Origin of the sequence: Parazoarcus communis (assembly GCF_003111665.1) — a bacterium.
GTDB classification, from domain to species: domain Bacteria; phylum Pseudomonadota; class Gammaproteobacteria; order Burkholderiales; family Rhodocyclaceae; genus Parazoarcus; species Parazoarcus communis_B.
Genome location: NZ_CP022188.1, coordinates 4,118,587 through 4,574,315, shown reverse-complemented (window position 1 = coordinate 4,574,315; position 455,729 = coordinate 4,118,587). Strand labels below are relative to the sequence as shown.

General features: G+C 62.6%; 404 protein-coding genes, 9 tRNA genes, 6 rRNA genes, 1 pseudogene and 1 CRISPR repeat array (2 of these 421 only partly in view). Of the genes and pseudogenes, 237 read left to right on the top strand and 183 right to left on the bottom strand.

The window, feature by feature from the left end; translation table 11 throughout:
- The 4 genes from tal to xseA all read right to left on the bottom strand — a co-directional run.
- A protein-coding gene (gene tal / locus CEW87_RS20830) for a transaldolase (RefSeq protein WP_108976096.1) crosses the window boundary here: on the bottom strand, positions 1–762 show its 5' portion. Its footprint begins 318 nt before the window's first position; only the first 762 of its 1,080 coding nucleotides appear in the window; the start codon lies at positions 760–762; its stop codon lies off the left edge, out of view.
- A 39-nt stretch (positions 763–801) separates the two neighbouring features.
- The gene (locus CEW87_RS20825) at positions 802–1,551 is read right to left on the bottom strand and encodes a pseudouridine synthase (RefSeq protein WP_108976094.1); all 750 of its coding nucleotides are present in this window, start codon (positions 1,549–1,551) and stop codon (positions 802–804) included.
- A gap of 108 nt (positions 1,552–1,659) precedes the next feature.
- Positions 1,660–2,244 carry a superoxide dismutase gene (locus CEW87_RS20820; RefSeq protein ID WP_108976092.1) on the bottom strand — a complete coding sequence of 195 codons (585 nt, stop codon included), beginning with the start codon at positions 2,242–2,244 and terminating at the stop codon, positions 1,660–1,662.
- A 177-nt stretch (positions 2,245–2,421) separates the two neighbouring features.
- Entirely contained in the window at positions 2,422–3,762 is a 1,341-nt protein-coding gene (gene xseA, locus CEW87_RS20815) for an exodeoxyribonuclease VII large subunit (RefSeq protein ID WP_108976090.1), read from the bottom strand.
- Positions 3,763–4,078: 316 nt separating this feature from the next.
- Here xseA and CEW87_RS20810 point away from each other — a divergent pair, with 316 nt between their 5' ends.
- The 8 genes from CEW87_RS20810 to ggt all read left to right on the top strand — a co-directional run bounded on the left by CEW87_RS20810 (position 4,079) and on the right by ggt (position 10,955).
- Positions 4,079–4,687, top strand: coding sequence for a MotA/TolQ/ExbB proton channel family protein (locus tag CEW87_RS20810; protein WP_108948887.1), 609 nt, complete (start codon positions 4,079–4,081; stop codon positions 4,685–4,687).
- Positions 4,688–4,696: 9 nt separating this feature from the next.
- Entirely contained in the window at positions 4,697–5,119 is a 423-nt protein-coding gene (locus tag CEW87_RS20805; protein ID WP_108976088.1) for an ExbD/TolR family protein, read from the top strand.
- Between the two features lie 10 nt (positions 5,120–5,129).
- A complete protein-coding gene (gene lpxK / locus CEW87_RS20800) occupies positions 5,130–6,143 on the top strand; it encodes a tetraacyldisaccharide 4'-kinase (RefSeq protein ID WP_108976086.1) in 1,014 nt (337 codons plus the stop codon).
- Complete coding sequence (locus CEW87_RS20795; RefSeq protein ID WP_108948884.1) at positions 6,124–6,312, top strand: Trm112 family protein; 189 nt, start codon at positions 6,124–6,126, stop codon at positions 6,310–6,312. Before lpxK ends, CEW87_RS20795 begins: the two co-directional genes overlap by 20 nt.
- An 8-nt stretch (positions 6,313–6,320) precedes the next feature.
- Positions 6,321–7,088: a 3-deoxy-manno-octulosonate cytidylyltransferase gene (kdsB, locus tag CEW87_RS20790; protein ID WP_108976084.1), complete on the top strand. Its 768-nt coding sequence runs from the start codon at positions 6,321–6,323 to the stop codon at positions 7,086–7,088.
- 107 nt (positions 7,089–7,195) lie between these two features.
- Positions 7,196–7,849 (top strand): adenylate kinase, encoded by a 654-nt coding sequence (adk, locus tag CEW87_RS20785; RefSeq protein ID WP_108976083.1) that lies wholly within the window; start codon positions 7,196–7,198, stop codon positions 7,847–7,849.
- Between the two features lie 92 nt (positions 7,850–7,941).
- Positions 7,942–9,180, top strand: a complete 1,239-nt coding sequence (locus tag CEW87_RS20780; RefSeq protein ID WP_108976081.1) for a 6-phosphofructokinase — start codon at positions 7,942–7,944, stop codon at positions 9,178–9,180.
- Positions 9,181–9,212: 32 nt separating this feature from the next.
- The gene (ggt, locus tag CEW87_RS20775; protein ID WP_234421601.1) at positions 9,213–10,955 is read left to right on the top strand and encodes a gamma-glutamyltransferase; all 1,743 of its coding nucleotides are present in this window, start codon (positions 9,213–9,215) and stop codon (positions 10,953–10,955) included.
- Here ggt and CEW87_RS20770 read toward each other — a convergent pair whose 3' ends face one another.
- Together CEW87_RS20770 and murJ are read right to left on the bottom strand one after the other, a co-directional pair.
- Positions 10,956–11,585 (bottom strand): YbhB/YbcL family Raf kinase inhibitor-like protein, encoded by a 630-nt coding sequence (locus CEW87_RS20770; protein ID WP_108976079.1) that lies wholly within the window; start codon positions 11,583–11,585, stop codon positions 10,956–10,958.
- Positions 11,586–11,715: 130 nt separating this feature from the next.
- Entirely contained in the window at positions 11,716–13,254 is a 1,539-nt protein-coding gene (gene murJ, locus CEW87_RS20765; RefSeq protein WP_108976077.1) for a murein biosynthesis integral membrane protein MurJ, read from the bottom strand.
- Positions 13,255–13,403: 149 nt separating this feature from the next.
- Between murJ and rpsT the strand changes: the two genes are divergently transcribed.
- Positions 13,404–13,670 (top strand): 30S ribosomal protein S20, encoded by a 267-nt coding sequence (gene rpsT / locus CEW87_RS20760; RefSeq protein ID WP_108976075.1) that lies wholly within the window; start codon positions 13,404–13,406, stop codon positions 13,668–13,670.
- Between the two features lie 147 nt (positions 13,671–13,817).
- Here the strand turns inward: rpsT and CEW87_RS20755 are convergent, their stop codons facing one another.
- Positions 13,818–14,108, bottom strand: coding sequence for a DUF3579 domain-containing protein (locus tag CEW87_RS20755; RefSeq protein ID WP_108948877.1), 291 nt, complete (start codon positions 14,106–14,108; stop codon positions 13,818–13,820).
- Positions 14,109–14,335: 227 nt separating this feature from the next.
- On the opposite strand from CEW87_RS20755, the gene CEW87_RS20750 reads away from it, so the two are divergent.
- From CEW87_RS20750 to CEW87_RS20725, 6 genes are all read left to right on the top strand, one after another.
- Complete coding sequence (locus CEW87_RS20750; protein WP_108976073.1) at positions 14,336–15,508, top strand: aspartate aminotransferase family protein; 1,173 nt, start codon at positions 14,336–14,338, stop codon at positions 15,506–15,508.
- 19 nt (positions 15,509–15,527) lie between these two features.
- On the top strand, positions 15,528–16,463 hold the full coding sequence (argF, locus tag CEW87_RS20745) for an ornithine carbamoyltransferase (protein WP_108976071.1): 936 nt from the start codon (positions 15,528–15,530) through the stop codon (positions 16,461–16,463).
- Between the two features lie 66 nt (positions 16,464–16,529).
- Positions 16,530–17,759 (top strand): argininosuccinate synthase, encoded by a 1,230-nt coding sequence (locus tag CEW87_RS20740; RefSeq protein ID WP_108976069.1) that lies wholly within the window; start codon positions 16,530–16,532, stop codon positions 17,757–17,759.
- A 39-nt stretch (positions 17,760–17,798) separates the two neighbouring features.
- A complete protein-coding gene (locus CEW87_RS20735; RefSeq protein WP_108976067.1) occupies positions 17,799–18,029 on the top strand; it encodes a DUF2788 domain-containing protein in 231 nt (76 codons plus the stop codon).
- Positions 18,030–18,043: 14 nt separating this feature from the next.
- Positions 18,044–18,367, top strand: a complete 324-nt coding sequence (locus CEW87_RS20730) for a pyrimidine/purine nucleoside phosphorylase (protein WP_108976065.1) — start codon at positions 18,044–18,046, stop codon at positions 18,365–18,367.
- 21 nt (positions 18,368–18,388) lie between these two features.
- Positions 18,389–18,874 (top strand): YajQ family cyclic di-GMP-binding protein, encoded by a 486-nt coding sequence (locus tag CEW87_RS20725; RefSeq protein WP_108976063.1) that lies wholly within the window; start codon positions 18,389–18,391, stop codon positions 18,872–18,874.
- Between the two features lie 68 nt (positions 18,875–18,942).
- Here CEW87_RS20725 and CEW87_RS20720 read toward each other — a convergent pair whose 3' ends face one another.
- A complete protein-coding gene (locus tag CEW87_RS20720; RefSeq protein ID WP_108976061.1) occupies positions 18,943–20,001 on the bottom strand; it encodes a 2Fe-2S iron-sulfur cluster-binding protein in 1,059 nt (352 codons plus the stop codon).
- A 156-nt stretch (positions 20,002–20,157) separates the two neighbouring features.
- Positions 20,158–21,183, bottom strand: a complete 1,026-nt coding sequence (locus tag CEW87_RS20715) for a diiron oxygenase (protein WP_108976059.1) — start codon at positions 21,181–21,183, stop codon at positions 20,158–20,160.
- Between the two features lie 280 nt (positions 21,184–21,463).
- On the opposite strand from CEW87_RS20715, the gene CEW87_RS20710 reads away from it, so the two are divergent.
- From CEW87_RS20710 to CEW87_RS20685, 6 genes are all read left to right on the top strand, one after another.
- The gene (locus CEW87_RS20710) at positions 21,464–22,117 is read left to right on the top strand and encodes a retropepsin-like aspartic protease family protein (RefSeq protein WP_199917079.1); all 654 of its coding nucleotides are present in this window, start codon (positions 21,464–21,466) and stop codon (positions 22,115–22,117) included.
- Between the two features lie 143 nt (positions 22,118–22,260).
- Complete coding sequence (locus tag CEW87_RS20705) at positions 22,261–22,788, top strand: CoA pyrophosphatase (protein ID WP_199917242.1); 528 nt, start codon at positions 22,261–22,263, stop codon at positions 22,786–22,788.
- Positions 22,789–22,960: 172 nt separating this feature from the next.
- Positions 22,961–23,887 carry a CobD/CbiB family protein gene (locus CEW87_RS20700; RefSeq protein ID WP_108976055.1) on the top strand — a complete coding sequence of 309 codons (927 nt, stop codon included), beginning with the start codon at positions 22,961–22,963 and terminating at the stop codon, positions 23,885–23,887.
- Between the two features lie 20 nt (positions 23,888–23,907).
- Positions 23,908–25,089, top strand: coding sequence for an acetyl-CoA C-acyltransferase family protein (locus CEW87_RS20695; protein WP_108976053.1), 1,182 nt, complete (start codon positions 23,908–23,910; stop codon positions 25,087–25,089).
- 250 nt (positions 25,090–25,339) lie between these two features.
- The gene (locus CEW87_RS20690; RefSeq protein ID WP_108976051.1) at positions 25,340–26,758 is read left to right on the top strand and encodes a circularly permuted type 2 ATP-grasp protein; all 1,419 of its coding nucleotides are present in this window, start codon (positions 25,340–25,342) and stop codon (positions 26,756–26,758) included.
- 25 nt (positions 26,759–26,783) lie between these two features.
- On the top strand, positions 26,784–27,728 hold the full coding sequence (locus CEW87_RS20685; RefSeq protein WP_108948864.1) for an alpha-E domain-containing protein: 945 nt from the start codon (positions 26,784–26,786) through the stop codon (positions 27,726–27,728).
- 60 nt (positions 27,729–27,788) lie between these two features.
- Here the strand turns inward: CEW87_RS20685 and rsgA are convergent, their stop codons facing one another.
- From rsgA to CEW87_RS20670, 3 genes are read right to left on the bottom strand one after another with little or no spacing between them, the layout of a single operon-like run.
- The gene (gene rsgA, locus CEW87_RS20680) at positions 27,789–28,712 is read right to left on the bottom strand and encodes a ribosome small subunit-dependent GTPase A (protein WP_108977430.1); all 924 of its coding nucleotides are present in this window, start codon (positions 28,710–28,712) and stop codon (positions 27,789–27,791) included.
- A gap of 2 nt (positions 28,713–28,714) precedes the next feature.
- Positions 28,715–29,032 carry a hypothetical protein gene (locus tag CEW87_RS20675; RefSeq protein ID WP_108976049.1) on the bottom strand — a complete coding sequence of 106 codons (318 nt, stop codon included), beginning with the start codon at positions 29,030–29,032 and terminating at the stop codon, positions 28,715–28,717.
- 40 nt (positions 29,033–29,072) lie between these two features.
- Positions 29,073–30,317, bottom strand: a complete 1,245-nt coding sequence (locus tag CEW87_RS20670; protein ID WP_108976048.1) for a M48 family metallopeptidase — start codon at positions 30,315–30,317, stop codon at positions 29,073–29,075.
- 108 nt (positions 30,318–30,425) lie between these two features.
- On the opposite strand from CEW87_RS20670, the gene orn reads away from it, so the two are divergent.
- A complete protein-coding gene (gene orn / locus CEW87_RS20665; RefSeq protein ID WP_108976046.1) occupies positions 30,426–30,974 on the top strand; it encodes an oligoribonuclease in 549 nt (182 codons plus the stop codon).
- A gap of 155 nt (positions 30,975–31,129) precedes the next feature.
- Here orn and CEW87_RS20660 read toward each other — a convergent pair whose 3' ends face one another.
- Positions 31,130–32,782, bottom strand: a complete 1,653-nt coding sequence (locus tag CEW87_RS20660) for an ArnT family glycosyltransferase (RefSeq protein ID WP_108976044.1) — start codon at positions 32,780–32,782, stop codon at positions 31,130–31,132.
- A gap of 202 nt (positions 32,783–32,984) precedes the next feature.
- Positions 32,985–33,203 (bottom strand): 50S ribosomal protein L31, encoded by a 219-nt coding sequence (gene rpmE / locus CEW87_RS20655; protein WP_108976042.1) that lies wholly within the window; start codon positions 33,201–33,203, stop codon positions 32,985–32,987.
- A 151-nt stretch (positions 33,204–33,354) separates the two neighbouring features.
- On the opposite strand from rpmE, the gene CEW87_RS20650 reads away from it, so the two are divergent.
- From CEW87_RS20650 to CEW87_RS20635, 4 genes are all read left to right on the top strand, one after another.
- Positions 33,355–34,335, top strand: coding sequence for a tRNA-dihydrouridine synthase (locus CEW87_RS20650; RefSeq protein ID WP_199917078.1), 981 nt, complete (start codon positions 33,355–33,357; stop codon positions 34,333–34,335).
- Between the two features lie 21 nt (positions 34,336–34,356).
- A complete protein-coding gene (gene trmB, locus CEW87_RS20645) occupies positions 34,357–35,025 on the top strand; it encodes a tRNA (guanine(46)-N(7))-methyltransferase TrmB (RefSeq protein WP_108976040.1) in 669 nt (222 codons plus the stop codon).
- Between the two features lie 64 nt (positions 35,026–35,089).
- On the top strand, positions 35,090–35,812 hold the full coding sequence (locus CEW87_RS20640; protein WP_108976038.1) for a YecA family protein: 723 nt from the start codon (positions 35,090–35,092) through the stop codon (positions 35,810–35,812).
- Between the two features lie 367 nt (positions 35,813–36,179).
- Complete coding sequence (locus tag CEW87_RS20635) at positions 36,180–36,578, top strand: YkgJ family cysteine cluster protein (RefSeq protein WP_108976036.1); 399 nt, start codon at positions 36,180–36,182, stop codon at positions 36,576–36,578.
- A gap of 51 nt (positions 36,579–36,629) precedes the next feature.
- Here CEW87_RS20635 and CEW87_RS20630 read toward each other — a convergent pair whose 3' ends face one another.
- Positions 36,630–37,505 (bottom strand): ATP adenylyltransferase family protein, encoded by an 876-nt coding sequence (locus CEW87_RS20630; protein WP_108976034.1) that lies wholly within the window; start codon positions 37,503–37,505, stop codon positions 36,630–36,632.
- Positions 37,506–37,609: 104 nt separating this feature from the next.
- Between CEW87_RS20630 and CEW87_RS20625 the strand changes: the two genes are divergently transcribed.
- Positions 37,610–37,828, top strand: coding sequence for an RNA-binding S4 domain-containing protein (locus CEW87_RS20625; RefSeq protein ID WP_108948854.1), 219 nt, complete (start codon positions 37,610–37,612; stop codon positions 37,826–37,828).
- Positions 37,829–37,856: 28 nt separating this feature from the next.
- Here the strand turns inward: CEW87_RS20625 and CEW87_RS20620 are convergent, their stop codons facing one another.
- The 4 genes from CEW87_RS20620 to acnA form a co-directional block, all read right to left on the bottom strand.
- The gene (locus CEW87_RS20620) at positions 37,857–39,608 is read right to left on the bottom strand and encodes a potassium channel family protein (RefSeq protein ID WP_108976032.1); all 1,752 of its coding nucleotides are present in this window, start codon (positions 39,606–39,608) and stop codon (positions 37,857–37,859) included.
- Complete coding sequence (locus CEW87_RS20615) at positions 39,608–39,991, bottom strand: DUF6394 family protein (protein ID WP_108976030.1); 384 nt, start codon at positions 39,989–39,991, stop codon at positions 39,608–39,610. The genes CEW87_RS20620 and CEW87_RS20615 overlap by 1 nt, the downstream gene beginning before the upstream one ends.
- A 53-nt stretch (positions 39,992–40,044) precedes the next feature.
- Entirely contained in the window at positions 40,045–40,446 is a 402-nt protein-coding gene (locus tag CEW87_RS20610; protein ID WP_108976028.1) for a YchJ family protein, read from the bottom strand.
- Between the two features lie 86 nt (positions 40,447–40,532).
- Positions 40,533–43,250 (bottom strand): aconitate hydratase AcnA, encoded by a 2,718-nt coding sequence (acnA, locus tag CEW87_RS20605; RefSeq protein WP_108976026.1) that lies wholly within the window; start codon positions 43,248–43,250, stop codon positions 40,533–40,535.
- Between the two features lie 303 nt (positions 43,251–43,553).
- Between acnA and CEW87_RS20600 the strand changes: the two genes are divergently transcribed.
- The 6 genes from CEW87_RS20600 to CEW87_RS20575 all read left to right on the top strand — a co-directional run bounded on the left by CEW87_RS20600 (position 43,554) and on the right by CEW87_RS20575 (position 51,315).
- Positions 43,554–46,151, top strand: a complete 2,598-nt coding sequence (locus CEW87_RS20600) for a bifunctional aconitate hydratase 2/2-methylisocitrate dehydratase (protein WP_108976024.1) — start codon at positions 43,554–43,556, stop codon at positions 46,149–46,151.
- A 229-nt stretch (positions 46,152–46,380) separates the two neighbouring features.
- Entirely contained in the window at positions 46,381–46,878 is a 498-nt protein-coding gene (locus CEW87_RS20595) for a hypothetical protein (RefSeq protein ID WP_108976022.1), read from the top strand.
- Complete coding sequence (locus CEW87_RS20590; protein WP_108976020.1) at positions 46,878–48,209, top strand: GAF domain-containing protein; 1,332 nt, start codon at positions 46,878–46,880, stop codon at positions 48,207–48,209. Before CEW87_RS20595 ends, CEW87_RS20590 begins: the two co-directional genes overlap by 1 nt.
- Positions 48,210–48,356: 147 nt before the next feature.
- Entirely contained in the window at positions 48,357–49,319 is a 963-nt protein-coding gene (locus CEW87_RS20585; RefSeq protein WP_234421600.1) for a thiamine pyrophosphate-dependent dehydrogenase E1 component subunit alpha, read from the top strand.
- A gap of 13 nt (positions 49,320–49,332) precedes the next feature.
- The gene (locus CEW87_RS20580; protein WP_108976018.1) at positions 49,333–50,289 is read left to right on the top strand and encodes an alpha-ketoacid dehydrogenase subunit beta; all 957 of its coding nucleotides are present in this window, start codon (positions 49,333–49,335) and stop codon (positions 50,287–50,289) included.
- A gap of 84 nt (positions 50,290–50,373) precedes the next feature.
- Positions 50,374–51,315, top strand: coding sequence for a DUF3014 domain-containing protein (locus tag CEW87_RS20575; RefSeq protein WP_108976016.1), 942 nt, complete (start codon positions 50,374–50,376; stop codon positions 51,313–51,315).
- Positions 51,316–51,358: 43 nt separating this feature from the next.
- On the opposite strand, the gene CEW87_RS20570 is transcribed toward CEW87_RS20575, so the two are convergent.
- From CEW87_RS20570 to CEW87_RS20550, 5 genes are all read right to left on the bottom strand, one after another.
- Positions 51,359–52,381 carry an LLM class flavin-dependent oxidoreductase gene (locus tag CEW87_RS20570; RefSeq protein ID WP_108976014.1) on the bottom strand — a complete coding sequence of 341 codons (1,023 nt, stop codon included), beginning with the start codon at positions 52,379–52,381 and terminating at the stop codon, positions 51,359–51,361.
- 5 nt (positions 52,382–52,386) lie between these two features.
- Complete coding sequence (folE2, locus tag CEW87_RS20565; protein ID WP_108976011.1) at positions 52,387–53,196, bottom strand: GTP cyclohydrolase FolE2; 810 nt, start codon at positions 53,194–53,196, stop codon at positions 52,387–52,389.
- 71 nt (positions 53,197–53,267) lie between these two features.
- Positions 53,268–55,130, bottom strand: a complete 1,863-nt coding sequence (gene dxs, locus CEW87_RS20560) for a 1-deoxy-D-xylulose-5-phosphate synthase (RefSeq protein ID WP_108976009.1) — start codon at positions 55,128–55,130, stop codon at positions 53,268–53,270.
- 28 nt (positions 55,131–55,158) lie between these two features.
- On the bottom strand, positions 55,159–56,055 hold the full coding sequence (locus CEW87_RS20555) for a polyprenyl synthetase family protein (RefSeq protein ID WP_108976007.1): 897 nt from the start codon (positions 56,053–56,055) through the stop codon (positions 55,159–55,161).
- Positions 56,052–56,294 carry an exodeoxyribonuclease VII small subunit gene (locus CEW87_RS20550; protein ID WP_108976005.1) on the bottom strand — a complete coding sequence of 81 codons (243 nt, stop codon included), beginning with the start codon at positions 56,292–56,294 and terminating at the stop codon, positions 56,052–56,054. Before CEW87_RS20550 ends, CEW87_RS20555 begins: the two co-directional genes overlap by 4 nt.
- A gap of 126 nt (positions 56,295–56,420) precedes the next feature.
- Between CEW87_RS20550 and CEW87_RS20545 the strand changes: the two genes are divergently transcribed.
- A complete protein-coding gene (locus CEW87_RS20545) occupies positions 56,421–57,521 on the top strand; it encodes an aromatic ring-hydroxylating oxygenase subunit alpha (RefSeq protein ID WP_108976004.1) in 1,101 nt (366 codons plus the stop codon).
- Between the two features lie 100 nt (positions 57,522–57,621).
- Here the strand turns inward: CEW87_RS20545 and ispH are convergent, their stop codons facing one another.
- From ispH to tsaE, 7 genes are read right to left on the bottom strand one after another with little or no spacing between them, the layout of a single operon-like run.
- The gene (ispH, locus tag CEW87_RS20540; protein WP_108976002.1) at positions 57,622–58,560 is read right to left on the bottom strand and encodes a 4-hydroxy-3-methylbut-2-enyl diphosphate reductase; all 939 of its coding nucleotides are present in this window, start codon (positions 58,558–58,560) and stop codon (positions 57,622–57,624) included.
- A gap of 27 nt (positions 58,561–58,587) precedes the next feature.
- Complete coding sequence (locus tag CEW87_RS20535) at positions 58,588–59,016, bottom strand: FKBP-type peptidyl-prolyl cis-trans isomerase (protein WP_108948839.1); 429 nt, start codon at positions 59,014–59,016, stop codon at positions 58,588–58,590.
- Positions 59,013–59,543 carry a signal peptidase II gene (gene lspA, locus CEW87_RS20530; RefSeq protein ID WP_108976000.1) on the bottom strand — a complete coding sequence of 177 codons (531 nt, stop codon included), beginning with the start codon at positions 59,541–59,543 and terminating at the stop codon, positions 59,013–59,015. The genes CEW87_RS20535 and lspA overlap by 4 nt, the downstream gene beginning before the upstream one ends.
- Positions 59,536–62,340 carry an isoleucine--tRNA ligase gene (gene ileS / locus CEW87_RS20525; RefSeq protein ID WP_108975998.1) on the bottom strand — a complete coding sequence of 935 codons (2,805 nt, stop codon included), beginning with the start codon at positions 62,338–62,340 and terminating at the stop codon, positions 59,536–59,538. The genes lspA and ileS overlap by 8 nt, the downstream gene beginning before the upstream one ends.
- 21 nt (positions 62,341–62,361) lie before the next feature.
- Positions 62,362–63,306 carry a bifunctional riboflavin kinase/FAD synthetase gene (locus CEW87_RS20520; RefSeq protein ID WP_108975996.1) on the bottom strand — a complete coding sequence of 315 codons (945 nt, stop codon included), beginning with the start codon at positions 63,304–63,306 and terminating at the stop codon, positions 62,362–62,364.
- Between the two features lie 47 nt (positions 63,307–63,353).
- Positions 63,354–64,700, bottom strand: coding sequence for an N-acetylmuramoyl-L-alanine amidase (locus CEW87_RS20515; protein WP_108975994.1), 1,347 nt, complete (start codon positions 64,698–64,700; stop codon positions 63,354–63,356).
- Positions 64,643–65,170, bottom strand: a complete 528-nt coding sequence (tsaE, locus tag CEW87_RS20510) for a tRNA (adenosine(37)-N6)-threonylcarbamoyltransferase complex ATPase subunit type 1 TsaE (protein ID WP_108977424.1) — start codon at positions 65,168–65,170, stop codon at positions 64,643–64,645. The genes CEW87_RS20515 and tsaE overlap by 58 nt, the downstream gene beginning before the upstream one ends.
- 36 nt (positions 65,171–65,206) lie before the next feature.
- Between tsaE and queG the strand changes: the two genes are divergently transcribed.
- A complete protein-coding gene (queG, locus tag CEW87_RS20505) occupies positions 65,207–66,253 on the top strand; it encodes a tRNA epoxyqueuosine(34) reductase QueG (protein WP_108975992.1) in 1,047 nt (348 codons plus the stop codon).
- A 73-nt stretch (positions 66,254–66,326) separates the two neighbouring features.
- Here the strand turns inward: queG and CEW87_RS22520 are convergent, their stop codons facing one another.
- Entirely contained in the window at positions 66,327–66,563 is a 237-nt protein-coding gene (locus tag CEW87_RS22520) for a hypothetical protein (RefSeq protein WP_159098223.1), read from the bottom strand.
- Positions 66,564–66,645: 82 nt separating this feature from the next.
- Here CEW87_RS22520 and CEW87_RS20500 point away from each other — a divergent pair.
- The 5 genes from CEW87_RS20500 to rrf (CEW87_RS20480) all read left to right on the top strand — a co-directional run bounded on the left by CEW87_RS20500 (position 66,646) and on the right by rrf (CEW87_RS20480) (position 71,876).
- Positions 66,646–68,183 (top strand): 16S ribosomal RNA (locus tag CEW87_RS20500).
- Between the two features lie 70 nt (positions 68,184–68,253).
- Positions 68,254–68,330 (top strand) — tRNA-Ile (locus tag CEW87_RS20495).
- A 27-nt stretch (positions 68,331–68,357) separates the two neighbouring features.
- Positions 68,358–68,433, top strand: a tRNA-Ala gene (locus tag CEW87_RS20490).
- A 316-nt stretch (positions 68,434–68,749) separates the two neighbouring features.
- Positions 68,750–71,637 (top strand): 23S ribosomal RNA (locus CEW87_RS20485).
- A 125-nt stretch (positions 71,638–71,762) separates the two neighbouring features.
- Positions 71,763–71,876: ribosomal RNA gene (rrf, locus tag CEW87_RS20480) — 5S ribosomal RNA — on the top strand.
- Together the 16S, 23S and 5S rRNA genes with 2 tRNA genes alongside form the textbook arrangement of a ribosomal RNA operon.
- Positions 71,877–72,353: 477 nt before the next feature.
- On the opposite strand, the gene lpdA is transcribed toward rrf (CEW87_RS20480), so the two are convergent.
- The 4 genes from lpdA to CEW87_RS20460 form a co-directional block, all read right to left on the bottom strand.
- Positions 72,354–74,144: a dihydrolipoyl dehydrogenase gene (gene lpdA / locus CEW87_RS20475; RefSeq protein WP_108975990.1), complete on the bottom strand. Its 1,791-nt coding sequence runs from the start codon at positions 74,142–74,144 to the stop codon at positions 72,354–72,356.
- A gap of 12 nt (positions 74,145–74,156) precedes the next feature.
- On the bottom strand, positions 74,157–75,776 hold the full coding sequence (gene aceF / locus CEW87_RS20470; RefSeq protein WP_108975988.1) for a dihydrolipoyllysine-residue acetyltransferase: 1,620 nt from the start codon (positions 75,774–75,776) through the stop codon (positions 74,157–74,159).
- A 20-nt stretch (positions 75,777–75,796) separates the two neighbouring features.
- A complete protein-coding gene (gene aceE, locus CEW87_RS20465; RefSeq protein WP_108975986.1) occupies positions 75,797–78,475 on the bottom strand; it encodes a pyruvate dehydrogenase (acetyl-transferring), homodimeric type in 2,679 nt (892 codons plus the stop codon).
- Between the two features lie 375 nt (positions 78,476–78,850).
- The gene (locus tag CEW87_RS20460) at positions 78,851–80,020 is read right to left on the bottom strand and encodes an ABC transporter substrate-binding protein (RefSeq protein ID WP_234421599.1); all 1,170 of its coding nucleotides are present in this window, start codon (positions 80,018–80,020) and stop codon (positions 78,851–78,853) included.
- A 244-nt stretch (positions 80,021–80,264) separates the two neighbouring features.
- Between CEW87_RS20460 and CEW87_RS20455 the strand changes: the two genes are divergently transcribed.
- The 8 genes from CEW87_RS20455 to CEW87_RS20420 all read left to right on the top strand — a co-directional run bounded on the left by CEW87_RS20455 (position 80,265) and on the right by CEW87_RS20420 (position 89,276).
- Positions 80,265–82,976 (top strand): PAS domain S-box protein, encoded by a 2,712-nt coding sequence (locus CEW87_RS20455; protein WP_108975982.1) that lies wholly within the window; start codon positions 80,265–80,267, stop codon positions 82,974–82,976.
- Positions 82,951–83,589: a response regulator transcription factor gene (locus tag CEW87_RS20450; protein WP_108975980.1), complete on the top strand. Its 639-nt coding sequence runs from the start codon at positions 82,951–82,953 to the stop codon at positions 83,587–83,589. Before CEW87_RS20455 ends, CEW87_RS20450 begins: the two co-directional genes overlap by 26 nt.
- 75 nt (positions 83,590–83,664) lie before the next feature.
- The gene (locus CEW87_RS20445; protein ID WP_108975978.1) at positions 83,665–85,410 is read left to right on the top strand and encodes a potassium/proton antiporter; all 1,746 of its coding nucleotides are present in this window, start codon (positions 83,665–83,667) and stop codon (positions 85,408–85,410) included.
- A 116-nt stretch (positions 85,411–85,526) separates the two neighbouring features.
- The gene (gene folD / locus CEW87_RS20440) at positions 85,527–86,390 is read left to right on the top strand and encodes a bifunctional methylenetetrahydrofolate dehydrogenase/methenyltetrahydrofolate cyclohydrolase FolD (RefSeq protein WP_108975976.1); all 864 of its coding nucleotides are present in this window, start codon (positions 85,527–85,529) and stop codon (positions 86,388–86,390) included.
- A 17-nt stretch (positions 86,391–86,407) separates the two neighbouring features.
- Positions 86,408–86,899, top strand: coding sequence for a 5-(carboxyamino)imidazole ribonucleotide mutase (gene purE, locus CEW87_RS20435; protein WP_108975974.1), 492 nt, complete (start codon positions 86,408–86,410; stop codon positions 86,897–86,899).
- Positions 86,900–86,911: 12 nt separating this feature from the next.
- The gene (locus CEW87_RS20430) at positions 86,912–88,078 is read left to right on the top strand and encodes a 5-(carboxyamino)imidazole ribonucleotide synthase (RefSeq protein ID WP_108975972.1); all 1,167 of its coding nucleotides are present in this window, start codon (positions 86,912–86,914) and stop codon (positions 88,076–88,078) included.
- Positions 88,075–89,151: an L-threonylcarbamoyladenylate synthase gene (locus tag CEW87_RS20425; RefSeq protein ID WP_108975970.1), complete on the top strand. Its 1,077-nt coding sequence runs from the start codon at positions 88,075–88,077 to the stop codon at positions 89,149–89,151. The genes CEW87_RS20430 and CEW87_RS20425 overlap by 4 nt, the downstream gene beginning before the upstream one ends.
- 49 nt (positions 89,152–89,200) lie before the next feature.
- Positions 89,201–89,276, top strand: a tRNA-Ala gene (locus CEW87_RS20420).
- Between the two features lie 175 nt (positions 89,277–89,451).
- Here the strand turns inward: CEW87_RS20420 and CEW87_RS20415 are convergent.
- The 6 genes from CEW87_RS20415 to CEW87_RS20390 all read right to left on the bottom strand — a co-directional run bounded on the left by CEW87_RS20415 (position 89,452) and on the right by CEW87_RS20390 (position 94,305).
- Positions 89,452–89,886: an HD domain-containing protein gene (locus tag CEW87_RS20415; protein WP_199917077.1), complete on the bottom strand. Its 435-nt coding sequence runs from the start codon at positions 89,884–89,886 to the stop codon at positions 89,452–89,454.
- Positions 89,887–90,016: 130 nt separating this feature from the next.
- Entirely contained in the window at positions 90,017–90,283 is a 267-nt protein-coding gene (locus CEW87_RS20410; RefSeq protein ID WP_108975968.1) for a hypothetical protein, read from the bottom strand.
- Between the two features lie 351 nt (positions 90,284–90,634).
- Entirely contained in the window at positions 90,635–91,345 is a 711-nt protein-coding gene (locus CEW87_RS20405; RefSeq protein ID WP_108975966.1) for an ABC transporter ATP-binding protein, read from the bottom strand.
- 1 nt (position 91,346) lies between these two features.
- Entirely contained in the window at positions 91,347–92,552 is a 1,206-nt protein-coding gene (locus CEW87_RS20400; RefSeq protein ID WP_108975964.1) for an ABC transporter permease, read from the bottom strand.
- Positions 92,549–93,700, bottom strand: coding sequence for an efflux RND transporter periplasmic adaptor subunit (locus CEW87_RS20395; RefSeq protein WP_108975962.1), 1,152 nt, complete (start codon positions 93,698–93,700; stop codon positions 92,549–92,551). Before CEW87_RS20395 ends, CEW87_RS20400 begins: the two co-directional genes overlap by 4 nt.
- Positions 93,697–94,305, bottom strand: a complete 609-nt coding sequence (locus CEW87_RS20390; protein WP_108975960.1) for a TetR/AcrR family transcriptional regulator — start codon at positions 94,303–94,305, stop codon at positions 93,697–93,699. Before CEW87_RS20390 ends, CEW87_RS20395 begins: the two co-directional genes overlap by 4 nt.
- A 321-nt stretch (positions 94,306–94,626) precedes the next feature.
- On the opposite strand from CEW87_RS20390, the gene CEW87_RS20385 reads away from it, so the two are divergent.
- The gene (locus CEW87_RS20385) at positions 94,627–95,085 is read left to right on the top strand and encodes a DUF1499 domain-containing protein (RefSeq protein WP_108975958.1); all 459 of its coding nucleotides are present in this window, start codon (positions 94,627–94,629) and stop codon (positions 95,083–95,085) included.
- 26 nt (positions 95,086–95,111) lie between these two features.
- Here the strand turns inward: CEW87_RS20385 and CEW87_RS20380 are convergent, their stop codons facing one another.
- The 6 genes from CEW87_RS20380 to CEW87_RS20355 all read right to left on the bottom strand — a co-directional run bounded on the left by CEW87_RS20380 (position 95,112) and on the right by CEW87_RS20355 (position 98,770).
- A complete protein-coding gene (locus CEW87_RS20380) occupies positions 95,112–96,194 on the bottom strand; it encodes a hypothetical protein (RefSeq protein WP_108975957.1) in 1,083 nt (360 codons plus the stop codon).
- Entirely contained in the window at positions 96,178–96,630 is a 453-nt protein-coding gene (locus tag CEW87_RS20375; RefSeq protein ID WP_159098224.1) for a hypothetical protein, read from the bottom strand. Before CEW87_RS20375 ends, CEW87_RS20380 begins: the two co-directional genes overlap by 17 nt.
- Before the next feature lie 51 nt (positions 96,631–96,681).
- Positions 96,682–96,891, bottom strand: coding sequence for a dodecin (locus tag CEW87_RS20370; protein WP_108975953.1), 210 nt, complete (start codon positions 96,889–96,891; stop codon positions 96,682–96,684).
- 86 nt (positions 96,892–96,977) lie between these two features.
- The gene (locus CEW87_RS20365; RefSeq protein WP_108977420.1) at positions 96,978–97,346 is read right to left on the bottom strand and encodes a YajD family HNH nuclease; all 369 of its coding nucleotides are present in this window, start codon (positions 97,344–97,346) and stop codon (positions 96,978–96,980) included.
- Positions 97,347–97,409: 63 nt separating this feature from the next.
- Positions 97,410–98,009, bottom strand: coding sequence for a YceI family protein (locus tag CEW87_RS20360; RefSeq protein WP_108975951.1), 600 nt, complete (start codon positions 98,007–98,009; stop codon positions 97,410–97,412).
- A 14-nt stretch (positions 98,010–98,023) separates the two neighbouring features.
- A complete protein-coding gene (locus CEW87_RS20355; RefSeq protein ID WP_234421598.1) occupies positions 98,024–98,770 on the bottom strand; it encodes a CDP-alcohol phosphatidyltransferase family protein in 747 nt (248 codons plus the stop codon).
- A gap of 205 nt (positions 98,771–98,975) precedes the next feature.
- Here CEW87_RS20355 and CEW87_RS20350 point away from each other — a divergent pair, with 205 nt between their 5' ends.
- The 5 genes from CEW87_RS20350 (at position 98,976) to CEW87_RS20330 (ending at position 103,452) form a co-directional block, all read left to right on the top strand.
- On the top strand, positions 98,976–99,971 hold the full coding sequence (locus CEW87_RS20350) for a zinc-dependent alcohol dehydrogenase (protein WP_108975949.1): 996 nt from the start codon (positions 98,976–98,978) through the stop codon (positions 99,969–99,971).
- A gap of 67 nt (positions 99,972–100,038) precedes the next feature.
- Positions 100,039–100,437: a 6-pyruvoyl trahydropterin synthase family protein gene (locus tag CEW87_RS20345; protein WP_108948796.1), complete on the top strand. Its 399-nt coding sequence runs from the start codon at positions 100,039–100,041 to the stop codon at positions 100,435–100,437.
- Positions 100,434–101,489: a glycosyltransferase family 4 protein gene (locus CEW87_RS20340; protein ID WP_108975947.1), complete on the top strand. Its 1,056-nt coding sequence runs from the start codon at positions 100,434–100,436 to the stop codon at positions 101,487–101,489. The genes CEW87_RS20345 and CEW87_RS20340 overlap by 4 nt, the downstream gene beginning before the upstream one ends.
- Positions 101,486–102,484, top strand: a complete 999-nt coding sequence (locus CEW87_RS20335) for a methyltransferase domain-containing protein (protein WP_234421597.1) — start codon at positions 101,486–101,488, stop codon at positions 102,482–102,484. Before CEW87_RS20340 ends, CEW87_RS20335 begins: the two co-directional genes overlap by 4 nt.
- Complete coding sequence (locus CEW87_RS20330; protein WP_108975945.1) at positions 102,484–103,452, top strand: lysylphosphatidylglycerol synthase transmembrane domain-containing protein; 969 nt, start codon at positions 102,484–102,486, stop codon at positions 103,450–103,452. The genes CEW87_RS20335 and CEW87_RS20330 overlap by 1 nt, the downstream gene beginning before the upstream one ends.
- A gap of 7 nt (positions 103,453–103,459) precedes the next feature.
- Here CEW87_RS20330 and CEW87_RS20325 read toward each other — a convergent pair whose 3' ends face one another.
- Positions 103,460–104,308, bottom strand: a complete 849-nt coding sequence (locus CEW87_RS20325; RefSeq protein WP_108975943.1) for a RibD family protein — start codon at positions 104,306–104,308, stop codon at positions 103,460–103,462.
- A gap of 109 nt (positions 104,309–104,417) precedes the next feature.
- The gene (locus CEW87_RS20320; RefSeq protein WP_108977414.1) at positions 104,418–105,227 is read right to left on the bottom strand and encodes a creatininase family protein; all 810 of its coding nucleotides are present in this window, start codon (positions 105,225–105,227) and stop codon (positions 104,418–104,420) included.
- An 80-nt stretch (positions 105,228–105,307) separates the two neighbouring features.
- Here CEW87_RS20320 and CEW87_RS20315 point away from each other — a divergent pair, with 80 nt between their 5' ends.
- Entirely contained in the window at positions 105,308–106,972 is a 1,665-nt protein-coding gene (locus CEW87_RS20315; RefSeq protein ID WP_108975941.1) for a hypothetical protein, read from the top strand.
- 43 nt (positions 106,973–107,015) lie between these two features.
- Here the strand turns inward: CEW87_RS20315 and hflX are convergent, their stop codons facing one another.
- The 4 genes from hflX to nadC form a co-directional block, all read right to left on the bottom strand.
- Complete coding sequence (hflX, locus tag CEW87_RS20310) at positions 107,016–108,350, bottom strand: GTPase HflX (RefSeq protein WP_108975939.1); 1,335 nt, start codon at positions 108,348–108,350, stop codon at positions 107,016–107,018.
- Positions 108,351–108,457: 107 nt separating this feature from the next.
- A complete protein-coding gene (locus CEW87_RS20305) occupies positions 108,458–108,676 on the bottom strand; it encodes a zf-HC2 domain-containing protein (RefSeq protein WP_108975937.1) in 219 nt (72 codons plus the stop codon).
- Positions 108,670–109,299 (bottom strand): sigma-70 family RNA polymerase sigma factor, encoded by a 630-nt coding sequence (locus CEW87_RS20300; RefSeq protein ID WP_108975935.1) that lies wholly within the window; start codon positions 109,297–109,299, stop codon positions 108,670–108,672. The genes CEW87_RS20305 and CEW87_RS20300 overlap by 7 nt, the downstream gene beginning before the upstream one ends.
- A 152-nt stretch (positions 109,300–109,451) precedes the next feature.
- Positions 109,452–110,297: a carboxylating nicotinate-nucleotide diphosphorylase gene (nadC, locus tag CEW87_RS20295; RefSeq protein ID WP_108975933.1), complete on the bottom strand. Its 846-nt coding sequence runs from the start codon at positions 110,295–110,297 to the stop codon at positions 109,452–109,454.
- An 87-nt stretch (positions 110,298–110,384) separates the two neighbouring features.
- Here nadC and CEW87_RS20290 point away from each other — a divergent pair, with 87 nt between their 5' ends.
- Positions 110,385–111,275 (top strand): DMT family transporter, encoded by an 891-nt coding sequence (locus CEW87_RS20290; RefSeq protein ID WP_108975931.1) that lies wholly within the window; start codon positions 110,385–110,387, stop codon positions 111,273–111,275.
- Positions 111,276–111,300: 25 nt separating this feature from the next.
- On the opposite strand, the gene CEW87_RS20285 is transcribed toward CEW87_RS20290, so the two are convergent.
- From CEW87_RS20285 to CEW87_RS20265, 5 genes are all read right to left on the bottom strand, one after another.
- Positions 111,301–112,194: a DMT family transporter gene (locus tag CEW87_RS20285; protein WP_108975929.1), complete on the bottom strand. Its 894-nt coding sequence runs from the start codon at positions 112,192–112,194 to the stop codon at positions 111,301–111,303.
- Positions 112,195–112,207: 13 nt separating this feature from the next.
- Positions 112,208–113,716 carry an NAD(P)H-hydrate dehydratase gene (locus CEW87_RS20280; protein WP_108975927.1) on the bottom strand — a complete coding sequence of 503 codons (1,509 nt, stop codon included), beginning with the start codon at positions 113,714–113,716 and terminating at the stop codon, positions 112,208–112,210.
- 193 nt (positions 113,717–113,909) lie between these two features.
- Positions 113,910–115,439, bottom strand: coding sequence for a SpoVR family protein (locus tag CEW87_RS20275; protein ID WP_108975925.1), 1,530 nt, complete (start codon positions 115,437–115,439; stop codon positions 113,910–113,912).
- Entirely contained in the window at positions 115,436–116,704 is a 1,269-nt protein-coding gene (locus CEW87_RS20270; protein ID WP_108975923.1) for a YeaH/YhbH family protein, read from the bottom strand. Before CEW87_RS20270 ends, CEW87_RS20275 begins: the two co-directional genes overlap by 4 nt.
- Before the next feature lie 80 nt (positions 116,705–116,784).
- Entirely contained in the window at positions 116,785–118,707 is a 1,923-nt protein-coding gene (locus CEW87_RS20265; RefSeq protein WP_108975921.1) for a PrkA family serine protein kinase, read from the bottom strand.
- Positions 118,708–119,040: 333 nt separating this feature from the next.
- Between CEW87_RS20265 and tig the strand changes: the two genes are divergently transcribed.
- The 6 genes from tig (at position 119,041) to CEW87_RS20235 (ending at position 125,367) form a co-directional block, all read left to right on the top strand.
- On the top strand, positions 119,041–120,345 hold the full coding sequence (gene tig, locus CEW87_RS20260) for a trigger factor (RefSeq protein ID WP_108975919.1): 1,305 nt from the start codon (positions 119,041–119,043) through the stop codon (positions 120,343–120,345).
- 19 nt (positions 120,346–120,364) lie between these two features.
- Positions 120,365–121,003 (top strand): ATP-dependent Clp endopeptidase proteolytic subunit ClpP, encoded by a 639-nt coding sequence (gene clpP / locus CEW87_RS20255; protein ID WP_108975917.1) that lies wholly within the window; start codon positions 120,365–120,367, stop codon positions 121,001–121,003.
- Between the two features lie 16 nt (positions 121,004–121,019).
- Positions 121,020–122,288, top strand: a complete 1,269-nt coding sequence (clpX, locus tag CEW87_RS20250) for an ATP-dependent Clp protease ATP-binding subunit ClpX (RefSeq protein WP_108975915.1) — start codon at positions 121,020–121,022, stop codon at positions 122,286–122,288.
- A gap of 76 nt (positions 122,289–122,364) precedes the next feature.
- Positions 122,365–124,779: an endopeptidase La gene (gene lon, locus CEW87_RS20245; protein WP_108975913.1), complete on the top strand. Its 2,415-nt coding sequence runs from the start codon at positions 122,365–122,367 to the stop codon at positions 124,777–124,779.
- 198 nt (positions 124,780–124,977) lie between these two features.
- Positions 124,978–125,250, top strand: coding sequence for an HU family DNA-binding protein (locus tag CEW87_RS20240; RefSeq protein ID WP_108977412.1), 273 nt, complete (start codon positions 124,978–124,980; stop codon positions 125,248–125,250).
- Between the two features lie 41 nt (positions 125,251–125,291).
- Positions 125,292–125,367, top strand: a tRNA-Val gene (locus CEW87_RS20235).
- A gap of 142 nt (positions 125,368–125,509) precedes the next feature.
- Here CEW87_RS20235 and CEW87_RS22515 read toward each other — a convergent pair.
- Positions 125,510–125,746 (bottom strand): hypothetical protein, encoded by a 237-nt coding sequence (locus CEW87_RS22515; protein ID WP_159098223.1) that lies wholly within the window; start codon positions 125,744–125,746, stop codon positions 125,510–125,512.
- An 82-nt stretch (positions 125,747–125,828) separates the two neighbouring features.
- Here CEW87_RS22515 and CEW87_RS20230 point away from each other — a divergent pair.
- The 5 genes from CEW87_RS20230 to rrf (CEW87_RS20210) all read left to right on the top strand — a co-directional run bounded on the left by CEW87_RS20230 (position 125,829) and on the right by rrf (CEW87_RS20210) (position 131,059).
- A 16S ribosomal RNA gene (locus CEW87_RS20230) occupies positions 125,829–127,366 on the top strand.
- A 70-nt stretch (positions 127,367–127,436) separates the two neighbouring features.
- Positions 127,437–127,513 (top strand) — tRNA-Ile (locus CEW87_RS20225).
- A gap of 27 nt (positions 127,514–127,540) precedes the next feature.
- Positions 127,541–127,616 (top strand) — tRNA-Ala (locus tag CEW87_RS20220).
- 316 nt (positions 127,617–127,932) lie between these two features.
- Positions 127,933–130,820 (top strand): 23S ribosomal RNA (locus CEW87_RS20215).
- A gap of 125 nt (positions 130,821–130,945) precedes the next feature.
- A 5S ribosomal RNA gene (gene rrf, locus CEW87_RS20210) occupies positions 130,946–131,059 on the top strand.
- 176 nt (positions 131,060–131,235) lie between these two features.
- Here rrf (CEW87_RS20210) and CEW87_RS20205 read toward each other — a convergent pair.
- Positions 131,236–133,797 (bottom strand): diguanylate cyclase, encoded by a 2,562-nt coding sequence (locus CEW87_RS20205; RefSeq protein WP_234421596.1) that lies wholly within the window; start codon positions 133,795–133,797, stop codon positions 131,236–131,238.
- A 213-nt stretch (positions 133,798–134,010) separates the two neighbouring features.
- Between CEW87_RS20205 and CEW87_RS20200 the strand changes: the two genes are divergently transcribed.
- A complete protein-coding gene (locus CEW87_RS20200; RefSeq protein WP_108975910.1) occupies positions 134,011–134,364 on the top strand; it encodes a phasin family protein in 354 nt (117 codons plus the stop codon).
- A gap of 433 nt (positions 134,365–134,797) precedes the next feature.
- Here the strand turns inward: CEW87_RS20200 and CEW87_RS20195 are convergent, their stop codons facing one another.
- Together CEW87_RS20195 and CEW87_RS20190 are read right to left on the bottom strand one after the other, a co-directional pair.
- A complete protein-coding gene (locus tag CEW87_RS20195) occupies positions 134,798–136,261 on the bottom strand; it encodes a diguanylate cyclase domain-containing protein (protein WP_108975908.1) in 1,464 nt (487 codons plus the stop codon).
- Positions 136,262–136,473: 212 nt separating this feature from the next.
- A complete protein-coding gene (locus CEW87_RS20190; protein ID WP_108975906.1) occupies positions 136,474–136,677 on the bottom strand; it encodes a heavy-metal-associated domain-containing protein in 204 nt (67 codons plus the stop codon).
- 114 nt (positions 136,678–136,791) lie between these two features.
- On the opposite strand from CEW87_RS20190, the gene CEW87_RS20185 reads away from it, so the two are divergent.
- Together CEW87_RS20185 and CEW87_RS20180 are read left to right on the top strand one after the other, a co-directional pair.
- On the top strand, positions 136,792–137,283 hold the full coding sequence (locus CEW87_RS20185; RefSeq protein WP_108975904.1) for a ribonuclease HI family protein: 492 nt from the start codon (positions 136,792–136,794) through the stop codon (positions 137,281–137,283).
- A 205-nt stretch (positions 137,284–137,488) separates the two neighbouring features.
- Positions 137,489–138,634, top strand: a complete 1,146-nt coding sequence (locus CEW87_RS20180) for a GTP cyclohydrolase II (RefSeq protein ID WP_108975902.1) — start codon at positions 137,489–137,491, stop codon at positions 138,632–138,634.
- A gap of 128 nt (positions 138,635–138,762) precedes the next feature.
- Here the strand turns inward: CEW87_RS20180 and CEW87_RS20175 are convergent, their stop codons facing one another.
- Entirely contained in the window at positions 138,763–139,848 is a 1,086-nt protein-coding gene (locus tag CEW87_RS20175) for an IS5 family transposase (protein WP_075146924.1), read from the bottom strand.
- On the opposite strand from CEW87_RS20175, the gene CEW87_RS22510 reads away from it, so the two are divergent.
- Positions 139,774–140,049 (top strand): hypothetical protein, encoded by a 276-nt coding sequence (locus CEW87_RS22510; protein ID WP_234421781.1) that lies wholly within the window; start codon positions 139,774–139,776, stop codon positions 140,047–140,049. The two genes, CEW87_RS20175 and CEW87_RS22510, sit on opposite strands and share 75 nt — an antisense overlap.
- Before the next feature lie 8 nt (positions 140,050–140,057).
- Here CEW87_RS22510 and CEW87_RS20170 read toward each other — a convergent pair whose 3' ends face one another.
- Positions 140,058–140,960 (bottom strand): LysR substrate-binding domain-containing protein, encoded by a 903-nt coding sequence (locus CEW87_RS20170; RefSeq protein WP_108975900.1) that lies wholly within the window; start codon positions 140,958–140,960, stop codon positions 140,058–140,060.
- A 113-nt stretch (positions 140,961–141,073) separates the two neighbouring features.
- Between CEW87_RS20170 and CEW87_RS20165 the strand changes: the two genes are divergently transcribed.
- From CEW87_RS20165 to CEW87_RS20125, 9 genes are all read left to right on the top strand, one after another.
- Positions 141,074–142,171, top strand: a complete 1,098-nt coding sequence (locus tag CEW87_RS20165) for a 4-oxalomesaconate tautomerase (protein WP_108975898.1) — start codon at positions 141,074–141,076, stop codon at positions 142,169–142,171.
- Positions 142,168–143,193 carry an amidohydrolase family protein gene (locus tag CEW87_RS20160; protein ID WP_108975896.1) on the top strand — a complete coding sequence of 342 codons (1,026 nt, stop codon included), beginning with the start codon at positions 142,168–142,170 and terminating at the stop codon, positions 143,191–143,193. The genes CEW87_RS20165 and CEW87_RS20160 overlap by 4 nt, the downstream gene beginning before the upstream one ends.
- Before the next feature lie 11 nt (positions 143,194–143,204).
- Positions 143,205–143,900: a 4-carboxy-4-hydroxy-2-oxoadipate aldolase/oxaloacetate decarboxylase gene (gene ligK / locus CEW87_RS20155; protein ID WP_108975894.1), complete on the top strand. Its 696-nt coding sequence runs from the start codon at positions 143,205–143,207 to the stop codon at positions 143,898–143,900.
- A gap of 11 nt (positions 143,901–143,911) precedes the next feature.
- A complete protein-coding gene (locus CEW87_RS20150; RefSeq protein WP_108977410.1) occupies positions 143,912–144,826 on the top strand; it encodes an amidohydrolase family protein in 915 nt (304 codons plus the stop codon).
- 2 nt (positions 144,827–144,828) lie between these two features.
- A complete protein-coding gene (gene ligA / locus CEW87_RS20145; protein ID WP_108975892.1) occupies positions 144,829–145,272 on the top strand; it encodes a protocatechuate 4,5-dioxygenase subunit alpha in 444 nt (147 codons plus the stop codon).
- 2 nt (positions 145,273–145,274) lie between these two features.
- On the top strand, positions 145,275–146,129 hold the full coding sequence (locus CEW87_RS20140; protein WP_108975890.1) for a class III extradiol dioxygenase subunit beta: 855 nt from the start codon (positions 145,275–145,277) through the stop codon (positions 146,127–146,129).
- Positions 146,129–147,088: a Gfo/Idh/MocA family oxidoreductase gene (locus CEW87_RS20135; RefSeq protein WP_199917076.1), complete on the top strand. Its 960-nt coding sequence runs from the start codon at positions 146,129–146,131 to the stop codon at positions 147,086–147,088. The genes CEW87_RS20140 and CEW87_RS20135 overlap by 1 nt, the downstream gene beginning before the upstream one ends.
- Before the next feature lie 69 nt (positions 147,089–147,157).
- On the top strand, positions 147,158–148,162 hold the full coding sequence (locus tag CEW87_RS20130; RefSeq protein ID WP_108975888.1) for an aldo/keto reductase: 1,005 nt from the start codon (positions 147,158–147,160) through the stop codon (positions 148,160–148,162).
- Positions 148,159–148,989 carry a DUF3750 domain-containing protein gene (locus CEW87_RS20125; RefSeq protein ID WP_108975886.1) on the top strand — a complete coding sequence of 277 codons (831 nt, stop codon included), beginning with the start codon at positions 148,159–148,161 and terminating at the stop codon, positions 148,987–148,989. The genes CEW87_RS20130 and CEW87_RS20125 overlap by 4 nt, the downstream gene beginning before the upstream one ends.
- Positions 148,990–148,992: 3 nt before the next feature.
- Here the strand turns inward: CEW87_RS20125 and CEW87_RS20120 are convergent, their stop codons facing one another.
- Positions 148,993–149,925, bottom strand: coding sequence for a LysR family transcriptional regulator (locus CEW87_RS20120; protein WP_108975885.1), 933 nt, complete (start codon positions 149,923–149,925; stop codon positions 148,993–148,995).
- An 88-nt stretch (positions 149,926–150,013) separates the two neighbouring features.
- Between CEW87_RS20120 and CEW87_RS20115 the strand changes: the two genes are divergently transcribed.
- The 5 genes from CEW87_RS20115 (at position 150,014) to CEW87_RS20095 (ending at position 154,414) form a co-directional block, all read left to right on the top strand.
- Positions 150,014–150,367, top strand: a complete 354-nt coding sequence (locus tag CEW87_RS20115) for a protocatechuate 4,5-dioxygenase subunit alpha (RefSeq protein ID WP_108975883.1) — start codon at positions 150,014–150,016, stop codon at positions 150,365–150,367.
- A 3-nt stretch (positions 150,368–150,370) separates the two neighbouring features.
- Positions 150,371–151,213, top strand: coding sequence for a class III extradiol dioxygenase family protein (locus CEW87_RS20110; RefSeq protein WP_108975881.1), 843 nt, complete (start codon positions 150,371–150,373; stop codon positions 151,211–151,213).
- A gap of 254 nt (positions 151,214–151,467) precedes the next feature.
- On the top strand, positions 151,468–152,493 hold the full coding sequence (locus tag CEW87_RS20105) for a TRAP transporter substrate-binding protein (protein WP_108975879.1): 1,026 nt from the start codon (positions 151,468–151,470) through the stop codon (positions 152,491–152,493).
- A gap of 74 nt (positions 152,494–152,567) precedes the next feature.
- A complete protein-coding gene (locus tag CEW87_RS20100; protein ID WP_108975877.1) occupies positions 152,568–153,092 on the top strand; it encodes a TRAP transporter small permease in 525 nt (174 codons plus the stop codon).
- Positions 153,089–154,414 (top strand): TRAP transporter large permease, encoded by a 1,326-nt coding sequence (locus CEW87_RS20095; RefSeq protein WP_108975875.1) that lies wholly within the window; start codon positions 153,089–153,091, stop codon positions 154,412–154,414. Before CEW87_RS20100 ends, CEW87_RS20095 begins: the two co-directional genes overlap by 4 nt.
- A gap of 98 nt (positions 154,415–154,512) precedes the next feature.
- Here the strand turns inward: CEW87_RS20095 and CEW87_RS20090 are convergent, their stop codons facing one another.
- Positions 154,513–155,427 (bottom strand): TetR/AcrR family transcriptional regulator, encoded by a 915-nt coding sequence (locus CEW87_RS20090; RefSeq protein ID WP_108975873.1) that lies wholly within the window; start codon positions 155,425–155,427, stop codon positions 154,513–154,515.
- A gap of 475 nt (positions 155,428–155,902) precedes the next feature.
- Here CEW87_RS20090 and CEW87_RS20085 point away from each other — a divergent pair, with 475 nt between their 5' ends.
- From CEW87_RS20085 to trhA, 14 genes are all read left to right on the top strand, one after another.
- Positions 155,903–156,940, top strand: coding sequence for a branched-chain amino acid ABC transporter permease (locus CEW87_RS20085; protein WP_108972155.1), 1,038 nt, complete (start codon positions 155,903–155,905; stop codon positions 156,938–156,940).
- Positions 156,937–158,757, top strand: a complete 1,821-nt coding sequence (locus tag CEW87_RS20080; protein WP_108975871.1) for an ABC transporter permease subunit — start codon at positions 156,937–156,939, stop codon at positions 158,755–158,757. The genes CEW87_RS20085 and CEW87_RS20080 overlap by 4 nt, the downstream gene beginning before the upstream one ends.
- A gap of 11 nt (positions 158,758–158,768) precedes the next feature.
- Positions 158,769–159,542, top strand: coding sequence for an ABC transporter ATP-binding protein (locus CEW87_RS20075; protein WP_199917075.1), 774 nt, complete (start codon positions 158,769–158,771; stop codon positions 159,540–159,542).
- 139 nt (positions 159,543–159,681) lie between these two features.
- Positions 159,682–160,824, top strand: a complete 1,143-nt coding sequence (locus CEW87_RS20070) for an ABC transporter substrate-binding protein (RefSeq protein ID WP_108975867.1) — start codon at positions 159,682–159,684, stop codon at positions 160,822–160,824.
- Between the two features lie 14 nt (positions 160,825–160,838).
- On the top strand, positions 160,839–162,704 hold the full coding sequence (locus CEW87_RS20065) for a feruloyl-CoA synthase (RefSeq protein WP_108975865.1): 1,866 nt from the start codon (positions 160,839–160,841) through the stop codon (positions 162,702–162,704).
- Between the two features lie 18 nt (positions 162,705–162,722).
- Positions 162,723–163,493: a crotonase/enoyl-CoA hydratase family protein gene (locus tag CEW87_RS20060; protein WP_108975863.1), complete on the top strand. Its 771-nt coding sequence runs from the start codon at positions 162,723–162,725 to the stop codon at positions 163,491–163,493.
- Positions 163,490–164,749: a thiolase family protein gene (locus CEW87_RS20055; protein WP_108975861.1), complete on the top strand. Its 1,260-nt coding sequence runs from the start codon at positions 163,490–163,492 to the stop codon at positions 164,747–164,749. The genes CEW87_RS20060 and CEW87_RS20055 overlap by 4 nt, the downstream gene beginning before the upstream one ends.
- Positions 164,750–164,768: 19 nt before the next feature.
- Positions 164,769–165,536 carry a 3-hydroxyacyl-CoA dehydrogenase gene (locus tag CEW87_RS20050; RefSeq protein WP_108975859.1) on the top strand — a complete coding sequence of 256 codons (768 nt, stop codon included), beginning with the start codon at positions 164,769–164,771 and terminating at the stop codon, positions 165,534–165,536.
- A 13-nt stretch (positions 165,537–165,549) separates the two neighbouring features.
- Positions 165,550–165,969 carry an acyl-CoA thioesterase gene (locus tag CEW87_RS20045; RefSeq protein WP_108977406.1) on the top strand — a complete coding sequence of 140 codons (420 nt, stop codon included), beginning with the start codon at positions 165,550–165,552 and terminating at the stop codon, positions 165,967–165,969.
- A 56-nt stretch (positions 165,970–166,025) separates the two neighbouring features.
- Positions 166,026–167,813: an acyl-CoA dehydrogenase gene (locus CEW87_RS20040; protein ID WP_108975857.1), complete on the top strand. Its 1,788-nt coding sequence runs from the start codon at positions 166,026–166,028 to the stop codon at positions 167,811–167,813.
- A gap of 203 nt (positions 167,814–168,016) precedes the next feature.
- A complete protein-coding gene (locus CEW87_RS20035; RefSeq protein WP_108975855.1) occupies positions 168,017–168,436 on the top strand; it encodes a thioredoxin family protein in 420 nt (139 codons plus the stop codon).
- Between the two features lie 119 nt (positions 168,437–168,555).
- A complete protein-coding gene (gene trmA, locus CEW87_RS20030) occupies positions 168,556–169,644 on the top strand; it encodes a tRNA (uridine(54)-C5)-methyltransferase TrmA (protein WP_108975853.1) in 1,089 nt (362 codons plus the stop codon).
- Positions 169,645–169,722: 78 nt separating this feature from the next.
- Entirely contained in the window at positions 169,723–170,622 is a 900-nt protein-coding gene (locus tag CEW87_RS20025; RefSeq protein WP_108975851.1) for a transglutaminase family protein, read from the top strand.
- A 139-nt stretch (positions 170,623–170,761) separates the two neighbouring features.
- The gene (gene trhA / locus CEW87_RS20020; RefSeq protein WP_108975849.1) at positions 170,762–171,379 is read left to right on the top strand and encodes a PAQR family membrane homeostasis protein TrhA; all 618 of its coding nucleotides are present in this window, start codon (positions 170,762–170,764) and stop codon (positions 171,377–171,379) included.
- 96 nt (positions 171,380–171,475) lie between these two features.
- Here trhA and CEW87_RS20015 read toward each other — a convergent pair whose 3' ends face one another.
- Both CEW87_RS20015 and CEW87_RS22630 read right to left on the bottom strand, forming a co-directional pair.
- Complete coding sequence (locus CEW87_RS20015) at positions 171,476–172,561, bottom strand: D-2-hydroxyacid dehydrogenase (protein ID WP_199917074.1); 1,086 nt, start codon at positions 172,559–172,561, stop codon at positions 171,476–171,478.
- Positions 172,558–172,848, bottom strand: coding sequence for a LysR substrate-binding domain-containing protein (locus CEW87_RS22630; RefSeq protein ID WP_199917073.1), 291 nt, complete (start codon positions 172,846–172,848; stop codon positions 172,558–172,560). The genes CEW87_RS20015 and CEW87_RS22630 overlap by 4 nt, the downstream gene beginning before the upstream one ends.
- Between CEW87_RS22630 and CEW87_RS22625 the strand changes: the two genes are divergently transcribed.
- On the top strand, positions 172,835–173,269 hold the full coding sequence (locus CEW87_RS22625; RefSeq protein WP_199917072.1) for a hypothetical protein: 435 nt from the start codon (positions 172,835–172,837) through the stop codon (positions 173,267–173,269). The two genes, CEW87_RS22630 and CEW87_RS22625, sit on opposite strands and share 14 nt — an antisense overlap.
- 27 nt (positions 173,270–173,296) lie before the next feature.
- Here CEW87_RS22625 and CEW87_RS20000 read toward each other — a convergent pair whose 3' ends face one another.
- Positions 173,297–174,532 (bottom strand): cation:proton antiporter, encoded by a 1,236-nt coding sequence (locus CEW87_RS20000; protein ID WP_108975841.1) that lies wholly within the window; start codon positions 174,530–174,532, stop codon positions 173,297–173,299.
- A gap of 134 nt (positions 174,533–174,666) precedes the next feature.
- Here CEW87_RS20000 and CEW87_RS19995 point away from each other — a divergent pair, with 134 nt between their 5' ends.
- Together CEW87_RS19995 and CEW87_RS19990 are read left to right on the top strand one after the other, a co-directional pair.
- On the top strand, positions 174,667–175,170 hold the full coding sequence (locus CEW87_RS19995) for a hypothetical protein (RefSeq protein ID WP_108975839.1): 504 nt from the start codon (positions 174,667–174,669) through the stop codon (positions 175,168–175,170).
- 10 nt (positions 175,171–175,180) lie between these two features.
- Complete coding sequence (locus CEW87_RS19990; protein ID WP_108975837.1) at positions 175,181–176,983, top strand: ABC transporter transmembrane domain-containing protein; 1,803 nt, start codon at positions 175,181–175,183, stop codon at positions 176,981–176,983.
- Between the two features lie 31 nt (positions 176,984–177,014).
- Here CEW87_RS19990 and CEW87_RS19985 read toward each other — a convergent pair whose 3' ends face one another.
- From CEW87_RS19985 to CEW87_RS19940, 10 genes are all read right to left on the bottom strand, one after another.
- Complete coding sequence (locus tag CEW87_RS19985; protein ID WP_159098220.1) at positions 177,015–177,839, bottom strand: F0F1 ATP synthase subunit gamma; 825 nt, start codon at positions 177,837–177,839, stop codon at positions 177,015–177,017.
- Entirely contained in the window at positions 177,836–179,356 is a 1,521-nt protein-coding gene (locus tag CEW87_RS19980; RefSeq protein WP_108975833.1) for a F0F1 ATP synthase subunit alpha, read from the bottom strand. Before CEW87_RS19980 ends, CEW87_RS19985 begins: the two co-directional genes overlap by 4 nt.
- Positions 179,346–180,095, bottom strand: a complete 750-nt coding sequence (locus CEW87_RS19975) for a F0F1 ATP synthase subunit delta (protein ID WP_108975831.1) — start codon at positions 180,093–180,095, stop codon at positions 179,346–179,348. Before CEW87_RS19975 ends, CEW87_RS19980 begins: the two co-directional genes overlap by 11 nt.
- Positions 180,096–180,107: 12 nt before the next feature.
- Positions 180,108–180,374, bottom strand: a complete 267-nt coding sequence (locus CEW87_RS19970; RefSeq protein ID WP_108975829.1) for an ATP F0F1 synthase subunit C — start codon at positions 180,372–180,374, stop codon at positions 180,108–180,110.
- On the bottom strand, positions 180,371–181,060 hold the full coding sequence (locus tag CEW87_RS19965; protein WP_108975828.1) for a F0F1 ATP synthase subunit A: 690 nt from the start codon (positions 181,058–181,060) through the stop codon (positions 180,371–180,373). The genes CEW87_RS19970 and CEW87_RS19965 overlap by 4 nt, the downstream gene beginning before the upstream one ends.
- Positions 181,061–181,096: 36 nt before the next feature.
- On the bottom strand, positions 181,097–181,408 hold the full coding sequence (locus CEW87_RS19960; protein WP_108975826.1) for an AtpZ/AtpI family protein: 312 nt from the start codon (positions 181,406–181,408) through the stop codon (positions 181,097–181,099).
- Entirely contained in the window at positions 181,405–181,803 is a 399-nt protein-coding gene (locus tag CEW87_RS19955) for a F0F1 ATP synthase subunit epsilon (RefSeq protein ID WP_108975824.1), read from the bottom strand. The genes CEW87_RS19960 and CEW87_RS19955 overlap by 4 nt, the downstream gene beginning before the upstream one ends.
- Positions 181,800–183,185, bottom strand: coding sequence for a F0F1 ATP synthase subunit beta (gene atpD, locus CEW87_RS19950; RefSeq protein ID WP_108975822.1), 1,386 nt, complete (start codon positions 183,183–183,185; stop codon positions 181,800–181,802). Before atpD ends, CEW87_RS19955 begins: the two co-directional genes overlap by 4 nt.
- Before the next feature lie 154 nt (positions 183,186–183,339).
- On the bottom strand, positions 183,340–184,110 hold the full coding sequence (gene nudC, locus CEW87_RS19945; RefSeq protein WP_108975820.1) for an NAD(+) diphosphatase: 771 nt from the start codon (positions 184,108–184,110) through the stop codon (positions 183,340–183,342).
- 131 nt (positions 184,111–184,241) lie between these two features.
- Positions 184,242–185,057: an AraC family transcriptional regulator gene (locus tag CEW87_RS19940; RefSeq protein WP_108975818.1), complete on the bottom strand. Its 816-nt coding sequence runs from the start codon at positions 185,055–185,057 to the stop codon at positions 184,242–184,244.
- A gap of 171 nt (positions 185,058–185,228) precedes the next feature.
- On the opposite strand from CEW87_RS19940, the gene CEW87_RS19935 reads away from it, so the two are divergent.
- The gene (locus CEW87_RS19935; RefSeq protein ID WP_108975816.1) at positions 185,229–185,777 is read left to right on the top strand and encodes a peroxiredoxin-like family protein; all 549 of its coding nucleotides are present in this window, start codon (positions 185,229–185,231) and stop codon (positions 185,775–185,777) included.
- Positions 185,778–185,870: 93 nt separating this feature from the next.
- On the opposite strand, the gene CEW87_RS19930 is transcribed toward CEW87_RS19935, so the two are convergent.
- Positions 185,871–187,199: a ferric reductase-like transmembrane domain-containing protein gene (locus CEW87_RS19930; RefSeq protein ID WP_108975814.1), complete on the bottom strand. Its 1,329-nt coding sequence runs from the start codon at positions 187,197–187,199 to the stop codon at positions 185,871–185,873.
- 199 nt (positions 187,200–187,398) lie between these two features.
- Here CEW87_RS19930 and CEW87_RS19925 point away from each other — a divergent pair, with 199 nt between their 5' ends.
- Positions 187,399–188,421 (top strand): nucleoid-associated protein, encoded by a 1,023-nt coding sequence (locus CEW87_RS19925; RefSeq protein ID WP_108975812.1) that lies wholly within the window; start codon positions 187,399–187,401, stop codon positions 188,419–188,421.
- A gap of 46 nt (positions 188,422–188,467) precedes the next feature.
- On the opposite strand, the gene CEW87_RS22905 is transcribed toward CEW87_RS19925, so the two are convergent.
- The 3 genes from CEW87_RS22905 to CEW87_RS19915 form a co-directional block, all read right to left on the bottom strand.
- Positions 188,468–188,596: a hypothetical protein gene (locus CEW87_RS22905; protein WP_267897175.1), complete on the bottom strand. Its 129-nt coding sequence runs from the start codon at positions 188,594–188,596 to the stop codon at positions 188,468–188,470.
- Between the two features lie 114 nt (positions 188,597–188,710).
- Complete coding sequence (locus tag CEW87_RS19920) at positions 188,711–189,475, bottom strand: S1 family peptidase (protein WP_234421595.1); 765 nt, start codon at positions 189,473–189,475, stop codon at positions 188,711–188,713.
- 147 nt (positions 189,476–189,622) lie between these two features.
- Positions 189,623–190,327: a YXWGXW repeat-containing protein gene (locus CEW87_RS19915; protein ID WP_108975810.1), complete on the bottom strand. Its 705-nt coding sequence runs from the start codon at positions 190,325–190,327 to the stop codon at positions 189,623–189,625.
- Between the two features lie 278 nt (positions 190,328–190,605).
- Here CEW87_RS19915 and CEW87_RS19910 point away from each other — a divergent pair, with 278 nt between their 5' ends.
- The 5 genes from CEW87_RS19910 (at position 190,606) to CEW87_RS19890 (ending at position 198,121) form a co-directional block, all read left to right on the top strand.
- Positions 190,606–192,081: an aminoacyl-histidine dipeptidase gene (locus CEW87_RS19910; protein WP_108975808.1), complete on the top strand. Its 1,476-nt coding sequence runs from the start codon at positions 190,606–190,608 to the stop codon at positions 192,079–192,081.
- A gap of 340 nt (positions 192,082–192,421) precedes the next feature.
- The gene (locus CEW87_RS19905; protein WP_108975806.1) at positions 192,422–193,000 is read left to right on the top strand and encodes a DUF2760 domain-containing protein; all 579 of its coding nucleotides are present in this window, start codon (positions 192,422–192,424) and stop codon (positions 192,998–193,000) included.
- Positions 192,997–194,880 (top strand): Hsp70 family protein, encoded by a 1,884-nt coding sequence (locus CEW87_RS19900; protein ID WP_108975804.1) that lies wholly within the window; start codon positions 192,997–192,999, stop codon positions 194,878–194,880. The genes CEW87_RS19905 and CEW87_RS19900 overlap by 4 nt, the downstream gene beginning before the upstream one ends.
- Before the next feature lies 1 nt (position 194,881).
- Entirely contained in the window at positions 194,882–197,740 is a 2,859-nt protein-coding gene (locus tag CEW87_RS19895) for an Hsp70 family protein (RefSeq protein WP_234421594.1), read from the top strand.
- A 102-nt stretch (positions 197,741–197,842) separates the two neighbouring features.
- Positions 197,843–198,121 carry an acylphosphatase gene (locus CEW87_RS19890; protein ID WP_108975800.1) on the top strand — a complete coding sequence of 93 codons (279 nt, stop codon included), beginning with the start codon at positions 197,843–197,845 and terminating at the stop codon, positions 198,119–198,121.
- An 84-nt stretch (positions 198,122–198,205) separates the two neighbouring features.
- Here the strand turns inward: CEW87_RS19890 and CEW87_RS19885 are convergent, their stop codons facing one another.
- Positions 198,206–198,484 carry a peptidylprolyl isomerase gene (locus tag CEW87_RS19885; protein WP_108948745.1) on the bottom strand — a complete coding sequence of 93 codons (279 nt, stop codon included), beginning with the start codon at positions 198,482–198,484 and terminating at the stop codon, positions 198,206–198,208.
- A gap of 118 nt (positions 198,485–198,602) precedes the next feature.
- On the opposite strand from CEW87_RS19885, the gene CEW87_RS19880 reads away from it, so the two are divergent.
- On the top strand, positions 198,603–199,634 hold the full coding sequence (locus tag CEW87_RS19880) for a threonine aldolase family protein (RefSeq protein WP_108975798.1): 1,032 nt from the start codon (positions 198,603–198,605) through the stop codon (positions 199,632–199,634).
- Positions 199,635–199,660: 26 nt separating this feature from the next.
- On the opposite strand, the gene CEW87_RS19875 is transcribed toward CEW87_RS19880, so the two are convergent.
- The 3 genes from CEW87_RS19875 to CEW87_RS19865 form a co-directional block, all read right to left on the bottom strand.
- Positions 199,661–200,170: a YbaK/EbsC family protein gene (locus tag CEW87_RS19875; protein WP_108975796.1), complete on the bottom strand. Its 510-nt coding sequence runs from the start codon at positions 200,168–200,170 to the stop codon at positions 199,661–199,663.
- Between the two features lie 67 nt (positions 200,171–200,237).
- The gene (locus tag CEW87_RS19870; protein WP_108975795.1) at positions 200,238–201,152 is read right to left on the bottom strand and encodes a pirin family protein; all 915 of its coding nucleotides are present in this window, start codon (positions 201,150–201,152) and stop codon (positions 200,238–200,240) included.
- Positions 201,153–201,291: 139 nt separating this feature from the next.
- On the bottom strand, positions 201,292–202,230 hold the full coding sequence (locus tag CEW87_RS19865) for a LysR family transcriptional regulator (RefSeq protein WP_108975793.1): 939 nt from the start codon (positions 202,228–202,230) through the stop codon (positions 201,292–201,294).
- 92 nt (positions 202,231–202,322) lie between these two features.
- Here CEW87_RS19865 and CEW87_RS19860 point away from each other — a divergent pair, with 92 nt between their 5' ends.
- Positions 202,323–203,219 carry a DMT family transporter gene (locus tag CEW87_RS19860; RefSeq protein ID WP_108975791.1) on the top strand — a complete coding sequence of 299 codons (897 nt, stop codon included), beginning with the start codon at positions 202,323–202,325 and terminating at the stop codon, positions 203,217–203,219.
- Between the two features lie 50 nt (positions 203,220–203,269).
- Here the strand turns inward: CEW87_RS19860 and CEW87_RS19855 are convergent, their stop codons facing one another.
- Entirely contained in the window at positions 203,270–203,728 is a 459-nt protein-coding gene (locus CEW87_RS19855; RefSeq protein ID WP_159098219.1) for a methyltransferase family protein, read from the bottom strand.
- Positions 203,729–204,170: 442 nt separating this feature from the next.
- On the opposite strand from CEW87_RS19855, the gene CEW87_RS19850 reads away from it, so the two are divergent.
- Together CEW87_RS19850 and CEW87_RS19845 are read left to right on the top strand one after the other, a co-directional pair.
- A complete protein-coding gene (locus CEW87_RS19850; RefSeq protein WP_108975787.1) occupies positions 204,171–206,306 on the top strand; it encodes an effector protein Tle3 domain-containing protein in 2,136 nt (711 codons plus the stop codon).
- Entirely contained in the window at positions 206,303–207,769 is a 1,467-nt protein-coding gene (locus CEW87_RS19845; RefSeq protein ID WP_199917071.1) for a hypothetical protein, read from the top strand. Before CEW87_RS19850 ends, CEW87_RS19845 begins: the two co-directional genes overlap by 4 nt.
- 9 nt (positions 207,770–207,778) lie before the next feature.
- On the opposite strand, the gene CEW87_RS19840 is transcribed toward CEW87_RS19845, so the two are convergent.
- Positions 207,779–208,219 (bottom strand): GatB/YqeY domain-containing protein, encoded by a 441-nt coding sequence (locus CEW87_RS19840; RefSeq protein WP_108975785.1) that lies wholly within the window; start codon positions 208,217–208,219, stop codon positions 207,779–207,781.
- Between the two features lie 252 nt (positions 208,220–208,471).
- Here CEW87_RS19840 and CEW87_RS19835 point away from each other — a divergent pair, with 252 nt between their 5' ends.
- The 3 genes from CEW87_RS19835 to CEW87_RS19825 are packed head-to-tail and all read left to right on the top strand — an operon-like array spanning position 208,472 to position 213,205.
- Positions 208,472–210,244 carry an N-acetylglutaminylglutamine amidotransferase gene (locus CEW87_RS19835; RefSeq protein WP_108975783.1) on the top strand — a complete coding sequence of 591 codons (1,773 nt, stop codon included), beginning with the start codon at positions 208,472–208,474 and terminating at the stop codon, positions 210,242–210,244.
- Between the two features lie 10 nt (positions 210,245–210,254).
- Positions 210,255–212,003 (top strand): N-acetylglutaminylglutamine synthetase, encoded by a 1,749-nt coding sequence (gene ngg, locus CEW87_RS19830; RefSeq protein WP_108975781.1) that lies wholly within the window; start codon positions 210,255–210,257, stop codon positions 212,001–212,003.
- Positions 212,000–213,205 (top strand): osmoprotectant NAGGN system M42 family peptidase, encoded by a 1,206-nt coding sequence (locus CEW87_RS19825; RefSeq protein ID WP_108975779.1) that lies wholly within the window; start codon positions 212,000–212,002, stop codon positions 213,203–213,205. Before ngg ends, CEW87_RS19825 begins: the two co-directional genes overlap by 4 nt.
- 41 nt (positions 213,206–213,246) lie before the next feature.
- Here the strand turns inward: CEW87_RS19825 and CEW87_RS19820 are convergent, their stop codons facing one another.
- Complete coding sequence (locus CEW87_RS19820) at positions 213,247–213,687, bottom strand: hypothetical protein (protein WP_199917070.1); 441 nt, start codon at positions 213,685–213,687, stop codon at positions 213,247–213,249.
- A gap of 171 nt (positions 213,688–213,858) precedes the next feature.
- A complete protein-coding gene (gene pobA / locus CEW87_RS19815; RefSeq protein ID WP_108975777.1) occupies positions 213,859–215,049 on the bottom strand; it encodes a 4-hydroxybenzoate 3-monooxygenase in 1,191 nt (396 codons plus the stop codon).
- A 157-nt stretch (positions 215,050–215,206) separates the two neighbouring features.
- Between pobA and CEW87_RS19810 the strand changes: the two genes are divergently transcribed.
- Positions 215,207–216,094 (top strand): helix-turn-helix domain-containing protein, encoded by an 888-nt coding sequence (locus CEW87_RS19810; RefSeq protein ID WP_108975775.1) that lies wholly within the window; start codon positions 215,207–215,209, stop codon positions 216,092–216,094.
- A gap of 26 nt (positions 216,095–216,120) precedes the next feature.
- On the opposite strand, the gene CEW87_RS19805 is transcribed toward CEW87_RS19810, so the two are convergent.
- From CEW87_RS19805 to CEW87_RS19775, 7 genes are all read right to left on the bottom strand, one after another.
- Positions 216,121–217,446 carry a TRAP transporter large permease gene (locus tag CEW87_RS19805; RefSeq protein WP_108975773.1) on the bottom strand — a complete coding sequence of 442 codons (1,326 nt, stop codon included), beginning with the start codon at positions 217,444–217,446 and terminating at the stop codon, positions 216,121–216,123.
- Complete coding sequence (locus tag CEW87_RS19800; RefSeq protein WP_108975772.1) at positions 217,443–217,967, bottom strand: TRAP transporter small permease; 525 nt, start codon at positions 217,965–217,967, stop codon at positions 217,443–217,445. The genes CEW87_RS19805 and CEW87_RS19800 overlap by 4 nt, the downstream gene beginning before the upstream one ends.
- A 78-nt stretch (positions 217,968–218,045) precedes the next feature.
- Positions 218,046–219,059, bottom strand: a complete 1,014-nt coding sequence (locus CEW87_RS19795) for a TRAP transporter substrate-binding protein (protein ID WP_108975771.1) — start codon at positions 219,057–219,059, stop codon at positions 218,046–218,048.
- On the bottom strand, positions 219,056–219,754 hold the full coding sequence (maiA, locus tag CEW87_RS19790; protein ID WP_199917239.1) for a maleylacetoacetate isomerase: 699 nt from the start codon (positions 219,752–219,754) through the stop codon (positions 219,056–219,058). Before maiA (CEW87_RS19790) ends, CEW87_RS19795 begins: the two co-directional genes overlap by 4 nt.
- A gap of 13 nt (positions 219,755–219,767) precedes the next feature.
- Positions 219,768–220,961 carry a 3-hydroxybenzoate 6-monooxygenase gene (locus tag CEW87_RS19785; protein ID WP_108975767.1) on the bottom strand — a complete coding sequence of 398 codons (1,194 nt, stop codon included), beginning with the start codon at positions 220,959–220,961 and terminating at the stop codon, positions 219,768–219,770.
- A gap of 131 nt (positions 220,962–221,092) precedes the next feature.
- Positions 221,093–221,803, bottom strand: coding sequence for a fumarylacetoacetate hydrolase family protein (locus tag CEW87_RS19780; RefSeq protein WP_108975766.1), 711 nt, complete (start codon positions 221,801–221,803; stop codon positions 221,093–221,095).
- A gap of 80 nt (positions 221,804–221,883) precedes the next feature.
- Positions 221,884–222,924 (bottom strand): cupin domain-containing protein, encoded by a 1,041-nt coding sequence (locus CEW87_RS19775; RefSeq protein WP_108975764.1) that lies wholly within the window; start codon positions 222,922–222,924, stop codon positions 221,884–221,886.
- Positions 222,925–223,095: 171 nt separating this feature from the next.
- Between CEW87_RS19775 and CEW87_RS19770 the strand changes: the two genes are divergently transcribed.
- The 3 genes from CEW87_RS19770 to CEW87_RS19760 all read left to right on the top strand — a co-directional run bounded on the left by CEW87_RS19770 (position 223,096) and on the right by CEW87_RS19760 (position 226,519).
- Entirely contained in the window at positions 223,096–224,019 is a 924-nt protein-coding gene (locus CEW87_RS19770) for a LysR family transcriptional regulator (protein ID WP_108975762.1), read from the top strand.
- Positions 224,020–224,077: 58 nt separating this feature from the next.
- Positions 224,078–225,040: a DUF808 domain-containing protein gene (locus CEW87_RS19765; RefSeq protein ID WP_108975760.1), complete on the top strand. Its 963-nt coding sequence runs from the start codon at positions 224,078–224,080 to the stop codon at positions 225,038–225,040.
- Between the two features lie 306 nt (positions 225,041–225,346).
- Entirely contained in the window at positions 225,347–226,519 is a 1,173-nt protein-coding gene (locus CEW87_RS19760; protein ID WP_108977401.1) for an HPP family protein, read from the top strand.
- 18 nt (positions 226,520–226,537) lie between these two features.
- On the opposite strand, the gene CEW87_RS19755 is transcribed toward CEW87_RS19760, so the two are convergent.
- Positions 226,538–226,996 carry an RrF2 family transcriptional regulator gene (locus CEW87_RS19755; protein ID WP_108975758.1) on the bottom strand — a complete coding sequence of 153 codons (459 nt, stop codon included), beginning with the start codon at positions 226,994–226,996 and terminating at the stop codon, positions 226,538–226,540.
- 124 nt (positions 226,997–227,120) lie between these two features.
- Between CEW87_RS19755 and ccoG the strand changes: the two genes are divergently transcribed.
- The 7 genes from ccoG to speE all read left to right on the top strand — a co-directional run bounded on the left by ccoG (position 227,121) and on the right by speE (position 232,424).
- Positions 227,121–228,527: a cytochrome c oxidase accessory protein CcoG gene (ccoG, locus tag CEW87_RS19750; RefSeq protein WP_108975756.1), complete on the top strand. Its 1,407-nt coding sequence runs from the start codon at positions 227,121–227,123 to the stop codon at positions 228,525–228,527.
- Between the two features lie 76 nt (positions 228,528–228,603).
- Complete coding sequence (locus CEW87_RS19745; RefSeq protein ID WP_108975754.1) at positions 228,604–229,281, top strand: DUF2238 domain-containing protein; 678 nt, start codon at positions 228,604–228,606, stop codon at positions 229,279–229,281.
- Positions 229,278–229,907: an ACP phosphodiesterase gene (locus CEW87_RS19740; protein WP_108975752.1), complete on the top strand. Its 630-nt coding sequence runs from the start codon at positions 229,278–229,280 to the stop codon at positions 229,905–229,907. The genes CEW87_RS19745 and CEW87_RS19740 overlap by 4 nt, the downstream gene beginning before the upstream one ends.
- 63 nt (positions 229,908–229,970) lie before the next feature.
- Positions 229,971–230,351 carry an antitoxin Xre/MbcA/ParS toxin-binding domain-containing protein gene (locus CEW87_RS19735; RefSeq protein WP_108948731.1) on the top strand — a complete coding sequence of 127 codons (381 nt, stop codon included), beginning with the start codon at positions 229,971–229,973 and terminating at the stop codon, positions 230,349–230,351.
- Positions 230,311–231,048: an RES family NAD+ phosphorylase gene (locus CEW87_RS19730; protein ID WP_234421593.1), complete on the top strand. Its 738-nt coding sequence runs from the start codon at positions 230,311–230,313 to the stop codon at positions 231,046–231,048. Before CEW87_RS19735 ends, CEW87_RS19730 begins: the two co-directional genes overlap by 41 nt.
- A 95-nt stretch (positions 231,049–231,143) precedes the next feature.
- Entirely contained in the window at positions 231,144–231,533 is a 390-nt protein-coding gene (locus tag CEW87_RS22620) for an S-adenosylmethionine decarboxylase family protein (RefSeq protein WP_199917068.1), read from the top strand.
- 3 nt (positions 231,534–231,536) lie between these two features.
- Complete coding sequence (gene speE, locus CEW87_RS19725) at positions 231,537–232,424, top strand: polyamine aminopropyltransferase (RefSeq protein WP_199917067.1); 888 nt, start codon at positions 231,537–231,539, stop codon at positions 232,422–232,424.
- Positions 232,425–232,440: 16 nt separating this feature from the next.
- Here speE and CEW87_RS19720 read toward each other — a convergent pair whose 3' ends face one another.
- Positions 232,441–233,553, bottom strand: coding sequence for an NAD(P)/FAD-dependent oxidoreductase (locus CEW87_RS19720; RefSeq protein WP_108975750.1), 1,113 nt, complete (start codon positions 233,551–233,553; stop codon positions 232,441–232,443).
- A gap of 340 nt (positions 233,554–233,893) precedes the next feature.
- Here CEW87_RS19720 and CEW87_RS19715 point away from each other — a divergent pair, with 340 nt between their 5' ends.
- The 7 genes from CEW87_RS19715 (at position 233,894) to CEW87_RS19685 (ending at position 245,954) form a co-directional block, all read left to right on the top strand.
- Entirely contained in the window at positions 233,894–234,844 is a 951-nt protein-coding gene (locus CEW87_RS19715; protein ID WP_108975748.1) for a TAXI family TRAP transporter solute-binding subunit, read from the top strand.
- Between the two features lie 111 nt (positions 234,845–234,955).
- Positions 234,956–236,992 (top strand): TRAP transporter permease, encoded by a 2,037-nt coding sequence (locus CEW87_RS19710; RefSeq protein WP_108975746.1) that lies wholly within the window; start codon positions 234,956–234,958, stop codon positions 236,990–236,992.
- Positions 236,992–237,378 carry a DUF1850 domain-containing protein gene (locus tag CEW87_RS19705; RefSeq protein ID WP_108977397.1) on the top strand — a complete coding sequence of 129 codons (387 nt, stop codon included), beginning with the start codon at positions 236,992–236,994 and terminating at the stop codon, positions 237,376–237,378. Before CEW87_RS19710 ends, CEW87_RS19705 begins: the two co-directional genes overlap by 1 nt.
- Before the next feature lie 51 nt (positions 237,379–237,429).
- Complete coding sequence (locus CEW87_RS19700) at positions 237,430–239,202, top strand: sensor histidine kinase (RefSeq protein ID WP_159098218.1); 1,773 nt, start codon at positions 237,430–237,432, stop codon at positions 239,200–239,202.
- Positions 239,199–240,566: a sigma-54-dependent transcriptional regulator gene (locus tag CEW87_RS19695; RefSeq protein WP_108975742.1), complete on the top strand. Its 1,368-nt coding sequence runs from the start codon at positions 239,199–239,201 to the stop codon at positions 240,564–240,566. The genes CEW87_RS19700 and CEW87_RS19695 overlap by 4 nt, the downstream gene beginning before the upstream one ends.
- A gap of 454 nt (positions 240,567–241,020) precedes the next feature.
- Positions 241,021–243,123: a TonB-dependent receptor plug domain-containing protein gene (locus tag CEW87_RS19690; RefSeq protein ID WP_234421592.1), complete on the top strand. Its 2,103-nt coding sequence runs from the start codon at positions 241,021–241,023 to the stop codon at positions 243,121–243,123.
- A 581-nt stretch (positions 243,124–243,704) separates the two neighbouring features.
- Positions 243,705–245,954, top strand: a complete 2,250-nt coding sequence (locus CEW87_RS19685; protein WP_234421591.1) for a TonB-dependent receptor plug domain-containing protein — start codon at positions 243,705–243,707, stop codon at positions 245,952–245,954.
- Positions 245,955–245,973: 19 nt separating this feature from the next.
- Here the strand turns inward: CEW87_RS19685 and CEW87_RS19680 are convergent, their stop codons facing one another.
- Positions 245,974–247,653: a hypothetical protein gene (locus CEW87_RS19680; protein WP_108975736.1), complete on the bottom strand. Its 1,680-nt coding sequence runs from the start codon at positions 247,651–247,653 to the stop codon at positions 245,974–245,976.
- Between the two features lie 103 nt (positions 247,654–247,756).
- Between CEW87_RS19680 and CEW87_RS19675 the strand changes: the two genes are divergently transcribed.
- Together CEW87_RS19675 and CEW87_RS19670 are read left to right on the top strand one after the other, a co-directional pair.
- Complete coding sequence (locus tag CEW87_RS19675) at positions 247,757–248,638, top strand: peptidoglycan-binding protein (RefSeq protein WP_234421590.1); 882 nt, start codon at positions 247,757–247,759, stop codon at positions 248,636–248,638.
- 400 nt (positions 248,639–249,038) lie between these two features.
- The gene (locus CEW87_RS19670) at positions 249,039–250,439 is read left to right on the top strand and encodes a nucleobase:cation symporter-2 family protein (RefSeq protein ID WP_108975734.1); all 1,401 of its coding nucleotides are present in this window, start codon (positions 249,039–249,041) and stop codon (positions 250,437–250,439) included.
- Between the two features lie 65 nt (positions 250,440–250,504).
- Here the strand turns inward: CEW87_RS19670 and CEW87_RS19665 are convergent, their stop codons facing one another.
- Positions 250,505–252,118 carry an NAD(P)/FAD-dependent oxidoreductase gene (locus CEW87_RS19665; protein WP_108975732.1) on the bottom strand — a complete coding sequence of 538 codons (1,614 nt, stop codon included), beginning with the start codon at positions 252,116–252,118 and terminating at the stop codon, positions 250,505–250,507.
- 145 nt (positions 252,119–252,263) lie between these two features.
- On the opposite strand from CEW87_RS19665, the gene CEW87_RS19660 reads away from it, so the two are divergent.
- The 4 genes from CEW87_RS19660 to CEW87_RS19645 all read left to right on the top strand — a co-directional run bounded on the left by CEW87_RS19660 (position 252,264) and on the right by CEW87_RS19645 (position 255,539).
- On the top strand, positions 252,264–253,109 hold the full coding sequence (locus tag CEW87_RS19660; RefSeq protein ID WP_108948721.1) for a 23S rRNA (adenine(2030)-N(6))-methyltransferase RlmJ: 846 nt from the start codon (positions 252,264–252,266) through the stop codon (positions 253,107–253,109).
- Positions 253,106–253,459, top strand: coding sequence for a nucleotide pyrophosphohydrolase (locus tag CEW87_RS19655; protein ID WP_108975730.1), 354 nt, complete (start codon positions 253,106–253,108; stop codon positions 253,457–253,459). The genes CEW87_RS19660 and CEW87_RS19655 overlap by 4 nt, the downstream gene beginning before the upstream one ends.
- 143 nt (positions 253,460–253,602) lie before the next feature.
- Positions 253,603–255,186, top strand: a complete 1,584-nt coding sequence (locus tag CEW87_RS19650) for an inorganic phosphate transporter (protein WP_108977393.1) — start codon at positions 253,603–253,605, stop codon at positions 255,184–255,186.
- A gap of 20 nt (positions 255,187–255,206) precedes the next feature.
- The gene (locus CEW87_RS19645; RefSeq protein ID WP_108975729.1) at positions 255,207–255,539 is read left to right on the top strand and encodes a DUF3301 domain-containing protein; all 333 of its coding nucleotides are present in this window, start codon (positions 255,207–255,209) and stop codon (positions 255,537–255,539) included.
- Between the two features lie 54 nt (positions 255,540–255,593).
- Here CEW87_RS19645 and folE read toward each other — a convergent pair whose 3' ends face one another.
- Genes folE through fabI form a run of 3 tightly spaced genes read right to left on the bottom strand, consistent with a single transcriptional unit; the run spans position 255,594 to position 257,698 of the window.
- Positions 255,594–256,247, bottom strand: a complete 654-nt coding sequence (gene folE, locus CEW87_RS19640) for a GTP cyclohydrolase I FolE (RefSeq protein ID WP_108975727.1) — start codon at positions 256,245–256,247, stop codon at positions 255,594–255,596.
- A 59-nt stretch (positions 256,248–256,306) separates the two neighbouring features.
- Positions 256,307–256,903 (bottom strand): hypothetical protein, encoded by a 597-nt coding sequence (locus CEW87_RS19635; RefSeq protein ID WP_108975725.1) that lies wholly within the window; start codon positions 256,901–256,903, stop codon positions 256,307–256,309.
- Between the two features lie 15 nt (positions 256,904–256,918).
- Positions 256,919–257,698, bottom strand: a complete 780-nt coding sequence (gene fabI, locus CEW87_RS19630; RefSeq protein WP_108951247.1) for an enoyl-ACP reductase FabI — start codon at positions 257,696–257,698, stop codon at positions 256,919–256,921.
- A gap of 204 nt (positions 257,699–257,902) precedes the next feature.
- Between fabI and CEW87_RS19625 the strand changes: the two genes are divergently transcribed.
- The 3 genes from CEW87_RS19625 (at position 257,903) to CEW87_RS19615 (ending at position 259,930) form a co-directional block, all read left to right on the top strand.
- On the top strand, positions 257,903–258,403 hold the full coding sequence (locus CEW87_RS19625) for an HAD domain-containing protein (RefSeq protein WP_108975723.1): 501 nt from the start codon (positions 257,903–257,905) through the stop codon (positions 258,401–258,403).
- A 177-nt stretch (positions 258,404–258,580) separates the two neighbouring features.
- Complete coding sequence (locus CEW87_RS19620) at positions 258,581–259,360, top strand: hypothetical protein (protein WP_108975721.1); 780 nt, start codon at positions 258,581–258,583, stop codon at positions 259,358–259,360.
- Positions 259,361–259,381: 21 nt separating this feature from the next.
- Positions 259,382–259,930, top strand: coding sequence for a YaeQ family protein (locus tag CEW87_RS19615; protein ID WP_108975719.1), 549 nt, complete (start codon positions 259,382–259,384; stop codon positions 259,928–259,930).
- A gap of 87 nt (positions 259,931–260,017) precedes the next feature.
- Here CEW87_RS19615 and CEW87_RS19610 read toward each other — a convergent pair whose 3' ends face one another.
- The 6 genes from CEW87_RS19610 to cspE form a co-directional block, all read right to left on the bottom strand.
- On the bottom strand, positions 260,018–260,821 hold the full coding sequence (locus CEW87_RS19610) for an alpha/beta hydrolase (RefSeq protein WP_234421772.1): 804 nt from the start codon (positions 260,819–260,821) through the stop codon (positions 260,018–260,020).
- Between the two features lie 139 nt (positions 260,822–260,960).
- A complete protein-coding gene (locus tag CEW87_RS19605; RefSeq protein ID WP_108975717.1) occupies positions 260,961–262,943 on the bottom strand; it encodes an autotransporter outer membrane beta-barrel domain-containing protein in 1,983 nt (660 codons plus the stop codon).
- Between the two features lie 294 nt (positions 262,944–263,237).
- A complete protein-coding gene (locus CEW87_RS19600) occupies positions 263,238–264,137 on the bottom strand; it encodes an alpha/beta fold hydrolase (RefSeq protein ID WP_108975715.1) in 900 nt (299 codons plus the stop codon).
- A gap of 99 nt (positions 264,138–264,236) precedes the next feature.
- The gene (locus CEW87_RS19595) at positions 264,237–265,241 is read right to left on the bottom strand and encodes a serine/threonine protein kinase (protein WP_108975713.1); all 1,005 of its coding nucleotides are present in this window, start codon (positions 265,239–265,241) and stop codon (positions 264,237–264,239) included.
- Positions 265,242–267,290, bottom strand: coding sequence for a DEAD/DEAH box helicase (locus CEW87_RS19590; RefSeq protein WP_108975711.1), 2,049 nt, complete (start codon positions 267,288–267,290; stop codon positions 265,242–265,244).
- A 142-nt stretch (positions 267,291–267,432) separates the two neighbouring features.
- A complete protein-coding gene (gene cspE / locus CEW87_RS19585) occupies positions 267,433–267,642 on the bottom strand; it encodes a cold-shock protein (RefSeq protein WP_108948709.1) in 210 nt (69 codons plus the stop codon).
- Between the two features lie 316 nt (positions 267,643–267,958).
- Here cspE and ylqF point away from each other — a divergent pair, with 316 nt between their 5' ends.
- Positions 267,959–268,879 carry a ribosome biogenesis GTPase YlqF gene (ylqF, locus tag CEW87_RS19580; protein ID WP_108975709.1) on the top strand — a complete coding sequence of 307 codons (921 nt, stop codon included), beginning with the start codon at positions 267,959–267,961 and terminating at the stop codon, positions 268,877–268,879.
- 29 nt (positions 268,880–268,908) lie between these two features.
- Here ylqF and CEW87_RS19575 read toward each other — a convergent pair whose 3' ends face one another.
- Together CEW87_RS19575 and CEW87_RS19570 are read right to left on the bottom strand one after the other, a co-directional pair.
- A complete protein-coding gene (locus CEW87_RS19575) occupies positions 268,909–269,148 on the bottom strand; it encodes a hypothetical protein (RefSeq protein WP_108975707.1) in 240 nt (79 codons plus the stop codon).
- A 2-nt stretch (positions 269,149–269,150) separates the two neighbouring features.
- Positions 269,151–269,792 (bottom strand): YitT family protein, encoded by a 642-nt coding sequence (locus CEW87_RS19570; RefSeq protein ID WP_108975705.1) that lies wholly within the window; start codon positions 269,790–269,792, stop codon positions 269,151–269,153.
- Between the two features lie 270 nt (positions 269,793–270,062).
- On the opposite strand from CEW87_RS19570, the gene CEW87_RS19565 reads away from it, so the two are divergent.
- The 3 genes from CEW87_RS19565 to CEW87_RS19555 all read left to right on the top strand — a co-directional run bounded on the left by CEW87_RS19565 (position 270,063) and on the right by CEW87_RS19555 (position 271,357).
- The gene (locus CEW87_RS19565) at positions 270,063–270,797 is read left to right on the top strand and encodes a dinitrogenase iron-molybdenum cofactor biosynthesis protein (protein ID WP_108975703.1); all 735 of its coding nucleotides are present in this window, start codon (positions 270,063–270,065) and stop codon (positions 270,795–270,797) included.
- A 4-nt stretch (positions 270,798–270,801) separates the two neighbouring features.
- Positions 270,802–271,068, top strand: coding sequence for a hypothetical protein (locus CEW87_RS19560; protein WP_108975701.1), 267 nt, complete (start codon positions 270,802–270,804; stop codon positions 271,066–271,068).
- An 88-nt stretch (positions 271,069–271,156) separates the two neighbouring features.
- The gene (locus CEW87_RS19555) at positions 271,157–271,357 is read left to right on the top strand and encodes a SlyX family protein (protein WP_108948703.1); all 201 of its coding nucleotides are present in this window, start codon (positions 271,157–271,159) and stop codon (positions 271,355–271,357) included.
- Here the strand turns inward: CEW87_RS19555 and CEW87_RS19550 are convergent.
- The 5 genes from CEW87_RS19550 to CEW87_RS19530 are packed head-to-tail and all read right to left on the bottom strand — an operon-like array spanning position 271,351 to position 275,791.
- Entirely contained in the window at positions 271,351–273,318 is a 1,968-nt protein-coding gene (locus tag CEW87_RS19550) for a peptidase U32 family protein (protein WP_420094122.1), read from the bottom strand. The two genes, CEW87_RS19555 and CEW87_RS19550, sit on opposite strands and share 7 nt — an antisense overlap.
- A gap of 60 nt (positions 273,319–273,378) precedes the next feature.
- A complete protein-coding gene (locus CEW87_RS19545; RefSeq protein WP_108975697.1) occupies positions 273,379–273,774 on the bottom strand; it encodes a VanZ family protein in 396 nt (131 codons plus the stop codon).
- Between the two features lie 42 nt (positions 273,775–273,816).
- A complete protein-coding gene (locus tag CEW87_RS19540) occupies positions 273,817–275,112 on the bottom strand; it encodes a hypothetical protein (RefSeq protein ID WP_108975695.1) in 1,296 nt (431 codons plus the stop codon).
- On the bottom strand, positions 275,109–275,330 hold the full coding sequence (locus CEW87_RS19535) for a DUF2249 domain-containing protein (protein ID WP_108948699.1): 222 nt from the start codon (positions 275,328–275,330) through the stop codon (positions 275,109–275,111). Before CEW87_RS19535 ends, CEW87_RS19540 begins: the two co-directional genes overlap by 4 nt.
- On the bottom strand, positions 275,327–275,791 hold the full coding sequence (locus tag CEW87_RS19530) for a hemerythrin domain-containing protein (RefSeq protein WP_108975693.1): 465 nt from the start codon (positions 275,789–275,791) through the stop codon (positions 275,327–275,329). Before CEW87_RS19530 ends, CEW87_RS19535 begins: the two co-directional genes overlap by 4 nt.
- A 155-nt stretch (positions 275,792–275,946) precedes the next feature.
- Here CEW87_RS19530 and CEW87_RS19525 point away from each other — a divergent pair, with 155 nt between their 5' ends.
- Positions 275,947–277,167 carry an MFS transporter gene (locus CEW87_RS19525; protein WP_199917065.1) on the top strand — a complete coding sequence of 407 codons (1,221 nt, stop codon included), beginning with the start codon at positions 275,947–275,949 and terminating at the stop codon, positions 277,165–277,167.
- Between the two features lie 21 nt (positions 277,168–277,188).
- Here CEW87_RS19525 and CEW87_RS19520 read toward each other — a convergent pair whose 3' ends face one another.
- Together CEW87_RS19520 and CEW87_RS19515 are read right to left on the bottom strand one after the other, a co-directional pair.
- Positions 277,189–278,022, bottom strand: a complete 834-nt coding sequence (locus tag CEW87_RS19520; RefSeq protein WP_108975691.1) for a UDP-2,3-diacylglucosamine diphosphatase — start codon at positions 278,020–278,022, stop codon at positions 277,189–277,191.
- Between the two features lie 90 nt (positions 278,023–278,112).
- Entirely contained in the window at positions 278,113–279,267 is a 1,155-nt protein-coding gene (locus tag CEW87_RS19515; RefSeq protein WP_234421771.1) for an NAD(P)/FAD-dependent oxidoreductase, read from the bottom strand.
- A 192-nt stretch (positions 279,268–279,459) separates the two neighbouring features.
- On the opposite strand from CEW87_RS19515, the gene CEW87_RS19510 reads away from it, so the two are divergent.
- Both CEW87_RS19510 and CEW87_RS19505 read left to right on the top strand, forming a co-directional pair.
- On the top strand, positions 279,460–283,104 hold the full coding sequence (locus CEW87_RS19510; RefSeq protein WP_108975687.1) for a DUF748 domain-containing protein: 3,645 nt from the start codon (positions 279,460–279,462) through the stop codon (positions 283,102–283,104).
- A gap of 14 nt (positions 283,105–283,118) precedes the next feature.
- Positions 283,119–283,412, top strand: a complete 294-nt coding sequence (locus CEW87_RS19505; protein ID WP_108975686.1) for a 4a-hydroxytetrahydrobiopterin dehydratase — start codon at positions 283,119–283,121, stop codon at positions 283,410–283,412.
- Between the two features lie 28 nt (positions 283,413–283,440).
- Here the strand turns inward: CEW87_RS19505 and CEW87_RS19500 are convergent, their stop codons facing one another.
- The 3 genes from CEW87_RS19500 to lexA all read right to left on the bottom strand — a co-directional run bounded on the left by CEW87_RS19500 (position 283,441) and on the right by lexA (position 286,364).
- Entirely contained in the window at positions 283,441–284,895 is a 1,455-nt protein-coding gene (locus tag CEW87_RS19500; protein WP_108975684.1) for a Y-family DNA polymerase, read from the bottom strand.
- Between the two features lie 18 nt (positions 284,896–284,913).
- On the bottom strand, positions 284,914–285,543 hold the full coding sequence (gene imuA, locus CEW87_RS19495) for a translesion DNA synthesis-associated protein ImuA (protein ID WP_108975682.1): 630 nt from the start codon (positions 285,541–285,543) through the stop codon (positions 284,914–284,916).
- A 212-nt stretch (positions 285,544–285,755) separates the two neighbouring features.
- On the bottom strand, positions 285,756–286,364 hold the full coding sequence (lexA, locus tag CEW87_RS19490) for a transcriptional repressor LexA (protein WP_108975680.1): 609 nt from the start codon (positions 286,362–286,364) through the stop codon (positions 285,756–285,758).
- A 256-nt stretch (positions 286,365–286,620) separates the two neighbouring features.
- Here lexA and CEW87_RS19485 point away from each other — a divergent pair, with 256 nt between their 5' ends.
- From CEW87_RS19485 to clpB, 4 genes are all read left to right on the top strand, one after another.
- The gene (locus CEW87_RS19485) at positions 286,621–287,091 is read left to right on the top strand and encodes a peroxiredoxin (RefSeq protein WP_108977388.1); all 471 of its coding nucleotides are present in this window, start codon (positions 286,621–286,623) and stop codon (positions 287,089–287,091) included.
- Between the two features lies 1 nt (position 287,092).
- Positions 287,093–287,578, top strand: a complete 486-nt coding sequence (locus CEW87_RS19480) for an FKBP-type peptidyl-prolyl cis-trans isomerase (RefSeq protein ID WP_108948690.1) — start codon at positions 287,093–287,095, stop codon at positions 287,576–287,578.
- Positions 287,579–287,638: 60 nt separating this feature from the next.
- The gene (locus CEW87_RS19475) at positions 287,639–289,705 is read left to right on the top strand and encodes a dipeptide ABC transporter ATP-binding protein (RefSeq protein ID WP_108975678.1); all 2,067 of its coding nucleotides are present in this window, start codon (positions 287,639–287,641) and stop codon (positions 289,703–289,705) included.
- A gap of 171 nt (positions 289,706–289,876) precedes the next feature.
- Positions 289,877–292,459, top strand: coding sequence for an ATP-dependent chaperone ClpB (gene clpB, locus CEW87_RS19470; RefSeq protein WP_108975676.1), 2,583 nt, complete (start codon positions 289,877–289,879; stop codon positions 292,457–292,459).
- A gap of 87 nt (positions 292,460–292,546) precedes the next feature.
- Here the strand turns inward: clpB and CEW87_RS19465 are convergent, their stop codons facing one another.
- Positions 292,547–295,825: an EAL domain-containing protein gene (locus tag CEW87_RS19465; RefSeq protein ID WP_108975674.1), complete on the bottom strand. Its 3,279-nt coding sequence runs from the start codon at positions 295,823–295,825 to the stop codon at positions 292,547–292,549.
- A 68-nt stretch (positions 295,826–295,893) separates the two neighbouring features.
- On the opposite strand from CEW87_RS19465, the gene CEW87_RS19460 reads away from it, so the two are divergent.
- From CEW87_RS19460 to pnp, 15 genes are all read left to right on the top strand, one after another.
- Complete coding sequence (locus CEW87_RS19460; protein WP_108975672.1) at positions 295,894–296,769, top strand: alpha/beta fold hydrolase; 876 nt, start codon at positions 295,894–295,896, stop codon at positions 296,767–296,769.
- A 14-nt stretch (positions 296,770–296,783) separates the two neighbouring features.
- Positions 296,784–297,614 (top strand): 3',5'-nucleoside bisphosphate phosphatase, encoded by an 831-nt coding sequence (locus tag CEW87_RS19455; protein ID WP_199917064.1) that lies wholly within the window; start codon positions 296,784–296,786, stop codon positions 297,612–297,614.
- 24 nt (positions 297,615–297,638) lie between these two features.
- Positions 297,639–298,271, top strand: a complete 633-nt coding sequence (locus tag CEW87_RS19450) for an L-threonylcarbamoyladenylate synthase (RefSeq protein WP_108948685.1) — start codon at positions 297,639–297,641, stop codon at positions 298,269–298,271.
- Between the two features lie 42 nt (positions 298,272–298,313).
- The gene (locus CEW87_RS19445) at positions 298,314–298,973 is read left to right on the top strand and encodes a site-2 protease family protein (RefSeq protein WP_108975668.1); all 660 of its coding nucleotides are present in this window, start codon (positions 298,314–298,316) and stop codon (positions 298,971–298,973) included.
- 8 nt (positions 298,974–298,981) lie between these two features.
- Entirely contained in the window at positions 298,982–300,184 is a 1,203-nt protein-coding gene (locus CEW87_RS19440; RefSeq protein ID WP_108975666.1) for a tryptophan--tRNA ligase, read from the top strand.
- Positions 300,185–300,228: 44 nt separating this feature from the next.
- Positions 300,229–301,068 carry a segregation and condensation protein A gene (locus tag CEW87_RS19435; protein ID WP_108975664.1) on the top strand — a complete coding sequence of 280 codons (840 nt, stop codon included), beginning with the start codon at positions 300,229–300,231 and terminating at the stop codon, positions 301,066–301,068.
- Positions 301,046–301,648, top strand: coding sequence for an SMC-Scp complex subunit ScpB (gene scpB, locus CEW87_RS19430; RefSeq protein ID WP_108975662.1), 603 nt, complete (start codon positions 301,046–301,048; stop codon positions 301,646–301,648). Before CEW87_RS19435 ends, scpB begins: the two co-directional genes overlap by 23 nt.
- Positions 301,590–302,639, top strand: a complete 1,050-nt coding sequence (rluB, locus tag CEW87_RS19425) for a 23S rRNA pseudouridine(2605) synthase RluB (protein ID WP_108975660.1) — start codon at positions 301,590–301,592, stop codon at positions 302,637–302,639. The genes scpB and rluB overlap by 59 nt, the downstream gene beginning before the upstream one ends.
- A gap of 255 nt (positions 302,640–302,894) precedes the next feature.
- Positions 302,895–303,329 carry a ribosome maturation factor RimP gene (gene rimP / locus CEW87_RS19420; RefSeq protein WP_108975659.1) on the top strand — a complete coding sequence of 145 codons (435 nt, stop codon included), beginning with the start codon at positions 302,895–302,897 and terminating at the stop codon, positions 303,327–303,329.
- Positions 303,330–303,356: 27 nt separating this feature from the next.
- Positions 303,357–304,832: a transcription termination factor NusA gene (gene nusA / locus CEW87_RS19415; RefSeq protein WP_108975657.1), complete on the top strand. Its 1,476-nt coding sequence runs from the start codon at positions 303,357–303,359 to the stop codon at positions 304,830–304,832.
- 13 nt (positions 304,833–304,845) lie between these two features.
- Positions 304,846–307,839 carry a translation initiation factor IF-2 gene (infB, locus tag CEW87_RS19410; RefSeq protein WP_108975655.1) on the top strand — a complete coding sequence of 998 codons (2,994 nt, stop codon included), beginning with the start codon at positions 304,846–304,848 and terminating at the stop codon, positions 307,837–307,839.
- A 3-nt stretch (positions 307,840–307,842) separates the two neighbouring features.
- A complete protein-coding gene (gene rbfA, locus CEW87_RS19405) occupies positions 307,843–308,226 on the top strand; it encodes a 30S ribosome-binding factor RbfA (protein ID WP_108948676.1) in 384 nt (127 codons plus the stop codon).
- Between the two features lie 12 nt (positions 308,227–308,238).
- Positions 308,239–309,162: a tRNA pseudouridine(55) synthase TruB gene (truB, locus tag CEW87_RS19400; RefSeq protein WP_108977386.1), complete on the top strand. Its 924-nt coding sequence runs from the start codon at positions 308,239–308,241 to the stop codon at positions 309,160–309,162.
- Between the two features lie 78 nt (positions 309,163–309,240).
- On the top strand, positions 309,241–309,510 hold the full coding sequence (gene rpsO, locus CEW87_RS19395; protein ID WP_108975653.1) for a 30S ribosomal protein S15: 270 nt from the start codon (positions 309,241–309,243) through the stop codon (positions 309,508–309,510).
- Between the two features lie 164 nt (positions 309,511–309,674).
- Entirely contained in the window at positions 309,675–311,777 is a 2,103-nt protein-coding gene (gene pnp, locus CEW87_RS19390) for a polyribonucleotide nucleotidyltransferase (protein WP_108975651.1), read from the top strand.
- A gap of 99 nt (positions 311,778–311,876) precedes the next feature.
- On the opposite strand, the gene dksA is transcribed toward pnp, so the two are convergent.
- Positions 311,877–312,302 (bottom strand): RNA polymerase-binding protein DksA, encoded by a 426-nt coding sequence (gene dksA, locus CEW87_RS19385; RefSeq protein WP_159098217.1) that lies wholly within the window; start codon positions 312,300–312,302, stop codon positions 311,877–311,879.
- A 197-nt stretch (positions 312,303–312,499) separates the two neighbouring features.
- On the opposite strand from dksA, the gene CEW87_RS19380 reads away from it, so the two are divergent.
- The 4 genes from CEW87_RS19380 (at position 312,500) to CEW87_RS19365 (ending at position 314,701) form a co-directional block, all read left to right on the top strand.
- Positions 312,500–312,576: transfer RNA gene (locus CEW87_RS19380), tRNA-Pro, on the top strand.
- Between the two features lie 24 nt (positions 312,577–312,600).
- Positions 312,601–312,677, top strand: a tRNA-Arg gene (locus CEW87_RS19375).
- 63 nt (positions 312,678–312,740) lie between these two features.
- Positions 312,741–312,816 (top strand) — tRNA-His (locus CEW87_RS19370).
- Positions 312,817–313,060: 244 nt separating this feature from the next.
- The gene (locus tag CEW87_RS19365; protein WP_108975647.1) at positions 313,061–314,701 is read left to right on the top strand and encodes a methyl-accepting chemotaxis protein; all 1,641 of its coding nucleotides are present in this window, start codon (positions 313,061–313,063) and stop codon (positions 314,699–314,701) included.
- Positions 314,702–314,771: 70 nt separating this feature from the next.
- Here CEW87_RS19365 and CEW87_RS19360 read toward each other — a convergent pair whose 3' ends face one another.
- The 3 genes from CEW87_RS19360 to cobA all read right to left on the bottom strand — a co-directional run bounded on the left by CEW87_RS19360 (position 314,772) and on the right by cobA (position 317,712).
- Positions 314,772–315,650 (bottom strand): class I SAM-dependent methyltransferase, encoded by an 879-nt coding sequence (locus tag CEW87_RS19360; RefSeq protein WP_108975645.1) that lies wholly within the window; start codon positions 315,648–315,650, stop codon positions 314,772–314,774.
- A complete protein-coding gene (locus tag CEW87_RS19355; protein WP_108975643.1) occupies positions 315,643–316,722 on the bottom strand; it encodes a type I glyceraldehyde-3-phosphate dehydrogenase in 1,080 nt (359 codons plus the stop codon). The genes CEW87_RS19360 and CEW87_RS19355 overlap by 8 nt, the downstream gene beginning before the upstream one ends.
- 111 nt (positions 316,723–316,833) lie before the next feature.
- Entirely contained in the window at positions 316,834–317,712 is an 879-nt protein-coding gene (cobA, locus tag CEW87_RS19350; RefSeq protein WP_108975641.1) for a uroporphyrinogen-III C-methyltransferase, read from the bottom strand.
- Between the two features lie 162 nt (positions 317,713–317,874).
- Between cobA and CEW87_RS19345 the strand changes: the two genes are divergently transcribed.
- The 13 genes from CEW87_RS19345 to CEW87_RS19290 all read left to right on the top strand — a co-directional run bounded on the left by CEW87_RS19345 (position 317,875) and on the right by CEW87_RS19290 (position 330,407).
- Positions 317,875–319,599 (top strand): nitrite reductase, encoded by a 1,725-nt coding sequence (locus CEW87_RS19345; RefSeq protein WP_269807782.1) that lies wholly within the window; start codon positions 317,875–317,877, stop codon positions 319,597–319,599.
- Positions 319,600–319,794: 195 nt separating this feature from the next.
- A complete protein-coding gene (locus CEW87_RS19340) occupies positions 319,795–320,166 on the top strand; it encodes a c-type cytochrome (RefSeq protein WP_108977382.1) in 372 nt (123 codons plus the stop codon).
- Positions 320,167–320,186: 20 nt separating this feature from the next.
- Positions 320,187–321,395: a cytochrome D1 domain-containing protein gene (locus CEW87_RS19335; protein WP_108975639.1), complete on the top strand. Its 1,209-nt coding sequence runs from the start codon at positions 320,187–320,189 to the stop codon at positions 321,393–321,395.
- Between the two features lie 3 nt (positions 321,396–321,398).
- Positions 321,399–322,436 carry an Lrp/AsnC family transcriptional regulator gene (locus CEW87_RS19330; RefSeq protein ID WP_108975637.1) on the top strand — a complete coding sequence of 346 codons (1,038 nt, stop codon included), beginning with the start codon at positions 321,399–321,401 and terminating at the stop codon, positions 322,434–322,436.
- Positions 322,429–322,923 (top strand): Lrp/AsnC family transcriptional regulator, encoded by a 495-nt coding sequence (locus tag CEW87_RS19325; protein WP_108975635.1) that lies wholly within the window; start codon positions 322,429–322,431, stop codon positions 322,921–322,923. Before CEW87_RS19330 ends, CEW87_RS19325 begins: the two co-directional genes overlap by 8 nt.
- Positions 322,923–323,441 carry an AsnC family transcriptional regulator gene (locus CEW87_RS19320; protein ID WP_108975633.1) on the top strand — a complete coding sequence of 173 codons (519 nt, stop codon included), beginning with the start codon at positions 322,923–322,925 and terminating at the stop codon, positions 323,439–323,441. The genes CEW87_RS19325 and CEW87_RS19320 overlap by 1 nt, the downstream gene beginning before the upstream one ends.
- 191 nt (positions 323,442–323,632) lie before the next feature.
- On the top strand, positions 323,633–324,421 hold the full coding sequence (locus CEW87_RS19315; RefSeq protein WP_108975631.1) for a hypothetical protein: 789 nt from the start codon (positions 323,633–323,635) through the stop codon (positions 324,419–324,421).
- 105 nt (positions 324,422–324,526) lie between these two features.
- The gene (locus CEW87_RS19310; protein WP_108975629.1) at positions 324,527–325,165 is read left to right on the top strand and encodes a hypothetical protein; all 639 of its coding nucleotides are present in this window, start codon (positions 324,527–324,529) and stop codon (positions 325,163–325,165) included.
- 50 nt (positions 325,166–325,215) lie between these two features.
- Positions 325,216–325,980 (top strand): hypothetical protein, encoded by a 765-nt coding sequence (locus tag CEW87_RS19305; protein ID WP_108975627.1) that lies wholly within the window; start codon positions 325,216–325,218, stop codon positions 325,978–325,980.
- Entirely contained in the window at positions 325,964–327,973 is a 2,010-nt protein-coding gene (locus CEW87_RS19300; protein WP_108975625.1) for a hypothetical protein, read from the top strand. The genes CEW87_RS19305 and CEW87_RS19300 overlap by 17 nt, the downstream gene beginning before the upstream one ends.
- A gap of 257 nt (positions 327,974–328,230) precedes the next feature.
- Positions 328,231–328,395: a hypothetical protein gene (locus CEW87_RS22505; protein WP_159098216.1), complete on the top strand. Its 165-nt coding sequence runs from the start codon at positions 328,231–328,233 to the stop codon at positions 328,393–328,395.
- Positions 328,392–329,318, top strand: coding sequence for an EamA family transporter (locus CEW87_RS19295; RefSeq protein WP_108975624.1), 927 nt, complete (start codon positions 328,392–328,394; stop codon positions 329,316–329,318). Before CEW87_RS22505 ends, CEW87_RS19295 begins: the two co-directional genes overlap by 4 nt.
- A gap of 108 nt (positions 329,319–329,426) precedes the next feature.
- A complete protein-coding gene (locus CEW87_RS19290) occupies positions 329,427–330,407 on the top strand; it encodes a DMT family transporter (RefSeq protein WP_108975622.1) in 981 nt (326 codons plus the stop codon).
- 22 nt (positions 330,408–330,429) lie between these two features.
- Here the strand turns inward: CEW87_RS19290 and CEW87_RS19285 are convergent, their stop codons facing one another.
- Entirely contained in the window at positions 330,430–331,344 is a 915-nt protein-coding gene (locus tag CEW87_RS19285; RefSeq protein ID WP_108975620.1) for a LysR family transcriptional regulator ArgP, read from the bottom strand.
- Between the two features lie 130 nt (positions 331,345–331,474).
- Here CEW87_RS19285 and CEW87_RS19280 point away from each other — a divergent pair, with 130 nt between their 5' ends.
- The gene (locus CEW87_RS19280) at positions 331,475–332,086 is read left to right on the top strand and encodes a LysE/ArgO family amino acid transporter (RefSeq protein WP_108975618.1); all 612 of its coding nucleotides are present in this window, start codon (positions 331,475–331,477) and stop codon (positions 332,084–332,086) included.
- 6 nt (positions 332,087–332,092) lie between these two features.
- Here the strand turns inward: CEW87_RS19280 and CEW87_RS19275 are convergent, their stop codons facing one another.
- Both CEW87_RS19275 and CEW87_RS19270 read right to left on the bottom strand, forming a co-directional pair.
- Positions 332,093–333,829: a bifunctional protein-serine/threonine kinase/phosphatase gene (locus CEW87_RS19275; protein WP_108975616.1), complete on the bottom strand. Its 1,737-nt coding sequence runs from the start codon at positions 333,827–333,829 to the stop codon at positions 332,093–332,095.
- Positions 333,830–333,881: 52 nt separating this feature from the next.
- Entirely contained in the window at positions 333,882–334,628 is a 747-nt protein-coding gene (locus tag CEW87_RS19270; protein WP_234421589.1) for a formate/nitrite transporter family protein, read from the bottom strand.
- A 477-nt stretch (positions 334,629–335,105) separates the two neighbouring features.
- Between CEW87_RS19270 and nirJ the strand changes: the two genes are divergently transcribed.
- The 3 genes from nirJ to CEW87_RS19255 all read left to right on the top strand — a co-directional run bounded on the left by nirJ (position 335,106) and on the right by CEW87_RS19255 (position 339,257).
- A complete protein-coding gene (gene nirJ / locus CEW87_RS19265) occupies positions 335,106–336,314 on the top strand; it encodes a heme d1 biosynthesis radical SAM protein NirJ (RefSeq protein WP_108975613.1) in 1,209 nt (402 codons plus the stop codon).
- Positions 336,314–337,885 carry a cytochrome D1 domain-containing protein gene (locus CEW87_RS19260; RefSeq protein ID WP_108977380.1) on the top strand — a complete coding sequence of 524 codons (1,572 nt, stop codon included), beginning with the start codon at positions 336,314–336,316 and terminating at the stop codon, positions 337,883–337,885. The genes nirJ and CEW87_RS19260 overlap by 1 nt, the downstream gene beginning before the upstream one ends.
- 142 nt (positions 337,886–338,027) lie before the next feature.
- Entirely contained in the window at positions 338,028–339,257 is a 1,230-nt protein-coding gene (locus tag CEW87_RS19255) for an MFS transporter (RefSeq protein ID WP_108975611.1), read from the top strand.
- Here the strand turns inward: CEW87_RS19255 and CEW87_RS19250 are convergent.
- From CEW87_RS19250 to CEW87_RS19200, 11 genes are all read right to left on the bottom strand, one after another.
- Entirely contained in the window at positions 339,254–340,021 is a 768-nt protein-coding gene (locus CEW87_RS19250; protein ID WP_108975609.1) for a Crp/Fnr family transcriptional regulator, read from the bottom strand. The genes CEW87_RS19255 and CEW87_RS19250 overlap by 4 nt on opposite strands.
- A 5-nt stretch (positions 340,022–340,026) precedes the next feature.
- Positions 340,027–341,949: a nitric oxide reductase activation protein NorD gene (locus CEW87_RS19245; protein WP_108975607.1), complete on the bottom strand. Its 1,923-nt coding sequence runs from the start codon at positions 341,947–341,949 to the stop codon at positions 340,027–340,029.
- A 3-nt stretch (positions 341,950–341,952) separates the two neighbouring features.
- Positions 341,953–342,987 (bottom strand): 4Fe-4S binding protein, encoded by a 1,035-nt coding sequence (locus tag CEW87_RS19240; RefSeq protein ID WP_199917063.1) that lies wholly within the window; start codon positions 342,985–342,987, stop codon positions 341,953–341,955.
- A complete protein-coding gene (locus tag CEW87_RS19235; protein WP_108948643.1) occupies positions 342,980–343,387 on the bottom strand; it encodes a hypothetical protein in 408 nt (135 codons plus the stop codon). The genes CEW87_RS19240 and CEW87_RS19235 overlap by 8 nt, the downstream gene beginning before the upstream one ends.
- A gap of 24 nt (positions 343,388–343,411) precedes the next feature.
- Positions 343,412–344,212 (bottom strand): CbbQ/NirQ/NorQ/GpvN family protein, encoded by an 801-nt coding sequence (locus CEW87_RS19230; protein WP_108975603.1) that lies wholly within the window; start codon positions 344,210–344,212, stop codon positions 343,412–343,414.
- Positions 344,209–344,508 (bottom strand): cytochrome C oxidase subunit IV family protein, encoded by a 300-nt coding sequence (locus tag CEW87_RS19225; protein ID WP_108975601.1) that lies wholly within the window; start codon positions 344,506–344,508, stop codon positions 344,209–344,211. Before CEW87_RS19225 ends, CEW87_RS19230 begins: the two co-directional genes overlap by 4 nt.
- Positions 344,495–345,100 (bottom strand): cytochrome c oxidase subunit 3 family protein, encoded by a 606-nt coding sequence (locus tag CEW87_RS19220; RefSeq protein ID WP_108975599.1) that lies wholly within the window; start codon positions 345,098–345,100, stop codon positions 344,495–344,497. Before CEW87_RS19220 ends, CEW87_RS19225 begins: the two co-directional genes overlap by 14 nt.
- 177 nt (positions 345,101–345,277) lie before the next feature.
- Positions 345,278–346,489 carry a multidrug effflux MFS transporter gene (locus CEW87_RS19215; protein WP_199917062.1) on the bottom strand — a complete coding sequence of 404 codons (1,212 nt, stop codon included), beginning with the start codon at positions 346,487–346,489 and terminating at the stop codon, positions 345,278–345,280.
- A 46-nt stretch (positions 346,490–346,535) separates the two neighbouring features.
- Positions 346,536–347,006 carry a MarR family winged helix-turn-helix transcriptional regulator gene (locus tag CEW87_RS19210; RefSeq protein ID WP_159098215.1) on the bottom strand — a complete coding sequence of 157 codons (471 nt, stop codon included), beginning with the start codon at positions 347,004–347,006 and terminating at the stop codon, positions 346,536–346,538.
- A 235-nt stretch (positions 347,007–347,241) separates the two neighbouring features.
- Positions 347,242–348,621: a cbb3-type cytochrome c oxidase subunit I gene (locus CEW87_RS19205; protein ID WP_108948637.1), complete on the bottom strand. Its 1,380-nt coding sequence runs from the start codon at positions 348,619–348,621 to the stop codon at positions 347,242–347,244.
- A gap of 46 nt (positions 348,622–348,667) precedes the next feature.
- Positions 348,668–349,093 carry a c-type cytochrome gene (locus tag CEW87_RS19200; RefSeq protein ID WP_108948636.1) on the bottom strand — a complete coding sequence of 142 codons (426 nt, stop codon included), beginning with the start codon at positions 349,091–349,093 and terminating at the stop codon, positions 348,668–348,670.
- 238 nt (positions 349,094–349,331) lie between these two features.
- Between CEW87_RS19200 and CEW87_RS19195 the strand changes: the two genes are divergently transcribed.
- Positions 349,332–349,607 (top strand): hypothetical protein, encoded by a 276-nt coding sequence (locus tag CEW87_RS19195; RefSeq protein ID WP_108975595.1) that lies wholly within the window; start codon positions 349,332–349,334, stop codon positions 349,605–349,607.
- An 88-nt stretch (positions 349,608–349,695) separates the two neighbouring features.
- Here the strand turns inward: CEW87_RS19195 and CEW87_RS19190 are convergent, their stop codons facing one another.
- Entirely contained in the window at positions 349,696–351,231 is a 1,536-nt protein-coding gene (locus CEW87_RS19190) for a fumarate hydratase (protein WP_108975593.1), read from the bottom strand.
- Positions 351,232–351,456: 225 nt separating this feature from the next.
- Between CEW87_RS19190 and acs the strand changes: the two genes are divergently transcribed.
- From acs to CEW87_RS19160, 6 genes are all read left to right on the top strand, one after another.
- Positions 351,457–353,421: an acetate--CoA ligase gene (gene acs / locus CEW87_RS19185; protein WP_108975590.1), complete on the top strand. Its 1,965-nt coding sequence runs from the start codon at positions 351,457–351,459 to the stop codon at positions 353,419–353,421.
- A 207-nt stretch (positions 353,422–353,628) separates the two neighbouring features.
- Positions 353,629–353,826: a hypothetical protein gene (locus CEW87_RS19180; protein ID WP_199917237.1), complete on the top strand. Its 198-nt coding sequence runs from the start codon at positions 353,629–353,631 to the stop codon at positions 353,824–353,826.
- Positions 353,827–353,839: 13 nt separating this feature from the next.
- Positions 353,840–356,569 (top strand): sensor histidine kinase, encoded by a 2,730-nt coding sequence (locus CEW87_RS19175; protein WP_108975586.1) that lies wholly within the window; start codon positions 353,840–353,842, stop codon positions 356,567–356,569.
- A 40-nt stretch (positions 356,570–356,609) separates the two neighbouring features.
- Positions 356,610–356,978 (top strand): response regulator transcription factor, encoded by a 369-nt coding sequence (locus CEW87_RS19170; RefSeq protein ID WP_108975585.1) that lies wholly within the window; start codon positions 356,610–356,612, stop codon positions 356,976–356,978.
- A gap of 3 nt (positions 356,979–356,981) precedes the next feature.
- Positions 356,982–359,189, top strand: coding sequence for a 3'-5' exonuclease (locus CEW87_RS19165; protein ID WP_108975583.1), 2,208 nt, complete (start codon positions 356,982–356,984; stop codon positions 359,187–359,189).
- 43 nt (positions 359,190–359,232) lie between these two features.
- Positions 359,233–361,275 (top strand): sodium:solute symporter family protein, encoded by a 2,043-nt coding sequence (locus CEW87_RS19160; RefSeq protein WP_108975580.1) that lies wholly within the window; start codon positions 359,233–359,235, stop codon positions 361,273–361,275.
- A 47-nt stretch (positions 361,276–361,322) separates the two neighbouring features.
- Here CEW87_RS19160 and CEW87_RS22615 read toward each other — a convergent pair whose 3' ends face one another.
- From CEW87_RS22615 to csy1, 14 genes and pseudogenes are all read right to left on the bottom strand, one after another.
- A complete protein-coding gene (locus CEW87_RS22615; protein ID WP_199917061.1) occupies positions 361,323–361,736 on the bottom strand; it encodes a CBU_0592 family membrane protein in 414 nt (137 codons plus the stop codon).
- Positions 361,737–361,852: 116 nt separating this feature from the next.
- The gene (locus CEW87_RS19150; RefSeq protein WP_108975578.1) at positions 361,853–363,205 is read right to left on the bottom strand and encodes a M24 family metallopeptidase; all 1,353 of its coding nucleotides are present in this window, start codon (positions 363,203–363,205) and stop codon (positions 361,853–361,855) included.
- Positions 363,202–364,746 carry a BCCT family transporter gene (locus tag CEW87_RS19145; RefSeq protein WP_234421588.1) on the bottom strand — a complete coding sequence of 515 codons (1,545 nt, stop codon included), beginning with the start codon at positions 364,744–364,746 and terminating at the stop codon, positions 363,202–363,204. Before CEW87_RS19145 ends, CEW87_RS19150 begins: the two co-directional genes overlap by 4 nt.
- Before the next feature lie 285 nt (positions 364,747–365,031).
- On the bottom strand, positions 365,032–365,928 hold the full coding sequence (locus tag CEW87_RS19140) for a LysR substrate-binding domain-containing protein (protein WP_108975574.1): 897 nt from the start codon (positions 365,926–365,928) through the stop codon (positions 365,032–365,034).
- A 105-nt stretch (positions 365,929–366,033) separates the two neighbouring features.
- Positions 366,034–366,441 carry an ethanolamine utilization protein EutQ gene (locus CEW87_RS19135; RefSeq protein WP_108975572.1) on the bottom strand — a complete coding sequence of 136 codons (408 nt, stop codon included), beginning with the start codon at positions 366,439–366,441 and terminating at the stop codon, positions 366,034–366,036.
- The gene (locus CEW87_RS19130) at positions 366,438–367,754 is read right to left on the bottom strand and encodes an NAD(P)/FAD-dependent oxidoreductase (RefSeq protein WP_199917060.1); all 1,317 of its coding nucleotides are present in this window, start codon (positions 367,752–367,754) and stop codon (positions 366,438–366,440) included. Before CEW87_RS19130 ends, CEW87_RS19135 begins: the two co-directional genes overlap by 4 nt.
- Before the next feature lie 11 nt (positions 367,755–367,765).
- Positions 367,766–369,004, bottom strand: coding sequence for an FAD-dependent oxidoreductase (locus CEW87_RS19125; protein WP_234421766.1), 1,239 nt, complete (start codon positions 369,002–369,004; stop codon positions 367,766–367,768).
- Positions 368,993–369,154, bottom strand: a pseudogene (locus tag CEW87_RS22840) (rubredoxin); the annotation flags it as partial. The pseudogene CEW87_RS22840 and the gene CEW87_RS19125, both read right to left, overlap by 12 nt.
- A gap of 10 nt (positions 369,155–369,164) precedes the next feature.
- The gene (locus CEW87_RS19120; RefSeq protein ID WP_108975566.1) at positions 369,165–370,613 is read right to left on the bottom strand and encodes an aldehyde dehydrogenase family protein; all 1,449 of its coding nucleotides are present in this window, start codon (positions 370,611–370,613) and stop codon (positions 369,165–369,167) included.
- The gene (locus CEW87_RS19115) at positions 370,613–371,821 is read right to left on the bottom strand and encodes an aromatic ring-hydroxylating oxygenase subunit alpha (RefSeq protein ID WP_108975564.1); all 1,209 of its coding nucleotides are present in this window, start codon (positions 371,819–371,821) and stop codon (positions 370,613–370,615) included. Before CEW87_RS19115 ends, CEW87_RS19120 begins: the two co-directional genes overlap by 1 nt.
- 160 nt (positions 371,822–371,981) lie before the next feature.
- Positions 371,982–373,689: direct repeats of the CRISPR family, unit length 28 nt; unit sequence TTTCTGAGCTGCCTGTCCGGCAGTGACG.
- A 131-nt stretch (positions 373,690–373,820) separates the two neighbouring features.
- On the bottom strand, positions 373,821–374,384 hold the full coding sequence (cas6f, locus tag CEW87_RS19110; protein WP_108975562.1) for a type I-F CRISPR-associated endoribonuclease Cas6/Csy4: 564 nt from the start codon (positions 374,382–374,384) through the stop codon (positions 373,821–373,823).
- A 2-nt stretch (positions 374,385–374,386) separates the two neighbouring features.
- A complete protein-coding gene (gene csy3 / locus CEW87_RS19105; RefSeq protein ID WP_108975560.1) occupies positions 374,387–375,406 on the bottom strand; it encodes a type I-F CRISPR-associated protein Csy3 in 1,020 nt (339 codons plus the stop codon).
- A gap of 37 nt (positions 375,407–375,443) precedes the next feature.
- Positions 375,444–376,433 (bottom strand): type I-F CRISPR-associated protein Csy2, encoded by a 990-nt coding sequence (gene csy2 / locus CEW87_RS19100; RefSeq protein WP_108975558.1) that lies wholly within the window; start codon positions 376,431–376,433, stop codon positions 375,444–375,446.
- Complete coding sequence (gene csy1, locus CEW87_RS19095) at positions 376,430–377,794, bottom strand: type I-F CRISPR-associated protein Csy1 (RefSeq protein WP_108975556.1); 1,365 nt, start codon at positions 377,792–377,794, stop codon at positions 376,430–376,432. The genes csy2 and csy1 overlap by 4 nt, the downstream gene beginning before the upstream one ends.
- A 100-nt stretch (positions 377,795–377,894) precedes the next feature.
- Here csy1 and CEW87_RS19090 point away from each other — a divergent pair, with 100 nt between their 5' ends.
- Both CEW87_RS19090 and CEW87_RS19085 read left to right on the top strand, forming a co-directional pair.
- Positions 377,895–378,185, top strand: a complete 291-nt coding sequence (locus tag CEW87_RS19090) for a nucleotidyltransferase family protein (protein WP_108975554.1) — start codon at positions 377,895–377,897, stop codon at positions 378,183–378,185.
- Positions 378,182–378,553, top strand: coding sequence for a DUF86 domain-containing protein (locus tag CEW87_RS19085; protein ID WP_108975552.1), 372 nt, complete (start codon positions 378,182–378,184; stop codon positions 378,551–378,553). Before CEW87_RS19090 ends, CEW87_RS19085 begins: the two co-directional genes overlap by 4 nt.
- Positions 378,554–378,579: 26 nt before the next feature.
- Here the strand turns inward: CEW87_RS19085 and cas3f are convergent, their stop codons facing one another.
- Genes cas3f through CEW87_RS19070 form a run of 3 tightly spaced genes read right to left on the bottom strand, consistent with a single transcriptional unit; the run spans position 378,580 to position 383,975 of the window.
- The gene (gene cas3f / locus CEW87_RS19080; RefSeq protein ID WP_108975550.1) at positions 378,580–381,951 is read right to left on the bottom strand and encodes a type I-F CRISPR-associated helicase Cas3f; all 3,372 of its coding nucleotides are present in this window, start codon (positions 381,949–381,951) and stop codon (positions 378,580–378,582) included.
- On the bottom strand, positions 381,948–382,925 hold the full coding sequence (gene cas1f / locus CEW87_RS19075; protein WP_108975548.1) for a type I-F CRISPR-associated endonuclease Cas1f: 978 nt from the start codon (positions 382,923–382,925) through the stop codon (positions 381,948–381,950). The genes cas3f and cas1f overlap by 4 nt, the downstream gene beginning before the upstream one ends.
- Before the next feature lie 3 nt (positions 382,926–382,928).
- Entirely contained in the window at positions 382,929–383,975 is a 1,047-nt protein-coding gene (locus CEW87_RS19070) for a helix-turn-helix transcriptional regulator (protein ID WP_108975547.1), read from the bottom strand.
- Positions 383,976–384,173: 198 nt separating this feature from the next.
- Between CEW87_RS19070 and CEW87_RS19065 the strand changes: the two genes are divergently transcribed.
- From CEW87_RS19065 to maiA (CEW87_RS19035), 7 genes are all read left to right on the top strand, one after another.
- A complete protein-coding gene (locus CEW87_RS19065) occupies positions 384,174–385,136 on the top strand; it encodes an MBL fold metallo-hydrolase (protein ID WP_108975545.1) in 963 nt (320 codons plus the stop codon).
- A 123-nt stretch (positions 385,137–385,259) separates the two neighbouring features.
- The gene (locus CEW87_RS19060; RefSeq protein WP_108975543.1) at positions 385,260–386,927 is read left to right on the top strand and encodes an FAD-dependent oxidoreductase; all 1,668 of its coding nucleotides are present in this window, start codon (positions 385,260–385,262) and stop codon (positions 386,925–386,927) included.
- 11 nt (positions 386,928–386,938) lie between these two features.
- Positions 386,939–387,163 (top strand): DUF2783 domain-containing protein, encoded by a 225-nt coding sequence (locus tag CEW87_RS19055; RefSeq protein WP_108975541.1) that lies wholly within the window; start codon positions 386,939–386,941, stop codon positions 387,161–387,163.
- Between the two features lie 27 nt (positions 387,164–387,190).
- Positions 387,191–387,733, top strand: a complete 543-nt coding sequence (locus tag CEW87_RS19050) for a VOC family protein (RefSeq protein ID WP_108975539.1) — start codon at positions 387,191–387,193, stop codon at positions 387,731–387,733.
- The gene (locus CEW87_RS19045; RefSeq protein ID WP_108975537.1) at positions 387,730–388,743 is read left to right on the top strand and encodes a fumarylacetoacetate hydrolase family protein; all 1,014 of its coding nucleotides are present in this window, start codon (positions 387,730–387,732) and stop codon (positions 388,741–388,743) included. Before CEW87_RS19050 ends, CEW87_RS19045 begins: the two co-directional genes overlap by 4 nt.
- A 75-nt stretch (positions 388,744–388,818) precedes the next feature.
- Entirely contained in the window at positions 388,819–389,850 is a 1,032-nt protein-coding gene (locus CEW87_RS19040) for a TRAP transporter substrate-binding protein (RefSeq protein WP_108975535.1), read from the top strand.
- Positions 389,851–389,976: 126 nt separating this feature from the next.
- Complete coding sequence (gene maiA, locus CEW87_RS19035) at positions 389,977–390,621, top strand: maleylacetoacetate isomerase (protein WP_108975533.1); 645 nt, start codon at positions 389,977–389,979, stop codon at positions 390,619–390,621.
- Positions 390,622–390,654: 33 nt separating this feature from the next.
- Here maiA (CEW87_RS19035) and CEW87_RS19030 read toward each other — a convergent pair whose 3' ends face one another.
- The gene (locus tag CEW87_RS19030; protein ID WP_108975531.1) at positions 390,655–391,518 is read right to left on the bottom strand and encodes an IclR family transcriptional regulator; all 864 of its coding nucleotides are present in this window, start codon (positions 391,516–391,518) and stop codon (positions 390,655–390,657) included.
- Between the two features lie 230 nt (positions 391,519–391,748).
- Here CEW87_RS19030 and CEW87_RS19025 point away from each other — a divergent pair, with 230 nt between their 5' ends.
- Entirely contained in the window at positions 391,749–392,825 is a 1,077-nt protein-coding gene (locus tag CEW87_RS19025) for a PQQ-dependent sugar dehydrogenase (RefSeq protein ID WP_234421765.1), read from the top strand.
- 124 nt (positions 392,826–392,949) lie between these two features.
- Positions 392,950–393,864 (top strand): alpha/beta fold hydrolase, encoded by a 915-nt coding sequence (locus CEW87_RS19020; RefSeq protein ID WP_108977376.1) that lies wholly within the window; start codon positions 392,950–392,952, stop codon positions 393,862–393,864.
- Positions 393,865–393,888: 24 nt separating this feature from the next.
- Here the strand turns inward: CEW87_RS19020 and msrB are convergent, their stop codons facing one another.
- From msrB to ppsR, 3 genes are all read right to left on the bottom strand, one after another.
- On the bottom strand, positions 393,889–394,299 hold the full coding sequence (gene msrB, locus CEW87_RS19015) for a peptide-methionine (R)-S-oxide reductase MsrB (RefSeq protein WP_108975527.1): 411 nt from the start codon (positions 394,297–394,299) through the stop codon (positions 393,889–393,891).
- Between the two features lie 19 nt (positions 394,300–394,318).
- Positions 394,319–395,488, bottom strand: a complete 1,170-nt coding sequence (locus CEW87_RS19010; RefSeq protein WP_108975525.1) for a DUF2863 family protein — start codon at positions 395,486–395,488, stop codon at positions 394,319–394,321.
- Between the two features lie 72 nt (positions 395,489–395,560).
- On the bottom strand, positions 395,561–396,394 hold the full coding sequence (ppsR, locus tag CEW87_RS19005) for a pyruvate, water dikinase regulatory protein (RefSeq protein WP_108975523.1): 834 nt from the start codon (positions 396,392–396,394) through the stop codon (positions 395,561–395,563).
- Between the two features lie 120 nt (positions 396,395–396,514).
- On the opposite strand from ppsR, the gene ppsA reads away from it, so the two are divergent.
- From ppsA to CEW87_RS18990, 3 genes are all read left to right on the top strand, one after another.
- Positions 396,515–398,881: a phosphoenolpyruvate synthase gene (gene ppsA, locus CEW87_RS19000; protein WP_108975521.1), complete on the top strand. Its 2,367-nt coding sequence runs from the start codon at positions 396,515–396,517 to the stop codon at positions 398,879–398,881.
- A gap of 230 nt (positions 398,882–399,111) precedes the next feature.
- Positions 399,112–400,086: a M23 family metallopeptidase gene (locus CEW87_RS18995; protein WP_108975519.1), complete on the top strand. Its 975-nt coding sequence runs from the start codon at positions 399,112–399,114 to the stop codon at positions 400,084–400,086.
- 12 nt (positions 400,087–400,098) lie between these two features.
- Positions 400,099–400,461, top strand: coding sequence for a hypothetical protein (locus CEW87_RS18990; protein WP_108975517.1), 363 nt, complete (start codon positions 400,099–400,101; stop codon positions 400,459–400,461).
- Between the two features lie 75 nt (positions 400,462–400,536).
- Here the strand turns inward: CEW87_RS18990 and CEW87_RS18985 are convergent, their stop codons facing one another.
- The 5 genes from CEW87_RS18985 to CEW87_RS18965 are packed head-to-tail and all read right to left on the bottom strand — an operon-like array spanning position 400,537 to position 405,572.
- The gene (locus CEW87_RS18985) at positions 400,537–401,283 is read right to left on the bottom strand and encodes a phosphatase PAP2 family protein (RefSeq protein ID WP_108975515.1); all 747 of its coding nucleotides are present in this window, start codon (positions 401,281–401,283) and stop codon (positions 400,537–400,539) included.
- A 2-nt stretch (positions 401,284–401,285) separates the two neighbouring features.
- The gene (locus CEW87_RS18980; RefSeq protein WP_108975513.1) at positions 401,286–402,833 is read right to left on the bottom strand and encodes an ArnT family glycosyltransferase; all 1,548 of its coding nucleotides are present in this window, start codon (positions 402,831–402,833) and stop codon (positions 401,286–401,288) included.
- On the bottom strand, positions 402,830–403,876 hold the full coding sequence (locus tag CEW87_RS18975; protein WP_108975511.1) for a glycosyltransferase family 2 protein: 1,047 nt from the start codon (positions 403,874–403,876) through the stop codon (positions 402,830–402,832). Before CEW87_RS18975 ends, CEW87_RS18980 begins: the two co-directional genes overlap by 4 nt.
- The gene (locus CEW87_RS18970) at positions 403,873–404,811 is read right to left on the bottom strand and encodes a lysylphosphatidylglycerol synthase domain-containing protein (RefSeq protein WP_108975509.1); all 939 of its coding nucleotides are present in this window, start codon (positions 404,809–404,811) and stop codon (positions 403,873–403,875) included. Before CEW87_RS18970 ends, CEW87_RS18975 begins: the two co-directional genes overlap by 4 nt.
- Entirely contained in the window at positions 404,808–405,572 is a 765-nt protein-coding gene (locus CEW87_RS18965) for a phosphatase PAP2 family protein (protein WP_234421587.1), read from the bottom strand. The genes CEW87_RS18970 and CEW87_RS18965 overlap by 4 nt, the downstream gene beginning before the upstream one ends.
- Positions 405,573–405,787: 215 nt before the next feature.
- Here CEW87_RS18965 and purL point away from each other — a divergent pair, with 215 nt between their 5' ends.
- From purL to CEW87_RS18905, 12 genes are all read left to right on the top strand, one after another.
- Positions 405,788–409,723 (top strand): phosphoribosylformylglycinamidine synthase, encoded by a 3,936-nt coding sequence (gene purL, locus CEW87_RS18960; protein WP_108975506.1) that lies wholly within the window; start codon positions 405,788–405,790, stop codon positions 409,721–409,723.
- Positions 409,724–410,092: 369 nt separating this feature from the next.
- Entirely contained in the window at positions 410,093–410,485 is a 393-nt protein-coding gene (locus CEW87_RS18955) for a DUF2946 domain-containing protein (RefSeq protein ID WP_108975504.1), read from the top strand.
- A gap of 73 nt (positions 410,486–410,558) precedes the next feature.
- Positions 410,559–411,203: an SCO family protein gene (locus tag CEW87_RS18950; protein ID WP_108975502.1), complete on the top strand. Its 645-nt coding sequence runs from the start codon at positions 410,559–410,561 to the stop codon at positions 411,201–411,203.
- A gap of 10 nt (positions 411,204–411,213) precedes the next feature.
- Positions 411,214–411,678, top strand: coding sequence for a copper chaperone PCu(A)C (locus CEW87_RS18945; protein ID WP_108975500.1), 465 nt, complete (start codon positions 411,214–411,216; stop codon positions 411,676–411,678).
- Between the two features lie 92 nt (positions 411,679–411,770).
- A complete protein-coding gene (locus tag CEW87_RS18940) occupies positions 411,771–412,172 on the top strand; it encodes a DUF2946 domain-containing protein (protein ID WP_108975498.1) in 402 nt (133 codons plus the stop codon).
- Between the two features lie 273 nt (positions 412,173–412,445).
- Positions 412,446–414,458, top strand: coding sequence for a TonB-dependent receptor (locus tag CEW87_RS18935; protein WP_108975496.1), 2,013 nt, complete (start codon positions 412,446–412,448; stop codon positions 414,456–414,458).
- Between the two features lie 10 nt (positions 414,459–414,468).
- Positions 414,469–415,350: a hypothetical protein gene (locus CEW87_RS18930; RefSeq protein WP_108975494.1), complete on the top strand. Its 882-nt coding sequence runs from the start codon at positions 414,469–414,471 to the stop codon at positions 415,348–415,350.
- Entirely contained in the window at positions 415,343–416,401 is a 1,059-nt protein-coding gene (locus tag CEW87_RS18925; RefSeq protein ID WP_108975492.1) for a 4Fe-4S binding protein, read from the top strand. The genes CEW87_RS18930 and CEW87_RS18925 overlap by 8 nt, the downstream gene beginning before the upstream one ends.
- Positions 416,398–417,192, top strand: coding sequence for a sulfite exporter TauE/SafE family protein (locus tag CEW87_RS18920; protein ID WP_108975490.1), 795 nt, complete (start codon positions 416,398–416,400; stop codon positions 417,190–417,192). Before CEW87_RS18925 ends, CEW87_RS18920 begins: the two co-directional genes overlap by 4 nt.
- 22 nt (positions 417,193–417,214) lie before the next feature.
- A complete protein-coding gene (locus CEW87_RS18915; RefSeq protein ID WP_108975488.1) occupies positions 417,215–419,509 on the top strand; it encodes a TonB-dependent receptor plug domain-containing protein in 2,295 nt (764 codons plus the stop codon).
- A 150-nt stretch (positions 419,510–419,659) separates the two neighbouring features.
- Positions 419,660–420,268: a Crp/Fnr family transcriptional regulator gene (locus tag CEW87_RS18910; RefSeq protein WP_108975486.1), complete on the top strand. Its 609-nt coding sequence runs from the start codon at positions 419,660–419,662 to the stop codon at positions 420,266–420,268.
- A gap of 120 nt (positions 420,269–420,388) precedes the next feature.
- Positions 420,389–421,429, top strand: coding sequence for a DUF481 domain-containing protein (locus CEW87_RS18905; RefSeq protein ID WP_108975484.1), 1,041 nt, complete (start codon positions 420,389–420,391; stop codon positions 421,427–421,429).
- Positions 421,430–421,509: 80 nt separating this feature from the next.
- Here the strand turns inward: CEW87_RS18905 and CEW87_RS18900 are convergent, their stop codons facing one another.
- Positions 421,510–423,153: an electron transfer flavoprotein-ubiquinone oxidoreductase gene (locus CEW87_RS18900; protein ID WP_108975482.1), complete on the bottom strand. Its 1,644-nt coding sequence runs from the start codon at positions 423,151–423,153 to the stop codon at positions 421,510–421,512.
- A gap of 176 nt (positions 423,154–423,329) precedes the next feature.
- Here CEW87_RS18900 and CEW87_RS18895 point away from each other — a divergent pair, with 176 nt between their 5' ends.
- From CEW87_RS18895 to CEW87_RS18885, 3 genes are read left to right on the top strand one after another with little or no spacing between them, the layout of a single operon-like run.
- The gene (locus CEW87_RS18895; protein WP_108975480.1) at positions 423,330–423,737 is read left to right on the top strand and encodes an acyl-CoA thioesterase; all 408 of its coding nucleotides are present in this window, start codon (positions 423,330–423,332) and stop codon (positions 423,735–423,737) included.
- Positions 423,738–423,777: 40 nt separating this feature from the next.
- Complete coding sequence (locus CEW87_RS18890; RefSeq protein WP_108975479.1) at positions 423,778–425,754, top strand: acetoacetate--CoA ligase; 1,977 nt, start codon at positions 423,778–423,780, stop codon at positions 425,752–425,754.
- 11 nt (positions 425,755–425,765) lie between these two features.
- Positions 425,766–426,308 (top strand): hydrolase, encoded by a 543-nt coding sequence (locus CEW87_RS18885; protein WP_108975477.1) that lies wholly within the window; start codon positions 425,766–425,768, stop codon positions 426,306–426,308.
- On the opposite strand, the gene CEW87_RS22500 is transcribed toward CEW87_RS18885, so the two are convergent.
- Positions 426,270–426,602 (bottom strand): hypothetical protein, encoded by a 333-nt coding sequence (locus CEW87_RS22500; protein WP_159098214.1) that lies wholly within the window; start codon positions 426,600–426,602, stop codon positions 426,270–426,272. The genes CEW87_RS18885 and CEW87_RS22500 overlap by 39 nt on opposite strands.
- A 55-nt stretch (positions 426,603–426,657) precedes the next feature.
- Between CEW87_RS22500 and CEW87_RS18880 the strand changes: the two genes are divergently transcribed.
- Positions 426,658–427,407 (top strand): TIGR04283 family arsenosugar biosynthesis glycosyltransferase, encoded by a 750-nt coding sequence (locus tag CEW87_RS18880; RefSeq protein ID WP_420094121.1) that lies wholly within the window; start codon positions 426,658–426,660, stop codon positions 427,405–427,407.
- Between the two features lie 77 nt (positions 427,408–427,484).
- On the opposite strand, the gene CEW87_RS18875 is transcribed toward CEW87_RS18880, so the two are convergent.
- A complete protein-coding gene (locus tag CEW87_RS18875) occupies positions 427,485–429,203 on the bottom strand; it encodes an NYN domain-containing protein (RefSeq protein WP_108975473.1) in 1,719 nt (572 codons plus the stop codon).
- Between the two features lie 379 nt (positions 429,204–429,582).
- Between CEW87_RS18875 and CEW87_RS18870 the strand changes: the two genes are divergently transcribed.
- Positions 429,583–434,505, top strand: a complete 4,923-nt coding sequence (locus CEW87_RS18870; RefSeq protein WP_108975472.1) for a PAS domain S-box protein — start codon at positions 429,583–429,585, stop codon at positions 434,503–434,505.
- Positions 434,502–435,449, top strand: a complete 948-nt coding sequence (locus CEW87_RS18865) for a diguanylate cyclase (RefSeq protein ID WP_234421585.1) — start codon at positions 434,502–434,504, stop codon at positions 435,447–435,449. Before CEW87_RS18870 ends, CEW87_RS18865 begins: the two co-directional genes overlap by 4 nt.
- A gap of 260 nt (positions 435,450–435,709) precedes the next feature.
- Here CEW87_RS18865 and CEW87_RS18860 read toward each other — a convergent pair whose 3' ends face one another.
- The gene (locus CEW87_RS18860) at positions 435,710–438,568 is read right to left on the bottom strand and encodes an adenosylcobalamin-dependent ribonucleoside-diphosphate reductase (protein ID WP_108977374.1); all 2,859 of its coding nucleotides are present in this window, start codon (positions 438,566–438,568) and stop codon (positions 435,710–435,712) included.
- Between the two features lie 590 nt (positions 438,569–439,158).
- Between CEW87_RS18860 and CEW87_RS18855 the strand changes: the two genes are divergently transcribed.
- Genes CEW87_RS18855 through CEW87_RS18835 form a run of 5 tightly spaced genes read left to right on the top strand, consistent with a single transcriptional unit; the run spans position 439,159 to position 444,249 of the window.
- The gene (locus CEW87_RS18855) at positions 439,159–440,970 is read left to right on the top strand and encodes an NAD(P)H-dependent oxidoreductase subunit E (RefSeq protein ID WP_108975470.1); all 1,812 of its coding nucleotides are present in this window, start codon (positions 439,159–439,161) and stop codon (positions 440,968–440,970) included.
- A 16-nt stretch (positions 440,971–440,986) separates the two neighbouring features.
- Positions 440,987–441,691: a 2Fe-2S iron-sulfur cluster-binding protein gene (locus tag CEW87_RS18850; RefSeq protein ID WP_108975468.1), complete on the top strand. Its 705-nt coding sequence runs from the start codon at positions 440,987–440,989 to the stop codon at positions 441,689–441,691.
- A complete protein-coding gene (locus CEW87_RS18845; protein ID WP_108975466.1) occupies positions 441,688–442,236 on the top strand; it encodes an NADP oxidoreductase in 549 nt (182 codons plus the stop codon). The genes CEW87_RS18850 and CEW87_RS18845 overlap by 4 nt, the downstream gene beginning before the upstream one ends.
- Before the next feature lie 7 nt (positions 442,237–442,243).
- Entirely contained in the window at positions 442,244–443,707 is a 1,464-nt protein-coding gene (locus CEW87_RS18840) for a Ni/Fe hydrogenase subunit alpha (RefSeq protein WP_108975464.1), read from the top strand.
- Entirely contained in the window at positions 443,704–444,249 is a 546-nt protein-coding gene (locus tag CEW87_RS18835; protein ID WP_159098213.1) for a hydrogenase maturation protease, read from the top strand. Before CEW87_RS18840 ends, CEW87_RS18835 begins: the two co-directional genes overlap by 4 nt.
- Here CEW87_RS18835 and CEW87_RS18830 read toward each other — a convergent pair.
- Genes CEW87_RS18830 through CEW87_RS18820 form a run of 3 tightly spaced genes read right to left on the bottom strand, consistent with a single transcriptional unit; the run spans position 444,148 to position 447,235 of the window.
- Positions 444,148–445,326: a benzoate/H(+) symporter BenE family transporter gene (locus CEW87_RS18830; RefSeq protein WP_234421584.1), complete on the bottom strand. Its 1,179-nt coding sequence runs from the start codon at positions 445,324–445,326 to the stop codon at positions 444,148–444,150. The genes CEW87_RS18835 and CEW87_RS18830 overlap by 102 nt on opposite strands.
- Positions 445,327–445,360: 34 nt before the next feature.
- Positions 445,361–446,218 carry an HDOD domain-containing protein gene (locus tag CEW87_RS18825; RefSeq protein WP_108975459.1) on the bottom strand — a complete coding sequence of 286 codons (858 nt, stop codon included), beginning with the start codon at positions 446,216–446,218 and terminating at the stop codon, positions 445,361–445,363.
- A 27-nt stretch (positions 446,219–446,245) separates the two neighbouring features.
- On the bottom strand, positions 446,246–447,235 hold the full coding sequence (locus tag CEW87_RS18820) for a cation diffusion facilitator family transporter (protein ID WP_108975457.1): 990 nt from the start codon (positions 447,233–447,235) through the stop codon (positions 446,246–446,248).
- Positions 447,236–447,308: 73 nt separating this feature from the next.
- Here CEW87_RS18820 and CEW87_RS18815 point away from each other — a divergent pair, with 73 nt between their 5' ends.
- On the top strand, positions 447,309–448,160 hold the full coding sequence (locus tag CEW87_RS18815; protein WP_108975455.1) for an endonuclease/exonuclease/phosphatase family protein: 852 nt from the start codon (positions 447,309–447,311) through the stop codon (positions 448,158–448,160).
- Between the two features lies 1 nt (position 448,161).
- Here the strand turns inward: CEW87_RS18815 and CEW87_RS18810 are convergent, their stop codons facing one another.
- The 6 genes from CEW87_RS18810 to CEW87_RS18785 all read right to left on the bottom strand — a co-directional run bounded on the left by CEW87_RS18810 (position 448,162) and on the right by CEW87_RS18785 (position 454,182).
- Complete coding sequence (locus CEW87_RS18810; RefSeq protein WP_108975453.1) at positions 448,162–448,974, bottom strand: DUF2189 domain-containing protein; 813 nt, start codon at positions 448,972–448,974, stop codon at positions 448,162–448,164.
- A 119-nt stretch (positions 448,975–449,093) separates the two neighbouring features.
- On the bottom strand, positions 449,094–449,900 hold the full coding sequence (locus CEW87_RS18805) for an alpha/beta fold hydrolase (protein ID WP_108975451.1): 807 nt from the start codon (positions 449,898–449,900) through the stop codon (positions 449,094–449,096).
- Between the two features lie 5 nt (positions 449,901–449,905).
- Complete coding sequence (locus CEW87_RS18800) at positions 449,906–451,210, bottom strand: O-acetylhomoserine aminocarboxypropyltransferase (protein ID WP_108975449.1); 1,305 nt, start codon at positions 451,208–451,210, stop codon at positions 449,906–449,908.
- Between the two features lie 33 nt (positions 451,211–451,243).
- The gene (locus tag CEW87_RS18795) at positions 451,244–451,459 is read right to left on the bottom strand and encodes a YdcH family protein (protein ID WP_108977370.1); all 216 of its coding nucleotides are present in this window, start codon (positions 451,457–451,459) and stop codon (positions 451,244–451,246) included.
- A 126-nt stretch (positions 451,460–451,585) separates the two neighbouring features.
- A complete protein-coding gene (locus tag CEW87_RS18790; RefSeq protein ID WP_108975447.1) occupies positions 451,586–452,494 on the bottom strand; it encodes a mechanosensitive ion channel family protein in 909 nt (302 codons plus the stop codon).
- The gene (locus tag CEW87_RS18785) at positions 452,494–454,182 is read right to left on the bottom strand and encodes a TIGR00341 family protein (RefSeq protein WP_159098212.1); all 1,689 of its coding nucleotides are present in this window, start codon (positions 454,180–454,182) and stop codon (positions 452,494–452,496) included. The genes CEW87_RS18790 and CEW87_RS18785 overlap by 1 nt, the downstream gene beginning before the upstream one ends.
- 287 nt (positions 454,183–454,469) lie before the next feature.
- Between CEW87_RS18785 and greB the strand changes: the two genes are divergently transcribed.
- Together greB and htpG are read left to right on the top strand one after the other, a co-directional pair.
- Positions 454,470–455,030, top strand: a complete 561-nt coding sequence (greB, locus tag CEW87_RS18780) for a transcription elongation factor GreB (RefSeq protein WP_108975444.1) — start codon at positions 454,470–454,472, stop codon at positions 455,028–455,030.
- A gap of 182 nt (positions 455,031–455,212) precedes the next feature.
- Positions 455,213–455,729: the 5' end (the start) of a molecular chaperone HtpG gene (gene htpG / locus CEW87_RS18775; RefSeq protein WP_108975442.1), read on the top strand. It continues 1,415 nt past the right edge of the window; only the first 517 of its 1,932 coding nucleotides appear in the window; the start codon lies at positions 455,213–455,215; its stop codon lies off the right edge, out of view.

Here is a 455,729-nt window from a genome sequence, read left to right as displayed (position 1 = left end):
CGCCTGCAGGGCGGCAAAGTCGGGACCGTGAAAGCGGGCGCGGTAGCGCTGGTAGGCGAGGCGTGCAGTGGCGACCGCAGCCTTGCCACGGAGGGCCAGCGCCTCGCCGCCGAGCTCTTCCAGCTGCTTGTCGACCAGGGTATCGACCCGCGACAGGAACAGGCTTGCCACCGACATCACGCTGGAAACGTCTCCGCCCGCGGCACGCAGACGTTCGAGGCCGCGCACATAGGCGGCGGCGACCGCATTGACATGGGCGAGCGAGAACATCAGGGTGACGTTGACGCTGACGCCGGCGCCGATGAGTTTCTCGATCGCTTTCAGTCCGGCAGCCGTTGCGGGCACCTTGATCAGTACGTTGGGACGATCGACCGCGGCCTTGAGCCGCAGGCCGGCTTCCAGAGTGCCTGCGGCGTCGTCGGCCAGTTCGGGTGACACCTCCAGGCTCACATAGCCTTCATTGCCGTGCGACTCGCGGTGCCGTGGCAACAGCAGGTCACAGGCGCGCTGCACATCCGGGATCACGAGCTGTTCATAGCGCGCTTCGGCACTGATGGGCTGGCGCTTGAGCGCAGCCAGATCGTCTTCGTAGTAGCGTCCGCCGGCAATCGCCTTGTAGAAAATCGCCGGGTTGGTCGTCACACCTGCGACGCCATCCTCGGCAATGAAGCGTGCCAGATGCCCCTCGTTGAGCAGTGTGCGGGAGAGGTTGTCGAGCCAGATTTGCTGACCCTGTTCGCGAACTTGCAGCAGCGGATTCATGTGACCTGAGGGCGGGTGACGGATCGGACCCTCATTCTGCTATGAATCGCCCGTGGCCGAAAGTCCGTCAGCCCGCAAATGCCAACCGAGTGCCGTCAGGACGTTTGTGAAGTCCGGCGCCAAGGGGCAGTCGATCTGCAATGGGGTGTCGCTCAAAGGGTGGCGGAATGCCAGTCCGGTGCACGCGAGGAGCAGGCGGTCGCTGCCGAAGAGGGTCTGGAACAGCCGGTTGTGGCGGCCCTTGCCAAACGTTGCATCGCCAATGATCGGATGCGAGATATGTTTCAGGTGGCGGCGTAGCTGATGGCGGCGGCCGGTCTCGGGTTGCAGTTCGAGTAGTGCATAGCGGCTGCTCGGGTAGCGGTCGACCTGGTAGGGTAGTTCTGTCGTGGCCAGTCGGCGGTAGCGGGTGATGGCCGCCTGCGGCAAGGTGTCGGCGCGCGCGGACCTGCGTTCCGCGGGGTCGAAACGGCGCACCAGCGGATGATCGATGACGTCGGCTGCGGGTGGATGGCCGCGCACGACAGCAACATAGCGTTTCGAAACCTGCTGATTCTCGAACAGCGCGCCGGCACGCGCGGCCGTATCGCGATCGAGTGCGAACAGCAGTACGCCCGACGTGCCCTTGTCGAGACGGTGAGCGGGATGGACGTGGCGGCCGATCTGGTCGCGCAGCAACTGCACCGCGAAGCGCTCCTCGCGCGCGTCAAGTCCGGTGCGATGAACCAGCAGGCCGGAGGGCTTGTGGATCGCGATCAGGTGATCGTCGCGATAGAGGATGTCGAGCATCGGGCAGTATGGCCTTGTGATTCGGGCGTCCGAGAAAACAAAAGCGACCCCGGAGGCCGGGGTCGCTTTGCGAGTCTGCACTCCCCGAAGGGAGCGGGACGGCAGGAATCAGGCGAAGTTCTTCGCTGCGAATTCCCAGTTGGCCAGCTTGTCGAGGAAGGTGGCCACGAAGTCCGGACGACGGTTGCGGTAGTCGATGTAGTAGGCGTGTTCCCACACGTCGATACAGAGCAGTGCCTTGTCGCCGGTGGTCAGCGGGGTGCCAGCGGCGCCCATGTTGACGATATCCACTGCGCCGTCAGCCTTCTTGACCAGCCAGGTCCAGCCCGAACCGAAGTTGCCCACGGCCGAAGCGGTGAAGGCCTTCTTGAAGTCGTCGAAGGAACCCCACTTGGCCTTGATCGCGTCGGCCAGCGCGCCACTCGGCTCGCCGCCGCCGTTCGGCTTCATGCTGTTCCAGAAGAAGGTGTGGTTCCAGACCTGGGCCGAGTTGTTGTAGATGCCGCCGGCGGGTGCCTTCTTGACGATGGCTTCGAGGTCGAGGTTCTCGAACTCGGTACCCTTGATCAGGTTGTTCAGGTTGGTGACATAGGCCTGATGGTGCTTGCCGTAGTGAAACTCCAGGGTTTCAGCAGAGATATGCGGAGCCAGGGCGTCCTTGGCATAGGGCAGAGCGGGAAGAGTATGTTCCATCGAGTTCTCCAGTCGGTATTGTCGAAGCGTCAATCGGTCAGTCAATGAGGAATGCCGATGATTCAAAGCCTGACCATTCTAGTCGGGATTGGTCTGAAGTGACAATCCTGAGGGCCATGATCATAAGCCTATCCGTGGGGCATGGAAACTGGCCGGCAAGGTGTGCGCGCCGGCAGATCAGCGCTTGCCGGTAATCTTCCCGCTCAGTTCGCCCTCAGCCAGTTGCACATGAATCGTGTCGCCAATGCCGGCCGTCGTGGCCGAGCGCAGGATGTTGCCGGCCGCATCGCGGGTGATGCTGTAGCCCCGGGCCAGCACCGCCTCGGGCGCCAGATGCTGGAGGTGGGCGGCGAGCGCGGCGATGCCATGCCTGTGCGCGTCAAGCCTGCTGCGGGCGGCTCGTCGTAGCCGGTCGCCGAGTTGATCGACCTGTTGCTTCGAGCGGGCAGGATCCGGGCGCCGGTTCTGCAGCCTGACCGCGAACTGGGCCTGACGATGGGCGCTGCGTTCCAGCTGGGTGCGCATGGCGCGCTGCAGGCCCTGTCGCAGCCCGTTCATGGTTTCTGCTGCCCGGCGCAGGCGCTCGCGCGGGTGCACCAGGCGCAGGGCGCAGCGGTCCAGCTGCTGTCCGAGGGTTTCCAGCCTGCGCTGCATGGTGCGTGTCAGACGCATCTCGAGTGCCTGGCATTCGCTGCGCGCGGCGTGATAGCCGGCGCTGGCGAGCTCCGCGGCACCGGTCGGGGTGGCAGCGCGCAGGTCGGCGGCAAAGTCGGCAATGGTGAAGTCGGTTTCATGGCCGACGCCGCTGACAACAGGCACCGGGCAGGCCCGGATCGCGCGCGCCAGGGCCTCGTCGTTGAAGGCCCACAGATCTTCGATGCTGCCGCCGCCACGTACCAGCAGGATGAGGTCGATGCCGTCGGACCCGGCCCGTCGGCCAGCCTGCTGCAGCGATTCGAGCAGCCGGGCGGGGGCGTCAGCGCCCTGCACTGGTGCCGGATAGAGCACCAGCGGCAATTGCGGACAACGCCGCTGCAAGGTCGCGATGACGTCGCGCAGGGCGGCGGCGGCGGGCGAGGTGACAATGCCGATGCCGCGTGGAAAACGCGGCAGGGGGCGACGTCGTTCGGGGTCGAACAGCCCCTCGGCTGACAGTTTTTCCTTGAGCCGGTTGAAGGCTTCGAACAGGTTGCCGATGCCCGCCGGACGCAGGGCTTCGACGTTGAGCTGGTAGTCCCCGCGCGCCTCGTAGAGCGTGACCAGTGCCCGGGCTTCGACCTTCATGCCGTTTTCCGGGCGGAACGCCAGCAGCTGCGCCCGGTTGCGCCACATTGCGCACCGCACCTGCGCCTGCGCGTCCTTGAGGGTGAAGTAGATGTGGCCCGAGCTGGCCCGGGTCAGATTGGAAACCTCTCCGCCAACCCAGAGCAAGGGGATGCCGGCTTCCAGTGTTTCACGCGCAAGACGGTTAAGCGCCGAGACGCCAAGTACCTGTGCTGCTGGGATTTCTGCGGGCATGCGGGCGGGAGGGTCGGTTTCCGGAGGCGGGATTGTAGCGGAATCCACAGCCTGTCAAGTACTTCAAGCGCCGTCATGCAAGTCCTTGATGAAACAAAGGCTTATTTTTAAGTCATTGTTTTTGTTGATAAAATATGTTGCACAAATTTTCATCGGAGTAAGACAAGCCGCGCCGTTACCGGGATTGCGGGCAGGATTCAGAAATGCCCCACAAACTTATCCACAGCTTCTGTGGATTGCTTGGGCTGCGAGCCGGCTTGCCCTGCATGCGCTGCAAGGCTAGAGTTCCGCTTTTGCTGATTCGAGGTTGATACGCGTGTTCGCGATCATTCAGGCCGCCGGCTGGCCCATGTGGCCCTTGTTGTTTGCGTCGGTGATTGCCGTCGCGTTGATCATCGAACGTTCGGTCAGCCTGCGCCGGGCGCGCGTCGTGCCCGCCGGCCTGCTTGACAACGTCATTGCCGATCTGCGTCAGCACGGCAGCTCGCCAGAAATGGTGAGCCGCGTTGCCGCCCATTCTCCACTCGGCCGTGTGCTGGCGGCGGGCCTGCGCAATGTGACGAGTACCCGGGTGATCATGAAGGAGTCGATCGAGGAGTCCGGCCGGGCCGTGGTGCACGATCTTGAGCGCTTCCTCACCACGCTGGGCACGATTGCCGCGATCAGCCCCCTTCTCGGCCTGTTCGGGACCATCGTTGGCATGATCGACATCTTTGCCTCGCAGGGTGTCAATGGCGCCAATCCGGCACAACTGGCCAAGGGCATTTCGATTGCGCTGTACACCACCGGCCTGGGCCTCATCATTGCCATTCCCGCGACCATCTTCTGGCGCCACTTCCGCCGTCTGATCGACGACTTCGTGGTGGATATGGAGCAGCAGGCGATCAAGCTGGTTGAAGTCGCCCATGGCGAGCGCCGTGGCTGAGCACCGACCATGAATTTTCGTCGTGCCGTTCGTCATGAGGAACCCGAGATCAACCTCATCCCGTTGATCGACGTGGTGCTGGTCATCATCATCTTCCTGATGCTGACCACGACCTTCACCCAGACCAGCGGCCTTGAGATCAATCTTCCGACCGCAGAATCTGCCGGTGGCGAAGCGGTCAGCAACGAGATCGTCGTCGCCGTGACCGCGGCGGGTGATGTCATCGTCAATCGCATTCCGGTCGCCGGCAAGGGCATCGAGGCGATTGCAGAGGCATTGGGCAAGGCCCGGCCGGGCGGACAGAAGGAACCGGTAGTGGTGATCAATGCCGATGCCAAGGCCGCCCACCAGAGTGTGGTCGATGTGATGCAGGCTGCGCAGCGCGCCGGTCTGGCCCACATCACTTTCGCCATCCAGACGCCTCCGCGCTGAGGCGGCATCGATGGCAGCCCGGGCGCCGGCCTTCTGGCAGCAGCGTTCAGGACGGGCGCTGCTGCTGTCTCCCTTGTCCCTGCTGTTCGGCCTGCTGGCGTCACTGCGACGTGCCCTGTACCGGGTGCGCGTGCTGCGCGCGGTGCGCCTGCCGGTGCCGGTGATCGTGGTCGGCAATATCGCAGTCGGCGGCAGCGGCAAGACGCCCACGGTCGACTGGCTGGTCAGGCAGTTGCGCGCGGCCGGATGGTCTCCTGGCATCGTGTCGCGCGGTTATGGCGGTACGGTCGAGGGCATCGGCCTGGTGAGCGCGGACAGCGACCCGAGCCTGTGTGGTGACGAACCGGTGCTGCTGGCCAGGCTGACCCGCTGTCCGGTCGCAATCGGTCGGGATCGCCCGGCTGCGGCGCAGGCCCTGCTCGCAGCGCACCCGGAATGCGACCTCATCGTGTCCGACGACGGCATGCAGCATTACCGGCTGGCGCGGGATGTCGAGATCGCGGTGGTCGATCAGGCAACGCTGGGCAATTGTCGTCTGCTGCCGGCCGGCCCCTTGCGTGAGCCGCTCGGTCGCTTGCGTAGCGTCGATCTGGTGATTGCCCACGGCGCGCTTTCCTCGCCCGTCAGTGCGGCGATTGGCGGCGTCACAGTGGTCTCCATGACGCTCGAAGGTGCCAGTTTCCGTTCGCTGCGCCGCCCGGACGACACCTGCGAGGCCTCGGCATTTCAAGGGCAGCGCGTGCATGCACTGGCCGGCATTGGGCGCCCGGAACGCTTTTTCGATCAGTTGCGTGCGATGGGCCTCGACGTGGTTGAGCACCCCTTTCCCGATCATCATCGCTTCAGCGCGGCCGATCTCGATTTCGCGCCCGACGAAGCAAAGCTGATGACGAGCAAGGATGCGGTAAAATGCGCCCCTTTCGCGCCTGACAATGCCTGGGAGTTCCCGGTGCAGGCCTCAATTGGTTCGGGTGCTGCCGAACGCATCCTGGAGAAGCTGAACAATGGACGCCAGACTGCTTGAAATTCTCGTTTGTCCGATCTGCAAGGGGCCGCTTGATTACCTGAAGAGCAGCCAGGAACTGGTGTGCAAGGGTGATCGACTCGCTTTCCCGATTCGCGACGGCATCCCGGTGATGCTCGAGGAAGAAGCGCGCGTCATGAGCGCTGAAGACGTCGACGCCCTGCGCTGAGACGGCCGATGAGAACTGCATTTCGAGTCGTGGTGCCGGCGCGCCACGCGTCCACCCGTCTGCCGGGCAAGCCGCTGGCGGACATCGCCGGCAAACCGATGGTGGTGCGGGTGCTGGAGCGTGCGAGTGCAGCGGGCGCAAGCGAGGTCTGGATCGCAACCGACCATGAAGGCGTGCGCGACGCGGTGCTTGCGGCCGGGGGCAAGGTGCAGATGACGCGCGCCGACCACCCGAGCGGTACAGACCGGCTGGCCGAGGTGGCGACTGCGCTCGGATGGGCTGACGACGACATCGTGGTCAACGTGCAGGGCGATGAGCCTCTGATCGACCCGGCACTGATCGCTGCGGTCGCGAGCGCCCTCGCCGACGATGCCGATGCCGCGATTGCCACCGCTGCGCACCCGATCCATGCTGCTGACGAGATGTTCAACCCGAACGTGGTCAAGGTGGTGTGCGACGCGCGTGAGCGTGCGATGTATTTTTCACGTGCGCCCATTCCGTGGGCACGCGATGCCTGGGCGGACACGCGCCAGGCGCTGCCGCCCGAGTTGCCGGTGCTGCGCCATGTCGGGCTCTATGCTTACCGGGTCGGATTTCTCAAGCGCTATGCATCGCTTACGCCTGCGCCGGTGGAACACTGGGAAGCGCTGGAGCAGCTGCGCGCGCTGTGGCACGGATTCCCGATCCGGGTGCTGCGCCTGGACGCCGCACCAGCGGCCGGCGTGGATACGCTCGAAGATCTGATCCGGGTACGGGCGGTGTTCTCCGCAGGTTGAGGGATTCGCGATCGTGTTTGACCGGTCGGGACTTGTCGGTTAAGTTTCGGCCTTGAACCAATAAGACCATGCCGCCGGATGGCGGACGCATTTTTCGGGGAGGGTGTATGCGACTGATTCTTCTGGGACCGCCGGGCGCCGGCAAGGGAACGCAAGCCAACTTCATCAAGGAGAAGTTCGGCATTCCGCAGATCTCCACGGGCGACATGCTGCGTGCTGCCGTGAAGGCGGGAACGCCGCTGGGTATCGAGGCCAAGAAGGTGATGGATGCCGGCGGTCTCGTGTCCGACGACATCATCATCGGTCTGGTCAAGGATCGCCTGCAGCAGGATGACTGCAAGTCCGGCTACATGTTCGACGGTTTCCCGCGCACCATTCCGCAGGCCGACGCGATGAAGGATGCCGGCGTGCCGATCGACTTCGTGCTCGAGATCGACGTTCCCGACAGCGAAATCGTTGAGCGCATGAGCGGTCGTCGTGCCCACCTGCCGTCGGGCCGCACCTACCACGTCAAGTACAACCCGCCCAAGGTCGAGGGCAAGGACGACGTGACCGGTGAAGATCTGGTTCAGCGCGACGACGACAAGGAAGAGACGGTGAAGAAGCGTCTCGATGTGTACCATGCGCAAACCAAGCCGCTCGTCGCTTACTACAGCGACTGGGCTGCCTCAGGTGCCGCGAACGGCCCGAAGGTGCGCAAGATCCTGGGTCTGGGTGCTGTCGAGGAAATCACTGCCCGCGCCTTTGACGCCCTGAAGTAAGCAGTCTCTGCCGTATCCAGCGCGGTCGGTGCCGTTTTGCGGTGCCGGCCGCGTTTGTTTTCATGCTCCCATTTTCTTCGGAAACGCCGTCCATGAACCTGCTTTATGCCCAGTCCGGTGGCGTGACCGCCGTCATCAATGCCAGTGCTGCCGGGGTGATTGATGCTGCGCGAGAGCATCCCGGCCGGATCGGCAAGGTGCTGGCGGCGCGTCACGGCATTCTCGGCCTGCTGGCCGAAGACATTTACGACACTGCCGGTGTCGATACCGTTGCGCTGGCCCACACACCCGGCGGCGCCTTCGGTTCGTGTCGTTTCGATCTGCCTCCGGAGGACGAACAGCCCGCGCTCTACGACCGGCTGTTTGCCGTGCTTGCTGCCCATGACATCGGCGCGGTGTTGTACAACGGCGGAAACGGCTCGATGGACCTCATCGGCAGGCTCTCGGGAGCGGCGCGCCGGCGCTCGTTTCCGCTGGTCTGTGTGGGCGTGCCGAAGACGGTAGACAACGATATCGAGGGTAGCGACTGCTGCCCCGGCTACGGTTCGGCGGCCAAATACCTGGCGACCTCGATGCGCGAGGCCGGACGCGATGTGGCCTCGATGACCGGGCGCAAGGGCCGGGTCTTCGTAATGGAAGTGATGGGGCGCAATGTCGGCTGGCTGGCAGCAGCTACGGCGCTGGCTGCGCGCACGCCCGACGAGGCTCCCCACATCGTGCTCTTCCCGGAAGTTGCGTTTGACGAGGCCGCCTTCCTCGCCCGCGTGCAGGCCGTGGTTGAGCGGCTGGGCTATTGCGCGGTGACCGTGGCCGAAGGCTTGCGAGGTGCCGATGGTGGTGTGCTGATGAAGCAGGACCGGGATGCAAAAGGCTATGTCCAGCTCGGCGGGGCGGGCGAGGCCATTGCACATCTGGTGCACGAGCGGCTGGGTTACAAGCAGCATTTCTCCGTGCCGGATTATCTTCAGCGTGCGGCAGGTCACTGGATTTCGGCAACCGACCATGCGCAGGCCATGGCGGTTGGTCGTGCAGCGGTTGGCTACGTGCTTGAGGGGCGTGACGGAGTGACCGCCGCGATTCGCCGATTGTCCGACGGGCCTTACACCTGGGATGTGGTCCCGGTGGATGCGGCCGGAATCGCCAATCTTGAACGCAAACTACCTGCCGACTTCATCGCTGCTGACGGTATGGGGCTCAACGATGCCGGGCGGCGCTATATTCAGCCGCTCATCTGTGGCGAGCTGTCTGTCCCCTGCATCGATGGCTTGCCTGCGCATTACGTGATCGACCAGTCCTTGCTTCCCCGCCAGTTGCCGCCTTACGCTGGCTGAATTCCCACTGCATTCACGCCGGAGGTTTTGCCATGATCGTGATCTGCAAACGCAGTATTTGCATCGGCATGGTGAGCCTGTTCGCCGCCCCTTTGCCGCTTGGCGCGCAGACGCCGGCACAGCCCGAGGCGGCGACCGGCTATGAGCCGCGTCCGGCGGTACATGCGCCGCATGCAATGGTGGTGACGGCAAATCCTCATGCGACCGAAGCGGCACTGGGCATGCTCCGCGTGGGTGGTTCTGCCGCGGATGCCGCAATCGCCGCGGCGCTGGTCCTGAATGTGGTCGAGCCACAGTCCTCGGGTCTTGGTGGCGGTGGTTTTCTGCTTCATTTCGATGCCGCGCAGAAGAGGATGGTGGCCTGGGATGGGCGTGAGACTGCGCCGGCTGCGGTCGACGACGCCCTGTTCCTGGATTCAGCCGGCAAGCCCATGCAGTTTCACGCTGCTGCGGTGGGCGGGCGTGCTGTCGGCGTTCCCGGGCTGCCGCTGCTCCTCGCCGAGGTGCATCGGCAGCATGGGCGCCTGCCGTGGGCACAGCTTTTCGGGCCTGCCATTCGTCTGGCGGACGAGGGCTTTGCCGTGTCGCCCCGCCTTCATGCGCTGATTGCAAAAGACCGCTTCCTCGCGGCCGATGGCGCGGCGAAGGCGCTGTTTTTCGATGGCAATGGTGCGCCGCTGGCGATCGGTGCGCGTTTGCGCAACCCGGCGCTGGCCGATGTCATGCGCCTGCTGGCAAAGGAGGGCGGCGAGGCATTCTATCGGGGGGCAATTGCTGCCGACATCGTTGCAGCGGTGGGTGCGGGTGAAAACCCGGGCACCTTGTCGATCGAGGATTTCGCAGCCTACCGTGTGGTCGGGCGCGAAGCCGTGTGCGGTCCCTACCGCGGCTGGCGGGTGTGCGGCATGCCGCCCCCAAGCTCGGGCGGTGCAAGCGTGCTGGCCATGCTCGGCATGCTGGCGCGTTTTCCCCTGGCGGAGATCGATCCGGAAAGCGCATTTGCCACCCACCTGTTTGCCGAGGCCGGGCGGCTTGCTTTCGCCGATCGCGATGCCTGGTACGGCGATCCGGTGTCGATGCCGCTTGCGCCCGCGAGGCTGCTCGAACCTGGCTATCTGGCGCAGCGTGCCGCACTGATCTCGCTCGACAGCAGTCTTGGTCGTGCGCAGCCGGGCAATCCGTCCTCCGCGCATGTGCCGGTGCCGGCAGCGACGCCCGAGCGCCCGTCGACGACGCATGTCTCGATCGTCGATGCCGATGGCAACGCGGTGTCGATGACGGCGTCGATCGAGGATGCGTTTGGCAGTCGGCGCATGGTGCGGGGCATGCTGCTCAATAATCAGCTGACCGACTTCTCCTTTGCGCCACGGGATGCGCGTGGCCTGCACCCCAACAGGGTGGGGCCGGGCAAGCGCCCGCGCAGTTCGATGGCGCCGACGCTGGTGTTCGCGCCAGATGGACGCCTGTATGCGGTGCTCGGTTCGCCGGGTGGCAGCGCAATCATCAATTATGTGGCGGCTGCGATCACCGGTCTGATCGACTGGGGGATGGCGCCCGATGCAGTGCTTGCCCGCCCGCATGCAGCCAGTCGCAATGGAGCGACCGAAGTTGAGCGCCGGCCCGATGGCGAGGCGCTTGCTGCGCGACTCGCCCTGTTCGGCCACGAAACCGTGGTGCGCGAACTCACCAGCGGGACCAGCCTGGTGTTGCGCAGCGGGAAAGGCTGGGCCGGCGCGGCCGATCCTCGTCGGGAAGGAATGGCCGCTGGCCTGTAATCAGTCGCTGACGGACGGGTTCAATGTGTAGGTGCCGGTGATGCTGGCTTGCGCGAGCACGTGTCCGGAAATCGCCGCTCGTACCTCGGGGCCGGTGAATCGACCTTCGATCGGGCAGCGATCGACATCGAGCGCGAACAGCGTAAATACGTACCGGTGCATCAACTCGTCGTTCCACGGCGGGCAGGGGCCGTCGTAGCCATGGTAGTTGCCGCGCATCGACTCGTCGCCCGCAAACCACTCCGTGTAGTTATTGACGCCTTGGCGCGTTCCGAGCGCGGCGTCCGGGCCGGGCTTGCCGCCGGGTGTGACGCCGCTCGAGAAGCTGCCTTGCGCGATTTCGCGCAGATCCGCCGGGATGTCCACCAGGATCCAGTGAAAGAAATCGACCCGTGGCAGGCTGGCCGGAACGCTTCGCCCCTCCTGGTTGACGTCCTCTCCGCTGCTGGGTACATCAGGATCGTGGCAGATGAGGGCGAAAGAGCGGGTGCCAGTCGGTACGTCGGACCAGCTCAACTGGGGGTTCAGGTTCTGGCTGAGTTGCACATGGCCTTCGGTCGCCGGAATGCAGAAAGCAAATTCGCCGGCGATGCGTGCGCCGTCGGTCAGGCTCTGGCTGGTCAGTTTCATGTCGGGCCTCCTTGCGGGTGATGAATCATTCGATTCTAGCGGCTGAGCGACGTGCTGATCACCCGAAATGCGTGACGATGTCGCGCTGGAGGTGTGTGGGCCTCAGTTTGCGTGTGGCTGTTTGAGTCCGTCAGCTTGCCGCCCGGCGGCGAAAGTCGCGCGGACGAAAGCCCAGCGCAAACAGCGCCCCGAAGTATGTGACCGCCCCGGCGACCACGGCCCCGGCCAGCCAGCTGACACGTGCCAGTCCGCTGCGTTCGATCCAGACTGCATCGGCGCTGACGCCAAACCAGAGCACACCGGCCATGGCGGCCAGCGCGACAAGGAGCTTGAGCCAGAAGCGCGCCCAGCCGGGCTGCGGAACATAGATGCCGCGCTGACGCAGGCCGCGATAGAGCAGCCCCGCATTCAGGCAGGCAGCCAGGCCGATGGCGAGGGCAAGCCCGGCATGGCGCAGGGGGACGATGAAGGCGAGGTTCATCAGCTGGGTGGCAAGCAGCGTGACCAGGGCAATCTTGACCGGGGTGCGGATGTCCTGGCGAGCGTAGAACCCGGGGGCAAGCACCTTTACCAGGATCATGCCGGTGAGGCCGATGCTGTAGGCGAGCAGCGCCTCGCGTGTCTGCATGACGTCGTTGCTTGCGAAGGCCCCGTAATGAAACAGGGTGGTAATCAGCGGCACCGACAGCATCGCCAGGCCGAGTGCGGCGGGCAGGGTCAGCATCAGTGTCAGCCGCAGCCCCCAGTCGAGCAGTGACGAAAAGGCTTCGGGGTTGGCGTCGGCATGCAGCTTTGCGAGGCTGGGCAGGAGGATGGTGCCCAGGGCAACGCCGAGCAGCCCAGCGGGAAACTCCATCAGGCGATCCGCGTAATAGAGCCAGGACACGCTGCCGCTTTCCAGGAAGGACGCGAAGATGGTGTTGATCAGCAGCGAGATCTGGCTGACCGAAACGCCGAGGATCGCCGGGGCCATGAGCTTCAGGATGCGGCGCACGCCGGGGTCGGAGTAGTCGATGTTGAAGCGGGGCAGCATGCCGATTCTGGCCAGCGGCCTGATCTGCAGCGCAAGCTGCAGGATGCCACCCAGAAAGACGGCCCAGGCCAGCGCCAGTACCGGTGGATCGAAATACGGGGCGGCGAAGAGTGCCATGCCGATGAAGGACAGGTTGAGCAGCACTGGCGTGAAGGCCGGGATTGCAAACCGGCTCCAGGTGTTGAGAATGCCGCCGGCGAGCGCGACCAGCGACATGAACAGGATGTAGGGGAAGGTGATCCGGGTCAGTTCGACGGTAAGGGCAAACTTATCCGCATCTGCGGAGAACCCGGGTGCGGACACCTGAATGATCAGTGGCGCACCCAGGATGCCGAGCAGGGCAACCGCGGCGACGGTGAGGCCGAGCAGGGTGGCGACCCGGTCGACGAGGTGGCGGGTGACCGCTTCGCCCTGCTTGTTCTTGTATTCGGCGAGAATCGGAACGAAGGCCTGTGAGAAAGCGCCTTCGGCAAACATCCTTCGCAGCAGGTTGGGCAGACGGAAGGCGACGAAGAAGGCATCAGTCGCCATGCCGGCGCCGAATGCCCGCGCAATGACAAAGTCGCGAACGAAGCCGAGAATGCGGGACAGCAGTGTCATGCCACTGACGGTGGCAAGGGCGCGCAGGAGATTCATGCGGAAATGAGGCCGTCGGTAAAGGCGGCATGATAGCCGGCCCGGGCACACGTGCGGCACATTATCCAAGAATGTTGCTTGCGTCCGGCGATCTTATTGGTTAAGATCGCGGGCTTCTTAGAACCACGAATCTCACAGGAATTATAAATATGGCCAACTCGGCACAAGCTCGCAAGCGCGCACGTCAGGCGACCAAGGCCCGCGCCCATAACGCCAGCCTGCGTTCGCGTCTGCGTACTGCGATCAAGGCCGTGCGCAAGGCTGTTGTGGGTGGTGACAAGACTGCCGCTCAGTCTGTCTTCAGCACTTCGATGAGCACGATTGACAGCATCGCTGACAAAAAGATCATTCACAAGAACAAGGCTGCTCGTCACAAGAGCCGTCTGTCCGCTGCCGTGAAGGCAATGGCTGCCTGATCTTCAAGCATCGATCTGCGGCTTTTTGCCGCAAACAAAAACGGCGACCGTGATGTCGCCGTTTTTTTTGCTTCAGGATTATTGTTTGAAGGGCAGTTTGCCCTGGTGCCCGGAACGTGCCCCGGGAGAACGCCTTGGTGCCTTTGCTTACAGCTGGTCGTCGCTGATCGGTTCCATCTGCAGTTCATTGTCGTTGGCGAAATTCACCATGAACTTGTAGGCAAGGGGTTCGATGTCGTAAAGGCGGGCGTCGACCATCACGGTCTTCTGGCCCTTGAGGGTGCAGCCGGGGCGCACATAGGGGGAATACATCATGCGGTGGTCGGCACCGAAGGCCGACATGATTCCGCACAGCCGGTCCGCCCAGTCGCTGGGGCGGAATGTTTTTCCTTCCCTTGTGACCCCGATGATGACGAAGCTCTCGATCTTCTGGTTCATGTGTCATGCCATGTCGGGGGAGTGGTACAGGGCCGGGGTTGCCAGCCGCTGCAAGAAACCGGCCGGATTCTAGCAGAATTCGGGGTGCGTGATGTGCTGCAGCATCGTGCTGTATCGGGCGTTGTATGTACATTTGCCCCTGTTTTGGCTTAACATCCATGCTCACTTCCTGTACGGCGGCGTCAGCCGCCGTGCGCGTTTTTGGTCCATCCTGATCGGGGTTTTCCATGTCCCATGTCATGAACACCTACGCCAGATTGCCGGTGGCATTCACTCACGGCGACGGCGTCTGGCTCCACGACGAAACGGGCAAGCGCTATCTTGACGCGCTCTCTGGTATTGCGGTTTCGACGCTCGGGCACAACCACCCGCGCCTCGTGCGTGCAATCTCCCAGCAGGCGTCGCGCGTGCTGCATACCTCCAACCTGTACGGCATTCCCTTGCAGGATCGTCTTTCCGATCGTCTTGCCGACGCTTCGGGCATGGAAGAAGTCTTCTTCTGTAACTCCGGCTGCGAGGCCAACGAGGCTGCGATCAAGCTGGCGCGGATGTATGGTCACCAGAAAGGCGTTGAACTGCCCACGATCGTGGTCATGGAAAACGCTTTTCACGGACGCACGATGGCGACGCTTTCCGCAACCGGCAACCGCAAGGCGCAGGCAGGCTTCGAGCCGCTGGTGTCGGGTTTCGTCCGGGTGCCCTACAAAGACATCGCGTCGCTGCGTAACGTCGCTGCACACAACGGCAGTGTCGTTGCGGTCATGCTGGAAATGATCCAGGGCGAGGGCGGTATCCATATTGCTGATGACGACTTCCAGCGCGAATTGCGTGCCCTGTGTGATGAACACGGCTGGCTGATGATCTGCGACGAAGTACAGTGCGGCCTGGGACGCACCGGCAACTGGTTCGGCTGGCAACATGCCGGCGTGCGCCCTGACGTGATGACGCTCGCCAAAGGGCTCGGTTCGGGCGTGCCCATCGGTGCATGTCTGACGGCCGGCAAGGCAGCCGGGCTGTTCAAGCCGGGCAATCATGGCTCGACTTTTGGCGGCAATCCGCTGGCCTGCGCGGCAGCACTGGCCACCATGGACGCCATCGTCGACGACAAGCTGATGGAAAACGCGGTCACGGTTGGCGATGCGATCCGCAGCGGGCTGGCGCGCGCGCTCAAGGGCGTGGACGGCGTGGTAGAGATCCGTGGCCGCGGCCTGATGATCGGTATCGAGCTCGACCGCCCCTGTGGCGACCTGGTGAAGCGCGGCCTCGACGCCGGACTGCTCATCAACGTGACGGCAGAGCGCGTTGTACGCCTGCTGCCGGCGCTGATTTTCAGCAGCGACGACGCCACAGCGCTGGTGGATGCGCTGGCGCCGCTGATCAAAGACTTTTTGTCGCAGTGACGGCAAAGGCAGACTGCCCATGAGTTCACCCCGACACTATCTTCAGTTCAACGACCTGTCCGCGGACGAGTACGCGCATATCTTCAAGCGTACCAAGTGGATCAAGGACAAGTTCAAGAACTACGAGCCCTACCATCCGCTTTTCGATCGCACCCTGGTGATGATCTTCGAGAAGGCGAGTACCCGCACCCGGTTGTCCTTCGAGGCCGGGATGCAGCAGCTCGGCGGATCTGCGATCTACCTCAATACCCGCGACTCGCAGCTCGGCCGTGGCGAGCCGGTGGAGGATGCTGCGCAGGTGATCTCGCGCATGAGCGACGTGGTGATGATCCGCACGTTCGAGCAGGACATCATCGAGCGCTTCGCCGCGAATTCGCGCGTGCCGCTGATCAACGGGCTGACCAACGAATATCACCCCTGCCAGATCCTCGCCGACATCTACACCTATATCGAGCACCGCGGCAGCATCAAGGGCAAGACCGTGGCCTGGGTGGGTGACTCCAACAACATGTGCAATACCTGGCTGCAGGCGGCCGAGGTGCTCGGCTTCAACGTGCATGTGTCAACGCCGCCGGGCTACGAAGTCGAGCCCGAACGCGCTGGGCTGTATGGCACCGACCACTTCGAGCAGTTCACCGATCCGCTCGAGGCCTGCAAGGGCGCCCACCTGGTGACGACTGACGTGTGGACCTCGATGGGCTTCGAGGCCGAGAACGAAGAGCGCATGAAGGCCTTTGCCGACTGGTGTGTCGATGCCGAGATGATGTCGGTGGCGGCGCCTGATGCGGTGTTCATGCACTGCCTTCCCGCCCACCGCGGTGAAGAGGTTACGGCCGAAGTCATCGATGGCGCACAGTCGGTGGTGTGGGATGAGGCGGAAAACCGGCTGCATGCGCAGAAGGCATTGATGGAATTTCTCGTACTCGGTCGCGTCGGGGACGAGGACGCAAGCTAAAAAACGCGATTTGCTGCTAACCGCCGGGCGTCCATAAGACGCCACGGCAACAGACTGGACAAGATGATGAGCGATGTGAAGAAAGCGGTGCTCGCCTATTCCGGCGGACTGGATACCTCGGTAATTCTGAAGTGGCTGCAGGACACCTATAACTGCGAGGTGGTGACGTTCACGGCCGACCTCGGTCAGGGCGAAGAACTCGAGCCGGCGCGCCAGAAGGCGCTCAAGTTCGGCATCAAGCCCGAGAACATCTTCATTGATGACCTGCGTGAAGAGTTTGTGCGCGACTTCGTCTTCCCGATGTTCCGCTGCAACACGGTGTATGAAGGCGAGTACCTGCTCGGTACCTCGATCGCACGTCCGCTGATCGCCAAGCGCCAGATCGAGATTGCACGTGCCACCGGCGCCGACGCGGTCTCTCATGGCGCAACCGGCAAGGGTAACGACCAGGTTCGCTTTGAACTCGGCTACTACGCGCTGATGCCGGGCGTAAAGGTGATCGCACCGTGGCGTGAGTGGGACCTGCTGTCACGCGAGAAGCTGCTCGCCTACGCAGAAAAGGCCGGGATTCCCATCGAGATGAAGCACAAGCAGGGCGGTTCGCCCTACTCGATGGACGCCAACCTGTTGCACATCTCTTTCGAAGGTCGCCACCTCGAGAATCCGGCTGCCGAAGCCGAAGAAGACATGTGGCGGTGGACAGTGTCGCCCGAAGCCGCACCGGACGCAGCCGAGTACGTCGACCTCGAGTTCGAGAAGGGTGACGTGGTCGCCATCAACGGGACCCGTCTGAAGGCGCATGAAGTGCTGGCCAAGCTCAATGAGCTCGGCGGCAAGCATGGCGTCGGCCGCCTCGACCTGGTTGAGAACCGCTACGTTGGCATGAAGAGCCGTGGCTGCTACGAAACCCCGGGCGGCACCATCCTGCTCAAGGCTCACCGCGCCATCGAATCGATCACGCTCGACCGTGAAGTCGCTCACCTCAAGGACGACCTCATGCCGCGCTACGCCAGCATCATCTACAACGGCTACTGGTGGAGCCCCGAGCGCCTCGCGCTGCAGGCGCTGATCGACAACACCCAGCAGACGGTCAATGGCTGGGTGCGGATCAAACTCTACAAGGGCAATGTGATCGTGACCGGGCGCGACTCGAAGTCCGACTCGCTGTTCGATCCGACGATTGCAACCTTTGAAGACGACCGCGGTGCCTACGACCAGAAGGATGCGCAAGGCTTCATCCGTCTCAATTCGCTGCGCCTGCGAATTGCGGCAAATGCCAAGGCGAAACGCGGCTGATCGTTCGCGCCTCTGGCGGAAATACTTGGAACACCGGTGATGGACAACGACGTACTGATATTTGGCCTGACGATTGCAGAGTTCGAGAAGATCTCGCTTACCGTCTGTTTTTCTGCGCTGATCATTTACATGTTGTTCATCATCGGCAATCTCGCCCGCGAATCGAAGGCCGGCAAGTACGGCACCGTGTGGATGTTCCTGGCCCTCGGCCTGGGCTTCATCGGCTTCGTCGCCAAGGCGCTGATCCAGAAATTCATGGGTATCGAATAGGAAAGCACTTTTTCATGAGCATTACCGAAACACTCGACGGCGTGGCCGTCTCTACCAAGGCCAGCGTCTATTTCGACGGCAAGTGCATCAGCCATGGCGTGCGGTTTGCAGACGGCACGGGTAAATCCGTTGGCGTCATCCTGCCGGCTGCGCTGACGTTCAATACTGCTGCTCCGGAAGTCATGGAAGGCGTGAGCGGTGCCGCGCGCGTGCGCATGAAGGGCGAGACCGAGTGGAAGACCTACGCTGCGGGCGAATCCTTCAACGTGCCTGCCAACTCGAGCTTTGACATCGAAGTGGCGGGCGAGCCTTTCCACTACATCTGCCACTACGGCTGAGCACGCACGCAGGGGAGCGCCATGCCTTCTTTTGACATCATGTCCGAAGTCGATCTCGTCGCGCTGAAGAATGCGGTCGAGGTTGCCAATCGCAAGATCACCAACCGTTACGACTTCAAGGGTACGGATGCCCGCGTCGAGCAGAGCGACAAGCTGCTGACCCTCTACGGCGACAGCGACTTTCAGATCAGCCAGATGAAGGACATCCTGCTGCCCGAGATGACCTCCAAAAAGGTCGATGTGCGCTGCCTTGAGTATGGCGACCTGCAGAAGGTGTCCGGTAACAAGGTCAAGCAGGAAGTGAAGGTCAAGGTTGGTGTCGAGCAGGAAATGGCGAAGAAGATCGTCAAGCTGCTCAAGGACAACAAGCTCAAGGTTCAGGCCGCGATACAGGGCGAAGAGGTTCGTGTGTCGGGTGCCAAGCGTGATGTGCTGCAAGAGGCGATCACGCTGGTCAAGAAGACGATCACCGACTTCCCGCTCCAGTACGGCAACTTCCGCGACTGATTCGCTGTTTCAAGTCGTCTGTCACCGGATCGTTGCGGCGCCGAGCGCGTCGAAACGATCCGGTGTTTTCATGTGGGCCAGGTGCCTACCAGTTGGCTCGCAGGTGCCGTTTCCGGTTGTGCCTGGGCGAAGTAGCCTTCGGTGTGGATCATCTCCTCACGGGCCCCTAGGGCCTTCGCTGCTGCCACACAAGCGGTCACGAATTCAGGGTTTCCCGCCACGAACACGCTGTGCGCCGAAAGGTCCTTGAAGGCCTGCGGCAGCAGTTCAGGCAGTCGCCCGTGCAGACGTCCGTCGCGTTTCTCCCGGGTCAGGCTCGGCTTGTAGCTGAAATTTCTGTGTTTCGTTTCCCAGAACTGCATCAGGCCGGTGTCGTACAGGTCTGCCTCGGTGCGCGCCGAGAACATCAGCGTGACCGGCTTGCGGTAACCGCGCCGCAATGCCGCTTCGGCAAGCGCGAGAATCGGCGCCAGGCCCGAACCCGAGGCCAGACAGAGCACCGGTGAGTCTACGGAGAGGTCGCCGATGAAGGTGCCGTAAGGGCCGGAGAGCTTCACCACGTCACCGAGCTTGATTTCGTCATGTGCCCAGCGGCTGGTCTTGCCGTCTTCGACGCGGGTAATCTGCAGCACCACTTCGCCGTCGGTTCGCGGGGCGTTCGCAATCGAATAGCAGCGTCGTGGCGCGCCTGCCCGTTCGTCGCCGAGGGTCAGGTATTGCCCCGGCCAGTAGCGCATCACCTGGCCTACCGGGCGCAGGTGGAGTTCGAGTATGTTCGGTGTGCGTGCAATGCGATCGACCAGCACGAAGCGCTGATCTTCGCGTGGCGGAAACAGTTTTGGCTTGGCGTCCTCGGTGCCCCATTCGATCACCAGTTCGGGGGATAGCGGCTTGGCCATGCACATCAGGCCATAGCCCTGTTTGCGCTCCTCCTGCGAGAGCGCCATGTCCAGCACCATGCCCTGGTCGAACTGCCCTGAGATTACCTTGACCTTGCATTCGCCGCAGGCGCCGGCGCGGCAGTTGTTCGGCAGCGCATAGCCGGCACGCTCGAGGGCAGCCAGGACGGTGTCACCGCCCTGGCAGTCCACTTCACGACCGGAGGGGTGGAGTTTGATCTTCTGCATCGCTTGTCTCGCTGAGGTCGGTGCGGACGGCGTCTGTTTCGTCGTCGCTGTTGTTGGATACTGCGCTGGCTGGCGTCGATCAGCCGGAAGGACCTGCATCGGCGAGTGCGGATGCAGGTCCGTTGGCGCGGGGCAGGGCAGGCCTGCCCGCCCTGATCAGAACACCGGGATGATGTCGTTCATGTCGATGTCGGAGATCTCCTGACCCGAGATGCCGACTTCAGGGATTGCCGGGAAAGGAATCTCGTACCGATCGAGCACACCCTTGAGGTTGAGCATCGCAGCCTTCCAGTTTTCCTTCTTGGCCTCGTAGCTCGGTACGCCAAAACCGGCGCCGCGGGCGACCTCCTCGGCCTCACGCTGGTTGTCGATGAACTCGGCGGGCAGGTCCCAGAACTCCATCGGCGGCTCGAACAGCACGGCGGACAGGAAGAGGTAGCCAGCGCGGATCTGCTTGGTGACCAGTGCCTTGTCCTCGGGCGGCAGCTTCGGGTAGTCGCGCTCCATCAGCGCCATGCAGATCGCCATGTGACGGCCTTCATCACGGCCGATGTTGCGGAAAGCTTCCTTGAACACCAGTTCGCGCGAGTTGTCATGCATCTGCTTGAAGATCGTCGCCGCGGCGATTTCGCCCATCAGGAAGGACGAGAACAGCACCGCCAGCGAATACTTGGGCACAGCCTTCTTGTAGCCCGTCCAGTAGCGGCCGCCGTTGTAGTACAGCCACTTCGCATTCTTCTGCAGGCGCTTGCCGAGTTCGGTTTTCGGTTCGTAGGTGATCGGATCGGGATGGCCGAGAAAGCGGGTAATCGCGAGGCCGCACATCTGCTCGTGGTTCTGCTCGTCGCGGGTGACCGAGAAAAAGCAGCGCCGCACGGGGTCTTCTTCATGCACCTCATAGGTCTTGATGAAGGCTTCGGCAAACACCGGGGGGGCAGAGGCGTCGAACACCGACAGCAGGGTCCACCAGTACGCAATCGACTCGCGCTCTTCCCAAGTGTAGGACTCGACGTCCAGCGTGTCCCACGGCAGCTTCTTGGGGTCCCAGTTCTCGCGCTGTGCCGCATCCCAGACTTCTTCCATCTTGGCGGTCTGGGCGTTCCACGACAGCGGGTAGATGTTTGGTTGCTCGGTCGCCGGCGGAAACTCCATCGTCATTGCCAGCTTCTCGTTATGTGCCATGCCTGTCTCCTCATCTTGGTCTTGGTGGCAGCGTGTGCTGCACGAAGTGAAAGATGAGGCAGGTTCGTTCTGCGGATTTTGACCTGGATCAAAAGATAGTTAAATTGATCGACCGGTCGGTCAATAATGTTTCGATTGCGCATGCGCTGGGGTAACGACTGACGCCCCCGAAACCGATTTCGCCGCCTTGTCAGCCTCAAATTCACTGTGTCTCAGACTCGACGAACAAGGCCAAGTGTGCAATAAGCAGAGACTGTTTCAGCTTCGCTGGAGTTGCCCCATGTCACTTATCAATCGCTGGTCGAGCAGATTCATGATCAGCCTGAGCGCCGTGCTTCCGATAGGCGCTTCCGCTGCTGATGTCGCCGTCGCAGGTATCTTTGGCAACAAGGCGGTGCTGGTGGTGGACGGTGGTCCGCCTCGAACTTTGTCCGTTGGACAGCGCACGCCGGAGGGGGTGCAACTCGTCGCGATCGACGGCGAGACTGCCCGGGTCATTGTTGATGGACGCCGGGAAAGTGTACGGCTGGGTGAGCGCGTCGTCAGACGCGCTGCAGTGGAGGGCAATTCAGAGATCTACCTGGATGGTGACAGTCAGGGGCATTTTTTTGTCAATGGACAGGTCAACAATGGACCGATCCGCTTTCTGGTGGATACGGGGGCGTCAGTTGTCTCCATCGGACGATCGGATGCGCGTCGTCTCGGTATCGATCTGACCAAGGCCGAGGTTGGCTCAACCCAGACCGCAGCCGGCTTGAGGAAGGTGTGGCGGGTCCGGCTGGACTCAGTCAGGGTCGGTACGCTGGTGCTGAACGACGTCGAAGCGTCTGTGCTTGAGAACGATCTCCCGCTAGCCTTGCTCGGAATGAGTTTTCTCAGTCGGATGGAGATGGCGCGAGAGGGAAGCAGGCTTGTGTTGCGCAAGCGCTATTGATGAGACCGGTGATTGTCGAGGAGCGACTGCCGGGGCAGGTGGATGGAGTCAAGGAGTCAGTGGTGCGGGATGTGTATTCTGAAGCGTTGAAGCAGCGACTGAAAGCTGCGCGGGATCTGCCCGCTGGATTCGATTGGCCCGAGATGGCAGGGGGCGATGCGCATATGCCTGCCGCAGTGCTGGTGCCATTGGTGCTGCGGGACAATGCCGCATCTGTCCTGCTGACACGGCGTACTGACCATCTGCACCACCACCCGGGACAGATCAGCTTTCCCGGCGGGCGGGTGGAGAAGGAGGATGCATCGCCGGTGGCGACGGCGCTGCGCGAGACGCAGGAGGAGATCGGGCTGGGTGCCGAGCGGGTGGAACTCATTGGTGCGCTGCCTGACTACTTCACCGGCACCGGTTTTCGGGTTACACCGGTGGTCGGACTGGTCCATCCGCCGTTCGAGCTGACGCTCGATACCTTCGAAGTGGCGGAAGCTTTCGAGGTGCCACTGTCGCACTTTCTTGATCCGGCAAATCATTTGCGGCACAGCCTTGAGATCGAGGGGCGCACGCGGCATTTTCATGCGATGCCGTATGGCGATTACTACATTTGGGGGGCGACCGCAGGCATGCTGATGTCGCTCTATCGTGTCCTGACCGAGGTGGATCCGGTGCGGTCCTGAGCCCGCTCGGGATTGGCGTCGAAGTGAGGTTGCCGTTGTCAGCGGTCGTAGCGGGAGGTTTCGCGGTTTACCGGGTTTCGTCCCCGCGCGCGTGCGAAGAATGCACAGTGTTTGTGGTATCTTGGCTGCAAACCATTATTCACGACGATTTTTCCCCTTTTACCGAATTCGCATGACGCTTCTTTCGCTCATCATTGCCCTGCTGATCGAGCAGGTCCGGCCCCTTTCCGTGCAGCAACTCGTCGTCGGACCGTTGCGCAAGCTCGCGGGGGCGCTGGTTGAGCGTTTCAACGATGGGCAGGCCCGCAATGGGCGCATTGCCTGGGTACTGGTGGTGGTGCTGGCGACGGTGGCGTGTGCAACCGCCTTCTTCGCGTTGTGGCACATGCATCCGGTGCTGGCCTTCCTGTTCAACATCGTGGTGCTCTACTTCACCATGGGCTTCAGGCAGGAAAGTCATTTCTTCACCGACATCCATCTGGCTTTGCGCATGGGCGAGATTGATCGTGCGCGCACGCTGCTGTCGGAGTGGCGTGGCGGCCAGTATCAGGAGGCGAGCTCCAGCGAGGTCGCCAGGCTTGCGATTGAGCAGGCGCTGATCGCTTCTCACCGTAGCGTTTTCGGCGTGGCGTTCTGGTTCGTGCTGCTCCCTGGAGCAAGCGGGGCGCTGATGTACCGTCTTGCGCGGTTCTTCGACGACGAATGGGGCTCCCGCACGGACAACGAGTTCGGCAGCTTCGGTCGTTTCGCGCGACAGGCGTTCGCCGTGATTGACTGGATGCCCGCGCGTCTTACCGCTGCGTCATTTTCTGTGGCCGGGGATTTCGAGGATGCAGTTTTCTGCTGGCGCACGCAGGCAATGCTGTGGCCGGATAAGTGCTCGGCTATACTGATTGCAAGCGGCGCCGGTGCATTGGGTGTGCGTCTTGGCATGCCCATACATATTTCGGGAGAGATCGTCGAACGGCCTGAAATGGGGCTGGGAGACGAAGCCGACGCCGATTACATGCAAAGCACGGTCGGGCTCGTATGGCGAGCACTGGTCGTGTGTCTGGTAATGCTTGCCCTGCTGGGTCTTGCAGGCTGGGTTGGCGGTTAATTTTCGAGGAGGGTGTATTGATGGCTAATCGTGAAGTCGTAGTGCTGAGTGCCGTTCGTTCCGCAGTGGGTGGTTTTAATGGCTCGCTTAAGGACATCGAGCCGGGCGAGCTGGGTGGCCTGGTGGTCAAGGAAGCAATCGCGCGCGCAGGTGTCGATCCCGCGGCAGTCTCGTTTGCTGCTGTCGGTCATTGCATCCCGACCGACTCCCGCTACGCTTATGTTGCCCGCCTTGCTTCGATTCAGGGTGGCATGAGCAAGGAATCCGTTGCATTCGCGGTTAACCGTCTGTGCGGCTCGGCTCAACAGGCAATCGTCAACTCCGCTCAGGCCATTCTGCTGGGCGATGCCGATTTCGCCATTGGCGGCGGCGTGGAAGTGATGTCGCGCGGTGCTTACCTGATGCCGACGCTGCGTAGCGGCGCGCGCATGGGCGACACCAAGGCGATCGACGCGATGGTCGCTGTGCTGACCGACCCGTTCGGCGTTGGCCACATGGGTATCACGGCCGAGAATCTGGCCGACAAGTGGGACATCAGCCGCGAAGATCAGGACGCATTCGCCCTGGAGTCGCAGAATCGTGCTGCCGCTGCGATTGCTGAAGGCCGTTTCAAGAGCCAGATCGTGCCGATCACGTTCGAAACCCGCAAGGGTACGGTCGTGTTTGATACCGACGAGCATCCGCGTGCAACCACCATGGAAGCGCTGGGCAAGATGAAGCCGGCGTTCAAGAAGGATGGTTCGGTTACGGCAGGCAACGCATCGGGTATCAACGATGCGGCTTCCTTCCTGGTACTGGCTGAGGCTGCCAAGGCTGCCGCTGCTGGTCACAAGCCGATTGCACGCCTGGTGTCCTACGCCATTGCCGGCGTACCCAACGAGCTGATGGGTGAGGGCCCGATCCCGGCCTCCAAGATTGCGCTGCAGCGTGCAGGTCTGTCGCTGGACAAGATGGATGTCATCGAATCCAACGAAGCGTTTGCTGCCCAGTCGATCGCTGTTAACAAGGGTCTGGAACTCGATACGTCCAAGGTGAACCCCAACGGCGGTGCCATTGCACTGGGGCACCCGGTTGGTGCGACTGGCGGCGTGATCATCACCAAACTGCTGCATGAACTGATCCGCGTGAATGGCCGCTACGGTATGGCCACCATGTGTATCGGTGGCGGCCAGGGCATCACCACGATCTGGGAACGCATCTGATCGTCGGGATTTCCTGACTTCAAAGAACCCCGCTTCGGCGGGGTTTTTTTATGCGCTGTATCTGTGCGCGCTGAACTGCTGAAGGTGGAATGCACCACATTTTGGTGCAGCGCCGCCGGAATGCACTGAGTTGGTGCAATAACCAGTCCAGACATCCGTTTAGCGGGGTTAGATGCTGCTTTTATGCTGGCACGTTTTTCGCTCTTACTTACTCGTCCGGAATCACAACGAGAAAGGCAGGCTTCGTGTCATGACCATCAAGAATTTCTACAACGAGATGACCGATGAGGCTGGACGTGTTCGTCCGCACTATGCCTCTTATGCCAACTGGCTGTCCGAGATGCCCGTGGAGCGTTTGTCCCAGAAGCGGGCTGAGGCGGATGCTCTGTTTCACCGGTACGGGATCACCTTTGCTGTGTATGGGGAGAATGCAGGCACCGAGCGCCTGATTCCGTTCGACATCATTCCGCGCATCATTCCCGCAGAGGAATGGACCATCCTCGCGGCGGGCCTCAGGCAGCGCGTGAAGGCGCTGAACATGTTCATCGGGGATATTTACCACGACCAGAATATCCTGAAGGCAGGGCACATTCCGCCCGAGCAGGTACTCAACAACGCCCAGTATCGGAAGGTGATGCAGGGCGTGGATGTCGCGCGTGATATTTACGCACATATCGCCGGGGTCGACCTCGTGCGCGCCGGCGCTGGCGAGTACTACGTGCTGGAGGACAACCTTCGCGTGCCTTCGGGCGTCTCTTACATGCTCGAGAACCGCAAGATGATGATGCGGCTCTTCCCGCGTCTGTTCTCGCACTACAAGGTGGCACCGGTCGATCGCTATCCCGACATGCTGCTCAACATGCTGCGCAGCGTCGCCCCGACCGGGGTAACCGACCCGACGGTGGTTGTCATGACGCCGGGGGCCTACAACAGCGCGTATTTCGAGCACGCGTTTCTGGCCCAGCAGATGGGGGTCGAACTGGTCGAGGGGCAGGACATGTTCGTCAAGGACGACCATGTCTTCATGCGCACGACGCAGGGCCCGCAACGCGTGGATGTGATCTATCGCCGCGTGGATGACGACTTCATCGACCCGACGGCCTTCAGGTCCGACTCGGTGCTCGGCGTTCCCGGTCTGCTCGGCGCTTACCAGGCGGGCGGGGTGACCGTGACCAATGCCATCGGCGGTGGCGTGGCCGATGACAAGTCGATCTATCCGTATGTGCCCGAGATGATCCGCTTCTACCTCGGTGAGGAGCCCATCCTGCACAACGTACCGACTTCGATGTGCCGCAAGAAGGAGGATCTGGCCTATGTGCTCGATCATCTTTCCGAGCTGGTGGTGAAAGAGGTGCACGGCTCGGGTGGTTACGGAATGCTCGTGGGGCCGGCAGCCTCAAAGGATGAAATCGAGGCTTTCCGCAAGGTGCTGGTGGCACACCCCGAGCGCTACATTGCCCAGCCCACTCTTGCACTGTCGAACTGCCCGACCTTTGTCGAGTCGGGGATTGCACCGCGTCATATCGACTTGCGGCCCTTCGTCCTGTCTGGTGAGGAGATTCAGCTGGTTCCCGGTGGGCTGACCCGGGTTGCGCTGCGCGAAGGTTCGCTGGTTGTGAACTCGTCGCAGGGTGGCGGAACCAAGGACACCTGGGTGCTTGAAGCGTGATGAATGGCTTGATGGAGAACAGACAATGCTGAGCCGTACTGCAGATCACCTGTACTGGATGGCCCGCTACATGGAGCGGGCAGAGAATATTGCACGGATGCTGGATGTGAATTACCGCATGTCGATGATGCCGCAGTCACAGGTCCAGGAGGACCAGGCCTGGGGCGCAACGCTGCGGATCATGGGTCTCGAGGCGGCCTTTCACGAGCGTCATTCCGAGATAACGCCCGACAACGTGCTCGATTTCATGATCTTCGAGCCCACCAACCACTCGAGCATTCGCAGCTGCCTGCTGGCTGCACGCGAGAACGGGCACGCCGTCCGGGGAACGCTGACCTCGGAGCTGTGGGAGACCACCAACGCCACCTGGCTGAAGATGCGCGATTTCACGCGGGAGGAGTTTCTCGATGTTGGTCCCGGCGAGTTCTTCGAATGGGTGAAGTACCGCTCTCACCTGTCGCGTGGCGTCACCATCGGCACAATGCTGCAGGATGAGTCGCTGCGCTTCATCCGTATCGGCACCTTCCTCGAGCGCGCTGACAATACCGCACGGATTCTCGATGTGAAGTACCAGATTCTGCTGCCTGCGGGGGAGTCGGAGGGTGGGGCCGCTGACTACTATCAGTGGAGTGCCTTGCTGCGCTCGGTGTCGGCCTTCGAGGTCTATCGCAAGGTGTACCGGGATCTGATCACGCCGGCGCGCGTTGCCGAACTGTTGCTGTTGCGCGCCGACATGCCGCGTTCACTGGCACGTTGCATGAAGGAGGTCTATGCCAACCTTCAGGGTGTGAGTAACGCCCAGTCGGCGGAGACCGAGCGTCAGGCCGGTGAGCTGGAGTCCCAACTGCGCTTTGGAAAAATTGACGACATCGTTCGCGGCGGACTGCATAGCTACACCATGCGCCTGCTCGACCGTGTGCAGTCGCTGGGCAACCGGATTGCGGACGACTTCCTGGTGCCGGTGTCCTGACGATGGCCAGATCTGGCGGTTGAAAGCTGACGGGAGGCCATCGATGGCCTCCCGTTTCATTTACCAGCCCGGATTAGCCTGTTTTGCGGCGGCGATTTCGCTGCGAATGATGCGGTAATGTTCGAAGCGGCGAGGATGAATCAACCCTGCCGCCAGGGCGCCGAGGAGCGCGCAGTCGGGTTCGGCTTCGTGCCGGCAGTCGCGGAAGCGGCACTTGCCCAGGTGCGGTCGAAACTCGATGAAGCTCTCGACCAGTTCATCCGGTGTCATGTGGGCAAGTCCGAAAGCCTGCAGGCCCGGACTGTCAATCAGCCAGCCCTCGCCGAGCGGATAGAGGCGTGCGAAGGTCGTGGTGTGTTTGCCGGTGTCGAGTGCGGTGGAGATCTCACGCGTGGCGGCCTCGGCCTCGGGTACCAACGCATTGGTCAGCGTTGATTTTCCCATGCCGGACTGTCCGACAAGAATGCTGCGATGTCCGGACAGGCTGGCCTTCAGCGATGTGGCGCCATCCAGGGCCGAAACCTCGAGCACCTCGTAGCCCAGGGCCGAAAACGGAGCGAGCTGTTTGCGTGCTGTCTCCAGTCGATCGGTCAGATCGGCCTTGTTGAGCACGATCACTGCGGTGATGTCCTGGCTTTCCGCCGCAGCAATACAGCGTGATATCAGCAGGTCCGAAAAGCCGGGCTCGGTGGCGACGACGATGCCAATGTGGCTCAGGTTGGAGGCGATCAGCTTTTCGCGGAACGCGTCCGAGCGCCACAGCAGGTTTCGCCGTGGGTGAAGGTGCTCGATGACGCCCTGAGCGTCGCCGGCGGCAGCGATGTCGACTTCATCGCCGCAGGCGAAGCTGCTTCGTTTGCCCCGCGGATAGCAGCGCAGGCGCCCATCCGCGGTATCTACCTCGTAGTGACGGCCAAAGGCGGCGACAACTGTGCCGGTGCTTGTCTCTGCCTGGGCGCGCTTGTGGCTGCCTGCGTTGCGAATATTCACTTGAACTTGTAGTAGTTTTTGTTCAGGTAGCCGGCAATGTGCATTTCGTCTTCCGGAAACAGGTCGAGGTTGAGCATGGTGGTGCACGCCGTGAGTTGCTGGCTCAGGGCGCTGGGCGAACTGACGCGACGATCAACCCGGATATAGATGTCCGAGCCGTCCTTGCCGCCGTATTTCTGTTCATGGCAGGCGACGCACAGTTTCCCGTGCATCTCTCCGCCCACCTTGACGTCGGCTTCCGCAAACGGATCGGCAGCGGCCGGAAGGCTGAACATCAGCGTGCTGCCAAGAGCGATCAGTAGATGTTGTTTCATGTCATCCTCCTTGTTGTTCTCCGTCACGGTTCGGGGCGAGTCAGCCCTGAAGCCGTGCAATACGCACTGCAGCCGGCGGGTGTGAGTCGAAGAAGCCGGAGTACACCGGGTCAGGCGTGAGTGTCGAAGCATTGTCGCGGTAGAGCTTTACCAGCGCGCTGACCAGATCGTTTGCCTGAGTATGGCTGGCTGCGTAGCGGTCTGCTTCGAATTCGTGGCGGCGTGACCACTGGCTCATCAGCGGCGTCAGGGCAAAGGTGAACCACGGCAGCGCAAGAAAGAACAGGGCGAGCCCGGCTGCGGTGCCGGTCTGAGTTACGCCCAGGCCGTTGAAGAAGGCCTGTTGCGAAAGCAGCCAGCCAAGCAGCGCAAACAGCGCGAGGCTGGCCGGGGCGAGCACCAGCAGGCGCTTGACGATGTGCTTGTGGTGAAAATGCCCGAGCTCATGCGCAAGGACGGCCTCGACCTCATGGGGTGTGAGCTTGTCGAGCAGGGTGTCGAAGAACACGATGCGCTTTGACGCGCCAAAGCCGGTGAAATAGGCGTTTCCGTGAGCGGAGCGGCGCGAGCCGTCCATTACGAAAAGTCCCTTGGAGCGGAAACCACAGCGTTCAAGCAAGGATTCGACGCGGTGCTTGAGCTGCTCGTCGGCGAGCGGGCTGAAACGGTTGAACAGCGGCGCAATGAAGGTCGGCCAGATCAGCAGGACGAGCAGATTGAACCCGAGCCAGACTGCCCACACCCAGATCCACCAGGCGGCACCCATCGCTGCCATCAGCCACAGCACGCCGGTAAGCAGCGGAAGGCCGATCGCCACAGCCAGCGCAGTCTGCTTGAGGCTGTCGGAGACGAACAGGGCGGGCGTCATGCGATTGAAGTTGTAGCGCTTTTCCAGGACGAAGGTACGGTACAGGGAGAACGGCAGATCGATCAGCCAGCTGACTACGCCGAGCGTGGCCAGCAGCGCGACACCATGGGCGATGGAGCCTGCATCGAACAGTCCCGCACAGAGGGTGCTGATGAGCTGAAGGCCTCCACCGACGGTGAGTGCGAGAACGAAAATGGCCGAGACTGCGAGCTCGACCAGACTGAGTCGCACGCGCTCGGCGGTATAGTCCGCCGCACGCTGATGGGCATCAAGACCGATGCTGTCGGCGAACGCAGTGGGCACTGCGCCGCGATGAGCGCGAACATGCTGGATCTGGCGCAGCATCAGCCCGGCCTTTACGAGGAGCGTACTGCCCAGTGCAATGAGAAAAAGTACGGTAAACAGGTGTGGAGACATCCGGGAAAGCCGACGGGAAGTGATGGACCATTATGTGACACAATCGCGGACTGGATTGTTTCATCTCGCAGCGGACAGCCCGCCCGGCGCACGAAAGGCTCAAGGATTATGGCACAGGATCAGAATCACCTCATCTGGCTGGACATGGAAATGACCGGCCTTGAACCGGACACCGATCGCATCATCGAGATCGCGGTCGTCATTACCGACAGTGAACTCAATACAGTCGCCGAAGCGCCGGTGATCGTGGTGCATCAGCCCGATAGCGTGCTCGATGCGATGGACGACTGGAACAAGAACACCCACGGCAAGTCGGGGCTGATCGATCGCGTGCGTTCGTCTACCGTTTCCGAGGCGGAAGCCGAGGCGCAGATGCTCGCGTTTCTGCAGGAATGGACGCCGTCGCGTACTTCGCCGATGTGTGGCAATTCGGTGGGGCAGGACCGTCGCTTCCTGGTGCGCTACATGCCGCAGTTCGAAGCCTGGTTCCATTACCGCAACCTCGATGTCTCCACGCTGAAGGAACTGGCCAAGCGCTGGAACCCGGCAGTCTACAAGGGCGTCAAGAAGACGGGAGCGCATACGGCACTGGCTGATATCCAGGAGTCGATCGCCGAGCTGGCGCACTACCGGGACAATTTTCTGCGTCTGGACTGAAGTTTTCAGACTCCCCGCGTGAATTCGTCGAGGCCAGTCGCAAATCATGCGGCTGGCCTTGTTTCATTCTGGTGGTCTGGTGCCCGCGCCGGGAGGCGGAATGACGCGGTGAGCATTCACGGCGTGCGCCGCGGTTCCCGGGTAGCCGGGCGTGTTCAGTTGCTGTCGGTGCGAAGGTAGAGCTGGAACACTTCCAGCTGCTTTCCACCGCCACGACGATATTCCCACACCGGATGCCATCCGCTGCCGGGCTTACCTTCGGCTTGCCGGCGCACCGAATAGGTGAGCAGAAGCCGGCAGGGCGTGGTGCCATCGCGAGTGAGCGCCGGGCGAATGCCGGCGTAGTAGTCGAGTGCGCTGCGCACGGCGTCGGGGAGTCCTGTGCTTGCAATGCACTCGGCCTTGTGTGGGCGCAGCGCCTGCTGCAGCGAGCTTACTGCCGGACGGTAGCTGCGGCCATAGTCGAACCACGGCATCAGCAGGGTGACCGCAAGGCACCACAGCATGGTCATGCCCATTGCCCAGTTTGCCGTCGCGCGTGTCGTTGTGCGTGGCAGGCGCCACACGAGCAGGATCCAGAGCGCGCAGATCGCAATGCCGATAGCCGGTTGCAGCAGTCCGTCGCTGTGGGCGAACGATGGGGTGACGCGTGCGATATGGCGCGCGAGTCCCGGCGGCCATGCGTAGGCCTGCGCGGTCCAGGCGATCCAGACCAGAGTGGCGAACACGCCGAAGCTCATCACGCCGAACCAGTCGAATGCGTTGGCAGCGCCGCGCCGCAGTACCGGGACGCCGCCGGCCGCGAGCAGCGCAACCGATGGCAGCAGGGGCAGAGCCGCCGTCGGGGAGAGGTCGCCCTCGGCGATGATGACGCCGATCGCAATCAGCGCGGACAGTAGCGGCAGCATCCAGCGCAGCTCCAGCATCCGGCGCCGTGCCCGCCACAGGGCCCAGAGCGCGATGGGCCAGAGCGGCCAGGCAAACCAGCTCAACAGTTCGGCGAGGCGACTCAAATCGGCGCCGCGCAGCGCGTCGCTGGTGAGCGTGGTCCATTCCCTGTGCAGCCAGAGGGAGAAGAGTTCCGGCTCGTTCAGGTGGATGACCAGAGGCCACAGGGCGCCCAGGATCGTTGCCAGCGAGAGGCCCGCCAGCAGGCCACCGCTGGCCCGGGGGTTGCGGCAGTCGGGGCAGGCCGTCATGACCAGCAGAAACAGCGGCAGAGTGAGAATCGCGCCACTCAGACCGCCGGCGAGCATTGCGAGTGCGCTGCCGAGGCCTGCCTGGAGGCTTCCACCGATCGGCTGTTGCGGCACTCTGGCAAGACCGTTGATGACGAGCGCGACCATCGCCATCAGGGCGAGCATTGGCTGGGTTTCGTGAGCGTGCAGTACCAGGCCCAGGCTGCCAAGTGTCAGCAGAGCCGCGGGCGTGCGCGCGGGGCGGCCATAGAAACGTTCGGCTGCACGCGCAATCCAGTACACCGTCATCGCAGTGAAGATGGCGCTGGCGAGTCTTGCGCCATCATGGGGTGGCAGGATGCTCCCGGTCAGCTTTGCCAGTAGTGCAGCAACCCAGTAGTACAGCGGCGGGAAATCTGGAAAGGGCAGGCCGGCGATGGCGGGGAACAGCAGGTCCTCGCCCTGCAGCATCGAGAATACTGGCCCGAAGTGGCGTGCGTCGTCGCCGCGCCACGGTTCGTGCCCGATGAGGCCGGTCAGCAGGTAGAGCCCGACCAGAAGGGTCAGGCCGACGGTGCCGTAGGTTCGGCGTTGCAGCGCAGAGGGGTTGTAGGGTTCGCGGGGGGGCATTCGCACTCGGTGGCGGTGTCGATGGGGCAGACCAGTGTCCGCAATAGCTGCATTGTATCGGCCTCGCGGAGCGCTTGCATTGTGCATGACGCGCCTGGGGTCGAAGTGGTCGCCGTTTGTGCTGGTACGGAGGGCAGGGCAACAAAAAAGGCAGCCGTGGCTGCCTTTTCGTGATGCGCTATCGCGGTTAAGCGACGACGATTCAGCTTGCGCGCTGTACGTTGCCGTACTTTTGACGGAAGCGCTCGACACGACCGGCGGTATCGACGATCTTCTGCTTGCCGGTGTAGAACGGGTGGCACTCGGCGCACACTTCAACGTGCAGTTGCTGCTTGCCGATGGTCGAACGGGTCACGAACGTGTTGCCGCAGGAGCAGGTCACGTCGACGTCTTTGTAACTGGGATGGATTTCCGCTTTCATGTCAGATCCTGAGTACGGCGGGCGGCGGTTGTGACCACCCTAAATTGAAAACACGCAATTATCCTCGACTCTTCCTCGCATGGCAAGCGCGCAATGATCTGGCTTCGTTTACAATGGCCTGCTTTCCCAACACCTGCCCGCGAGAGACACTTTGCGCCTGCTGCTTGCGCCGATGGAAGGTTTGCTGGACGACGTGCTGCGTGCCGTATTGAGCCGTATCGGTGGCTATGACTGCGCGGTGAGCGAGTTCGCACGCGTGTCCGGCTCGGTGCTGCCGCACCGCTGTTTCCGCCGCATCGTACCCGAACTCGATCATGGCAGCAGGGCCGTCGGTGGCATGCCAGTGCGTGTCCAGTTGCTCGGCTCCGACCCAGCTGCGATGGCTGAGAATGCCGCACAACTCGCTTTGCTCGCACCTGCCGCGGTCGACCTCAACTTTGGATGCCCCGCACCGACGGTCAATCGTCACCGTGGCGGCGCGGTACTGCTCGACGAACCCGAATTGCTGCACGACATCGCGCGTGCCGTGCGTGCTGCACTGCCCGCCGACATGGCGCTGACCGCCAAGATGAGACTCGGCGTGGTGGATAAGGGGCGTGCGATCGAATGTGCGCAGGCGCTGACTGCCGGCGGTGCGTCCGAACTCGTGGTGCATGCCCGGACCAAGGTCGAAGGCTACCGTCCGCCGGCGCACTGGGAATGGGTGGGCAGGATTGCCGATGTGGTGACGGTGCCCGTCGTCGCCAACGGCGAGGTGTGGACGGCTGCGGACTGGGTGCGCTGTCGCGCGGTGTCGGGCGCGACTGATGTGATGCTCGGACGCGGGGCCGTCAGCGATCCCTTCCTGGCCCGGCGTATCCGGCTCGGTCATGATGACGATGCCGGGGTGCGCGCTGCCGAGTGGGCCTTGCTTGAACCCCTGATCGCCGAATTCCGCAACCGGGTGGTCGCGAAGGTGGCCGCTCACCATGCGCCGGGGCGTATAAAACAGTGGCTGAACATGCTTCGGCGCCGCTACGAGCAGGCCGAGGCGCTTTACATGCAGATCCGTCCGCTGAAGACACTAGCCGAAATCGACCGGGTACTGGTGAGTCTCGGCATTCTCGGTGAACCCGACCAGCTTGCAGCCTGATCAAACACGAGACAGCCTTCCTTGAGTTACGCAAATTCCACCATTCCGGTGAGCGCCCAGCAGGGCGTGCACGACAGGCTTGCCGAACAAGTGACGCGCCACCTTGCCGAGCCATTTCGCAAGCCGATCAACGATTACAACCGCGAGGCCTTCGAGGCCAGCCTCTCGGGATGGGACCGGCAGGCGCCGCTGATCCTGGATGCAGGCTGTGGCGTTGGCCACAGCACCATTCAGATTGCACGCAGCTTTCCCGATCACTGGGTAGTCGGCGTGGATCAATCACAGGACCGCCTTTCCCGTCGCAAACCTTATCCCGATGCGCTGATGCCGAAGAACATGGTGTTCGTGCGGGCCGATCTGGTGGACTACTGGCGCCTGCTGCATGCCGCGAATCTGCGCCTGGCACGGCACTACATCCTGTATCCGAATCCCTGGCCCAAGATCGGGCACCTGACCCGGCGCTGGCATGCGCATCCCGTGTTTCCCTTCATTCCGAAGCTTGGGGGCATTCTCGAGTGCCGCAGCAACTGGTCGGTGTATGTCGAGGAGTTTGCTGCGGCGCTGGGGCAGGTGCTGGGGCAGGACGTGCCGTGGGAGTCCTTTGAGGCGCCGGTGCCGCTGACCCCTTTCGAGCGCAAATATCGCGATTCCGGTCAGACGTTGTATCGTCTGACCATCGATCTGAAATGAACACCCGGCAGTCTGGATTGCGGATGCAACCGATGCCATCGCCCTGCTTACCCTGGAGAAACACATGACCACCGATTCGGGCAACCCGCACCTGATGTCTGACGAGGAGTTCGAGGAGCTGGAAGAAATGCTCACCTCGGATATCGTCCCCGAGGACTGCATGAACCTCGAGATGCTCGACGGCTTTCTGGCCGGCGTGTTGCTCTCGCCGCAACCGATTCCGGTAGAGCGCTGGCTGCCGGCGGTGTGGTCTGCACACGAGGACGGCATGAGCTTCGGCTCGGGTAAGGGCGTGCAGAAGGCCATCCGGCTGGTGCTGTCCTATTACAACGAGATGGCGACCACGCTGGGGCTCGATGACGATGATGAAAGCTGTTGGGAGCCGTTCTGCTTTGCGATTACCGACGTCGATACCATCAAGCTGGGCGATGAGTGGGTGGAGGGTTTCACTCAGGGGCTGGATGCATGGCGCAAGGATTGGCGCGAGGGTCTGCCCGAGGACGCCGTCGAGGCTGTACGGGAAACCCTGAACACGGTCCTCGCGCCATGGACCGAAGACGGTGCCGATAAAGCCGATGATGACACGCGGCTCGGCTGGCTGGCGGCGATGGGCGAGGCGGCCAACGATATCTTCTCGCACTGGCGCGATATGGAACTGCCGGCGCCGCAGCCGCTTCCGGTCGATGCACCGCCGGGCCCCTCGACTGCCGGGCCGGGTCGCAACGACCCTTGCCCCTGCGGTAGTGGCAAGAAGTTCAAGAAGTGTTGCGGTGCGACTGCCGAGTAAGAGATGAGTGCCGAAAGGCGCCACACGGATTGTGGCGCCTTTCGTTGTGCGCGCCGGGTGAGGTTTGCGGTGTCGCCCCGGTTCGTGCAAATGCCCGCTGTGAGGTCGCTGCATATTGGCGAGGCGGTCGCCGCAGTCGCTTGATGTGTTGCTGGAAACATTTCCCCGAATTTGTTTTGCAAGCAACTGAAATAAAAGAATAAATAGTGCTTGCGCAATGTCCGGCAATGGCTAGAATTCCGTCGCCGGAATTGATGGTCTGGTCATGTGTGCACGACCTTGCTGCACGGGGGGCGGCACATGGCGCTACGTCGATCCGGAGACGGTCCCGTTCGGGAACGTTCTTCATCTCGTCGACGGGTCTGCCATGGATAGTTTCAACCCCTGCCTTGACTGTGGCATCTGCTGCACTCATTTCCGCATTTCATTCTACTGGGGTGAGGCTGACGACGCGCCTGGCGGCTTCGTGCCTGCCGCCATGACCGAGAAGCTCAATTCCTTCATGCGTTGCATGAAAGGCAGCAATGACGCGAACCGCCGCTGTTCAGCACTTGAGGGCACGCTCGGTCAGCAGGTTTCGTGCTCAATTTACGAGAATCGTCCGACCCCGTGCCGCGAGTTCCCGGTGTATTTCGACGACGGCACCCCCAATCCAAAGTGCGACGAATTGCGCGCCAAAATCAATCTCCCGCCCTTGCCGAACCCGCATCCGTCTCACGTAATGGTGGCTGCGTCTGAGCCAGTGACCGAGGTTTTCATCGTCTGAGCCACGGTCGTGCGGCGCCGAAACCGGCTGGGCGGCTGCCGCAGGGCGCGTTCAGGGGCGCTGCTGTGCCACGGCGGCCAGCAGGGCCAGAGGGCCGTGCGTGCGCAACTGTTCGATCTGTTCCTTGCGGCGGACAAACAGCGAACCGGCGAAGCCCAGCGCATTGACCGAAACATCATCGATCTTTTCCTGACTGCGCGGCACGACAAGCAGCCAGTCACGCGTCAGCAAGAGGTTGTACGGGGGCATCGGCTCGGTACTGAAAGACATCCCCAGATCCGAGCATGCACGCGCAAAGGCCGCATGGAGTTGCTCTCCGGCATCAACTGACTGAGCCCACACCTTGGCATCGAGGCGCACGAAGCGGTGGCGCCACGGCAGTGCCAGGTTTTCACCGATCAGTGTGTCGGCGCCAAGCGTGCGGGTGAAGCCGGGCAGGCTGCCGGTGCTCGGAACCCATTGCAGGTGCTTGTGCGGCTGGCTGGAGCCGGCCACCGTGCCGCCGTTGTAGAAGCCGAGGCCGCCATGCACTCGCATGACCTGTGCCAGTGCGGAGAAGTCCGCCACCTTCAGTGGGGCGGTCTGGGCCTCGAAGTGGCGGGTGATGATCAGCAGGTGGCGTTCGATGACGGGATACTTGTTGAGTACCGCGAGATGATCCGGGCCCAGTGGCGCCACTGTCAGCGTCGGCTCCGGAGGCAGGAAGGGGTTGAAGTCGGGGGTGCGGCGGGTGACTGCATCGACACGGGCAGCGTTCTTGCGTTCAAGCGATGAAACCCAGCGCACGGAGAAATCGAAGCCCCCGTCGCTGAGCACGGTCTTCTCGGTGCTGATCGGTTGCAGGGTGCCTGCCGCGAGTGCATTCAGGGTGCAACGGTCGCTCTGTTCGAGCAGGCTGGCGGCCGGGGTTGATGGCGAACTGGTCATCGGGACGAACACTGGGAGACAATGGCCGCCATTGTGACACGAGCCTCGTGCCTTTAAGCACTTGCGGGTAGCGTGTCATCGACCTGAGTGATGAGAGAACTGAAATGACGACGACGTTTGCGGTGCGCGGTGATTACATACAGCTCGACCAGCTGCTGAAGGCTGCCAATCTGGTGAGTTCGGGTGGGGAAGCACATGCCGCGGTCGAGGCCGGACTGGTGAAGGTCGATGGCCGCCCAGAGTCGCGCAAACGCGCAAAGCTGCGGGTCGGGCAGAAGGTGCATTTCAACGGCGAGGACGTGTTGCTGGTGGCGGAGGGCTGAGCACGCACGCCGCAGCGAGCGTCACGGGTTACGGCAGGTGACGGTTGCTCGGCTGTTTTTTCCGTTGCGCAAGCTTCTCCCAGATCCAGCCGCCGGGGAGGTCCGTGCCGGTAAGGATGTAGTTCAATGAGTGTTCGTTGGCGATATTGAAGCCGAAGCGGCCGCGCGCCCCGGGCCTGCCGGCGAGCAGCAGTTCGTCGCCCGGTCGCACCGCCGTGTTTGCGGCCGGTATCACGAGGTCGTCGTCGTCATCGCGCACCAGGTAGAGCACCTCGCAGGCCAGGAATTCATTACGGTTGCCATGCGAGCGCAGCAACTGGTCGATCGTGATCGTTTCGCCCCGCATCAGCCGGCGGTAAAGGGCCGGCGCACGGCTCAGGTTGATGCGCTCGCTCCAGACATCGGGCACGGTCCAGCCCAGGCGACGCGTCATGCGATCGAGCAGCCAGGCGCACCATTCTTCGTCGCGGCTGCGAATCTCGTCGAGAAACGGTGCCAGCAACGGGGTGCTCAGAATGGCGAGACATTCATGGGCAATGATCTCGCTGGGAACCACGGTGATGTCCGACTCGAATGCGCCGTACAGGGCGCGGTTGGCATAGTGGTTCTGGCGCAGGATGACGAACAGGTTCTTGTTGAGCTCGCGCGCGGTCACCGCGATGGACAGGTTGTCCACGTCCGAGCTGGTGCCCGCCACGATGCCGACGGCGTCCTTGATGCCGGCCTCGAGCAGGGCCACCGCGCCGGTGCCATCACCCTGAACCCAGCGGTGCGTGGCGTCATCCGGCGGTTGGCGGTCGATGATGGTCACCGGCACTGCCTCCGAGTCCATCGCGTCCACCATGAGCTTGCCAAAGCGTCCGTGCCCGCACAGCACCCAGGCGCCTCGCGGTGGTTCTCGGTGGCGCTCTACGGTTGTGCCTGGCAGGCCGGTGAGCCAGCCCAGCAGTTGCCACGCGGCCGGTGCATGCAGTGCGAGCGCGAGTGTGTCGCCGAATTTCTCGAAGGGGTTGATGATGTGCGGCGTGCCGAACGACGCCATGTTTGCCGTGGTCTCGAGGGCTTCCGCGCGCGCCATGACCGGCAGGCGCGGCGCCAGCAGACGGGCTGCAATGGCGATGGCGAGATTGGCGCTGTCGTCGTTGGTGAGCGCGATGACGCCAATGCAGCTTTCATGGGTCAGGCCGGCATAGCGCAGCGTCTCGGGGTTGCTGGCATCAGCGGTGAGGAAGGGGACGTCTGCAGCGTAGCTGTGGAGGTCGATTTCGCCCACCTTGGATTCTTCACGCTCGATGACGACCGAGCGGTAGCCCAGGCGGTCGAGCGCGTGGCAGATCAGACGGCCGGTCTCGCCATAGCCGCATATCAGGTAAAAGGGTTCGCCGAGGTGCTGGACGGCGCGGACGAAGCGCTGCGTCGCGATCGCCTGCTGCAGGTTGCGGTCCGACAGAATGGCGAACACCGTGCCGAGGGTGTAGGCCCACCCGACCACCGACAGGTAGATGCAGACCAGCACCCAGAGCCGCTGCTGATCCGAGAACGCATAGGGGATCTCGCCAAACCCGATCGTGGTTGCGGTGTAGCTGGCGAAGTACAGCGCATGGAAGAAGCTCAGATAGTGAGGGCGTCCGTCGACATCGATGCCTGGCGCGAGCGTGAGCCCGAGCACGGTGATCGCAACGATCGAGATCAGCAGGATCAGCGGCAGTCTCAGCCGCCGCATGATCAGGAAGAAGACGCTATGGTGCCGCGCCAGCGGTTCGAACGGAGGTTCGTGCATCAGCGGCGCTGCATGATGGTTTCAGCGATCAGGATCACGACCGACACGATGTTGGCGAACAGGGCGCCGCCCGACAGCGAGACGACGCGTGCGGTCATCTCGGGCGTCAACCCGCTCGCGGTGATGTGAGCGGCGTAACCCCAGACCATGGCTGCGGCAATGAGCTGCAGGTCGGCCACCAGACTGGTTGCAAGGTGGATGGCACCAATCTGCGTGCGGTCGCCGAACTTGAGCATGGTGGCAATCAGGCTGACGACGATCGCGGCAAAGAGCTCATAGATGTCGTGGTGTCCGGGGTCGGCAATATCGCCGACAAAGAAGCCGAAGTTCAGTGTGGCAGCGAGCAGGATGAAGAAACCGAAGATGACTTTTTCGAGGTTCATGTTGTTCTCGTTGGCGAGGCTTCGGGGTTGATGCAGCGGATTATAGGGTGGCTTCAGCGGTCCTTGTCCGCATCGTGCATGTCGCCGTCAAGGTAGAGCCAGCGTCCGTCCTCGCGCACGAAGCGGCTGGTTTCGTGCAGCCGGTGGGCACGTCCGCCCACCTTGTAGCGTGCAAGGAACTCGACTTCGGCATGTGTTTCATCCGTCTGCCGGTGTGCGCGCACCTGCAGCCCGATCCATTTTGGCAAGGGAGCGGTGTCGAACAGTGGCGGTGCCGGACGGGTCGATACGTGCCAGGTCGCCAGCAGATAGGCTTCGTTCTCAAGCACATAGGCCGAGTAGCGCGAGCGCATCAGCGCCTCGGCAGTCTGTGGGCTGAGCGTGCCGTCAATGGCCGGGCCGCAGCAGGCGCTGAAGTCCTTGCCGGATCCACAGGGGCAGGGGGTGGGTTTCATCTTGTTACCGGTGATGTCGAGTGCCCATTTTGCCCCATCAGGCTGAGATTGGTATGCGCCGCGCGTTGTACGCGGCGCAAAAAGGTTCAGCCGTGCGCCGCGCCGTCGGGGAAGAGTATGTCGCGCAGCACGTAGGGAAGAATGCCGCCGTGCAGGTAATACTCGACCTCGATCGGCGTGTCGATCCGGCACAGCAGGCTGACGTCCTCCTGGCTGCCGTCGGCGCGGTGGATGCGCATGTTCAGATGCTGTTGCGGCTGCATGTCGGCGCTCACGCCGACGATGTCGATGGTCTCGCTGCCGTCGATGCCGAGCGAGTCCCAGCTGACGTCGCCCTCGAACTGCAAGGGCAGCACGCCCATGCCGACCAGGTTGGAGCGGTGGATGCGCTCAAAACTGCGCGCGACGACGGCCTTCACGCCGAGCAGTGCCGTGCCCTTTGCCGCCCAGTCACGCGAGGAGCCGGTGCCGTATTCCTCTCCGGCCAGAATCACCGTGGGCGTACCGCGTGCCCGCCATGCTGCGGCCGCGTCGAACACGGTGGCCTCCTCGCCGTCGAGCAGGGTGTAACCCCCTTCGCGCCGTCTGCCGTCCGCACCCGCGGGCAGCATAAGGTTCTTGATGCGGACGTTGGCAAAGGTGCCGCGCACCATGACTTCGTGCTGTCCGCGGCGGGAACCGTAGGAGTTGAAGTCCTTGCGTTTCACGCCTTGACCCTTGAGCCACTGCCCGGCAGGGCTCGATTCGGAGAAGGCCCCGGCGGGCGAGATGTGGTCAGTGGTCACCGAATCGCCGAGCAGCATCAGCGGACGCGCGCCGATGACGTCCGACACCGCACCGGGTGTGACCGTGAACTCGTCGAAGAAGGGCGGGCGGGCGATGTAGGTGGAGGTGGGCCAGTCGTAAACCTCCCCGGTGGGGGCGGCGATCTCCTGCCACAGTGCATTGTCCTTGCTGAAATCGGTGTAGAGGCGGCGGTAGGTGGCCGGATCCATGGCAAAGGGCATGACCTCGGCGATCTCGTCCGAGCTTGGCCACAGGTCCTTCAGGAATACCGGCTTGCCGTCCGTGTCGGTGCCGAGCGCTTCGCTGCTCAGGTCGATCCTTGCTGTGCCAGCCAGCGCGTAGGCCACCACGAGCGGGGGCGAGGCGAGGTAATTGGCACGGATGTTCGGGTGGATCCGGGCTTCGAAATTTCGGTTTCCCGAGAGGACTGCGGCAGCGACGATGTCATTGCCCGTAATGGCTTCGTTCAGCGCCGGCGCGAGATCGCCCGAATTGCCGATGCAGGTGGTGCAGCCATAGCCTGCGAGGGCAAACCCGAGCGTTGCCAGCGGCTCGAGCAGCCCGGCCTTGCCCAGATACTCGGTGACCACGCGCGAGCCCGGTGCAAGCGATGTCTTGATGTGCGGTTTGACCCTCAGGCCACGCGCCGCGGCCTTGCGTGCCAGCAGCCCGGCGGCAATCATGACCGCGGGGTTGCTGGTGTTGGTGCATGAGGTGATGGCTGCGATCAGGATGTCGCCGTGGCCGAGGTCGACGCCATCGAGCTGGGTCGCTACCCGCTTGTCCAGTTGTGCTGCGTCGCGGCCGAAGCCGTTGTCGGCGGGCGGTGCCGAGAACAGCGCTTCAAAGGTGCGCCGCATGGCGGGCAGTTCGATGCGGTCCTGCGGCCGGCTCGGTCCGGCGAGCGAGGGCACGATGGTGTCGAGGTCCAGCGTCAGGGTGCGGGTGTAGTCGATCTCGCCCGCGCGCGGCACGCCGAACAGTTGCTGTGCGCGGAAGTAGGCTTCGATCAACTCGCAGCTTTCCTCGCTGCGTCCCGTTCCGCGCATGTAGGCCACGGTTTTTTCGTCCACCGGGAAAAAACCCATGGTCGCGCCATATTCGGGCGCCATGTTGGCAATGGTCGCGCGGTCGGTCACGCTGAGTGCCGCCGTCCCCTCGCCAAAGAACTCGACGAACTTGCCGACCACCTTCTCGCGCCGCAACATCTCCGTGACGCGCAGAACCAGGTCGGTGGCGGTTGCACCTTCGGGCAAGCGCCCGCGGAGCTCGACGCCGATCACGTCCGGCGTCAGGAAATATACCGGCTGCCCCAGCATTCCCGCTTCAGCCTCGATCCCGCCAACCCCCCAGCCGACGACGCCCACGCCGTTGATCATCGTTGTGTGCGAGTCGGTGCCGACCAGAGTGTCCGGGTAGTACAGATCGCCGGTGTGGCGCAAGCCTTCGAACAGGTATTCCAGATTGACCTGGTGCACGATGCCAATGCCCGGCGGGACGACACGGAAGGCCTCGAAGGCCTGCATGCCCCACTTCATGAACTGGTAGCGTTCGCGGTTACGCTCGAACTCCAGCGTCATGTTCTGCTGCAAGGCCTGCGGCGTGCCGTAGTGGTCAACCTGGACCGAGTGATCGACGACCAGGTCGACCGGAACCCGTGGTTCGATCTGTTGTGCGTCCTTGCCCTGTTCGACGGCCACGTTGCGCATGGCGGCAAGGTCGCACAGCAGGGGAACGCCGGTGAAGTCCTGCAGGACGACACGCGCGACCAGAAACGGAATCTCCGCATTGCGCGGGGCCTCGGGCGCCCAGTTGGCAAGTTCGTGCACATGTCGCTCGGTGACCCGGCGACCGTCGCAGTTCCTCAATACGGCCTCAAGCACGATGCGAATCGATACTGGCAGTCGGGATACCGGGCCGATGCCGGCCGACTCCAGCGCTGGCAAGGAGTAATAGCGGCCGCTCGCGCCGCTGCGGGTCGAAAAGGTCTTCAGGGTGTCGAACATTTCATGGGGCATGATTCTTCTCCTGCGGGTAGGGGGGCGCTGTCTCGATGGCCGCGTGTCATTTCCGACCAGTGCGATGCACGTGATGTTCCCGTGATTCCGTTTTGTGCTCCGAAACCTGCCAAATCCTCGCCCGTGGCCTATTGTGGGTGGATGCGTCGGGAGTAGAATTGGACGCCTGAGTCGTGTCTGAGACCCTGCTGGGTGTTGCACTGCACCCTAAGTCTTATAAAAGACATATAATCTCGTTTGATCCGTGCGGGAGAATCCCCGTTCGGAGCCCCTGCCACCGTCACAAACTGGAAGGAAGTCGCCGTGCTTGAAGCCTATCGTGCCCATGTCGCCGAGCGTGCCGCCCTCGGTATCCCCGCGCTGCCCCTGACTAAGCAGCAAACCGCCGAGTTGGTCGAACTGCTCAAGAATCCGCCTGCCGGCGAGGAAGCGTTCCTCGTCGAACTGCTCACCTACCGCGTACCGGCTGGTGTCGATGATGCCGCCAAGGTCAAGGCCGAGTTCCTGGCCAAGCTCGCCAAGAGCGAAGAAACCTGTGCCCTGGTGTCGCGCACCAAGGCCGTCGAACTGCTCGGCAGCATGCTGGGTGGCTTCAACATCAAGCCCATGATCGACGTGCTCGGCGATGCCGAGGTCGGTGCGGTCGCGGCTGAAGGTCTGAAGAAGACCCTGCTGATGTTCGATTTCTTCCACGACGTAAAGGAGCTGGCCGACGCTGGCAACGCAAACGCCAAGGCCGTGTTGCAGTCCTGGGCCGACGGCGAGTGGTTTACCAGCCGTCCGGAAGTCCCCGCGTCGCAGAAGCTGACCGTGTTCAAGGTCACCGGCGAAACCAACACCGACGACCTCTCGCCGGCACCGGATGCCTGGTCGCGTCCCGACATCCCGCTGCACGCGCTGGCCATGCTGAAGAACCCGCGTCCGGGCATCACCCCGGAAGAAGAAGGTGTGCGCGGTCCGATCAAGTTCATCGAAGATCTGCGCGCCAAGGGCAACCTGGTCGCCTACGTCGGTGATGTGGTCGGTACTGGTTCGTCCCGCAAGTCGGCCACCAACTCGGTGCTGTGGTTTACCGGCGAAGACATCCCCTTCGTGCCGAACAAGCGCTTCGGTGGCGTGTGTCTGGGCTCCAAGATCGCCCCGATTTTCTTCAACACGATGGAAGATGCCGGTGCGCTGCCGATCGAAATCGACGTTTCGTCGATGGACATGGGCGACGAGATCGAACTGAAGGTCGACCAGGCTACTGCCGTGGTCACCGCCTTCAAGAACGGCGAAAAGATCGCTGAAGCGGCACTCAAGACTCCGGTCATTCTGGACGAAGTCCGTGCCGGCGGCCGTATTCCGCTGATCATCGGCCGTGGCCTGACGACCAAGGCGCGTGAAGCGCTTGGCCTGCCGCCGTCCACGTTGTTCCGTCTGCCGCAAGACCCCGCCGACAGCGGCAAGGGCTTCTCGCTGGCACAGAAGATGGTCGGTCGTGCCTGCGGCCTGCCCGAAGGCAAGGGCGTTCGCCCGGGTACCTACTGCGAACCGAAGATGACCACCGTCGGTTCCCAGGACACCACCGGCCCGATGACCCGCGACGAGCTGAAGGATCTGGCCTGCCTCGGCTTCTCCGCTGATCTGGTGATGCAGTCCTTCTGCCACACCTCGGCCTACCCGAAGCTGATCGACGTCAAGACCCACCGCGAACTGCCGAGCTTCATCTCGACCCGTGGCGGCGTGTCGCTGCGTCCGGGTGACGGCGTGATCCACTCCTGGCTCAACCGTCTGCTGCTGCCCGATACCGTTGGTACCGGCGGTGACTCGCACACCCGTTTCCCGATCGGCATCTCCTTCCCGGCCGGTTCCGGTCTGGTCGCGTTTGCCGCTGCCACCGGCGTGATGCCGCTGGACATGCCGGAATCCGTGCTGGTGCGCTTCAAGGGCAAGATGCAGCCCGGCGTCACCCTGCGTGATCTGGTCAACGCGATTCCGCTGTACGCCATCAAGGCAGGCCTGCTGACGGTCGAGAAGAAGGGCAAGAAGAACATCTTCTCCGGCCGCATCCTTGAGATCGAAGGTCTGCCCGATCTGAAGGTCGAGCAGGCATTCGAGCTGTCCGACGCATCGGCCGAGCGCTCTGCCGCTGGCTGCACGGTGCATCTGGACAAGGCGCCGATCGTCGAGTACATGAACTCGAACATCACGCTGATGAAGTGGATGATCGCCAATGGCTATCAGGACGCCCGCACCCTGGGTCGTCGCATCAAGGCCATGGAAGCGTGGATCGCCAACGGCGAGCTGCTGTCGGGCGACGCCGATGCCGATTACGCTGCAGTCATCGACATCGATCTGGCCGACATCAAGGAGCCGATCGTTGCCTGCCCGAACGATCCGGACGACGTCAAGCTGCTGTCCGAAGTTGCCGGCGCCAAGATCGACGAAGTGTTCATCGGTTCGTGCATGACCAACATCGGTCACTTCCGTGCCGCGGCCAAGGTGCTCGAAGGCAAGTCGGACATCCCGACCCGTCTGTGGGTGGCTCCGCCGACCAAGATGGACGCCATGATCCTGAACGAAGAAGGCTACTACTCGGTGCTCGGCAAGTCCGGTGCCCGCATGGAGCCGCCGGGCTGCTCGCTGTGCATGGGTAACCAGGCGCAGATTCGCAAGGGTTCGACGGCGATGTCGACCTCGACGCGTAACTTCCCGAACCGTCTCGGTATCGACACCCAAGTCTACCTCGGCTCTGCTGAACTGGCCGCGGTGTGCGCCCTGACTGGCAAGATCCCGACGGTTGCCGAGTACCTGGCTCAGGTCCAGTCGCTCGACGCCAAGGCCGGTGAAGTGTATCGCTACATGAACTTCGACCAGATCGCCGAGTTCAAGGAAGTCGCCGACACCGTCGAAATCTGAAGCATCAAACCGGGCGGGTTTGCGTGAGCAGACTCCCCTACGTAGTGAAGCGCCCCTGTCCGGGAAACCGGCAGGGGCGTTTTTTCGTGCTCGATTATCCGGAGACCGGACCGGAAGGCGTTTTGTGCAGGCTGCGGAAGGCGAGCGACTGACATGGTTTCCGGGGGCGCATTCGGGGACATGCAGGCGGGGTGGAAGTGTCTGAAAACGCGGCTATGATTTGAACACGATGCCGAGTTCACTCCCGCCTATTCTCGATCTTGCCCACGCGGAGTTCATTTCCGGCGCGGTGTCGATCAATGCTGCTTCCTGTCGCCCCGGGGGCTTCCCGGCCCTGGCGCGCGGGCTCGGTTGCCGTGTCGCGGAGGACTGCAACAGCGTGAATGTGATCTTCGGGGTGAAGGCGGCGGCGGACGTGCTCGATGGTGTTCGACGCAGCGGCGCACTCTCGGTCGTTTTCAGTGAGCCAAGCACACACCGCACCCTTCAACTCAAGGGCGAGGATGCGCTGGTCCTGCGGCTCGAGCCCGGCGACGCTGATCGGGTCGCCCGCTACCGCGATGCCTTCGTTGCCGTGCTTGCGCCGTACGGTCATACCGAGGAAATGGTGCGGGCGCTGCTCGCCTGCCCTGCGGATGATCTTGTCATGGTGCGTTTTACGCCGACGTCCGCATTCTCCCAGACCCCGGGGCCGCATGCGGGCGAGCCGCTGGCAGGGGCACGGTGATGGTGAGGCTGGAAAGCATACGTGACTGCCTGGAAGGTGTCGTGCCGGGCAATATCGCCACGTGCGCGCCGGACGGCACGCCAAACGTTGCCTATCTTTCGCAGGTTCAGTTCGTGGACAGCGAGCATGTCGCGTTGTCCTACCAGTTCTTCAACACCACGCGGCGCAATATTCTCGCGTCGCCGTATGCCCGGGTTTCGGTGATTGACCCCCACACCGCTGCACACTATCGGCTGAGTCTGCAGTACTTGCGTACCGAGGATAGTGGGCCGCTGTTCGAGACCATGAAGGTGAGGCTGGCGGGCATTGCTTCGCATACCGGCATGAGTGGCGTGTTTCGGCTGCTTGGTTCCGACATCTATCGCGTACTCGATATCGAGAGGGTACCCGGCGAGACCGTTGTCCTGCCCCCGGCCCACCGCAACAGGCTGTCGTCCTTGCGCGCGTGCTCCGAGATGCTGTGCGGTGCGGCTGATCTGGAAGGCTTGCTGTCTCGTCTGCTGGCGGGACTTGCCCGTCACTTCGACATCGAGCATGCGATGGTCCTGATGCTGGACGAAGGGGGCGGACACTTGTACACGGTTGCCAGCAGAGGGTATCCGAGCTCGGGCGTGGGCTCGGAGATCGCGCTCGGCGACGGCATCATCGGCGTTGCTGCCCGCGAACGCACACCAATCCGGATCGGACACTTTGCGGCCGAGTACAGCTATGGGCGGGCGATCCGCAGCGGCCTCGAGCAAAGTGGTGTGAGTGGCATCGAGACAGAGATTCCGCTCCCCGGACTTCCCGCATCATGCAGCCAGTTGGCAGTGCCGATCATGGCCTGTCACACGCTCGTCGGCATGCTGTATGTCGAAAGCGCGCAGGAGCTGCGTTTCGGTTATGACGACGAGGACGCCCTGGTTGCACTGGCGGGGCAGCTGGGTGCGGGGTTACGCGTGCTCCAGCACACTCATGAAGGCGGCGAGGACGTCGCCGAGCCTCAACCGTCGCCACCCCCGGCGCGGGGCCGGGCAGTGACCGTGCGTCACTACGCGGAGAACGACAGCGTCTTTCTCGATGGGGACTACCTGATCAAGGGCGTGGCCGGTTCCATCTTTCTGGCGCTGGTTCGCGACTACGTTGACAAGGGACAGACTGATTTTTCCAATCGTGAACTGCGGCTCGACCCCAGAATCCGGCTGCCCGAGATCAGCGACAATCTCGAGGCGCGGCTGATCCTGCTTGCACGCCGGCTGGTCGAGCGCGCGGCGCCCGTGCAGATCGAAAAGACGGGGCGCGGGCGTTTCCGTCTGCGCGTTCAGCGTCCGCTGAGCCTGGTCCAGGCCTGAGCGCGGGGCGAAGTCTAAGATTTCATTCGCATCATGCTAAATGTTTCCTAAGCCCGTGCAGCAGGGAAGTTCCTGCGGCTAGAGTCTGTCGCGTCCGGCCGCTTCTGGCGCCGGACTAACAGACCGAAGCGGAGCAGGAGGTGTGGCGTGAGCGTGAAACTGTATGGCGAGCGGCCGGAAGAACTGTTGCAGATGATGCAGCTGATCCGTGCCTATGAAGAGCAGGCGGCGGCCTTGCAGGCCGAATCCGGGGTGCCCGGCACCTGTACCTCGGTGGGTCAGGAAGCCTGCGCGGTAGGTGTGATTGCGGCGCTGGGCAGGGACGACCTGATTCTCACCAATCATCGCAGCGCCGGGCATCTGCTGGCACGCGGGGCAGACCCCGGGCGTCTTTTCGCCGAAGTGATGGGGCGCAGGGACGGGTATTGCAAGGGCAAGAGTGGTTCGCTGCACATCTCGGCGCGTGAGCTGGGAGTGATTCTGACCTCGACCATCGTGGGCGGCGAACTCGGACTGGCATGTGGCGTCGGGCTGTCACAGAAGATGCTGCATCGTGCAGGTGTCGTCGTGTGTTTCTTCGGCGATGGCGCAGCCTGCGAAGGGCGGTTCCATGAATCGCTCAATCTTGCCGCGGTGTGGGGCTTGCCCATTCTCTTCGTGTGCGAGAACAACGAATGGCAGGCCTTCGTCAGCCGGCGCGAGACCATGCTGGCCGATCGTATCGCGAGCTGGGCTGCGCCGTTCGGCATCGACAGTGTCACGGTGGACGGGAACGACGTCGATGCGGTGCGCGCAGTGGCGACTGAGGCGCTGGGCGTGGTCCGCGGCAGCGGCAAGCCCTTTCTGCTCGAAGCCCGGACCTACCGCCTGCGGGGGCATTTCGAACCCGATGATCAGGCGTACGTCGATGCGCAGGAGCTGGCGTCTGCGTGGGCGCGTGACCCGCTGTTGCGTTTCGAGGCCAGCCTGCTGGAGTCCGGACGGCTCGATGCCGCCGCCATCGCGACGATGAGGGCGGCGGCGAAAAGCCGTGTCGACGCGGCGGTCGCCTATGCAAAGGACTCGCCCTATCCCGCGATCGATGAACTCGTCACCGATGTCTACGCCTGAGGAGCCAGGAAAAATGGCACAGATTACAGTTCAGGAAGCGATCGACCAGGCGCTGGTCGAGGAGATGGCACGCGACCCGCGCGTGATGCTGATTGGCGAAGGCGTGGCGACGAAACGACATGCTCTGGTGGAGGCATTCGGTCGCGATCGGGTGCGCAACACCCCGCTGGCCGAGGGCATCATCGCCGGTACGGCCGCAGGTGCGGCGGCCACCGGGCTGCGTCCGGTGGCCGACCTGCTGTTCGCGCCCTTCCTGTGTTACGCGATGGACGAGCTGGTCAACAGTGCGGGAAAGCTGCGCTTTCTGTCCGGCGGACAGTTCAGCTTTCCGCTGGTCGCAATCACGATGACCGGTGCCGGCTGGTGTGTCGGTGCCCAGCACAACCACAACATCGAAGCCTGGTTTGTGCATAGCCCGGGCGTGAAGGTGGTCATGCCCTCCAGCGTGGCGGATTTCAAGGGACTGCTCAAGGCCGCGATTCGAGATGACAACCCGGTGCTGTTCTTTGTCGATATCGGTCTCGCCTTCGTTGCCGGCGACGTGCCGGACGGCGAATGTCTGGTGCCGATCGGCGAGGCGACGGTGCGCAGGGCGGGGCAGGATGTCACCCTGATCTCCTATGCGAAGACGGTCGCAGTGTGCGAAGAAGCGGCGCAGACGCTTGCCGGGCAGGGCGTGTCGGCAGAAGTCATCGATCTGCGCACGCTCAAGCCGCTGGATGAGGCGAGTATCCTCGCCTCGGTCAGGAAGACGGGAAGGGTCATCATCGTGCATGAGGCGAGCCGGAGCTGCGGTGTCGGCGCCGAGATTGCCGCCACCATCGCGGACAAGGCTTTTGCTGAGCTCAAGGCACCGGTGCGGAGGGTGGCTGGCCCGGACGCACCCGCAGCGGCAAGTTTCCCGCTCGAACAGGCTTTCGTGCCGCAGGCGAGCGCAGTGGTCGACACCGCGCTGCGCTTCTTCGCCTGAACGCGGTGGACGTGTCCGCCCTGCGACGGGGCGGACACGCGCGCCCCGTCCGTGTATTGTTGTTCCTGTTGCCGGCGCGGGGCGATGGAATCCGTCGTTCCGTCCGAGGCTGTTTTGGATGACGGGAACGCGCGTGTGCTTCGCCCCGAACGGGGTGACGCTGCGCTGCGTCGAACACGACTGACGGGGGGACGGGTGAGCTCAAGAACGCTGAAGGGTGTATTGCTGGTTGCGGTGCTTGCGATCGGAGCGGGTGTTGCGTATCTGGGGTTCGGGCCAGAGCCCGAGCAAGTCAAGCCGGCCGAACCTGTCCCGCAAGTGCAGCAGCCGGCGGAGCCTGCGTCGTCGGGGCTGATCGAGCCGGTCATTCGCTACCCGATCGTGCCCGAGCTCGCCGTGGTGGAGGCGCCGGCAGAGGCTGCAGTCGTACCACCGCCCGAGCTCGCCGGCAGTGACGACCGCGTGGCTGCGGAGTTCGGCAGCAGCTTTGGCGGCGGTCTGGGCGAGCTTGTCGTGGTGAAGGATCTCGTACGGCGGATCGTGGTGACGGTGGATAACCTGCCCGGTGAGCGGCTGCCCTTGTCTCGCTCCCCGGTGCGCAAGGCCGAAGGCGGATTCATCGTTAACGAACAGGACGGCGCACGGAGTATTGCGGCCGACAACGAGGCGCGTTATCTGCCGTACGTCCTGTTCGCCGAGCAGGCCGACATGCGCATGCTTGTTTCGGCGTACCGGCGGCTGTATCCCTTGTTTCAGGCCGCGTATGACGAGCTTGGCTACCCGTCCGCCTATTTCAACGATCGCCTGGTCGTCGTCATCGATCACATGCTGGCGGCCCCCGAAGTCGCAGGTCCGATTCGGCTGATTCAACCCAAGGTGCGTTACCGCTTTGAAGACCCCGAACTCGAAGCCTTGTCCGCAGGGCAGAAGGTCATGGTGCGGATGGGCGTCGACAATGCACGTCGAATCAAGGCAAAACTGCGCGAACTGCGGCAGGGGCTCACCGCGGGTGCGCCAGCGCGCTGACAGGCTTCAGCCCGCTGCGGGGTGTGTGCCGTCCCGCAGCGATTCAGCTTTCCGATGCGCCCAGGGGCGCCAGCCCCCATGCCTGGGCAAGGACTTCATACGAATGAAGCCGCGCCCGGTGATCGAATATCTGTGCGGTGAGGATCATTTCGTCGGCACCCGTTTGCGCGACGAGCGCAGACAGTTGCGCTGCCATGCTTGAGGAAGCGCCGACTGCCGCGCACGACAGCGACTCGTCGGCAAAGGCGAGTTCTGCAGCCGTCCAGTCGTTCTCCTTGAAATCCTCCGGAGGCGGGAGCGTGCCACGCATGCCGCGAGCCATGGCTGCAAAGCGCAGGCGCAGCGAGCGCAGCAGAAACTGCGCTTCGTCGTCGCTGTCCGCACCAATCGCATTGGCGCCGACCATCACATAGGGCTTGTCGAGCGCGGCCGATGGTCTGAAGCGACTGCGATAGAGATCGATTGCCTGCATCAGGAAGCGGGGTGCGAAGTGCGATGCAAAGGCGAAGGGCAGGCCGAGGTGGGCTGCGAGCTCCGCACTGTAGAGGCTGGAGCCGAGTAGCCAGATCGGCACGTCCAGACCTGCGCCTGGAACGGCTCGCACAGGCTGGTTGGCTTGTGGCGGAGCAAAGTAGAACTGTAGCTCTGCAACATCCTGGGGGAAGCTGTCGTCACCGCCGGCGAGGTTCCGGCGCAGTGCGCGCGCGGTACGCTGGTCGGTACCAGGTGCCCTCCCGAGACCGAGATCGATACGCCCGGGAAAGAGTGACTCGAGAGTGCCGAACTGTTCGGCAATGACGAGTGGGGCGTGATTCGGCAGCATGATGCCGCCCGCGCCGACGCGGATGCTTGAGGTTGCGGCTGCCACGTGACCAATGACCACCGCCGTCGCCGCACTGGCAATGCCGGTCATGTTGTGGTGTTCGGCAAGCCAGTAGCGATTGAAGCCGAGGCGCTCGGTGTGACGTGCAAGCTCGGTCGTGTTGCGTAAAGCGTCGGCAGGCGTGCTGCCCTGAGGGACCGGCGCAAGATCGAGCACCGACAACGGGACGGCGGGCAGTGTCATCTGTGTCAGGCCGGCAGGCGCTTGTCCCGTTCGATGAGTGCGTAAGCCGAGTGGTTGTGGATCGATTCGAAGTTTTCCGATTCGACCGCGTAGGCGTCGATGCGCTGCTCGTGATTGAGCAGGCCGGCGACGTCGCGCACCATGTCCTCGACGAACTTCGGGTTGTCGTATGCGCGCTCGGTGACGTACTTTTCGTCGGGGCGCTTGAGCAGCCCATAGACTTCGCACGAGGCCTGGCCTTCCACCAACTGCACGACGTCCTCGATCCACAGATGGTCGTTCAGCGTTGCGGTGACCGTGACATGCGAGCGCTGGTTGTGCGCGCCGTATTCGGAGATCTTCTTCGAGCACGGGCACAGGCTGGTGACGGGCACCATGATGCGCATGGTGAACTCGTAGCGACCGCCTTCGTGGATGGTGCCGATGAAGGTGACTTCGTAATCCATCAGGCTCTGCACGCCGGATACCGGTGCTGCCTTGTTGATGAAGTAGGGGAAGCTCATCTCGACGTGACCGGTTTCGGCCTCGAGGCGCGTCACCATTTCACGCAGCATCGGCTCGAAGGACTCGACCGAAATCTCACGCTCGTTGCTGTTGAGGATCTCAACGAAGCGCGACATGTGGGTGCCCTTGAAATTATGGGGCAGGCCGACATACATGTTGAAAGTGGCAACGGTGTGCTGCACGCCGCCCGATCTGTCGCTGACCTTGATCGGGTGACGGATCGCCTTGATCCCGACCTTGTTGATCGCAATCTCACGGCGATCGATGCTGCTCTGGACGTCGGGAATGGCCTGTGCTGCCTGGGTGTTCATGTGTGTTCTCTGTTGTGGTCGGGATCTGCGCCCTTTCAGTCCTGGAATGCTAACAATCCCGACAAACTTACTCAACTATTGCCTGGATAGGCTTTCGCAATACTGGCGAGAATGCCGTCCTTGTCGAGGCCGATCGATGCCAGCAGCTGTCCCTGCTCGCCATGGTCGATGAAGTTGTCGGGAAGGCCTAAACGCAGGATGCGCGGACGTTCGGCGAGTGTTTCGAGCACACGAGCGACCTCCGAGCCTGCGCCGCCGATGACGGCGTTCTCCTCGATCGTCACGAGCAGGTCGTGGCTGGCGGCAAGTTCGACAATCAGCGCTTCATCGAGCGGCTTGATGAAGCGCATGTTCACAACGGTGGCATCGAGCGTTTCGCCGACCGCCATGGCCGTATTGACCATGCTGCCGAAGGCGAGCAGGGCGATACGCTTGCCCTGCCGTTTCGTCTCGGCCTTGCCGATGGGGAGTGCAGTCATGGCCGTTTCCGGTGCAACGCCGGTGCCACTGCCGCGCGGGTAGCGCACCGCCGTGGGGCCGTCGTGACAGACCGCGGTGTAGAGCATCTGCCGGCATTCGTTCTCGTCGGCCGGCGCCATCACCACCATGTTCGGGATGCAGGACAGGAAGGACAGATCGAACGCGCCGTGATGGGTTGCGCCGTCGGCACCTACCAGGCCGCCGCGATCGACGGCCAGCACCACCGGCAGGTTCTGCAGCGCAATGTCATGCACCAGCTGGTCGTAGGCGCGTTGCAGGAAGGTTGAATAGATTGCCACAACCGGCCGATAACCTTCGCAGGCCATGCCCGCGGCGAAGGTCAGTGCGTGTTGCTCGGCGATGCCGACATCGTAGTAGCGGTCGGGGAACTCCTGTTCGAAACGCACCAGGCCCGAGCCTTCGCGCATGGCCGGCGTAATGCCGACGACGCGCGGGTCGGTTGCCGCCATGTCGCACAGCCAGTCACCGAATACCTGGGTATAGGTGAGCTTGCCGCCGGTCTTGCTGCTCTGGATGCCGGCGTTGCGGTCGAACTTTGACACGCCGTGGTAAAGGATGGGGTCGGCTTCGGCGAGCTTGTAACCCTGTCCCTTGCGGGTGATCACATGCAGGAACTGCGGGCCCTTGAGTTTGCGCAGGTTCTGCAGTGTGGGCACGAGGGCGTCGAGGTCGTGACCGTCGATCGGGCCGTAGTAATGGAAGCCGAACTCCTCGAACAGGGTGCCCGGGGTGATCATGCCTTTTACGTGCTCTTCGACCTTGCGCGCCAGCTCCGCAACGGAAGGTGCCATTCCCAGCACTTTCTCGCCGACGCGGCGGGCGGTGTTGTAGGTTGAGCCGGACATCAGACGGGCAAGAATCTTGGTGAGCGCACCGACGGGTGGCGAGATCGACATTTCGTTGTCGTTCAGAATCACCAGCAGGTTGACGCCTTCCATGTCGCCAGCGTTGTTCAGTGCCTCGAAGGCCATGCCTGCCGACATTGCGCCGTCACCGATCACTGCAATCGACTGCCTGTCCTCGCCGCGGTCGCGGGCTGCTGCGGCCATGCCGAGCGCCGCCGAGATGGAGGTCGAGGAGTGCGCGGTGCCGAAGGTGTCGTATTCGCTCTCGCAGCGGCGGGGAAAGCCGGAGATGCCGCCCCAGCGCCGCAGATTGCTCATCGCTTCGCGGCGGCCGGTCAGGATCTTGTGGCCGTAGGTTTGATGCCCGACGTCCCAGACGATGCGATCTTCCGGGGTGTTGAACACGTAGTGCAGGGCGATCGTCAGTTCGACCGTACCCAGGTTCGATGACAGATGCCCGCCGGTCTTGGATACCGACTCAATCAGGAACGCACGCAGCTCATCGGCGACGAGACCCAGTTCGCGGCGTTCGAGGGCGCGCAGGTCGGCGGGTGAGGCGATGCGTTCTAGATTTTTGTACGGAGACATGTGTCGGGCCGGCAGAAGAAGGTGAGAGTCAGAATGGGCGATGCACGATGTAATCGGCCAGCGCACGCAAGCGGGCGGCGCGCTCGCCGAGCGGTGCCAGTGCCTCATGCGCTTCGGCGAGCATTTCCCGCGACAGGCGCTTGGCTTCATCGAGCCCGATCAGGCTGACGTAAGTCGGTTTGTCATTGTCCGCATCCTTGCCGGCGGTCTTGCCGAGGGTGGCCGTGTCGGCTTCGGCATCGAGGATGTCATCGACCACCTGGAACAGCAGGCCGATCAGCTTGGCGTAACGGTCCAGGCGCAGGAGGTCTGCCTCTTCGGTCGATGTGCCGGCCTGAGCGCCCAGCAGCACTGATGCGCGAATGAGGGCGCCGGTCTTGTGGACATGCATGAACTCGAGCTCTTCACGCGACAACTGCTTGCCAACTGCGGCGAGGTCGATGGCCTGGCCGCCGGCCATGCCACGCGAACCAGAGGCGATGGCGAGCTGACGGATCATTGCAATCTGTCCCGCAGGCGCGGCACTGATCGGGTTGTCGGCGAGAACCTGAAACGCGAGGGTTTGCAATGCATCGCCAACCAGCAGGGCGGTCGCCTCGTCATATTCCACATGCACTGTGGGTTTGCCACGGCGCAGGACGTCGTCATCCATGCAGGGCATGTCGTCATGCACCAGCGAATAGGCGTGAATCAGTTCGACCGCGCAGGCCGCATGGTCGAGGTGCGACGGAGACGCGCCGACGATCTCGCCCGCAGCATGAACGAGCAGGGGGCGAACCCGTTTGCCGCCACCCAGCACTGCGTAGCGCATCGCTTCGTGGAGGCGGGCAGGGGCGAGGTCCGGGGCGGGCAGGGCTTTTGCGAGCGCGGTTTCGGTGCGCGCCTGAATCTGGCGCATCCAGCCGGCAAAGTCATTCTGGCTCATGTATCGCTCCGCGTCGGGGCCGGATTGAAGTCGACCAGTGAATCGCCTTCGAGTACCCGGACGCGCTGCTCGGCGTTGCTCAGGGTTTCCTGGCAATACTTGAGCAGGCTGGCGCCGCGCTGGTAGCGGTCGAGGGCATCCTCGAGCGTCAGAGTGCCGGATTCCATTTGCTGGACGATGGTCTCGAGTTCGGAGACTGCGGCTTCGAAGGATTTTGGAGCTGACGCCGACTTTGGCATGGATCAGGACGTGGCGCGGGTAAAGACGGGAAAATAACCGATCGGGCGTCTGGCGGTCAAACGGGGCTTCGCTTAAGATATTACGTTTATTTGTCCGGATTCTGGTCCAGATTAGGGGGTTCGGTAATGTCCGATATCGCGGCCAACTCGCAATTGGCACCGGCAGCATCGCAGCTGCCGGTTTCATGGTACTTCGACGAGAAGGTTTTCGAAATGGAGAAGAAGCTCCTCTTCGATGCCGGGCCGGGGTACGTTGGCCATGCGCTAATGGTACCGGAAGTCGGCAACTACCGTTCGCTTGAATGGCTTGATCATTCCAAGCTGCTGTTTCGCACCGATGCGGGCGTCCATCAGCTGTCCAACGTCTGCCGACACCGGCAGGCGATCATGCTGGAAGGGTCGGGCTCGACGGAACACATCGTATGCCCGATTCATCGCTGGACCTACGACCAGCAGGGCGCACTGCTGGGGGCGCCTCATTTTGCGGATAATCCCTGCCTCAATCTCCGGCGCGATGCGCTCGAGGACTGGCAGGGGCTGCTGTTCAAAGGGCCGCGCTCGGCGAATGCCGACCTTGCCGGCATGCAGGTCGCGCCCGAACTCGATTTCACCGGCTACAAGCTGGATCGTGTCGAGATTCACGAGTGCAATTACAACTGGAAGACCTTCATTGAGGTCTATCTTGAGGATTACCACGTTGCACCCTTTCATCCCGGGCTGGGCAAGTTCGTCACCTGCGACGACCTCTCCTGGCAGTTCGGTGACTGGTATTCCGTGCAGCGCGTCGGGATCACTTCGCTTGCCAAGCCGGGGTCGGCGACCTACGGCAAGTGGCACAAGGCCGTGCAGGATTACTACGGCGAGAACAAGCCGGCACATGGTGCGATCTGGCTGACCTACTATCCGAACGTGATGGTGGAGTGGTATCCGCACGTGCTGGTGGTGAGCACGCTGATTCCGGTCGATGTCGACAAAACCACCAATGTGGTCGAGTTCTACTATCCGGAAGATATCGTCGAGTTCGAGCGCGAATTCGTGGAGGCCGAGCAGGCCGCCTACATGGAGACCGCGATCGAGGACGACGAGATCGGCGAGCGCATGGATCGTGGTCGTCGTGCCCTGCTGAAGGAGGGCCGCAGCGAGGTGGGGCCTTACCAGTCACCCTACGAAGACGGGATGCAGCACTTCCATGAGTTCTATCGTCGCATCATGGAGCCGCATATCTGATGTTTGCTCGTGGAAGCAGCCCGCACGCGATGCGTCTGGCTGCTTCCGGGTTGCGGTCTGGCCAAGGGGGCGGACAGGGTCGCATCCTCAGCCATCTGCCTTACGGCGTGTCCTGCAACTCCTTGGGGAGGGGGAAGGTCACTTTCTCCGGTACGCCGTCCAGGTTACGTACCGCTCCGCCACTCAGTGACTTGAGCCGAACGATGACGTCCTCCACGAGGACTTCCGGCGCAGACGCGCCGGCGGTGACGCCGATACGTCGCTTGCCGTCCAGCCAGGCTGGATCGATTCCTTCTGCGTTGTCCACCAGGTAGGCGGGCACTCCGCGCAGTTCGGCAACTTCGCGCAGACGGTTAGAGTTCGAGCTGTTCTTCGAGCCCACCACGAACACAACATCGGCAAATGGCGTCATGAACTTCACGGCATCCTGCCTGTTCTGGGTCGCGTAGCAGATGTCATCCTTTTTGGGGCCAACGATGCTCGGGAAGCGCTCGCGAAGCGCTGCAACAATCGCCGCGGCATCGTCCACCGACAGCGTGGTCTGGGTGACATAGGCGAGCTTGTCGGGGTCGGCAACGGTGAGGCCGGCGACGTCATTGGCGGTCTCGACGAGATGGATGCCGTCCCTGACCTGACCCATTGTGCCTTCGACTTCCGGGTGCCCCTTGTGGCCGATCATGACCAGTTCCCGGCCCTGTTCGCGCATGCGGGCCACTTCGATATGCACCTTGGTGACCAGCGGGCAGGTGGCGTCGAACACACGCAGGCCACGCTGCTCGGCTTCGTCACGCACTGCTTGCGACACGCCGTGTGCGCTGAAGATGACGGTATTGCCCGAAGGGACTTCTTCCAGTTCCTCTATGAAGATTGCGCCCTTGTTGCGCAAGTCATCAACGACGAACTTGTTGTGCACCACTTCGTGGCGAACATAAATCGGTGCGCCGAACCGCTGCAGCGCCCGCTCGACGATCTCGATGGCGCGCTCCACCCCGGCACAGAAGCCGCGTGGGGTGGCGAGCATGATTTCCTTATCGTTCATATGATCTCTCTGTGGCTGAGCCCGGCATCACGAGGTGCCGATGATCTTCACTTCGAAGCGGATGTTCTTTCCCGCGAGCGGGTGGTTGAAGTCGATCAGCGCCGATTCTGCATCGATTTCGCGCACCAGTCCGGAGTAGCGCGACCCGTCGGGCGCGCTGAACTCCATAATACTCATGGCTTCGATCTCTTCCGCAGGCATGTGTTCGCGCTTTACCCGCTCCACCAGTTCCTCGCGGTGGGGGCCGAATGCGTTCTCGGGTTCGAGTTCGAAGACATGGTTGCTGCCCACTTCGAGCCCCACGATCAGCTTCTCCATTGCCGGCAGCATCTCGCCCGCGCCGAGTTGCAGGGTGGCGGGGGTGGCCTCGAAGGTGCTGATCAGCGGTTGGCCATTGGTCAGCGTGATGCGGTAGTGAAGGGTGACAAGGCTGTTGTCGGCAACGGTCTGGCTCACGAGGAACGCTCCGGTTTAGAGTGGGTGTGTTGTTTGCTGCTGCGGAACTGCGCCCACAGCATCAGGGCGACGCCGACGAAGATGGCCGAGTCGGCGAGATTGAACGCCGGCCAGCCGAAACGACCGGCGTGGAAGTACAGGAAGTCTACGACTGCGCCATGCATCAGGCGATCGACCACATTGCCGATGGCGCCGCCGATGATGAGTGCGAACGCGGTTGGCAGCAGACGTTCATTCCGGTGCTGATGAAGGAGTACTGTCAGCCAGCCGCAGATGACGACGGCCAGTCCGGTGAAGAACCAGCGTTGCCAGCCGGAATGCTCGGCCAGAAAGCTGAAGGCCGCGCCGCGATTGAACACCAGCACCAGATCGAAGAACCCGGTCACCGGAATGCGCGCGCCGTACTCCATCAAGCTCAGTACGATCTGCTTGGTGACCTGGTCGAGCACCGCGATGAGCATGGCGAGTGCAAGCCATGGCAGCATCGCGGTCAGCGCTGGTCGGGCGGCTTGCTTCGGATCAGGCATGCGAGCGCGCTTCTCCGCTGCCGAACAGGTTGCTCACGCAACGACCGCACAGCGTCGGACGATCGTGGTCATGTCCGACATCGTCCGTATAGTGCCAGCAGCGTTCGCATTTCTGCTTATCGCTCGGCGTGGCAACAATGCGCTCTTCCTCGGCGCTGGCCACTTCGACCAGCGACGCGCGCGAAGTCATCGTAACGAAGCGCAGATCGTCTTTCAGGCTCTGCATCGCGACGAACTTCTCGTCCGTCAGATGCAGTTCGAGTTCGGCCTGCAGCGATGCCCCGACCTTGCCTTCTGTCCGCAGGCCCTCGATGACCTTCAGTGCGTCGGCACGAACGCTGCGGATGCTCTCCCAGCGTGCGATGAGTCCAGCCTCGCCTTCCTGCGCAGGCAGGGCATGGAAGGTGTGAAGCATCACGCTGTCGTCCTTGCCCGGATTGAGGACGGCCCACGCCTCTTCTGCGGTGAAGGTAAGGATCGGTGCCATCAGCTTAAGCAGCGTCTGGGTGATGTGCCACAGCGCCGTTTGCGCAGCGCGACGCGGGAGACTGTCTGCCTTGGTGGTGTACAGGCGGTCCTTGAGGATGTCGAGATAGAAGGCGCCCAGTTCTTCCGAGCAGAAGATCTGCAAGCCCTGGACGATCTTGTGAAACTCGAACCTGCCGAAATCGGCCTCTGCCTGGACGGCCATCTGGCGGGTGAAGGCCAGCGCGTAGCGGTCGATCTCGAGCCACTGATCGATGGGAACGGCGTCCGTTTCGATGGAGAAATCGGCGGTGTTGGCCATCAGGAAGCGCAGCGTGTTGCGGATGCGCCGGTATCCTTCGACCACACGGGCGAGGATCTCCTTGGACATCGCAAGTTCGCCCGAGTAATCGGTGCTGGCCACCCACAGACGCAGGATTTCAGCGCCCATCTTGTCCGAGACTTCCTGCGGGAGGATGGTGTTGCCGAGCGACTTGCTCATCTTCCTGCCCTGCTGGTCCACTGTGAAACCGTGCGTCAGCAGCGCCTTGTAGGGCGGGTGGCCATCGATGGCGCAGCCCGTCAGCAGGGAAGAATGGAACCAGCCGCGGTGCTGGTCGGAGCCTTCGAGATACAGGTCGGCACGCGGGCCTTCGGCATGGCCGTCGTTGTGCGAGCCGCGCAACACATGCCAGTGCGTGGTGCCGGAGTCGAACCAGACGTCCAGGGTGTCGCTGATCTTGTCGTAGTGGGCAGCTTCAGTCCCAAGGAGCTCCGCTGCGTCGAGCTTGAACCAGGCTTCAATGCCTTCCTTCTCGACGCGCTTTGCAACTTCTTCCATCAGCTCGACGGTACGCGGATGCAGTTCGCCGCTTTCCTTGTGCAGGAAAAACGGGATCGGGACGCCCCAGTTGCGCTGGCGCGAGATGCACCAGTCCGGGCGGTTGGCGATCATTGCATGCAGACGCGACTGTCCCCATGCGGGGAAGAACTTGGTGGATTCAACCCCGCGCAGTGCGCGCTCGCGCAGCGTGGTCTGATCTGCAGCCTTGCGGTCCATGCCCACGAACCACTGTGCCGTGGCGCGGTAGACCAGCGGCGTCTTGTGACGCCAGCAGTGCATGTAGCTGTGGCTAATCTTGCTGTCCGAGACCAGGGCACCCACTTCGCGCAGTTTGTCGACGATGGCCGGGTTGGCCTTCCAGATGTTCATCCCGCCAAAGAAGGGCAGGTCGGGTACGTACTCGCCGTGGCCCATGACGATAGACAGGATCTCGTCATTGCTGCGGCCGTAGGCGCCCCAGGAGTTGAAGTCATCCACGCCATGCGCAGGCGCCGAGTGCACGATGCCGGTGCCGGCGTCGAGGCCGACGTACTCGGCAAGATAGACCGGAGAGACACGGTCGTAGAGCGGGTGGCGGAACTCGATACGCTCGAGCGCTGCGCCCTTGGTGGTCGCAATGATCTTGCCTTCGACCTGGTAGCGCTCAAGGCAGGCCGCCACCAGTTCCTCGGCCACGATCAGCAGGCGCTCGCCGGTGTCGACCAGTGCATAGTCGAATTCGGGGTGTGCGTTCAGTGCCTGGTTGGCGGGAATCGTCCACGGTGTGGTGGTCCAGATGACGGCGGCCGCAGGCTTCGCAAGCGTGTCGAGGCCGAATGCAGCGGCGAGTTTCGGTGCATCAGCATCCGTCACGGCGAACGCGACATCGATCGTCGGGGATTGCTTGTCGGCATACTCGACTTCGGCCTCGGCCAGCGCAGAACCGCAGTCGAAACACCAGTTGACCGGCTTCAGCCCCTTGAACACGTAGCCGGCCTTGGTCATTTCGGCCAGCGCGCGAATCTCGTTCGCCTCGTTGGCGAAGTTCATCGTCAGATAGGGGTTGTCCCACTCACCCAGCACGCCGAGGCGAATGAACTCCTGCTTCTGGATTTCGACCTGCTCGGCCGCATAGGCGCGGCACAGTTCGCGTACCTTGTCGGCCGGCAGGTTCTTGCCGTGGGTGACTTCCACCTTGTGTTCAATGGGCAGGCCGTGACAGTCCCAGCCCGGCACATACGGGGCATCAAAGCCGGCCATGGTCTTCGAGCGCACGATGATGTCCTTGAGAATCTTGTTCAAGGCGTGGCCGAGGTGAAGATTGCCGTTCGCGTACGGGGGGCCGTCGTGGAGCACGAACTTGGGCCGTCCTGCGCTGGCCTCGCGAATGCGTTGATAGAGCTTCTTCTGCTGCCATTCGGCAATCCACTTCGGTTCGCGCTTTGGCAGATCGCCGCGCATCGGGAAGGAGGTGTCGGGCAGGTTGAGCGTCTTGCGGTAGTCGGCCATGGCGTGTGCGTCTGTCTCTGTTCAGCCTAGAAGGCAATTCGGATTGAGGGCGAACCAGTCGCGTGCAGTATCGGCATCGCGGGCGATTTGTGTCTTCAGTTCGTCGAGCGAGGCGAATTTCATCTCGTCGCGAACCTTAAGCAGGAAGTGAATGCGCGGATGAGCGCCGTAACAGTCGCCGCTCCAGTTCAGGAGGTGGACTTCAAGACGGGCGCGCCCGGCATCGGTGGCGGTTGGCCTGACGCCCACATTGGCGACACCGGCGAGTCTGCTTCCCTCCAGTCCTTCGACGGAGACCGCAAAGACGCCCGAAAGCGGAGGGCGGCGGTGCTTGAGCTGAATATTCAGCGTGGGAAAGCCGAGCTGGCGTCCGATCTTGTCGCCATGGACCACGCGACCGGCAATGCTGTAGGGGCGTCCGAGCAGTTGGGCGGCGTGTTCGAGGTCGCCACTCGCAAGCGCTGAGCGCACAGCAGAGCTTGAGGCACGTTCGCCGGCCACTGCGAGCGTCGGCATCGATTCGACACCGAAGCCGAAGTCTTTGCCTGCGGCCTGAAGCATCGCGAAATCACCGGTGCGTCCAGCGCCAAACCGAAAGTCGTCACCGATGAAAAGATGGCGTACATCCAGCCCTTTCACCAGCACGTCTTCAATGAAGCTGCTTGCGGTCTGGGCGGCAAAACGGGCGTTGAAGCGGCAGACATGCACGCGATCGACGCCGCTGGTGGCCAATAGCTGCAGTTTCTCTCTCAGCGAAGCAAGTCGCGCAGGGGCTTTGTCCGGTGAGAAGTACTCGCGTGGGTGAGGCTCGAACGTGAGCACGACAGCGGGCACGCCAAGTGCGCCAGCCTTGTCGGTGAGCTGCTTGAGCAGCGCCTGATGCCCGCGATGCAGACCGTCGAAATTGCCTATGGTCAGCACGCAGGCTTCCTTTGCCTGTTCGGGGAACCCGCGAAAAACCTGCATAACCGCCTGAAAAAATCCGCGATTATACCGGCAAAGGAGGGGGCAAATCAGCCCAGCTGTGCAACGCGGGTGCGCGGCGCGGGCGGGTTGTCGTCAAAATAGCGTCTGATCCCGCGCATGATCGCCTCGGCCATCTTGTCCTGATAGGCGTCGTCATTGAGGCGACGCTCTTCCTCCGGGTTACTGATGAACGCAGTTTCAACGAGGATTGACGGGATGTCGGGTGCTTTCAGCACGGCGAAGCCCGCTTGTTCCACGTGCGCCTTGTGCAGGGTGTTGATGTCGCCGAGTTCGGCCAGCACTGCCTTGCCAAGTTTGAGACTGTCGTTGATCGTCGCGGCCTGAGACAGGTCAAGCAGGGTTCGCGCAAGGTGGCCGTCCTGCTTTGCCAGATTGACGCCACCGATGAGGTCCGCATCGTTCTCTTTCTGCGCCAGCCATCGTGCAGCCGAGCTCGATGCCCCTCTTTCGGACAGCACGAATACCGAGCTACCCCGGGCTTCCGGGCGCACGAAGGCGTCGGCGTGGACTGAGACGAACAGGTCTGCCTGAACCCTTCGCGCACGGGTGACGCGCTGACCGAGCGGCACGAAGTAGTCGCCGTCGCGGGTCAGTACGGCGCGCATGTTCGGCATCGCGTCAATCTTCTTGCGCAGGCGCTTGGCGATGTCGAGCGTGACGTTCTTCTCGTAACTCCCGCCGCGGCCAACCGCGCCAGGATCCTCTCCGCCGTGTCCAGCGTCGAGCACTACGGTGAACAGCCGGTTTACACGAGGCTCGGGCTTGCGCTCCCGATGCGAGGGCGCGTTGTCGCGCTGGGCGATCTCCGGGCTGCCGTGCGCCTTTGCATCGGTGATGCCGGATTCGCCGGCGGCCGCGTCGATCGGGGATGACTTTTCGATGAGCGCCAGCAGCGGATCCATTTCGACGGTTGGATAAAGATCCAGCACCAGACGATGTCCGTAGTTGCTGACCGGCGCGAGCGTAAAGACTTGCGGATTGACCTCGGCCTTGAGTTCGACCACCACACGGACCACGCCGGGGCGGTTCTGACCGGCCCGGATATTGCGAATGTAGGGGTCCGAGTCGAGCACTTTACCCGGGAGTGTTTGCAGAACACTATTGAGCTCAATGCCTTCGAGGTCAACGACCAGCCGCTCGGGATCCTTCACCATCAGGTGAGTGAAGCGAAGCTCGTTGCTGCCTTCGAGCGTGATTCGGGTGTATTCCTCGGCGGGCCAGACTCTGACCGCAAGCAGGCTGCCTGCAGCCATGCCGACCGGACTCACCACAAGCGCAAGCGAGGCGCCTGCGAACTTGAGCAGGGTTCGTCGGTTCATTTTCCGGGGGGTGGGGATTGTTTCTTCTGACAATTGGCTAGTTGGCTTATGCATGTTTGCCCCGCTTCGGTGAGACCCCGGAGGGTGGCTCGTCGTCCTTCACCTTCTGGCTCGATGAGGACAACGAGGTCTGGCGTGGCGAGATAGGGAGCAGCCTGTTCAGGCCACTCGACAATGCACACGCCCGGTCCGTTGAAGTACTCGTCCAGTCCTGCATCAAGGTACTCTTCAGGTGAGTTCAGTCGATAAAAATCAAAGTGATATAAGTCTAATCTAGAAACTACATAAGGTTCAATGAGAGTATACGTCGGGCTCTTGACTTTTCCAGTGTGACCAAGTTCACGAAGCAGTCCGCGGGTGAGCGTCGTCTTTCCGCTGCCAAGGTTTCCGTTCAGCCAGATCTTCAGTCCGGGTGTCAGGGCTGTGGCGAGTGAGCCGCCAAGTTCAAGTGTGTCGTCCTCATTGTCGAGGTGCGTCGTGAGCGCGGTGTAGCTATCATCCGCAGGGTGAACAAGATTGAGCATGAGTCTTCCTCGACTATCCAGGGGTCTTCCGAGGACATGGCGGCCTTGGCTGAACATGTCCGGTTGTGGGCGCGCGAGCTCGGGTTTGGTGCCATCACCGTGGCGGACACCGGTCTCGAATCGGCTGAGCCTGGGCTGGAGCGCTGGCTCGAAGCCGGATTTCATGGCGAGATGCATTATATGGCGCGCCACGGGCTGAAGCGGGCGCGCCCGGCAGAGCTTCTGCCGGGAACGTTGCGTGTCATCTCGGTGCGCATGGATTACTGGCCGGATGCCACGCCGGCAGAGGCGGTTCTGAGTGATCCGACGCTTGCCTATGTTTCGCGCTATGCCTTGGGCCGGGACTATCACAAGGTGATGCGCTCGCGCCTGCAGAAGCTCGCTGACAGAATCGTTGGCGCCTCTCCGTCCGCCTACCGGGTATTTGTTGATTCAGCGCCAGTGCTCGAAGTGGAGTTGGGTGCGAAGAGTGGTCTCGGGTGGCGAGGCAAGCACACCTTATTAATAGACAGGTCGCTCGGGTCGTTCTTCTTTCTTGGTGAGATCTTCACTGACCTGCCCTTGCCAGTGGATGAGCCGGTGAGTGCGCACTGCGGGACTTGCGTCGCCTGTATCGATGCCTGCCCTACCGGGGCAATCGTTGCGCCTTTCCGGCTTGATGCGCGACGCTGCATCTCCTATCTGACGATCGAGTTGCACGGATCCATCCCTGAGCCGTTTCGTCCGCTCATCGGCAACCGCATATATGGATGCGACGACTGTCAGCTCGTCTGCCCTTGGAACCGGTTCGCCAGGCGGGCTGTAGAAAGTGACTTCGAGGTGCGGAACGGTCTCGACAGTGCATCGCTCGTAGAGCTCTTCGGGTGGACCGAAGAAGCGTTCGGGCGCCTGACTGCAGGAAGTCCGATTCACCGCATCGGTCACGAACGATGGTTGCGCAACATTGCGGTGGCACTTGGAAACGGCCCTGGTACTCCCGAAGTCGTGGCTGCGCTCAAGGCGAGGGCAGATCATCCTTCAGAGATTGTGCGTGAGCATGTCGCCTGGGCGCTGAGGCACCATCAGAAGGGCGCCGAGGCGTGAATTGGGCTTCGTTTCGATAATCTGAAATTTAGGTGTTGACGAACTTTCTGAGGTGTCTATAATGCGCACCTCTTCACCGCGAAACGCAGTTAGCGAAACGGGGTGATGGCAGGAAAGCGGTTGTTTTTGCAGGTGTTTTTGAGGCGGATTTCTGTTTTAGTTGTTTCGGTGGTTTTGAAATAAAACCAAAACAGGGGTTGACGAGATAAGTTAAGTTGATCATAATCTCGCTTCTCTGCTGCAGGAACTGCAGCGGTTCTTTAAAAAATTGAACAATCGATAAGTGTGGGTGCTTGATCGCTGTGGCCATGAAACTGCTTAGGCAGTTTTGAGTTTCACAAAGATTAGGTGCTCATATGTCAGTAAAATGATTTTGAGTACTTTGTAGGATTAAACTTAAGAGTTTGATCCTGGCTCAGATTGAACGCTGGCGGCATGCTTTACACATGCAAGTCGAACGGCAGCGGGGGTGCTTGCACCTGCCGGCGAGTGGCGAACGGGTGAGTAATGCATCGGAACATGCCCAGTCATGGGGGATAACTACGCGAAAGCGTAGCTAATACCGCATACGCCCTGAGGGGGAAAGTGGGGGATCTTAGGACCTCACGTGATTGGAGTGGCCGATGTCAGATTAGCTAGTTGGTGGGGTAAAGGCTCACCAAGGCGACGATCTGTAGCGGGTCTGAGAGGATGATCCGCCACACTGGGACTGAGACACGGCCCAGACTCCTACGGGAGGCAGCAGTGGGGAATTTTGGACAATGGGCGCAAGCCTGATCCAGCCATGCCGCGTGAGTGAAGAAGGCCTTCGGGTTGTAAAGCTCTTTCGCAAGGGAAGAAAACGGCAAGGCTAATATCCTTGTCGGATGACGGTACCTTGACAAGAAGCACCGGCTAACTACGTGCCAGCAGCCGCGGTAATACGTAGGGTGCGAGCGTTAATCGGAATTACTGGGCGTAAAGCGTGCGCAGGCGGTTTTGTAAGACAGATGTGAAATCCCCGGGCTTAACCTGGGAACTGCGTTTGTGACTGCAAGGCTAGAGTACGGCAGAGGGGGGTGGAATTCCACGTGTAGCAGTGAAATGCGTAGATATGTGGAGGAACACCGATGGCGAAGGCAGCCCCCTGGGCCTGTACTGACGCTCATGCACGAAAGCGTGGGGAGCAAACAGGATTAGATACCCTGGTAGTCCACGCCCTAAACGATGTCAACTAGTTGTTCGGAGAGGTAACTTTCTGAGTAACGCAGCTAACGCGTGAAGTTGACCGCCTGGGGAGTACGGCCGCAAGGTTAAAACTCAAAGGAATTGACGGGGACCCGCACAAGCGGTGGATGATGTGGATTAATTCGATGCAACGCGAAAAACCTTACCTACCCTTGACATGTCTGGAACTTGTGAGAGATCACTTGGTGCCTTCGGGAGCCAGAACACAGGTGCTGCATGGCTGTCGTCAGCTCGTGTCGTGAGATGTTGGGTTAAGTCCCGCAACGAGCGCAACCCTTGTCATTAGTTGCCATCATTTAGTTGGGCACTCTAATGAGACTGCCGGTGACAAACCGGAGGAAGGTGGGGATGACGTCAAGTCCTCATGGCCCTTATGGGTAGGGCTTCACACGTCATACAATGGTCGGTACAGAGGGTTGCCAAGCCGCGAGGTGGAGCTAATCTCTTAAAGCCGATCGTAGTCCGGATCGTAGTCTGCAACTCGACTACGTGAAGTCGGAATCGCTAGTAATCGCAGATCAGCATGCTGCGGTGAATACGTTCCCGGGTCTTGTACACACCGCCCGTCACACCATGGGAGTGGGTTTCACCAGAAGTAGGTAGCTTAACCTTCGGGGGGGCGCTTACCACGGTGAGATTCATGACTGGGGTGAAGTCGTAACAAGGTAGCCGTATCGGAAGGTGCGGCTGGATCACCTCCTTTCAAGAGAAAGGTCGCAGTGGTCAAGTATCCACAACTTATCGGTTGTTCAAGCGAAGAGCCTCGAGTGTGAGGGTCTGTAGCTCAGCTGGTTAGAGCACCGTCTTGATAAGGCGGGGGTCGTTGGTTCGAACCCAACCAGACCCACCAAACTATCGAAGGTGCGTTGGTCAGAATGGGGCTTTAGCTCAGCTGGGAGAGCGGCGGCTTTGCAAGCCGTAGGTCGTCGGTTCGATCCCGACAAGCTCCACCAGTATCTGATGCAAACCAGACGCTAGTCAGACAGTAGTCAGACACACAACGAGGTTCGAGAAGTCAGTCATGCATGGCCAGGAAAGATTCTGGTGTTTATGCCTGACTTCTCGGGAAGGTCAAACTTCTCGATTGGCTCGCTCTTTAACAAAGTGGAAGAAGTATATATATGTGCAGCGTATCAGTAGATGCGTTGCACGGGTAGCGTGATTGCATTGAATCTCGCGTGCTGTGTCAGCGGCGCGACGAGGTTCGCACAAACGAGTTCGACCTGTGACCGGATCTTTGGGCGAAAGTCTGAGGGTCTAAGGTTATAGGATCAAGCGACTAAGTGCATGTGGTGGATGCCTTGGCGATCACAGGCGATGAAGGACGTGCAAGCCTGCGAAAAGCGGGGGGGAGCTGGCAATGGAGCTTTGATCCCCCGATATCCGAATGGGGAAACCCACTCCGCAAGGAGTATCCCGTACTGAATACATAGGTACGTGGAGGCGAACGCAGCGAACTGAAACATCTAAGTAGCTGCAGGAACAGAAATCAACCGAGATTCCGTAAGTAGTGGCGAGCGAACACGGAACAGCCTGCACGACTAAACCATCTAATTAGCAGAACGGTCTGGAAAGTCCGGCAACACAGGGTGATAGCCCCGTATGTGAAAATTAGGTGGCGGGTCTGAGCGTGCGACAAGTAGGGCGGGACACGAGAAATCCTGTCTGAAGATGGGGGGACCATCCTCCAAGGCTAAATACTCGTGATCGACCGATAGTGAACTAGTACCGTGAGGGAAAGGCGAAAAGAACCCCGGGAGGGGAGTGAAATAGATCCTGAAACCGCATGCATACAAACAGTGGGAGCCTCCTTGTGGGGTGACTGCGTACCTTTTGTATAATGGGTCAGCGACTTACGTTCAGTGGCGAGCTTAACCGAATAGGGGAGGCGTAGCGAAAGCGAGTCTGATAAGGGCGACATAGTCTCTGGGCGTAGACCCGAAACCGGATGATCTATCCATGGCCAGGATGAAGGTGCGGTAACACGCACTGGAGGTCCGAACCCACTAATGTTGAAAAATTAGGGGATGAGCTGTGGATAGGGGTGAAAGGCTAAACAAATCCGGAAATAGCTGGTTCTCCCCGAAAACTATTTAGGTAGTGCGTCGTACGGACACTTGCGGGGGTAGAGCACTGTAATCGTTGGGGGGGTCAATGCGATCTACCCCGCGATAGCAAACTCCGAATACCGCAAAGTGATATACGGCAGACAGACAGCGGGTGCTAACGTCCGTTGTCAAGAGGGAAACAACCCAGACCGCCAGCTAAGGTCCCAAATGCATGGCTAAGTGGCAAACGAAGTGGGAAGGCACAGACAGCTAGGAGGTTGGCTTAGAAGCAGCCACCCTTTAAAGAAAGCGTAATAGCTCACTAGTCGAGTCGTCCTGCGCGGAAGATGTAACGGGGCTCAAGCCATGAACCGAAGCTGCGGATGTGTCTTATGACACGTGGTAGGGGAGCGTTCCGTAAGCCTGCGAAGGTGTCTCGAGAGGGATGCTGGAGGTATCGGAAGTGCGAATGCTGACATGAGTAGCGATAAAGGGTGTGAAAAGCACCCTCGCCGAAAGCCCAAGGTTTCCTGCGCAACGTTCATCGGCGCAGGGTGAGTCGGCCCCTAAGGCGAGGCAGAAATGCGTAGTCGATGGGAAACAGGTCAATATTCCTGTACCGGTTCTAGATGCGATGGGGGGACGGAGAAGGTTAGGCCAGCCGGGTGTTGGAAGTCCTGGTTTAAGCGTGTAGGAGTACCCCGTAGGCAAATCCGCGGGGATTATCTGAGGCGTGATGACGAGTCTCCTTGTGAGACGAAGTGGTTGATACCCTGCTTCCAGGAAAAGCCTCTAAGCTTCAGTCTAGAATCGACCGTACCGCAAACCGACACAGGTGGGCAGGTTGAAAATACCAAGGCGCTTGAGAGAACTCAGGAGAAGGAACTCGGCAAATTGATACCGTAACTTCGGGAGAAGGTATGCCCCGGTAGCTTGTAGGAGTACATCCGAAGGGCGAAGGGGCCGCAGAGAATCGGTGGCTGCGACTGTTTATTAAAAACACAGCACTCTGCAAACACGAAAGTGGACGTATAGGGTGTGACGCCTGCCCGGTGCCGGAAGGTTAAGTGATGGGGTGCAAGCTCTTGATCGAAGCCCCGGTAAACGGCGGCCGTAACTATAACGGTCCTAAGGTAGCGAAATTCCTTGTCGGGTAAGTTCCGACCTGCACGAATGGCGTAACGATGGCCACACTGTCTCCTCCTGAGACTCAGCGAAGTTGAAATGTTTGTGAAGATGCAATCTACCCGCGGCTAGACGGAAAGACCCCATGAACCTTTACTGTAGCTTTGCATTGGACTTTGACGGGACTTGTGTAGGATAGGTGGGAGGCTTTGAAGCGGGGACGCTAGTTCTCGTGGAGCCAACCTTGAAATACCACCCTGGTGTCGTTGAGGTTCTAACCCAGGCCCGTGAATCCGGGTCGGGAACAGTGCATGGTGGGCAGTTTGACTGGGGCGGTCTCCTCCCAAAAGGTAACGGAGGAGTTCGAAGGTCTCCTAGGTACGGTCGGACATCGTACTGATAGTGCAATGGCAAAAGGAGGCTTGACTGCGAGACCGACAAGTCGAGCAGGTGCGAAAGCAGGACATAGTGATCCGGTGGTTCTGTATGGAAGGGCCATCGCTCAACGGATAAAAGGTACTCTGGGGATAACAGGCTGATTCCGCCCAAGAGTTCACATCGACGGCGGAGTTTGGCACCTCGATGTCGGCTCATCACATCCTGGGGCTGTAGCCGGTCCCAAGGGTATGGCTGTTCGCCATTTAAAGTGGTACGTGAGCTGGGTTTAAAACGTCGTGAGACAGTTTGGTCCCTATCTGCCGTGGGCGCTGGAAGTTTGAGTGGACCTGCTCCTAGTACGAGAGGACCGGAGTGGACGCACCTCTGGTGTACCGGTTGTGACGCCAGTCGCATCGCCGGGTAGCTAAGTGCGGAAGAGATAACCGCTGAAAGCATCTAAGCGGGAAACTCGCCTCAAGATGAGACTTCCCTGGGGCCTAGAGCCCCCTGAAGGGTCGTGGAAGACCACCACGTTGATAGGTCGGGTGTGGAAGCGCAGTAATGCGTTAAGCTAACCGATACTAATTGCCCGTGAGGCTTGATCCTATAACCTTACAAAACAGTCGATACTCGTTGTTGGACGAAGCAAATTCGCCCAACCATCGACGCAATCACAACACCCATATACTTCTTCCCGCTTTGGCCTGCAAATCGCAGGTGACAAGTCATAGTCTGACGACCATAGCGTCTTGGTCCCACCCCTTCCCATCCCGAACAGGACCGTGAAACAAGATCGCGCCGATGATAGTGAGATTCGTTCTCGTGAAAGTAGGTCATCGTCAGACTAACCCTACGCTTAACCCCGCTGAGATAATCCTCAGCGGGGTTTTTGCTGTCTACGGCTGCCATCGCTGCAACGCGATAAACGAATCGCTCTGATTGAGTAGACGGTCCTGCATTGCGACACCGAACCGCTGTTCAAACTCCACTGACGAGAATTGAGCGGAAACCGTGTAGGCGCGGAGAATTGTAGAAAAGCGCGCTGTAATAGAAGGCATACCTCGTCCCGCGCATTTCGCGCTGGGGCCTGCAGTCCGACGCTTGATGGCGCTCCCGCATTAGCAACAGAAAGAAGCTCTCGGCGACGTTGTCGTGCAGCCGCGGTGTCTGCTCGGTGCGTGAGCCGAAGTTCCTCCAGGCCTTTCTTTGCGAAGAAGCGGCATTCCCAGTCCGACTGATACCTCTCTCGGAAATCGAACCAAAAAAATGGCGACCCGCAGGCCGCCATTCTCGGTTTCACCGTTATTTACTGTCCGACGCGGTCACTTCTTGCGCATCGGTGGTAGGTCGGTGCAGCTTCCGTGCGCCACTTCGGCTGCCATGCCCACCGTTTCGCCCAGTGTCGGGTGAGGGTGGATGGTCTTGCCGATGTCGACCGCGTCGGCGCCCATCTCGATTGCCAGGCACACTTCGCCGATCATGTCGCCGGCGCTCGGGCCGACAATCGTACCGCCGATCACGCGATGGGATTCGGCGTCGAAGATCAGCTTGGTGAAGCCGTAGTCGGCACCGTTGGCGATCGCGCGTCCGCTCGCTGCCCACGGGAACTTGGCGGTTTCGACCTTCTTGCCTTCGGCCTTGGCCTGGGCTTCGGTGTATCCGACCCATGCGACTTCAGGATGGGTGTACGCGACGCCGGGAATCACGGTGGCATCAAAGGCTGACTTGTGACCTGCCGCGACCTCTGCGGCGACGTGAGCCTCATGTACTGCCTTGTGAGCAAGCATGGGCTGACCGACGATGTCGCCGATGGCGAAGATATGCGGCACGTTGGTACGCATCTGCGCATCGACTGGAATGAAACCGCGCTCGCCAACGATAACGCCCGCCTTGTCAGCAGCAATCTTCTTGCCGTTGGGTGAGCGGCCGGCCGATTGCAGGATCATGTCGTACTTGACGGGCTCAGTCGGTGCGCCTTCGCCTTCAAAGGTGACATACAGGCCGTCATCCTTCGCTTCTACGCCGACCGTCTTGGTCTTCAGCATGACCTTGTCGAAGCGATGGGCGTTCTGCTTGTCCCATACCTTGACTGCGTCGCGATCCGGCCCCTGCATCAGGCCGTCGAGCATCTCGACCACATCGATGCGGCTACCCAGCGAGGAGTACACCGTGGCCATCTCGAGGCCAATGATGCCCCCGCCGATGACCAGCATCTTCTCGGGTACCTGCCGAAGTTCCAGTGCTCCGGTGGAGTCGACGATGCGCGGGTCGCGCGGGATGAAGGGCAGGTGCACTGCTGCTGAACCGGCGGCAATGATGCACTGCTTGAAACGGATGATCTTCTTGTCGCCGGTCTTGTCCTGAGCCGTGCCGGTGGTGACTTCGACTTCGACGTGATTGGGGTCGAGGAAGCTGCCGTAGCCGCGCACGATCTCGACCTTGCGCGCCTTGGCCATGCCGGCGAGACCGCCGGTCAGCTTGCCGATCACGCCATCCTTGTGCTTGCGCAGCGCGTCGACGTCGACCGTGGGCTTGGCAAAGCTGATGCCAGCGGTGCTGACGTGCGAGGCCTCATCCATGACTTCGGCAACATGCAGCAGTGCCTTGGAGGGGATGCAGCCGACGTTCAGGCATACACCACCCAGACTCGGGTAGCGCTCGACGATGACGGTCTTCAGGCCGAGATCTGCCGCACGGAAGGCTGCGGAGTAACCACCAGGGCCGGCGCCGAGGACGAGCATGTCGCACTCGATGTCGGCCGTGCCGCCATGACTGGCCGCAGCCGGAGCGGCGGACGGTGCTGCCGCAGGTGCGGCGGCCGGGGCCGGTGCTGCAGGGGCTTGCGCTGCAGCCGGTGCAGCGGCGCTTGCGCCGGCCGTCTCGACTTTCAACAGCACCGCGCCTTCGCCGACCTTGTCGCCGAGCGCGACGAGTACTTCCTTGACCACGCCAGCCACCTCGGATGGCACGTCCATCGTGGCCTTGTCCGACTCAAGCGTGCAGATGGCGTCGTCGACCTGGATGCTGTCGCCGACTTTGACGAACAGTTCGATGACCGGAACGGTATCGAAGTCGCCAATGTCAGGGACCTTTACTTCAACGATTTGACTCATGACGTGGCCCCCTTACAGCATGACCCGACGGAAGTCGGCCAGCATTTGTGCGAGATAGACGTTGAAACGGGTTGCCAGCGCGCCGTCGATGACACGGTGGTCGGCCGTCAGCGACATCGGCAGGGTGAGGCGCGGCACGAACTGCTTGCCGTCCCAAACCGGCTTCATCGCCGATTTGTTCACGCCGAGGATGGCGACTTCGGGCGCATTGACGATGGGCGCGAAGTAAGTCCCGCCAATGCCTCCCAGCGACGAGATGGTGAAGCACGCACCGGACATGTCCGCCGGGCCGAGCTTGCCATCGCGTGCCTTTTTGGCCAGTGCGCCGGTTTCGGCAGCGATCTCGAACACGCTCTTCTTGTCGGCTTCCTTAACAACCGGCACGACCAGCCCGTTCGGCGTATCGGCCGCGAAGGCGATGTTGAAGTATTTCTTGTACACCAGGTTGTCGCCGTCGAGACTGGTGTTGAACTCCGGGAATTCCTGCAGCGCGCGGACCGAGGCCTTGATGATGAAGGCGAGCATGGTGAGCTTCTTGCCGGACTTCTCGTATTCCTTGTTCATCTGCACACGGAAGGCTTCGAGGTCGGTGATGTCGGCGTCTTCGTGGTAGGTGACCGCAGGAATCATGGCCCAGTTACGGGCCAGGTTCTGACCGGAGATCTTCTTGATGCGTGACATCGGCTTGACTTCGACTTCGCCGAACTTGGCGAAATCGACCTTCGGCCACGGCAACAGGTCAAGTCCGCCGCCCAGGCTGCCGACGGCTGCTGCGGCCGGCGTCTTGCCCGGAACCACGCCGCTGCTCATCGCGCCCTTGATGAAGGCGGTGACGTCTTCTTTCAGGATGCGGTTCTTCGGGCCCGATCCCTTTACGGTCGACAGGTCTACGCCCAGTTCCCGGCTATAGGCGCGAACCGAAGGGCTGGCGTGTACTTTTCCGCCAAGCTTGACTGCGCTTGGGGCGGAGGCTGCAGCAGCAGGCGCCGGCGCTGCAACCGGGGCGGGCGCAGCGGCGGGTGCAGGTGCGGCAGCGGGGGCGGGGGCACTGGCCGCCGGTGCCGGCGCGCTTGCGGCAGCGGCACCGGCCGCTTCCACCTTGATCAGCACGGAGCCTTCGGAGACCTTGTCGCCGAGCTTGACCAGAACCTCCTTGATCACGCCGGCAACCGACGAAGGCACGTCCATCGTTGCCTTGTCGGACTCGAGGGTGGCGATGGCATCGTCGACCTTGATCGTGTCGCCAGCCTTCACGTAGAGCTCGATCACGGGCACTTCGTCGAAATCGCCGATGTCCGGCACCTTCACTTCGACAATGCCGCCACCGGCAGCAGGCGCCGGCGCGGCGGCCGGTGTGGGTGCAGCAGCAGGGGCTGCCGCAGCAGAAGCACCTGCTGCCTCGACCTTGATCATCAGCGTGCCTTGGGACACCTTGTCACCGAGGTTGATCAGCACTTCCTTGACCACGCCGGCCGCCGACGACGGCACATCCATCGTTGCCTTGTCGGATTCCAGCGTTGCGATCGAGTCGTCCACCTTGATGGTGTCGCCGACCTTCACAAACAGTTCAATCACCGGTACATCGGAGAAATCGCCGATATCCGGGACCTTGACTTCAATCAGTTGGCTCATCTTCTTGTCTCCTTCGGCGCTCAGACGGACATCGGGTTCGGCTTGGACGGGTCAAGGTTGTACTTGACCAGTGCGGCCGCGACCTTCTCGCGTTCGATGCTGCCTTCGTCTGCCAGTGCCTTCAATGCAGCCAGCGTGACCCAGTGACGATCCACTTCGAAGAAGTGACGCAGCTTCTCGCGGGTGTCGGAGCGGCCAAAGCCGTCGGTGCCCAGCGTGATGTAGCTGCTCTTCACGAAGGGGCGGATCTGCTCGGCGAACAGTTTGATGTAGTCGGTTGCTGCAACGACCGGGCCCTTGGCGCCAGCCAGCTTCTGCTCTACGTGCGAGAGCTTCGGTGCCTCCAGCGGGTGGAGCAGATTCCAGCGCGCAGCGGCCTGACCGTCGCGGGCCAGTTCGTTGAAGCTCGGGCAGCCCCAGATGTCCGCATCCACGCCCCAGTCGTTCTTGAGCAGATCGGCTGCGGCAATGACTTCGTTGAAGATGGTGCCGGAGCCCAGCAGTTGCACACGCGGGCCATTGCCTTCGGAGCCCTTCCTGAATGCGTACATCCCCTTGATGATGTCGGCTTCGGAGCCCGCCGGCAGTTCCGGGTGCTCGTAGTTCTCGTTCATCACCGTGATGTAGTAGTACACATCTTCCTGCTCGGCGAACATGCGGCGCATGCCGTCCTGCACGATGACTGCCAGCTCGTACTGGAAGGTCGGGTCGTAGCTGACGCAGTTGGGGATGACATTGGCCAGAATCTGGCTGTGGCCGTCTTCGTGCTGCAGGCCTTCGCCGTTCAGCGTGGTGCGACCGGCGGTGCCGCCGATCAGGAAGCCGCGCGAACGCTGGTCGGCAGCCGCCCAGCACATGTCCATGGTGCGCTGCAGGCCGAACATCGAGTAGCAGATGTAGAACGGAACCATCTGCACGCCATGCACCGAGTAGGCGGTGGCTGCGGCGATCCAGTCAGCCATCGAGCCGGCCTCGTTGATACCTTCCTGCAGCACCTGGCCAGTGACCGATTCCTTGTAGAACATCAGCTGGTCATGGTCTTCCGGAACGTACTTCTGACCTTCCTGGTTCCAGATGCCGTACTGGCGGAACATGCCTTCCATACCGAAGGTGCGGCTCTCGTCGGGCACGATCGGCACGATGTTCTTGCCGATCTGCTTGTCCTTGAGCAGGGTGTTCATGATGCGCACCATGATCATGGTGGTCGACAGTTCGCGACCTTCACCGGATGCCTTGAGCAGCGCGGCAAAAGCGTCGAGGCCGGGGACCTGCAGGGCTTCGGCCTTGGTCCGGCGGCTGGGCAGGAAGCCGCCCAGTTCCATGCGGCGTTCGCGCATGTACTTGTACTCGGCCGAGTCCTCGTCGAACTTCAGATAGGGCAGGTCGGCAACTTTGTCGTCGGACACCGGCAGACCAAAGCGATCGCGGAAGCGCTTGATCGACTCAACGTCGAGCTTCTTGGTGTTGTGGGCGATGTTCATCGCCTCGCCGGACTGGCCCAGACCGAAGCCCTTGATGGTCTTCGCCAGGATCAGGGTCGGCTGGCCCTTGTGCTTTACGGCGGCATCGTAGGCGGCAAAGATCTTGAACAGATCGTGACCGCCACGGTTCAGTTGCCACACGTCGTCGTCTGTCCAGTCGGCAACCAGTGCCTTCAGCTCGGGCGTGTTGAAGAAGTGCTCGCGCACATAGGCGCCGTCCTTGGCCTTGAAGGTCTGATATTCGCCGTCGCACAGCTCCATCATGCGCTTCTTGAGGATGCCGGTCTTGTCGCGCTCGAACAGGGTGTCCCAGTGGGTGCCCCACACCAGCTTGATGACGTTCCAGCCTGCGCCGCGGAATTCGCCTTCGAGTTCCTGGATGATCTTGCCGTTGCCGCGCACCGGGCCGTCCAGACGCTGCAGGTTGCAGTTGATGACGAAGATCAGGTTGTCGAGCTTCTCGCGCGCGGCCATGCCGATGGCGCCGAGGGATTCGACTTCGTCAGTCTCGCCGTCGCCGAGGAATGCCCACACCTTGCGCTCTTCGGCCTTCTTGGCGTCGATCAGGCCACGGCTGGCCATGTACTTCGTGAAGCGTGCAGCGTAGATCGCGCACAGGGGGCCGAGGCCCATCGAAACCGTCGGGAACTGCCAGAAATCCGGCATCAGCCACGGGTGCGGATAGGACGAAATGCCGGTGCCGTCGACTTCCTGGCGGTAGCCGTCGAGCTGGCTGTCGGTCAGGCGGCCGAGCATGTAGGCACGGGCGTAGACGCCGGGGACCGAGTGGCCCTGGAAGAAAATCATGTCGCCGCCGGATTCGTGGTCCGTCGCTTTCCAGAAATGCGAAAAGCCCACGTCGTAGAGGGCAGCGGATGAGGCGAATGAGGAGATGTGGCCACCGACGTTGGTGTGCTTGTTGGCACGCACCACCATCGCCATGGCGTTCCAGCGGATGTAGGAGTGAAGCTTGATCTCCATGTCCGGATCGCCCGGATACTTGGGCTGCTGATCGGCCGGAATCGTGTTGATGTACTGGGTGGTTGCGGAGTAGGGCAGGTTGATGCCTTCCTCGCGTGCGCTGTCGATGAGCTTTTCGATCAGGTAATGGGCGCGTTCGGGGCCTTCGTTCTCAATGACTGCGGCGATTGCCTCGAGCCATTCCTGCGTTTCCTGAGTGTCCGGGTCGGGCTGCAGAAGGACGTTGTTTGTTCCCATGGCTTGTCTCCTCATGACTGCTGTTTGGCAGATTCCGCCCATTACGAGCGGTTGCGTTCGTAAATCGTGCGCGCACGAACCGTGGCTCGCTTGCTCAACGTTTCGAACTATAAAACGTTGTTTCGCATCGTGCAATATCTATCTTGAAAACCTCATACGCATTTTTCGCCGCTCAGATCAGAAGCAGGTCCCTCCATGCAAGGTGCCGGGCGGGCGAAACGATGCGTTTCACGAAGGCCGGCGCGCAAAATGAAACAGGGCTCGCGCACTGCTGCGCGAGCCCTGTCGACTGGAACTTACGGAAAAAAATCGGCCGGGGGTGAGGGAGGGAGGGAGAGATCCCCCGGCCGATCGGGAAAGTGGTTGCCAACTGCATCATCTGCGAACCGCTCGCAAACGATCTTCTTCGTATGCAAAGACCACTTTGCCACTGCGCACTTCGCCCATGAAAATCTGACCGGTCGCGGCGATGGTTTCGTGGTTGTTCCTGGAGAACGGTCGTTCGTAGTCCATGATTACGCCCTCCACCCGGGTCTGGAGATTCTCCAGTGCGTCCCGGATACGGTCACCTTCGGTTGTGCCCGCCTGACGAATGGCTGCAGCGAGCAGCAGGGCGGAATCATAACCTTGTGCGGCCGCAGGTGGAACGGGAATTCGTTCTGTCCCGGTCAGAGCCTGCCACGCATCGAGAAATGCCTTGCGCCGCGGTGAGTTCGGCTCCTGAATGAAGGTTTGCGGCATGCGTGCGCCTTCAGCGTTGGGGCCGGCGTTGTCGATGAAGTTCGACATGGCCAGCGTCCAGCTGCCAATCAATGGCACTTGCCACCGCAGGCGCGCCATGCCGTTTGCAATCTGGGCCAGTTCCGGCCCGATGCCATAGGTCAGTATCGCATCCACCCCGGCCTGTTTTGCTCGTATTAGAGCCTGGGTCATGTCTGCCTGACGCAATTGAAAGCGTTCGACCAGATGCGGACGCATCCCGCGCCGGTCGAGCGCGGCCTCGAGATCTTCGCGGCCGAGCACACCGTAGTTCGTGGCGTCGTGAAAGATGGCCACCCGCCGGAAGCCGCGTCGATCGACGGCTTCTTCCACGATCATGGCGGCCTGCAGGGTGTCGTTGGCCGATACCCTGAAGACGTAGTTGTCGACGAACTCGGGTGGATGAAACTGCTTGGTGACCAGTGAGCCGGTTGCCACTGAGGTGATAACCGGAATGCGTGCCAACTGGTAGTAGCGCTGGCTTGCAAGGGCAACGCCGGTATTGACGATGCCGAGGCCGGCAACCACGCCTTCCTTGTTAATCAACTCCTGTACGACATTCGCTCCGCGCTCGTTGCGCGCCTCGTCGTCGCGTTCGACCAGTTCAACCGGGCGGCCGAGCAGGCCACCCGCGGCGTTGATCTCCGCGACTGCAATCCGGATGCCTTCGCGCATCGAGATCCCCATCGGGCTCGACCCGCCGGTGAAGGGGCCGGAGACGCCAATCTTGATCGGGCTGTTCGCGACGGCAGGCTGCTGTGCCCCGGCAGCGAGCGTCATGAGCATGGCGGCGACTGCGACAAGCAGTTGTTTGAAAATCGTGCATAGGGGCATTCACGCATTGTGTGTCGATGCGCAATGACAAAAAATTGGCGGAAACCCCAAGCAGCAATTTCTTTCTGCTTCGTTGCTAGGGGTAATACCCGATGCCGCATGCCCGGGCCGCACAGCAACAATGGGTCAGCCGGCACCTGCCGGGGTGCCATGTTATTCCTCCATCCTCAGCCAAGCGGTACCCTTCCCCCGCATCATGACCGAAACCGACGATCCCTCTCAGTTCGAACCAAGTCGTTGGTACTGGACCGCGCCATATATAGCGATGGTCGTATTCGCCCTGTCGATGCTGGCGCTGGTCGGCCTGCTGCAGACGCGCGAGCTTGAGACCCAGCGCAATGCGGTGGCGCGCGACGTGCAGTGGGCCGAGCAGACGATGCGTCTGCACATGCAGGGCACGGAAGAGTTTCTGGGGCAGCTTGCGCGAGACCTGTCGGCGGAGGCTCTCGACTCGGATGCGTTCCAGCTCAGGGCCAACCAGCACATTGCCAATAATGGCGAGCTGGTCAATATCGTCTGGGTGGGTGATGACAGCGTTGTGCGCTGGTCTGCCCCTTTCGATACGACCGACTGGCTGTCGGGCGAGTCGCTGTCGGTGCTTCAGTCCGGCGTATTTCATCGTGCCCGCGACGAAGGCCGCATCACCTACGGCGAGGCCTACATGACGCCGCGCGGGGTGACGGTGCTTGAGGTGTACGTGCCGATCCGGAGGGGGCGCGAGTTTCGTGGCGTCATCGTCGGCGTGTACTCGATCGAGCGCATCGTCCGCCACCTGGTGCCCGGCTGGTTTGCCGAGAAGTACCGCCTCGCGCTGCAGAACGTGCGTGGCGAAACCCTCGCGGTCAATTCCATGCTCAAGGATCTCGATGAAAGCGTCGCCTTCGAGATTCCGCTCGATCCGCCCGGAAACGGCCTGGTCCTGCGCGCAACGGCCTTTCGCACCACTGGCGAACTGCCCCAGTCGCTGCCGACAATCCTGATCGTCGGGCTGTCGATCACCGTGTTCTGGAGCCTGTGGATGCTGCGTACCCATGTGCAGCGTCGGGTTCAGGTTGAGAAGGAGCGCGACCGCCTGTTCAATCTGTCGCTCGACATGCTGTGCGTGGTCGGGCTGGACGGTACGTTCAAGCGCTGCAATCCGGCCTTCGAACGCATTCTTGGTTATCCGCCGGCCGAGCTGCCCGGTACGCCGATGCTCGACATCGTCCATCGCGAGGAGGTTGCGGCCACCCTTGAGCAGTTGCGCCTGCTTGCGTCCGGACAGACGGTGAAATACGAGAATCGCTGTCTGTGCGCCGATGGCAGCTACAAGTGGCTGGTGTGGAGCATCAACCCGGTCCGGACCGAGAAGCTGGTGTACGCGGTGGCGCACGACATTACCGGGCGCAAGGCCGCCGAAGAGGCGCTGCGCGCCGAGTCCGCCTTCCGCAAGGCGATGGAGGATTCAGTCATCACCGGCCTGCGCGCCATCGATCTCACCGGACGCATCATGTATGTGAACTCCGCCTTCTGTCGCATGGTGGGGTTCGAAGAGGGTGAGCTGATCGGTGCCAAGGCGCCGTTCCCGTACTGGCCGTCGGAGGAAATCGAGACCTGCTCACGTAACCTTGAGCTGACCCTTGCCGGGCGTGCGCCCGCCAGCGGCTTCGAGATGCGGATCAGGCGCAAGAATGGCGAGCGCCTCGATGCCCGCTTCTATCTGTCGCCGCTGATCGATCTGGCCGGACATCAGACGGGCTGGATGGCCTCGGTGACCGACATCACCGAGCCCAAGCGGGTGCGTGCCGCGCTGGAGGCGGCCCATGAACGTTTCGAGGCCGTGCTCGACGGTCTGGACGCGGCGGTGTTCGTGTCCGACGCACGCACCGACGAGATCCTTTTTGCCAATCGCGCCTTCAAGGCCATTCACGGCTTCGATGCGGTGGGGCGCACCGTGCGCGGCGTGGCGGTGCCGCAGCCGGAGCGTGGCGATTACCGTGTCGACCCGCGCAGCCTGACCGTTGGCGACCTGCCGCGCGAACTCTTCGACGGCGAATTGCAGCACCCCCTTTCGGGGCGCTGGTATCACGTGCGCGAGCACGCTACGCGCTGGGTGGACGGCCGTGTGGTGCGCATGGGGATCGCCACCGACATCACCGACCGCAAACAGACGGCGGAGATCTCGCGGCAGCAGGAAGAGCGCCTCGAACGCACTGCGCGCCTCATCACCATGGGCGAAATGGCTTCAACCCTGGCGCACGAGCTCAATCAGCCGCTGGCCGCGATTGCCAACTACTGCGCGGGCTGCGTCACCCGCATGCAATCAGGCAGCAGCAAGCCCGAGGACCTGCTGGCGGCAATGCAGAAGGCGAGCTTCCAGGCCGAGCGCGCGGGCAAGATCATCCGCCGCATCCGCGAGTTCGTGCGCAAGAGCGAGCCGCGCCGCAGTGCGGTGCACATCTCGGATGTGCTCGACGATGCGATCGGTTTTGCCGAAATCGACTCGCGTCGCCTCGGCATCCGGCTCGAGGTCGAGGTTGCCCCGGATCTGCCGGCGGTGTTCGCCGACCGCATCATGATCGAGCAGGTGGTGCTGAACCTGGTGCGCAACGGGCTCGAGGCCATGAAGGACGTGCTGCCCGAAGAGCGCACCCTGGTAGTCCGGGCGCGCGATTTCGGCCCGCATTCGGTCGAGGTCGCGGTCATTGATCGTGGCCACGGCATCAGCGAAGAGGACCGGGCGAAGCTGTTTACACCGTTCTATACGACCAAGGCCGAAGGCATGGGCATGGGGCTCAATATCTGTCGCTCCATCATCGAGTTTCATGATGGTCGCCTGATTGTCGACGTGAACCCGGAAGGAGGTACCATATTCTCCTTTACCCTGCCCACGGAGGCCGCAAGTGAGCGAGTCGCACGCCGCGCCTGATCAACAGATTTACATCGTCGACGACGACGACGCCTTGCGCGACTCCCTTGTCTGGATGCTCGAGTCCAGCGGTTACGCGGTATCGGCGTTCGAGTCGGCGGAAGAGTTTCTCTCCGCCTATGGCGAACAGATGTCGGGCTGTCTCGTGCTTGACGTGCGCATGCCGGGCATGAGTGGGCTGGAGCTGTTCGAAGAGCTCGGCCGCCGGCGCTGCACGCTGCCGGTCATCTTCATCACCGGTCATGGCGATGTGCCAATGGCGGTATCCGTGCTCAAGAAGGGTGCGGTCGATTTCATCGAGAAACCCTTCGGCGACCAGGACATGCTGCGACTCATCGAGCAGTGTCTGGAGCAGGAGCGCTCGAGCCGCTCGCAGCGCAGGCAGGAAGCGGATACCGCGCGTCGCCTTGAGCACCTCACCCAGCGTGAGCGCGAGGTCCTCGATCTCATCATCGTCGGCAAACTCAACAAGCAGATCGCCGATGTCCTCGGCATCAGCATCAAGACGGTGGAAGTGCACCGCGCCCGTGTCATGGAAAAAATGGGCGCGCATTCGCTGGCCGAACTGGTGCAGAACGTCGTGACCGTGGAGCCGGGCGGCACCTCGCGCTGAACCGTTTGGCGCGGGAACGGACGAAGCAGTGTCAGGTGCATATACTGTGCACCGCCTGCCACCCGCATTTCGTCCATGACCGCCCTCAACGCACTCTTTCTTCTCGCAGGCGTCCTGCTATTCATTAGTGTGCTGGCCAGCACCGTGTCTGCACGTCTTGGCCTGCCCCTGCTGTTGCTGTTTCTTGTTGTCGGCATGCTTGCCGGGGAGGACGGGCCGGGCGGCATTCGCTTCGACGACTTCAGCATGGCCACGCTGGTCGGACACCTTGCCCTCGCCGTGATCCTGCTCGACGGCGGACTGCGCACCCGCATCTCCAGCTTTCGGGTCGCGCTGTGGCCGGCGGCGGTGCTCGCGACCTGGGGGGTTGTCGGCACAGCATTGCTGCTGGGCCTGTTTGCCACCTGGCTGCTCGATGTCGACTGGCGGCTCGGCATGTTGCTGGCCGCGATTGTGGGCTCCACCGATGCTGCAGCCGTGTTTGCGCTGTTGCGCAACAGTGGCGTGCGCCTCAACGAGCGGGTCAAGGCCACGCTCGAGATCGAGTCCGGCGCCAACGATCCGATGGCCATCCTGCTGGTGACCGCGCTGGTGGAAATGTTGCTGATGCCCGAGCAGGCGAGCGCCGGACGGTTTGCCCTCATGCTGGTGTCGCAGCTTGTCATCGGCGGCATGCTCGGCCTCGTCGGCGGACTCGTGCTGGCGCGCCTGCTGGTCAAGCTGAAGCTGGCCGAAGGGCTGTATGCACTCCTGATCGTGTCCGGCGGGCTGATGATCTTTGCCGCCTGCAATCTCATCGACGGCAGCGGCTTCCTCGCGGTCTACATTGCCGGCCTCGTCGTGGGCAACCGCCGCTGTCATGCCACCGAACACGTGCTGCGCGTCATGGACGGGCTGGCGTGGCTGGCTCAGGCCGGCATGTTCCTCGTGCTGGGGCTGCTGGTGACGCCGTCGCAGCTGCTCACGCACGGGCCGCAGGCGCTGCTGATGGCGGTGTTTCTGATGCTCGTTGCCCGCCCGCTGGCCGTGCTGACCGGGCTCTTGCCCTTTCGTTACCGGCCGCGCGAGCTCGCGTACATCTCCTGGGTCGGGCTGCGGGGTGCGGTGCCGATCGTGCTGGCCATCGTGCCGGTGATGATGGGCATCCCCGACTCGCGCCTGCTGTTCGATGTGGCTTTCGCGGTGGTGCTGGTGTCCTTGCTGGTGCAGGGTGCGACCGTGCCGATCGCGGCGCGCTGGCTGAAGGTTGAGGTGCCGGCGCGTGACGAGCCTTTCGATCGGCGTGAGGTCTGGGTCGGCGACAAGGCCTCGCTCGATCTGCTGGAATACCGCGTCGCGGCGGGCTCCCGTGCGGAGGGCGTTCATCCGGACGATATCGCGGCAGCGCACGGCGAGCTGTCGGTACGCTGCGTGTCGCTGGTGCGCCGTGGCCGTTTGCAGGCCTTGCAGCGCGATACGCGCCTGCAGGCGGGCGATGCCGTCTGGTTCGCGGCGGCCGACGCCTACGCCGAGCCCCTTGCCAGCACGTTCAATGCGGGCGCATCCAACGAACTGTCGGCCAACGCGCGCTTTTTCGGAGAGTTCGTGGTCGATCCCGACTGCCCGGCGGTCGACCTTGCCCAGGCCTACGGTTTCGAGATCGAGGCGGGAGAAGCCTCGCTTGCGCTTCGCGACCTGATGCTGCATCGGCTCGGACGACGCGTCGTCGTCGGCGACCGTGTTCGTATCGGCAGTTTTCTGCTTACCGTGCGCGACATGGACGACGCCGGACGTGTGACCCGGATCGGTCTGAAGTGCCCGGATCTGTCAGAGCCCGACTGAGCACCGGCGGGGCGCTTCAGTGCGTTTGCGGGATCGGAATCGGAGCAGATTTCGCCTCGTGCCTCGCAGCACGCGTCGATGCTGCTAAAATTACGAGCTTTTTCGAGGCTCCAGCGATGACCGCTCGCATTATTGATGGCAACGCCCTTTCGGCCCGGGTACGCGGCGAAATTGCCGAACGCGCTGCTGCACTGACCGCGCGCGGTGTGCAACCCTGTCTGGCGGTCATCCTGGTGGGTGAGAACCCCGCTTCCGCAGTGTATGTGCGCAACAAGGTGTCGGCCTGCGAGAAAGCCGGCATCCGCTCGCTGCGGCTCGATTACGCGGCCGATGTCGCGCCGGCCGAGGTCATGGCCAAGCTCGCCGAGCTCAACGCCGATCCCGCTGTGCATGGCATTCTGGTGCAGCTGCCGCTGCCGCCGCAGTTCGACGAAGCCGCCGTGCTCGAAGCGATCAGCGTGACCAAGGACGTCGACGGCTTTCACGCCGAGAACGTTGGCCGCCTGTCGCAGAACCAGGAAGCCTTCCTGCCCTGTACGCCGCACGGCGTGATGAAGATGTTCGAGGCCGAGGGCGTGGCGCTTGCAGGCGCCGAGGCCGTGGTCATTGGTCGTTCCAATATCGTCGGCAAGCCTATGGCGATGCTGCTGACCAACGCCGGTGCAACGGTCACCGTGTGTCACTCGAAAACGCGCGATCTGCTCTTCCATACCCGCCGCGCCGACATCCTGGTGGCGGCCATCGGCAAGCCGCGTTTCGTTACCGGCGACATGATCAAGCCGGGTGCAACGGTAATCGACGTCGGCATCAACCGTCTGCCGGACGGCAAGCTGTGCGGTGACGTCGACTTCGAATCGTCGAAGGATGTTGCCGGTCTCATCACCCCGGTGCCCGGCGGTGTGGGGCCGATGACCATCACCATGCTGCTCGAAAACACCGTGATTTCCGCCGACCGCGCCGCTCGCGCCGCGGGCAAGTAAGTTTCAAGGACAAGATAATGAGTGATATGCAGCCGGTCGTCGGCATCATCATGGGCTCCAACTCCGATTGGCCCACCATGCAGGCTGCTGCACGGATGCTGGAAGAGTTCGGTGTGCCCTTCGAGGCACGGGTTGTCTCCGCCCACCGCACGCCCGATCTCATGTTCGAGTACGCCGAAAGCGCGCGCGGTCGTGGCCTGAAGGCGATCATCGCCGGCGCCGGCGGCGCTGCTCATCTGCCGGGCATGGTTGCCGCCAAGACCACGCTGCCGGTGCTCGGTGTGCCGGTGCAGTCGAAGGCACTGTCGGGCAAGGACTCGCTGCTCTCCATCGTGCAGATGCCCAAGGGCATTCCGGTCGCGACCTTCGCCATTGGTGAAGCAGGCGCAGCCAACGCCGGCCTGTTCGCCATTGCGCTGCTGGCCAACGACGACGCCGCCCTGGCCGAAAAACTCGACGCCTTCCGCGCCCGTCAGACGCAGTCGGTGCTGGACATGAAGCTGGACTGAAAGGCGCACATCATGATTCTTCCGCCCGCCACCCTAGGCATGCTCGGCGGCGGCCAGCTTGGCCGCTTTTTCGTTTCGGCTGCCCATGAAATGGGCTACAAGGTCTGGGTGCTCGACCCGGATCCGCACAGCCCTGCGGGTTTGCTCGCCGATCATCACCTGGTGGCTGCCTACGACGACTATGTGGCACTCGATGCGATGGCCGCAGAATGCGCGGCCGTGACCACCGAGTTCGAGAACGTCCCTGCGGATACGCTGGATTACCTCGCAAAGTTCATCCCCGTACATCCGTCTGCGAGTGCAGTGGCGGTGTGTCAGAACCGTATCGCCGAGAAGTCGTTTCTGGCGGAAAACGAAGTGCCGCACGGCCCCTTCGCCATCATCCGCTGCGAGGACGATCTTCGCGGCGCCGCAGATGCGCTGTTTCCGGCGGTGCTCAAGATTGCCCGCTTCGGCTATGACGGCAAGGGTCAGGCGCGCGTTGCCAGCCGGGACGAGGCGCTTGCCGCATTTCAGCACTTCAAGGGCGAGCCCTGTGTGCTGGAGAAGATGCTCAAGCTCGATTACGAAGTGTCGGTGGTGCTCGCTCGCGACGAGGCCGGCACGGTGTGCTGTTTTGCAGCGGGCGAGAACCGCCATCGCAACGGCATTCTCGACGTCACCGTGGCCCCGGCTCAGGCTTCGCCCTTTGTCACCGAGGCCGTGCAGTTGCGCGCGCAGGACATCGCCGAGCGTCTGGCGGGCAAGCTGGGCTATATCGGCACCCTCGGGGTCGAGTTCTTCGTCTGCGGCGGCGAACTGTTTGTAAACGAGATGGCGCCACGCCCGCACAACAGCGGCCACCACACCATCGACGCTTGTGACGCCAGCCAGTACGAACAGCAGGTGAGGGCGCTGTGCGGTCTGCCGCTCGCCCGTCCGCGTCAGCATTCGATTGCGGTGATGGTCAATCTGCTTGGCGAACTCTGGTACGAGGACTTCAAAGGTCACGGCAGCTATCGTGAGCCCGACTGGCCTGTGCTGCATGCCGTGCCCGGCCTGCGCCTGCATCTGTACGGCAAGCACCATGCACGTCCCGGTCGCAAGATGGGGCACTTCACCGTGACCGGCGACAATGGCGATCAGGTGCTCGCGCTCGCGCTGCAGGCCCGTGCAGCCATCGGCATCAGCGACGAATGAGCGCGCCGAACGCCGCGCCTGCCCCGGCGCGTGGCCTTATCGAGCCGCCCACCCTCACCGCCATTCAGCGCGCGGCCGATTTGCTGCGTGCAGGCGACATCGTCGGCATGCCGACCGAAACCGTCTACGGGCTGGGGGCGGATGCGCTCAACCCTGAAGCGGTGGCAAGGATTTTTGCGGCAAAGGGGCGCCCGGCCGATCATCCGCTGATCGTTCATCTGCCCGATGCCAGCCACATGACGCGTTGGGCCTCGAGCATTCCGAAAGAAGCGATTGCGCTGGCCCGCGCGTTCTGGCCCGGCCCGCTCACCCTCATCCTGAAACGCGAAGCCGGCGTGCCGGACGAGGTGACGGGTGGTCAGGATACGGTTGGTCTGCGTGTGCCCTCGCATTCGATCGCGATCGCGCTGCTGCAGGTCTTCGACTCCGGCATTGCTGCGCCAAGCGCCAACCGTTTCGGTCGCATCAGTCCGACCACGGCCGCCCATGTTCAGGAAGAACTCGGCGACAAGGTGGCGATGGTGCTCGACGGCGGCGCCTGTGCAGTGGGCATTGAGTCCACCATTCTCGACTTCTCGCGCGACACACCCGAGATCCTGCGCCCCGGCGCGATCACCGCAGACGACATTGCACGCATCATTGGCCGTCGGCCGCGCGTGCGTGGTGAGGCCGATGCAGGCAGTGCCGCTGCGCAGAAGGCCGGGCCCGATGAAAATACGCCGCGCGTGTCAGGTGCCCTCGCTGCACACTACGCACCGGCAACTCCGCTCAAAATGCTGGCCGCTGCGCAACTCATCGAAGAGGCCGCAACCCTGGCAGGTGAGGGCAGTCGCGTAGCCGTGCTGGCCCACACCGTCGCTGATCCGCATGATGCCCGGTTCATCTGGCATGCAGCGTCGGCTGATGTGGCCGCCTACGGGCACGATCTCTATGCCAGTCTGCGCGAACTCGACGCCAGTGGTGCAGACTTCATCCTGCTCGAAGCGCTGCCGGCGGACGACGCCTGGCGAGCCATCGCCGACCGCCTCGGCCGCGCTGTCGTCGGCTCGGGTGCTGACCAGGATGAAACCTGACGCCGAGGCTTCCATTCAAGCGGGTGTGTTCATATAATAATCGCTCGATGGGCCGATAGCTCAGCTGGGAGAGCGCCGCGTTCGCAATGCGGAGGTCGTGAGTTCGATCCTCATTCGGTCCACCACGAACAAGTCCGGGATGTTCCGGAGAAAGCCGGGAAAGCAACTGAAAACAGTGCTTCCCGGTTTTATTCGTTCACGGCAGCCTGACTTTCGCTAGGTATTGCTGCGTGCTGCTCGCGCTGTCGCTGTGCTCCCGTGATACGTCGGTATGCAGCAGTCTTTCAGCAGGACCAAGCCTTAGTTCGAAGTCGCGCTGAGCAGCAGGGCGCGGACGCTTTCATACTCCTTCAGTCTCGCAAAGTCCTTTTCCGTCGGGTTCTCGATCCGGCTCAGATCCATGTTTTCAGTGTTGTCGGCGAGCTTGACTGTGCGTGCGACAGAATCAACCGCGGCCCTCGACGCCGCCTCCAGACGAGTTTCTCCGGGTAGCTTGGTCAGTGCCGCAACGGCGGTCAGAATGGCTTGTGAAAAGCCTTCCTGCGCGAGTGCTTCAAGGGTGACGTGCGTGTCTTCGACAACGTCATGAAGCACTGCAGCGATCCGCTCTTCGTCGGTGCGGACCCTGAGCATGACCCGCAAGGGGTGGAGGATGTAAGGCTGTCCTGCCTTATCGACCTGTCCAGTGTGAGCTTCAGCAGCAAGGGCGATTGCGCGTTCAAGTGTTGCCATCATTTTACGGGTGCCTTGTAATTAGATTGATTGAATATAAATAAGCCTGTTAGCGGTCAGGTGTCGGCACGACTTGTGCAAGATGGTGATTTCATGACGTTCAATCACGCAGGTTCTGTGGCGCATGGCTTGGCTATGTTCCCATTGGCCGGTGCGAATCGGCAGACTCCATGATGATTTCCCGATAGCAGCGTTCAAGATCACCGTCGGCAAAGGCGTCGTCGAAGAACGAGTCAATCATGACTGCCCGAAATGCCTCAAAGCTGAGGCTTGCAGCAGGAATGTCTGCTATCGCATCTGCGATCCTGTCGTATTCGTCCACCATGTCCTCGCAAACATTGCATCCTGTATGCGCGGGATCGTGCCGGTAGAGAATTTCGCTGATGGGTCTGGCGTTCATGTGGTTTCCGGGGCGGTAGCGTCAGATCCTGATGAATGGCGAACACATGGCCATTAACGAGGCTCACTGGTTGGTGTCAGGGCAGGGCGGGTGGTATCCCGGTAGAAGTAGATCGAATCCTCCATGAGGACCATGTGGGTTCTGTAGTTGCTCTCCTGAAGGCAGAGGCCACCTGCTAGCCGTCGGACGCAACCCAGATGTAATGCCAGCCATCAACATGGAAATCGACCACCTTGCTCATCATTTCCCCTTGCGAACATCGAAGGTATGCCACAAATGTATGATGTCAGGGTGGTTCGACGGGCGTCGCGGGGAGCCGTCACGAGTGTCTGACGGAACGCAGTCCTTCTCTCATTCGAATCCCCGCCCTTCACCGGCTTCCTCGTGCGTGACGCCGTCCCGGATGTGGTAGATGCGCTTGAACGTGGGGATGATTTTTTCGTCATGGGTGACGACGATGATGGCTGTCTCGAACTTCCGGGCCATGTCGTTGAGGATGCGGATCACTGCCATCGCACGCTCGGAGTCCAGCGGGGCGGTGGGTTCATCGGCGAGGATTACCGGGGGGCGGTTGACCAGGCCGCGCGCGATCGCGACCCGCTGTTGCTCGCCTCCGGAGAGTTGCGAGGGCATGGCGTGCGCCCGGTGTTGCACATCGAGCGCCGTCAGCAGTTCCAGGGCCTTTTCCCGTGACGCACCATTTGTGACGCCGGCGAGCATCGGCAGCAGTGCGACGTTGTCCGTGACGTCGAGAAACGGAATCAGGTACGGCGCCTGGAATACGAAACCGATCTTGTCGCGGCGCAAGGCACGCAGATCGCGGACTTTCCAGCGCTCGTCGTAGATCACTTCATCGCCCAGCGTCATGCGACCGGCGGTCGGGTCGATCACCGCGCCGAGGCATTTCAGCAGGGTGCTCTTGCCGGAGCCCGAGGGGCCGATCAGCCCCACCACCTCACCCGGTGCCACCTGCATGTCTACACCCTTGAGGGCGTCGACTGCGGTGTCGCCTTGGCCATATCGTTTTCTCAAACCTTCGATGCGGATGCCTTTGCCGCTCATCTCATCCTCCAATGGCCTCGGCCGGATCGACCTTCAGCGCCGTGCGAATGGCGACGATGCTGGCCAGTACGCAGATTGCGAGTACGGCGAAGAAGCCTGCGATGGAGTCGAGCGGCATCAGCAGAACGTATTTCGGGAACAGGGGTGCAGAGAACGTGGCTGCGATCTTGCCGACCACGAAGCCAATCACGCCCAAGGCGAGTGCCTGCTGCATGATCATTGCGGCGATCGTTCTGTTGCGTGTGCCGATGAGCTTCAACACCGCGATCTCGCGGATCTTGTCCATCGTCAGCGAGTAGATGATGAAGGCCACGATTGCAGCGCTGACAATGGCCAGAATCACCAGGAACATGCCGATCTGCTTGGCCGAGGTTGCGATCAGCTTGCCGACGAGGATGCCTTCCATCTGCGCCCGGGTGTAGACCGTCAGACGCTTCCAGCGCCGGATGGATTCGGCGACCTCGTCCGGCGCGTGGCCTGGCTTCAGCGTGACGAGCACCGCGTTGACGAATGCATTGGTGCTCTGTGACGCGATGACGGCATCCAGCAGACCCGGAACGCCGGGCTGGTTGAAGGCCGGGTTGGCTTCGGTACGACGCCGGCTCTGCCAGATGGCGTCGTTGTCCTTGAGGAACTGGGCTTCCTGCGCATCCTTGAGCGGAATGAATACCATGGGGTCACCGGCGGACGACACCATCCGCCTTGTCAGCCCCACGACGGTGTACTGGTTGCGGCGGATTTTCAGTACGTCGTCGAGCTGGAAGCCGGTGGCGATATCGGCTACTGCTTCGTAGTGACCCCGCGTGATCTGGCGCCCGGCGACGAGATAGGGCGGCCAGCCCGGCGTGCCCCCCACTGCGCCGGGTGCAATGCCGACCACCATGGTACGGATATCGCGCTCACCCTTTCTTGCCTGCATGGTCAGGTAGGTCACGTTTGCGGCGCGGGCCACCCCCGGCATGGCAAGGAGGGTGCGATACACGTCGTCGTTGAGGCTGGACGACTCTGCATAGGGCCCGAGCGTGTCCTTCTGCACCACCCAGAGGTCTGCGCCGCTGTTGTCGAGCAGGGCTCTGCCGTCATCGACCATGCCCCGGTACACCCCGGCCATGACGAGGGTCACGCCGATCAGCAGACCCAGGCCGATGCCGGTGAAGACGAACTTTCCCCAGGCGTGGAGAATGTCGCGGCCGGCAAGGCTGATCATTTTGAGACTCCCGGGATGCGGTCGACGACATGGAAGCGGCTGTTCTCCGTCAGCGCCTTTTCGCTATAGGTCACTACCTGGTCCCCATCCTTGAGCCCCTCGCGCACCTGCACGTAGCCATCAAGGTCTGCGGCTCCGAGTTTCACGGGGGTGAAATGCAGATCGCCATCCGCGATTGTCCACACCCCCACGCTGTCGCCGTTACGGTGAATCGCCGCGTTCGAGACCACCGGGGCTGCAGCGAGCGTCGGCAACTCGACGGTGACTTCGGCCAGCTCACCCAGGGGCGGCAGTGGCTGGGGGATGCTGTTGAAAATCACTTTGGCGAGTATCTCCTCGGTCACGGCGTCAGCCCTGGGTTCCACCCGCAGCACATGCCCTTCCAGCATCGTGCCGCTGCGCGAACGCAGGACGATATGGGCGGGCAGTCCTCCAGCGAGTCCGGATGCACTCACCTGGTCGAAACGTACGCTGACCCAGAAGCTCGTGGGGTCGATCACCTCTACAACGGACTGCCCGGCAACGATGGTCGTCCCGGGGTCGGCGTCGCGCGTGGCGACGATGCCATCGACGGGCGCGATCAGGCGCAGATTGCTCCTTTGTGCGACGAGTCCTTCGCGGTTGGCGCGGGCACGGCCGAGCTCTTCCCGGGCCGCGGAGAGTGCAGCCTCGGCGATCTGCAGTTCCTGTCGCTTGGTGCTTGCGAGTTCCTCGCTGGCAGAGCGCAAGGTGCGTAATCGCTCATAGCGATGAGCCTGGGTTTCCGCGTAGGACTGCCGTGCTTGTGCCTCGCGCAAGGCCGCCTGTGCACTTTTCAATGCCGACCCCTGAGAGCGAACCCGGTCATCGAGGTCGACCGGATCCATTTCGCCGAGGAGCTGTCCGGCCTTGACCTGATCGCCGACATGCACGTCAAGGCTCTTTATGCGTCCTGCAAAAGTCGGTCCGATCTTGTACGTGTAACGTGTCTCTACCGTGCCGATACCGAAAAGCGCAGGCGTGACCGCGCGCGACTCCACGCTTGCAAGCGTCACTGCAACCGGCGCCAGTGGGCCCGATCGCAGGCCGACATAGATGAACAGCGCAAGAAGAGGAATGATGACCGCAAGCAGCGCGAGGGTGCGCCCTTGCAAGGGAAACTTTTTCATTGCGCACTCCTTATGCCGCGGCGGTAGATCGCGAAAACCTGCGGTGCATCGCGGCGCATGCGTCCCACATCGCCTGCCAGCAGTGATTGCATGACCAGCCCCTGAACCGTGCCGATGAACAGCGTCGCCGCCGCCGCGTTATCAAGAGAGGCGGGGATCTCGCCGCTGGCCTTGCCCGTGTCGATGAGACGATGCAGGCGTTCGCCATAGCGCTCGATCAGGGTCTGCACCATGCGCTTGGCAGGTGTCGATTCGGCGCGCTGAAGTTCGCCAAACATCATTCTGGGTACGCCAGGGTGCTCGATCACGAATTCGACATGTGACATGAACATCGCCTCCATGGCTGCCAGGGGCGACTCGATTCCCTGAGCAGACAGGTCTATTCTGGCCAGCAGGCGTTCTGCGACCCACTCCATGACCGCCTTCCAGATGGACTCCTTGTTCGGGAAGTGCCTGAACAGCGCGCCCTGAGTCAGGTTCATGTGTTTGGCGATCGCCGCAGTGGTGATCTCGCTCGGGTTCTGCGCGCCGGCAAGTGCCACGACGGACTCGACGGTGACGGCACGACGCTCGTCCGCAGGAAGGTGCTTCGGCGGGGTATCCACGACTGCCTCTTGTACGAAGTAAGTAATTAATTACTATCTTAGTACAAGAGGCGATTCGTGCAAGAGAAAAATGAGGCATCCGGCACGCCTGTCACAATCCGGTATCTCCAACGGGCTATTCAAACTGTGCCCCGACTTGTCGGGAACCCCACCATCCCGGGTGCGGGGCTGAAGGCATCAGATGAACTCCTCGCGGGCGACGTGGGGGCGGGCAACGAAGGCGCCGCGTAGAATGGCGTCGAAGAGGAGGAGCGCCGCAACGGTGAAAACAGTGCTGGCTCCTTTCCGTGTTTCGTCCGTTCTTTCTGATCTGAGGTGCACATGAAGATATCGCGCTGGGCTGCGGGGATCGCAGTTGCGCTGCTCGCGACGGGATGTGCCGGCAGCTTCGCGCTTGCCGGTGAGGTGCTTGCGGCCGATGGTCTCGAGCCGTGTCCGGCATCACCGAACTGCGTGTCGTCGCAGGCAGCAGACGAAGGCCGCCGGGTGGCGCCGCTGCGTTACACGGGCGACGAGGCCGATGCGCGCAAGCGCCTGCTTGCGGTGCTTCGTGGCATGGGCGGCGCGCAGGTCAAACAGGACGCGGGCAATGACATTCACGCCGAATTTCGCTCGGCGGTGTTCGGATTCGTCGATGACGTGATCTTCCGCTTCGGCCCGGCAGGCGAGATTCAGCTGCGCTCGGCATCACGTACCGGGTACTACGATTTTGGTGCAAACCGGCGCAGGGTCGAGGCCATCAGAAGCGGTTTTGACAACCGGACTGAGGCACTGCGCTGAACGGCTTGTCAGCGGGCCGCCCCGGATTACGTCGGGGTGCATGGCATTTCGTCTGCGCGTTCGTCCAGCCACTCCAGTGTTTGCGTGGTGAGGGTGGAGATCCGGATCAGCGGATCCGCGGCGTCCCAGCCCTGGTCCTTGAGCGGGCCGTTCATCTGGAAGCCATCGTCGTTGAAGATGGTCAGCGGCGGCATGAGGTCTGCCAGGGCGACGCGCTGTTCGCCCCCCGAACTGCGGCCCGGGTGCATGACCCGTTGCAGATAGGCTTCGGGGTCGGTTTCCTGCTCCAGCACATCGAAGTAATCGCCGAGCAGGACATGAACGGCATGATCGCGCACCGCGGGTACGCGTACCCGCATCGAACGTGCGAGTCCGGTCGGGGCTGCCCCGAAGGCATCGCAGATCTCGCACGCACTCATTTTCTCCAGCGGGCTCACGTCGGTGTCGCCGAGTGAGAGCAGGGCCTGGGTAAAGGACTTTCCCGGGTCGGGCGTGTGCAACGCGAGCCAGCACAGTTTGGGCACGACGTTGAAAGTGAAGCTGAAGCCGAAGCCGGCCAGCAGGCGGCCGATGGCTTCTGCATAGTCGGATTCGATTCCGTGCGCGATCTGTACGGTTTTTGCCAGGCCCAGCTCCGAGTATCGGGAAAAGGCGCCACGAAAGCCTTCGATCACGGCCTGGGTTTCGAGGACCTGAAGCGTCGAGAATCCCGGCCCGGACGCGGCAAAACGGCTTCGGGTTGCGCGGTAGTCCGTGAGCAGACCGGCCAGCCAGTCCTTTTCGGGCGTCCCGGCCTTCAGGTGCTGCTGGGTTCGGGCGCACAGGTTGGCATACTCGATCGCGATGTCGAGCACGAAGCGGGTCGACAGCAACTGCACCATGTGGACGGCTTCGTGCGACACGCCGTAAACACAGCGGATGAAGCGGTCATCGACCTCTGCTTCGAATCCACTGACCGTTTTCGCATAGGCGTAGCTTTCATTGATGGCGACGACGCCGCAGGTCAGCACCAGCAGAGCTTCCCCGCTTTCCGGCAGGCGCGAAATCAGTTCGCGGCTGGAGCCCCGCAGCCGTGCGACCGCCTCACTGCGTTCATCGGGGCGTGGCATCTGCCCTGGCCTGGATACGGCTTGGCGTTCCGGTCGATTTCAGGCAGTCGCGCAGCAGGCTTTCGGGCACGATGCCTGCATTCTCGATGCGCAATTCCCGGGTGCCGTCAGGACCTTCGATGGTGCAGGTGATTGCGCTTTGCACCGCGGGCCTGTCGCCTGTCGCAATCGCGAGCTGGGCGCTGGCGACGGCCAGCGAAAGGGCCGACAGCACGATGCCAACAAGCTTGATCGTGGCATCGGCACCGTCGGTGCCTGCAGCGCCCTTCACCTTGATCGCGCTGCTGCGGCGTGCGCCCAGCGTGCCCGCGCTGCGGACGGGGGCGAGGGCGAGTGCCTTGGCGTCGGGCTCGGCCAGCAGGGTGGTGCGAAAGGCCTGCTCCCACTGCGGGAGCGCCAGCCCTGCAACAGAGATCGAGAGATTGAGTTCGCTCATCGCCATCCCCATACGCGAAACATCACTGCTGCTCGGCAAACGCTGCGGCGCTCAATCCTCCAGGCGGAAGCCCACTTTCACCTTCACCTGGAAGTGAGCGATCTGCCCGTCAGAAATATGGCCTCGAATCTCGGTGGCCTCAAACCAGTCCATGTGACGAATGCTTTGCCCCGCCTTGGCGATGGCGTTGCGGATGGCTTCGTCGCTGCTGACTGGCGATGAACCGACAAGCTCGACGATTTTGTATACGTGATCCGACATGGTGGTCTCCTCCGCTGAGTCTGGTGTTGTTCCTGCAGTATAGAAGACCGTTTCTGCGCCGGTCGGGCGACCCGGGCGCAGAGGGTTCAGCTTTTCTTGCCTGCCAGTCGGGCCTTCAAGTCCGCAAACGGTGAATGCGTGGCCACGGTTCCGTTGTCGGTCATGGTGCTGCCACCGGCCTGGGCTTCGAGCTGGCGCTGGTGTTCGTTGTCGTGGCAGTAGATGCACAACAGCTCCCAGTTGCTGCCGTCGGAGGGATTGTTGTCGTGGTTGTGGTCGCGGTGATGGACGGTGAGTTCGCGCAGGTTGGCGTGGGTGAAGGTGCGTGCGCACCGACCGCAGATCCATGGGTAGATCTTCAGCGCGCGCTCACGGTAGCCGTCGCTGCGGGCATCGGCGTTGCGGCGGGCATCGGCAACGATCTGGTCGAGTTTGCTGTGATCGATTTTCTTCATGGCTCTGATCCGGTTGGTGTCGTGCATGGTAGCGCAAGCCCGTTCAGACCGCTCCTGCCCGGTTTACTGCCGCACGGCCTCCAGTTCGAAGCGCATCTCGACCTGGTCCGACACCATGTCATCCTTCACCGCGTAGGTCATGCCCCATTCGCTTCTGAGCAGTGTGGTTCGGGCCGAGATGCCGAGCGTGTGCTTGCGATGCCCGAAGGGATAGCTGGCGGCCTTGTTCAGGGTCACGTCGAGGACCACTGGCCGCGTTTCGCCGCGCAGCGTCAACATGCCTTCGAGCTTGCCGGTATTGTTCTCGCCCGGCGTGAATTTGCTGGCTTCGAAGACGATCTCGGGATAGCGTTTGGCCTGCAGAAAATCGCGGTCGCGCAGGTGACCGTCGCGCTTCTTGTGATTGGTGAAGACGCTGTCGGCGGCAACCACGACGCGGCCCGAACTGAGCTGGCGGGTGTCCTCGTCGTACACGAACTGCCCGCCGGCCTCGAGGAAGAGGCCGATCACACTGGCGTAGCCGACATGTTGCACCTGGAAGCCGATCGAGAAATGCTCCGGATCGATCTCGTAGGTTTGCGGTGCGGCCAGTGCAGCGGGCATGCCGGCTGCGGACAGCAGCAGTGCGAACAGAAGCTTGGAGGAGAGACGCAGGGTATTCATGACCGGACTCCTTTTCAGGACTGGGGACTGGCACCCGACCTGCGGGCGTGCTGAAAAAGCCAGCCGATGTCGAGTGCAAACGATATGCTCAGTGTAGTCAGTGAAACGAGCAGTATTGCAGTGGCGGCGGTCGCGGAGACTGCAGGCAGCAGGCACACGAGCAGGCTGCCGACCTGCCACACGCACACCACCTTGCGCCGGAAGCTGTCAGGCAAAGCCGCGCCGAGCCAGGGCAAGGGGTGCATGGCGAGCACGAAGACATAGCGCATTGCGCCGATTGCCAGCACCCACGCACCGGCCTTGTCGAGTTGCCACACTGCGAAAGACAGCGCGAGGATGAAGAAGGCGTCGAGCTCCATGTCAAAGCGGGCGCCGAATGCACTTGTGCTGTTGCTGCGCCGCGCAACCCAGCCATCCAGCCCGTCGAGCGCGAGCGCCGCGGTGCTTAGGATCGCAAGCGGGAGCGCATTCGCCGCCAGTGCGTCGGGAAACCACGCCGCTCCGGCGATGATGGAAACCAGACAGGCGCGCAGCAGTGTGACCCGGTTCGCTGCACCCAGCGACTGCTGCAGGCGTGGCCAGGCGCGCAGGATGAGGCCGGCCATTCCGAGATAGATCAGTACTGCTGCGAACTGCACGCCAGCAGGCAGGCCGAGCACTGCCGCTGCGCCCGCTGCACATGCCCAGGTCAGCAGCAGGCCGGCCGCGAGTTCGTAAGCGGCGAGCGGTGCGGATGAAGGTGGGGCGGGACGACTCTGCATTGTGTATCCATTCCGGGGTGATGCCGGGCCATGATGACAGTTGCTTCGGCGCAGCGCGCACCGCGCCGTGGCGGGAACCTCCCGCCTGCAAGCGGACTCGGATGCTGACAGCGTACAGACGCGCACACGACCTTGGTTCGCTTCGGCATACTCTAGGCCCTGTGTCGGTTTAGTCCCTCTTTGTCGAGATGGAGTTCATGGCCTTATGCGTACCCATGCTTTCTGGACTGTTGCGCCGGGTCGTGGCGAGATTCGCGATACCGAGCTGGAGCCGCCGGCAGCAGGGGCGCTGAGGGTTCGTGCCCTCTACAGCGGCATCAGCCGTGGCACCGAGCGTCTGGTGTTCGATGGCGAGGTGCCTGAGAGCGAATACGCGCGCATGCGGGCGCCGTTCCAGGAGGGCGAGTTTCCTGCGCCGGTCAAGTATGGCTACGCCAGTGTCGGTGTCGTCGAGGCAGCCGGCAGTGATGAGGCGGCCCAGGCCCTGCTCGGCAAGACCGTGTTCTGCCTCTACCCCCATCAGTGTGATTACGTGGTGCCGCTGTCTGCGCTGACCGTGCTGCCCGAGGGCTTGCCGGCGGCGCGCGCGGTGCTTGCCGCCAACATGGAGACGGCGGTCAATGCACTGTGGGACGCGGCGCCTGCGGTGGGCGACCGGATCGCAGTCATCGGTGCCGGCGTGGTCGGCTGCCTGGTGGCCTGGCTGTGCAGCCGGCTGCCCGGCTGCCGGGTGGAACTGATCGATATCGACGCGTCGCGCGCGCAGCTTGCCACCGCGCTCGGGCTCAGGTTCCGGCCACCGTCAGCGGCGGCGCCGGAATGCGATCTGGTGATTCACGCCAGCGGGCAGGCTGCGGGCTTGCGCGATGCGCTCCGCCTTGCCGGGCAGGAGGCAATGGTGCTGGAGATGAGCTGGTTCGGGCGGCAGGCCGTGTCTCTGCCGCTGGGCGAGGCTTTTCACGTGCGCCGGCTGACGCTGCGTTCGAGCCAGGTTGGCAGCATTCCGCCCGGCCGGCTGCCGCGCTGGGACTACCGGCGCCGGCTCGAACTCGCGCTGTCCTTGCTCACCGACCCGGTGCTCGATGCACTGATCAGCGGCGAGAGCAGCTTCTTCGATCTGCCGACCGTCATGGCAAGCGTGCTCGACCGCGATGCAAACACCTTGTGCCATCGCATTCGCTACCCGTCGCCCGCCGGATGAGCGCTTGATCCGGCGATGGCCCGTGCGCTACCCCTTTTCTTCTTGATGCTTGCAACAGGACCCTTCCATGTACAGCCTGAACGTTCGTGACCACATCATGATTGCCCACAGTTTTCAGGGTGAGATCTTCGGCCCGGCGCAGCGCATGCACGGCGCGACCTATGTGATCGATGCCTGCTTTCAGCGCGAGGAACTCGACGCCGATGGTCTGGTGGTCGACATCGGTCTTGCCAGCACCGTGCTGCATGCAAAGCTGGCCGAGCTGAACTTCCGCAACCTGGACGAGGAGGCCGCGTTCAAGGGGCGCAACACCACGACCGAGTTCATGGCGCGGGTGATCTTTGAGCGCATGGCGGTGGCGATTCGTGATGGCGAACTGGGCGAGGGCGGCCGCGGGCTAACCGGGCTCAAGGTCACGCTGCATGAGTCGCACATTGCCTGGGCGAGCTACGAGGGGCGTTTGTGAGCGATCAGGCTTCGCCACGCTGCAGCTTCATCGTCGCCGGCGACCCGGGTCAGCGTACTGGGGGCTATCGCTATGACGCGTTTATCGTCGATGGCCTGCGTGAGCGTGGCTGGCAGGTCGAGGTCATGGGGCTGGCCGGGCGTTTTCCGGTGCCTGACGAGCTGGCCTGGGAGGCGCTCGACCGCGCGTTGACCGATTTGCCGGACGACTCCCGTGTGGTGATCGACGGGCTGGCCATGGGCGGCTTGCCGGATGTCATCCAGACCCACGCTGGGCGGCTGCGCATCATTGCGCTGGTTCATCATCCGCTTGCCGATGAGTCCGACATCGGTTCGGTGCAGCGGATGCTGTTTCTGCGCAGCGAATCCGAGGCGCTTGCGTCGGTCGCGGCGGTCGTCACCACCAGTGCGTTCACTGCGCGGCGCTTGCAGGATTTCGGGGTGCCGTCCTCATGCATCAGCGTGGTGGTGCCGGGCGTGCAGGCCGCGCCGGTGGCCGTGGGTGGGCATCACCCGCTGCGCATGTTGTGCGTGGCAACGATCACGCCGCGGAAAGGGCACGAGGTGCTGGTCGCGGCCTTGCAACGTCTGGGCGAACTCGACTGGGAGTGCGTCTGCATCGGCAGCCTGCTGCGCGATCCGCTCCATGCGCAGCGGATTGCACGCCAGATTCAAGACGCCGGTCTGGGTGACCGGATGCGTTTGTATGGCGAGATGGCCGACGTCGAGCTCGCAGGGGCTTATGCGGCGGCGGATTGCTTCGTGCTCGCATCGCATTACGAAGGTTATGGCATGGTGATTACCGAGGCGCTCGCGCGCGGCTTGCCGGTGGTGTGCACGCGTGGCGGCGCGCTGGCCGAGACCCTGCCGCCGGAGGCGGGCTTGCTGGTGGCGGTCGATGATGTCGATGCACTGGCCGATGCGCTGCGGCGCATGATCGAGGAGCCTGCACTGCGCAAGCGTCTGCGTGACGGGGCACGCAAGGCACGGGACGGACTCAGGGGCTGGGCGGAAGCCGCCGCGGAGTTTGCGCGCGTGCTGGATTCGGTGTGAGCATCAGGGTGGCCGAGATGCATTCATCCCTCTCCGGTACCGACGATCGGGCGCCGAGTGTGCCGGTCGGCCCGCATCCGGACGCGGTGTTCAGTGCCGACTGGCTGGCCCTGCGCGCCGGGCCCGATGCAAGGGCACGCAACGCCGGGCTGGGTACGCGCGCACGGCAGTGGCTGCTCGACCGCGCCCGAAGTCGTGAGTCCGGTGCCGCCCTGCATCTGCTCGACCTTGGTTGCGGCAGCGGTGCCAACACCGCTTTTCTCGCCGGGCGCCTGCCGGGGCCGCAATCCTGGCGTCTGCTTGATCACGATGCAGCCTTGCTCACGGCCGCGGCGGCGCGCACGACGCAACTGCGCGATGCAGACGGGGCTGCGCTGGCAGTGCGCACGCAGTGCTGCGATCTGCGCACCTTGCAGCCTGCACATCTGGCGGGCGCCGATCTGGTCACGGCATCGGCGCTGATCGACCTGGTCGATGCAGGCTGGCTCGAGCAGCTTGCCTTGGCTTGCGCGCAGGCCGGGTGCGCGGTCCTGATCACGCTGAGTGTCGATGGTCGCTGGCGTCTCCTCAGCGGCGAGGATGGCGCGCCGGCGCAGGAAGAAGTGGATGTCGACGATGCCTTCGTGCGTGCGGCGTTCAATGACCACCAGCGTCGGGACAAGGGCGTGGGCGGCGCGCTCGGCCCCGATGCGGTGGCCGCGTTTGCCACGGCCTTGCGCGCGCAGGGGTTCGAGGTGGCCTTGGCCCCCAGCCCGTGGCGGCTGCGTCTCGCCGACCCGGACGAACTGGCGCTGGCGCTCGCGCTGGTCCAGGGTTGGTGCGATGCTGCGCAGGCCCAGTGTCCGGCCGAAACACCACGGATTACGGCCTGGCATCGGCGCAGGGTCGAACGCCTGCAAGGTGCGTGCGGGGTACTCGAGGTCGGACATGCGGACCTGTTCGCCCAGCCCGGTGCCGAGGCGCGACCTGATGCGTCGTCCCAGACACGCAAGTGATGAGCGCAGCCAGGTCGAGTCTCGCGGCCACAAGCCGGCGCAGACGGCTGTTCATCCTGTTGCGGGCCTTTATCAGCATTGCTGCGCTCGGCGCATTGTTATGGTGGCTCGAGCCCGCATCAATGCTGGATGCGCTTGGCCCGCTGGCGCCGGGATGGGTGCTGGCAGGGCTTGCAATCAGCGTGCCGCAGGTGTTTGTTTCAGCGTGGCGCTGGCGCCTGACTGCGCACCGGCTGGGACTCGATCTGAGCCTTGGGCGGGCGTTTCGCGAGTATTACCTCGCCACCTTTCTCAATCAGGTGCTGCCCGGCGGTGTCGGCGGTGACCTGAGTCGCGCCTGGCGTCATGCGTCTGAAGCCGAGGATGTGCGCGGGGCATGGCATGCGGTGCTGATCGAGCGGGTCTCCGGGCAGGTGGCGCTGATCGTGGTTGCCGTTGTGGCGCTGCTGTCGTCGCCGGTTCTGCTGCGCAGCGTGACCACGTTCCCGACTGCGCCGAAACTGCAGCTTGCGGGTGTGATCGCAGCCTTCTGTGCCGCAGTCCTGTGGTTTTCGCGGCGGGCGCTGACGCGCTTGTGGCGTGATCTGCGTCATTCGATGCTGGCGCGAACGGTGTTGCCGCAGCAGTTGCTGGCCTCGTTTGCGGTGGTGGCAAGCTATATCGCCGTCTATTTCTGCAGCGCGCGTGCAATCGGCGTGCCCCTGCCGGCCACAAGCTTGCTGCCGCTGGTGCCGATGGTCTTGCTGGCGATGGCACTGCCGCTGTCGGTGGCCGGCTGGGGGTTGCGCGAGGGCGCGGCGGCCGGCATCTGGCTGCTGGCGGGCCTGGCGCCCGCGCAGGGCGTGGCCATTTCGATCGCATACGGGGCCCTGGTATTCGTCTCCAGTCTGCCCGGTGCCGTATTGCTGATGCTCGGCGGACTTGGGGCCGGGCCGCGCAAGGGTGTTGCCAGCCAAGGGCCGCAGTAGCCGGGGCTCAACGCAAGGCGAGGTCGAACAGGGTATCCCTGCCGCAGGCAAAGCTGCGTGAGCGCGGGCGCAGCGCGTCGTCCAGGGTGTCGATCGCTGGCAGGCTGACGCCGGGGCGGCCAGAACCGATCAGCATTGGTGCGACCAGCAGATGCAGACGGTCGAGTGCGCCAGCGTGGAGAAAGCGCGATACGGTGTAGCCGCCGCCTTCGATGAGGACCCGGTGCAAACCGTGGCGGGCGAGAATGGCAAGAATGGCTGCGGGCTCGATGTCGCCCTCCGCTTCGTCACCGGGGCGGTCGATGGCGATGCGGGTGCTGTGCGAACCGGGGCCGGCATTGCAGTGGCGCGAGCCCACCAGATGCAGCGTGGTGGCAGTGTCGTCATGAAACAGGCGGGCATCGGCGTTGGCGCGATTGTGACGGTCGATGACGACCCTGACCGGATGCGGTCCATCGACATGACGCACCGTGAGTTGCGGATTGTCGGCATTGACCGTGCCGACACCGACCAGCACCGCATCCACGACGGCCCGCAAGCGATGAAGATGGGTGAGGGCTGCGCTGCAGTTGATGTATTGCGAGGCGCCGCTGACGGTGGCGATGCGCCCGTCCAGGCTCTGACCGAGCTGACCGACGACATGGCTGCCCGACCCCGAAACCAGCGGCAGAAAGAGGTCGAGCATCTCCCTGGCCTCTGGACTGGGCTCGGCGCTGCACTGCCAGCCGCCGTTGTCCGTGACTTCGAGTTCGTATTCGTCCCCGGCGAGCACGGCGCGCGACTGCCCCTGCCAGTCGTGCTGGCGGGTGCGGAGAATCAGTTGCCAGGCTTGATCGGCGCAGAGCGAAAGCGGCATGGGCGGAACTCGTCAGGGTAGTGGGGCCGAAGCCGGAAGGGTGAGCTGACGCACTGGCAAACCTTGCCGACTCCCGCGCCTGCGAGGAACGAAGGCCAGCCAGCGGCCGTCAATCGGCGCCTGTCGCGAGCTGATCGAGCCTGAAGCGGTGTGCGTCGCAGACCACCTGCGCCAGCGTGTCAGCAAACTGACCCACCAGACGCTCGCCGAGTTCCGCTGTGGCGAGGCGCGCGTTCCCGGCGACCCCCGCCGGATTGAGGTCGCCCGCCATCCACGCGAAACCGGCTTCGCCCTCGGGTCCGAGCGTGTGCCCGGATGTAGCCATGTGTTCGCCGCAGGATGTCCAGCGGTCGATTGCGTCCCGACGCACCTTGTGCGGCGCGATATGCAGCATCATCGCGGTTTCCAGGGCGCCCCCGTGCAGACCGTGGCGCATCTCGCTGGCGGGCAGGGCCTGGGGCGGTGGGGCGAAGCGGAAGTAATTTGCGCGTACGACCAGCATGCGATGCGCTGCGCGCAGTTTGAGCGCGGCGAGATCGACGACTGCCTTGTTTCCGCCGTGGCTGTTGAACAGCACCAGGCGGCGAAATCCGGCACGGGCAACACTGTCGCCCAACTCGGTCAGGGCTGAGAGCGCAGTCTCCGGCGACAGGCTCAGGGTGCCGGGGTAGTCGCGGTGCTCCAGACTGAGGCCGACGTTCATCGCTGGCAGCAGGCAGGCGGGCAGGTCGTGCGGCAGGCGCTCGAAGGCGGCAGTGGCCAGCGCCAGGCCGATGTCGAGATCGGTTGATAGCGGCAGGTGGGGTCCGTGCTGCTCGATGGCGGCCAGCGGCAGCACCGCCACGGCGTCCCGCGCGGCCAGCGCACGGATCTCGTCGGGGGTGAGGTCTTGCCATAAATAACGGGGTGCTGGCTGCATGAGGGGATCCATTGGGGCGATTGCAGGTCTTTGATCATGATTGAAACACTGAATTCCGTCCCGGGGGCATGAATCGCGTGATGAACTTGAAAGCGTCGGGTACGAACGCATTGCTGCGCCTGGTCCTGCCGCTGCTGGTCCTGAACGCCGTGCTGACCTTCGGCAACGACTGGCCGGGAATTGGCGTGGTGTTCGAGCCCCGGCTCTCGGTCGAACTGCTCGCCGGCGCAGTGCTGCTGTTGCTGTGGACGCGGTGGCGCGGGGTGGTTTCATTGCGTGTGTTGTCGATGCTGGGGGGGCTTGTGCTGGTGCTGGTGCTGCTGCGTTACGTCGAGGTCACCGTGCCCGCGCTCCTCGGTCGTCCGGTCAGTCTGTACTGGGACGGGCGCCACGGCTGGCAGGTGCTGCGCATGGCGACGATGGACATGCCCGTGTGGCAGCTCACGGGGTCTGGCCTGTTCGTGCTGGCTGGCGGCGCGCTGCTGTTCGTGCTGTTGCGGCTGCAGATCGTGGCGCTGTCCGAGGGTTTCCGCCGCTGTGCGACCTCGCGTGGGCTGGTGCTGGCCCTGATTGCACCCGTGCTGTTCTGGTTCGCTCAGCCCTGGGTGGGGCGCGACACCCGCAGCCTGTTTGCCGAACCGGTGAGCGTGGCGGTCTATCGAGCCGGCACGCAGTTGCGGGATGCGCTGGCGCCCGGGCGCAGCGCAGCGCTGCTCGGGCCGAGCCCGGTGTTCTCGGGCAATCTGAATGCGCTCGGTGGTGTCGATGTGATCCTCATCTTTTCCGAGGCCTATGGCGCCGTGACGTTTGACGACGCCGAGATTGCGGTCTCGCTCAAGCCCTCGCGGCAGCTGCTGGCGCAGGCGCTGAGCGACAGTGGTCGTGGTGTGGTGTCGGCCCGCGTGCTTTCTCCCACGTTCGGCGGCGCCTCCTGGCTGGCGCATTCGGCCCTGCTCAGTGGCATCGATACCCGCGACCCGGGCAGCTACGATGTCCTGCTGACGACGGATCGCCCGACCCTGGTGAGTCACTTTGCCGGGCACGGTTATCGCACCGTGGCACTGATGCCCGGCCTGCAGCGGCCGTGGCCGGAAGGCGCTTACTACGGATTCTCGCGCTACGCCGACGTGGATGCGATCGGCTACCCGGGGCCGGCTTTTGGCTACTGGCGGATTCCGGACCAGGCCGCGCTCGCGCTCCTGCATGCGCAGGAGTTGGCGCAGCCGGTGAGCGGGCGCAGTCCGCGCTTCGTGGTGTTTCCCACCGTAAGTTCGCATGCGCCGTTCCGGCCCGTGCCGCCCTATGTGGGCGACTGGGATGCGGTGCAGGGGGTGTCCGCCTACTCGCCGGAGATGCTCGACAAGGCGCTTGCCGAGCCGGTGTCGTGGTCGGACCCGCTGCCCGCCTATCTGCAGTCGATGCGCTACAGTTTCGAGTGGCTGTCGGGCTACATGCGCGAGCGGGCGGCCTCCGGGAGTCTGATCATCGTGATCGGTGACCATCAGCCCATTGCCGCGGTGAGCGGGCGGGGCGCCTCATGGGAGGTGCCGGTGCATGTGTTCAGTGCCGATGCGGCGCTGCTGGCGCGCTTTGAGCGCGCCGGCTTTCGCGCGGGGCTGGGCGAGGATGCGGCCTTGCTTGGCGGCATGCCCGATCTGACCCGGATCCTGCTGAGCGTATTCAATGACAGCAGCGATGACCGTGGCGACTACAGCGGCGGCGCGCCGTCCCCGATTCAGCGCTGACAGCGTATTCGTCGGGGCGGCGCCTGGCGCCGCGTGAGCGCGCCTACTGCGCCTGTGCGAACTGTTCGCTCAGGTGCTGCACGGCATCGCGCTCGCCGCGGATGCGCAGGAAGGCGCCGTTGTCGTCGGCGCGTTCGCCCAGCAGTTCGCAGTTTGCGTAGATCTTTCCGCGCAGCTGCTGCGCCGACCACGGCAGGAACAGCTCTGCCTCGATCAGGCCCTGCTGGAAAAAGGCGACGATCTGCGCACGCAGGCTGGCGACCTCGTGCGGGCGGCGCGCGCTCATCACCACACATGACGGGTACTTTGCCCGCAACGCCGCTTCGCATTCGGCCTGCGCGGCTTCGTCGCCGACGTGGTCGATCTTGTTGAATACGCGCAGCTTAGGCACGTCCTCTGCGCCGATCTCGGCCAGAACCTTGTCGGTGACCTCGAGCTGGCGCTCGAAGCCGGGGTCGCTGGCGTCGATGACGTGCAGCAGCAGTGAGGCGTCGAGCGCTTCATCGAGCGTGGACTTGAACGACGCGACAAGCCCGTGCGGCAGGTTCTTGATGAACCCCACCGTGTCGCTGACGAGTACGCGGGGCGTGCTGTCCGGGTAGAGCGTGCGGACCGTGGTGTCCAGCGTGGCAAAGAGTTTGTTCGCGACCAGCACCTCGCTGCCGGTCAGTGCGCGCATCAGCGTGGATTTTCCGGCGTTGGTATAACCGACGAGCGCCACGCCCGCGAGCCCCTGCCGACCCTGGCGCCGCGCGCGCTGGGTCTTGCGCTCGGCTTCCATGGCAACGATCTCGAGTTGCAGCTCGGCAATGCGGTCACGGATCTTGCGCCGGTCCAGTTCGGTGTGCGACTCGCCCGCGCCACGACCGCCCGAGCCGCTGCGCTGGCGCCCCTGCGGGCCGGCCAGCTTGGCCGCTTCGCGAAGACGCGGCGCCATGTAGCCAAGGCGCGCGATCTCGACCTGCGCGCGGGCCGCGCGCGAGCGCGCATTGCGATGGAAGATCTCAAGGATGACCATGGTGCGGTCCATCACTTCGCAGCCCACTTCCTTTTCGAGGTTGCGCGCCTGCGACGGCGAGATCTCGTGGTCGACCAGGATGGCATCGATGAAGTCACCATCGGCATCGGCGCTGTCGTCAGCGGGCAGCCTGTTGCTGACGAAGACGCTGATTTCCTGACGCTTTCCGGCGCCCAGATAGGCTGTGGTGTCGAAGCCTGTACGCTTCTGCACAAAGCTGTGCACCACCTTGAACCCCAGCGTTTTTGCCAGTTCGCGGAGTTCGGCCAGCGAAGCCTCAAACTCGGCATCGCTCACGTTCGGCAACTGGACCGCTGCCACGACGGCGCATCTGAGCTTCTCTTTAACAACAGTTTGCATTCGGGGGGTACTTCTCTTGGAGGGCAAAGCAGGATGGTACCCGTCAATGCAAGGTGGCCGTGCGTAACAGGTGTATCAAATCAGCGACTGCGAGTCGGTCGCCGTGTTCAGTCCGTCCTGGCAGGGGGCGTCGTATCGTCCTGTGCGCCGGTGTCGCCGCTCGCGTAGCGCCGGGTCATGGTGCGCAACTGCCGCATCTGCTCCTCGAAATTGGTGCAGCCCTTGCACATCATGATGTGCATGCGCAGCGACAGCCGCTCACGCAGGCTGAGGCCGCGGTCGAGTGCTTCCGAACTGAGCCGGGTGGCTTCCTTGCAGGTCAGCATGAGGGACAGTCTCCGGGGTTGAACCAGTTGCCCTCGAGGCAGCCCCGCAGGCTGACGCGGGCGCGATACAGGATGACATGGCAGTTGTTGGAGGTGATCTCGAGTTCGGCGCAGATCTCCGGGGTTTCGAAACCCAGCATCTCGCGCATCATGAACACGCGGGCGATGTTCTCTGGCAGGCGGTCGAGGCAGGCTTCGAAAACCGCCCAGAACTGCTTGTTGTCGAGCGCCTCGTCGGGCGTGTTCCATTGCGCCGGGCGGGCCTGTTTCTGCCAGTGGCCGTTATCGCGGAACAGTCCGTCGAGCTTTTCGTCGTCGGAGATGTCGTCGCTGCCGATCGATGAGATCGACACCGTGCGCGCGCCACAGCGCAGGATGTCGACGATCTTGTTGCGCAGGATGCTGAAGATCCATGTCTTCAGTGCGGCGCGGCCTTCGTGGCGGGCAGCGTTGATCAAGGCGGCCTCGATCGCTTCCTGCACGGCGTCTTCGGCCAGTGCGGCGTCACGCAGTTGCAACTGCGCAAAACGCAGCATGTCGCGCCGAAGCTCGGTCAGCAGGACCGGGTCGGCGAGCGCGTCTGCCGGCGATGTGGGGTGGGTGTTCGTTTGGGCACGCACCATGCGTGGTCTCCGGGGCCGGTTGGTCGGGCGATGCATGAAGCACGGCAGGCTTCAGTGTTGTCGGCGGCGCTTGCGCACAGGTCAGGGAGCCCTGCGCATGCGCCGCCGGTCATGAGTCGGTCCTGGCCGCCGATTCTTACACCCGGCCGCGATCAGGCCTCGATATGACGCAGCGACAGGTCGAGGGCGCGCACGTCCTTGGTCAGGCTTCCGATCGAGATGCGGTCTACGCCGGTCTCGGCAATTTCACGCACGCGCTGCAGGTTCACCCCGCCGGAGGCTTCAAGTTCGGCGCGTCCTGCGTTGATGGCGACCGCTTCACGCATGTCTTCCAGGCTCATGTTGTCGAGCAGGATCATGCCGACGCCGGCGTCGAGCGCGTCGCGCAGTTCGTCCAGGCTCTCGACTTCCACTTCGATGAAAACGTTCGACGGTGCGATGATGCGCGCCTGTTCAACGACTTCGCGAATTCCGCCGGCGGCGATGATGTGGTTTTCCTTGATCAGGATGCCGTCGTACAGGCCGATGCGGTGATTGACGCCGCCACCGACCGCGACCGCGTATTTCTGCGCCAGACGCAGGCCGGGCAGGGTCTTGCGGGTATCGACGATGCTGGCGTTGGTGCCGGCGACGGCATCGACAAAGCTGCGGGTGACCGTTGCCGTGCCAGAGAGCAACTGCAGAAAGTTAAGCGCGGTGCGTTCGGCGGTAAGCAGCACCCGTGCGCGGGCTACCACTTCGCACAGCTCCTGGCCAGCTTCCACCCGGTCGCCATCCTTGACGTGCCATTTGACTGTGGCCGCCGGGCTCAGTGCGGCGAAGGCTGCATCGAACCAGGCCGTGCCGCAGATCACGGCGTCCTCCCGGGTGATCACGCGGCCGCGGGCCTCGGTCTGGGCAGGGACAAGACGGGCAGTAAGGTCGCCGGTGCCGATGTCTTCCGCCAGCGAGGCGGCAACACAGCGCTGGATTTCGACGCGAAGCTGTTCGGAGAGCATGATGAGAACCGGATTGAGTAGGCAGGGGCGAGATTCTAACATTGCGCACCGATGCACCTGCTGCGTCATTCAAGCTCTGGATGCTCCATGAAGCCACGCGACCTCGTCGAACTCTTTCTCCTTGCCGCAATTTGGGGCGGCTCATTCCTGCTGATGCGGGTTGCTGCGCCGGCCTTCGGGCCTTTCGCGCTCATCGAGCTGAGGGTGGGGCTGGCCGCGCTGGTGCTGATTCCGGTGCTGGCCATGCAAGGCGGTTTGCGCCAGTTGCTCTCGCGCTGGGCTGTGCTGCTGGTGGTTGGCCTGTGTGCGTCGGCTTTGCCATTTGTGCTGTACGCATGGGCAACGCTGTCGGTGACGGCCGGTTTCGCATCCATCGTGAACGCGACCACGCCCATGTTTACCGCGCTGGTGGCGTGGGTCTGGCTCAAGGACAAGCTAAGCGCGCCAGCGCTCCTTGGCATGCTGGTCGGCGTGCTCGGTGTGGTGGTTCTGGTCTGGGGCAAGGTTTCGTTCAAGGGCGGTGGCTCGGGCTGGGCGGTGCTTGCCTGCCTCGGGGCGACGCTGTCGTATGGGGTCGCGGGAAACATGACCAAGCGCTATCTCTCCGGCGTGCCGCCGATGGTGACGGCAACCGGCAGTCAGCTGTATGCCAGTCTGATTCTGTTGCCGATGGCGATCTACTGGTGGCCGCAAGAGACGCCATCGGCATCGGTGTGGAGCGCCGCCGTGGTACTTGCAGTGGTCTGCAGCGGGCTGGCCTACGTGCTGTTCTTTCGTCTGATGGAGCGGCTTGGCCCGACCCGTACCGTGAGCGTGACCTTCCTCATTCCGCTCTTCGGCATGCTGTGGGGTGCCGCATTTCTGGATGAGACGATTTCGCTGCGAATGCTGACCGGTTGTGCCGTGATTCTGCTGGGTACCGGGCTTGCGACCGGCGTGCTGAGCCGGCTGCGCATGCCCTGGCAGCGGATGAGCTGAATCGGGGGTAGCGACTCGTCGATGTTCAGGTCTTGAGGCGGCCGGATGCGCGTCCGCGGCGGCTGTCGATGGCGATCATCACGCCGGCCGAGCCAATGGTGAGAATGCCCAGCAAGGCGATTTCATCGGGGATGTGGCCGAAGAACAGCCAGCCGATCAGCATCGCCCAGATCAGCTGTACATACAGTATTGGCGACAGTACCGAGGCAGGGGCGTCGCGAAACGCCCGGATGAGGAGGAAGTGTCCGCTGCCGCCATAGATGCCGAGCGAAGCGATCAGCAAAGCGTCTTTCAGGCCCGGGATTGGCCCGCCCCAGATCCAGGGCAGGGCGAGCGTCATTGCCACGGTGCCGATCAGTGCCGTATAGAACAGCATCGTGACCGGGTTCTCGGTCGGTGTGAGCTGTCGGGTGAGGATCTGGTACAGGGCGTACGACATCGCGCCCCCGAGTGCGAGTGCGATGCCTTCCGCGACCAGGCCACTTCCCGGTCGTGCGATCAGCAGCACACCAACGAAGCCGACGATCACCGCGACCCAGCGCATGACCCCGATCTGCTCACCCAGCAGCGGGCGGGCGAGCAGGGTGACGATCAGCGGCGCGGCGAAGACGATGGCGGTGGTCTCTGCCAGCGGCATGCGCGACAGCGCGGCCATCCCGAAGAAGGTGGTGCCGAGCAGGCAAAGTGCGCGGGCGACCTGTCGCGTCGGGCGGGTGGTGCTGATCAGGCGCAGCCGCATCGACGGCGCGAGAAAGATCACCATCAGCAGGAAATGTACGCTGTAGCGCGACCACACCAGCATCGGCACCGGATAGGTCTGCGCGAGATGCTTGGCGGTGGAGTCGAGCAGCACGAAGAGCAGCAGGGCGCCGAGCAGCAACAGGACACTGCGGGCCAGTGCGGGCGTGGGAGTTGTCATCCGGGGCGGTCGCTCAGTGGCGTTCGCGCGCGGCTTCGACCATCCATCCATTGAAGACACCTCGTGCGGCGTCGATGACCTCGCTTGCGGTCAGTCCGACCGGGCCGACACCTTCACGTGCCAGGCGGTCGGCGGCTGCGCCGTGGAGGTGTACCGACGCAATCAGCGCGGGTTCGGCTGGCCAGCCCTGCGCCAGCAGACTCAGGGCAAGCCCGCTGAGGACGTCGCCCATGCCCGCCGTGGCCATGCCGGGATGCCCGGTGTTGTTGATGAACCAGCGCCCGTCCGGGGTGGCAATGATGCTGCCGGCGCCCTTGAGCACGACCAGCGACCTGTACTTGCGGGCCAGTGCAAGCGCGGCCGCGAGTCGATCGTGCTGGACCTCCTGGGTCGTGATGCCGAGCAGGCGGGCGCCTTCTGCCGGGTGTGGCGTCAGCAGGGTGATGCCGTCGCGCTCGCTGAGGGTCTGGGCCAGCTTGTCATCGCCGGACACGATATTGAGCGCATCGGCGTCGAGCAGCAGGGGGCAGTCGGATTCGATGGCTGCGCTCAGCAATTGCCGCGCATCGGCGTCGGTGCCCAAGCCGGGGCCGGCGGCGAGCGCAGTGAGATGGTCGGGCAGGGCGGCCGCGTTGCGCAGCATCAGTTCGGGATGGTTGGTGTCTACCGTGGGTGCGCCCGGGTCGAGCAGGCCGACGAATACCCGCCCGGCACCGAGCATGAGCGCGGCGCGTCCGGCCAGCAAGGCAGCACCGGCCATGCCGGTGGCGCCACCCAGAACGCCGGCGTCGCCGTACAGGCCCTTGTGGGTGTTGCGCGGGCGTCCGGACAGTCGGTCGCGAAACAGGCTGCTGCGAATATGGAAGCCCATGGCCGGCACCCAGGCCGGTGCGTCGATCTCGATGCGTTGTACCGAGATCTCCCCGCAGTGGTCGGGCCCGTCCAGGGTCAGCAGGCCGGGCTTGAGCGCGATGAAGGTGGTGGTGTGGGTTGCGCGAAAACAGGGGCCGAGCGGCCGACCGGTGTCGGCGTCGAGCCCGCTTGGCACGTCGAGCGCCATGCGCGGCACACGTTGTGCGTTGAGTGTGTTGATCCACGTCGCAAAGCGGCCCTCGGGCGGGCGCTTGAGACCGATGCCGAAAATCGCATCGACCACCAGTGCCCAACCGTTGGCGGGCGCCGAGGGAAGGTCGGAGACGGTGCTGCCGCCGGCCAGGATGAAGTCGGCGTGCGCCTTGGCGGCTTCGGGCGGCAGGGTGGTCGGCTGGTTGGCGAAGGCGACGATCACCTCGCGTCCGGCTTGTCGCAACTGGCGTGCCATCACGAAGCCGTCGCCGCCGTTGTTGCCCGGGCCGCAGGCAATCAGGATGGCGCCGGGGCGGTCCATGATCAGGCGCACAGCATCTTCCGCTGCGGCGCGGCCAGCTCGCTCCATGAGCGGCGGACGGGCACTCGGGATCAGCTTGCGCTCGATCTCGCGAATGCCGGAGACAGGGTAGATGGGTTGTGCAGAAGTGAACATGGTCGGGCTTTCAGCAAAGTGAGCCCCGATTCTAAGGGCGGCAGCTTCCGTGTGCGCTCATTTTGTTGCGTCTCTCCGATCGCAGGTGTCTTGCTTGTGCGCATCTGGCAGGAGTTCCCCGCGGCGGCGCCGCGCCGAACAGGCGCACGTTGCGGTGGGTCTGAGGCAGCGGCTGCCGCTCCCGGGGGCGGGCCTAATTGCCGGCTTTGCGTTTCTCCAGGCGGGTTTCGTGCAGGAGTTCGACCTCGCCTGCGTCGTTGGCGGACTCCAGTCGCACGGTGAAGCCCCACAGTCGGGCAATATGCTTCACGACCTCTTCCGCATTCTCGGCCAGTGGCCGGCCCTGCCAGCGCTGGTGGCGAAGGGTGAGCGAGCGGTCGCCACGCAGGTCGACGTTCCAGACCTGGATGTTGGGCTCTCGGCTGCCAAGGTTATAGTGCTCCGACAGGATTTCGCGCACATGGCGGAAGCCGGCATCGTCGTGGATGGCAGAAACCTTGAGCTTGTCTTCACGTTCGTCGTCGAAGATCGCAAACATGCGGAAGTCGCGCATGACCTTTGGCGACAGATATTGCGCAACGAAGCTCTCGTCCTTGAAATTGCGCATCGCGAAGTCGAAGGTTTCCCGCCAGTCGCTGCCCGCGATATCGGGGAACCACTGGCGATCCTCGTCCGTCGGGTGTTCGCAGATGCGACGGATGTCGGTCCACATCGCGAAGCCGAGCGCATAGGGGTTGATGCCGTTGTACCAGCGCACGTTATAGGGCGGCTGATAGACGACGTTGGTGTGCGACTGCAGGAACTCAAGCATGAAGCTGTCGGCCAGCAGGTCTTCGTCGTACAGCGTGTTGAGCAGGGTGTAGTGCCAGTAGGTTGCCCAACCCTCGTTCATGACCTGCGTCTGACGCTGGGGGAAGAAGTACTGCGCGATCTTGCGCACGATGCGCACGACCTCGCGCTGCCAGGGTTCGAGCAGGGGCGCGTTCTTCTCGATGAAATAGAGCAGGTTCTCTTCCGGCTCTTCCGGGAAGCGCCGCTCCTTGCGGCCGTCGCTGCGCACGTCGTGGGCCGGCAGCGTGCGCCACAGGTCGTTGACCTGGGTTTGCAGGTACTCCTCGCGCTCCTCCTGACGCAACTTTTCCTTCGCCATGGAGAGCTTGGGCGGGCGCTTGTAGCGGTCGACCCCCAGGTTCATGAGCGCATGGCAGGAGTCGAGCAGCAACTCCACATCTTCCACGCCATGGCGCTCTTCACACTGGGCGATGTAGTTCCGGGCAAAGATCAGGTAATCGATGATTGCGTCCGCATTGGTCCAGGTGCGGAACAGGTAATTGCCCTTGAAGAAACTGTTGTGGCCGTATGCGGCGTGTGCAATCACCAGCCCCTGCATCGGCAGGGTGTTCTCCTCCATCAGGTAGGCGATGCAGGGGTTGGAGTTGATGACGATCTCGTATGCCAGACCCATCTGGCCGCGACGGTAACCTTTCTCCGTGCTCAGAAACTGCTTGCCGAATGACCAGTGGTGGTAGTTGACCGGCATGCCGACCGAGGCGTACGCGTCCATCATTTGCTCGGCGGTGATGACCTCGATCTGTACCGGGTAGGTATCGAGACCATAGCCTTTGGCGACGCGGGCGATCTCGGTGTGGTAGCGCTCGATGCTCTCGAAGGTCCATTCCGAACCTGCGGGCAGGGGGATGCGTTTCTTCAGGGCAGGTTTCATGCGAGGCTCTTTTTGAAAAGTTCGCGGAAAACCGGATAGATGTCTGCCGGCGACTCGATGCGCTGCATGGCGAAGTTCTTGCTGCTGGCGTGCAGCTTTTCGTACTCGCGCCACAGGTTCTGGGGTTCGCCCGGGGTGATTTCGATGTAGGCGAAGTACTGACACCACGGCAGGATCTCGTCGTCGAGAATCTTGCGGCAGATGGGCGAGTCGTTGTCCCAGTTGTCGCCATCCGAAGCCTGGGCGCCATAGACGTTCCACTGACCGCCTGCGTAGCGCGCTCGAATGATGTCGCGCATCAGTTCGAGCGCGCTCGACACCACCGTGCCACCGGATTCGCGTGAGTGGAAGAACTCGTCCTCGTCGGTCTCCTTGGCGATGGTGTGGTGACGGATGAAGACCACCTCGATGTGTTCGTAAGTTCGATTGAGGAAGAGGTAGAGCAGCATGAAGAAGCGCTTCGCCGTGGCCTTCTTCTCCTCGTCCATCGAACCGGACACGTCCATCACGCAGAACATGACCGCCTGGGTGGTGGGCTGCGGAATTCGGATACGGTTGTTGTAGCGCAGGTCGAAGCTGTCGATGAAGGGGATTGCATCGATGCGCGCGCGCAGTTTGCCGAGTTCCTCACGCAACTCGCGCACACGCTCGCTGTCTTCGCCCAGCTCCGCGATGGCTTCGTCGAGTTCCTGCTGCAATTCGCGATAACGGGCCCGATAGGGCGACCCCAGCGCCAGGCGACGACCCAGCGCACCGCGCATGGAGCGCACGATATTGATGTTGGCCGGCACGCCGCTCGATGTAAAACCGGCGCGTTGGGACTTGAAGTCAGTGACCCGGGCGAGCTGGGTGCGAATCAGGTTGGGCAGGGCGAGGTCGTCGAAAAAGATGTCGAGAAATTCGTCACGCGAGAGCTGAAAGACAAAATCGTCTTCGCTTTCGCCCTCGTTCCCGGCCTTGCCTCCGCCGCCCGAGCCGCCGGCGCCGCCTTGCGGCCGCCTGATCTGGTCTCCGCTGGAAAACTGGTCGTTGCCGGGGAAAACCTGCTCCCAGATTCCGCCCTTGCCATTCTGGAAATGAGGTTCGGACAGATCCTTGGTCGGGATGGAAACACTTTCGCCGTTGTCCAGGTCGCGAATGGAGCGGCCATCTATTGCGTCGGATACTGCGCGCCGAATCTGCTGCTTGAAGCGGCGCACGAAACGCTGGCGATTAACCGCACTCTTTTTCTTGCTGTCGAAGCGCCGATCGATGATGCGGACCATGCCTTCCTCCGTGGTGGCCCACGACGAATCCGCTGCCGGTCGCTGCCGGCGGCGCGGATCGCAATGGTACGTTCAGGCGTTCAGGACGACTTCCGTACGCGCAGATACCACTCGCATAGCAGGCGCACCTGTTTCTCGGTATAGCCCTTTTCGATCATGCGATTGACGAAGTTCTGATGCTTCTTCTGCTCGTCGGCACTGGCCTTGGCATTGAAGCTGATGACGGGCAGCAGGTCTTCCGTGTTGGAGAACATCTTCTTCTCGATCACCGCGCGCAGTTTCTCGTAGGAGGTCCAGCTCGGGTTGGCGCCTTCGTTCTTCGCGCGAGCACGGAGCACGAAGTTGACCACCTCGTTGCGGAAGTCCTTCGGGTTGCTGATGCCGGCCGGCTTCTCGATCTTTTCGAGCTCCTCGTTGAGGGCCGAACGGTCGAGGATCTCGCCGGTGTTCGGATCGCGGAACTCCTGATCCTGAATCCAGAAGTCGGCATAGATCACATAGCGATCGAAAATGTTCTGGCCGTACTCGGAGTAGCTTTCGAGGTAGGCGGTCTGGATCTCCTTGCCGATGAACTCCGCGTAACGCGGGGCGAGGAACTCCTTGATGAAGCCGAGATAACGGGATTCGTTTTCCGGGGGGTACTGCTCCTGCTCGATCTGCTGCTCGAGGACATACATCAGGTGCACCGGGTTCGCCGCCACCTCGCGGTGGTCGAAGTTGAACACCCGGGACAGCACCTTGAACGCGAACCGGGTGGAGAGACCGGTCATGCCCTCGTCGACCCCTGCGTAGTCGCGGTACTCCTGGAAGCTCTTGGCCTTGGGGTCGGTGTCCTTGAGGTTTTCGCCGTCATAGACCCGCATCTTGGAATAGATGCTGGAGTTTTCCGGCTCCTTGAGGCGGGACAGCACGGAGAACTGGGCGAGCATCTTCAGGGTGTCGGGGGCGCAGGGCGCTTCCCACAGGGAGCTGTTCGCCAGCAGCTTCTCGTAAATGCGGATCTCGTCCGAGAGGCGCAGGCAGTAAGGCACCTTGACGGTATAGATCCGGTCGAGGAAGGCTTCGTTGTTCTTGTTGTTCTTGAACGCCGTCCATTCGGACTCGTTCGAGTGCGCCATCACGATGCCATCAAAGGGGATGGCGCCGAAACCCTCGGTGCCCTTGTAGTTGCCTTCCTGCGTCGCGGTCAGAAGCGGGTGCAGCACCTTGATTGGCGCCTTGAACATCTCGACGAACTCAAGCATGCCGCGGTTGGCCAGACACAGACCGCCGGAGTAACTGTACGCATCCGGGTCGTCCTGCGAATACTGCTCCAGTTTGCGGATATCGATCTTGCCGACCAGCGAGGAGATGTCCTGGTTGTTCTCGTCGCCAGGTTCGGTCTTGGCGACTGCGACCTGGCGCAGCACTGAGGGGGTGAGCTTGACCACCCTGAACTTGGTGATGTCGCCACCGTATTCATGCAGGCGCTTGACCGCCCACGGGCTCATGATGGTGCCGAGGTAGCGCCGGGGGATGCTGTAGTCGTCCTCAAGGATATGGCCGTCCTCTTCAATATTGAACAGGCCGAGCGGCGATTCGTTTACCGGTGAGCCCTTGATCGCATAGAAAGGAACGTGCTCGATCAGGCTCTTGAGCTTTTCAGCAAGAGAGGACTTGCCGCCGCCGACCGGGCCGAGCAGATAGAGGATCTGTTTCTTCTCCTCCAGCCCCTGGGCCGCATGTCGGAAATACGACACGATATGTTCGATGACCTCTTCCATGCCGTAGAAGTCGCGGAACGCAGGGTAGAGCTTCAGGACCTTGTTCGAAAAGATGCGCGACAGGCGCGGATCCAGCCGGGTGTCCACCAACTCCGGCTCCCCGATTGCCATCAGCATGCGTTCTGCTGCGGTAGCGTATGCGGCACGGTCTTTACCGCATAACTCCAGATACTCCTGGATCGACATTTCGTCTTCGCGGGCCGCTTCGAATCGGGCTTGGTAAGCGTTGAAGATGCTCATCGGGACGTCTCCTTGTCGATTGGGTCGCGTTGACCCGACTCAATTCCGTCGATTGCTTCTTGGCACTGATCCTGCTTTCGCAGACATGTTGCTGCACCATGCTCATAACCTGAGAGGTTACGGTAGCCTGCGAGTTCCGCCTGTGAGCGTGCATTTTTTCACTGTTCCAAGTGCATTCTGACCCTTTAGAGGCGCTGGAAGGAAGGCCCGGGCCGTGTGCTAGAATCGCCGATTGTTTGGAACAAGTCGGCCACATCGTGCACCTGATTGTGGGAAAACACTCAGGGCGGAATGCTTGGCCGGCGGTATTTTTGACTTCTCAGGATTGATTGAATGCAGACCAACCAGGAAACCCCGAGCTCGCTGGAGCGCCGTATCGATATGTCCGTCGCCATGGCGGAGATCAATAAGGAAGTCGAAGCGCGCCTGAAGAAGATGGCTCGCACCGTAAAAATGCCTGGTTTCCGCCCGGGCAAGGTGCCGATGAAGATCGTTGCCCAGACTTATGAGCCGCAAGCGCGCTCCGAAGCCATTGGTGCTGCCGTTGAAAAAGCGTTCGGCAACGCCGTGCGTGAACAGAATTTGCGTGTGGCCGGTTACCCCCGTATCGAGCCCAAGGAAGCGTCGAGCGCCGAAGTGCTCGAGTTCAGCGCCGTGTTCGAGGTTTATCCGGAAGTGGTTTCGGGCGATCTGTCGACGCAGACGATCGAGCGTCCCGCTCTGGAAGTAGGCGACGCCGAAGTCGACAAGACCATCGACGTGCTGCGCAAGCAGCGCACCTCCTTCGAGCCGGCCGATCGCGCCGCTGCTGAAGGCGACCGCGTGGTGATCGATTTTGCCGGGCGCAAGGATGGCGAGTTGTTCGACGGTGGCCAGGCAGAGGACTTCCCCTTCGTCATCGGCGCAGGTTCGATGCTGAAGGATTTCGAAACCGCTGTTACGGGTCTGAAGTCGGGTGAAGCCAAGACTTTCGACATGACCTTCCCCGAGGACTACCACGCCAAGCATCTGGCCGGTCAGACCGTTCAGTTCGAAGTTACGGTGAAGAAGGTTGAAGCGCCGGTGCTGCCGGCAGTCGATAGCGATTTCGCCAAGGCCCTCGGCGTGGCAGACGGTGATGTCAGCAAGCTGCGCGACGAAGTCCGCACCAACCTGACCCGCGAAGTGAAGCGTCGCATCCAGGCCAAGATCAAGGAACAGGTCATGAATGCCCTGATCGAAGTGACCCCGATCGACGTGCCCAAGGCACTGGTCGAGGCCGAGTCGAGCCAGCTGGCCGAGAACGCCAAGCGTGACCTCGAAGCGCGTGGCATGCAGACCAAGGACATCCCGGTTGAGCCCGCATGGTTCGCAGACCAGGCCGTGCGTCGCGTCAAGCTGGGCCTGATCATGGCCGAGCTGGTCAAGGCCAAGGAACTGCACGCCAAGCCTGAGCAGGTGCGCGCGCTGGTTGAAGAGATGGCCGAGAGTTACGAAGATCCGTCTGAGCTGGTACGCTGGTATTACGCACAGCCGGATCGTCTGGCTCAGGCTGAAGCGGTGGTGATCGAGGACAATGTCGTGGCTTGGGTGGCATCGCAAGCCCAAACCACCGACAAGCCGGTCGCATTTGATGAATTGATGGGCAACGCGGCCTGAGGTCGCGAAAGAGCGAGCAATGATGAACGGAACACCCCAGCACAGCAGTGAATGGAACCCGGTAGGTCTTGGACTGGTTCCGATGGTTGTCGAGCAGAGTGGGCGCGGCGAACGCGCCTATGACATCTATTCGCGCCTTCTGAAGGAGCGGGTGGTGTTCCTCGTCGGTCCGGTCAATGACACGACGGCCAACGTGATCGTGGCTCAGCTGCTTTTCCTTGAGTCGGAAAATCCGGACAAGGACATCTATTTTTATATCAACTCCCCCGGTGGTTCGGTGACGGCCGGCATGGCGATTTACGACACCATGCAGTTCATCAAGCCGAACGTCAGCACGCTTTGCATCGGGCAGGCCGCCAGCATGGGCGCGTTCCTGCTTGCTGCAGGCGAAAAGGGCAAGCGTTTCACGCTGCCCAATTCGCGCGTGATGATTCACCAGCCGCTGGGCGGATTTCAGGGCCAGGCCTCGGATATCGAGATCCATGCGCGCGAGATCCTGTTCCTGCGTGCGCGTCTGAACGAGATGCTGTCCAAGCATACGGGGCAGCCGCTTGAGCAGATCGAGAAGGACACGGATCGCGACAATTTCATGTCGGCGACGAAAGCCGTCGAATATGGCCTCGTAGACAAGGTGCTCACCAGCCGCGCCGATACCTGAACCAGGAGAACAGATCATGTCGGAAAAGAAGACGGGCGGCGAAAAGCTGCTGTACTGCTCGTTTTGTGGCAAAAGTCAGCACGAAGTGCGCAAGCTGATCGCCGGTCCATCCGTCTTCATTTGCGACGAATGCATCGAGTTGTGCAACGACATCATCCGCGAAGAGATCGCGGGCGATGCCGGCGGCGAGAACGTCAAGGGCTCACTGCCCACCCCGCAGGAAATCTGCGACATCCTTGATCAGTACGTGATCGGCCAGTCCAAGGCCAAGCGCAATCTGTCGGTGGCGGTTTACAACCACTACAAGCGCCTGCGTCACCTGAGCGACAGCAAGGACGAGGTCGAACTCTCCAAGAGCAACATCCTGCTGATCGGCCCCACGGGTTCGGGCAAGACGCTGCTGGCACAGACCCTCGCGCGTCTGCTCAACGTCCCCTTCGTGATGGCCGATGCCACCACCCTGACCGAAGCCGGTTACGTCGGTGAGGACGTCGAGAACATCATTCAGAAGCTGCTGCAGAAGTGCGACTACGACGTCGAAAAGGCGCAGCAGGGTATCGTCTATATCGACGAGATCGACAAGATTTCGCGCAAGTCCGACAACCCGTCCATCACCCGTGACGTTTCGGGTGAAGGCGTGCAGCAGGCGCTGTTGAAGCTGGTGGAAGGCACTGTTGCGTCGATTCCGCCTCAGGGCGGGCGCAAACACCCGAATCAGGACTTCGTCCAGGTCGATACCACTAACGTGCTGTTCATCTGTGGCGGCGCTTTCGACGGGCTGGACAAGGTTATCCGCAACCGTACCGAGAAGGTCGGGATTGGCTTCGGCGCCGAGGTCAGGAGCAGCGAGTCCAGGAGCGTGACCGAGACCTTCCGTCAGGTCGAACCCGAGGATCTGATCAAGTTTGGTCTGATCCCGGAGCTCATCGGTCGTCTGCCGGTCGTTGCGACCTTGCAGGAACTTGACGAAGAAGCACTGATCAAAATCCTCGTTGAACCGAAGAACGCGCTGGTGAAGCAGTACCAGAAGCTGTTCTCGATGGAAGGCGTGGAACTCGAGATTCGCTCCGCAGCGCTGCATGCCGTCGCACGCAAGGCAATCCGCCGCAAAACGGGCGCTCGTGGTCTGCGTTCCATTCTTGAGGCGGCGTTGCTTGACATCATGTATGACCTGCCCACCCTCGAGGGTGTCACCAAGGTCGTCATCGATGAAGGCACCATCGAGGAGGGCGCCAAGCCACTGCTGATCTACGCTGATCAGCAAAAGGTTTCCGGCTCGAACTGACGCCCAACAACCCGCCACTTGAATTCCCGGGTCGCGCCCACATATGGGTGTGACCCTTTTCGGAAGGAATATATAAATGTCGGGTCCTGCTGACCTCCCCAACGAGCAAATGGAACTGCCGCTACTGCCGCTGCGCGACGTAGTGGTATTTCCGCACATGGTCATCCCGCTCTTCGTGGGGCGGCCCAAATCGATCAAGGCGCTCGAAAACGCAATGGAGGCGGGCAAGAGCATTCTGCTCGTCGCCCAGAAGTCGGCCGCAAAGGACGAACCTTCGATCGAAGACCTCTACGACATCGGTTGCGTCGCCAACATCCTGCAAATGCTCAAGCTGCCCGACGGTACCATCAAGGTGCTGGTCGAAGGTTTGCAGCGCGCGCGCATCGATTCGGTTGACGATCTGCGTCACCTGTTCGTGGCCAAGGCCACGCCGGTGCCCCTGTCCGAGGTCGATAACACCGAGGTCGAGGCCATGCGCCGGGCGATCATTGCCCAGTTCGACCAGTACGTGAAGCTGAACAAAAAAATTCCGCCCGAGATTCTTACGTCTCTGGCCGGTATCGACGAGCCGGGCCGCCTGGCCGACACCATTGCCGCACACCTGCCGCTGAAGCTCGAGCAAAAGCAGGAAGTGCTGGAAATGTTCGACGTCAACGAGCGTCTCGACAAGCTGCTTTCACAGCTCGAAACCGAACTCGACATCCTTCAGGTGGAAAAGCGCATCCGTGGTCGCGTCAAGCGCCAGATGGAGAAGAGTCAGCGCGAGTATTACCTGAACGAGCAGGTCAAGGCGATTCAGAAAGAGCTCGGGGAAGGCGAGGAAGGTGCCGATCTCGAGGAGATGGACAAGAAGATCAAGGCTGCCGGCATGCCCAAGGAGGCACTTGCCAAGGCCCAGGCAGAGTTCAAGAAGCTGCGCCTGATGTCGCCGATGTCTGCCGAAGCCACCGTGGTGCGCAACTACATCGACATCATGATCGGCTTGCCGTGGAAGAAGAAGTCGCGCGTCAGCAAGGATCTCGGTGAGGCCGAGAAAGTGCTGGACAAGGATCACTATGGCCTTGAGCGCGTCAAGGAACGCATCCTTGAGTACCTTGCCGTGCAACAGCGCGTAGACAAGGTCAAGGCGCCGATCCTGTGCCTCGTTGGCCCTCCGGGTGTGGGCAAGACCTCACTTGGTCAGTCGATCGCCAAGGCGACCAATCGCAAATTCGTGCGCATGGCGCTCGGTGGTGTGCGTGACGAGGCCGAGATCCGCGGCCACCGTCGAACCTATATTGGGTCGATGCCGGGCAAGATTCTTCAGAACATGAGCAAGGTAGGGGTGAAGAACCCGCTGTTCCTGCTCGATGAAGTCGACAAGCTGGGCATGGATTTTCGTGGCGACCCGTCGTCAGCACTGCTTGAAGTGCTGGATCCGGAGCAGAACCACACCTTCCAGGATCATTACGTCGAGGTCGATTTCGATCTGTCGGACGTGATGTTCGTGGCGACCGCCAATACGCTCAACATTCCTGCGCCCTTGCTTGATCGTATGGAAGTGATTCGCCTGTCGGGTTACACCGAAGATGAAAAGGTGAACATCTCCCTGCGTTATCTGCTGCCGAAGCAGATGAAGAACAACGGCCTCAAGGCTGAAGAGCTGTCGGTGACCGAAGAGGCCCTGCGTGACGTGTGCCGCTACTACACCCGCGAAGCTGGTGTGCGGAGCATGGAGCGCGAGATCTCCAAGATCTGCCGCAAGGTCGTGAAGGCACTGGTGCTTCGGTCGCGCAGTAGCAAGATCGTCGTGAATGCCAAGAACCTCGACAAGTACCTTGGCGTACGCAAGTACAGCTTCGGGATTGCCGAGAAGCAGAATCAGGTGGGCCAGGTGACCGGCCTTGCATGGACCGAGGTTGGCGGTGAGTTGCTGACCGTGGAAGCGGTGGTCCTGCCGGGTAAGGGCAAGGTGATGACGACCGGCAAGCTCGGCGAAGTCATGCAGGAGTCCATTCAGGCTGCGTTGTCAGTCGTGCGCAAGCGCGCCCGTTCGCTTGGTATCGAAGACGATTTCTACCAGAAGAGCGATATCCACATTCACCTGCCGGAAGGTGCAATCCCCAAGGATGGGCCTTCTGCGGGTAGTGCGATTACCACGGCGCTGGTCTCGGTGCTGACGGGTATCCCGGTATGTTGTGATGTTGCCATGACGGGTGAGATCACCCTGCGCGGTGAAGTGCTGCCGATTGGCGGTCTGAAGGAGAAGCTGCTTGCCGCAGTCCGCGGTGGTATCGGGCGGGCGCTAATTCCTGAAGAGAATGTGAAGGACCTGGTAGAGATTCCGGACAACATCAAGAACGCGATCGAGATCATTCCGGTGAAATGGATTGATCAGGTTCTTGAGCTTGCCCTGGAACGCAATCCGGCGCCGCTTCCGGACACGCCTCCGACTGCCGTAAAGCCGGCAGACGAGACGCCTGCATCGACGAAGGGTTTGCGAGCACACTGATCCTCTGTTCTGCTGCACCCCCACAAGGCGCACTGATAGCGGCGAAAGCACGCTGCAGTGCGCCTTGACACTGTGGAATCGCACACGCTATAAAGACCTCAGATTATGCAGGACGACAGAGGGGGCGCCGGAAGACACGTCCTTTCTGGGTTTGGCCAGGTTATTTCTATCGCGTTCCACACCAGAAGGGGGCTAGAAGTGAACAAATCCGAACTGATCGACGCTATCGCCAAGAATGCCGACATCTCCAAGGCTGCGGCCGGCAAGGCGCTCGATGCGACAATCGATTCCGTAAAACAGGCACTCAAGCAGGAAGATACCGTTACCCTAGTCGGGTTCGGCACTTTCTACGTTGGGGATCGTGCTGCACGAACTGGCCGAAATCCACGCACCGGAAAGAACATCAAGATCAAGGCGGCGAAAGTTCCTAAATTTAGGGCTGGAAAAGGTTTGAAAGATTCGGTAAACTAACGGACTTCACTGAGCAGACAGCACCTTCGCTGCTCCAGTGCGGGTGCTTAGCTCAGTTGGTAGAGCGTCGCCCTTACAAGGCGAATGTCGGCGGTTCGACCCCGTCAGCACCCACCAGTAGAATTCTGGAGAAGACAGCTGCTTGCAGCTGTCTTTTCTTTTCTGCAGAGGTCGGCCAGGCGTCGTTGGATGGTTCGTTTCGATAATCTGAAATTTAGGTGTTGACGAACTTTCTGAGGTGTCTATAATGCGCACCTCTTCACCGCGAAACGCAGTTAGCGAAACGGGGTGATGGCAGGAAAGCGGTTGTTTTTGCAGGTGTTTTTGAGGCGGATTTCTGTTTTAGTTGTTTCGGTGGTTTTGAAATAAAACCAAAACAGGGGTTGACGAGATAAGTTAAGTTGATCATAATCTCGCTTCTCTGCTGCAGGAACTGCAGCGGTTCTTTAAAAAATTGAACAATCGATAAGTGTGGGTGCTTGATCGCTGTGGCCATGAAACTGCTTAGGCAGTTTTGAGTTTCACAAAGATTAGGTGCTCATATGTCAGTAAAATGATTTTGAGTACTTTGTAGGATTAAACTTAAGAGTTTGATCCTGGCTCAGATTGAACGCTGGCGGCATGCTTTACACATGCAAGTCGAACGGCAGCGGGGGTGCTTGCACCTGCCGGCGAGTGGCGAACGGGTGAGTAATGCATCGGAACATGCCCAGTCATGGGGGATAACTACGCGAAAGCGTAGCTAATACCGCATACGCCCTGAGGGGGAAAGTGGGGGATCTTAGGACCTCACGTGATTGGAGTGGCCGATGTCAGATTAGCTAGTTGGTGGGGTAAAGGCTCACCAAGGCGACGATCTGTAGCGGGTCTGAGAGGATGATCCGCCACACTGGGACTGAGACACGGCCCAGACTCCTACGGGAGGCAGCAGTGGGGAATTTTGGACAATGGGCGCAAGCCTGATCCAGCCATGCCGCGTGAGTGAAGAAGGCCTTCGGGTTGTAAAGCTCTTTCGCAAGGGAAGAAAACGGCAAGGCTAATATCCTTGTCGGATGACGGTACCTTGACAAGAAGCACCGGCTAACTACGTGCCAGCAGCCGCGGTAATACGTAGGGTGCGAGCGTTAATCGGAATTACTGGGCGTAAAGCGTGCGCAGGCGGTTTTGTAAGACAGATGTGAAATCCCCGGGCTTAACCTGGGAACTGCGTTTGTGACTGCAAGGCTAGAGTACGGCAGAGGGGGGTGGAATTCCACGTGTAGCAGTGAAATGCGTAGATATGTGGAGGAACACCGATGGCGAAGGCAGCCCCCTGGGCCTGTACTGACGCTCATGCACGAAAGCGTGGGGAGCAAACAGGATTAGATACCCTGGTAGTCCACGCCCTAAACGATGTCAACTAGTTGTTCGGAGAGGTAACTTTCTGAGTAACGCAGCTAACGCGTGAAGTTGACCGCCTGGGGAGTACGGCCGCAAGGTTAAAACTCAAAGGAATTGACGGGGACCCGCACAAGCGGTGGATGATGTGGATTAATTCGATGCAACGCGAAAAACCTTACCTACCCTTGACATGTCTGGAACTTGTGAGAGATCACTTGGTGCCTTCGGGAGCCAGAACACAGGTGCTGCATGGCTGTCGTCAGCTCGTGTCGTGAGATGTTGGGTTAAGTCCCGCAACGAGCGCAACCCTTGTCATTAGTTGCCATCATTTAGTTGGGCACTCTAATGAGACTGCCGGTGACAAACCGGAGGAAGGTGGGGATGACGTCAAGTCCTCATGGCCCTTATGGGTAGGGCTTCACACGTCATACAATGGTCGGTACAGAGGGTTGCCAAGCCGCGAGGTGGAGCTAATCTCTTAAAGCCGATCGTAGTCCGGATCGTAGTCTGCAACTCGACTACGTGAAGTCGGAATCGCTAGTAATCGCAGATCAGCATGCTGCGGTGAATACGTTCCCGGGTCTTGTACACACCGCCCGTCACACCATGGGAGTGGGTTTCACCAGAAGTAGGTAGCTTAACCTTCGGGGGGGCGCTTACCACGGTGAGATTCATGACTGGGGTGAAGTCGTAACAAGGTAGCCGTATCGGAAGGTGCGGCTGGATCACCTCCTTTCAAGAGAAAGGTCGCAGTGGTCAAGTATCCACAACTTATCGGTTGTTCAAGCGAAGAGCCTCGAGTGTGAGGGTCTGTAGCTCAGCTGGTTAGAGCACCGTCTTGATAAGGCGGGGGTCGTTGGTTCGAACCCAACCAGACCCACCAAACTATCGAAGGTGCGTTGGTCAGAATGGGGCTTTAGCTCAGCTGGGAGAGCGGCGGCTTTGCAAGCCGTAGGTCGTCGGTTCGATCCCGACAAGCTCCACCAGTATCTGATGCAAACCAGACGCTAGTCAGACAGTAGTCAGACACACAACGAGGTTCGAGAAGTCAGTCATGCATGGCCAGGAAAGATTCTGGTGTTTATGCCTGACTTCTCGGGAAGGTCAAACTTCTCGATTGGCTCGCTCTTTAACAAAGTGGAAGAAGTATATATATGTGCAGCGTATCAGTAGATGCGTTGCACGGGTAGCGTGATTGCATTGAATCTCGCGTGCTGTGTCAGCGGCGCGACGAGGTTCGCACAAACGAGTTCGACCTGTGACCGGATCTTTGGGCGAAAGTCTGAGGGTCTAAGGTTATAGGATCAAGCGACTAAGTGCATGTGGTGGATGCCTTGGCGATCACAGGCGATGAAGGACGTGCAAGCCTGCGAAAAGCGGGGGGGAGCTGGCAATGGAGCTTTGATCCCCCGATATCCGAATGGGGAAACCCACTCCGCAAGGAGTATCCCGTACTGAATACATAGGTACGTGGAGGCGAACGCAGCGAACTGAAACATCTAAGTAGCTGCAGGAACAGAAATCAACCGAGATTCCGTAAGTAGTGGCGAGCGAACACGGAACAGCCTGCACGACTAAACCATCTAATTAGCAGAACGGTCTGGAAAGTCCGGCAACACAGGGTGATAGCCCCGTATGTGAAAATTAGGTGGCGGGTCTGAGCGTGCGACAAGTAGGGCGGGACACGAGAAATCCTGTCTGAAGATGGGGGGACCATCCTCCAAGGCTAAATACTCGTGATCGACCGATAGTGAACTAGTACCGTGAGGGAAAGGCGAAAAGAACCCCGGGAGGGGAGTGAAATAGATCCTGAAACCGCATGCATACAAACAGTGGGAGCCTCCTTGTGGGGTGACTGCGTACCTTTTGTATAATGGGTCAGCGACTTACGTTCAGTGGCGAGCTTAACCGAATAGGGGAGGCGTAGCGAAAGCGAGTCTGATAAGGGCGACATAGTCTCTGGGCGTAGACCCGAAACCGGATGATCTATCCATGGCCAGGATGAAGGTGCGGTAACACGCACTGGAGGTCCGAACCCACTAATGTTGAAAAATTAGGGGATGAGCTGTGGATAGGGGTGAAAGGCTAAACAAATCCGGAAATAGCTGGTTCTCCCCGAAAACTATTTAGGTAGTGCGTCGTACGGACACTTGCGGGGGTAGAGCACTGTAATCGTTGGGGGGGTCAATGCGATCTACCCCGCGATAGCAAACTCCGAATACCGCAAAGTGATATACGGCAGACAGACAGCGGGTGCTAACGTCCGTTGTCAAGAGGGAAACAACCCAGACCGCCAGCTAAGGTCCCAAATGCATGGCTAAGTGGCAAACGAAGTGGGAAGGCACAGACAGCTAGGAGGTTGGCTTAGAAGCAGCCACCCTTTAAAGAAAGCGTAATAGCTCACTAGTCGAGTCGTCCTGCGCGGAAGATGTAACGGGGCTCAAGCCATGAACCGAAGCTGCGGATGTGTCTTATGACACGTGGTAGGGGAGCGTTCCGTAAGCCTGCGAAGGTGTCTCGAGAGGGATGCTGGAGGTATCGGAAGTGCGAATGCTGACATGAGTAGCGATAAAGGGTGTGAAAAGCACCCTCGCCGAAAGCCCAAGGTTTCCTGCGCAACGTTCATCGGCGCAGGGTGAGTCGGCCCCTAAGGCGAGGCAGAAATGCGTAGTCGATGGGAAACAGGTCAATATTCCTGTACCGGTTCTAGATGCGATGGGGGGACGGAGAAGGTTAGGCCAGCCGGGTGTTGGAAGTCCTGGTTTAAGCGTGTAGGAGTACCCCGTAGGCAAATCCGCGGGGATTATCTGAGGCGTGATGACGAGTCTCCTTGTGAGACGAAGTGGTTGATACCCTGCTTCCAGGAAAAGCCTCTAAGCTTCAGTCTAGAATCGACCGTACCGCAAACCGACACAGGTGGGCAGGTTGAAAATACCAAGGCGCTTGAGAGAACTCAGGAGAAGGAACTCGGCAAATTGATACCGTAACTTCGGGAGAAGGTATGCCCCGGTAGCTTGTAGGAGTACATCCGAAGGGCGAAGGGGCCGCAGAGAATCGGTGGCTGCGACTGTTTATTAAAAACACAGCACTCTGCAAACACGAAAGTGGACGTATAGGGTGTGACGCCTGCCCGGTGCCGGAAGGTTAAGTGATGGGGTGCAAGCTCTTGATCGAAGCCCCGGTAAACGGCGGCCGTAACTATAACGGTCCTAAGGTAGCGAAATTCCTTGTCGGGTAAGTTCCGACCTGCACGAATGGCGTAACGATGGCCACACTGTCTCCTCCTGAGACTCAGCGAAGTTGAAATGTTTGTGAAGATGCAATCTACCCGCGGCTAGACGGAAAGACCCCATGAACCTTTACTGTAGCTTTGCATTGGACTTTGACGGGACTTGTGTAGGATAGGTGGGAGGCTTTGAAGCGGGGACGCTAGTTCTCGTGGAGCCAACCTTGAAATACCACCCTGGTGTCGTTGAGGTTCTAACCCAGGCCCGTGAATCCGGGTCGGGAACAGTGCATGGTGGGCAGTTTGACTGGGGCGGTCTCCTCCCAAAAGGTAACGGAGGAGTTCGAAGGTCTCCTAGGTACGGTCGGACATCGTACTGATAGTGCAATGGCAAAAGGAGGCTTGACTGCGAGACCGACAAGTCGAGCAGGTGCGAAAGCAGGACATAGTGATCCGGTGGTTCTGTATGGAAGGGCCATCGCTCAACGGATAAAAGGTACTCTGGGGATAACAGGCTGATTCCGCCCAAGAGTTCACATCGACGGCGGAGTTTGGCACCTCGATGTCGGCTCATCACATCCTGGGGCTGTAGCCGGTCCCAAGGGTATGGCTGTTCGCCATTTAAAGTGGTACGTGAGCTGGGTTTAAAACGTCGTGAGACAGTTTGGTCCCTATCTGCCGTGGGCGCTGGAAGTTTGAGTGGACCTGCTCCTAGTACGAGAGGACCGGAGTGGACGCACCTCTGGTGTACCGGTTGTGACGCCAGTCGCATCGCCGGGTAGCTAAGTGCGGAAGAGATAACCGCTGAAAGCATCTAAGCGGGAAACTCGCCTCAAGATGAGACTTCCCTGGGGCCTAGAGCCCCCTGAAGGGTCGTGGAAGACCACCACGTTGATAGGTCGGGTGTGGAAGCGCAGTAATGCGTTAAGCTAACCGATACTAATTGCCCGTGAGGCTTGATCCTATAACCTTACAAAACAGTCGATACTCGTTGTTGGACGAAGCAAATTCGCCCAACCATCGACGCAATCACAACACCCATATACTTCTTCCCGCTTTGGCCTGCAAATCGCAGGTGACAAGTCATAGTCTGACGACCATAGCGTCTTGGTCCCACCCCTTCCCATCCCGAACAGGACCGTGAAACAAGATCGCGCCGATGATAGTGAGATTCGTTCTCGTGAAAGTAGGTCATCGTCAGACTAACCCTACGCTTAACCCCGCTGAGATAATCCTCAGCGGGGTTTATGTCGTCTACGCCGTCGATATCATACGAAGATAAAAGCGTGATCTGTGGTGCTTACGGAGCGATCGCGCGTTTCGACGATCTTTACGGCCGACGCCGCAAAGGCATTGACGAGCGAAGATGAGGGCAGGTTTCAGCTACGTGAGTTGACGTCGACATTTGAGTCCGGTGCGAACTCGACCCGGTTTCGGTTGTGGGTTTTTGCCAGGTACAGGGCGCGGTCAGCGCGCGCCAGTGGGGCATGTACGGATGTGTCGGATGCGGCCATTGCTGCGATGCCGATACTGACCGTGGCGAAGATCTTCTTGCTCTCGATGACTGCAGACTCGCTGGCGAACCTGGACCTCAGGCGCTCGGCGAACAGGCCTGCTGTGGCGAGACTCGTCCCCGGCAAGAGGACGGCAAATTCGTCACCGCCGAGGCGCCCGGCTGTGTCACTTTTGCGTAGTTCCTGTCGCAGTGAGTCGGCGAACAATCGCAAGACCGAGTCGCCAGCGGCGTGGCCCAGCTTGTCGTTGATGGTCTTGAACCGATCAAGGTCGAGAACCATCAGCGAAACGGGCCTGCTGGGGTCCCTGTGGAGTTGAGAGAGGGCCTCTTCGGCGCGGTCGATGAAATGGCGGCGGCTTCCGAGGCCGGTGAGGGTGTCTGTGCTCGCGAGCATGCGTAACTTGGCTTCCACGCGCCTGTGCTCGGTAACATCCTCGAGCACGTTCAAGGCGGCAGGTTTGCCTTCCCACATGACTGAGCTCATGTGCCAATGACATTCGATCACTCTTCCATCCCGGGATATGATCCGGGCGTCATGCTCCTGTGGCGAAGACGATGCGTCGAGGTATAAGACGTGGACGGTTTCGATCCCATGGTGATCATCCCTGAACACGAAGTCGAGAATCGACTTTTCAGTGCATTCATTCGTCGTATAGCCGAGTAGACGGGCTGCTCTGGGGTTGATGTGCCGAATGATCTTGTTTTGCGTGATGATCAGGCTTATGGGCAAGTGCTCGATCAGGCTGCGATAACGAAGCTCCGATTCTGCGAGTGCTTCCTGCGCGCCTTTGCGTTCTGTCACGTCGCGCGCGAAACCAACAGTCCCGATGCGTCGCTTATCGATTGAAACAGGTGATTTGTAGGTTTCGTACCAGCGGAAGATGCCGTTCGATTCGATCTGCTCTTCGATGTTCTTAGGCGATCCCGAACGCAGCACATCCTGGTCGTCTGCGCGGTAGCTCTCCGCGAGGGAGGGGGTGGTGGTGTCGAAGTCGGTTTTCCCCACCAGATCCGCTGCGCAACCCCAGCCATAGTTCTTTGCAAACGGCGTGTTCACCGCCAGAAATCGGCTCTGCTCATCCTTCAGCCACACCATGAACGGGAAGTTGTCGAGCAAGGCGCGCTGGTAGTAATCCCTCTCCCGGACCTTCTCTTCCGCCAGGCGTTCGGCCGTGATGTCGAGGATCACCATGCGACACTCATGGCCGTCGTCGTCAGTAACCGCCTGTATGCGGATGAAGGCCTTGGGCCGTCGGTCGGTCGGTATCAGCGGGAGCTCGCAGGAGTTCTGCATCTGACTCGTTCGAACCTGCTCGACAAAGTGGTTGAATTTGAGCCGCTGTTCCGGGGCGACAACCTCCGCAAATCGGTGCTGACTGGCTTCCGAGCGTTTCAGTCCGAGCAGAATGGCTGCGGACAGATTGATTTCGATGATTGTTCCAGCGCCATCGATGGTGACATAGCCCACGGGGGCGAAATCATAGAGATCCGCATATCGTTTGTTGAGCTCATTGGCCTGGCTATAGGCCAGTTCGAGTTCTTCACGCTGCATTTCCAGTTCGATCTGGCGAACCTGGAGTTCATGGATCAGGCGATCGTCAGTCGCCTCTAACTTTGGCAGCGAGAATTCCCGGGATTGCCTTCGATCCTCCGCCCGACGGCGAAGATTCGCCGGGTTCGGTCGTACGCTTCTGCTTGGTCGGTGGTGCGGAAGCGCATTGAGCATGCGATCGTACTCGGCTTTGACAACTGCATAACACTCGCAGGCGCGGGCTTCGATGCCTGTGCGATCGAGGACGGTAATGTTGCCACGGCGGTAGTGGATCAGGCCCTTGGCCTGAAGCTTACTGGCGGCCTCGGAGATGCCCTCGCGGCGCACGCCGAGCATGTTGGCAATAAGTCCCTGGGTGATATGGAGCTCATTGCCCTCTACCCGGTCGAGACTGAGAAGCAGCCATCGGCAAAGTTGCTGGTCAACAGTATGAAGCCGGTTGCAAACCGCGCTTTGCGCAAGCTGGCACATCAAGGCTTGAGCATAGCGCATGATGATTCGCTGGAGAGACTGGTCCTGGGAGAACTCCCAGCGCAAGATCTCAGCGCTCACCCGGCAGGCATCTCCCGGAAGGTGTACCACCGCATGGTGGACGGAAGACTCGCCGCTCAACAACAGGGGCAGACCGACGAGTCCGGTATTGCCGACTGTTGCTAAACCCGCAGACGTCCCATCCCCGGCCGAAAATACGAGCGACGCGACACAGGTCTTCGGGAAGTAGACATATTCGTTCGCTCCTCCAGGTTCGTAGAGTGTCTGACCCAGCTCAAGGTGAACGCAGTCGATGTCGGGGAGCAGACGCCTGCGCTCGTCGTCGGGGATGGCAGCAAGAATGCTGTTCTTGGTGAAGCCATCACAGGGTGTCGAAGCCAAGGCGTTCTCCCTAAGTGTGATTGCGCGCCAGCGCAGATCTGATCTGCGGCAATGTCGCCAATTATGAAGAATACGCCTCTTGTTTTTTGTATATGTTCGGAATCGAACACACATTACGAAGGCTCGAGTCTATTCTTCGCTCGACTGCTCGCGGTGGGTTCAATCAGGCGGGCTCGATAGCCATTCAGTTACTGCCCGTTTCAGGAGAGTTTGATGAACATCTCAGTTGTTGAGAGCATTACCCAAGCGCAAGGTGCCGCAATCGAATCCATTCTGATGGTGTCGAAAGTCTATCTGGACTCAACCGAGCGCTTGACCCAGTTGAACATGGACGTGCTGCGGGATTCGGTGAATGACGGCACGGCCGCATTCTGTGCGCTGACGGGCGTTACGGCGGGCGCTTCGATCAAGGATGCCCAATCGGAGATCGTTGTGCCGATGTTCGAGCGCGCGATGGCCTATGCGCGCAACGTTCAGGAGCTTGCTTCTGAAACCCAGGACCAGGTCGCACAGCTTGCTAATGCACGCATGTCCGAACTGAAGAAGGTCGCGAAGTTGAGCGCATGACTGTGTGACCCGTGCTGGATGTTCAGAACGACGACGGTGCGTGCGTTCGTACAGGAAATGAAACAGGAGGGGTGAGAGGTAGGAGACAAATGCAGACGGATGCTGGTGGTCGGGTGCATTGAGTGGCGCAAAGAAGCCACAGCTGTTTCTGGGAGGTCGCCATGCCGTGGCCTGCGAGTCAGCAAACGTTCGACCGTTGCACTGCTTAATGGCTGACCGTCGTCCGCCAGGCTACATCGGCTGTTTTGGCTGATGGGCGAATAAGAAGGTGTGGCAGACCATGTACTGAACGGTTCTCATAAAAAAGACCTGCAATCCGCTGATAATAAAAAATGAAAGCCGCATTGATGTGTGACATCAATGCGGTTATTTTTTGGGGCCGATGGAACTGCTCCGGAAGCGGCGTTCGATGCGCTACGGACGTGTATTCAGTTCAGGTCCCTTTACGTAGCGCTCCCTGGATGAATGGTGTGCCTGGGAACGGCATCACCGCATGGTAGATGCGGTTACGCCCGCCTGTTTTCGCCTGATACATGGCTTGGTCTGCCTGTCTGAGCAAGTCTTCGCTTGCCTGGCTGCCAGTCGACTGCACAGCGATCCCGATACTGGCGGATATCGTCACCGCTCGGGAGCCGAGTGAGAAGGGTTGCTCGAGCGCTGAAAGGACGTTGCGCGCAACATGGTCGGCACCTTCGATACTGTCAACCGAGGACAGCACGACGACGAACTCATCGCCGCCGAGTCGCGCAACCGTGTCTGAAGTTCGGACGGTGTTTCGTATCCGCTCTCCTGCGTGCTTCAGTAATTGGTCACCTGCGTGATGACCGAGTGTGTCGTTGACCTCTTTGAAGTGGTCAAGATCGATGTACATGACTGCCATCGTTGTTTTGGTGCGGCGCGCGCTCGTGAGCGCGTGCTCGAGTCGGTCCATCAGCATGTAGCGATTGGGGAGGCCTGTTACCGCGTCGAAAGTGGCCAGCGTCCACGCATGTTCCTTGTCGTCGTGGGAGGCGCCGGCCATCAGGGCTAGCGCGACGGCAAGCGCCAGAATCAACTGGATTTCGATGGGTTCGTTGATGTGAAAACCGAGAGCCCACCCGGCACCGAGGAGGCCTGCGCAGGATACGGTGGCCACCAGAAACCCTACAATCGTGCCGCGCGACAGACCTGCCAGTACGACAGGGAAGAGGATGATGATGGCGATTCGTGTGTCGACTTCAAGCACGGCGGGCAAGGCGGCCGAGAACATGGCAACGGACAGGCCGAGCAAGGCGTAAAGCGCCATGGATAGTGGTCTCGCTGTCCCAACGGCGCCAATGAGGTTTGCCGTGCTGTCGTTCAACGGGTGGCTGAAGAGACGGTACAGAATCATGAAGGCGGGGACCGTGATCATGACGCCGGCGAAATCACCGCCCCAGAACGACAGGAAAGCGGTGCCAATATGTTCGGCTGGCGTACTGTTGAGCGCGGGGGTGTGCGTTGCCAGCACGGCGGATAGCAGACTCGCCAGGAACGCGCTGTAAATGACCCGGACCGCAATGGGTAGAGAGAACCGGTAATCCGGGCGGATCCAGCTTTGGCGCAGGTGCGCGCCGACCAGGCCGTACACGCAGATCTCCCGCATCGGATCGAGCAGATCAAAAGCGGTGAAGCCGGGTGCCGGAAGGTCAAGGATCCGCACGGCGATAATTGAGAGATAGAGCGCGGGGAGGCCGATCAGGCCGTGCACCATCGTGAAGCAGACCGTAAGACCGGCTGATGCATAGAACGCGCTGACGTTTGGGTAGACCTCGAACAGGCTGGCCGTTTGCCACGCAAGCCAGTAGGCGGAAAAAATGATGGGAAAACGCAGCAGGAACTGCGTCGAGCGCGATCTTCTAAAAGGCAGGCCCTTCATCGAGATGCTCGGGGAAAAATATGCTCTGTAGGGGCTGCGAGCAGGGCTGGCACGCTGCAGCTGTTCTTTTCAATTTCGACAGAGATATTGCCCGGATGTCATTACCAAGGCAAAGGTTTTTGTGCACTTAACTACCCGTATTGGGGCGCGACGCCCGGCATGTTTCAGGCGTCAGATCTTGCGCCTGAAACATGCGGCTGGATGGGTATGAACTACTCTGTGACGAATCCGGCATCCTCAACGGCTTGCCGGATGTCTGCTTCGGATACGAAAGTGCCGAATTCGATCGTGGCCCTGCCGCTCGCAAGGGCGATTTCCACATGGGCGATGGCGGGCAAGTCCTGAATCGCGTTCGTTACGGTTCGCAGGCACTGTTCGTCACGCATGCCGATGATCCGGAATTCACATACCGTCATGTAATTAACCTCTCGAAAGTGCTGCCGCAGGGGCTGGTGGTGGCAATATGCTGCACTTACATCTCTTGTAGAGCGTAGCGCGTGTCAAAGCGATCGCCGTCGGTAGATTCTCGCATGGTCCCCGCGCCGTCGGCTGGCGAGACCGGGGATTGCTGGCTGGGCTGGTTCGATGGGGCCGCGCTGCCCAACCCGGGAAAGCTTGGTCTTGGTGTTGTCTTGCAATCGCCGGATGGCAGTCGTGTGGAGTTTTCCGAGCGCGGCGAGGGGACAGGGTGCAGCAACGAGGCTGAACTGCAGGCCCTGTGTGCGGCACTGTCCCTTGCGCATGCAGCAGGTGTGCAGCGCCTGGTGCTGAGTGGCGACAGCGATTTTGCGGTTCGTCATGCGGCGGGCAGCGCCCACACTGCAGTGCCCAGGCTGATGGCGCTCATCGACAAGGTTCAGGCTTTGGCCGGGTTGTTTGAGGCCGTTGTGTGGCAATGGGTGCCGCGGCATCGCAATGGTGACGCGGACCGGTTGTCACGTGGGGCGCTTGGTCTCGTACACAAGCCCGCACCGCACCCAGGAAAAGCGCTGGCTGCCAAACGCAGTAGACGCAAACGCTGATTGCTCGCCGATTGACTGGCGGCATCGGCCTTGCCGTTGCTATAGTTCAGGGCTTAACTTTCAGCCGATACTTCACCTGCCCTCGCGCCGATGCGCCAGGCGGCTTCCGAACGGAATCCGGATCGCCGCGGTCAGAGTCCAGTGTATCGAGCAGATGTGGCTGCAATGTGTCGGCCGCCGAAGAATACCCCTGGGAGAATGATTGATGCGCCAAGCAGAGCGCGCCATTTTTGATTTGCGCCGTGGTATGCCCGTCTTGTTGCGGGACGACGCGGGCGATACGTTGATCGCACCGATCGAAGGCTTCGGCACCGCCGCACTGGAAGAGGCCCGTGCGCTTGCCGGATCCGCGCCGGCGCTGGTGCTGTCGCGCCATCGTCTGGCGAGCCTTGGTGTCGACGTCAGCGATGTGTCGGCCACCCAGCACTTCGATTCGGCGCAAGCGCCCGGCTTCCCGCTGCTGACGCAGTTCGCGCTCGGGCGTTCTTCCGCAATGCCGAAGGCGCCGCGTCTTGCCCCGGTGCCTTCGTCCGCTGCGGAGCGTGCAGGTCTGCTGCTGATGCGACACGCCCAGTTGGTGCCGGCGGCCCTTGCGTTTGCCGTGGGTGCCGGGCAAGCGGATGCGGTCGTTCAGCACCTTGCCGAAGGTTCGCTCCTGGTCGTTAAGGTGGCTTCTGCGATCGAGTTGTGCGAAAGCGGCCCCGGACAGCTCAAGCGCGTCAGCGATGCACGCGTTCCGCTTGCGAATCTGGGCGACTCCCGCTTCGTGCTGTTTCGCGAAGAGGACGGCGTGCGCGAACATGTCGCCATCGTGCTCGGTGAGCGTGAGAACTGGGCCGATGCGGTTCCGGTGCGGGTGCACTCGTCCTGCCTGACCGGCGACATTTTCGGCAGTCAGCGTTGCGATTGCGGGGCTCAGTTGCGCAACAGTCTCGCCGCCATCTGTTCGATGGGCGGAGGCGTGCTGCTCTATCTTGCCCAGGAAGGTCGGGGGATCGGACTGGCCAACAAGCTGAGAGCTTACCGACTGCAGGACGAAGGTCTGGATACGATCGACGCCGACCAGGTGATCGGTTTCAGCAAGGATGAGCGCGACTACCGGATCGCGCAGCAGATGCTCGACGACCTCGGCATTCAACGCATCGAGCTGCTGACGAACAACCCGGAAAAGGTGAGCGCCCTGCGCAAGGCCGGCATTGACGTGGTCAGCCGGCGCGCGCTTTACGGCCAGCTCAACGATCACAACCAGCATTACCTTCGCACTAACAGGGTGTTGAAAATCTCGGGTTCACCTTCGGTTTCCAGTCCCCTGGGAAAAATCGACTTTGAAAATCGCCCGCTTTCCCCGTGATCATGCCGATTCAAGCTGACTTTTCCGTCGATTGTGCTACCGCAAATCAGCAGCGCTCCTGTCGCCGCAAAGACATGGTTTTTCGACTACAACGTTTCCCATCCGCAGGGCGCCAGGGCGCCCGCGAATTACGGCGCCAGCAGATTGCCCAATCTCGTCAGGTTATAAGCCGAGAAATTGAGCAACGCATGCGCACGGATTCGATCCAGCCCACGCGCCATCGCATGGCGCAGCGTGCCGATATCCTTCGCCCAGCCAAAGGCCTCTTCGATCATCTTGCGTCGGCGCAGGCTGACCGCGTAACCGGGGGACGACTTCACCTCATTGGGCACGGCGCTGCCCTTGACCTTGGCCGCGACATGCGGGGCAATGCCCAGCGGCTCGAGCGCGGCGATGAACTCGGCGGTGTCGTACCCCCGGTCGGCCGCCAGCGTCGGCTTGTGCGCCGAATTGCCGGGCTTGATGCTGCGCCTGGCCATCACCAACGCCGCCTCACGCTCAGCGGTTCCGGTGGCGGTCGTAGTGTGGACATCGACGATCAGACCGTGACGATTCTCGGCCAACGCATGCGTGGTGTAGCTCAGGTACGCCACGCCGCCGCCCTTGCTGGCGAGCAGGGCCTGCGGGTCGGTGCGCGAGACGTGCGTCTTGTTCGAGCGCTTCTTGCCGCGAAAGTCCACCTCGGGGTTGCGTCCCTGATCCGGTCCGGGCGGCTCGTCGGAGCCGTCCCGGGCCATCATGCTCTTGTGCGAGGCCCACGCCCGCAACAGCGAGCCGTCGACACTGAAATGCTCGTCCGACACCAGCTCGGCCCATTCGGCGATCGCCACCACGCCACCGAAGAACTCGCGCATCACGCTCTCCTTGAGGAGCCGCTCGCGATTGGCGCTGAACGTCGAGTGATCCCAGACCGGCTCGTCCAGCGTCATGCCGACGAACCACCGGAACATCATGTTGAAATCGATATGCTCGACCAGCGCACGCTCCGAGCGAATCGAAAACAGACATTGCAACAGCGACGCCCGCAACAAGCGTTCCGGTGCAATCGACGGGCGGCCACCATCGGCATACAACGCATCGAATTGCGGCGACATCGTGCGCAGAACCATATCGGCCAGCGTTTTGATCCGGCGCAACGGATGATCCCGGTCAATGCGGTCTTCGATATTGACGTAGCTGAACAGGGCGTTCTGTTTATGGTCGATGCCGCGCATGAGAATAATCAGTTTCTTAATGCAGATGTAATTATATCAGCCTCACAACCCGCATGGATGCTGGAAAACCTATTAAATCAACATCCTGCTAAGGCGGATCGGCACGGGCATCTGCTCGAAGAGTTGCTGGCGCGCCCGGAGGCGCTGGGCGATTCGCCGGAGACCGATTCGACTGCATGTATCGGCAGCGAGGGGAAGTGAGCTTTCGTTCAGCTTGGTAATGCCAGCAGGCGGCTGGTCAGTGTCTGCAGCAGTTTAAGCATGGACTGCTGCGTGGCGGTGGTAGGGCGTCGCGCGCTCACCGCCAGCGCGAGCCGGCTGCGCAGTCGCGGTTCGGTGATCGGTCTGGCGTTTAGCGCTTCGGCCTTGCCCGATGTGGTCACCGCATTCATCGACAGTACGGCACTCCCAGCGCCATCGGCGACAAGATCGAGAATGCCGCTGACGCCGTCGACTTCGAGGGCGGCTTTTGGATGAAAGCCGATGTTGGCCATCTCGGCCTCGACGAGCATCCTGATCGAGTGCGGTCGTCCCGGAATGACCAGCGGCAGGTCTGCGACTTCGGCCAGCCTGATCGGGGCGCAAGTGCTGTCGGGCTGTCTGCGTTCGACCAGGAAGAGTTCTTCTTCGGCCAGCGGGGTGGTGTCGATCTCGGGCGAGGGCGATGCGTTGTAGAGCAGCGCGATGTCGAGCCGGCCATTGATCAGCGACTCCTGCATACTCACCGACAGTCCCTCGCTGATTGACAGTGTGGCGTCGGGCAGCTGCTCGCGAAACGCGCGTGCGAGCGGCACCGTAAGGACCTTGGACAGGCTGGGTGGCAGGCCGACTGCAACGCGGCCCGAGCTGGCGCCACGAATGCGCGCAAGTTCCTCTTTGGCGCGCTCGATCTGATGAAGCACCCCACGGCTGTGTTCGAGCAGCAGTTTTCCGGCTTCGGTCGTGGTGACACCGCGTCCGTTACGAATCAGCAGGTTTTGTCGCAACTCGACTTCAAGCAGCCTGATCTGGCGGCTGAGGGCGGGCTGAGCGATGTCGAGCGCGATCGAGGCGCGGGTAAAGCTGCCCATTTCCGCCACGTGTACGAAGTATTCAAGCTGTCTCAGGTCCATGGTTCGAGTCTAATCAGTCAAAGAATAGCTAGTCCAGCGTTATCGCAAAGTTGAATAGCTGTTAGAGCGTGGAGTGTCTGTTGCGGGGGGCAAGGGCTCACGATAATCACCCCATGCAAAAAGCCATTCCAGCACTCTTCATGCGTGGCGGAACATCGCGCGGCCCCTTCTTCCGGGAAGCCGACCTGCCCGCCGACATCGCGACCCGCGACCGCGTCCTGCTCGCAGTCATGGGCTCTCCCGACCGGCGCCAGATCGACGGCATGGGCGGTGCGACGCCGCTCACCAGCAAGGTTGGCATCGTGCGGCCGGGGGCTACGCCGGGCGTGGATCTGGATTTCCTCTTCGCGCAGTTGCAGCCGGACAAGGATACGGTGGATACCACGCCTAACTGCGGAAACATGCTTGCCGCCGTGGTGCCCTTTGCGCTCGAGACCGGCATGGTGAAAGCGCAGGGTGAGACATCGACCTTCCGTGTGCTCACGCTTAACACCGATATGCAGTGCGACATCACGGTGCAGACGCCCGGCGGTGCTGTGAGCTACGAGGGGGACGCGCGCATCGACGGCGTGCCTGGTTGTTCGGCTCCGATCAAGATCAACTTTCTCGACACCGCGGGTTCGGTGTGTGCGGGGCTGCTGCCTACCGGAAATGTGCGCGACGTCATCGACGGCATCGAAGTGACCTGCATCGACAATGGCATGCCGCTGGTGATGTTCAGAGCTGCGGATGTCGGTCGTACCGGCTATGAAAGCGTGGGCGGAATGAACGCCGATACCGAGCTCAAGGCCCGCATCGAGCGTCTGCGCATCGCCTGCGGTCATGCGATGGGCCTGGGTGACGTCACCGCGAAGAATTACCCAAAGATGACCCTGGTGGCCCCGCCCCGAGAGGGTGGCAGCATCACTACGCGCAGCTTCATCCCGCATGTGTGCCACGACGCCATCGGGGTCCTTGCAGCCGTAACCGTCGGGACTGCCTGCGTCCTCGACGGGTCGATCACGGAGGGCATCGCAGTGATCGCCGAAGGCAACGCGAAGACGGTCTCGGTGGAGCACCCCACCGGTGAGTTCTCGGTCGAACTCGAGCTCGATCCTGCCAACCCACAGAACGTCACACGTGCGGCGCTGTTGCGCACCGCGCGCCTCATCATGCGCGGCGAAGTCATGGTGCCCGCACAGGTATGGAACAACTCAGGAGACCCGCAATGATCATCGATATTCACGGCCACTACACGACCGCGCCCAAAGCCCTGGAAGACTGGCGCAATCGACAGATCGCCGGCATCAAGGATCCCTCGGCGATGCCCAAGGTGTCGGAGCTGAAGATCAGTGACGATGAACTGCGCGAAACCATCGAAACCAACCAGCTCGCCAAGATGAAAGAGCGGGGCTCGGATCTGACCATCTTCTCGCCGCGTGCCAGCTTCATGGCGCACCACATCGGCGACTTCAATGTGTCGTCAACCTGGGCTGCGATCTGCAATGAGCTGTGCTATCGCGTCAGTCAGCTGTTTCCGGACAACTTCATCGGTGCCGCCATGCTGCCGCAGTCGCCAGGTGTTGATCCCGCGACCTGCATCCCCGAGATGGAAAAGTGCGTCAAGGAATATGGCTTCGTCGGTATCAACCTCAATCCCGACCCGTCCGGTGGCCACTGGACCAGCCCGCCGCTGTCCGATCGCGCGTGGTACCCACTCTACGAAAAGATGGTGGAGCTGAACATTCCGGCCATGGTGCACGTGAGCACCAGCTGCAACAGCTGCTTCCACACCACCGGCGCTCACTACATCAACGCCGACACCACGGCCTTCATGCAGTGTCTGACCTCGGACCTGTTCAAGGATTTTCCCGAGCTCAAGTTCGTGATCCCGCACGGCGGCGGCGCAGCGCCCTACCACTGGGGCCGTTACCGTGGCCTCGCGCAGGAGCTGAAGAAGCCGCTGCTCAAGGATCACCTGCTCAACAACATCTTCTTCGACACCTGCGTCTATCACCAGCCGGGTATCGATCTGCTGACCAAGGTGATTCCGGTTGAAAACGTGCTCTTCGCCTCCGAGATGATCGGTGCGGTGCGCGGTATCGACCCCGAGACGGGCCACTACTTCGACGACACCAAGCGCTATATCGAGGGTGCGAACCTGACGGCTGAAGAGCGTCATCAGATCTACGAGGGCAATGCCCGTCGCGTTTATCCGCGCCTTGATACCGCACTCAAGGCCAAGGGCCTGTAAGGAGAACAAACATGAGCCTGCCAATGAATCAGCTCGGTATCGTCAAGCGCAACATCGTTCGTGCCGACAAGGCCGCGGTCGAAAAACTCTCCCGTTTCGGCGTCGCCACCATCCACGAAGCCATGGGCCGTGTCGGCCTGATGAAGCCCAGCATCCGCCCGGTGTATACCGGGGCCGCCACCTGCGGCACCGCCGTCACCGTGCTGATGCAGCCGGGCGACAACTGGATGCTGCACGTCGCAGCCGAGCAGATCCAGCCCGGTGATGTGGTCGTTGCCGCGTGCACCGCCGACAGCACCGACGGCTTCTTCGGCGACCTCCTTGCCACCTCGTACAAGTCGCGCGGCGCCAAGGGTCTGATCATCGACGGCGGTGTGCGCGATGTGAAAGATCTCACCGAGATGAACTTCCCGGTGTTCAGCCGTGCGGTCCACGCCAAGGGTTGCACCCGTGCCACGCTGGGGTCGGTGAATATTCCGGTCGTTTGCGCCGGTGCCGTGGTTAACCCGGGTGACGTGGTCATCGCCGACGCCGATGGTGTGGTCGTGGTGCCGGCTGCGATTGCCCAGCAGGTGGCCGATGCTGCCGAAGCACGAGAGAACAACGAGACCGCCAAGCGCGAGCGCTTCGCCGCAGGCGAACTCGGGCTCGACATGTACGGATTGCGCGAACCGCTGGCCAAGGCTGGCCTGAAGTACATCGACTGATGGGGGGCGATATGGAATTCACCAAGACGCCCGGCTGGCTGGACTGGTACGCTGGCCCGGCGAAACCCCGATTTCAGGTCCCCGCTGGTGCGGTAGACGCTCATTGCCACGTGTTCGGCCCCGGTGCCGAGTTCCCCTTTGCACCGGAGCGCAAGTACACGCCGTGTGACGCCAGCAAGGCGCAACTCTATGCGCTGCGCGACCACCTCGGCTTTGCCCGCAACGTGGTGGTGCAGGCAACCTGCCACGGCGCCGACAACCGCGCCATGGTCGATGCGCTGGTCCACTCGGGTGGCAAGGCGCGTGGGGTGGCCACGGTTCGTCGCACCATTACCGACCAGGAACTGCAGGATCTGCATGCGGCGGGTGTGCGCGGTGTGCGCTTCAACTTCGTCAAGCGCCTGGTCGATTTCACCCCCAAGGACGAACTGCTCGAGATCGCCAACCGCATCGCGCCGCTGGGCTGGCATGTGGTGATCTACTTCGAGGCGGTCGATCTGCCCGAGTTGTGGGACTTCTTCACCGCGCTGCCGACAACGGTGGTGGTTGACCACATGGGCCGGCCGGATGTCAGCAAACCCATCGACGGGCCGGAGTTCGAGCTCTTCGTGAAGTTCATGCGCGAGCACGCTAACGTCTGGTCCAAGGTGAGCTGCCCCGAACGTTTGTCGCTTGGTGGCCCGAAGGCACTGAACGGTGAGCAGAATGCCTACCGCGACGTGGTTCCGTTCGCGAAGCGTATCGTCGAGGCGTTCCCCGACCGCGTGTTGTGGGGCACCGACTGGCCGCACCCCAACCTGAAGGACCACATGCCGGATGACGGCCTGCTGGTCGACTTCATCCCGCACATCGCAGAGACTGCCGAGCTGCAGCAGAAGCTGCTGGTGGATAACCCGATGCGGCTGTACTGGCCGGAGGAGTGCTGATCATGGCCCTGGACAAACCGTACAAAGACGTTCCCGGTACGATCATTTTCGATGCCGAACAGTCGCGCAAGGGCTACTGGCTCAACCAGTTCTGCATGTCCTTGATGAAGGCCGAGAACCGTGCCCGCTTCAAGGCCGACGAGCGTGCCTATCTCGACGAGTGGGCCATGACCGAGGAGCAGAAGCAGGCGGTGCTGGCGCGGGATCTGAACTGGTGCATGCGTACCGGCGGCAATATCTACTTTCTGGCCAAGATCGGCGCCACCGATGGCCTCAGCTTTCAGCAGATGGCCGGCAGCATGACCGGCATGACCGAAGCCGAGTATCGCGACATGATGATCGGGGGAGGGCGCTCGGCCGAAGGCAACCGCTACCTCGGTGAGGACGGCGACGCGCAGCCGCAACATCAGCCGCAAGGCGCCGCCGGCAAGAACAAGGGAGCCTGAGCATGGCCAAGATTGCAGCATCCGTTTATACCTCGCACGTACCTGCCATCGGCGCGGCGATCGACCTCAAGAAAACCGGCGAGGCCTACTGGCAGCCGCTGTTCGCGGGCTACGAGTATTCCAAGCAGTGGATGAAGGACAACACGCCGGATGTGATCTTTCTCGTCTACAACGACCATGCAACCGCCTTCAGTCTGGACATGATCCCGACCTTCGCCATCGGCACGGCAGCAGAATTCAAGCCTGCGGACGAAGGCTGGGGGCCGCGGCCGGTGCCGACGGTGATCGGCCATCCGGAGCTCGCTTCGCACATTGCGCAGAGCGTGATTCAGGACGACTTCGACCTCACCATCGTCAACAAGATGGAAGTCGACCACGGTCTGACCGTGCCGCTGTCGCTGATGTGCGGCGAACCGCAGGCCTGGCCGTGCCCGGTGATTCCGTTCGCGGTCAATGTGGTGCAATACCCGGTGCCGTCCGGCAAGCGCTGCTTCATGCTTGGTCAGGCCATTCGCAGGGCCATTCAGTCTTTCGATCAGGACCTCAAGGTGCAGATCTGGGGCACGGGCGGCATGAGCCACCAGCTGCAGGGGGCACGCGCCGGCCTGATCAACCGCGAATGGGACAATGCCTTTCTCGACCGCCTGATTGCCGACCCCGCCGATCTCGCACAGATGCCGCATATCGACTACGTGCGCGAGGCCGGCTCGGAAGGCATCGAACTGGTGATGTGGCTGATTGCTCGCGGCGCCATGAGCGATGTCGCCGGCGGACCCGCACCGACACTGAAGCATCGCTTTTATCATGTCCCCGCATCGAACACCGCCGTGGGCCACCTGATTCTGGAGAACAACTGATGAGCAAGACAATCAAGGTCGCACTGGCCGGCGCCGGCGCATTCGGTATCAAGCATCTCGACGGCATCAGGAATATCGATGGCGTTGAAGTCGTTTCACTGATTTCGCGCGATCTGGACAAGACCCGCGAAGTGGCGGCCAAGTACGGCGTCGGCCATGTCACCACCGATCTGGCCGACAGCCTGGCGCTGCCCGAGGTCGATGCGGTCATCCTGTGCACGCCGACGCAGATGCATGCCGATCAGTCGATCCAGTGCCTGAAGGCCGGCAAGCATGTGCAGGTGGAGATTCCGCTTGCCGACACCCTGAAGGGTGCCGAAGAAGTGGCTGCGCTGCAGAAGTCGACAGGGCTGGTCGCGATGGTGGGCCACACCCGTCGCTTCAACCCGAGTCACCAGTGGGTGCACAACAAGATCACGGCGGGTGAATTCAACATCCAGCAGATGGATGTGCAGACTTACTTCTTCCGTCGCACCAACATGAATGCACTCGGTCAGCCGCGCAGCTGGACGGACCACCTGCTGTGGCACCATGCTGCGCACACTGTCGATCTGTTCGCCTACCAGGCCGGCAGCCCGATCGTGCAGGCCAATGCCATCCAGGGCCCGATCCACCCGACGCTGGGTATTGCGATGGACATGAGCATTCAGCTTCGTGCCGCCAATGGCGCGATCTGCACGCTGTCGCTGTCGTTCAACAACGAAGGCCCGCTCGGTACGTTCTTCCGCTACATCGGCGATACCGGCACGTATCTCGCCCGCTACGACGATTTGTTCAACGGCAAGGATGAGCAGATCGACGTCAGCAAGGTCGCCGTGTCGATGAACGGCATCGAGCTGCAGGACCGCGAGTTCTTCGCCGCCATTCGCGAAGGCCGTGAACCCAACTCCAGCGTGGGCAAGGTCCTGCCGTGCTATCAGGTGCTGCATCAACTCGAGCAGCAACTAAACGCCGCCTGACGCTGTCACATCCGACGACAACCGGCTCCACCCTCACGGCTGGAGCCGTTTCCATTTGAGGAATCCTGCATGCAACAACGTTCTCTCGGTCCCTTCCAGGTCGGCGCAATCGGCCTGGGCTGCATGAACCTGAGCCATGCCTACGGTGTGCCACCCGCACCCGAAGTGGCTGAAGCTCTGCTGTTGCGCGCGCTCGACCTCGGTATCACCCATTTTGACACCGCTTCACTGTATGGCTTCGGTGCCAACGAGACCCTGGTCGGCCGTGTGCTCTCGCGATATCGCTCGCGCTTCACGCTGGCGAGCAAGTGCGGCATGACTGGCGTGGATGGCAAGCGCGTCATCGACGGCCGGCCGGAGACGCTCAAGTTGACCTGTGAGGCATCACTGAAGCGTCTCCACACCGACGTCATCGACCTCTATTACCTTCACCGCTGGGATAAACAGGTGCCCATCGAGGACAGCGTCGGCGCGCTTGCCGAACTGGTTCGTGAGGGCAAGATTCGCAGCATCGGACTGTCGGAAGTATCTGCGGACACTTTGCGACGCGCGCACGCAGTGCACCCGATCACGGCGGTGCAGACCGAATACTCCCTGTGGACCCGCAACCCGGAGATCGCGGTGCTCGATGCGTGTCGCGAACTCGGTGTCAGTTTTGTCGCCTTCAGCCCGGTCGCCCGTGGTTTCCTCGCCAATGCACTCACGACGCCCGACGCCGCGGAGACCTTCGACACCAAGGATATTCGGCGTTCGATGCCACGCTTCCAGGGGGATGCGTTCGCGGCCAACCTGCGCCTGCTCGATGGCTATCGGGTGTTGGCGGCGAAGGCTGGCTGCACCCCCGCACAACTCGCACTGGCCTGGCTGCTCGCTAAGGGTGACCATGTTCTGCCCATCCCGGGCACGACGAACATCGCGCATCTCGAGGAGAACGCCGCGGCCGCCGACCTGATGTTGAGTCCGCAGGTCCTCGCCGACGCGGAGGCGCTGATCAATCGCCACACGGTTTCGGGGTCGCGCTACAACGGCCCCACGCAGACCGAGATCGACACCGAGGAGTTTCTGCCCGCATGAAGAAGACCACCGCCCGTGGCGGCAGATTGCCTGTACGCAGCGTAATTGCTGCCGTGCTGCTCGCGTTCTTTGTGCCACTTGTGGGGTCGACCGCGATCCATTTTGCCGGTGACGCGCAGGCGGCGGACTGGCGCACTGCACGGCGGGACAGCAGCGGGCAGGCACCGGACCCGGCGCAGGTCGATGAGGCCGTGATTCAGGTCTATGCCGCACGCGCGGTGCGCTGGCGCGGCATTTTCGGCGTGCACACGTGGATTGCTGCAAAGCCCCGCGGTGCCGCGGATTACACCCGCTTCGAGGTGATGGGCTTCGGCGTTGCGCATGGGCGGAGTGCGGTCCGGGTGCGCGAGGGCATTCCGGACGGCTACTGGTTTGGCAGCGAGCCCGAACTGCTGCGTGACGTTCGCGGTGGTGCGGAGGTGGATGCGCTGATCGCTCGCCTGCACGATGCGGCCGAACGCTATCCGCATGCCAACGAATACCGCATCTGGCCCGGACCCAACAGCAATACCTTCATTGCCTATCTGGGTCGTGAGGTGCCCGAGCTCCGGCTTGAGCTGCCACCGACCGCGATCGGCAAGGACTATCTTCCGGACGGTGCCCTGTTCGGTGCTGCACCTAGTGGCTCCGGCGGCCAGCTATCGCTGTTCGGCCTGCTCGGCATCACTGTCGCGGCTGAGGAAGGCCTCGAACTGAGTCTGCTTGGGCTCAGTATCGGGGTGGACGCCTGGCCGCCCGCAATCAAGCTGCCGGGCATCGGTCGCATCGGCATGCCGGAACACTTGCCCGACAGCGAGCGCTGGGGTGTAGTGCGCCTCGCGCCCTGAGTTTCAAACGCCCCCGGTCAGCTCGTCGGCCGCCGCAGCAAGCGCTTGCGGTACGACAGCCTCCAGTTCGGTGCGCAGCCAGCCATGTGCGGGATCGTGGCTGTAGCGCAGGTGCCAGATCATGTACATCGGCAACCGCGGACCTGAAAAGGGCAGGGGGGCGCTGGCGAGGTCGTGCAGCAGGCCGGTGCGAAGCAGGCCCGGCAGGGTTGCAAGACGTTCGCTGCCGCGAACGAAGGCCGGGATGCCGGCAAAACCCGGAACCGTGACGACAAAGTTGCGTTTGATTCCCTGCGCCAGCAAGGTCTGGTCGAAATCGAGCGCGCGGGCAGGGTGATAGACCACGGTGACGTGTTCGGCGGCAAGGTAGTCTTCCAGTCCGGCGGGGGCTCCTCGTCTGTCGGGATCATGGAAGATGCGGTACTCATCTTCGAACAGGCGTTTTTGCAGGATGTCGGTGGAGTCCGGCGGGCGCGGCGAAATGACCAGTTGGCAGTGCTCGTTGCGCAGCATGTCTGCGCTTGGAATGTCCGACGAAATGACGCGCAGGCACACACCGGGCGCGGAACTGCGCAAGCGGTCGAACAGCCTCGGCAGGAGCAGGTCGCGCTGGAAGTCATTGGCTGCAATGGTGAATGTGGCTTTCAGGCTGGCGGGGTCAAATTCGCTGACGGTCGCAAAGCGTCGCATCTCCTGCAGTAGCGCGCGCGCCTCGGTCGCGAGGGATTCTGCCCGCGCGGTGGCAACGATGCCACGCCCCGACTTCACGAAAAGCGGGTCGCCGACGATTGTCCGCAGCTTGCCCAGCAGATGGGAGACCGCCGACTGCGTCACACCGAGCCGTGATGCTGCGCGTGTGATCGACTGCTCCTCCACGACCGCTATCAGCAGTTGCAGAAGGTGACCATCCAGGTGCGAATAATCGAATTTGCTCATGAGTCAGATGAGTTTCGCTTTGTTTATCTTTTGTGTCCAGGCGTAAATACTGCATCTCCCGTCATATGAGTCATGAGGAGGCGCTGGTATGAGCATGGTCAGACAGCAGCGAACGATTCCAGGTACGTCGATCTTCGACGGCGTGCTTGCGCGCAAGGGATATGCGCTCAACAAGATGTGTTTCTCGTTCAACAGTGCCGACAATCGCGACGCGTTCAGTCTTGACGAGGACGCGTATTGTGATGCGTACGGACTCTCGGACGAGCAGCATGCCGCGATTCGAGCGCGCGATGTGCTGGGTTTGCTTGCCGCAGGTGGCAACGTCTACTACCTGGCAAAGTTCGCCGGAATACTCGGGCTCGATGTTCAGGACCTGGGTGCCGCCCAGACCGGCATGAGCAAGGAGGCCTTCAAGGCCATGCTCGTCGCGGCAGGAGACTGAGTCATGGCAAAGATCCTGGGCGGTATCGCCACTTCTCACGTCCCGGCGATTGGCCGCGCGATTGCCGGCAATCTGCAGAACGATCCTTACTGGAAGCCATTCTTCGACGGCTTCCCGCCGGTCCATGACTGGTTGCGGAAGGTAAGGCCAGACGTCGCTGTCGTCATCTACAACGACCACGGGCTCAATTTCTTTCTCGACAAGATGCCGACGTTCGCTGTGGGCGCCGCGGCCTCGTACCAGAACGCGGACGAGGGCTGGGGTATTCCCACTCTGCCGCCGTACAAGGGCGACCCCGAAATGTCGTGGCACATCATCAACGAACTGGTGGAGCGCGAGTTTGACCTTACGACCTGCCAGGAGATGCTGGTCGATCACGCATTTTCACTCCCGCTCAAATTGCTGTGGCCGGATGGGGCGCGTTGCCCGGTGCGCACCGTCCCCGTGTGTATCAACACTGTGCAGTATCCGCTGCCGTCGGCGCGGCGCTGCTACAAGATGGGCAAGGCGCTGGGCGAGGCAATTGCTTCGTGGGACGATGATCTGCGCGTAGTCATCATCGGTTCCGGTGGTCTGTCACACCAGCTCGATGGAAAACGCGCCGGCTTCATGAACAAGGACTTCGACCTCGCCTTCATGGAGAGTCTGATCGCAGATCCCGAGTGGGTGACCCAGTATTCCAACGAGGACATTGTTGAAAAGGCTGGAACCCAGGGCGTCGAGTTGCTGATGTGGCTGGCCACACGTGCTGCCCTGCCGGGGCCGGTTCGCAAGGTGCACGCGAATTACCACATTCCGATCTCGAATACGGCCGCGGGCCTGATCGTCATGGAAGTTGCGGACTGACATCGTCCGGCATGAAATGGACAGGCTCGACTGAGCGCGAATGGATCGGAGCCTGCCGTTTTTCAGTCACGCCGAGGCAAACCGGCGGTGATGGGCCAAAGACCGAGAGGTATGCCTTTTTTGTATACCTGCTAGTCAGCTCTAATACTTTCGGATAGTGCTTTGTAGCCTCAGAATCGGCTTGAAGAGTAAAGGCGCGCTGTTGAGTACTTGCACCGCAGCGCCATTCAAGCCTGTTCAATGAGGAGACGTTCATGCAGATCCGTCGTCTGGTTCTGGGTATTGCCGCCGTAGCCCTGATGCCTGTTGCCGCCATGGCCGAAGAGGTCGTACTCAAAGTGGCGCACTTCCTGCCGCCGGTTTCGCCTGCGCACACCAAGTTTATCGAGCCATGGTGCGACAAGATTGCTGCAGAGTCGCAGGGCCAACTCAAGTGCCAGATTTATCCGGCGATGCAGTTGGGCGGTACGCCGCCGCAGTTGCTCAACCAGGCACGCGATGGCGTTGCCGACATCGTGTGGACCCTGCCAGGCTACACGCCGGGGCGCTTTCCCGTTTCGGAAGTGTTCGAGCTTCCCTTCTTCACCACCACGCATGAGGCGTCGTCGCGTGCAATGTGGGATTTCGTGCAGAAGAACGCGATGCGCGAGTTTGCCGGCGTGAAGCCGATTGCGACCTGGGTGAATGGCCCCAATGTCCTGCATTTTCGCGATACCGAGGTCAAGACGCTGGACGACCTCAAGGGCATGAAAGTACGTGCGCCCTCACGCCTTGGCAACAAGTTGCTGTCGGCGCTGGGCGCGACGCCCGTGGGCATGCCTGTGCCGCAAATGGCCGAAAGCCTCTCCAAGGGGGTGATCGAGGGGGCGCTGATTCCGTGGGAAGTCGTTCCCGCCACCAAGACACATGAACTGACGAAGTTCCATGCCGAGTCGGGCGACGTGCGTGCGATGACCACCGCGACCATGATCTTCGTCATGAACAAGAAGAAGTACGACAGCCTGTCACCTGAGTTGAGGAAGGTGATCGACAACAACAGCGGGCGTGAGACGTCGGCTTGGGTGTCGGCCCAGTTCAAGGCTGCCGATGCCGATGGTCGAGCGGCCACTGTGGCGCGGGGGAACACGGTTTACCAGATTCCCGCCGGCGAGATGGCAAAGTGGGAAACCGCAGCGCAACCGGTCACCGATGAGTGGATCAAGGATATTTCGGCCAAGGGTGTAGACGGCAGAAAGCTCCGCGACGAAGCCGCTGCGCTGGTCAAGCAGTACTCCAAGTAATAAGGTCCCGTCTTTGCCCGCAGCACTCCGCTGCGGTGCAGGGCGGGATTGTTGCATTCTGAAGGGAGAGCTCAATGGCTGAGTCCATGGATACGCCGGCAGTTGCCCCAAGTGGGCCCATTGGTCGAATCATCTCGATGGCCTGTGTGTTGCTGGCGGTGCTGGGCGGTGTGTTTTTTCTTGTCGAGGCGCTGATGTCGGTCACCAGCGTGATCGGGCGGGCGTTGTTCAACCTGCCGGTGCCGGGCGACTATGAACTGGTGCAGATGCTGTCGGCGATGGGTATTGCGATGTGCCTGCCGTACTGCCAGTTGAAGCGGGGGCACGTGTTCGTCGATTTCTTCACCCTGTGGGCGCCGTCGTCGCTCAAGCGTGTGCTGGATTCGATTGCTGCGCTGCTGCTTGCGGTTTCGTCGTTCCTGCTGGCATGGCGGATATGGGAAGGCATGATGGAGATGCGCGAGTATGGCGAAACCTCGATGGTGATCGCCCTGCCGGTGTGGTGGGGCTACGTCCCGGTTGCGCCTTCCTTCGTGCTGCTTGGCATTGCCGCACTCCACACTTTTGTCCTTGATTTGCGCGGGAGCGAACACGCATGACCGGAACTTCGATCGGCCTCATCATGGGCGTGGCGATGATGACCATGCTGGCCTTGCGCGTGCAGATCGGCGTTGCCATGTTCCTGACCGGTGCGGCTGGCTATACATGGGTGTCCGGCTGGGATCCGCTGATTGCCTATCTGAAAAACGCGCCTTATGGTCGTTTTTCGCTGTATGACCTGTCGGTGGTACCACTGTTTCTGCTGATGGGCCAGTTTGCCACCCATGGTGGGCTGTCGCGGGCGCTGTTCAAGGCGGGTAATGCCTTCATCGGCCACTGGCGTGGCGGCATGGCAATGGCGGGAGTTGCTTCGTGTGCCGGCTTCGGTGCGATCTGCGGATCATCGCTTGCAACGGCGGCGACCATGTCGCATGTCGTACTTCCAGAATTGAAGCGTCATCAGTACAAGCCCAGCCTGGCCGCCGGCTCACTGGCTGCAGGCGGCACGCTCGGCATCCTGATTCCGCCTTCGGTGCCGCTGGTGATCTACGCAATTCTTGCCGAACAGAATATTGCCAAGCTCTTTCTGGCCGCTTTCGTACCCGGTGTGCTGGCTGCGATGGGGTACATGCTGGTGATCGCCATCGTGACCCGCGTCGATCCTGCTGCAGGTGGCCCGGGGACGCAGAAGCACTCGTGGAGCGAGCGACTGGTGACGCTGATGGAGACCTGGCCGGTACTGCTGATCTTCCTGGTTGTCATCGGCGGGATTTACGGCGGCGTGTTCACGCCGACCGAGGCTGCGTCGGTCGGCGTGCTGGCGACCGGTATTGCGGCCTGGCGTTCGGGTGGCCTGAAGGGACCGGGCTTTCTGGAGTGCCTGTACGGGACAGCCAAGGGAACGGGGATGATGTTTCTCATCCTGCTCGGCGCGGACATGCTGAACTCCTTCATGGCGGTGAGCCAGATGCCGCAAGAGGCGGCCGCCTGGGTGCAGGAAATGGGGTTCGGCCCCTTCACCGTCATGCTCGCCATCATCGTGATCTACATGCTGCTCGGCTGCGTGATGGACAGTCTGTCGATGATCCTGCTCACGGTGCCGATCTTCCTGCCGATCGTGCTCGGCATGGATTACTGGGGCCTCGGCATGGAAGAGAAGGCCATCTGGTTCGGCATGGTTGCACTTGTGGTCATGGAGATTGGCCTGATCACACCACCGGTGGGGATGAACGTCTACATCATCAACGGGGTGGCGAAAGACATCCCGATGGCAACCATCTTCCGTGGTGTGATGCCGTTCCTGGCCTCTGACATTGTGCGGATTTTCCTGCTGGTGTTCTTTCCGAGCATTTCGCTGGTGGCGTTGCGAATCTTCAATTGATTGGCGAACGAGCGCGTGCTGACGCGCTGGCAAGGCCCTGATGAGAGGCGCCACCATGAGGTGGCGCCTTTTTTCTGTTTGCGCACAGGGAGGGTGGTTCAGGCCTGCACGCCGCGCCTGAGCATGTCGACCATCGCATCGGCGATGTCCTTGGGGGTCCGCCCGCCTTCCCGGTACCACAGGTAAATCCAGTTCATACCGCCAAACAGGAACAGCCTGAGCAGTGATCGGTCCGTTCCGGGGGCAAGTGGCAGTGATTTGATCAGGCTGCGGAAGACGTCCTCGTAACTTTCACGATAAGGCTGGATCTTCGCCAGCAGGTCCTTGTTGCCGCTGAACGAAAGGCTGTGCCCGGTGATGCGGTCGACCGGGGAGCCTTCAACGATGCCGCTTACATGTACTTCGCAGGCGCGGCGCAGCCGGTCCCAAGGGTCGATGCCCTCCTTTGCAGCCGCCTGAGCGCGGTCAAGCACGCGTTTGAAACCTTCGCGATGTATCTCCAGGTACAGCTCATCCTTTGATGGGAAGTAGTGGTAGACAGAGCCGGGAAGCAGGCCGACGCGACGTGCGATATCGCGTATCGAACTGCGATCGTAGCCTTGCTCGGAAAACAGTTCGGCAGCCGCGGTCAGGATCATCTGGCGGCGGTCCAGCAGTTCCGAGGTGGAGTCTGCGCTGTGATCGGCATTGCTTGAGCCTTCAGGCTCGCCACGCGCCAGACGGGCTGTGAGTTCCCCACGTTCGAGCAGGCGGCGCTGGTTTTCAGTGAGCGCGTCGATGCCCCCTCCGTCGTTACCGGCAAGCGCCTGCAGGCGCTTCACTGCCGTTTCAAGCCCATGTTTTTGCCAGAGGTAACGCACCCCGGAGGCGGAGATCTGCATGCCTGCAACGCGCAGCCGCTCTGCGACAGCTGCCTGGCCAAGTTCCGGCTCGTTGCGGGCGAAGTCGAGGACTGCACGCTCGATCTCACGGCTGTCGGCAGGGTGGTCCGTCCTCGGTGAAGCCTGATTCATTGGGTTCTGTGTCAATCGTAAAGTTCTTGAATTGTCCTGGATGAATCCAGGCAGGTCGAATCATACGACCTGAGGGTGCTTCGTGAATGAATACGTCGAAGCCACTTTAACATATGTGTGACTAATTAATTGACCAAGTGTTTGACAAGGTAGTTTCAAAGAGGTAACTTGCATCCATGCCGGAAACATTGCCGGCTTCGATGCGAAGAGCGGCCAGAGCCGACAGAACACATCGGGTTCGGTGCTGGTTTTCAAAGCCAAGGAGGAGTCAATGTTGATGAGTCGCCCCAAGTTCGCCGTGATCCCAGCGGCAGCGGTCTTTCCCCGTCAGCTTCCTGCTTGTCTGCACGATATGACCCGGCATCTTTCCGGCGTCGCGTGCGGACTCAACCGATCTGCGCGCGGCTGACTGCGCGGGCTCATTCACCACATTCGATGTCCTTCGGTCAGGTCTGGCTGAGGGTTGGGGCTCGTCATGGATTTTCAGATAGCGCTGTTGCTGGGACAGGACGGCATTACCAACGGAGCGATCTACGCCTTGCTGGCGCTGGCCCTGGTGCTGGTGTTTGCAGTGACGCGGGTGATCTTCATTCCCCAGGGCGAATTCGTCGCCTATGGCGCGCTGACGCTTGCGATGCTGCAGGGCGGGGCGATCCCGGCCACGGTGTGGCTGCTGGTGATCATGGGCGCGCTGACGGCGGCGATCGACGGCAGTGCGGCGCTGCGCTCGGGGCAGACGAAGAAGCTGACCGGTGTGCTGGGCTGGAACCTGGCCTACCCGCTGGGGCTGGCCGGCCTGCTCGCGGCGCTGCCGCTGAAGGAACTGCCGATGCTCGCGCAGGTGCTACTGGCGCTGGCCGTGGTGGTGCCGATGGGGCCGCTGATGTACCGCCTGGTGTTTCAGCCGATTGCCGCGGCACCCGTGCTGATTCTGCTGATCGTGTCGGTCGCCACCCACGTGGCCATGGTCGGGCTGGGCCTGCTGTTCTTCGGTGCCGAAGGCCAGCGTACGCCGCCCTTCAGTGATGCGCGCTTCGAAGTCGGCCCGCTGCTGGTGTCGGGGCAGACGATCTGGGTCATCCTCGCCTCGCTCGCGCTCATCGTCGCGCTCTACCTGTTCTTCGAACGCACCATCTACGGCAAGGCCTTGCGTGCCACCGCGATCAACCGCGTCGGTGCGCAGCTGATGGGGATCTCGCCTTCGCTCGCAGGCAAGCTCACCTTCGTGCTGGCCGCCTTCATCGGTGCGCTGTCGGGTGTGCTGATCGCACCGATCACCACCATCTACTACGACACCGGCTTCCTGATCGGCCTCAAGGGCTTCGTCGCCGCCATTATCGGCGGACTGGGCAGCTATCCGATCGCCGCCGTCGGCGCCGTGCTGGTGGGCCTGCTCGAAGCCTTCTCGTCCTTCTGGGCCAGTGCCTACAAGGAAGTCATCGTATTCACCCTGATCATCCCCGTTCTCCTGTGGCGTTCGCTGACCAGCCACCATATGGAGGAGGAAGAATGAAATCCGCCGCTGCCAATAATGCCTTCCTGTCCCCGCGCGTGATGCTGGTCGCCTTCCTCGGCATCCTGCTCGTGGCGCCGCTGGTGCTGTCGCCGTTCTACGTCACGCTGCTCAACTACATCGGCCTGTACGCGATGGTCGCGCTCGGGTTGGTGCTGCTCACCGGCGTGGGCGGACTCACCAGCTTCGGCCAGGCGGCCTTCGTCGGCCTCGGCGCCTACACCACCGGGGTGCTCACCACCGCGACCGACCTGCCGGGCTGGCTGTCGTGGCTGGGCGGCTCGCCGTGGCTGGCGCTCGTGGTCGGGCTGGTGTTCACCGCGACCGTGGCCATCGTGCTCGGCTCGCTCACGCTCAAGCTCTCGGGCCACTTCCTGCCGCTGGGCACGATCGCGTGGGGCATCTCGCTGTATTTCCTGTTCGGCACCATGGAGACGCTCGGTGGCCACACCGGCCTCACCGGCATCCCGCCGATCTCGATCTTCGGCTGGGAGCTCGATCAGGGCGAGGAGATCTTCTACCTGATCTGGGCCTTCCTGCTGTCGGCCGTGCTCACCACGCAGAACCTGCTCGACTCGCGCGAAGGCCGTGCGATCCGCGCCTTGAAGGGCGGCATGGTGATGGCCGAGGCGATGGGGGTGAACACCTCGCGCTCGCGCATGATCATCTTCGTCATCGCCGCGCTGCACGCCTGCGCCTCGGGCTGGCTGTATGCGCACATGCAGCGCTTCGTGAACCCGACCCCGTTCGGGCTGCACATCGGTATCGAGTATCTGTTCATGGCCGTGGTCGGCGGTGCCGGTCACGTGTGGGGTGCGCTCGTCGGTGCGGGCGTGATCACCATCCTCAAGCAGTGGCTGCAGGATCTGCTGCCGCGCATCCTCGGCACTAGCGGCAACTTCGAGGTGATCGTGTTCGGCCTGATGATGGTGCTCGTGCTGCAGCGTGCCCGCGACGGCCTGTGGCCCATCCTCACCCGCTTCGTGCCGGTGAAGGCGAAGCAGAAAACCATCGACCCCAGTGCCGTCGCCCTGCCACGGCGCACCCTGCCCAAGGTGGGCGAGCGCATCCTCGAAGCCAAGGCGGTGACGCGAAAGTTTGGCGGTCTGGTGGCCAACAACAACATGAGCCTGGAGGTGCGCGCGGGCGAGATCCTCGCGCTCATCGGCCCCAACGGCGCGGGCAAGAGCACGATGTTCAACCAGATCTCGGGCGTCGATACCCCGACCTCGGGCGAGGTGCTGTTCATGGGCAAGCCGGTGGCCGGCCACAACTCGCGCGAGATCGCGCAGATGGGCATGAGCCGCACCTTCCAGCACGTGAAGCTGCTGCCGACCATGACCGTGCTCGAGAACGTCGCCATCGGCGGCCACCTGCGCGGCGACAAGGGCGTGATCAGCTCGGCCTGGCGCATGGACCGCGAAGAAGAAGCGCGCCTGCTGGCCGAAGCCGCGCGTCAGATCGAACGCGTGGGCCTGGCCGAACACATGTTCGACGAAGCCGGCAGCCTCGCGCTGGGCCAGCAACGCATCATGGAGATCGCCCGCGCGCTGTGCTCCGACCCCTGCCTGCTGCTGCTCGACGAGCCCGCGGCCGGGCTGCGCTTCAAGGAGAAGCAGGCGCTCGGTGAGCTGCTCAAGAAGCTGAAAGCCGAAGGCATGGCCACGCTGCTGGTCGAACACGACATGGACTTCGTCATGGGCCTGGTCGACCGGGTGGTGGTGATGGAGTTTGGCGAGAAGATCGCCGAAGGCCTGCCCGAAGACGTGCAGAAAGACCCCGCAGTGCTCGAAGCCTATCTGGGTGGGGTGGAGTGATGGGGAACGAAATGAACACAAACGCCGCCAACACCCCGAAGAACAAGGTGCTCGAGATCCAGGACCTGTGCGTGTCCTACGGCAAGGTCGAGGCGCTCTCCAACGCCAACCTGGTGGTGGGCGAAGGCCAGATCGTGACCGTGATCGGCCCCAACGGCGCGGGCAAGACGACGATGCTGTCGGCCATCATGGGCGTGCTCGGCTCCAGGGGCCAGGTGCAGTTTGACGGCAGCATCGAGTCGGTGCCCGAAGTCGAGCGCATGGTCGCGCGCGGCATGAACCTGGTGCCCGAGAAGCGCGAGCTCTTCGGCGAGATGACGGTGGAAGACAACCTCACGCTGGGCGCCTTCCAGCGCTACCGCATGGGGCACCGCGATCAGGCCAAGACAATGGAAGAGGTCTACACCCTGTTCCCGCGCCTCAAAGAGCGCCGCGGCCAGCTTGCTGGCACGCTCTCGGGCGGCGAGCGCCAGATGCTGGCGGTGGGCCGCGCGCTGATGGCCAAGCCCAAACTGCTGATGCTCGACGAACCCAGCCTCGGGCTCGCACCGCTGATCGTGCGCGAGATCTTCCGCATCATCGCCGAGCTGCGCCGGCGCGGGGTGTCGATCCTGCTGGTGGAGCAGAACGCTCGCGCCGCGCTGCAGGTGGCCGACTACGCCTACGTGCTCGAGACCGGCGCGATCGCCATGGAAGGGCCGGCCGTGCAGCTGCGCGACGACCCGCGCGTGATCGAGGCCTATCTCGGTCTGGGTGGCAAGCACCAGGAGATGCTGGCGACGTAAGCGGATTCACGAAGGGATCAATGGCAAGAATGAACACAAGAAGGGCAGAGGCCTGCACGAGTGGGCCAAGTCCTCGCAGAAGCGTCAAACGATTTTCGATCCCGACACGGGACGAAACATGAAAACCAAAGGAGCGAAAATGAAAGTCAGGAAACTAGCCGTACTGTGTTCTGCAGCTGTTGCATTGTTCAGCCAGGCTGCACTGGCCGACATCAATGTCGGAATTTCCTTGTCCTCGACCGGTCCGGGTGCTTCCTTGGGTATCCCCGAGAAGAATGCTTTTGCCATCCTGCCGACCTCGATCGCGGGCGAGAAAATCAACTACATCATGCTCGACGATGCGTCCGATCCGTCGATCGCGACCAAGAACGCGCGCAAGCTGGTGTCTGAAGACAATGTCGATGTGCTGATCGGTTCTGCGATCACCCCGGCATCGCTTGCAATTGCCGAAATGGCGGTCGAGAGCAAGACGCCGCAAATTGCGATCTCGCCGATCAATTTGCCGCCGGAGAAAAATTACTGGGTGTTCCGCACGCCTCAACACGTCAATGTGATGGCGAGCGCGCTTGTCGAGCACATGAAAGCAAGCGGCGTGAAGACCCTGGGCTTTATCGGGTTCTCCGACGCGTATGGCGAAGACTGGCTGGTCGCACTCAAGCCCATGCTTGAAGAAGCAGGGATCAAGCTCGGCGCGGTGGAGCGGTATGCCCGCGCCGATACCTCGGTGACCGGCCAGGTGCTCAAGCTGGTGTCAACGCGTCCCGACGCCATTCTGGTGGTGGGCTCCGGCAGTCCCGCAGCCTTGCCCCAGACCAGCCTCGTCGAGCGCGGCTTCAAGGGTCAGATCTATCAGACGCACGCCGCTGCCAATCAGGCATTCCTCGGTGTGGCCGGAAAGGCCGCAGAAGGTGTGGTGCTGCCAGTCGGCCCTGTTGTTGTCGTTGATCAGATCCCTGCCGAGCATCCGTCCAAGAAAGCGGGCGAAGCCTTCGTCAAACAGTACGAGCAGAAATACGGTGCTGGGAGCTTCTCTTCCTTTGCCGGCCATGCGCATGATGCCTACCGTTTGATCGAGGCTGCGGTTCCGGTTGCGCTCAAGACCGCCAAGCCCGGCACGCCAGCATTTCGCAAGGCACTGCGTGATGCGATGGAGAGCAATGCCGACGTCGTGGGTGTGCATGGTGTATTCAACATGACGCCGACCGATCACTTCGGTCTTGATCAGCGCGGCCGTGTGCTTGTTCGCATCGAGAACGGTGCATACAAGATGCTGGCGAAGTAAGGATGGGGAATCCTATGGATAAGGTGATTCGCGACGCCGAGCGCATGTTTGCCAAGTCGGTTGTCGATATCGAAACGCGCGAAGACGGAACGCGGGTCCTGAGATCCGGGATTCCGCTTCCCGACAGCTATTCGCGTTGTGTGGGGGACTGGCTGGAGCACTGGGCGCAGGCCCGGCCTGACAGCCTCTACCTGGCAGAGCGTGACGAGAACGATGAATGGCGGAAGATCACTTATGGTGAAGCGCGCCGCAAGGTTGTCGGCATTGCCACCTGGCTGCTTGGGCAGCACCTGTCTGCCGAACGGCCGGTGGTGATCCTGTCCGACAACTCGATTGAGCATGCCTTGCTGTCGCTGGCTGCAATGCACATCGGCGTGCCGGTGTCTTCGATTTCGCCGGGCAACTCGCTGATGTCGAAGGACCATGCCAAGCTCAAGGGCAACATCGAGTTGCTGCGGCCCGGCGTGATCTATGCCGATCCGGTCGAGCGCTTCGCGCCTGCGCTTGCTGCCATCCGCGGTCTGCACGACGGCGTGGTGGTTGCCGGCAGAAGCAGCAAGGTGCTTGACGGGGCTGTGCCATTCTCCGTGCTGGAGCAGGCGTCGGACGAGTCTGCAGTGATGGCAGCCTTCGAAAAGATCACGTCTGACACCATCGGCAAGTTCCTCTTTACTTCGGGTTCGGTCGGGTCGCCAAAGGCGGTGATCAATACCCAGCGCATGATGTGCTCCAATCAGATGGCCAAGGAACTGGTGTGGCCCTTCCTGGCAGAAAATCGTCCGGTGCTGGTCGAGTGGCTCCCATGGAGTCATACCTTTGGTGGCAACCACAACTTCAATCTGGTGTTGCGCTGGGGCGGCACGATTTATATCGACGATGGCAAGCCGACGCCGGCCGGGCTCGACAAGACCATCCGCAACCTCAGGGAAGTTGCGCCCACCCTGTACTTCAACGTGCCACGCGCCTACGACATGCTGGTGCCGTTGCTGCGCCAGGACAGGCAGTTGTGCGAAACCTTCTTCAGCCGCCTGAACCTCATTTTTTACGCCGGTGCGGCCTTGCCTCATCACCTGTGGGAAGGTCTGGAGGTGCTGTCCGAGAAGGTCACTGGAACCAAAGTCACCATGGTTTCGTCGTGGGGATCGACCGAAACCGCACCGACATGTACCGATAGCCACTTCGAGGCCGAGCGCCCAGGCGTGATCGGTGTGCCGGTGCCGGGCGTCGCACTCAAGCTGGTGCCGTCGGCGGACAAGCTCGAAGTAAGGGTAAAGGGGCCCAATGTCTTTCCCGGTTACTGGAAGCAGCCGGATATCACTGCCAGGTCCTTTGACGAAGAGGGCTACTACATGATTGGCGACGCGGTCGAGTTTCTGGATGAGCGCTACCCGGAGAAGGGGCTGCTGTTCGATGGTCGCGTCGGCGAGGACTTCAAGCTTCTGACGGGTACCTGGGTGCACGTCGGCGCACTGCGTGTGGCCGGTATCGATGCGATGAAGCCGGTGGCACAGGACATCGTAGTGACCGGTCACGACCGCGACGAAATCGGCTTTCTGGTGTTTCCCAATATTCCAGAGTGCCGCACCCTGTGCCCGGACCTGCCGCCCGATGCGCCGATGATCGATTTGTTGATGAACCCGGCGGTGCGCCAGCGCGTGCGCCAAGGCATGGCGATGATGAAACAGACCGGCGGCGGCTCTTCCACTTATCCCTCGCGCGCGCTGCTGATGGCCGAGCCGCCCTCGGTGGAAGCCGGCGAGATAACCGACAAGGGCTATATCAACCAGCGCGTCACCCTTTCGCGACGCGCTGATCTGGTTGAGTACCTGCATGCAGATGTGGTGGACAAGACGGTGATCACCGTTCATTCCGCCAACTGAGAAACCGAGGATAAACGCATGAGCGAACAACTGGTCAAGACCTCGGTCGAGGACACAATCTACAACATCACACTGGCGCGGCCAGAGAAACGCAACGCAGTGAGCGACCGTTTGCTGGCTGCGCTCGAGGCGGCGCTGATTGCCATTCCTGAAGGGACGCGGGCGATCGTTCTGGCGGGCGAGGGCGAGCACTTCTGCGCCGGTCTCGACCTATCCGAGCACCAGCATCGCGAGCCCTTTGGCGTGATGCAGCACTCGCGTGGCTGGCACCGCATTTTCGACCGCATCCAGAACGGCGGCATCCCGGTGATCGCAGCAATGCAGGGCGCGGTGATCGGTGGGGGACTGGAACTCGCGACGGCCACCCACGTCCGCGTGTCGGAGCCGAACACGATCTATCAGCTGCCGGAAGGCCGGCACGGCATTTTCGTCGGTGGCGGGGCGTCGGTTCGTGTGGCCAAGATAATCGGTCCGGGGCGCATGTGCGAAATGATGCTGACCGGGCGCATTCTCGATGCCGACGAAGGCTTGCGCCTTGGCCTGTCGCACTACCTTGTCGGCGCCGGAGAATCGCTGGCGAAGGCGCAGGCCCTGGCGCGCCGCATTGCCGAGAACGCCCCGATGGCGAACTGGGCGATGGTCTCCGCCATTTCGCGCATCGACAACATGGCCACCGATGACGGCTTCTTCGTCGAGTCGCTGACCGCCGCACTGACCCAGACCAGCCCCGAAGTGGCCGAGCGCATCGGGCACTTCCTCACCCGTAAAGGCAAGGGACCGCAAAAATGAACAAGCAATTCGAAGCTTCAGAAGCATCCGCTCTCGTTAACAACTATGACGACATCTGGCTGGTGGCCGGTCAGCGCACACCCTTTGTCGACTACAACGGCGTCTTGCGTGACGTTTCGCCGACGGATCTCGGCATCTTTGCCGCCCGCGCCTTGTTCGAGAAGAGCGGTGTGCCGGCCTCCGAGGTTGGTGGCACTGTCGCCGGCAACATGGCGCAGGCCAGTTTCGACGCCTATTTCCTGCCGCGCCACATTGGCCTGTATTCGGGGGTGAATCCCAACGCGCCTGCGGTGCTGGTGCAGCGTCTGTGCGGCACTGGTTTCGAGACCATTCTGACCGCGGCAGACCAGATCAAGCTGGGCAAGGCCAAGGTGATGCTGTGTGTCGGCACCGAGTCGATGTCGCGCAACCCGGTGTCTTCATACACCCATCGCGCGGGCTTTCGCATGGGGCAGGTCGAGTTCAAGGACTTCCTGTGGGAGGCAACCAAGGACCCCGTGTTCGGTGGCGGCATGGGCGATACCGCCGAGAATCTCGCGAAGATGTACGGCATCGGTCGTGAAGAGGTCGATCGATTCGCCGAGCAGAGCTTTGCCCGCGCGGCAGCCGCATGGGATGCGGGCTATTTTTCGGATGAGGTCAGTACCGTCGTCAACAGTAAATGGGAGCTCGAGGGCTATCAGCCCCGCGGCCTCAAGCTCGCCGATCGCGCCCAGCACTGCGAGCGCGACGGTCACGTCCGCCCGACCTCCTTCGAGACGCTGCAGAAGCTTCGCCCAGCCTTCGGTGGTGTGCAGACCGGCGGCAACAGTTCTGCCATCGTCGATGGTGCGGCTGCCGTGATCGTGGCGCATGGCGACTGGGTTCGCGCCAATGGCATCAAACCCCTGGCGCGCATCGTGGCTGGGGCTGCGGTCGCCGTGCCACCCGAAATCATGGGGATCGGCCCAGCGCCGGCGATCCGCGCGGCGGCGAAATCGGCGGGCATCACGGTGGGCGACCTGGGCCGTATCGAGATCAACGAGGCTTTCGGTGCGCAGTATCTGGCCTGCGAGCGCGAGCTCGGGCTCGACCGCGACAAGAGCAACGTGCATGGCGGCGCCATCGCAATCGGCCATCCGCTGGGCGCCTCGGGTGTTCGCCTCACCACCACCGTGGCCCGCGAACTGAAGGAGGCCGGCCTGCAGTTCGGCGTTTCGTCGGCCTGTGCCGGTGGCGGGCAAGGGGTTGCGATTGTGGTTGAGAACGCCAACTGAGCGTCATACGGAGTACAGCATGAAATTCGAAAACAACACCTTCATCGTCACCGGAGGGGCCTCAGGCCTGGGCGAAGCCAGTGTGCGAGCATTGCATGCAGCGGGCGCCAATGTGGTGATTGCCGACCTCAACGTCGAACTTGGCAATCAGCTGGCAGCGATGCTGGGCGAACGCGCGGTCTGCGTGCGGACCAACGTCGCTGACGAAGCCGATGCCCGCGCCGCAGTCGATCTGGCGGTATCGCGCTTTGGTGGCCTGCACGGCCTGATCAACTGTGCCGGCATCGGCACCGCCGGCAAGGTGCTGGGCAAGGAGGGGGCGATGGCGCTGGAGAGTTTCTCCCGCACCATCCAGGTCAATCTGATCGGCACCTTCAACATGATCCGGCTGGCGGCGGAAGCCATGGCTCGCTGCGAAGCACAGGCCGACGGCGAGCGCGGCGTGATCGTCAACACCGCATCGGTTGCCGCCTACGAGGGGCAGATCGGGCAGGCGGCTTATGCAGCGTCGAAGGGCGGCATCGTGTCGATGACGCTGCCGATCGCGCGGGAGCTGGCACGCAGCGGCATCCGCGTGGTCACCATCGCGCCCGGACTGTTCCTGACGCCGATGATGCACACCCTGCCGCCCGAAGTGCAGCAGTCACTGGGTGAATCCGTGCCATTCCCGCAGCGTCTCGGTCAGCCGGCGGAATACGCGAAGCTGGTCTGCAGCATCGTCGACAACATCATGATCAACGGCGAAACCATCCGGCTGGACGGAGCGATCCGGCTTGCACCGCGCTGACAAGGAAGATCTCATGGCACGCAGCAACATTTTTCGCATGCGTATCGCTTTCAGCGATTGCGATCCGGCGCAGATCGTTTTCTTCGCCAACTATTTCAAGTGGTTCGACACGTCGAGCCGCGAGTTCTTTACCGCCTGTGGCGTACCAAGCTGGCGCGACACGCTGGCCACGCGCGGCATCATCGGCACCCCGCTGGTGGATGCACAGGCAAAGTTCATGAGTTCCGCAACCTATGGCGAGGATATCGAGATCGAATCCTCGGTTGAGACCTGGAACAACAAGAGCTTTGTCATGCGCCATGTTGCCCGGCGCGGCGATACCGTGCTGTGCGAAGGGCGTGAGGTGCGGGTCTTTGCCATTCAGGACCCGGAAGATCCACTGCGCATCAAGGCCGTGCCGATTCCGGAAGACATTCGCGCCGCCTGCGAGTAACCAGCGCAACACGAGCCGTCCCGATCGCTCTGGCATCGGGGCGAGGAGACTTCATCATGTTCGATTACAACGCGCCCTTGCGCGACATGCAGTTCATCCTGAACGAGCTTGCCGGGCTCGATGCCATCGCAGGCCTGCCGGGCTGCGAGGATGCGTCGCCCGATCTGGTGGCGGCCATCCTCGAGGAAGCCGGCAAGTTCGCCGCCGGCGTACTGGCCCCGATCAACCGCCAGGGTGATCTGCAGGGCTGCCGGCTGGAAGATGGGCGTGTGCTTGCACCCGATGGTTGGCAGGCCGCTTACGACCAGTTCCGTGATGCGGGCTGGCTCGGCCTGTCGCTGCCGACCGAGTTTGGCGGTCAGGGGCTGCCAAAGCTGGTGTCCACGCCGGTGTGGGAGATGTGGTTCTCCACCAATATGGCCTTCACCATGCTGCCGCAACTCAATGTCAGTCAGGCCGAAGCCCTGCTGATCGCGGCCAGCGAGGAGCAGAAGGCAACCTGGCTGCACAAGGTGGTGAGCGGTGAGTGGAGCAGCACGATGAACCTCACCGAACCGCAGGCCGGTTCGGACCTCGCTGCCACCCGCGCACGTGCCGAGCCAGCCGGTGACGGCAGCTACCGCATCTACGGACAGAAGATCTTCATCTCATACGGCGAGCATGAACTCACGCCCAACATCGTGCACCTGGTGCTGGCCCGTTTGCCGGATGCGCCGGCTGGGGTAAAGGGGCTGTCGCTGTTCATCGTGCCCAAGTTTCTGGTCGGTCCGGATGGCGCACCGGGGGCGAAGAACGACGTGCGCTGCATCTCCATCGAACACAAGATGGGCATTCACGGCAGTCCGACCTGCACCCTGAGTTTCGGCGATCAGGGAGGCGCGACCGGCTACCTCGTGGGCGCCCCCAATTGTGGCCTGGAAACCATGTTCATCATGATGAACGAGGCCCGTTTCGGTGTCGGCGTGCAGGGGGCTGGACTGGGCGAACGCGCCTGGCAGTTTGCACTCGCCTATGCGCAGGATCGCGTTCAGGGGCGGGATGCGGTCAGCGGCGAAACCGGCAGGCCGATCATCCATCACCCGGACGTCAAGCGCATGCTGCTGGGCATGCGGGCGCGGGTGATGGCCATGCGGGCCCTGTTGTACACCGCAGCCGGCTGGTTCGATTTTGCCCATCACAGTCCCGACGCAGCGCAGGCAGACAAGTGCCGACGCTATGTAGACCTGCTGATGCCGGTGGCCAAGGGCTGGTGCACCGAGGTCGGAAACGATGTCTGCGACGAGGCCATCCAGGTCTTCGGTGGCATGGGTTTCGTCGAAGAGACCGGGGTAGCCCAGTTCTTTCGCGACGCCCGCATCATTACCATTTACGAGGGCACCACCGGCATTCAGGCCAACGATCTGGTCGGGCGCAAGATCCTGCGCGAGCGCGGGGCGACGCTGAGCGAGTTGATCGCCGACATCCGTGGCACTGTCAGTCAGCTCGAAGAGGATGGCGAGCTGGCATCGATTGGCGCCGGGCTGGCAGTGCAACTGGACAGCCTGGAGCAGACCCTGGAGTGGATGCTCTCCAACGGCAAGGATCGCCTTGGAGATGTACTGGCGGGGGCGGTGCCATTTCTGCACCTGCTCGGTACCGTGTGCGGTGGCTGGCAACTCGCGCGCGCAGCGCAGGCCGCGCGTCGCCGCATCATGGCGGCTGAAGGCGATGCGCAGTATCACGCCAGCCTGATCGAACTTGCGCGCTTCTACATGACGACCTTCGGGCCACAGGTCATGGCGCATGCGACCACGGTTCGGGCGTCGGGCGAGGTGCTGGTGCGCTTCGATACGTCGGTGTTCTGAGCGGTCTTCTCGTTCGTATCCAGCGGGTACAGTCTCCTCGGTTCCTCGTACCCGCTTTTGTCTGCCCACTGGATGGAGCTGCCGCCCAGTGGGTATTTTTTATTTCGTTCGGTATCAGGCGAGGCAGGGATATCCGGGGTGGTCTAAAGTCCGTTTTTCGGACAAGCTATACCCGTTCGATGTATCCACCCTCTTTCCCGCCGATGTCCACCCTTCTTCCTCTCGCACTGCTGAGTGACGCAACAGCGTCGCGGCCAGAGCATTGCCACGTCGTACTTGCCCTGTGCGCCGACTGGTGCGGTACCTGCCGTTCATTCCGTCCCGTGCTGGAGCAGCTTGCCGCAGAGCACCCGCATATCGTGTTCTCGTGGCTGGATATTGAGGATGAAGCGGATCTGGCCAATGATCTGGACGTCGAGACGTTTCCGACGCTGGCAATTTTCCGCGATGGCGCGCCACTGTACTTCGGCGCATCCTTGCCGATGGCGGACGTGGTTACCAAACTGATCCGCGCGGCAGAGGCGGCTGGCGGGCCGCTGTCGCAGATTCCGCGGGAAATTGCCGCCATGGCGGACGCGCTGTTTGCAAGCGAAGCAGATCGCGCGGTATTGCACGGACGCTGACCGATGAGGCTCCCGGCCGGCGGCTGACAAGGGTATATTCCGCCCTCTGCCAACGGCCAGGTCCGTTCGACTCGCATCGGCTGCTTTCCTTCGGGACGGCCTCAACACCCAAGGACATCATGCCCATTCCCACCATCGACCCCTCTACCTACGCAGATCAGCTCGCGGACAAGGTGTCGCAGTTCAAGCACAACTTTGCGGCCTTTGAGCTGCCTGAACCCGAGGTGTTTGCCTCCGAGCCCTTGCACTACCGCATGCGCGCGGAGTTCAGGATGTGGCACGACGGCGAGCGGATCGATTACGCGATGTTCGACCCCGCAGAGCCCAAGGTGCCCGTGACCATCGAGCATTTCCCGCAAGCCTGCGAAGCCATCAGCGCGATGATGCCGCGACTGCGCGAACGTCTGCAGGGCAGTCAGGCGCTCAGGCACCGCCTGTTCCAGGTCGATTTTCTGGCCACGCTGAGCGGCGAGATGCTGATCACGCTGGTGTATCACCGCCCGCTGGACGAGAGCTGGGAGCCGGCCGCCCGCGAGCTGGCGGCCGAGCTGGGCGTGAAGCTGATCGGGCGCAGCCGCAAGCAGAAGATCGTGCTTGAGCAGGACTGGGTGCTCGAATCCTTCGAGCTCAACGGACGTCAGTTGCGCTACCAGCAGATCGAAGGCAGCTTTACCCAGCCCAATGCCGGTGTGAATCGCAAGATGCTGGGCTGGGCTTGCGCTCAGACTGCCAGTCTGGATGGCGATCTGCTCGAGCTCTACTGCGGCAATGGCAACTTCACCGTCGCACTCGCGCCGTGCTTCGGCCGTGTGCTTGCGACCGAAGTCAGCAAGACGTCGGTGGGCGCCGCGAATTACAACCTTCTGGCCAACGGCGTCGACAATGTGCAGATGGTGCGCATGTCCAGCGACGAGATCAGCGGCGCGCTGGCCCGCACGCGCGAATACCTGCGCATGAAGGACGTCGATCTCGACAGCTACCGCTTCACCACGCTCTTTGTCGATCCGCCGCGCAGCGGTCTGGACGCACCGACGGTGGAACTGGCCCGCGGCTTCGACCGCATCCTGTACATTTCATGCAACCCGCAGACGCTGCAGGACAACGTCGCTGCGCTGCAGGGCACGCACCAGATCAGCGCTGCAGCGGTGTTCGACCAGTTTCCGTATACGCACCACCTCGAATGCGGGCTGCTGCTGACACGCCGCTGACCCACAGACGCCGGAAAATGAATGTTGCGCGGGTGATGCCCGCACACATCGAGACACGAAGTATCAAAGGAGCAGGAAATGGCACGACTGAAGGTTTCGCATAGAACGGTCTATCGCTACAGCGAGCCGGTGGCATTCAGCGAGCACCGCTTCATGTGTCGTCCGCGGGACAGTCACGACCTGCGTCTGGTCGATACCGGGATCAGCATCAATCCGCCGGCCAAGCTGCGCTGGATTCACGATGTGTTCAGCAACTCGGTGCTGATTGCGAGCTTCGAAGAGCAGGCTTCAGAGTTGGTGTTCGATTCCACCTTCGTGGCCGAGCACTATCCCTCCCATGCCGATGTCGACATGGTCGAGCCCTATGCCGAGCGGCTCCCCTTCAGCTACGACGCCAGTGAAATTCCCGATCTGGCCCGCTGCAACGAGCGCCAGTACAAGGACCCCGAGCACAGGGTCGACGCCTGGGTGCGCAAGGTTTGCGCCGATGCCGGCACCGACCGCACGCTGGATGTGCTGATTGCCATTACCCATGCGATCAAGGCCCAGTTTGCCTACGAGTCACGCGACGAGGAGGGTACCCGTACGCCGATCGAAACCCTCAATCTCGGCAGAGGCAGTTGTCGCGATTTCGCCCTGTTCATGATGGAGGCGGTACGAAGTCTCGGTCTGGCGGCGCGCTTCGTGTCCGGTTACCTCTATGACGAGTCCCTGCTGGGTGCCGAGAGTGGCATGGTTGGCGGCGGCGCGTCGCATGCCTGGGTGCATGTCTATCTGCCGGGCGCGGGCTGGCTGCCGTTTGATCCGACCAACGCAATCGTTGGCGGACGCAACCTGATCCGGGTCGCGGTGGTGCGCGATCCTTCACAGGCGGCGCCGCTGACGGGCAGCTATATCGGTTCGCCGGATGCCTTCATGGGCATGACGGTTGAAGTCAAAGTGACGGTGGAAGCGGCAGCGCCTGAGAACACAGCCTGATCGCCTTGTCGTGAGCGCTTTTCGTTGCGTTCACTGACTGTGTTGTCAGGACATGTTTCCGGCCCGAACGATTCCGTTCGGCGGTGCTCACAGTCATTGTTTTTACTGCGACACATCGTCCGATGAAGGGGGGGTAGTCGTGTATCACGGCGAAAGATTCAACAGCTACAGCCATCTTGTGGGCACGCTACTCGCGCTGACCGGCGCAGTCGTGCTGATCGTGATCGGCGCGCTGAGCGGCGACCCGTGGAAGATCGTCAGCTTTGCCATCTATGGCACCACGCTGGTCATGCTGTACGGTTTCTCAACCGCCTATCACAGCACCAAGGGCGATTTGAAGCGATTCTTCCGCAAACTCGACCACAACGCCATCTACCTCCTGATCGCAGGCACATACACCCCCTTTACGCTGGTCAGTCTGCGGGGCCCATGGGGCTGGTCGCTGTTCGGCGTGATCTGGGGGCTGGCGCTGGTGGGAATCGTGCAGGAGTTTGTGCTCGGCAAGCGCACACGAGTGTTGTCGCTGGTGCTGTACGTGCTGATGGGCTGGGCAGCCCTGGCTGCGATCTTCCCGCTGATGGAGGCCCTTTCACCTGAAGGCTTCGCCTGGGTCGCGGTGGGTGGGCTCATCTATACGCTGGGGATCGTGTTTTACGTCTTCGACGAGAAGTTCGCCCACTGGCACGGCATCTGGCACCTGTTCGTGATCGGCGGCAGCGCCGTCCATTATTTCGCGATTCTGCGCTACGTGGCGTGAGGGCTGAGGTTCGCGGGTGGTGCCGCGAACCGTCCGGTGCGAGCCCAAGCCTCGAGATGCAGCAGAAATGGGTGGGCACCCCGGGGCTCAACGAAATCAGTAAGGCCTGAGGAAATCCACTTCCCCTTTCAGCGCATCACCCGCATTGAATCTGCGCAGATTTTCGACAAACAGCCCGCATATCAGGGATGGAATGGTGGGGCCGGCAATATGCCCGGTGAGGGTCAGGCGCGGCGTCGTCCAGAATGGATGCGCCACAGGGAGGGGTTCCTCGCGGAAGACGTCCAGCACGGCGGCGGCAAGCCGGCCCTGTTCGAGTGCGCTGATCAGCGCACGATCGACGACTGCGCTGCCGCGCCCGACATTGATGAAGATCGCGCCGGGCTTGAGCGCTGCGAAGAAGGCGTCGTCGAAGATGTCCGTTGTTGCGGTCGTGTCTGGCAGGATGTTGACGACGTAGTCTGCGTCGGTGGCGACGGTGCATAGATCCGCAAGCGTGACCACCGCATCAAAGTTCGGTACGGGTCTGGCCAGTGTTGCGACGCCGGTCAGGCGCACGCCAAATGGCCGCAGATAGCCCGCAACCGACTGGCCGATTTCTCCCGCCCCGACAATGAGGACCTTGCTGCCGGACAGGACGCCCGGCAAGCTGGCATTCCATTCCTGATGAGCCTGACTGAGCGCGCGTGCGCGCAGTTGCTGAGAATGCTCCAGGAGGCGGGCAAGAACGTACTCTGCAATCGGCTGGCCAAATATGCCAACCGCCCGGCTCAGCCGGTAATCCGTGGGAAGCCGGTCCGACAGCAAGGGTCTGATTCCGGCCCATGTCGATTGAAACCAGCGTGGCTTGAAGCCATTGACCAGCAGCGCCGCCGCCTTGTCAGGCGCGCCAAACCAGATCTCGCATTGACGGACTGATTCGACATCGCCGATGTCCTCGATGAACTCGATGTCAGGTGCCGACTGCGCCAGGATGTGTTTGATGTCCGTTGCCTGCGGGTCGATGAGAAGAACGGGGAAACGCATTCGAAAAAACTCCAGGGCACGCTTGTGGGGCGGAAATCCGTTCGCATGATCAAAGACGCGATCGCAAGGGGCTGCGGCCAGGGATCGGTCGCGGATCGCCCCTGCGTCCCGGATTCTAGCGGCATTCTGCGATGCTATCGGTACGCCGTTCCTCAAGCCGGTTGCGAGAGGTGGGTGCTCACATGCTGTATGAAGGCATGCACCTTGCGGGAATGGCGCCGGTTCGGCAGGCAGGCTGCATAAACGTGCGCGTCGCCACCCGGAAGGGTGACGCGCCAGGCGTCGAGCACAGGTTCGAGTTTTCCGCTGCGGATGTCGTCGCGTATGAGCCATTCCGGTAGCAGGGCAAAGCCGTGTGCGTCGTGCGTGGCCGTGAGCAGCATGTCCAGACTGTTGGTGATGAAGGGGCCGTCGACTTCCACGGACTCGGTGCGTGTCGCCATAGTGAAGTTCCAGCGTTGTCGCCCCGGGCGCTGGGCCGACGCCGGACATACCCGGGTTGCGACACTGGCCGCACTTGTCGTCGGTGCGATGTGTTTTCTGCCCGTGCTGGTGTTGCCGTCTCTCGGCATCATTGGTCTGGTGGTGACAGGTGTAGTGCTGGACTTCTGCGTGCAAACCAACATGGTTCTGGGGCAGCGCGAAATCTATGCGCTCGACCCGGCCATTCGCAACCGGCTCAATGCGCTCTACATGACCAGCATTTTCGTCGGCGGCGCGGCAGGGTCGGCCATGGCCAGCGTGCTCTACGAACACGGTGGCTGGATGTGGGTGAGTGCTATCGGCAGTGTTTTTCCCCTGGTCGCGCTGGTCCATTTTCTGGTGCGTGATATGGCTGGCGTGAAGGGGCGTGTCGGGATCTGATGAAGTGGTGGCTGGCGCAATCCTGCGTCAGGTGCGCACAGTCCGTTTCACGACCCCCGCGATCGTGAGTCCCTGGGCAAGAATCGACCACACCACCACGCAGTAGGTGAGCGAGACAAGGATCTCGCGCTCGGGCCCGGCGGGCAGTGACAGGGCGAGCGCGACCGAGATGCCGCCGCGCAATCCGCCCCAGGTCAGCACCTGAGCAGCCCCTTTCGGCAAACCGAAGCGTGCATGGAGCAGGCTGATCGGTACCCCGACGGTGAGCGTGCGGGCAAGCAGGGTCACCACGATGGCGGCAAGGGCTGCCGTGGCAATACCCGTGCTGAACTGAAGGAGAATGACCTCGAGGCCGATCAGCACGAAGAGCACCGCGTTGAGGATCTCGTCGAGGAGCTCCCAGAACAGGTCGAGGTGATGACGGGTGGTGTCCGACATCGCCATCGAGCGTCCGTGATTGCCGATGATCAGGCCGGCAACCACCATGGCCAGTGGCCCGGAGACGTGAAGCCGGCTGGCCAGCGCGTAGCCGCCCATGACCGTGGCAAGGGTGATCAGCACCTCGACCTGGTAGCTGTCGATGCTGCGAAGCAGGCGGAAAGTGACATAGCCGAGCACCAGACCGAACAGCAGTCCGCCTCCGGCTTCATGTACGAGCAGTTCGGCGCCGTGGGCGAAAGTCGGCGCTTCGCCGCTGGCCAGCGTGCCGAGCAGCAGCGAGAAGATGACGACGCCGACGCCGTCGTTGAACAGCGACTCGCCGGAGATCACCAGTTCGAGATCCTTCGGTGCGCCAGCCGATTTGAGAATCCCCATCACCGCAATCGGGTCGGTGGGCGAGATGAGCGCGCCGAACAACAGGCAGTAGATCAGCGGCAGGGGCAGGCCGACCCAGGGCAGCACCCACCACATCGCAAGACCGACCACCAGTGTCGACAGCAGCGTGCCAACGACAGCGAGCGATCCGATTTGCCAGCGGTAGGCGCGCAGTTCGCTCAGGTCGACATGCAGGGCGCCGGCGAACAGCAGCAAGGACAGCATGCCCTGCATCAGGACGTTGGAAAAATCGATCGAGCGCAGGAAGGATTCTTCATAGTTGCGCAGACCGTGCACGATGTCGAAGGCATCCAGCCCGACCAGCAGCAGCGAGAAACCGAGCGCGGTGACCATGACTCCGATCGAAGTCGGCAGGCCGACAAAGCGGTGGTTCAGGTAGGCGAGGAGTGCGGTGACGACGAGACAGGTTGCGGCGATATCCAGCATGGGTTTTCTTGATGTTGCAGGTCGGCACAGTGTACGCCCCGAATACGCTGCCCGACTCCGATCTGGTCAAGTGGGCCGGCCTTTTTCAGTGGCGCCAGGCCCTGATAAGTGCGCTGCAGCAGTAAAATGGCACGATGACTGAGATGACAAGCAGCGAGTCCGACGGGCTCGACGAATCCGCGCCGATCAAAGAGGCGCGACTGTGGTGCGACGACGGCTGGACTGCGCGCGTGATCAAGAACGAAGATGACGAGGGCTGGGCAGTGTCGATGACCATCGACGGCGAGCCCGAGCCTGCGCTGGTTGGCCCGTGGACGATGGGGCGCGACAAAAAGAATCCGAAGCCGCTCGACGCCAACGCGTTCAATACCTTGGTCAAGACTGCGTCCGAGTTCAGGCGTCGGCACGAGCAGCAACTGCACGCGATGTTTCACAAGAAGGTCACGGTGAATAGCGACGATGGGCGTATCGACGTCACCCTCGATATCGAACCCGACGAATACGACCCCTACGCGATGCTCGCCGCCTTTGATGCCAATGGAGAGGAGCTTGCCCGGATCAGGGTGTCGGCCGGATTCAAGCTCACGACCAGCAGCGCAAACGCGTGGGTTGCGAACGAATTTCGCAAACCGTCCTGACCATGCGCGGATGACACGGAACAGGCAGGATCCGGCGAAGGGCCCGCGGCGGCTTTCGGTGCTGAGCGGGCTGTGGCCATTTTTACGCCCCTACCGGGCGCGCATTGCGCTGGCCTTTGTATTGCTGTGCGTGGCATCAGGGACGATCCTGCTGGTACCGCTGGCGTTTCGCGATCTCATCGATTTCGGCTTCGGTGCGCAAAGCCGGGAAGCCGCAGGCAGCAGCCTGCTCGGTGCCCTGAGCCTGAACGGCCATTTTTTGGCCTTGTTCGGGCTGGCCAGCCTGTGGGCGCTGGCGGTGGCGATGCGCTATTACACCGTGTCCTGGGTGGGCGAGCGGGCAACGGCGGACTTGCGCAATGCGGTGTATGCGCGGGTGCTGTCGCAGTCGCCGCAGTTTTTCGAGACCTTGCAGACGGGCGAGGTGCTGTCGCGCCTGACCGGCGATACCACCCTGATCCAGACCGTGGTCGGCAGTTCGATCTCGATGGGGCTGCGCAGCCTGTTCCAGTTCATCGGCGGCATGATCATGCTGGCCGTGACCAGCTTCTATCTGTTTTCCCTGAACCTGGTGCTGATGGTCCTGCTGGTGCTGCCGATCATGGCCATCGGGCGCAAGGTGCGGCGCCTGTCGCGCGAGTCGCAGGACCGCATTGCCGATACTTCGGCGCTGGCTGGAGAGATTCTCAATGCCATGCCCACGGTGCAGGCCTGCACCCAGGAGCGGCAGGAAGCGAAGCGCTTTTCCGATCGTACCGAAACCAGCTTCGTCACCGCGATCCGGCGTACGCGGGTGCGCGCAGCGTTGACAGCGCTGATCATCACCGCGGTGATGGGGACCATCATCTTCGTGCTGTGGGTGGGTGCGCGTCAGGTGCACGAAGGCGTGATGACCGGCGGCGAGTTGGCCTCCTTTGTGCTGTACGCCGCCTTGGTGGCTGGCGGCGTGGGGACCATGGCCGAAGTGTGGGGCGACGTGATGCGCGCGGCCGGCGCGACCGAACGCCTGCTCGATTTGCTGCATGCCGAATCCGCCATCCGCGAACAAGCCGAAACCGTGCAACCGTCGCCGGCGGCGCAGGTCGGCATCCGGCTCGATCATGTGGTCTTTGCCTACCCCGGTCGTCCTCAGATCCGCGCGCTTGATGACATCTGCCTCGACATCCGGCCGGGCGAGCGTGTTGCGCTGGTGGGGCCGTCGGGCGCGGGCAAGACCAGCCTGTTCCAGCTCTTGTTGCGCTACTACGAGGTCACCGGCGGCAGCGTGCTCATCAACGACCAGGATATCCGCACGCTTAGCCTCCACGATCTGCGCAAGGACATCGCCATCGTGCCGCAGGACCCGGTGATCTTCTCCGCCAACGCGCTGGAGAACATCCGCTACGGACGCATGGATGCGACCGACGAAGAAGTGATGCAGGCGGCGCGCGCGGCCCTGGTGGATGAATTCATCGGCCGTCTGCCCGAGGGCTACCAGACCTTTCTGGGCGAGCGTGGCACGCGGCTGTCGGGCGGGCAGCGCCAGCGTATCGCGATTGCACGCGCCATTCTCAAACATGCGCGGCTGCTGCTGCTCGACGAGGCCACCAGTGCGCTCGACGCCGAATCCGAGATCCTGGTGCAACAGGGGCTGAACGCGGCGATGGAAGGGCGGACGACGCTGATCATCGCGCATCGCCTCGCCACCGTGCAAAAGGTCGATCGCATTGTGGTGATGGACGGCGGGCGCATTGTCGAAACCGGCACGCCGGATGACTTGCGCAAACAGGGCGGGCTTTATTCGCGACTCGCGGCCTTGCAACTGGACCTCTGAATCACCGTGCCCTCGAACAGGGGCGGTGAGCTCAGGTGTCGCTGCCGCCGAGGCTTGAGAGCAGGATGATCTCGATCTCCTCGGTGATTTCTTCCTGACGTGCACGATTGCTGCGCCGGCCGAGGTCTTCGAGCTGTTCATCGATACGGTGGCCAGCCTGTTCCATGTGTTCGAGACGGAGCTGATTTTCGTGCAGCAGGGCGTCATAGAGTGCGCCGCTGAGCGCGGTCTCGAGAAACTGGTCGATCAGCGCGGCATGAAAGGCCTGTGGTGACAGAGTGAGCTGCAGCGCATGGCTGCGGCGCGGCCCGCCCCGACGTGGTTCGGGCGCCGGCAGCAGCGAATGATGCACCGTGCCGGCTTCGCCGAGATATAGCAGGCTGAGCGCGGGCGGGCCGAACTGCCTTGACCCCTGAAGCAAGGGGGTGAGGGTGGCGACGAGGTTGGCGAGCACGTTCTGCACCTCATCGCCAAAACCTGCGCCGGGAATGCTCGCCGCGAAATCGTGGGCCCACGCGTCGGCCAGACGGCTGCCGACGAGCACGATCTGCGCACCCGCCGTCGCGGCTTTCGATTCGGCGATCAGGCGCTGGTTGAGATCGCCGCAAAAGCCGCGTTCGGATCCGATCAGACACAGCACTTCGCCATGGGTGGCAGGGGGCGCAATGTGTGCGGAATAGTCCGCAATGAAATCCGCCAGCGTGCTCTCGACAATGCGTGCGGCGGCGCGCTGGGCATCGATGAAGGTATTGATGCGACGGCTTTCGACCAGCGCGAGATTCTTCATCGCCCCCAGCAACTCGCCGATGTCGGCGAGGCTGTCGATATGGCCTTCGAGCTCGCGGCGCTTGCTCATGATCTGTCGGCAAGCTCGGCAGGTGCATCGGGTCCGGCTGCGGCCAGTGTATCGGCGGCCGAACTCAGCCAGCCGCGCACGGCGGTCAGCCATTCGGTGCGCGGGCTGTCGAGCGTGAGGCCACTGCCTGCAGCACCGTTGCGCAGGCTGTGCAGTGCGGCGTCGAGGGCGCCGTCGTCGAGTCCGTCGAGCAGGTTTTCGTTGCAGGCGATGAGCCATGCGAGCTGGTCGAGGGCGCTGTGAGGGTCGAGGCGATCCTGGGCGAGGATGTCGCGCAGCAGCCGCCCGCGACGGATGCGTGCTTCCATCGAGGCTTCGAGCTTGGCGCCGAATCGTGTGAACACTTCGAGTTCGAGAAACTGCAGGTAATCGAGCTTCATGCGCCCGGCTTCGCGCTTGATTGCCTCGTGCTGGGCCTTGCCGCCGATGCGCGAGACCGAGCGCGTGATGTCGATCGCCGGCAGTACGCCGCGGGCGAACTGCTTGCTGTCGAAGTGGATCTGTCCGTCGGTGATCGAGATCAGATTGGTCGGGATATAGGCCGCAATCTCGCCCTGCTCGGTTTCGGCAATCGGCAGCGCCGTCATGCTGCCGCCGCCGTTGGCAGCACTGAGGCGGGTAGAGCGTTCAAGCAGGCGCGCGTGCAGGTAGAAGATGTCGGCGGGATAGGCTTCGCGACCCGGGGGGCGGCGCAGCAGCAGTGACAGTTCGCGATAGGCGCGGGCGTGCGTGGTGAGGTCGTCATAGACGATCAGGGCATCGTGACCGGCGTCCATCCAGTCCTCCGCGATCGCACAGCCGGAGAAGGGCGCCAGGTAACGCAGGCCGGTGCTGGCCGTGGCTTCGGCCACGACCATGGTGGTATAGCTCAGGGCGCCGTGGGTGCGCAGGGTGTCAATGGTCTGCACCACCGACGAGCGCTTCTGGCCGATCATCACGTACAGGCAGCGCACGTTCTGGTCGCGCTGGCTGATGACCGCGTCCAGCGCCAATGCGCTCTTGCCGGTGCCATTGTCGCCGATCAACAGCTGGCGCTGGCCGCGGCCGATCGGAATCAGGGTGTCGACGATCTTGCTGCCGGTGTAGAGCGGGCGGTCGACGAAGTCACGTGCAACGATGGGCGGAGAGTTGCCTTCAATCGGTCGCCGCCCGCTGCAGTCCGGCGCGGCGCCACCGTCGAGCGGCGCACCCAGGGGGTCGATGACTCTGCCGAGCAGGCCGTCGCCGGTCGGCATGGTGAGAATGTCGCCGGATTGCCGTGCCTCGCAACCAGGCATGAGTGCCGGCGTGGTGGTCAGCAGAATGGCGCCGATACGGTCTGCGGCGAGGTGGAAAACCAGCGCCTCGCTGCCGTCCGAGATCCTGACGATCCCGTCCATGCGTGCCGAAGGCAGGCCTTCGATCCACACCACGCCATCACCGACCGAACTGACCTTGCCGCGCTCCACAACGCGCAGGCGCGGGCTGTAGTCGGCGCTGTCTGCTGTCGAGGGCGGATCAAGATGCTCAGCACGCACGGCGGGCCCCTGAACGGAAAAACACCAGCTCGTCGGCAAGGCTTGCGGCAAGCATCCAGGGGCCGATGCCAACGCGCAGCCCCGACTGCATGGATGGATCGATCTGTTTCGTCATCGGCAGGCTGCGCCCGAGGGCATCGTTGAGTGCGCTCAGCAGGCGCGTCTGGTCTGCTTCGCTCAGCGGCCGGGCGGTGGTGAGCTGCAGGCTGGCGTCGGGTGCGGCGGCTGCATCGTGCAAGGCCTCAAGTTGCTTGGCGGGCAGTGTGGCGAGATCCTCGATGAGCATGTCGACCAGCCGGCTGTCGAGCTCGGCGCCCGATAGACGGCCTAGCAGGCGGCTGACGAAATTCAGGGCGGCAGCGCGTGCGGCATCGCCTGCCTTGCGACCGGCATCCGCCGTCTGTTTCTCGACCAGCGCAAGCTGACGCTCATGCTCCGCGGCCAGTTCTGCATCGAGCTTGGCCATGCGGCGGCTGCGCTCTGCTGCGAGTTCGTCGCCAAGCCTGGCCATGTCGGCCGCCTGTGCGCTGTCCTGTTCGGCGAGCTTGCGCTCGTAGTCCTGACGCAGGGTTTCTGCGCGCGTCTCGGCCTCGCGGGCGTCATTCAGGGCTTTCTCGATCCCCTCGCGGCGGCGGGCGATCACGTCGAGCACCGGGCGGTAGAGAAAGCGCTTGAGCAGCCATACCAGCACCAGAAAATTGACGATCTGGAGCAGGAAAGTCGTCCAGTCCAGTTGCATGATCGGTGGTCCTTACTTGAGCAGGTATTCGAGCAACGGGTTGCGAAACAGCACGATGAGCACGACCACCAGCACATAGATGGCCAGTGATTCGATCATCGCCAGCCCGATGAAGAGCAGACGCGAGATGGATTTCTCGGCTTCGGGCTGACGCGCAATCGCATCGAGCGCCTGGCTGATGGCGCGGCCCATGGCCATCGCCGGAAAGAACACGCCGAGCGCGATGGCAAACAGCGCGCCAACGGTGGACAGCGTGGTGAAAAAGGTCATGTCGTTCATGAGGAGACTCCTGCCTTGATACGGGATGATCGGGTTTGCTGCGACTGTATGCCGCCCGAGATATAGACCAGCGCCAGCATGCCGAAGATGTAGGCCTGCACCAGCGCTTCGACGATGTGCAGGGCGAGCACCGGCACCGGCACCAGAAAACCGGCGACCAGCAGCACGAGGATCGCAGCGGTCTCGAGGCTCATGACGTTGCCAAAGAGGCGGACCGCCAGCGCTACGGTGCGCGAGATCTCGCTGATGATGTGGAAGGGCAGCATGATCGGGCTGGGCTGCACGTAGTGCGAGCGATAGGCGCGAAGCCCTTCGCCACGGATGCCGAACCAATGCACCGAAAGGAACACCAGCACGGCCAGTGCCCCCGTGGTCGAAAGATCACCTGTCGGCGAGCTTGCTCCGGGCAGCACACCGACGAGGTTGGCAATGGCAATGAAGATCCATAGCGTGCCGATGAACGGCAGCAGACGCACGCCGTAGTCGGGTAGGGTGTCGTCGATTGCGTCATGGATGGTGCCGACGATGCCCTCAAGCATGGTCTGGAAGGGGCCGGGGTCGAGTTTCAGGCGCCGGGTCGCAATCGCGCACAGCACGGTGAGGCCGAGCATGACCGCCCAGGTCGTGACCACCGGACGGGTTATCGCCAGCGGGCCAAGGGTGAAGATGATCGATTCGGTATCCATGATCGGCTCAGCCAGTCAGTTCCGGAGATCGGGCGTTCATGGGTGCTCCTCCAGATAGCGATAGACGTTGATGCCGCCGATGACCACGCCGAGCAGGATCAGGCTCACCGTCCAGCGTACCGAATAGCCTTCGGCGAGGCCGTCCAGCCAGCGGCCCAGATAGGCGCCGCCAACAACGGGTAAAACGAACAGGCCGGCGATGGTGCCCATGAAGACCGTATAGCCGAGCACGCTGCGGCGCTCGCGTTCGCCTTTCTCGATGCGGGCGACGTCCTTGTCTACTGCTTCATTCAGGGCTGCGCGCCGGGATTCCGCAGGCTTGTTCGTGGGGGGCGACGGTGTGGTCATGGCCGCTCCATGTCCCACAGGCGCTGCGCGAGTGCGTTTTCCAGCTGGTCGAGGTTGTGTCTGAGGTCGGCGTGTTGCCGGGTCTCGCGATCGAGGGCTGCGTCAAGTTCAGCACGGACTTTGGTCAACTCATCACCGATCACGAAGCTGCGGGTGGCGATGGCGAGCATGTTGTCGGCGAAGTGCAGGGTGCCCCCGGGCTGCGCGAGATAGCGCCATGCGGCCTCGTCAGATTCGCGGAAGCGGGCAAGGCCGGGTTCGAGTATCGTCGCCATCGGTACATGGCCGGACATGAGCCCGAACTGCCCGGATGCGTCGCTGCCGACGAAGCTGGCAATGGCCTCGAAGCGGGTCTGCTGGGTGGCGCTGGCGATGTGCAGGGCGAAGGTGTTCATTTGCCGCTTCCCTGCATGCTGCCGCGCATGTAGCAGTCGGCCTCGGGCACCGAATCGTGATCGCCACGCAGAAAGGCTTCGCAGTCGTCCAGCGTGTCGCTCAGCGGGACCGACACGCCGGGAATGCCGGTGTGCGGACTGACGACGTGGAAGGGCTGGGTGAGGTAACGCTGGAGTCGCCGCGCGCGTCCGACGATGCGACGGTCCGCCTCGGACAGCGACTCCACGCCGAGCATGGCGATGATGTCTTCCAGTTCGCGATAGCGGGCAAGGTGTTCGCGTACGTTCTCGGCTACCCGGTAATGACGTTCGCCAAGGAAGTGGCGATCCATCATCTTGCTGTTCGACTGCAGCGGGTCGACCGCCGGGTAGATGCCTTTGGCGGCCTGATTGCGCGACAGCACCACCATGGTGTCGAGGTGGCTGTAGATGGCGTTCACGGCAGGATCGGTCATGTCGTCGGCGGGTACGTATACTGCCTGGACCGAGGTGATGTTGCCCGCACTGCTGGAGGAGATACGCTCTTCGAGCTCGGCCACTTCGGACAGCAGCGTTGGCTGGTAGCCGACGGTGGCGGGCATGCGTCCGAGCAGGCCGGAGATCTCGCTGCCGGCCTGGACAAAACGGAACACGTTGTCGATCAGCAGCAGGACGTCCTTGCCCACGGTGTCGCGCAGGTATTCGGCGTAGGTCAGGCCGGTGAGGCCCACGCGGAAGCGCACGCCAGGGGATTCGTCCATCTGTCCGAACACCATGATCGTACGCGGCATGACGCCAGCCTCGCGCATGTCGTGCCACAGTTCGTGGCCTTCGCGGATGCGTTCGCCTATGCCAGCAAAGACCGACACGCCTTCATGCAGCTGGATCACCGCGTTCATGAACTCGGTGATGAGCACGGTCTTGCCCACGCCGGCACCGCCAAACAGACCGGTCTTGCCGCCACGCACGAAGGGGCACAGCAGGTCGATGACCTTGATGCCGGTCTCCAGCACGCTCTCGGCGGCGCGGGCCTCGGCAAGCGGACCGGGCGGTGCAACGAGGGGGCGGTAGTCGGTGGATTCGATGGGCGCCTCGCCGTCGAGCGGATTCCCGAAAACGTCGAGCAGGCGCCCGAGGCAGGCCTGCCCGACCGGGATCTGCAGCGGGCCGCCGGTATCCATCACCGGCAGGCCGCGCGCGAGACCCGCGGTACGGTGCAGCGCAATGGCCCGCACATGGCCTTCGCCCAGTTCGCGAAACACTTCGAGGATGCAGCGCTCGCCATTGGGCTGGGCGTAAAGCGCCCGGTGCAGGGGAGGGGGATGCTCGCAGATGATGTCGACCACCGGGCCTTTGACGGCCTCGATGGTGCCGATCTTGCGAACGGGTGCTGCGGGCGTCATGGAAGCGTCAGATGGTGTCGCCATTGGCATCATCCTACGCCGCTTGACTGTGCGATTGAACAGGATCGCGGTCCTCGGGCGAGTTAAATCTCCAATGCACCGATCAGTGACCGTGATGTCTTGGCGCCGTCACTGAGGCGTATGAATTCCTGCTTCAGGGATGGTTGCAGGCGGCATCGATCAGCTGCCGCGCAATGCTCAACGGATTGGGCAGCAAGGGCAGGGCACTGGGCAAGAACCAGTCGGCGGCCTCGATCTCTGAAGGGTCGGGCGTGATCTCGCCGCCGGCGTAGTCGGCGAAGAAGGCAAGCATTAGCGAGTTCGGAAATGGCCAGGACTGGCTGTGAAAGTAGCGCAGGTTGGTGATCTCGACGCCAACTTCTTCGCGGACTTCCCGCGTCGCACATTGTTCCAGTGTTTCGCCGGCCTCGACAAAGCCGGCCAAGGCGCTGAAGACGCCGGGGGCAAAGTGCGGGCTGCGGGCCAGCAGCAGCGCTTCTCCACGGCGGATGAGTACCATGACCGCGGGGGAAATGCGTGGGTAGGCCACCAGGCCGCAGGCGCTGCAGGACATTGCGCGCTCGCCCGACGCCATCGTCGTTGGGGTGCCGCAGCGGCCACAAAAACGGTGGTTCCGCTGCCAGTCGAGGAGCTGGGTTGCACGGCCCGCCAGTGCAAATGCTTCGGCACCGGCAAGGCCGAAGAGGGCGCGAACGGGCGTCAGCCCGGCTTCGAGACCGGATGGCAGGGTGTCGACATCGGCCGCATAACACGGGGATCCCTGCCATTCGCCGATCAGCAAGGCTTCGGCGGGGGCGCCAAAGTCCGGTGGCAATCCAAAAGGGAAGGCGGTCATGCCGGCCGGATCAGTGGTCGTCAGCACCTGGTTCTGGTGGCGAAGCAGCCAGTAGCTCGATGTGCTCATGGCATTGCCCTTGAAGTCGGGACCAGGCTCGGGGCTCGCCTGGGGCTTTTCAGCTCATTCATGTTGCGTATTCCGTGGTTTCCGGGCGTTGTGTTCAGATTATGTTCCGGCAGCGAGAACGCCACCGCGTGTCACCGCGCTTCACTGCGGGCGTGCGAACGTGACAGGGCGCGGGAGAGCGCTGCCGTACTCGCGTACCCGCTATCGCGTGCTGCCTGTTTGAGGCCGGCGCCGGCACGCACGGCCTGGTTGGCGATCGACAGCCTGATTTGCGCAAGGTACTTGCCGGGTGGCTGCAGCATCAGTTCGCGGAAGCGAGTGGTGAAGGCGGTGCGCGACATGCCGGCCTCGTCTGCCAGCATCTCCAGCGACCACTGCGTCTGGGGGGCTGCGTGGATTGCCACCAGGGCGCGGGCGATGCGTGTGTCTGCAAGGCCGTTGAACAGTCCGCTGCTCGTCTGCGGCTGGGCGACGAGGTGGCGCAGCAGGCCGATGAAGAGGATGTCGCCTGCGCGGTCGAGCAGTGCAGGCTGTCCGCAGCGGGGATTGCTCAGTTCGGAAGCAATCAGGCGTACGACATGACCCAGTGACGCGTCGGACTCATCAAGCGCGAGCACCAGCGGCCGGGAAAACTCGTTCAACAGCAGGGAGGCTGCGGGTCCTTCCAGAATGGCCTCGGCGCACATCAGCGCATCGGGTGCCGACACCGTGATGGAATGCGCAATGTCGGCGCGACAGATGGCGATGGCGGGCGCGCTTGCGCTGGTCGTCTCGTGGTTCAGAGCACGCAGTTCGATTTCACCGCGTGCGATCAGGTGCAGGTGCAGACGCGCGCCTTGCGTGGCATCGAAGCTGAGCGTGGAGATGCCGCTGCGCGGGCGCATCACGCCAACCCTTGGCGCAAGGCCGTCGAGCAGGGCGGAGAGCCGGTCGAGTCGGTTTGTCATGGTTTTGTACGATCTGCAATCATATTCGAACTTTGTGTTGCGTAAAGTACATCACAATGGCCGTGTCGAATCAAGCACGACGACGCTGGCGAGGATGGCGTTTCGTCGCGTGATTCATTTCCGGCGCTACTCTGCGGTGGTGCCGATAACTGAATTGAAGGATGAGAAACAATGACCGTACACGCCCTGGTTCCCCGTTTGCCCGTACCCGCCCTCAGCGTCGCGCTGACCGATGGCGGACGTTTCGTACTGGGTGCTGCGCCCGCCGAGCGCTTCGACTTGGTGGTGTTCTACCGCGGCCTGCATTGCCCGATCTGCGCCAAGTACCTGATCGAACTCGAGCGTCTGGCGCCGCAGTTCGCCGAGCGTGGCGTCAATATCATTGCCGTGAGCAGTGACGACGAAGAGCGCGCCAAGCTGATGGCCGAGAAGGTGCAGGCCAGCGGTCTCAAGTTCGGCTATGGCCTGAACCTGCACGCGGCCCGGCAGTGGGGACTGTACATCAGCACCTCGCGCGGCAAGACCTCGATCGGCATCGAAGAGCCGGCGCTCTTCAGCGAGCCGGGCGTCTTTCTCGTTCGTCCCGACGGCACGCTGTACTACGGCGCAGTGCAGACCATGCCGTTTGCCCGTCCCCAGTTCCAGGATCTGCTGGGTGCCATCGACTTCGCGATCAAGGCAGACTATCCGGCGCGTGGGGAATACACCGGCGCGCTCTGATCGACGCGACGACCGTCGTCGTCACGCAAGACAAACGGGCCTGGTGTCGCATTGCGGCGCCAGGCCCGTTTGTTGTCCACTGCGTCAATGAGCTCAGCGCATGTCGAACAGTTCCTGGTGGAAGTCATCAGCGCTGAGGCCGCTCAAGGCGAAATCCCGGCGCAGCGCGCTGCCGAAGCCGGCGGGACCGCAGAACCAGACGTCACTGCGGTTCCAGTCAGGCACCTGCTGGCGTATCCGTTCAGCGTTGAGGCGGCCGTCCTTGTCGGCAACCAGAACGTGAAGGCGAATCCTGGCTGCGTCCGCAATCTGGCGGATGCGCTCGATAAAGCCTTTGTCGGGCGCACTGGTGCTGTAGAAGAGATCAATCGCCGGGGCGTCCGGTTTGCCGACCAGGCTCTGCATGCGGGCAATGAAGGGCGTGATGCCGATCCCGCCGGCGACCCAGATCTGTCTGGGTTTGTCGCTTTCGAATTCGAATTGACCATATGGGCCTTCGATGCTCACGGGGGCGCCTTCCTGCAGGCTGCCGGGCAAGCTGCGCGTGTAGTCGCCGATGCCCTTGATCAGGAAGAACAGCCTGCCGTCACCTTGCCATGCGGAGGCGATGGTGAAGGGGTGCGGACCTTCGGCGGGGTCGAAGGTCACAAAGGCAAACTGGCCCGCCTTGTGTCCGGCCCAAGGGCTGGCGAGCTTGATGGCAACCTTCAGTACCCGGTTCTCCGCGTGATAGTCGAGTTCTTCGATTGTGCCCCGCGCCTTGCGCTGGTTGCCAACCTTCCGGGTCAGCGAGATCACGGCAGCAACACTGCCTGCAGCCATCAAGACGGCCATCAGCGGTCCGACGACTTCACCCCAGTAGTCGAACTTCATCAAAATCACGGCGTGAGCGACCAGGGCCAGATAGGCGATGGCGAGAATGCGGTGGGTCTTGAAGAAATAGCGGTAGGGAAACCACTTCACGAGTGCCAGCACCATCAGCACAACGGCACCGTAGAAGGCCCATTCGCCAACGGACTCGGCAAGATGGCGCTGACTGTCGAAGAAGGCAAACACTGTATTGGTCTGTTCGATACGCGGGCCGCGCTGCGGGCGTTCCATCCAGCCCCAGCCGACCATCCATTTGGGCCCGTTGGCCAGCAGCCAGTGCAGGACCGAGACTACCAGACCGGTGATGCCCAGCCATTTGTGCAGGCGGTAGCCCTTGTCGAGCCCGCCGAGCAGGGGTTCCAGCGCAGCCGGTCGCATGGCGAGGATCATGCCGACGCTCATGACGCCGATGCCGATGATGCCGCTGTAATTGATCAGCGATGCGCGGTAAGCGAAGAAATCGTAAGGTATCGAGAGGATGTTGTCGGCCAGCAGCCAAAGCGCAGTCAACCCTGCGATCAGGAGCAGGTAAGCCAGTTTGATGTTTTTCATGATGAGACTCTTTTCTGAGCGTGGTGAGTGCCGGTCCAGAGCGCGATCCCGTCTCGGGCGGAGTCGGTCATCCGGCACAAAACATTCTAGTCATCAGGGTTAAGTGACTTTGTACCGAAGCGTACATGTCCGGGATGCTGTGAGCAGTGGGCACAGGCATGAGAGAATTCGCCCCCCCGAATGCCCCCGAGTCCGTCGCATGAGCCCGAATCAGCCCAGCCAGATCCAGCACACCATCACCGATCTTGTCGTTCATCGTCTGATCAAGGAGGCGCAGGCCCCGGCCGCGATCGAGTTGCGCGCAGCGGGCTGTCCGCTCGACGACGCCGCAGTGCGCCTCGTCGAACGCCTGTGCACCCACTACGCCGACCGCTCGAGCAAGGGCTTCGGCCGCTTCGAGGAGGACCAGGAGAGCTTTCCGATGCCACGACTGTTGCGCGAGCACGTGGTCGAGCGCAGCACCGACTTCATCACGCTGTCCCGGCACATGATGGAGCAGTTGCAGATCTGCGCGCATGACGAGGAGCTCGATGCCAGCGCGTTCGTGGTAATCGCACGCATCTCCGAGGGGGGTACCGACTGCCTGTGGGTGGCGCTGGTGGGCGAAAGCATTGGCTCTGCAATCAGCGGCACGCTCGACATTGTCGATTGCAGCTATCTCGATTTCTCCAGCCTGCGTGCGGCCGGGCGCATCGACCTGGCCGGCTGGCAGCGTGGCGATGAGCGTTACATCAGTTTTCTGAAAGGGCGTGGCGACGTCGCGGCCTGGTTCAAGCGCTTCCTCGGCTGCAGCGACATCGTGATTGCGCTCAAGGAAACCAAGAAGCTGGTGCTCGCGCTCAACCAGTTCGTCGAGACCGAGAGGCTCGAGGCGCCGGCGCGGGATGCGCTGCTGGAGCGCGCCCATGGCTATCTGGATGAACTGGGGGAGACGGGCGAGCCGGTTGCGCTTGACGAAATCGCACGTCAGGTGTGGCCAGAGCAGCCGGAGCGGCTGGATACGGCGCTCAATTCAGAAGCCATCAAGCTGAGCAGCGGTTTTGTGCCCGACCGCCGTGCCATTCGCCCGCTGGTACGCTTTCGCGCCAGTGGCGAACAATGGAAGCTGGAATTTGATCGCAGCGGATTGCGCTCGGGCGCGATCCAGTACGACCGCGCCTCCGATACGCTGGTGCTGTCCGGCTTGCCGGACTACCTGAAGAAGATGCTGCTGGAAGAGTAATCAGCCGGCCCGTGCAAAGCGCAGAGGCCTGCGGCGCGATACGCGCTTAACGGCCGGGAACGAGCGGCTTGACGTCCGATTCGTGTTTCTTGGCCTGCTTGGCCGCCTTCTTTTCTTTCGGGCTCAACGCGGGTTCTTTTCGCGCTTCCTTGTTGCTGTGTTGTGCCTTGCCCATGATGGTTCTCCTGATTGGCGCCTGCAGATGCAGACGCTTCTTCAGTATAGGCCGCAAGGGGCGTGGAAACCGTCGGCCTGAAAATAAGCCTGGTCATGCACTGGCCGATATGGCCTAGTTCTCTGTAAGGGTCAGCAGGATATCGGCATACCAGGCGCAGTTCAGACCCAGGGCCTCGTCCACTAGCTGGTCGCGGGAGCCGACATCGAGGCGTGCCGAATGAATGCCGAGCAGCATCCACGGTAGTTCGGTGTGTTCGTCGTCGGGGTGCTCGATGCGCATCACGACCGGGGCGCCGCTGGTGCCGCGATGGGTGCGCGCATCGGTGAGAAAGTAGCCATTGCCCTGAAAGCGCAAACCGAACGAGGACGCGATGATGGCATGGCGTACGACGGGCATGTGGCTGAGAGTGTCGTGAAAACCCAGCGGAAAACCGACCACCAGCAAGGAGGTGCCGACTTCGACCTGGTCGAAGTGCCCAAGCAGGTGCTCCGGCGTGAAGGCGTGATAGATGGCTTCTTCAGGCAGTGCCGTGCGATCGATCTCGATCACGGCAACATCGATATTGCCGGCATTGTCGAGCCCCTCGCGCCAGGTGCTCTTGCCATCGATGTAGAGCGGTATCGAGAAACCGGTCGATTCGGCGAGATTGTCTGCATCCATATGCAGCTCGATCTCGATCCGGTTCGGCTGGTGGAGGCTGGCAAGGTCGCACACGACATGCCTGCTGGTGACCACAAACAGCCGGTCATTACGTTCGAAGAAGAAGCCGCTTGCATTGGTCAGCAACTGCTGATTGAAGAAGGTGACAATCCGCGCAGAGGTCAGGAGCAGGGGTTCGATCATGTTCGGGTCGCGGTAATGAGGAAGCTGGGGCAAGATCAGACCTGAATGCGCACTGAGGCGGCCTCCGATATTGCCGTTTCTGGCATTGTGCGCTTCCGGCATGCCGGCGTCACCCCGGTGGTGACGCTGGCGCAGTGTCGTTGTGAACGCCGTCGTCCTGAGCCGGTGGCCGCCTGTGGTCTAGTTTCGACGCTCGCCGCTACCCCGTTCATCGTCTCGCGATCGCCCGGTACGAGAGTCGCTCCGGTCGCGACTGCGCTCGTTTGTCTGGGCGTCGTCACGACGGCGATCCTGCCGGTTACGCGTGTCCGGTTCGGTCTGTCGAGTTTCCTGCCGGTCCGTGCGCTGCTGGCTTCGCTCCTGCCCCCGTTCCCGCGTGTTCTGCTCACGTCCGCGGTCGCGGTCGTGTGCGCTGCGGTCCTGCTCTTGAACTGCAGCGCGCTCACGCCGTGCGTGCTCACGTTGCTCTTGCGCGGCGCGATCCCGCAGAGCTTGTTCCCGTTGCGCCTGCTCGGCGGCGCGGGCGCGCTGAGTACGTTCGCGCTCTATCGCCAGCGCCTGACGCTGCTGCAGCACCCGCGTGCGCTCGATCTCGAGCATGCGCTCCCGACGCTGGAGTTCGTAGGCATGACGGGAGGGCGGCGCCCAACGACCCGGAACCCACTCGTGGCGATGCCCGCTCCAGGTCCAGTTGCCTTCGATCCAGATATAGCCAATCGACGGCGGATAGCCTCGGTATTCGACACGAGGTGGCGGTGTGACGTAGATCGTGTCGCCACGATCGTAATAGGGCTCGGCGGGTGCGACCACACACGCGCTCACCGAAAGCGCGAGGATCAGCGGAAGGGTCCAGCGAGCTGTCTGTTTCGGAATGCGGATGTTCATGTCTGGCTGCTCCCGGTAAGGCTGAAAATACTCCGCGTCGAGTCCCGCAGCGTGAGACCGACATTAGGCCATCCTTCGCATCAGGGCTGTTACGCAAGGTAATTACTTGTAAATTGGTATGTCTTACGGAGTAACAGACCGGTGCGCCAGAGGTGGCGGACCGGTCCGGCATGCGGGACGCGATCTCGCACCGCAAACGCGTTATCCTTTTCGGGAGAACGATCTGCGCGCGGGCGACACAGTGTCGGCCGTTGTTTCGACTGAATAGGATGTACAGGATGGACCTGTCCAGGCTTGAACCGGCTGCCGTATGGCGGCATTTTTCCACGCTGTGTCGCATTCCGCGGCCCTCCCGGCATGAACAGGCGATACGGGATGAGCTTGCGGCCTGGGCGCAGGCGCGCGGGCTCGGCGTTAAGATCGATTCGACCGGTAACCTGATCCTGTCCAAGCCCGCCACGCCGGGCTATGAAAACCACCCTGGCGTGGTGCTGCAGGGCCATCTCGACATGGTGTGCCAGAAGAATGGCGGCAGCAGCCATGACTTCATGCACGATTCCATCAAGGCAGAACTGCGTGATGGCTGGCTGGTGGCCGACGACACCACGCTTGGGGCGGATAACGGCATCGGGGTCGCGCTCGCGCTGGCCGCGCTGGAATCGGACGATGTTGCGCATCCGGCGCTGGAAGTCCTGCTGACGCTCGACGAGGAATCGGGCATGAGCGGCGCCCACGGGCTGAAGCCGGATGCCGTGCGCGGGCGTTTGCTGATCAATATCGATACTGAGGACTGGGGCGAGTTCTATCTTGGCTGCGCGGGTGGCGCGGACGTGGTGATCGAAGCCGCGCTTGAGTCGGAGCCAGTGGCTATGAGACATCAGGCGGTGCGTGTTGTGGTGGATGGCCTGCGCGGCGGGCACTCGGGCGTGGATATCCATCTGCAGCGTGGCAATGCTATCAAGCTGCTGCTGCGGGTGCTGCAGACGCTGGCTGCAGCCGGGGTGGACTACCGGGTGGCGACGCTGGAGGGCGGCACTGCGCGCAATGCCCTTGCGCGAGAAGCGCAGGCCTTGATCGTGCTGGCGGACGGCGGTGCCGAGGCACTGCAGGCTGCGCTGGCACGTGCCCGCGACGACATTGCCGAAGAGCTGGGCGGGGTGGATGACGGGTTTCGTCTGCGCCTGCTGCCGGAACCGGGTGTGCCGTCGCGGGTGCTCAGCGACGACGCCGGCCGGCGTGTGCTGGCTGCCCTGCATGTGGCGCCGCACGGGGTGAGGCGCATGAGCCAACGGGTGCCCGGCGTGGTCGAAACCTCAAGCAATCTCGGTGTGCTGCGTGTGGATGCAGCGCGTATCCACGCCACGCTGATGGTGCGCTCCTTGCTCGACGCCGGCACTCGGGAACTGGCGGCCGAGATCGTCAGCCTGTTTTCCCTCGCCGGCATGGCTGCCAGCGTGCGCGAGCCCTATCCCGGGTGGGCGCCCAACCCGGATTCCGGCCTGCTCGCCTTGTTCCAGACGGTGTATCGACGCGAGTTCGGCGGTGAAGCTGCGGTGAAGGTGATTCATGCGGGTCTGGAGTGCGGCATCCTGACCGCGATCTGGCCGGACATGGACATGATCTCCTTCGGGCCGAACATACGCGGTGCGCACGCACCTGGCGAGCGGGTCGAGGTGGCCAGCGTGGAGCAGGCCTGGCGCTTGCTGGTGGCTGTGCTGGCGTCGATTCCGCCGAATATTCCTTCCCGGGGGTGACCGGCCCGGACTGATCCCGCGATTCGCTGCCTGCGCCCGGGTGAATGCGAAGTCCCGGACGGCCGAATGGGCTCTGCGTACGTGACGCGATGCAAGCCGCGTATTCACGCCGTATGCGTCGTGCGAGCTGCGCTGGGTGCGACATCTGCGGTCTGAACTTGATGGTATCGACGTCCGGCAGATCGGGCGGGGCGCTGGCAGATGGCTGCGGATGGGTTATATTGCGGTGCAAAATACCGGTCGGAATCGACGCCCGCGCACCCGGCGCGAGGACGCAGTGTGCCTCCGCAACTGCGATTCGACGATCCGCCAGCTCACCCCATGATCCAGGAGCGCCCGCATGACTGACTCAAACCCCTCATTGCTCGGCCGTATTTCGCTCGCCTTCGGCACCTTTTTCGCGATTATCGGCAATGCCGAACTGGCCGCAGGCATTCGCCGCCTGCGCGCAGGCGCACCCGAACCGAAGCCTGCACCGGCTGCCGAGCATGAACCGGCAGCCGCGGTTGTCGCACCCGCTGTCAGCACCTTGCATCAGGCGTCGCCCGAGTCGGCGCTGCAACTGCTCGGCCTGCTGCAGCGCGAGGCGCGTCTGGTCGATTTCGTCGAGGAAGACATTGCCGCCTACTCCGATGCCGACATCGGTGCGGCCGCACGTCTGGTGCATGAAGGTTGTCGCAAGACCCTGCGCGAGCACTTCAGCCTGCAGCCGGTGCGTGCTGAAAGCGAAGGTGAGCGCGTCACCCTGGCCGCCGGCTTCGACGCTGCGGCGATTCGATTGAGCGGAAACGTCGTCGGCCAGCCGCCCTTCAGCGGGCAACTGACCCATCGCGGCTGGCGTGTCAGCGATACCCGTCTGCCAAGTCTGTCCGATAGTCATGACCCCTCCATCATCGCCCCGGCGGAGGTCGAGCTATGAGTGACAACACTGAAGCGGTCAGTGGCGCTGCGGAAACCGCGCCACGCTATACGATCGGCATCGACCTTGGCACCACTCACTGCGCGCTGTCGTACGTCGACACCGCGACCAGTGACGGCGAGGCGGCCGCGCTGGAGGTTTTCTCCGTGCCGCAGCTGACGGGGCCGGGCGCAGTCGAGGCCATGCCGCTGTTGCCGTCCTTCGTCTATCTGCCGCATGCCAGCGAACTCGCGCCGGGCGATCTCGCCCTGCCATGGACCGCGGATCAGGATTTCGCCGTGGGCGCCTTTGCGCGTGCGCGTGGCGCGGGTACCCCGATCCGCATGGTGGCGAGCGCGAAGAGCTGGCTGTGTCATCCCGGCGTTGACCGGCGCGGGCCCATTCTGCCCGCCGATGCGCCCGAAGAGGTCGCGCGCATCTCGCCCTTCGACGCGTCGGTACGCTACCTCGAGCACCTGCGCGAGGCCTGGAATGCTGCGCACCCCGAGGCGCCGTTTGCCGAGCAGGATGTCACCGTCACCATTCCGGCATCCTTCGATCCGGTGGCGCGCGAACTCACCGCCGAGGCTGCAGCCGCTGCCGGCTACACCCGTCTGACCCTGCTCGAAGAACCGCAGGCTGCGCTCTACAGCTGGATTCAGAGCAGCGGCGGCGGCTGGCGCAAGGACGTGAAGCTGGGTGACATCATCCTGGTGGTCGATATCGGCGGGGGCACGACCGACCTGTCGCTGATCGCCGTGGTTGAGCGTGACGGTAACCTGGAACCGCACCGTGTGGCAGTGGGCGACCACATCCTGCTGGGCGGCGACAACATGGATCTGGCACTCGCCTATGGCGTGGTGCGCAAGCTGGCCGAGCAGGGAACGCGGCTCGACGCATGGCAGACCCGGGCACTTGCGCACGCCTGCCGCGGGGCCAAGGAAAAGCTGCTGGCCGAGCCGGAAGACGACGCGGTTGCGCTGGTGGTGCCTAGCCGCGGCGCCAAGCTGATTGGCGGTTCGGTCCGCACCGAGCTGACCCGCAGCGAACTCGATGCCGTGCTGCTCAATGGCTTCTTCCCCCAGGTGTCAGTGTCCGAGCATCCTCAGGTCCGTGCGCGTGCAGCGCTCACGCAACTGGGCCTGCCCTATGCGCAGGATGCCGCCATCACCCGGCATCTGGCCGCTTTCCTGACCCGCCAGCGTGAGGCCACGGCGGCGCTTGAGGGCTTCGACACGGCGCAGCCTCACGACGCGAGCTTTCTGCATCCCACCGCGGTGCTGTTCAACGGCGGTGTGTTGAAGTCCGGCCTGCTTGCCGACCGTCTGCTGGCCACGCTCGAATCCTGGCTGACGGCCGAAGGTGCGCCGCCGGCACGGCTGCTCGGCGGCGCCGATCTCGATCTCGCGGTTGCGCGCGGTGCGGCCTACTACGGTTACGTGCGTCGCGGCCGCGGTGTGAGGATTCGCGGCGGTACGGCGCGGGCCTACTACGTGGCGGTCGAGTCGAGCATGCCTGCCGTACCCGGCATGGAGCCGCCGATCGAGGCCCTGTGCCTCGCGCCATTCGGCATGGAGGAGGGTACCGAGGCTGCGCTGCCGGCTCAGGAGTTCGGGCTGGTGGTGGGCGAACCGGTGCGGTTCCGTTTCTTCGGTTCGTCGGTGCGACGCACGGATCAGGTTGGCACGCTGCTCGACATGTGGTCGGTCGATGAATTGCAGGAACTCGACGAGATCGAGGCCACCCTGCCTGCCGAAGGCCGCGCTGCAGGCGAGATCGTGCGGGTGAGGCTGCATGCACGGGTCACCGAAGCCGGTACGCTGGAGCTGGAGGCCTTGCCGGTCGATGGCGAGCAGCGCTGGAAGGTCGAGTTTGAGGTGCGTGCGGAGGCGTCCGCCTGAAGTGAGCACGCGTTCCAGCGATGTCGGTGCCGGGCGGTCGATGCGTTACCGCGTCGGTATCGACCTCGGCACCAGCAATACGGTCGTCGCCTACGCGGCGCCGGGCAGTGACGAGATTCAGCTGCTGTCCATCAACCAGCTCGTGGCGCCGGGTGCGGTGGCCGGGCGGCCGATGCTGCCCTCCTTGCGCTATCACCCCGCAAAGGGGGAGCTGGCGGCGGGAGACACTGCCTTGCCATGGGCAGCGCCCGATCTCGCCGGTGTCGAGCAGGCGGTGCTCGGCGCCCTCGCGCGCGATCTCGGGGCGCAGGTGCCGGGGCGGGTGGTGTCCAGCGCCAAGAGCTGGCTGTCGCACGGCGCAGTCGATCGGCTCGCGCCCATCCTGCCGTGGGGCGCGGGCGATGATGTGGCCAAGGTGTCGCCGCTGGCGGCGAGTGCGAGCTATCTTGCGCATGTGCGTGCGGCGTGGCTGCAGCATTTCCCGCAGGCTCCGCTTGAAGCACAGGAGATCGTGCTCACGGTGCCGGCATCCTTCGATGAGGGTGCGCGTGCGCTGACCGTAGAGGCCGCGCGGCTGGCAGGGCTGCATAGCCTGCGCCTGCTCGAAGAACCGCAGGCTGCGTGTTACGACTGGCTGTTTCGCAAGCGCGCCAGCCTTTCCACAGAGTTGCAGCACACCCGGCTGCTGCTGGTGTGCGATGTCGGCGGTGGCACGACCGACCTCACCCTGATCCAGGTTGAGCCGGGTGCAGACATGCCGCAGCTCACCCGTATCGGGGTCGGCGACCACCTGATGCTGGGTGGCGACAACATGGATCTGGCCCTGGCGCATCTGCTCGAACCGCGCCTGAGCGCAGCAGGGCAAAGGCTGACGGCAGCACGCTTTTCACAGCTCGTGCAGCAATGCCGCAACGCCAAGGAACAGCTGCTCGCCGACGGTGCGCCGGCGCAGGTGACGGTGACGCTGCTGGGCGCCGGCTCCAGGCTGATCGGTGGCGCGCGCTCTGCCGAACTCGCCCGCGACGAAGTCGAGCGTCTCGTCGCCGACGGTTTCTTCCCCCTGGTGGGCGCAGACGAACAACCCCGCCGTCGCCGTGCCGGCATCGTCGAGTTCGGCTTGCCCTATCCCGCCGATGCCGCGATCACGCGCCACCTTGCGGCATTTCTCGGTCGTCACGCCAGCGCTTCACGCGCCGCGCTCGGCGAGTCCGCGCCCGCAGCGGAGGCCCTTCCGGTGCCGGATACGGTATTGCTCAATGGCGGTGTTTTCCGCTCGCCCCGGCTTGCGTCGCGGATTGTGGAGATGCTCGCGCAGTGGCGCGGGTCATCGCCACAGGTACTGGCCAACGATGCCGAGGTGGCCGTGGCACGCGGTGCGGTGGCCTATTCGCTGGTGCGCGACGGCCTGGCGCCGGCGATTGGCGGCGGCTCGGCGCGCAGCTACTTTCTGGTGCTGGACGACAAGTACGGCGAGGAGGCTGGCGGCGCGCGCGGCATCTGCGTCCTGCCGCGCGGCACAGAGGAAGATCGAGAGATTCACCTCAGCGAACACCGTTTTGCGTTGCGCCTCGGGCAGCCGGTGCGCTTCCATCTGGTTGCTTCCAGTGCCGGTCTGACGCATCGGCCGGGCGACGTGGTGTCGCTCTCGGGCGAGGATTTCGTCCGCCTGCCGCCAATCGCAACCGTCGTGGGCAAGTCGGGCGAGGGCAGCGGGCGCGGAGACGTGACGGTCGAACTCATCAGCACGATTACCGAGGTCGGCTCCCTGCAGATGCACTGCGTCAGCACGGACGAGCCCGACCGGCGCTGGCTGCTCGAATTCCAGCTGCGTGGCGCCGATACCGAGGCTGACGCGGCTGCGGATCCGCAGGCCGGGTTGCCGCCGCGTTTTGCCGAGGCGGTGGCGTGCATCGACCGGGTGTTCGGCAGTGCAGCCTCAGGTGGCGGTTCGGGAGCGGCTTCGAGTGCAGGTGCGGTCAAGCCGGTGCGGCAGTTGCGGGGTGAGCTCGAAGTGCTGCTGGGCAAGCGCGAGACCTGGGATATGGCGCTTGCGCGGGCCCTGTTCGATGCCCTCTGGGTACGTGCCAAGCGCCGCCGGCGCTCCCCCGAGCACGAGCGGGTGTGGCTCAATCTGGCGGGATTCTGCCTGCGTCCGGGGTATGGCGCACCGCTCGACGACTGGCGCATCGAGCAGTTGTGGCCGCTGTTTGAACAAGGCCTGCAGTATGTGAATGAGCGCCAGAACTGGTCGGAGTGGTGGACGCTGTGGCGGCGTGCCGCAGCCGGGCTCGCTGAGCCGGCCCAGCTCGTCCTGCTCGAGGTGCTGGCCAACCAGCTCGAGGCGCTGGTGTCCGCCCCCAGGCGCAATCAGAATCAGAACCCGGCCTTCGCCGCCTACGACGACATGGTGCGACTGGCCGCGTCGCTCGAGCGGGTACCGCTTGAGCACAAGGTGGAGGTGGGGCGCTGGCTGCTCGAACGTCTGGCGCAGCCGGCAGAGAAAGCACAGGCCTGGTGGGCGCTCGGCCGGGTGGGGGCGCGCGAGCCGCTCTATGCCAGCCCGCACACGGCGGTACCGGCCGAGGTCGCTGCCGAATGGCTGGATGCCGTGCTGGCGCTGGACTGGAAGAAGATAGAGCCCGCGGCCTTCGCCGCAGCGCAACTGGCGCGCTTCACCGGTGATCGCGCGCGCGATCTGTCGCCCGCGGTGCGCGAGGAGGTGGGGCGTCGTCTGGTGCAGATCAATGCGCCGGAGAGCTGGATTCGGCAGGTACGCGAGCTGGTGGCGCTGGACGAGGCGGACCGCCGCCGTGCCTTTGGCGAATCGCTGCCGGCGGGGCTGACTCTCATCGAACGTTGAGGATGGACGGCAGTGGCATTCATGCCGTCAAATGGACCTTTCCGCGCCTGAAGCGCGGACGGGGTGAAGTCAATTGAAACTGTGGGAGCTGGGGAAGGGGTGATGTCTGAACGTGTGCTGCATCTTGAAATACTGGGTCGTGTCCAGGGCGTCTACTACCGCGTGTCGATGGTCGAACAGGCGACTGCGCTGGGTGTGAAGGGCTGGGTGCGAAATCGGCCGGATGGCTCGGTTCAGGCCATGATCGCTGGCGAAGAGGCTGTGCTGCAGACGCTGATCGAGTGGGCAAAGCTTGGCCCGGCAAACGCGGTGGTGCGCGAGGTGGTGGTCAGCGAGGGAGAAGGGTGTTTCGAGATTTTCGAGCAGCGCCAGACCGGCTGAACGCGCGCCGTAAAAAGGCGCGGATGAAAGTGTTGAAGGGGCTCCGCCCCTCCAACCCCGGCACCGGCTGAAACAGCTCAGTGCTTAGCTGCGGCTGGTGACTTCGAGCAGGTGATAGCCGAACTGGGTCTTCACCGGGCCTTGCACGACATTGATCGGTGCGCTGAACACGACGGTGTCGAATTCCTTGACCATCTGACCCGGGCCGAAGGAGCCGAGGTCGCCGCCTTGACGGCCTGACGGGCAGGTCGAGTTCTCTTTCGCGACTTGCGCGAAGTCGGCGCCGGCTTCGATGGCGGCTTTGAGTTCGTTGCACTTGGCTTCGCTGGCGACCAGGATGTGACGTGCAGTGGCTTTTGCCATGTGGATTGCTCCTTTTGAGAAAGCGGAGAGCCTACCGTAATCTGGGCATGAGTCAAACGCCACGGCGAAAAACGTCGATGACGGACAGCAGTGTTTTTCGGATTTTTGGGAGTTCAGCATGCAGCATTTCGCCAGCGACAACTACGCCGGTATCTGCCCGGAGGCGATGGAGGCGTTCGTGTCGGCCAACGCGGCGCACGCGCCTGCCTATGGCGACGATGAGTGGACGCGACGGGTGTCCGAGCGCCTGCGAGACCTTTTTGAAACTGACTGCGATGTGTACTTCGTCTTCAACGGCACCGCGGCAAATTCGCTGGCCCTGGCGGCCTTGTGCCAGAGCTACCATAGCGTGATCTGCCACGAACTGGCGCACGTCGCGACCGACGAATGTGGCGGTCCGGAGTTTTTTTCCAACGGGTCCAAGCTGCTCACCGCCCCGGGTGCAGGCGGTAAGCTGACACCGGACGCGGTGAGGGAGGTGATCGCGCGACGCAGCGATATCCACTACCCGAAGCCACGCGTGGTGACGCTGACGCAGGCCACCGAGGTTGGCACGGTCTATCGTCCCGACGAGATTGCCGCCATCGCCGCGCTCGCGCATGCAAGCGATCTGCGCGTGCACATGGACGGCGCCCGCTTTGCCAACGCAGTGGCGTCGCTTGGGGTGTCGCCAGCCGATGTGACCTGGCGTGCCGGCGTCGATGTGCTGTGTTTTGGCGGTACCAAGATGGGCTTGCCGATGGGTGAGGCGGTGGTTTTCTTCGACCGCCGTCTGTCCGAGGATTTCGCCTGGCGATGCAAGCAGGCGGGTCAGCTTGCGTCGAAGATGCGTTTCCTTGCCGCGCCGTGGCTCGGCATTCTCGAGGACGATGTGTGGCTGAAGCATGCACGCCATGCCAACGCCATGGCGCAGCGTCTGGCGGCCGGACTGGCCACGATTCCGGAGGCAGAGTTGCTGTTTCCGGTCGAGGCCAATGGCGTCTTCGTCCACTTGCCGCCGCGGGTCATCGATGGCCTGCGGGCGCGTGGCTTGCGCTTCTACACCTTCATCGGCGCTGGGGGCGCGCGCTTCATGTGTGGCTGGGACACGCTGGCAGAGAGTGTCGATGCCTTGCTCGAAGACATTCGGGTACTGGCGGCTGACGGTTGATCGGCGGGTGGTTCAGGCTCGTTGCTTCATGAAGCCTGACGCACATCGACGACGCGGATGCCGGGAATGCGGTGCAGATCGTCAGCCGAGAGGCGAAATACCGTGTTCGGAGTGCCGGCAGCAGCCCAGATCGGGTCGAGCGACCACAGTGCGGTGTCGACCAGTACTGTCACGTCGCCGATGTGGCCAACCGGCGCTACGCCGCCAATCACGAACCCGGTGTGAGCCCGCACAAAGTCGGCATCGGCCCGTTTGACGCCTTCTCCGAGTACTTCCTTCAGCTTCTTTTCGTCGATTCGGTCTGCCCCGCTGGCTACGACCAGCACGCAGCGGACCGACTGTTTAGTCCTGAATACGATCGACTTGGCGATCTGCTCCACGCCGCAACCGATCGCTGCAGCGGCTTCCGCGCTGGTGCGGGTCGGGACGGTGAACTCGATAATGTCGGATGGCATGCCGAGGGCGCGCAGGGCGAGCTCGACGCGTGTGCGGGATGAAGATGCGGTTGCGAGTGGCTGAAGTGTGGTTTCCGACATGGCGCGAAATAGGGACTGAACTAAAATTGCAAGTCTAGCGTCAGCCCGCGTTTTAGCCACATAGTCCTTATTCGGGCAGCGGGATGAATTCGACCTCGTCGCCGGGTACCTTGGGAAAGCGTCCTGCCTTCCAGTCCTGGCGGGCTTGCTCGATGCGCTCCTTGCGGCTGGAAACGAAGTTCCAGTCAATGAAGCGCTTGCCGAGGCGCTCGCCGCCGATGATCGCGATGCGCGATTCGCGGGTCGCCTCCAGCACAACGCCGGCCACATTGGCGAACACGGCCATTGAATGCTCGGGTATCACGGTGTCCTGCGCCTTCAGGCTGCCCTGGGCCACGTACACCGCGCGCTCTTCGGCAGGCGGCAGCGCGAGGGTTTGACCCGGATGCAAATGGGCTTCCAGGTAGAGGGTTTCGGCAAAGACCTTTACCGGCGAGGTGACCCCGAAAGCCGAGCCCATCATGACCCGCAGCGGAACGCCGTCGACCGTGACCGAGGGGATCGCCGCCGCGGGGTAGTGATGGAAGGCGGCATCGACTTCTTCATCTTTCTCCGGCAGTGCAAGCCAGAGTTGAAGGCCGTGCAGGCGATGCGCAACGGCGGTGAGTTCCGGTCGCTCGCGTTCCGAATGCACGATGCCGCTGCCTGCCACCATCAGGTTGATGTCGCCGGGGCGTATGGCCTGCAGGCTGCCGAGCGAGTCCCGGTGCAGAATTTCGCCTTCGAAAAGATAGGTGACAGTGGCGATGTTGACGTGTGGGTGAGGCCTGACATTGATGCCCTGGCCGGCAGGAAATTCCGCAGGTCCCATGTGATCGAAAAAGATCCAGGGGCCCACCATCTTGCGCTGCGCAGTCGGCAGCGTGCGCCGCACCGAGAATCCACCAAGGTCCTTGTCACGGGGTTCGATGATGAGTTCGATCGCACCACATCCTTGCGCTGCAGCGCAGTCCTGTTCCACTTGCCTGGTCGGGTTGCTCATGGCTTGCCTCGAGTCGGAGTTGTCATCAGTGCATGTCCGAAGCTGCCTGTGCTGGCCGTGGCTCCGGTGTTTCTTGCTGGTGTGCACTCATTACGGCCGAGGATCATGCCGGAGTCAATCAGCTTCGATGCCGACCGGGTCAGGCAAGTGTGACTGCAGCGTCGGTTTGGGTCGCCAGTTTCTCGACAAGGAAATCGATCCAGACGCGCAACTTCGCCGGCAAAAACCGGTTTGACGGATAGAGCAGCCACGCTGTGCCGGCGTAATCGGTCTTGTGTTCCCAGTCCGGGAGTACTTCGATCAGTGCGCCGCACTTCAGTGCCGTCCGGGCGGTGAACTCGGGCAGGCTGGCAATGCCGAGGTGCTGCAGTGCGCCTTCAAGCCGGATCTCGCTGTGATTGGCAACATAGCGGCCGCTCACCTTGACGCTGGCACTCTCTCCCGTGCGCTGAAAGCGCCAGTGACGGTCGCGCTCATCCTCGCCGAGATACAGGCAGCGGTGCTGCGCAAGTTCATGCGGGTGTCTGGGGGTGCCGGCCTCTTCCAGATACTGCGGGCTGGCACAGACGATGTGCCGGATGCGCATCAAGGGGCGGCCCGCCAGTCCTGGTGGCGGCGTGTCGGTGACGCGAATGGCCAGATCGATGGCCTCTTCAAACAGGTCCACGGTGCGGTCGGTCACCACCATCTGCACGTCTACTTCCGGATAGCGCCGCAGGAACTCGGGCATCCACGGATGGATGACCAGACGCCCGACTGCCTTGGCCATGCTGATGCGCACCAGGCCGCGCGGCGTTTCGGTGTGGGTGTCGCTCAGCGCCAGGACTTCGCGAGCGGCCGAGACCATGTCCTGACAGCGGGCATAGGCAGCGGTCCCTGCGTCAGTGAGGCGAAGTTTGCGTGTGGTGCGCTCGAGCAGTCGCACCTGCAGCACGGCCTCCAGTCGCGCCACCTGACGGCTGACGGCCGAGGGGGTCAGCCCCATGCGACGCGCCGCGGCCGAAAAGCTTCCGCAGTCGACCACACAGGCAAAGGCGGCCATGTCGGGCAGGCAATCGGGGTGATAATTAATGCTCATGGAGCACAAGTCCTGTTCGTATTTGCAGGATTATCACGCTGAAGGATTGAATTGACAATTCAGGCGTCCAGTTCAACCGTGCCATACTCGCCATGTCAATCGTTCTTACACCCGCCGCTCCCCAGGCTCTGCTCCGTGTCTCCGATATCGCGATGATTGGTGTTGCGATTGTGTGGGGGAGCAGTTACGGGGTCGCCAAGAGTGCCTTGGCCTTTTACCCCGTGCTGGGTTTTCTGGCCGTCCGTTTCATTCTGACCTTCGCCCTGCTGCTGCCGTCATTGCTGCGTGCGTCGGCCCGGCAGCAAGGGGATGCACTCCGCACCGGAATGCCGCTCGGCATTCTCATGCTGGCGATATTCCTGTGTGAAACCTTCGGGGTAGCGAACACCCAAGCCAGCAACGCCGCGTTTCTGATCAGCCTGTGCGTGGTGTTCACACCGTTTGTAGAGTGGTGGATGGCCCGAATCGGCCCGCCCCGGGCCATGTTCCTGTTTGCCGGGGTGTCTCTGGCGGGCGCGCTTTTGCTCAGTGGCGGCCTTTCGGGCGCCCTGGGGTTCGGCGATGGCCTGATGGTGGCGGCAGCCCTGTTGCGAGCAATCACCGTGTGTCAGACGAGCAGGCTGACACGTGGCAGCACCGCGCCTGCGCTGGTACTGACAGCGGTTCAATCCGGCGTCATCGGTTTCGGCTGTCTGATACTGGCCGTGGCGGCCTCCGATGGTCTGCCGGCCTTGCCTAGGGCTGCGGCGTTCTGGCAATCGACCGCCTATCTGGTACTTGGATGCACCCTGTTTGCGTTCTATGCACAGAACTGGGCACTCAGGCACAGTTCTCCGAGTCGGGTGGCCTTGCTAACGAGCAGCGAACCGGTGTTTGGTGCGCTTTTTGCGGTGTTCTGGCTTGGCGAAAGCCTCACCGTTGCCGGCTGGCTGGGCGGTGGCTTGATGGTTGTCGCTGCACTATGGGCTTGTGCGAGAGGGAATGGCTGACATGGCCTGTACCGGCTGCACCTGGCAGCATCGGGACTGACGCGGGCAGCTTAAAGCCAGCGGCGGGCCTTTGCCTTGTAGCTTTCGTATTCAGCGCCAAACATCGAGGCGAGGATTCGCTCCTCGGGCAGGATCTGAAAATGGTGGATGTAGAGCGCGAAGGCCGGCGGGCCGAGGAGCGCTGGCGACAATGGCAGATGAATCGCCCAGCCTGCCAGCGTGATCACCAGTCCCAGATACATTGGATTGCGACTCAGACGAAAAACGCCGGAGGTGACGAGTGACGACGACCTTTCCGGATGCATCGGGTTGATGGTTGTACGTGCAAGCCAGAAAGAGAGTATTCCGGTCGCGCTGATGAGTCCGCCAACCAGCGCAATCGGCCCGCCAAGCAACAGTTGCAGGGGCGTGGACTGAGCGGCGGAAGGCAGGGAGGCAACAAGCCACATCACCAGCGCGACAAACGCGGCGGCGACGGGAGGCGGTAGTTTCAGTTGCAGGGCTGACATGTACGAGTTGCGGGTGTCCGGCATCGATCCAGGGAGACGATGCCGCGTAGCAAAAGGGGCTGCTCAAGGAGCGAAGTGGAATGTAGCAGCCTGCCATTCAATGGAGAAGTGCCAACCGGTCACTTTCCGGGGCGCTGAAGATTGGGGCCTCATTACTGGCGCAAGAGATGCTGTCGACCATTTGAGCCAGAATGCGGCCGTCCGAGTCTCTGGTTAAGCAGTGCATAACGGCAGCGTTGTGCAATAGATATGCCATTAGGATTGATTTGTGTATCATTCCGGGTGATATCCAATTTGCATTGTAGACGGCGTGCATGTCTTCCCCGCTCCAAATTACGTCAGACTGGCTACCGAGCCTGCTTAACTGCGATTTGCTTGCCCATGAGGTGGCCCCGGATATCCTGCGCGTGTGGGGCCCGTCTGTCACCGTGTCGAGCGGATCATGAACCAGCCATCGCCCGTCCAGCCGCAACGGGTACTGGCCCGCGGCGAATGCACCACATCGCCCGATTGTTCGGACTACCCTTGTCTTCAGCGGTTGCCGCTGCCAGGCGTGGTGATCCTGGTGCATGGCGTTAACTCCGACGGCGAGTGGTATGACGCGGCCGAGCAGGGGCTATGCGTGGGGCTCAATAAACGTTTGGCGCGCCGGCCAGCGCAACTTGCCTATCCGGGTATCGATGCCGGTGAGCTAACACCTGTTGGGTACACCGACGAGCTGGATCCCGAGGGCTTTGTCGATCCAAACCGAACAGACAAGACCTTCACTAAGGGAGTCCCCCATAACTCACCGGTGATCCGCTTCCGGTGGGGGTACAAGGCAGACATGAAGGCTGTCAAGGAATGGGGGGCCAATGTGTGGCTAAACGAGCACGATTACTGGGGCGGAGGGCCGTTTGCCAATGGCTGCTCTACCTTGGCGGACCTCTGGTCCGAAGGTCTCGACGATCACCTCTTTCTTTGGATCACCGCGCAGCATGTAAATCCGGTGCCAGGGCGTGATGTGTACAGTTGCCCGCCACGAGCTTATTACGTGCATGCCGCGCTGCGTCTTGCGAGGTTGATCGCCTCCATCCGTAGCAAACAACCCGATTGTCCGATTACGCTTGTATGCCACAGTCAAGGCAACATGATTGGTCTCGGTGCGGCCTTTCTCGGCGAGGCGAGTGGCGCGGTTGCCGATACCTATGTGCTGGCCAATCCACCCTATAACCTTGAACCTGAGAACGGCTTCGACTCCTGGAGCCAGCGTGGCGCGAGTGACGGGGATGGGCGGCGAGGCCGCCAAACCTGGCGGGCACGCCGCGACGCACTCAAGGCCTTTTTCGACATTCTCCGCAGCCGGGCAGCAGCGCAACAGCCCTGCGAAAACATCGACCGGCTGATGGCTAATCCCGCACCGCAAGACAATAGTGCCGGATTTACCGTTGAGCGTGATCGCGCCTGCTACGGCATTGATCAGCGTACCGTCGGACGGGTCACCTTGTACTGCAATCCGCACGATCAGGTTATTTCAGCCGATACCATCCGTGGTATCGGCTGGCTCGGTCTGAGTGACGAACAGATCGAGGATGCCAACGCTGCAGGCGTGTTCTCTCAACGTGTCTTCGCCCAAGGCTATCCGGTCGGTTCGCCGGGGCGCTACCACTTCTGGAAGAACCATTGGCGGGCGGGCGAGGCGACAGGGTATTGGTACCCGCCGTCGCCACGCATTCGGTATCGACTCGTTAGCGGATTGGAGTCGAACTCCTCGATGCTTGGCAAGGCATTGACACTGCTGACCTCGGTCGTGCTTTGGCCGCTGACGGAATTGATCGGTTTGCGGGTGAATGCCGAGCCGCCAGAGGACTGGGAAATTCCTGTCAATGCGCCAGCCCTTGAGCCTTTTCTACCCACGCGCTTCAGTCGCGTTGAGAAAACTGACGGATTTGACGAAGGCCTTGATCCCGCTGGAGCTGCACGTAATGCCCGTAAGAGTGGTGCCGAGCTTGATCCGCGCGATCCGTACGACACGCACGGCATTCAACGCAGCGCGGATGGCCGCACTGACGATGCTCCTCGCGGCGATGCCCGGAGCGAAGCGCAGATGCGCTATGAAGACCGTGCCCGTTTGCGGATGAAGGCGCGCCGAGCCGGCATGGTCGATAACAGGGGGCTGGCCGTCGACGAACTCCCCGACGCGCAGGAGGATGAGACATATCGTGCCTGGCGATCGAGGCAGATCGGCGAGTTTCTCAAGGATGCGCTCGACCAGAACGCGACCGATCACTCCACGATCATGACCAATCCAGTTCATGCGGAACGGGTGCTTGCCTACGATGTTGCAATCGGCACATGCACACTGACTGAGTCGGATTGGCATGAACTGCGTGTGGAGGCGGATTGGCGCTACCTCCAGAGTCTCTCTGAACTGGGGCACCCGCACGGACACCTCTCTGAATACTTCCTGGACGGCACGATGAAGAAGCGTCCCCTGCATGATTGGGTCAAGGAGGTTGGTTCTGAAGCAGTAAAGCCTACGAAGATCGTTGATGAGCGTGTCGGCGGAGCCTTGCTGAACGTGGGAAGCCGCGTGTGAACACACTGATCGCAACCCGGCCGCGTCGCATAGGGCTGACGCTCCTTCTTTTCCTGCTTGCCATCGTGCTGAGCAGCACGCTCGGCTGGCTGGCGGGCACAAGCTACATAAATGTATCCGAGGAGTATCTGATGGCACGCACTCTTGGCCTTCCTGCGCTTGCCGCCGCTGCATTTTTCATGCTTTCCAGTGTCTTGGCCATTCGCTCGGTCGAAGCAGCGGCCCCCGTCGTGGAGCGGGGCGCACACAGGCCTGGGGCGCCATTCGTCGCGCAGGTGGTCGGCGTTCAGTGGCTGAACCCACTGATTCGCCGCGATTATCCGACCGAGTGGCAGTTGCTATGGACGCTTGGACTGGCGAAGCCAAATGAGGGAGATCTTCAGGTCAGGAACAAGCCAGGAAAGTTTCTGTCGGTGCAGCCTGTCGCCTCCATCGTGTCCAGCTGGAATGGAAGGGCAACGTTCTCGCGATTTTTCGCAGGTTATGTCCGTGAGGTACTCCGACCCATTGGTCGTCGCTACGCAATGAATCGCGGCTATTTCTATACGGTGCAGCCGGAGAGCCAAAAGGACTGGCGCGAGCTAGCCGGCATTCATGTCGAGTTCGCCATTCCCGCTACCGACAAGCTCGATCCGCTCGAGGCTACCCGCATCATTCGCGAGAGGATCTCCGACCAGTTCGGCATCGGCGGAGACCCGGTCATCTCCAGCCGGGACACCCCGCCCGATGTCCGCATCACGACGGGTGGGGCAAGCGCGGGTTTCACCTCGCTCGGCGCAGCACTCGATTATCTTGAAGCGCACCCGACGGAAACCGTCTGGGCGATGAACTGGGACGCGCCGGACTTTCCGCTCGATGAGCAGATGAGCGAGAACTGTGTACTGCTGGTGCTGGCGGGGCCGGCGTTTGAGACTGGGCGCGATCCGCTGGCCTGGGTAGGGCGTCCTGCGGTGCGACATGCCAGTGAATTCGATGAGCGCCCCGGCGAGTCCAGAGCGGTGCAGGCGTGGCGCTCCGCTCTGGACGCAGCAGCGTCAGGCGTCGCACGGCCCGTAAATGAAATCGCCTACGTGATCCACGATGCAGGCAAGGGTAACGATGTGGCGGGTGACCGCCTCAGCCTGCTTGGTCATGCCCTTGCCGAGCCGCTGCCCGAGCTGGACATCATCACTGACGCCTTCAATATGCCGGCCCTGGTGGGGAATATGGGGGCAGGCAGTGCATTGACCAATGTTGCCCTGGCGGTGAGTTATGCACATTACAAGGGGCGCATGGTTCTGGTCGCCGGCACGACCGAGCCGGGAACGGCCACAGCGGTAGCCGTCACCCCGCCTGCACATCCACGGACCGTCGACTCCGAAAAGCCCTGGTTCCGCGCCCGCGGCGAGGGCAACGTCTTTTTGCCGTGGTGGGGACTGCGTTACGAAGATCGTACGCGCTACATGCAGGGGTACTCGGAGTAAGGGGGTGTCTCAGCCCGCCAGCGCCTCACGCACCCAGGCATTGGCCTGTTTGGCATCAAAGTTGGTGCCGTACTTTGCCTTCAGCGCACCCATCACGGTACCCATGGACTTCGGGCTGCGATCGGCGAGGCCTGCGACGGTTTCAGCAATGAATGCCTTTACCTCGGCTTCTGATGCCATGGCCGGCAGGTAGGTCGCGAGGATCTCGGATTCGGTGCGCAGAATGGCAAGGCGCCCTTCGTCCTTGATGACGGCCAGCGCTTCCTGGTTGTTCTTCAGAAACTTGCGGATGGTTTGTTGCACTTCGTCGTCGCTGCTTTCGCGGTTGCCTGCGTTCTTGCCCACCATTTCGGCTTCGCCGATCAGGGTGCTCAGCAGGGTGGCGCGAACGCTGTCCGCGGCCTTGCGCGCCAGCAGTGAATCCTTTTTCAGTTGTGCCAGAAGGCTCATCGAAATGCTCCGAGGTGGTGGGGCGTACATGGGTTCGGCAGCGCTTGCGCCTTAGACAGAGCGTTTGCGCGCAGCGGAGGAGGGCAGGATTTTACCCGACTTCGTGCCCGGCCCGGCGACTTGAATGCGTGCAATTCCTCGCGTCGGGAGCAGTTACGGACTATGACGTATGTAGATGCGAATTGTGATGAATGAATTTGCACAAAACAAGTTTGGTAGAATGTATAGCTTGTCATCAAACAGGAAAGCCATATGTGTGGAATTGCGGGTGAAGTGAGATTCGACGGGCAGACGCCCGATCTTGGCGCCATTGCGCGGATGAACGAGCATCAGCGGCGGCGCGGTCCGGACAACGGCGGCATGTTTGCGCAGGGCGCACAGGCCTGGGGCCACCGGCGGCTCAAGATCATGGATCTCTCCGAATCTGCGCAGCAACCGATGGTGGATCCACAACTCGGTCTGGGCATCGTGTTCAACGGTGCAATCTACAATCACCCCGAGCTTCGGCGGGAACTCGAGGCCAAGGGCTATCAGTTCTTTTCGCATGGCGACACCGAGGTGCTGCTGAAGGCCTACCACGCCTGGGGGCCGGACTTCGTGCAGCGCCTCAATGGCATGTTTGCCTTTGCGATCTGGGAGCGTGACAGCGGCAAGGTAATGCTCGGACGCGACCGTCTCGGCATCAAGCCCCTGTATTACGCCGAGGTGGCCGGCGGTCTGCGCTTTGCGTCCAGCCTGCCGGCTCTGCTCGAGGCGGGTGGGGTGGATACCAGCATCGATCCCGCCGCACTCAACTTCTATCTGTCCTTTCATGCGGTGGTGCCGGCGCCGTACACGTTGCTGACCGGTGTTCGCAAGCTGCCGCCCGGCACCCTGATGAGTATCGAGGCGGATGGGCGCCGCACCGAACGCAGCTTCTGGTCGCTGGTTTATCCGCAGGATGCGGCCGATGAGAACCGCAGCTTTGAAGAGTGGACCGAAATCCTGCTCGACAGCCTGCGAGGCGCGGTGAAGCGCAGGCTGGTGGCGGATGTGCCGGTGGGCGCCTTGCTCTCCGGCGGTGTTGATTCGAGCCTGATCGTCGGCTTGATGTCCGAGGCCGGGGTGCAGGATCTGCGTACCTACAACGTCGGCTTCGAGGATGTGGGCGGCGAGAAGGGTAACGAGTTCGAGTACGCAGACATCGTCGCGCGTGAGTTCGGCACGATTCATGAGCGCATCTTCGTGCCCGAATCAGAATTGCTCACCCGCCTGCCCGAAGCGGTCGGCGCGATGAACGAGCCCATGGTGAGCCACGACTGCATCGGCTTCTATCTGCTTTCCGAAGCAGTGTCGCGCCACAGCAAGGTCGTGCAGAGCGGGCAGGGCGCCGACGAGGTCTTCGGTGGCTATCACTGGTACCCGAAGGTGGCCAACAGCAATGATCCGGTGGCAGATTATCTCGCCGCCTTCCGCGACCGCGATTTTGAAGAGTACAGCCGCGTCGTGAGCCCTGCGTATCAGGGAGTGGATTGCAGCGGCGCCTTCGTTGCTGCCAGTTTCAATACGCCGGGTGCGCATGATCCGGTGGACAAGGCCTTGCGCCTGGATACGACGATCATGCTGGTGGACGACCCGGTGAAGCGGGTCGACAACATGACAATGGCTTTCGGCCTCGAGGCGCGGGTGCCTTTCCTCGATCACGAACTGGTCGAACTCGCTGCACGCATTCCCGCCCGGCACAAGCTGTCGCATGGGGGCAAGGGCGTGCTCAAGGAGGCGGCGCGCAAGGTCATTCCGTCTGCGGTCATCGACCGCCCCAAAGGCTACTTTCCGGTCCCGGCGCTCAAGTATCTTCAGGGGCCGGTGCTGGAGCGGGTGCGCGATTCGCTGAGCAGCCGCTCGGCGCGGGAACGCGGGCTGTTCCGCAAGGATTACGTCGACACCCTGTTGGCCGATCCGATGGCGCACATCACCCCGTTGCGCGGCTCCAAGCTCTGGCAGCTGGGCCTGCTCGAGTGGTGGCTGCAGACGCATGTTTCCTGAGGAGCGGGTGATGATCCGCAAACAGCTTGCGCGCGTGAGACGCGCCGGAAATCAGGCGCTGCATCTGCCCGCCGGTCAGCCCGAAGCCGCGGCGATGCCGGAGGATGTCATCGTGGAGTGTGGCTGGGGGCGCTGGCTGCCGGCACAGACCTGGCGCGATCCGGCCGCGCTCGCCAGCCAGTTGTTGCTTGAGCGTGCGGGCCAGCGTGATATTGCCTTCTATGTCGAAAAGCCGCAGGTGGTGGTGGGCTCCGCACCGCAACAGCTCTTTCTTGACCCGTCCGATGCCTTCCGCCTGCAATTGAGTGCCTATCGCGCTCAACGCGCGACGCGTCGCGGATTCAATGTGCGGCGTTTGCGCACCCGCGCAGATGTGGCCGCGATCAATGCCCTGTACCGGATGCGACGCATGGTGCCGGTCGATCCGCAACGGGTGTGGCGTGAGCGCGCGAGCCGGGTGATCACCTATGCGCTGGCCGAGGATCGCAGCACCGGCGAGGTGATCGGCGTGGCAATGGGCATGGATCATGTCGAAGCCTTTGCCGACCCCCAGGCCGGTTCCAGTCTGTGGGCGCTGGCTGTGGCACCGCAGGCAACCTATCCCGGCGTGGGTGAGGCGCTGGTGCGCTATCTCGCCGAGCACTACCTTGCACGGGGCAGGGCATGGATGGACGTTTCGGTGTTGCACGACAACGCCCAGGCGATCAGCCTGTACGAAAAGCTCGGCTTTCAGCGGATTCCGGCGTTCGCGGTGAAGCGGCGCAATGCGATCAACGAGGCGCTGTTTACCGGCCCGTCTGAAGGCCTCGAGGGGCTCAACCCGTATGCGCGTCTGATTGTCGACGAGGCCATACGGCGCGGCATTCACGCCGAGATTCTGGATGCCGAGGGCGGGTACTTCCGCCTGACGCTGGGCGGGCGCAGCATCGTCTGTCGCGAGTCGCTGTCCGAGCTGACCTCGGCCATTGCAATGAGCCGCTGCCAGGACAAGCGCGTGACGCTGAAACTGCTGGCGGCAGAAGGGGTCAGCGTGCCGGCCCAGATCGGTGCCGATGACCCCGCCGCGCGCGCCGCATTTCTGGCCAGGTATGGCGCAGTCGTGGTCAAGCCGGTCGAGGGTGAGCAGGGCAAGGGTATCAGCGTCAATCTCACGGCAGCGGATGAAGTCACGGCTGCGGTGGAGCGTGCGCATGGTTTCTGCGATCGCGTTATTGTCGAGCAGTTCTGCAGCGGCGAGGATCTTCGCATCGTCGTCATCGATTTTCGCGTGGTGGCCGCTGCAGTGAGGCGCCCGCCAGTGGTGGTCGGCGATGGCGAGAGTTCGGTGCAGACCCTGGTCGAGAAGCAGAGTCGGCGTCGCGCTGCGGCCACAGGGGGCGAGTCGAAGATCCCCCTTGATGACGAAGCCGAGCGCTGCATTCGTTCGCAAGGCTGGACGCTGTCGTCTGTGCTGCCCGCCGAAACCCGGCTGCGGGTGCGCAACACTGCCAATCTGCACACCGGTGGCACCATTCACGATGTGACCGCGGACTTGCACCCGGCCTTGCGCGAAGCCGCCGAAAGGGCTGCCCGCGTGCTCGATATTCCGGTGACCGGGCTCGACTTTCTGGTGCCGGCGGTCGATGGCCCGGATTACGTCATCATCGAGGCCAACGAACGCCCCGGGCTCGCAAACCATGAGCCTCAGCCCACCGCGGAGCGCTTTGTCGACCTGCTGTTTCCGCGCAGTCGGCTGCCCACAGGAGAAGATTACACATGACACAGAAAATACCGCCAATCGATTATGAATATCTCGAAGAAACCATGCTGCAACTGCTGGCCATCCCCAGCCCGGTCGGGCTCACGGATGCGGTGGTTCGCTACGCGGCGGGGCGTATGGAAGCACTCGAGATCTCCTATGAACTGACCCGTCGCGGTGCGATTCGCGGCACCTTGCGCGGGCGCGAAGCGCAGCCTGCACGCGCGATCGTTGCGCATCTCGACACGCTCGGCGGCATGGTGCGCAGCCTCAAGGCTAACGGCCGGCTCGAGATCGTGCCGATCGGGCACTGGTCCTCCCGCTTCTCCGAGGGCTCGCGGCTGACCATATTTACCGACGCCGGCCATGTGCGCGGGACCTGTCTCCCGCTCAAGACATCGGGGCATGCGTTTGGTGGCGAGGTCGATACCCAGCCAGTCGGCTGGGAGTTCGTCGAGGTCAGGGTCGATCTGCCCGTCACGGATCGTGCGGGTCTGGAGCAGGCCGGTATCAATGTCGGCGACTGGATCGCTTTCGACCCCGAGCCCGAACTCCTGCCTAACGGCTACATCAACTCGCGTTACCTTGACGACAAGGCGGCGGTGGCCGCATTGCTCACTGCATGCAAGGCGGTGCGTGATCACAAGCTGCAACTGCCGGTGGACGTGCATCCGCTGCTCACGATTACCGAGGAGGTTGGCTCGGGTGCATCGGCTGCCTTGCATGGCGAAATTGCCGAGATGCTCAGCCTCGACATCGCGATTGCTGCGCCGGGACAGAACACTTCGGAGCATGCGACAACAATCTGCATGCAGGACATGTCCGGACCCTTCGACTATCACCTGACGCACAAGCTGATCAGCCTGGCGAAGGAAAACAACATCGCCCATCGGCGCGACATCTTCCGCTACTACCGTTCCGACTCGGCGGCGGCGGTAGAGGCTGGAAACGATATTCGAACCGCGCTGATCGGCTTTGGCGCAGATGCCTCGCACGGACAGGAGCGCACCCACCGCGACGCGCTTGTAGCGCTGACGCAGCTGGTGATCGCCTACATGATCAGCGAACCGGTTGCGCGTCGTGACAGCCACTCGATGGGCTCGCTCGAAGGCTTCACCGAGCAGCTGCGACCGCAGGACATGGTGCTGCCCACGACACCGCTTCCGATGCCCGAGGAGTTTCTCGATACGCCGCTCTCAGTGACGCCTTCAGAGCGGCTATGAGTCGATCGCACCGCGAGTGTTCGCGGTGCGTCTCGAGCTCTTCAGCTGTGTCGTGCCCCGCTGCTTTGTACTCTGTCGGTGGCTGCAGCATGCGGATGCCACTCGGCCTGGCTCAGGCTGCAGGTCGGCGAACAGGTCGGTTCGTTACGATCGACCTGTTCAGCGCAGGGGCTCAGGCAGTTCTGCCGGTTCAGGCACAGGCAGAAATAACCGCGCGGGAATGAGCTCATCCCCGGGTCGGGCTCGGCAAGGTCGAAAGTCTCAATCTGAACCATGTGCAGAAAGCGCTCGACCGCCAGGCGTCCACGAAATGTCGTGAGCTGACCGTTGCTTGCGCACAGGCGACGACCATCCATTGAGATGGCAAAGCATTGATCGTCTCCCATGCCAACCGGGTGCACACACACATGCATCGACTTGCGTCGCCACTCGGGCGCAACCGCGAGTTCGAGCCAGGTTGCCACTCGTCCGTTCCTGTCCATTGTCTGTCTCCTCTAGTACCGCCTTGTACTGGGAAGCATAGAGGAGTTGCGACCGGAATTCCATTTGGAATAACCAGGTGGCGGTGTGCCTGATCATCCCAACAAGAATAAGGGCTGTCGCCGTGGTCAGGAAACCACGGCGGCAGCCCTTGGGGCTGGAATGCTGGACCCTTACTTGAACGTCGGATCGAATGGCAGACCGACGTAGTTTTCGGCAATCGTGGTCTTGCCTGCAGTCGAGCTCATCAGGTAGTCGAGTTCGGCGAGCTGGATCTTGTGTTCGATCGGATCGTCGTTGAACTTGTGCGAGATCGACGTGAACCACCACGAGAAGCGCACAGCCGCCCACACCCGGCGCAGCGCGGTTTCGGAGTAACGGTCGAGCAGATCGGTACGTCCGCCCTCGTTGTAGAAGGCGATCAGCGCAGTCGACAGGTAGTACATGTCGGAAGCGGCGAGGTTCAGTCCTTTGGCGCCGGTCGGTGGCACGATGTGCGCGGCGTCGCCGACGAGGAACATGTTGCCGAAGCGCATCGGCTCGGTGACGAAGCTGCGCAACGGGGCAATGCTCTTCTCGATCGACGGTCCGGTGACCATGTCCTTGGCGATATGCTCGGGCAGACGACGGCGGATCTCGTCCCAGAAGCGCTCATCGGACCAGTCCTCGACCTTTTCGTCGAGCCCGACCTGGATGTAGTAGCGGCTGCGGGTGGGGGAGCGCATCGAGCACAGGGCGAAGCCACGCTTGTGGTTGGCGTAGATCAGCTCTTCGTGCACCGGAGGGGTATCGGACAGCAGGCCAAGCCAGCCGAAGGGGTAGATGCGTTCGAATTCGGTGATCTTTTCGCGCGGAATCGAAGCGCGCGAGGCACCGTGATAGCCATCGCAACCGGCGATATAGTCACAGTCGACGGTGATCTGCTTGCCTTCCTTGACGTATTCCAGCTTCGGCTTGCCCTCGAGGTAGCCCGTCGGCTGAACGTCGCGGGCTTCGAACACGACCGTGATGTTCTCATCCTGAAGCACGGCGTCGTAGAGGTCCTTGGTGAGTTCGGTCTGGCCGTACACCATGACCTGCTGCCCGCCAGTCAGCGAGGCCATGTCGATACGTTCTTCGCGGCCGTTGAAGGTGAGCACGATACCGTCGTGCACCAGCCCTTCACGGTCCATGCGCTCGCTGACCTTGGCACGACGCATCAAGTCGACCATGCCTTGCTCAAGGATGCCGGCGCGGATCCTGGCCTCGACGTACTCGCGGTTCTGGCGTTCGAGGATCACACTCTTGATGCCGCTCAGGCTGAGCAGGCGGGCAAGGCAGAGGCCGGAAGGACCGCAGCCGATGATGCCGATTTGAGTTTGCATGTCTCTCTCCTGTTGGATCTGTCTGTTGTGGCTGTACGGGTGCAACTATAGGGAGTGGCGACGACGGATGCTTGAACTGGGCGGGAGCGATGCTTGTACTTTTCGCAAGTCCGGATAATCATTCGGTCGGGTGTTCGATGAATCACTGAGATCAAGCATGAGCAAGGCCGTCGTCCCGACTTACAAGCTGTTTGGCGAGAAGGAGCTGTGGTCCACGCCGGAGCCGCTGCACCACGAGACCATTGCCGCTCGCAGTGCCCTGTACGATTGGGAAATCACGCCGCATGCGCACGATACGCTTGTGCATGTGGTCTTCCTGCGCTCTGGCAGCGCCGAAATGAGCTTCGAAACCGTGCCGCTCGGACTTGATTTGCCGTGCGTGCTGATGGTGCCGCCCCGACGGATTCATGGCTTTCGCTTTTCACCCGACATCCAGGGGCAGATCATCACGCTGCCGCAAACGCTGCTCGGCGAACTGTTCGTGCTCTCGGGTGAACTGCGCGGGGTCTTCGACGGTTTCAGTTACTTGCCACTGGCAGGAGAGGCCGACACGCTGGCCCTGATGCGACTGCACTTCGAGCAGTTTGCGCGCGAGTACGCAGGCCATCAGCCAGGCCGCATGACCACGCTCATGGCGATTCTGGGCCTGGTGCTGGTGCAGCTTGCACGTGCAGGCAGACTGGCCGACGACGAGCGCGGGCAGAGCCGGATCCGGGCCCGGGTAGAGCGCTTCGTCGCCCTGGTCGACGAACATTTCCGGGCGTGGCAGCCCTTGTCTTTCTATGCCCAGCGCCTTGGCGTGTCGACTGCACAGTTGAACAACAACTGCAGGCGCGAGGCAGGGGTCAGCGCGCAGGACATGATCCATCAGCGTCTGCTGCTCGAAGCGCGTCGCCTGCTGGCCTATTCCGACCTCGACGTAACCGGCATCGGCTATGCGCTGGGTTTCCGTGATCCGGCCTATTTTTCGCGCTTCTTTGCACGCAGGGAGGGGATGCCGCCATCGGTGTTCCGGCAGACTCACGTCCGCCGGAACACGAATTGAACGGCCTTTGACTGATTGGGGCGGTTTCAGCCGAAAACGCGCAGCGCCACCAGCGAGATGCTCGGGAATACCACGAGCAGGACGATGCGTACGATGTCCGATGCCAGGAACGGCAGCACACCGCGGAAGATGGTGGCCATCGGAATGTCCTTTGCAACGCCGTTGATGATGTAGACGTTCATGCCCACTGGCGGGGTGATCAGGCCGATCTCCATCACCACCAGCGCAACCATGCCGAACCAGATCGCCTTCTCTTCCAGCCCCAGACCCCAGTACTCCATGCCGAGCACGATGGGCAGGAAGATCGGCACAGTGAGCAGGATCATCGACAGGCTGTCCATCACGCAACCGAGCAGCATGTAGATGACGATGATCGCAAGCAGCACGGTGAAGGGACCGAAGCCCATTTCCTGCACCCAGGCAGCAGCCTCGGCGGGTAGCTGCGACAAGGCCATGAAGGAGTTGAGCATGTCCGCGCCGAGCAGGATCAGGAACATCATCCCGGTGCCGGTCGCCGTGCCATACAGGCATTGCCTGAGCCCTTCGCCCTTCAGTCCGCCCGACCTCCATGCAGCAACGCCGGTCGCAAGAGCGCCGATCGAGGCCGCCTCGGTGGGAGTGAAGAGGCCGCCGTAGATGCCGCCGATGACAACAGTGAAGATCAGCAGCACCGGCCAGGTGTCGATCACCGTCTGCAGACGTTCGCCCCAGCTATGCTTGGGGGAGCCTGGGCCGCCGGAGGCGGGGTCGACTCGCGTAACCACCGCAATCACGAGCATGTAGCCGAGCGCGGCGAGGATGCCCGGTACGAAGGCCGCAAGGAACAGCTTGGCGATGTTCTGTTCGGCGAGGATGGCGTAGATGACCAGCGGCACCGAGGGCGGAATCAGGATGCCGAGCGTGCCGCCTGCGGCCAGTGAACCGGCGGCCAGGCTCGGTTTGTACTGGTGGCGCTTGAGTTCCGGCAGCACCACGTGCGACATCGTCGCTGCAGTGGCGAGCGAGGAGCCACAGATCGCGCCGAAGCCCGCGCACGATGCGACGCCAGCCATTGCCATGCCACCGCGCCAATGTCCGATGAAGGCATTGCCCGCCTTGAACAGCGCACGCGACAGGCCTCCGTGGGTCGCAAACTGCCCCATCAGCAGGAACAGCGGAACCACGGACAGGTCGTAGAGCGAGAACCGTCCGTAGGGTGCGTTCTTCAGATAGGCCAGGAGTGGGTCCATGCCGGATACCCAGACGTAGCCGGCGGCGCCGGTGATGAACATCGCAATGCCGATCTGCACTCGCAGCGCCAGCATGCCCATCATCACCACACCCATGGTGAGGCCGATTGCGCTGCCCGTCATTGCGTCACCTCGTCGTTCAGTGTCTGGGTGAAGGTATAGAGCGCGGCAAGACCGAGCAGGGCAAAGGCCGGTGCGACCGGGATGTATCCCCACCATACCGGCAGCGCGATCACCATCGAGGTCTCGCCATATTCGCGCATCTCGAGCATTCCTTCCCAGATCCGCCACGTCAGCAGGAAGGCGCACAGCGCCAGCAGCAGCGAGGCAAGTGCGTCGAGTACGCGCTTGAGCCCGGCGGGCGCCCACAGCGTGAAGAAGTCGACGAACACGTGCCCCTTCTTCAGCTGGCAGTAGGGCAGACACATTGCGATGCCCATCGCGGAGAGCATCTGCACCAGTTCATAGTCACCCTGCACAGGGGTGTCGAAAGCCGCCCGGCCCACCACGCTGACCACCGACATGATCGCTTCGGCGCAGAACATCGCCCCGGCCAGCATGGCCATCAGGGAGCAGGCCTGTTCAATGGTCCTGCCGACCCATCCCGTCGCCGGGACGACCGGTATATCCAGTGCTTCAGCCATTGGATTCTCTCTGTGATGTGTGGACGGCGCCGCGCAACATCGCTGCAGGGGCGCCGTCTGTCTGCGTTGGACGCAGGTTTATTTTGTGTATTGTTTTACGAGTGCCACGGCCTCGTCATGCAGTCGCTTGCCGTCCCGCGTGTCCTTGATCCACGTTTCGGTCACCGGTGCTGCGGCAGCCTCCCACTTCGCCATCTCGGCGGCCGGAATCGTATAGATGGTGCCGCCCGATGCCACCGTAGCCTCACGACCTGCCGCGTCGGCCTTGACGTGCTGAGCAGCCACCCAGGCTGAGAATTCGCGTCCGCTGTTGTTGTCGATGACCTTCTTAAGTTCGGGCGATAGGCTTTCGTATTTGCGCTTGTTCATGACGTAGATCATGGTCGCGGTCGTCATCGCGCGCTCGCTGCCCAACTCGGCATGAAACCTGGTCAGCTCCTGAGTCTTGGTTGCGGGCACCACTTCCCAAGGGATCAGCGCACCTTCGATGACACCCTTCGACAGGGCCTCGGGCATCTGCGGAACCGGCATGCCCACCGGGGTGGCGCCGAGGGCGTCGAGCAGTGAGTTGCTCAGGCGTGAGGGCGCACGAACCTTCATGCTCTTGAGCTCCTCCAGCGTGTTCACCCGCTTGTCGCGGAAGTGCAGGACGTTGGGACCATTCACCCAGGTCGCGAGGGGCTTGAGGCCGGCGAACTCCTTCATCGCGTTCTTCTGCACGAAGTCCCACATCGCGCGCGCAGAGGCCTCGTGCGTCGTGGTGATGAAGGGGAGCTCAAAGACTTCCGATGCCGGGAAGCGGCCGGGCGTGTAGCCGGGGAGCGTCCACACGACATCGGCAATGCCGTCGCGTGCCTGGTTGAGCAGTTGTGGCGGCGTGCCACCAAGCTGCATCGAGGGGTAGATCTGGCACTTGAGCTTGCCGCCGGATTCGGCCGCGATCTTTTCGCACCAGGGCTCGATGACCTTGGCGTGCATGGTCGAGATCGGCGGCAGGAAGTGCGCGACCTTGAGGATCACTTCTTCGGCATGCGCAAGGGTGGGCAGTAGCAGGGCAGCGATTGCAGCCAGGGCGGGTTGTCGGATTCTCATGTTTGTCTCCTCTGTTGTTGTTCGTGGCGGTACAGGTCTTGTTCAGGGGGGCTTGCGCCCGGCGCGTCGGGCTGGACGCCCGGTGCCGCAAGGCGGAAGGCCTCAAGCTCGGCGCAGGCCCGGTCGACTGCGACGATGTTCGGGTAAGGCGTCAGATCAACGTTGAATCGGCGCGCGCTCTCCACCTGCGGCACCAGATAGACGTCGGCGAGCGACGGGGCGTTGCCGAAGCAGAAGCTTCCGCGTCGGGTGTCGGCCGCGAGCATGGTCTCCAGCGCATCGAAGCCTGCTGTGATCCACGTGTTGCACCAGGCGAGTACTGCGGCCTCGTCGCAACCCAGCGTCTTGCGCAGGTACTCGAGGATGCGGCGATTGTTGATCGGATGAACGTCGCAACCGACGATGGCGGCCATGGCGCGCACCCGGGCACGGTCGTCCGGGTCCGACGGCAGCAGAGCGGGCGCGGGATGGCGCTCTTCCAGCCATTCGATGATGGCGGGCGACTGGATCAGCGTCAGATCGCCGTCGACCAGCGCGGGAACGAGTTGCTGCGGATTGACCGCCTTGAATGCAGCACCAAGATGCGCTTCGGTGCGCAGGTCGACCGCGACGTACTCGTACTCGATTTCCTTGAGATTGAGCGCGATGCGCAGCCGGTGCGAGGTGCCACTGCGAAAGAAGTTGTGGATTGTCAGCATGGTTGCGCGCTCAGCCCCGGGCCAGGCAGTTGTCGACGTTCCAGCCGTACAGCCACTCCATTGCGTCGTAGAAGCGCTCGGCGCTGCGCCCCTTCCACAATTCGTTGCGTACCAGGCGCTCTACGCCCTTGGCGTGGTAGATCCGCCCCATCTCGCGTGAAGACAGCACGATGCGCGCGGTACGTGCGACCCGCGAACGCTGATAAAGATCGAAAGCCTTGGTGAAATCGTTGTTGCACACACGCAGCGCTTCGCCCAGCGTGACGGCGTCTTCCATCGCCATGCAGGCGCCCTGGGCCATGTACTGGGTGGTCGGGTGGGCTGCATCGCCGAGCAGGGTTGCGCGACCGAAGCTCCATTGCGCGATCGGCTCGCGATCCGCGGTGGCCCAGCGCTTCCAGGTTTTCGGCAGTTCGATCAGCTGGCGTGCCTTGGGGCAGATGCCCTGGAAGTAGCTCTGAACCTCTTCCTTGCTGCCTTCCGTGACCCCCCATTCTTCCTTGTTGCGGGAGTGAAATGTCACCACCACGTTGTACTGCTCGCCGCCGCGCAGCGGGTAGTGCACGAGGTGGCAGTTGGGGCCGACCCAGATGCTGGCCGCGTTCCACTGCAGGTTCTCGGGGAAGTCCTTCTTGTCGACCACGGCACGATAGACGACATGGCCGGTCACGCGGGCTTCGTCACCGACGTAGTGATCGCGCACCACGGATTTCACGCCGTCGGCCCCGATCAGGGCGATCCCCTTGTGTGCGGTGCCGTGCTGGTCATGGACGGTAACGCCGTTTTCATCCTGCTCGATACGCTCGACACGGGTCGAGGTGAGGAACTCGACACGACCGGTTTCCTGTGCGCCTTCCAGCAGCGAGAGGTGGATGTCTACCCGGTGGATGACGGCATAGGGGTTGCCGAAACGCTTGATGAAGGCGTCGCCGGTGGGGATCTTGCCGACCTGGTATTCGTCGAGCGCGTCGTGCATGACCATGTAGTCGGTATAGACAGCACGACCACGCGCCTTGTCTCCGATGCCCAGCGCATCGAAGGCATGGAAGGCGTTGGGGCCAAGCTGAATGCCGGCGCCAATTTCGCCGATTTCGGGCGCTTGCTCCAGCACCTTGACGGAGAAGCCCTGGCGCACCAGTGCCAATGCCGCGGCCAGTCCGCCGATGCCGCCGCCGGCGACGATGATGGGTAGGTTCTCGTTCATGACTGTCTCCTCGATCTGACTTTGTCTTGTTGGGCGAAGGGCGGTGCAAGGGGCAAAGCTCGCCCTTCGCACCCGCCTGCGCGGCTGCGTTTCGGTACTGACGTGATGTGCCCGCCACGGCGGGCGTGGGCTTACTCGGGCTGACCGATGGTCAGGGCCACGTCGGCGACGCCATCGATATGGCCGGTAATCCGGTTGCCCGGTTTGACGGCGCCGACGCCTTCGGGCGTGCCGGTGTAGATCAGGTCGCCTGGCTCAAGGTGGTAGAAGCTGGAGAGGTCGGCGATGATCTCGCGGATGTTCCAGATCAGCATCGACAGGTCCGAGGTCTGCTTGGTCTCGCCATCGACCTGAAGGTTGATCGCACCCGACTCAAGCACGCCCAGTCCGGCTGCGGGAACGATCTCGGTACACACCGCAGATTTTTCGAAGTTCTTTCCCAGATCCCAGGGGCGGCCCTGTTCGCGAGCGACCAGTTGCAGGTCGCGACGGGTCATGTCGAGGCCGGCGGCGTAGCCGAACACCATCTCATCGGCATCCTTCTCGTCGACGCGGAAGCCGGCCTTGCCGATGGCGACCACGAGTTCCATCTCGAAGTGGTAGTTGTCGGTACCGGTCGGGTAGGGGACGGTGGCGCCGGATTCAACCAGGGTGGATGCGTCCTTCAGAAAATAGAAGGGTCTCATCGAGCTCTTGTCCACCGGGCGCCCCATTTCGACGGCATGGGCGTGATAGTTGCGGCCCACACAGAAGATGCGCTTCACCGGCATGCGGGCTTCGCTGTCACGGACGGGCAGGGAGTACACCGGGGCGGGGTTCCACAGATAGTTGGTCTGGGTCATGTCAGTTCTCTCGGTAGGGGGCGTTTGAGTGAGCGAGGTCAGTGCCTCGCGATCTGTGTTCTGGCGTCAGTGCTGCAGCCTTAGCTGCGCACCTCATAAACGCCGAGTTTCTTGTGCAGCGGGGTTTCGTCTGCAATGAAGATGAAGGCGGGTTCGCTGCCCGAGCGGTTGCTCAGCGTGACCGGGGTGTAGCCGGGGGCGCAGCAGGTATCTGCGGTTGCGAGATTGAATGCGGTGCCGTCGATATCGACTCCGGCCGCACCTTCGATCATGTGGAACACCATGGCAGGCGATCGTGCAGGCAGGCGCAGGGTTTCGCCCGGGCGCAGCATCAGTGCCGAGAAGCCAAGAATGTTCTGGCAGTCGCTTCCGGTTTCCGGATTGACGTAGGCCACCTGTACGGCTTCGATCTTCGGCTGGGTTTCGGCAAGATTCAGCAACGCGGCGCGTGCCTCGGCCCATGGGTAGCGCAGCATCGGATAGCTGCGCTCGCTGCTACGACTGAAGACCGGGGAGGGTATGAGGCCGCCGCGTGCATAGCTGCGCTCGGCCATCGTGGAGGTGACGTCCTGCGCCTTGCCGTCGTTGTGGTAAGACGTTTCGGTGTAATACACCAGCGGCAGATCGAGTACGTCGAGCCACACCACCGGCTCGTCGCCGTCATGTCCGTGTTCGTGCCACAGCCCGGTCGGGGTCAGGATCAGATCGCCGCGGCTCATTGGGCACTTCTCGCCATCGACGGTGGTGTATGCGCCGCTGCCTTCCACGATCATGCGCACCGCGTTGGGTGTGTGCTTGTGGGCAGGGGCCCATTCGCCGGGCAGCAGGAGTTGCATGCCCAGGTAGATCGACGAACTGGCCTGCATTTTTTCCAGCCCGTGACCCGGGTTGGCCAGCACCAGGACACGACGCTCGGCCTTTTCGATCGGTGTCAGTTCGCCTGCTTTCAGCAGCAGTGGACGCAGCCCCTCATAGGCCCAGAATGTAGGGCGGGTGCGCAGGGCCGGCTTGCCCGGGGGCAGCACCGCGCGCAGACTTGGCCACAGCGGTACCAGGTTTTGCGCGGTAAGCGCTTCGCGGTAATCCGCGGGCAGATCTTCAAGACGACCGAGTTCCTGCATGTCTCGCACTCCTGTGGCGTTTCCCCCCTTCTTCTTCAGCAACCTGAACGGTCGATCCGGATCAGAACGGCGGGTGTTTTTTGTGATGGATCAAATTTAACGGGTGCTCGACATTCGGTCCATGCAATGGTATCAATCCATTTAATTCGATAATCGAATAAAGGAATGCGCATGAGTGCGCTGGATGTTCGTCTGCTGGCCGTGTTTGACGAGATCTACAAAACCCGCAGCGTGACGCGCGCGGCTGACGGACTCGGTCTGGGACAGCCGGCGGTGAGCATTGCGCTGGCGAAATTGCGCGATCACTTTGCTGACCCGCTGTTCGTACGCACGTCCCAGGGCATGGAGCCCACGCCGCTTGCAGACGAGTTGCGGGATCCGGTGCGCGAGACGCTCGATGCGCTCGAACGTGTCACCGGGTATCGCAGCGAGTTTGATCCTGCGTCGTCAACACGGTGCTTCCGCATCTGCATGACCGACATCAGCCAGCTGGTGCTCTTGCCTCGTCTGCTGGTGCGCCTGCGGGGGGTGGCGCCGGCCATACAGATCGAGATCGCGCCTCTGTCGGCAGACACCAGCCGGTTGCTGGAGTCCGGCGAGGCCGACCTCGCCCTCGGCTTCGTGCCGCAACTGGAGGCCGGCTTCTATCAGCAGGCCTTGTTCAGGCAGGATTACGTCTGCATGGTGAGTGCCGACCATCCGCGCATCGGTAGCGCGCTGACCCTTGCAGAATTTGAAGCAGAAGACCACGCGGTGGTGACATCATCGGGAACCGGGCACCTGATTCTGGATCGCGAGATCATCCGGCAGGGCATCACCCGGCGCGTTGCATTACGCATACCCAGCTTTCTTGGCGTTGCTTTCGTCATCGAACACACGGATTTGCTCGTTACCATCCCACGGCGTCTGGGCGAAGTGCTCGAGGGACGGGGCGATTTCCGCGTGCTGCCGGTGCCTTTTCCGCTGCCCGACTACGCGGTCAAGCAGCATTGGCACGAACGCTATCATCATGATCCGGGCAACCGCTGGCTGCGCAGCATGATCTCGGACCTGCTGTCCGATGCGGGCTCGATCCACGGGCTGGCAGTGCCATGAAGCGTGGCTCTGGCAGCGTTACGTCTTATAGTCACAGTTTTTGGGAACGGATACCCTGATGGCCGGAGCCAGTCTGCTTGCCCTGTTGGATGACATTGCGACCGTCCTCGACGATGTCGCGGTAATGACCAAAGTCGCCGCCAAGAAAACGGCCGGCGTGCTCGGTGACGACCTCGCACTCAATGCGGAGCAGGTTTCCGGCGTGCGTGCCGAGCGCGAACTGCCGGTGGTGTGGGCGGTGGCCGTGGGGTCGATGCGCAACAAGGTGATCCTGGTGCCTGCGGCGCTGGCGATCAGTGCCTTCATTCCCTGGCTGGTGACGCCTCTGCTCATACTGGGGGGGCTGTTCCTCTGTTATGAAGGTGTCGAGAAACTGGCGCACAAGTTTCTGCACGATGCGGCCGAGGATGCTGCTCACCATGCCGAGAAACTGGCGGCGGTGGCGGATGAAAGTGTTGATCTGGCCGCGTTTGAAGCAGACAAGATCAAGGGTGCGATCCGCACTGACTTTGTCCTGTCGGCCGAGATCATCGTGATCGCGCTTGGCACCGTGACTGGGCAGCCCTTCATGACCCAGCTTGCGGTGTTGTCCGCAATTGCGGTGTTGATCACGGTTGCGGTGTATGGCCTGGTGGCGGGCATCGTGAAGATGGACGATGTCGGTCAGCACCTGCTGGAGAAGACGAGCGCTTTCTCGCAGTTTGTCGGGCGCGGGCTGCTGCTGGCTGCGCCTCGCCTGATGAAGGCGCTGGCGGTGATCGGAACGGCAGCCATGTTCATGGTGGGTGGCGGCATCCTGACCCATGGTGTTCCGCTGCTGCACCACGGTATCGCACATGCAGCGGAGGTCATGGGCGCGGTCGCCGGCATTGGTGGGGTGCTCGGTGTGGTAACGCCGCTCGTACTTGACGTCGTGGTCGGCATCATCGCCGGCGCCATCACCCTGGTTGTGGTCACGCTTTTCGGCAAGGCCCGTGCGATGTTTGGTGGTGGTACTCGCGGCGCCTCTGACAAGGGGTGAGCGCTGTTTTGGGGTGAGGCGTGGCGGTGCTCTGCCAGCATGCGCCCGTTGAGTGGGTTGATTGAACATGCCGTTCGAATGCGCCTGTCGATGGAGTAGCTGGCGCGCTTGACCGTCGTCATTCCGTCCTGGCCTGATCTCGGTTTCAATCGCTGCCCGTCGTCCATCCCCCGAAAGTGCGCGCGGAGGGTGGTTCGGGTTTCGATTCGATGTGAGGAAGCCGGTCGCCATGCCTGTTCGTATTGCCATCGCCCGCCGCCAGCAGGGATCCTTGTTTGCCCCGATGCGCTCATGCACTTTCAAGCCATGAGTGCGCTCTTGCTTCGAGTGTGGAGCGTACTTTCCGCTTTCAAGCCGAACCAGCAGCACGTCAATGGTCAGGAACGTCTGCGTGCGGCTTTTGGTGCCTTGCTGGGCCTGTTCGCAACCGCCATGCTCGGTCGGCTGTTTGTCGATGCTGCCGCCTTGCCCTGGATCATCGCGCCAATGGGGGCGTCGGCCGTGCTGCTGTTCGCCGTGCCGGCAAGTCCGCTGGCCCAGCCTTGGGCGATGCTCGGCGGTAACCTGCTGGCGGCGGTGATCGGCGTCTCGTGTGCGCGCGGGATTCCGGAGCCGATGATGGCCGGCGCGGTCGCGGTTTCCGCTGCAATCGGCCTGATGTTCGTGCTGCGCTGCATACATCCGCCAGCCGGCGCGGTGGCGCTGACCGCAGTGGTTGGCGGCCCCGCGATCGAGGGGCTCGGCTTCGGCTTCGTGATCTATCCCGTCCTGATCAATTCCGTCTGCCTGCTGGCGCTGGCGGTGCTCTACAACCGTGCGACCGGGCGTGAGTACCCGCAACGAAAGGCGGTGATCGCTGCTGCGGAACCGCCCGGCACCGCACCCTCATCGCTCCGGGGGCTGGCTGCGGAGGATCTCGATGCGGTACTCGACGAGTACAACCAGGTGCTCGACGTCAGTCGCGAAGACCTGCGTGACCTGTTCCTGCGGGCCGAAGCACATGCTTACCGACGCCGCTTCGGCAGCGTGAGCTGCGCAGACGTCATGACGCGAGGCGTGATTTCCGTCGAGTATGGAACCCTGCTTGAAGAGGCCTGGGAGGTGATGCGGCGGCACCAGATCAAGGCCTTGCCTGTGGTGGACAAGGCACGCCGGGTTGTGGGAATGATGACCCGTGCCGACCTGATGAGGCGCGCCGATCTTGGAGGCTATCGCGGATTCGACGAGCGCCTGCGGCGCTTTGTCCGCCGCAGCGGACGCACGCACAGCGACAAGGCCGAGGTTGTCGGTCAGGTCATGAGCACGCCGGTACAGACGGCGGAAGAAGTCACGCCATTGATCGATGTGATTGCACTACTAGGCGGCGCGGGCCACAGCCATATACCCATCGTGGATCACGACGGCCGGCTGAGCGGCATCGTCACCCCACGCGATCTGATTACCGAACTGTACCGGGGGCGGCTTGCGGTAACGGCGTGAGCCTGGCGCAGTTGCTGCTCAGGCCTTGTCTGCTGAGGTGGATGGTCTGATGACGTTGATCACCGCTGGGCGTTCGATGCCCGGTGTCAGAATATCGGCCAGGGTGTAGCCATCCAGCACCCGGAACATTGCAGCCAGTGCTTCGTTCAGGATGGGCTTGAGCTGGCAGTCCGGCTCGATGTGGCAGCGCGAACCCTCACCGAAGCACTCCACCAGCGCGAAGTCGGTCTCGGTGTGGCGCAGTACCTCGCCGAGCGGGATCTGTCGCGGAGCGCGGGCCAGACGGATGCCGCCACCCTTGCCGCGCAAGGTGTCGATGTAACCGGCACGACCGAGTTGATGCACGACCTTGGTCAGATGGTTTTCCGAGATGTCGTACAGCTTGGCGATTTCGCCGATCGTGGCGAGCCGATCGGTATGCGTTCCCAGATGCATCAGGACGCGTAGCGAGTAGTCGGAGAAGGCACTTAGGCGCATGGCTTTATAAGGTGTATCCAAAGTGTTGATTATCAGTCGGCACGCTGCTAACCTTAACATGCATCAAAAATAAACCTTAAGCCGGCGATCATGACCGGCGTTCTCCAACCCCGTGGTCGCCCCAATGTCCGAGCCGAACAGCCCTCAGCGTGTCATCCCGATACAGCCGCTCTTTGCATCCGATCCCAAGGTGTATCCGCGCACGATCAGTGGCCTTTTTCAGCGCTGGCGCTGGGTTTTTGCATGGCTTACACAGATCGTATTCTACGGATTGTGCTGGTTGCCGTGGAACGGTCGTCAGGCGGTGCTGTTCGATCTGGATGCACGCCGCTTCTTCGTTTTCGACTTCGTGCTGTGGCCGCAGGACATCATCTATCTCGCGATCCTGCTGGTGCTGTCCGCCTTGGCGCTGTTTCTCTTTACCACCGTGGCCGGTCGTCTGTGGTGCGGCTACACCTGTCCACAAACCGTCTATACCGAGATCTTCCTGTGGATAGAACAGCGGATCGAAGGCGATCGACCCAAGCGCATCAAGCTTGATGCCGCGCCGTGGTCTGCACGCAAGGTCGGCCTGAAAACGGCCAAGCACAGCGCCTGGCTGGTGCTTTCACTGTGGACCGGGTTTACCTTCGTCGGCTATTTCACGCCGATCCGCGAACTGGCTGATGCGACACTGAGTTTCTCGCTGAGTGGCTGGGAGACATTCTGGGTGCTGTTCTACGGGGCAGCGACCTATGGCAACGCCGGTTTCATGCGCGAGCAGATGTGCAAGTACATCTGCCCCTACGCGCAGTTCCAGTTCGTGATGTTCGACCCCGATACCCTGATCGTGGCCTATGACGAGAAGCGGGGCGAGGCCCGTGGCGGCCGGTCAAAGAAGGCGGTGCCGGCCGAGGAGGGGCTCGGCGACTGCATCGATTGCAGCATCTGCGTACAGGTGTGTCCGACCGGCATCGATATTCGCGACGGGCTGCAGCTGGAGTGCATTGGCTGTGCGGCCTGCATCGACGCCTGCGATCAGGTGATGGACAAGATGAACTACCCGCGCGGGCTGATTCGCTACTCGACCGAAAATGCGCTCAAGAACCGCTCGTCGACGAATACGATCATTCGCCGCAGCCTGCGTCCGCGCGTGCTGATCTACTCTGCCGTGTTCTTCTCCCTGCTGGCGGTGACGGTGTGGTCGCTCGCCACGCGCGTGCCGCTCAAGCTCGATATCGAGCGTGACCGCGCCGTGCTCGCAACGGAAGCCGCTGACGGCTCGATCGAGAATGCCTTCCAGCTGAGCCTGATCAATGCCAGCGAGCAGGCGCGGACCTTCGATGTCAGCGTCACGGGCATCGACGGCATTCACCTCTCCGCACCGCTGCAGGTCGTCGTGCCGGCGGCGGCCTCGGCGTCGGCAACGGCGCAAGTCAGGGTCGAACCCGGTGTGCTGCGCGTGGGTTCGCACCCGTTCCGCTTCTCGGTGGTGGATGCGCAAGACTCGACCGTGACGGTAAGCGAAGAGGCAAAGTTCTGGATGCGGTGAGTCCGGCCCCACGCGAGCCTTGTAGAATTCGCTTCTCGTCTGGCATGACGACCAGATGTCCGCTGTGAGGCAAACGATGAACGCGAAGAACCACCGGGTGCGATCCCGAGAGACCGTGCTGCTTGCTGCGGCAGGAGTTTGCTGTGTGTTGCTGGTGGTGTCCGGCATCGAGCCGTATGACCGCGCCACCTGGCTGATGGAGGTTGCGCCAGTGCTGATCGCACTGCCGACGCTGTTCCTGACCCACCGGCGGCATCCGCTCACCGATTTGCTGTACGGGCTGATCTTCGTGCATGCGGTGATCCTGATCGTCGGCGGGGCCTACACTTATGCGCGGGTTCCGTTCGGCTTCTGGCTGCAGGACGTGCTGGCGACCGGTCGCAACCCTTACGACAAGATCGGACATTTTGCACAGGGTCTGGTGCCGGCGCTGCTGGCGCGGGAGATCCTGCTGCAGGGGGGACGTGTCAGCGGCAGGCGGCTGGCCGGCTTCCTGTCGGTTTGCGTTGCGATGGCGGTCAGCGCCTGGTACGAACTGGTGGAATGGGGCGCAGCCCTGCTCATGGGCCAGGGGGCGGACGAGTTTCTCGGCACCCAAGGCGATCCGTGGGATACGCAGTCGGACATGTTCATGGCGTTTCTGGGCGCGCTGGTGAGCGTGCTGTTACTGGCGCGCTGGCATGATCGCCAGCTTGTGCGCAAGCGTGTCACAGCTGAAGGGCCCGCCCCTGATATCAGCATGAGTTGCGGATGAACTTTCTCGCGCATCTGCAGCTTGCTCAGGTCAGCCGCACCTCGCCTGCAGGCAATCTGCTGGGCGATTTCGTGAAAGGGCCGCTGCCGGCAGATCTTGCGCCGGCGCTCGCGATCGGCATTCGCCTGCACCGGCGGGTCGACGCATTTACCGATGCGCATCATGAACACCGCGCTGCCGTGCGCTGTTTCGAGCCCCCCTGGCGACGCTTTGGCGGGGTGCTGGTGGACATGCTTTACGACCACTGGCTCACGCTCCACTGGGACGGATTCAATGCGCAGTCCCTCGATGCCTTTCTGCGCGAGAATTACGCTGTTCTGCTGGCGAGCGAGCTGCGCCATCCGGCCTTGCTGCCCGACGGGCTACCCTTGCCCTTGCGCCGCATGGCGGAGCAGGACTGGCTGTCGACCTATCGCAGCGTGCATGGCCTGCGCCGCGCGCTCGACGGCATCGGCAGTCGCCTGCGCCGGCCGCTCGAACTTGGTGCCAGCCTTGACACCCTGAGTGATGCGCGCTGGGCGGAGATGGAGGCGGGCTTTCTGCGCTTCTATCCGGAGCTTGTCGCGTTCGCGCGCGAGGAGGCCGTGAGCATTGCTGCGCTGACTGAGGGTGTGAATCGGGTTTGAGTGGATGCGAGGTTTCTGTAGAAATATTGATGTGCTAGAATTTCTGCAGAAAGGAGGTGCCCTATGGCAGTCATTTCCCCCGGGCTCGCAGTCCGGCCTGAAGCCGCATCGGTGCTGAGCAAGGCGGTTGCGCGTGCCGCGGAGCAGCTCAATGTTTCGCGCGCGCTGCTGGCACGGGTGCTCGGCGTCAGCCCGGCAACGGTGACGCGACTCTACAGCGGCGACTATGTGCTCGATCAGGGGCGCAAGGAGTGGGAGTTTGCGCTGCTGTTCGTGCGCGCTTTCCGTGCGCTCGACTCCATTGTCGGCAACGAATCCAGTGCGCGCGCATGGCTCAATAGCGAGAACCGCGCACTCAACGGCCGTCCGGTCGATCTCATTCGCAGTACGGAGGGGCTGGTCCGTGTCGTCCAGTACCTGGACGCCTCCCGCGGTCTCGTCTGAGGCGCGCGCCTGGCGCGGCGCAGCCTGGCGCATCGTGGAGGCGCAGCACGTCGCGTCCACGATGAAAATCGTCGACAGCCGGGACGAGCAGGACGTGCTCGAGAGTCTGCTCGAGGACAGCAAGCCGGCGTTGCCCGACGCTGCAGGGCGGCTGGACTATCTGCTGGCTGCGCCGTTTCGTTATCCGACGCGGCGCGGTGGTTCGCGTTTTCGCGCGGCAACCGATCCGGGCGTGTTCTACGGTGCCGGAACCGTCCGTACGGCCTGTGCCGAACTCGGTTACTGGCGCTGGCGTTTTCTGATGGATGCGGTCGATCTCGAGCGCATGGAGCCGGTCGCCCACACGGCCTTTCGCGCTGCCATCGCCACCTCTGCAGTCGATCTGCGTGCGGCGCCGTTCAGTCGCGATGCGGCGCTGTGGCAGCACCCCACCGATTACGCTGCAACCCAGGCGTTGTCGCGGCAGGTGCGCGACGCAGGCGTTGGCGCGATTCTCTACAAGTCGGTTCGCGATCCACGTCCGTCGTGGTGTGTCGCCTTGCTGGAGCCGGAGGGCTTTGCGCGCGCTGTGCCGTATCCGGGCACGCAGACGTGGTGGCTGATGGTGTATCCGGATGCCGTGGTGTGGCGGCGCGACCGGGAGTCGTTCACCTTTTCCAGCGAGCGCTGGCTGCAGATGCAGGGAAACGGGGCATGACAGGCGCTGCAATACGTAATATTTGCACGAATATTAACGAAGCACGACATGCTAGAATTGCCAGCTTGACTCAACCTGGAATATCGAACCCGTAAATGAATGGTCTTCATCTGATTGCCGATCTGTATCGGTGCGCTGACGCCGGCAAACTCATGTGCGAGTGCGCCGATCTCGAGTCCCTGTGCGTCGCGGAATGTCGCGAGGCGGGGCTCACGCCGCTTGGCGCATATTTCTACCAGTTTCGCGATGAGAATACCGGAGAGGCCGCAGGTGTGACCGGTACCGTCGTGCTGGCCGAATCGCATCTGGCAATCCATACCTGGCCCGAGAGCGGCGATGTCACCCTCGACGTGTATGTGTGCAATTACTCGCGCGACAACAGCGACCGTGCGCGTCGCGTGTTCGAGCGTGTAATCGCCGCAATGGGCCCCGAGGACCGTGTCGAGCACCAGGTGGTGCGCGGTCGCCTGCCTGCCGAGGTCTGATCGATGAGCGGTGCGAAACTGCCCGAAGCCGAAGGCCTGATCTTCGAGCAGCTTAACGACGATTCCGGATATTTCTACCGCGGCGGGCAGCTGATCGAGCAAGGCCATTCCGAGTTCCAGTCGTACGAAGTCTGGGATTCACCCCAGTTCGGCCGCCTGTTCCGCCTCGATGGCTGCTTCATGACCTCGGAGCGGGATGAATTCTACTACCACGAGAACATCATCCATGTGCCGGCAATCACCCATCCGGCGCCACGCAGCGCGCTGATCATCGGCGGTGGCGACGGCGGTTCGGCTGACGAACTGTTCAAGCACCCGACCATGGAACGCGTGGTGCTGGCCGAACTCGACGAGAAGGTCATCGATATTGCCCGCCACCATCTGCAATCGGTGCATAACGGCGCCCTCGACGATCCCCGCCTCGAGATCCGCATTGGCGACGGGCTGCGCTACGTGATGGAGGATGGCCCCGCTGCAGGCGATACCTACGATCTCATCGTGCTCGACCTGACCGATCCGGTCGGCCCGGCCGAAGCGCTGTACGCCGAGGATTTCCTGCGCGGCTGCGCGGCCATGCTGACCCCCGGCGGTGCGCTCAGCCTGCACATCGGTGCGCCGGTATTTCAGCCCGAGCGCGTGCGCGATCTGGTTGCTCGCTTGCGCCACGTGTTTGCCGTGGTCAGGCCGTACTTTCTCTACATTCCGCTGTACGGCAGCCTGTGGGGCCTTGCCACCGCATCGGCAACGCTCGACCCGCTTGCGCTGGACGCTGACGAGGTCGATCGGCGCATCGCCGAACGCGGTATCGGGCAACTGCAGCACTACAACGGCGAGGTGCACCGCGCCCAGTTCGCGCTGCCCAATCACTTGCGCAAGCTGCTGGGCGGGTGACGCCTTAATCGCTTCCTTAAGAGCGCTGGGCGAGCTGGGCGACATGCTCCCCGATTGCCATCGACGCGGTCAGCCCGGGTGATTCGATTCCGAACAACTGGATGAGCCCCGGAATGCCGTGCTGCGCCGGGCCGTCGAAGCGAAAATCGGCGTCGGGCTCTCCCGGGCCGACAATCTTGGGACGTACGCCAGCGTAGCCCGGGTCGAGGCGCCCATCTTCCAGTGCAGGCCACCATTTGCGGATCGCCGTGTAGAAGCGCTCGACACGTGCCGGGTCGACGCCGTAGTCGGGTGCGTCGATCCATTCCACATCGGGGCCGAACTTTGCCTGTCCGCCAAGATCGAGGGTGAGGTGCACGCCCAGCCCGCCCGCTTCCGGAATCGGATAGATGAGGCGGGAGAAGGGCGCGCGACCACGGTAGGTGAAGTACACGCCGCGGGCGAAGTGCGCCTGCGGAAGCGAGGCGGCCGGCACGCCCTCGATACGGTGCGCGATGTCGATGGCGTCGAGCCCTGCGGCATTGATCACGCACCGGGCGCGCAGTTCGGTTTCGGTGTCGCTGTCATCGATGATCTGCAGCACGATGCCGTCGCCGTCTACCCGCCCGCTGCGCACCGGGCTTGCAAGTGCGAGCATGGCGCCGCGATGCTCGGCATCCCCCAGCAGTGCAAGCATCAGCCCGTGGCTGTCGACGATCCCGGTTGAGGGTGACAGCAGCGCAGCGTGAGCGTCGAGTTCGGGCTCCATGTTCCGGATTTCGCTGCTGTCGAGCCAGCGCAGATCGTGCACGCCATTCGTTTGCGCGCGCGCATGGATGTTCTTCAGGGCGTCGGCCTGTTGCGGCTGAGGTGCGACCAGCAGCTTGCCGCAGCGCTGGTGGCCGATGCCGCGCTCGGCGCAATAGCGGTAGAGCATGTCGCGACCACTTACGCACAGGCCCGCCTTGAGCGAACCGGGGGTGTAATACAGGCCGGCATGGATCACCTCGCTGTTGCGAGCGCTGATGCCGCTGCCAAAGGTGGTCTCACGCTCGAGGATGATCACCTCGCGTCCCGCCTGCGCCAGCGCGCGGGCGCAGGCCAAGCCCACCACGCCTGCGCCGATGACCACACAGTCGATTGTCTCCATGTTTCAAGCCTCCGGTATGGCTGTTGTTCCGCCATGCGTGGCGGGTTTTGTTGAACGCGGCGAATTTCTACCAGATCGTTCGGCCGCCAGGTAGCGGGTGGACGAGACACGGTATCGCAGTGCGCGCCTGGTTTGTCTGAAAGTCCGGACGGTTTTTGCGGCTGAATTCCGGAAGTTCGGAATCTGCGCGCGGATGGGTGCGAGCGAGAAGCGAGAAGGTAATTAAAAACAGTCTGTTACGAGAATCGGCTGGTCGGTGCTTTCTGGCACGACGATTGCGATGTATTGAGAGCTCAAGATTTATGGGCGAATTCAAAAAGTCTATTGAAGGAGACGATCGATGAAGAGCATTGTGCGCAACTGCCTGATGGGCGCGCTGATTACGGTAGCCACCCAGGCTGCCTCCGCGGCAACCTTTGTCAATGTGCTGACCGGCGGTACCAGTGGCGTGTATTACCCGCTGGGCGTGACGCTGTCGCAGATTTATGGCGAAAAGATTCCTGACGCCAAGGTTCAGGTGCAATCGACCAAGGCTTCGGCCGAGAACCTCAACCTGCTGCAGAGCGGGCGCGGCGAGATCGGCTTTGCACTGGCGGACTCGGTGTCCGACGCGTGGAAGGGCGATGCCGATGCTGGCTTCAGCAAGCCGCTCGACCGCCTGCGTGCAGTCGCTTCGGTGTACCCGAACTACATCCAGATCGTCGCGCTCAGCGATGCGAACATCAAGACCCTTGCCGACCTCAAGGGCAAGCGCATCTCGGTCGGTGCGCCGCGCTCGGGCACCGAGATCAATGCCCGCGCCATCCTCAAGGCGGCCGGTCTGAGCTACAGCGATTTTTCCAAGGTTGAGTACCTGCCCTTCGGTGAATCGGTCGAGTTGATGAAGAACCGCCAGATCGACGTCACCCTGCAATCGTCCGGCCTCGGCGTGGCTGCGCTGCGCGACCTGTCGACGGCGGTGAAGGTTAACTTCGTGGCGATCCCGGCCGACGTCGTGGCCAAGGTCGGCGATGCTGCCTACGGTGCGGCAATCATCCCCGCCAGCACCTACGATGGCCAGACGGTCGATGTTCCGACTGCAGCGATCAACAACCTGCTGGTGACGCACGAGAAGGTGTCCACGGAAGTGGCCTACGAGATGACCCGTGGCATCTTCGAGAACCTCGAGCGCCTCGGCACGTCGCATGCCGCTGCGCGCCAGATCAAGCTTGAGAACGCTGTAAAGGGGCTGCCGATTCCCCTGCACCCGGGTGCAGAGAAGTACTACCGCGAAAAGGGCCTGATCAAGTAAGCCTGCGCAGTCCGTTTGTGTCCCGCGCTACGCCACGACCTTTCCTGGCGCGGCGCGGGATGCATGCACCCGTTTGCCCCGTCGCACAGCGACATTCAGTCCGGAGTTTCCATGACTCAAACTGCCTCTTCGCCGGCCGCTGAAGCCGGCCATGGGATGCTGCGCGTTGTCTTCTACACCGCCATCCTGTTTTCGGTCTTCCAGATCATTACCGCAGCCTTCAGCCCGGTCTCGAGCTCGGTGGTGCGATCCATGCACGTCGGCTTTCTGTTGCTGCTTACCTTCCTGATTTATCCCTTGCGTGGCGGCAGTGCAGCGGGCACGAGCATCCTGACGAAGCTGGTCGGTTTCAGTGCGCTGGCCCTTGGCGCCTACCACTGGGTGTTCGAGGCTGAGCTGGTCCAGCGCGCAGGCGAGCTCACGAACGCCGACATGTTCGTCGGTGTTGTCACCCTGGTGCTGGTGTTCGAAGCGGCGCGGCGCATCATGGGCTTCGCCCTGCCGCTGATCTGCCTCGGCTTTCTGTCCTACGCACTGTTCGGCGAGTACCTCCCGGGTGTGTTCGCACATCGTGGCTACGGTCTCGATCAGGTCGTTGGCCAGCTGGCCTTCGGGACCGAGGGCATCTTCGGAACCCCGACCTATGTGTCGTCGAGCTATATCTTCCTGTTCATCCTGTTCGGCGCCTTCCTCGAGCAGGCAGGCATGATTCACCTGTTCAACGACTTTGCCCTCGGCACCGTCGGCCACACCAAGGGCGGTCCGGCCAAGGTGTCTGTGGTGTCGTCCGGTCTGATGGGCACGATCAACGGCTCGGGCGTGGCCAACGTGGTGACCACCGGCCAGTTCACCATCCCGCTGATGAAGAAGTTCGGCTATCGCGCCGACTTTGCCGGTGCGGTCGAAGCCACCAGTTCGATGGGCGGTCAGCTAATGCCGCCAGTGATGGGCGCCGTGGCCTTCATCATGGCCGAGACCATCAACGTGCCTTACATCGAGATCTGCAAGGCAGCCTCGATTCCTGCCGTGCTCTACTTCTTCACCGTGTTCTGGATGGTGCATCTGGAAGCGGGCCGTGCCGGCCTGAAAGGTCTGGCCAAGGAAGACTGTCCCGATCCCTGGGTGGCGATTCGCAAGCGCTGGTACCTGCTGGCGCCGCTGATTTCCCTCGTTTATCTGCTGTTCGCCGGCTTTACGCCGCTGTTCTCGGGCATGGTCGGATTGGCCCTCACCGTGGTGCTGATCTTCGGTGCTTCGTATTCCGGTCGCCTCAATGGCCTGTCCCTGCGGCTGGTGTTCTGGATCGCCCTCGGCCTGGCCTGCTCGGCTTTCGCCTCTGTCGGCATCGTTGCAGTCATGGGCGTGATCGCGGTGCTCGCCGTTCTGCTGGCAGGTTACAAGGATGGACGCACCACGCTGAAGGTGGCGGTGCAGTCGCTTGCCGATGGCGCCATGCATGCGCTGCCGGTGGGTGTGGCGTGCGCGCTGGTGGGTGTGATCATCGGCTCGCTGACGCTGACCGGTGCGGCGACCGCCTTTGCCGGGTATATCATTCAGCTTGGTGCGCACAGCCTGCTGCTGTCGCTGGTGCTGACGATGCTGACCTGCCTGGTGCTGGGCATGGGGATTCCGACCATTCCCAACTACATCATCACCAGCTCGATTGCGGCGCCGGCCCTGCTGGAGCTTGGTGTGCCGCTGGTGGTGTCGCACATGTTCGTGTTCTATTTCGGCATTCTTGCCGACCTGACGCCGCCGGTGGCGCTGGCTGCATTTGCGGCTGCGCCGATTGCCAAGGAGTCGGGGCTCAAGATCGGTGTGCGGGCTGTGCAGATTGCGGTGGCCGGTTTCGTCGTGCCCTATATGGCCGTGTTCGCGCCTGAGCTGATGCTGCAGGGTGACAAGGGCTTCGATGCCACAATCTATGTATTCTTCAAGGCTTTGCTGGCCGTGACCCTGTGGGGAGTTGCTGTGGTGGGTTTCTTCCGTACGCCGATGAACCTGATCGAGCGCGTGCTCGCCTTCGTGGCGGCATCGCTGCTGGTGGTCGCCTTGCCGATCACCGATGAGCTGGGCTTCGCGCTGGCCTCGGTGGTATTCGGCTGGCACCTGTGGCGGGCGCGCAGGCTCTCGCCGCTGACGGCCTGATGGGTGTCTGCCTCGCAACGGCGGTGGCCGCGGTAACACTCGCGGCCAACAGCTTCACCCTCGGGTGGACGCACTCGATCGAGAAGATCCTGTGGGAAGAGGACTGGCGCGTAGAGAATGCCGCGCTGGTACTCGATGCGGTACGGGTGCGCGGTTACGGCGCCGGCATGGAGCCGGCGCCCGAGGCGGTGCTGCATGATGGCGTGTGGGAATGGCACCCCCGCACCACCCACGAAGTACTGCGCCTGACCCGCTCCGGCTTTACCGCTGATTACCAGTGGTGTGTGCAAGGCGCTGCCTGTGTGCCGATGTCCGAGGTGCTGCCGTCCGATGGGGGCGTGACCGAGCTGCGTGCCTGCGACTCGGGGACGGCCGGCAGGCCTTGATAGATGTCCGCTAGCATTTCATTGTCGTGGTCACCCCGGGTTCGGATCGGGATGTTGATCCTCGCCGTTCTTCCCCTGTTGTGGCTCGGGTATCAGTGGCGGCTGCAGTCGGGTCTCGATGAGCTGGAAAGCAGTGCTGGTCAGCGCCTGGCCTTGCTCTCTGCCAGTCTCGATGCGGAACTGCAGCGATACGAAAGCCTGCCCGTCGTGCTGGCTCAGCACCCGGGCCTGCGCGAACTCCTGGCCCATGCGGATGATCCGCGTCGGGTTGATCTCGCCAACCGCCTGCTGGAGCAGGTGAACGAGCGCACTGGGGCCGCCATGCTGTATCTGATCGCCCCCTCCGGGCGTACGCTTGCGGCCAGCAACTGGCAGCGACCGGACAGCTTTGTTGGCGAGAACTACGCTTTCCGCCCCTATTTTAAGGACGCGCTGCGTGGCAACTCCGGCGCCTTCTTCGCCGTGGGGGCGACCACGCGCATTCCCGGCTTCTTCATTGCGCACCCGGTGCTCGATGGCAGCAAGGTCGTCGGCGTGCTCGCGGTCAAGGTGGAGCTCAACCTGCTCGAGCGCACCTGGGCCGAAAGCGGCGAGTCCACCATGGTCGTGGACCGGCACGGGGTCGTGGCGCTGTCGTCGCACAATGAATGGAAGTTTGCCACGCTGACGCCCTTGTCCGCCGAGTCGCGCAAGGCGCTGGCTGATACGCGTCAGTACTTCACCGAGCGCCTCGTGCCTCTGGCGCTGGTGTGGCGGGACGCAAATCGGCTGACCCTCGATCGTAAGACCTATGTCGTGCGTCAGCAGGACTTGGGCTGGGTGGATTGGCGCATGATGATCATGCTCGATACGGCGCCGGCGGCAGAGGCGGCGCGGGTGGAAACGCTGGCGGCGGCCCTGGCACTTTGCGTGCTCGGCGTGGCGGGCATGTACTGGGCGCAGCGCGCGCGACGCATTCGCGAGCGCCTTGCAGCACAGGCCGTGCTGGAGCGCACAGTGGCCGAGCGCACGGCGGATCTTGCTGCGACCAATGTGCAACTGCTGCGTGAAGTTGGGGAGCGAAGCGCAGCGGAAAAGAAGCTGCGCGGCGCGCAGCGTGCCCTGATCGACGCCAACCGACTGGCAGCCCTCGGGCAGATGGCGGCCGGCGTGGCGCATGAGCTGAATCAGCCCCTTGCTGCAATGCGTGCGTTCGCGGGCAACGGACTGACCTTTCTGGAACGTGGCAGGTATGAACCGCTGGGCGACAACCTGAAGCAGATGATCGGTCTGGTGGAGCGCATGGCACGGCTCACGGCCCAGCTCAAGGTCTTTGCCTCCCGCCAGCAGTCGGTGCGTGGCTCCGCGCCTGCCGCACAGACCGTGCGGACCGTGGTTGGATGGCTGGCCCACCGGATCGACACGGCAGGCGTGGATCTGAAAACCTATGCAGAAGACGTCGCGTTGCCGCTGCAGCCCCAGGCGCTCGAGCAGGTGCTGCTGAACCTGATCGGCAATGCGCTGGATGCGCTCGACGGCCGTTCCGGCGCCGAGGTCGAGGTCTGGGTGGGGAGACGTGGTGGCGCGCTGGTGCTCGAAGTCGCGGACAATGGCCCTGGTATCGACCCTGCCTTGAGAGAGAAGATCACCCAGCCATTCTTCTCCACCAAGCCGCTTGGCCAGGGGCTGGGTCTGGGCCTGGCAATCGTCAGCGATCTGGTGGTCGCTGCGGGCGGACAGATCACCTTCGACCAGCGCCAGGCGGGTGGTGCAGTCGTCCGTGCGAGCTGGCCGACAGGGGCAGATGTGGATGACAAAGGCGGGGATCAGGAGTTGAAAGCATGAGTAGCGGGGAATTTAAGGTGCTGTACGTCGAGGACGACGATGCGGTGCGGGCAGCCGGATGTCAGACCTTTGCACTGGCCGACATCGAGGTCGAGGATCACGCCCGTGCAGAGTCGGTCGTCGCGCGCGTGGGTACCGCAACCCCGGCCGTCCTGGTGACCGATGTGCGCCTGCCGGGCATGGATGGCATGGCCCTGTTGCAGCGGGTCGTGGCCATCGATCCCGATCTGCCGGTGATCCTGGTGACCGGGCACGGCGACGTGTCAATGGCGGTCGAGGCGATGCGCGCCGGCGCCTATGACTTCATCGAAAAGCCGTTTTCGCCTGAACAGTTGCTGGACGTTGTTCGCCGTGCAATGGAGAAGCGCCGCCTGGTGCTGGAGAATCGCGCCTTGCGTCGCCAGCTTGCGCAGACGACCGGCACCGACGGTCTGCTCGGAAACGGTCAGGCGATGAGCCGCGTACGCGAACTCGTCGCCGAACTGGCCGATACCGATGTCGATGTGCTGGTGCATGGTGAAACCGGTACGGGCAAGGAGCGTGTTGCGCGCGGCCTGCACGAGTCGGGCGGGCGCCGGCAGGGCAATTTCGTTGCGATCAACTGTGCGGCACTGCCCGAAACCGTGTTCGAGAGCGAAATGTTCGGGGTGGAGCCAGGCGCCTTTACCGGCGCCACGCGCAGCCGCGCTGGAAAGATCGAGCATGCCAATGGCGGCACCCTGTTTCTCGATGAAATCGAGGGTATGCCGCTGGCATTGCAGGCGAAGCTCCTGCGGGTGTTGCAGGAGCGGGTGGTCGAGCGACTCGGCTCCAACCGGCTCGTACCGGTTGATTGCCGTATCGTGGCCGCCACGAAGGTCGATCTGGCCGAGGAAAGCAAAGCCGGACGCTTTCGGGCCGATCTGTACTATCGCCTGAACGTCGTTCCGCTCAACCTGCCGCCCCTGCGCGAGCGGCGCGAGGACATTCCCCTGCTGTTCAACGCATTCTGCCTCCAGGCGGCCGAACGCTACCGCCGCCCGCAGCCACAAGTCTTGCCTGCCGTCGTCGATTGGCTGATGAGCCGTGACTGGCCGGGCAATGTGCGAGAGCTGCAGCATGTGGCAGAACGCTATGTGCTAGGCGTCTGGCGTCCCGAGTCCGGCTCCGCGCCGTCAGGCGGAACCCTGCCGCAGCGGGTTGCGGCATTTGAACTGCGCCTGATCGAAAGTGCGCTTGAACAGGCGCTCGGAGACGTCGCGAGCGCCGCCGAAGCGCTCGGTGTGCCGCGTAAAACGCTTTATGACAAGCTGGCAAAGCTTGGGGTGGATACGGCCAGGTTTCGTGGAACGGCACCTGAGGCGGGACTCACCCAAGGACGATAGCCAGATTGTCTTTTCTGCCCATTGGGTTCAGGTGTGATGCTTTTCGTGTATTTGCTCCCAATGCGGCGTCGCGTTTTTGCGACAGGTGCTGATAGCTAATTTCGGCATGCCAGGTCCGGCCAGAAATAGGCCATTGGGCAGCGACTGCTCTAGGAAAGTGCGACTATCACGGCCACTCTCTACGATTGAGTACGGAAAGCGGGTCCGGGGTCACGCGTTCGTGCTCGTCGCGAGCCGATCGTATGGAATTGACGCTCACGTAAGCCACATGGATACTGCGTTCGCAAATGGAGTGTGTCACGTCTGACATACGTCAATAAGAACATGTGGAAACGTATCAATGACCTGCGCTTTAGTATCTGGCGAAATTTTCGTGCCGAATTCGGGTAGAGCGGAAACTAAATACTTAGTAGTAGATGCTCCTGCTGCGCACTGGCCCCTCAGACCTCTGGCAGTGAGCCTGCTCCCGGTTCTGCTTGGTGCCTCGGCAGTTGATGCCCTTGCAATGGCAGATGACGATCTGTTTTTTGCTGAACTGCCGATCGTCGCCTCGGTGAGTCGCCTGCCACAACGCCTGACAGATGCATCCGCTTCGGTTACGGTGATTGATCGGGAAATGATCAAGGCGATCGGCGCACGCGACCTCAACGACGTCTTTCGCATCGTCCCGGGCTTTCTGACTTATCCGAGCAATACCGATGCGGCCCGGGTCACTTACCATGGTCTGACCAACGAGGAGTTTTCTCCACGGGTGCAGGTGTTGATCGATGGCCGCTCTCAGTATTCGCCCTTGTTCCAGAGCGGTGTGAACTGGGCGAGCCTGCCGGTTGCGCTCGAGGATGTGGAACGCATCGAGGTTGTGCGCGGTACCAACGCGGTCTCCTACGGTTCGAATGCCTTCCTTGGTGTGATCAACATCATCACTGTGGATCCTGCGCTGGTGCGCGGTGTCTCGGTCAGCACCAATCAGGGCAATCAGGGCGTAAGCGATACCACTCTGCGTGTTGGCGGACAGTTAGGGGAAACAGGCGATTTTCGCTTCACCTATCAGGAGAAGAACGACTCGGGTCTCACCGATCAGTTCGACTGGAAAGATTCGTTCCATTCCCGCCTCGCCAACCTGAATACCGGTTTCTGGCTCAGCAACCGAGACCAGTTGCAGTTGAGCATCGGGCATGTTGAGGCAACGACGATTCAGGGACGTTTGCAGACCGCAACTGACGCAAACGGTCAGAAGTATCTTTCCGGCGGGGAAGATCCAGCCAACCCCTTTCGGGACTTTGATCAGTCCAATACCTTCCTGCAGGCACTGTGGCAACGCGCCTTGGGAGAGGGGGCGGACTTTCAGCTTCGGTACTCCTATGCAGAAGACCGGGGTTCCGAGGCTCACACAGTGCGTTGGCGCGGGCTCAAATGGAACAACAATAGAGACCTGGTTTACGAGGTCAACGTTTTCGGGGGGCGTGGTACCAGGCACGAAGTTGAGGCACAGCATACGTTTTCCCCGCTTGATTCGACCCGGTTCGTCTGGGGCGGTGGGTATCGTTTCGATAGCGTGGACTCGACAGAACTTCTCTACGGGCGCGATACCGTCTATCGGAGGGTAGGGCGCGTATTCGGTAACCTGGAGTGGAAGCCTGCCGAATGGCTCACAGGCAACGTCGGTGCGGCAACTGAATATGACTCCCTCGCCGGGCGCAATTTCTCGCCTCGGGTGAGCCTCAACTTTCACCTCAATGACGAGAATACGGTGCGTTTTGGCGCCTCGCGCGCCTTCCGTACCGGAGGTACGTTCGACTATGTAGGTCATCGTGTGGTGTCGCCATCCTCGACTGCAGGCGGCACGCCTGTTCCTGCCGGACAAGTCTACGCGCAAGCGTTCTATGGCGACCCCGACATGGAGCAGGAGGAGATCAATACGATCGAGTTCGGCTATCTTGGCGAGTGGAAGCACGTCCGCAGCAGCCTTGATATTCGGCTGTTTCGGGAGCGAATTCCGAACCGCATGTTGACGGTTAGCAGGGCTCTGCCTTCATCGATTTGCAACGTGCTGGCTTATCCGGGCACGTGCACAGCAGCTTCTGCAGACTATATGACTGCAATCCAGAAGGTGAAGATCGAAGGGCTGGAATTTCAATGGCGCTGGCAGCCTTTCGATTCTACTCGGCTGATGCTTGGTCAAGCTTGGACAGAGATTTCATCTGCCTTTTTGGACGGTGTTCCATACGACCGCAAGAATGACCTCCAGACCAGACGCTCGGCTCCAAGCAGTTCGACGTCATTTCTCCTGATGCAGAAACTGCCCGGCGGTCTTGACTTCTCGCTGGTCGGCTATTGGGTAGGGGATATGCAGTGGTCGCGTAACAGCGCGGTCGACTTCTATCGGCGATTCGATGCGCGTCTTGGCTATCCCTTCAATATGGGCGGACAGCGTGGTGAGATTGCCTACACCGCACAGTCGATCAATGGTGACCACGGTGAGTTCAAGTCGAGCGGCGAGCCTTCGGATCGTGTGGTCGAGTTGCGCCATTGGGTGACATTTAGGATTGAACTCTGAGTTTCCTGGAGTTCAGATTGAGCGGCGCTCGTGAAACGGATGCAGCGCCATCAGGCAGGGGCTTGCCGCAGCAGGGTTCGGGTTGCACTTGATCGGTGCCCGCTTCAGCAGGTGTTTGGCGACGTCACCGTTGCTATTGAGGTGCTTGGCGTCCCGCGCAGAGCCCCTCAAGAGAAGCGGGCAAAGCTTGGGGTGGATACGGTCCGGTTTCGCGGATCAGCATCAGAGCCAGGGCTCGAAAAATCAGATTGCCGGTCGAGTCAAGGGGGAAAGTATTACCTTATGTGTATTTCTTTCCTGCTCTGCGTCGTATTTTTGCGACAGTTCCCAGCTCGCATTTTTGAGCGCGACAGCGCGGAACAGAAAGCGACCGGTCTTCAGGGGCTGCTCAAGGCTACTGGGGCTCCTGCTGAAGGTCCGTACGCTCAGGTACGGTTTTTTAGCTCGAATGCATGGTTTTTTACCCATTCTGAGACGATTGTGTGCGATTGACGCTCTCGCTGGCCGCATGGATACTACGTTCAGGAGCGGAGTGTGTCAGAACTGATATGCTCTGAAAGAACATGTGGAAAAATGTACTCATGACCTGCGTCGCAAAAAAAACTGGATATTCCGTCGCACGTCCGGATAGATCTGAGGGTAATTCTTTAGTGATAGATGCGGGTGGTCTGCGCCTGTCGCGGCGTGGGCTGGTGGCGAGTCTGTTTCCGTTCCTGCTTGGTGCTCCGGCGGGCGATGCTTCTGCATTTGCAGAGGACAACCTGTTTTTTGCGGACTTGCCGATCGTGGCGTCGGTGAGTCGCCTGCCACAGCGCCTGGCCGACGCATCGGCTTCAGTTACCGTGATTGACCGCGAAATGATCAAGGCGATCGGCGCGCGTGACCTAAATGACGTTTTTCGTATCGTTCCGGGCTTTCTGACCTATCCGAACAATACCGATGCGGCACGTGTCACCTACCACGGCCTGACCAACGAGGATTTCTCTCCCCGAGTGCAGGTTTTGATCGATGGTCGCTCCCAGTATTCGCCCCTGTTCCAGAACGGCGTGAACTGGGCGACGCTGCCGGTTGCACTCGAAGATGTGGAGCGTATCGAGGTGGTGCGTGGCACCAACGCGGTGTCCTACGGTTCGAATGCCTTTCTTGGCGTGATCAACATCATTACCGTGGACCCGGCGCTGGTGCGCGGTGTGTCGGTCAGCACCAATCAGGGTAATCAGGGCGTCAGCGACACCACGCTGAGGGCTGGCGGGCATCTGGGCGAGAGCGGTGATTTTCGCTTCACGTATCAGGAAAAGAACGACACGGGTTTCACCGACCAGTTTGACTGGCAGGACTCGTTCAATTCGCGCCTCGTCAACCTGAACGCCGGGTTCTGGCTCAGCAACAGCGATCAGCTGCAGTTGAGCTTTGGCCATATCGAGGCAACCACGATGCTGGGCCGGCTGGACACGGCAAGAGTGAATGGTGTGAAGGTGATTTCCGGTGGCGATGACCCCGGTAATCCGCTCCGTGACTTCGATCAGTCCAACACCTACATTCAGGCAATGTGGCGTCGCACCCTGGGTGAGGGTTCGGATTTTCAGCTGCGCTATTCGTATTCAGAAGACCATGGTTCCGAATCTCATGTCGAGCGCAATGACGATTTGACCTGGAATGGGGACGACGACCTTCTCTACAAGGTTGATGCCTACGGTGATGTCGGAAGCCGGCACGAAGTCGAGGCTCAACACACTTTTTCCCCGTTCGACACAACCCGTCTGGTATGGGGGGCGGGCTACCGGCTCGATAGCCTGAAGTCTGATGATTTTCTGTATGGGCGGGGTACGGTCTTTCGGCGTGTTGGCCGGCTGTTCGGCAACCTTGAGTGGAAACCTGCGGAATGGTTTACAGGGAACCTTGGCGCGGCGAGTGAGTATGATTCGCTTGCTGGGCATAACTTCTCGCCCCGCATGAGCCTTAACTTTCACCTGAATCCCGAGAACACGGTGCGCTTGGGCGCATCCCGCGCCTATCGGACCGGCAGTACTGTCGATTACGTCGGCAACCGCGTGCTGACGCCGTACTCGACGGCCAGTGGCACGCTCATTCCTGCAGGACAGGTCTACAAGCAGGAGTTTCTCGGCGATCCGGACATGGAGCAGGAGCAGATCAACACGATCGAGATCGGCTACCTCGGTGACTGGAAGTCCTTGCGCAGCAGCCTCGACATCCGCGTGTTCAGGGAGCGCATTCCAAACCGGATGCTCACCATGAACCGGCTATTACCGGGGGCGGTATGCGACGTTCAGGTTTATCCAGGGCCGTGTACCGCGACCGATGCCGACTTCACGACGGCCATCCAGCGGGTGAAGATCGAGGGCGTTGAATTCCAGTGGCGCTGGCAGCCCTTCGATGCCACCCGGCTGATGCTGGGGCAGGCCTGGACCGAGGTTTCTTCCGTTTTCCTGGATTCGGTCATGCCGGGTTCCGGTGTGACGACGCTGGAGAAGACCTCGAATCAGGAAAAGATCGACCTCCAGACCCGACGCTCGACGCCGAGCAGCGCGACGTCTTTTTTGCTGATGCAGAAGCTTCCGGGCGGACTGGATTTCTCGCTGGCCGGTTACTGGGTGGGCGAAATGAGATGGACGCGAAACAGCTCGGTCGACTTCTACCGTCGCTTCGACGCACGTCTGGGCTATCCCTTCAATATCGGCGGTCAGCGCGGCGAAATTGCCTACACCGCGCAGTCGATCAATGGCGACCATGGCGAATTCAAGGCCAGTGGCGAGCCTTCCGACCGTGTCGTCGAGTTGCGTCATTGGGTAAGCCTGAGAATCGACCTCTGAGTGCTCTGCAGTGGCCCGTTCAGCCCCCGGGCCGCAGCGCTTTAGGTGTGTCGATCAGTCCGAGCAGGGGCTGGACGATGGTCTCGACACGCTTGCCAACGTCGACAACGTTCGCTTGAGGGGCGGCGTTTGTGCGGTTTGGCGAGTCGCCGGCCGCACGGGTCCAGAGGCCTAGCAGGCTGCGCTCAAGAATCTCGCGGTCGGTGCTTTCGTCGATGAGGAAGAGAACCCGGTCCAGCGGCACGATGTCGATGAGTTGCTGAAGTTCGTACAGGCAGCCCTGGTTTGCCGCTGAGAAACTCCTCAGATCCATCAGCACTGCGTCGGCCGATGCGGCCAGGCGACGCATTGCCAGTTGCCACGTGTTCGCATGGCAAAAGAACTCGTTAACGCGGTAGCGCCCGTCGGGATCCGGACCCCGTGCGCGGGATTGGAGCCTGTGCTCGAGATCGTCGGCGTCACGCACGAACTGGCGCGATAAGCGGCCACCCACGAAATCAAGAAATTCATGTGGTTCGACTGTGGTTGTGGCGAGATCCGGGCCCGCGATCATGCTGATGTCACCGGCCCGCAACCAGCGTTTGGCCAGCACGTCGAACAATTGTCCGCTACGCGCACCCAGCGCAAAAACACGCAGCAGCAACAGCGAAGGTGGGCGCGGCGGAGCACGATGCAGGCCGGTGGCGCGAAAGCCCAATGTACTCACCACCTTGTAGCCGACAAAGGCGACGAGCCCGGTCAGAACCCACGCCCAGCCTTCGAAGGCGAGAGTGATCGACTGCACCATCCCGAACAGCAGCCACATTGCGTCGAGGGTGAGGGCCTGATCACTGCTGCGCCGGGCGAGATGGCGATGGCCTAGCCATTTGAGGCAGAACCCGCCTCCCACCGCAGCCAACAGTGCGCCAAGCAACATCGTGGCAAAGAAGGTGGCCTGCCCGCTGAGCCCGACTGCGGCGCCGGTCATCACTGCTGCGCGCATGCCGGCTTCGCTGCTGCCGACCACCGTCAGCGCGATCTGCGACCCCGTGACGACTACGACCATGAAGGTCAGCACCAGCGGACCGACCGCGCGCACCCTGCGATGCAGAAATGCGAGCAGCAGTGCGGTGGCGGGGGCGTTCGTCAGCATCCAGAAGGTGGCGATCTGGCCGACGCTCAGCGCATCGTTGCGCAGCAGGCCATAGAGCGCAACGGCGAAAAGCATCACGAGGTAGGAGCAGGCAACGACCAGGCGCTGTTTCAGGTTGACGGCGACCAGCAGACCGATCGCGAGCGCTGTTGGCCATGCGTAGCAGGACAGCAGCCACAGAAACCGGGCCAGCACGAAGCCATCGGCGTGCATCTGGATCATCCACGCGCCACCGAGGACCAGGGCATACATGAATCCGGCCGCACAGTAGATCAGCGATGCCATGATGAGCGAACGCCTGATGGTGGCGCGGGTACGTGGCGCTGGAAGGGTGCCCGTATCGACCATGCACAGCCTGAGCGCGACCTTGGGGGGCGGTGCAGGTGCGCCGACACCGATTGCTTGCGCGTGCATGTCTGTGCTGGAGCGTGCCATCGAGCGCAAGACGGCGCGGCGATACAGCGCCAGCAGGGCAATCGATACCGGTGCGGTCAGCGCCGCGCTTGCCAGCAGCAGGAACGGCAGCATGCCGGTGGTGATCAATGTTGCCTGCGAATTGGCATACATGTGCTGGCTCCGGGTACAAGCGTGGCCGACTCGAATGGAGGCGCGTAAGCCGGGCACGAGCCGGTCGTGCGCCGTCTCGAATCAGTATAGATGCGGGTTTGCGATGCGCAGACTTGCAGCCGAAGCGATTGCGCTGACCTATAGTGAAATCGTCATTCATGCAGGGGAGACAACGATGGCAGTGCTCAGGCGGGGAATGAAAGGCGCCGCGGTGAAGCGCCTGCAGCGCCAACTCAAGTCGAGAGGCTTCGACCCGGGCTTGCTCGATGGTGAGTTCGGCGGCGGGACTGAGGCGGCATTGATGGCATTCCAGTTGAGCGACGGCCTGCTGGCCGACGGTATTGCCGGCCCGCGAACCCTTGCGGCGCTCGATCTGGCAAAACGGGCCGACGCGTGGCCGGATGTGCTGCCCGCAGTGACGGTGCAGGCAGTTTCAGAGATGTTTCCATCGACGCCGATTCGCAATATCCGCGAGAACCTGCCGCCCGTGAGTACGGCACTGGCCGAGAGTGGTCTGACCGACAAACCGATGGTGTTGATGGCACTGGCTACGATTCGTGCCGAGACCGAGAGTTTCAAGCCGGTGCCGGAGGGGCTTTCACGCTTCAATACCTCGCCGCGTGGACATCCCTTCGACCTCTACGACGCGCGTCGGGATCTCGGAAACCAGGGCGCACCTGACGGCGAGCGCTTTCGTGGCCGGGGTTACATCCAGCTCACCGGTCGCTTCAACTATGCGCGCTATGGAGAGCTGCTCGGGATGGGGGATGAGCTGGTGCGAAAGCCCGAGCTTGCTTCCGATCCCTTGATTGCCGGGCGTTTGCTGGCGGCCTTTCTGAAGGACAAGGAGGCCCGGATCAAGCGCGCGCTGATCGAGGGCGATCTGCGTCACGCCCGCCGGCTGGTCAATGGCGGGAGTCACGGTCTCGACCGCTTCACGGATGCCTTTCATCGCGGCGAGCGGTCGATTTCGGACCTGGCCTGATCGTGTTTCCCGCCCTGCAGCCGGCGTGGCGGGGTTCCGGATCTGCCGGGACGTGATGGCTTCGTGCATATGTCGATATGCCTATAGTGCGAATAGTCGTCGGGGATATGCGTAATGAATTCACCTTCAAGGTGCGTCAGTGCAATGTCTGCACCAATGCCGGTGGATTGAAAAGTGCTATTAAACAGTGGTTTGCGCGTGCGGAGTGTGCGGCGCCCCATTTGGGCGCGAAGAAATCCGGTTTTCCGGCGTTTGCAGGCTGAAATCGGCGTGATTTGACGGCATGGGGCTTGCTGAGTGCTTTGGATGCGTCGGGTGAGCGGATTTCATCGAGCCACAAAGCCTGGTGAGTGTGCGCTCCCGACCGAGCCATTACCAATGACGCACAGGAGTCCTCATCATGTCGCAAGACAACCCTGCTGTTCGGCTGCCCGCCCTGTTATACGGGCTGGAGGATCGGCCCGGAACCGCCGCCAGTCTGCTTGCAGCGCTGCAGCACCTTCTTGCAAGCATCGTCGGCATCGTCACCCCAACGCTCATTATTGGCGGCGCACTCGGTCTTGGTCAGTACATCCCCTACCTGATCAGCATGTCGCTGTTCGTCTCCGGGGTTTCCACCTGGATTCAGTCCCAGCGTGTCGGGCCGATCGGCTCCGGTCTGCTCAGTCTTCAGGGAACGAGTTTCGCGTTTCTCGGCTCAATCCTCGCAGCCGGCCTGGTGGCAAAGGGGCGGGGTGATACGCCGGAGCAGATCCTGGCCTTGCTGTTTGGTCTCTGCCTCGCCGGCAGTCTGATCGAGATCGTTCTGAGCCAGTTCATCGACAAGCTCGGCAGGATCATCACGCCGACGGTGACGGGCATCGTGATCACCATCATCGGACTGAGTCTGGTCAAGGTCGGTGTGACGGACATGGCAGGCGGCTTCGGTGCCGAGGACTTCGGTTCTGCCTCCAACATGGCGCTGGCGCTGACGGTGATCACCATCATCATCTGGCTGAGTTTTGCGCGCAACAGCATGATCCGGCTCAGCGCAATCCTGATTGGCCTCGCGGTGGGCTTCGTGATCGCGGCGTTCGCCGGGATGGTCGACTTCTCCAGGCTGGGCAGTCAGCCGTTTTTCGCGATTCCGGAACCGTTCAAGTTTGGCCTCGCATTCGACTGGGCGCTGTTCATCCCGATTGCGTTTCTGTACCTGATCACGGCGATCGAAACCACCGGCGATCTAACTGCAAACTCGGTGATTTCCGGTGAGCCGGTGAAAGGCCCCGTCTACATGAAGCGGATCAAGGGCGGCATCCTCGGCGATGGCCTCAACTCTGCCCTCGCAGCCATGTTCAATACATTCCCCAACACCACCTTCAGTCAGAACAACGGTGTGATCCAGCTCACCGGCGTGGCAAGCCGCCATGTGGGCAAGTACATCTCTGGCCTGCTGGTATTGCTCGGCCTGTTTCCGATCTTCGGCGCGGTGTTCGTGCTGCTGCCCAAGCCGGTGCTGGGCGGTGCAACGCTGGTGCTGTTCGGCTCGATTGCGGTGGCAGGTATCCGCATCCTGTCGACGCAGACGATCGACCGCAAGGCGATCTACGTGATGGCCCTGTCCTTCGGATTCGGGCTTGGCGTCAGCATGGTGCCGAATGCGCTGAGCGGCTTGCCGGATGCAGTACAGAAAGTGATCGGATCGCCGATCACGATCAGTGGCATTACCGCCATCTTGCTTACGCTGATTCTGCCGGATGAGCCGCCGGCGGCGGCACATGACGAAAAGGTCGTCGCCAAGCCGGCGGTGGCAACGAACTGAGCCCGAGCCGCCCAGGCCGGCGCCGGGCTCGCCTGTGACCGCGCTCAGCGCGGTGCGGGCTGGGCTCAGTCCGCCGGCTGGCCGTCGATGATGTCTTTGGCGAGCGCCTCGGCAACCCGGATGCCGTCGACACCGGCAGACAGGATGCCGCCGGCGTAGCCCGCGCCTTCCCCTGCAGGGTAGAGGCCCTTCACGTTCAGGCTCTGATAGTTCTCGCCGCGGGTGACCCGCACGGGTGACGAGGTGCGGGTTTCGACCCCGGTCAGTACCGCGTCATGCATCGAGAAGCCCTTGATCTGGCGCTCGAAGGCAGGCAGTGCTTCGCGTATGGCCTCGATTGCGTAGTCGGGCAGGGCCGTCGACAGGTCGCCCAGCTTCACGCCGGGCTTGTAGGAGGGCTCGACCGATCCGAGCGCCGTCGACGGCCGCCCGGCGATGAAGTCACCCACCAGCTGACCGGGCGCCTCATAGGTGCCGCCACCGAGTTCGAAGGCGCGCGATTCCAGTTCGCGCTGCAGGGCGATGCCGGCCAGCGGGCCGCCGGGATAGTCCTCGGGCGTGATGCCGACCACGATGCCGGCGTTGGCATTGCGTTCGTTGCGCGAGTACTGGCTCATGCCGTTGGTGACCACACGGTTCGGCTCCGAGGTGGCTGCGACCACCGTGCCGCCGGGACACATGCAGAAGCTGTAGACCGAGCGCCCGTTCTTCGCATGGTGCACGATCTTGTAGTCGGCCGCGCCAAGCAGCGGATGGCCGGCATACTTGCCGAGGCGGGCACGGTCGATCAGGGACTGCGGATGTTCGATGCGGAAACCCACGGAGAACGGCTTCGCTTCCATGAACACGCCGCGTTCATGCAGCATTTCCACCGTGTCGCGTGCGCTGTGGCCGAGAGCCAGAACTACGTGGTCACAGGGGATCTCTTCGCCGCCCGCGAGCACGACGGCGCGCACCTGGCCGTCTTCGATACGCAGGTCGGTGACGCGCTGCTGGAAGCGGATCTCGCCGCCGAGGGCCTCGATCTCGGCACGCATGGTTTCCACCATGCCGACCAGGCGGAAAGTGCCGATGTGAGGCTTGCTCACATACATGATCTCCTCGGGCGCGCCGGCCTTGACGAACTCGGTCAGCACCTTGCGACCATAGTGCTTCGGGTCCTTGATCTGGCTGTAGAGCTTGCCGTCAGAGAAGGTGCCGGCACCGCCTTCGCCGAACTGCACGTTCGACTCGGGATTGAGCACATTCTTGCGCCACAGGCCCCAGGTATCCTTGGTGCGCTCACGCACTGCCTTGCCGCGTTCCAGCACCAGCGGTCTGAACCCCATCTGCGCCAGAATCAGGGCGGCAAAGATGCCGCAGGGGCCAAAGCCGACGACGACCGGCCGGTGCGCGACCGTCGCCGGCGCCTGACCGACGAAGTGGTAGCCGGTGTCCGGTGCGGGATTGATGTGGCGGTCGCCGGCGAAGCGCTTCAGCACACCGGCTTCGTCCTTCAGCGTGAGATCGATGGTGTAGATGAAGCTCAGCGAGGCTGCCTTGCGCGCATCGTAGCTGCGCTTGAAGACGGTGAAGGCGAGCAGGTCGGTCGCCGCAATGCCCAGCCGCTCGATGATGGCGCTTCTGAGCGCCTCCTCGGGATGGTCCAGGGGCAGTCTGAGCTCGGTGATTCGCAGCATGGGTGTTCCGGTCTTGTGATGATGGGCGAACGACTCGCCAGAGGGGCGGATTGTAATCGGTATCGCCTGCGTACAGCAGGCCCGGCAGCGCATGATCGCTGTCCGTGGTGGTAGCATTCCACGCCTTCGCCTACTGTTTCCGCCCATGCTCAGTTATCGCCACGCCTTCCATGCAGGCAATCACGCCGATGTGCTCAAGCACCTCGTGCTGCTCGAACTGCTCGACTATTACAACCGCAAGGACAAGTCCTGGGTGTATATCGACACCCATGCGGGCGCGGGCTGTTATGCGCTGGACGGCGATCAGGCAGAGAAGACGTCGGAGTTCGTCGATGGGGTGGGGCGCTTGTGGGATTGCGACGATCTGCCTGCGCCACTGACCGCTTATGTGAAGGCGGTGCGTCAGTTCAATCCGCATGGCCGGCTGGTGTTCTACCCGGGTTCGCCCGCGCTGGCGATGACTGTTGCCCGGCCGCAGGACAGGTTGCGTCTGTTCGAGTTGCATCCGGCCGACGCGGTGTCGCTGCAGCAGACCTTTGCCACCGAGACCGAACGTGTGCAGGTCAGGAAGGCGGACGGCTTCTCCGGCCTGCGCTCACTCCTGCCTCCGCCGTCGCGTCGCGCCGTGGTGCTGATCGACCCGCCCTATGAGGTGAAGGACGATTATCGTCAGGCCGTGGATACCCTGCGCGATGCCATGCGGCGTTTTCCTACCGGCACGTACGCGCTGTGGTACCCGATGCTGGCGCGGCCGGAAGCACGGCAGCTGCCCGAGCGACTGGCTGCACTCGGGGCCGAGAGCTGGCTCGACGTACGTCTGGCCGTGCGGGGCGCACCCAAGGACGGTTTTGGCATGTTCGGCAGCGGCCTGTTCGTGGTCAATCCGCCGTGGGTGCTGCCCGAGCGGCTGGAGGCAGTCCTGCCCCGGCTGGTCGAACTGCTGGGCGAAGATGCCGAGGCAGGCTTCGATCTGGAGCATCACATCGAATGAGCAAGGATGCGCTGCACGAACTGAGAGACCGCCTGCGCAGCTTTGCCGAAGAGCGTGACTGGGGGCAGTTTCACACCCCGAAGAACCTGGCGATGGCGCTGGCTGGCGAAGCCGGCGAGGTAATCGAGCATTTTCAGTGGTTGAGTGCCGAGCAGTCAGCAACGCTCGACGACACGACGCGCGAAGAAGTGGCCCTCGAACTCGCAGATGTACTGCTTTACCTCGTCCGCCTTGCCGACGTACTGGAGGTGGATCTGGCCGAGGCTGCTCGCCGGAAACTTGCGATCAATGCCGGGCGCTATCCGGCAGAGAAGGCCCGTGGGCGCGCCGACAAGTACCACCGACTCTGAACGGTGTGCGCCGTTCCGTGGGGGGCTGTGTTGTGCCAATGCCGCGCGGTACCTGCGTTCAGATCCGGAATTTTTCGGTTGTCGTTGGGGTTCCGTCATTTTTCTGAAACAATGGCGAATTCCCGATGTCCGGACGCATTCTCGTGGACCTGAAAAATATCAATGACATAGAGCGTGCCACCCAGCATGGCCGCGGCGAACTGTTCCGAATTGGCGTCGCCTTCATCTTTATCGTCGGCGTCATGCTCTACACCGCGATACGCGGCCAGGGCGAAGGCAGCATGGTGCTGATCATCGCAGCGATGATCGGTGGCTACATGGCGATGAATATCGGCGCCAACGATGTCGCCAACAACGTCGGCCCGGCGGTCGGCTCGAAGGCGATGACCCTTGGCGGTGCGCTGGTGATTGCCGCAGTCTTCGAGGCTGCCGGTGCGCTGATTGCCGGAGGCGAGGTGGTTGGCACTATTCGCAGCGGCATCATCAACCCTGACATGCTGCGGGATTCGGCCGAAACCTTCGTCTGGGTCATGCTGTCGGCCTTGCTGGCGGGGGCGCTGTGGTTGAACTTTGCTACCGCCGTCGGCGCACCGGTGTCGACCACGCACTCCATCGTCGGTGCTGTGCTTGGGGCCGGAGTGGCAGCCAAGGGCTTCGATATCGTCAATTGGGGCTCGATGTCAGCCATCGCATCGAGCTGGGTGATTTCGCCCGTGCTGGGCGGGTTGGTCGCCGCCGCCTTCCTCTATCTGATCAAACGCAGTATCACCTACCAGGCCGACATGGCGGCTGCTGCACGCAAGATGGTGCCGCTGCTGATCGGATTCATGGCGTGGAGCTTCGGCGCCTATCTGCTGCTCAAGGGCTTCGGCAAGATCTGGAAGCTGAGCTTCGTCGAGGCGTTGATCTACAGTTTCGGTTTTGCCGTCGTGGTGTTCGGCATCGTGCGCCAGCGCGCCACTCGTGACGTCCACGTGATTGCCAACACCAAGAGCGGCGTGAACAAGCTGTTCACGATGCCACTGATTTTCGCTGCAGCATTGCTGAGCTTCGCCCATGGTTCCAATGACGTTGCGAACGCGGTCGGACCTCTGGCCGCCATTGTTGATGTCATCACTTCGGGTGGTGCGATCAATGACAACGCAGCCATTCCGGTATGGGTGATGGGGGTCGGGGCTATCGGCATTGCGCTCGGGCTCGCCCTGTTCGGACCCAAGGTCATCCGCACCGTGGGCTCGGAAATTACCGAGCTCGATCAGATGCGTGCCTACTGCATCGCGATGGCGGCGACCATCACCGTGATCATCGCCAGCCAGCTCGGCCTGCCGGTCAGCTCGACTCATATTGCGGTGGGTGGGGTGTTCGGAGTCGGCTTTTTGCGCGAGTATCTGAAGAGCAACTACGACCGCATGATGGCCGAAATCAAGGCCCATCACCCAGAGGGTGACCAAGCAGCCATCGATGCCTTCCTGGTGTTGTTCAACAAGGCCTCGGTGGACGAGAAGGGCGACATGCTGAGGGACCTCAAGCTGCGCTCGAAGCGTCGCGAGGATCCGGCCAACTTCTCCAAGGTCGAGCGCAAGGGCCTGCGCAAGGTATACAAGCGGCAGTTGGTGAAGCGTTCGCAGCTCATCCGCATTGCTGCGGCCTGGGTGATTACCGTGCCGGCTTCGGCGCTGATGGCAGCGATGATTTTCTTCATGATCCGGGGCATGATGATCAGCTGATGCAGTGCTAAGCTGCCGCCATGTCCATTGCTGAACTCTCCGCGCTGTCGCTGCTGGGCCTGCTGGCCTGGTTCTGGTTCGACAGCCTCAAGGCGCGCGAAACGGGTATCGCGGCTGCGCGCAATGCATGCGAGCGTGAGGGCGTGCAACTGCTCGATGAAACCGTTGCCGGCCGTTCCCTGCGCCTTGCGCGTGACGATGACGGGCACATGGCGATACGGCGTGCCTACGACTTCGAGTATTCCGGGTCGGGCTTCGATCGTTACCGGGGATCGGTCGTGCTGCTCGGGCGCGAGGTGACGATGCTGGACATCACCGAGCACCGCAGCACGGTGCGTCAGTTGTTCCCCTGATTTTTCATTTTGGCCTGCGTGGGGCAGGGTGCCGGCAAGCTGCTGCGGCTGCTGTCAGCGCGTCGTGCGGTCGATCGTGCGCAGGAACTCGTTGCGCAACTGGGGCGAGTGCTCGAAGCTGCCGGCAAAGGCCTGGGTGATGACGCGTTCGTCGCCGCGGCGGTCTTCTCCCAGCAGCAGGCACAGTTGCTCGGCCTCGATCACGCAGGCCGCTCCGGCCGCATGGCCGTGCGTGATGAGCGCGTCGGCAATGTCGCGCGTCATCCATTCCTGATACGTGAATCGATGGCCGATGGCGTCCACCAGTCGCGCGATACGGCCAAATCCGTGAAGTCGCCCGCCCGGTACATAGGCAACGTGAGCGTAGCCGCGGAAGGGCACCAGGTGGTGAGGGCAGACGCCATGGATGGCAATGCCGCGCACGACAACCATGTCCCGTCGTTCATCTTCGAAGCCGTCGCCGAGCGCCTCGGCTGGATCGAGTTCGTAGCCCCCAAGCAGCCTTTTTTGCCACAGTTCGCGCACGCGCTGTGCGGTGCGGCCGGTGTGGCTCGAGTCGGGCGTGATGCCACTGGCGCGCAACAGATCGGTAATCGCCTGCTCGAACGCAGGCGCATCAAAGGCCCCGGTGCGCGGGATACCGATGCTGCGTGGGTGTGGCGCCGGTACGTGGTCGTGCCCTGTGTCGTGTTCTAGGTCTTGATTCATGACTGTATTCCGTTGCCCGAACGGGAATGATACCCCTCGTGCTTCGGAGGGGCGGTGCTTCAGGCGATGAACACCGGGTCGGAAAACACCAGTGTGCCGTCCTTGCGCATCATCAGATTGTTTGCGTTGAGGATGTCGGGCAGAACGTGATACTCCTCGACGAAGTCGGACAGGGCTTTAAGCGCCTTTTGCAGGCTCTCGCCCACATCCAGTGGGCTCACCGTCATGTGGTAAAGCGCGATGCGTCCCATGTCCATGCCCAGTCGGCTCCACTGCTGACAGGCCGACCAGTAACATTCGATCATGCGCGTTGCGAGGTCGGCGGCGGGAGAGTCTGCATTGAGCGGGTAGAGGCGCTCCATCTCAAGCAGATGAAAGGGATAGCCCGACTGCGCGCGGCCGATGATGCCGTGGTCGGCATGCACGATCGGAAAGTGCTCGCCCTGGGGGCGGTCTTCGGCGGTATAGAGAAAATAGTCGGCGGGCGAACTGACGATCTTGTAGACCCGCTCGTCGTCGCCCTTGTCGATCACGATCGAATACTCGCCCCGACCGATCTCCGGTTTGCCGTCGACCAAAGGATGCGCGGGCACCGGGTCCGGGAGGACCAGGCACTCGCGCCCCAGTTCTGCACGCGCTTTCGCGAGATCGATCAAGGACAGCCCCTTCGATCAGCCCATGATGTTGTAGCCGGCATCCACAAAGTGTACGCCGCCGCTGATCAGTCTGCCAGCGTCGGAAACCAGGAAGGCAGTGAGGGCGCCGATGTCTTCCGGCGTCACCAGGCTGTGCATCGGGGCGCGCTCGACCGCGGCGGCCATCAGTCCGTCGAAGCCGGCGATGCCCGATGCGGCACGGGTCATCAGCGGGCCGGGGGAGACCGCATTGACGCGGATGTTCTTTTCGCCCAGTTCTGCGGCCATGTAACGGGTGGCGGCTTCGAGCGCGGCCTTGCACAGTCCCATCACGCCATAGTTGGGGATGACTTTCTCGGAGCCAAGGTAGGTCATGGTCACGAGCGAACCGCCGCCAGCCTTGACCAGCAGCGGCTCAACCATCTTGGCGAGGCGCACGAAGGAGTGGGTGGAGACATCCATTGCGAGCGCGAAGCCGTCGGCGGAGGTGTCGACCACACGACCGTGGAGGTCGTCGCGCTTGGCGAAGGCCATGCTGTGGAGCACGAAATCGAGCTTGCCGTAATTGGCGTCGATCTGCGCATAGACGTTGTCCATGGTTTCGGGCTTGGTGACGTCCAGAAGATAGGCGTCCTTGACCCCGAGGCGGTGCAGAACGGGCTCGATGAAGGCCCGCGTCTTTTCGTTCTGGTAGGTGATGATCAGGGTGGCGCCGGCCTGGGCGCAGGCTTCGGCGACACCGGTGGAGATGGACTTCTCGTTGGCGATGCCTGTGATCAGTCCGACCTTGCCTTGCAGATTGATGATTGGGGTCATGATGGGCTCCATGTGGCTATGCGTGAAGGATTGGCTTGCACCGATCCATTCGAGCAGACGAAGATTACGTCTGTGATCGGGTACGTGAAAAGAAACTTTTGTGTGCAGTGCACAAAAACTGGTTTCCAGTATATTCTGCATTGCAGCATCAATGAACCCACTGTCGTGTAAACCTTTTGCAGACAGTGCCAAAGAGCACAACGAATGAATCGAACGACCTACATTTTCATGGATTTCGACGGGGTGACCCACCCTTGGGGCGAGGTGGAGGATTTCCGCTGCCTGCCGCTCATCGAAGCCGTGATTCGAGAGTTCGAGGAAGCGCGCATCGTGATTTCGTCGGACTGGCGCATGCTGTTTTCGCTGCAGAAGCTGGTCGCCCGCTTCTCCGAAGACATCCGTCCACGGGTAGCCGGCGTGACGCCGCATATGTTGCCCAAACTGGGCTCCGAGCTTCATGGTCTGCGTGAGCGCGAATCCATGCTCTGGCTTGCACAGCACGAGCCCGACGTCGCTGCGGCGGCCTGGTGTGCGATCGACGATGCGCCGGGCAACTGGCTCAGCCGCTCGCGCCTCATCCTGACCGATTTCAAGCGCGGCTTCACCGAAGAAGATGCAGGTGCCCTGAGCCGGATGCTGACATCGCTGCGCGACGGTGTTCCGACCCTGGAAAAGCCGCGCTCCAGCTTCCGCTGGGCATCCTGAGCGCGTGTCCGGCTGCAGAACTGCGGCCGGCGCTTTTCAATCCCCGCATCGGGGCAGTGCTGCGAAACTGATCGCCTCGCTGCACTGCCCAGCCTGACTCTGTCTGCAATGCAAGGCCTTCGTTGCCCGATTGCGTCCTGATCGGCACAATATGCGCCCGCTTTACGGAACCGAGTCATGTCATCAGCGCCCTCCACCGATACCGTTCTGCCCGCAGACCCCCTGCAAAAGCTGGCCGTGCCCGAGGTGCAGCGTCAGGCTGCACGCACGGCACAGGATGCCTTTGCGCGCGTCTTCCGGTTCAGCATCGAAGCCTCGGATCAGGAGCGAGCCGAGGGCGTGACCGCTTTGTGCGAGGCCATGCGCAACTGGGCCCGCGCAGGTGAGGGCGAGGATGCGCGTGCCCTGCGTCTGGCCATGCTGGTGGCCGGTGCGGACCAATGGGGTCTGGCCTGGAGTCAGGCCTTCGGTCTCACCGCAATTCCGGCGCTCTCCGAGCTTCTCGGCGCACTGCGCACCGGGCTCGATGCGCAGGCCGAGTCCCGCTTTCTGCAGCAGTTCGAGGCGCTGACGGCGGCCGAGGCCAATGCGATCGATTTCAAGGTCGAACTGCGCCGCGGGATTCACCTCGCGCTGTGGCATTCGTCGATTGCCAGCGAGAATCGCGACGAAGCCCTGCGCCTGGCGGGCCAGCTCGGCAGCCTGCTGCTGGCGCTGGTCGGGAACATGCCGGTTGCAGGCTGGCGCCTGGTGGCCGATGCGCTGGCACATATCCAGATTCGCTGCCTGTCCGAAGGGCTGGCGGCAGAGGGCGTGGCCCAGGAGGCCACGCAGGCGCTCTTCGCCTCGCTTGCGCGCGAGTTGCCGGCGCCGCAGCGCGACGTGGTCATGGCTCATGCGGCTCAGGCCGTGGTGGCCTGGCAACGTGCAAACCGTCCGTCGGATACGGTTCATTAAGTCTTTACTGAGGCGGTTCGGATGGCACTGAAGGCAACGATTTACAAGGCTGAGCTGCAGATTGCAGACATGGATCGCAGCTACTACGGCGACCATGCGCTGACGCTCGCCCGGCACCCGTCGGAAACCGACGATCGCATGATGGTGCGCCTGCTCGCCTTCGCACTCTATGCCGACCCGGCGCTGAGTTTTGGCAACGCACTCTGCGTCGATGACGAGCCCGATCTGTGGGAGCGCGACCTGACGGGCGAGATCAAGCGCTGGATCTTCGTCGGGCAGCCTGACGAGAAGTGGATTCGCAAAGCCTGCGGCCGCTCGGACAAGGTGGTGGTCATCAACTACGGTCGGGCCGCCCATGTCTGGTGGGAGGGCATCAAGGCCAAGCTCACGCGCCAGCAGAGCCTCAGTGTGCTCCGCATCGCACCCGAGGTGGCCCCAGCCCTGGCGCGCCTCACCGATCGCAGCATGCGCCTGCAATTCACCTTGCAGGACGGTCACGTCTGGGTGACCAACGGAGAGGAGACGGTCGAGGTCGCCCCCGAGCTGCTGATGGGGCCGGCGCGTTACTGAGCAGAGCCGAAAGCCACGCCTGTTGCCACGCTGGAAAATGGCAAGCGGGGCTGTTTTCTGCGGACCTGTGAACCAATCGGGTAATGCTCAGGGGGCCTGCGTGGCAATCATTTGCCAAAGGCGCGGCCAGGCCTCTACCCAGCAGCATTCGTGATCGAAACCTGGCTCGATATGCACACTTGGCCGGTTGGCCGAGGGGAACAGGTCGGCGAAGCCCTCCGTCAGTGTGGGCGGAATGTTCTGGTCCTTTGCCCCACTGAAATGGAATTGTGGGATCGAGCGCAAATCGTGTGCATAGGTGCCTGGATTCATCGACCCGTGTAACGGAGTCAGCCGATGGAGGCGAGTCCACGCGCTTGTGTCCAGGTTGCCTGCGACGCTGACCAAATGACTCACGTCATGGCGGCGGGCTGCGACAAGTGCCGCGATGGCTGCTCCTCCCGAGTACCCGACCAGTTTCAGTTCTTTTGCGCGAAAACGAGCTTTTAATTGGGTGATCGCAATGTTGCTTGCATCGATGACTTCAGGGGCAAACCGGTCTCCGGTCCAGTAGCGATTGCTGCAGGACGCGTCACCGGATTGCAGCAACTGGCATGGCCGAGCGAGATACGCAGCGTTTCCGGCTGGTTGCGCCAGTGCAAGTCGTAATGCCAAGGGGTCGATCGGGCTCGGGTCTGCAGAGGGGTGACGGTGGCTTATCCACGCCAGTCCGTCGCCTTCGATGTAGATGGTCAGATCCGAGTTGGCTGTAATGCTTTCAGGCAGGTAAATCGAGAGATCAAACTTGCCTGCGCGGAGCGTTTCCTGCTTCCAGCCATGGGGCGCTGCCAGCGCCGCGGCCTTTTCTCGTCGCTCCAACGCGGTCGGAATGTTGCTGCAGCCGGTGAGCATGCTCAAGGCGAGTGCGAGTATGAGCCCGCTTGAGCGAGTGAGCGTGTGCAGTTGCGAAATCACGAATAAGTTTTTGCATTCATCGTGAAAACGGCCACAACGTGTGTTGTGGCCGTTTGTGTCACCTTGAGCGGGGTGCTCAGAAAGTCCAGTTCGCCTTGAGGGATGCTGTCTGGTTCAGGAAGTCGGTGCGGTACTCTGCATCATAACGAACCGTGATTTCCGTGCCTCCGGCCGTCACGTGTGTCAGGCCGGCACCACCACGCGCGAGCCATGGCGAGGGGGAAATGCCTTCGGTTGTAAAGGCGGCCCCGGGGGCACCCGCAAAGCTTGCGGTGACCGAGGTGCGCTTGGACAGGGTGTCATAGCCCACGCCGAGGTTTGCAGACATGCTTGTCTGGGTGTCGACTTGATGGCTTATCTTGCCGTCGAGACTCAGGATCAGCTCTTCGGTCGAGCGGCTGTCGACGTCAAGGTTGAGCAGGCCCGCACCCTTTTCCAGGTAGCTGTCATCCTTGATCCAGGTGTAATCGGCACGAACGGACGGGGTAACCGTCGTCTTTGCGTTCAAGGGGTAGCTGCGAGCAAGTCCCACACCCACGTGAGCGGTCTGGCTGTCATAGCTCGACGAGGCCGTGGTGTTGGTGAATGCAATCGTCCGCTTGCCCTTGTTCTGGTTTTGTCCGACGTCGGCCTGGAAGTTGACTTCGGTGCGCTCGTCGAGCGCGTAACTGCCGTAGGCAATCAACTGATAGACATCGACGTTTGCGTCGTGGGGGGCAATGCTGGAGCTGCCATCGACATTCGCCTTGGCGTAGGCAAAGGCCGCGCCGACACGCAGATTGTCATTTACTGCACCATCTGCACCAATGGCGAGACCGGCCGTGTCTGCCTTGAAGCCGGCGACGCCGTTACGGTCACTTTGTTCCGCCCATGAACCGAAAGGCTTTGCCCAGACGTTTCTGTCGCCAATGAAAGCGTTGCCCGATGACATGCCTCGATTTGCTTCGAAGCGTGCCTGGATGACCCGGTTGATACCTGACAGTGCGCTGCTGGCCGCGACCATGGAGCCGCCGGTCAGCAGTGGCAGGGTCTGGGTGGCCGCGTCGGAACGCTGCTGTTCAGTGGTCGAGCCGCTGAACAGCGCCAGAAGGTCCGGGGTTGAATCGATTACGGCTGCCGCGCCGTAAGTCGGTGAGTTGCTATACGATCGGGCTGCGCCCAGCACGGTGGGGCTGGAGCTGGCGACCGAGGCGGCGACTGCCGCGGCAATATCCGAGCCGAAGATGTAGTAGTACGTATAGGTGACCGTTCCACCCGCATCAAGGCTGGCAGTGTAGGAAGAAAGGCCGATTACATAGTCACCGTTGCCGTCGTCGGTTCCCGAGTAATACACAGTGGGATCTGTGCTCCAACCACTTGAAACCCCGGTGTTGACGCCTGAACCCGCTGCCGAATACAAACCGATCACGTACTTGCTGACCAAGGCTTCGGCATACACCAGATTCGACGCAGGTACGCTTCCATTGCCCCGGAAGTTGTTGGTACGTGAAGAGTCGCCCGGTGCTGCGAACGCGTCGGGGTCGGTCATGCGCGCGAAATAAAGATCGGTCAAGGCCTGCGTGGCCGTGAGGGTCGTCGTGATCGTGACCTTCTTGTCGCCCGTGTTGAAGCCCACGTTATTGACGATGTCGAACAGTTTGCTGCCACCGGAGGGGGTGTAGGAGCCAGACCAGGAGACGCCCTGGTAGGTGCCGGAGGATGTGTTTGTCAGCGTGCCAGTCAGCCCCACGGGCAAGCTGCTTTCGTTATTGCTATGCACAGAATAGGTTGTTCCGCCCGATGTTGCCTTGACGGAGAATCCTTCGAACGGTGATCCGGGCGTCAAATAGTCATAGGCAGTATTGAAAGTCCCTGTGCCGGTGTTGTCGTACAGGATGCCCGGCGAGACACTTCCTCCCGATCCGATCGTTCCTACATCGTTCGTACCTATCTTGATGTAGTCACCGGTGAGCGTGATCGGCCCCGCAAGTGCGTAGCTACCGTCCAGTGACAACGCAAGTGCGATGGCTACCGGGAGGATTGCCCTCAACGGAGCCTTGAATTCATCGCTTTTTCTCATGGAAATAACCTTTCTCAATGTGCGTCGCGTACTAAAAAGACGATTCCGCAGAGTCCTCTGCGGAGCAGATTCTGCATATTTTAGTCAGTTTGTAACGAAGTATTCATATTGTCGCAAAAACCATACACAAATTACGGTAATTGTCGAAAGGGGCCGCTATATGGTCTCGTCTGTTCGGGTCACCACAGTTGCTTAAGACAGGTAAGGTTTCTCAGGGCAGAACTGAAAATGCATGTCCGTTCTTTTTGAAGTGACTGTGCTCGAACGGGCATTGGCTTCTGACTGTTTAGGCTGTCAGTTTGTTGGCGAGGAGCCATCTTTCGAGCACAGGAAGTCGACAACTGCCTCCGCGCAACTCGCCGGGTCTTCCTGCATGAAGCAGTGGCCGCCGGGCATCACCTGTTCGCTGACTGCCGGATTGCTGTCGCGCCAGCGGGTGATGCCCTTGGCTGCAAAGGGGTAGGTTTTTTCCCCGCGCAGCACATGCGTCGGGGTGGTGATGCGCGCGAGTGACGACCACAGCCGGCGCGGGTAGGAGCTGAAGATCTCCGCTTCTCGAGCCGGTCTGCATTTGAGCTCGACCCCGCCTTCCGGCGTGTTGCGCAACGCATGATTGACGTAAGACCACAAGGCTTCTTCTTTCCAGCCCTTGAACATGCCACGCTCGTGCAGCGAGGTGAATGCGGACTGGCGATCGGGCCAGTGGTGGCGGCGCTGGCGGGTGCGGCGGGCGAGGGTGTTGCGTGAGTACAGCCCGACAACGTCGGACAGCGCCATCAGGCCGATCATTGCGGGTGGAAAGAGGACCGGGTCGAGCAGCACGGCACGTGAAAACTGATCAGGCGCTTTGGCCAGCATGAGGCTGGTAATGACGCCACCGAAGCTGTGTCCGACCGCGAACACCGGCACATCGCCGAAGATGCTGCCGCGCGCGTGCCATGCTTCCAGACACAGTGCGGCCGTGCGATTCCAGCCATGAAAGCGGCCGCCGTGGTCGCTGTCTCCGTGGCCCTGGATGTCCGACAGGAAGAGATCGAAGTGGGGCGTGAGGCGCGCCAGCATCGGCTCGTAGGTCCGGCCGCAGTATCCGTTTCCGTGAACGAAATGAAGCACCGGTTTGCCCGAAGGCAGGGAGTGCTCTCCGCGCAGCGTGAAACCGGCAGAGCAGGAGTGATACCAAGCCTGAAGTTGCATGGTGAACGAATGGAAGGGCTAGACGCGTGGCACGAGTTTAGCGCCCGTGGCTGCAGTTGTGCACTGCAATGTCGGCGTGACCGGATGCTTGTCCGGGGCTCAGGCCGGCCAGAGCGGCGGCTCGTCCATCAGCGCAATCTGTTCACGCAGTTCGAGCACACGGTCCTGCCAGTAATGCTGTGTGTTGAACCACGGAAACGCGGCAGTGAAGGCGGGGTCGTTCCAGCGTCGTGCGAGCCAGGCTGAATAGTGGATGAGACGCAGCGTGCGCAAGGCTTCGATCAGGTGGAGCTCGCGCGGTGAAAAGTCCATGAAGTCCTCGTAGCCGGCGAGGATGTCGGCGAGCTGCCCGACCTGCTCGTGGCGCTCACCCGAGAGCAGCATCCACAAGTCCTGAATCGCCGGTCCCATGCGCGCATCGTCGAAGTCGACGAACTGCGGCCCGCCGCCTTCGCCCTGCTGCCACAGTACGTTGCCCATATGGCAGTCGCCATGCAGGCGCAGTGAGGCGAACTTGCCTGCACGGTCAAAGGCGCGGCGCACGCCGTCGAGTGCCTGATCCGTCGTGCTCTTCCACGCCGGAAGGATGTCGGCGGGAATGAAATCGTGTGCGAGGAGCCAGGCACGGGGTTCTTCGCCGAAGCTGGCGATATCGAGTGCCGGACGGGACTTGAACGGGTGCAGCGCACCGACTGCATGGATGCGGCCGATGAACCGGCCCAGCCACTCCAGCGTGGCCGGATCGGACAGTTCCGGTGCGCGTCCGCTCAGGCGCGGGAACAGCGTGAAGCGCATGCCGTCGTGGAGGTGCAGGCTGCGGCCATCGATGATGACCGGCTCCGCCACCGGGATCTCGCGTTCGGCCAGTTCCGCGGTGTAGCTGTGCTCCTCGAGGATGGCTGCATCAGTCCAGCGCGCGGGACGATAGAACTTGACCACCAGCATCGGGCCGTCTTCGATGCCGACCTGATAGACGCGGTTCTCGTAGCTGTTGAGTGCCAGCAGGCGGCCGTCAGGCCGCAGGCCGACACTCTCCAGTGCATCGAGGACGAAGTCCGGTGTCAGGCCCGCAAACGGCGCCCCGCTGCTTGCGGTGCCGGGCACTCAGTCTTCCCTGCGCTTTTTCGGCTTGCCGGCCGAGAAGGGCGCAGAGCCCGAGCGATCGGGACCTGAACGCGAAGGGCCGCGATCGTCGCGACGCGGGGCACCGCTCCACGGTTTCGGCGCGCCGGGCTTGCCATAGCTGCCGGCGGGCTTGTCATAGCCACCGGCAGGCTTGTTGCCCCAGGCCGGCTTGCCCTCACCGCCTGCGGGGCGGGGCGGGCGGCGATCGCCGACGCTGTCGTCCCGGCGCGGCGTGTGCTCGCGGCGCGGGCTGTCATCGCGGCGCGGTGCGTGGTCGCCACGCGGAGCGCGCGGACGCTCCGGGGTGGCAAGCGCCTCCTCGTCGGTCAGCGGGCGGATGTTGAGGGCGCACTGCTTGACCCGGGTGCGCTTGAGCACGCCCAGCAGGTCGTCGGGCAGGTTGGCCGGCAACTCGACCGTGGAGAAATCGTTGAAGAGGTGGATCTGGCCGATAAAGCGACCGTCGATTCCGCCTTCGTTGGCGATTGCGCCGACGATCTCCTTGGGGCTCGCGCCCTGGTTGCGACCGACTTCGATGCGGTAGCGCGCAAGCGCGCCATCTGCAAACGAGCGGCGGCGGGCGAGGATCTCGTCCCGGTTCGGACGCTCGGTGCGCTCACGCGGTGCGCCGGTGGTGAAGTGCTCTTCGCGCGGAGGACGACCGCCGGCGCTGGTCGCCGTGGTCGCAACGTCCCAGCCACGGCCGGACTCTTCGACCTGCAGCGGGCGTTCGCGCTGGGCAAGATAAGCCAGTGCGGCGGCGATCTCGTGTGCCTGGAGTTCGTTTTCTTCGGTGAGGCTATTCACCACGTCCATGAAGAAACCGAGGTCGTGGCCGCTCAGGGTGTCCAGAACCAGTTGCTTGAACTGGTTCACCCGCAGCGTGGAGACTTCCTCGCGGCTGGGCAGGGCGATGGGTTCGATGGGCTGGCGGGTGGCGCGCTCGATGGTCTTGAGCATGCGCGTTTCGCGCGGCGCGACGAACAGGATCGCCGAGCCTTCGCGGCCCGCACGGCCGGTACGCCCGATCCGGTGCACATAGGCTTCGGTGTCGTAGGGGATGTCGTAGTTGATGACGTGGCTCACGCGCGGCACATCGATGCCGCGGGCGGCGACGTCGGTTGCCACGACGATGTCGAGCGCGCCGTTCTTGAGTTGCTCGATGACGCGTTCACGCAGGCCCTGGGTCATGTCGCCGTTCAGCGCTGCAGCTGCGTAGCCGCGGGCGGCGAGCTTGTCGGCCAGTTCTTCGGTCGCAATCTTGGTGCGCACGAAGGTGATGGCTGCGTCGAAGGTTTCCTCGGCATCGAGGATGCGGGTCAGGGCGTCGAGCTTGTCCACGCCACGCACCAGCCAGTAGCGCTGGCGGATCTTGGCAACGGTGGAGGTCGATGCGCGGATCTTGATTTCTTCGGGTTCGCGCAGGTGGCGACGCGCCACGTCACGAATCACGTTGGGCATGGTGGCCGAGAACAATGCCGTCTGCCGGGTCGCCGGAGTGTGATCGAGAATCCATTCGACGTCGTCGATGAATCCCATGCGCAACATCTCGTCGCCCTCGTCGAGGATCAGCATCTTGAGCGCGTCGAGCTTCAGGCTGCCGCGCTCAAGGTGATCCATTACCCGGCCCGGGGTGCCGACGATGACCTGGGCTCCACGCGACAACTGGCGCAGCTGCACCACCATGCTTTGCCCGCCGTAAATCGGGAGTACATGAAAGTTCTTCAGGTGGTGTGCGTACTTCCCAAAGGCCTCGGCAACCTGGATGGCGAGTTCGCGTGTCGGGGTGAGCACCAGCACCTGCGGGCGGGTGTCGGCGATGTCGAGCATTGCCAGCGCGGGCAATGCGAATGCGGCCGTTTTTCCGGTGCCGGTCTGGGCTTCGCCCAGCAGGTCACGTCCTGCGAGCAGGTGCGGAATACACGCTGCCTGGATCGGAGATGGGGTTTCATAGCCGACTGCGGCGAGTGCCGAAAGCAGATTGTCGGGCAGGCCCAGCTGGGCAAAGGATTCGATGGATTCGGTCATGGCAGAGGATGATGCGTAGTGAGGCCGGGGCCAGGGGGCGCGGTGATCTGCAGCCGGGACAATGTCCCAGTATGGCTGTCCGGCACCACAAAAACAAAAACGCGGCCCTGAGGCCGCGTTCTGAGTGATCAGCGAGGGCTGATCAGAGCGGGCGGATGTTAGCCGCCTGCAGGCCCTTGGGGCCGTTCTTGACTTCGAATTCTACGCGCTGGTTCTCGGCCAGGCTCTTGAAGCCCTTGCCTTGAATTTCGCTGAAGTGTGCGAACAGGTCGTCACCGCCCTGTTCCGGGGTGATGAAGCCGAAGCCCTTGGCGTCGTTGAACCACTTGACGGTACCGGTTTGAGTGCTCATTTTGCGTTCCTTTAAAACATAAGAAGGGGCTCGCGCCCAGAGTGCAGGAACGATCAAGAAACAAGTATCGAGGGAATCAAACCGTAAAGTTCGCGGAACGAACACGCGGAAACGACACCACAAAGACAACTGCTTGAATCGACTGCGACGCCACAATACATGGTTTTTATTGGGTGTGGGGTTTTTTTTTGATTCGTCATGCAAGGGGATGGATATGACGATGACGAGGTGTATCGCAAGTCGCTGTGCGCGCCGGATTCAGTTGGGGCCGGAAGGTGGGATAATGCAGGCCCTTTTTAGTTAGTCCGGATTTCAGATGCCCATCCAGTGGTTCCCCGGTCACATGAACTCCGCGCGCCGGAAAGCGGCGGAGACGCTGGCTGCGATTGATGTCGTCATCGAAGTGACCGATGCCCGCCTGCCCGAAGCCAGCAGCAATCCGATGATCGGAGAGTTGCGCCGCTTCCGCAACCGCCCCTGTCTCAAGCTCCTGAACAAGGCGGATCTCGCCGACCCGGTGGCGACGCAGGCGTGGATGGATTTCTACAACCGTCAGCCGGGGGTGAAGGCCGTGTCGATTTCGGCCAAGAAGCCGGCTGACGTGGCACGCATCACCGGCCTGTGTCGCCAGCTCGCACCGCACCGCAGCGACAACATTAAGCCGCTGCGGATGATCCTGATGGGCATTCCCAACGTGGGCAAGTCCACGCTGATGAATGCGCTGATCAAGCGCAAGGTGGCCAAGGTTGGCGACGAACCGGCGGTGACCAAGAGCCAGCAGACGCTCGATCTCGGCCCCGGCCTGACGCTCACCGATACGCCCGGACTGATGTGGCCCAAGATCGACTACGATTCCGACGGCTTCATGCTCGCGGCGAGCCATGCGATCGGCCGCAATGCGGTGATCGACGAGGAGGTCGCGGCCTTTCTGGGTGACGTGCTGCTCGAACGCTACCCTGCGCTGCTCGCCGCCCGCTATCGCATTGACCCGTCGAACTTCGACGGGCCGGGGCTGGTCGAGGAGGTCGGACGTCGTCGCGGCTGCCTGCAAAAGGGGGGCGGTCTCGATCTGGAGAAGGCCGCTCAGATCCTGTTGCTCGACTATCGCAGCGGCGCGCTGGGCAGGATCAGTCTGGAAACCCCCGACAGCCGCAGCCAGATGCTTGCGGCTGCGCTTGCGAACGGGCCTGTGCCGGTCAATCCAGACCTTGCAGTGGATGAAGACGAAGAAGAATAAAGGTGGCCGGGCTGGGGACTTCGCTGCCCTTAGCTGTCAGTCGCTGAGTTGTCAGGCGTATTGACGGGCAGGATTTCGATCCATTGCAGCCACTGGCCACAGGCGTTGCGTGGCCCGCGCAAGGAGCCGTGCCAGGGGCCTTCGGTGCATTTGCCGCGGTTGTTTGCCGGATCGAGCTCGACCGTGCTGCCGTCTGCGGCCAGCTGACGCGTGCCGTCCCAGCGCTGGCAGGTCGGGCAGCGGCGCAGCTCGGCGATTTCGGCCGCCACGCTCAGATCCCGAAATAACGCCCGGGGCGGTGATTCACTGCAATGACGAAGTTCACCGCCACCGCGCCGAGCACCGAAAGCCCGACCAGCCGGGCGTCTATCGCCAGCAGCGCGAGCGCCATGATCACGCAGTCCGCCGCCATCTGCACCCAGCCCGCGCGCCAGCCTTTGCGCTGTTGCAGGTAGATCGCCAGGACGCCCACGCCCCCCAGGCTGGAGCGGTGGCGGATCAGCATCAGCAGGCCGGTACCCGCTAGCAGTCCGCCCATGATCGCGGCAAAGACCGGGTCGACATGGGCAATGCTCAACAGGCTGGGCAACCATTCGGTGCACACCGAGAGCAGCAGCACGGTACAGAAGGTCTTCAGCGTGAACTCGCGCCCGAGTGCGCGCAGCGCAAAGATGTAGAAGGGCAGGTTGATCGCGAAGAAGGCTGCGCCGAAGGGCAGGTCGAAGGCGTAGTGGATCAGAAAGGCCAGACCGGCCGTGCCGCCGGTGAGCATGCCCGCGTCGCGAAAGAACGAGATCGACAGGGCCAGAAACAGCGTGCCCACGAGCAGGGCTTGCACGTCGTCGAGCGGGCTGTGGCGGGCGCTCAGTTCGGCAGGGGCTTCCGGAGCGGACTGAGAGGGCGCGTTCGACATGAAGATCCGATGGTTGAGTCTTGCCCCGATGATAGCGCGCTGTTTGCTGCAGCGCAGTCCGTAGCATCCACGGCACGCCTTTCACCGCTCGCCATGTCGTCTTTGTTGGCGCGCTACCCGTGTTTGTCGAGAAACGCACAGTCTGCATGCCTGATTCACGTCTATTAAACCCATTGAAAAACAGATGGATAGGGTGCCGGAGCGGAGCTGGCGATGCTGGCACTCAATCTGCTGGAGGGAGCACAACCCCGACCAAGAGGAGTCTTCACCATGCAAGAGAGCGCAATGCCCATCACCCGTGACGCCGCGCTGCGCGTCGCCCTCGCAGCCCGGTCGATGCCGGGCATCACCCTGCCGAAACTGATCGATGTGCTGCAGAACCGGATTGGCAGCGAGCAGATCGACACCGACAATCTGCGCACGGTGACCGTGACGGATCTGAAGACGGCCTTTGCCAGCGTGGATGGAGAGGAGGATGGTGAAGACATCGGAATCGGCCTGGAGGCGATGAAGCTCGCCGTGCGCATCCTGTGGGGCGACACCCAGGGCGACCCCTTGCCGCCGGTGCTGGCGTTCGCTGAGGGCGACATGCCGGGGTCGGTGCGGGTGGCGCTCGCCTCCGACAGTGGCGAGGCGCTCAACGGGCATTTCGGATCCTGTATCCGCTATCTGGTCTATCAGGTGTCGGCGACCGAGATCCGCCTGGTGGACATCCGCGACGCGCTCGAAGCCGACTTTGCCGACGACAAGAATGGCTTTCGCGTGCAGCTCATCTCCGATTGCCATGTGCTCTACGTCGTCTCCATCGGTGGTCCGGCGGCTGCGAAGGTGATCAAGGGCAATATCTACCCGATCAAGCGTATCGAGGGTGGACCGGCGATGGAGGTGATGGCCGAGTTTCAGGACATGATGAAGGGCTCGCCGCCGCCCTGGCTGGCCAAGATCCTGGGTGTCAGCGCCGAGCGCCGGCTGCGCAACTACGCTGCGGCGTCGGTCGAGGAGTGAGATCGTGGCCGACAAGGACTACCCGCGCATTGTCTCCGAGCTGATCGCAAATGCCATTGCCAGCAGCCGGATTGCCGGCGAGAACGGCCGCATCACGCGCCTGGTGGCGGGCAGTATCGGGTGTTTTGCAAGCGAGCTGAAGGTGGGGAACGAGGCCGGCAAGGCCGATGCACTGCTCGCCCATGCACGTGACCTGCTGGCGGAAAGCGATGGCGCAGAGGTCGTGCCCGCACTCACTGCTGCGGTCGAGGCGCTGGCAGTGGCGCATTGAGTCGGGCTGCATTTGCGCTCGTTTGGCGGTGGCGCGGGTTAGAATCCGCGCCCCGAAGCCAATTTGCGGCCACTCTGCCGCCGCCGTCATGGAAGAGCGCATCGAACGCCTCGAATCGAAGCTGATGTTTGCCGAGGATCTGCTCGACGAACTCAATCGCACCGTCTACCGCCAGCAACAGCAGATCGACCTGATGCAGCAGCATCTGCGGCAACTTGCGCAGCAGATGCAGGCCGTTCAGCCTCCCGGACGCCTGAGTCCGGAAGACGAAGTGCCGCCGCACTACTGAGCGGTAACGCCCGCGCCGGGGCGCGTGGGATGGAAGCTGATCTTCTGCGGTGCGACCTGTGCCTGCAGCTTGGCGACGTGCGGCTTCAGTTCGCCCATCACGTGCATCTCGCAGCGCTTGCAGTCGAAGCGCAGCGTGAGGGTCTCCTTGCCGTTGACCAGGGTCATCGGGTCGGGGCGGATGCCTTTCACTTCCTTGGGGCACAGGTTGAAGCTGTAGCGCAGGCAGTGCTTGGTGATCATCACTGACACCTCGCCGTGCTCTTCATTGGCCTCGTAGGCCGCGTCGATCAGCTTGACGCCGTGTTTCACATAGAAATCACGCGCCTTTTCGTTGAGGACGTTGGCGAGATAGCTCAGCGAGTCGTCCGGGAATGGAGCGGGCGGTTCGACCGGCGCCGCACGCGGCGGACGGGCGTGGGCCTGCAGGCGCGCAGCCTCCAGCTGTTCGACGGCGTCACGACGCAGCGCATTGAGCGCCGAGGCCGGCAGGAAGGGCGCGTCGGCGACATCGAGCGTGATTTCCTGTGCCGTGAAGATCGTGTTGCCAAGCTTCGCGATGTGGTCGCGGATCGTGTTCAGCGCACGTTCGGCCTGCTGGGCAGCTTCGTGGGCCGCCTGGATGCTGGCCGTCGCGGTCACGCCGTCCTCGTCGCTCAGGGTCAGCGCATAGCCGTCGGCAGTTGCGAAAAAGCGTGCGTCCACCGTGATGCGGCGATCGGCGGATTTCTTTTCCAGCGCACGCTCGAAAGCCTGATCGTGGTTGCGGAACACCGAGGTGCCGGGCACCAGGTCGGCCGGCAGCGCGTCGGCAGTAAAGATGCGATCCACGCCTTCGCCTGCCGCGTCGTGCTCGGCACGGTTGATGCGCAGGCCGGTGAGGTCGCCTTTGGCGTCGTACCAGGTGAGGCCGTCGCCGTTGTGGATCGGCGCCACGCGCTCGATCTCGAAGAACTTGCCGGCCTTGGTGTCGATGCGGGTCACGCGGCCGATCGCCTCTCCGACGAACTTGGGCGATTCGAAGGCTTCGATGCCGTGCTGGCGCTTGTTGGTGAAGTAATCGGTATAGCCGCGGTTGAAGGTCTTCTCCGCCTGCGGCGTGAACAGGAAGGTGCTGCGCCCGCTCGAGGCGCGCTGCCATGCGGGGCCGTCGGCATCGGGGTGTTCGATGATCTCGTCGAGCAGCTGACGGTAGTGCGCGGTGATGTTCTTGACGTAGGACAGGTCCTTGTAGCGGCCCTCGATCTTGAACGAGCTCACGCCGGCCGCAGCCAGGGTGCGCAGGTTGGCGCTCTGGTTGTTGTCCTTCATCGACAGCATGTGCTGGTCGCGGGCGATGATGTTTCCGTCCTTGTCAGCCAGGTCGTAAGGCAGGCGGCAGGCCTGCGAGCATTCTCCGCGGTTGGCGCTGCGTCCGGTGTGGGCGTGGCTGATGTAGCACTGGCCGCTGAAGGCCACGCACAGGGCGCCATGGACGAAATACTCGAGCTGGCACTCGGTGGCTGCGGCGATCTTCTTGACCTCGTCCAGCGTGAGCTCACGTGCGAGCACGATCTGCGAAAAACCGACGTCCTGCAGGAAGCGGGCCTTGGCCGCGTCGCGGATGTCGGTCTGGGTGCTGGCGTGAAGCTGGATCGGGGGCAGGTCGAGTTCGAGCAGGCCCATGTCCTGCACGATCAGGGCGTCGGCGCCGGCGTCGTAGAGTTGCCAGATGAGCTTGCGCGCATCTTCGAGCTCATCGTCGCGCAGGATGGTGTTGAGCGCCACGAACACCTGCGCATGAAAGCGGTGGGCGTGTGCACTCAGGCGGGCAATATCGGCAACCGTGTTTTCCGCTGAGGCGCGCGCGCCGAACGACGGTCCGCCGATATAGACGGCGTCTGCCCCGTGGGTGATGGCTTCGATGCCGAAGTCGGCATTCTTGGCAGGGGACAGGAGTTCGAGTTGGTGACGGGCGTTCATCAGCGGCGCGACTTCAAGGTCTTGATCGGAAAGGCGGTAATGATACCGGTTCGCGAATCTTCAGGCTTGGTTTCGTGCACCGGCGGTACCTGGGGCCTTCACTGCTTGTGCGCTGAAGCGGGACGCAAGCAGGCGGGCGGGGATGGCTGCGAGCAGCAGGCCGATGGCGTCCGCAATCCAGTCCCACAGGTCACCGAAGCGGTAGTCGGTGAAGGACTGAGCGACCTCCATCGCCGCACCGTAGGCGAGCAGGCCGAGCACGACCTGCGCCATGCGATCCGGCCAGGCAAGGCTGCCCAGCATCATCAGCACGGCGAACAGCACCGCGTGTTCGATCTTGTCCTGCCAGCTGACGATCTGGACGACATCGGGTGCCGGTTGCAGGGCGAGCCAGAACACGGCGACAAGGGCGAAGATGAAGAGGCCGCGACTGAGGGCGGGCGGGATACGGAGCATGAGCGGGACGGGTGCCTGAGGTCGGAACAGGCGCCGATCTTATCAGGCTGGTGTGACGGCGCGCTGTGGCGTGGGGGCGTTTGCCCGCCACATCCTGACGACATGGAGCATGTTGAGCAGGAGCCAGCCGAACTCCACAATCAGCGCGAGTCCCGCAAGCGGCCCCAGCGCTGGTGCCAGTGCAGCGGCAAGCAGCGCTGCAAGCGCAAGCACGTGCATCCTGAGCTGTGCTTTGGCGCGCGCATCCGGGAGCAGCTTCTTGACGTTGGGGGCCTTGATTTTGGCCTGGGTAAGGTGCAGCCAGGCCAGAAAGGGCACGATCTTGTACAGCATGGCGCTGGTGGCGCCGCCCAGGCCACCGTGCAGGATCAGGATGCCGGCCAGCACTGGCCAGCGCTCAGCATCGGAGAACTGGGGAAAAATCAGGAGGGCGGCGCCGGCAATCAGGGCCACCATCGCCAGGCGGAAGGCGCGAAAGGAGGCGTCGGGCGTGCTGCGTCGCGTGCGCGCCTGCTGGCGCAGCGTGATGCCGGCAAAGCAGACCACGGCCGCGATCAGGGCAAGCGCGAGCACGATCGCGGTCTGGTCGAAGCCGGTGACACTGAGCATGGACCATGCGCACAGCAGGCCGAGAATGGCGGGCGCCCAGTAACGGGTAAGCGCGACCGGATAGGCGGGCGTGATCTGGAACATCGGGACCACCACCCAGCTCACCGCCGCGAGGAGAATGCCGGCCCAGCCAAGCAGCGCCCAGCCGGCGTGAAGATTGACCTGAGTCGGGAAGGGCAGGGGAAGCCCACCGCCGCCGGCGAGCCCGAGTGCAATCGAGAAGCCCAGCGCGACGGCAAGTGCAAGGCCGGTGAGCGAAAGGCGCAGATCACGCGGCGTGTGGCTTGCCATGGACGACTTTGGCGCACGAATGATGGCAAAGGCGGCGCAGCTAAGAAAGCCGAGAATGCTCAGCCCGAGCAGTGCGGCTGCGCCGATCAGCACGTCCGGCAGGCCGAAGCCGAGTCCGGCCGCAAGTCCGGCTGCACCCAGACTGAGCCCGACGTGGGTCAGTCGGGCAGTGAGCAGCGGTGCGGGCAGCGCCGCCCCGGCGACCACGGGCATGATCTGGATCAGCGCGCCAAGCATGATCTGCAGCAGGAAGCCAACTGCAAACAGGTGAACCACGGCCAGGGTGCCCGGCGTCCAGCGCGATGCAAGCAGGCCGCTGTCGCCGATCAGCACCAGTCCGGCGACGATGCCGAACAGCGGTGCGGTGAGAAAGAAGCGCAGCGGTGCCGAAAACGGCGGCGTTGCCTCATAGCCCAGGCCGGGGTTGGCGCCGCTCATGGACGCTCGATCAGGACCTCGACCACTGCGTCGTCACGAACCGTCGGGGTATAGCGGTAGCCGTCGCGATCGAGGATACGGAACAGTGGATGGGGCATGCGGTCGAGCAGCAGCGTGACTGCCTGACCGGGGGCGAGGTCGGCCACAGCCTCCATTGCCATCTCGAAGGGCACGGGTGGTTCCATGCCGCGGGCGTCGACGATCGTCGGTGTGTTCATGCAGTGGCTCCTGGGGCGGTGTGAGCGTGCAGGGCCGCGTCGAGCACGCCTGCCAGTGCAGCGCTGCGGTCGGCAAGGCGGGCATCGCACATCGGGTACAGCATGTTTTCTTCCTTCATGTTGTGCTGTTGGATCATGATCATCAGGGTTTCGGCTTCGCCTGCAAAATCGTCGCCGTCGCGGGCGTCAATTGCGGCCTGCATGCTGTCGAGAAAGGTTCGCATCTCGGCATGTTCGGCCCGCATCACCGCGGTGGGGCCGCCGCGCATGCCGGTGGCGGCCTCGAATGCGGGAAAGAGGTGTTCTTCCTCTGCCAGGAAATGTGCGTTCAGGGCTGCGGCGAATGCCGACATTGCTGTTGCTGCGGCAGACCAGTCGCCCTTGGCGACGAGGGTTTCGACACGGGCGAAAACATGGTCGCAGGCGCGGTGGTCGTCGGTCATCAGGCTGGAGAGTGACATTGGCGGAGCTCCTCGGGAATGACTCGATTCTCCGCATCGATCCCGTCGCAGCCTTGACGCGGGTCAATATCGCGAACATGCCGATGGTTTTTGCGAGGGCCCTGAAATGGTGCAAAGCAGGCAGAATGCGGGCTTTGTCGAACGGATTCCCCGAAATGAGCCCTGCTCAAGCACCAGGCGCCTGGGGGCGGATTTTCCTGCCCTTCGCACTGGGCTATTACCTGTCCTATCTGTTGCGCACGGTCAATGCGGTGATTTCGCCCACGCTGACGGGCGAGCTCGGCCTTTCCGCCGCCGATCTGGGGCTGCTGACCAGCACCTATTTTCTGGCCTTCGGGTTGGCACAGATTCCCGTTGGCATTGCGCTCGACCGTTTCGGCCCGCGTCGGGTCGAAGGCTGTCTGATGCTGCTGACTGCACTCGGTAGTGCCGCTTTTGCAATGGGCGATTCGCTCACCGGCCTCGGTGGTGCGCGTGCGCTGATTGGCGTTGGTGTGTCGGCCTGTCTGATGGGGGCGCTGAAAGGCTTCGCGATGTGGTATCCGGCGGAGCGGCAGAGCTCGATGACGGGCTTCATCATGGCCGCAGGCGCGCTCGGGGCGCTCACTGCCAGTGCGCCGGTCGAGGCCCTGCTGCCATTCATGGGGTGGCGCGGCGTGTTCTGGATCATTGCTGCCCTTGCGCTGATGATTTCACTGTGGCTCTTCCTGTCCTTGCCCGACGAGGCCAGTCATGCGGGCAACGAGCGTCTGCTCGATGCCTTGCGGGCGGCGGCCCTGATTTTTCCGGCCCCTGCTTTCCTGAAGTTCGCGGCGTCGTCGATGTTCTTCACCGGTGGCTTCATGGCCATGCAGAGCCTGTGGGCCGTGCCCTGGCTGATGAATGTGAACGGGCTGACGCTGGCTCAGGCTGCGGGCTATCTGGTGGCGCTCAATGTCGGCATGCTGGTGGGGCAATTGTCCATCGGCCTCCTCGGTGTGCGCCTTGCAACGCGCGGCGTGCGCCCGCTCAATTTGATCCAGTTCGGCTATGCGGGCATGCTGAGCGTGCAGCTCTGCATCCTGTTCGATCTGGGACCGCTGGTGGTGCTGTGGTTTCTGCTCGGCGTGCTGTCTTCGGTCAATTCACAGACTTACCTCGCGACGGCGTCGAATTTTCCCCGCCAGGTGTTCGCGCGCGTATCGACGGCAATCAACCTGATGGCGTTTGCCGGTGCCTTCGCCGTGCAGTGGGGGCTGGGATTGGCGCTGGATGCCTTGCAGCGTGGGGGGCAGACGATGTCCGCGTCCCTGAGCCTCGCATTTGGCGGCCTGATCGCAGTCCAGGTGCTCGCCTATTTGCCGCTGTTGCCGTGGCGTCGGACGCAACAGGGCTGAGCGCCCCGCGTGCGGCCGCGGTCAGGCGCTGACTGCGGCTTCTTCTTGCTCCGGAGCCCGCTCCGGTTTCTGCGCGGTGGCGGGGGGCGCCGGCAGCGCTTTCTGCGGTGTGGGCAGGGCGCCCCAGTGGATCAGTTCAAGCCGGCCGTCGAGGTGCTCGACGATGGCCGTGCAGCTATCGACCCAGTCGCCGCAATTCACATAGGTCAGTCCATCGACCTCACGCATGCTCGCCCAGTGGATGTGTCCGCAGATCACGCCATCCACGCCGCGCTCACGTGCGCCGTGCATCACTGAGTCCTCGAAATCGAAGATGAAGCTGACCGCCGTCTTGACCTTGCGTTTGGCGTAGCCGGCGAGCGACCAGTAGCCGGAGATGCCCAGGCGGCGCCGGATGCGTGACAGTCCGCCGTTGATGCGGACCAGCGCGTTGTAGGCGACGTCACCGAGTACCGCGACCCAGCGATAATGGCGGGTGACCTGATCGTATTCGTCGCCATGCAGCAACAGGAAGCGCCGCCCGTCGGTCGTCTCGTGAATCCAGTCGGACTCGAGCCGGATGTCGCCGAATGTGGTGCCGATGTATTCGCGCAAGGCCTCGTCATGGTTGCCGGGGATGAAGATCACCTGCGTGCCTTTGCGCGCACGCCGCAACACTTTTTGCACGACGGTGTTCTGAGTACTGGTCCAGTGGATGCTTCTGCTCATTGCCCAGAAGTCCACGATGTCGCCAATCAGGAAGAGATTTTCGGATTCGTGGTAACGCAGGAAATCGAGCAGACGCTCTGCCTGGCAGCCGCGGGTGCCGAGGTGGATGTCCGACAGAAAGATCGAGCGAACCTGTTTTTCCTGCATGTGCGGCCTGGGGCGATGGGGTCGCCGCCAAGCGTGGCGCAGGCGTGTGACAGGGTGATGAATGTCTGGCCGGGGCCGGGTGTGCCGGGCTCAGGCGTGCTGGCCTGCTGCGTAACCGGATGACCATGCCCACTGGAAGTTGTACCCGCCCAGGTGGCCGGTCACGTCCATGACTTCGCCCGCAAAGAACAGGCCGGGTTGCTTGCGCGCTTCCATCGTCTTTGACGACAGGGCGTTGGTGTCGACCCCGCCGAGCGTGACCTCCGCCTTGGCATAACCCTGGGTGCCGGATGGCACCAGCTGCCAGTCGGCAAGGGTGGCAGCAATCTGGCGCAGATCCGCATGGCGGAACGCGTTGACCGGTTTCTCCCAGCCTTGCAGCGCGCACAGTGCGTGGGCGAAGCGCCGGGGCAGGCGCTCGGACAGCAGGTTGGCAAGCAGGCCGCGCTCGCTGGCATGCGCCATCAGCCATTCCTCGGCATCGATTCCGGGCAGCAGGTTGAGGCTGACCGGTGCCCAGTCATCCTTCTCATAGGCCTGCGCCTGCCAGTAGCTCGACGCCTGCAGGATGGACGGGCCGGACAGGCCGCGATGCGTGATCAGGGCGGCCTCGCGAAAGGCGGGGCCGCGACAGGAGGCTTCGACCTCGAAGGAGGCGCCGGCCAGCGGTGCCAGCAGCGAAAGTGTTTCCGGGGGTAACGTGAGCGGCACCAGCGCGGGGCGGGGCGCGATGACCGGGATGCCGAATTGCTCGGCGATACGGTAGCCGAAAGGGCTGGCGCCGATCTTGGGGATGGAAAGCCCGCCGGTCGCGATCACCAGGCTGTGGGCGTAGAATCGACCCATGGTCGTGTCGATGACGAATCGATCATGCTCGTCCGATGTGCGGTCCACTGCCTGAACGCTGGCCGGCATGGCCCACTGGACTGCACCGTCTTCGCATTCGGCGCGCAGCAGATCGATGATCTGTTGCGCGGAATCATCACAAAACAGCTGTCCCCAGTCGCGTTCGTGATAAGAAACCCCATGACGTTCCACAAGGTCGATAAAATCGCGCGCCGTGTAACGCGAGAGCGCCGAGCGGACGAAGTGCGGATTGCGGCACAGGAAGTGTTCTGCGGTGACGCGACGGTTGGTGAAGTTGCATCGCCCGCCGCCCGAGATGCGGATTTTCTCGGCAAGTTTGGGGGCATGATCGAGCAGCAGTACGCGCCGGCCGCGCTGGCCTGCGGTCGCCGCACACATCATGCCGGCGGCGCCGGCACCGATTACAACAAGGTCGAAACGCTGGTCAGCCACAATCGCGCCCGGTGCGTGGAAAGCGGCGCAGAATACGCCCGGTGACGACCGGCGGCAAACGTGCTGACGTTTTTCGGGGTTCGCCCCAGAGTTTCACAGGTCGATTCATAACGGTTTTCGAGCACATGGAGCATGTGAATGTCTGATTCAACCCCCGGCCCGACGCAACAACCCCGTCTGCAGCGGTTCATCCGCCCGGCGAAATGGGGGGTGGGTGTCTTGCTGGCCGTGGCCGTGATCGGGTTTGGCGTGGTGCCGCCAGTGGCGCGGCACTATGCAACCAAGATCCTGGGTGAAACACTGGGGCGTGAGGTTTCGATCGACGGTGTGCTGTTCAACCCCTTTACCCTCGCAGCGGAAGTTCGCGGGGCAAAGATCATGGCCGCAGACGGGCAGAAGCCCGACTTGTCCTTCGAACGTCTCAATCTCAATCTCGAGCTCGAATCCATCATCCGCGGCGGTCCGGTGCTGCATGAGCTCTCGGTCGACGGCTTGCAGCTTGCGCTGGTGCGCCTGCCCGCGGGCAGACACAACTGGTCGGATGTCGTCGAGCGCCTCGGCGAACAGCCCGAGAGCGAGGGCGAGTCGCGCTTCTCGGTGGGCAATATTCAGCTCACCAGCGGGCGCATCTCGGTAGATGACCAGGTCGAAGGTCTGCAGCACGAACTGTCGGACATCAATATCGGCATTCCCTTCGTGTCCAATCTGCCGGTCAAGGTCGATGTGTTCGTCGAGCCGTCGCTGTCGGCCAGCCTCAACGGCAAGCCGCTGGGCATCAGTGGGCGCACCAAGCCCTTCAGTGATGAACGCGAGACCGTCGTCGACTTCTCGCTGAAGGACTTTCAGCTGCCCGAGTGGATGCCTTACCTGCCGTTCGATCCGGCTTTCAAGCTGCCTTCGGGTGTGCTCGGTGCCGACATGCAGCTGAGCTTCCGTCAGCCGGTGGATGCGTCACCGGTGGTGGCGGTCAGCGGACAGGTGCAGATCGACAAGCTGGAAGTTCAGGACAAGGCGGGTGCGCCGGTGCTGACCGTGGCCGAGTTCGGTATCGAACTGGCTGACGTACAGCCTCTGGTGAACCGCTTCCAGTTCAGCAAATTGCGCCTGATGCAGCCTGAGCTCAATCTCGTGCGCCTCGCCGACGGCGGCATCAACTTGCTGCAGTTGCTGCCCAAGTCTGCTCCTGGCGAACAGCCAAAGTCTGCCAAGGCGTCCGCAAAAACAGCCGCGAACGGGGCAAAGAAGGCCACGGAGGCCGCTGTTGAAAAGCCTGCGGCGACGCAGGATGGGGTCAAGCCCGCTGCGCCATCGAAGCTGGATTTCTTGCTGGCGTCGGCGCGAATTCGTGATGGCGTGGTGCGCTTCGAGGATCGCAGCGTACCGGGCCCCTTCCGCACCCGGATCGAGGCAATCAACCTCGACCTGCGTGACCTGTCGACCATCGGAGACATGCCGGCGGAGATCCGCCTCGACTATGTCAGTGACGCCGGCGAGAAGCTCAGCCACCAGGACAGCCTGCGGCTCGAGCCTTTCGAGCTGGATGGCAACCTGATCGTTGAGCAGCTGCAGCCTGCCCGTTATGGTCCCTATCTGGCCGCGGCAATGCCCGGCGGCGAAATCCGCGGCGGTCGTCTCGATGGTTCGATACGTTACAAACTTGCCCTCAAGGGCGGTGAGCCACAGATCGAAGTCAATGCAGAGACCCTGAGCCTGAAGGATTTCGTGCTCGGACTGAAGGGCGACAAGGGGGCGGCGCTGAAGCTGCCGCAACTGAACGTGAGCAATGCCCAGGTGCTCGTGGCCGAGCGCAAGGTCGTCGTGGGCGAGCTCGCGGTGAAGGGTGCGGCAGTGTCGACCGTTCGTCAGCGCAATGGCGACTTCGACCTGATGGCGCTGGCAGGCGAGGCAGCGCCGGCGAAACCTGCAGCCAAGGGTGAGGCGCCATGGTCGGTGACGGTCAGGAAGCTCGCGCTCGAGGACGCATCGCTGCGGGTCGATGACCGCAGTGCGGGCAAGCCGGTGGTGCTGGAGGCCGAGGGCATCGCGCTCAAGGTGGAAAATTTTTCCACTGACAAGGGGGCGGAACTCAAGCTCGACCTGAAGAGCCGGATCAACAAGCGCGGCAAGCTGGGTGTGTCGGGGACGGCGGTACTCGATCCGCTGAAGACGTCGATGGCACTTGACCTCGACAACGTCGATCTGCTGCCCCTGCAGCCCTATGTGCTGGAAGAAACCAAGATCGCCATCTCGCGCGGCAGTCTGTACGCGAAGGCGAAGCTTGCACTGGAGTCAGCGCGTGACGGCATCAAGGGGCGGCTGACTGGCGATGTCGGAGTCGCCAACTTTTCCTCGATCGATCGCCTGAATGCGACCGATTTCGTGCGCTGGGGCAGCCTGAGCCTGAACGACATCGACATGCGTCTGGCGCCGTTTGCGCTCGAGGTGCGCGACATCGCGCTCAACGACTTCTATACCCGCCTGATCCTGAGCGACCAGGGCAAGCTCAACCTGCGCGAGATTCAGGCCGGAACCGAGGAGGCCGAGGCGGAGCGGCAGAAAGCCGAAGCGGCACTTGCCGACGGCAAGGCGCAGGCCGACATGCCGCCGATCAAGATCGGCCGGATCCGGGTCAAGGGTGGCAACATCGCCTTCAGCGACCGTTTCGTGCGCCCCAACTACGACGCCAACCTGACCGGGATGGCGGGTGAGTTGTCCGGACTGTCTTCGGACCCGACCACGATTGCCAAGCTGACGCTGGACGGCAGGGTCGACAATTCGGCGCCGGTATCGATCAACGGCGAGTTCAACCCCTTTCGCCAGGATCAGTACCTGAACATCGGTGCCTCGGTGAAGGATTTCGAGCTGACCGGTTTGTCGAGCTACTCGGGCAAGTATGTCGGCTACGGCATCCAGCGCGGCAAGTTGTCGGCAGAACTCACGTACAAGATCGAGGAGCGCAAGCTCACGGCGGGAAACCAGATCTTCCTCGACCAGCTCACCTTCGGCGAGGCGGTCGACAGTCCGGATGCGGTCAACCTGCCGGTGCAGCTGGCGGTGTCGCTGCTCAAGGACAGTCGTGGTCAGATCAATCTTGATCTGCCGGTGAGCGGCACCATGGACGATCCCGAGTTCAGCGTGTTCGGACTGGTGGTGAAGGCGCTCTTCAATCTGGTGGGCAAGGCGATCACCTCGCCCTTCGCGCTGCTCGGGTCCGTGCTTGGAGGGGGCGAGGAGCTGTCCCAGGTCGAGTTCGACTCCGGCGTGTCACGTCCGGGTGAGGCGCAGCAGAAAAAGCTGGCGACGCTCGCCAAGGTGCTGGTCGATCGGGCCGGCTTGCGGCTCGACATCACCGGTTTTGCCGATCCTGCGAGCGACCCCGAGGGCATTCGTCGCGCAAAGCTGCTTGATCAGGTGCGTGCGGTCAAGCTCAAGGCGATGGTCAAGAGCGGACAGTCTGCGCCTTCGCTGCAGAATATCGAGATTGCTGAGGACGAGTACGCCGCCTTGCTCGAAGAGGTCTATGACGACACCGAGATCGAGAAGCCGCGCAACTTCCTCGGTGTCGCCAAGAGTCTGCCGGTTGCCGAGATGGAGGCACTGCTGCTGCCGACGATGACGGTGGGCGACGAAGATCTCAGGTTGCTTGCGCAGCAGCGTGCGCAGAATGTGCGCGAGTGGCTGGTGACGACGGGCAAGGTGCCGCCCGAGCGCGTTTTCATGGTCAAGCCCACTGCGGCAAAGGCCGAGGCTGGCGGCAGACTGGTGGTGTTTTCCTTGCGTTGAAGCGGGAGGGCAGGATGAAACTCAGCGATGCGGAACGAACCGCCGCTCTGGCCGGTTTGCCCGGCTGGAAGATGGTGGATGGGCGGGATGCGATCGAGCGCGAATTCAGGTTTGCGGATTTCAATGCGGCTTTCGGTTTCATGAGCCGGGCGGCGTTGCAGGCCGAAAAGCTGGATCACCATCCGGAGTGGTCCAATGTCTATAACCGTGTGCATGTCGTGCTCAGCACGCATGACGCAGGCGGACTTACGGCAAAGGATGTGGCGCTGGCAGGTTTCATGAACGGACTGTTCCCGCCTGCCTCCTGATGCATGAGGGCTTGCAGGGCGTTGCGGCTCAGCCGAAGTAGCCCTGCAGGTACCAGTCGTGTGGCGGGTCCAGTTCGCGGAACACCCACCACAAGCCTTCGTCGGCCGTTTGCGCGAGGTAGTAATCGCGACGGATGTCATGCCCGTCCCACCACCCCTGTTCGATGCGCTCCGGCCCTCGCAGCAGGTGAAGCTTGCGCGGTGCATCGATCCGGCGCGGCCTGGTCAGCAACCAGAGCGGCCGGGTGGCGCCGGCAGGCGTGTCTGCATTCCGAGCCGGGCGGGGTGAGATCGTGCCCAATGCGGTGCTGCGCCACGCGCACTCGGGGCGGCGGTCCGGAACGATGCTCAGCTGCCTCACACAGTCTTCTCCCAGCCGTGCCCGCAGGCGGTCCAGCAGCAGCAAGGCGTTTTCACGTTCGGTCGCAGGGTCGCCGAAGAGGTCGTCCGAGCGGGCGGCCAGCGCACGTGGTGCGTCGGTGCTCAGCGTCATGCCTTCCACCGCCGATGGCAGTTCGAGTACCGCCAGCCGTTCGCGCGCGAGCAGGTTGAGCCTGGCTTCGTCGCGACTCGGCATGCCGGTGAGGATGTCGAGCACGGTGTCCTCGCCGCGTTCGTGCTGCAGGCTCAGGCGGCAGTGGTCGATGCCGGTGTGTCGTGCGGCGAGCCAGCTCGCCAGGCCGGCAAACAGGCGCCGGGCGGCGAACATCAGGGGCTCGGTATTGACGGTTGCTGCGGGCAGGCTGAGCTGGGCCGTGTAGCGCTCGGGCGGGATGAACGCTGGGCGCAGGTCGTGGCATTCGCCGTAGGCGCGGGCAAGGGTTTCGCTGACCGCCTGCGCCTGACGACGGGCGAGGCCTGCTGCGGGAAGCGCACGGACTTCACCCAGGGTACGCAGGCCGAGGCCATGGAGCAGATCGAAGCTGCTCGTGCTGATCGCGCCGTCGTCGGCAAGCAGTTCCAGCGGCAAGGCATCGAGGCGGGCGTGCCAGTCCGGTGCCGGTGTGACGACGGACTGCGGATCGTGTTGTGCATGGCGCGCGAACCAGCGTGCTGCCAGCGGTGTGGGTGCGCTCGCGCTGCAGGCATCGAGTCCCTGCTGCTGCAGTCCGTCTAGCAAGGCGGCTTCGAGGGCGTCGAGTCCGCCGAACAGGCGCAGGCTGGAGGCGACCTCCAGCAGGATGCAGTCGGGTGGGTCGAGGCAGACGCGGGAGGCAAACGCACCCGACCAGGCCGCCAGCTCCTTCAGCAGGGCCGCTTCACGTTCAGGAGTGCGTGGCATCAGGCGCAGCGTCGGCAGCATCGCGAGCGCGCTGGCGACGCCCTGGCCGGGCTGTATGCCCTGTGCGCGGGCGTCAGGCGTGGCGGCGATGACCTGAGCGCTAGGCCTGTTCTCGGTAATGGCGAGCAGGCCGGAGGCTGCCAGGCCGCGAACGTGGACCTGCAGGGGCAATTCGGGAAGGATCAGGGCCAGCCACAGCACGTCGGGATGCCTGCGGAGTCAAGGCCGGTCGCCGTGCAGCGGCAGCACAACGGGGGCGTGTGCGAGCGGGCCCTTGCGCTTGAGCAGGTCGATGCGCAAGGCACCCTGCTGGGCCGAGAGCGCCAGCCGCAGCGGCGCCGGTGAGGGCTGACTTGCGGTGGCCAGTGCGCGGAACAGGAAGAGCGGGGTCGAGCCTTGTTCGGCTGCCAGTTGCAGGCGACGCAGGCCGGCGCTGTCGATCTGCGGCAGCCACGCCAGCACGACATGGCAGCTGGCCGAGCCAAGCGCCTGGCGGGCGGCCCAGACGGCTTCTCCGGCGGTGGCCGGGGTCAGCAGCAGCAGCGATCCAAGATCGACGCCGGCAGCATGGAGGGCCGGGGCATAAGGCATTTGTGGCGGGGCAATCCAGACCTGCCAGCGCGCCGGTCCGGATTGGCGCAGTAGCGGCATCAGCAGCGAAAGCTCGCCTACACCGGGCTGGTCTGCCAGCAGTTCGGTCATCGCGGCGCCCGGCCAGCCGCCGCCGGGCAGCTCTGCATCAAGCGCGGCATGGCCTGTCGGCAGTACCGGGCCACCCTGATGTGCGAGTTGCCGTCCCTGCCAGACCAGTCCGGCAGGAAGCGTGGCAAGTGCGGTGTGAGTCGGCATGGCGGCAGCGTGTGCTCAGGTCGATGTCGGTCGGTGGGTCGTGCGGCGCGCGTCCGTGGAATGAATAAGCATGTGGTCCGGAAGCATCTGGTGGATAGCGGCAGACGCCGGGCGGCACAAACCGGACGGCGTGCTGTCCGGGCAGAACGCCCCCCGGCATAACGGCGTCTTCAGGGGCGGGCTGCAGACTTGCGGGCAGCGCGTCCCGGTGCTCAGTTGTCCTTGCGGATCAGGCCGACCATGATGCCTTCGATCACAAGTTGCGATCGTTGAGGGTCGACCACGATCGGTTCGAAGTCGGGGTTTGCCGGCAGCAATTCCACGGTACGGCCTTTGCGCTGCAAGGTCTTGACCGTGACCTCGTCGTCGATGCGGGCCACCACGATCTGGCCGTTGCGCGCCTCGCCGGCCCGATGGACTGCAATCAGGTCGCCATCGAGAATGCCGGCGTCGCGCATGCTCATGCCGCGCACCCGCAACAGGTAGTCGGCGCGGGGCGAGAACAGCGCCGGGTCGAGCTGGAAACGTTTTTCGACATGCTCTGCGGCGAGGATCGGGCTACCGGCCGCAACCCGGCCGATCAGCGGCAGGCCCAGCGCCTGCGCCAGCCGGATGCCGCGGGCGCGTCCTTCCTCGAGCAAAATGGCACCTTTTGCGGCCAGTGCGCGCAGATGGGTTTCTGCCGCATTGGGAGAGCGGAAACCGAAAGCCGTACACACTTCGAGACGGGTGGGGGGGCGGCCCTCGCTCTCCAGGGTCTGGCGGATGAAATCGAGTATTTCCTGCTGGCGTGCAGTCAGGTGTTCGCTGCGGGTGCTCATGGCCATCTCCTGATTGTTGCTGTAATTTTAAACAGTAAAGTGCGGCGTGCAAATCTTTATCAGCAAACGGCGAATGACGCACTGCGTCTTGAGCATGATGCAGGACTGGGCTATTGATGACTCAGGTGCGTATTTCCGTCACCTGGCCGTGCCAAAACCAGAAAGGAGCGACATCATGTTTGTTGAGCCCCGATCACAGTCCGGTAGAGTTCGCACCGCCACTCCGCTAGAATCCGCTGAACGTCAGGGAGAATTCATGCTTCAGAGCGGAGACACTGCCCCCGCTTTCACCTTGCCGGACGCGGATATGGAGACTTTCGACCTCCTGTCCACGCGCGGCAGGCAGCGTGTGATTCTCTATTTTTACCCGCGTGACAACACTCCGGGGTGCACGCTTCAGGCGGCCGACTTCAGTGACCATGAAGACGAATTCGTCCGTCGCGACTGCATCATCGTGGGTGTCAGTCCCGACGACGCCCTGACGCATGCCGAGTTTCGCGATCAGCACGGACTGTCCGTCCGGCTGCTCTCCGATACCGATGCCGAGGTCGCGCGTCTTTACGATGTGTGGCAGGCCAGGGAAGTCGACGGGGTAAAGAAGATGGGCGTGGCGCGGACAACCTTCGTCATCGACAAACAGGGTGTCATCCGTCACGTGCTCCGTGATGTCACGCCCCGCGGCCATGTGGCTGCGGTTCTAAAATTGGTCAAGGAACTGGATACATAGCATGCAAACGGAAATTGCAAAGAACAGCGTCGTCACCCTCAAGTACACCGTGACCGACCCGGACGGTGCGGTGATCGACGATGGTCAGCATCCGCTGGTTTATCTCCATGGTGGTTACGACGGCATCTTCCCGACGCTGGAAGAAGCCCTGCACGGCAAGAAAGTAGGCGAGAACTTCAAGATCAAGCTGCAACCCGAAGACGCTTTCGGTGACTACGACGAAGAACTGGTGCTGGTGGAAGATGCAAAGCTCTTCCCGGACAACATCGAAGTCGGCATGTCCTTCGAGCGCGTGAGCGAAGACGGCGAGGAAGAAATCATCTACCGCATTACCGACATTGCCGAAGGCAAGGTCGTGGTCGATGGCAACCATCCGCTGGCTGGCGTGGCGCTGATCTTCGACGTGACGGTGGCCGAAGTGCGTGCCGGTACCGAAGAAGAGATTGGCCATGGACACGTCCATGGTGCTGGCGGACATCATCACTGATCGTCTGACGGGCCGCGGTAGCGGCCCTTTTCATATCTGCTTCCGGATGGCCCCCCCTGAATGAGTGGCACGACGCCCGATGTATCTGTCCCGGGCGCGGCGCCCCTGCTCGACGTGCGCGCGCTCAAGGTGGCCATTCGTGCCGCCGGCGGAGATGTCCGTCCGGTTGACGGCATCAGCTTTTCGATTGCCGCAGGCGAGACCTTTGCCCTGCTCGGTGAATCCGGCTGCGGCAAGTCGATGACGGCGCTTGCGATCAGCCGTCTTCTGCCCGACGCTGCCAGAATTGACGGGGGCGAGCTCGGTCTGGCCGGCGACGACCTGCTGCGGCTGCCCGAAACGCGGATGCGTTCGGTACGCGGCGGGCGTATCGGCATGATCTTCCAGGAGCCCGCCACCAGTCTCAATCCGGTCATGACGATCGGCGACCAGATCGGCGAAGCCCTGCAACTGCACCGCAAGCTGCGCGGCGCCGAGGCCCGTGCCGAGGCCCGGCTGCTGCTCGAATCCGTGGGGATTCCCGGTGCCGATGCCCGGCTCGACGACTACCCCTTCCAGTTCTCCGGCGGCATGAAGCAGCGGGTGATGATTGCGATGGCGCTGGCCGGTCGCCCCGAACTGCTGATTGCCGATGAGCCGACAACTGCCCTCGATGTGACCATCCAGGCTCAGGTGCTCGATCTGCTGGCGGGGCTGCAGGCAGAACGCGGCATGGCCATGCTGCTGATCACGCACGATCTCGGTGTGGTGGCGCGGATGGCCCACAGGGTAGGGGTGATGTACGCCGGCGAGCTGGTTGAGACCGGTCCGCGCCAGGCCTTTTTCAGCACGCCACTTCATCCCTATGCACGCAAGCTGTTCGCGGCGCTGCCCGACGGTGCGCGCCGCGGCACCATGCTCGATGCGCCGGTTGGAGGCGTGCCTGCGCTCGATCAGGATTTCGTCGGTTGCCGCTTCGCCGATCGCTGCCCGCAGGCGTTTGACCGCTGCGACGACGAATCGCCCGGCTGGCAGCAGATCGGCGCGCAGACCGTGCGCTGCCATCTTTACGACGGCGTCAGCGTGCCGCGCCCCCTGCACCGGGCGGAGGCCGGCGACGCTGCGCCTGCAGCGCGAATTGAGGGGGCGCCACTGATCGAGGTGCGCGACCTCGAAGTCCATTTTCCGGTGCGCAAGGGGCTGTTGCGCAGGGTCGTCGGGCAGGTGCGGGCTGTCGATGGCGTCAGCCTGGCCCTGAGTGCGGGGCACACGGTGGCGCTGGTGGGAGAGTCCGGCTGTGGCAAGACCACCGTGGGCAAGGCCATCCTGCAGTTGAACCAGAGCACGGGCGGCGCGGTTTTCTACAACGGCGAGCGCCAGACCGGCCTCTCACGCGACGCCTTGATGCCGATGCGACGCGGCGTGCAGATGGTGTTTCAGGACCCGTTCGCATCGCTCAATCCGCGCCTTCGGATCGGGGAAATCATCGAGGAGGGCATGCTCAGTCTCGGTGTGGCGGGCGATGCCGCATCACGGCGCAAGACGGTGGATGCCCTGCTGGACCGTATCGGCCTGTCACCCTCCATGCGCTGGCGCTATCCCCATGAGTTCTCCGGCGGTCAGCGCCAGCGCATTGCGATTGCGCGGGCGCTGGCCGTGTCGCCGAAAGTCATTGTCTGCGACGAGCCGACCAGTGCGCTCGACGTCTCGGTGCAGGCACAGTTGCTGAACCTGATGCGCGAACTGCAGCAGGAGCTTGGACTGGCCTATCTGTTCATCACCCACAACCTCGCTGTGGTCGAGTATCTGGCCGACGAGGTGGCGGTGATGTATCTCGGCCGCATCGTCGAGCACGGCCCGGCGGCGCGCGTACTCGGCGCACCGGCACATCCTTACACCCGTGCCCTGCTTGCGGCGGTGCCGAAGGTCAGTGCCGGTGTCGACGCCCACCAGCCGGTAATGACCGTCGCCGCCGACTTGCCCTCGCCGCTGGACCCGCCTGCAGGTTGCCATTTCCATCCACGCTGCCCGCTTGCCAGCGACATCTGTCGTGCAGCCTATCCGGCCGAGCAGAGCATGGGTGGCGGGCACAGGGTTCGTTGCCATTGGGCGGGGGCTGAGGTGCTGGCGCTGCGCAGGGCAGGGTAGGTCTGGTCGCAAGTGCGCGGGCCGGTGTCCTCGTCGTCCTGTCCGTGCACAGACGCCCCGATTCGGGTAGCGCGTTTGCTGTTTTGGCCGCAAGTTTCGCGTCAGGGGGCTTGAAGCACAAAGGATGCGCCCCACATAAGACTCAACCCGAATTCACCAAGGATGTCAGCCATGCGCTTCGACAAGCTTACGACCAAATTCCAGCAGGCCCTGAATGATGCCCAGAGCATTGCACTGGGCAACGACCAGCAGTTCATCGAGCCGCAGCATCTGTTGCTGGCCATGCTCGGCCAGGACGACGGCGGCACGGTGTCGCTGTTGCAGCGCGCCGGCGTCAACGTGCCGCCGCTCAAGGCCGCCCTGCAAAAAGCCCTGGAGCGACTGCCCAAGGTTGAAGGCCATGGCGGCGAGGTACAGGTCGGGCGCGACCTCAGCAACCTGCTCAATCTCACCGACAAGGAAGCGCAGAAGCGTGGCGACCAGTTCATCGCCAGCGAGATGTTCCTGCTCGCACTGAGCAATGACAAGGGCGAAACCGGTCGTCTGATGAAAGAGCACGGGCTTTCGCGCAAGCCGCTCGAGGCAGCGATCGAGGCCGTTCGCGGCGGGGCCAGCGTCGGCAGTCAGGACGCCGAGGGGCAGCGCGAGTCGCTGGCCAAATACTGCATGGATCTGACCGAACGTGCACGCTCGGGCAAGCTCGATCCGGTGATCGGGCGTGACGACGAAATCCGCCGTGCGATCCAGATCCTGCAGCGTCGCACCAAGAACAACCCCGTGCTGATCGGCGAGCCGGGCGTGGGCAAGACCGCCATCGTCGAGGGTCTCGCGCAGCGCATCGTAAACGGAGAAGTGCCGGAGACGCTGAAAGGCAAGAAAGTGCTCTCGCTTGACATGGCTGCGCTGCTGGCCGGTGCCAAGTACCGCGGCGAGTTCGAGGAGCGCCTGAAGGCCGTGCTCAAGGAGATCGCGCAGGAGGAGGGCCAGGTCATCCTCTTCATCGACGAGATCCACACCATGGTGGGCGCGGGCAAGGCCGAAGGTGCGATGGATGCGGGCAACATGCTCAAGCCGGCGCTGGCGCGCGGCGAGCTGCACTGCATTGGCGCCACGACGCTGGATGAGTACCGCAAGTACATCGAGAAGGATGCTGCGCTCGAGCGCCGCTTCCAGAAAGTGCAGGTCGATGAGCCGACCGTCGAGGCGACCATCGCCATCCTGCGCGGCCTGCAGGAGAAGTACGAGATCCACCATGGTGTCGATATTACCGACCCGGCCATCGTCGCCGCGGCCGAGTTGTCGCATCGCTACATTACCGACCGCTTCCTGCCGGACAAGGCCATCGACCTGATCGACGAGGCCGGCGCGCGCATCAAGATGGAAATCGACTCCAAGCCGGAGGTGATGGACAAGCTCGACCGTCGCATGATCCAGCTCAAGATCGAACGCGAGGCGGTGAAGAAGGAAAAGGACGAAGCCTCGAAGAAGCGCCTGCAACTGATCGAGGACGAGCTCGCCAAGCTGCAGCGCGAGTACAACGATCTGGACGAAGTGTGGAAGGCAGAGAAGTCGAAGGCCGCAGGGTCGGCGCACATCAAGGAAGAAATCGACCAGCTGCGTGCGCAGATGGCCGACTTCCAGCGCAAGGGCCAGCTCGACAAGGTGGCCGAGCTGCAGTACGGCAAGCTGCCGCAGCTCGAGGCCCAGCTCAAAATGGCTGAACAGGCCGGCGAGAATGCGACCCCGAACAAGCTGCTTCGCACCCAGGTGGGCGCCGAGGAAATCGCCGAGGTGGTGTCGCGCGCAACGGGCATCCCTGTGAGCAAGATGATGCAGGGCGAGCGCGAGAAGCTGCTGAAGATGGAAGAACGTCTGCACGCCCGGGTGGTGGGTCAGGACGAGGCGGTGCATCTGGTCTCGGATGCGATCCGTCGTTCCCGCGCCGGCCTGTCGGACGAGAACCGGCCCTATGGCTCCTTCCTCTTCCTCGGCCCGACCGGTGTGGGCAAGACCGAGCTGTGCAAGTCGCTGGCCGAGTTCCTTTTCGATTCCGAGGAGCATCTGGTCCGCATCGACATGAGCGAGTTCATGGAGAAGCACTCGGTGGCCCGTCTGATCGGCGCACCGCCGGGATACGTCGGCTACGAGGAGGGCGGCTATCTGACCGAACAGGTGCGGCGCAAGCCCTACAGCGTGATCCTGTTCGATGAGGTCGAGAAGGCGCATCCGGACGTGTTCAACGTGCTGCTGCAGGTGCTCGACGACGGTCGCATGACCGATGGGCAGGGGCGCACGGTGGACTTCAAGAACACGGTGATCGTGATGACGTCCAACCTTGGCAGCCAGATGATTCAGCAGATGGCGGGCAGCGACTACGGTGTGGTCAAGCTGGCGGTGATGGCCGAGGTGAAGACCTTCTTCCGCCCCGAGTTCATCAACCGGATCGACGAGGTCGTGGTGTTCCACTCGCTCGACGAGAAGAACATCGCCGGCATTGCGAAGATCCAGCTGCAGTATCTCGAGAAGCGTCTGGCGCGTCTGGAGATGAAGCTCGAGGTCAGCGATGCGGCACTGGCCGACATTGCCGCGGCAGGCTTTGATCCGGTGTTTGGCGCGCGTCCGCTCAAGCGGGCGATTCAGGAGCGGATCGAGAATCCGCTGGCCAGGGCCATTCTCGAGGGTCAGTTCGGTGCAGAGGACCGCATCCGGGCGGACATCGAGAACGGACAGATCGTGTTCTCGCGCATGCAGTAAGACGGGGCAGGGCGGACGCGCGATCGCGTCCGCCTGAACCCCATACCGAAGTGCCCGCCCGGTTTGCCGGCGCGGGCATTTTTTCGTTCAGGCCGGCTGCCGTCTGGCTTCGGTCCAGGCTTCGAAGTCTGCGATGGTGAGCGGCCTGGAGTACATGAAGCCCTGCAGTGAATGGCAGCCGCGGGCAAGCAGGTAGTCACGCTGCTCGACGGTTTCGACACCTTCGGCAACCACTTCGAGACCGAGGTCGCGCGCCAGCGACAGCGTGGCAGAGGTCACCGCGGCGTCTTCCTGGTCGCCGGGCAGGTCCTTGACGAAGGAATGGTCGATCTTCAGGCGCCGGATTGGCAGGCGCTTGAGATAGGCCAGGCAGGAGTAGCCGGTGCCGAAATCGTCCAGCGCCAGCGTCAGCCCCATGTCGCGCAACTGCAGCAGTCGTCCGGTCAGTGCCGCACCCGGCTGCATCAGCGCACTTTCGGTAATCTCGAGTTCGATCCGGTGCGGATTCGCGCCAGTGTCGGCAAGCGCGCGTTTCACCGTATCGACGAAGTCGGGCTTGAGAAACTGAAGGGCGGATATGTTGATTGCCATCCGCAGCTCGCTCATCGAGCCGTTTTGCCATTGCGCCTGCTGGCGGCAGGCCTCGCGCAGCACCCATTCGCCAAGCGGCCCGATCAGACCGGAGTCTTCCGCAATGGGGATGAACTGCAACGGCGGCACCAGGCCGAGATCGGGATGGTTCCAGCGCACCAGCGCCTCGCAACCATTGACCTGCCCACTGCGGGCTTCGATCTGCGGCTGATAGTGCAGCACCAGTTCATTGCGCTCGATACCCCGACGCAGCGCGTTCTCCAGCATGAGCCGCTCGAAAGCGCGCGCGTTCATGTCGGGCACGAAGAACTCGTAGTGGTTGCGGCCCGCGGCCTTGGCGCCGTACATCGCCGTATCCGCATGCTTGAGCAGGGTGTCTACATCCTCGCCGTCGGCCGGGTAGAGGGCGATGCCGATGCTGACCGATGTGGACAGCTCGTGATCGTCGATGTGAATCGGGGCTGCGAGCACGTCAATCAGTTTGCGCGCAACCTGTGCGGCATCGTCCGAGTGCGGCAGGCGTGGCAACAAGGCGACGAACTCGTCACCACCAAGGCGGGCAAGAATGTCCTCTTCACGCAGGCACCCGGCCAGGCGCCGCGCAACGGCCGCCAGCAGGCGATCGCCGACGGGGTGGCCGAGCGAGTCGTTGACGGTCTTGAAGTTGTCCAGATCGAGGAACAGGATGCCGAGGAGGTCCCCGTTTCGATGTGCCGAGATCAGTGCTGTTTGCGCCTGATTCATCCAGGCGCTGCGGTTCGGTAATCCGGTAAGCGGGTCGAAATGGGCGAGATACTGGATGTGGGCTTCGGCCTCGCGCTCGGCACTGACGTCCTGAACGGTGCCTCTGAGCTCGTGCAGACTGTCACCGTCCGGCGTACTTTCGATCTGAAATTGCAGCACGTGCGAAGGCGATGCGGCGAGGTTGCAATCGAGGGTGATCCGCCCAGGTTTCTCCGTCGCGCGTGCGATGGCCACCTGCAGCCGTTCGCGGTCGGATTCCGCAACACAGGCAACGAGATCGGCGAGCGTGGCAAGCGATGTGGCGTCGCAGTTCAGGACCTGATGAAGCTCGTCAGATACCTGAAGCGTTCGGCCATCACTGCCGACTTCCCAGCTACCCAGCCGTGCGATGCGCTGTGCTTCGGCGAGTGCGTCCTGCTGGGCACGCAAGCTGTCGCTTGCGGTTTTCAGCTCTTCGGTGCGCCGGTCAACCAGCCGGGCAATTCGCCGCGTGTTCCCCGTCGTGATCAGCAGAAACGCGCCCAGCATGCCGACCGCGAGCAGCCCCACGGCAACCGTGCTCCATGCAGCCCAGCTGCGCATGCCGGCGATGTACTCGGGCGTCGCACTCAGGCGCAGCTCCCAGTTGCGCGCGGCAAACAGGATGGGCAGCGCCCGGCGCACCTCCTTGCCCAGCCAGGCGTCGGTTTCGCAGCCTGGCTCGCCGGAGAGGCGGCGATTGCCGGGGCTGCCGTCGGCATCGATCAGGCACAGTTCGATACCCGTGCGTTTTGCCAGCTCTTGTGCCGTGGTTATTGAGTCGTCCATGCGGAAGGCACCGGAAACCACCCCGAGAAGTGGTCGTGGCTGAACAGCGCCCCTCGCTTTGCCAAATGCCGCGAGATAGACGACGACGCCACGCTGAACCTGCTCCTCCTGCACCAGGCGGATTGCCTCCGAGGCAACCGGCATTCCGGAGCGCCGCGAAGCGTCTATCGCTCTGGCGGTCGTCGGCAGGGACGTGGGGTCGAGGCCGAGTGCGCTCTGGTTGGCAGCCAACGGTTCGACATAGGTGATCGGAAAGTACTCCTCGGCTTCCTCTGCTGGAAACGTACGCCCTTCGGCATCACGTCCAAGAATTCGGAAGTCGCGCTGGCCCGCGTTCTGAACTGACTGTTCGAAGCGCATTCTGTCGGCATGGCGGACGACGGGATTCCACCCAAAGTTCTGTGTTCCCGGGTAGCGCTTGAGCCATGGGGTGACGAACTCGTGAAACTCGGTGCGGGTCACGTCCTCGCTGACGACCATCAGGCGCTCGATCGACTGCATCATGTCGATCTGTACTTCGAGGCGTTTGCGCACCCCGCTGGCGACGTGCTCGACATCGCGGTTGAACTGGGTCTGTACCCGCAGGGCTTCCCAGTTGCGGACATTGTGAAAGGCGAAGGCAAGCAGTGCGATGGCGATGCCGAGGGGCACGATGACGCCAAGTCTGCGCGAGCGCCAGTCTTCGGCAGGCTGAGCAAAGAGCACGAACATCACCGGCGCGGCGATGATGACGCCAACGGCGTCGCCGATCCACCAGTTCCACCAACTGAAGGCAAGGTCGTCGGCGCCAATGCTGCCCGAGGCATACAGCAGCGGTATGGCCAAAGAGGGGCTGACCAGGCTGCTTACCGGCGCAACCACGCCGAGAAAGCGCAGGATCTGCCGCGGCGACCCCAATGGATTCGGGAAGCCGATCATTCGCTGTGCCAGCCACGCGCCGAATACAGCCTGAATCACGGCGCCAAAGGGGACGAGCGCGAGCGCCCACCCGATGGACTCGGGCCCGCCGCTCTGCATCTGTGCGTACAGATTGACCAGCAGGGAGCCGAGAAAGATCGCGGGCCAGAGCCGGTAGCCGAAAATCAGCAGGCCGGTGAGTGCAATGCCTGCCGCAGGATAGAAGGGGGCTGCATAGCCGGGCGGGACGGCAAGCTGAAGCGCAAGCCAGCCGGCGAAGGTATAGGCGAAGGCGAGGGCTGCAAGCCGGGATGGGGGGGCGAACATGGCGCGAAGTATATCGAAGCGACATCGCCTGCGCGCGACGAGAGGGCGTCATTTGCTATCATCGCAGCATGAAATCAAGCCGAAGCCGTTTCCTCGAAGTCCGGGGTGTGCGCTACCACGTTCGAGAGTGGGGGCGGGAAGGTGCGCCTCGTCTCTTTCTGCTTCACGGATGGATGGATGTGTCCGCGTCATTCCAGTTTGTTGTCGATGAGCTCGAGGGCGACTGGCATGTCATTGCGCCCGACTGGCGCGGATTCGGCCTCAGTGAGTGGTGTGGCGACGCCTACTGGTTTCCGGACTACTTTGCCGACCTGGACTCGATTCTCGAGCAGTTGCAGCCCAGCGGCGAGGTGCGTCTTGCCGGTCACAGCCTCGGCGGCAACGTGGCGCTGATGTACGCCGGCATCCGGCCGTCAAGGGTTGCCCGCGTGGTGGTCCTGGACGGCTTCGGTCTGGTCGACCGCTCGCCCGAAGAGGCGCCTGGCCGCTACGAAAAATGGCTGCACGACCTTCGCTCGCCGGCCCAGTTCAGGCCCTATGCCGATTTTGATACCCTGGCGGCACGTCTGTGCCGGGATAATCCGCGCCTGAGCGCCGAGCGGGCCATCTGGCTGGCGCGTCACCTGGGTGAGGACGACGGGCAGGGAGGCGTCAGGCTGGCGGGCGATCCCGCGCACCGACGGGTAAATCCGGTGCTTTACCGTCGAGCCGAGTCCGAAGCCTGCTGGCGGCGCGTGTCGGCCCCGGTATTGTGGGTGGAGCCGGATGATCAGAGCCTGCGGCAACGGATCGGGGTGAACGACGAGTCATACGAGAGTGCCAAAGCGTGTCTGCGGGATGTCCGGGTATCGACGATCAAGGATGCGGGGCATAACCTGCACCACGATCAGCCGCAGCAGGTGGCCGGGATCATTGAAGCCTTTCTGCGGTCTGAACACGCATGACCGGAGACATTTCAATGAACGCAGACCTGCATTGCCATTCCACGGTGTCCGATGGCTGGCTCGAACCCGAGGCGGTCGTGCGCCGCGCGGCAGCCAACGGTGTCGAACTGCTCGCGCTGACCGATCACGACGAGCTCGGCGGACTCGACGAGGCGGCCCGGGTGGCGCGGGAACTGGGGCTGCGCTTCGTCAATGGTGTCGAGATCTCGGTGTCTTTCGCGGGAGAAACCATTCACATCGTCGGCCTCGGCTTCGATCACCGTCACCCGGCACTGATCGAGGGCCTGAAGCAGGTGCGTAGCGGCCGCGATGCCCGCGCAAAACGGATCTCCGAGGCGCTCGAGAAGGTCGGTATTCGGGACGCGCTGGGCGGGGCGAGGCAGTTTGCGCGTAATCCCGAACTCGTCAGCCGCGCGCATTTCGCGCGTTTCCTGGTGGCAAGTGGTGTCATGCCCGACGTCAAGACTGTTTTCGAGCATTACCTCGTGCGCGGCAAGCCGGGTTTCGTCGAGCATGAGTGGGCCAGTCTCGAAGAGGCTGTAGGCTGGATTCGCGAGGCGGGCGGCATTGCCGTCATCGCACATCCGGCACGCTATCGCCTGTCGACGGCGGCCCTCGAAGAGCTGTTCGATCGGTTCGGCGCCGCGGGGGGCGAGGCGGTCGAAGTCGTCTCCGGTGCGCATTCCGAAGACGAAATGCGTCGTTTTGCAAGCATCGCAAGGCGGCGTAACCTGCTGGCCTCCCGCGCCTCCGACTTTCATGGCGAGGGCGAGAGCCCGGTCGACCTCGGCCGGTGCAATCCGCTTCCACCAGACCTGACGCCCGTATGGTCGCGCCTGGGTTGAACGACTGAAAAACAAGAAAGGCATATGGCTCAATTTTTCTCGCTCCATCCGGAGCAACCGCAGGCCCGCCTGATCCGTCAGGCCGCCGAAATCATTCGCGGCGGAGGGCTCGTCGCTTTTCCGACCGATTCGGCGTACGCGCTCGGCGGGCTGACGGGCGACGCATCGCTGCTCGAGCGTATCCGCCGCATCCGTGGTGTGGACGATCGTCATCACTTCACCCTGCTGTGTCGCGACCTGTCCGAGATCTCGACCTACGCCAGGGTGGACAACACCCAGTACCGCCTGCTCAAGGCGACGACACCCGGTCCGTACACCTTCATTCTCGAGGGTACGCGCGAGCTGCCCCGGCGCCTGCTGCACCCGAAGCGCAAGACGATCGGCCTGAGGGTTCCCGAGCATGCCGTCGTCTCGGCGCTGCTTGCCGAGCTGGACGAGCCGATGCTGTCCTCTACGCTCCTGCTGCCGGACGAAGATCTGCCCCTGACCGATCCCGAGGAGATTCGCGATCGTCTGGAAAAGCAGGTTGATCTCGTCATCGAGGCGGGCTTCTGCGGCCCCGAAGCAACCACGGTGATCGACCTCACCGGCGGCGGGCCGACCCTGGTGCGCGCCGGTCGGGGTGATCTGGCCCCATTCGGGATTGAGGAGGACTAGGGCCGGCTCTGCTAGAATGCGCTGCTTTGTGCCCCCGCTTTCATGGAATCGCTGATCTCTAATCTGGCCATCTGGGCCTTGCCGGTGTTGCTCGCCATTACGCTGCACGAAGCGGCTCATGGCTATGTGGCCCGATATTTCGGCGATCCAACGGCAGATCGGGCCGGGCGCATCACGCTGAATCCGCTGCGCCATATCGATCCGGTCGGTACCCTGCTGGTGCCCGCCGGCATACTCGGTCTGAGCGTGCTGTTCGGTGGAGGCGGTATTCTTTTTGGCTGGGCCAAGCCGGTGCCGGTCGACTTCGGTCGCTTGCGGCGCCCCAAGGCGGACATGCTGTGGGTTGCCGCGGCAGGGCCAGGTGCCAACCTGTTGATGGCCATCGGCTGGGCGCTGCTGTTCAAGCTTGCGATCAGCTCACCGCAGGGCGCTTTCACCATTCCGATGATGAAGATGGCGGATGCCGGCATGCAGATCAACGGTGTGCTGATGTTGCTCAATCTGCTGCCGATTCCGCCGCTTGACGGAGGGCGCATCGCCGTCAGCCTGTTGCCCGGTCGCCTCGCCTGGCACTTTTCACGGATCGAGCCCTTCGGCTTTCCAATTCTCTTGCTGTTGCTGTTTAGCGGTTTGCTGGGGGCCATTCTGGGACCCATGCTCGCCATGTTCCGCTTCTTTCTTGCCTTGATTTTCGGAAACTAAGACCCGCCATGTACGCTGAACGCGTTCTCTCCGGCATGCGCCCCACCGGGCGTCTGCACCTCGGTCATTACCACGGTGTGCTCAAGAACTGGGTCAAGCTGCAGGAGGAGCATCCTTGCCTGTTCTTCGCAGCTGACTGGCATGCACTGACCACCGCCTACGACACGCCGGAGGTGATCGAAGACCATGTGTGGGAGATGCTGATCGACTGGCTCGCAGCCGGTGTCGATCCCTCGCAGGCAACCCTTTTCATCCAGTCGCGCGTGCCCGAGCATGCGGAACTGCATCTGCTGCTGTCGATGATGTGTCCGCTGGGCTGGCTCGAGCGTGTGCCGAGCTACAAGGATCAGCAGGACAGGCTCGGTGGCAAGGATCTCGGGACCTACGGATTTCTCGGCTATCCGCTGCTGCAGGCGGCAGACATTCTGATCTATCGCGCCGATACCGTGCCGGTGGGTGAGGACCAGGTGCCGCATGTGGAGATGACGCGCGAAGTGGCACGGCGCTTCAACCATCTTTACGGTCGTGAGCCCGGGTTTGAGGACAAGGCCAGGGATGCGGTGCGCAAGCTCGGCTCCCGTCGTGCGCGCATGTATGCAGAACTGCGCGTCCGCTTCCAGCAGGACGGGGAAGAGGATGCGCTCGAGCAGGCCAAGGCCTTGCTCGAGGAAACACAGAACCTGAGTCTCGGTGATCGGGAGCGCCTCTACGGTTACCTCGAGGGTAACGGCAAGATGATTCTGGTCGAGCCGGATTCCCTGCTGACCGAGGCGCCGCGCATACCGGGGCTCGATGGGCAGAAGATGTCAAAGTCCCACAACAACACGATTTTCCTGCGCGAAGACGACGACAGCGTGGCGCGCAAGATACGCACCATGCAGACCGATCCTGCCCGCGCGCGGCGCACCGATCCGGGCGATCCGGACAAATGCCCGGTGTGGCAGTTTCATGTCGTCTATTCCGACGAGTCGACCCGGGAGTGGGCACAGAATGGCTGCCGTAGCGCGGGTATCGGCTGCATCGAGTGCAAGCAGCCGGTTGTCGATGCGGTGATCAAGGAGCAGGCCGGCCTGCGTGAGCGTGCGCGCCCTTATATCGAGGATCCGTCGCTTGTGCGCAACATCCTTGCCGATGGCTGCGAGCGCGCGCGCAAGCTTGCCCAGGAAACGATGCGGGATGTGCGCGAAGCAATGGGCTTGAGCTACGGGTGAGCGGATCGTGGTGAGTTTCGACGTCGGGATTCGCATGCCTCGCAATGACTGAAGCGACGCTGCCGCTGCCACTGGTCCCGATCGAAACGGTCGAGGATGTGGCGACAATCGCACGTCTTTACGGCGAGCCCATGCTCGAAATGCCGAAAGACCTGTATATTCCGCCCGACGCACTGCAGATCATCCTCGATGCGTTCGAGGGGCCGCTCGATTTGCTGCTCTACCTGATCCGCAAGGCCAACCTCAACGTTCTCGACATTCCGATGGCGCCGTTGACGGTTCAGTATCTGACGTACGTCGAAGCGATGCGTGCCAGCAACCTGGATCTGGCTGCAGACTATCTCCTGATGGCGGCGATGCTGCTTGAGATCAAGTCGCGCATGCTGTTGCCGCGTCCGCCGCGGGACGATGCCGAGGAAGAGGATCCGCGCGCCGAGCTTGTACGCAGGCTGCTCGAATACGAACAGACCAAGCTTGCTGCGGCGCGCCTCGATGCCATGCCGCGGGTCGAGCGTGATTTCGAGTGGGTGAGCGTGTTCGTTGCCGAGAAGGTGGTCGAGCGTCTGCCCGAGGTCAGTCTGCACGATCTGCAGCTGTCCTGGTTGCGCATCATGAAGAAGGCTCGCCTGACCCAGAATCACCGGGTGGGTCGCGAGCAGCTCTCTGTTCGCGAGCACATGACGTCTATTCTGCGCAAGCTGGGTGGCGGTGCTTTCGTGGTATTCGATACGCTGTTCGAGCCAGAGCTGGGTGCGGCCGGGCTGGTGGTGAGCTTTTTGGCGGTGCTCGAACTGGTCAAGGAACGACTGGTCGATGTAACGCAGAACGAGGCCTTTGCGCCGATATACGTGAAACTGGCTGATGGATCGCGTGACAACGCCTGAACTGTGCAAACGCATTATCGAAACGGCACTGCTGGCAACGCCCGCGCCGTTGACGGTGAGCGTACTGCGGGGGTTGTTCGACGAAGACCCGGGGCCGGATCTGGTGCGGCGCCTGCTCGACGAGCTGCGTAACGACTGGGATGCGTCGGAGCGCGGGGTTGAGCTGGTGCAACTGGCAGGTGGCTGGCGTTTTCAGACACGGCCTGCCTTCCAGGTTTACCTGGATCGCCTGAAGGAGGAAAAACCGCCGCGTTATTCGCGTGCGGTCATGGAAACATTGGCAATCATTGCCTATCGCCAGCCGGTAACCCGTGGCGACATCGAGGATATTCGCGGTGTCACGGTCTCCCCTGGCGTACTGAAAACCCTGGAATCGCGAGGATGGATCGACGTTGTCGGTCATCGCGACACGCCCGGCAGGCCGGCGTTGTTCGCGACCACGCGACGTTTCCTGGATGATATGGGTCTGCGCAGCCTCACCGAGCTGCCGGCTCTCACTGAAATCGAAAGGATCATGGATCTTGTCGACACCACGCAAATCCAATCGGCCGCTGCGGCCGCCGACCAAGAAACCGACTGAGCAGGGGCGGCATCAGCCTCGTCAGGGTGGGCGCCGCGAAGCGTCCGACGAATTTGTTGACGAGGACCGTCGTCCCGCAATGCGCCCGGACGCGCACAAGTCTGCGCTGGGTACGCCCGAAGGCATGACGCTCGAAGGGCCGGGGCGGGAGCGTCGGCGGGGTCCCGCCCAGGGTGGGCCGGCGACCTTCACCGAGCCCGAGCGTCTGCAAAAGGTGCTGGCTCAGGCCGGCGTGGCCTCGCGCCGCGAGATCGAAGAGCTCGTGGTTGCCGGCCGTATTTCGGTCAACGGCCTGCCTGCTGCGCTGGGGCAGAAGATCGGGCCGGGCGATCGCGTCAAGCTCAATGGCAAGCTGATTCCGCTGCGCTTTGTGCAGCGTACGCCGCGGGTGCTGATCTATCACAAGCCCGAGGGCGAGATCGTTTCGCGCGATGATCCGGAAGGTCGCCCGACCGTGTTCGAGCGTCTGCCCGTCTTGCGCAAGGGGCGCTGGCTCGCAGTGGGGCGTCTGGACTTCAATACATCGGGTTTGCTGCTGTTCACCAGCGATGGCGATCTGGCCAACAAGCTGATGCACCCGCGCTATGAGATCGACCGTCAGTACGCGGTCCGTCTGCTGGGCGAGCTCACTGAGGAGCAGGCGCAGCAGTTGGTGGACGGCGTTGTGCTCGACGATGGGCCGGCGCGCTTCAACTCCCTGCAGGCTGCTGGTGGTGAGGGCGTGAACCACTGGTATCACGTGACGCTCTCGGAGGGACGTAACCGCGAGGTCCGGCGCATGTTCGAGGCGATCGGGCTCACCGTGAGCCGGCTGATACGGGTGCGTTACGGTCCGGTAGAGCTACCCTCACGGCTCAAGCGCGGGATGTGGATGGAAATGCCTGAGGTCGAGGTGTGCAAGCTTGCAGGCCTGCCGCCGCCCCCGCCAAAGCAGGGGCCGCCGGGCAAGGCGCAACCGCCGAAGTTGCGGCGCACAGCGCCGCGCGCCTGAGCGTTCGAGCGCGAGAAAAACTGCTACGAGGTGCATGACAGCCTGCCATTTCGGTAAGGAACGATCCGCCAGGTTTGCAGCCCGTCGGGCATGCCGTGCATGAATTGTGCCGGTTTGCCCGTCGCGGGCTTTTCGCGCTATACTCGGCGGGCTTTATCGGGTGCTCCCAATAATGGGGAGCCCGATTCTCCGGTTGGGGTCAACAGGGATGGGCTTTTTGCCCATTTTTTATTTGTAGTCGCGGATGGCATGAGTATGCGGGTGGATCTGGGAAGTCTGGTTGAAGAAGTGGTCAGTGGGCTCGGATACGAGCTGGTTGATCTTGAATTGTCGCCCAAGGGGCGGCTTTTTCGCGTCTTCATTGATATCGAGCGCGGTATCAACGTGGATGATTGCGCGACCGTCAGTAACCAGCTGACCCGGGTTTTCGAAGTCGAGAATATCGATTACGACCGACTCGAAGTGTCGTCTCCGGGGCTTGATCGGCCGCTCAAGAAGCTGGCTGATTTCGAGCGCTTTTCCGGGCATGAGATCCAGTTGCGACTGTCCCTGCCAATCGGCAATCAACGAAATTTTGTAGGCGTGCTTGAGGGTGTGCGTGATGGCGAAGTGCTGATCACGACTGAAAAGGGCGAACTGCTCCTGCCTTACGCTGATATCGAGAAGGCACGCCTTGTTCCGAAATTCTGAGACTCTGGATGTGGAGGTTTTACTGAAATGAGCCGCGAAATTCTGCTGCTTGTGGATGCGCTGGCACGTGAAAAGAACGTTGCCAAAGACATCGTGTTCGCCGCGCTCGAGTCGGCGCTTGCCTCCGCGACCAAAAAGCGCGTTCATGACGATGCCGACGTTATCGTCAGCATCAATCGCGATACCGGCGATTACGAGTCGGTTCGTCGCTGGGTGGTCATGCTCGACGAGGATGTGACCAACGATGAAGCCGAGATGGGTATCATCGATGCGCGTGAGGTCAAGGCCGACGTCGAGTTGGGTGATTACATCGAGGAAGCACTCGAGCCGATCGACTTCGGCCGTATCGGCGCCCAGGCTGCGAAGCAGGTCATTCTGCAGAAAATTCGCGATGCTGAGCGCGAGCAGGTGCTGAACGACTTCCTTGAGCGCAAGGAATTCCTGGTTTCCGGCGCGATCAAGCGCATGGAGCGAGGCAATGCGATCATCGAAGTCGGTCGGATGGAAGCCGTGCTGCCGCGCGATCAGCACATCCCGCGCGAGAACCTGCGCGTGGGTGACCGCGTCCGGGCTTATCTGCTCAAGATCGATCGTGGCGCGCGGGGTCCGCAACTCATCCTGTCGCGCACCGCGCCCGAATTCCTGATGAAGCTGTTCGAGCTCGAAGTACCCGAGATCGAAGACGGTCTGCTCGAGATGAAGGCCTGCGCACGTGACCCCGGTCTGCGTGCCAAGGTGGCCGTCAAATCGAACGATCCGCGTATCGATCCGATCGGTACCTGCGTCGGTCTGCGCGGTTCGCGCGTCACCGCTGTGCGTAACGAGATTGGTGGCGAGCAGATCGACATCATCGTGTGGTCTGCCGATCCGGCCCAGTTCGTGGTTTCTGCGCTGCAGCCCGCGGAAGTGGTTTCGATCGTGGTTGACGAAGAAGCACATGCGATGGATGTGGTGGTGGACGAGAACAATCTCGCCATCTCAATCGGTCGTAACGGACAGAACGTCAAGCTGGCGTCCGAATTGACCGGCTGGACCATCAATCTGATGAGCGAGCAGGAATCGGCTGCCAAGTCGGAAGAAGAGCGCGGCGGTTTGCGTTCGGTCTTCATGGCCAAGCTCGATGTAGATGAGGAACTGGCCGATATCCTGATCGACGAGGGTTTCTCCTCGCTTGAGGAAATCGCCTATGTGCCGCTCGCCGAAATGCTCGAAATCGAGTCCTTCGACGAAGACACGGTGAATGAGTTGCGCAACCGTGCGCGCAACGTGTTGCTGACTGAAGCAATTGTGACCGAGGAAAAACTGGAAAACGTCGCTGACGACCTGTTGAACCTCGATGGCATGGACAAGGCGCTTGCCGCTACGCTGGCGAGTCATGAGATTCGCACCCGGGACGACCTGGCTGACCTCGCGGTCGACGAGCTGGTTGAGATGGCCGGGATCGACGACGAACGAGCCAAGGCGCTGATTTCCGTTGCGCGCGCCCACTGGTTCGAAGAATGACGGGAGGGCAGTAATGGAACAAATGAGCGTGACCCAGTTTGCCGGCGAACTGAAAATGCCGGCGGCGGCGCTGCTCGAGCAGTTGAAGAGTGCCGGTGTCGTGAAGACCGGTGCGAACGATATGCTGACCGAGCAGGACAAGGCGCGTCTGCTCGAATATCTTCGGCGTGCGCATGGCGACGTCGAATCCAAGGGCAAGATCACTCTGACCCGCAAACAGACATCCGAGATCCGTGCGACCGACTCTACCGGTCGTGCGCGCACCGTGCAGGTCGAAGTCCGCAAGAAGCGGACCTTCGTCAAGCGCGATGACACCGCAGGTGGCGAAGCGACAGCAGTCGAGGCGACTGCTGCTGCAGCGGAAGATCAGGCTCCGGTCGAGAAGGTTGAAGCCGTTGCACCGGTCGAGGCTGTTGCCGCGCCGGCGCCCGTCGTCGAGCCCGTGCCTGCGGAGACGCCTCCGGTCGTCGAGGCCGCACCCGAGCCTGAGCCCGTTGTTGCGCCTGAGCCGGTAGCGGAAGCCGCTGTCGAAGCGGTCGCAGCCGAGCCTGTGGCCGAAGTGGCTGCTCCCGAACCCGTGGCCAGCGCGCCTGCGCCCGCACCTGCTGCGTCTGCAGCAAGGAACGACGAGCGCAAGGGCGGCGATCGCAAAGGCAATGATCGCAAGAGCGGTGACCGCAAGCAGGCCGATGGCCGCGCCGGCGCGTCCCGTGGCGGCGACAACCGCCAGGCGGCCCCGAAAGCCGGCCCGGCACCGACCATGGTTCATTCCCGTCCGGTGCCGATCAGCCAGATCATCAGTGACGAAGAGGTTGCAGCGCGCGAGCGCGAATCGCGCCGTCACCGCGAACTGGTAGAGCGCCAGCAGGCCGACATCCGTGCCCGCCAGGAGCGCGAGCAGGCCGCCAAGGCTGCAGCCGAAAACCGCCGCCTTGAAGAAGAGGCGCGTGTCGTCGCCGAGCAGAAGGCGAAGGAAGAAGCTGCGCGTCCGGCGGCTGCGAAGCCTGCCAAGTCGACCTCCGGTACGCTGCACAAGCCGGCGAAGACCGAAGACAAGACCAAGGATTCGGCAAACAAGCGCGGCGGTGCGCGTGAAAGCGAAAGCAGCAAGCGTCGTGGCCTGAAGACCCGTGGCGAAGTCGGTGCATCGACGTCCGGCAATGCCTGGCGAGGTGCCAAGGGTGGTGGCCGTCACAGCCGCCATCAGCAGGACGATCGCCAGACCTCGTTCCAGGCGCCTGTCGAGCCGATCGTGCGTGAGATCCATGTGCCGGAAACCATTTCCGTCGCCGATCTTGCCCACAAGATGGCCGTCAAGGCGACCGAAGTGATCAAGGCGCTCATGAAGATGGGCATGATGGTCACGATCAACCAGGTGCTGGACCAGGAAACGGCGATGATCATCGTCGAAGAACTGGGCCACCAGGCTGTTGCTGCAAAGCTCGACGACCCGGATGCCTTCCTCGACGTCACCGAAGAGCAGAAGGATGTGGCAGTGCTGCCGCGTGCGCCGGTGGTGACCGTGATGGGTCACGTCGACCACGGCAAGACCTCGCTGCTCGACTACATTCGTCGCGCCAAGGTTGCAGCCGGCGAGCATGGCGGCATTACGCAGCACATCGGTGCGTATCACGTGGAAACGCCGCGTGGCATGATCACCTTCCTCGATACCCCGGGTCACGAAGCCTTTACGGCCATGCGTGCCCGTGGTGCGAAGGCGACCGACATCGTCATTCTGGTGGTGGCTGCGGACGACGGCGTGATGCCTCAGACCCGTGAAGCGATTCACCACGCCAAGGCCGCCAACGTGCCGGTCGTGGTGGCGATCACCAAGATCGACAAGCCCGAGGCAAACCTCGAGCGCGTCAAGCAGGAACTGGTTGCCGAGAGCGTGATCCCGGAAGAGTACGGTGGCGACACCATGTTCATGCCGGTTTCCGCGAAGAGCGGCGAAGGCGTGGATGCGCTGCTCGAAGCGCTGCTGCTGCAGGCCGAAGTGCTCGAACTGACGGCACCGGTCGAATCTGCAGCCAAGGGCCTGATCGTGGAAGCGCGTCTCGACAAGGGTCGTGGTCCGGTGGCTTCGATGCTGGTTCTGTCCGGTACCCTCCACAAGGGCGACGTGCTGCTCGTGGGCGCGACTTTCGGTCGCATCCGTGCAATGCTCGACGAGAACGGCAAGGCGATCGATTCCGCAGGTCCTTCGATTCCGGTCGAAATCCTGGGTCTCTCCGACGTGCCGGCAGCCGGCGACGAAGCGATCGTGCTCGGCGACGAAAAGAAGGCGCGCGAAATTGCGCTCTTCCGTCAGGGCAAGTTCCGCGACGTCAAGCTGGCCAAGCAGCAGGCGGCGAAGCTCGAAAGCATGTTCGAACAGATGTCGGACGGCGAGGTCAAGAGCCTCCCGCTCATCATCAAGGCCGACGTGCAGGGTTCGCAGGAAGCGCTGGTGCAGTCGCTGGTCAAGCTTTCGAACGACGAAGTCCGTGTCAACGTCATTCACGGTGCGGTCGGTGCCATTTCCGAATCGGATGTGAACTTGGCGCAGGCATCGGGTGCGGTGATCATCGGCTTCAATACGCGTGCCGATGCCGGTGCGCGCAAGCTGGCCGAGACCTTTGGCGTCGATATCCGCTACTACAACATCATTTACGATGCTGTGGATGAGGTGCGTTCTGCGCTGTCGGGCATGCTGTCGCCGGAGAAGCGCGAGGAGATCATCGGTCTGGTGGAAATCCGCCAGGTCTTCACGATTTCCCGTGTTGGCTCGGTTGCCGGTTGTTATGTGCTCGAGGGCATGGTCAAGCGCGGTTCTTCCGTGCGTCTGTTGCGCAACCATACGGTCGTGTGGTCGGGTGAGCTCGAATCGCTCAAGCGCTTCAAGGACGATGTCAAGGAGGTCAAGTTCGGCTACGAATGCGGTCTCCAGCTCAAGAACTACAACGACATTCACGAAGGCGACCAGCTCGAGGTGTTCGAGATCAAGGAAATTGCACGGACGCTTTGATCAATGCCTAAGGAATATTCCCGCAGTCAGCGCGTGGTGGAGCAGATCCGCCGCGAGCTGGCGGAGCTGATCAGGCTCGAGGTGAAGGATCCGCGTGTCGGATTCATCACCCTGACCGACGTCGAGATCACGCCAGACTATGCGCACGCCAAGGTTTTCTTTACCGCGATGATGGGTAAGGAAACCGTGCCGGAGATCCTTCAGGGGCTTCGGCGGGCGAGCGGATTCCTGCGCCGTGAACTCGGTCGCCGGATTCGTATTCACACCATCCCCGAGCTGCATTTCGAGTACGACCAGTCGGTTGAGGAGGGCAGTCGCATGTCCCAGCTCATCGACCAGACCGTGCGCGAAGACGAGGCACGCAGCCGGGATGAGAACGACGACTGATTGCGTGCTGTCTTGAAGCGTACTCAGCGCAAGATCATTCGCCGTGCGGTTGATGGTGTGCTGCTGCTCGACAAGCCCCAGGGGCTGACGTCGAACGCGGCGCTGCAGACGGCTCGCCGTCTGCTCAACGCAGCTAAGGCTGGCCACACCGGCACGCTCGATCCAATGGCAAGCGGCCTGCTCCCGCTGACTTTCGGGGAAGCCACCAAGTTTTCTCAGATGCTGCTCGATGCGGACAAGGCTTACGAGGCCGGAGTGCAGCTGGGTGTCGATACCGATACGGGCGATGCCGAGGGGAAGGTGCTTGCAACGCATCCTGTTGCAGTGAGCGAAGAAGCGTTGCGCGAGGTGTTGTCGCGATTTGTCGGTGACATCGACCAGGTGCCGCCGATGTATTCGGCACTCAAGCGCGATGGAAAACCCTTGTACGAATACGCGCGTGCGGGCATTGAGCTCGAACGCAGTGCGCGCAGGGTGACGGTCTCCTCGATCGACCTGGTGTCCTTCGACGGTAGCCGTTTCGTGATCCGTGTGGATTGCAGCAAGGGGACCTATATTCGTTCGCTTGCGATGGATATCGGCGCGGCCCTGGGTTGTGGCGCACATCTTTGTGCTTTGAGGCGAACGCGGATCGGCGTCTTCGGTATCGAAGACGGTGTTCCGCTGGCGCAGCTCGAAGCTGCGGAGATGGACGCACGGGACGGAATGCTGGCGCCGGCAGATACGCTGGTCAGCGTTTTTCCGCGTATCGATCTCGATGCGCAGCAGGCCCAGTACATGCTCCAGGGGCGGCCGTTGAGCCTGACGGAGCAGGGCGAAGGTTTTGCCCGGATCTACGGTCCGGATGCTTTTCTCGGTCTTGCCGAGTGGAAGCCTGACGGAAAATTGTGGGCGAAACGCCTCATCGCAACGGGTGAGGCGAATCAAAGTACGTGATTTTGATTGAATTCTTGGTGCGGCAATGGGTATAATCCGCCGCTTCTGATTGGTCGAACGAAAAGAGTAAACACGCACATGTCTCTCGATATTGCAACCAAGGCGCAAGTCGTCTCCGATTACCAGCGCGCTCCGGGCGATACCGGTTCGCCGGAAGTCCAGGTCGCCCTGCTGACCGCCCGTATCAATGGCCTGACTGGCCACTTCAAGGAACACGCGAAGGATCATCACTCCCGTCGTGGTCTGCTGAAGATGGTTAGCCAGCGCCGCAAGCTGCTCGACTACCTGAAAGGTCGCAATGCCGAGGGTTATCGTAGCCTGATCGAGCGTCTGGGCCTGCGTAAGTAAGTCGCTGCTCGTGATCAGCCCGACAGCGCCCGAAACGGCTGCCTGAGCAAGCAAAAGCCGGGGCGACCCCTTAGGGTCGCTCCGGCTTTGTCACATTCAGGACGGGTTTCTGGCCTGTTCCTGCAGTTGTTGTTCGCTGCATCTAATGTTTAAAGGAATTTCCCTTGCCTACTTCCATCAAGAAATCATTCGCTTACGGCGCGCACACCGTCACCCTCGAGACCGGCGAGATTGCTCGTCAGGCCGGTGGTGCCGTGATCGTCAATATGGACGACACCATGGTGCTGGCCACCGTGGTTGCGGCCAAGGAAGCCAAGCCCGGTCAGGATTTCTTTCCGCTGACCGTCGATTACGTTGAGAAGTTTTACGCTGCCGGCCGTATTCCCGGTGGTTTCTTCAAGCGTGAAGGCCGTCCGACCGAGAAGGAAACGCTGACCTCGCGCCTGATCGACCGCCCGATCCGCCCGCTGTTTCCGGAAGGCTTCAATAACGAAGTCCAGGTCATCGCGCTGGTCCTGTCGCTGAACCCCGAAGTCGACGCCGACATCCCGGCGATGATCGCCGCTTCGGCTGCGCTGGCAATTTCCGGTGTGCCTTTCAGCGGCCCCATTGGTGCTGCACGCGTGGGTTACGCCGATGGCCAGTACCTGCTCAACCCCACCACCGAGCAACTCAAGACGAGCGAACTCAACCTGGTGGTGGCCGGTACCGAAGCCGCCGTGCTGATGGTCGAATCCGAAGCGCGCGAACTGTCCGAAGAAGTCATGCTTGGTGCCGTCGTGTTCGGTCATGAGCAGATGCAGCACGCTATCCGTGCGATCAACGAACTGGTCGAAGTGGCCGGCAAGCCGGAGTGGGACTGGAAGGCGCCGCTCGCAAACGAGGCTCTGATTGCGCGTATCGACGAGCTGGCCAAGGCTGACCTCGAAGCCGCTTTCAACATCACCAGCAAGCAGGCTCGCAGCGCCCGCATCAGCGAGATCCTGAAGGCGACCGTCGCCGCGCTGACCGATGGCGTCGAAGTGCCGCCTTCGCTCAACGAAGTGAAGGACATCTTCTTCAATCTCGAGTCCGGTATCGTCCGTAGCCGCATTCTGAACGGCGAGCCGCGTATCGACGGTCGTGACACCCGCACCGTGCGTCCGATCGAGATCCGTACCGGCGTGCTGCCGCGTGCCCACGGTTCCGCACTGTTTACTCGTGGCGAAACCCAGGCGCTGGTGGTTGCCACCCTCGGCACTGGCCGCGACGAACAGATCATTGACGCGATCGCCGGCGAGTACCGCGAAAACTTCATGCTGCACTACAACTTCCCGCCGTTCTGCACGGGCGAGACCGGTCGTTTCGGCATCACCAAGCGTCGCGAAGTCGGCCATGGCCGTCTTGCCAAGCGCGCACTGATCGCAGCCCTGCCGAAGCCGGAAGACTTCAGCTACACCGTGCGTCTGGTGTCGGAAATTACCGAATCGAACGGTTCGAGCTCGATGGCTTCCGTGTGTGGTGGCTCGCTGGCGCTGATGGACGCCGGTGTGCCGATGACGGCTCACGTGGCAGGTATCGCCATGGGCCTGATCAAGGACGGCAACCGCTTCGCCGTGCTGACCGACATCCTGGGTGACGAAGATCACCTCGGTGACATGGACTTCAAGGTGGCCGGTACCGAAAACGGTATTACCGCACTGCAGATGGACATCAAGATCCAGGGCATCACCAAGGAGATCATGAAGGTCGCGCTGTCGCAGGCGGGTGAGGGGCGTATCCACATCCTCGGCCTGATGAAGCAGTCGCTCGACACCGCGCGTGTCGAAGTGTCCGAGTTCGCGCCGCGCATGATCAACATCAAGATCAACCCCGAGAAGATCCGCGACGTGATCGGCAAGGGCGGTGCGGTGATCCGCGGTCTGCAGGAAGAGACCGGTGCCGTGATCGAGATCCAGGACGACGGCAACGTCACCATCTCCTGCGTTAGCGCCGAAGGTGCCCAGGCTGCCAAGGCCAAGATCGAGGCAATTACCGCCGAAGTCGAAGTCGGCAAGATCTACGAAGGTACGGTCGTGCGTCTGCTCGACTTCGGTGCCATCGTGAACATCATGCCGGGCCGCGACGGTCTGCTGCACGTGTCGCAGATCGCCAACGAGCGCGTGAATAACGTTGCCGACTACGTCAAGGAAGGTCAGGCTGTCCGCGTCAAGGTCCTTGAGACCGATGAGCGTGGCAAGATCCGCCTGAGCATGAAGGCGCTGCTCGAGCAGGCTGCAACGAACTGATCGGCGGAGTTCGCCGAGGATCAAAAAGGGACGCCTCGGCGTCCCTTTTTTTGTGCGTGTATCGCGTGCGGCAGTCTGCCGCGCTGCGGAGAGATCTCCCTAGCGCGCGACCTGGCGTTCGCGGATCTCCTCGAGCGTCTTGCAGTCGATGCACAACGTGGCCGTAGGACGCGCCTCAAGGCGCTTCAGGCCGATTTCTACGCCGCAGCTGTCACAGTACCCATACTCGCCTTCCTCGATGCGCTGGAGGGCCTCGTTGATCTTTTTGATCAGCTTGCGTTCGCGGTCCCGGCTGCGCAGCTCGAGCGACAGGTCGGATTCCTGGCTGGCGCGGTCATTCGGGTCTGCAAAGGATGTCGTCTCGTCCTGCAGCGTGTGGACGGTACGTTCGATATCGTCGGACATTTCCTGACGGAGCGCAGTGAGCATTTCGCGAAAATGTGCGTTCTGCTTCTCGCTCATGTAGTCTTCGCCCGGCGCGGGGGTGTAGGAGGGGAACTGCCTGTGGAGGAATTCTTCAGCCATGACTTGAGATACCTTATCGAGGCGGCAATTAGTTGGAGACCCGTTAAATATCAGAAATAGCGGGGCTGAACAAGCTGTTTTCAAGCGCTTTTCTAAGGTTTGACGAAGCCGGTTCAAAGCGCTGAAACGACGCTCCAACGGGATTTTTCGAAAAATGTTTGACGGCCCGGAAAAGTATCTGTAAAGTGCGCGGCTCTCGGGGTGTAGCGCAGCCTGGTAGCGCATCTGCTTTGGGAGCAGAGGGTCGTGAGTTCGAATCCCACCACCCCGACCAGCTTCACCCCGATGCCCGCGGGATCTGCCCGTAGCTCAACTGGATAGAGCACCGGCCTTCTAAGCCGGGGGTTGCAGGTTCGATTCCTGCCGGGCAGGCCAGAGATGTTTCTGGTTTGGATTTACAAGTTTCTGGGTCCTGTCTTTGACAGGGTCCTGATGGCGGCGGCATTAGCTCAGTTGGTAGAGCATTGGATTGTGGCTCCAAAGGTCACCGGTTCGAAACCGGTATGTCGCCCCAAGCTACGAAGGGCATTCGCCCAACAAGAAACCGTCCGCGAGGGCGGTTTTTTGTTGTCTGGCGTTTGTGCATGCCGTGGGGTACGGGCGGGTTCGCCGAGACCGCAGCGAGGTGGCTGCGGGTGCCGTCAGTGCGCGCCGCACGTTCTGGTTAAAGATCCGGCCGGCGGTGCCGATAGCTCGGACACTGGCCGCCCGATTCGTCGGTGTGGATTCCGGGTTACGAGCGGTTTGCGGAGATTGTCATGAGTAAAGATCGGTCCATGTCCCTGCGCAGTCGTCTGATTGCGCTCACTGTCGCCACCGTCATCGGTCTGTGCGTGCTCTTTGTCGTCGTGCTCATGAGCGAGCGCCAGCAGTTGATGACGGACCGCCAGGAGAAGGTACGCAATCTGGTCGAGGTTGCACATGCCACCGTCACCCATTTCGAGAAGCTGGCCGCGAATGGCACGCTCGAAGTTGCCGACGCGCAGAAAGCGGCCATGGAAGTGCTGCGCACGATGCGCTACGACAAGAATGAGTATTTCTGGATCAATGATCTGAACAACGTGATGATCATGCACCCGATTCGGGGAGATCTCGACGGCAAGAAGCTCGACCAGTTGAAGGATGCGAACGGCAAACTCCTGTTCGTCGAGTTCAACGATGTGGTGAAGGCCAGGGGTGCAGGCTTCGTGGATTACCTGTGGGCCAAGCCCGGGTCGGAAGCACCGGTTCCCAAGGTGTCCTACGTGAAAGGCAGCGATGCTTGGAAATGGGTGATCGGAACCGGCATCTATGTTGATGACGTCGACGCGCTGTTCAAGGTAAAGGCGGCCTGGTTGCTGGTGTGGGGCCTGGGCATCGGTGGCTTCATCGCAATTTCGCTCACGCTTGTGGGACGCTGGATCCTGCGCACGCTGGGCGGCGAACCCGAGTACGCTTCCCGCATCACGCGGTCGATCGCCGCAGGTGACCTGACGAGCGATGTGGTATGCGCCCCTGGTGACACCACCAGCGTGCTGGCCGGCATGAAGGCGATGCAGCAGACGCTGCGGCAGATGATCGAGGAGATCGTGAGAGACGCCGAGCAGCTCTCAAGCGCGTCGTCACAGATGCTGGTCGCGTCGGAAGAGGTTGCCGCCCAGTCAAGTCATCAGAGTGAGGCAGCGTCCTCGATGGCTGCTGCGGTCGAGGAGATGACGGTCAGCATCGACCAGGTGGCCGAGAATGCGCATGAGGCGCATGCGATCACGGTGCATTCCGGCGAATTGTCTGCCAAGGGTACCGGCGTCATTCAGAATGCTGCGGCGGAAATGCGCAATATTTCCGACGCAGTGAAATCCTCGTCCGAAATCATTCAGGACCTCGGCGAGCAGTCGAACCAGATCACGTCGATCGTCAATACGATTCGCGAGATTGCGGACCAGACGAACCTGCTGGCGCTCAACGCCGCAATCGAGGCAGCACGCGCCGGCGAGCAGGGACGCGGCTTCGCGGTGGTGGCCGACGAAGTGCGCAAGCTCGCCGAGCGTACCAGCCTGTCGACAACCGAGATCGCGAGCATGGTTGGCAAGATCCAGACCGGAACGCGCAATGCGGTGTCGAGCATGGAAGCCGGTGTCCGGCAGGCGGGTTCGGGCGTGGCGCTGGCGAGTCAGGCGGGCGAGTCGATCACCGAGATCCGGGATGGCGCGCAGCGTGTCATGGAAGTGGTGAACAGCATCTCCGACGCGATTCGCGAGCAGGGAACGGTTTCCAGCGAGATCGCGCGCAATATCGAGCAGATCGCACAGATGTCCGAAGAGGGCGCACGTGCGGTGCACAACACGGCAGAAGCCGCGCGCAACATGCAGAAGCTCTCCAGCGGGCTGCACGCGGCTGTCAGCCGCTTCAAACTGGGCTAGCCGGCTCGCGGCTGCGTGCGGCTGGCTGCGCGCTCATGGCGCTTGGCCGCACATGCAGCCCGCGGGTGGATCACCAGGGTTTGAAGGCGAGCGGAAAGCCGCCGTGACCAAAGAAGCGTGAGAGGTCGCGCAGCTCGTATTGCTGACGCGGGCTGAGCGCGGCATGGATCGCGCGTGCTGCGGCCACTGTGGCGGGCCTGAGGGGCTGCGAAGCGGTGCTGCGGATGGCGACCAGGAATGGCACCAGGAAAGTCCGGCGAATGCGTGTGGCGGCGCCAAATACGGCGGCGGCGGCACGCAGTTCGTCGAGGCTGAAGGCGGCCCGCAAGGAGTTGTAGTAATCCTCGGTAAACAGCTTGGGCTGCCTCGCCGCGTTCTCGGTGGCAAAGAAGGCCTGCGAAGCCTGTCGCCGCAAACGGCCGAAATCCACCAGATAGATACCTCCGCCTGGCTTGAGAACGCGCCGGGCCTCGCACAGTGTCTTCGACAGCGCTTCCAGACTGCCCAGATGGTGTAGCGACATGGTGGAGACCACCGCATCCACCGAGCCATCGTCGAAACCGTGCAGGGCGGTCATGTCGCCGGCGCACAGCCGGGTATTGGTGATGGCGTTGCGTGCCAGTGTTTCGCGTCCCAGGTCGAGCATCGCATCGGCTGCATCGAGACCGATGAAGCGCGCGTCGGGGTTCAAGCGGGCGATGAATGCAAGCTGGTTCGCCGGGCCGCAGCCGAGATCGAGCACGGTGGCGCCGGGGGCGATGACCGCACTGGCCTGGATCGCATGGTAGAGGTAGGTGTGGGCGAGGATGCCGTCTTCGCGCCCCGCCAGCATGAAGGCTTGTGCACTGGCCGGGTCGTCCATCACCAGCGCCGGTTCCACGACGCGCGGCTGGCGCTGGCCTGAAAACAGGTCGAGCGCCAGATTGAGCAGCAGGGCAGGACTAGGCATCGGCGGCGGCCGTGTGCCCGCTCAGGCTCAGCCAGTGGCGGCTGACATCGAGCATGCGGTTTGCGAAGCCCCATTCGTTGTCGAACCACACCAGCAGGTTAACCATGCGCGGACCGCAGGAGCGGGTCTGACTGCCATCGACGATGGCCGAGTGGGCATCGTGATTGAAGTCGATCGAGGCGTGGGTCTCGTCCGACCACGCGATGAGGCCGGCAAACGGGCCTGCGGCAGCCTGTTGCAGCAAGGTGTTGATGTACGCGGCCGACGCATCCCGCTCGAGGGTGAGCACCATGTCGATGGCCGACACGTTGTGCGTCGGCACCCGGATGGCCTTTGCGTGCACGCGGCCGGTCAGCGCAGGAAGCAGGCGCTCCACGCCGCGCGCGAGGCCGGTGGAGACCGGGATGATCGACTGCATTGCCGAGCGCGTGCGGCGAAGGTCGGTGTCGTGATAACCGTCGATCAGCGGCTGATCGTTCATCGCGGAATGCAGGGTGGTGAGCAGCGCCTGCTCGATCCCGATCTCGCGATGCAGCAGGTCGAGCACCGGTACCACGGCGTTCGTGGTGCACGACGCATTCGAGACCAGACGTTCGGTGCCGGTGAGTGTGGCGTCGTTGATGCCATGCACGATGGTCGCATCCACGTCTGCCGCGCTGTTTCCCGGGTGCGACAGCAGCAGGCGTGGACACCCGGCATCGAGAAAGCGCTGCAGCGCTGCGCGGTCGCTGTACTGACCCGAACACTCGACCACCAGATCAAGCTCGAGGCCCGCCCAGTCCACGCCTTCCGGTGTGGTGGCGTGGGTCACGGCAATCATCTGATCGCCGATCAGCAGAGCGTCGTCATCGGCGACCACCCGGCCGGGAAAGCGGCCGTGGGTCGAATCGAAGCGGGTGAGGTAGGCGATGCTGGCCAGGTCGGCCGGCTCGTTGATGGCAACGACCTTGAAGCGGTCGCTGATCGACGATTCGTGAAGGGCGCGCAGAAAGCAACGGCCGATGCGGCCGTAACCATTGATCGCGATGCGAAACGGGTTGGAGCGGGATGACGCCACGTTCGAGCCTGCCATGATGGGATGCGGGACAAGGGCAGGATTCTACAACCGATGAAGCACCCGCCCCAGTTTATGGCACCCGCAAGCCCGCAGCATCGCAACTCCGGGGGTGACTGACCGTGTTGGTCAGAGCGCAAGTGCTGCGGCTTGCTCGGCTGCTTGCGTCAGCAATGGGTGCAACTCCACCACGGTCCCCACGATGATCAGGCTGGGTGTCTGCAGCTTTGCGGCGCGGACTTCGAAGGGCAGCGACATCAGGGTGCTGGTGACGATGCGTTGCTGCGGCGTCGTGGCGGCATGCACGACCGCGGCAGGTGTGGTGCGCCACAGACCGTGCGCCACCAACTCACGACAGATGATGTCGAGCGCACCCAGGCCCATGTAGATGACGATGGTCTGGTGGGGCCTGGCCAGCGCGTCCCAGTCGAGATCGACGCTGCCTTCCTTCAGGTGGCCGGTGGCAAATACCACGGTCTGTGCGTGGTCACGGTGCGTCAGCGGAATGCCGGTGCTTGCCGCCATGCCTGCTGCAGCGGTGACACCGGGCACGACCTCACAGGCGATGCCGCTGGCGATCAGTGCCTGCATCTCCTCTCCGCCGCGTCCGAAAATGAAGGGGTCACCGCCCTTGAGGCGCACGACCCTGAGCCCCTGGCGTGCAAGTTCGACCAGCAGCAGATTGATCTCGTCCTGGGGCAGTGCATGCCGGCCGGCCTTCTTTCCTGCATAGATACGCCGCGCGTCTGGACGCGCCAGATCCAGGATGCCTTCGCCCACGAGTTGGTCATAGACGATGACATCGGCTTCGGCGATGCGCCGGGCCGCCTTCAGGGTCAGCAGTTCGGGGTCGCCCGGACCGGCACCCACGAGGGCGACCGAGCCGGTTGCGGAGCCGGTGTGCCCGGGTTGGCGCGGTGCCGCCGGGCTTGCGAAGGGGCCTGCAGATCCTCGGCTGAGGTGGATGAGCGAGGAGGACGCAGGGCGAAGCAGGGTGCTTTGAGTCATGGTCTTTATTCTCAGTCAATATCTGCTACGTTTAGGATAGCTGGACTTTATCCCTAAGCGTAGTGTGGAAAATTAATTCATATCAAGGATCGCAAGTCGGCACGAGTTCGATACTGATTGCATGGTTTTGGGTCTGTTCATGCTTTACGAAGGAGAGAGAAAATGCAGCATATGCGTTGGATTCGTCATGCCGCCGTGCTGGCTGCGCTGCCGCTTGCACTGACTGCGGCCTGGGCCGAGGAGACACACAAGGATGTTTCACCCGCCGAGATGAAGTATCAGGCGGGCGGTTCGCCGCTTGGTGAAGTGGAGATGTATCAGGACATCAATCCCAAGGCGCCGTCGATGTCGAAGGCCGAGTTCGACAAGGCTCGGCAGATCTATTTCCAACGCTGTGCTGGCTGTCACGGCGTGCTGCGCAAGGGCGCGACCGGCAAGCCGCTGACGCCCGACAAGACTCTGGCCTCGGGTACCGATTACCTCAAGGTGTTCATCAAGTACGGCTCGCCGGCCGGGATGCCGAACTGGGGCACCTCGGGCGAACTGACCGACGACGAAGTCGATCTGATGGCGCGCTATGTTCAGCAAACCCCGCCGCAACCGCCGGAGTTCGGCATGGCGGACATGAAGGCGACGTGGAAAGTCGTGGTTCCGCCGGAGAAGCGTCCGACGAAGAAGATGAACAGCTACAACCTCGACAACATCTTCTCCACCACGCTGCGTGACAGCGGCGAAGTGGCCCTGATCGATGGTGACAGCAAAAAGATCATCAGCATCCTCAAGACCGGCTATGCCGTTCACATTTCGCGCACGTCCGCGTCCGGACGTTACCTGTATGTGATCGGCCGCGATGCGAAGATCAACCTCATCGACCTGTGGATGGAGAAACCCGACACCGTGGCCGAGATCCGCACCGGTCTCGAGGCCCGCTCGGTCGAAACCTCGAAGTACAAAGGCTTCGAAGACAAGTACGCGATTGCCGGTTCCTACTGGCCGCCGCAGTTTGTCATCATGGAAGGCGACACCCTCGAGCCGCTCAAGATCGTCGGTACGCGCGGCATGACGGTGGACACGCAGGAGTACCACCCCGAGCCGCGGGTTGCCTCCATCGTGGCTTCGCACTACAAGCCCGAGTTTGTGGTGAACGTGAAGGAAACCGGCAAGATCCTGATGGTGGATTACTCCAACATCCACGCCCTGAAGACCACTGAGATCGAGGCTGCACGCTTCCTGCACGATGGTGGCTGGGACAGCACCAAGCGCTACTTCATGGTTGCCGCCAACCAGTCGAACAAGATTGCCGCAGTGGATGCGAAGGATGGCAAGCTTGCCGGGCTGATCGACGTGGGCAAGATTCCGCACCCGGGTCGTGGCGCCAACTTCATCCATCCCAAGTACGGTCCGGTATGGGCGACCGGCCACCTCGGCGACGAAAGCATTGCGCTGATCGGTACCGATCCTGAGAAGCACAAGCAGTATGCATGGAAGATGGTCGAGTCGCTGACCGGGCAGGGCGGAGGTTCGCTCTTCCTCAAGACCCATCCGAAGTCGAAGAACCTGTGGGTGGATACCGCGCTGAATCCGGATCCGGCGGTGAGCCAGTCGATCGCGGTGTATGACATCAACAAGCTCGACAAGGGCTTCGAGGTGCTGCCGATCGCGAAGTGGGCCGAACTGGGTGAAGGTGCCAAGCGCGTGCTGCAACCCGAGTACAACGTCAAGGGTGACGAGGTATGGTTCTCGGTGTGGTCGGCCAAGAACCAGGAGTCGGCAATCGTCGTGGTCGATGACAAGACGCGCACGCTCAAGGCGGTGATCAAGGATCCGCGTCTGATCACGCCGACCGGCAAGTTCAATCTGTACAACACCCAGCACGACGTTTATTGATGCAATGCGGGCGCGGCTTAGGTCGCGCCGTATCGACGGCCAGGACTTTCGTCAGCGAATGTCCTGGCTTTTTGTTGCCAGCGATTTGCGGCCGTGGCCGGGGCTGGCCCGGACCGGTGTGGTTGATTCGGGTCAAGGCAGGCAAGGGGCTCAGACGTCATGCTGGACCCCGATGAAGCGCATACGGATAGCATGATGAAGCCGCCAGCACTGTTGATGCATGTTCTCGTTCTTGTCGGGCTCACCCTGATGTCGGTGCTCGCTTCCGCCACGCCGCCGCTTGCGGCCGAACGCGAACGCGTGCTGGTGCACATGGTTCGCCAGGACTGCGGGTCCTGCCATGGCCTGACGCTTGCCGGCGGGCTTGGGCCCGCACTGACCCCCGCTGCACTTGCCGACAAACCGGTCGAAGGCCTGGTGGCAACGGTCATGGACGGTCGTCCGGGTACACCGATGCCGCCGTTTCGCGGCATTCTCTCCGAACTCGAAGCGCACTGGATCATTCATCAGCTGATGCACGGTTTTCCGGCCGATCGCGGGCTGGCATTGCAGGGCGCAGAACGCTAAAAAGAAGCAGGAGTCGCTACATGTCGAAGGAAAACGTCCGTCTTTCCCCACCGCTGCTATGGGGCATTCTGTTGCCGGTGATGGTGCTCCTGCTGTCGGCCTGCTCCACGGCCGCGCCGGTACTGCGCGGTACCGGAGATCTTGGCGTGCTGATCGAGCGTGCCGACGGGCGGGTGAAAATCGTCGATACCAGCGCGCGCGCCGTGCTTGCTCAGGTTGAAGGGCTGGGTGACCTGTCTCACGCGTCGGTGGTGTTCTCGCGCGACGCACGTTATGCCTATGTGTTCGGTCGTGATGGTGGTCTGAGCAAGGTCGACCTGCTGACCGCCCGCATCGTGCGTCGGGTCATGCAGGCCGGCAACGCGATTGGCGGAGCGATCTCGCAGGATGGCCGCATCGTGGTGGCGCAGAACTACACGCCTGGCGGCATCAAGGCTTTCGATGCCGAAACCCTCGAACTGGTCGCCGACGTCCCTGCGAGCTACGGCAGCGATGGCCAGCGCTCCAAGGTGGTCGGTCTGGCTGATCTGCCGGGTAACCGTTTCGTCTATTCCCTGTTCGATGCCGACGAGATCCGGGTGACCGATCTCTCCGATCCGGCACACCCGACAACGCAGCGCTTCCCCGCCGGTCATCAGCCCTACGATGCGCTGGTGACGCCCGATGGGCGCTATTACATCGCGGGCCTGTTCGGTGAGGACGGGCTGGCCATGCTCGATCTGTGGCGACCGCAGCAGGGCGTTCGCAAGATTCTCGCCGGTTATGGCAAGGGCGATGCTCCGTTGCCGGTGTACAAGATGCCGCATCTTCGCGGCTGGGCGATTGCGGGAGGGCGTGCTTACCTGCCAGCCATTGGCCGTCATGAAGTGCTGGTTGTGGATACCACCAGCTGGCAGGAAGTGGGGCGGATTGCGGTGAAGAGCCAACCAGTGTTCGTGATGGCGCGGCCGGACGGGCGCGAGGTGTGGGTCAATTTCGCCTTTCCCGAGAATGGCTGGGTTCAGGTCATCGACACCCTGAGTCAGAACGTGGTCGATACGTTGCAGCCGGGACGCGCCATTCTGCACATGGAGTTTGCACCCCGCGGCGAGGTCGTATGGCTGTCGTCCCGCGACGACAACCGGGTGTTCATCTACGATACGGCCAGCCACAAGCCCGTTCACAGCTTTGCGGCAGCCAGTCCGAGCGGCATCTTCTTTACCAGCCGCGCGGCGCGTACCGGGTTCTGAGCCATGGCACGCATCCATCCTTTGCTGCTCGACACCGACAGTGCCGAGTTTCGCCTGCTCAACGACTGGCAGCGCGGCTTTCCGCTCGTACCGCGTCCCTTTGCCGCGATCGGCGACTGCGTCGGTCTGAGCGAGCAGGCCGTCATCGAGCGCTATCTCGACTGGGTGACGGTCGGGGTGGTGAGCCGGGTCGGCGCCGTGTTCGCACCGCGTCGCCTTGGGGCGGGCGCGCTGGTGGCGCTGGCGGTACCCGCGGAGCGCCTGGACGAAGTGGCTGCACGTGTGAGCGCCGAGTCTGGCGTGAATCACAACTATGAGCGCGAGCACGCCTTCAATCTGTGGTTCGTCGCTTCGGCAACCGACGATGAAGCCTTGCGGCGCATGGTCTCTTCCATCGAAGCCGATACCGGCTGCCATGCCCTCGTCCTGCCGATGCTGGAAGAGTTTCATATCGATCTCGGTTTCGATCTCTCCGGACGCAGTGCGCCAGGCCGGGCCGAATGCGAGTCCCGGATGTCGGGCAGCACTGAAATCGCGTGTGCCCTGCCGGCGATGGAACGCGGCCTGTTCGCCGCCCTGCAGCGCGGCTTGCCCATCATGGCCGCACCGTGGGCTGGCGTCGGTCAGCGGGTCGGGCTCAACGAAAACATGGTGATCGAGATCGTGTCGCGGGCGCTGGAGGACGGGCTGATCCGGCGCTTCGGCGTGGTGGTTCGTCACCATGAACTCGGCATCAAGGCCAACGCCATGTGTGTGTGGGATGTGCCGGACGAACTGGCCAGCACGCTGGGCAGGCAGCTTGCACGGCACCCCGGCGTCACGCTGTGCTATCGACGCGCACGGTCCCTTCCGCACTGGCCTTACAACCTGTTCTGCATGATCCACGGCAGCGTCCGCGAAACCGTGCTTGCGCAGCGGGACGAGATCGCATGCTCGCTCGGGCTCGATCACTTTTCGCATGCGGTGCTCTTCAGCGGGCGGCGCTTCAAGCAGAGCGGCGCGCACTACCTGCCACTGGGGCCGGAGAGCGGTCATGGCTGAACATACGGCGCGCGGGGCACGTGGTATCGCTGCCAGCCGTGAACCCGACGCCGTTGACCGCCAGCTGATCAACGCACTGCAGGGTGAGTTTCCGCTGGTGGAACAACCGTATGCAGCCGTCGGGGCGATGCTTGGCCTGAGCGAGGACGAAGTGATCGCGCGCCTGAACAGTCTGCTCGAAGACCGCGTGCTGACCCGCTTCGGACCGATGTTCCAGATCGAGCGCATGGGCGGTGCCTTCTGTCTGGCGGCGATGGCGGTGCCCGAGGCCGACTGGGAGCGGGTGGTGGACGCCGTCAATTCCTTGCCGGCCGTGGCGCACAACTACCGCCGCACGCATGCCTTCAACATGTGGTTCGTGCTTGCAACTGCAAGCCCCGAGGGCATCGCGGATGCGGCGGCGCGCATCGAGACGCTTACCGGCTTGCCGGTACATCTGTTTCCCAAGGAAAGGGAGTACTTCGTCGAAATGAGGCTGGAGGCCTGATGACGAACGAATCGGTGAGCGGTGTCGATGCGGGAGGCGACGAACTGGATCGTCGCCTGGTACTCGCCACCCAGCAGGGCTTGCCGCTGGTGCCGCGTCCCTATGCCGAGCTCGCCAGCCAGCTTGGCTGCACCGAAGCCGTGGTGCGCGAACGTCTCGCGGCGATGCTGTCCAGCGGTGCGATCAGGCGTATCGGCGCAGTGCCCAATCACTACGCCATCGGCTATACCGCAAACGGCATGACCGTATGGGATATCGACGACGCGCTGGTGGATGAAGTCGGCGAGCTGGTGGGGGCGCTCGGTTTCATCACCCATTGCTACCGCCGGCCGCGCCAGTTGCCCGACTGGCCGTACAACCTGTTTGCGATGGTGCACGCAGGCAGCCGAGAGGCCGCACTCGAGCGTGTCGACGAAGTCGCGGCGCTGATCCACACCCGCTTTCCATGCGCGTGTCGCGCGCACGATGTCCTTTTTTCCACGGCGATTCTCAAGAAGACCGGCATCAGGCTGAGCTAGTGGCCGGTGGTGCGGATGACGCGCGGCATGGCGGCCGTGGTCCGCCAGCACATCGCAGGCGCATCTCCCCTCGGACTTTCAATGCCCGGTGATTGAACTAGACTGTCAGGACGCCGCTGTCGACCTCCGCTGTTGAGCGCGTTACGTCGAACATTGTCGATCAGCCCCTGAATCACTTAACGGAGAGCCAGATGACACAGGATTCCGACCAGTACGTGATGTCCCTTCAGATTCCGGACATTGAAGCCGACGCAAGAATGCTCGGGCGTCAGTCCAAACGTGCCGCCATTCTTGGCGCGCCCCTGAGCGCTGAAACAGACAAACCCACTGCAGCCCTCATCAAGGGGCAGGTGACTGCGTTCTCGGGGAATCTCTCCGGGCAGGACAAGCAGGACATCGAGTACACCACGCTGGCCGCACAGCTCAATTCCGACATCGTCGTGCCCGACAACCAGTCGTTCGAGAACATGCAGGCATGGTTCGCGAACTATTCCAAGGTGATGTCCAACCTGGGCTGGGTGATGTCGTTCAGCTGGGAGAAGTACAAGGCGGCCTCGCAGGGGCTGTCGGTGGATGCCGTGATCATCGAGGTGCTGACGGCTGTGGCATCGCAGAACGGGGCGGCGATCGCGAAGGCTGCGATTGATGCCATCGGCAAGCTGCCGCGGGACGGAAACCGTATCAAGCTGTTCAACAACTCCACCATGAGCGACAAGGCCGGGAAGTTTCTCCTCGGCGTGGCGAGCAAGGAGAACGAGTCGCTGTCGCTGGCCTTCGGCGCGTTTGCGCTGGACTTCAAGACGCGTGACACCACGGTGCTGTGGTTCAACTGGAAGAGCTCCGATGTGTCCATCTACAAGGATCAGAAGGTGGCGACCTTCAATCAGGACTATTACGCCAAGGGCGCGCGCGACAAGCTGGAGCAGAAGATGCGCGACCATGTCGCCGCTTACGTCGAAGACCTGGACCTTGGCTTCTAGACCATCCCGGACGGGCCTGCTGCGCCCGGCTCACACCACGCGACTGGCTGCAAGCAGCGCCCACACGGTGCTCGCGCCTGGCGAACGGTCGGGCGTGAGGACTTGATGACCGCAGAATGCTTTCTCGAGTCGCAACGTGCGGTCCGCGTCTCCGACGGTCTGATCTTCGCGTTCGGCACCGACGTATCCGACGAGATCCGGGATGCGGTGACGCTGACGAGCTGGGCGGCTGAAGCGCATGCGGCCCATGCCGGCGTGTCCATCGACGGGCGGCCCGACGATTGGCTCGATACCTGCGAGAAGACCCTGTCGAAGCTGGGCTGGGTGACGGTCGAGCGTGCCTGGCAGACCGAGTACGAGGTGCCCGATGAGACGCAGGAAGGGGCTGCGAGGCGCATCCTGAGGCAGGCGCTTGGCGATCATCCTCTGGTCCGCGGGCTGACCGGAAAGCTACAGGCGCTGGACGACTGGCCGCACAGGCCGTGCTGGGTCGGGCTCGTGGAAGCGGATGCGAACGGATCGCCCCTGCTGACCTCAATCCTGCTCGTGGCGCTGCCGCCCGAGGCACGCGAGTCGCCCGCGCCTGCGCTACTGCCGGAGGTGCAGGCTGCGCAAGCGCCGGCGCGTCACGCGTTCCGGCTTGCCATCTGGGTGGCCAGGCTCAACATGCTGATGTTCGAAAGCGTCCGGCCGGTGTTGCTGCGCCGCTACCGGGAGCTGGAGGACGCTGCGAACCGACGCTGACCGACCCCGACGCCCGGTCCGGCGTGCGCTAACGATGGGAGCGAGAACCGTTGCGAATCGACACTCAGGGACAGATCGCCTTCGTCGACAGCCTGCCGCTTGCTCCGCCAGCCCAGGTGCATGTGGGACGTGCCTTCAGCGGGCACCTGCTGCCGGCCATGCGGGGGATGACGGCCGACGGCGGCAGCGGGGAACAGACGGCTTACGTTGCGAAGGGCAGTCTTGTCTCCTTTGTCGCCGGGGTCGATCAGGCGGCACGGGCCGATGTGCTGGATGCCTTGCTCTTTGCGCAGCTTGGCGCGGACGAGCGTTTCGACCGCGAGCGTGATTTCGACCACTGGCACCGCTTCTATCTGCTCGTGATGCAGAACGTCGGGTGGACGGTAGAAGTGCTCGACTGCGCACCACCCGTACTCGAACGCTTCACCGTTGGCGAGCTTGGGCTGGCCCTGCTGCAGATGAATGCGAGTGCCGCCGAACAGCGTGCAGCCGACGCCACCCTTGCATCGGCCCGGCACAGGGTGCCTGCGGTGTTTGACCAGAGCAGCCACTCGAGCGATGCGGGCTGCTTTCATGTCGGGACCTGCTCCCAACTCGCCCAGCGCATCGAAACGACGCTCATCTGCATTCATTTCCATACCGGGCTGCGGGTCACTCAGCTGCTGAAGCATGTGTTCGACCGGCGTACGACCCGCTACGGCGCAAGCATTTACCGCTGCTCGCTCGATCTCGCCGCGCATGCCCCGGTTGCGCTGCAGATCAGGAAGAAGCTCGCCGATGACGTCGGTGTGTTCATCCATGAGCTTGCGCTCTGAGCTGCCCCTGGGTGCGAGCCTCGTCATCGCGGCCTGGGCGGCGTTCGTGCTTTGGGCTTGCAGTGCCGGGTGGAGCGGGGGATGGACATCCATCGGTCCTGAAGGGGGGTCGGTGCGCACCATTGCTTTCGATCGTCTGGATGCGCGGGTGCTGTATGCGGGCACACTGAAAGGGGGCGTGTTCCGTTCGCTCGACGGTGCGCAGAGCTGGCAGCGGGCGAATGCCGGTCTGGCGGGGGTGACGGTGGTGGATATCGCAGCCGGAGCGCTGACGCCTTCGCGGCTTTTTGCTGCCACGGACTCCAGGGGCGTTTTCCGCAGCGCAGACCGGGGCCGCAGCTGGCGGGCATGCAATGCCGGCCTCGATGTGCCGGCGCTGCGCTCGATCGTCATTGACCCCACGAATCCTGCCGCCTTGCTGGTCGCCAGCTTCGGTGGCGGGATCTACCGCTCTGACGACGCGTGTGAAAGCTGGCATGCGTATTCCACGGGACTGAACGATGCTTTCGTGAACGTGCTGGCGACGGACATGCGGGCGCCCGGCACCGTCTATGCCGGCACCGGCGCGGGGCTTTACCGCCTGCGCCCGGGGTCACCGCGCTGGGTCGGCGTCGGTGTGCCGACATGGTATGTGCAGGACGTGCTCGTCGATCCCGCGTCCGGTGCGATCCTTGTTGCGCTGCCGGGCAACGGCGTTCTTGTCTCCCGTGACGACGGCAAGACCTGGGCTGACGCGAGCCTTGGGCTCGACGACGCCATGGTGACCGGGCTGGCGCGGGCGTCAGGCGGCACCCTCCATGCCGGAGCGCAGTCGGGCGAGATGTTCCGCTCGGTCGACGGCGCACGGAGCTGGCAGGCAGTCGCAGCATGGCGGAGAGGTACGCCGATTGAGGCGCTCGCCACCGACGCACGCCTGCCTGGGCACATCCATGCAGGCACGAGGTTCGCGGGTGTAGAGATGTCGCGCGACGCTGGCGCGAGCTGGCGTGCTGCCAATCGTGGTCTGCACAACGTGCAGGTCGAAGCGCTGGTCATCGATCCGGGAGGCACGGGCGCGCTGCCACAGGTCATTCATGTCGGCAGCCGGTATTCGGGTGCGTTCCGGTCTGTCGATGGCGGGCGCACGTGGGAGGCCGGGCGCGGCATTCCGGATGCGTGGGTGAGCGCAGTCGTGCCTGATCCAGTGCTTCGTTCAAGGGTGTACGCCGTGACCGGGCGCGGTCTGGTGTTGGTGTCTCACGACCGGGGCGCGCACTGGCTGGCGGTGGGGCAGGGCGCAGGTTCTCCGCTTCTTGCACTCGCCGTGCATCCGCGTTCGACGGGTGTCATGCTCGCGGGCGGGGCCGCGGGGCAGCTCTTCGCCACCCGGGATGGCGGGCAGCACTGGGACACGCTTGCGGATTTCAGCGGCGCGGTGATCCAGCACATCGTGTTCGATCCGCTGTTTCCCGACACGGTCTACGTCGCGACCAGCAAGGGCATTTACAAAGGGGCAGCGGGCGGGACGAACTGGCGGGCGCTCAACACCGGGCTGCAGCAGCCCGACATACAGGCACTAGCAATCGACCCGCTCATCAGCCCCGCCGTCATCTATGCGGCGACCGAGGGGGGCGGCGTCCTTCGTTCGGCGGACGGTGGCGAACACTGGCGTGCGCTCAATTCCGGACTCACCGATCCCTTCATCCGCGCCGTCGCCATCGACCCGGAAGATTCGACAAGGCTGTATGCCGGTGGGCGGTCGGGGCGGATCTTTCGCACGTACGACGCCGGCCTGAGCTGGCGGAGCATCAGCAAGGGGGCGGATCTGCCCTCGATTACCGTCCTCGCGGTCGATCCCGCGCAGCCACGACGCGTCTTCGCCGCAACGGCGGGCAACAGCGTGGTGGTCGAGACGCAGACAAGCGGGTGGGCATGGATCGCCGCGCTGATTGCCACGATCGTGCTTGCGCGCGCGCTGATGGCCGGTTTAAGCGCCCGGCACATGCGGGGCTGATCGTCACACAGCCGCCCGCGCCGGGGTCGGGGTTGTAAAATGAGCCGTGCCCGAGGCGCGCAAACCCGCGCAAACCCGCGCAAACCATCACGCACGCGTGATGGACCCCGCGACGGACCCTGCTCTGGACCCATAGCCCTCTGCGACTGGATCCAGCCGCGCAGCCCCGGTGACCCTATCATCCCCAGCAATACGATGGGACGGCTGCTGCCTGTTCCACTTCTGCTGCTGAATCTCCATGCTTTGAAGGAATTTCGATGATCCACGTCGAAAACATGCTCGACGTCCGCCTGGCGTCAGGGCTTGGCTCGTGCTGGCACGGCCGCGAAACCACCGCCTCGATACACGAAAACGGGACGGCCGATGGCGCTGCGTTCGACGCGCCTGCCCGGACGCTTTCTCAGTCGGTGGTGCTGACATGAACACTCAGGCACTCAGTGGTCGCGATCTGGCGGCAGCGCTTGCGGTCGTCGTGATCTGGGGTCTCAACTTCGTGGCCATGAAACTTGCGCTGCGCGACTTCACCCCATGGCAGCTCGGGGCTGCGCGCTACGTGTTTGCGCTCGTGCCACTCATCTTCTTCGTCCCCCGGCCCAAGGTGCCGTGGCGCTGGCTTGCCGCTTACGGTCTGGCTCAGGGCGTCGGGCAGTTCGGACTGCTGTTCCTCGGCTTTGAGCTTGGGATGAGCTCGGCCCTGGCGTCGGTGCTGATGCAGACGCAGGTGTTCTTCACCACCATCATTGCCTTCTTCCTGCTCAACGAACGGCTGACGCGACAGCTCACCGGTGGTCTGGTTTTCGCCGGTCTGGGGCTGCTGTGTTTCGCGATGAGCTTCCTCGCCGCGCATGATGTGACGGCCACGCAGATGACCATCAGCGGCTTCGTGCTGACCCTGAGCGCGGCCGCGATGTGGGGCGTATCGAATATCGTCGCGCGCAATCTGCAGCGCAGCAACCCGGGGTACAACCCGTTCCAGTTCGTGGTCTGGTCGAGCCTGACACCGATTGTTCCGTTCGTGATGATGAGCTGGGTATTCGACCCGGTCGAAGCGCAGTCGAACTGGACCAATGCGTCCGTGACTGGCTGGCTTGGCGTGGCCTATCTGGGCTGGCTCGCCACCATCACCGCATACGGGCTATGGACCCACCTACTGAAGCGTCATCCGGCCAATCGTGTCGCACCTTTCAGCCTCGGTGTCCCGGTGATCGGCCTCGTGGCCGGCATGCTGACCTTTGGCGAGACGATTGGGGTGTGGCAAGCGATCGGCGTCGCATTCATCGGACTCTCGCTCTTCGTGGTGATGTTTGGTGCCAGAGTTCTGAAGCTTGTGCAGCTCCGCTCCTGAATGACTTCGCTGCCAGATTTCTGCCTGTCTCGAATTCACGAGCTGGGATAAGTAATAGGATATCGATCTAGCCAAGTTGCTTCCGACTTCATTCATCTCAGTACGATCATGAATACCGACGTGTCATGCCCTTCGCCTCTGCCCGCAATTGCCATCGAGGCGGCCCCCGAACAGCCTGCCTCAAGGCCTGCTGAAGGCGTCAGCCTGTGGGTGTATGTCAAGCTGGTGATGGTGGCGCTGTTCTGGGGCGGCACCTTCATCGCGGGGCGGGTGCTTGCTCAGGAGATGCCGCTGATGGCGGCGGCAACAGGGCGGTTCGCGATCGCGGTGGTGTTGTTGCTGCTCGTGGCGTGGAAGTTTGAAGGTGGTCTGCCCCGGCTGCGCGGGTCGCAGGTACTGGTGACCGCTGCACTCGGGTTCACCGGGATCTTTCTTTACAACGTCTGCTTTCTGGCGGCGCTTTCACATATGCCGGCAGGGCGGACGGCCCTGCTGGTCGCGCTGAACCCGATTGCGACGGCCGTGTTTGCCAGTCTCCTGTTTCACGAGCGTCTGGGACGCATCAAATGGCTCGGCTTCGGCATCGCTTTCGTGGGTGCCGCAGTCGTCATCACCCGCGGCGAACTGCTGACCGTGGCATACGATTTCGGACGCTCGATCGGAAAAGGTGAAACGCTCATGTTCATCGCGGTGATGAACTGGGCCGCATACACGCTGATCGGGCGCAAGGCGCTCAAGGATCTGAGCCCGATCGCGGCCACGACGTATGCGGCAATGTGGGGGCTTGTGTTTCTGTCCGTTGGTGCTGTGTGGGAGTTCAGGCCGAGTGACTGGCACACATTCGGATGGGAGGTGTGGGGCTCAATGGTCTACCTTGGGGTGTTCGGCACGGTCGTGGGTTTCGTCTGGTATTACGAAGGGATCAAGGCCATCGGCGCGTCCCGCGCGGCGGTGTTTACCAATCTGGTGCCCGCTTTCGGCGTCATTCTGGGGGCCCTGGTGCTGGGCGAGACGATCCTGATATCCATGGTCGTCGGTGGTGCGCTGGCGGCGATCGGCGTCACTCTCGCGAACCGCGCGAGGACTTAGGCTGTGCGCACGGAAACTGCGATCAGCGTGCCGCCGTGTCATCGACGGACGGCAGTTCCAGCGCGCGTGCGGCGCCGGTGACGAGATCCCGCGAGAACTGCGCCATCACCGAGGACTGAACCTGCCAGTGGTGCCAGTACAACTCTACGGTTTCCTGCTGCTTGGGTGCGAGATCGACGAGGCTGCCTGCTTCAAGCGCGTCGCGGACCTGAATTTCGGGTACGAAGCCGTAGCCGAGCGCGTTCAGTGCAAATGCCACGAAGCCTTCGGATGAGGGGACGACGTGGTAGGGGTAGTGGCCCACGTCGAGACCGAACTGGTTGCGCAGGAAGAGATCGTGCATGTCGTCGTTGCGGCCATAGACGATGGCCGGTGCGCGCGCGAGTGCTGCCCGGGTGAGGCCCGAAGGAAAGTGTCTGGCGCGAAATTCGGGTGAGGCGACGCACAGGTAACGCATCACGCCGAGTCGCATCACTGCGCAACCGCGCATCGGGTCGGCGCGGGTGCTCACGCAACCGAGTACGTCGCCGTTTGCCAGCAGGGTGTGGGTGTGGTCCTGGTCATCGACCACGCAGTCGAGCACCAGGCGCTCTTCCCGCACCACGTGTTCGACCGCGGGCAGGAACCACGTCGCCAGGCTGTCCGCATTGAGCCCGACCGGCAGGCGCAGTGGCTGCCCTTTGGCGCCCGGGCGCAAGGCTCGCTGGGCCTCGGCCTCGACGAGCCTGAGCTGGGTCAGATAGGGCAGCAGGCGACGGCCGGCGGGGGTGGGTTGCACAGGCTTGCTGCGCACCAGCAGCGCCTGCCCGAGCTCGGCCTCGAGCAGCTTCACCCGTTGTGAAACCGCAGACTGGGTCAGATTCAGATGGCGCGCAGCGCGCTCGAAGCCACCTTCCTTGAGCACCGCCTCGAAAGCTTGCAGACGCAGGTCTAACATTAGAAAAAATCATGTAAAACGATATTTAACGATATTACTTATTTTAAGGTCTGGGTGCATCTACATTTCATGCACCCAGACCGATCCGGCGACGTGGCACAGGCGGTCTGGGACTCACTGGAGCTTGATCATGAATGCCGGCTTTCTGAACGGGTTTATGCTGACCCTCGGACTCATCATGGCCATCGGCGCACAGAACGCACATGTGCTGCGTCAGGGGCTGCGCGGCGAACATGTGCTGCTCACGGTCGTGGTGTCGGTCCTGTGCGACATCAGCCTGATTCTGCTCGGCATGAACGGACTGGGTGCAGTGTTCTCGGCCAATCCCGACTGGATGGAGGCGGCCCGCTACGGCGGCGCGGCTTTTCTGGGCTGGTACGGTCTGCGTTCACTGCGCTCGGCACTTGCGGGTGGCAGCCTGCAGGCGGACGCCGGTCAGCGTCGCAGCCTGACCTGGCGCCAGGCACTGCTGACGGCTGCCGGCTTCAGCCTGCTCAATCCTCATGCCTATCTCGATACCGTGGTGTTGCTGGGTTCAATCGGCAACAGCCAGGCGGCGGAATTGCGTCCGTTGTTCACCGCGGGTGCGATTGCCGGTTCGGTGTGCTGGTTCGTGCTGCTGGGCTACGGCGCAAGGTTGCTGGCCCCGGTGTTCAGGCGCCCGCGTGCATGGCAGGTTCTCGATGGCGGCGTGGCCCTGATGCTGTGGGGCATCGCGGCGTGGCTGATCCTGTCTGCCTGAGGTCGCCTATTTCACCAGCGAACTGGTGCTCAACAGCAGCAGCACGAGCAGGCTCAGACAGAACGACAGGGCTTGCCAGAACACCAGCGGATTGCGTTCGATGAGCGGCGGCGGCCCCTTGCCCAGCAGCGTGTTGTTGGGGTGCCTGAGGTCGTAGATGAATTCGGAGAGTTCCTGGTAGCGCTTGTTCGGGTCCGGGTGAACGGCCTTGGCGAGGACGGGGTCCATCCAGGCCGGAATCTCGCGGTAGTCGTCCAGCACCGAGGCGTACTTCAGCTTTCGCTGCGCGGCCTTGCTGCGGGTTTTTGCCACTTCGGCGCCGTAGGGTAGGCGGCCGCTCAGCATCTGGTAAGTGATCACGCCAAGCGAGAACAGGTCAGCGCAGGGCGTACCCGCTTCGCCGAGAAAGTATTCCGGCGCGGTGTACTGGGCGGTGCCGAGAATGTGCGGCTGCAGGGTCGTCGTTTCAGATTCGATCAGGCCGGCAACTCGCGTCGCACCGAAATCGATGATCTTCACCGTGCCGGCCTTGTCGATCATGATGTTGTTCGGGCGCAGGTCCTGGTGCAGCATTTCCATGCGATGGAAGGCGAGCAGGCCTTTCGCGATCTGTTCGACGATGCCGCGCACGGTTTCGATCGGCGGCGCCGGGTTGTCGATCATCCATTGCGCCAGCGTCTGGCCTTCGATGAACTCGGTGACGACATAGAGCGCGGTGCGCTGCCGCTTCAGCGTGCTGGGTTTGAGGACGTGCGCGCTGTTGATGCGGCGCGCGATCCATTCTTCCAGCATGAATCTTTCCAGATAGGCGGGGTCGCCGCGCAGATCGACCGAGGGGATCTTGATCGCCACCCGTGTGGCGCCATCGCCGTCCTCGGCCAGGTAGATGTGGCTGCGGCTGTTGCCGTGAATTTCACGAATGATCCGGTAGCCGTCGAACAGCATGCGCGGCTGGAGGATCGGGGCGGGTGGCAGGTCAAGCCATTGCTGCCTGTGTTCGGCAGCCGTCCCGTCGGGCAGGGTGTCGACGCGCGCGATCTGGACGGTCAGATTGTCCGTGCTGCCTTTGGCGAAGGCTTCTTCGGCGATACATCGCGCCGCTGCGTCGAGATCCATCGCGGCCTCGTTGATGGCGTCGACGATGAACCGGGGCGAGGCGAATTCGTACACCCCGTCGGTGGCAAGAACGAAGATGTCGCCCTCTTTCACTGCAAGGCGCTGATAGTCGATATCCAGTTGTGCGGAAATGCCAAGGGCGCGGGCGAGGTAGTGTGTGTCCTGCGACACGACGATTCGATGGTCGTCGGTGAGTTGTTCGAGATTGGCGTCCCGCAGGCGGTAGATCCGGCTGTCGCCGATATGGAAGATGTGTGCCGTTGCGGATTTGACGATCAGTGCGCTGAGCGTGCACACATAACCACGGTCCCCGTCGTAGCGGTACGGGCTCTGCCGGGTCTGCGCGTACAGCCAGGAGTTGGTCGCTTCCAGCACGCGCTGCGCAGCGGTCTTGACCGTCCATGCTTCCGAGGTGCAGTAGTAATCGTCAAGAAAGCTCCGGACCGCGGCTGCGCTGGCAACATGGCTGACATCGCTGCTGCTGATGCCGTCAGCAAGGGCGATGGCGATGCCCTTCGTGTTCAGCAGCGGGGCGTCGGGAATGCACAGGCCATGAAAATCCTGATTGATTTCCTTGCGCCCCTTGTCGGAGTACTGGCCGGTGCTCAGTGAGAGTGTGCTCGACATCTGTCATGGGCAGGGCCCCGCGAATTGCGGAGCCCGTGTGCCGGATGATGGTTCAGACGGCGCTGCGCTTGGGGGCGGTGCGCACGTGGGTGGAGTAGAGCGTGAGGCCGACGAAGGCGAGGCCGCCAACCAGGTTGCCGACGACGGTCGGGATTTCGTTCCACACCAGGTAGTCGTAGATCGAGAAGTTGCCGCCGAGCATCAGGCCGGACGGGAACAGGAACATGTTTACGATGGAATGCTCGAAGCCCATGTAGAAGAACAGCATGATCGGCATCCACATGCCGATGACCTTGCCCGACACGCTGGTCGACATCATCGCGGCGACAACGCCGGTCGATACCATCCAGTTGCACAGCACGCCGCGGATGAACAGCGTGAGCATGCCGGCCGCACCGTGTTCTGCGTAACCGACGGTGCGGCCTTCACCGATGGAGCCGATCTTCTGGCCAACGATGCTGGGTGCTTCGGTGAAGCCGAAGGTGAAGATGATCGCCATCATCACCGCGACGGTCAGCGCGCCGGCGAAGTTGCCGACGAACACCAGGCCCCAGTTGCGCAACACGCCATTGACGGTGACACCAGGGCGCTTGTCGATGAGCGCGAGCGGGCAGAGCGTGAACACGCCGGTAAGCAGGTCGAAGCCCAGCAGATACAACAGGCAGAAGCCGACCGGGAACAGCATGGCGCCGGCAAGCGGTTGTCCCGTCTGCACGGTGATGGTGACCGCGAAGGCCGCGGCCAGCGCAAGAATGGCGCCGGCCATGTAGGCGCGGACCAGTGTGTCGCGAGTCGACATGAAAATCTTCGACTCTCCTGCGTCAACCATTTTGGTGACGAACTCTGCGGGCGCGATATATGACATGGTTTTCCCCTGGGTGAGTGGTGAGTAAGCCGTGTGAACGCAAAAAGGCGTCCATCTCCACGCCCTCGTGAAGGAGGGGGCGGAAATGGACGCCGTTGTCCATTTGCAGCGCTGATTCAGGTTGATGCCCTGTCGCACATGCCTCAGGCCGTCGTTGACCTGAGTTGGCTTACAAAAAGCATGTAGCGTGCCAGTCGGAGAATCCCCATGAATCCGGGGTTTTCGCTTCGAGTGACCACTTCTGAAGCGCATTTTGCTCCCCCGATTGGGGCGCGGGGCGCGTGAGCTGCGTGATTTTGGTGCGATGCAAAACGTACTGGGGCAGGAGGATTAAGCCCCTTGCTTGACCCGCATCATTTATTGTCATGTCGTGGTGCGGTGTAATCCGGAGAACCAGGAGGCCAGACCGTCATGTTCCGCATATCCCAGTTCATCCGCGAGCTTGATCATCCCACCCCGGTTGCGCCCCGGCGCAATCCGCCCGGGCCGGTCGTCATCTGGAACCTGATCCGGCGCTGCAACCTGACCTGCAAGCACTGTTACTCGATTTCTGCGGATACGGACTTCGCCGGGGAGCTGTCTACCGACGAGGTGTACCGGGTGATGGGTGACCTCAAGGCGGCGCGGGTACCGGTGCTGATCCTGTCGGGCGGTGAGCCGCTGCTGCGAGCGGACATTTTCGACATTGCCCGGCAGGCCAAGGAGATGGGGTTCTATGTTGCCCTCTCGTCCAATGGCACGCTGATCAACGAAGGCAATATCGACGCGATCGACGACATCGGTTTCGACTACGTTGGCGTCAGTCTCGACGGCATTGCCGACACCCATGACCGCTTCCGGCGCAAGGCCGGCGCATTCGATGCTTCGATGGCGGGCATCCGTCTGTGCGTTGAGCGCGGGATCAAGGTCGGCGTGCGCTACACCATGACCGAGGACAACGCCCACGACCTGCGCGGACTGCTGCGACTGGTGGAGGAGGAGGCGATCGACAAGTTCTACTTCTCCCACCTCAATTACGCCGGACGCGGCAACAAGCACCGTGGCGACGATGCCCAGCACCGCACCACCCGCGACGCCATGGAGCTTCTGTTTGAAACCTGTCTCGAACTTCACCAGCGCGGCATCGAGAAGGACTTCGTGACCGGAAACAACGACGCCGATGGCGTGTTCCTGCTGCACTGGGTGCGGAGCCGCTTTCCGCAGCATGCCGAACATATCGAGGGCAAGCTGCGCCAGTGGGGTGGCAACGCCAGTGGCGTGAACGTCGCGAACATCGACAACCTCGGCGTGGTTCACCCGGACACCATGTGGTGGCACATCCCTCTGGGCAATGTGCGGGAGCGGGCCTTTGGCGAGATCTGGAACGATCTGTCGAATCCGCTGCTGGCCGGGCTCAAGCCGCATCCGCGCAAGCTCGAGGGGCGGTGCGGCGCCTGCAGGTATCTCGACATCTGCAATGGCAGTTCGCGCGTGCGTGCGGAACAGATCACCGGCAACCCGTGGGCGGAAGACCCCGCGTGCTATCTGAGCGATGCGGAGATCGGCGTGGATGCGGCGGACTACGGCTCCGTGCGAGTGCTCAACACGCCATGGACGCGAATCGAAAAGGTAGGCTCATGATGCGGGTCCGGACATCGATCGCAGCCCTGCTGATCACACTGGCACTGCCCGCGGTGGCAGAAGAGGGCGTGCCGGCCACCGCCAGGAACTACCAGCAGCATTGTGCGGCCTGTCATGCGCCGGATCGTCTGGGCAGCATGGGCCCGGCGCTGCTGCCCGACAATCTCGCCCGGCTGCGCAAGGGCGAGGCGGTCAAGGTCATCACAGGTGGGCGCGCAGCCACGCAGATGCCGGCGTTTGCCGAGGTCTTGAGCAAGGACGAGATCGCGGCCCTTGCCGAATGGATCTATACACCGGTCACGCCAGCGCCCAGGTGGACCGAGTCCGACATCCGCGCCTCGCGCATCCAGCACACCGACCCCGCGACGCTGTCGCCAAAGCCCGTGTTCAGTGCCGACCCGCTCAACCTCTTTCTGGTGGTGGAAACCGGTGACCATCACGTGTCGGTACTCGATGGCGACAGGCTCGAACCCATCTACCGCTTCCAGTCCCGCTTCGCCCTGCATGGCGGACCGAAGTTCACTGCCGACGGGCGTTATGTGTTCTTCGCCTCGCGGGATGGCTGGATCACCAAGTTCGATCTGTGGAATCTGAAAGTCATCGCCGAAGTACGCGCGGGCATCAACACCCGCAATGTGGCGGTGTCGTCCGACGGGCGCTTCGTGATCGCAGCCAACTACCTGCCGCAGGATCTGGTGCTGTTCGACGCCGAGCTCAATCTGCTCAAGGTAATGGACGCGACGACACTCGACGGCAGCCGCAGCTCGCGTGTCTCGGCGGTCTATGACGCCGCACCGCGCAAGAGCTTTGTCGCGGCGATGAAGGATATTCCGGAGCTGTGGGAGATCAGCTACGACGAAAAGGCCGAGCCTATCTTCGATGGCTATGTGCACGACTACCGGATGAAGGAGGGTGTGGCCAAGCCCGGCTTCCTCAACGCCCGCCGCACGCCGCTGGAGGATGTGCTCGACGACTTCTACTTCGATCAGGATTACCGTCAGGTGATGGGTGCCTCGCGCAAGGGCGAGGGGCAGGTGGTGAATCTGGATGCACGGCGCAAGGTGGCCAGTCTGCCGCTGGACGGCATGCCGCACCTCGGGTCGGGCATCACCTGGGCATGGCACGACGCCGGGGGCACTGAGCGCACGGTGATGGCGAGCACCAACCTCAAGTCGGGCGAGGTCACCGTCATCGACATGAAAACCTGGGAAGTGATCCGTCGCATCCCGACCCGCGGCCCGGGATTCTTCCTGCGCAGCCATGAGAACAGCCGCTACGCCTTTGTCGATTCGATGATGAGCCGGGAAGCGAGCCACATCCTGCAGGTGATCGACAAGCAGACGCTGGAAGTGGTGAAGGAGATCTCCGCCGAACCAGGCCAGACCCTTGCCCACATCGAATTCACCCGTGATGGGCGCTATGCGCTTGCCAGCCTGTGGGAGCAGGACGGCGCCATCGTCGTGCTTGATGCGCAGACGCTGGAAGAAGTAAAGCGGCTGCCGATGAAGAAGCCGGTGGGCAAGTACAACGTGTGGAACAAGATCACCCGCGACGAGGGCACCAGCCACTAGCGTGCCGATGCGGCAGGGGCATCCTCGGGTATCGCGTGAATCCGCGCGGCAGGGCGGCACTGCGTGTGTGCAGTATCGAATGCGGGTATGCGCAGCATATTCGCCTTAAACTGCATGCCCGAACAGAACCGCGGACCGTTTCATGGAAAAGACCCTCTCCGCCGACGCTGCGCTTGCCGATGCAGCGCCGGCGCCTGCGCACGATGCGCTGAGCAACACCACCTTCGTGGTGATCGCTGCGATCAGCTTCTCGCATCTGCTCAACGACATGATGCAGTCGGTGCTGCTCGCCATCTATCCGATGCTCAAGCAAGGCCTGGGTTTCTCGTTTGCGCAGATCGGCATGATCACCCTGGCGTTCCAGTTCACCGCGTCGATGCTGCAGCCGCTGATCGGTTTGTACACCGACCACAGGCCGAAACCCTGGCTGTTGCCGATGAGCGGCTGCTTTACCCTGGTGGGTCTGTTGTTGCTGTCGCAGGCGTCGAGTTTCGGGGCGGTGCTGCTCGCAGCTTCCATGGTGGGCATCGGCTCATCGATCTTTCACCCCGAGTCCTCGCGGGTGGCGCGCATGGCCGCCGGGGCGCGCCCGGGGCTGTCGCAGTCCTTGTTCCAGATCGGCGGCAACCTGGGAACGGCGCTCGGGCCGCTGCTCGCGGCCCTGATCATCGTTCCCTTCGGGCAGGGCAGCGCAGCCTGGTTCTCGCTTGCGGCGCTGACCGGCGTGGTGGTGCTGTCGCAGGTAGCGCGCTGGGCCGCAGTGCACGTTGCGGGATTCCGCAAGCGCATGAAGGCGCACCCCGGCAACAATCTGAGTCGCCGTCAGGTCATCGTTTCGCTCGCTGTGCTGGGGGCGCTGATGTTCTCCAAGTTCTTCTACATGGCGAGCCTGCAGAACTACTACACCTTCTACCTGATGGAGAAGTTCGCACTGCCGCTGCAGACAGCGCAGATGTACTTGTTCGGATTCCTGCTGGCGGTTGCCGCGGGCACGGTGGCGGGCGGCCCGGTCGGCGATCGCATCGGACGCAAGCGCGTGATCTGGGCATCGATCCTGGGCGTGGCACCGTTTGCGCTGATGCTGCCGCACGTCGGTCTGATGTGGACCGCGGTGCTGTCGGGGGTGATCGGACTCATCCTGTCCTCGGCATTCTCGGCCATCCTGGTCTACGCGCAGGAGCTCGTGCCGGGCAAGGTGGGGGCGATATCGGGACTGTTCTTCGGCGTCGCGTTCGGGCTTGCCGGCATTGGCGCGGCGCTGCTTGGCCGGCTGGCGGATGCGACCGACATCGCGACCGTCTATCAGGTGTGTGCCTTTCTGCCGCTGATCGGCTTGCTGACGGTCCTGCTGCCCGACATCGAGCGGCGCTAGCTCAAGGTCGCACGCAGGCGGCCGAGGTCCGGTACGTGGATGTTGCGGCCCTGAACCTGGATCAGGCCGGACTCGATCAGCTCGTGGAGAATGCGCGAGAAGTGCTCCTGGGTCAGGTTCAGGCGCGAGGCGATGATGCCCTTGCTGGTCGGCAGCCGGATCGACACCGGCCCGGTGGTGAGGACGTCGTCGTCACTGCCCAGGCCTTCCTCGCGCAACAGGTAGCCGATGATGCGGTCGCGCCCCGAGCGCAGCGAGTAGCTCTCGACGTCGCTCATCAGCTGATGCAACCGCCGTGACAGGCCGGCGATGATCTTGCGGCAGAAGATCGGGTCGCGCCCCATTTCGTCGAAGACCACCTGTTTGGCGATGTGCAGCAGCGAGCAGTCGGTCAGCGCCTGCGCCATCACCACGTAGGGCTTGTCCATGAACATCACGGCCTCGCCGAAGCTCTGGCCCCGGCTCAGGATCTCGACCACCTTCTCGTTGCCCTCGGCGGAGATGAAGGCGAGCTTGATCTGACCGCTGAGGATCAGGTGGAAGCCGGTGCAGGCGTCGCCGCGGTGAAACAGGATGTCACCCTTTGTGACCGAGGTCTCGCGTGCGCCACGGGCAAAGGGCGCGATCTCGGCCGGGGTCAGGCCGGCAAACAGGCTGGCACTGGCGAGCAACTGGGCGACACGCGTGTTTTCGCCGGGCGCGGCCGGTTCCGAGGTGTCCGTGTCCTGCATTGCGGCACGGCAGAATTCGTCACAGCGGTTCATCACAATTACCTCGTGAGCTGGGCGTAGAACATCGGCAGGCGGGCCGGGAGTTCTTCCGGTTTGCGGATCACCGCGAAGCCGGCGGGGCCGAACAGGTGGGGCAGGTAGGCCGCACCCTCGCGGTCGATGGTGACGCAGAACGGCACCACGCCGCGCAGGCGGGCCTCGATCACCGCCATCCGCGTGTCTTCGATGCCGTAGCGACCGTCGTAAAGGTCGAGGTCGTTCGGCTTGCCGTCCGACAGGATGAGCAGGATGCGGCGGCTGGCACGCTGGCCGTCGAGCAGGCTGGTCGCATGGCGGATGGCGGCTCCGAGCCGGGTGTAATAGCCGGGCTTGATGGCGGAGATGCGGCCGCGGATGCGGTCGTCGAAGCGGTCGTCGAAACGCTTCAGGTGGTGGAAGCGCACGTTGTTGCGCTTCACCGAGGAGAAGCCGCACAGCGCAAAGCGGTCGCCGGTGGCCGACAAGGCTTCGCCGAACAGCAGCAGGCTGTCGCGGATGACGTCGATGACGCGGGCTTCGCTCGAGATCCAGGTGTCGGTGGAGAGCGACAGGTCTGCAAGCGCCAGACAGGCGAGGTCGCGCTCGCGTTTTTCCAGCGTCAGCCACAGCAGGTCGCTGCCCTGTCTGCCGCAGGCGCGGTCGGTGGATGAACGCACGACGGCGTCGATGTCGAGTTCGCTGCCGTCAACCTGGCCCTTGATCCAGCGCCGTCCGGGCTGCAGCATCGAGAACTGCTGGTGCAGCCGGCGTGCGGTGCGGCGCAGGCGATCGGGCAGCGGCACCGGGGCTGCGCGCGGATCGTCGGCAGCGGCGGCCATCTCGAGCAGGCGCACGTGATCCTCCAGCAGACGGCTCTTGCGGTAATCCCATTCCGGCAAGGGGATGCCTGCGCCAAGCACGACGTCGTCCTCGGCTGCAGAGGGCAGGTCGAGGTCGAAACGCACTTTCGACGCGGTGCGTTCGCCGTCGCGCGTCAGTGACAGCTGATCGAGATTGGCGGCAGCAGCGGCCGCATTGGGATCGGGGTCGTCGTCTTCGCTGCGATTGACCTTGATGAACTCCGCCACCGACAGCAGGCTTTCGGCGCGGAAGAACATCAGCAGACCGTGCTTCTCGGGCGGTGCATCGACCCGTTCGGCCTTGTGCGCAGTGTGCTCGGTCTCGTCGGGCTTGCCCGATCCGCCCGGTGGAGTCTCGCCCTGTTTGCCGTCCTGGCCGGTACTGCGTGCGGGCTCGGGCGCCCGTGCGGCGGGCAGCGTCAGCCACAGCAGCACCGGTTGTGCCGAAGGTGCGTCGGCCTCAACCGGCGGAAGCGCGCTCACGCTGCCCGGGTCCTCGATGGCACGGCGCAGCGCGCGCTCGCGTTCGCCTTCGGATGGCGGCAGCTTTGCCGGGTCGGGGCGCTGCGCAAGTGTGGCCGCGGCCAGGCGCCGGTAGCGCGGAACGAGGCCCGGCCAGCGTGCCAGCGTGTGCCGCACGGCGCGCTGGTTGAGCAGCAACTCGCGCGTTTCCTGACTGTGCCCGGCGTGACACTGGCTGGCGCTTCCCGCATCGTCGGGCGGCATCTGCGCCATTTCGGCGTGGGCGGCGGCAAGCGCCGACAGCCACAGGTAGAGCTCACGGTTCAGGTCGCGTTCGGCAAAGGCGTCGATCTGCGGCGGCAGGCGCAGGGTGTTTTCGTCCATGCTCGCGCGCGCCAGTTTCTCGCCACTGCCCGCAAGGCGCGCCAGCCAGCTGCGGCGTGCGCCGTGCGTATCCGCGGCAGATGCTGCAACGCGCAGGCCACCGTCGCCGCCGAGCGCGCGAAACAGCACGCCCACCGAGCGCCCGGTTTCCTTGAGGGTCACCGCGGCTTCCGGGAAACTGCCGCCGGCGGCGCGGGTCACGAGCCGGTGCCAGAGTTTGCCGACGACTTCTTCCATGGCCTAGCGCTCCCTGCCGGCGCGAAAACCGGCTTCGTTCTGCCTCGCGGCCTCGTCACTGACCCAGTGCAGCAAGGGACCGTCCGGGTTGTCGGCCTGGGTTTCGCCGCAGGCATCGACGCATTGCGCACACTGGGTGCAGGTAAACATGTGGCGCTTGATATTGCGCGGCGTGAGCCGCATGGGGCATACCGCATCGCAGGCCGACTGCTTTTCGGGCAGACAGGTGCTGCAGTCGCTTGCCCGGGCGCGCAGGAAGCCGACCACCATTGCCTTCGGGTTGCTCATCCATGCCAGGCTCTGGAACAGCCCGACCGCGCAGGCGTAGCGGCAGAACAGATGGCGTGCGAACAGAAACTCCATCGACAGCACCGTGGTGGCGGCGAGGATGAAAATCGTCTGGTTTCGCGTGAGCGCGCCGTGGATGAGGTTTCCATAGACTTCGCCCGGCGGTAGCAGATAGGTCAGGAAGACCACGGCCCAAGTGAAGGCGAAGGCGATTGCCGCGGGCACGACCAGGCCCCACCAGCGCGCATCCGGTTTGCGTTTGCCGCCAGCGGGCAACCACGGTGTGATGGGCGCCTTTTCCCATACGCTGGGCTTGCCCGAAGCGCGCAGCATCAGCGTGTTGATGGTCTCGACCACCGAGAAGTGCGGGCACAGCCAGCCGCAGTAAAGCCGCCCCCAGCGCCACGCGACATATAGGAAGGCGCCCGCACCGACAAAAATCGGCACGAACAGACGCAGCAGAACGTTTCCACCCGCTTCGAGCGCACCGATGCGCCCGGCCAGGAAGTCGTCGAGCCCGAGACGCCATTCGAAGCCGAGCAGCCAGGCGTGGCCGGCGTCGAGATCGTAGCGGAACAGGTCGAACACCGGTGCCAGGATGAAAAGCAGGAAAAAGCCCACCTGAAACAGCAGACGCCGGCGCTGCAGCGCGCGCGGCGGCGTGCGACCCTCGACCGCAATCGGGATGACGCGCGCAGACTTGCCCTTGGCGCGGGCAGGTGCGGCAGACATCGCGACGGGCTCAGTCATCGCGGCGGGGGCCGAATACCGGGTAGCGCCAGGTGCGACCATTGATTGCGCGTACCAGGCCCATCACGCCCAGCAGGATCAGCCCTGCGTGAAAGAGCGTGAAGTACAGCACCCCGATCACCCACGACCAGGGGTTGTCGAAGCCACCCAGCAGAAAGATGCCTACGCTGATCGACACCAGCAAGCTACCGCCCCACAAGCAGGTCACCACCGTCTGACGCAGGTGGTTGCGCACCAGTGGGTCGGGGTGCTTGCCATGCATCACCCACATCACCACCAGCGCAATGAAGGCGATGCCCGGCAGCAACATCAGGTTGATGATGAACAAGGCCTCGGCGGCGACCGCGATGGGCGGTCCCGGCATCAGATTCTTGAGCGGATCACTGCGTTCGATGGCCATGTGCTGTTCTGCCCGCGGCCGCGATCAGCGGCCGAAAGTGGCGGCAACCACTTCCATCAGCGCTTCGACCGTTTCGACGTCGTCGGTGAGGCTTTCGACAATGGCTGAGCGGCAGGCTGCGACCGGGTCCATCCCCTCCTTGATCAGGAGCGCGGCATAGATCAGCAGACGGGTGCTCGCGGCCTCCTCGAGGTCGCGATCCTTGAGCGCGCGCAGGGCACCGGCAATGCCGACCAGACGCCGGGCGAGGTCGGGGGCGCAGGCGGTTTCACCGATCAGGATGGCTTCTTCCTGCGCCGGGGCGGGGAAGTCGAAGCGCAGGCTGACGAAGCGCTGGCGGGTGGAGGGTTTCATGCCCTTGAGCAGGTTCTGGTAGCCGGGGTTGTAGGACACCACCAGCATGAAGGAGGGGGGCGCCTGCAGCAGTTCGCCGGTGCGGTCGATCGGCAGGATGCGGCGGTCGTCGGCAAGCGGATGCAGCACCACGGTGGTGTCCTTGCGCGCCTCGACCACCTCGTCCAGATAGCAGATGCCGCCCTCGCGCACGGCGCGGGTCAGCGGGCCGTCGCACCAGACGGTCTTGCCATCGCCGATCAGGTGGCGGCCGACCAGGTCGGCGGCGGTGAGATCGTCGTGGCAGGCCACGGTGTAGAGCGGCAAGCCAAGGCGTGCCGCCATATGCGCGACGAAGCGGGTCTTGCCGCAACCGGTCGGGCCCTTGATCAGCAACGGCAGGCGGTTCTTCCAGGCCTGCTCGAAGACATCCACCTCGTTGCCTGCCGGCTGATAGAACGGGTTGTCGAGATTTGGCGTTTCGAGCTTCATTGGTAAAGTCCCTTCCAGTAGGCAAGGCCGATCAGAACCCAGACGAGGGTGATCCAGCCGAGGGTGATCAGGCGCCACATCAGCGGCGCATGGCGCAAGGCCATAAAGTCGAGGATGACGATGCTGCCCTTGATGATCGAGATCGTTGCCAGTAATGCCACGATGGCCGGGCCGGCAGCACCGCCTTCGCCTACCCACCAGGTGAGCAGGGTGGCGACGATCAGTGCCGCCCACAGCAGGGTGGCTCGACGCGGTGTGCCGTGCATGACGGCCGGGCTGTGTTCAGTGGATGACATAGACGAGCGGGAACAGGATGAGCCACACCAGATCCACCATGTGCCAGTAGGCCGCGCCGGTTTCGAGACCGTTCATGTCGCCAGGCTGGTAGCGACCCTTGCGCGCGCCCTGCCACAGCGCGGCAAGAATCACCATGCCGAGGATGACGTGCATGAAGTGGAAGAAGGTGAGTGACAGGTAGAACATGTGAAAGGGGCTGCTCGACAGGCTGATGCCCTGTTCGAACGCGGCCGAGTATTCGGTCAGCTTGACGACGACAAAGCCGCTGCCGCAGGCAATTGCACCCAGCAACCAGCGTGCGGACAGCGCTGAGGCCCGCTGTTCGGCCGCCTGCACCGCGCGCACCACGAAGTAGCTCGCGGTCAGCAGCAGCACGGTGTTGAGTGCGCCGGCCCCACGGTGCAGCGCCTGCTGTTCGGCATCGAACAGCTCGATGTGGTTGGCGCGGGTGAAGGCGTAGGCGGCGAAGAACACACCGAAAGCCAGTAGTTCGGCGAGGATGAAAATCCAGATCGCCAGATCGCCGGCAAGTCGTTGTTCGGCGGCCGGGCCGTGATCGGGCAGGGAGGAAGCAAGACCGGGCGTGTTCATAGCCGGCAGTCTAGGAAAGCATGGCGTCGCCGGCCTTGATTCCGGACAAGTTGCACCCGGCGCTCGACCACGCGTGAGCAGGCGCCACCCCTCCGCTGAGGCGAAATGGCAGAAGCCCCACCTGCCTTGCGGGCGGCGGGGCTTCCGGGTCGAGTCTGAAACGGAGTGGTGTGGGACTCAGGCCGCGAGGGTCGGGGCCGGTCGCTCCGTGTAATACACCGTCACCAGCGCCAGGGACCCGAGTACCACGTAGGCGCCGACCAGGGGCGATACGCTGCCATTGAACAGATGCCCCACCATGAGGCCGATGAGCGCGCCCGTCACCGTGCTGAAAAAGCCGATCATCGACGATGCGGTGCCCGCGACATGGCCAAGTGGCTCCATCGCCAGGGTGTTCAGGTTGGAGGCCAGAAAACCGAACACGAACACGCTGCCGCCCTGCAGCAGCATGAAGGCGAGCAGGGTTTCATTGCCGCTCAGTGCGAGTCCGAGGTGGATCACGTTCAACACGATGAGCGTCACCAGGCCTGTCAGTGACAGTCGGCGCATGCCGAAGCGGTGCACCAGCCTCGAATTGGTGAACGCCGCCACCGCCATCGCTACCGCGACTGCGGCAAACAGCAGGGTGAAGCTGCGCCCGACATCGAACACATCGACAAAGATCTGTTGCGCGGAGGTGATGAAGCTCATGTGCCCGCCCACGACCAGCCCGAGCGCCAGCATGTAGCCCACCGAGGTCCGCGTGGTGAGGGTGATGCGGTAGGCGCCAAAGATTGCACGCGGCGAGATGGCACGCCTGTGCTCCTCGGGCAGGGATTCCTGCAGCCGCAGCAGGGTCCAGGTCAGGACGGCAGCGCCGGCAATGACCAGCGCGCCAAAGGCCCAGCGCCAGGGTGCGACCAGCAGGATCAGCTGTCCCATCGAAGGCGCGAGAATCGGCACGGCCATGAAGACCATCATCGCCAGCGACATGACCTTGCCCATCTGGGCGCCGGAGTACTTGTCACGGGCCAGCGACACGGCGATGACGCGCGGCGCACCGGCCCCGACCCCCTGCAGCAGGCGGGCTGCGAGCAAGGTGGCGAAACTGTCAGTCAGGGACGAAAGCATCCCGGCCACGGCGAACACGATCAGACCGCCAATGAGCACCGGGCGGCGGCCGTAACGGTCGGATAAGGGGCCGTACACAAGCTGCGATGCGCCCATGCCCAGCAGATACACCCCAATCACGGCCTGTGCCTGGTTCGGATCGGTCAGGCTGAAGTCGGCGTGAAGCATGGGCAGGGCGGGCAGCATCACGTCGATGGCGAGGGCGTTGAGCGCCATGCAGGCGGCAATGAAGCCGACAAATTCGGTAAAGCCCATCGGGCTGCGATCGGCGCGGTTCATGTGCGCCTCCCGGCCCCGGGGCGGGCGGGCGCAGGGGTTTCATGCGTCATAGGTCGAGGTTCTCTGTGAAGGGTTGCAGCGCTTCTGCGAGCGCGTCGAGTTGTTCCGGGCTGGCGACCCGCTGGAGCATGGCGATGTCGCTACCGATGACCGTCTTAAGTGCGGCTTCGATGAGTTCGATCCCCGCCGGGGTCAGGCGGACGCGCGAGCCGCGACGATCGGAGCTGTCGTCCTCACGCAGGACAAGATCTCGTTGCTCCAGGCACTTGAGCACCTTGGCGAGTCCGCCCGAGGTGATCAGCATGCCCTTGTAGATGTCCGAGGGGCGAAGCGCATGGGGCGAAGGGGTTTTGCGCAGGGTGGCGAGCACCGAGTACTCGACCGGCGAGAGTTCGAATCGGCTCATTTCGCGCTGGGCGTTCTCGTAGATCAGGTCGCGCAGACGAAAAACGCGCGCGATGAAACGCATGCCCGGGGTGTTGATCTCGGGAAAACTCTCGGCAGTCATGCGCAGCATGTCTTCGCAGCGGGTTCGGCATCGTGGGCTCATGCGTCGCAGTATAGTTTTTAGAATGCTTTCTAGCAAGCAAGTTTGCGGTTCGAGCCGAACCTTCGCAGTGGGCGCCAGTTACTGGTGCGGCGCATCTTCGCACCTCGTGCGATCGTTTGAAGGGAACAAAAAAAGGGTGGCTTTCGCCACCCCTCAACTCCTCGTCCGATCAAGCAGGACGACATCGGAGAGACATCCTGTATTAGCTGTTTACCGTTCTGGGTTCGCCCTTGACGAAGAAGCTGATCACATAGACCACCAGTCCGATGAAGAACATTACCCCTGCGCCTTCACGCATCCAGTAGAACAGCGACACCTGGTCCTGCGCAGCCATGAAGGACATCGGTGTATCCGACACCCGTTGCAGCCACACCTGGAGGATGCCGGCGGCAGTCAGGAACAGGGTGATGAAGACCATGGCGATCGTCATCAGCCAGAAGCTCCACATCTCCAGCACCTGCGCCTTGTTCGAGTTCGCGGCGCGACCGCGCAGAATCGGCATGGCGTAGCTGATCAGACACAGAACCACCATCACGTAGGCGCCGTAGAAGGCCATGTGACCGTGGGCGGCGGTGATCTGCGTGCCGTGGGTGTAGAAGTTCACCGGGGCGAGCGTGTGCAGGAAGCCCCATACGCCGGCTCCGAGGAAAGCCATCACGCCGGTTCCCAGTGCCCACAGCACGGCGGCCTTGTTCGGATGCTCGCGACGACGGCGATTGACCATGTTGAAGGCGAAAACGGTCATGGCGAAGAAGGGGATCGGCTCCAGCGCGGAGAAGATCGAACCCCACCACTGCCAGTACTCCGGTGCGCCGATCCAGTAGTAGTGGTGGCCGGTACCGATGATGCCGGTGACCAGGGTCATGGTGATGATGACGTACAGCCACTTCTCGATGACCTCACGGTCGACACCGGTCACCTTGATCAGCACGAAGGCCAGCAGTGCGCCGAGGATCAGTTCCCATACGCCTTCCACCCAGAGGTGCACCACCCACCACCAGTAGAACTTGTCGCGTACCAGGTTGTGCGGGTTGACGAAGGAGAACAGGAAGAAGATCGCCAGACCCCACAGACCGAGCAGCAGCACCATGCTGATCGCGGTCTTGCGGCCCTTGAGCATGGTCATGGTGATGTTGAACAGGAAGGCCAGCGCGACCACGACGATGCCGAGCTTGGTCGGCAGCGGCTGCTCGAGGAACTCGCGGCCCATGGTCGCGAGCAGGTCGTTTCCGGTCATCTCGGCCAGCGTCGCGTAGGGCACGAACAGGTAGCCGAGAATGGTCAGCGCACCGGCGGCGAGGAAGATCCAGAACAGCCCCAAGGCCAGTTTCGGGCTCCACAGCTCGGTTTCGGACTCCTCCGGCACCATGTAGTAGGCCGCACCCATGAAGCCGAACAGCAGCCACACGATCAGCAGGTTGGTGTGCACCATGCGTGCAACGTTGAACGGAATTTCCGGAAACAGAAAGTCGCCGATCACGTATTGAAGGCCCATGATCAGGCCGAAGACGATCTGCCCGATGAACAGGCCGATCGCCGCGATGAAGTACGGCATCGCGACCGCTTGTGATTTGTATTGCATCTGTATATCCCCTTGAATCCTGTCGAGAAATGCGTCGTGAACCGACTCAGCCCTCGATGTTGGGCGGCCAGTTGGCGGTGTTGATCTCGGAGCTGTACTTCAGGAAGGCGACCAGGTGATCGAGCTCCTCGTCGCTGAGGTGGAAGTTCGGCATCTGACGGCGACCGGGGGCGCCCGTCGGCTGCGACTGGATCCAGGCCTTGATGAACTCGGGGCCACGGCGGGTATAGACGTTTCCGAGTTCCGGGGCGAAGTAGGCGCCTTCACCGAGCAAGGTGTGGCAGCCGATGCAGTTGCGCGTTTCCCAGATCTTCTTGCCTGCGATCACTTCCGCGGTGAGGTTCTCGCGGTTGTCACGTTTGGGAAGGGTTTTCTCGGTGTCGAAGGTTAGCGCGAGGAACAGCAGGAAGAAGAAAACCGTGCCCCCGTAGAAGATATTGCGCGCCATTGCCTTGGTGAAAATGCCGCTCATGGAGTGCTCCTCATGATTGTCTCGTTATGTCCGGAAGATGAAAGGTGACCATTGGGTGAAGCGGATTCTGGTTTTCCAGGAACCAGTGCTCCATGATCTGAATCAAGAACGGACAGGCGGTGATTCCGGCAAGGCATATTCAGTGTGACTTTGTTCCTTGTTTACGCCCTTGCAATATGGGATGCTTTCACCATATATCGCCGTATTGGCGTGTTCTGGCAAGCGCAGGAGTTCCATCGTGAATCTGATGTCCCCTTTTCTGTCATCCCCGTCGCGGGCGAGCGAAGACGACCGCGCAATGCTGGTCGACATTTTTGCGATCGCATCCGATCGTGAAGAGCTGATGTCGCTTGGGGTGGTGCTGGGCACGTTTGACCCGAGCATCGACTGCTTCGAGCGCTGTCTGGTCACGCCCACTGCATTGCGCCGGCTGATGGCACTCGGCGACAAGTACCTCTGGGACAGGACGTCTGCTGTGCCTGTCGGTGCCGAACCTGAGGCGACGCTGCACTGATTCGTTTCACGTTCGGCTGGTCCGAACAAGCAGGCGCAAAAAAAGCCCGGCCATTTCTGGTCGGGCTTTTTGCTGAGCACTTACCGGATCAGGCGACCTTGACCGGAATCTTGCCAATCTTTGCCTGCCATTCCTTCGGGCCGGTTTCATGCACGCTGGTGCCGCTGGAATCGACAGCAACCGTAACCGGCATGTCCTGAACGTCGAACTCGTAGATGGCCTCCATGCCGAGGTCTTCGAAGCCGACGACCTTGGCCGCCTTGATGGCCTTGGCAACAAGATAGGCTGCGCCGCCAACCGCCATCAGATAGGCAGACTTGTTGTCCTTGATCGCCTCAATTGCGACGGGGCCGCGCTCTGATTTTCCGATCATGGAAATCAGTCCGGTCTGCTCGAGCATCATGCGGGTGAACTTGTCCATGCGGGTGGCGGTGGTCGGGCCGGCGGGGCCGACGACCTCGTCACGGACCGGATCGACCGGGCCAACGTAGTAGATGACGCGGTTGGTGAAGTCCACCGGAAGCTTTTCACCCTTGGACAGCATGTCCTGGATACGCTTGTGCGCCGCATCACGGCCAGTGAGCATCTTGCCGTTGAGCAGCAGCTTCTGACCCGGCTTCCAGGACGCGACCTCTTCCTTGGTCAGCGTGTCGAGATTGACGCGGATGGCGGTCTTGAGGTCGGGCGTCCAGGTGACATCCGGCCAGTCTTCGAGGCGCGGCGGCTCGATCTTTGCGGGGCCGCTGCCGTCGAGGTGGAAGTGGCAGTGGCGCGTTGCAGCACAGTTCGGCACCAGTGCCACCGGCAGGTTGGCCGCGTGACAGGGGTAGTCCAGCACCTTGACGTCAAGCACCGTGGTCAGGCCGCCCAGGCCTTGTGCGCCAACGCCGAGCGCATTGATCTTTTCGAGCAACTCAAGGCGCAGTTCTTCGGCGCGGGTGAGCTTCGCGCCAGAGGCGGCCTTTTCCTTGAGTTCGTGGATGTCCACCGGTGCCATGATGGATTCCTTGGCTAGCAGCATCGCTTTTTCGGGTGTGCCACCAATGCCGATACCGATGATGCCGGGCGGGCACCAGCCAGCGCCCATCTGCGGGATCATCTTGAGCACCCACTCGACGAGGTCGTCGGACGGGTTGAGCATGGCGAACTTCGACTTCGCCTCGGAACCGCCACCCTTGGCCGCGCAGATGACTTCGACGTGGTCGCCGGGTACGATCTCGAAATGGACCACCGCGGGGGTGTTGTCCTTGGTATTGCGACGCGCACCGGCCGGGTCGGCCAGCACGGATGCGCGCAGGGGGTTGTCCGGATTGGCATAGGCGCGGCGCACGCCTTCGTTGATCATCTCCTGCAGACTCATGGTGGCATCGTCCCAGCGGACGTTCATGCCTACCTTGAGGAAGACCATTCCAATGCCGGTATCCTGGCAGATCGGGCGATGTCCTTCGGCGGCCATGCGCGAGTTGGTCAGAATCTGGGCGATTGCGTCCTTGGCTGCGGGGCTTTCCTCACGCTCATAGGCCTCGCCGAGCGCCTTGATGTAATCGAGCGGATGGTAGTAGCTGATGTACTGGAAAGCATCCGCGACGGACTGGATGAGGTCTTCTTCGCGAATTACGGTCATGCTTGATCTCCGGAGTGGCTTGAGCGAAGGGGTGTTGCAGCCCGAAATTCTAGCACTCGCCGCGATGACGGGGGGTTCGCGCAAAGGTGTAAGTCCTGTGTAAGATAGGTGTTATTAAATGCGGTCCATTCCACGGCAGGGATGAAATCGAATCAGAGGCTGGATATAACCAGCCGCGCCGTCTGGGTCAGCGTCAAATCTTTGATTAGTTGAGGAGAGGTCAGCATGTCGAACGAGCAACAGGTCCGCATTTACAACCCCACGGAAGAATTCAAGAAAAACGCTGCAGTTTCCGGCATGGAAGCTTACGAGGCCTTGGTCAAGGAAGCGGCTGACGACTACGAGGGCTTCTGGGCACGCAATGCCCGCGAACTGCTCGACTGGAAGAAGCCTTTCACCCAGGTGCTTGACGAGAGCAATGCGCCGTTCTTCAAGTGGTTTGCCGACGGCGAACTGAACGTCTCCTACAACTGCCTCGACCGCAATGTGAACAAGGGTCTGGGCGACAAGGTCGCAATCATTTTCGAGGCTGACAACGGTGAAGTCACCCGTGTCACCTACAAGGATCTGCTGTCCCGCGTTTCCAAGTTTGGTAACGCCCTGCGCGGCATGGGCGTCAAGAAGGGTGACCGCGTCGTCATCTATCTGCCGATGTCGATCGAAGGCATCGTCGCCATGCAGGCCTGCGCCCGTATCGGCGCCACGCACTCCATCGTGTTCGGCGGCTTCTCCGCCCAGGCCCTGCGCGACCGTATCAACGATGCTGGCGCTGTTGCCCTGATTACCTCCGACGGTCAGTTCCGCGGTGGCAAGGCACTGCCGCTGAAGCCGATCGCCGACGAAGCGCTCGGCCTCGGTGGCTGCGAAACGATCAAGAACGTCGTCGTGGTCAAGCGCACCGGCGTCGATTGCGCCATGGAAGCTGGACGCGACACCTGGTATCACGAAGCCGTCGCCAGTCAGTCTGACGTCTGCGAACCGGAGTGGGTGGGTGCCGAGCATCCGCTGTTCCTGCTCTACACCTCGGGTTCGACCGGCAAGCCGAAGGGTGTTCAGCACTCCACCGGCGGCTACCTGCTGCACGCCATCATGACCATGAACTACACCTTCGACATCAAGCCTGACGATGTCTTCTGGTGTACGGCCGATATCGGCTGGGTCACGGGTCACACCTACATCACCTACGGCCCGCTCGCCTGCGGCACGACCGAGATCGTGTTCGAAGGCGTGCCGACCTACCCGGATGCCGGCCGTTTCTGGAAGATGATCCAGGACCACAAGGTTACCGTGTTCTACACCGCTCCGACCGCGATCCGTTCGCTGATCAAGGCGGCAGACAACAACGAAGCCGTCCATCCCAAGCGTTACGACCTGAGCAGCCTGCGCATCCTCGGTTCGGTGGGTGAGCCGATCAACCCGGCTGCATGGGAGTGGTACTACGAGAACGTCGGTGGCGGCCGTTGCCCGATCGTCGATACCTTCTGGCAGACCGAGACCGGTGGCCACATGATCACCCCGCTGCCGGGCGCGACCCCGCTGGTGCCGGGTTCCTGCACGCTGCCCTTCCCGGGCATCCAGGCCGCAGTGGTCGACGAGACCGGCACCGAAGTGCCCTGGGGCCAGGGCGGCATCCTGGTGGTCAAGCGTCCGTGGCCGGCCATGATCCGTACCATCTGGGGCGACCCCGAGCGTTTCATCAAGTCCTACTACCCGGCCGACTTCCAGGGCAAGCTGTACCTGGCTGGCGACGGCGCGATCCGCGACAAGGACACGGGCTACTTCACCATCACCGGCCGTATCGATGACGTGCTGAACGTTTCCGGTCACCGCATGGGCACGATGGAAATCGAATCCGCGCTGGTTGCTCACGAGAAAGTTGCCGAAGCCGCAGTCGTCGGCCGTCCGGACGACCTTACCGGCGAGGCGATCGTTGCCTTCGTGGTGCTCAAGGGCGCACGTCCGACCGGCGAGGAAGCCAAGGCCGTCATCAAGGAACTGCAGACCTGGGTTGGTCACGAAATCGGACCGATCGCCAAGCCGAAGGACATCCGCTTCGGTGAGAACCTGCCGAAGACCCGTTCCGGCAAGATCATGCGCCGTCTGCTGCGCCAGCTCGCCAAGGGCGAAGAGATCACGCAGGATATCTCGACGCTTGAGAACCCGGGGATTCTGTCACAGCTCAAGGGCTGATCATCCCCCGGCGCCGGCGGCAGTGTCGCCGGTGCCTGTAACAGTCGACAGGAGAAGGTCCGGCCACGTAGTCGGACCCGGTTGAGGAGAGGGAAGGCGCACGCTAGATGCGTCCCCATATTTGTCGTGAGCCGCGAATCCCGCCGTTAAGAGCGGGAGCGCGGCTCCGCTATACTCAGGGCAACGCCGTCATCATTGGGGTACATGATGCGCAAGGGTCTTGCCGGGCAACGTCTGGTCGCCGTTTTTCTGGTCGGCGTTCTGCTGTTCAATTTTCCGCTGATGTCATTGTTCGACCGACCCGTTCTGGTGTTCGGTCTGCCGCTGCTGCATGCCTCGCTTTTCGTCGCATGGGCGGGTCTGATTGCGCTCATGGCCTGGATTGCGGAGCGGGGTTCCCGATGAGGGGGCATCGCTGATGCTGCCGGGCAGCGTCATCATCGGCGCCTCTGTTGGCTATCTGCTGGTGCTGTTCGCGGTGGCCTACTTTGGTGACCGTCGGGCCGACCAGGGGCGCTCGGTCATTTCCAACCCGTGGGTGTACTCGCTGTCGCTTGCAGTGTACTGCACCGCGTGGACCTATTTCGGCAGCGTGGGTCGAGCCGCCTCGGGCGGAATCTGGTTTCTGCCGATCTACCTCGGGCCCACACTCGGACTGGCGCTGTCATGGCTGATCGTGCTGAAAATGATCCGCATCGCCAAGACGAACCGGATTACATCGATTGCCGACTTCGTGGCCTCGCGCTACGGCAAGAGCCATCTGCTTGGTGGCCTGGTCACGGTGATCGCCGTGGTCGGCACCGTGCCCTACATCGCGCTGCAACTGAAAGCCATTTCGAGCGGGTACGCACTGCTCACGGGCGATCACGACGGCAACTTCCGGCCCTTGCACCTCGGTGGCTGGCTGGATGACAGCACCCTCTATCTTGCACTCACGCTGGCGGCCTTCACGGTGTTGTTCGGTACCCGCCACCTCGACACCACCGAGCGTCACGAAGGCATGGTGGCGGCGATCGCCTTCGAATCGGTGGTGAAGCTGCTCGCCTTTCTTGCGGTCGGCGTGTACGTCACCTACTTCCTTTACGACGGTATTGGCGACATCTACGCGCGCGCTTCGGCGCACCCCGAACTGCTGTCCTTGCTGAGTTTCGACGGGGTGGACAAGGGCGGCTACGGAGGCTGGTTCTCGCTGATGCTGCTGGCCATGCTGTCGATCATCTTCCTGCCGCGCCAGTTTCAGATCGTGGTGGTCGAGAACGTCAACGAGCAGCATCTGCGGCGCGCGAGCTGGATGTTTCCGGCCTACCTGCTGGCGATCAACATCTTCGTGATGCCGATTGCGCTCGGGGGCTTGCTGCATTTCGGTCGCGGCGTGGTCGACCCTGACACCTTCGTGCTCACCTTGCCGATGGTGACCGGCCAGATAGAGCTCGCCCTGCTGGTGTTCATTGGCGGACTGTCGGCGGCCACCGGCATGGTGATCGTCGAAACCATCGCGCTGTCGACCATGGTGTGCAACGATCTGGTGATGCCGCTGCTGCTGCGGCGCACCGAGGTTGCACGCAACGATGGCCGCGATCTTACCGGCCTGCTGTTGATGATCCGGCGCGGGGCCATTGTCGGCGTGATGTTGCTGGGTTATCTCTACTTCCGGCTCGCCGGCGAGGCCTATGCGCTGGTGAGCATCGGGCTGATCAGCTTCGCGGCGGTGGCGCAGTTTGCCCCGGCCATGCTGGGTGGCATGTACTGGCGTGGCGGCACCCGCGATGGCGCGCTGGCCGGGTTGCTTGCGGGTTTCCTGGTGTGGGGCTACACCCTGATGCTGCCCTCGTTCGCGAAATCGGGCTGGCTCGACATGAGCCTGCTCGCGCACGGTCCGTTCGGCATCGAGCTCCTGCGCCCCGAGCAGCTGTTTGGTTTGAGCGAGCTCGACAGCCTGAGCCATGCGCTGTTCTGGAGCCTGTTTGCAAACGTCGGCTGCTACGTGGCCGTGTCGCTGCTGCGTTCGCCTACCGGCGCCGAGGCCAGCCAGGCGACGCTGTTCGTCGACGTGTTCCGGCGCGGGCTGAGCACGCCGGCAAGCTTCTGGCGCACCGGTGCCGAGGTGCGCGAACTCATTCCGCTGGTTGCCCGTTTTCTTGGCCGGCACCGGACAGAAGAGGCGTTCGGACGTTACGCACGCTCGCATTCGCTTTCCAGCCCCGATCAGCTCAAGGCCGATCCCGAACTCGTCAACTTTGCCGAATCCTTGCTTGCGGGGGCGATCGGCAGCGCATCAGCCCGCGTGATGGTGTCCACCGTGGTTCAGGAGGAGCCGCTGGGCCTGGACGAGGTGATGGACATCCTCGATGAAGCCTCGCAGGTTCGCGCCTACTCGCATCAGCTCGAAGAGAAGTCGCGCGCGCTTGAAGCCGCCACTGCCGAATTGCGCGCCGCCAATGAACAGCTCAAGGAGTTCGACCGCCTCAAGGACGATTTCATGTCCTCGGTGACGCATGAGTTGCGGACCCCATTGACGTCCATCAGGGCGCTTTCCGAGATGATGCTGGATGATCCCAAGACGGATCTCGCCAACCGGAAACGTTTCCTCGGCATCATTGTTTCCGAGACCGAACGTCTGACACGCCTCGTCAATCAGGTGCTCGATCTGGCCAAGATCGAATCGGGCCACGCCGAATGGCACAATTCGGATATCGACATGCGTGAGCTCGTCGAGCACGCGGTGGATGCGACCGCGCAGTTGTTCAGCGACCGCGGTGCCGTGGTCGAAGCCGATCTGGCGGACACGGTGCCGGTGCTGAAGGCCGATCATGACCGGCTGCTGCAGGTCATGATCAACCTGCTGTCGAACGCCGCCAAGTTCGTGCCTGCGCAGACCGGCCGGGTGAAAGTGAGGTTGTTCGTAGACGAGGAAGGCATCCGTGTCGACGTGGCGGATAATGGAGGAGGAATCGCGCCCGAGTTGTTGCCGGTGGTGTTCGAGAAGTTCCGGCAGGGTGGGGACGCGAAGGCCCGGCCACAGGGTACGGGTCTGGGGCTGCCGATCAGCCGGCAGATCGTGGAGCATTTTGGAGGCCGGCTTTGGGTCAGCTCAAAGCCGGGAGAAGGCGCAATATTTTCGTTTGTGCTGCCGCTTGCATCGGGCTGACGAACGAATGGCATAAAATAGGCGTCAGGGGAGGGAATGCATGGCCAAGAAAATACTGATTGCGGACGACGAGCCGAATATCGTGATCTCGCTCGAATTCCTGATGAAGCGGGAGGGCTTCGATGTCACTGTGGCGACGGACGGCGAGGAGGCGGTCAACCGCATTCGCGGCGACCGGCCTGATCTCGTGTTGCTCGACGTCATGATGCCCAAGAAGAGTGGCTTCGAGGTGTGCCAGGAGATCAAGGCAGACCCGGAGCTGCAATCCACCCGCATCCTGATGCTGACAGCAAAGGGGCGGGATACCGAAGTCAGCAAGGGGCTTGCGCTGGGGGCCGATGCCTACATGACCAAGCCTTTTTCCACCAAGGAGCTCGTGGAGCGCGTGCGCAGCATGTTGGAGAACTGAACGATGTCGGCACGCATGCGCTTCGTTCTGGCAGTCATCGTGCTCGGGCTGCTGATGACCGGCCCCTTCATCCTTACCGCAGTGCTGGTGTGGGTTGAAACCAAGGGCAGTCAGCGCGACCTGCTCATTCAGGTCATACAGCCGCACCTGCCGCTGGGGTCGCTGCTGACCATCATGGGGTTCGGCGTCGGCATTGGCGTGCTGCGCAACCTGTTCCGCCAGTACGTGCAGGGTCTGCTGCGCATGGCCGAGAACCTGCGCCTGATGCTCGGTGCCAACGTCGGCTTCCGTGTCGAGCCCGAGGGGCCGCCCGAAGTGCAGGCGCTGGCGGTGGCGGTCAATGAACTCGCGCAGCAGCGCGACAACGTCACGAAGGACGTCGAAACCCAGATCCGCAACGCCAAGGCCTCGGTCGAGCAGGAGAAAAACCGCCTCGCCGCACTGATGTCGGAGCTCACCCAGAGCGTGGTGGTGTGTAACCTCGACGGTCGCATCCTGCTCTACAACAACCGCGCAAGGCTCCAGTTCCGCGCCATGTCCGACGCGCCAGGCGTGGCCGGCGGTGGGGAGCTGATTGGTCTCGGACGTTCCATCTATGGTGTGTTCGAGCGCAATTTGGTGAGCCATGCGCTCGAGACCATCAACCAGCGCCTTCATCGTGAAGGCGTGCAACCGGTCGCCAACTTCGTGACCACGACGAAGGCAGGGCAGTTGCTGCGGGTGCAGATGGCGCCGGTGCTGTCCGCGACCGATCCGGTCGAGAAGGAAGGCGAGGGAGAAGGCGAGGGCGAGGGCGAGGGCGCAGAGCGCGTCCTGACCGGCTTCATCCTGATGCTTGATAACATCACTCGCACCTTCGAGAACGAATCTCGACGCGACCAGATGCTGCATACCCTGACCGAGGGCAATCGCGCGGCACTGGCCAATGTGCGCGCAGCCGCCGAGATGCTTGAGTATCCCGATCTGCAGGGCGAACTGCGCGAGCGCTTCCGTACCGTCATCCGCGACGAGACGCAGGCCATGAGCCGGCGCCTCGACCAGACGGCGAACGAATTCGCCGATTCGCTCAAGGCGCGCTGGCCGCTCGAAGAGATGCTCGGTGCCGACCTTATCGCGGCCGTCCAGCGTCAGATCGAACAGCGGATCAGTCTCCGTACCAAGCTCGAGGAGGTCGACGATTCGCTGTGGCTCAAGGTCGATAGCTTCTCGCTGATGCAGGCGCTCACCTATCTCGCAAGCCGGCTGTCGGACGAGTTCGAGGTGCGCGAGGTGCGTTTCCGCCTTACGGCTGCGGGGCGCCACGTTCACCTCGACCTGATCTGGTCGGGACAGGCAATGAGCACCGAAACGGTGATGAGCTGGGAACTCGAGTCCATGCAGTTCGCAGGCGAAAGCAGCCCGCTGACGGTGCGTGACGTCATCGAGCGCCACGATGGCGAGATGTGGCTCGAGCGCGAGAAGGTGCGCCATCGCGCCTTCTTCCGTCTCCTCATCCCGGCTGCATTGCCGCAGGAGGTGGTCGAGGCCGGGACTTACCTGCGCGGCGAAAGCCGCCCCGAGTACTACGACTTCGATCTGTTCAAATGGTCGGAGAGATCGCATGCGCTCGACGACCGTCTGCTCACCGAACTGGCCTACACGGTGTTCGATACCGAGACTACCGGCCTCAACCCCTCTCAGGGCGACGAGATCATCCAGATCGGCGCAACCCGCGTCCTCAATGGCAAACTGCTGCGCGGCGAATCGTTCGAGCAACTGATCGATCCGTGCCGGCCGCTGTCGGCCGAGTCGGCCAAAATCCACGGCATCTCCGAGGACATGCTGCGGGGGCAGCCCACGGTCGAGTCGGTTCTGCCGGCCTTCCATGCCTTTGCTGCAGAAACGGTGCTGATTGCCCACAACGCCGCTTTCGACATGCGCTTCCTGCAACTCAAGGAACAGCTCACCGGTTTGCGTTTCGATCAGCCGGTGCTCGACACCCTGCTGCTGTCGGCGGTGATTCACCCCAATCAGGAATCGCACCGCCTCGAAGCGATTGCAGACCGCCTTGGCCTCACCATCATCGGGCGCCACACCGCACTCGGCGATGCCATCGTGACCGCTGAGGTCTTCCTCAAGCTCGTTCCCCTGCTGGCGGAGAAGGGCATCCGAACCTTGCGCGAAGCACGTGAAGCGGCAGAGAAAACCTACTACGCGCGGATCAAGTATTGATGCTGAGCGCGGTATTTTTCGACATCGTCGGTGAGCGGCAGTTTTGAGCGCCTTTTCCCGACAGCTTCGTCGCTATTACGGCTGGTACACAGGCACCTTCCTGTTCTTCGTGGTGATGCTCGCCATCGGTGAACAGCTGGGCCTGTCGCAACACCTGATCGGCCACGTCTTTCTGTTCGTCACCATCGCCATCTACGCCAGCATCGGCGTGATGAGCCGCACCACCGACGTGTCGGAGTATTACGTCGCGGGGCGGCGCGTGCCGGCCGTGTTCAATGGCATGGCGACCGCGGCGGACTGGATGAGTGCCGCGTCCTACATCGGTCTGGCGGGCACGCTCTACTTTTCCGGCTTCGAGGGGCTGGCCTTCGTCACCGGCTGGACCGGCGGCTTCGTGCTGGTGGCCCTGCTGCTCGCGCCCTATCTGCGCAAGTTCGGCCAATACACGATTCCCGACTTTCTCGGCGCGCGCTACCAGGGCAACGTCGCCCGCCTCGTGGGGCTCGGCGCCACCGTGCTTGCGAGCTTCGTCTACCTCGTGGCGCAGATCTACGGTGTGGGGCTGGTGACCAGTCGCTTCGTCAGCGTCGAGTTCGAGATCGGTCTGTTCATCGGCCTCGCCGGCATTCTGGTGTGTTCCTTCCTCGGCGGCATGCGGGCGGTGACCTGGACCCAGGTCGCACAGTACGTGATCCTGATCATTGCCTATCTGGTGCCCGTGGTCATTCTGTCCTACAAGCTCACCGGGGTTCCGGTGCCGCAGATCATGTACGGGACGGTGCTCAGTCAGGTGACGGAGCGTGAGGCCGAATTGCTCGTCGATCCGGGCGAAGTCGAGGCGCGTAAGCAGTATCGCTATCGATCGCAGGACTACGCGAGCAAGATTGCCGACCTGCCGGGTTCGCTCGATGCCGAGCGCCGTTCGCTGATCGAGCGTCTCAACATCATGCGGCTGGAGAACGCCTCGGCACGCGAGATTGCGGCAACCGAGCGCTCGCTGCGCGACCTGCCGCGAACGCCCGAAGAGGCGCGAGTGCAGTGGAACAAGGCACAGGCGGAATCGCTCGAACGTTCGCGTGCGCCACCTCGCCACGCAGACGCACACCCGGGAAGAACGCCGCAGGAGCGGACGGCCTCCCGCAACAACTTTCTCGCACTTGTCTTCGTGCTCATGGTCGGCACGGCGGCGCTGCCGCACATCCTGATGCGCTACTACACCACCCCTGGCGTGGTCGAGGCGCGGCGCTCGGTATTCTGGTCGTTGTTCTTCATCTTCCTCCTCTACGTCACCGCCCCGGCCTATGCGGTGTTTGCCAAGTGGGAGGTGTACAACAACGTCATCGGCTCGAGCCTTTCCATCCTGCCCGACTGGGTCGCATCCTGGGGCAAAGTGGGGCTCGTGCACATCGAAGACATCAACGGTGACGGCATCCTGCAACTCGCCGAGTTGACCATGAATACCGATGTGATCATGCTCGCCACCCCTGAGATCGCCGGCTTGCCCTACGTCGTCACCGGTCTGGTCGCCGCCGGCGGGCTCGCCGCCGCGCTATCGACTGCCGACGGCCTGCTGCTGACCATCTCCAACGCGCTGTCGCACGACCTGTACTACAAGGTCATCAACCCTGCCGCCTCAACCCACCGCCGGCTGGTGATTTCCAAGTCGCAACTGCTGGTGGTGGCCGTCGTGGCCGCATGGGTCGCGTCGCTGCGCCCGGACAACATCCTGTTCATGGTCGGCCTCGCGTTCTCGATCGGCGCCGCCTCCTTCTTCCCCGCCTTGGTGCTCGGCATCTTCTGGAAACGCGCAAACCGCCCCGGCGCGGTGGCAGGCATGCTGATCGGGCTTGGCGTCACCCTCTACTACGTCGTTCGCACCCACCCCTTCTTCGGCGGCTCGATGGCCAACGCCTGGTTCGAGATCAACCCGATCTCGGCCGGCGTATTCGGCGTACCGCTCGGTTTTGCGGTGATCGTCATCGTCAGCCTGCTGACCCCGCCCCCGCCGAAGGAGATCCAGGATCTGGTGGATTACGTGCGCTATCCGCAGTTGCCGAATCCGGATACTTCAGAAGGGCGCGCCTAGGTTTCTCCATATGATGGAAGGCCGGGGTTGCATCTACACCGTAGCGCTTATCTGGAGTGAGAACGGGCGGTGGAGATTTGACGTCTTCCCCTTGATCGAACGGTTTTTCGTTTTGACCGTTTTGTTGACGGGCGGGTGCTGGGGACTCCTCTAATGTTCTCGCTCACGCCCGCAGCAGGCACGGTGACCAGTGAGCTCGGCGGACTGCCGGCTGCCGGCTTTCTACGCTCCCCCCAGATCTTCGCAAGGCCGAGGATGGTCAGGCACATCCACAGTACCTGGGTGACAAAGGATGCGAGGTTGAAATAGAAGAAGAGCGAGAACAGCAGGCAGCCGGGGCCAAGAATATTGAGCCCGATGTATCTTGCGTCGCGCTGGCTGAAGCGACCGAGTTGCAGGCCTGCATAGGCAATTTGATAACAGATGACGCCGATGAGTCCAACCACGTCAGGGAGGTTCATGATGTTCCAAAAAACGGGCGGCATCCGCAGATACCGCCCGTGAGGGTCGTGTTGAATTCAGCCTTTGAGACATCCTCGGCATCGGGCTGGGCTGTTCAGCCCGGTGCAGGGGAGGCCTATCGCAACAACTGCTCCTCGAATGGATATCTGGTAAGCACCTCGTGCCCGGTTTCTGTAATCAATACCTGCTCCTCCAGCTTTACGCCGGGGCCGCCTGCAGTCCTTCCCAGAAAGCTCTCGACACACAGCACCATGCCCGGTTCGAGCACGCCGTCGTAACCAAAGGACTGCCAGGCCTCGGGGAAGTAGATGATGGGTGCCTCGTCACACAGACCGACCCCATGATAGAGGCAGGTGTAATGACGAAAGTCCTCAGCCGGATAACGCATCGCCTTGTGCGTCAGGTCGTGGTAGCTCACACCGGGACGCAGTAATTCGGTGTTGAAGCGGATCTGCTCATAGGCTCGGCTGTAGATGTCGCGCTGCGCGGTTGTGGGCGCCATGTCGCCGCACAGCCAGGTGCGCGAAGTGTCCACGCAGATGCCATAGGCACCGACGAGATCGGTGTCGAAAGCAACAAGATCACCGTTTTCGATGATGCGGCTGCTGCATTCCTGATACCAGGGGTTGCTGCGCGGACCTGAGGCGAGCAGACGGGTCTCGATCCATTCGCCACCTCTGGCGATGTTCTCGGCATGAAGGTAGCTCCACAGCCGCTGCTCCGAGATTCCGGGGCGCAGATGCTCGCGCATGACTGTCATGCCCGTTTCGCACGCATGGATGGCGCGACGCATCGCAAGCAGCTCGTCGCCACTCTTGATCTCTCGAGCGCGCTCCATGATCGCCTCACCGTTATGCACGCCAACGCCCCTGCGGGCGAGGGCGGAAATGCCTTCCGGGTTGCAGTGATCAATCGCGAGCCGGGTATTTCCGCCTCCGTGCTGATGCACCAGTGCAGCGATTTCATCTGCCCAGCGTTCGGCCTGCTCAGGTATGCGATCACCCGCACAGAAATAGAACCACGGTACGCAGGGGCGGATCTCGTCTATCGAGTCTGTGTGACCGCTGAGGAAGTCGCAGTGGTCGAATTCCCACAGCACCACGGGTCCGTCTGCGGGAACGAATACGTAGCGACTGGCGTTGTGCAACAGCCACACCTGCATGTTGGTGCTGTCAGTTGCATAGCGAACGTTAACCGGGTCGTAGAGCACGATGCCGGCGTAGTCAGCCTGGCGTAGTTGCTGCCGCACCCGCTCCAGCCTGTATCTCCTCATTGCGGCAAGATCGGGTGCTGCCAGCCCTGCCTTGTCCCACTCGCCGACGGCTTCGGCGCCTGGTCCAAGGGCGTGCATATTGAGTACGCCAGCAGCGTCGCCGCCCGGACGATCTGTTGGTTCAGATCCTCCGATCCGGCGCCGGCTCCCGGCACCGATTCTCGAATCCTGAACAGTCGATGCCAGTGTGCTCATGCTTGCGAGTCCTGGAGCAGGGCCTTCACAAAACCAATCATCAGCACCAGCATCAGGGCCATGAAGGGCAGGCCCATCGCGACTGCGCCGGCCTGCACGCCCTTGAGCGCGCTATCCCCACCAATGACGAACAGCACCATGGTGACGAGTGCGATCAGGCCAACCCACAGTACCCGTTGCGGCACCGGCGTTTCGGGGATACCGCCAGCCGCAAGGTTATCGACCACCAGGGCACCCGAGTCCACCGAGGTCACCATGAAGATCACCAGCAGGAAGACCACCAGCAGCGACGTGATCGCCGACATCGGCAGGACTTCAAGGAACTGGAATATGGCCATATTCACATCCTTGAGCCCCTCTGCCAGCGCGCCCGTTCCGGCTGCGACCTGAGCAATGGCACCACCACCGAATGCGGTGAACCAGAACAGTGCGACGATGGTCGGTACCAGCATCACCACGGTCACCATCTGGCGGATGGTACGGCCTTTGGAGACCTTGGCAACAAAGACGCCAACCAGCGGTCCCCAGGTACACCACCAGGCCCAATAGAACACCGTCCAGCCCTGGAACCAGTCGGCGTCAGGCCGATCGACCCAGTTTGCCAGCGGCACGAACATCGTTACATAGTCAGCCGAAGCGCTGAACATGCCGGACAGAAAGACGCCGACACCGACACCGAAAACGGCGAAGATCAGCAGCAGCAGCGCAAGGCCCATGTTGATGTTCGACAGCAGCTTTACGCCTGAATCCATCCCGCGCCATACCGATACCGCGGCGATACCGCAGACGGCGAGAATGAACAGGGCTTGCATGGTGAAATCGTTGGGGGTTCCGAGCACGTGATGAATACCGGCCGTCGCCTGCATTGCGCCAAGACCCAGCGACGTCGACAGGCCAAAGGTGGTCAGTACAACGGTGAAGACGTCTACCGCATGACCAATCGGCCCCTTGTAAGCATCGCCAATCAGGGGCTTGAGGGCCGAGCTGAGCGAAAACGGCAGGCCCTTGTTGTACGAGAAGTAGCCGACGATCAGTGCGGTGCTGAGGTAAATGGCCCACGGGTGCAGGCCCCAGTGGAACATCGTTGAGCCCATTGCCCCATGCACGGCTTCAGGCGTATTGGCAGCGATATTGAGCGGCGTTTTCCACCACGCGGTGTAGGCGGCCACCGGTTCGGCCACGCCCCAGTACAGCAGTCCGACGCCCATGCCGGCGGCGAACAGCATCGAGAACCACGATAGCATGCCGTATTCGGGTCGCGCATCCTTCCCTCCCAGGCGGATCTTTCCGAGCGGCGAGATGGCGAGGGCGACACACAGCAGCACAAACAGGTTGCCCATGATCATGATGAACCAGTCGCAATGCTTGAGAATCCAGCCCTTTATTGCCTCAAGGTTGGCGCCGAAAGCAGCCGGGTCGTTCAGTGCAAGGGCTACGGTTGCAACGATGAACGCAACCGAAACCGGGAATATGACTTTGTGGAAGTCCAGTCCCATTAGCCGGGCATTGCTTTCGCCAGGCAACGGGAGTGTGGTGCTCATCTCTCTCATTGATGTCTCCTCATTCTATTTTTGTGTGGCTTCAGCGCGACGAGGCTGGCTGAACCGCAGTGACCGACGTCAGAATCTCTCTTGATCCGAATCAATCGGGTGAGACGATTGTTAAGAAATCAACGCGCTGTAACAAACGATTTTTGTGCGGCTTATTAATGACTTTCAGTAATGTCATTGAGCCCCGCGCCTTTGCCTTTCGACATAAAAAATCCCTGCAGCCGCGATTCGCGGGGCAGGGCAGTCAAGACCAGTCATCCGCTTTCAGATCAGACGCTATTTCAGAGAGAGCAGCCATTCCCTGAAGCACGCGACGCTCCTTCGGCGCTCATGCGGACCGGGCTTCTCGAGGACGAGGAATTGGGCGTCTGTTTCGAGCACGTCTGCTATCGGCTTGACGAGGGTGCCGGCGTTGAGATACTGCTCGACAAGGTTGTGCCAGCCCAGTGCAATGCCCTGGCCACTGAGTGCAGCCTGTATGACCAGAGAATAGTTGTTGAGGTTGATCTTGTTGCGCGGTGTGACCGGCGGAAGATTGAGCTGGCGAAACCATTGTGTCCAGCTGATCCAGTCGCGCTCGGATTCATCCAGCCACAACCAGGTGCAATTCGCCAGGTCCTGCGGCGAAGACAGATTCGGGTGTCGGGCAAGATACGCCGGACTGCAGATCGGAAAGATGGCTTCGTTGCAGATAGGCGTGCTTTTCATGCCGCCAGGCAGGCTCTTGCAGTAATAAACCGCGAGGTCGCACTCGAGCTTTTGATGATCCTTGACGTGATCATATGCAACGATGCGGAGGTCGATGCCCTCATGCAGTTCGTTGAACTCGGGAATCTTTGGCAGCAGCCACATCGAAGCCAGCGCGGTGCTGGTTGCAACGGTGACTTGCTGGTCGCCGTGCCAGCGCTTGATCTGGTGAGTGGCGTCCGCGAGCGCAAGCAAGGCTTCACGTGCCGAATGAAAGTACTGCTCTCCTGTCGGGGTAAGGCATACCGAACGTGTCGTGCGGTCGAGCAGGTGGGCGCCCAGCATGTCCTCAAGTACGGCGATCTGTCTGCTGATCGCGCCCTGGGTGACGTTGAGCTCCGAGGCTGCACGCGTGAAACTGCCGAGGCGGGCTGTTGCCTCGAACGCAATGAGTGCCTTGAACGGCGGAAGGGGCTGAATTTTCATTGTGCTTGACGTTCCGGCAGCGCCTCTCTGTTAGGGCCTTTCCCGGGCACACAAGCCCGGCGCGAAATTGTGCCTTCAAACGCTGTTGAATAGCGTGCGTTCAAGTCAGCGTTTGTGTTCGCAGGTAGCGGGATCGTCCGGGCATTCCTCGTCGCAGAGCTCTTTCCAGTTTCCCGGATAGACCACGTATCCAAAAAGTGCAAAACCGCCGTACTTCAGGGCAGTGCACTTTGGTATCAGCAGCACCTGGCCTGGCTTTACAGCGTGCTTTACACCGTCTGACTCGACTTCGAGGCACCCTTCGATGGTGAAGATGACCTCTTCGTAAAGGGTCGTCCAGCTTACTTCCGCACCTTCCCAGCGCGCAAATCCGACGCCCAGGTTGGGTGACACTTCATTGCTGAACGCCCGCGCCACGTAGGCAGCCCCTGGCGGGCCACCACGAACCACAAAGCCAAGGTCGGAGTGGTCGACGAGACGCACGCCGACAAGAGGTTGCGTAAGTTCTGTCATAGCTCACTCCTGCTGTTCCATGCCGCCAGTTTGATGCGAGAACGCACCCCAAACCCAAGGAATGGCTCCGGTGGATTCAGCGAGGGCATCCCCGTCACGGCCTGGATGTCGTGCAGCAGGGATGAGTCCGCGCCGACCGCCAGATCTGCCAGCAGGGTACCGGAGATCGTTCCCCACGCCGCGCCCACGCCGTTGTCGCAAGCTGACGCGAAGACGCCCTGTTCAAGCTGGCCAAAGAAGTTGGTGAAGTTGCGTGAAATCGCATAAACCCCGCCCCACGTATGGGTGAAGGGCACTTCGGCGAGGTCGGGAAAGCGCCTTACGAGCGCCTTGCGATGATCGCTGCGAATGTCCGAGCGGGCCTTGTCATCAATGCTGCGTCCGTACTTGGGTACGTGCTTGTAGGTGTTGCGAATGATCAAGCGCTTGTCCTGGGTCATTCTGACTGTCGTGCCCGCGTGGTCCGCTGGGGTCAGGCCCCAGTTGAAGGTGCCGGTGTAGCGTTTGCATTCGTCATCGTTGAGCGGGCGGGTCCAGCTGGCAAAGGTCATGACCGGCAACAGACGGTTTTTCAGGTAGCCGAACTCCTGGGTGAAGATGCTGGTGCCGAGCAGCAGGCGTGGCGTGCGAATCGTCCCGGCATTGCCATGCAGCACGAAGCCGCCCTTGCCATCGCGTTCAAGCCGCGTGATGGGGGAGTTTTCCAGCAGCTCTACGTTTTCCGGCAAGGAATCACCCAGCCCCCGCACGAGCGCAGCAGGCTGCATCAGGTAACAACCCGGGGTAAAGATCGCGCGGCTGTAATGCGTGGTGCCGAGCACCCTTTGCAGCTCATCGCGCTCGACCATGCGAAAGGGTTCGCCGAGGCCGGAAAGCAGTTTCTCGAAGTGCGCCAGATAGGCAAGCCCGCGCTCGCCAACAGCACCCTGATATTTTCCCGCGTGTGACCACTGGCATTCGATATCGTGTTCAGCGATCAGCGATTCGAGCTGTGCGATTGCTGCACGGTTCAGCCCGAGAAGGCGCTGCTTGTGTGCGGGGTTCGGATGCTCAAGCGCGAACTTGTGCGGCAGGTCGATCACAAATCCGGAATTGCGACCCGAGGCACCTTCGGCGACGCGTTGTGCATCGACCAGAATGACACGGGCTTCTGGCTCGAGCGTGGCCAGGCGGCGAGCCGCCGCCAGCCCGGCGAAGCCCGCACCGATAATCACGTAATCCGCCGTTTGCTGCCCTGACAGGGTACGCACGGGCTTGGGGGCGGGCAGTGCTGCATACCAGCCGCAAGTTTTGTCGTCGTTGGGAAGGTTCATGATCTGCTCGCTCAGGCGGCTTCTTGTGTAATGCGCAGGCTGCATTCCTGCGTCCAGGCACGACGTTTTTCCTGCGCGGCTTCACCGATCAACGCGAAGCCACACATGCGTCCGGAGTCGTCGTGATAAGCGCAGCAGAAGCCGTTTTCGGTCGCTGTGCTGTGCCACTTGCCGACAACACTGGGTGGCAGCAACAAGCTGATTGGCGTGGCTGGCGTCTTTACCATCACCGGCATCGGCGGGTACTGAACTTCGGTTGGCCGACCCAGCAAGGTTTGGGACAGTGCCTTTACTCCGAGGTTGATCGGTGCGAGGTAGGGGGCCGGGCGGCCATCGATTTCAATGCAGTCGCCCAGCGCATAGATGTCCGGCTGCGAGGTTCGCAGCCTTGCGTCGGTGCGGATGCCGCGCGCTGTATCGATGCCGCAATCTGCTGCAAGGTCTACATTGGGTGCAAGGCCTACAGCGGAGATGATGGCAGTGGCTTCCACCTGTTCGCCGCTGGCGAGCGTGATCCGCCAGGCGCCTTCGTCTCCATCAACGGACACCACCGAGTTCTGCAGGTGCCAGCGCACGCCACGTGCGCTCAGTGCCTGTTGCAAACACCGGCCGGCTTCTTCGGGCATTGCTCGCTCGAGGGGCCATTTTCCGATGCCGATGACGCTGACTTCGGCGCCGCTGCTTGCAAGGTCGTTGGCGAACTCGCAGCCGATCAATCCGTCGCCGATGATCGCGACCTTGGCGCCATGGCGGAGTTGGCGCTGAAAGGCGGCATAGTCGTCCAGATTGTTGATGCTGAGCATGGCGTCGCGGCGTCCGCCCACATCCAGGCGGATCGGGCTGGCACCAAGCGCCAGCACCAGCTGACCATAAGGCATTGGGCCGAAACTGGTGTCGACGACATGTGCGTCAGCATCGATGCGACGTACTTCGCAGTGCGGGTAAATGCGGATGTTAAGGCGCTTTTCGATCTGGAAAGGTGCCTCGTCCATCAGGTCTTCCGCGCTGTGGCCTTGCGAAGTGGCGATGGAGAGCACCGGCTTGGAATAGAGATGGCCCGACTCCCGGGTCAAGACCACAATTTCGACCTTGTCGTTCTGCTCGCGGACTGCTGCTGCGAGGCTGTAGCCTGCATGTCCGCTGCCGATGATGACGATCGGCCCGCGGGACGGCACTGTAATCGGCGTCACCGTCGCGAAAGCAGGAACTTCAACAGGAACGTGTTCGACACGGGCGGTGATCTCGATCATTTCGAAATCAGCCTTGCCAACACCGCAGTCCGGGCACTTCCAGTCCTCGGGGACATCCTCCCAGCGCGTACCCGCAAGGATTCCGTCCTTCGGCCAGCCCTTGGCCTCGTCGTAGATCCATCCGCAGATGATGCAGAGCCATTTCTTCATCGCCGTCTCCTCAGTCCTGCTGGATGCGGATTGCCACGTTCTTCGTGCGAACGTAGCTGTACAGGGCTTCCTGGCCTTTCTCGCGACCAAATCCCGACAGACCCACACCGCCAAATGGTGTTTCGATTCCGCCCGCATACCATTCGTTGACGAACACCTGACCACTTCGCAGGCGGCGCGTCAGTCGCAGGGCCCGGTTGATGTCCTGGGTAAACACGCCCGAGACCAGTCCGAACGGCGTGCCATTTGCGATCTCGATGGCCTCCTCCTCGGAGTCGAACGGGATCACCGCCAGCACCGGTCCAAACACCTCCTGCTGTGCGACCTTCATCTGTGGTGTGACGCCTGCAAACACCGTCGGCTGCATGAAGTGACCAGCACGATCGCCCTGACGATCGCCGCCCACAACAGCTTCGGCGCCCTCGGCAATGGCGTCGTTGCAGATGGCCTGGACCCTCGCCAGTTGCTCGGCGCTGATCAAGGGGGTGTGATCGGGATCTTCTTCTCCGGGGCCACTAACCAGCCCTTGAGCCATCGCAGCGACTGCCGCCACGATCTCGTCATGGATGTCGCGATGGACCAGCAGGCGCGACATCGCTGAGCACACCTGACCGGCGTTGAAGAAAATGCCGCTCTTCACGCTGGCAAGCAGCTGTTCGCGGTCGGCATCAGGAAAGACCAACGCAGCGGACTTGCCGCCAAGCTCCATGACGCTCGGCGTTGCCCAGCGCGCTGCCGCGGCGAGAATCGACTGCCCGGTGGGGACTGAGCCGGTAAACACGATCTGGTTTGCCTTGGGGCTGCTCACCAGATGTGCGCCGACCTCACTGCCCAGCCCACACAGCAGGTTGACTGCGCCTCGCGGCAGGCCGGCACGCTCGATGGCGCGAAACAACACGCACATCCCGAGCGGCGACAACTCTGGCGACTTCACCACCACCGCATTCCCTGCCGCCAGGGCAGGGGCCAGCGAGCGGGCGCAGATGGAAACCGGGAAGTTCCACGGCACGATCTGTACCGAGACCCCCATCGGTTCGTAGGTCGTGAAGTCGACGTAGCCGTTACCCAAGGGCACGGAGATCCCTTCGATCTTGTCGGCCATGCCGGCGTAGTACTCGAAGTAGCGTGCGGCCTCGACGAACTCGTCGCGCGCATCGCGCAGGGTCTTGCCGTTCTCCTGGCACAGTACCCACGCGCCTTCATCAGTGACTGCGCGGATTTCGGCTGCGATGCGCAGCAACCACTGCACCCGCTGCGCGGGGCGTGTCGAAGTCAGCCAGCCGTTCTGCGCGCAATGCGTGGCCGCGTCGAGCGCGGCTTCGGCCTCCTCGATACCCGCCAGTGCGATGCTGGCAAGTGGCTGGGTGGTCGCTGGGTTGGAGACAGTAAGCTGACGCTCACTATCTACCCATTGACCGTCGATGTAGTTCTGCCAATGGCTGGCGATCGCGTGTTTCATCACGCGGCCTCTTGCCCTTGACCGTTGGCGGAAAGAATCCGGCGCGCGGCCCACTGATGGAAGTAGTGCGTCGGTACGTCCATCTCGGGCGAGAACACACCACCCTGATAACCCGGCGACTGACGTCCGGCCTGCATGCCTTCGACCGCACCGATGTCTTCCGAGAACACCACTCGCCAGGCGCTGAGGATGGCGTGACGGCTGGCCGCATAGATGTCCTTTCGTGCAGCTTCGTCGCCGACGTAGAACAGGCGCAGGTGCTCTACGGTCTTGTTCGGGGCCAGCGGCTCAAGCACCATGGCAAAGGCATGGTCAGCCTGGATGCCGAGCAGCACATTGGGGAAGAACGCAACGTATTCTGCATTGCGCATGCGGTCCGCAGGCCACGACGGGAAGGTCGGCAGCGACGTCCCTTCGATGTCCGCGAGGTTGTAGGCGTAGCTGCCCTGGCCTGCGAAGTTGCCATCGAACATGATGTTGTAGTGATCTTCGAGGCGCGAGTAGGTGTTGAGGCTCGGGTGCACCCAGGGCAGGTGATAGGCCTCGCAATAGTTCTCGACCGCGAGCTTCCAGTTGCAATTCACCTCGATGCTCATCGCACCATCGCTGATCGGGGCGCGCAGCAGCGACATGCCGTCCTTGCCCAGGAACTGCTCCCAACGCTCTGTGAGCGGGCGGATGGCGTCTTCAAATGCCGGTGCCGTGCCGGACAGATTGACGAACACCATGTCCATCCAGACGTGGCTGCGCAGTGCCTTCAGACCGTGCTTTTCACAGGCGAAGCGCGGATCCTTGTGCTGGTTGATCCCGCCAACGTGAGGCGTACCTTTCAGTGCGCCGTTGAGGTCATACGTCCAGGAGTGGTAGGCGCAACGGATCAGGCCCTGAATTTCACCGGCCTCATGCACCAGCTTCATTCCACGATGGCTGCACACGTTGTGGAATACCTGCAGCGCACCGTCGCGATTTCGCATCATCAGAAGGGGCAAGCCCATGAACTCGATCGGCTTGACGTAGTTGTTCGTCCCGACGTCACTCGCAAAACCGATGCATGCCCAGCCCTGTGCAAGCACGCGGTCGCGCTCGAACTTGAAATAGCTGTCGTCGGTATAAAACTCGTTGCCAAGGCCAACGGCTTCTTCAATCGGATTGAGTACGTTCTTGAGTTCGAAAACTTTGAAGTTGCGGATTTCGGTCGGTGCGTTCATTGCGAGTCTCCTGTCTGCCTGGGTGGAATTTCGCAACTGGCCTGCGTTTGGGTCAGTGCGATTGAGGCGGATTATGAAATTCACGCAAGTGCACAACAAACGATTCTTTGGGCGCTGATTAATCAGGAAAAGTCATGAATCGGAGGGGCGGTTCGAGTGATTCTTGATCTGCCTGTCCGGCAGTGACGGAGCATCCAGCGTTCCAGGTTAGCTGCATCCTTTCCTGAGCTGCCTGTCCGGCAGTGACGGGGGCAGGACGGCGAGATCCTGATCCGCATGTTTTCTGAGCTGCCTGTCCGGCAGTGACGGCGGCTTGCGCTTGCGCGCGTGATACCAATGATTTCTGAGCTGCCTGTCCGGCAGTGACGCGGTTTCGGGCGCTGACGGGCGCGGTCATAAATTTCTGAGCTGCCTGTCCGGCAGTGACGTCATTGGCCTGACGCCGTTAATCCGCCTTGTTTTTCTGAGCTGCCTGTCCGGCAGTGACGCACGTGGGCGGTGGCCGCGTCGTGCATGACGCTTTCTGAGCTGCCTGTCCGGCAGTGACGTCTGGGTCGTCAGATGCGACGATGACCGTAGATTTCTGAGCTGCCTGTCCGGCAGTGACGAAGGTATGCGCGCCAGAACAGGCTCTGTTCAATTTCTGAGCTGCCTGTCCGGCAGTGACGCCCAATTACCGCGCGCCCTTCCGGTATCAACTTTTCTGAGCTGCCTGTCCGGCAGTGACGAATTCGCCGCCGATTGGGTTGGCTTTTCTGAATTTCTGAGCTGCCTGTCCGGCAGTGACGAGCCAGGGCAGCTACTCGACGGGCTACAACATTTTCTGAGCTGCCTGTCCGGCAGTGACGTCGCTCACTCAGGGTGAGTATGACGTGTATATTTTCTGAGCTGCCTGTCCGGCAGTGACGTACGGCAGTGTCGAATTAGCCATGACGCGAGATTTCTGAGCTGCCTGTCCGGCAGTGACGTTGCAGAAGCGAGATGGAAAGCGAAGAGGCTTTTTCTGAGCTGCCTGTCCGGCAGTGACGCGGGTCATGGCGCATCATGTAGGGGCTTTTTGTTTCTGAGCTGCCTGTCCGGCAGTGACGATTTAACCAGCGCCACGCATCCAGCCGTGCCTTTTCTGAGCTGCCTGTCCGGCAGTGACGGCCGTGACGCGCCAGCCCGAGGCGAAGCGGATTTTCTGAGCTGCCTGTCCGGCAGTGACGTTCCTGACGCGGGCCGAGTTCGTCCTGCATCTTTTCTGAGCTGCCTGTCCGGCAGTGACGTCCTCCTCGCAGCCGTGGTCGTTGATGATCGCTTTCTGAGCTGCCTGTCCGGCAGTGACGGATGCGGCTGGTCCCTGGTCCATTCATTCAACTTTCTGAGCTGCCTGTCCGGCAGTGACGAACCCGGAAGGGGACACGACGACGACGACTGTTTTCTGAGCTGCCTGTCCGGCAGTGACGATGGCGACCGCATTTGCAGATCCAGCCATGATTTTCTGAGCTGCCTGTCCGGCAGTGACGGCGATGCTGTTTGCAACGCCGGAAGGCAACCTTTTCTGAGCTGCCTGTCCGGCAGTGACGAACAGCACCGCGCCCGGCGTCGATCCGGTGCGTTTCTGAGCTGCCTGTCCGGCAGTGACGCAGGTTCGCGTCGCGCCGGTCCTGTGCCTGCTTTTCTGAGCTGCCTGTCCGGCAGTGACGCCGTTCATCATCTCTGCGTATCCGCGCACGATTTTCTGAGCTGCCTGTCCGGCAGTGACGCAGAGCAACCGCCGAGCACGCCTCGCAGTGATTTTCTGAGCTGCCTGTCCGGCAGTGACGGATACGACGACCATCGGCAACAAAATGATGATTTTCTGAGCTGCCTGTCCGGCAGTGACGTAGAGCAACGACGCGCTAAGATACTAATTGTTAAAGAAATCGGGCGCAAACGCGCCCGATTACCTAAAAACGAACCTTAGGGCTAAGTGACTGTTTTTAATAAGGCCTTAGGTGGCATCAAAAAAAGGGGGCTAGAACCAGGGGACCGTCGCAATGTCGCTTAGGCCGTAAGTTCCGAAGCCACCGGCAACTGGCTCGGGCTGCGGTGCCAGGTGTTCGATGAATAGTCGGAAACGCTGACCTGTGCTGCGACTGGACATCTCCACGTAGGGAAGCGTCAGGCGTTTCGCGCTTGAGTCTGGAATGGCTGTCAGGGCTTCCTCGGCACCAATGCTTTTACGGGACATCAGCCGGCGGCGCAGTCGATCGGGATTGCTTTTGGCCTGCACTCTGCGTACGACGCGATGCTGAACAGTTGTTGGAATGGGACGTGGCTCGATGAGCGTAATGTGGTCGCGCATACCTTGTGTCCATCCGTTCTGCATGAGCAGACCCAGACTTGTGGAGTTTCCGTGCAAACGCAACTGGCTGCCCAGCGCCAAGGTCTTGCCACCAACTTCCGGAAAGCTGACGCCGATGTCGCCACCTCCATGATCAACCAGGCCACGATGCAGTTTGGCAAACAGCGCGTTCATTAGCATGGGGGCCGAGAACTCGGGGTCGGGCAGGAGTTTGATGTCGATGTAGTGGTCCATGCTCAGCCCGCCTCGCCAAAGACTCCGCCACGTACCAAAGTGGCGATGACGAAGTGTTGCTGCTCCACCGCCGGTGCCTGATCCTTGATGATCCAGCTGTCGAGCAGGTTGTAGAAGTCGAGCTTTTGCTTGGGTTGGCGGTAGGCCTTGCCTTGGGTGGTGACGGAACCGTACGGTTCCACAGCGATGGGTCCCAGTTCGTCAGCGCCTTCGTACCAGGTGTCGATGGTGCGCAGAGCGTTGCCAATCTTCTGCGAGTGGATGCCGGCAATTTTGTTGACCTGGTAGAGCGTCTTGCTCTTGTCGCCACGGCCGCGGTCGAGGATGAGTTCCTGCGATGGGAACACTTCCTGTCCCGCGCCAATACGGACGAAGGCTGTGACCTGCAGGAGCACATGTTGCTGCCCTGCCAGCCCGCCTGTGATCAGGCTCGCGAGGCCGTCTAGCGCATCTGCAGCTTCTGAGGGGACATCGAAACTGCGCAGCGAAAGCGCCAAAGCGTCAAAAGTCCAAGTCTCCTGTGGCGCACCGCTCACCAAGTGAGCAACGCGAACCTCCACCTGTTCCGCACCGATGCGGTTGCGCCACAGGAAGCGGCCGTTGGCAAGGTTGCAGGCATAGCGGCGACCAAGTTCGCTGAAGCCCTGGGTGTCGACATAACTGCTGACGGTGTTGAGCAGCTTGCTCAGGTAGTCGGCGTCGTTGCAGGCAGAGGGTTTGCCGGTGCCGCCAAGCACGCGCAGCGTGAATACGACTTTCAGCGTGTCTGCGCTGCTGGGCAGGGCGGCGACGTCCACCTTCTGCAGGTTGGGATTCTCTATTGCGGCATCGAGCTTGGCGGGGTCCTGGTCCTTGGCTTTCAGCCGGTTGGAAATGGTGCCGCGTACGGACTTCTCGCTGATCGATACGGCGTGCCAGCCCTCAGCGATGTCACGCTGATCCCAGGTGCCTGCGTAGAACAGGGCGTCGGACGGATCGAGTTTGCGTTCGAAGGCGAGTACTGAAGCGGTCTTGAGTGTCATGGTCTGGTTTCCTGGTGATGTGGGTTCAATACAGGGTTCAGGCAGATTGCAGGGGTGCGAAGTCGTTGCGGCAGCGGTACAGGCCGGCAGCCACGTCGGTGCTGGCGTACCAGAGCAATTGATCGGCGTTGTCCAGCCGGTGCGGGCTGATCCATTGGCCGATGGAGTACAGGCTTTCGACGAACCTGAACGGGGTGTCGCGGTCGCGGGCGCGTTGCACTTCTCCCGCGGGCAACAGCTCGGACAATGCGCCGAAGCCGACCGGGATCGGGACGATCCAGCCGGGTCGTGGCTCGGGTTTCCACTCGACCTTCGCGGTTGAGGTGGTGGGGGCATCGTTGGATGCGGAGTCGGATCGAACCGGTTGCCAGTTGAAGCGTGAAAGATCGAGCAGGGCATCCAGCGCCGAAATCTCTGGCGCGGATACCCGTAGTTGATCGAGACGTGCCTGCAGCAAATCATCCCGGCATACCAGCGCAAAACCCGGCAGCCAGCGGCGACGCAGATTGCGGAAGCGGCGGCGAACGTCCTCGGCATCGTCGCCGAAGCGCAGGAGTGCCGGGCGACTGCGCCAGTCTTGGCTTGGAAGCACGCTGCCGCCCGCAATGCGCATGCCGGCAAGTTGATGTGCCACGGTTTGGGCGATCGCCTCGTGATCCTTCTCGTCGAGTTCAACAAAGCCGCCGCTTACGCCAAAAATCAGGGTTATCTCCATGTGCATGCGGCCTTCCTCGACGATGGCCGCGCTACCTCCGTCCTTGTCCACAGGGTTGCGCGTCAGGCGAAAGGCCTTCACATAGCCGCCCTCGGTAACCTGTTCATCGAAGTCATGGCAGATCACGCCGACGCTGTCGAAGGCAAGCGGCAAATCGCGCGCTTCCAGCTTACGGGCAAGCGCCCACATCAAGCCGAAGAAGGCGGTCATCGCAGGGAAGCCGTGGGTCAGCGGACTGGAGATGGCGTTGGCGCTTTGCACGCGCACGCGCGGCAGGATCAGCAGGCCGTCGCTATGGGGCAAGTTGTTCATTGCATGGCCTCCCTAACCGGAATGTAGGTCGGCGCATTGCCCTGAACCCGCGGCGTGTGCAACCTGCCTGCCCATGCCGTGTGGAGCAGCAACTCGTCGCGCCAGTGGCGGCCTTCGATATCGCCCAATGGCAAGCTCTGCCCGAGTTCGTGGTTCAGCCAGTTACCAAAGCGGCGTCCGATTTCGACGGGCCAGTCCATGCGATGCCAGGCTGCCGAAAATTCCGTGTCAGTCTCGTCGTCGGTTTCTGCGCGCCCGGGATCCAGCCAGAGCCGTTCGGCTTCGACGAGCCGGCAATCTGTATCGCGCGTCCAGCCAGCGGGCAGGGCGGCTTGCAGGGGATGGGCGAAGTCGACCAGTTCGTCGATCAGTCGGTCGAGCAGGGCATCGCGGCGGTTGCGGGTTTCCATGGTGGGGCGCGGGTCACTCTTCAGGAAGTCACGCAGAATGCGCACGGTGTTTCGCACCTCTGCAATCTTTCCGAGTCGTGGAAATACCGTGTCGACGAACAGCGGCGCTTTCAACGCGTGCGTCTTCCACTTTGGCGGACGCGAAGACAGCAGGTAGTTGTTGCCTCCGCGTTCGCTGTTCAACTGGCTGATGTTCTGCGGCTTGGTGCCTCCAAATTTCTGTACGGCGAGATCGGGATACTCGCGATAGCCTGTGTCGTGGTCGCGTTGTGCGTAGCGCGCCTGTCGCGCGAGCTTGCCTGCTTTGCCGAAACGATCCTCGTTGATGGTCTGGAAGACCGCGTGAGCCAGCGTGCTCGAATAAAGCGGTGCGAGCAGGTGATACTGACTGTTGTCCGCGGGGTCTTCACCAGCCAGCCAGTAGAGCTGCTTGGCCAGGGTGTGCGAACTTGGCGTGGCGCTACGAGGAGCAGTGATGCCGGTGAAAGCGGTCAGCCATTCGCCTGCCTGGTCGGCGTCGTCGCTGAGTGCTGCGATCAGATCAGCGTCGCCTTCCTGCATCCAGGCGAGCAAGGGGCGGCCGTCGACCGGTAGCTTCAGCAGTTTGAAGACGTCGAGTGCCTTCGCGTCGCCGACCACGTCACTACTGAAGTTCTGTTCTAACGAGTGGCTGCCGACTTCCCGGTGTGCAGGCAACTCTTTGGGGGCACGGAACAGGTTGGTGCCGCGGGCGTCGGGGTGGATGGGCTTGAGGGTGTGCGTGGCGATCTGGATCCACGTTACTCGTCGAGCGGCGTTGGCCAGCCACGTATCACGCGCGTGTCGGGCGATCAGTTCGATGCGCTTTGGGTTGTCGTCAGCGAGCCCTTTGAGTTTTTCGTCGAGGCGCTCCTTGAGGAAGTGCTCGATGGCGTTGCGGAAAGCGGCCCGGCGTTCGGGGGATGCAGTCATGAAGAACCCCCTGTATCGTTGTCTCGGATACTTGAACGTGATTGCATTCCAGTCCTCCCCTTGGTCAAATGCTATTGGTGGTTCAATTCACAGGTGATTCATGAAGCCTTCAGACGCACTTCGGCATCGCGAGCAGTCGGTCCGCGATACAGCCGCACGTTTCCATGTGCGTAATCCGCGAGTGTTTGGTTCCGTTCTGCATGGAACAGACAAGGACGGCAGTGACCTTGATCTTCTGGTTGATCCGCAGCCTGGAACGACCCTCTTCGACCTCGGGGGGCTGCAGGTGGAGCTTGAAGACATGCTGGGCGTAAGCGTTGATGTGGTTACGCCTGGCGATTTGCCCGCCCGGATTCGTGCGCAAGTGATTGGCGAAGCTCGCCCCCTATGAACAACACGGCGCGTCTCACGCTCTGGATCGAGCAAATGCGCGAAGCTGCCGGAAATGCGTGCAGTTACATTGACGGGCTCGACTTTGAGGCCTTTGAACATGACAAGCGAACCCAGCAGGCGGTGGTTCTGAATCTGCTGTTGATTGGCGAAGTGGCGTCGCGAATCACCGAGAGCACACCGGACTTCTCTGCAGCGCACCCGGAGATTCCGTGGGCAGCGATGCGGGGTATGCGCAACCGGATTGCCCACGGTTACTTCGAACTCGATATCAAGGTTGTATGGGATACGGTCCATGACGCCGTTCCTGAACTTGCAGGAAAATTGCCGAGACTCTTGCAGTCGGCCGGGGAATTTGACGCTCAATGAGCGCTTGCAGGGTGGCGTTGCAGCCATCAGCGATTCCTCGTGAAACCCAACGCAGGATGAAACCGCCAGCCTTGTGGGTGCGTGGGTAGTGTCACAGTGCCATAGCGTTCGGCACATGTTTCCAGCGTCATGTCTCGTTCTTCGGCCAGCGTGACCAGTTCCGTCATGTAGTCGGTCACGCCCCAGGGGGTGATGCGCGTGCCGGTAAGCTGCTCATCGTCAATGCGACAGTTCATGCTGTCCTCGATCTTCACGTACAGCTTGCGATAGCGGTCCTGGCCGGGCGCGACACGGAAGAGCGCGTAGTCCTCATCGTCGTCGTTCGGTAGCAGGATGACGTCCACTTTTGGTAGCGGGTCATGGCGGAAGGGTTGCTGCTGGGGTAGAACTGCCGTCAGTGAAACGCCGGATCGAAGCCAATGGGTGGTGGCGTTGATCGGTGGTGCAGGGCGGGCACCCTTGCGCCGCTGATAGTCGCTGAGTTCGGCGTCGCCCGTTTGCGGGCGCATCTGGAACTGTATGCGGGCGTGCTCAAGATCCACCAGTCTCGCCGCGGGCTGCAGCGCTTCGTCCGGTTTGGGCAGAATACGCGGGCGGGCGTCGATGACGTCACGTTGTTCGGCCTCAAGCAGGTCCGTGAGCCAATGGGATTGCAGCTTGAAGCGGGGCTCCGTGGTCTCGAAGCCGGGTTTGCAGTAGGCCGGTTCGCCCCGGTGTTCGAAGTGACGCAGGTTGGTCTCCAGCACCAGGATGTTGGGCGTGTCCACCGTGCCGGGGCGATGTCGACGGACGCGGCCGGCGAGCTGGATCAGTGAGCGCATTGACGATGGCTCGACCACGGCCCAGTCGTAATCATGGTCGCGCCCGACCTCGGTGACCGGGCTACCGAGCACGATGAAGAGATGGTCGGCTTCCGGGTTGGTGTCGAGCCGGCTTCGGATCTCCGGCAAGGCAAAGACCGCGTCGGGAGTGCGGCGGTTGAGTGCGGCGTCCATGCGGTGTTCGATTGCCGAGCGGATCAGCAGTGGATACTGCGAGTGATAGGTGCACAGGTGAATCCGGATGTTGTCCGGTGCGCCAAGCGTGTAGAGGGCGAGTGCAACGTCGATCAGCGGGTCGATATTAGCCATTCGGACCAGCCCGAAGCTGACCCGTTTGCCCGACTGAGGATCAATGGAGTGGTGCGTGGCGTGCAGGCTTAGCGCCGCCTCGCGCATGGTTGCGGCCAGTGTTGGACGCAGCGCCTCGCGCGGCTTGCTCGCGAGCGGAAGCTGCAGGAGTTCGGCGCGTCTCCTTGCCGCTTCTTTGGCGAGACGTGCATGGCGACGCCGGGCGAAATCAAGTTGCTGCGCGGCGAATATATTGCTGTCGGTACAGGTGTGATGCGTCTGGTCGAACTCGTCTACCCATATGCAACACACCTCCGGCATGGCGCCGGGTCGTTCTCCTCGATTGCGCTGAAACCAGCGCCGTCCGTCGAGATAGGCCTCGAACAGGCCTTGCACCAGCGCCGGCGGCAGGGTCGCAGAAGACAGCAGCACGCGGCTACCGAGCAGGCCGGCCCAATGCACCAGGCGGGCGAGAGCAGGCAGGTCGTCGATGTCGAAGTCGTCGGGTTCGTCCAGCACCAGATCGCCGCTCATCAGGCGCAACATTGGCGCGATCTGGCCGCCGCCGCGCTGGCTTTCGGTCGCTGGGGTCAGGTGGTCGATGGTGCAGACGAGCAGCGGTGCGGCGAGCAGGGCTTGGATGCGCGGGTCGTGGGACAAGCGCTGCAGTAACGGATGTGCCGTGTTGCCCTCATAGACTACGCCCGCGTCTTCTGGCAGCAAGGACTGGGAGGAAGCCGATCCGCTTTGCTCGGCGAGCTGTTCGTAATGTTCGAACAACTCGCGGTTGGCTGCACCACCAACCCGAATTGCCAGCGCTTCGTCCGATAGCTGGAGTTCGTCGCGGAAGGCGCGGCCGGTTTGTAGCGTGAGGGCGCGCAGGCCAAGGGCGAAGGCGCAGCGCATTCCGTGGGACGGGTCGGCCATTGCGTTCATGATGCGTGCGTTGGCAAGCGTCTTGCCGCAGCCGGTGGAGGCCATGTTGACGATGAACGCGCCGTGTCGGAAAGCGGATTCGCGCATTGCCTCGGCCAGGTCGGCTGCACGATCCTGCCAGCGGAAGCGGGCATCGGCGCTGCGCCTGCGCAAACCCTTGTGACGGACCAGTCGGGGAAGGTGATGCTCGAATCCGGGCAGCGCGTGTGCGACCATGCCGGCGTGCCTGGCGACGCCGAGCAGATGTTCGTCAAGGGTCTGGTTGAACGTGCCGGTTTTGCGGTCGGTGTTTGCGAATAGCGGATAGCCCGGATTGAGGTCGCTGCGTGCTGCGAGGTCGGTGAGGCTGGAGTAATGGTGATCCGCCAGCATCAGGCTGAGTCGGCCGAGATGCATCACATAGGGGTCGTCCAGGCAGTCGCGAACATCCGCGCTTTGCCCGATTGCCAGCAGTCGGCTTGCCACGCGTGAAGCCCGTTTGCGCCAGGCATCGGTCGTGACTGGTAGACCGTGCGGAAACTTCCAATAGGCTTGGGTCGCGTCCTTGTTTGCGCCATCTGCAAGTTCGTTCCAGTTCGCATCCACCTTTTCCAGGAGGCTGTCCAGTTGGGCGGCGTTCAGATCGGCTACGCGCGCACCCAGCCACTTCCACTTGCCGCTGTTGTCCCTGGTCGGCATGACCGGCAGGCGGTGATGGGTCAGTACCAGCCAAGCGACGACCTTTGCCAGTGGTGGAAGAACGGCAAATGGCTTGTTGTTCTGCGCAGCGGCATCGAGTCCGTCGCGCAGCACGCGCGTGGTCCAGCTATGGTCGTCGTCCGCCGACGGCGCAATGAGCCGTTCCAGCCATTCGGCGTCTGAACTGTCGCCTACGAAAGCCTGAAACAGGCGCAGCGATACCCATTCGTGGCGATAGAGGTTGCGCTCGACCGGCCCTTTCGCAGTCAGTCGTTGCTGAAAAGCGAGGCACGCCTTTCCCAGATCGTGCAAGAGTGCAGCGAGCGAGGTGAGCAAGTGGATGAGGGTGAGGCTGTGCCAGTCGTTCTCCGATTCCGACCGCAGCACGTTGCGCCGTGTCATGTTGGTCGGCGTCGCCCCCAGCTCGTTGAACTGCCGCGCATCACCGACGATCCACATCAACTCGCTGTGGTCCTTGCCGCGTATCCAGTGGCAGGCGACGGCAGTGTTCTTGCGCGCGGTTTTGCGAAGCAGGCGGTAGAGCGTCTCCAGGCCTGCCTGGGTAATGGGTGTCTGCCAGGTTCGCTCGCCACGACGCTCGGCGAACTGGTCAAGAACGCGGCGGGTTTCAGTGAGTGCATTCTTGCTGCACTGGGAAACAAGTAGCACGTTCATTTGGAGGCACTACCGATGCTGGTGGCAATGGCCTTGAGCGAGTCGATCATGAAGTCGAGCGACTCGGTCTGAACCAGCGCTTCGATGCAGCTCTCCCGGAATTCCTGTTCGCTGTCTCCGCGCATTGCAGAGACGAATGCCTGGGGCAGGATGACCGCGTCTTTGATGAGGTCTGCGGCGTCGAACACCAGTCCGCCTCGGCGCGTCTTTCCGTGAAGCACTGCAAGGCCATGAGGGAGACCGAGCACCCAGGTTGCCGTGGCGCCCAGGCCATAGGCCAAATAGTTGCCGTGGTCGAGGAATCGGTTGGCCGGGTCGCCCCCGCTGCCACCCTTTGCGCGGGTAAAGTCTCCATAGTTGCTTGCGTCGCAAGCGAGTTTGAACAGCTTCTTGGTGAGGCGAGCCTCTTCCGTAAGTAGCGCGGTATTGTCTGGCGAACGGTCTATCTCGCGGAGTGATGCTTCGAGCGCATTCGTGAGGCGTTCTGCTGGAATGATGAAATCCGCCTCGGCCAGGCGGCGGTTGTTTGTCCAGTGCGCCGCGATACGTGCGAGTCTTGCACGCTGAATGGCCTTGGCAGCGTCGAGGCGGAGTCGGTCGTCAAACCAGAAACCCACCCAGTGCTGAAGATATTCAGTTGGGCGGTATTCGCTTTGAGGGGAGAACCACGCGACCTCAAAGTCGACTTCATTGGCACTGAACAGCGGGGTGCCTCCACCACCGCAGAAACCAACCATGACGCCAGCCTTGGCCAGCTCGCGCATGGCGGCTTGAGTCACCGAGGTGCCCGTGCCGAGCAGAATGGTCGTTGTGTTGGCAATCGGAATGTTCCAGTAAAGAGACTGCTTGCCTTCGTCGGTGACGTATTCAACCCGCCCGCCATTGACCAGAACCCGGCAATGCTCGAGGTAGTAGAGGTTGGCTCGTTTCGAGTGCAGGATGGTCTTCAGGTCTGAAGGCGTTAGAACTTGCATTCTTCAGTCTCCGGGTTGATCAAGACTGGCGATATCTTGCACATGCTCAGGCTCATGGAGTGAGCCAGAGGACGGCTCTTCTGCGGCTGCGATCATTGCCCCGATCTCTGTGCGGACCTGCGCCCGCAGCCCCTCCGGCCCCAGCACCTCGCAGTGCCGCCCGTGCTTGAGCACATCCATCATCAGCTCCCGATGATCGGCATACGGCACTTCCAGTACGTAGCGTCCGTCCGCTTCAAATGTGCCGCGCTGGTCTGGGTGCCAGTGTTCGCTCGCGACCCACCTTGAGCGTTCCGCGCTGAAGCGCAGTCGCGCCCATTGCAGCTGGTCGCCGGCGAAGATGCCGTAGCCGGGGCCGAGCACGGTGTCGAGGGTCTTGCTGGGGATGTCGTCGGCTGCGCGGTCGAGCAGGTTGACGCTGCGGATGCTGTCCACTGCGAAATTGCGCAGGGCGCCGCGCAGGTGACACCAGGCGTCGAGGTACCAGTTCTCGCGGTAGTGGACGAGGCGCTGCGGGGAGATTTCGCGTTCGTTCTCTTCGTCCTTGCCGCGGGCGTAGTAGCGGATGCGCAGACGCTTGCGGCGGAGCAGGGCGGCGCCGATGTTCTCGAAGTGGGCGAGCTTCATGCTGCGTTTGCCGATGCCGACGATGAGCACGCGGCGGCGGATTTCGTCGGCGGGGTTGTCTGCGGCGCCGAGCAGTTTGTTGAGGCGTTCGATGAGCGGGGCGACGTGGGGGGCGAGCAGGCCGCCGGGGTCGAGGTTGGCGAGCAGGTGCTGCATGGTGAGCAGCGCGTGGATCTCCTTGTCGCTGAACCACATGCCGGGTAGTTCGAACTGAGCGCCGGTGGTCTGGGTGGGGTCGATCCGGTAGGCGTCGTGCTCGTGGTCGAACACGATGGGGGTGTTCATGTTGTTGCGCAGGAAGGCGAGGTCGCGCTTGAGGGTGGCGAGCGACACCTCCAGCGTTTCGAGCAGCATGGCCCGGGATACCAGGCGCCGTTCCGAGAACAGGCGTCGAATGCTCACGATGCGGTCGGTCTGGCTCACGGCGGTTCTCTTGAGGGAATCACAGAATCATAACCAAGATGGGTTGCACTACCAATTTGGAATGATCCGTCACCGACGCGCAGGGGGATAAGGGCGGCATTGGGCGCATATTGCGATATTTGTTATTGGCGAACGTATTGACCATTAACAAATCATCAACTACGATGCAGTCATCCACCCAATCAGGAGACGACAACAATGAACACCAAGGTTTTTGCTTCCCAGGCCGACCTCGAAGTGAAGCAGGTCAGTTTCGACAAGCTGTCCGAGAACGCCTACGCCTATACGGCCGAGGGTGATCCGAACACCGGCATCATCATCGGTGACGATTCGGTGATGATCATCGACGCGACCGCGACCCCGGTGATGGCTCAGGAGGTGATCGCCAAGGTGCGCGAGCTCACCGACAAGCCGATCAAGTACGTGGTGCTCACCCACTATCACGCGGTGCGTGTGCTGGGCGCTTCGGGCTACAAGAGCGAAGGGCTGGAGCAGATCATTGCCAGCCAGGACACCTACGACCTGATCGTTGAGCGTGGCCAGCAGGACATGGATTCGGAGATCGGGCGTTTCCCGCGCCTGTTCAACGCGGTTGAGAGCGTGCCCGGCCTGACCTGGCCGACGATGACCTTCCAGGGCGAGATGACGCTGTGGATGGGCAAGCTCGAGGTGAAGATCAAGCAGGTTGGTCGTGGCCACACCAAGGGCGACACCATCGTCTATCTGCCGTCGCAGAACATCTGCTTCTCGGGCGATCTGGTCGAGGCTGATGCCGCCTGTTACACCGGCGACGCCTATCTGGCCGACTGGCCGCAGACGCTGGACAACCTCGCTGCGATGAACTTCGACAAGCTGGTGCCGGGCCGTGGCCCCGCGCTGCTCAATCCGCAGCGCGTTCAGGAAGGTCTGGCCTACACCCGCGATTTCGTCTCCACGCTGTATCGCAGCGCGCAGGAAGCGGTGGCGAAGGGGCTGGATCTGAAGGGCACGATGGCGCATGCACGGGCCAACATGGATCCGAAGTTCGGCCAGGTGTTCATCTACGAGCATTGCCTGCCCTTCGACGTAACCCGCGCGCATGACGAAGCCAGCGGCATTCGCGATCCGCGTATCTGGACCGCCGAGCGCGACCAGCAGATGTGGCACGCGCTGCAGGAGTGATGCTTAGGCGGGCGTGAGCTGCGCCCGCAAGCTCGTACTACAACAGAGTATCGACAGCATCCGGCGACACGCCCCGCAGATGGGCGGCGCCGCGTCTCATTGACAGATTTGGAGGAGACAGCCGTGCCAAGCACGTTCTCATACCCGAAATTCGACTATCGCCGCCCGCCCGAGATCAGTGAGGGGCGCGACGGACACTATCCGGTTGTTGTGGTTGGCGCCGGCCCCGTTGGGCTGACGACCGCCATCGACCTGGCGCAGCAGGGCTGCGATGTTCTGCTGCTGGATAACGACGACACCGTGTCGTTCGGCTCGCGTGGTGTGTGTTACGCCAAGCGCGCGCTCGAAGTGCTCGACCGCCTCGGTTGCGGCGAAGAGATGGTGCAGAAGGGGGTGTCGTGGAACGTGGGGCGCACCTTCTTCCGCGAGGAGGAAGTGTTCAGCTTCGATCTGTGTCCGCAGCCGGATCATCACCGTCCGGGCATGATCAACCTGCAGCAGTATTACCTCGAGGACTACCTGGTCAAGCGCGCGCAGCAATTGCCCAATCTCGAGATGCGTTTCAAGAACACCGTGATTGCGCTGACGCAGGACGAGGGCAAGGCCTCGCTGCGGGTGGAAACGCCCGATGGTGCCTACACCCTGAGTACCGACTGGCTGGTGGTGGCCGACGGTGCGCGCAGCCCGATCCGCACGATGATGGGCCTGGACATCGACGGCAAGATCTTCATGGACCGCTTCCTGATCGCGGACGTGGTGATGAAGGCCGAGTACCCCACCGAGCGCTGGTTCTGGTTCGATCCGCCGTTTCACCCCAACCAGTCGGTGCTGCTGCACCGCCAGGCCGACAACGTGTGGCGCATCGACTTCCAGCTCGGCTGGCAGGCCGACCCGGAAGAAGAGAAGAAGCCCGAGAACGTCATCCCGCGCATCAAGGCGATGCTTGGCGACGAGCGCGAGTTCGATCTGGAGTGGGTCAGCGTATATACCTTCCAGTGCCGGCGCATGAACAGCTTCAACCACGGACGTGTGCTGTTCGTCGGCGACGCGGCACACCAGGTTTCACCCTTTGGCGCACGTGGCGCCAACTCCGGCATTCAGGATGCGGACAACCTGGCGTGGAAGCTCAAGCTCGTCATGGATGGCAAGGCCCCGGCCGAACTGCTCGACACCTACAGCGACGAACGCGTGTTTGCCGCTGACGAGAACCTGATGAATTCGACGCGCTCGACCGACTTCATCACGCCCAAGAGCGCCGTCAGCAAGACCTTCCGCAACGCGGTGCTGGGCCTGGCCGAGCACTATCCGTTTGCGCGTGCGCTGGTCAATTCGGGTCGCCTGTCGGTGCCGAGTTTCTATACGGAGTCGCGACTGAATACCCCCGACAGCGACGAGTTTGCCGGTGACATGGTGCCGGGTGCGGCAATGGACGACGCACCGATCGAAACCGCTGGCGGTGAGCGCTGGTTGCTCGCAGCGCTTGGTAACGGCTTCAAGCTGGTGCATTACGTGCCGGATGCATCCGCGCTGGATGCCGCAACGACGCAGGCGCTTGCGGCACTGGCCGACGCGCCGATCGCGGTCGAGGCACTGGTGGTGGCCGAGCGCGGCACGGCTCCGGCAGGGCTGAAAACCCTGATCGACACCAAGGGGCGTATCCGCGAACGTTACGACCTTAGCCCCGGTGCGAGCATTCTTGCCCGCCCCGACCAGCATGTGGCCGCGCGCTGGCGCGCCCTCGATGTGGCGAAAGTGCGCGCTGCCGTCGCCAAAGCAAGCTGCAACGCCTGAAGGAGCAGACCATGGCCCTGAATACACAAAGCAATCTGCACGAACCCGGCAAACGTTACTTCCGTGCCTTTTCACCTGGCGACGACTTTTACGAAGCCCTGATCGAAACCCACCGCGACCTCAGCGACGAACAGAGCGCAGCAGTCAACGCCCGCCTGATCCTGTTGCTGTCGAATCACATCGGCGACATATCGGTGCTGCGCGAGGCGATGAAGATCGCCCGCGAAGGCGTCTGAGCCACAAGCAAGCAGGAGACATTCATCATGATCAAGAAGATTCACCACGTCGCTTACCGCTGCAAGGATGCACTTGAGACCGCGCGCTGGTACGAGAAGAACCTCGACATGAAGCTGGTGCTGTCGATCGCCGAGGACGCCGTGCCCTCCACCGGCGAGGCCGACCCCTACATGCACATCTTCATGGATGCGGGCATGGGCAACGTGCTGGCCTTTTTCGAGCTGCCGACGCGCGCGCCGATGGGCCGCGACGAGAACACCCCGGCCTGGACCCAGCATCTGGCGATGGAAGTCGAGTCGATGGAGGTGCTGATGGCGGCCAAGGCGCGGCTTGAGGCGGCGGGGATCGAGGTCATCGGCCCCACCGATCATGCCTTGTTCCAGTCGATCTATTTCTTCGACCCGAATGGTCACCGCCTCGAGCTGGCCTGCAACACCGGCAGTCCGAAGATGCTCGAAGCGCTCGACAAGGTAAAGTGGGACATGCTCGAAGAGTGGGCACAGACCAAGAAGGCGCCCAAGCACGCCGCGTGGATGCATGACGGCCGACACAAGGAGATGTTCAATTGAAGCTCGCTACCCTCAAGCATGGCGGCCGTGACGGCACGCTCGTCGTTGTCAGCCGCGACCTGAGCATTTGCCAGACCGTGGGCGGCATCGCCAAAACCCTGCAGGCTGCGCTCGATGACTGGGACAACGTGGTGGCCGAGCTCGAACTCGTCTACGACATGCTCAACGCCGGCCATGCGCGCCACGCGATCCCGTTCGATCCCGCGCACTGCCATTCGCCGCTGCCGCGCGCCTATCAGTGGGCCGACGGGTCGGCCTACATCAATCATGTCGAACTGGTGCGCAAGGCGCGCAATTCGGAAGTGCCTGCATCCTTCTACACCGATCCGCTGATGTACCAGGGCGGCTCGGACAGCTTCATCGGCCCGTGCGACAAAGTGGTGGCGGAGGAGAGCTGGGGGATCGACTTCGAGGCTGAAGTGACCGTGGTGACCGGCGACGTGCCGATGGGTGCGAGCCCTGAGGCGGCGGAGAAGGCCATCCGCCTGGTGATGCTGGTCAATGACGTGTCGCTGCGCAATCTGATCCCCAACGAACTGGCGAAGGGTTTCGGATTCTTCCAGAGCAAGCCTGCCAGCGCCTTCAGCCCGGTGGCGGTCACACCGGATGAGCTTGGGGTGGCATGGCGCGATGCCAAGGTGCATCTGCCGCTGGTGGTTGACCTCAACGAGAAGCGCTTCGGTCATCCTAATGCGGGTGTCGACATGACCTTCAGCCTGGCGCAGCTGGTGGCACATGCCGCCAAGACGCGCCAGCTTGAGGCCGGCACCATCGTCGGCTCGGGCACGGTCTCCAACAAGCAGGGTAACCTGTGGGGCTCGTCGGTCGAGAATGGTGGCGTAGGGTATTGCTGCCTGGCAGAGGTGCGGACCTACGAAACCATCGAGCAGGGCAAGGCGGTGACGCCCTTCATGCGCGCCGGTGACAAGGTTCGCATCGAGATGTTCGACGGCGACGGGCGCAGTATTTTTGGTGCCATCGAGAACACGGTCGCGACGCCAGCCGGCTGAGCGTTCGTGAGCAGCATCCGCCCGCAGACGCGGGCGGCGTACGACCCAAACCTATAAAAAAGGACGGAGACACGCATGAAGACCCGACATTTCGTGAACGCAGCGCTTGGCGCTGCACTGGCGCTGGGTGCCACGCTGGCCGGTGCGCAGGAGATCACGCTCAAGGTGGCGCACTTCTGGCCGTCGGCAGCCCTGTCGCAGCAGAAGGTGTTGCTGCCCTGGTGCGAGAAAATCGCCAAGGAGTCTGCGAACCGGCTGAAATGTCAGATCTACCCCTCGATGCAGCTTGGCGGCACACCACCGCAGCTGATCCAGCAGGCCACCGATGGCGTGGCCGACATTGTGTGGACCTTGCCCGGCTACACGGCGGGGCGTTTCCCGTCGGTCGAGGTGTTCGAGCTTCCGTTCATGTCGCGCTCGGCCGAATCGACCAGCCGTGCCGTCTGGGACTATGTCGAGAAGTATGGGCAGAAGGACTTTGCACGGGTCAAGCCGCTGGCCTTCCACGTGCATGACAACGGGTTCGTGCACGGCAACAAGCAGATCAAGACGATGGCCGATTTCAATGGCCTGAAGATGCGCGCCCCCACCCGGCTTACCAACAAGATGCTGGCTGCTTTCGGTGCCGCACCCGTCGCGATGCCGCTGCCCGCGGTTACCGAGTCAATGTCCAAGGGCGTGATCGACGGCTACGTCCTGCCGTGGGAGGTGATTCCCACGATGAAGCTGCAGGAACTCACGAAGTATCACACCGAAACCGATCCTGCCGAACCGGCCCTGTACACGGCGGTGTTTGTCATTGCCATGAACAAGGCAAAGTACGACAGCCTGCCGGCGGACCTGAAAAAGGTGATCGACAATAACTCCGGTGCCGATTTCTCGGCCCAGATCGGTCGCGTGTGGGATGAGTCCGCGCCGGCTGCGCGTCAGCAGGCGGTTGATCACGGTAACGTGTTCAACACCATTCCTGCCTCGGAACTGGTTTCGTGGCGCAAGGAAGGCGACAAGCTGGCGACCGAGTGGGTCGATGAGATGAACGGTAAGGGTTACCCCGGGCAGGCCATGCTCGACAGCGCGAAGAGTCTGATCGAGAAGTACAAGCGCTGAGTCGGGTGCCGGCAGCTGCATGCTGTCGGGGCGAAAATGCCGAGGTGCAGGACCCGGTCTTGAACAGGCCGGGTCTTGCTGCGTATGCTCGGGGTGGCGCCTTGCCGGGTCAATACAGGAGACACCATGAAGCTCTATACCTATTTCCGCAGTTCGGCTGCCTATCGCGTGCGTATTGCCCTCAATCTGAAGGGGCTGGACTATGAGTCGATTCCCGTCCACCTGACCCGCACCGGCGGGGAACACCGGCAGGAAGACTACCTTGCGGTCAATCCTGCGGCCCTGGTGCCTGCGCTCGCAGAAGGGGGCCGGGTGATGACCCAGTCGATGGCGATCATCGAGTATCTGGATGAAACCCACCCCGAGCCAGCGCTGCTGCCGGGGACACCGGTCGACCGCGCCCGTATCCGCGCGATTGCTCAGACCATTGCCTGCGATATCCATCCGCTCAACAACCTGCGCGTGCTGCAGTACCTCGGGCGCGATCTGGGCGCGAGTGACGAGCAGAAGAGTGCGTGGTATCGGCACTGGGTCGAACTGGGGCTCGCCGCGGTCGAAGCGATGCTGGCGGTCGATGCGCGCACCGGTGCGTTCTGCCATGGCGACACGCCCACGCTGGCAGATTGCTGTCTCGTGCCGCAGGTGTTCAATGCGCGTCGCTTCAATTGCCGAATGGACGCGCTGCCAGTGATCAGTCGCATTGCCGAACGCTGCGAAGACCTCGAAGCCTTCCGCCTCGCCGCGCCGGGTAATCAGCCCGACGCCGAGTAAGGTGCCGCCGGGGCAGCGATTGCCCCGTCGTGTTCAGCCCGCGCCCGTGATATTGCCCAGTCGGCCGGAAATTTCGCGCGCGCAGGCAAGCACCTTGGTGGCAGTGCTGCCGTTCCAGTCGGTGTCGAAAGCGCCCGCGGGGCCCATCGCGGTAATGGCCAGCGAAAGTGCCCCGCTGTTGTCGAATACCGGGGCGCAGAATGCATTGATGCCCGGAATCGGGTGACCGAGGGCGCGCGCGATGCCATGCTTGCGCACATCGCTCAAAATCTCGTCGACATGGCGCTTTGACATCTTGAGCGCCGGCTGTTCGCCTGCACCCAGCTGCGAGAGTTCTTCCTCCACCAGCGGGCGAGTGATGCGGTCGGGCAGGAAGGCTGCAAAGACACGGCCGGTGGCCGTGAGCATCAGCGGCGTCATCACCGTGCCCGGACGCATGTTGATATGGATCGGGCGGTGACACTCTTCGATGCGGATGATCGTGGGGCCACGGTTACCCCATACCGCGATTGCTACGTTGAGCTGGATGTCGTCTGCCAGCCTGGCGATTTCGGGCATTGCCGCCTTGATCGGGTCGAGCGCGTGCAGTGCGGTCAGGCCCATTTGCAGAGAGAACGGTCCCAAGCCGTAGCGACCCGTGACGGGGTCCTGTTCAATGAGTCCGAGCTTGCCGAAGCTCACCAGGTAGGGGTGGGCCTTTGCGGGCGGCATGCCGGCCTCGCGCGCAAGGTCCTTGAGCATCATCGGCGTGCCGTTTCGCACCAGCGCCTGCAACAAGGTGCCGCCGACCTCGATGGACTGGATGCCACGGCGGTCGACGCGCTCCGTCGTCCGGCCTTCGGTGCCGCCGTGTTGAGGTTCCGGCGTGCTCGGGCCGGGATTGTCGTTTGTCAGCATTTTCTCTCCTGCATGGCGCAAATGGTAGCATTTTCAAAGCATTTGATCGTAGTTTGTACGATTCGACATGACATGTGCAGGGCCGTGTTTGTGCTGCGAACGATTTCAGCGTGCTGCTGCCTCAGATCTAGATGAAGCCTTGGGCGAAAGCCCGAATCGGGAGGTTGAAGATGGCCGGAGAACGACGCATGTTCGGCATGGGCGGGCGGTTGAGGGGCGGGCTGCTGTCGATGCTGCTGTTGCTCGTGGTTGGCGTGGCACAGGCAGCGAACCCGGTACGGGTGACAGTGGTGGCGAGCGGGCTTAAGACGCCCTGGTCTCTGGCCTTCCTGCCCGATGGCCGCATGCTGGTGACTGAGCGGCCGGGGCGCATGCGCATCGTCTCGCCACAGGGCACGGTGTCTGCGCCGATCGCGGGGGTGCCAGAAGTGCACGCGCGCGGGCAGGGCGGCTTGCTCGATGTCGTGCTCAGTCCCGCGTATGCATCGGATCGCACGATTTTCTTCTCCTTTGCCCAGCCCACCAAGGCGGGGGCGCGCACCGCGGTGGCGCGCGCAGTGCTCGACAGCGAGACGCTGAAGTTGAGCGAGGTGAAGATCATCTTTGCGCAGAACGAGGCCCCGTCGGGCGGCCATCACTGGGGTTCTCGGCTCGTTTTCGGGCGTGACGGCAATCTCTTCGTCACGCTTGGCGATCGCTACAGTTTCCGTGACCGTGCGCAGGATCTGGACAGCCATATGGGGAAGATCGTCCGCATCCGTCCCGATGGCTCGGTCCCGCCCGACAACCCCTTCGTCGGCAAGGCGGGCGCGCTGCCGGAGATCTGGTCCTACGGTCATCGCAACGTCCAGGGCGCTGCCCTGCATCCGTTGACCGGCGTGCTGTGGGCGCAGGAGCACGGTCCGCAGGGGGGCGACGAGATCAACGAGATCCTGCCTGGGCGCAACTACGGCTGGCCGGTGATCACCTATGGCCGGGAGTATGTCGTCGGCACGCGCATCGGCGAAGGCACGGAGCGAGCCGATGTCGAACCGCCTCGTCACCAATGGACGCCCTCGATTGCGCCGTCGGGCATGAGCTTCTACACCGGTGATGTCTATCCGGGGTGGAAGGGCAACCTGTTCGTTGGGGCACTCAAATTCCGCTTGCTGGCGCGAATGATCGAGGAGGGCGGCAAGGTGCGCGAGGCCGAGCGGCTGCTGGAGGATTTCGGACGTCGTATCCGGGATGTTCGTCAGGGCCCGGACGGCAAGTTGTGGTTGCTCGAAGAAACCGAGGGTTCGGTTCTGAGGCTTGATCCGGGCTGATTGATGCGGTCGGCCCAGGCGTGAACTGGAGGGGCTTCTGGTACCCGCCGGCACTCGTGGGATGAATCGTGGACTGGCACGGATGGTGCTAGACTCGAACCATTCTGATTACCGGTGCTATGCAATGAGCCTGCTCGACAACTTGCGCAATCTGTTCAAGGCGCCTCCCGCGCCGGTACGGCCCTACCGCGGGCTGCGTGAAGGCTCGGTTCAATGCATCGGCCCGCATGGCCTGCATCGCATGGCTTACACCGAGTGGGGCGACCGGGACAATCCGCGGGTCGTGATCTGCGCTCACGGCCTGACACGCAACGGGCGCGACTTCGACGATCTCGCGCTTGCGCTCTCGGACGAGTACCGGGTGATTTGTCCGGATGTGGTGGGGCGCGGTCGGAGTGACTGGCTCGGGGTCAAGTCGGATTACGGCTTTCCGCTCTATGTCTCCGACATGATCACGCTCATCGCCCGGCTCAATGTCGACAAGGTGCATTGGGTGGGAACCTCGATGGGCGGCATCATCGGCATGCTGATCGCCAGTCAGCCGCATTCGCCGATCAGCCGGCTTGTGCTCAACGATGTGGGGCCGGTGATCACCGCAGCGTCCCTGCGCCGGATCGGGCCCTATGTGGGCACTGCGCCGGTTTTTCCGTCGATGGAGTTCGCAGAGGCCTATGTCCGCGAGGTCAGCGCTCCTTTCGGTCCGCTGACCGATGCCCAGTGGCGCCACCTGACCCAATACACCGTGAGACCGGTGGCCGATGGTTTTGCGATGGTCTATGACCCGGGTATCGGCGAGGCTTTCCGTCAGATTCCGATCGTGATGGACATCGACATGTGGGACACCTACGAACGGGTTGGCTGCACGACCCTGGCCCTGCGCGGGGCCGAGTCAGATCTGCTGGAGCACGAAACGCTCGAGGCCATGGCGGTGCGCGGCCCCAAGGCAAAGATCGTCGAGTTTGCAGGGGTCGGCCATGCGCCGATGCTGATGGACCCGGCGCAGATTGCGGTGGTGCGCGACTTCCTGCTCCAGGCCTGAGGGCCCGAAGCAGGGTTTGTCAGCTCAGTCCCCGGATTTCTCCTCGGGGATGAAGCGGATCGATGCCGAATTGATGCAGTAGCGCAGGCCGGTCGGCTGGGGGCCGTCCTCGAACACGTGTCCCAGGTGAGCGCCGCACTGATGGCACAGCACCTCGGTGCGGCGCATGAAATGGCTGTTGTCTTCTGCAGACTCGACGTTGTCCGCTTCGGCGGCGGTCCAGAAACTGGGCCAGCCGCAACCGGCATCGAACTTGTGCTCGGAGGCAAAGAGCGGTGCGTCGCAGCATACGCAGTGGTACTCGCCCTTGTCCCAGGTATCCCAGTATTCCCCGGTAAAGGCGCGTTCAGTGCCTTTCTCGCGCGCGACGTGGTACTGGATGGATGTCAGCAGTTCGCGCCAGGCTGCATCGGTTTTTTCAATCTTGCGACTCATGTTGGGCTCCTGTGCGCGCTCAGTGCAGGTGGCGCGGCACGTGTTCGGTCTGCTCTTCGGGCATTTCGGCGTGCATGATCTCGCCCTCGGGCGAGGGGTACATCGGGGCGCCACAGTCCTCGCAGTATTCCAGCGGGAAACGGTGATCGAGGTAGCGCACCTCGCCGACGCCGCATTCGCGCAGCACGGCTTCGATCTCCGCAGGCACGTCGATGGTTTCATCCTCTGCACCCAGCAGGGGCCATACGACGCCATGCAGCACGTCTTCCCGGCCATGCATGGTGAAACCAATGCGGTATTCCTCGATCTCGTCATCCCTGAACGGTGCGATCACCGCCAGCAGCTTGGGGGCCGGGGCGTCGAGCGCTGCACCGAGGAAGGCAACCGAGGCCCGGATGGAGTAGGGTCTGCTGGCCTTGTCGGCTGCCCGGCTGGCACTGAAGTAGGCTTCGGGCAGCACGAACTCGAGGACGCAGCCCGGCATCAGGGGGGCGAGGCAAGCGCCGCCCTGGCTGCGCCACTGCGTAAGCGCCTGTTCGCGGCTGCCATCCTGCTCCTGCCAGCGGAACAGTGCTTCGCCCTTGCGCACGGCAACCGCAGCGAGCAGATACCGCGTGTCGGACAGAAACTGTGATGTTTCCGGCATGCCGGCTGTGTCGATGTGCAAGTCCTGCCCGCTGATGGCGGCACGTCCGGCCAGTCCTGCAAAGCCTGCCGTAGCGCAGTAGCCCTGAGGCAGCTGGTCGGGGCTGAAGAGGAAGTCGGCAATCGCCAGCTGCGTATTCGAGGCGAGCACGTGCGCCTGCAGGTGCACGCGCAGGTTTGCCAGCGTCGAGGCCGACAGGGACGTAGCGGGGATGCTGAATCGTGACCACGCGAGGATGGGCGCGGCGATGAGCAGGATGTCGTGGTCGGTGGCAATGCCTGCGGCTGATTCGGCGCGCGACTCGATGTGATCCGCAAGCTCGTCGTAGCCCGGGCTCTCGCTCCCGAACAGGCGATCGAGTGCGCCGTTCAGTGTGTCTTCGTCGTCGTTGCCCAGAACGCTGTCGATAGCGCCTGTCAGGCGCTCTTCCCAGTAGCGGTCCTCTACCCGGCAGCCGGATTCGGCCAGGCCGGAGGAGAGCCAGACAAGTTGTTCAGCAAGGCGGCCAATGCCGCCGCGGCGCTTGATGCGCGGTCTTTTCATCTCATGTCCTGTATGGCAATGATGTGTTCGGATAAGCTCTCAAACACTTTGAGCCATTCTAGCGTACGCGGTTCAGTAAGCCGGCTTGTTGAGGCGGACGGTTTGCAGGATGGTGGCCGAGATTTCCTCGATGGACTTGGTGGTGGAGTCGAGCCAGCGGATGTTTTCGCGGCGCATCAATTTTTGCGCTGCGTCGATTTCGTAGGTGCAGTTGTCATGCGATGCATAGCGACTGTTGGGCCTGCGTTCCTGGCGGATTTGCGACAGCCGTTCGGGGGCGATGGTGAGCCCGAAGAGCTTGCTCCGGTAGCGATGAAGTTCGCCGGGGAGCTTGTTGCGCTCGAAATCTTCGGGAATAAGCGGATAATTGGCGGCCTTCACGCCGAACTGCATGGCAAGGTAGAGGCTGGTTGGGGTTTTTCCCGAACGGGAGACGCCAACCAGGATGACATCCGCTTCGGCCAGTTCGCCGTCGGACGAAATGCCGTCGTCGTGGGCCATCGCGAAGTTGATTGCCTCGATGCGGTTCTTGTAGTCGTTGCTGTCGGCAATGCCGTGAAAGCGGCCGACGGCGTGGGTCGAGCGTTGTCCGAGTTCGGACTCGAGCGGGCCGATGAAGCGGTCGAAGAGTTCCAGAAACAGGGCGTCGGCCTTGTGCAAGGCCTCGACCATCTTGGGATTGACCAGGGTACTGAACACGATTGGCCGTGTGCCATCGGTAACAAATGCGTCTCGAATGTGACTTGCACATTCAATCGCCTTGTCGAGATCATCGACAAAGGGGATCCGGACCTGGCGGAAACGGGCGTCCGGGAATTGTGCCAGCAGGCTGTGTCCCAGTGTTTCCGCGGTGATGCCGGTGCCGTCGGAGATGAAAAAAACTGTCCGGTTCGGAAGGTTGCTCATGTGCGAGGGCTCTTTCTGATGTGTCAAATTGTGATTAGGGCATACCCTGCCGTGCGGCAGAGCACAATTTTTCTGTAAAATCGCATTTTGCTGTCACTTCATGGAATCCGGAAGCCACTCATGAGCCGTTACGTCATTCCCTTCGTAGAACTTCGCATGACCGATGTCGACAAGGTCGGCGGAAAGAACGCCTCGCTCGGCGAGATGATCAGCCAGCTGCCTTCGAGCGTTCGCGTTCCGGGTGGTTTTGCCACCACTGCCGACGCCTATCGCGAGTTCCTTGCTCACAACGGGTTGGCTGACCGGATCAATGCCGCGCTTGATGCCCTCAACGTCGACGACGTTGATGCGCTGGTCAAGGTCGGTGCCGAGATTCGTCAGTGGATCGTCGACACCCCGTTCCCGGCCCAGCTCGAATCCGAGATCAAGTCGGCTTACGAGAAGATCACCTCTGAAGGCGAGGGCAGCTTTGCCGTTCGCTCTTCGGCCACCGCGGAAGACCTGCCCGACGCATCCTTTGCCGGCCAGCAGGAAACCTTCCTCAACATTCATGGCTACGAGAACATTCTCCACGCCATGAAGGAAGTGTTTGCTTCCCTGTACAACGACCGCGCGATCGCCTATCGCGTTCATAAGGATTTTGCACACGCCGACGTTGCGCTGTCGGCTGGCGTGCAGCGCATGGTGCGTTCGGATACCGGTGCGTCCGGCGTCATGTTCACCATCGATACCGAATCCGGCTTCAAGGACGTCGTTTTCATCACGTCATCCTACGGCCTGGGTGAGACGGTCGTCCAGGGTGCGGTGAACCCTGACGAGTTCTACGTGCACAAGCCCATGCTGGCACTGGGCCGTCCGGCTGTGGTTCGCCGCAACCTCGGTTCCAAGCTCATCCAGATGGTGTTCGCGGACAAGAAGGAAGCCGGCAAGTCGGTGCGCACGATCGATGTGCCCGAGGCCGATCGCAACCGCTTCTCGCTGACCGACGAAGATGTGCTCGAACTCGCGCGCTACGCAGTGGTCATCGAGAAGCACTACGGTCGCCCGATGGACATCGAGTGGGGCAAGGACGGCGTCGACGGCAAGCTGTACATCCTCCAGGCACGTCCTGAGACGGTGAAGAGCCAGTCCTCCGGCCACGTGATGGAGAAGTACCGCCTCAAGCAGTACGGCAAGGCACTGACCCACGGTCGCGCCATCGGTCAGAAGATCGGCGCCGGCACCGTGCGCGTGGTCAAGGATGCGTCCGAAATGAACCGCGTCCAGGCTGGCGACATCCTGGTGACGGACATGACCGATCCCAACTGGGAGCCGGTGATGAAGCGCGCCAGCGCCATCGTCACCAACCGTGGCGGTCGTACCTGCCACGCAGCGATCATCGCGCGTGAGCTTGGCATTCCGGCCATCGTGGGTTGCGGCAACGCCACCGACATCCTCTCCGAAGGCGATTCGGTGACCGTGTCCTGCGCCGAAGGCGACACCGGTTACGTGTATCGCGGCAAGCTCGAGTTCGAGGTCATCACCACCGACATGGGCAACCTGCCCGAGATCCCGGTGAAGATCATGATGAACGTGGGTAACCCCGAACTCGCCTTCGAGTTCGCGCAGATCCCCAACGGCGGCGTTGGTCTTGCCCGTCTCGAGTTCGTCATCAACAACATGATCGGCATTCACCCGAAGGCCATCCTCGAACTGGGCCAGGTGCCGGCCAGCCTGCGCGACGAGATCAATCGCCGTTCGCGCGGCTACGCCACGCCCAAGCAGTTCTTCATCGAGAAGCTGGTCGAAGGTGTGGCCACGATTGCTGCCGCTTTCTATCCGAAGCCTGTGATCGTACGCATGTCCGACTTCAAGTCGAACGAGTACCGCAAGCTGCTCGGTGGTGACATCTACGAGCCGGAAGAGGAAAACCCGATGCTGGGCTTCCGCGGCGCGTCGCGTTACATCGCGCACTCCTTCCGTGACTGCTTCGAGATGGAATGCGCCGCAATGCGCAAGGTACGCAACGAGCTGGGTCTGACCAACGTCCAGATCATGATTCCGTTCGTGCGCAACCTCGAAGAGGCGTCCGGCGTGGTGGATCTGCTCGCCGAGCATGGCCTGAAGCGTGGCGTGAACGATCTCAAGCTCATCATGATGTGCGAGATCCCGTCCAACGCGCTGCTGGCTGACAAGTTCCTCGAGTTCTTCGACGGCTTCTCGATTGGTTCCAACGACCTGACCCAGCTCACGCTGGGCCTGGACCGCGACTCTGGTCTGGTGGCGCATGCCTTCGACGAGCGCGACGAAGCGGTGAAGGCGCTGCTGTCGATGGCGATCAAGTCGGCCAATCGTCTCGACAAGTACGTCGGCATCTGTGGTCAGGGCCCGTCGGACCACGCAGACTTTGCCGAGTGGCTCATGGATGAAGGCATTCAGACCATTTCGCTGAACCCGGACACCGTGGTCTCGACCTGGCTGAGCCTGTCGACGCACGCAACCAAGTAAAGCGTACTTCGGTATCAAGGCACAACGGCGGCTCAGGCCGCCGTTGTGCGTTTACGGCTGCCGATATTTGCAGTGCTTCCATGATCCGAACTTAGTGATAGACTCCTGCTGTTTTGTGTTTGACCAAATCAGTTGTGCGGGGATGTATCCGCCACTGTGGTCGGCACACCCCACTATCAGGCCGCACGCCGCGATTCATCTGGCTGCTTGGCACTTATCGGAGGAAGGGGATGGCACTGGTCATTCTTTCCATGGGACGCGTCAACCGCTCGCGTGTCCGCACGCTGAGTTCGCGCGCGCTGATCCTGATCGCGTCAGGAACCCTGCTTGCAGTGGCCGGTGGCGCCTTCGCGCTCGGCGTCGGTGTGGGGCGTGCCGAGGTCGATACCCCCGCCTCTCCGCTGAGTGTGGACCATCCTGAAGGTCGCTTTCTGGTCGATCGTCTGGGCGAGATTTCCGGCAAGCTTGCCCGACTCGAGTCCGAGGCGCTGACCCTCGCCAAGCGCGTGGGCGTACTCAAGGGCAAAGACAAGAGTGCCGAAAGTGCTGCAGTTGCCCCAGCTGGACTTCCGGCGGCAGACGCCGGAAAGACGGCTTCCACGCAGTCCGAAGCAGCCAAAAAGGTGGTCGGAGCGAGCGGCGGCCCGTTGATCTCGCTGCTTGGCAGTACGGGTAATGCGGATGGCGCGCTGACGGCGTTCGACGATCAGGGGGCTGGCCTGACCGATCTCGAATACGAACTTGAGCGTCTGAGCGCCGTGCTGTTCGAGGTCGATCGGGTGACCACGGAACTCGACCTTGCGCAGATGGCTTTTCCGAGCCGCAATCCGGTCCCTGGCGGGCGCCGTAACTCGTCTTTCGGTACCCGGGTAGATCCGTTCAACGGCCGCAGCGCGTTTCACTCCGGTCTCGATTTCCAGGCGCGTGCAGGTACCCCGATTCATGCCAGCGCGGGCGGTCGGGTTGTTTTTTCCGGCTATCACCGCGAGTACGGCTATCTGGTCGAAATCGATCACGGTAACGGGCTGGTCAGTCGCTATGCGCACTGTTCGCGCCTGTTCGTGAAGGTGGGCGACGTGGTGACGCCCTTGCAACGGATTGCCGCGGTAGGCTCGACCGGCCGTTCGACCGGCGCGCATCTGCACTTCGAAGTGCTGCGCAACGGGGCCTTCGTCAATCCCCTGCGCTACCTCGACAACTCCTGACACAGTGCTACGGTGAACCGTTTCGGAGGTTTTCGCCCGCGTCGCCTGGGAGAGGACGCCGTCAGCGACCGCATCGCTGCAGATCAGCGCAAGCGCGTCATTCTTGCCGCGCTTGGCGGCGCTTTGCTCACTTTTGTGCTGGCGCTGGTGTGGTATCTGGACACCGATCTTGCATACGGTGTAAAGGTGCAGGCGCTCGAGGAAGAGAACCAGCGCCTTGGTGCAGCGCTCAGCGTCGGTCGCCTTGACCTCGAAATGGAGCGGGCGACCCGCGCCGAGCTCGAGCGTCAGCTCGTCGAGCTCAACGATTCGCTGAAGAAGCGCCAGGCTGAACTGGCCTTTCTCAAGTCGCGGACGGCAAGCAAGCCGCGCTGACGTGGCTGCCGTTTCCACGGCGAAACCTTGCAAGGTCGATGAATGTGGAGACGGGTCTGAGGTCGGGCGCGGCGATCAGCCCGGGGTTGTCTCTGCCAACTCGTCGGGGTCGCTCAGCCAGCCCAGCTTCCTGAAGATCACCCATGCCAGCCAGGCGGCGAACCAGGTCGCGTAGAAGCTGAAGACGATGTCGCTCAGAAAATGTCCGCCTTGCGCGACGCGACCAAATCCGAACACGCCACCGAGTCCGAGTCCGATCAGTGTCCAGCGCCGGCGGGCTGCGACCCCGCCGAGAAAGCCGAGGCTGACGAAATAGAAGCCGGCCGATGCGTGGCCACTGACGAACGAGCAGTTCTTGCCGCACTGATCGGACGGAATGATGGCAGGCGAGAAGGTCGCGGCGCCGCCGAATTCGGTGACCTTTGCCGGGCGTGCCCGTCCCCAGTGATCCTTGAGTACGACGTCGATCAGCAGGCCGGGGCCGAGGATGAGTGCGGTGATCAGGTATCCGACCTGGATGCGTCTGCGGGCACCCTGCAGACCGCGCTGGAACATGTAGGCAAAGAGCGCGATGAAGAGGCCGATGATGATGGCGTTCGACATCATCGGAATGCCCCGGTAAAGCGCCATCACGAAGGCGTTGCGTTCGCCCCAGAAGCCGCTGCTTTCGGTATAGAAGGCGGCGCTGGTGCGGAGGTCGATTTCCGGCCACAGGAGGAACAGTGCAGCACAGGCCAGCATGCTGACCAGCATGATCAGGGTGAGGCGGCTTTGCGGTCGACCCTCAAGGGTTGGGCCGGTCGGAGTCTGTGCTGCGTCCATGTTCATTCCTCTGCGGCTTGCTGCCTGACGACTGCAACACCGCCCTTGAGGAACAGTGTCTCGTATCCGGTTTCAGGTACGCGATCGATGCGGGTGACGGCGAGCTCACCTGCAGCGGGCGCGCGGGATGGGGTGACGGCCTCGCGATAGACGCTGAGGCTGGGTACGTCGAGGCGCCAGGCGACTACCGGTTCCGGGCGTTCGCGCACGAAAGCTGCAGCCTCCTTGACTGGCCCCTGCAGGACACTTCCGACCCAAGGCACGACGACGGTGGTCAGCGCCAGAACCTGCAAGCCGCCGCCGATCATCATTTTCGACCAGATCCCTGCTGGCAGACGCCAGGCCAGCGCCAGCCACAGCAGCAGGCAGCCAAGGGTGACGACGTAGTAAGTTGCGTCAGCCCGTGTCAGCGCATCAGCCAGTTGGGCACGGTAATAGGCATTGCCTGCCGAGCTTGCAGACAGCAGATCGAACACTAGCGGCAGGGCCACGAAGAGTGCGAGCAGCAGCGTGACAGGCGTGAAATGCAGCCAGCCGCGGCGCAGGCTGTCACGGTGCGCTGCGATCAAAAGAAACAGCGGTGTCGAACCGTAGAGCACGTAGTGCGGCAGTTTGGTGCCCGACAGCGAAAAGAAGACGACGACGAACCCGGCCCAGATCCACAGAAAACGGCGTACGCCGGTGCCCGCGTCGGCGCGGATGTTGCGCAGTGACGCGATCAGCGGCGAGGTCCATGGCAACAGCAGCAGCGGCACCGCGAAAATGTAGTAGAACAGGCTGCCGGTATGGCCTTCGAGGGTACCGGTGAAACGTTCGACGTTGTGCTTCAGGATGAAGCCGTCGATGAAGTTCTGGCCATGCGTGAACAGCGCGTAGATGTACCAGGGCAGGGCCAGCACTGCCAGGATCGCCCAGCCTGCGGGGTCGAAGACCGAGCGCGCCCAGCGCTTCCACTCACCGCGGCTGGCGCAGTACAGCAGCGTGACCGTGCCAGGCACGATCAGGGCGATCGGACCCTTGGTGAGCACGCCGAGTCCGATCCAGACGTAGCTGCGCAGCAAGGGTGCGCGCTGGCCCGATTCCAGATGACGCCAGGCATCGAACAGCGCCAGCGCCAGCAGCATGTTGAGCAGTGCGTCGGCAGTGGCCGCACGGCCGATGGCAAAGGGGCCGATGGCGGTGGCGGCGACGGCCAGCGCGGCAAGCGCGGTGTCCGGGCCGAAACGCTGACGCGCAAAATACCAGGTCGCGTAGCTCCAGATCAGTGCCGCAATCGCGGACGGCAAGCGGAAGGCCCACTCGGTGGCACCAAAGATCAGGTAACCGAGCGCCTGAAACCAGTACACCAGAATCGGCTTGTCGAAGCGGTGCTCGCCGTTGAGGTAGGTGGACAGAAAGTCCCCGCGCGCGAACATCTCGCGGGTGGCCTCGGAGAAGGCGCCTTCGTCCACATCGAACAAGGGTGCGCCGCCAAGGAGCAGCAGAAAGCTCACCAGCGGCAGCAGCAGGATCAGGGTGGTGACGACCGGGTTGCGCGACAGCATCTTCATGCCTCGACGGGCTTGCGCCAGCCCTCATCTGCGGCAAGCTCGGTGGCCGGGCGGGAGAGGTAGGGGCGCGAAGTGCCTGATTCGTAATAGACCCGGGTGAGCAGTTCGGCCAGCACACCGGACGTCACCATCTGTACGCCGGCAATGACCAGAAAGAAGCCGCCGAAGAGCAGGGGGCGGGTGCCGATCTCTTCACCCAGAAAGACCTTCACAAAGGCGAGGTAGGACAGAATCAGGCCGCCGAGTGCGCCCAGTCCGATACCGATGCCGCCGAAGAAGTGCCCCGGACGGGTACGGAAACGCATGAAAAAGTATACGAAGACCAGGTCGAGCACGACGCGGAAGGTGCGCGAGATGCCGTACTTCGACTGGCCGAATACCCTCGCGTGGTGGGTGACGACTTCCTGGGCGATGCGCCTCGGGGTGGTGACGGTAGCCAGCCACGCAGGGATGAACCGGTGCATTTCGCCATACAGGCGCACGCTCTTGATGGCCGAGCCGCGGAACACCTTGAGACTGCAGCCGTAGTCGCGCAGATGAACGCCGGTGAGGCGGGCGATCAGGCGGTTGGCGATGCGCGACGGAATCTTGCGCAGCAGCAGGCCGTCCTGACGATCCTTGCGCCAGCCGGCCACGAGGTCGAGATCTTCCGTGAGCAGGCGGTACACCATGCGCGGGATGTCGATCGGGTCGTTCTGCAGATCGCCGTCCATGGTCACGATCACGCTGCCGCGTGCGGCATCGAGGCCGGCCTGCATCGCGGCGGTCTGCTTGAAGTTGCGCATCAGCTCGACAACACGGACGTGAGGGCCAAACTGCTTGGCGCAGCGCGCCAGTTCCAGCGGTGTGGCGTCCGAGCTGCCATCATCGACCAGCACCACTTCCCACGGCCACGGATAGGGGCCGAGGGCGAGGTGGATGCGGTCGAGCAGGGGCTCGACGTTCTCGGCCTCGTTGTACATCGGCACCACGACCGACAGGGTGTGCTCGGGCAGACCGTCGGGGATCTGCGGTTCGGCGTGGGGGAGCGGAGACTTGTTCATGAACGGGATGCACTCTCGGAAGATGAATGGGGATTTGCTGCACTGGCTGTGGGTGCCGGGCCGGCGTTCGGAAACAGCCAGGCCAGCGCGCCCGCGCTCAGCGCACAGGCAATGACGAAAAGATGGAGAGCGAGTGCGGCCTGCAGGCCGTCACCGAAGGCAATGCCGGCGGGCAGGAGCGCTGCGGCGGCGCCCGCTTCGTAAGTGCCGAACCCGGCTACGCCCTGAATCGGAAGAATGGCGGCAAGCTCGGCGCCGAGCGCACCGGCTGCGCCCTCCGGCATGCCGGTGGAGAGCAGGGCTGCGAGCAACCACGCCTGAGCGGCGAGCTTCACCGACCAGTTGGAAACCGTCCATAGCCAGCCGCAGCGGGCGTGACGGGTGGATTCGCCAAAGGCGTTGCGCAGCTTCGCCAGCTTGCCCGCCAACGCACCGCGTTCTGCCCAGTCGTGCGGCTTGCGTGCCCAGCGCGGCAGGCCCCAGGCAAAGACGGCGAGCGCGACCAGGCCTGCAACGCGCAGTGCCAGCGGAAGCTCGGGCCACACCGCGACGGCGACCATGCCGACCACGAGCGCATCCTGCAGGCGGAACCAGAACAGCGATGCAATCGCACGCGGCAGCGGGGTGCCGAAGGTTCTTTGCAGCAGTACCGGAAACGCGGCCTCGCCGCCACGGAAGGGCACGATATTGACCATTGCGTTGTGCATCAGCACGATGCGCAGGCAGGCACCGAAGCGGCCCGCCGCATCGCGACGGAATTCGTCGTACACGCGCAGTGCGCGCAGCAGGTAGCTGGCGGCAAAGCCGGCCACGGCTACGGCCACGATGGCAGGCGTCAGGCGGCTCAGCGCCGTGCCCAGGGTCTGCCAGCGGGCGTCGGCAAGAAACCAGCCCAGCAGACCGAGGCTGAGCAGGATTGCAATGGCGCGCTTCATGCGGGCACCTTGCAGGTCACCGGGCGCACCAGTGCGAAAACGGCGCCGGCCATGCCCCACACCACCAGCAGGTACTGCATCCACAGCCCTTCCGGGTAGCCGAGGTCCTCGAACGCAAGCAGCACGGCGACCAGGATCATCAGTGCCCCCATGGTCTGCACGCCGCGTCGGCGTTCCCAGAAGCGCCAGTGAGCGGACCAGCGCACGCCAATGACCGCACTCAGCCATCCACCCGCCGCCCCGGCAAACAGGTCGAGCGGCCAGTGCGCACCGACGGCGACGCGGGAAAAGCACATCAGAACCGCAGCCGCGAGGACAACCCACGCCCATTGGCGGCGCACTGCAGGGCTGGCACAGAGCACGACCACGCCCGCTATGACGAAGGCGGTAAGCGAGTGTCCGGAGGGAAAGGAGTCGGTGCGCAGCGGCAGACCGACAACGTTGAACTGATCCTGCGCGAGCACGGCGGCAGGCCGTGGTTCGGCAAAAAACTGTTTCAGGCCGTGGGTATACAGGGTGGCCACGGGGGCTGCGAGCAGGGTGGCTGCGAGCCAGCGCGGGCGCCAGGCAAGCGCCGGCGTGATCAGCGCGAAGGCGCCCAGCGTTGAGGCCAGGTTGGTGATGCCGGCCCATACGAATCCCGGTGCGATGCCGCTTGCAGCGGTGTTCCAGGCGATGAACCAGGCCTCGTTCAGGTCGAGCGCAGCCAGCAGTGCAGCACACAGCACGCACACTGCGGCAGGGAAGACGATCCAGCTCATGGAGGGCGAATCGTCGCTCGCAAAACGTGAAACGGAGGCGCTCATCGGGCGGGGGGTTGGCAGACAAAGGCGTATTTTAGCTGATCCCCCGTACTTCTAGCCGCGCAGCTTTGTCACGGACGCTTCATCCGCCACGGGGGAGGGGTTGGCTCGGGTATAATTCCGCGCTTCCGATTGCCGTTCTTCGGTACCTCTTTTTTCGCGTTTCGACTGACATGACCCAAATCCTCAAGCTCCGTGGCGCAGCCGCGCTCTCCCGGTCCCGCCTGGATCGCCTTTCCCGCAGTGTGGCCGAAGTGCTGCCAAAACTGCAGGGGCTGGCCGCCGAGCACTGGTATTTCGTTGAATTGAACGCCGCACTGGACGCCGAAGAAACCGCCCGCCTGGTCGACCTGCTCGGCGCCACACCGGAGACGCCGACGGCGCCGGTCGGCACCATGCTGCTGGTCGTTCCGCGCCTGGGCACGATCTCGCCGTGGTCCTCCAAGGCGACGGATATCGCGCATCAGTGCGGTTTCGACAAGGTCGTGCGCATCGAGCGCGGCACGGCATATACGCTGGCGGGCAAGGGCGTCGATTCCCGGCCCGAAGTGCTGGCGAAGCTGCACGACCGCATGACCGAGTCGGTGCTGGGCAAGATGGACGAGGCCGATGCGCTGTTCCACCACTACGCGCCGCAGCCGCTGACCTCGGTGGATATTCTCGGTGGTGGCCGCGCCGCGCTTGAAGAAGCAAACGGCACGCTGGGGCTCGCGCTGTCGGACGACGAAGTCGATTACCTGGTGGAGAACTTCACCCGCATCGAGCGCAATCCGACCGATGTCGAACTGATGATGTTCGCCCAGGCCAACTCCGAGCACTGCCGCCACAAGATCTTCAACGCCGACTGGGTGATCGATGCCCGTCCGATGGAGAAGACCCTGTTCGGCATGATCAAGGACACGCACAAGGCCCATCCGCAAGGTACGGTCGTGGCCTACTCGGACAACGCCTCGGTGATCGAGGGCGCGACCATCGAGCGCCTGTATCCGGACGCAGCAGGTCGTTTCGCTTACCACAGCGAGGAAACTCACATCCTCGCCAAGGTCGAGACCCACAACCACCCGACCGCCATTTCGCCCTTCCCGGGCGCAGCCACCGGCGCCGGTGGCGAGATCCGCGACGAAGGCGCGACCGGTCGCGGTTCGCGCCCGAAAGCGGGTCTGGCCGGCTTCTCGGTCTCCAACCTGAACATCCCGGGCTATCAGCAGCCGTGGGAAAAGCCTTACGGCAAGCCCGAGCGCATCGCCTCCGCCCTCGACATCATGATCGAAGGCCCGATCGGCGCCGCGGCATTCAACAACGAATTCGGCCGTCCCAACCTGACCGGCTACTTCCGCGCTTTCGAGCAGGAAGTGCAGGGCGAGGTGCGCGGCTTCCACAAGCCGATCATGATCGCCGGTGGTCTGGGCAGCATCCAGGCACAGCAATCGCACAAGCCGACTTTCCCGCCGGGCACGCTGCTGATTCAGTTGGGTGGTCCGGGCATGCTCATCGGCCTGGGCGGCGGTGCCGCCTCGTCGATGGCCACCGGCACCAATGCTGCCGATCTCGACTTTGCATCGGTGCAGCGCGGCAACCCCGAGATCCAGCGCCGCTGCCAGGAAGTGATCGACGCCTGCTGGCAGCAGGGCGAGGCCAACCCCATCATCGCCATCCATGACGTCGGTGCAGGCGGCCTGTCGAACGCGATGCCGGAGCTGGCCGACCATGCCAGTCTGGGCGCGCATTTCGAACTGCGCGAAGTTCACATCGAAGAGCCGGGCATGAGCCCGCGCGAGATCTGGTCGAACGAGTCGCAGGAGCGCTACGTGCTCGCGATCGCACCGGAAAGCCTCGACCAGTTCCGCGCCTTCTGCGAGCGCGAGCGCTGTCCCTTCGCCGTGCTCGGTACCGCGACCGACGATGGTCACCTCACCGTGAGCGACCGTCATTTCGACAACAAGCCGGTCGACATGGAGATGCAGGTCCTGCTCGGCAAGCCGCCGAAGATGATGCGCAACGTATCGCGCCGCGCAGTTCATCTGCCGCCGTTCGACGTCACCGGCATGGACCTGATGGACGCGGGCCTGCGTGTGCTGCGCAACCCGACGGTCGCAAGCAAGCGTTTCCTGATCACCATCGGCGACCGCTCGGTGGGCGGCCTGACCGCGCGCGACCAGATGGTCGGACCGTGGCAGGTGCCGGTGGCCGACGTCGCGGTTACCGCGATGAGCTTCCAGGGCTATCGCGGCGAAGCCTTCGCCATGGGCGAGCGCACCACGCTGGCCTGTGTCGATGCGCCGGCTTCAGGCCGCATGGCCGTGGCCGAGGCGATTACCAACATCGCGGCTGCCGATATTGCCGACCTGGGCGACGTCAAGCTGTCGGCCAACTGGATGGCGGCGGCCGGTCATCGCGGCGAGGACGCCAAGCTCTTCGATACGGTGAAGGCCGTGTCGGATTTCTGTATCAAGGCCGGTGTGTCGATTCCGGTGGGCAAGGACTCACTGTCGATGCGCACCGCGTGGGCCGACAATGGCGAGGACAAGCAGGTGGTGTCGCCGCTGTCGCTGATCGCCACTGCCTTCGCGCCGGTGACCGACATTCGCCGCACGCTGACGCCGCAACTGCAGCTGCCCGAAGGCGTCGACACCGAGCTGATGCTGATCGACCTTGGCAACGGCAAGAACCGCCTCGGTGGATCTGTGCTGGCACAGGTCTTCAACTCCGTGGGCGAGCACGCACCGGATGTCGACCCGGAGCAACTCGCTGCATTTTTTGCCGCGATCCAGCGTCTGCGTCGCGAAGGGCTGATTCTGGCTTACCACGATCGCTCCGACGGCGGCCTGTTCGCTGCCGTGTGCGAGATGGCTTTTGCCAGCAAGTGCGGTTTGTCGCTGGTGCTCGACACGGTCTGCTACGACCCCTACATGAACGACGTCGATGGCCTCGAGAAGAAGCCTGACATGCTCAAGGGCCGCTTCGACGACAAGCTGATTGCCGGTCTGTTTGCCGAGGAACTCGGTGCGGTGATCCAGATCCGCCGTGACGAGCGCGCAAAGATCACCGAGATCCTGCGTGAAGCCCGCCTGACCTATCACTTCATCGGCGAGCCCAACGACAAGGACGAAATCCGCTTCTGGCGCAGTGCCAAGCGCATCCTTGCCGCCAGCCGCAGCGAGCTGATGCAGGCGTGGTCCGAGACCAGCTACCAGATCGCCCGTTTGCGTGACGATGCCGATTGCGTGCAACAGGAGTTTGACGGCCTCGCCGATGCGACCGACCCCGGTCTGTCCGTGGCGCTGTCCTTCGATGTCAAAGATGACGTCGCTGCGCCCTTCATCGCTACCGGTGCCCGGCCCAAGGTCGCGGTGCTGCGCGAACAGGGTGTGAACTCGCAGTTCGAGATGGCTGCCGCCTTCGAGCGCGCCGGCTTCGAGCCGGTCGATGTCCACATGTCGGACCTGCAGTCCGGCCGCAAGCAACTGCTCGACTTCCATGGTCTGGCCGCCTGCGGTGGTTTCTCGTATGGCGACGTGCTCGGCGCAGGGCAGGGCTGGGCCAAGTCCATCCTGTTCAACCCCAAGCTGCGTGCAGAGTTCGAAGCCTTCTTCGGGCGCTCCGACAGCTTTGCGCTCGGCGTGTGCAACGGGTGCCAGATGATGGCCCACCTCGCCCCGATCATCCCGGGTGCAGACGCCTGGCCGACCTTCCATCGCAACCGCAGCGAACAGTTCGAGGCCCGCTTCGTAATGACCGAGGTGGTCGACAGCCCGTCCATCCTGCTCGCCGGCATGGCCGGCAGCCGCATGCCGATCGTGGTCAGTCACGGCGAGGGCAGGGCAGTGTTCGCGGCCGAAACCGACCGCGAGAAGGCGCTTCTCGCGCTGCGCTATGTCGACAACCATGGTCAGCCGACCGAAACCTATCCGCAGAACCCCAACGGTTCGGCGCTGGGCGCAACCGGCTTCACCACCGCCGACGGCCGCTTCACCATCATGATGCCGCACCCCGAGCGCACCGCCCGCACGCTGCAGATGTCGTGGGCACCGCAGTCGATGATCGACGAGAGCCCGGACGCTTCGCCGTGGCTGCGCATGTTCCGCAACGCGCGAAAGTGGCTGGGTTGATCGGCTCGGCGCCGGTCAGCTGATTCTGCGCCCGACCCGGTTCGGGCGTGACAACGGGGTGACCGGGAAGCCGGCACCCCGTTGTGCTTTTCAGGACTGTCTGTGCGCAGTGGGTGCTCAGCTTTCGGCAGTTTGACGGTTAGCGCTTCCATCAAAGCGGGGCGCTTCAGTGCGGCCCAACACGGCCATGCATGAACGCATCAATCCTGACCTGGAACGTATTTCAAGTGCACTGCTGCAAGCGTCGCGTCGCGCACAGCCTTAAATGATCTGGGTCAAGTTTCATTGTGTCGAAACGTCTATAATCGCCCGACATTACCGCTCACCCTGTCAGTCTGCTCGCCAGCCCCTTTGCCCCGACCCTGATTGATGTTCATCCGAAGACGCCAATTTCGCCTTGCTGCCTGGTTCGCAACTTTTGCGATCCTGCTCGGTGCGCTTGCGCCTGCGGTGAGCCAGGCAATGACGGTGCTCGGGGATGGGCATCAGCGCTGGATTGAGGTGTGCTCGGCGTCCGGCATGCAATGGATTGCGGTCGATGCGGACAGCGAGCAACATGGCGACGACGCGCCGGGCGCGTCCACTGCGTCCTGCCCTTATTGCTGTCCGCACGCAGGCTCGTTCGGTCTGCCACTTGAGCTGTCCGCCGGATTTGCCGTCATCGGCATGACTGCGCTCGAACCCCCGCTTTTCTACTCCGCTCCCCGGCCACTGGTTGCTTGGACGGCCTCAAGCCCGCGTGCGCCACCCGCTGCCTCCTGATCGTCGCTGAACGCGCTCTGCCCGCACCCTGTGCGTGGCGTGCGCTGTGCAATCACCGATTCCGGAGGCATTCATGCCTTTACACGATTTCTTCCACGCCGCGCTGGCGCGGACCCGTTTGTTGCGTACGCTGCTCGTCCTGTTGATGGGGCTGTTCATTGCAATGGCGCTGAGCGCCTGCAGTAAAGAGACGGTCAGCTTCAGGAATACCGACATCACCGGCGCCAATTTCGGCCACGACTTCAGCCTGCTCGACCCCGACGGCGCGACCCGCAGTCTCGCTGACTTTCGCGGCAAGGTCGTGATGATGTTCTTCGGCTTCACCCAATGCCCGGACATCTGCCCGACTGCACTCTCGCGCGCTGCGCAGGTGCGGCAACTGCTCGGCGACGATGCCGACAAGCTGCAGGTGATCTTTGTCAGTGTCGACCCCGAGCGCGACCTGCCGGGTGTGCTCAAGGCCTATACCGCTGCGTTCGACCCCGACTTCCTCGGGCTCTATACCAGTCTCGAGGAAACCCGCAAGGTCGCCGACGAATTCCGTGTTTTCTATCGCAAGGTGCCGACCGGCGGCTCGTACTCGATGGATCACACCGCAACGAGCTACGTTTTCGATCCGGCAGGGCGCCTGCGCCTCGCCGTGTCCTACCAGAGTCCGGCCGAAGCCGTTGCGGCCGATGTACAAACCCTGATTCAAACCGCTTCATCCCGCCCCTAAGGAGAACACCATGAAAGTGAAGATCGTCGCCTCGCTGTGTGCCGCACTGATTTCGTCAGCCGTCTTTGCGCAGGTTTCCGTCACTGAACCGTGGGTACGCGCTACCGTTCCGCAACAGAAAGCGACCGGTGCGTTCATGCAGATCACCTCGCCGGTGGATGCCAAGCTTGTGGAGGTTCGTTCGCCCGCAGCCAAAGTGGTCGAAGTGCATGAAATGGTCATGGAAAAGGACGTGATGAAGATGCGCGCCATTCCCGGTCTGGATCTGCCGGCTGGCAAGGCGGTCGAGCTCAAGCCCGGCGGCTATCACGTCATGCTCATCAACCTCAATGCACAGGTGAAAGAGGGTGACATGGTGCCGCTGACGGTTGTCGTCGAAGGCAAGGACGGCAAGCGTGAAAGCGTTGAGATCAATGCGCCGGTGCGTCCGCTCAACAGCGCGGCCGGCGGCATGCAGATGCACAAGATGCACTGATCACAGTGGCCAGCCGAGCGGGCACTGTGCGTCAAGTGCAGTGCCCGCGAAGGCTGGATCGTCTTTTCAACTTAAACACAGTCCTTCCAGTAATGGTCAGACGTTTCCGTCATCAGGTGCTTGCTGCGCGGGTCGCGATATTCGTGATCCTGCTGAGCGCGCTCATGCCCGTATTAGGGCAGGCGCTGCTGCGCGCGAGCGATCCTGCACGGTGGACGGAGATCTGCACCACCGGCGGCATGATCCTGGTCGATCTGTCGGCGGAAGAGGGGGACGACACTCCGCTTGAGTCGCGCAGCGAACGCAACGCCTGCCCGTTCTGCCTGCCCCACGCCGGGCACGCAGCTGTGCTGCCTGAACTTGCGCCCCTCGTCCTTGAGGCGGTTGTCGACGGCAGTGCCCGCTTTCTTCAGTATTCCGAACACCCGCGCCTGCGCACCGTCTGGCTCGCAGCGTTCTCGCGCGGTCCTCCCGTAACGCCTGCTCTCTCCTGATTTTTCCTCGTCGTGCGCCATGCGCAGGACGCTGGCCCGCCCCAGCCGCACAGTCTGATGCGCCTGAATGTACCCGGGAAGGTTCCGGGTGCCGGCCGCCAGCGCCCGTTCGTTCGCGATCTGGCCGCGTCCGGCATGGATCGACGAGTTTTCAAAGCACTTTGAGAACAGGTACCGGAAATGTATTGCAGTCCGAAAATAAGCCTCGTCTGCCTGGCGATTGCCGCGGCCTTTCCTGCAGCAGCCTCGGATGTGGCTGGTGGGGAAGCCCCGATGCTGGACGAGATCAGCGTGACCGCGACGCGCGAGGCGCGGAAGACGGCAGACGTACCTCAGGCGATCGCGGTCGTCGGCAAGGAGGCGCTGGCAGAGAAGAAGATGTTCAACATGAAGGAGGCGCTGCAGGAGATTCCCGGTGTCCTCATTGACAGCAAGAATGGCGGTTTCGACGCCCGCCTGATCATTCGGGGGGCGGGGCTCAAGGCAGCCTACGGCATACGCGAGATCATGGTGCTGCGTGATGGCGTGCCGCTGTCTGATCCCGACAGCTTCACCCGTCTCGACTTCGTTGATACGCAGGACATCGAGCGCATCGAAGTCGCGAAGGGGCCAGGTAACCTGTTCGCCTCCGGCAGCGCCGGTGGTGCGATCCAGGTCTTCTCCAAGTCGGTCTTCGACACCACGGCCAACAACGCCAAAGTCGGTTTCGGCACCGACGGGACGGAGAACTACCACCTCCGCCATGGCATCGTCGGCGAGCGCCATGCGCTCGCGGTGACGGCGACGCATCGCAAGATGGACAACGACTGGCGCAGCTGGAACACATTCGACACCACGCAGACCTCGCTCAAGCACGGCTGGATTCTGACCGAGCAGGACGTGCTCGAAAGCGAACTGTCCTACGCCGAGGCCAACATGCAGTTGCCTGGTGCGATGGATCAGACCCTGTTCGAAACCTTCAAGCGCACCGGAGAGCAGGAGGATACGTCGGAGGCGTGGAAGAACTCCGGTCGTTACTCGAAGGTGTGGTTCTTCAATTCGCGGCTCGAGATGGAGCGCGGAGACCTCACCTTCAAGCCGCGTTTCTATTACAACACCTGGTACCACTATCACCCGGTCACCGGCCTGATCAACGAGACCCGCGACTGGGTCGTAAACCTCGGCACCGATCTCGAAGCCAGCTGGAGTCACGGTAACGGCACCCTGGTGGGCGGTGTGACTGCGCGCAAGGAAGAGGTGCCCGATTCGGTCAAGTACCAGTATCGCGACGTGCTCACGACCCCGAGCGGACGCATTCGGTCCACCCTGTCCGACGCCAAGGGTGCGCTGGCTTCAACCAGCACGAGTTCAAGCGTGCTCAGCGCGCTCTACCTGCAGGAGTCATGGCGGCCGGGACCGCGCTGGATCGTCGATGCAGGTTTCCGCTACGACGTCATCCGGATGGAGGACGAGACCAACGAGATCACGCGCTACGACTATGCGTCCGGAAAGTACGTTGCGGGTGACGGCCTTGCCAAAACCGAGAAGACCTTTCGTCTGCCTGCACCCAAGCTTGCAGTCAGCTACAGGCTGAACGATGCGATCAACCTGTTTGCCATGGTTGCGCAGGCGGGGCAGGTGCCCTCGTCGGGCGAGATCTCCAGCAACCCCGATCTCGATGCGCCGGTGTCGCGCAATGTGGAGTTCGGGGTCAAGGGTCGCAGTCGTGACTGGCAGTTCGATGCCAGCGTGTATTCGACCACTGTCGAGGACGAGATCGTCCAGGTCAACACCGGCGGGGTGACCGAGTACGCCAACGCGGGCAAGACGGACAAGAAAGGGGTTGAGCTGTCCGGCAGCTTCAATGTGGGCGGCGGCTTCGATATCGGCGGTCACTACGCGTGGTCGGACTACACCTACGACAGCTTCAGCGAACCGGTCCGCGTGGGGGGCTCGGTGGTCAATGAGGACCGCGCAGGCAATACGCTGCCCTTCGTGCCGCGCCACCAGTACGGCGTCTTCGTTGGCTGGAAATCGGCCAGTGGATGGCATGCCCGACTGGCCGGGCTGAACTGGGGTGAATACTGGCTGGATAACGCCAATACCGAGAAGTACAAGGGCTGGGACTGGGTGACCAACCTGTCGGTAGGTTACGAGCGCGATCAGCACTCCCTGACCCTCAACGTCGACAACCTCTTCGACAAACGCTACGCCTTCGAGGTCAAGAAGGACACCAGCGGAAAGGTGACCTACACCGCAGCCTCCCCACGTCAGGTGATGCTGACGTATCGCTACGCTTTCCGCTGAGGTGCAGACGATGACACTCAAGGTTCATGTTCTGCTGGCCGGACTGCTTATCGTTGGCGGCGCACAGGCGCAGCACCAGGGTCATTCGCCGGACGTCGCACAAGGCGTATCGACCGCGGTAGGCCCCAAAGCGGCGGCGCGTGCGACGGGCGCTCCGTGGAGCAGTCTGCCGACGCTGTCTGCCTCCTTTGGCGGTGGGCGCGGTGCAGCCGCGCTGCGTCTGTCCGGCATTGACGCGGACAAGGTCACGGTTTTTGCGCCGGGTGGCGCCTCCGAAAGGCGTGTGGTCGATTACCCGGTGGCGGACGGGCGGGCAAGCATTCAGGCGTCCGCGCCCATGATGGGCAACTACCATTGGGCGCAGGCGCGTGAACAGCGTGACGGCGTGATTCGCGTCGCGTCGACGGTCTGGTACTTCAGCAATCCGGGGGACGCGCCCACGTCCTTGCTGGAGAGGCGGAAGAGCGAACTCGAGATCGTGCCGCAGCCCCTGCCGCGCGAGCATGCGCAGTATCGGGAAAGCGAGAAATGGCGCTTTCTCGTGCGCTGGCAGGGACAGCCGCTCGCCGGGCAGGCGCTGACACTCGAGACCGAGCACGGCAGCCGCGCCATGGCCTTCACCGATGATGCAGGCATCGCGGCGCTCGTCTTTCCGCGCGATTTTGGCGCACAAAAGGCCGAGGCCGGTGGCCATGGCGGCCGCGAGCGCGCGGGCTTCGTCCTGTCGACGGCCTACAGCACAGGCGATCAGACCTATCTGACCGCTTTCAATCATGTCTATGTGCCAGAGGCCGAGCGCAGTCGAAGCCTTGTCTGGGGCGCTGCATTCGGGCTCGTCGGCATGGTGATTGCGGCCCCTCTGTTACGACGCAAGGAGAACGACAATGCCTGAGGCACTCAAGTCCGTGTTTCCGAGCCTGTCGCGCGTGCGGCTGTGGGTACAGATCGTGATGCTGTTCGTAACCGTCTGGGGCGCCAGCGTGGTGGGGCATTACTCGGCAGAGAAGATCTCCGATGCCTTGCCCGCACTGTCCTGCGCCTATGACATGCAGAACGGCAGCTATTGTGTGCTGATCCCCCTCCAGCACCAGATGCACCACCGCGTGGGCGAAGCGCTGGTGAAGGCGCAGGACGTGACGCTGAAGATCCTGCTGCCGCTGGCAATGACCATGCTCACCTTCCTCGCCTTCTTCTTCGTGCTGGGTAAGGCGTTCTGCGGCTGGGTGTGTCCGCTCGGCACCCTGCAGGAGATCATCCAGCGCGTCGGACGCCGTTTCGGGCTGCCCCTTCACCGCATCTCCGGCGACAAGCTGGGGCGGGTGCGGCCGGTGAAATGGCTGGTGGTGCTGGCGCTGGTGCTGGTGTTCCCCCTGCTCACGGGGCTCGGAGTCACTCCGCACGAGTTCGGCAATCCGTATTGCGATGTCTGCCCCTCGCGCATTGCCACCACCTTGCTCAGCGGCAATACGAACGAGTTCGCACTCAACATGGAAAGCGCATGGGGGTTCGCCATCGGCGCACTCGGCAACACCCTGTTCGGCTTCGTTGCGGTTGGCGCGCTTGCCATCCGCCAGCCCTTCTGCCGCATCTGTCCGATGCTGGCGCTCAATGCCGCCTTTCGCCATCTCTCGTTCGCACGACTGGTCAAGAAACCGCATGACAAGTGCGAGAAGTGCGGAATCTGCGCAAAGGCTTGCCCGATGGACATTACCGAGATTCACACCGAGCACGGACGCAAGGCTTACCACGATGACTGCACGCTGTGCGGGCGGTGTGCGGAGTTCTGCCCGGATGACGACGTGATCCAGGTCAAGCTCGGGCCCTTCGCGCTCTTCCGCTCGTCGCGCGATTACTACAAGAAGCGCATGGCCGCGGAGATGCCTGATGGCACGGTCAAGCCGATTCGCATCGTGCGCAAGCCGACGACCGGGGCCCATTCATGAATGCCGCGCTGACGGACTATCCGCTGACCTTGCTGGGCGGGCCGCAGGGCGAACTCGGCCTGCTCGGCTCGATGATGCTCGGCGTGTCGATGGGCCTCACGGCCTGCACCGTAACGTGCCTGCCCTTCATGGGAACCTGGGTACTCGGACGTGGCAGAGGGCACGACAGCGCAATGGCGGACACTTGGCATTTCATTGGTGGCCGGGTGTTCGCCTACGGTTTGCTTGGACTGCTGGCCGGTTCTCTGGGAGAGGTCCTGTCGCGCTGGCTGGCCAGCGGCGTGGGCAACCTTTCGATCGGGCTGGCCAGTTGCTTTGCGGGAGCATGGCTGCTGCTCCCCATCCTGCGCAATCTGGCCCGCCGCCTTCCGCGTCGAACTGCCCCGTTGGCTGTTCCTGCCGCCGCACAGCCCATGCATTTCGTCGGCAGGCGGGCGTTTTCCGCGGGGTTTCGGATTCCAGCCGGAGACGCCTCCGGCTGCAGTGCCTTGCGCCGCGGGGCGTCCTTGCCGCCTTTCCTGCTTGGCGCATCGCTGAGCCTCACCCCGTGTGCACCGCTGGGCTGGTTGCTTACGGTGTGTGCGCTGTCGGGCAGTGCGGGTGCCGGCTTGGGTCACGGTCTTGCGTTCGGCATGGGGGCAGCGGTGACGCCCCTGCTGCTGCTCGTGCCCCTGTTCGGCGTGCTTGGCAGCCGTCTGCTCGATGGCCGCAGCTGGCTGGCGGGCTGGACGGGCGGTGGTGCGGGCGCCGTGCTGATCGTCCTTGGCCTGAAACGTTTGTTGTTGGTCTGATTTTCCCTCCGGAGTGATATAGATGAATGTGATTGATGTGAAACCCACTCGACTGACGCTGGCGCTTGCCATGGCCTTTTGCGCTCCCGCAGCGCTCGCACAGGTGGTTGCTGGCAGCGAAACGGCACCGAAGCTTGACGAGATCGTGGTGTCCGCCCCGGGGCTCAACCCGCTTCCGCAGACGCGCGGACAAATGAACCAGACCGATGTCGCAGGCAAGCGCACAGGCACAAGCGATAGCGCGAGCCTGTTGAAGGATGTGGAGGGTGTCTCGCTCTACGGCGCTGGCGGGGTATCGAGCCTGCCCGCGATTCGCGGTCTTGCCGATGACCGCTTGCGGATCAAGGTCGATGGCATGGATCTGATCTCGGCCTGCGGCAATCACATGAACCCGCCGCTGTCGTATATCGATCCCTCGAACGTGTCCAGTGTTCAGGTGTTCGCCGGGATCACGCCAGTGAGTCTCGGTGGTGACAGCATCGGCGGCACCATTCTCGTCGACTCTCCCGATCCGGAGTTTGCCCGCCCGGGCGAGGGCAACTTGCTCAAGGGTGAGATCGGTGCGTTCTATCGCAGCAACGGCGATGCGACCGGCGCGAACCTGTCGGCGACCTTTGCCAATGAATCGCTGAGCGTGAGCTATCGCGGATCCACTGCGAAGGCAGACAACTACGAGGCCGGCGGTGACTTCAAGGCTGCAGGCCTTGCTGCTGCCGGTCGCGGCTGGCTGGACGGTGACGAGGTCGGCTCTTCGGCGTACGAGACATCCAACCAGTCGCTCGCAATGGGCTACCGTCATGAGAATCACCTGGTGGAACTCAAGCTGGGCGTTCAGGACATCCCGGAGCAGGGCTGGCCAAATCAGCGCATGGACATGACCGGCAACCATAGCGAGCAGGTCAATCTCAGCTACAAGGGGACGTTCGACTGGGGCGCGCTCGAGGCGCGGGCCTACAACGAGACCACGCGTCACGAGATGCAGTTCGGTGACGACAAACTGTACTGGTATGGTCCCAATAACGTGCCTAATTCGGATGGTATTGCGGGTCCGATCCTGCCGGGCATGAACGGCAGGGCGGCCGGGATGCCGATGGATACGAAGGGAAACAACACCGGGGTGTCGCTGAAGGCCGATATCGTCCTGTCCGAACGCGACATTCTGCGAGTGGGGGGCGACGTTCAGCAGTATCGGCTGGATGACTGGTGGGAGGCGTCCGGCAAGGGCATGTCGCCCAATACGTTCTGGAATATCCGCAATGGCGAGCGTGATCGCTTTGCGGTGTTTGCAGAATGGGAAGCGGCGTGGACGCCGCAGTGGCTGACACAGTTCGGCCTGCGTCACGAAACCGTGAGCATGGACGCAGACACGGTGCAGGGCTACAGCCCGACCTTCAGCGCAACGGACGAGGCTGCCTTCAACGCCGCCGATCGCAGCAAGACCGACCAGAACCTGGATGTCGCGGCACTGGCCCGATATACACCGTCGTCGACGCAATCCTACGAGTTCGGCTATGCGCAGAAAACGCGCTCTCCCAACCTTTACGAGCGCTATGCCTGGTCCACCAATGGCATGGCGATGCGCATGATCAACATGGCGGGTGACGGCAACGGCTATGTGGGCAACCTGGACCTGAAGCCCGAAGTCGCACATACGGTGAGTGCCACTGCCGATTGGCACGATGCCAATCGCGCAACGTGGGGGCTCAAGGTCACCCCGTACTTTACCTACGTCGACAACTATATTGATGCCGAGCGCTGCAGCAGTGGCGGAGCCTCATGTACTGCCGCGAACCTGACCCGGACGGATGGCTTCGTCTATCTGCGCTTCGTCAATGAATCGGCGCGTCTGTACGGGGTGGACGTCGCGGGACACATGCTTCTGGGTACGACGCAGGCGATGGGCGTGTTTACCGGTAAAGGCAGCTTGAGCTATGTCAGAGGCAAGAACCCGACGACGGGCGACAATCTGTACAACATGATGCCGCTCAATGCGCGACTGGCGCTTGAACAGAAGCTGGGCAGCTGGACCAATACCGTCGAACTTGAACTGGTCGCCGACAAGGACAAGGTCTCGGCAACACGCAACGAGGTTGAGACGGCGGGCTACGGTCTGCTGCACCTGCGCAGCAGCTATGAGTGGAAGCAGCTCAGGTTTGATGTCGGGGTCGAGAACGTCTTTGATCGCTTCTACAATCATCCGCTCGGCGGCGCCTACCTCGGGCAGGGCAAGACCATGTCCGGTACCGATGTAGCCTGGGGAACCCTGGTGCCGGGGGTAGGGCGTTCGATCTATGCGGGCGTGACCGTGAAGTTCTGATGCCGCACGCCGGGCATCAGGTCGTGCCCGGACGCACACATCGAGCGCCTGTTCCGCAGGCCCGGTGTGTGCGCCAGCGCTGGATGAAAGCACAGAGGACGTGTACGAATGGCATATGATTGAAGTCGGCAGGAGGCTGGGAGTCTGAAGATGAATGAAGAGAGCGATGATTTGGCTGAGGCAGGGCAGACAGGCGTGAAGGCCGGCCCCATCCCGCGCGGACAAACGATCTACAAGGCGGGCGCCGAGGGCACGTCGTGGCGTGTTGTGTCGGGGACGGTGCGGCTGGATCAGCCCGGACCGGATGGCCTGCAGTTTGCAGGCATGGCTGTCACCGGTGATGTGATCGGTGCCGAGACGCTGTTGTTTGGCCGTTACACGTTTACTGCGCGGGCGCTGTCGGCCTGTGTGCTCGAACCCTGGTGCGCGGATCAGGCCGAGCCGAGCGGTCAGTTGCTGCTCGGCATGCTTGCGGCAACCGAGCGCCGCATGGCCGAGGTGCTTGCATTGCGCAGCGGCAAGGCGGGCGACCGCGTGCGGCGACTGTTTGAATTCATGACCGCCGGTCTGACCCGAGGCCGGAAAGCGGCGCGTCTGGCCTTGCCCAGACTCAAGGATATTGCCGAGATCACCGACCTGTCGGTCGAGACCGTTTCAAGGACGATCAGCCACCTTGGAGCCGATGGCACGCTTGAGGTATCCGGGCGTTATCGCTCGCGTCACGTTACTGCCGATTCGGTGCTCGGAACGCGCGGGTGAACCTGGCGGAGCAAGTGGTAAGCAGGTGTTTTGCTGCATTGCAAGGTGGACGATTTCCACCTAGGCTTGCGTACGCAGTGCATTTCGACACCGCGACATCTCCCGACGCCACTTCGCCCCATGATTTCCGTACCCGCAATTCGACCTCTGAGTCGTGTTCTGCTGTTTACCCTTCTCGCGTCAGTGGCGGCTTCGGGCCGTGCTGACGAGGTCCTGCTCACCAATGGTGATCGCCTTTCCGGCACTGTAATCAGCAAGACGCCCGAGGGGCTGAAATTCAAGACCCTGTATGCAGGCGTGTTGCGCATCGACTGGCGCATGGTCGAAACCCTCAGCACCGACAAGCCAGTCAATGTGATGATGCGCAGCAACGAAGGCCGGCTCGATACCCGGCTTGAGCGCTCGGATGAAGAGCGTGCGGTGCGCCTGGCCGAAGTGCCCGAGGTGCCGCCGCTCAAGCTCGATCGCATTACCTACCTGAACCCGACGCCCAGCCAGTCCGGCGAGGGTTTCGAATACAGCGGGCGGGTGAATCTGGCGGGCAACTCGGTCAGCGGAAACAGCGAAACCACCCATCTGGTTGCGGAGGGCGAGGTGACCGGGGTGGCGAAAAAAACCCGTTTCACCTTGCGTGCCAAGGGCGAAGAGCGCACCGAGGGCGACGATGTCAGTGCCTCCAATCTGCTTGTCAGCGCAGACCGCGACTGGTTCGTCAGCAAGAAGCGCTTCATTTACGGGCGCACTACGGTTGAGCGTGACCGTTTCCGGGACCTCGATCTGCGCTTCTCAACCGGTTCCGGCGTCGGTTTGCAGGTGATCGACAATGATCAGACCGGGCTTTCGGTTCAGGGTGGTCTTGATCTCGTCAGAGAGAATCGTGTCGACACCGATGATCAGAGCTATCCGGCTGTCGGTTGGGGGGTGCGCTACCGTCACTGGCTGATTGGGCGCTCTGCGGAGTTCTTTCATCAGCAGGATGGCTACATGAACATGCGCGATGCGAGCGACGTGACCCTGCGTATGCGCACCGGCTTCCGGCTGCCGATCATCGAGCGCTTGAGCGCTCAGGTGCAGGGCGTGCTCGATTGGGAAGGGCAGCCCGCCGAGGGGCGCAAGTCGGCCGACCTGAGCCTGCAATTCGGTGTCGGCTACGAGTGGTGAGGCGCCATTGCGGCATGAATTGCGGCCGGGGCGCCGCTGAAAAAAAACAGGGCGCCTGAGCGCCCCGTTTTCGCATCAGCTTACATGCCCTGATAAATCGGCCCTTCACCACCTTGCGGCACCACCCAGTTGATGTTCTGGGTCGGGTCCTTGATGTCGCAGGTTTTGCAATGCACGCAGTTCTGCGCGTTGATCTGCAGGCGCGGCGCATTGCCATCGCCGTCGCGCACGATTTCGTACACGCCGGCCGGACAGTAGCGCTGCTCCGGGGCATCGTAGAGCGCCAGGTTCACCGAGATCGGCACCGAGGCATCCTTCAGTTGCAGATGGCAGGGCTGCTCTTCTTCATGGTTGGTGTTGGACAGAAATACTGAAGAGAGGCGGTCGAAGGTGAGCTTGCCGTCCGGCTTCGGGTAGTCGATCTTCGGACAGTCCGCAGCCGGTTTCAGGGCGGTGTGGTCGGCAGTGTTGTGCAGTGTCCACGGCACCTTGCCGCCGAACAGCTTCTGGTCGATGCCGAACAGCAGCGAGCCCATCCACAGGCCCTTCTTCATGTAGGGCTTGAAATTGCGCGTCTTGTGCAGTTCTTCGTGCAGCCAGGAGTCCTGGAATGCCGACGGGTAGGCGGTAAGCGCATCGCGCTGGCGGTTGCCGGTCAGGGCGTCGAGCGCAGCGTCAGCGGCGAGCATGCCGGACTTGATCGCGGCATGGCTGCCCTTGATGCGCGCAGCGTTGAGGAAGCCGGCGTCGTCGCCGATCAGCCCGCCACCCGGGAAGATCAGGCGTGGCTGGCTTTGCAGGCCGCCGGCGGCGATGGCGCGCGCGCCGTAGGCCAAGCGCTTGCCGCCGTCGAGGTACTTGCGGATCTCGGGGTGGGTCTTGTAACGCTGGAACTCTTCGAACGGCGACAGGTGGGGATTGCTGTAGTTGAGACCGACCACATAGCCGACGGCAACCAGATTGTCCTCGAGGTGATAGACGAAGCCACCGCCATAGGTGTCTGAGGGCAGCGGCCAGCCGGCGGTGTGAACGACCAGGCCGGGACGGTGATTCTCGACCGGGACTTCCCACAGCTCCTTGATGCCGATGCCGTAGGTTTGCGGATCGACACCGTCGCGCAGCGAGTACTTTGCTTCAAGCTGCTTGCCCAGGTGGCCACGACAGCCTTCGGCGAACAGGGTGTACTTGGCATGCAGTTCCATGCCCAACTGATGGTTCGGGCCGGGCTCGCCCTCGCGGGTGAGGCCCATGTCGCCGGTGGCCACGCCTTTCACCGCACCGTTTTCGTCGTACAGGATCTCTGCTGCAGCGAATCCCGGATAGACCTCCACGCCCAGCGCTTCGGCCTGCTCGCCCATCCACTTGGCGACATTGCCCAGGCGCACGATGTAGTTGCCGTGGTTTACGAAACAGTCGGGCAGCAAGCCGTTGGGAATCGTGCGGCCGCCGGTTTCGTTGAGGAAGATCACGCGGTCCTCGGTGACCGCAGTGTTGAGCGGTGCGCCGCGTTCCTTCCAGTCGGGGAAGAGCTCGGTGATGGCGCGTGGGTCCATGACCGCGCCGGACAGAATGTGGGCACCGATCTCGGCACCTTTTTCGATGAGACACACCGAGATGTCCTGACCCTTGGCTTCGGCCTGCTGCTTGAGCCGGATCGCAGCGGCCAGGCCCGCGGGGCCGCCACCGACGACGAGGACATCAAACTCCATGGATTCGCGTTCCATCCCGTTCTCCTTTTGTCTTAAGCTTTATTTGTATGTATTTCATGCACGCCGCAGTGTAATACGAGGCAGCGCGCTGCAGTTGCCTGCAGAGGGCGATCAAGCCGTGTGCTTGTCGGACGTACGGTTGCGTATGGTAAATTGTCGCTGCAGATATACGCAAATCAAGGGAAGATCGAATGACGACTGAACGAAAACTGCTGCTGACTACCCGCATCCCCGTGCGCTGGGGTGACATGGATGCGTATGGACATGTAAACAACACCGTCTACTTCAGGTATTTCGAGCAGGCGCGCGTTGAGTGGATCGAGCAGCAGGGCTCTCGCGTGAGCCCGGAAGAGCCCGTGGGAGCGGTGATCATCAATGCCAGTTGCACCTTCTACATGCCGGTCAATTATCCTGCGACTGTGGTGGTGAAGATGTACGGTGGCGAACCGGGCCGAACGAGTGTGATGACCTGGTACGAACTGTTTGTGGAAGGCGATGAACGCCTGTATGCCGACGGTGCGGCCAAGACGGTGTGGATGGATACGCGCACTGGCAAGTCTTCGCCCTTGCCGGATACAATCCGCAGCATGTTCGATTAATCAATAACAAATAAATTAGACTGAATTTGAGGAGACAGGCATGAGTGGTGCATTGGACCAGGCATTGTGGACACCGTCGGCTGAACGGGTTGAAACGGCAAATGTGACCGCCTTTCGTCGCACTGCGGAAACGCGCTGGGGGGTGTCGCTGCCGGACTACGACGCCTTGTACGACTGGTCTGTCGCGCAGCCGGAGCAGTTCTGGGTGAGCGTGTGGGAAGACGGTGGCGTGGTCGGCGAGCGCGGGGAGGCCGTCCTTGTCGATGGTGACCGCATGCCGGGCGCAAAGTGGTTTCCGCAGGCCCGGCTGAATTTCGCGCAGAATCTGCTGCGTAGCCGTGACAGCCACGACGCGCTGGTGTTCTGGGGCGAGGATAAGGTCAAGAACCGGATGTCGCACGGCGAGCTATACCGCGCCGTGGCCCAGTTTGCTGCTGCACTGCGCGAGCAGGGGGTGACGAAGGGCGACCGTGTCGCGGCCTTCATGCCCAACATGCCGGAAACCATTGTGGCCATGCTCGCCGCGGCCAGCATCGGCGCAATCTTTACCTCGGCTTCGCCCGATTTCGGCGTGCAGGGCGTGCTCGACCGCTTCGGCCAGAGCGAGCCCAAGGTGCTGATCGCCTGTGACGGTTACTTCTATGGCGGCAAGACCATCGATTGCCTCGACAAGCTTGGCGACATTGCGCGGCAACTGCCTTCGGTGCATCGCGTGGTGGTCGTGCCCTATGTGCACATGGCGCACGATCTGAGCAGGGTGCCGCATGCGCGCATGTATGCCGATTTCGTCAAGCCGCAGCACCACGTCACCGATATCGAGTTCGAGCTGCTGCCTTTCGATCATCCGCTCTACATCATGTACTCCTCGGGCACGACCGGTGTGCCGAAGTGCATCGTGCATTGCGCCGGCGGTGCGCTGCTGCAGCACCTGAAGGAACACCGTCTGCACAGCGACGTCAAGCCGAAGGACAGGGTGTTCTACTTCACCACCTGCGGCTGGATGATGTGGAACTGGCTGGTGTCCGGCCTCGCGGCAGAGGCGACCTTGCTGCTGTACGACGGCTCGCCCTTCGCCAGCGACAACACCATCCTGTTCGACTACGCCGACGCCGAGGGCATGACCCACTTCGGCACCTCGGCCAAGTTCATCGACGCCGCGGCCAAGTTCGGCCTCAAGCCGCGTGAAACGCACTGCCTCGCCAGCGTAAGGGCGCTGATGAGCACCGGTAGCCCTCTGGTGGCCGAAGGCTTCGAATACGTCTATCGCGAGATCAAGGCCGACCTGCAGCTGTCCTCGATTTCGGGCGGCACCGACATCATTTCCTGCTTCGTGCTCGGTTCGCCGGTGCTGCCGGTGTGGCGCGGCGAGATCCAGTGTCGCGGTCTGGGCATGGCCGTGGACGTGTGGGACGACGACGGCAAACCGGTGCGCGGCGAGAAGGGCGAACTGGTGTGTGCCAAGCCCTTCCCGGTGATGCCGCTCGGCTTCTGGGGTGATGACGATGGCAGCAAGTACCACGCGGCCTACTTCGACCGTTTCCCCAATGTCTGGTGTCATGGCGACTTCTGCGAGATCACCGCGCACGGCGGCCTGGTGATCTACGGGCGCTCGGATGCCACGCTCAACCCGGGCGGGGTGCGCATCGGTACGGCGGAGATCTATCGCCAGGTGGAGAAACTGCACGAAGTCGTGGAGTCGCTGGTGATCGGCCAGGACTGGCCACCACAGAACCCGAGCGACGTGCGGGTGGTGCTCTTCGTCAAGCTGCGCGAAGGCATGACGCTTGACGCCGACCTGATCAAGCGCATCAAGCAGACTATCCGCGACAACACCACGCCGCGCCACGTGCCGGCCAAGGTGCTGCAGGTGACGGACATTCCGCGTACCAAGAGCGGCAAGATCGTGGAACTCGCGGTGCGTCATGTGGTGCACGGACGCCCGGTCAAGAATCAGGAAGCGCTGGCCAACCCGGAAGCGCTCGCCCTGTTCCGTGATCGCCCCGAACTGATGAGCTGAGGGAGGCTGTCATGCTGATGAATCCGGAAAAGTCGGTGCTGTTGATCATCGACGTACAAACCGGGCTTGCGCCTGCGATTCACGACGGCGAGCAGGTCGTCGACAACTGCGTCTGGCTCGCAGGTGTCGCCAATCGACTGGGCGTGCCGACCGTCGTCACCGAGCATTTTCCGGAGAAGATCGGTTACACCGTTCCCCGTCTCAAGGAAGTGACGGCGTCGGCGCTGTACCTCGGCAAGCAGTGTTTCTCCGCACAGGCCGACGGCTGCTTCAAGGGGTCGGCGGTTGAGGACCGGCGACAGGTGATCATGTGCGGCACCGAGGCGCATGTCTGCGTGCAGCAGACCGCGCTCGAACTGCGCTGGGCGGGCAAGGAGGTCTTTGTTGTTGCCGAGGCCGCCGGATCCCGCGACCCGGCGAACCGCGATCTTGCCTACGCTCGCATGCGCAGTCACGGCATCGAGATCGTGTCGCGCGAGATGGTGGCCTTCGAGTGGCTGCAGCGCGGCGGAACGTCACAGTTCCGTGAAGTGAACCGCGACTTCATCCGCTGAAGAACCGCAGGCCGGCCTTGTTAGAGGGCCCGTCCGCGCTTGCCAGCGCGCGCCTGACCAGGGCTTGGTCGCAATGCCGCGCACGGCCTTGCCCTGGCCGATCATCCCCTCAAGTTTGATCTCGCCCGTCACGCCAAGGGGTGCGGCGTGCGAGTGGATGCCTGTTTGTGCCTTGGTTGCGCTGGTGGCGTTTGCGCGGGCGGCCCGGCCTTCCCGGTCAGTGGTGCGTACCTGCCACCGGGGGGTGTGAAGCCCGTCGTTACGGTTGGCGTGTGCATGCAGGGAACTGAACATGATTCGAATGCGTCTTGCCAGAACGAGAGGCAGACGGCAGTGAATGCCGAGAGGGGTGGAATTGAGCGCTGAAGGATCGAATGTCCCTGTCCGGATTTCCATTATTGTGCCGGTGCTCAACGAGGCTGAAGCGCTCTCGGCCTGCCTGGCGCGAATTGCGTCCTGGCAGGATGAATATGTTGAAGTCATCGTTGCGGACGGGGGCAGCGAGGATGAAACCGTCGCGGTCGCGCGTCGCAGTGCCGATCATGTGGTCGTTGCGCCGCGGGGACGGGCAAGTCAGATGAATGCAGGTGCAGCACTGGCCAGTGGCGAGGTGCTGCTTTTTCTGCATGCCGATACGCGCCTGCCCGAGGACGGTCTGCAGCGTATCCGCGCCGTAATCGACAGGGGCGCTGCGTGGGGGCGCTTCGACGTGCGTATCGAGGGCAAGCCGCTGATGCTGCATGTGGTCGCTGCACTGATGAATCTGCGCTCCCGCCTGACCGGCATTGCAACCGGTGATCAGGCGATCTTCGTCCGGCGCGCCACTTTCGATGCAGCAGGCGGCTACGCCGACATCGCCTTGATGGAAGACGTGGCACTGTGTACCGCGCTGTGCAAACTGGCGCGCCCGGCCTGCATTCGCGCGCGTGCCGTCACCTCCGGGCGGCGCTGGGAGAGGCACGGCGTGTTGCGCACCATCGTGCTGATGTGGCGTTTGCGCCTGGCCTACTGGATGGGCGACGACCCGGATGCACTGGCGCTGCGCTACGGCTACCGGCCGCGCAATCACAAGCAGGCGCCGCCTGGCGAGCTGCGCTGACGAAAAAACAGCCTCGCTGCACGTGAGTGCAGGGAGGCTGTTCCGGGGCCGGGCGTGTTGCGCCCGACAGGCTGTGCTCAGACCGAGGTATCGTCGGTCGCGTCATCCTTCTTGGGCGCACTCTTCTTGCGTGCCGCCGGTTTGCGTGCGGGCTTTGCCGGCTTTTCGGCCTCGTCTTCCGCAGGCTTGGCGCGGGCTTTTGCGGGCTTGCGCGTCCTGGCTGGCTTGGCTTCCGGTGCAGGTGCTGCCGCGTCTGCCGCCTTCTCCGGTGCGACGGTTTCGGCTGCTTTCGCTGGCGCAGCGGGTTCCGCCATTTTGACGGGCGCCGCAGGCTCGACAGCGCGTACAGGTGCAGCGGGTTCCACTGCACGCATGGGCGCGCCCGACTGTGCCGCTCTTGCGGCGGCCGCTGCGGCGATCGCGGCGTCTGCTGCCTTCATCTTTTCACTGGTGCGCAGCGCGGCAGGGCTAGCATTGCTCGGTGCGCGCGGCACCTCGGCCACTGCGCTGCTCACTGCATCGGGCGCGCGCGAAGGCGCGGCTGCGGGAGCGCTGGCCACTGCTGCAGGCGGTTTTGCGGTGGGGGCTTCGACGACGGTGGCTTGGGCGGCCGGCGCAGAGGCAGGCACAGACGCAGGTGCAGAAGCAGGTGCGGGGGCGGGCGCAGATGCGCTTGCCGGTGTTTCGGCTGAGGGAGCTGCGCCGCTGCCGGTGGTGTTGGTCCGACGCGAGCCTCTTCGCGACGGTCTTTCCCGGCGCGGGGGCGCTGCCTCGCTTGCGTGCTGCTCCGCCTGGTTGTCGGCAGCGGTTTCGGGAGCCGACTCTGCCACGGGTTCAGCCGCCTCGTCGACTGGCGCATTGCTGGCCGATCCGGGGGCGCTGCCGTCACGGCGTCCGCCGCGTCGCGAGCGGTCGCGGCGCGAGGGTTCGGCCTCACGCGCGGGACGCTCCGCATGCACATCGGTCTCGGCCGCGGTGCTGCTCCGATAGACGTAGGCGCCAGACTTCTCGTCGCGCCCGAACTCGAGCAGGCCGCGTGCCTGTGCTTCTTCGAGCAGGTTTCCAAAGGCGCGGAAACCGTAATAGGACTCACTGAAGTCGGGTTTGCGGCGCTTGATGGCTTCCTTGAGCATCGATGCCCAGATCTTTCCGCTGTCGCCGCGCTCGGCAAGCAGGGCCTCGAAGGTTTCCACTGCGATATCGATGGCCTGCGTCCGGCGGGCCTCGATATCGTCCTTGCGCCCCTTGTCCTCGGTCTGGGGACGACGGTTGCCGGACTGGGCCTGGCTGGCTTCACGCTTGCGCGCTGCGCGTTCGCTTTCACGCACGAGATCGTCGTAGAAAATGAATTCGTCGCAGTTGGCAATCAGCAGGTCGGACGTCGATTGCTTTACGCCGACGCCGATCACCTGCTTGGCGTTCTCGCGCAGCTTGGAGACGAGTGGCGAGAAGTCGGAGTCGCCGCTGATGATGACGAAGGTGTTGACGTGTGCCTTGGTGTAGCAAAGGTCGAGCGCGTCGACGACGAGTCGGATGTCGGCAGAGTTCTTGCCTGACTGGCGGACATGCGGAATCTCGATGAGCTCGAAGTTGGCCTCGTGCATCGCAGCCTTGAAGCCTTTGTAGCGATCCCAGTCACAATAGGCCTTCTTGACGACGATGTTGCCCTTGAGCAGCAGTCGTTCGAGAACTCGCTTGATGTCGAACTTGTCGTAGTTCGCGTCACGCACGCCGAGGGCGACGTTCTCGAAGTCGCAGAACAGCGCCATGCTGACGGTTTCAGTGGGTGAGGCCATGTAATCTCCGGATAAGGGCAGACCGGAAGCGCATGCTCCCGGCGCGCGGACTGCTTGTATTCGTGGCTTGGCCGGTGGGTCGGCGCGAATCGTCTGTTAACGACATTCTAGTCTGTCCTCGTGGGACGCGAAAATCCCTGTGCGTGCCCATGGCTGGCGCGGGGGCGGGAAACTGCCCATTTGCACGGCGCAAACTTTCCGGATAATGCACACGGGTATCCTTGCAGCATGATGTGCGAGCATGGGCGTGGCTGCACTCGTCCCGCATGGAGTCCATGACTGTTGTCGAATCCGATCAGGCGCGGAGAAGGCAGGCGACGCTTGCAGATTGAATGGGCGCTGCTTCAGGGGCTCGTGTCTTGTTCGAAGGATGTTCTGCATGAAGGGTGATTCCGGTTTGGGAGAAGTGAGCAAATGGGCGGGGGCGACGCTTCTGGCTGGTCTGCTGGTGACGTTTCTCGGCGCATGGCAACTCGAGCGCTGGAATACTGAACTTGCCGAGACCGCGGTTGCCGCCGAAGCCCGCGACACCGCCAATGCGGTGGTGGAGCGCATCAGGCTCTATCAATACGGTTTGCGCGGGGTGCGCGGTGCCATTGTCACCGCCGGCGAGAACGGGATCAGCCGCGAACTGTTCCGTCAGTACAGCAAGACGCGCGACCCCGACCTCGAGTTTCCCGGGGCCCGTGGCTTCGGCTTTACCCGTCGCGTCGCTGCAGAGGATGAGGCACGTTTTGTGGCACTTGCGCGGGACGACGGCATGCCGGACTTCGCGGTCAGGCAACTCAGTGCGCACGCAGGCGAGCGTTTCGTGATTCAGTACGTCGAGCCGGTTGAGCGCAATCTGCCCGCGTTGGGACTGGACATCGCCTCCGAAACCAATCGCCGGGCAGCCGCGATTGCAGCGATCCGGTCGGGTCAGGCAAGGCTGACGGGGCCGATCACGCTGGTGCAGGCCACGGGGAGGCCGCAGCAGTCGTTCCTGATCCTGCTGCCGATTTACCGTAACGGTTTGACGCCCGATACGGTCGAGGCCCGTGAGGCGGCCGCGTTTGGCTGGAGTTACGCACCCTTGCTGATGGAGGAGGTGCTGGCAGCCCTCAAGCTGAATGATCTGAAAGCGCATCTGGTGTTGCGCGACGTGACCGACGGGCGTTCGATACAGTTCTTCGAGAGTGGCAATGCTGCGTCCGAAGGCAAGCAGAGTTTGTTCGCCCAGACGCTCGAGCGTGAAGTCTTTGGGCGCAAGTGGCAGATCGAATACAGTGCCACGCCCCAGTTTATCCGTGGCCTGCACCAGACTTCGCCTGCGCTGGTCCTGTTTTTCGGCACGATCGGCAGCATTCTGCTGGCGGCGCTGGTCGGGGTCCAGAGCACCAATCGACGGCGAAGGGGGCAGATCGTAGCCGAGCAGGCGCTGCGTGCATCCATCGTCGACAGCTCCGCCGACGGCATCATCGGCAAGACGGTCGACGGCGTGATCACAAGCTGGAACCGTGGCGCGGAACAGTTGTTCGGCTACAGTGCGGAAGAGGTTCAGGGGCAGCTGCTGCAGGATCTCATCGTGCCCGACGAGCTTCAGGCCGAAGAGGCCGGCATCCTGCAACGCATTCGCAGCGGAGACTCGATTCCCCACTTCGAGACCCGTCGCCGCAGTCGCGATGGGCGGCTGATCGACGTTTCGGTTACGGTCTCGCCGATCTTTGGTTCCGACGGTCAGGTGGTGGGTGCGTCCAAGACCGTACGCGACATATCCGCGCGCAAGGCCGCCGAAGCACGCATTCTTGAGCTTAATGCAGGGCTGGAGCGACAGGTGGCAGAGCGGACTGCGGAGTTGAGCCGGATAAACCTGCTGCTGGGAACGGTGCTGCGGTCCGCCTCCGAGGTGTCGATCATTGCAACCGACCTCGATGGCGTTATCCGGGTATTCAATCGTGGTGCAGAGCGTCTGCTTGGATATGCAGCGGACGAAATGGTGGGCAAGCGCACGCCCGAGGTGATCCATCTCAAGGAAGAGGTGGTGGCCTGGAGTGCGGAGTTGAGCGCAGCGCACGGCAGTCCGATCGAGGGCTTCCGTGCCCTGGTGCACAACTCCGAGAGCGAAGGTGCCGAAACGCGCGAGTGGACCTATGTTCGCAAGGACGGCTCCCATGTCTCGGTGACGCTCGTCGTCACGGCGATGCGCGACGAGGAAGGCCTGCTGAGTGGCTATCTGGGTATTGCCATCGATATCACCGAGCGCAAGGCTGCCTTGCAGAAGCTTGCTGCCAGTCTCGAGACGACGCGTGCGATTCTGGCTACCGTGGTCAACCCCGTCGTCACCATCGATGCCCGCGGCATCGTTCAGTCCTTCAACCCTGCGGGGGAGGAGGTGTTCGGGTATTCGGCGCAGGAAGCCATCGGGCAGCATGTCCGGCAGCTGATTCCCGACTATGACAAGGCCGGGGATGGACGCCATGTCGCAGGCTCATGGTGCGATGAGGACCGCCGTGCGGGGCGCAGCGGCCGTGAAGCGACGGCGCAGTGCAAGGACGGCTCGGTCTTTCCCGTACAGATCTCCATCGGCGCCATGCATCGTGCAGGCGAGCGCATGTTCGTTGCGATCATCACCGACATTTCCCTGCAGAAGAAACAGCGCAGCGAGGTGCTGGCTGCGCGCGACCAGTTGCTGATGGCCGCCGAGGTCGCAGAGCTCGGTATCTGGACATGGAACGTCGAGCGCAACGAGTTGCAGTGGAACGATCGCATGTTCGAGTTCTATGGTCAGCCACTGTCGCTGCGGGAGTCCGGTCTCAACTACGAGCACTGGCAGGCGCGGGTCCACCCGGACGATGTCGATGCAGTCACCGCCAGCCTTTTCGCTGCGATCGAAGGTGGGGGCGCGTTTGATGAAACCTTCCGCGTATTCGATGGCGACGAGCACATCCGTTACCTGCATGCGGGGGCGCAGATCGAGCGTGATGCAGCCGGGCATGCGTTGCGGGTGACAGGCATCAACAGGGACATTACCGACCAGCTTGCGCTCGAACGCGGCCTGCTGCGGGCGAAGAACGAGGCGGATGCCGCGAGCGCCGCCAAGTCGTCCTTCCTGGCCAACATGAGCCACGAAATCCGCACGCCGATGAATGCCGTGCTCGGCATGCTCCAGTTGGTGCGCCAGACCGAACTGTCCCCGCGCCAGCACGAGTATCTGAAAAAGGCGCAGTCTGCGGCCACATCGCTTCTCGGCTTGCTGAACGATGCACTCGACTACTCCAAGATCGAGGCGGGCAAGCTTCAGCTCGAACTGCATCCGTTCGAACTCGAAGAGTTGATGAACGCACTGGGTATCGTGCTTTCGGGAAACCGCGGACAGAAGGATGTCGAACTCGTGTTCGACGTTGCCCCCCGGCTGCCCGCGGTGCTTGTCGGCGATGCCCTGCGCCTGCAGCAGGTGCTCATCAACCTTGCTGGCAATGCGCTGAAATTTACCGAACAGGGGCAGATTGTCGTCAGTGTGACCGAGCTCGAACGGGCCGGCGAAGACCAGGTTCGTCTGCGCTTCTCTGTCACCGATACCGGAATTGGCATTCACGCCGACCAGCTTGAGACCATCTTCGACGCCTTCAATCAGGCCGAGGCCTCCACTACACGGCGTTTCGGCGGCACCGGCCTTGGGCTGGTGATCTGCAGGCGCCTGGTGGGCCTGATGGGCGGCGAACTCAAGGTACAGAGCGAACCCGGGGCAGGAAGCTGCTTCTGGTTCGACATCACGCTCGGCGTGGTTGCGGAGCTTCCTGCGACGCTCGGCAAGCACCACGCCGGTGCGCCCTTACGAGTGCTCGTCGTGGACGACAACCCGGCACTGGTCGATGTGCTGATGCGTACCGCGAGCGCACAGGGATGGCTGACAGCGTCCGCAAGCAGCGGAAGAGAGGCACTTGAGTGTGTGCGCGAAGCGCAGCTTCGGGGTGAGGCCTACGATGCGGTCCTGATGGATTGGCACATGCCTGACCTCGACGGACTGAGTGCGGCGCAGCTGATACGCGACGAACTGAAAGGCGAACGGCCTCCGGTGGTCATCATGATTACCGGATACGAGCGCGAGGTGCTGGAAGGATCGGGAATGGCTTCAATGCCGCCCTTTGCCGAGATTCTGGTCAAGCCGGTGACGCCGAAGCAACTGGTCAATGCGGTGGAGGGCGCAGTCTCCGGCGCTGCGACCAAGGCTGCTACAGCGCAAGTGTCTGTCCCTGTGGGACAGTTTGAAAGACTTGCGGGTTTGCGCGTCCTGATCGTCGAGGATAACGAACTGAACCGTGAGGTTGCAGAAGCCTTGCTGAGCAGCGAAGGCGCGAATGTCAGCCTGGCGGCATGCGGCCTTGAGGGCGTCAGACGGACGCTGGATGCCGTGCCGCCGTTCGACGTCGTGATCATGGATGTGCAGATGCCGGACATTGATGGTCTGGAGGCAACCCGCCGCATCAGGAATGACGGACGCTTCCCTGATCTTCCCATTCTGGCGATGACGGCGAACGTTTCGCCGGCCGACCGCGAAGCCTGCCTTGCCGCGGGCATGAACGATCATGTCGGCAAGCCCATTGATCTCGAACAACTGGTTGTGGCTCTGCTCAGACTGACCCGCGGAGGAACGTCTTCCGCACCCGGATCGGACAGCAGTGAGGCTGCGGTAGATAACGGTGGCCTTGCCATCGAGCCGCTGGCGTCGATTCTGCTTCGCTTTGGCGGTAACCTCGAGCTGGTGCGAAGACTGGCACGGGGTTTTGCGCGGGAGCAGCAGAAGATGCTGTCCGAACTATCGGACCGTATCGGACAGCGGGACGGCGCGCGCGCAGCGGATGTGCTTCACGCCATGAAGGGGAACGCCGCCACGATCGGTGCGCGATCGCTGTCCGAACGGGCTTCCGGGCTCGAGAAACAGCTCCGGCGCGAGCATCCTGACCCAATTGATCGTGTACTCGACGCCCAAACCGTGAACGATCTGACGCAACGGATGCAGACGTGTGCGGAACAACTGGCCGCGGTACTCGCCGATGGCGCACCGACCGGGGCACCCGAACCCCCCGATTCGAGCGTCGAAACCGAAGCCGAGCTGACGCCGGAAATGTGGCGGGACAAACTCGAGGCTATCCTGCGGGCGCTCGAATCTGGCAATCTGTCGGCAATCGACCTGGTGGAAGCCTTACCCGCTCCTTTTCCAGAGCGTCAGCGACGTCGCTACGACGTTTTCATCGAACAGGTGCAATCCCTTGATTTTGCTGCAGCGATCGCAAGCCTGCGTGCGTTGCTGGAGGACCTTTGAATCCATCCACCGCCCTTGAGGCCTGCCTGACCGGGTTGGGCCGACGTCCCCGGCTTCTGGTCGTCGACGATCAGCCGTCGAATATCCGGCTGCTGCACGAGTTGTTCCGGACGGATTGCGATGTTTTCATGGCGACCTCTGGCGAGCAGGCAATCGAACTGTGCCTGAAACAGTCTCCCGACCTTGTCGTTCTCGATATCGTCATGAACGGGATGAGCGGGCACGAGGTCTGTCGTCGTCTCAAGGCTGACTCGCGCACCAGTGAGGTTCCGGTCATCTTCGTGACCGGTCTGGCCTCGGAGAGTGACGAAGCCTACGGCTTCGAGATCGGCGCAGTGGATTTCATCAGCAAGCCGATCAACCCGGTCATCGTCAGGGCCAGGGTTCGCACCCACCTGGCCTTGAAGCTGCAAGGCGACATCCTGCGCTCCATCGCCTTGCGCGATGGCCTGACAGGTGTCGGCAACCGGCGCAAGTTCGACGAAGAGATGCGGGCGGCGTGGTGGCACTGCAAGCGTGACCAGGTGCCACTGTCGCTGATCATGCTCGATGTCGATTTCTTCAAGCGATTCAACGATCGCTATGGCCACCATGCCGGAGACCAGTGCCTGATCTCGATCGCACAGCAGATCAAGTTCGGGCTGTCGCGGCCCTACGACAGTATCGCCCGCTATGGCGGCGAAGAGTTTGCGTGTCTGTTGCCGGATACCGGGGCCGAAGGTGCGGCGCGTGTTGCCGTGAAACTGCTCGGCCTGGTCCGCGAGCTGGCAATCGAGCACGCCGACTCGGATGCGTCACCGGTGGTCAGTGTCAGTCTCGGTGTCGCGACGGTCGTGCCGGTCGAGGGGCTTGATTCGATGGTGCTGATCGAGGCCGCCGACGAGCAGCTTTACAAGTCCAAGAATGCGGGTCGTGCCCGCGCCAGTTCCACGGTGATCGGCTGATCGACCGCTTTGCTTGCACATGCATACATGCCACGCCTGTTTGTGAGCTGAGACATCAGCGCTTCTCCGTCTGAGGGTCTTCGCGCCATGTTCGTGGGCTCACCCCGTCATTGAAGGGAATGAGAGGTCGCCGGGGGCTCTTTCCCGACTGCGGGCCTTGACCGACGTCCCTTGCGCTTCCCGGATGCCCGCCCAAGAAAAATGCCCACCCCCTTGCGGGAGCGGGCATTCGAAATCACCAGGAAGACGGGGCTTCGGTGTCAGCCGCAGGTACCAACGGCGCCGCAGGCCGTACAGAAGTCGCAGCCGTCCTTGCGGATTACGGTGTGGTTGCCGCATTCCTTGCACAGCGCACCCTGCATCAGCTTGGGCTCGTTCTCGTCACGCGGGGTTTCGAGAATGCCCATCTCGCGGGTCGGGAAACCCTTCTCGTCGAGCACGCCGAGCATGGCGTAGCGGTGAATCATCAACTGGGCGATGTAGGCCACGGTGCTCGGGTAGTTCTGCTGACGCTTGGTGCCCGGAACGAAGGCCATGAAGTCGCCCAGCGGCTCGGGGTAGTCGAGCAGCTTGCGCAGCTTCATGCCGATCCATGCCGGATCCATGACGCGCATGTCGAGCGACAGGATGCGCGTGAGGCCGTCAAGTGCGCGCGGGTAGTTGCCCGACAGCCATACCGAGTAGGGGCGGGTGACGCCGTCCGGCAGGGTGATTTCCTTGAGGCCGAGCACGAAGTCTTCGCTGGTGGCCGGGTTGTAGATGTCGACCGTCCAGGACAGCGTGCCGTCCGTACCGGTTTTCGGCTCTTCCAGGCTGAACAGGGTGTCGAGCACGGGCGTCGTGCCCTCGGTTTCAAATGCACCGAGCTGTTCGCAGCGGTAGTTCACCATCTGCGAGAAGGCGGCGACGACACCCGGCACCAGCTTGCGCTCGCCATGCGGAGGCATCGGCATCTCGAACGACTTCTCGCCCACGGTGCGCGACAGGGTCTCGAGCTTGAGCTTGAGCCAGCCACGGTCGTTGGCACGCATGTCCATCGACAGCGTCTTGGCGACGGCGCCAAGGCCGCGGGGCTGGTCGGCACCGTTGACCCAGACTTCGAAGGGGAAGGTGCCGCCGTTGGTGCCGAACTGGCCGACGAAGAGCGCAAAGCCACCCTGCGGCGTGTTGAGCATGTAGGTCCAGGCCAGGTTGCCATCCGGCATGTCCGGACGACCCGGCCAGCGCAGGCTGGTCAGCACCGGTGCCGGCAGCGACTTGATCGACAGGCGCTTGTTGGCGTCCGAGATCTCGACGTCGTGCGGCTGCTTCTGTTCGCTGCTCGGCGTGACCGACAGCACCGAACCCAGCACGTTGTTCGGGCGGTAGGTCGCCAGGCCCTTGAGGCCGGCTTTCCACGCGGTGAGGTAGAGATCCTCGAACTCGGTGTAAGGGTAGTCGGCAGGCACGTTCACCGTCTTCGAGATCGAGGTGTCGACGTAGGGGGCGACGACGGCGACCATGTCCTTGTGGGCCTGGGCCGAGATTTCGAGCGCGGTGACGAAGTAGGGCGGCAGCTTGTCGACGTTGCCACCCATGTGCTTGTACAGGCGCCATGCGTAGTCTTCGACGGCATATTCCTTGAAGGTGCCGTCGGCCATGCGCTTGCGCCGGGTGTAGGTGTAGGAGAACGGCGGCTCGATCCCGTTTGAGGCGTTGTCTGCGAACGCCAGCGAAATGGTGCCGGTGGGCGCGATCGAAAGCAGGTGGGAGTTGCGAATGCCGTGCTTGCGGATCTTGTCCTTGACCTCGGCCGGCAGGCGCGAGGCGAAGTTGCCGCCCGACAGGTACATGTCGGCGTTGAACAGCGGGAAGGCGCCACGCTCGCGGGCCAGTTCGGCCGAGGCGAGATAGGCACGGTTGCGCATGTACTCGGAAATCTTGCGACCTTCCTCGCGTGCTTCGGGGCTGTCGTAACGCTTCTGCAGCATGATCAGGGCGTCGCCCAGACCGGTGAAGCCCAGACCGACGCGGCGCTTGGAGTCGGCTTCTGCGCGCTGCTGCTCAAGCGGCCAGTGCGTGGCTTCGAGCACGTTGTCGAGCATGCGGATGGACACGTCCACCACCTTGCCGAAACCGGCGTAGTCGAACTCGGCCTTGTCGGTAAACGGATGCTTGACGAAGGGGGTGAGGTTGATCGAACCCAGGCAGCAGCAGCCATACGGCGGCAGCGGCTGTTCGGCGCAGGGGTTGGTGGCCTCGATGGTCTCGCAGTAGTACAGGTTGTTGTCCTGGTTCATGCGGTCGAGGAAGAGGATGCCCGGCTCGGCGTGATCGTAGGTCGAACGCATGACCTGATCCCACAGGCTGCGCGCGCGCACCTTGCGGTACACCCAGTTGCCGTCGTCGAGCTGATAGGCGCCTGCGTCCTTGAGTTCCTGCGTCGGCTCGGCCTTGTGCACCAGTTCGATGTCGCCGTCGCTTTCAACTGCCTTCATGAAGGCGTCGGTCACACCGACCGAGATGTTGAAATTGGTGAGGTCGCCCTTGTCCTTGGCGTGGATGAATTCCTCGATGTCCGGATGGTCGCAGCGCAGCACGCCCATCTGGGCGCCGCGACGCGCACCGGCTGACTCGACGGTTTCGCACGAGCGGTCGAACACACGCATGTAGGACACCGGGCCGGAGGCGTTCGAGGCCGTGCCCTTGACCAGCGCGCCCTTGGGGCGGATGGATGAGAAATCGTAGCCAACACCGCCACCGCGGCGCATGGTCTCTGCGGCCTGGGCGAGGGCGGTGTAGATGCCGGGACGGCCATCGACGGATTCGGTGACGGAGTCGCCAACCGGCTGCACGAAACAGTTGATCAGGGTGGCGGCGAGGGTGGTGCCGGCGGCGCTGTTGATGCGGCCTGCGGGCACGAAGCCTTTTTCCTGAGCTTCGAGGAACTTTGCCTCCCAGTGAGCGCGCTTGTCTTCAGCCTCGATCGCGGCAAGTGCACGGGCGACGCGCTGACGGACCGCGTGGACGGTCTGCTCATCGCCCTTGGCATATTTTTCGATCAGGACTTCGCCCGAAATTTCCTGCATTTCAAGCGTGCTGGCATCGGCTTTGACAGTGTTCTGAGTGGTCGCGCTCATGATCTTCTTGATCTGCCTTGGTATGGTTTCGAACAAGCCGAAGCATAGCGCCTAAATGTTGATTTCGCAAAAAAATAAAAACGAATAAAAACAGTAGTTTAAGATTTTGTCTTGTACGTCAAGCGCTAAATTTACACTACATGTAGTGGTGGTTTTTGTCGTGTTTTGACTCGAAAAGCCAGTGTTTTAGCGGGGTTTACGCCATTGTCGGAGCGGTGTTTGACTACGAAATGGCTCGCTGTCGTGACCGGTCGATCAAGAAATTTCATGACGCCCCGGTGCGCCCCGGGAAGCCGTGGCGGGTTCTCCTCGTTGCGTGCCAAGGCGGCGAATGCCAGGTGGTCTGCATTGCGCCCGAGCGAGGCGCACAAACGCGAGCTTGCGACTGTTCGCCGTGCGTCTTGCCGGAAAACGGGCAGGATCCGGGGCCGAAGGATGACCCATGGCCTCAGGGGGGAATCAGCCGCACCGTGCGGCACGGAAAATGATTGCGGTCGTGCGCTGGTCGACACCACATGCTGTTTTGATTTTTTTTCACGAGCACCGCGGGACTATAATGGGCCGTGCACTTGCAGTGGAGCCTGGCAAACATGACCTCCCACGAAGTTCCCGCAGTTCTTGTCTCACGCATCGTCAGCAAGCATGGTGGCGACGCCACGCGTCTGCTGCAGATCCTGATCGACGTGCAGGACGAAACGAGCTGGCTTTCTCCCGCAGTGCTTACGCTGATCGCGGCTGAACTGTCCATCCCGCGGTCCAGGGTCGAGGGCGTTGCCGGTTTCTATCACTTTCTGCACAAGCGACCGGTCGGACGCTTTCATCTGCTGTTTGCCGACAACATCACCGAACGCATGCAGGGCTCGGCAGAGCTCATGGCCTCACTGTGCAGCAAGTTGTGGATTGAGCCCGGACGGGTGTCGGAAGATGGTCTTGTCAGTGTGGAGACCACCTCCTGCATCGGCATGGGCGACCAGGGCCCGGCACTGCTGGTCAATGGCGTGCCGTTGACCCGTCTGTCGCATCAGCGCATCAACCAGATTGCGGAGCTCATCCGGCGCGAGGCGCCACTGTCGTCATGGCCGCCCGAGTTTTTCCGTGTCGACGACAACATCCATCGCACCGATGCCTTGCTCAAACTGGAAATGGCGCCGGGTGCGGCGCTGCGTGCGGCGGTCGCACTGGGGCGTGACGGCTGGATGGAGCAGATGCAGCTTTCCAACCTGCGCGGTCGGGGTGGGGCGGGCTTTACAACTGCGGTGAAATGGATGGCCTGCCGCGATGCAGCCGCACCAGAGAAAGTGGTGGTCTGCAATGCCGACGAGGGCGAGCCCGGCACCTTTAAGGACCGGGTGCTGCTCACCCGCATGGCCGACGTCGTGTTCGAGGGTATGACGCTCGCGGCTTGGGCGGTGGGCGCGCGGCAGGGCTTCATCTATCTGCGCGGCGAATACCGCTATCTGCTGGAGTCCCTGCGCGAGGCGCTCGATCTGCGCCGGGCGGAGAATCTTCTCGGACGCGGCATACAGGGCGTTGCCGGTTTCGATTTCGATATCGAGATTCACCTCGGTGCGGGCGCCTATGTCTGTGGCGAGGAAACCTCCTTGCTCGAGTCGCTGGAGGGCAAGCGTGGCACGCCGCGTATCCGGCCACCGTTCCCGGTGACGCACGGTTACCTTGGACGACCGACGGTGGTGAACAACGTCGAAACCCTTGCCAAGACCTGTCTGATCGCGCTCTGCGGTGGCGAGGCGTTTGCAGCAACCGGCACGGCACAATCCACCGGCACCAAACTCCTGTCGATCTCCGGCGACTGTGCTCACCCCGGCATCTACGAGTATCCCTTCGGCGTGCCGATCGAGCGCGTGCTGGAGGATTGCGGTGCGTCCGACATCCAGGCCGTGCAGGTGGGCGGCGCTGCTGGCATCACGCTCGCAAGTTACGAGTTTCACCGACGCATCGCATTCGAGGATGTGCCCACCGCCGGTGCCTTCATGGTGTTCGATTCGAGTCGAGACCTGTTCGAGGTGGCGCGCAACTTCGTCGATTTCTTCGCCCACGAGAGCTGCGGTTTCTGCACCCCGTGCCGGGTGGGAACGGCGCTGCTGAAAAAGGCGATGAAAAAGCTTGCGGACGGGCGGGGCGCAAAGACCGACCTCGCCGATATCGAGTGGATCGACCGCCTGCTGAAGAACGCGAGTCATTGCGGGCTGGGGTCGGCCGCGCCAAATCCGGTGGTCGACACCCTGCTCAAGTTCCGCCCCGCCTACGAACGCCGATTGCAGTCTCTGGATTTCGAGCCTGCCTTCGATCTCGATGCCGCACTGGCTGCGGCCCGGCGTGCCAGCGGTCGTGACGACCCTGCAGCACACATCAGTTCCGAGGGATCGGATCAGAAAGCCTGACATTGAGGACAGCGCGATGAGCAAGCAGTTTCTGTTTGACGGTCGTCCGGTCGTGTTCGAGGATGGACAGACCATTTTGCAGGCGGCCCGTACTGCGGGGCACTACATTCCGCATCTGTGCTGGCACCCTGACTTCCCGCCGCATGGTTCGTGCAAGCTTTGCATCGTGAAGGTGGCCGGGCGTCATGTTTCGTCGTGTGCGATGCCGGCCAAGGAAGGGATGGAGGTCGAGAGCAACACGCCGGAGATCAATGGCGAGCGGCGTGCGCTGCTGCAGATGCTCTTTGTTGAGGGCAATCACTTCTGTCCGTCTTGCGAGAAGAGCGGCAACTGTCAGTTGCAGGCGCTGGCCTACGATCTGGAGATGACTGGCGAGCGCTTTGCCCACTTCTTTCCAGAGCGCCCGGTCGATGCTTCGCATCCCGACGTGCTGCTCGACTTCAACCGCTGCATCTTCTGCGAACTCTGTGTGCGTGCCAGTCGCGATGTCGATGGCAAGAACGTATTCGCACTGACCGACCGCGGCATCAACAAGCATCTGGTGGTCAATGCCGAGTCCGGTCGACTGGGCGACACCGACCTGGCGGTTGACGACCTCGCGGCCAACATCTGCCCGGTGGGCGTGATCCTGAAGAAACGTGTTGGTTTTGCCAAGGCGATCGGCGACCGCACCTACGACGAAAAGCCCATTCACATCGTGGCCATGGAGGACGGAAAATGAATGCGCCGCGCCCCAAGGTTCGCATTGCGACCACCTCGCTTGCCGGCTGTTTTGGCTGCCACATGTCGTTTCTCGACATCGACGAGCACCTGTTCGAGCTGGTCGAGCTGGCCGAATTCGACCGCTCGCCGCTGACCGACATCAAGCACTGCGGTCCGTGCGATATCGGCCTCATCGAGGGCGGTGTGTGCAATGCCGAAAACGTGCACGTGCTGCGCGAGTTCCGGCGCAACTGCAAGACGCTGATTGCCGTTGGCGCGTGCGCGATCAACGGTGGCCTGCCTGCACAGCGCAATCACCTCGACCTCGAAGCCTGCCTGCGCGAGGTCTACATGTCGCGCGAGGGTCTGGGCGAAGGTGGGGTGCCGAACGATCCCGAACTGCCCTTGCTGCTCGACAAGGTGAGGCCGATTCACGAGTTGGTGCGGATCGACTATTTCATCCCCGGTTGCCCGCCTTCGGGCGAGGCGATCTGGAAGTTTCTGACGGATCTGATTGCCGGACGCACACCACGGCTGTCGTATCCGATGATGCATTACGACTGAGGCGCCAATGACTGCCGAACTGGAAACTGCCGAGGGACGCGAGAAACTGCGCAAGGTTGCGATCGATCCGGTGTCCCGGGTCGAAGGCCATGGTCGCGTGACGCTCCTGATCGACGACGATGATCAGATCTGCGAGGCAAGGCTGCACATCGTTGAATTTCGTGGCTTCGAGGTCTTCATTCAGGGCCGTCCGTACTGGGAAGTGCCGGTCATGGTGCAGCGCCTGTGCGGCATCTGCCCGGTCAGCCACCACCTGGCGGCGTCGAAGGCGCTCGATCATGTGGTGGGTGCGGTGCCGCCGACGCAGACCGCCGTGCAGCTCAGACGGCTGATGCACTATGGCCAGATTCTGCAATCGCACGCGCTGCACTTCTTTCACCTGTCGTCGCCGGACATGTTGTTCGGTTTTGATGCCGAGGTCGGAAAACGCAATATCGTCGGTGTGGCAGGCGCCTATCCTGACGTTGCACGCCAGGGCGTGCTGCTGCGCAAGTTCGGACAGGAGGTCATCCGCGCCACGGCCGGGAAGCGCATTCATGGCACCGGCGCCGTGCCGGGTGGCATGAACCGTCATCTGTCGCTGGCCGACCGCGATATGCTGCGTGCCGACGCCGACCAGATGGTGGCGTGGAGCCAGGCTGCGGTCGAGTTGGTCAAGCGCCTGCACCGTGCCGACCCCGGTCTGTACGACGTCTTTGGTACCTTCCGCTCCGGGCTGGCCAGCCTGGTTCGCAGCGATGGCGCGATGGACCTCTACGACGGGGTGCTGCGTTTCCGCGATGGCGACGGCAGGATCATCCGCGATCAGGTGCCGGATCAGGACTACCACCAGGTGCTGCAGGAAGATGTGAAGTCCTGGAGCTACATGAAGTTTCCCTATCTCATCGAGCGTGGCCCCGACCTGGGCTGGTACAAGGTGGGGCCGCTGGCGCGGGTGCAGAACTGCGATTTCATCCCCTCGCCACTGGCAGAGGTCGAGCGGCGGGAGTTCATCGACCATGGCAAGGGTGACGTCATCCATGCGCCGCTGGCCTATCACTGGGCGCGGATGATCGAGATGCTGCATGCGGCAGAAGTCATCCGTGACCTGCTCGACGACCCGGACTGCACTGCGGGCGAGCTGATGACGCAGGGGACGCGCGGCCACGAGGGCGTGGGCATCATCGAAGCACCGCGTGGAACGCTCATTCATCATTACCAGGTGGGCGACGACGATCTGGTGACGATGTGCAACCTCATCGTGTCCACCACCCACAACAACCAGGCCATGAACACTGCGGTGCGGGAGGTGGCCAAGCGTTACCTGTCCGGGCGCAAGCTCACCGAAGGCCTGCTGAACCATATCGAGGTGGCCATCCGCGCCTTCGACCCCTGCCTGTCGTGTGCCACCCATGCGCTGGGCCAGATGCCGCTGGTGGTCGAACTGGCGGCAGCCGACGGAGAAGTGATCGACCGCGTGGTGCGCGATTGAGTACCGTCCCCGGGCTGCTGGTGTTCGCGATCGGCAATGATGCCCGTGGCGATGATGCACTTGGCCCGCAACTGGGGGCGCGTATCGAACAGGCGTCGCCGCCCGGGGTGAAACTGCTCGCCGAGTATCAGTTGCAGATCGAGCACGCGCTGGATCTGCGCGATGCAGCGGCGGTGCTCTTCATCGATGCGGCCGTAGGCCTTGGGCAGGCATTCGAGCTGCGCCGGATCGAGCTTGATCCGGCCGCGCAGCTGCTGAGCCATTCCCTGTCACCGGCGGCCCTGCTTGCGGTGTTCGAGCGTATCGAGGGCAGGGCGCCGCCGCCCGCCTTCGTGTTTGCGCTGCGGGGCGAGTCCTTCGAACTGGGCGAGCCCCTGTCGGCGCCGGCAGCCGGTGCGCTGGAGGCGGGCTGGGCCTGGTTGTCTGCGCGCCTGTCGGTGTCAGGCCTGCTTGCTGCCGCGAGTGGCGCCGCCCTTCAGCACCAGCAGTGCAATCGTACCGGCCACGATGCCCCAGAAGGCCGACCCCACGCCGAGCAGTGATACGCCCGAGGCAGTGACCAGAAAGGTGACCAGAGCCGGTTCGCGCTCGTGTTCGTCGCGCAGTGCCATCGCCATGCCGTTACCGATGGTGCCAAGCAGGGCGAGGCCCGCAATGCCGAGCACCAGTTCTTTAGGAAAGGCGGTAAACAGCGCGCCCACCGTTGCGCCAAAAATACCGAGGATCACATAGACAACGCCTGCCGACAGTGCGGCGACATAGCGCCGGTCCGGGTCGGGGTGAGCCTCGCGACCCATGCAGATGGCTGCGGTGATCGCTGCAAGGTTGAGCGCGAAGGCGCCGAAGGGGGCAAGCAGCAGCGTGCTTACCCCGGTCCACCCGATCACCGGCGACACCGGCACGGTGTAGCCCGAGGCCTTGATGACGGTAACGCCCGGCACGTTCTGCGAGGCCATGGTGACCACGAACAGGGGCAGTGCGATGCCGATCAGGGCGCTGAAAGAGAAGGCCGGCATGGTGAATACCGGGCGCGCCAGCGCAAGCTCGAGCGCTTCGACATGCAGCAAGCCCTGGGTGGAGGCAATGCCGATGCCCACCAGCAGCGCGAGGGGGACGGCGTAGCGCGCGGCAAAGCGGCGTCCGGCGAGATAGACGCAGAACATCGGAAACACCAGCATGAACTCCGTCTTCATGGCCACGAACACATCCAGCCCGAAGCGCAGCAACACGCCGGCCAGCATGCCTGCTGCCAGCGAAATTGGGATGCGACCCATCAGGCGCTCGAACAGGCCGCTGAAACCCGCCACCGTGATGAGCGCGGCACAGACCAGGAAGGCGCCGATCGCTTCGTTCATCGGCACGCCGGCAGCGGCCGTGATCAGCATCGCCGCGCCCGGCGTACTCCACGCCGTCAGCACCGGGACGCGATAGCGCAGGGTCAGCGCGATTGAGCTCAGGCCCATGCCGATGCCAAGCGCGCCCATCCAGGACCCGATTTCGGCCTGACTCGCACCGAGGGCGTCTGCGGCCTGGAAAATGAGAACTGCGGAACTGGTGTAGCCGACCAGCACCGCGACGAAGCCGGCGACAATCGCCGACACGGACAAGTCACGCATCATTGAGGAAATCTTGCAGACAGAATCAGTAATTGAATCAGTGGCTGTGACGTCCGGGCAGGAAGGCCGAGATGCAGGCCGCAAGGCTGAGCTCTGCCTCTTCCCTGGAGGAGGTGAAACTGGCCGGGTCGAGGTCGGCGTCAAGCCACACCACGGGATCGAGTCGCGCAGCAGCCTCGTCGCTGGACTCGCCATAGCGGTCGGCATGAGAAATCATGCGCGCAATATGCAGCACGCTGGCATCGCTGGTGAATTTTCCGGCCAGCCGGGGCACCACCTGCGCACCGATCACTTCGGCAAAACAGGCCGGCAGTTTCCAGCCGTCCATCAGTGCGGCACCGACTTCGGCATAGTCGCAGCCGACGATGCGACGCTCGGCGAGGTGGAGCGGTTCTCCACTTTCGTCCGAGACCGACTGCGCCTCATCTGCCAGTTGCGGCACGGTTTCGTACAGGACCAGATGGCCGATATCGGCGAGCAGTCCGATCACGAACATGCGCTCTGCGCCGGGGTGCTTTGCCGTGCGGGCAAGGCTGCGGGCGCCGAGTGCGCACATCATGCTGCCGTGCCAGAAGCGGTCCACGTCCATGTGCTCGGGCCGAATACCCTTGAAGATCGCGCTGACCGTCATCGCGAGCACCACATCGTGCACCTGCTGCAGGCCAAGAATCGGCACTGCGCGCTCGATCGTGTCGATTTTGCCCCCGAAACCGTAATACGCGCTGTTGACCAGTCGCAGCACGCCTGCAGTCAGTGCCGGGTCTGCCGAGATCAGACGCGAGACCTCGAGCAGCGATCCGTTGGCCGACTCGAGTTGCTCCCGAATGCGATGATAGACCGTGGGTAGCGTGGCGAGCGCGTCGACCTGACAGACGATTTCCTGTGCCGAGTGCATGATGGATTCCCGTTTTGAACAGCCCGATTATCGACTATCGGTGGGGATACGTGAATGGTGCGTGGCGTGATTGGGGTAGAACACCAGCGGCTGGTCGGGTGTGAGCTCAGGTTGAAGGGTAACGTGATCGATGCCAAAGCGCCTTGCCAGCAGCTCGCGCTGATCGGCCAGTATCCTTGGCCAGCGTCCGGCATCGGAGATCACGAGATGGGCTGACAGGGCCGGGTGGTGCGAGTCGAGACTCCAGATGTGGAGGTCGTGCACCGAGCGCACGTCAGGGACGGCGGCCATTGCGTGGCCGACCTCCGGAAGTGAAAGGTTCTCCGGGACGCCCTCAAGCAGGGTGTGCACCACGCGGCGCAGCAGGTTCAGGGTGGAGGCAAGAATCAGCCCGCAGATCAGCATGGTGAGCAAGGGGTCGATTGCGAGCCAGCCCGTATACTGGATGACCAGCCCCGAAGCCAGCGCAGCGATCGAGCCGAGGATGTCGCCCAGCACATGCAGCAGCGCGGCACGGGTGTTGAGGTCCGCTTCGCCCCTCGTCAGCAGCCAGGCGACGAGCAGATTAACGCCCAGACCGATCAGCGCCACGATGGTCACGGTCTCGCCGGCAATCGCACGCGGGTCGCCCAGACGCAACACCGCCTGCCACAACAGCGCAGCCACCAGCGCGAGCATGAACACGCTGTTGGCGAGTGCAGCAAGGGATTCGACCCGGGGCAGCCCGAATGAGTGCCGAATGCTGGCCGGATGCAGCGCGAGGCGGGCGGCGAGTGCAGCAATCCCGAGCGCCAGCGCGTCGGTAACCATGTGTCCGGCATCGCCGAGCAGGGCCAGCGAGCCCGACCACCACCCGGCGATCGCTTCAACCGCCGCAAATCCGAGGGTCAGGAGGAGCGCGAGCGGTAGCCAGCGGCTGGAGGCGTGGCTGTGGTCATGGTGGTCGTGACCACGGCTGGTGTTCGTGCCGGCGGCCTCGTCTTCGTGTTCGTGATCATGTTGCGCGTGATCTTGCATGGATGTTTAGATGACGCTGCAGGTGGGTACAGGCTAGGATCATGCCATTGTGAGAGCGTGAGCGGAAACCTGAATGCGTATCGTGAGCTGGAATATACAATGGGGACGAGGGGCCGACGGTCGGGTCGATCTGGACCGGACCATCGCTGCTCTGCGTGAAATCGGCGATATCGATGTCATTTGCCTGCAGGAAGTGGGGCAGTGTTTTCCGGGCTTGAAGGGCGCGACTGCGGAAGACGGCGTTGCGATTCTGAGTGCGGCATTTCCGGGCTACGAAGTGGTGTTCGGGGCTGCGCTGGATGTGCCCGATGGCAAGGGCGGACGCGCCCGTTTCGGCAACCTGCTCCTGTCGCGACACCCGCTCGGCCAGGTCTTCCGGCATGTCCTGCCAAACCCTGCCGATCCCACCGTGCCCGGGATGCAGCGCCTGTGCATCGAAGCGGTGATCGAGGCGCCTCGCGGGCCGCTGCGGGTGTTGACCACGCATCTCGAGTACTACTCGGCATTGCAGCGTAGCGCGCAGATTGCACGCTTGCGCGAACTGCATCGTGAAGCGGTCTCCCACGCCCGTGCGCCGGGTCTGTCGAAGGATTCCAATCCGGGCTTCCGGCCCTGGCCGCGACCCGCTGCGGCGGTATTGTGCGGGGATCTCAATTGCTCGCCGGGGTCACCCGATCACACCGCGCTACTGGCGCCGATTGCGCCGGACGTACCCCAGTGGCGCGATGCCTGGCAGATCGTGAACCCGGGGCTGTCGCATGCGCCAACGGTGGGTCTGCATGGGGCCGACTGGCCGGACGAGACCTTTTGCTGCGATTTCATCTGCGTGAGCGACGATCTGGCACCGAGCGTTGTCGGCTTCAGGGTGGCGTCGGAGACGGCCGCGTCGGACCACCAGCCGGTGGTCCTCGATCTGACGGATTGAGCTAGGTCGCCGTCTTGGCCGGCTTTACCGGCAGCGGTTCGATGAGGTCGCGGTAGGCGTACCAGGTTGCATGCCCGATGATCGGCATCAGAACGACCAGTCCCAGATGGAAGCTGAGAAATCCGACGATCGTCAGCGTGGCGATCAGAAGGGCCCATACGAGCATGGCAGCGGGATTGCGGGTGAGCGCTGCGACGCTGGCCAGCATCGAGCTGATGGCGTCCTGGTTGCGGTCCAGCATCAGCGGAATCGAGACCACGCTCACCGCGAATGCGATGATGGCGAAAACCATTCCGATGCCAAAGTAGACCAGCAGGAATTCGATGTTTTCGAACGCCATCAATTGTCCGAGAAAGCCTGAGAGGTTGGGCATCTCGTTGGAGTAGAAGAGCGCGAACACGACCAGTGAGGCCCGCGCCCAGACCAGAAAGACCACGCCTAGCACGACGGCGAAAATGCCGATGTTGCCCGCATTGCGCTTCCATACGGTCAGCGTCGGGACGAGTGCGCAGTTTTCGCCGCGCTCGTGGCGCCGACTGATCTCGTACAGGCCCATCGCGAAGAACGGACCGAGAAGCAGGAAGCCCGAGGTCAGCGCAGAGGTATATTCGTAGGCGTGCTCGAACACGAACGTAATGAGCAGGCCCATCGCAGCGAAACAGAATCCGTAGAACAGACTTGGCACCGGGCAGGCCCTGAGGTCACCGAACGCGTGTGCGACCCAGCTGATGGGCGCAGTGAACGGTACGTCCCTTACGGTGGGGAAGGGCAGTGCTGCGGCCGCTTCAAGCTCGGCATCGTTGGGCTGCGACATGTCTCTCTCCTGTCGTTATTCTGGATGTTCGCTGCAGCAGAACGGGGTGCGCCGGCGGAAAACTGACGGCAGCGCGCAATCCGCCCCGCTGCCCGTACCGCCCGCTCGAATGCTTGTTGTTATGTCCTGAGAAACCCCCGAATTGCATTTGTGACTGCGTCCGGTGCTTCGGCCATCATTGCGTGGCCGGCGCCGGGCACGGTAATCATACGCGCACCGCCCGCTGCGTTGACCAGTGCTTCGTATAAGGGTTTTACCGCACGTGGTGGCGTCATCTGGTCGCGTTCGCCGCAGATCAGAAGGGTCGGGCAGTGGATGTCCGCCGCACGCGCGAGGCCATCGGTCCACGCGTTGCAGGCACTGAGATCGGTCGCCAGCACACCGGCGGCCTGGCGTTCCATCAGTCTCTGGTTGATGCCGAGCAGCGAGGTGCCCGGGGTTGCGCTCGCGCCAAGCTGGGCTGCGGGGCTGTATGACCACTGGTTGATCATGGCGTGGGCGCGCGCAGGCTTGCTGGATGCTGCGTCGATCAGCGCGGGCGCGACCGGCATTGGCGCCACGCTGCCCACCAGAATCAGGGCTTTCACCCGCCCCGCGGCGCGTGCGGTCGCGGCAAGCGCGATCAGCGATCCCATGCTGTGGCCGACAAGGCTGGCCTGGGCAACACCGACCGCATCGAGCATCTCGAGCAGCCAGTCGGCTATCGCATCGATCGTCTGCAACGGTGCGCCCTGTGAGGCGCCGTGTCCCGGCAGGTCGGGGGCGAGCACGCCGAAGCCCTGATGGGCGAGATGCCGGGCCTGGTTGTTCCACACGCTGTGGTCGTGGCCCGCGCCGTGAATCAGCACGACGGTGGGGCGTTCGCGGTCGAAATCGCGTCCGCCGGTGTAGATGCGGCAAGCCTGTTGCCTGATCAGGATATCCATGTCGCTTATGCCTTGTTGAGCTTGCCCACGGCGTAGAGGCCGCGGTCGAGATCGGCCAGCAGGTCGGCGCTGCTCTCCAGCCCCACGGACAGCCGGACCGTGCCTTCGCCGATGCCCCCGGCCGCGAGGTCGGCGGCGGTCATGCGGAAGTGGGTGGTGCTGGCAGGGTGGATGACCAGCGACTTGGCGTCGCCGACGTTGGCCAGGTGAGAGAACAGGCGCAGTGCACCGATAAAGGCGCGACCGGCCTCCCGTCCGCCCTTGAGGTCGAAGGACAGCACGGCGCCACAGCCCTCGGGGAGCAGGCGGGATGCGAGTTCGTGGTCTGGGTGGGCATCAAGGCCCGGGTAGGCGACCTTTTCCACCATCGGGTGCGTTGCCAGGTGGGCTGCAATCCGCTTCGTGTTGTCGACATGCGCGCGCATGCGCAGCGGCAGGGTTTCCAGCCCCTGCAGGATCTGGAAGGCATTCATCGGCGACATGCAGGCGCCGAAATCGCGCAGGCCTTCGCGTCTGGCACGCAGCAGGAAGGCGGCAACGGGCGACTCTTCGGCGAAGTCCATGCCATGGAAGCCGTCGTAGGGTTCGGTGAGGGTCGGAAACAGGCCCGAGGCTTCCCAGTCGAAGCGACCGCCGTCGACCAGCAGGCCGCCGACCGCAACGCCGTGGCCGCCGATGAATTTGGTGGCCGAGTGCATGACCAGATCCGCGCCAAGGTCGAAGGGGCGCTGCAAGGCCGGGCTTACGAGGGTGGCGTCCACCAGTAACGGCAGGCCTGCCGCATGGGCAATCGCGGCCACGGTGGGAATGTCGAGTACGTCGAGACCCGGGTTGCCGATCGACTCGCCGAACAGCAGGCGGGTTTCGGGGCGGATGGCGGCGCGCCAGGCCTCGGCATCACGCGGATCGACAAAAGTGGTCTGAATGCCGAAACGGGGCAGGGTGTAGGCGAACAGATTGTGCGACCCGCCGTAGAGCGAGCGCGAGGCAACGATGTGTCCGCCGCACCCCATCAGGGTGGTCACGGCGAGGTGCAGCGCCGCCTGACCGCTGGCGACCGCGATCGCGCCCACGCCGCCTTCGAGGGCAGCGATACGCTCTTCGAGCACCGCATTGGTCGGATTGGAAATGCGCGAGTAGACGTGGCCAGGGCGCTCCAGATTGAACAGGGCCGCGGCATGGTCGGCATCCGGAAACACGTAACTGGTGGTGAAGTGGATCGGTGTTGCGCGCGAGCCGTGTGTGGCGTCGGGAGACTGGCCCGCGTGGAGTGCGAGCGTCTCCGCCCCGAAGAGTCCGGTCTGGGTCATTGGAACCTTGTATGCAGTGGTCGAGCGCGAGGCTCAGGCGAGGTCGTCGGGTTCGATCAGGCGTTCGATGACGGAGATGCGGTCCTTGAGGGCCAGCTTGCGCTTCTTCATGCGCCGGATCAGCAGCTGGTCGTCGGTGGGCGCTGCGATCAGCCTGGCGATGGCAGCGTCGAGGTCGCGATGCTCGTCGCGCAGCTCTCGCAGGCGCGACTGCAGGCTGGTTACGTCGTCGAAGGAGTCGTCATTCATTGCGAACCCGTCTGGGTGGGCTGGCGCGAGGCGCCGTTGGTCGGGCAGTCCATCGCGCCAATGGTATGCGGCAGCCGCGCCAATGACAATGTCGAAGTGTTGGTAAAGTCTGTGCGGGGCGCCCACTCAGGATTGCACTGGCCCGCCCTGCAGGTCGACGCTCAGCGTCCCGGACCGCACATGAAGATCGCGTTGCGGGAAGGGTATCTCGATACCGGCGGCACGAAGCGCGCTATCGATCTCCCACAGATAGCGGGCCTGGGTCCGGGCGGGCGACATCGCGAGATCATGATTCACCCACACCACGAGCTCGAAGTCGAGGCTGCTGTCGCCGAACTTGACCAGCCATGCTTCGGGTTCGCGTCCGGGCAGCAGGATGGTGCCTGTGACCTTGCGGGCAGCCGCTGCGACTGCGTCGCGCACTTTGTCCTTGTCGGTGCCGTAGGCGACGCCAAAGGGGATGTGGATGCGGCGCAGATCGTCGTCGAAGGTCCAGTTCGTGACCCGGCCATTGATGAACTCGGAGTTGGGGACGATCACGTCGACATTGTCGTTGGTGGTGACCCGGGTGTAGCGCAGTCCGATCTCGGTGACCTTGCCGACGACGCCCGACTGCAGGTCGACGAAGTCGCCGAGTTTGAGTGTCTTCTCGAGCAGGATGATGATGCCCGACACCAGGTTGCTGAAGATGTTCTGCAGGCCGAAACCGATGCCGACACCCATTGCGCCGCCGACGATCGCAAGGCTGGCAACGTCGATGCCGAGATAGGCGAGACCGACCAGGCTGCCGATGATCCACACCATGTAGCGCACGATGCGCGTGAGCGCAAACACGGCCGATTCGGAGACCCGGACGATGGCGCGCGCATGTGCGAGCTGGCGCATGCCCCGCTCCAGCGCCGAGGCGAACCACCAGAAGAAGGCAAGGATTGCGGTCAGTCCCACAACTCGCAGCAATGTGATGTCGGTTTCGCCGAGGCGGAACCAGGTGCGGGAGGCGAGTTCGAGCGCGTGGGTAAGCAGCTGACTGTCCATTACCTCACTCCTGAGCCTGTGTTGTCCGGGGTCGGTATGACGATCGATACCGCTCTGAATGCGATCTGTCCCAGCTCGCGCTCGCCCGCCAGTTGGCTGGGCAAGGGGTAACGGCCCAGTGTCTCGGCGCCCAGTCCCTGGGCACGAATGGCTTCCGCGACCCTGTTGGCGCGTGCATTGGCGAGCCGCAGCGAGCCGCCGCCATCACTGCTGGCGTGACCAATCACCTGAACACGCTCGATGTTCCAGCGTTTGAGTGCCCATACGATGGCGTCGATGCGGTCTTGCTCTCCGGCTTCGATCGCGGCGCTCGCGCGCCCGAACCGAACCGTCGGCAAAGTCTGCATCGGCGGCAGAATGGAGAGCGTCCAGTCTGTGTGGCGCGCGCTCAGATCGTGCTCCATGTCGCGCCAGCTGGCAATATCGATGCCGGGCTGGGGGGCCGGTACCAGGATGGCGGTTCGCCGTTCGATATCCGCTTCAAATGCGGCCAGCGGTAGCGGAAAGGCATCCCGAAGACTGTCCGCCAGTGTGGTCTCGGGCACCGGAGCCGGTGCGGGGACGGGTGCAACCTCGCGCACCCGCAACTGCGGCGGCAACTCGTCGGACGTGCGCAACTGGGTGAGACGCAAGTCGATCGCTTGGCCGACTTCCGCCTCCATTGCGGCAGTGAGCCGCGCCGGGAGTTCGTGCTCGGGTGCTGCGCTGTACATCACCGCCCGCACGCGCGGGGGCTTGCCGTCGATGAAGAGCACGCTGACTTCGCCCAGTTGCCCTTCGGGAAGCGAGTTGGCGCCGCGCTCCAGCACACTGCGGATGCGGACCTGGGCAAAACTCTCGAAGGCGATCGCCTTCAGCGAATAGAACAGCGGTACCGCGAGCGGTGCCAGCACGAGCAGGGAGATGACCGCCTGCCGCGCGAAGCGTTTTCGCAGTTCGCCGCGCCCAAAGCCATACCATTCTGCAACGGCCGCCACCGCAAGACTGATGGCCACCATGTTGGTGACGAAGAGCAGAAGGGCGCCGCGGGTGATGTCCCATTGCTGGGTGACGAGACCGTAGCCGATCGTGCCCAGCGGTGGCATCAATGCGGTCGCGATGGCCACGCCGACGATCGCACCCCCGCGTCCGCGAATCATCGCGTAGCCGCCTGCGGTGCCGGACAGGATGGCAACGACAAGGTCGAACAGATTGGGCCGGGTGCGCGCGAGCAACTCGGGGGTCAGATCCTTGACGGGCGACAGGAAGACGATCAGGGAGGTGAACGCAATCGCGGCCGCGGTGCCCAGCAACAGCGTTTTGGCACTCTTGCGCCCGAGGTCGACGTCGAGTGTGGCCAGCGCCATGCCGGTGGCGACGATGGGCCCCATCAGCGGGGAAATCAGCATCGCACCGATGATGACCGCAGGTGAGTTGAGCAGCAGTCCGATCGTCGCGATGCCGCCGGCGACGACGATCATGAAGTTGAAATTGAAGGAGAAACTGGCGTCCTCATCCACTTGCGCCAGGATTGCCGCATGGTCGATGCTGCGCACCAGAGCATGCCACCAGCGCCGCCACGCGCGCGGGCCAAGCAGCATCACGCCGGCGAAGCCACGTGCGGCGATTACCCGCTCAATCAGCTCTCCAGGACCAGGCGGCGGTGGCGCGACGTTTTCAGCAGGCTTGAGTTGTTGTGTGGTGTTCATCGATTGACCGGGCGATAGATGTCTTGCTGGCGCGATGGCGGGCGCCATTTGCCAATTTCTGCGCGGAGTCTACACGGTCTCTTCGCCCCGCGATGTCAGGACAATGTGAGCACGCGCGGTATTTTGCGCGCTGCTTGGCCAGCGGCAGATGGCGACTTCTCTCGCCCGTTTGAAGGCGACGCCGCGCGCGGCCCGATCCGCCTGTGTGCAGTCGCGCAAGGCGCTGCTGCGGGCCTGCCCGGGATCCATTAAGATCGGGCGTTTCGCCAGCCTTCAGGAGTATTGCCATGAACAAGGCGTTCGTCAGGGAAGCCGACAGCGACGATGACGAGGACGCGCTGTCGCCCTCGTTGCGGCTGCCGCCTGGCAGCAAGAATTACATGACCCAGCGCGGCAATCTGGTGCTCCGCGAGGAGCTGGATCAGTTGCTGCGCGTCGAGCGACCCAAGATGGTCGAGACGGTATCGTGGGCGGCGGGTAACGGCGACCGCTCCGAGAACGGTGACTATATCTACGGCAAGAAGCGCCTGCGCGAGATCGATCGCCGCATCCGCTTCCTGATCAAGCGCATCGAGAACGCAGAGGTGGTCGACCCGGCTGCGCAGCAGAACATCGATCAGGTCTTTTTCGGCGCGACCGTCACCATCTGCGACGCAGAAGATCCCGATGCGACGGAGCAGACCTGGCAGATCGTCGGCGTCGACGAAGCCAATGCCTCCGCAGGGATGATCAGCTGGATCTCCCCGCTCGCACGTGCCCTGATCAAGGCCCGTGAGGGTGACGTGGTCCGCTTCATGAGCCCCGCCGGCGTGCGCGAGATCGAAATCCTCCAGGTTCAGTACGTCTAGCCGTTGCATTGTGTGCGCTCGGGTGGCGGTCGTCCGCGCGAACCAAAGCTATCAAGCGACGCACCGCCGCACGAAACAGGTAGGTGTCGGCCAGCGCAGCAATCTCATCTCAGGGGCTTGAAAATCGGCGAGGCTGTCCCAATCTCTCGGCCACGACTTTTCATCATCGGAGACGCATCAAGATGTCCAGCGCCCAGACCGCCGCCGAAACCCTGAATTTCCAGGCCGAAGTGAAGCAGTTGCTTCACCTCATGATCCACTCGCTTTATTCGAACCGCGAGATCTTCCTGCGCGAGTTGATCTCGAACGCATCCGACGCTTCCGACAAACTGCGTTTCGAGGCCATCGACCAGCCGGCCCTGTTCGAGGGTGACAGCGATCTGAAGATCCGCGTTGCCTTCGATGCCGAAGCCAAGACCATCACCATCAGCGATAACGGCATCGGCATGAGCCGTGAAGAGGTTGTTGCCCACCTCGGCACCATCGCCAAATCCGGCACCAAGGAGTTCTTTGGCAAGCTGACCGGCGACCAGAAGAAGGACGCCCACCTGATCGGTCAGTTTGGTGTCGGTTTCTACTCTGCCTTCATCGTTGCCGACAAGGTCACCGTGGTGACTCGCCGTGCCGGTCTGCCCGTGAGCGAAGGTGTGCAGTGGGAATGCAGCATGACCGGTGAAACCGCCGGTGAGTACACCGTTG

What these genes read in the sequence shown, in the direction of transcription:
- CEW87_RS22515 (WP_159098223.1), bottom strand. Translation starts at nt 125,746, where the DNA reads ATGGCCACAGCGATCAAGCACCCACACTTATCGATTGTTCAATTTTTT.
- CEW87_RS22905 (WP_267897175.1), bottom strand. Translation starts at nt 188,596, where the DNA reads ATGGGCAAGGCACAACACAGCAACAAGGAAGCGCGAAAAGAACCCGCG.
- CEW87_RS19975 (WP_108975831.1), bottom strand. Translation starts at nt 180,095, where the DNA reads ATGCAACTGGACTGGACGACTTTCCTGCTCCAGATCGTCAATTTTCTG.
- msrB (WP_108975527.1), bottom strand. Translation starts at nt 394,299, where the DNA reads ATGAGTCGCAAGATTGAAAAAACCGATGCAGCCTGGCGCGAACTGCTG.
- CEW87_RS18910 (WP_108975486.1), top strand. Translation starts at nt 419,660, where the DNA reads ATGAATGAAGAGAGCGATGATTTGGCTGAGGCAGGGCAGACAGGCGTG.
- CEW87_RS19535 (WP_108948699.1), bottom strand. Translation starts at nt 275,330, where the DNA reads ATGAACACACCGACGATCGTCGACGCCCGCGGCATGGAACCACCCGTG.
- ccoG (WP_108975756.1), top strand. Translation starts at nt 227,121, where the DNA reads ATGTCCGAGCCGAACAGCCCTCAGCGTGTCATCCCGATACAGCCGCTC.
- CEW87_RS20405 (WP_108975966.1), bottom strand. Translation starts at nt 91,345, where the DNA reads ATGAGCGGCAAAGGCATCCGCATCGAAGGTTTGAGAAAACGATATGGC.
- lon (WP_108975913.1), top strand. Translation starts at nt 122,365, where the DNA reads ATGTCGGGTCCTGCTGACCTCCCCAACGAGCAAATGGAACTGCCGCTA.
- CEW87_RS19915 (WP_108975810.1), bottom strand. Translation starts at nt 190,327, where the DNA reads ATGAACATCCGCATTCCGAAACAGACAGCTCGCTGGACCCTTCCGCTG.
- ggt (WP_234421601.1), top strand. Translation starts at nt 9,213, where the DNA reads ATGATCGTGATCTGCAAACGCAGTATTTGCATCGGCATGGTGAGCCTG.
- CEW87_RS20070 (WP_108975867.1), top strand. Translation starts at nt 159,682, where the DNA reads ATGAAAGTCAGGAAACTAGCCGTACTGTGTTCTGCAGCTGTTGCATTG.
- CEW87_RS19240 (WP_199917063.1), bottom strand. Translation starts at nt 342,987, where the DNA reads ATGACTGAGCCCGTCGCGATGTCTGCCGCACCTGCCCGCGCCAAGGGC.
- CEW87_RS19180 (WP_199917237.1), top strand. Translation starts at nt 353,629, where the DNA reads ATGCGCAAGGGTCTTGCCGGGCAACGTCTGGTCGCCGTTTTTCTGGTC.
- CEW87_RS19335 (WP_108975639.1), top strand. Translation starts at nt 320,187, where the DNA reads ATGTCGAAGGAAAACGTCCGTCTTTCCCCACCGCTGCTATGGGGCATT.
- CEW87_RS18925 (WP_108975492.1), top strand. Translation starts at nt 415,343, where the DNA reads ATGCCTGAGGCACTCAAGTCCGTGTTTCCGAGCCTGTCGCGCGTGCGG.
- CEW87_RS20175 (WP_075146924.1), bottom strand. Translation starts at nt 139,848, where the DNA reads ATGCGCGGCATCGACCATAAACAGAACGCCCTGTTCAGCTACGTCAAT.
- folD (WP_108975976.1), top strand. Translation starts at nt 85,527, where the DNA reads ATGACCGCTCGCATTATTGATGGCAACGCCCTTTCGGCCCGGGTACGC.
- CEW87_RS19735 (WP_108948731.1), top strand. Translation starts at nt 229,971, where the DNA reads ATGGCAGTCATTTCCCCCGGGCTCGCAGTCCGGCCTGAAGCCGCATCG.
- CEW87_RS19355 (WP_108975643.1), bottom strand. Translation starts at nt 316,722, where the DNA reads ATGGCAGGCTCGAACGTGGCGTCATCCCGCTCCAACCCGTTTCGCATC.
- CEW87_RS20430 (WP_108975972.1), top strand. Translation starts at nt 86,912, where the DNA reads ATGATTCTTCCGCCCGCCACCCTAGGCATGCTCGGCGGCGGCCAGCTT.
- CEW87_RS20075 (WP_199917075.1), top strand. Translation starts at nt 158,769, where the DNA reads ATGAACACAAACGCCGCCAACACCCCGAAGAACAAGGTGCTCGAGATC.
- ligK (WP_108975894.1), top strand. Translation starts at nt 143,205, where the DNA reads ATGAGCCTGCCAATGAATCAGCTCGGTATCGTCAAGCGCAACATCGTT.
- pobA (WP_108975777.1), bottom strand. Translation starts at nt 215,049, where the DNA reads ATGCAAACTCAAATCGGCATCATCGGCTGCGGTCCTTCCGGCCTCTGC.
- CEW87_RS19905 (WP_108975806.1), top strand. Translation starts at nt 192,422, where the DNA reads ATGACTGACTCAAACCCCTCATTGCTCGGCCGTATTTCGCTCGCCTTC.
- CEW87_RS19855 (WP_159098219.1), bottom strand. Translation starts at nt 203,728, where the DNA reads ATGTCAGCCCTGCAACTGAAACTACCGCCTCCCGTCGCCGCCGCGTTT.
- CEW87_RS19665 (WP_108975732.1), bottom strand. Translation starts at nt 252,118, where the DNA reads ATGCTGCGAATCACCGAGCTCAGACTGCCCCTGGACCATCCCGAGGAG.
- CEW87_RS19900 (WP_108975804.1), top strand. Translation starts at nt 192,997, where the DNA reads ATGAGTGACAACACTGAAGCGGTCAGTGGCGCTGCGGAAACCGCGCCA.
- CEW87_RS19445 (WP_108975668.1), top strand. Translation starts at nt 298,314, where the DNA reads ATGGAATCGCTGATCTCTAATCTGGCCATCTGGGCCTTGCCGGTGTTG.
- CEW87_RS19300 (WP_108975625.1), top strand. Translation starts at nt 325,964, where the DNA reads ATGAGCTTGCGCTCTGAGCTGCCCCTGGGTGCGAGCCTCGTCATCGCG.
- CEW87_RS20395 (WP_108975962.1), bottom strand. Translation starts at nt 93,700, where the DNA reads ATGAAAAAGTTTCCCTTGCAAGGGCGCACCCTCGCGCTGCTTGCGGTC.
- CEW87_RS20160 (WP_108975896.1), top strand. Translation starts at nt 142,168, where the DNA reads ATGATCATCGATATTCACGGCCACTACACGACCGCGCCCAAAGCCCTG.
- CEW87_RS19670 (WP_108975734.1), top strand. Translation starts at nt 249,039, where the DNA reads ATGTCGCAAGACAACCCTGCTGTTCGGCTGCCCGCCCTGTTATACGGG.
- CEW87_RS19605 (WP_108975717.1), bottom strand. Translation starts at nt 262,943, where the DNA reads ATGAGAAAAAGCGATGAATTCAAGGCTCCGTTGAGGGCAATCCTCCCG.
- CEW87_RS19960 (WP_108975826.1), bottom strand. Translation starts at nt 181,408, where the DNA reads ATGACCACACCGTCGCCCCCCACGAACAAGCCTGCGGAATCCCGGCGC.
- CEW87_RS19165 (WP_108975583.1), top strand. Translation starts at nt 356,982, where the DNA reads ATGTCGGCACGCATGCGCTTCGTTCTGGCAGTCATCGTGCTCGGGCTG.
- CEW87_RS19475 (WP_108975678.1), top strand. Translation starts at nt 287,639, where the DNA reads ATGAGTGGCACGACGCCCGATGTATCTGTCCCGGGCGCGGCGCCCCTG.
- CEW87_RS19755 (WP_108975758.1), bottom strand. Translation starts at nt 226,996, where the DNA reads ATGCGCCTAAGTGCCTTCTCCGACTACTCGCTACGCGTCCTGATGCAT.
- CEW87_RS18905 (WP_108975484.1), top strand. Translation starts at nt 420,389, where the DNA reads ATGATTTCCGTACCCGCAATTCGACCTCTGAGTCGTGTTCTGCTGTTT.
- greB (WP_108975444.1), top strand. Translation starts at nt 454,470, where the DNA reads ATGAACAAGGCGTTCGTCAGGGAAGCCGACAGCGACGATGACGAGGAC.
- CEW87_RS19210 (WP_159098215.1), bottom strand. Translation starts at nt 347,006, where the DNA reads ATGCTGCGCATGACTGCCGAGAGTTTTCCCGAGATCAACACCCCGGGC.
- CEW87_RS18890 (WP_108975479.1), top strand. Translation starts at nt 423,778, where the DNA reads ATGAGTGGTGCATTGGACCAGGCATTGTGGACACCGTCGGCTGAACGG.
- CEW87_RS22620 (WP_199917068.1), top strand. Translation starts at nt 231,144, where the DNA reads ATGAATGGTCTTCATCTGATTGCCGATCTGTATCGGTGCGCTGACGCC.
- CEW87_RS19290 (WP_108975622.1), top strand. Translation starts at nt 329,427, where the DNA reads ATGAATACCGACGTGTCATGCCCTTCGCCTCTGCCCGCAATTGCCATC.
- purL (WP_108975506.1), top strand. Translation starts at nt 405,788, where the DNA reads ATGACCCAAATCCTCAAGCTCCGTGGCGCAGCCGCGCTCTCCCGGTCC.
- CEW87_RS18845 (WP_108975466.1), top strand. Translation starts at nt 441,688, where the DNA reads ATGAATGCGCCGCGCCCCAAGGTTCGCATTGCGACCACCTCGCTTGCC.
- speE (WP_199917067.1), top strand. Translation starts at nt 231,537, where the DNA reads ATGAGCGGTGCGAAACTGCCCGAAGCCGAAGGCCTGATCTTCGAGCAG.
- CEW87_RS20620 (WP_108976032.1), bottom strand. Translation starts at nt 39,608, where the DNA reads ATGCACGAACCTCCGTTCGAACCGCTGGCGCGGCACCATAGCGTCTTC.
- CEW87_RS19090 (WP_108975554.1), top strand. Translation starts at nt 377,895, where the DNA reads ATGAAGCCTTCAGACGCACTTCGGCATCGCGAGCAGTCGGTCCGCGAT.
- folE (WP_108975727.1), bottom strand. Translation starts at nt 256,247, where the DNA reads ATGAATCAAGACCTAGAACACGACACAGGGCACGACCACGTACCGGCG.
- CEW87_RS20715 (WP_108976059.1), bottom strand. Translation starts at nt 21,183, where the DNA reads ATGGCACATAACGAGAAGCTGGCAATGACGATGGAGTTTCCGCCGGCG.
- lspA (WP_108976000.1), bottom strand. Translation starts at nt 59,543, where the DNA reads ATGCCTGATCCGAAGCAAGCCGCCCGACCAGCGCTGACCGCGATGCTG.
- CEW87_RS20445 (WP_108975978.1), top strand. Translation starts at nt 83,665, where the DNA reads ATGACCGCCCTCAACGCACTCTTTCTTCTCGCAGGCGTCCTGCTATTC.
- CEW87_RS19190 (WP_108975593.1), bottom strand. Translation starts at nt 351,231, where the DNA reads ATGACCGTAATTCGCGAAGAAGACCTCATCCAGTCCGTCGCGGATGCT.
- CEW87_RS19310 (WP_108975629.1), top strand. Translation starts at nt 324,527, where the DNA reads ATGACCGCAGAATGCTTTCTCGAGTCGCAACGTGCGGTCCGCGTCTCC.
- CEW87_RS20125 (WP_108975886.1), top strand. Translation starts at nt 148,159, where the DNA reads ATGAAGAAGACCACCGCCCGTGGCGGCAGATTGCCTGTACGCAGCGTA.
- ppsR (WP_108975523.1), bottom strand. Translation starts at nt 396,394, where the DNA reads ATGAGCAACCTTCCGAACCGGACAGTTTTTTTCATCTCCGACGGCACC.
- CEW87_RS20695 (WP_108976053.1), top strand. Translation starts at nt 23,908, where the DNA reads ATGGCTAATCGTGAAGTCGTAGTGCTGAGTGCCGTTCGTTCCGCAGTG.
- CEW87_RS20035 (WP_108975855.1), top strand. Translation starts at nt 168,017, where the DNA reads ATGTCCACCCTTCTTCCTCTCGCACTGCTGAGTGACGCAACAGCGTCG.
- CEW87_RS20060 (WP_108975863.1), top strand. Translation starts at nt 162,723, where the DNA reads ATGAGCGAACAACTGGTCAAGACCTCGGTCGAGGACACAATCTACAAC.
- lexA (WP_108975680.1), bottom strand. Translation starts at nt 286,364, where the DNA reads ATGAGCACCCGCAGCGAACACCTGACTGCACGCCAGCAGGAAATACTC.
- CEW87_RS20100 (WP_108975877.1), top strand. Translation starts at nt 152,568, where the DNA reads ATGGCTGAGTCCATGGATACGCCGGCAGTTGCCCCAAGTGGGCCCATT.
- CEW87_RS19520 (WP_108975691.1), bottom strand. Translation starts at nt 278,022, where the DNA reads ATGCAGGAAAAACAGGTTCGCTCGATCTTTCTGTCGGACATCCACCTC.
- CEW87_RS19540 (WP_108975695.1), bottom strand. Translation starts at nt 275,112, where the DNA reads ATGAGCGGCGCCAACCCCGGCCTGGGCTATGAGGCAACGCCGCCGTTT.
- CEW87_RS19455 (WP_199917064.1), top strand. Translation starts at nt 296,784, where the DNA reads ATGAACGCAGACCTGCATTGCCATTCCACGGTGTCCGATGGCTGGCTC.
- CEW87_RS19680 (WP_108975736.1), bottom strand. Translation starts at nt 247,653, where the DNA reads ATGTATGCCAATTCGCAGGCAACATTGATCACCACCGGCATGCTGCCG.
- CEW87_RS19840 (WP_108975785.1), bottom strand. Translation starts at nt 208,219, where the DNA reads ATGAGCCTTCTGGCACAACTGAAAAAGGATTCACTGCTGGCGCGCAAG.
- CEW87_RS19930 (WP_108975814.1), bottom strand. Translation starts at nt 187,199, where the DNA reads ATGAAAAACATCAAACTGGCTTACCTGCTCCTGATCGCAGGGTTGACT.
- CEW87_RS19365 (WP_108975647.1), top strand. Translation starts at nt 313,061, where the DNA reads ATGAGTAAAGATCGGTCCATGTCCCTGCGCAGTCGTCTGATTGCGCTC.
- CEW87_RS20120 (WP_108975885.1), bottom strand. Translation starts at nt 149,925, where the DNA reads ATGAGCAAATTCGATTATTCGCACCTGGATGGTCACCTTCTGCAACTG.
- CEW87_RS20115 (WP_108975883.1), top strand. Translation starts at nt 150,014, where the DNA reads ATGAGCATGGTCAGACAGCAGCGAACGATTCCAGGTACGTCGATCTTC.
- CEW87_RS19660 (WP_108948721.1), top strand. Translation starts at nt 252,264, where the DNA reads ATGCTCAGTTATCGCCACGCCTTCCATGCAGGCAATCACGCCGATGTG.
- CEW87_RS19280 (WP_108975618.1), top strand. Translation starts at nt 331,475, where the DNA reads ATGAATGCCGGCTTTCTGAACGGGTTTATGCTGACCCTCGGACTCATC.
- CEW87_RS20610 (WP_108976028.1), bottom strand. Translation starts at nt 40,446, where the DNA reads ATGAAACCCACCCCCTGCCCCTGTGGATCCGGCAAGGACTTCAGCGCC.
- CEW87_RS18940 (WP_108975498.1), top strand. Translation starts at nt 411,771, where the DNA reads ATGGTCAGACGTTTCCGTCATCAGGTGCTTGCTGCGCGGGTCGCGATA.
- CEW87_RS20805 (WP_108976088.1), top strand. Translation starts at nt 4,697, where the DNA reads ATGAATTTTCGTCGTGCCGTTCGTCATGAGGAACCCGAGATCAACCTC.
- CEW87_RS18785 (WP_159098212.1), bottom strand. Translation starts at nt 454,182, where the DNA reads ATGAACACCACACAACAACTCAAGCCTGCTGAAAACGTCGCGCCACCG.
- CEW87_RS20770 (WP_108976079.1), bottom strand. Translation starts at nt 11,585, where the DNA reads ATGAAACTGACCAGCCAGAGCCTGACCGACGGCGCACGCATCGCCGGC.
- CEW87_RS20185 (WP_108975904.1), top strand. Translation starts at nt 136,792, where the DNA reads ATGGTCCCCGCGCCGTCGGCTGGCGAGACCGGGGATTGCTGGCTGGGC.
- ileS (WP_108975998.1), bottom strand. Translation starts at nt 62,340, where the DNA reads ATGGCCGACTACCGCAAGACGCTCAACCTGCCCGACACCTCCTTCCCG.
- CEW87_RS20690 (WP_108976051.1), top strand. Translation starts at nt 25,340, where the DNA reads ATGACCATCAAGAATTTCTACAACGAGATGACCGATGAGGCTGGACGT.
- CEW87_RS20705 (WP_199917242.1), top strand. Translation starts at nt 22,261, where the DNA reads ATGGCAGGGGGCGATGCGCATATGCCTGCCGCAGTGCTGGTGCCATTG.
- rbfA (WP_108948676.1), top strand. Translation starts at nt 307,843, where the DNA reads ATGCCTAAGGAATATTCCCGCAGTCAGCGCGTGGTGGAGCAGATCCGC.
- CEW87_RS18825 (WP_108975459.1), bottom strand. Translation starts at nt 446,218, where the DNA reads ATGCACTCGGCACAGGAAATCGTCTGTCAGGTCGACGCGCTCGCCACG.
- CEW87_RS20130 (WP_108975888.1), top strand. Translation starts at nt 147,158, where the DNA reads ATGCAACAACGTTCTCTCGGTCCCTTCCAGGTCGGCGCAATCGGCCTG.
- CEW87_RS19200 (WP_108948636.1), bottom strand. Translation starts at nt 349,093, where the DNA reads ATGAGCGGCATTTTCACCAAGGCAATGGCGCGCAATATCTTCTACGGG.
- maiA (WP_108975533.1), top strand. Translation starts at nt 389,977, where the DNA reads ATGAAGCTCTATACCTATTTCCGCAGTTCGGCTGCCTATCGCGTGCGT.
- CEW87_RS20135 (WP_199917076.1), top strand. Translation starts at nt 146,129, where the DNA reads ATGAGCAAGACAATCAAGGTCGCACTGGCCGGCGCCGGCGCATTCGGT.
- CEW87_RS19315 (WP_108975631.1), top strand. Translation starts at nt 323,633, where the DNA reads ATGACACAGGATTCCGACCAGTACGTGATGTCCCTTCAGATTCCGGAC.
- CEW87_RS19330 (WP_108975637.1), top strand. Translation starts at nt 321,399, where the DNA reads ATGGCACGCATCCATCCTTTGCTGCTCGACACCGACAGTGCCGAGTTT.
- CEW87_RS19940 (WP_108975818.1), bottom strand. Translation starts at nt 185,057, where the DNA reads ATGACAAACCGACTCGACCGGCTCTCCGCCCTGCTCGACGGCCTTGCG.
- CEW87_RS18885 (WP_108975477.1), top strand. Translation starts at nt 425,766, where the DNA reads ATGCTGATGAATCCGGAAAAGTCGGTGCTGTTGATCATCGACGTACAA.
- CEW87_RS18860 (WP_108977374.1), bottom strand. Translation starts at nt 438,568, where the DNA reads ATGAGCGCGACCACTCAGAACACTGTCAAAGCCGATGCCAGCACGCTT.
- CEW87_RS19145 (WP_234421588.1), bottom strand. Translation starts at nt 364,746, where the DNA reads ATGAGCACCACACTCCCGTTGCCTGGCGAAAGCAATGCCCGGCTAATG.
- CEW87_RS19555 (WP_108948703.1), top strand. Translation starts at nt 271,157, where the DNA reads ATGGAAGAGCGCATCGAACGCCTCGAATCGAAGCTGATGTTTGCCGAG.
- CEW87_RS19565 (WP_108975703.1), top strand. Translation starts at nt 270,063, where the DNA reads ATGCAAGAGAGCGCAATGCCCATCACCCGTGACGCCGCGCTGCGCGTC.
- CEW87_RS18790 (WP_108975447.1), bottom strand. Translation starts at nt 452,494, where the DNA reads ATGGACAGTCAGCTGCTTACCCACGCGCTCGAACTCGCCTCCCGCACC.
- CEW87_RS20825 (WP_108976094.1), bottom strand. Translation starts at nt 1,551, where the DNA reads ATGCTCGACATCCTCTATCGCGACGATCACCTGATCGCGATCCACAAG.
- CEW87_RS20640 (WP_108976038.1), top strand. Translation starts at nt 35,090, where the DNA reads ATGACCACCGATTCGGGCAACCCGCACCTGATGTCTGACGAGGAGTTC.
- rpmE (WP_108976042.1), bottom strand. Translation starts at nt 33,203, where the DNA reads ATGAAAGCGGAAATCCATCCCAGTTACAAAGACGTCGACGTGACCTGC.
- CEW87_RS20710 (WP_199917079.1), top strand. Translation starts at nt 21,464, where the DNA reads ATGTCACTTATCAATCGCTGGTCGAGCAGATTCATGATCAGCCTGAGC.
- CEW87_RS20080 (WP_108975871.1), top strand. Translation starts at nt 156,937, where the DNA reads ATGAAATCCGCCGCTGCCAATAATGCCTTCCTGTCCCCGCGCGTGATG.
- CEW87_RS19745 (WP_108975754.1), top strand. Translation starts at nt 228,604, where the DNA reads ATGAACGCGAAGAACCACCGGGTGCGATCCCGAGAGACCGTGCTGCTT.
- csy2 (WP_108975558.1), bottom strand. Translation starts at nt 376,433, where the DNA reads ATGAACAACTTGCCCCATAGCGACGGCCTGCTGATCCTGCCGCGCGTG.
- CEW87_RS18850 (WP_108975468.1), top strand. Translation starts at nt 440,987, where the DNA reads ATGAGCAAGCAGTTTCTGTTTGACGGTCGTCCGGTCGTGTTCGAGGAT.
- CEW87_RS19880 (WP_108975798.1), top strand. Translation starts at nt 198,603, where the DNA reads ATGCAGCATTTCGCCAGCGACAACTACGCCGGTATCTGCCCGGAGGCG.
- CEW87_RS20515 (WP_108975994.1), bottom strand. Translation starts at nt 64,700, where the DNA reads ATGCATAAGCCAACTAGCCAATTGTCAGAAGAAACAATCCCCACCCCC.
- CEW87_RS19780 (WP_108975766.1), bottom strand. Translation starts at nt 221,803, where the DNA reads ATGACCCAGACCAACTATCTGTGGAACCCCGCCCCGGTGTACTCCCTG.
- scpB (WP_108975662.1), top strand. Translation starts at nt 301,046, where the DNA reads ATGGATCGCGTGACAACGCCTGAACTGTGCAAACGCATTATCGAAACG.
- CEW87_RS19710 (WP_108975746.1), top strand. Translation starts at nt 234,956, where the DNA reads ATGACTCAAACTGCCTCTTCGCCGGCCGCTGAAGCCGGCCATGGGATG.
- CEW87_RS20410 (WP_108975968.1), bottom strand. Translation starts at nt 90,283, where the DNA reads ATGAACGCCAGACCCATCAGCGAAATTCTCTACCGGCACGATCCCGCG.
- imuA (WP_108975682.1), bottom strand. Translation starts at nt 285,543, where the DNA reads ATGCCGACTCACACCGCACTTGCCACGCTTCCTGCCGGACTGGTCTGG.
- tig (WP_108975919.1), top strand. Translation starts at nt 119,041, where the DNA reads ATGCAGACCAACCAGGAAACCCCGAGCTCGCTGGAGCGCCGTATCGAT.
- CEW87_RS18995 (WP_108975519.1), top strand. Translation starts at nt 399,112, where the DNA reads ATGGCACTGGTCATTCTTTCCATGGGACGCGTCAACCGCTCGCGTGTC.
- ligA (WP_108975892.1), top strand. Translation starts at nt 144,829, where the DNA reads ATGGCCCTGGACAAACCGTACAAAGACGTTCCCGGTACGATCATTTTC.
- CEW87_RS19625 (WP_108975723.1), top strand. Translation starts at nt 257,903, where the DNA reads ATGAATCGAACGACCTACATTTTCATGGATTTCGACGGGGTGACCCAC.
- CEW87_RS19465 (WP_108975674.1), bottom strand. Translation starts at nt 295,825, where the DNA reads ATGTTCGCCCCCCCATCCCGGCTTGCAGCCCTCGCCTTCGCCTATACC.
- CEW87_RS19525 (WP_199917065.1), top strand. Translation starts at nt 275,947, where the DNA reads ATGAGCCCTGCTCAAGCACCAGGCGCCTGGGGGCGGATTTTCCTGCCC.
- nusA (WP_108975657.1), top strand. Translation starts at nt 303,357, where the DNA reads ATGAGCCGCGAAATTCTGCTGCTTGTGGATGCGCTGGCACGTGAAAAG.
- CEW87_RS20455 (WP_108975982.1), top strand. Translation starts at nt 80,265, where the DNA reads ATGACCGAAACCGACGATCCCTCTCAGTTCGAACCAAGTCGTTGGTAC.
- CEW87_RS18900 (WP_108975482.1), bottom strand. Translation starts at nt 423,153, where the DNA reads ATGGAACGCGAATCCATGGAGTTTGATGTCCTCGTCGTCGGTGGCGGC.
- CEW87_RS20755 (WP_108948877.1), bottom strand. Translation starts at nt 14,108, where the DNA reads ATGAACCAGAAGATCGAGAGCTTCGTCATCATCGGGGTCACAAGGGAA.
- CEW87_RS19910 (WP_108975808.1), top strand. Translation starts at nt 190,606, where the DNA reads ATGGACCTGTCCAGGCTTGAACCGGCTGCCGTATGGCGGCATTTTTCC.
- rpsO (WP_108975653.1), top strand. Translation starts at nt 309,241, where the DNA reads ATGTCTCTCGATATTGCAACCAAGGCGCAAGTCGTCTCCGATTACCAG.
- cas6f (WP_108975562.1), bottom strand. Translation starts at nt 374,384, where the DNA reads ATGGACCACTACATCGACATCAAACTCCTGCCCGACCCCGAGTTCTCG.
- CEW87_RS22510 (WP_234421781.1), top strand. Translation starts at nt 139,774, where the DNA reads ATGATCCCGGTCAATGCGGTCTTCGATATTGACGTAGCTGAACAGGGC.
- CEW87_RS20270 (WP_108975923.1), bottom strand. Translation starts at nt 116,704, where the DNA reads ATGGTCCGCATCATCGATCGGCGCTTCGACAGCAAGAAAAAGAGTGCG.
- CEW87_RS20365 (WP_108977420.1), bottom strand. Translation starts at nt 97,346, where the DNA reads ATGAAGAAAATCGATCACAGCAAACTCGACCAGATCGTTGCCGATGCC.
- CEW87_RS19270 (WP_234421589.1), bottom strand. Translation starts at nt 334,628, where the DNA reads ATGTCGACTCGCGACACACTGGTCCGCGCCTACATGGCCGGCGCCATT.
- CEW87_RS19545 (WP_108975697.1), bottom strand. Translation starts at nt 273,774, where the DNA reads ATGCTCCGTATCCCGCCCGCCCTCAGTCGCGGCCTCTTCATCTTCGCC.
- CEW87_RS19550 (WP_420094122.1), bottom strand. Translation starts at nt 273,318, where the DNA reads ATGAACGCCCGTCACCAACTCGAACTCCTGTCCCCTGCCAAGAATGCC.
- CEW87_RS19925 (WP_108975812.1), top strand. Translation starts at nt 187,399, where the DNA reads ATGAGCCCGAATCAGCCCAGCCAGATCCAGCACACCATCACCGATCTT.
- CEW87_RS19955 (WP_108975824.1), bottom strand. Translation starts at nt 181,803, where the DNA reads ATGAACACCTTCGCCCTGCACATCGCCAGCGCCACCCAGCAGACCCGC.
- CEW87_RS19255 (WP_108975611.1), top strand. Translation starts at nt 338,028, where the DNA reads ATGGAAAAGACCCTCTCCGCCGACGCTGCGCTTGCCGATGCAGCGCCG.
- CEW87_RS18915 (WP_108975488.1), top strand. Translation starts at nt 417,215, where the DNA reads ATGAATGTGATTGATGTGAAACCCACTCGACTGACGCTGGCGCTTGCC.
- trmA (WP_108975853.1), top strand. Translation starts at nt 168,556, where the DNA reads ATGCCCATTCCCACCATCGACCCCTCTACCTACGCAGATCAGCTCGCG.
- CEW87_RS20195 (WP_108975908.1), bottom strand. Translation starts at nt 136,261, where the DNA reads ATGAAGGGCCTGCCTTTTAGAAGATCGCGCTCGACGCAGTTCCTGCTG.
- CEW87_RS20685 (WP_108948864.1), top strand. Translation starts at nt 26,784, where the DNA reads ATGCTGAGCCGTACTGCAGATCACCTGTACTGGATGGCCCGCTACATG.
- CEW87_RS20045 (WP_108977406.1), top strand. Translation starts at nt 165,550, where the DNA reads ATGGCACGCAGCAACATTTTTCGCATGCGTATCGCTTTCAGCGATTGC.
- hflX (WP_108975939.1), bottom strand. Translation starts at nt 108,350, where the DNA reads ATGCAAACTGTTGTTAAAGAGAAGCTCAGATGCGCCGTCGTGGCAGCG.
- nudC (WP_108975820.1), bottom strand. Translation starts at nt 184,110, where the DNA reads ATGAGCACATCGAGCTACTGGCTGCTTCGCCACCAGAACCAGGTGCTG.
- CEW87_RS19935 (WP_108975816.1), top strand. Translation starts at nt 185,229, where the DNA reads ATGACCGTACACGCCCTGGTTCCCCGTTTGCCCGTACCCGCCCTCAGC.
- atpD (WP_108975822.1), bottom strand. Translation starts at nt 183,185, where the DNA reads ATGACGCCCGCAGCACCCGTTCGCAAGATCGGCACCATCGAGGCCGTC.
- CEW87_RS19115 (WP_108975564.1), bottom strand. Translation starts at nt 371,821, where the DNA reads ATGAACGCACCGACCGAAATCCGCAACTTCAAAGTTTTCGAACTCAAG.
- queG (WP_108975992.1), top strand. Translation starts at nt 65,207, where the DNA reads ATGGCGGCCTTGGCTGAACATGTCCGGTTGTGGGCGCGCGAGCTCGGG.
- CEW87_RS20370 (WP_108975953.1), bottom strand. Translation starts at nt 96,891, where the DNA reads ATGTCGGATCACGTATACAAAATCGTCGAGCTTGTCGGTTCATCGCCA.
- CEW87_RS19510 (WP_108975687.1), top strand. Translation starts at nt 279,460, where the DNA reads ATGTCTGATTCAACCCCCGGCCCGACGCAACAACCCCGTCTGCAGCGG.
- CEW87_RS22520 (WP_159098223.1), bottom strand. Translation starts at nt 66,563, where the DNA reads ATGGCCACAGCGATCAAGCACCCACACTTATCGATTGTTCAATTTTTT.
- CEW87_RS19530 (WP_108975693.1), bottom strand. Translation starts at nt 275,791, where the DNA reads ATGTCACTCTCCAGCCTGATGACCGACGACCACCGCGCCTGCGACCAT.
- CEW87_RS19215 (WP_199917062.1), bottom strand. Translation starts at nt 346,489, where the DNA reads ATGAACCGCGCCGATCGCAGCCCGATGGGCTTTACCGAATTTGTCGGC.
- CEW87_RS20265 (WP_108975921.1), bottom strand. Translation starts at nt 118,707, where the DNA reads ATGAGCATCTTCAACGCTTACCAAGCCCGATTCGAAGCGGCCCGCGAA.
- CEW87_RS19010 (WP_108975525.1), bottom strand. Translation starts at nt 395,488, where the DNA reads ATGAAAAGACCGCGCATCAAGCGCCGCGGCGGCATTGGCCGCCTTGCT.
- CEW87_RS19765 (WP_108975760.1), top strand. Translation starts at nt 224,078, where the DNA reads ATGGCCGGAGCCAGTCTGCTTGCCCTGTTGGATGACATTGCGACCGTC.
- CEW87_RS20425 (WP_108975970.1), top strand. Translation starts at nt 88,075, where the DNA reads ATGAGCGCGCCGAACGCCGCGCCTGCCCCGGCGCGTGGCCTTATCGAG.
- purE (WP_108975974.1), top strand. Translation starts at nt 86,408, where the DNA reads ATGAGTGATATGCAGCCGGTCGTCGGCATCATCATGGGCTCCAACTCC.
- CEW87_RS19600 (WP_108975715.1), bottom strand. Translation starts at nt 264,137, where the DNA reads ATGCAACTTCAGGCTTGGTATCACTCCTGCTCTGCCGGTTTCACGCTG.
- CEW87_RS20290 (WP_108975931.1), top strand. Translation starts at nt 110,385, where the DNA reads ATGAAGCCACGCGACCTCGTCGAACTCTTTCTCCTTGCCGCAATTTGG.
- CEW87_RS19320 (WP_108975633.1), top strand. Translation starts at nt 322,923, where the DNA reads ATGACGAACGAATCGGTGAGCGGTGTCGATGCGGGAGGCGACGAACTG.
- CEW87_RS20720 (WP_108976061.1), bottom strand. Translation starts at nt 20,001, where the DNA reads ATGCAGAAGATCAAACTCCACCCCTCCGGTCGTGAAGTGGACTGCCAG.
- CEW87_RS20635 (WP_108976036.1), top strand. Translation starts at nt 36,180, where the DNA reads ATGGATAGTTTCAACCCCTGCCTTGACTGTGGCATCTGCTGCACTCAT.
- CEW87_RS20460 (WP_234421599.1), bottom strand. Translation starts at nt 80,020, where the DNA reads ATGCTCATGACGCTCGCTGCCGGGGCACAGCAGCCTGCCGTCGCGAAC.
- CEW87_RS19995 (WP_108975839.1), top strand. Translation starts at nt 174,667, where the DNA reads ATGACTGAGATGACAAGCAGCGAGTCCGACGGGCTCGACGAATCCGCG.
- CEW87_RS19700 (WP_159098218.1), top strand. Translation starts at nt 237,430, where the DNA reads ATGTTGATCCTCGCCGTTCTTCCCCTGTTGTGGCTCGGGTATCAGTGG.
- ppsA (WP_108975521.1), top strand. Translation starts at nt 396,515, where the DNA reads ATGAGCCGTTACGTCATTCCCTTCGTAGAACTTCGCATGACCGATGTC.
- CEW87_RS19850 (WP_108975787.1), top strand. Translation starts at nt 204,171, where the DNA reads ATGAACCAGCCATCGCCCGTCCAGCCGCAACGGGTACTGGCCCGCGGC.
- CEW87_RS19245 (WP_108975607.1), bottom strand. Translation starts at nt 341,949, where the DNA reads ATGGAAGAAGTCGTCGGCAAACTCTGGCACCGGCTCGTGACCCGCGCC.
- CEW87_RS20085 (WP_108972155.1), top strand. Translation starts at nt 155,903, where the DNA reads ATGGATTTTCAGATAGCGCTGTTGCTGGGACAGGACGGCATTACCAAC.
- CEW87_RS19250 (WP_108975609.1), bottom strand. Translation starts at nt 340,021, where the DNA reads ATGAACCGCTGTGACGAATTCTGCCGTGCCGCAATGCAGGACACGGAC.
- CEW87_RS19890 (WP_108975800.1), top strand. Translation starts at nt 197,843, where the DNA reads ATGTCTGAACGTGTGCTGCATCTTGAAATACTGGGTCGTGTCCAGGGC.
- CEW87_RS20040 (WP_108975857.1), top strand. Translation starts at nt 166,026, where the DNA reads ATGTTCGATTACAACGCGCCCTTGCGCGACATGCAGTTCATCCTGAAC.
- CEW87_RS19325 (WP_108975635.1), top strand. Translation starts at nt 322,429, where the DNA reads ATGGCTGAACATACGGCGCGCGGGGCACGTGGTATCGCTGCCAGCCGT.
- rpsT (WP_108976075.1), top strand. Translation starts at nt 13,404, where the DNA reads ATGGCCAACTCGGCACAAGCTCGCAAGCGCGCACGTCAGGCGACCAAG.
- CEW87_RS19260 (WP_108977380.1), top strand. Translation starts at nt 336,314, where the DNA reads ATGCGGGTCCGGACATCGATCGCAGCCCTGCTGATCACACTGGCACTG.
- CEW87_RS20300 (WP_108975935.1), bottom strand. Translation starts at nt 109,299, where the DNA reads ATGGTGCGTGCCCAAACGAACACCCACCCCACATCGCCGGCAGACGCG.
- CEW87_RS18795 (WP_108977370.1), bottom strand. Translation starts at nt 451,459, where the DNA reads ATGAATGACGACTCCTTCGACGACGTAACCAGCCTGCAGTCGCGCCTG.
- acnA (WP_108976026.1), bottom strand. Translation starts at nt 43,250, where the DNA reads ATGCCCCATGAAATGTTCGACACCCTGAAGACCTTTTCGACCCGCAGC.
- CEW87_RS19965 (WP_108975828.1), bottom strand. Translation starts at nt 181,060, where the DNA reads ATGGATACCGAATCGATCATCTTCACCCTTGGCCCGCTGGCGATAACC.
- ispH (WP_108976002.1), bottom strand. Translation starts at nt 58,560, where the DNA reads ATGAACGATAAGGAAATCATGCTCGCCACCCCACGCGGCTTCTGTGCC.
- adk (WP_108976083.1), top strand. Translation starts at nt 7,196, where the DNA reads ATGCGACTGATTCTTCTGGGACCGCCGGGCGCCGGCAAGGGAACGCAA.
- CEW87_RS19705 (WP_108977397.1), top strand. Translation starts at nt 236,992, where the DNA reads ATGGGTGTCTGCCTCGCAACGGCGGTGGCCGCGGTAACACTCGCGGCC.
- CEW87_RS19645 (WP_108975729.1), top strand. Translation starts at nt 255,207, where the DNA reads ATGTCCATTGCTGAACTCTCCGCGCTGTCGCTGCTGGGCCTGCTGGCC.
- CEW87_RS20090 (WP_108975873.1), bottom strand. Translation starts at nt 155,427, where the DNA reads ATGAATCAGGCTTCACCGAGGACGGACCACCCTGCCGACAGCCGTGAG.
- CEW87_RS19360 (WP_108975645.1), bottom strand. Translation starts at nt 315,650, where the DNA reads ATGCCTAGTCCTGCCCTGCTGCTCAATCTGGCGCTCGACCTGTTTTCA.
- cas1f (WP_108975548.1), bottom strand. Translation starts at nt 382,925, where the DNA reads ATGCAAGTTCTAACGCCTTCAGACCTGAAGACCATCCTGCACTCGAAA.
- CEW87_RS22630 (WP_199917073.1), bottom strand. Translation starts at nt 172,848, where the DNA reads ATGGCGACACGCACCGAGTCCGTGGAAGTCGACGGCCCCTTCATCACC.
- CEW87_RS18920 (WP_108975490.1), top strand. Translation starts at nt 416,398, where the DNA reads ATGAATGCCGCGCTGACGGACTATCCGCTGACCTTGCTGGGCGGGCCG.
- CEW87_RS19775 (WP_108975764.1), bottom strand. Translation starts at nt 222,924, where the DNA reads ATGCAGGAACTCGGTCGTCTTGAAGATCTGCCCGCGGATTACCGCGAA.
- CEW87_RS19230 (WP_108975603.1), bottom strand. Translation starts at nt 344,212, where the DNA reads ATGAAGCTCGAAACGCCAAATCTCGACAACCCGTTCTATCAGCCGGCA.
- clpB (WP_108975676.1), top strand. Translation starts at nt 289,877, where the DNA reads ATGCGCTTCGACAAGCTTACGACCAAATTCCAGCAGGCCCTGAATGAT.
- CEW87_RS20330 (WP_108975945.1), top strand. Translation starts at nt 102,484, where the DNA reads ATGAGCGCAGCCAGGTCGAGTCTCGCGGCCACAAGCCGGCGCAGACGG.
- CEW87_RS19990 (WP_108975837.1), top strand. Translation starts at nt 175,181, where the DNA reads ATGACACGGAACAGGCAGGATCCGGCGAAGGGCCCGCGGCGGCTTTCG.
- ylqF (WP_108975709.1), top strand. Translation starts at nt 267,959, where the DNA reads ATGCCCATCCAGTGGTTCCCCGGTCACATGAACTCCGCGCGCCGGAAA.
- CEW87_RS19055 (WP_108975541.1), top strand. Translation starts at nt 386,939, where the DNA reads ATGGCCCTGAATACACAAAGCAATCTGCACGAACCCGGCAAACGTTAC.
- CEW87_RS19795 (WP_108975771.1), bottom strand. Translation starts at nt 219,059, where the DNA reads ATGAGAATCCGACAACCCGCCCTGGCTGCAATCGCTGCCCTGCTACTG.
- CEW87_RS20025 (WP_108975851.1), top strand. Translation starts at nt 169,723, where the DNA reads ATGGCACGACTGAAGGTTTCGCATAGAACGGTCTATCGCTACAGCGAG.
- CEW87_RS19720 (WP_108975750.1), bottom strand. Translation starts at nt 233,553, where the DNA reads ATGGAGACAATCGACTGTGTGGTCATCGGCGCAGGCGTGGTGGGCTTG.
- nadC (WP_108975933.1), bottom strand. Translation starts at nt 110,297, where the DNA reads ATGCTCTCCGAACAGCTTCGCGTCGAAATCCAGCGCTGTGTTGCCGCC.
- CEW87_RS18820 (WP_108975457.1), bottom strand. Translation starts at nt 447,235, where the DNA reads ATGCAAGATCACGCGCAACATGATCACGAACACGAAGACGAGGCCGCC.
- orn (WP_108976046.1), top strand. Translation starts at nt 30,426, where the DNA reads ATGGCACAGGATCAGAATCACCTCATCTGGCTGGACATGGAAATGACC.
- CEW87_RS19985 (WP_159098220.1), bottom strand. Translation starts at nt 177,839, where the DNA reads ATGAGCAAGCGCCGCGAGCTCGAAGGCCATATCGACAGCCTCGCCGAC.
- CEW87_RS19800 (WP_108975772.1), bottom strand. Translation starts at nt 217,967, where the DNA reads ATGGCTGAAGCACTGGATATACCGGTCGTCCCGGCGACGGGATGGGTC.
- CEW87_RS18855 (WP_108975470.1), top strand. Translation starts at nt 439,159, where the DNA reads ATGACCTCCCACGAAGTTCCCGCAGTTCTTGTCTCACGCATCGTCAGC.
- CEW87_RS19120 (WP_108975566.1), bottom strand. Translation starts at nt 370,613, where the DNA reads ATGAAACACGCGATCGCCAGCCATTGGCAGAACTACATCGACGGTCAA.
- CEW87_RS18930 (WP_108975494.1), top strand. Translation starts at nt 414,469, where the DNA reads ATGACACTCAAGGTTCATGTTCTGCTGGCCGGACTGCTTATCGTTGGC.
- CEW87_RS19505 (WP_108975686.1), top strand. Translation starts at nt 283,119, where the DNA reads ATGAAACTCAGCGATGCGGAACGAACCGCCGCTCTGGCCGGTTTGCCC.
- CEW87_RS20675 (WP_108976049.1), bottom strand. Translation starts at nt 29,032, where the DNA reads ATGAAACAACATCTACTGATCGCTCTTGGCAGCACGCTGATGTTCAGC.
- aceE (WP_108975986.1), bottom strand. Translation starts at nt 78,475, where the DNA reads ATGGGAACAAACAACGTCCTTCTGCAGCCCGACCCGGACACTCAGGAA.
- CEW87_RS19460 (WP_108975672.1), top strand. Translation starts at nt 295,894, where the DNA reads ATGAAATCAAGCCGAAGCCGTTTCCTCGAAGTCCGGGGTGTGCGCTAC.
- csy1 (WP_108975556.1), bottom strand. Translation starts at nt 377,794, where the DNA reads ATGACTGCATCCCCCGAACGCCGGGCCGCTTTCCGCAACGCCATCGAG.
- CEW87_RS20415 (WP_199917077.1), bottom strand. Translation starts at nt 89,886, where the DNA reads ATGATGGCAACACTTGAACGCGCAATCGCCCTTGCTGCTGAAGCTCAC.
- CEW87_RS20360 (WP_108975951.1), bottom strand. Translation starts at nt 98,009, where the DNA reads ATGAATACCCTGCGTCTCTCCTCCAAGCTTCTGTTCGCACTGCTGCTG.
- CEW87_RS20105 (WP_108975879.1), top strand. Translation starts at nt 151,468, where the DNA reads ATGCAGATCCGTCGTCTGGTTCTGGGTATTGCCGCCGTAGCCCTGATG.
- CEW87_RS19040 (WP_108975535.1), top strand. Translation starts at nt 388,819, where the DNA reads ATGAAGACCCGACATTTCGTGAACGCAGCGCTTGGCGCTGCACTGGCG.
- CEW87_RS20065 (WP_108975865.1), top strand. Translation starts at nt 160,839, where the DNA reads ATGGATAAGGTGATTCGCGACGCCGAGCGCATGTTTGCCAAGTCGGTT.
- CEW87_RS18805 (WP_108975451.1), bottom strand. Translation starts at nt 449,900, where the DNA reads ATGGATATCCTGATCAGGCAACAGGCTTGCCGCATCTACACCGGCGGA.
- CEW87_RS19810 (WP_108975775.1), top strand. Translation starts at nt 215,207, where the DNA reads ATGAGCAAGGCCGTCGTCCCGACTTACAAGCTGTTTGGCGAGAAGGAG.
- CEW87_RS19020 (WP_108977376.1), top strand. Translation starts at nt 392,950, where the DNA reads ATGAGCCTGCTCGACAACTTGCGCAATCTGTTCAAGGCGCCTCCCGCG.
- CEW87_RS19610 (WP_234421772.1), bottom strand. Translation starts at nt 260,821, where the DNA reads ATGCTCACCGGCTGCAGCAACATTCCGACCGCGTTGGAGCGACGAGAA.
- rimP (WP_108975659.1), top strand. Translation starts at nt 302,895, where the DNA reads ATGCGGGTGGATCTGGGAAGTCTGGTTGAAGAAGTGGTCAGTGGGCTC.
- CEW87_RS20140 (WP_108975890.1), top strand. Translation starts at nt 145,275, where the DNA reads ATGGCCAAGATTGCAGCATCCGTTTATACCTCGCACGTACCTGCCATC.
- CEW87_RS19615 (WP_108975719.1), top strand. Translation starts at nt 259,382, where the DNA reads ATGGCACTGAAGGCAACGATTTACAAGGCTGAGCTGCAGATTGCAGAC.
- CEW87_RS20570 (WP_108976014.1), bottom strand. Translation starts at nt 52,381, where the DNA reads ATGACACTGCCCGCCGTCCCGTTGTCGGTGCTCGATCTTGCGCCGGTC.
- CEW87_RS18875 (WP_108975473.1), bottom strand. Translation starts at nt 429,203, where the DNA reads ATGGCCTCACCCACTGAAACCGTCAGCATGGCGCTGTTCTGCGACTTC.
- cobA (WP_108975641.1), bottom strand. Translation starts at nt 317,712, where the DNA reads ATGACTCAAAGCACCCTGCTTCGCCCTGCGTCCTCCTCGCTCATCCAC.
- CEW87_RS19675 (WP_234421590.1), top strand. Translation starts at nt 247,757, where the DNA reads ATGCGCAGACTTGCAGCCGAAGCGATTGCGCTGACCTATAGTGAAATC.
- CEW87_RS20730 (WP_108976065.1), top strand. Translation starts at nt 18,044, where the DNA reads ATGAGCATTACCGAAACACTCGACGGCGTGGCCGTCTCTACCAAGGCC.
- CEW87_RS19030 (WP_108975531.1), bottom strand. Translation starts at nt 391,518, where the DNA reads ATGCTGACAAACGACAATCCCGGCCCGAGCACGCCGGAACCTCAACAC.
- CEW87_RS19125 (WP_234421766.1), bottom strand. Translation starts at nt 369,004, where the DNA reads ATGATCGAGATCACCGCCCGTGTCGAACACGTTCCTGTTGAAGTTCCT.
- CEW87_RS19205 (WP_108948637.1), bottom strand. Translation starts at nt 348,621, where the DNA reads ATGCAATACAAATCACAAGCGGTCGCGATGCCGTACTTCATCGCGGCG.
- CEW87_RS20700 (WP_108976055.1), top strand. Translation starts at nt 22,961, where the DNA reads ATGACGCTTCTTTCGCTCATCATTGCCCTGCTGATCGAGCAGGTCCGG.
- CEW87_RS20400 (WP_108975964.1), bottom strand. Translation starts at nt 92,552, where the DNA reads ATGATCAGCCTTGCCGGCCGCGACATTCTCCACGCCTGGGGAAAGTTC.
- CEW87_RS20595 (WP_108976022.1), top strand. Translation starts at nt 46,381, where the DNA reads ATGCCGAGTTCACTCCCGCCTATTCTCGATCTTGCCCACGCGGAGTTC.
- CEW87_RS20000 (WP_108975841.1), bottom strand. Translation starts at nt 174,532, where the DNA reads ATGCTGGATATCGCCGCAACCTGTCTCGTCGTCACCGCACTCCTCGCC.
- CEW87_RS18945 (WP_108975500.1), top strand. Translation starts at nt 411,214, where the DNA reads ATGAAAGTGAAGATCGTCGCCTCGCTGTGTGCCGCACTGATTTCGTCA.
- CEW87_RS18955 (WP_108975504.1), top strand. Translation starts at nt 410,093, where the DNA reads ATGTTCATCCGAAGACGCCAATTTCGCCTTGCTGCCTGGTTCGCAACT.
- CEW87_RS18935 (WP_108975496.1), top strand. Translation starts at nt 412,446, where the DNA reads ATGCTGGACGAGATCAGCGTGACCGCGACGCGCGAGGCGCGGAAGACG.
- lpxK (WP_108976086.1), top strand. Translation starts at nt 5,130, where the DNA reads ATGGCAGCCCGGGCGCCGGCCTTCTGGCAGCAGCGTTCAGGACGGGCG.
- CEW87_RS19065 (WP_108975545.1), top strand. Translation starts at nt 384,174, where the DNA reads ATGAACACCAAGGTTTTTGCTTCCCAGGCCGACCTCGAAGTGAAGCAG.
- CEW87_RS18965 (WP_234421587.1), bottom strand. Translation starts at nt 405,572, where the DNA reads ATGAGCTGGATCGTCTTCCCTGCCGCAGTGTGCGTGCTGTGTGCTGCA.
- lpdA (WP_108975990.1), bottom strand. Translation starts at nt 74,144, where the DNA reads ATGAGTCAAATCGTTGAAGTAAAGGTCCCTGACATTGGCGACTTCGAT.
- CEW87_RS19175 (WP_108975586.1), top strand. Translation starts at nt 353,840, where the DNA reads ATGCTGCCGGGCAGCGTCATCATCGGCGCCTCTGTTGGCTATCTGCTG.
- CEW87_RS22505 (WP_159098216.1), top strand. Translation starts at nt 328,231, where the DNA reads ATGATCCACGTCGAAAACATGCTCGACGTCCGCCTGGCGTCAGGGCTT.
- CEW87_RS20345 (WP_108948796.1), top strand. Translation starts at nt 100,039, where the DNA reads ATGTACAGCCTGAACGTTCGTGACCACATCATGATTGCCCACAGTTTT.
- CEW87_RS19480 (WP_108948690.1), top strand. Translation starts at nt 287,093, where the DNA reads ATGCAAACGGAAATTGCAAAGAACAGCGTCGTCACCCTCAAGTACACC.
- CEW87_RS20625 (WP_108948854.1), top strand. Translation starts at nt 37,610, where the DNA reads ATGACGACGACGTTTGCGGTGCGCGGTGATTACATACAGCTCGACCAG.
- CEW87_RS18980 (WP_108975513.1), bottom strand. Translation starts at nt 402,833, where the DNA reads ATGAAGATGCTGTCGCGCAACCCGGTCGTCACCACCCTGATCCTGCTG.
- CEW87_RS20735 (WP_108976067.1), top strand. Translation starts at nt 17,799, where the DNA reads ATGGACAACGACGTACTGATATTTGGCCTGACGATTGCAGAGTTCGAG.
- CEW87_RS19590 (WP_108975711.1), bottom strand. Translation starts at nt 267,290, where the DNA reads ATGACCGAATCCATCGAATCCTTTGCCCAGCTGGGCCTGCCCGACAAT.
- CEW87_RS20355 (WP_234421598.1), bottom strand. Translation starts at nt 98,770, where the DNA reads ATGCAGAGTCGTCCCGCCCCACCTTCATCCGCACCGCTCGCCGCTTAC.
- CEW87_RS19860 (WP_108975791.1), top strand. Translation starts at nt 202,323, where the DNA reads ATGTCAATCGTTCTTACACCCGCCGCTCCCCAGGCTCTGCTCCGTGTC.
- CEW87_RS19340 (WP_108977382.1), top strand. Translation starts at nt 319,795, where the DNA reads ATGAAGCCGCCAGCACTGTTGATGCATGTTCTCGTTCTTGTCGGGCTC.
- CEW87_RS20285 (WP_108975929.1), bottom strand. Translation starts at nt 112,194, where the DNA reads ATGACAACTCCCACGCCCGCACTGGCCCGCAGTGTCCTGTTGCTGCTC.
- CEW87_RS20660 (WP_108976044.1), bottom strand. Translation starts at nt 32,782, where the DNA reads ATGCCCCCCCGCGAACCCTACAACCCCTCTGCGCTGCAACGCCGAACC.
- CEW87_RS20520 (WP_108975996.1), bottom strand. Translation starts at nt 63,306, where the DNA reads ATGCAGGTTTTTCGCGGGTTCCCCGAACAGGCAAAGGAAGCCTGCGTG.
- CEW87_RS19870 (WP_108975795.1), bottom strand. Translation starts at nt 201,152, where the DNA reads ATGAGCAACCCGACCAGGCAAGTGGAACAGGACTGCGCTGCAGCGCAA.
- CEW87_RS19835 (WP_108975783.1), top strand. Translation starts at nt 208,472, where the DNA reads ATGTGTGGAATTGCGGGTGAAGTGAGATTCGACGGGCAGACGCCCGAT.
- CEW87_RS19805 (WP_108975773.1), bottom strand. Translation starts at nt 217,446, where the DNA reads ATGACGGGCAGCGCAATCGGCCTCACCATGGGTGTGGTGATGATGGGC.
- CEW87_RS19345 (WP_269807782.1), top strand. Translation starts at nt 317,875, where the DNA reads ATGCAGCATATGCGTTGGATTCGTCATGCCGCCGTGCTGGCTGCGCTG.
- CEW87_RS19685 (WP_234421591.1), top strand. Translation starts at nt 243,705, where the DNA reads ATGACCTGCGTCGCAAAAAAAACTGGATATTCCGTCGCACGTCCGGAT.
- CEW87_RS20615 (WP_108976030.1), bottom strand. Translation starts at nt 39,991, where the DNA reads ATGAACCTCGAAAAAGTCATCTTCGGTTTCTTCATCCTGCTCGCTGCC.
- CEW87_RS19655 (WP_108975730.1), top strand. Translation starts at nt 253,106, where the DNA reads ATGAGCAAGGATGCGCTGCACGAACTGAGAGACCGCCTGCGCAGCTTT.
- CEW87_RS19515 (WP_234421771.1), bottom strand. Translation starts at nt 279,267, where the DNA reads ATGTGTGCGGCGACCGCAGGCCAGCGCGGCCGGCGCGTACTGCTGCTC.
- CEW87_RS19770 (WP_108975762.1), top strand. Translation starts at nt 223,096, where the DNA reads ATGAGTGCGCTGGATGTTCGTCTGCTGGCCGTGTTTGACGAGATCTAC.
- tsaE (WP_108977424.1), bottom strand. Translation starts at nt 65,170, where the DNA reads ATGCTCAATCTTGTTCACCCTGCGGATGATAGCTACACCGCGCTCACG.
- aceF (WP_108975988.1), bottom strand. Translation starts at nt 75,776, where the DNA reads ATGAGCCAACTGATTGAAGTCAAGGTCCCGGATATCGGCGATTTCTCC.
- CEW87_RS19875 (WP_108975796.1), bottom strand. Translation starts at nt 200,170, where the DNA reads ATGTCGGAAACCACACTTCAGCCACTCGCAACCGCATCTTCATCCCGC.
- CEW87_RS19695 (WP_108975742.1), top strand. Translation starts at nt 239,199, where the DNA reads ATGAGTAGCGGGGAATTTAAGGTGCTGTACGTCGAGGACGACGATGCG.
- CEW87_RS20050 (WP_108975859.1), top strand. Translation starts at nt 164,769, where the DNA reads ATGAAATTCGAAAACAACACCTTCATCGTCACCGGAGGGGCCTCAGGC.
- CEW87_RS20305 (WP_108975937.1), bottom strand. Translation starts at nt 108,676, where the DNA reads ATGCTGACCTGCAAGGAAGCCACCCGGCTCAGTTCGGAAGCACTCGAC.
- CEW87_RS20190 (WP_108975906.1), bottom strand. Translation starts at nt 136,677, where the DNA reads ATGACGGTATGTGAATTCCGGATCATCGGCATGCGTGACGAACAGTGC.
- CEW87_RS19435 (WP_108975664.1), top strand. Translation starts at nt 300,229, where the DNA reads ATGACTGAAGCGACGCTGCCGCTGCCACTGGTCCCGATCGAAACGGTC.
- CEW87_RS19440 (WP_108975666.1), top strand. Translation starts at nt 298,982, where the DNA reads ATGTACGCTGAACGCGTTCTCTCCGGCATGCGCCCCACCGGGCGTCTG.
- CEW87_RS20280 (WP_108975927.1), bottom strand. Translation starts at nt 113,716, where the DNA reads ATGTTCACTTCTGCACAACCCATCTACCCTGTCTCCGGCATTCGCGAG.
- CEW87_RS20670 (WP_108976048.1), bottom strand. Translation starts at nt 30,317, where the DNA reads ATGTCTCCACACCTGTTTACCGTACTTTTTCTCATTGCACTGGGCAGT.
- CEW87_RS19220 (WP_108975599.1), bottom strand. Translation starts at nt 345,100, where the DNA reads ATGAACACGCCCGGTCTTGCTTCCTCCCTGCCCGATCACGGCCCGGCC.
- CEW87_RS19620 (WP_108975721.1), top strand. Translation starts at nt 258,581, where the DNA reads ATGTCATCAGCGCCCTCCACCGATACCGTTCTGCCCGCAGACCCCCTG.
- acs (WP_108975590.1), top strand. Translation starts at nt 351,457, where the DNA reads ATGTCGAACGAGCAACAGGTCCGCATTTACAACCCCACGGAAGAATTC.
- CEW87_RS20320 (WP_108977414.1), bottom strand. Translation starts at nt 105,227, where the DNA reads ATGCAGCCAGCACCCCGTTATTTATGGCAAGACCTCACCCCCGACGAG.
- CEW87_RS18870 (WP_108975472.1), top strand. Translation starts at nt 429,583, where the DNA reads ATGAAGGGTGATTCCGGTTTGGGAGAAGTGAGCAAATGGGCGGGGGCG.
- CEW87_RS18840 (WP_108975464.1), top strand. Translation starts at nt 442,244, where the DNA reads ATGACTGCCGAACTGGAAACTGCCGAGGGACGCGAGAAACTGCGCAAG.
- CEW87_RS18970 (WP_108975509.1), bottom strand. Translation starts at nt 404,811, where the DNA reads ATGAAGCGCGCCATTGCAATCCTGCTCAGCCTCGGTCTGCTGGGCTGG.
- CEW87_RS20350 (WP_108975949.1), top strand. Translation starts at nt 98,976, where the DNA reads ATGCGTACCCATGCTTTCTGGACTGTTGCGCCGGGTCGTGGCGAGATT.
- cspE (WP_108948709.1), bottom strand. Translation starts at nt 267,642, where the DNA reads ATGAGCACTCAAACCGGTACCGTCAAGTGGTTCAACGACGCCAAGGGC.
- CEW87_RS20200 (WP_108975910.1), top strand. Translation starts at nt 134,011, where the DNA reads ATGAACATCTCAGTTGTTGAGAGCATTACCCAAGCGCAAGGTGCCGCA.
- murJ (WP_108976077.1), bottom strand. Translation starts at nt 13,254, where the DNA reads ATGAATCTCCTGCGCGCCCTTGCCACCGTCAGTGGCATGACACTGCTG.
- CEW87_RS19225 (WP_108975601.1), bottom strand. Translation starts at nt 344,508, where the DNA reads ATGTCATCCACTGAACACAGCCCGGCCGTCATGCACGGCACACCGCGT.
- CEW87_RS19865 (WP_108975793.1), bottom strand. Translation starts at nt 202,230, where the DNA reads ATGAGCATTAATTATCACCCCGATTGCCTGCCCGACATGGCCGCCTTT.
- CEW87_RS19130 (WP_199917060.1), bottom strand. Translation starts at nt 367,754, where the DNA reads ATGAACCTTCCCAACGACGACAAAACTTGCGGCTGGTATGCAGCACTG.
- csy3 (WP_108975560.1), bottom strand. Translation starts at nt 375,406, where the DNA reads ATGACACTCAAGACCGCTTCAGTACTCGCCTTCGAACGCAAACTCGAT.
- CEW87_RS20740 (WP_108976069.1), top strand. Translation starts at nt 16,530, where the DNA reads ATGAGCGATGTGAAGAAAGCGGTGCTCGCCTATTCCGGCGGACTGGAT.
- CEW87_RS20165 (WP_108975898.1), top strand. Translation starts at nt 141,074, where the DNA reads ATGCAAAAAGCCATTCCAGCACTCTTCATGCGTGGCGGAACATCGCGC.
- dksA (WP_159098217.1), bottom strand. Translation starts at nt 312,302, where the DNA reads ATGGCTGAAGAATTCCTCCACAGGCAGTTCCCCTCCTACACCCCCGCG.
- CEW87_RS20750 (WP_108976073.1), top strand. Translation starts at nt 14,336, where the DNA reads ATGTCCCATGTCATGAACACCTACGCCAGATTGCCGGTGGCATTCACT.
- CEW87_RS20375 (WP_159098224.1), bottom strand. Translation starts at nt 96,630, where the DNA reads ATGAGCGAACTCAATCTCTCGATCTCTGTTGCAGGGCTGGCGCTCCCG.
- fabI (WP_108951247.1), bottom strand. Translation starts at nt 257,698, where the DNA reads ATGACCCCAATCATCAATCTGCAAGGCAAGGTCGGACTGATCACAGGC.
- CEW87_RS18800 (WP_108975449.1), bottom strand. Translation starts at nt 451,210, where the DNA reads ATGACCCAGACCGGACTCTTCGGGGCGGAGACGCTCGCACTCCACGCG.
- CEW87_RS20385 (WP_108975958.1), top strand. Translation starts at nt 94,627, where the DNA reads ATGAAGATATCGCGCTGGGCTGCGGGGATCGCAGTTGCGCTGCTCGCG.
- cas3f (WP_108975550.1), bottom strand. Translation starts at nt 381,951, where the DNA reads ATGAACGTGCTACTTGTTTCCCAGTGCAGCAAGAATGCACTCACTGAA.
- CEW87_RS19275 (WP_108975616.1), bottom strand. Translation starts at nt 333,829, where the DNA reads ATGTCGAGCACACTCTCACTGAGCACCGGCCAGTACTCCGACAAGGGG.
- CEW87_RS20325 (WP_108975943.1), bottom strand. Translation starts at nt 104,308, where the DNA reads ATGCCGCTTTCGCTCTGCGCCGATCAAGCCTGGCAACTGATTCTCCGC.
- infB (WP_108975655.1), top strand. Translation starts at nt 304,846, where the DNA reads ATGGAACAAATGAGCGTGACCCAGTTTGCCGGCGAACTGAAAATGCCG.
- clpP (WP_108975917.1), top strand. Translation starts at nt 120,365, where the DNA reads ATGATGAACGGAACACCCCAGCACAGCAGTGAATGGAACCCGGTAGGT.
- CEW87_RS20580 (WP_108976018.1), top strand. Translation starts at nt 49,333, where the DNA reads ATGGCACAGATTACAGTTCAGGAAGCGATCGACCAGGCGCTGGTCGAG.
- CEW87_RS20555 (WP_108976007.1), bottom strand. Translation starts at nt 56,055, where the DNA reads ATGAGCCAGAATGACTTTGCCGGCTGGATGCGCCAGATTCAGGCGCGC.
- CEW87_RS18985 (WP_108975515.1), bottom strand. Translation starts at nt 401,283, where the DNA reads ATGGACGCAGCACAGACTCCGACCGGCCCAACCCTTGAGGGTCGACCG.
- CEW87_RS19025 (WP_234421765.1), top strand. Translation starts at nt 391,749, where the DNA reads ATGCTGCTGTTGCTCGTGGTTGGCGTGGCACAGGCAGCGAACCCGGTA.
- CEW87_RS20575 (WP_108976016.1), top strand. Translation starts at nt 50,374, where the DNA reads ATGGAATCCGTCGTTCCGTCCGAGGCTGTTTTGGATGACGGGAACGCG.
- CEW87_RS19885 (WP_108948745.1), bottom strand. Translation starts at nt 198,484, where the DNA reads ATGGCAAAAGCCACTGCACGTCACATCCTGGTCGCCAGCGAAGCCAAG.
- CEW87_RS20170 (WP_108975900.1), bottom strand. Translation starts at nt 140,960, where the DNA reads ATGGACCTGAGACAGCTTGAATACTTCGTACACGTGGCGGAAATGGGC.
- CEW87_RS19820 (WP_199917070.1), bottom strand. Translation starts at nt 213,687, where the DNA reads ATGGACAGGAACGGACGAGTGGCAACCTGGCTCGAACTCGCGGTTGCG.
- CEW87_RS19785 (WP_108975767.1), bottom strand. Translation starts at nt 220,961, where the DNA reads ATGAACGAGAACCTACCCATCATCGTCGCCGGCGGCGGCATCGGCGGA.
- CEW87_RS19170 (WP_108975585.1), top strand. Translation starts at nt 356,610, where the DNA reads ATGGCCAAGAAAATACTGATTGCGGACGACGAGCCGAATATCGTGATC.
- CEW87_RS18810 (WP_108975453.1), bottom strand. Translation starts at nt 448,974, where the DNA reads ATGTCGCAGCCCAACGATGCCGAGCTTGAAGCGGCCGCAGCACTGCCC.
- CEW87_RS18830 (WP_234421584.1), bottom strand. Translation starts at nt 445,326, where the DNA reads ATGATGCGTGACTTGTCCGTGTCGGCGATTGTCGCCGGCTTCGTCGCG.
- kdsB (WP_108976084.1), top strand. Translation starts at nt 6,321, where the DNA reads ATGAGAACTGCATTTCGAGTCGTGGTGCCGGCGCGCCACGCGTCCACC.
- CEW87_RS18975 (WP_108975511.1), bottom strand. Translation starts at nt 403,876, where the DNA reads ATGAACAAGTCTCCGCTCCCCCACGCCGAACCGCAGATCCCCGACGGT.
- CEW87_RS20095 (WP_108975875.1), top strand. Translation starts at nt 153,089, where the DNA reads ATGACCGGAACTTCGATCGGCCTCATCATGGGCGTGGCGATGATGACC.
- CEW87_RS19760 (WP_108977401.1), top strand. Translation starts at nt 225,347, where the DNA reads ATGAGTGCGCTCTTGCTTCGAGTGTGGAGCGTACTTTCCGCTTTCAAG.
- CEW87_RS19570 (WP_108975705.1), bottom strand. Translation starts at nt 269,792, where the DNA reads ATGTCGAACGCGCCCTCTCAGTCCGCTCCGGAAGCCCCTGCCGAACTG.
- CEW87_RS20795 (WP_108948884.1), top strand. Translation starts at nt 6,124, where the DNA reads ATGGACGCCAGACTGCTTGAAATTCTCGTTTGTCCGATCTGCAAGGGG.
- CEW87_RS20590 (WP_108976020.1), top strand. Translation starts at nt 46,878, where the DNA reads ATGGTGAGGCTGGAAAGCATACGTGACTGCCTGGAAGGTGTCGTGCCG.
- folE2 (WP_108976011.1), bottom strand. Translation starts at nt 53,196, where the DNA reads ATGAACACCCAGGCAGCACAGGCCATTCCCGACGTCCAGAGCAGCATC.
- CEW87_RS19235 (WP_108948643.1), bottom strand. Translation starts at nt 343,387, where the DNA reads ATGGCCATCGAACGCAGTGATCCGCTCAAGAATCTGATGCCGGGACCG.
- CEW87_RS19715 (WP_108975748.1), top strand. Translation starts at nt 233,894, where the DNA reads ATGAAGAGCATTGTGCGCAACTGCCTGATGGGCGCGCTGATTACGGTA.
- CEW87_RS20315 (WP_108975941.1), top strand. Translation starts at nt 105,308, where the DNA reads ATGAACTTGAAAGCGTCGGGTACGAACGCATTGCTGCGCCTGGTCCTG.
- dxs (WP_108976009.1), bottom strand. Translation starts at nt 55,130, where the DNA reads ATGTCTCCGTACAAAAATCTAGAACGCATCGCCTCACCCGCCGACCTG.
- CEW87_RS19150 (WP_108975578.1), bottom strand. Translation starts at nt 363,205, where the DNA reads ATGAGCACACTGGCATCGACTGTTCAGGATTCGAGAATCGGTGCCGGG.
- CEW87_RS19825 (WP_108975779.1), top strand. Translation starts at nt 212,000, where the DNA reads ATGACACAGAAAATACCGCCAATCGATTATGAATATCTCGAAGAAACC.
- CEW87_RS22500 (WP_159098214.1), bottom strand. Translation starts at nt 426,602, where the DNA reads ATGTTCAGTTCCCTGCATGCACACGCCAACCGTAACGACGGGCTTCAC.
- CEW87_RS19295 (WP_108975624.1), top strand. Translation starts at nt 328,392, where the DNA reads ATGAACACTCAGGCACTCAGTGGTCGCGATCTGGCGGCAGCGCTTGCG.
- CEW87_RS20725 (WP_108976063.1), top strand. Translation starts at nt 18,389, where the DNA reads ATGCCTTCTTTTGACATCATGTCCGAAGTCGATCTCGTCGCGCTGAAG.
- CEW87_RS19135 (WP_108975572.1), bottom strand. Translation starts at nt 366,441, where the DNA reads ATGACAGAACTTACGCAACCTCTTGTCGGCGTGCGTCTCGTCGACCAC.
- CEW87_RS19085 (WP_108975552.1), top strand. Translation starts at nt 378,182, where the DNA reads ATGAACAACACGGCGCGTCTCACGCTCTGGATCGAGCAAATGCGCGAA.
- CEW87_RS19740 (WP_108975752.1), top strand. Translation starts at nt 229,278, where the DNA reads ATGAACTTTCTCGCGCATCTGCAGCTTGCTCAGGTCAGCCGCACCTCG.
- CEW87_RS20630 (WP_108976034.1), bottom strand. Translation starts at nt 37,505, where the DNA reads ATGACCAGTTCGCCATCAACCCCGGCCGCCAGCCTGCTCGAACAGAGC.
- nirJ (WP_108975613.1), top strand. Translation starts at nt 335,106, where the DNA reads ATGTTCCGCATATCCCAGTTCATCCGCGAGCTTGATCATCCCACCCCG.
- CEW87_RS20545 (WP_108976004.1), top strand. Translation starts at nt 56,421, where the DNA reads ATGTCCGATATCGCGGCCAACTCGCAATTGGCACCGGCAGCATCGCAG.
- xseA (WP_108976090.1), bottom strand. Translation starts at nt 3,762, where the DNA reads ATGCCCGCAGAAATCCCAGCAGCACAGGTACTTGGCGTCTCGGCGCTT.
- CEW87_RS19485 (WP_108977388.1), top strand. Translation starts at nt 286,621, where the DNA reads ATGCTTCAGAGCGGAGACACTGCCCCCGCTTTCACCTTGCCGGACGCG.
- CEW87_RS20380 (WP_108975957.1), bottom strand. Translation starts at nt 96,194, where the DNA reads ATGCCACGCCCCGATGAACGCAGTGAGGCGGTCGCACGGCTGCGGGGC.
- clpX (WP_108975915.1), top strand. Translation starts at nt 121,020, where the DNA reads ATGTCGGAAAAGAAGACGGGCGGCGAAAAGCTGCTGTACTGCTCGTTT.
- CEW87_RS20055 (WP_108975861.1), top strand. Translation starts at nt 163,490, where the DNA reads ATGAACAAGCAATTCGAAGCTTCAGAAGCATCCGCTCTCGTTAACAAC.
- CEW87_RS20110 (WP_108975881.1), top strand. Translation starts at nt 150,371, where the DNA reads ATGGCAAAGATCCTGGGCGGTATCGCCACTTCTCACGTCCCGGCGATT.
- CEW87_RS19285 (WP_108975620.1), bottom strand. Translation starts at nt 331,344, where the DNA reads ATGTTAGACCTGCGTCTGCAAGCTTTCGAGGCGGTGCTCAAGGAAGGT.
- CEW87_RS22615 (WP_199917061.1), bottom strand. Translation starts at nt 361,736, where the DNA reads ATGAACCTCCCTGACGTGGTTGGACTCATCGGCGTCATCTGTTATCAA.
- CEW87_RS19140 (WP_108975574.1), bottom strand. Translation starts at nt 365,928, where the DNA reads ATGAAAATTCAGCCCCTTCCGCCGTTCAAGGCACTCATTGCGTTCGAG.
- ngg (WP_108975781.1), top strand. Translation starts at nt 210,255, where the DNA reads ATGATCCGCAAACAGCTTGCGCGCGTGAGACGCGCCGGAAATCAGGCG.
- CEW87_RS20780 (WP_108976081.1), top strand. Translation starts at nt 7,942, where the DNA reads ATGAACCTGCTTTATGCCCAGTCCGGTGGCGTGACCGCCGTCATCAAT.
- CEW87_RS20275 (WP_108975925.1), bottom strand. Translation starts at nt 115,439, where the DNA reads ATGAAACCTGCCCTGAAGAAACGCATCCCCCTGCCCGCAGGTTCGGAA.
- CEW87_RS19450 (WP_108948685.1), top strand. Translation starts at nt 297,639, where the DNA reads ATGGCTCAATTTTTCTCGCTCCATCCGGAGCAACCGCAGGCCCGCCTG.
- CEW87_RS18950 (WP_108975502.1), top strand. Translation starts at nt 410,559, where the DNA reads ATGCCTTTACACGATTTCTTCCACGCCGCGCTGGCGCGGACCCGTTTG.
- CEW87_RS18895 (WP_108975480.1), top strand. Translation starts at nt 423,330, where the DNA reads ATGACGACTGAACGAAAACTGCTGCTGACTACCCGCATCCCCGTGCGC.
- argF (WP_108976071.1), top strand. Translation starts at nt 15,528, where the DNA reads ATGAGTTCACCCCGACACTATCTTCAGTTCAACGACCTGTCCGCGGAC.
- CEW87_RS19050 (WP_108975539.1), top strand. Translation starts at nt 387,191, where the DNA reads ATGATCAAGAAGATTCACCACGTCGCTTACCGCTGCAAGGATGCACTT.
- CEW87_RS19970 (WP_108975829.1), bottom strand. Translation starts at nt 180,374, where the DNA reads ATGAACGACATGACCTTTTTCACCACGCTGTCCACCGTTGGCGCGCTG.
- CEW87_RS20820 (WP_108976092.1), bottom strand. Translation starts at nt 2,244, where the DNA reads ATGGAACATACTCTTCCCGCTCTGCCCTATGCCAAGGACGCCCTGGCT.
- CEW87_RS20150 (WP_108977410.1), top strand. Translation starts at nt 143,912, where the DNA reads ATGGAATTCACCAAGACGCCCGGCTGGCTGGACTGGTACGCTGGCCCG.
- CEW87_RS20550 (WP_108976005.1), bottom strand. Translation starts at nt 56,294, where the DNA reads ATGCCAAAGTCGGCGTCAGCTCCAAAATCCTTCGAAGCCGCAGTCTCC.
- CEW87_RS18815 (WP_108975455.1), top strand. Translation starts at nt 447,309, where the DNA reads ATGCGTATCGTGAGCTGGAATATACAATGGGGACGAGGGGCCGACGGT.
- CEW87_RS20180 (WP_108975902.1), top strand. Translation starts at nt 137,489, where the DNA reads ATGCGCCAAGCAGAGCGCGCCATTTTTGATTTGCGCCGTGGTATGCCC.